The organism is Tenacibaculum pacificus (assembly GCF_027941775.1).
In the GTDB taxonomy this organism is placed as follows: Bacteria; Bacteroidota; Bacteroidia; order Flavobacteriales; family Flavobacteriaceae; genus Polaribacter; species Polaribacter pacificus_A.
On record NZ_CP115917.1, the window covers coordinates 1,965,001 to 2,426,373 of the forward strand.

The window sequence follows — 461,373 nt, forward strand, 5'->3', positions numbered from 1 at the left end:
TTCTTTTCACCTTTCCCTCACGGTACTAGTTCACTATCGGTCTTTCAGGAGTATTTAGCCTTACCGGATGGTCCCGGTGGATTCATACAGGATTACTCGTGTCCCGCACTACTCAGGGTACTGCTATATCTTCTTCGATTACCTATACTAGACTATCACTATCTTTGGTTTGTCTTTCCAGACAATTCTAGTTCTCTTAGATTCTAATGTCGCAGCCCTACAACCCCAACACTGCCGTAACAGTATTGGTTTGGGCTAATCCGCGTTCGCTCGCCACTACTAACGGAATCACTATTGTTTTCTCTTCCTCCGGTTACTTAGATGTTTCAGTTCACCGGGTTTGCCCCCTTGCGGGTGATATGTCTTCAACATACCGGGTTGCCCCATTCGGAAATCTACGGATTATAAGGTATGTGCCCCTCCCCGTAGCTTATCGCAGCTTATCGCGTCCTTCATCGCCTCTGAAAGCCTAGGCATCCGCCATACGCCCTTATTTAGCTTATTGTACTTTTTGCTCTAAACATAAATGTTTAGAACGAGCTCTTTATAATTATTTATTTTTATAAAAATATTGTTGTTAATCCGAAGATTAACTTCTCTATCTTGATTTCTTTACGATATCATTTACCAATATGTCAATGAACTTGTGGCGAGTCGCCACTGACAAGTATTTAAACTTTTTGTGAACAACTTTATGCCGTTGTGGAGAATATCGGAGTCGAACCGATGACCTCTTGCGTGCAAGGCAAGCGCTCTAGCCAACTGAGCTAATCCCCCATTTGAAATTCAGAATTATGAATTCAGAATTACGAATTTAGAACCCTCTAGTTTCCAGAATTTCCTTTCTAATAACTTGCTTTTTGTAGTCTCAGGCAGACTCGAACTGCCGACCTCTACATTATCAGTGTAGCGCTCTAACCAGCTGAGCTATGAGACTATAATAGCTTGTTATTAGTGTTTTTTAAAATTAACAGCAAAGAGTAAAATTTCCCTTTTGTAACTCACCATCTTTCTCTAGAAAGGAGGTGTTCCAGCCGCACCTTCCGGTACGGCTACCTTGTTACGACTTAGCCCTAGTTACCAGTTTTACCCTAGGTCGCTCCTTGCGGTAACGAACTTCAGGCACCCCCAGCTTCCATGGCTTGACGGGCGGTGTGTACAAGGCCCGGGAACGTATTCACCGGATCATGGCTGATATCCGATTACTAGCGATTCCAGCTTCACGGAGTCGAGTTGCAGACTCCGATCCGAACTGTGATATGGTTTATAGATTCGCTCCTGGTCGCCCAGTGGCTGCTCATTGTCCATACCATTGTAGCACGTGTGTAGCCCAGGACGTAAGGGCCGTGATGATTTGACGTCATCCCCACCTTCCTCACGGTTTGCACCGGCAGTCTCTCTAGAGTCCTCAGCTTAACCTGTTAGCAACTAAAAATAGGGGTTGCGCTCGTTATAGGACTTAACCTGACACCTCACGGCACGAGCTGACGACAACCATGCAGCACCTTGTGATCTGTCCGAAGAAAACTCTATCTCTAAAGCTGTCAGACCACATTTAAGCCCTGGTAAGGTTCCTCGCGTATCATCGAATTAAACCACGTGCTCCACCGCTTGTGCGGGCCCCCGTCAATTCCTTTGAGTTTCAGTCTTGCGACCGTACTCCCCAGGTGGGATACTTATCACTTTCGCTTAGTCACTGAACCGAAGTCCAACAACTAGTATCCATCGTTTACGGCGTGGACTACCAGGGTATCTAATCCTGTTCGCTCCCCACGCTTTCGTCCCTCAGCGTCAGTATATACGTAGTAGACTGCCTTCGCAATCGGTATTCTAAGTAATATCTATGCATTTCACCGCTACACTACTTATTCTATCTACTTCCATATAACTCAAGTCAATCAGTATCAAAGGCAGTTCCATCGTTGAGCGATGGGATTTCACCTCTGACTTAATTGACCGCCTGCGGACCCTTTAAACCCAATGATTCCGGATAACGCTCGGACCCTCCGTATTACCGCGGCTGCTGGCACGGAGTTAGCCGGTCCTTATTCTTACAGTACCGTCAAGGATCTACACGTAGATCGGTTTCTTCCTGTATAAAAGCAGTTTACAACCCATAGGGCAGTCATCCTGCACGCGGCATGGCTGGTTCAGAGTTGCCTCCATTGACCAATATTCCTCACTGCTGCCTCCCGTAGGAGTCTGGTCCGTGTCTCAGTACCAGTGTGGGGGATAATCCTCTCAGACCCCCTACCTATCGTTGCCATGGTAAGCCATTACCTTACCATCTAGCTAATAGGACGCATAGTCATCTTGTACCCATAAATGTTTAATGCAAAAGAGATGCCTCTTCTACACATTATGGAGTGTTAATCTTCATTTCTAAAGGCTATCCTCCTGTACAAGGCAGATTCTATACGCGTTACGCACCCGTTCGCCGGTCGTCAGCATAGCAAGCTACCTGTTACCCCTCGACTTGCATGTGTTAAGCCTGCCGCTAGCGTTCATCCTGAGCCAGGATCAAACTCTTCATTGTATATTTTAAATAATATTAATGAATAAGTTTCAAAAGAATTTGTTCTAAATTAATAGAACGTGGTTATTCTACTCTTATTTACGCTGTCAATTTCAATATTTTCAATGAACCTAGTTTTTTAAAAAAACCAGAGATAAGTTTTTACGCTTATCATTTTTTGTAGAAACGTTAGAATCGAACTAACTGACATATTATTGTCATTTCCAAATTTCTTTAATCGTTACGCTTTCTGAAAGCGGTTGCAAATATACATTCTTTTATTTGTTACAAACAAGCTAAACTTAACTTATTTTTTACATTTTATTAATGTGATACTTAACGATATTTTAATGAACCTTGTTAACTTTTAAACTTGCGTTTTTCCGTTAGCGGTTGCAAATTTACGCCCTTTTGTTGGAACAGCAAGCATGTTTTTTTATTTATTTTCAAAGTATTTTTTAATTAATTGTTTTTCAATACCTTAATTTAAATATTTTTTTGTTCTTTTTAATTATTTGAATTTAAAACAACTGTTTTATTCGGTTTACAGCTGGTTTATTTTTTTTTTGAAATCCTGATTTGCCGTAGTTCTTCGCTTTATGCGATGCTGAAATAAATTCAACATGACGGGAATCTTGTTTTTAAAAAACTCTAAATAATCAATAAAATAAGGAATTATAATAATTTTGTACGAATGCCTAGCCCCGATTGAAGCATTTGTTTGAGCTCTTTTTTGTTTTTCTTTTCGAAAAAACAAAAAAAGCGAGTGCGGAAAGCGGGAAATTGCTTCTGATAATTAATTTTTCAATAATTAACTAAAAAAAATCCTTATCAATTTATTGATAAGGATTTTTTAAAAAAGTCTACTATGGTAATAATATATTATAATACTCTTACGTCAACAGCGTTTAATCCTTTTTTCCCTTCTTGTAATTCGAATTCAACCTGGTCATTCTCACGAATTTCGTCGATTAATCCTGAAACATGTACAAAATGTTCTTTGTTTGATCCTTCTTCTGTAATAAATCCAAATCCTTTTGACTCATTGAAGAATTTTACGGTACCTCTATTCATAATAAAAAATTATATGTTATTTACTTTAGTGTAAACAACGTTTATTTAGACACAAATGTAACTCCATTTTTTTCAAATTCATTATAAACAGTTATTTTTTTTAATTAAGAAAATGTTACTAATTTGTTATCAGCTTTACAACTATTTTAAATAAAAAAATATGTAAAAACCTTAAAAAACGATTAATTTAAAGTTTGCTGTTTCAGTAAAAACTAGAACCCTGTTAACAAACTAGTTAATTTTACGGATTACCGTATAAAAAAAGATGAAATACTATGTTTTTTAAATAAAAAAAATTAGATTAGCAGAAATTTAACATTTAAATTAATTGAAATTACAGTATTTATATTAATAAGACTATCATTCGTTGGTTTAAATGTTAAATTTCTGCTTAAAACTAAATACTTTGCATAAAAGTACTATTTACTAATTAAAACACCTTTTTTTCTCTTTTTAACCTTTTAATAAAATTAAAAAATATCATTGAATTTAAAAAATTACTTATCAACTTTTACCTTAATCCTATTTGCTTTGACTGCTATCGGTCAAACAAAAACAAATGGATGCGGAACAAAATTGTCTGAAAAAGATGAAGCAAGATTTAGGCAGTCAATGGCTAAAATGAAGGCTCAAAAACAATTTGGCAAGAAAACTGCCTTAATAAATTATAAAATCCCTGTAGTATTCCATATATTAAATAATGGAGGTTCTGTAACAAGAAATCAAATGCAGTGTAGAATTAACGACGTAATGGAAGTTGTTAATAAAGATTTCCGTGGTGAATTCCCAGGATACAACACAACAGACCCAAGATTTGATGCTGTAAAAAGTAAAATGGATAATGTTGAATTTATTTTAGCTAAAGAAGATCCTGATGGAAACCTATTAGAGTTCCCTGGAATGAACTGGCAAGCAGATAGTGACCTTGTTAATGATGGTTATGATGCAAAAATTACAGGAGACCAATGGTGGTGGGGTAAAAATGGTAAATATTATTTACAAGTATTTATTGTAGCAGCTCCTAATGGTGCAGAACAAGGAAACTTTGCTTCTGGACATGCTTTTTTACCTGTACAAGAAGCATTTCCAAGAGTTGTATACAACTGGAGATATGTAGGTAGAGGTGATGCTTGTCCTGACAATCCTTCTGGTAGTAATAATGGTTTTGAAAAAGTAATGTCACATGAGTTTGGTCACTATTTTGGTTTAAAACACACTTTTAATGGTAGTGATAAAGATGCAGGAACTTGGACTGTTGATAATGACGGTATCGATGATACTCCTCCTACATTAGGTTCGGAAGGATGTACAAGAGATGTCCTGAATGTACCAGGAGTATATCCAAACTTAGAAAATCACATGGATTACAATACTTCTTGTCAAAACATGTTTACAGTAGATCAAGTTGCTGTAATGAACATGTGGTTAGAAGATACTAGTGTAGCTCCATACCCAAGAAGTGCGCTTTGGCAACCGAATAACTTAATAGCAACAGGTATAACTCCTCGTACTCCTACAGCTATATTTAAGAGTAATGAAACAGCTATTTGTAGTACTAAAAGTGTTATTTTTAAAGATATATCTACTGGTTTAACAGATTCTAGAATATGGACTTTTGAAGGAGGTACACCTGCTACATCTACAGATATAAACCCTACAGTTACTTACGCTAACCCAGGAAAATATAAAGTAACTCTACAAGTAACAAATACATCAGGAACAAATACAACTGAAGCATTAGATTATATTGATGTTGATCAATATACCACAACTGATAGTTCTGAAGATTTTTCTGGAACTTTCCCTGCTAAAGGGTGGTCTATTACAAATCCTGATGGAACATTAACTTGGGAAAAACGTACTGATGTTGGTAATGGAGATTCTTCACGTATTATAATGAATAATGCAGATAATGCTGTTACTGGTGAAGAAGATTATTTAAGATTACCTTTTTATGATTTCTCTAGTGCTACAAAAGCACAAATGTATTTTGATGTAGCTTACGTTAAGTTTGATGCTGACAGTCCTGATATGCTAAAAGTAGAAGTTTCTACAGATTGTGGAACAACTTGGAATGAAGTATATTCAAAAAGTCATTTAGAATTAGAAACTACTATATCTGCATTATCTCCAAACGATTGGATTCCTAATGAAGAATCACATTGGAGAAAAGAAATTATAGACTTAAGTGCTTATGACGGAACATCTAATTTAACTTTTAGATTTAAAAACATATCTGGATACGGAACTAGAGTTTGGATTGACAATGTTGCAATATCTTTAAAGAATAATATTGCTCCTGAAACTGCGTTTTACACAAAAACAAGAAATTCGTTATGTACAAGTGAACAAGTAGCATTTTTTGATACATCAAATGCAACTCCAACTTCTTGGTCTTGGTCATTTCCAGGAGGAATACCTGCTACTTCTACTGATCAAAATCCAGTTGTTGACTATAATGGACCAGGTTCATATGATGTAACTTTAACAGCTACAAACATCTATGGAAGTACTACTGTTAGTAAAACAGCTTTTGTAGTTTTAAAAACACCTCAATCACAATCATTTACTGAAGATTTCTCAGGAGTATTTCCTCCTACAGATTGGACAATTAATAACTTTGATGGTGGTTTAGAGTTTGAACAAGCTAATGCAGGAAATGGAGATAATTTTTGTATGATTATGAATAATGCAGATAATTCGACCGTAGGTGAATTAGATGAGATAATGTTACCTTCTTTAGATTTATCTGTTGGTGCTACTGATTTTTACTTTGATGTTGCATACACTAAATATGATGACGCAAGTCCTGATAAATTAAAAGTATTAGTTTCAAAAGATTGTGGTACAACTTGGGCTACTTTATATGAAAAAACACATACTGTATTAGAAACTGTAGAAGTTTTAGATGATCCTTTAACAGTAGATAATAACGAGGCTAATGATTGGATTCCTACTTTACCAGAACACTGGAGAAAAGAAAGAGTTATACTTACTGATTATCAAGGAGAACCTAATGTATTGGTTAAATTTGTTAATGAATCAGGTTACGGTACACGTATTTGGATTGATAACGTAACTATAACAACAGACAGTCAAGAGACTCCTACTTCAAATTTTGAAAAACAAAATACAGGTGTTTGTTTAGGAAGTACAATTCAATTTACAGATACATCTACAGGAATACCTACATCTTGGGACTGGAGTTTTGAAGGCGGAATCCCTGAAACTTCAACAGGTCAAAACCCAACAATTACTTACAACCAAGCTGGTGTTTATCAAGTAACATTAACAGCTACTAATGGATTTGGTACAGGAACTACTACGACAAAAACAGGATTTATTACTGTAAAAGGAAGTAATTCTTTACCATATATTGAAGATTTTGAAGGTGCATTCCCTATTGCTGATTGGGAAATTATAAACCCTGATAATGATGAAATTCTTTGGGAAAAAAGAAGTGATGCTGGTAATGGAGATTCTTCTTGTTTAGTAATAAACAATGCAGATAGTCCTACTGATAAAGTAGATGAATTGATATTAAAACCATTTGATTTTTCAGTTACTGGAGATAAAAAAATGGAATTTGATATTGCATACACTAAATATAATAGATCAGATGACCCTACTCTTATTAGCCCTGATAACTTAATTATTTTAATTTCAACAAATTGTGGTGCTACATGGACTGAAGCATATAACAAAGATCAAAACGAATTACAAACTGTTGAAGTTTTAGACGATCCTACAACCCCAGAAATAACAGAACCAAATAACTGGATTCCTACATTACCAGAACACTGGAGAAAAGAGAATATCGACTTAACTGCATACGATGGTGAATCTAATGTATTAGTAAAGTTTAAAAATATCTCAGGGTACGGAACTAGAATATGGATTGATAACTTAGCAATAACTTCAACTCCTGATGCTGAAAGTATTACTTGGACTGGAACTACCGATAACGACTGGAATACAGCTAGTAACTGGAATACAAGTACAGTACCAACAGCTACAAGTATTATTACAATTCCTGCTGGTTTAACAAATTACCCTACTGCTAGTTCAGCAGTAACGTTTAATTCGTTAACTATTAATTCTGGTGCTTCTTTTATACCTCAAAGTACTGTAACAGGTCCTGTTACTTATAAAAGAAATATTCCTGACACAAACTGGCACTTAATTGCAGCTCCTATTTCTGGAGGAACATATGAAGATATCATTGCTAATCATCCTTTTGCTACAGGATCTGATACTAATATAGGAATTGGAGAGTATTCAAATGTTACTGGTGCTCCTTGGATGTATGCACAATTAACTAAAACAGGTGCATTACCTTCAGGGCTTGGATTATCAATTAAATTATCAGCTTCTGATGAGCTTTCTATTACAGGAACAGCAAATACAGCAAATATTGATTATCCAATTACTACAGGAACAAGAACTAATTTGAATTTAATTGGTAACCCGTTTACTGCGTATGTAGATGCAGGTAATTTCTTAACAACAAACACTAGTTTACTTTCTGAAGAAACTATTTGGTTATGGAATGGAGCAGAATATGTAACATATAATGCTACAAGCTCTATCGAAATTGCACCAGGACAAGCATTTTTTGTTGATGCAAATTCTAATGCTGATGTTACTTTTGCTACATCAAACCAAAGTCATCAATCAGATACTTTTATGAGAGCAGCTCCTAAAACATCTTTTGAATTATTCGTAGAAAACGAAACTAGTAAAAAATCAACAAAAGTTTTTTATATTGCTGATAAAACTACTGGTTTTGATAACGGATACGATTCTAAAGGATTTACAGACAGTAAAGCTAGTTTAGAAGTATTTACAGAATTAATTACTGATAATAAAGGTAATAAGTTAGCAATACAATCGTTACCAAACTCTGATTTAGAAACAATGGTTGTTCCTGTTGGAGTAACTGCTGAAGCTGGTAAACAAATTACATTCTCTGTAAATACTCAAAATTTCCCTTCGGATATTAAAGTATATTTAGAAGACAGAGTTTCTAATACATTTACTGATATTTCTGAAACAAATCATAAAGTTGTTTTAGAAAATGCAGCTAAAGGTACTGGGCAGTTTTATATTCATACTACTTCTCAAAACTTAAACGATGCTCCTGTTCAAGAAGATTTACAAAATGTAAGCATTTATAAATCTGAAAAGAATAGCATTACAATTAGCGGTTTACAAACTGATAATGCATCATTAAATGTATTTTCTATATTAGGTAAAAAAGTATTTACAACACAGTTTAAATCAAATGGAGTTAGTGTAATTACACTACCTAAAACATCAGAAGGAATTTATATTATTCAATTAAGTTCTAGTTTAGGTAAAATCACTAAGAAAGTTATTTTAAACTAAAACACAGCACCGTTGAAAAAACAAACTAAAAATAATAGTGAAGACATCTCTAGAAAAGATGCTTTAAAAAAAATAGGGAATTACGGAAAGTATGCTACTTTAACAGCATTAGGTACTTATTTAATTCTTAACCCTCAAAAGGCACAAGCTCAAAGTCCAGGACCTGAAGAGCCAGGTACCCTATTTTAATTAACGACTATTTAAAAAACAAAAAACTCTCAACTTAAATGTTGAGAGTTTTTTAATTAAAAAAATATATTTTTTTTGATTAATTAAAATCAGTGTTCATTTTTAAATAATCTAAAAATTCACGTTTTGTATTTTTCTCTTTAAATTTACCACCAAATTCAGCAGTAACTGTTGAGCTTTCAATATCTTTTATTCCTCTTGAATTTACACATAAATGCTTTGCATCAATAACACAAGCTACATCTTCAGTTCCTAAAGCTTCTTGCATTGCTTGTACTATTTGCATCGTTAAACGCTCTTGTACTTGTGGTCTTTTAGAAAAATATTCGACAAGACGATTCATTTTAGACAAACCAATAACTCTTCCTCCTGAAATATAAGCTACATGTGCACGTCCTATAATAGGCAATAAATGATGCTCGCAAGTAGAATACACAACGATATTCTTTTCGACCAACATTTCGCCATAATTATAATTATTTTCGAAAGTTGACGCTTTTGGCATATTTGCAGGATTCAATCCCATAAAAATTTCGTTAACAAATGATTTAGCAACACGTTTTGGTGTTCCTTGCATACTATCATCTGTTAAATCCATACCTAACGTTTCAAGAATATCTTTAACGCTTTCTTGAATTTTAGCTATTTTTTCTTCATCAGATAAATCAAAAGCATCATCTCTTAAAGGATTTTTTGCCGAGGTACCTACATGATTATCACCTATATCATCTATTCTTTCTTCATTTATTTTATTGCTGTTCACTTCAGACATTTCTTTCTTTTATTAGGGCGCAAATTTACAACATTGTAATTAATTTACTGTATTATTTTTTTCAATTCATCTAAAGAACAAGTAGTTTGCTCTCCATTTATCATATTTTTTAAGACAAACACCTCGTTCTCAACATCAGTAACAACAAACTCTATGCCTCTGCTACCAACATATTTCCATTGTTTCTTTTCTTGTTTATTACTCACGGCAACATCAGGATATAATTCTGATTTTATATTATTTTCTCTTAAGTTTTTAATCGCTTTTATTTTTGATAAATTCTGAGCTTCATTAAAATTTAAAAATAATACTCTTGGTTTTGGTAATTCAACTGCTTCAAACAAGTTTAATTCTTCCATAACTAAGTAAATTCTATCTAATCCGAAAGAAATTCCTACTCCTGAAACATCTTTTAATCCGAAGATTCCAGTTAAATCGTCGTAACGACCTCCACCACCGATAGAACCCATTTTCACTTCTTTTGGTGCAGAAACTTCATAAATTGCACCTGTATAATAATTTAATCCACGTGCTAAAGTTACATCTAACTCTAAACTTGCTGATGATAAACCAATTGCTTCAATCATATCAACAACGGTACGTAATTCTTGCACACCTGCTAAACCTTCTTCAGAGGCTTGTAACATGTTATCTAATGAAATTAATTTATCTTGATTACTTCCTGAAAAACTAAATAACGGTGCTACTTTTTCAATAGCATCTTCTGAAATTCCTTTTTCAAGCATTTCTTTTACAACACCGTCTTTTCCTATTTTATCTAATTTATCTAACGCTACTGTAAAATCGATTAATTTATCTTTTGCACCAATAACTTCAGCAATTCCAGATAATATTTTACGATTATTTATTTTGATAGTCGCACCGTTTAAGCCTAATTTACTAAAAACAGTATCATATAATTGAATAAATTCAACTTCTTGTAATAAAGATTTACTTCCTACAACATCGGCATCACATTGATAAAATTCTCTGAAACGACCTTTTTGCGGACGGTCAGCTCTCCAAACAGGTTGGATTTGATATCTTTTAAAAGGAAAAGTAATATCATTTTGATGCTGTACCACGTAACGTGCAAACGGTACGGTTAAATCGTAACGTAAAGCTTTTTCTGAAATTTGAGCAGTATTTGATTTTGAATCTAAAATTTTAAGTGCTACTAGATACTCTTTTAAAACCTCATTTAATAAATTTATTTTAAAATTTTGAGATTTATTAAAACTATTAGTAAATTCATCTTTAACACTATAATCTTTAAAATATGTTGAAATTTCTTCTGTTTTATTATTAAAAACATCTAATAAAACATTTTTAGTTGAATCATTTATTCCTCCATAATTATTAACATAATCTATAACTCCATATTCTACTGAATCAATTTTAGTTCCATTATCAATAAGTTTTTCAAATACATTGAATACATTATGAAAAATATGAGTTATTTCACCTTGATTAGATACTTTCTTCCTTATATCTTTAAAATAATCTCCAGAATTTAAAATTTTAAAGATTAATCTATCTCCTTCTTCACCATATTTACCCATTAAGGTTGATGAATTTTCAAAACTTGGTGTTTCAATAGGTTGAAATCCGAAGTTTTCGAACGAATGTTTTATGGTATTAAATATATAATTTCTTTTTGCAACTTCTGTTGACGAAAAATCTCTTGTTCCTTTTGGAATTGATGGTTTCATAATTAATGATAAAATATAATTGATTATTTATGAGTTTTACTTTTGATTGGATTTCATTTTTGATAAATAATTCAAAAACCCAATTAGCAGGCAAATATCTGAATTTATAGCTAGATTACGAAGTTTTATTGATACGTTTTAATCGATAAATAGAAGCATTTAATTCAAAACCTAATAATAAAATGATAGCATTTATCCACACAAATAACATCAGAATTAATAAAGCTCCTATCGAACCGTATAACTGGTTATATGTTGAAAACTTTACTACATAAATTCCGAAAGCATAAAATGAAAGAAGCGATAAGACAGTTGTTAATATTGCACCTGGCGAAAAGAATTTAATTTCCTTACCTTGAGTAGTACCAAAACGAAATAATAAGGAAACAATCGTAAAAATCATGATTAAAAAGAACAAGCCTCTCCCCCAATAAAATAAATCTAAATCATCAGGATGAAACCAACCTTTTTGGTCTATTCTAGCTAAAGCAACTTGATATAAAATAATTAATACAACCGTTATAATCAAGAAAAATGACATCAATAATGAAACTCCTAATGAAATAAAATATGCTTTAAAAACACTTCTCATTTCTTTTACATGATATGAATATTCAAATCCGCCAAAAATAGCATTTACACCATTTGTCATTAAAAAAATAGAAGCCAAAAAACCGAAAGATAATAAACCTCCATATTGATTATTTATAATATCTTTTAGCACCATATCTACGGCATCAAAAGTTTTAGGCGGTAACATTTCTTGAATTAATCCGAAGAGATTTTCTTGAAAACCATCAATAGGAATATACGGTATCAATGATAATATAAAAAGCATAAACGGAAAAACAGCCATAAAAAAACTAAAAGCAATTCCTCCAGCTCTTGTTGTTAATGCACCTTTTACAATACCGATGACGTACATTTCAAACAAATCATACAAAGACATTCCTTGTAATCCTGGAATTTTAATGTTCTTAAAAAAAACAACCAATAAATTAATTATAGGTATTTTATTTAATTTACTTTCTATTGATTTTGTCATTAGTATAGCTACATTTTTTTAACAAAGATACAATCGTTTTAATATGTAAAAACGTAAAGGAAGTTATAAATTTAAAGATTAAAAATTACACTAAAAAATCATAATAAAATAGCTACTAAACCTCAACAAAAATATTGTATTTATGTAATAAGCCGATTACATTTTCTTTTGAAAATTTTGCTCCTTTTAGCTTATTATTTTCAGGATTTATTGAGAAATTAAAAGCCGTTTTAAAATCTGATTTTTCTAAGATTGTATCCTCAAATATGGCTTTTTTTAAATCGCAAGTATCAAAAATTGCATTAGTAAGAGTTGCTTCTGTAAAATCAACTTCTTCTAAATTACAGTTTACAAATAATGTTTTTGGTATTTTTAGTTGATAAAAAGATGAAAAAGTCAATTGACAATCAGTAAAACGAAATTGTAATAAAAACGGATTACATTCATTAAATTTAACACCTATCATTTTACATTTTATAAAAGAGACTTCTTTAAAAGCGGTGTTTGTTACAATAGTATTACTAAAATTGCAATCGATAAATTCACATTCTAAAAACTGAATATTCGAAAGATGAGTATTTTCAAAATTACAATTCGAAAAAGTACAACTATCATACTCCCCTTTTTTAATTTTTGTTTTTGAAAAATCAATTTTCGAAAATGTTTCACTGTCAAAAAAATCATCCATAATAAAAAAAGTAAAAAATAAGATGCTGTGTTTATAGTAAATAATAAACACAGCATCTTTATATAAATTAAAATTATTTTAAACCTCTTGCTTTTAACATTGGTGTAGCTTCAGGATTTCTTCCTGCAAAATCTTTATACATTTTTGCATAATCCATTGTATTTCCTTTTGATAAAACTTGCTCACGGAATTTTTGTCCGTTTTCACGTGTTAACAATCCATTGTCTTTAAACCAAGCATACGCATCATGACTTAACATTTCTGTCCATAAATACGAATAATATCCTGCTCCGTATCCTCCACTAAAAATATGCGCAAAATAAGTAGAACGATATCTTGGTGGTACCTCAGCAATTTTTAATTTCATTTGCTTTAAAGCTTCTTCTTCAAACTTAGCTACATCTTCAATATTATTATCAACAGAAACTGTATGCCACTTCATATCTAAACTAGACGATGCTAAATTTTCAATCATAGAATATCCTTGATTAAAAGTTCCAGCATCTTTAATTTTTTTCAATAACTCAGCAGGAATTACTTTTCCTGTTTTATAATGCACCGCATAATTATTTAAAATGGCTGGATGTGTTGACCAGTTTTCGTTAAATTGAGATGGAAATTCTACAAAATCTCTAGAAGTACTTGTTCCTGAAATAGAAGCATATTTTTGATTTCCAAATAATCCGTGTAATGCGTGTCCAAATTAAGTGAAACATTGTTTCAACCTCATCAAAACTAATTAAAGCAGGTTCTCCTTTGGCAGGTTTTGGTGAATTACATACATTATAAATTACAGGTTTTTGATTACGTAACTTAGATTGTTTTACAAAAGCACTCATCCAAGCACCGCCACGCTTACTATCTCTGGCAAAGAAATCACCATAAAATAAACCTAACTTGCTTCCATCTTCTTCAAAAACTTCGTAAACAACTACATCTTCATGATAAACTGGTAAATCTGTACGTTTTTTAAAAGTGATTCCGTATAATTTTGTAGCAGCATAAAACACTCCTTTCTCTAATACGTTTGTTAATTCAAAATACGGTTTTACCTCATCTTCATTTAAATTATATTTTGATTTACGCACTTTTTCTGCATAATGATTCCAATCACAAGCGGCTAAAGCTACATCTTTAACCTCTTTATTCATTTCAGCTTGAATCTCTTTTGTTTCTGAAGCTACTTTTTTTAATGATTCAGGAATTAAACCTTCAAACATTTCAAAAACTTTAGCAGGTGTTCCTGCCATAGTACCTTGTAAACTCCAGCTTGCATAATTATCAAAACCTAAAACCTGAGCTTTTTTAGCTCTTAAAGAAACCATTTTTTGTACTAACTCACTTGTATCATACATTCCTGTATCTGACCTATGAATAGATTTCTCATATAACTCCTTACGAATTTCTCTATTTTCTAAAGATTGTAAAGAAGGTTGTTGCGTAGTATTTATTAATTGAATTTCATATGTACCGTCTTTTTCTAAGGATGTTATTTTATCCTCAGAAAATCCTTTTAGTTTTGTAGCATCAGTAACAACAACACCACCTTTTTTACTTGCATCTAATAGCTTTTTACCAAAATCGTTAGATAATGTAGCTATTTCAGAATTTATCTCTTTTAACGCTACTTTTTTATCTTCGGATAAATTAGCTCCTGCTTTTACAAAATTCTTATAATACTCTTTTACTAAATGATTACTTTCAGCATCTAAATTAGCAGTTTCTAAACCTTCATATACTATTTTAATTTTAGCAAACAATTGCGTGTTTAATAAAATCTCATCGTTATGTTTAGAAAACTTTGGAGCTAATTCTTTTTGAATACTTTTGATAGTATCATTTGTATTTGCTTCTGTTAATGCATAAAAAACAGCTGTAACATTGTCTAATGTTTTACTACTTTCTTCTAATGATAAAATAGTATTTTTAAACGTAGGAATTTCTTTAGTATTTATTATTGCTTGAATTGCTTCATTTTGCAATTTCATACCTTCTAAAATAGCGGGCATAAAATGCTCATTTTTAATTTTCAAAAAATCTGGCGTACCATAATCTAACGTACTCTTAAACATTAAAGGATTATTTGCCATAAGCGTTGTATTTTCTATCTTAATTTCTTTTTTAGTATTTTTAGTTTCGTTTGTAGTACAAGATATTGCTAATGCTAATGTTGTTGCTACAATTATATGTTTTTTCACGTTACTAGAAATTAAATTAATCTACTGCTTTTAAACTTAAATCTAAATTATAAACTGAATGTGTTAAAGCTCCTGATGAAATATAATCTACACCACACTCTGCATACTTACGAATTGTTTCATCTGTAATTCCTCCTGATGATTCTGTTAAGCAATTATCACCTATTAAAGCTACAGCCTTACGAGTATCTTCATAATTAAAATTATCTATTAAAATTCTGTAAACACCTTCGTTTGATAAAATCTCTTTGATTTCTTCTAAACTACGTGCTTCTACTATAATTTTGATATCAAGTTTTTTATCTTCTAAGTACTTTTTAGTTTTTGTAATTGCTTGTGTAATTCCACCAGCAAAATCGATATGATTATCTTTAATCATTACCATATCATACAAAGCAAATCTGTGATTTTCTCCTCCACCAATTTTAACTGCCCATTTTTCAATAGCTCTAATACCTGGAGTAGTTTTACGAGTATCTAATACTTTTGTTTTTGTCCCTCCTAATAAGTTAGCAAAAAACTTAGTTTTTGTAGCTATTGCACTCATACGTTGCATTGCATTTAAAACTACACGTTCAGCCATTAATATAGATTGAGATTTACCTGTTACATAAAAAACGATATCTCCATACTTTACCTCATCACCATCATTTATAAAGGTTTCTACTTGCATATTGGCATCAACATAGTTAAAAACCATTTTAGCAAATTCAACTCCAGCAATAACTCCTTCATCTTTTACTAATAATTTTGCTTTACCAATAGCATCCGAAGGAATACAAGATAATGAAGTATGGTCACCATCTCCAATATCTTCTCTAATAGCATTTGTAATTATTAGGTCTAGTTCTTTGTTAAATTGTTCTTTTGATATCATGATTTCTATTTATTCTGATGTAAAAATAGTGTTTTCATCAATAATTAAATAACACAACATTAAAAATCATGTCCGAAATAAAATATTGTTAAAGCAACTAATCGTTTAGCCTTTGAAATATTATTATTCATAGCATTACGATAGGCTATATCCATTAAAAACTGAACCATTTTATTATTTGGATGTTTTTTTCTTAATTTATAAATATAATATGGAACTCGTAAATCTTCTTTTAAAAAAGTAGTTTCTGTGTATTCTTGTAATAATTCTAAATGTTGAAATCCAAATTCAAGAGTTGGTTCTATTTGAGTCCCTTCTCCAAAATCATTCCAAGTAGCAATTTGAATAAAGTCTATAGGATGCTTTAATGATTCATCAAAAGACTCTCTAAAAGTTTCTAACCCATTATCTGTTAACGTCCAACTATCTTCTAAAGGAGACTTCCATCCACCCTCAACATAAAAATCATTAAATCGAGGATACGAAATACCTCCTACAATATTTTGGCTATAATCAATTACATTATTATAATAGCCTGATAATGTTTGAAGATGTTCTTTATCAATCCAAGCATATTCACCAGAAGAATTACCTTCTCCTAATATATTACTAGCTCCCCATAATGTTAATGCATTTACATTATTTTCTAGAGAATTAAATATTAAATTCCAATCATAAGAATCATTTATATAACTAGGTCCAAAAACCATTAACAAAGGTGCTCTATTTATATGAATATAATTATTATTAAACATATATTTTTGCTCAATATATTTAATATCCTCTTGAGCTTGATTAAGTTGTACATCAGTTAATCTTCTTGATTGCTCTCTAATTACTCTATCTTCATACATTATCGCAAAACTTAAAGTAGTTTTTTCTAACTCACCTATAAAGCTTTCTGTATTTTGTTTTATACTTTCAAAATCTAACACATCTCTTTTACCATACCAATCAAAAATAACACCATCTACACCTGATAATTTGATTAATAATAAATGATATTGTTGTAAGTCTTTATCATTTGTAGAATACGGACCTATTAACGGATAATAATGTGAGGCGATTTCTCTTTTACCGTCTGAATCAGTTAAATTAGGATTTTTATTTGTCATTGTCCAATGTTGTCCCCAAACACCATCTGTTTCTTCAGATTCAAACCAAGGCATATAATGTACATAAATTCCTTTGCCTGTTTGTTGTTCAATTACCTGAGTATTAAAAAACTTATTTTGTACCTTATTTTTTTCCTGTGCTACAATATCTTCTAAATCATAATTTTCAGCTCCATTTATCCAACTATCATATAATTTTTCTACTTCTTCCAATTCTGTTAATTCTTTAACATGTATTTCTTCAATATTGTTTTCAGAACAAGAAATAATTGTAATTATCACAAAAAAACACAGTGCATTTTTTATCTTTTTCATAGTCAAATATTTAGTTAGAAACACTTTATCCCACCTAAATATATTTAAAAATTACGAGAACTGCTTGTATTATTTAATATATTTTTGTGTTTTCAAATATTTTAAGATGAAAATAAAACTACTTACCATAGGTAAAACGGATAATAAAAACCTTATTAACTTAATAGAAGAATATCAAAATAGATTAAAACATTATATAAAATTTGAGTTAGAAATTATTCCTGATATTAAAAATGTAAAAAACCTTAGTGAAGCACAACAAAAGGAAAAAGAAGGCGAACTTATTTTAGCCAAATTACAACCTACCGACCAATTAGTTTTATTAGATGATAAAGGAAAAGACTTTACATCTATTGAGTTTTCTAAGTATTTACAAAAAAAAATGAATTCAGGTATTAAACAATTAGTATTAGTTATTGGAGGTCCTTATGGTTTTTCTGATGCCGTTTACAAGAAAGCTAATGGAAAAATATCCTTATCAAAAATGACTTTTTCTCACCAAATGATACGCCTATTTATTGTTGAACAAATTTATAGAGGATTTACTATTTTACGTAATGAACCTTATCATCATGAGTAAATTGTAATATTATATTTATCAACACTTTAGTCTCTTTTTCTCCTAGGGTGAAGAACACTTATTAATTATATATATTTTAACATTCTTCAAATGTTTTTACAATTTTAAAATTGTATTTTTGTTGCCCCCAAAAAACAAGAATTCAACACAATAAAAACCTCATTATGAATACCTTAAAATTTATATTAACAACTGTTTTTTTGACATTTATTATACAGCAAGCACCTGCTCAAAACGAAATTAAAACTTTAAAAAAACAAATAAAGATTCAAAAAAATAAAATTAGTGCTAACGAAGAAGTTTTAATGAGCGGTATTAAAGCTTTAAAACGTGTAAAAGCAAATTTAGACAACTTTAAAGAAAGTAAAAAAGCTACTAAAGAATCAATTACAAGAAAAGAAAAAATTGTTGATAATATACAATTAAAACTAACAAAACTTAATTCTCAAATTGAAAATCAAAAAAGAGAGTTAGTTTCAATTAAAAGAAAATTAGCAAGAAAAAAGAGTAAAGAAGATAATAAAATTGAAAAAAAGGTTAAAAAGACTACAATTACTAAACCTATTCAAAATACAGATAATACATTAAGTGAATTAGCTTTACGTAAACAAGAATTAGAAAACGCACATAGAAAACTAGAAGAAATACGTAAAGCTAAAGAAATTGCTTATTTAAAAGAACAAGAGCTATTACATTTAGAAGCTGAAAAATTAAAACAAATAGAAAACGAAATTAAAGCTGAAGAAAAATCTATAGTTAAAGAAAAAAGTACTTTAATTAGCGATTATGAAGATGATATCAGTATTAATCAAGAAATTTTAAGTAGCGGTAAAGAAGGTTTAGCAAGAATGAAAACCAAATTAGAAAACGCAAAATTAGACCCTACAACATCTAAAGAAAGTATTACTCGTAAAGAAGCTATTATTATTAAAATTGAAGAACGTTTAAATAAAATACAAGCTGAAATAGATACAAAACAACTAGAGTTAAATAAGTTAAAAGGATAAATTTCTTTTATTACTCTTATCAAAAAACGAAATATAGATACTACTATATTTCGTTTTTTTTGATATTTTTTTTAGTTATTATAAAAGGAATACACACACAAATTTCCTTTATTAACAATACATACAGGATTTTATCCTTTTGATAAAAAGGAAAATAGTAATTACAAAGATGATAAAAAATGATACATTTGTTATCACAAAAAATAATGACAAATGAAACTTGTTTTTGCCACAAATAACTTAAATAAATTAGCAGAAGTTCAAAAAATACTTCCAAATAGTATTGAGCTACTTTCTTTAAAAGATATTAATTGTTTTGATGATATTGAAGAAACAGCAACTACTTTAGAAGGAAATGCTAAAATAAAAGCAAATCATATTACCGAAAAATTTCAATTGAATTGTTTTGCTGATGATACAGGGCTAGAAGTTGAAAGCTTAAATAACCAACCAGGTGTTTACTCGGCTCGTTATGCGGGAGAACCTAGTAATTCTGAAAACAACGTGAAAAAATTGTTAACTGAATTAAATGGAAATGAAAACAGAAAAGCTCAATTTAGAACTTCTATTTGCTTAAATTTAAACGGAAAACAATTTTTATTTGATGGTATTTGTAAAGGTGATATTTTAACCGAAAAACAAGGAAAAAAAGGCTTTGGATACGATCCTATTTTTCAACCTGAAGGATATAATAAATCGTTTGCACAAATGACATCCGAAGAAAAAAATTTAATTAGTCACCGTGGATTAGCGATACAAAAGTTAGTTGAATTTTTAAAATCAATCGACTAATTGAATGCTTCAAAAAAATACACCAATCACTTTATTTTTCTATTTGTTTTACTAGTTCTTTTTTTCTTTATAAATATAAGTTTAGGTTCGGTATCAATTCCTTTTGAAGATATTTTTAAGTCATTAACAGGTGATGTTGCCTCTAAAGATAGTTGGCAAACCATTATTTTAAATTTCCGATTACCAAAAGCAATAACCGCTATTATGGTAGGCTCTGGCTTAGCTATTTGCGGATTATTAATGCAAACTTTGTTTCGAAACCCGCTAGCAGGTCCTTTTGTATTAGGAATTTCTTCTGGTGCAAGTTTGGGTGTAGCCTTACTTATTTTAGGCTCTGGTTTATTTGGTGGAGCTTTAGTTGCTATAACGGTTTCTAATTGGGCAATGGCTATCGGAGCAAGTCTTGGTTCTTTTTTGGTTTTATCCGCAGTAATTATAGCTGCTAATAAAGTCAGAAATACGATGTCTATTTTAGTTATCGGATTAATGTTTGGTTCGTTAACTTCGGCAATAATTAGCGTGTTAGCATATTTTAGCGAAGCAGCACAAATTCAACAATACTTATTTTGGAGTTTTGGTAGTTTAGGAAATTTATCTTGGAGCGAAATCGCTGTTTTTGGAAGTATCTATTCTATCGGAATTATCGGTACTTTTAGCGTTATAAAACCTTTAAATAGTTTTTTATTAGGCGAAAATTATGCAAAAAGTTTAGGAATAAATATCAAAAGAAGTCGGAATATTATTTTGTTAATCACAAGTTTACTAACGGGAGTAATTACAGCATTTTCAGGACCTATTGCCTTTATCGGAATTGCGATACCTCATATTGCTAAAATGATTTTTACAACCTCTAATCATAAAATTTTATTACCCGCATGTGCTATTATTGGTGCTATCGCTTTATTAATTTGCGATGCCATTGCACAATTACCTACCATTGAATTTACTTTACCAATTAATGCGATAACCTCTTTATTTGGTGCGCCTGTTGTAATTTGGTTATTAGTACGAAAAAAGAAAATATACGTGTAAATTTGGAAAACTCTAAAATAAATACTGTCCTTAAAATTGAAAATCTTTCTATAGGATATCAATCAAAAAAACAACAAACTGTTATTGCTTCGGATATTAATTTATCTATTCAAAAAGGAAAATTTGTCGCACTTTTAGGAAAAAACGGAATTGGTAAATCAACTTTATTACGTACACTTTCTAAAGTACAAGAGCCGTTAAGCGGAACTATTAAAATTAATCAAAAAAACAGTACAGAATATTCGTATCAAGAATTAGCAACCACATTAAGTTTGGTATTAACCGAACGCTTGCCACAAAGTCAATTAACGGTTTTTGAATTAATCGCCTTAGGTCGCCAACCTTACACAAATTGGATTGATAAATTATCAGAAAAAGATATTAAAAAAATTCTTTGGGCTATTGAACAAACGGATATCGGACATTTAAAAGATAAACGTTTTTACGAGTTAAGCGATGGGCAATTACAACGTGTACTTATTGCTCGGGCATTGGCTCAGGATACTGAAATTATTATTTTAGACGAACCAACTGCGCATTTAGATATTCATCATACTTTTAAAGTGTTTTCTTTATTAAAACAGTTAGTTAAAAAAACGGGTAAAACAATTATTATTTCTACACACGAAGTAAATCTGGCTATTCAACTTGCCGATGAATTTATTTTATTATCTGAAAATCAACTTTATAACGGAACAGTTAAAGAGCTAATTCATCAAAATGCTTTTGAAACTTTATTTCCAAAAGAACTTATTATTTTTAACAAAACACTAGAACAATTCGTCATCAAAAAAATTAAATTTGAAATTCAGTAACTATTTCTTATTTTTGGATACCAATTAAACCCTAAAAACCCTTTATTTATTGATGAAGAAGATACTTTATGTAGCTAGTGCAATTGCATTTATAGCTTGTGGAACGACGAAGGAAACTGTAAATATTGATACAGAACAAAATGTAGATTATGCTGAAAAGTTTGCAAAAACAATTACAGCTAAAGATTTAGGAAAACATTTATTTATCTATGCTTCAGATGAATTTGAAGGACGAAATACTGGTGAACCTGGTCAAAAGAAAGCAGTTAATTATTTAAAAGATTTTTATATCGCTCAAGGTATTCAATCGCCTTTAGGTGGTTCTGAATATTTTCAAAAAGTACCAAGTGTTTATTTAAGTAACAATCGTAGAGGTTTAACTTTAAAAGATTCTGAAAATGTACTTGCCTTTATTAAAGGTTCTGAAAAACCTGATGAAATTATAGTTATTTCTGCACATTTAGATCATGAAGGTATCAAGGATGGAGAAATTTATAACGGTGCTGATGATGATGGTTCTGGTACGGTAGCAATATTAGAAATTGCAGAAGCCTTTAAAAAAGCAGCAGATGCTGGTAAAGGTCCTAAACGTTCTGTATTATTTTTACATGTAACAGGAGAAGAAAAAGGTTTATTAGGTTCGAAATATTATACTGAAAACCCTATTTTTCCGTTAAAAAATACCGTTACCGATTTAAATATTGATATGATTGGTAGAGTTGACGAGCTTCATAAAGGAAAACCAAATTATGTATATTTAATTGGAGCAGATAAATTAAGTACAGAATTACATAATATATCTGAAGCTATGAATAAAAAATATACAAATATCGCTTTAGATTATAAATATAACGATGAAAATGATCCGAATCGTTTTTACTATCGTTCAGATCATTATAACTTTGCAAAACATAATATTCCTGTTATTTTCTATTTTAACGGAACTCATGAAGATTATCATAAACCAACAGATACTGCAGATAAAATTAACTACGAACTGTTAGAAAACAGAACTCGTTTAGTTTTTCATACTGCTTGGGAAGTTGCAAATCGTGAAGACCGTATAACGATAGACAAAATAGCAACTAAATAATCACAAATTATTTTTTCATATAAAAACTCACCTATTTGGTGAGTTTTTTGGTTTTTTATGTAAATTACTTATCTAAAAAATTACTTAAAACCACAAGAAAAATGGCATTTGAATTAGACTCAGTAGTTCCTTGGTGACGAAATTTAAAAGAATATAAAGAGATGTTCAATTTATCTGATACTGATTTAGATAAAAATATAATTAGCTTTGGAGATGGACCTGCAAGTTTTAATTCTGAATTAAATAATGCTAATAAAAAGTGTATTTCAGTTGATTTAATATATCAATTTTCAGGAGCAAAACTTAAAGAACGTTTTGAAGTCGTAAAAAACCAAGTGATGAAACAAGTTAGAAATAACACTGATAATTTTACTTGGAAAAACATTAAAAACCCTGATGAATTAGAACATTTAAGAATCAATTCAATGACTAATTTTTTAAAGGATTATGAAAAAGGAAAAATAGAAGGCAGATATATTAACCACGCTTTACCTAATAAATTAAACTTTGAAAAACAAACATTTAATTTAGGATTAAGCTCACATTTTCTTTTATTATATCCAAACCTTGGTGTCGATTTTCATATACAATCGTTAAACGAAATGTTGCGATTATGTAAGTAAGTCCGAATATTTCCGATACTTAATTTAAATGCTGAAAAATCAGAAATACTAAATCATGTCATTAAATATTTTGAAAAAGATTATTTAATTAAAATTGAAAAAGTAACCTATGAATTTCAAAAAAACGGTAACGAAATGCTTACTATAAAACCAAAATAAGTTATTTATTTAACAATTTTATCACGTTCAAAACTAGCTTAAAAAAGATGAAAAACAATACCTTTATCCGTACAAACAGTTTATAAAAATGGAAGATTTAACAAATAAAAAAGCAATTATTACAGGTGGTAGTAGAGGTTTAGGAAAAGCAACAGCTATTGCTTTTGCTCAAAAAGGAATACACGTCGCTATTACTGGTAGAAACGAAAAACGATTACAAGAAACCGTTACCGAATTAAAATCATACGGCGTTGATGCTACCTATGCTATTTTTGATGTTGGTAATTATGATGAAGTTCAAAAAGGTATAAAAGATATTATTAACACCTTTGGTACAGTTGATATTTTAGTTAACAATGCAGGTATTGCTGCTTTTGGTACTTTTAACGAAATGAAAGTTTCAGATTGGACACAAATTATACAAACCAATTTAATGGGAATGTATTATGTTACCAAAGAGGTTTTACCGTATTTAATCGAAAAAAATGAAGGTGATATTATTAACATTGCTTCAACGGCTGGTTTAAGCGGAAACGCAACTACCTCAGCCTATTCTGCATCTAAATTTGCTGTAATCGGAATGTCGGAATCATTAATGAAAGAAGTTCGTAAAAACAATATTCGAGTTTGTACACTTACTCCTAGTACAATTGCTTCGGATATGTCTTTAGAATTAGGAATTACAGACGGAAATCCTGAAAAAGTTTTACAACCTGATGATTTTGCGGAATTAATTGTTGCTGGTTTAACTTTACCTAGAAGAGCAATGCTTAAAGGCGCTTCTTTATGGTCAACAAATCCATAATTTACATCATTTATTGAAAAGCGTTTCTTTTTATAACTAAAAAAGAAACGCTTTTTTTGATAAAATTTTAATCTTTACTTTTTAAAGAAAGAACTTATCTTTTTTAACAATCCAAAATCTTCTGTATTTTCTGTTTTAGAAGTTATTTTTTCAATATTTCCAACCTGTTGAACATATTTTTCTTGATGACTTTCTTTATAAGAATGCGCTTTCAGAATATCACCTACTTGACTTTTATATTTAACACCTTTTTCTTTATCTACTTGATAAATATAATTTGCATATCCATCAATTTCGGCTAAAACATTAAGTCCACCGTTCCATGTTTTACCTGCTATACCTTCTTTTTCAATTTGATATAACAACGCTCTAAAACGTTTTAATGATTTTTTATTGATATTCAATTTTTCATTTACCACAATACCAGTTACTTCCTGTCGTTGATTTCGCTTCATTATTTTAAGCTTATCAGGATGTAAATTAAAGTTTTCTTCGGATATAATTTTTTTAGAATATTTTAATATCGCTGTAATGTGTTTAAATTGTGCTTGATTTCCCGAAAAAGTAGTATCATCTACATATCGAGAATAAGCAAAACCATATTTAATAGCCAAACCATCTAATCGATAATCCATTTTACGACACAAAATATTAGTTATCGCAGGACTACAAGGCGAACCTTGTGGTAAAAAACGTTCTCCTCTTTGTGAAAAATAATTTTCTCCTAATAAAGAAATATCTAAAATTTTAGATTCTGAACACAACAATGCAAAAACAACCGCTAATTGTTCTGAATATCCTAATGATTTAAAAACTCCCTTTATTCTTTTATAAGTAACCGAAGGAAAAAAGTTTTTCAAATCTTGATTAATAACAACCGCTTTATCTACGTGAGGCTGTGCATTACTAATAATTGATTTTTCTTTTACACAACCATGTGCCTTATCATAAACAATTACTTTATTTAAAATATTTTCTAGAATAAAGTGTTGTGCTCTTTTCAATCGAGGCATTGGAGCAGAAATTAAACGATATCCTCCTGATTTTTTAGCAACTTTAAAACGTTTGTAGTGTTCAATTTGTGAGTTTTTTCTTGAAAAAGCTAAAAATCGAAGCTCATTTACCGTTATTTTCATAGCCTCGGCTAAGTCTTTTACCGAATGATAAATTGGTAAACCAGCTTCTTTCAGTCTTACTTCATCTATTTGAGTGTCGTTTAACTGATGAGAATAACCAGCACCTAAATAAGTAATATCTTCTTTTTTAGTTTGCTGCCATTTTTCGGCTTTTTCCTTACGGATTTGCTCTCTTTTAAGCTTAGTTTCTTTTTGTTTTTCTTTTGATAACTTCTTTCGCTCTTTGTGTTTATTTGCGATAAAAGCATCTGTATCTTTTATTAATCTTTCCTTTTTTACAAGTTTTGATAAATCACCCGATAGGGCATTTTCTTCTTTTAAAAAGGCGTTTACTTTTTCGAAATTTACTTTGTCATCTCCCCAAAAACCTAATCGTTTCATTTCTGAAAGAATAAATTCATGTTTTGATGATTCTTTAATTTTGTCGTAAATCTCTTGTTTTCTCGTAGCTGAATTATCCATAAAACAAAAAAGAGGTAGCAATAAGATGTATATTTTTTTCCCTTCGTACAATTCTAAAGACTGAATTGAACAACTCCAGTGAAATAGGTACTATAGTGCTATTTCACTTCGAAGAAGTTTAACCGGAAATGGCACTATAGTACCTATTTCACAAGTTAAGTTCGAGTCAGTGACGCGTTCGGTGTCTGTAAGCTAGATTGGCGATACACCAATCAAATTGCAAGGTTGTTATCTTATTACTACCAAAGTTTAAATATATTAATTTTTTTTATCAAAAGCGATTCTTGTGGCTAAAATATGTTCACAAGGTCCTTTTGTCATTTTATTTTGATGATAATAACTGCAAACACACTTAGCATCAACAATTTGAAGATCATTATTAATAAGTACACTTGTCTTATAATTATTACTTACTGTCGCATTTATCGTTATATTATTGCCATCAATAGTTGTTTTTAAGTTTTCAACAGCTCCTGACTCCATCAATTCATAGGCTTTTTTATCAATTTCATTAGAAAATCGTAAGCTATCTAAATCGATTCCATCTTTTTTTAATTCCCGAATTCGATATACATTATTCTTTAAATCGTACACTACTTTTCCTGCTTGCGTAAAAGTTTGTAACGATTGCGTTACAATTGTTTTATCCAATCCTAAATCATTAGCCAAATTACTCGGAGTATTTAACCAATCTTTTCGCAATGCCAAATAAATAGTTTGCATCGTTGTTGCAGGAACTTGTCCTCTTGGCGAAAGCAAATCCAAATTAGTTGTCTGTGTCCAATCATTGGCTGTCCATCCAGATAATCCTAATGTAAAATACATATCATTTGCCAAATGAGCAATGTAAAAAGATGGCATACCGCTACCCAATAAATGAACTGTAAATTTAGTAGTAACTGGTAATAATCGTTCTAAAAGCGTTATTCTTCTTCTACCCCAAACTCTTATTTCCTTTTCTTCATCGCCCTCATATATCGATTGTAAACAAGTTACTTCAATATTCCAAGGTTCAAAAACAGCAATAATAGGTTTACCAGGTTTTAAGATATATTTTATCGCCCTTGGTCCTTTCTTCTCTTTGTGCCTTTTTAATACTGCTATAAAATTAGCAATATCCACAGGATGCAAATCAAAAGATACTTTATCACTTGTCATGGCACTACTTACTTGTAAAAAACCACGAACCCAACTATCTGGTAAATCAATTTTTACTTCTCTATAAGTATCTTCCCCTGTTGTTTTTACATCAAAACCTTTTGGATCTACTTTAAATTCGGTTTCTTTATAAGTTCTTATTTTTTGAAACTCATTATACAAAGCCTTAGAATAATCAATGTTAGTTGTTCCGCATTTAAACTCATTTATGTTTTTAAACACATCGTAACCACAAGATAATTTCCCATAAACAGATTCATCTTGACTAAAACACTCAAAAAATATTTGGTCTGGATGTACTGTAATAACAGGATCTAAAACAAACCAAGCAGCATAATCTCGTTTATATAAATAATTAAAATATTTTCGTTGCGCATCATAAAAAGGTTTTGTAATTTCTTCTCTTTTTGAGCGTAATTTTTTTAATTTTTCTTGAACTTCTCTAACATCTTCTTTTAATCCAGATAATTCTGCTGTTGCATCTGCAATCCATACTTCTTCCTGACCTTTTAACCAAGCTAAATATTCTGTATTATCTTTAGGTTGAAAATTAAAATCGGCAATTACTACATGATGTAAGGCTGAAATAGCTTCTCTAAAAGGAATTTTTTTATCTAAGCTTCCTACAAAATACGTAGGTTCTCTTAATACATCTGGTGCAAAACTTACGCCTGTAGATGCAATTCCGTTATTAACTGTACTATTGCCACTATATTTAAAATTAAACTTCATTCTTTTTCTTACTCTTATTTAATTAATAATGGCACTTCTACATCTGTATGTATTTCAGAAATAGTGATTAAAATATCGATAATTTTATCTTTATCAATCGCAGTTTTTGTATCTAAAATGGCTGTTAAAACTCGTACCGTCATTACAGCTATTTCTTTATATTTTTTCGATTGATTTTCTAAAAAATAATACACTCTTGTTTTTGTAGCTCTGTTAGTATTTATATAAAATAAGGTTGTTTTAAAATAATCTTCTAATTGTAAGATAACTTTAATATTATCCGAAGCGTATCCTTCTAAATAATTAGTCACAAAAAACTGCATATTTTTTGTTGGATGTTCCTGTAAATTGATAAGTAACGGCAATCCTTTTTCTTCTGAAAAATGCGTTGTAATTAAACTTCTACCTAACAATTGTACTTGATCTTTTACATGGTCGCATACATATAATAATAATGCAACAGTCCAATTTTTCGTATCAATCGATGTTCTAAAATAAGCATCTGCCCAATCGATAACATCTTGCCAATTCGTATTAAAAATAGGCAATGCTTCTTCTAATTCGTAATTTACTCTGGCTACATTATTTTTGAAATAATCATGTAATTGTGTTCTTACAAAAAATACATCACTATGTGCTAAACGTACTAATTCAGACATTTTTAAGTTATTCATGTCTACTCTTCTTTCAAAAAGTGGCGTTCCTAACTTCTGTGCAAATTCATGTTTTGATAAAATTAACGCTATTATTTCTTCTTCAGATACAGGCTCTTTTTGAGTTCCATAAAATTGTACTAAAATATTAAAACAATTTTGATGTAAACCCTCATAAGTTTCATCTTCTGTTAAAGAAGCTAATAATTTTTTACGTAAATATTCTTTAAATTCTTCATCTAAATGAATTAATTTACGAATTGTTGGTTGTATTGCTTTTCTAACGGCTTCAATGTTCTGAAAAACAAAAACGAATAATATCTTGTTTATTTTCTAATAAAAATTCATCAGGAAAATACGCTAAAAGTTCAATACCTGCAGTTCTTAAAACCGCTTCATCTGAAGTAATATATTCTTTATAAGTATCTTTAAAAAGTTCGTAAACAGATGTAGTATTATGTTTTGCTAAATTAATTGCAAATAACTGATTTGTTACAGAACTTGAAGCCGATAAACTAATAATATATTGAGCAGATGTAGCACTTAATAATTCCCCAAAAAATGTATTTCCGATTAAATAATTAACTGCTATTAAAAATTCAGAAGTATATTTAGAAGGTTCTTCGAACAATGTTATTAAATCATCTATAAATATTGGCGTATTATAAGCTACATCATTTTTATATAAATTGATTAAATAACCAATAACTAAAACCTCATCAGTAAGTAATAATTTTGTTAGTAAAGAAGTACTTGATAAATACGAAGCTTCATATTTATCCAACCATTTTATCCCTAATTCAACAGCTTTTTTATTTTTTGAAGCTAATAAAATCAATAAAATTTCTTCTGAAGCTTGTGTTGTTGCATATTTTTGTTCTAAAACCTCAGCTATTAAATCTAATACCTTCGGATGATAGTGTCGTATTAATTTTGCTAATATTTCTTCGGATATATTTTCTAAAAAATGTGGATTAGCTTTTATAATTTTTAACGAAAAATCAACAGCAATAGTACTTTTTGCATTAGCAAGAATAGACAATACTTCTGCTGGTTCTTGATTCCAAACAGTCGGTAAAATTTCTTCTCTTATAGTATTATCAGTAAGTTCATCTATATAAAACCATTTATTACCTATACATTTAAACCTTGTTGAATTTCCATATAAAACATACATCAAAGCTAAAAACTGATGATATTTAGGATACTTACGATTTTCTACTTCATACTTTCCTTTAGACTCGTTATAAAACCATTCACTAGTTATATTTTCAGGAGCTCTATCTTCTTTATCATTTAAAGAACATAATATCTCTTTGACACAGTCGATATACGCTTCTTGATTATCAATACTTAAATCATATATTTTTCGATACGTTGCTCCGTTAAAATAGTTTTTAGTTTTCCCTGAAAAAGCAATTCTTGGATTCTGTTTTTTCTTTTCTACGGATGCTTCTACCCAATTATAGCTATCATCTGTATATGGATAATCAGACGTATAACTTGGATTACTAATAGCGATTCGTTTAGATACTAATGCAAAAAACTGCGTATCATTTGTTGTATAAGCTGTTCTATAAATATAGCGTACAGATTTAAAAGTGTTTACTTTTAAAGGAATTTTGGCTATTATTTTAAATAAATTAGCTCTCTCCAAGTCATTATTATAGGAATGAATATAAGCATAAAATAACAACATCGGGTTTTTACTTCCTTCTCCTAAAAACTGTGTTGCTAAAGAATCTATTTCAGATTTTGTAATATGCTTTGCAACTTCGTTTTGTACTATTTTTATATTTGTAGCATTTCCATACTTTAAAATATAAGCGGCAGAAATTCTACCTCCAATTGTATTAAAAGTATCTTTTTTGAAAACCTTAATTGCATCTTCAATATAATCTGATTCATTAAAATCGATTAAAACAGAAAGCGCATTATATTGTTCAAACTCATCTGATGAATGAATAAATTGAGCTATTAATGGTATTGCTTCTTTTATTTTTAAAGCACCAACTCTATTTATAATTCTAGATACTTTCCAATTTCGGGTATAAGTTCCTTTTAAAGCTTGATTTAAATACTTTAAAATAGTATCTTTCCTAGTAGTATTTTCTTCTTTCTTCGGATTTTCAAGTTCTTTAGCTTCTTCTGAATATCCTTTTTTTTCTTTACTTCCGACTAATTTATTGAAGATTTTCTCGGCTTCTTCATAAGATACAGGAAAAACAGTTTTTGTTCCTTCTCTTAAACTTGCGCCTCTTCTACCATATCTAAAGTTTACTATAAATAAATCTTGACTTTCACATAAGTCAACTTCATAAACTTTGTCTGATTTTTCGTCTAAAAAATATAATTTCTTTTGTTTGATTAATTTCAAGGCTTAGATTTTTTTTAAGACTTTAAATATATCAATATTTTAGAAGATACTCGCCTATTTATTGTTTTTAACACGTATTTACTTTTAAAATAAGAAGTAAATACGTGTTTTTTTAATTTAAACCATTTTTAAGATTTATTAAAATTGCTTCTTTTAATGAATCTTCTAAAAAAGAAATAGCTCTTTTACTTCTAATACCCGATTTACAATATACAATTACAGGTTTCGTTGTATCAATTTCATTTAATCGGTCTGGTAATTCTACTAAACGAATATGCTGACCACCAATATGATGTTGTTCTCTTTCCCAATCTTCACGAACATCTAATAGATTATATTTTAATAAATCACCTTGTAATTCTTCTATTGTTATTTCGTTTTCAGCTTCAATAATCCCACAGAAAAAATCATAATTTTCTTCTAATTTTGTAACTGATGCTTCTGATGTTTTTTCAAAATCTAAAACCATTTGACGCATTGTTAATGAGTCATACATCAATAGTTTATTAGCTAAAACATCACCTATTTCACAAATTATTTTAATAGTTTCATTAGCTTGTAAACTACCTATAATTCCTGGTAAAACACCTAAAACACCTATTTGCGAACAATTTGGTGATTCATCTGGTTTTGGTGGCGTAGGATATAAACATCTGTATGTTCCGCTTCCTTGATAATTAAATACACTTACTTGTCCTTCAAACTTAAAAATCGCTCCATATACCAATGGTTTTTTTGTAATTACCGAAGCATCATTTGTTAAATAACGAGTTGAAAAATTATCACTTCCATCAACAATAACATCATATTCTTCAAATAATGAAATAGCATTTAATCGTGTTAATTGTTCTTTATATACGTTAAATTTTACAAACGGATTTAACTTTGATAATCGTTTTGCTGCAGTTTCTGCTTTTGAAACTCCAATATCATCAATTGTATATAAAATTTGACGTTGTAAATTACTTTGATCTACCACATCATCATCAATAATACCAATTGTACCAACACCTGCTGCTGTTAAATATTGTAATACAGGACAGCCTAATCCGCCAGCACCTATTACTAAAACTTTAGCCTTTTTTAATTTTAACTGCCCTACTGAACCTATTTTCTCTAAAATAAGGTGGCGGTTATATTGTTTTTTTTCTTCTTCTGTTAAGTTCATTTTTTTTATATTGATTCAAACTGTTCCCAGTCTTTCCAAACCACTTCTAAACCTTGTTCTTTTAACATTTTCACTACTTCTTCGGTGCTTCTTTCATCAGAAATCTCAAACTGCTCTAACGATTGAGGTTCAACCGTATAACCACCTGGATTTGTTTTTGATTCTGCACTAATAGAAGTAGCGCCTAAATTTACAATATTATTTCTAAAAACCTCACTTTCTCTTGTTGACATTGATAGCTCAATATCTTCGTCTAGCAAACGAAAAGCACAAATTAATTGCACCAAATCACTATCTGTCATTTCAACTTTTGGTTCTAATCCACCAGAATGCGGTCGTAACCTCGGAAACGAAATAGAATACTTTGTTTTCCAATATGTTTTTTGTAGATATTTTAAATGTAATGCTGTAAAAAAACTATCAGCACGCCAATCTTCTAATCCGAATAAAGCACCTAATCCTATTTTATGAATTCCTGCTTTTCCTAATCTATCAGGCGTATCTAAACGGTAATCAAAATTAGATTTTTTTCCCTTCGGATGATGTTTCTTATACTCCTCTCTGTGATATGTTTCTTGATAAACCAACACAGCATATAATCCTGCTTCAATTAACGATTCATACTCTTCTTGATCCAAAGGCTGAACCTCGATAGTAATATTTGAAAATTGAGAACGAATTAACTGAATCGCATTTTTAATATAATCTACACCAACTGTTTTATTTGCTTCACCTGTAACTAACAAAATATGATCGTATCCTTTATCTTTTAAAAAAGCAACCTCTTTTAAAATTTCAGCATCTAATAAAGTACGTCTAGGTATTTTATTGGTCATACTAAATCCGCAATACGTACAAATATTCTGACACTCATTACTCAAATACATTGGCGCATACATTTGTATGGTATTACCAAAGCGTTTTTTAGTAAGCAAGCTACTTTTTTGAGCCATTTGCTCAATATACGGACGTGCAGCAGGAGATATTAATGCTTTAAAATCTTCTAAATCTAATTTATCTTTTGATAAAGCATATTCTACTTCAACAGTTGTTTTATCAAAAATACTTTTTAAGTTATCATCCCAATTATACGTATCAAAAAGTTCTTTAAAATTACTCATATTTTAATTTAAAAAACTAGTTAACGGACTACTTGCAACTGCTTGTTTTTGAACAGGTGCTAGTTTTGCTTCATATGCCATTCTTCCAGCTTCAACAGCCATTTTGAATGCTTTTGCCATTGCCACAGGATTTTGAGATACAGCAATTGCTGTATTTACTAAAACTGCATCAGCTCCTAATTCCATTGCATATGCTGCATGCGATGGTGCTCCAATACCAGCATCAACAATTACAGGAACGTTTGATTGTTCTATAATAATTTCTAAAAAATCTTGTGTTTTTAAGCCTTTATTACTTCCTATTGGTGCGCCTAATGGCATTACACATTGTGTTCCAACATCTTCTAAACGCTTACATAAAACAGGATCAGCATGAATATAAGGCATCACTACAAAACCTTTTTTAACCAATTCTTCGGATGCTTTTAATGTTTCAATAGCATCGGGTAATAAATACCTAGGATCGGGATGAATTTCTAATTTAACCCAATTTGTTTCTAATGCTTCTCTTGATAATTCTGCTGCAAAAACTGCTTCTTTTGCCGTTCGAACACCTGATGTATTTGGCAACAAACTAATATGAGGATGTATTAAATGTGTTAAAATATCATCCTCTTTATCTTGAACGTCTACTCTTTTTAAAGCAACGGTTATCAATTCACTTTCAGAAACTAATAATGCTTCTTTCATTAATTTTGATGAACTAAATTTCCCTGTACCCGTAAATAATCGAGATGTAAATTCTTTATCTGCTATTTTTAATATATCGTTCATTTTTTGTTTTTAAAAAACTACTTGTCATCCATCTTGTACACTTGTTCTTGTGTGCTAGGTGAACTTAAAATTTTATGAAAAACAGGAATACTTGTAAAATCTTTGGTAATAGCTCCTGATACAGCAACTCCATAAATACCTGTTTGTACAATTTCTGCAACATCATCTAAAGTAATGCCTCCAATAGCAATTATTGGTGTTTCTGTTTGTAGCTCTTCTATTAGTTTTTTATATCCTGATGTTCCTAAAACAGGGCTTAAATTCTTTTTAGTTTCAGTAAAACGAAAAGGACCTAAACCGATATAATCTACTTTTTTATCTAATAGAACTTTACATTCTTCTAATGTGTTTGCAGTTCCTCCAATGGCATAAAATTTACCCAAATAAGCACGTACTTTTAACGGACAATCATCTTTTTTACCTAAATGAACACCATCTGCATTTACTTCTTTGGCAACTCTGTAGTAATCGTTTATAATTAATCTTGTTTGATAATGAGCCGTTAATTCTCTGGCTTTCTTTGCGGTTTCTAAAATTGTTTTAGGATCAAAACCTTTTAATCGTAACTGTACCCATTCTGCTCCTGAAGCACAAGCTGTTTGAATATGATCTAAATGATCTTGTGCTGTTTTCCCCTGTGTTATGTACTGTAATTTACTTATCATCTTATTTATAATTATGCGTTCCTAGTAACGATTTGTTTGAATTTAAAAATTGTTCGGTATACCATTTCGTGTTTTTACAAGCATCTTCTAAAGAAAATTTTAACGCTAAATTAGCCGCTAAAGCGGATGACAAAACACAACCGCTTCCGTGTTTTTCAGAAACAACAGTTGTTATGGGCGGAATATTTAGTTTTACTATTTTACTATAATAAATCTCATCCCAACCTTTTTTATCTGCTCTATGTCCTCCTTTTAAATAGATATTTGTTTTTTCTGAAATAAAATCAATTGTTTCCTCAATATTTTTAACAGGAAATAAGGCTTTTATCTCATCATAATTTGGTGTTACAAAATAACAATTTTGCAATACTGTTTCAAATACCTTTAAATTTTGTGTGCTATGAAAATCGAATCCTGCACTTGCTTTCAAAACAGGATCTAAAATAATTTTTATATTCGGATTTTCACTTTTTAAAGCTAAAACAACAGTTAATAAAACTTCCCAAGATTGAATAATTCCTATTTTTACAACAGCAATTTCAAAACGTTCAAATAATGTTTCAATTTGATTGAGTATTATTTGTTCTTCAATCCAAATACAATTTTTAAAAGCGATATCATTTTGAACGGTCACAGCGGTACACACCGACAATCCATGTAAACCATGTGCTTCAAAGGTTTTAATATCTGAAGTAATGCCCGCACCACTTGACGGGTCAAGCCCTGCAATGGTGAGTATGTAATTTTGTGTTTTCAAATTTTAACGCTTTATTGTAATGAATCAAACTCTTTTTGGATGTTTTTAAAACTTTCTACAGGATTTTCAGAATTCCAAACACCACCTAAAACACCAATTCCTTGAAAACCTAATTCAATGGTTGGCGCTATGGTTTTAGTTGTAATTCCGCCCATACCTACAATTGTTTTATGAATATTATTGACATCAAAATTTCTTCCTTCGTATCCTTTTTTTGAGATAGATGAAAAAACGGGACTTAATAAATGGTAATCAAATTCGATATCACAAGCTGATAACTCTTCAGGCTCATTAAAAGAACTACTCATTGTTTTACCTAACATTTGTAAACCTATAAAATAACGACTACCATTTTCTAACGCATCACGCCTTTTTTGTTCTTGAAAATGAATTCCTTTTAAAGAATATTCATTGACTAGTTTATGAAAATAATGTATTACTATTCGATTATGGTATTTTTCTGATACCTCATTTAAATAGGAAACATGCGCTTCGTAATTTTTAAATGGTTTTCTTAAATGATAATACTCCAAACCCGCTTCAAATAATTGATGTAATATTTGCACTTCATTTTTTACATCTTTTTCTGGGGATATAAGGACTATCATATTCATTTAATTTTAGGGATACTTATTTCGGTAAAAATAAAGTAATTTATTCTTGGAACGGCAAATTACTTACACTCTACTTTTTAATAATAACGGGGGACGTTACGGGGGGCTTTTTTTGGGTTAGGGATTGCAGTGGCATCCTTTTTTATTTTTTTTCAAAATAAAAAAGATATAACGGAAAGCCCGACTACGCCTTTTTTCAAGGCGTAGGAACCTCCCTCTTCTTCTTTTTTTCTTCCTCTTCTTCTTACTTTTATTTTATAAATATACTTCTGATCCTTTTTCTATAAATTCTTTTGATTTCTCTTCCATTCCTTTGGCGATTACTTCATTATCGACAATGTCGTTAACGGCAGCAAAATCACGAACTTCTTGTGAAATTTTCATTGAACAGAATTTTGGACCACACATAGAACAAAAGTGTGCTACTTTAGCTCCGGCAGCAGGTAAAGTTTCATCATGATATTCACGAGCACGCTCAGGATCTAATCCTAAATTAAATTGATCTTCCCAACGGAATTCAAAACGAGCCATACTTAAAGCATTATCTCTGTGCTGAGAACCTGGATGTCCTTTTGCTAAATCGGCAGCATGAGCCGCTAATTTATAAGTAATTACTCCTACTCTTACGTCTTCTTTATTTGGTAATCCTAAATGTTCTTTTGGAGTTACATAACATAACATTGCGCATCCGTACCAACCAATCATAGCTGCTCCAATTCCTGAAGTAATATGGTCGTAACCAGGTGCAATATCTGTTGTTAAAGGTCCTAAAGTGTAAAAAGGAGCTTCATCGCAAAGTTCAATTTGCTTCTCCATATTTTCTTTAATCATGTGCATTGGCACGTGACCTGGTCCTTCAATAAAACACTGAACTTCGTGCTTACGAGCTATTTGAGTTAACTCTCCTAAAGTTTCTAATTCAGCAAATTGTGCTTCATCATTGGCATCAGCTACCGAACCTGGGCGTAATCCATCACCTAAAGAAAAAGCAACATCGTACTGTTTTAATATTTCACAAATATCTTCGAAATGTGTGTATAAAAAGCTTTCTTTATGATGTGCTAAACACCATTTTGCCATAATAGAACCTCCACGAGAAACGATTCCTGTAACACGTTTTGCTGTCATTGGTACGTAACGCAATAAAACTCCTGCGTGAATCGTAAAATAATCAACTCCTTGTTCAGCTTGTTCTATTAAAGTATCACGGAAAATCTCCCATGTTAAATCTTCAGCAACACCGTTTACTTTTTCTAATGCTTGATAAATTGGCACTGTTCCTACTGGTACTGGTGAGTTACGGATAATCCACTCACGAGTTTCATGAATATTTTCTCCTGTAGATAAATCCATAATATTATCTGCTCCCCAACGACAAGCCCAAACTGCTTTTTCTACTTCTTCTTCAATAGAAGATGTTACGGCAGAATTACCAATATTTGCATTTATTTTTACTAAGAAGTTTCTACCTAAAATCATAGGTTCTGCTTCTGGATGATTTATGTTTGATGGAATAATTGCACGACCTCTTGCTACTTCTGATCTTACAAATTCTGGCGTAATTTTCTCTGGAATATTAGCACCAAAATGTTCACCTTTATGTTGTTTTCTAATTTCGGTCATTTCATCTATTCGTTGATTTTCACGAATAGCGATATATTCCATTTCTGGCGTAATGATTCCTTTTTTAGCGTAATGTAATTGTGTTACATTCTGCCCTTTTTTAGCACGTAAAGGATTTTTTAATAACTTAAAACGCATATGATCTAAACTAGCATCATTTAAACGTTCGTTACAGTATTTTGAAGAAAACTTAGTCAACTGCTCAACATCTCCACGGTCTTTAATCCAAGATTCACGAATTCTTTCAATTCCTGCGTGTACGTCAATTTTTTTAGCAGGATCAGTATATGGTCCTGAAGTATCATATACAGTTACTGGTTCGTTTGGCGTTTTCTTTTTGGTCATAGAATCAACCGTATCACTTAACGAAATTTCACGCATTGCTACTTTAATTTGCGGGTGAATTTTTCCGCTTACATAAATTTTCTGTGAATTAGGAAATGGACTTCTAGTAATTCCTTCTTGTTTTGGTGCAGTGTCTTTGTTCTTCATTTGATAATTTAGTTTTTCTTTTACTTTTTTAAATAAAAATCAACCTGAGTTTTATCCTCCTTGAGTTGATTTTATAATTAAAATATCATCATTATGTTGAAGTAACTTTAAAGACCAATCAGTTTTTTTAACCACACTACTATTTATAGCAATAGCAATTCCATTCGTTTGAATATTTAAATATTCAACGAACTGTTGTAATGTTAAGGTTTCTAAAATTTGATGTTCTTTTTGGTTTACTTTTATAGTAATCATATTTATAAAATATTACTGTAAACCAAATGGTGGTAGTATTTCGATATATTATCGAACATAACTTTTTCCTACGTTGGTCTTAACCAAATCAGGTTCTAAGGATGTTTCTCAAACTAATTTAATAGCTACTCCTAAAGTTTACAAGACAAATGTATGCTTTAATTAAATAAAACAACTTATTTTAAATTGATTTTTAACTTTATTTTTTTGTTTTTATTGATTTTCAACTCAATTTCAAATAGTTAAATCATTTATAAAAAACAAAGCCTATCTTTTATAAAAGATAGGCTTTAAAAAATATTTTAAGATTTTATATCTAGTATAATTCTTTAATTGTTTCTGTAATTTGATTTAAAACATCAAAAGCAGTTTCTGCCATTTTATTTCCTTTTAAATCTAATAAAGGATTTACTTCTACAAATTCAACACAAGCTACTTTTTTACTAGCTAATAATCCGTTTATAATTTGAACTATTTCTTTATCGTCAAAACCTTTTGCAACTGGTGTACCTGTACCATAAGAAATCATATCACAATCCATTGCATCAACATCAAAAGACACATAAATAATGTCACAATTAGATAATTTTTCTAATGCTTCATTTACACAAACTTCTAAACCTCGGTAACGAACCTCTGCAACCATATAGTTTTTAATACCATATTTTTCCATTTGTTTTTCCTCTGGCTCTTCGGTATCTCTAACACCAAAAAAGATAATATCTTCAGGTAATACTTTTTGACCTGGTGTTCCTATATTTTTCATTCTATCCCATAAATCAGCAGTTTCTCTATCTACATCATTTATTTGACAGTCTAAATTATTATCAGAAATAACAGCTCCTAATGGCATACCATGAATATTACCTGAAGGAGATGTATATGGCGTATGTAAATCACCATGAGCATCAATCCAAATAACACCAACTTTTTTTGTTGGGTTTGCTGCTTTAACACCACTAATAGTTCCTAAAGCTGATGAATGATCTCCTGAAAGTACTATTGGAAAATTACCTTCTTGTAAATTAACCTTAACGTGATTACTTACTCTTTTACATTGATTAAAAACACTCTTTATTTGTTTACCAAATGAGTTGTTTTTTTTATCGTAAATAGATTCATTTTCTGTAATTACATCTTCAAATTCAAAACGATTAAAAAAATCGTTATTTTGATTGATAGCAGCTATTTCTATGGCATCAATTCCCATATCAGCACCACGTGTTCCTGCACCAATATCAGATCTGTTTTTAATAATTTTTATTGAACTCATTATTATTCTGTTTTGTAATCTTATTTATTTGTCTATAAAAAAATGCCATAATTAAATGGCATTTTAATGTTTTTTTTATCTTTTACTAACCTCTACAAATGCTCTGTGATTTGCTCCTGTATAAATTTGGCGAGGTCTTCCAATAGGCTCTTTACCTAAACGCATTTCTCTCCATTGTGCTATCCATCCAGGTAAACGTCCTAAAGCAAACATTACTGTAAACATCTCTACAGGAATTCCCATTGCTCTGTATATAATCCCTGAATAAAAATCTACATTTGGATATAATTTTCTATCAACAAAATAAGGGTCACTTAAAGCTTCTTCAGCCAATCCTTTTGCTATCTCTAAAATAGGATCATCAATACCTAAATCATTTAAAACTTCCTCTGCAGCAACTTTAATAATTTTTGCTCTTGGATCAAAGTTTTTATAAACACGGTGTCCGAATCCCATTAAACGGAAAGGATCGTTTTTATCTTTCGCTTTAGCCATATACTTTTTAGTATCTCCACCATCAGCTTTGATAGCTTCTAACATTTCTAAAACGGCTTGATTTGCTCCACCATGTAATGGTCCCCATAAAGCTGAAATACCTGCTGAAAGTGATGCAAATAATCCTGCGTGAGAAGAACCTGTTATTCTTACTGTAGATGTTGAACAGTTTTGCTCATGATCAGCATGTAAAATCAATAATTTATTTAATGCATTTACAACTATATCATTTCTAACATAATCTTTATTAGGTTGCTTAAACATCATCTTATAAGTGTTCTCTACATATCCTAAATTACAGTCACCATAATCTAAAGGAAGTCCTTGTTTTTTACGCATTGTCCATGCTACTAATACAGGAAATTTACCTAAAATTTTAACAATTGCATTATACATCTCTTCTTCTGAATCTACATTTACAGAAGTAGGATTAAATGCTGTTAAAGCAGATGTTAATGATGAAATAACACCCATTGGATGTGCAGTTCTAGGAAATGCATCTACTATTTTTCTGATATCTTCATCAACTATAGATTGTGCACAAATATCTTTTTTAAACTTTTCTAATTCACCTGCAGTTGGTAATTCTCCAAAAATTAATAAAAAAGCTACTTCTAAAAAATCTGATTTTTCTGCTAATTCTTCAATAGAATAACCTCTATATCTTAAAATTCCTTCTTCACCATTTAAAAATGTAATAGCACTTAAACAAGAACCTGTGTTTTTATACCCTGGATCAATAGTAATAACACCTCCAGAAGCTCCTCTTAAAGTTTTGATATCAATTGCAGTTTCATTTTCAGTTCCTTTAATTAAAGGAAATTCATATGTATTTTCACCTATTTGTAGTTTTGCTATATCTGCCATTTTTTTCTTATTTTTTTTGGGGTTGAAGTCAGTTGCGAATATACTATTTTTAAAAGTATTTTAAAAATAGGCTTCTATAGATTTTTACATTCATAGGCATATTTATCTTATAATTTATAATAGAATAATAAATTTTTATTCTGATAATCATTTATAGATAACACTAACTTTTTAAGTATCTTAAACTAAGATAATTCAAAAAACAATATGATTATTCACTTAATTCAAGAAATATAAAATTACAATGGTGATAAATAAATAATACTTAAAAAATGATTATGATGATTATCATTGTTTTTTTTTATATTTATGATAAATAAACAACAGATTTCATATCATAAAAAAACTCATGCCTAAACATGAGTTTTACTTTTTTTTTAATACAGAGTACTTTATATTTTAGAGATACTTTCATTATAAAATTCTTAAAATAAAGCTATTTAAGTGTGTCTTTTTAATGGTATTCTGTATAAATATATAATTAAAATAATTATTTAATTTTAAAAGCTTTGTCTTGTGGAAAATAAGCTGTTCCATCTAATTCTTCTTCAATACGTAATAATTGATTGTATTTTGCCATTCTATCAGAACGAGAAGCTGAACCAGTTTTAATCTGTCCACAGTTCAAAGCGACTGCTAAATCAGCAATTGTATTATCTTCTGTTTCACCAGAACGATGACTCATTACAGAAGTATAACCTGCATTATGTGCCATATTTACTGCTGAAATTGTTTCAGTTAAAGTTCCTATTTGGTTTACTTTAATTAAAATTGAATTTGCAATTCCATTTTCAATTCCTCTAGATAAACGCTCTACATTAGTTACAAATAAATCGTCTCCAACTAATTGTACCTTATCACCAGAAATTTCAGTTAAATACTTCCAACCTTCCCAGTCGTTTTCATCCATACCATCTTCAATAGAAATAATAGGATATTTTTCAGCTAAAGAAGCTAAATAATCTGCTTGTTCTTTACTTGTTCTGATTTTTCCTTTAGCTCCTTCAAACTTAGTATAATCATATTTACCATCAACAAAAAATTCAGCGGCAGCACAATCTAAAGCAATCATAACTTCTTCTCCGAATTTGTATCCTGCATTTTTAGTTGCTAAAGCAATTGTTTCAATAGCATCTTCAGTACCGTCTAAAGTTGGTGCAAAACCTCCTTCATCTCCAACTGCTGTTGATAAATTTCTATCATGTAAAACACTTTTTAAATGATGAAAAATTTCAGAACCAATTTTCATTGCTTCTGTAAAGTTTTTAGCTTTAACAGGCATTATCATAAATTCTTGAAATGCAATTGGTGCATCAGAATGTGATCCTCCGTTAATGATATTCATCATTGGAACAGGTAATGTATTTGCAGAAACACCACCAATATATCTATATAAAGGTAAACCTAACTCATTTGCAGCAGCTTTTGCTACCGCTAAAGAAACACCTAAAATAGCATTTGCTCCTAAAACAGATTTATTTGGAGTACCATCTAAATCGATCATAAGTTGATCAATCATGTTTTGTTCAAAAACAGATACTCCTAATAATTCTTGAGAAATTAATGTATTAACGTTTTTTACAGCGTTTAATACTCCTTTACCCATATAATCTTTTCCGCCATCACGTAATTCAACAGCTTCGTGTTCTCCTGTAGAAGCTCCTGAAGGAACTGCTGCTCTACCAATAACACCATTTTCTGTAGTAACATCTACTTCTACAGTTGGATTACCTCTTGAATCAAAAATTTGACGTGCGTGAATGTTGATTATAATACTCATAATTGTTTCTTTTTAATATAGATTCCCGTAACTTTTAATGTACGGGAATCTTAATTTTTATAATTCTATTTTATAAACTGAAGCTCATTTATTTTGATAAAATGATTATGCTTCAGTTTTTGCTTTTTTGATATTTTCAATAAACTCATCAAATAAGTATTCCGCATCATGTGGTCCAGGACTTGCTTCTGGATGATACTGAACTGAAAATACATTTTTAGATTTCATTCTGATACCAGCAACAGTATGATCATTTAAATGTACATGTGAAATTTCTACATCATTATGAGCTTCTGTTTCTTCTCTATTAATAGCAAAACCATGGTTTTGAGAAGTAATTTCACCTTTACCTGTAATTAAGTTTTTTACAGGATGATTAATACCTCTATGTCCATTATGCATTTTATAAGTAGAAATTCCGTTAGCTAAAGCAATTACTTGGTGTCCTAAACAGATTCCAAATAAAGGTAAATTTCTTGCTATAATTTCTTTTGCTGTATTTTGAGCATCTACTAAAGGCTCAGGATCTCCAGGACCATTTGAGATAAAATAACCATCAGGATTAAAATCACTCATTTGCTCAAAAGTAGCATTATAAGGATATACTTTTATATATGCTCCTCTTTTTACTAAGTTTCTTAAGATATTCTTTTTAATTCCAATATCTAATGCAGATACTTTAATTGGTGAGTTTTCATCTCCAACAAAATATGGTTCTTTAGTTGATACTCTAGAAGCTAGCTCTAAACCTTCCATGTTAGGCGTATCTGCTAACTGTTTCTTTAAATCTTCTATATTATCTACATCTGTAGAAATAATAGCATTCATAGCTCCGTTATCTCTAATATAAGCAACCAATGCTCTGGTGTCTACATCAGAAATAGCAACTAAGTTATGTTTTTTAAACCAGTCTAATAAATTTCCATCAGAATCTACACGAGAATGTGTAAAACTAAAATTACGACAAATTAATCCAGAAATTTTAATTCCTTCAGACTCTACTTCTTCGTTGTTAATTCCGTAATTACCAATATGTGCATTGGTTGTTACCATTAATTGACCAAAATAAGAAGGATCAGTAAATACTTCTTGGTAACCAGTCATACCTGTATTAAAACAAATTTCTCCAGTTGAAGTGCCTTCTATTCCAATAGACTTTCCATAGAAGATAGTTCCGTCTGCTAACAAAACTAGTGCTTTTTTACGTTGTTGATATTTCATTTAGTATGTGTTGTATCTTTTGAGTGCAAAAATATAAAAAAAAGGGATAAACATTAAATGTTTATCCCTTTGATATAATTTATAAAAATTTTCATTTTTATTCTTCTTCTTGTGAAGTTTGAGTTTCAGCAGCTGCATCAGCAGTCTTAGCTCCACCACGACGGCTACGACGAGTGTTCTTTTTAGCTTTGTTTCCTTTTGGATTGTAAATTTCGTTGTAATCAACTAATTCAACCATTGCCATAGGAGCATTATCTCCCTGACGGTTTCCTAATTTGATGATACGTACATATCCTCCTGGTCTGTCTCCAATCTTTACAGAAACTTCTTTAAATAATTCCGTTACAGCTTCTTTGCTACGTAAATAGCTAAATACTGTACGACGATTATGAGTTGTATCTGTTTTAGATTTAGTAATAATAGGCTCAATAAACGTACGAAAAGCTTTCGCTTTAGCTACAGTTGTGTTAATACGTTTGTGCTCTATTAAAGAACATCCCATATTAGCTAACATTGCCTTTCTGTGCGCTGTTTGTCTACCTAAATGATTAAATTTCTTTCCGTGTCTCATGACTTTGGTTTTTAGCTTTCATCTTGCTACAACCCTTTTTGGGGAGCAAAATATGAAAGGTTAATCTCTATCTAATTTGTATTTGCTTAAATCCATTCCAAAATTAAGGCTCTTATTTGCCACTAACTCATCTAATTCAGTTAATGATTTTTTACCGAAATTTCTAAATTTCATTAAATCGCTTTTATTGAACGATACTAAATCTCCTAAAGTATCTACTTCAGCAGCTTTTAAACAGTTTAAAGCACGAACAGATAAATCCATATCTACTAATTTCGTCTTTAATAACTGACGCATATGTAATGATTCCTCATCGTATGTTTCAGTTTGTGCAATTTCATCTGCCTCTAAAGTGATACGCTCATCAGAGAATAACATAAAGTGGTGGATTAAAATTTTTGCAGCTTCTGTTAAAGCATCCTTAGGGTTGATAGAACCGTCAGTATCAATATCGAAAACTAATTTTTCGAAATCGGTCTTTTGCTCTACACGAAAATTTTCAACAGCATATTTTACATTCTTTATAGGAGTGTAAATAGAATCTGTAAAAATTGTTCCTAATGGTGCACCTGGTCTTTTGTTTTCTTCTGCGGGTACAAAACCTCTACCTTTTTCGATAGTGATTTCAGCGTTAAAACTTACTGATTTATCCAAGTTAAATAATACTAAATCTGAATTTAATACTTGAAAACCTGAAGTAAATTTCTGTAAATCTCCTGCAGTAAATTGCTCTTGACCTGACACTGCTATAGATACTGTTTCTCTATCAGTATCTTCAATTTGTTTCTTAAAACGAACTTGTTTTAAATTTAAAATGATTTCTGTAATATCTTCTACAACTCCTTGAATTGTTGAAAACTTCATGGTCAACACCGTCAACACGTAATGATGTGATAGCAAACCCTTCTAATGAAGATAATAAAACTCTTCTTAAAGCGTTACCAACTGTTAATCCAAAACCTGGTTCAAGAGGTCTGAATTCAAATCTTCCTGAAAAATCAGTAGATTCGATCATTATTACTTTATCAGGCTTTTGAAAATTTAAAATTGCCATTTTTCTTCGTTTTAATTGTTATTTAGTTGCGCGGTTTATTAGTTTGAAGAAACACAGATAAACCCTTTGGCTAAATACCAAGATGATTAATTTATTATTTAGAATATAATTCTACGATCAATTGCTCTTTGATGTTTTCAGGAATCTGTAATCTTTCAGGTGCTTTAATAAAAGTACCAGATTTTAAATCAGAATTCCAGCTTAACCATTCGTAAACATTACTGTTTGCAGCTAAAGAATTTTCAATAGCTAATAATGATTTAGATTTCTCTCTTACAGCAATAACGTCTCCTGCTTGTACATCATATGAAGGAATGTTAACAATTTCTCCATTCACAGTAATGTGACGGTGAGAAACTAATTGACGACCACCTCTTCTTGAGTTAGCAATTCCTAAACGGAAAACAACGTTATCTAAACGAGATTCACATAATTGTAATAAAACCTCACCAGTAATTCCTTTAGAAGCAGAAGCTTTCTTAAATAAGTTACTAAATTGACGCTCTAAAATTCCGTAAGAATATTTCGCTTTTTGCTTTTCCATTAACTGGGTAGCATATTCCGATTTCTTACCTCTTCTTCTTGCGTTTCCGTGTTGTCCTGGAGGATAATTTCTTTTTTCAAAAGATTTATCTTCTCCAAAAATTGCTTCACCAAACTTACGAGCAATTTTAGTTTTTGGTCCTGTATATCTTGCCATTTCTTGTTATTTTAGTAGGGATTATGAATTAAGGCGTACTCCTTCGATAATCTTGTTCCTACTTAGTTAAAATATATTTTATTGCGCACTAAAGTACGCGAAACAAAAATATAAGTTGATAAAATCAACTTATACTCTTCTTCTTTTGGTGGACGACATCCGTTATGAGGAATAGGAGTAACATCAATAATTTCAGTTACTTCGATTCCAGCATTATGGATAGATCTGATTGCAGATTCTCTACCGTTACCTGGTCCTTTAACATACACTTTTACTTTACGTAAACCTGCTTCTTTTGCTACGTTAGCACAATCTTCTGCGGCTAATTGAGCTGCGTATGGAGTGTTCTTTTTAGAACCTCTAAAACCCATTTTACCTGCAGATGACCAAGAAATAACGTCACCTTTTTTGTTTGTTAAAGAAATAATAATATTGTTAAAAGATGCAGTTACGTGAGCTTCACCAACTGATTCTATTACAACTTTACGTTTTTTTGCTACTTTAGACTTTGCCATGATTATTATAGTTTTAGTAATTTAGTTTTCTAACTTTATAGTTTTACAACTATTATTAGATCTTTATTACTTATCTAACTTATTTTTTCTTGTTAGCTACAGTTTTTCTCTTACCTTTTCTTGTACGAGAGTTATTCTTTGTTCTTTGACCTCTTAAAGGTAAACCAAGTCTATGGCGTATACCTCTCTGACATCCGATATCCATTAAACGCTTAATGCTTAATTGAACCTCAGAACGTAACTCACCTTCAATAGTAAAACTACCTACTTGCTCACGAATTGCTGCAATTTGATCATCGCTCCAATCTTGAACTTTGATACTTTCGTCTATTTTTGTCTCTGCTAAAACTTCTTTAGCTCTACTGTTTCCTATACCAAAGATGTAAGTTAAAGCGATAACACCTCTTTTATTCTTTGGAATATCAATACCTGCTATTCTTGCCATTACCCTTGTCTTTGTTTAAATCTAGGATTCTTTTTATTTATTACGTATAATCTGCCTTTTCGTCGTACAATTTTGCACTCGGCGCTTCTCTTCTTTAATGATGCTCTTACTTTCATCAGTGTGTGTTTTTAATATCTGTAAGTAATTCTTGCCTTTGATAAATCATATGGGCTCATTTCTAACTTTACCTTATCTCCTGGTAATAGTTTAATATAATGCATACGCATTTTCCCTGAAATGTGAGCCGTAACAATATGTCCGTTTTCTAATTCTACACGAAACATTGCATTTGATAATGCTTCAGTAATTGTTCCGTCTTGTTGAATTGCTGGTTGTTTAGCCATACTATTTTAATGATTTTCTGTTACTGTTACCTGTCTTCATTAAACCGTCATAACGACTATTTAATAAATACGAGTTAATTTGCTGTATAGTATCTATTGCAACTCCAACCATAATGATTAAAGATGTTCCTCCAAAAAACATTGCCCAGTTTTGAGTTACCCCAAACTTTACAATTATTGCTGGCAAAATAGATAAGGCTGCTAAAAATAAAGATCCTGGAAATGTTATCTTAGATAACACAGCGTCTAAATAATTTGCAGTTTCTTCTCCTGGTTTATAACCTGGAACGAAACCATTACTTCTCTTTAAGTCTTCAGCCATTTTATTTGTAGGGATTGTAATCGCCGTATAAAAATAACTAAATACAATAATCAAGATAGCAAATATAACGTTATACCACAATCCGAAGTTATCCGTTAAATTACTCAATGCTGGGAATTTCTGTCCTAAAGCTACTGGTAAAAACATAATAGCTTGTGCAAAAATAATTGGCATTACACCAGATGCATTCAATTTTAAAGGAATGTACTGGCGAGCACCGTCAACATCTTTAATATCAGTAACTGCTGTACGACGTGCGTATTGAACCGCAACTTTACGTACTGCTGTAACTAATAATACAGTTAACAAAATCACTACAAACCAAACTATTAATTCTATTAAAATCATCATAATACCTCCTGCTCCTGCTGTTTGTTTAGAAACTAGTTCTTGAATAAACGCAGACGGAAAATTAGCTAAAATACCTACTGTAATTAATAATGAAATTCCATTACCAACTCCTTTGTCTGTAATTCGCTCTCCTAACCACATTGCAAAAACTGTTCCTGCAGTTAAAAGAATAATTGATGACACCCAAAATGTAACTCCTGTTACTAAGAAAGCTTCTGGACCAAGACCCATTTGGTTTTGAATAATACCAATATAAGTTGGTGCTTGAAACAATGTAATAGCAATTGTTAACCATCTTGTAATTTGCGTAATTTTCTTACGCCCACTTTCTCCATCTTTTTGTAATTTTTGTAGATACGGTACCGCGATACCCATTAACTGAACTACAATAGAAGCAGAAATATAAGGCATTATACCAAGAGCCATTACTGACGCTCTAGCAAATGCCCCACCTGTAAATGCGTTTAATAAACCCAAAAGTCCACTTGAAGTACTGTCTTGCAATGCTGTTAACTGTGTAGGATCAATTCCAGGTAATGGAACTGCCGACATAAAACGGTATACAGCAATTAAACCAAAGGTTAAAAGTAATTTCTCTTTTAACTCTTCTATCTTCCAAATGTCTTTTAATGTATTTATAAAATTCATCATTTACAGTTGTTTTATAATGTAACTACCTCACCACCTGCAGCTTCAATAGCCGCTTTCGCTGTTGCAGTAAATTTATGTACGGTTATGTTTAATTTAGCTTTTAACTCACCATTTCCTAGTATTTTTACTAAGTCATTTTTACGAGCTAAACGATTTTCTACTAAAATCGCTAAAGTTACTGTATCTGAAATCTTTCCGTTTTCAACTAATTCTTGTAATTTCTCTAAATTTACACCAACATACTCTTTACGATTAATGTTTGTGAAACCAAATTTAGGTACACGTCTTTGAAGTGGCATCTGACCTCCTTCAAATCCTATTTTACGAGAATAACCAGAACGAGATTTCTGACCATTATGACCTCTTGTTGCAGTACCTCCTTTACCAGAACCTTCTCCACGTGCTATACGTTTACGGTTCTTTGTAGATCCTACTGCAGGTTTTAAGTTATGTAAACTCATATTATTATTGTCTTATTTAATTTCCTCTACAGAAACTAAGTGTGAAACTGTTTTTACCATTCCCAAAATTGGAGCTGTTGCATTGTGCTCTACAGTTTGGTTTAATTTACGTAAACCTAATGCCTCTAACGTTGCTTTTTGACTTTTAAGGCGACCAATTTTACTTCTTACTTGTGTAACTTTAATTTTACTCATCGTCTTAAATTTTAACCGTTAAAAACTTTCTCTAAAGAAATACCTCTTTGCTTAGCAATAGTTGCAGCATTACGTAATTGTAATAAAGCATCAAAAGTTGCTTTAACTACGTTGTGAGGATTTGATGACCCTTGAGATTTAGATAATACGTCTTTAACACCAACTGATTCCAATACTGAACGTACTGCACCACCGGCGATAACTCCTGTACCACGAGAAGCAGGCTTGATAAATACTTTCGCACCACCAAATCTACCTTTCTGTTCATGAGGTAAAGTTCCATCTAAAAGAGGAATGCGTACTAAACTTTTCTTTGCATCTTCAATCGCTTTAGCAATTGCAGAAGCAACATCTTTAGATTTACCTAATCCATGACCAACAACACCGTTACCATCTCCAACTATTACGATTGCAGAGAAACCAAATGCTCTACCCCCTTTAGTTACTTTAGTAACACGTTGTACACCTACTAATTTATCTACAAGCTCTAATCCGCTTGGTTTTACTCTTTCTACGTTTTTATATCCTAACATAATATAATTTCTTAAAATTTTAAACCAGCTTCTCTAGCAGCTTCAGCTAATACTTTAATTCTACCGTGGTATAAAAACCCATTTCTATCAAAAGAAATAGTTTCAAAACCTTTTGCAGCAGCTCTTTCAGCAATTGCTTTCCCTACTGCAGCAGCAGCTTCTGATTTAGAACCAGATGTAATTTCTTTATCTCTTGATGATGCAGATGCTAATGTTACACCAGTAACGTCATCAATTAATTGAGCATAAATTTCTTTGTTACTTCTGAAAACTGATAACCTAGGTTTAACAGCTGTTCCAGTAATAACTTTTCTAATTCTATACTTAATTCGTTGTCTTCTTTCAAGCTTTGATAATGCCATAATAATTTCTCTTATTTATTATGCAGATTTACCTGCTTTTCTTCTTAATATCTCTCCTACAAACTTAATCCCTTTCCCTTTATACGGCTCTGGAGCACGGAAAGAACGGATTTTAGCTGCAACTTGACCAACTAACTGCTTATCAAATGAAGATAACTTAACAATTGGGTTTTTACCCTTATCAGATACTGTTTCAACCTTTACTTCTGGAGCAATGTTTAAAACAATATTATGAGAAAAACCTAAAGCTAAGTCTAATTTTTGCCCTTGACTAGATGCTCTATAACCAACACCTACTAATTCTAATTCCTTAGTATATCCTTTAGAAACACCTTCAATCATGTTACTGATTAAAGAACGGTATAAACCGTGTGCTGCTCTATGATCTTTACTATCTGATGCTCTTTTAACTGTTAAAACACCATCTTCAATTTCTGCAGTAATTTCAGACTTTAACTCTTGAGTTAATTCTCCTAATTTACCTTTTACTGTAACCACATTTCCGTCTACTTTAACTTCAACACCTTGTGGTAATGCGATTGGACTTTTTCCTATTCTACTCATTATACAAAGTGATTAATAAACGTAACATAATACCTCACCACCAACGTTTTCTTGTTTTGCTTTTTTATTTGTCATAACACCTTTTGATGTTGAAACAATAGCAATACCTAACCCGTTTAATACTCTTGGCATCTCTTTAGAACCAACGTATTTACGTAAACCTGGTGTTGAAATTCTTTGAATTTTTCTGATTACTGACTCTTTCGTGTCACGATCATATTTTAAAGCTATCTTGATAGTTCCTTGAACTTTATCATCATTAAATTGATAACTTAAAACATAACCTTGATCGAACAAAATCTTCGTCATTTCCTTCTTCAATTTAGAAGCAGGAATCTCTACTACTCGATGATTTGCTGCAATAGCATTTCTTACTCGAGTAAGAAAATCCGCGATTGGATCTGTATACATAATTAATTAAATTTCGGTTTTGGTATTTAGTAATTTCTATTGTCCCTACGGATAAACCGTAACTACTAAACCTGAAACCAGTTAATATTTATTTTTTTTTGCCTTTATGCCTACTAATAATCTTTTTTAATATAAAAATTATTATTTTTTATTATAAAGTTCTAATTAGCTCATAAAAAACAGATTGCAAATATACGTAAACATTTTGAAAATCAAAAGGTTTTATTCTATATCATTTTTTCATAAAAAAATAAACAATCTTATTGATATATAAATTTGATTGAAAAATATCTTTTTTAAACTCTTTTAACCTTTAAAGTAATATAATTTTGTATGTACATTTTTAGGTGAAAAAATTTATATTAATTTTTTTTTATATAAAAAACACTAATAAAAAATATTTTATAATTTTAAAGACTTAAAATTAACTAACATAAAAACTAATGAAACATCTAGAAAAACACCTTATTCTTAAAGAGAATGAAAATATTAACTTTTGTATTATATCTTTTAAAGATAAAACATATACTATTGTTAATGGAATATTAGGTCAAAAATCAACTATAGAAATAACTCATTTTGATGATAATAAAACAGCAGAAGAAACAATAAAACAACTTATTACTTCTAAGACAGCACAAGGATATAAAGAAGAAATACAACCTAATGATATTTCTGTGTTTTCTATCGCTATGGAAAATTTAAAAACTGAAGATGCAACTCAATTTGAAAATAGGCTTCTTACTTTAAAAAAATTGACAGGTATTTATTATACTGAAGACAAACATCCTTTTGTTCAATTTCTTGGGATAAAAATGAAAGATGAAAGTTTTGTTACTACACCTATATTAGATGAATATTTAAAAAAACACATTAATGAAGTTTCAACATCGGCATTAGTAGCTGTTGTTCAAATGACATTACAAAATATTTATTTTAATTTTAAAGCTACTGATTTTGCTGTGGAAGAAATTATCAAAAGAAAAGATATAAATGCTCAACTAGCTATTATAGCCCAGTTTTTTGAAGCTTGTGAATATTATGGCGCTGGACATCGTTTTTGGAGTAATACCAATCAAGATAAATTAATTGACAATCATTTTCCTAAATTTCAACCTGAAGCCTTATTAAAATTACTAGAAGAACTTCCTACAGATATGCTTAGTGGTGAAGATGGTGACGCTATGGAACTTCTTTTTATTCCTGCATTAAACAATACTGATAATCAAGAAATACAGCAAAATATCTTAATAATTCTAGAAACTTATAAAAAAGAATATGAAGAAGAAGGTTATGTAGAAGATGATTATTTTGAAGGATTATTTGAAGAAATATCAGCCGATGCTTCTGATTATGTAATCAAAGGACTTGAACAAATAGAAGAACGTAAAAAAAACTTACTTGAAAGTAATTAAAAATTTTATAAATAAAAAGGGGAGTACTATAAATAGTATTCCCCTTTTCTATAAATAAATTGATATTTCTACCAACTTGCTTTTTTAACACCTGGAATTAATCCATTGTTAGCCATTTCACGGAAAGTAACACGTGAAACACCGAACTGACGCATATATCCTTTTGGACGACCTGTTAATTTACAACGATTGTGCATTCTAACTGGTGATGCATTCTTTGGTAATTTTTGTAACGCTTCATAGTCTCCAGCTTCTTTTAAAGCTTTTCTCTTTTCAGCATACTTTGCTACCGTTTTAGCTCTTTTACGCTCACGCGCTTTCATTGATTCTTTAGCCATCTTCTAGTTCTTTTTAAATGGTAAACCTAATTCAGTTAATAAAGACTTCGCTTCTTTATCAGTGTTTGCAGATGTTACAAAAGTAATATCCATTCCACTAATCTTTTTTACTTGATCAATATTAATTTCAGGGTAGATGATTTGTTCAGTAATTCCTAAGTTGTAATTACCTCTACCATCAAAACCGTTAGCTTTAATTCCGTTAAAATCTCTTACACGTGGTAAAGAAGCTGTAACTAATCTGTCTAAAAATTCGTACATTTTAACTCCTCTTAACGTAACTTTAGCACCAATTGGCATACCTTTACGTAATTTGAAGTTTGCAACATCTTTCTTAGAGATAGTTGAAACTGCTTTTTGACCTGTAATAGTTGTTAACTCGTCAATAGCGTATTCTATTAATTTCTTATCTGCTATAGCTGCACCAACACCTTTATTTACAACAATCTTTTGTAATTTAGGTACTTGCATTACATTACTATAACCGAATTCCTCAGTAAGAGCTTTTATAACTCTGCTCTTGTACTCCTCTTTTAATCTTGGTACGTAACTCATTGTTATATTGCTTTATCCGATTTTTTTGAAAATCTAATTTTCTTACCTTCTTCTACTTTATAACCAACTTTTACAGCTTCACCGTTTTCGATTAAAGCTAAGTTAGATATGTGTAAAGAAGCTTCCTTTTTTACAATTCCTCCTTGAGGATTAGCTGCAGATGGCTTAGTGTGTTTAGACACCATGTTAACACCTTCTACTAATACTCTATCCTTATCTCTAAGGATTTGTAAAACTTTACCTTCCGACCCTTTGTGATCTCCTGCTAATACTTTAACAGTATCACCTGATTTTATTTTGAACTTCTTCATCTTAATGTCGATTTAAAGCACTTCAGGTGCTAATGATACTATCTTCATAAATTGCTTATCACGTAATTCACGGGCAACAGGACCAAATACACGTGTTCCTCTCATCTCCTCTGTAGGATTTAAAAGTACACAAGCATTATCATCAAATCTGATATATGACCCGTCTTTACGTCTAATCTCTTTTTTAGTACGAACAACAACAGCACGAGATACTTGACCTTTCTTTACACTTCCATTTGGAGTTGTAGACTTGATTGTAACAACAATCTTATCACCAACACTAGCGTAACGCTTTCTTGTTCCTCCTAATACTCTAATCACTAAAACTTCTTTTGCTCCAGTGTTATCTGCGACTCTTAATCTTGATTCTGTCTGTAACATATTATTTAGCTCTATCTAGGATTTCTACTAATCTCCAACGTTTAGATTTACTCATAGGACGTGTTTCCATTATCCTAACAGTATCTCCTTCGTTGCAATCGTTATTCTCGTCATGTGCAACGTACTTTTTCGTCTTTAATACGAACTTACCGTACATTGGGTGCTTGGTTCTTTTTACCTCATTAACAACAATAGATTTCTCCATTTTGCTACTAGATACTACACCTATTCTCTCTTTTCTAAGATTTCTTTTCTCCATCTTTAAAACTGACTAGAATTATTGTAATTCTCTTTTAGTTAACTCTGTAGCAATTCTTGCTACAGTTTTTCTTAAGCTTTTAATCTGCATTGGGTTTTCCAATGGAGTTATGGCGTGAGCCATCTTAAGATCCGTATAATTTTTCTTTAACGTCACTAATCTTCCTTGTAGGTCGATAGTAGTTAATTCTTTAATTGCTGATTGTTTCATTGTATATAGAATTAAGCGTTAAAATCAAAATCTCTTGCAATAACAAATCTTGTTTTAACAGGAAGTTTCTGTGCTGCTAAACGTAAAGCTTCTTTTGCTACATCCAATGGCACTCCACCAATTTCAAACAAAATTCTACCTGGTTTAATTACTGAAACAAAATGATCTGGTGCTCCTTTACCCTTACCCATACGAACCTCTAAAGGTTTTTTCGTAATAGGCTTGTCTGGAAATATTTTAATCCAAAGCTGTCCCTCTCTCTTCATATGACGAGTTGCCGCAATACGAGCTGCCTCTATTTGACGAGATGTAAGTAAGTTCTGATCTAATGATTTGATACCAAACGTTCCGTTAGAAAGTTGAGCACCTCTACCAGAGTTACCTTTCATATTTCCTTTCGCCTTCTGTACCTTACGGTATTTTACTCTTTTTGGCTGTAACATTTTTAATTTCTAATTTTAAAAATTATTTTCTTCTGCGAGGTTGTTGACGTTTAGCATTACCGCCACCTTTATTAGCACCACCTTTTTGCTTAGATAGTCCTGCTAATGGAGATAATTCACGTTTTCCATATACCTCACCTTTCATGATCCATACCTTAATACCTAATCTTCCGTATTGTGTATGTGCCTCAACAAGTGCATAATCGATATCTGCTCTAAAAGTAGAAAGAGGAATTCTTCCTTCTTTATAATGCTCAGAACGTGCCATTTCTGCTCCATTTAAACGACCAGAAATTTGGATTTTAATCCCTTCTGAATTCATTCTCATTGCAGCTGTTATAGCCATTTTCGTAGCACGCTTGTAAGAAATTCTATTTTCAATTTGACGAGCAACACTAGCTGCTACTAAATTAGCATCTAATTCCGGACGCTTAATTTCGAAAATATTAATTTGAACTTCTTTTCCTGTAATTTTCTTAAGCTCTTCTTTTAACTTGTCTACCTCTTGCCCACCTTTTCCGATAATAATACCAGGTCTTGCAGTAGTGATAGTAACGGTTACAAGTTTAAGTGTGCGCTCAATAATAATTCTTGATACACTTGCTTTAAATAAACGAGCACTAACATACTCTCTTATTTTATAGTCTTCAGCTAATTTATCTCCGTAGTCATTTCCACCATACCAGTTAGATTCCCATCCTCTGATAATTCCTAAACGATTTCCTATTGGATTTGTTTTTTGTCCCATATCTACTTTGATTAATTGCTTTTAATTTTAGTACCTAACTCTAAAGTAACGTGATTAGAACGCTTACGAATTCTATGAGCACGACCTTGTGGAGCTGGTCTTAATCTTTTTAACATACCTGCGCTATCTACACAAATAGTTTTCACAAATAGTCCAGCATCTTCGATACTAGCGTCTTCATTTTTAGCTTGCCAGTTTGCAATTGCAGACAATAACAATTTCTCTAAATTAGTAGCTGCTTCTTTTGAACTAAATTTTAAAATTTGTAAAGCTTTTTCAACCTCTACTCCTCTTACTAGATCTGCGACTAAGCGCATCTTTCTTGGTGATGTAGGACAATTAGTTATTTTAGCGAAAGCTTTTGACTTTCTTGCTTCTTTTAACTGTGTTGCCATGTTATGTTTACGACTTCCCATAATTTCCTACTATTTTTTTCCTTTATTTTTTGCACCAGCGTGCCCTCTAAAAGAACGTGTTGGTGAAAATTCGCCTAATTTATGACCTACCATGTTTTCAGTAACGTAAACTGGTACAAACTGACGTCCATTATGAACAGCAATTGTTTGTCCAACGAAATCTGGAGTAATCATACTTGCTCTTGACCAAGTTTTGATAACTGAAGTACTCTCAGTTTCAACGTTAGCTAAAACTTTTTTCTCTAATTTATAGTGAACGAAAGGTCCTTTTTTTAATGATCTTGCCATGGTTTATTTCTTTCTACGTTCTATAATATACTTATTACTAGCTTTAGTTTTAGATCGAGTCTTAAATCCTTTAGCTGGAATACCGTTTCTTGATCTTGGATGTCCTCCTGAAGAACGTCCTTCACCACCACCCATTGGGTGATCAACTGGATTCATACGTACAGCATTAACTCTTGGTCTTCTACCTAACCATCTAGATCTACCAGCTTTACCAGAAACTAGTAATTGGTGATCTGAATTAGATACAACTCCGATAGTTGCCATACAAGTTAACAAGATTAATCTTGTTTCACCTGAAGGTAACTTAACTGTTGCGTACTTACCATCTCTTGCCATTAATTGAGCAAATGATCCAGCAGAACGAGCCATAACAGCTCCTTGACCTGGGTGTAACTCAATACAAGAAATTGTAGTTCCTAAAGGAATTTCACTTAAATATAAAGCATTTCCAACTTCTGGAGCTAAATTTTTACCTGAAACGATTACCTGACCTACTTTTAAACCGTTTTGTGCAATTACATAACGCTTTTCTCCATCAGCATAACTAAGTAAAGCAATAAATGCAGTACGATTTGGATCGTACTCTATAGTTTTTACTGTTGCAGGGATACCATGCTTATCTTTCTTGAAATCGATAATACGATATTTTTGTTTATGACCACCACCGATATTACGTGTTGTCATTCTACCCTGATTATTTCGACCTCCAGATCGTTTTTTCGGAGCTAATAAAGATTTCTCCGGCTTATCAGTTGTTATGGTGTCGAACCCATTTACAACTCTAAAACGCTGACCTGGTGTTATTGGTTTTAATTTTCTAACTGACATTTTGTCTTTTCTTAAAGATTGTTATAAAAATCAATAGCATGTCCTTCAGATAACTGAACGATTGCTTTTTTGTACCCACTTGTTATCCCTGTTACTAAACCTTTTTTGGTGTGTTTAGTATTTCTTTTGATAGGATAATTCATAGTTTTAACAGACTTAATTGCTACACCATAAGTTGCTGCAACAGCACTTCTGATTTCCAATTTATTAGCCTTACTGTTTACAACAAATGCATAACGATTATTAACTTCGCTATCCTTAGTTGCTTTTTCCGTAATAATAGGTTTTATTAAAATACTCATATCTTTCCTATTTACTTAAATTAGATTCAATTCCTTCTAAAACACTTTCAGAAATAATTACTTTATTAGCGTTTAAAACACTGTAAGTATTAACTCCTGTCGCATTTACAACTTTAGTTCCTTTTAAGTTACGAGAAGATAAATAAACATTATTATTTTCTTCACCTAAAACAAATAAAGACTTTTTAGAGTCTAAATCTAAAGCTTTTAAAACATTGATAAATTCTTTAGTTTTTGGAGACTCAAAATTGAAATCTTCAACAACAACTAAATTACTATCTTTTGCTTGAATACTTAAAGCAGACTTACGTGCTAAACGCTTTAAGTTTTTATTCAACTTGAAAGAATAACTTCTTGGTCTTGGTCCAAACATACGTCCACCACCTCTGAAAACTCCAGATTTGATAGAACCAGCACGTGCAGTACCTGTTCCTTTTTGTTTCTTAATCTTTCTTGTACTACCTGCAATCTCAGCTCTTTCTTTAGCTTTATGAGTACCTTGTCTTTGATTAGCTAAGTACTGCTTTACATCTAAATAAATTGCATGATCATTTGGCTCTATACCGAATACCTCGTTAGAAAGTTCAACTTTTCTACCAGTATCTTTTCCTGTAATATCTAAAACTGCTACTTTCATTATTTTTCGATAGTTACAAAAGTATTTTTGTGACCAGGAATTGCTCCCTTAACTACGATAAGATTCTTATCAGCAACCACTTTTAATACTTTTAAATTTTGAACTTTTACTTTGTCTCCACCCATACGACCTGCCATTCGCATTCCTTTGAATACTCTTGCAGGATATGATGCAGCACCAATAGAACCAGGAGCTCTTAAACGGTTATGCTGACCGTGAGTTGCTTGACCAACACCGGCAAAACCATGACGCTTAACAACACCTTGAAAACCTTTACCTTTTGAAACTCCAGAAACATCTACGAATTCTCCTTCAGTAAAGTAATCAACGCTAATTGAATCACCTAATTTATACTCTCCATCAAAACCTTGAAATTCAATGACTTTTTTCTTAGCAGATGTACCAGCTTTTGTAAAGTGTCCATCTAAAGCTTTATTAGAGCTTTTTGCTTTTTTGTCATCGAAACCTAGTTGTAACGCACTATAGCCGTCAACCTCTTCAGTTCTGACTTGGGTAACCACGTACGGCCCTGCTTCGATTACTGTACAAGGAATGTTCTTCCCGTTTTCGTCGAATAAGCTGGTCATACCTACTTTTCTACCTATTAACCCAGACATATTTGTTAATTTTAAGACGATAGATTTATTTTATGTATCCAGCGCGTCTATTAATAATTATTATTTGAAACAAATGTTTCATTTTCACCTTTTAAGTTTGGAGCAAAAAAAAGAGCCGAAAAAACACCTTCGCTCTGAATTTGTTCTTACCATCTTTCCCTTGCGAAACCCTCAGGACATGTTAAATTCTAATAAAAAAACTAGAATTTGTACACCACGGAACCTAAATTCTGGTGTGCAAAAGTATAAAAAACTTTCGGTTTAAAAAAATTAAACCGAAAGTTAGTAATATACTTAAACTTTAATTTCAACTTCAACTCCACTAGGTAACTCAAGTTTCATTAAAGCATCAATAGTCTTAGAAGAAGAACTATAGATGTCTAATAATCTTTTGTAAGCAGATAATTGAAATTGCTCTCTAGATTTTTTGTTTACGTGTGGTGAACGTAATACAGTAAAAATCTTTTTATTTGTTGGTAAAGGAATAGGACCGTTTACTACAGCTCCAGTAGCCTTTACAGTCTTTACGATTTTTTCAGCAGATTTATCTACTAAGTTATAATCGTAAGATTTTAATTTAATTCTAATTTTTTGGCTCATCTTAATTTCTTATTAACCTTTAGATTTTGCTATTACATCTTCAGAAACATTCGAAGGAGTTTCTGTATAATGAGAAAATTCCATTGTAGAAGTTGCTCTACCGGAAGACATAGTTCTTAAAGCAGTAACATATCCGAACATTTCAGATAAAGGTACTAAAGCTTTTACAACTTTGGCACCAGCACGATCACTCATATCGTTAACCTGTCCTCTTCTTCTATTTAAATCTCCTACGATATCTCCCATGTTTTCTTCAGGAGTCAATACCTCTACCTTCATTAATGGCTCCATAATTCTGGCTTTAGCAGCTTTAGCAGCAGCTTTATACCCCATTTTTGCAGCTAACTCAAAAGATAATGCATCAGAATCCACAGGGTGGAAAGATCCATCTCTTAAAGTTACTTTCATTGAATCCATTTCGTATCCTGCTAAAGGACCGTTCTTCATTGCTTCTTTGAATCCTTTCTCTACAGAAGGAACAAATTCTTTAGGAACGTTTCCACCTTTAATTACAGATTCAAATTGTAAACCTTGAACACCTTCATCTGCTGGCTCCATAGTAAATGCAATATCAGCAAACTTACCACGACCACCTGACTGTTTCTTATAAACCTCTCTGTGTTCTGCGGAAGCAGTAATAGCTTCTTTGTATTCTACTTGTGGCTGACCTTCGTTAACTTCTACCTTGAATTCACGTTTTAAACGATCAACAATAATATCTAAGTGTAACTCACCCATTCCAGAAATAATAGTCTGTCCTGAAGCTTCATCAGTTCTAACAGTAAATGTAGGATCTTCTTCTGCTAACTTAGCTAAAGACATTCCTAATTTATCAACATCTGCTTTAGTTTTTGGCTCAACCGCGATTCCAATTACTGGATCTGGAAAATCCATAGATTCTAAAACAATAGGATGCTTTTCATCAGATAAAGTATCTCCTGTTTTAATCGATTTAAACCCAACAGCTGCACCGATATCCCCTGCTTCAATGTAAGGAATAGCGTTTTGCTTGTTAGCGTGCATTTGATAGATACGAGAAATACGTTCTTTTTTACCTGAACGGTTATTTAAAACGTAAGAACCTGCATCTAAACGTCCAGAATAAGCTCTAAAAAATGCTAAACGACCTACGAAAGGATCTGTAGCAATTTTAAATGCTAAAGCAGCAAAAGGCTCTTTTACATCTGGCTTTCTTCTTTCTTCTACATTAGTATCAGGATTTGTTCCGATAACAGCTTCCTTATCCAAAGGAGAAGGTAAATAACGACATACAGCATCTAATAAGAACTGAACACCTTTATTTTTAAATGCTGATCCACAAATCATAGGAATGATAGCCATATCCATTACAGCAGCACGAAGTGCAGCATGCACTTCTTCCTCAGTAATTGAATCTTCATCTTCCATTGAACTTCTCTAAAAGATTTTCATCGTAACTTGCAACCTCTTCAATAAGTTTCCCTCTTAATTCAGCAGCTTCTTCTTTTAAATCTTCTGGAATATCAACGATATCAAAAGTAGCTCCTTGTGTAGCATCACGCCATACAATAGCACGGTTCTTCACTAAATCTACAATACCTTTAAACTCATCCTCATCACCAATATTCATAACAATTGGCACTGCATTTGACTTTAACATATCCTTTACTTGCTGACAAACAGCCATAAAGTTAGACCCTTGACGGTCCATTTTGTTAACAAACCCAATACGAGGTACTTTGTAATTATCAGCAAGTCTCCAGTTAGTTTCTGATTGAGGCTCAACACCATCAACAGCACTAAATAAGAAAACTAATCCATCAAGAACTCTTAATGAACGATTTACCTCTACAGTAAAATCAACGTGACCAGGAGTATCAATAATATTAAAGTGATATCCTTTAGTATCATCAGTAGCTTCACCATTATTTAATGGAAACTTCCACTCACAAGTAGTAGCAGCAGAAGTAATTGTAATACCTCTTTCTTGCTCTTGCTCCATCCAATCCATAGTTGCGGCACCATCATGTACCTCACCTATTTTATGACTAACACCTGTATAATACAATACACGCTCTGTAGTAGTAGTTTTACCCGCATCAATATGTGCAGCAATACCAATATTCCTAGTGAATTTTAAATTTCTAGCCATTTCTTAGAATCTAAAGTGTGAGAATGCTTTGTTAGCTTCAGCCATTTTATGCGTATCAGTACGCTTCTTAACAGCGGCTCCTTCTTCTTTAGCTGCAGCTAAAATTTCAGCAGCTAAACGCTGTGCCATTGTCTTCTCATTACGCTTACGCGTATAAGTGATCATCCATTTAATTGCCATAGATACTTTACGATCTGGGCGAATTTGCATAGGAATCTGGAATGTAGCTCCACCAACACGACGAGAACGAACCTCTACATGTGGCATAACATTAGATAAACCATCTTTCCAAATCTCTAAAGCTGACTTCTCTTCGTCAGTTTTCTTTTCGTTTACGATGTCTATTGCATCATAAAATACTTTAAAAGCCACAGATTTTTTACCATCCCACATTAAGTTATTCACAAAACGTGTTACCAATTGGTCATTAAACCTTGGATCTGGTAAAAGAACTCTTTTTTTCGCTTTTCTTTTTCTCATGTCTTTACATTAAAAAAGTTAATTAATTTTACTTCTTTGGGCGTTTTGCACCGTACTTAGACCTACGTTGAGTTCTACCCTCAACTCCTGCAGTATCTAACGCACCACGTACTACGTGATACTTAACACCTGGCAAATCTTTTACCCTTCCACCTCTAACTAATACTATCGAGTGCTCTTGCAAGTTGTGTCCTTCACCTGGAATATACGCGTTAATTTCGTTACCATTTGTTAATCTTACCCTTGCTACCTTACGCATTGCTGAGTTAGGTTTTTTAGGTGTAGTGGTATACACACGCGTACAAACTCCACGTCTTTGAGGACAAGCTTGTAATGCAGCCGATTTACTCTTCTTAGTTATTTTGGTTCTTCCTTTACGAACTAATTGTTGAATAGTTGGCATACTATTATTGCTTGTTTTTAATTTGTACTTAAATTACTCTGTTTTAAAAGAGTGTGCAAACTTACGTTTTTTTTTCTAAACATTCAAATATCAAGCAGTTGTTTTTTATAATTCAAAAAAAAGTACATCAAATAGGCAAGATCTTCTAAAATAAATAAACTAAAAAATTAAAACAACAAAATTCTTCCCTTTATATTCAACTAGGGAGCAACAATTAATTTAACATTTTCAAAATTTTATTAAGATAATTTTAACTAAAAGTGTCTTTTTTAACATTTATTTAATAAATTGTAGCCATATAAATCCAAATAACTACACAATGAAAACAAAATTTAACAGAGTTTTAATACTCTTTTTTATGGTACTTATTCATGTTACATTTGCACAAGAAAAAAAAATATCAGGAATTATTTCTGATGAAACCGGTCCTCTACCCGGAGTTAACATCATAAAAAAAGGTACTACACTTGGTGTCGAGTCTGATTTTGATGGAAAATACTCTATTAAAGCTAACACAGGAGATATACTTATTTTTAGTTTTGTAGGTATGAAAACCACCGAAAAGACAGTAGGAAGTTCAAATTCAGTAAATGTAATAATGACAAGTGAAAATGTGCTTGATGAAATTGTTATTACTGCCCTAGGGATAAAAAGAGATAAAAAATCAATAGGATACGCACAACAATCTGTAAAAGGAGAAGATCTTAATAGAACATTAGAAGCAGATGTTTCTAATGCTTTAGCAGGAAAGGTTGCTGGTGTACAATTAATAGGTGCACCAAGTGCTGGTTTTAAATCTGCAAAAGTTAGATTAAGAGGTAGTACAAATGTTTTATATATTGTTGATAATATTAAGTTAAACGACTTAAGTAGTATCAATACTGAAGATATTAAAGATATATCAACACTTAAAGGGCTTGCTGCAACTGCACTATATGGACCTGATGGTCAAAATGGTGTTGTTATTGTTACAACTAAAAAAGCAAAAAATGGTCAAGCACAAATCACTGTAAATTCAGGATTTACAATAGATCAGGTAACTAACTTAATGGAAACTCAAAATGAATATGGAGGTGGTTATTCGCAAGAATGGGACACATTTAGCTATGATCCAGCAATACACCCTTCTTCATGGGCTAGTTTTAATGGACAAAAAACACCTACTTATAAATCTGATGAATCATGGGGACCAAAATTAGATGGAACACCTGTTAGACATTGGGATAGTTGGATTGAAGGAGATCCTGAATTTGGTAAATTAAGACCTTGGTCTTCACAACCTGATAATATTAAAAATTTTTATAGAGCAGGAACAACTCAAAGAACAAGTTTAACAGCATTAAAAGGTGGCGATGACTACAATGTAAAAGTACAAATAACACATACTGATAGAGAAAGTGTAGTACCTAACTCTGATAGAAAAACAACACAAGCTGCTTTTAATGTAGACTATGATATCAATAAAAATTTAAATGTTTTCGGAAATTTTAATTATCAAAATAGAAAAACAAACAACGATTTAACAGAAAACTATGGAAATGTTTTCTCTAATATGAATCAGTGGTGGCAAAGACAAATAGATATTGATAGAGTTAGAAAATATAAAAGAAATGGAAAAATTGTATCGTGGAATATAAATGGACCAACAGATACATCTCCAAAATATTGGGATTCTCCTTTTTTTGATATTTATGAGAATACTAGTGCAAACGAAAGAAACACTTCTTTTGGAAAGATTGGTTTTAATTACAACTTAACTAATGATCTTTCTGTAGTAACAGAAGCAAGAACTCATTTTACTTCTCATAAATATCATGACCAAACAGGTTGGGGTAATTTAGATGGGCAAGCTGCATATGGTGAATATGAATTTACTAGATCTAAAGATGAGTATTTTGCAATGTTAAACTATCAAACGAAAATTAATGATAATTTTGATGTTACAGCGAACATTGGTACTGAAATATCTAACTACAAGCTAGAAAGCACTGATATTAATAGTATTGGAGGACTGACTACTAAAGATTTTTACAGTTTAGATACATCTGTTGATAAACCAACAATAGAAAACGTAAAAGAATACACGAAAAATAAAGCTGTCTTTGCAAAGGCATCTGCGGGTTATAAAAACACTGTTTATTTAGACGGAAGTTATAGACTAGATTGGAACTCTACAGCAAACCCTAACTTAAATATAGTTAAAACCTTTTCATTATCTTCTAGTTTTATTTTTTCTAAAGTATTACCTCAAAATAATATTTTATCATTTGGTAAATTAAGAGCTGGTTATGCTGAAGCACCTGCTTTTCCAGACGTATATAGCCTTAATCAAACTTATGATACAGAAATTAGTTATGGTAACACAGGTAGTCAATCTATTCCAAATGCCTTAAATAATATTAATTTAACAGGAGGTGTTAAAAATGAATTTGAAATTGGTACTGAACTACAATTTTTAAATAATAGAATTGGATTAGACGTATCTTACTTTTTCAAAACAGATAAAGAACTTCCTGTAGAGTTAGATTTAGATCCATCTACTGGTAACGAATCAGTTTTTGCAAATAGTGGAAAACAAACATACAAAGGATTAGAAATAGCCATAAATGCTACTCCTGTGAGAACAGAAAATTTCACATGGAATACCTCAATTAACTTTGCTACTTTAAAAAGAGAAGTTAAAGAATTAGCATTAGGTATTAATAATAAATATTTAGCCGCATATAGTTTTGACACCAATTACTGGGGTAATGAATCTATGATTAACATGCAAGAACGTGTTGGTCAAGAATGGGGAGCTATATATGGAAGAAAAATTAAAACAAATGCTGACGGTAAAAAAGTTATCAATAGTGATGGTAGCTATGTTACTGAAGAAAATCAATATTTAGGAAATCATTTACCTGATTTTACAGGAGGATTTACAAATACATTCTCTTATAAAAACTTCGACTTATCTGTTGGAATTGATTTTCAAAAAGGAGGTAAATATTTCTCAATGACTGAAATGTTTAGTAAAGCTTCAGGAAACAGCATAAGTACAGTTGGAGATAACGCAGCAGGAAACCCTGTAAGAGACCCATTAAACGGAACACATCCACAAAAACTAGTAGACGGTAAATTAAAAGACGTAACTACTATTGTATATGCTAATAGTGCAAATTCAAATACTGGTGGTACTTTAGTTAATGGTGTAGATGCTACAACAGGAAACGATGTTTCATACTATAAAGACTTAAATACTGATGGATGGGATAAATTTACAATTGGTGATGAATTTCTTTATGATGCATCTTATGTAAAACTTAGAAGTATCTCTTTATCTTATAACTTACCTAAATTAGCTTTAGACAAAATTGGTATCTCTAGTGGTAAAATTGGAGTATACGCAAATAATGTATGGTTAATTTATTCAGAAGTTAGTTATATTGATCCTTCTGAATTAGAATCTCCTACTTCAACAGGTAACGATGGTCATAGTTTTATTGAAGGAGGTCAAGCACCTAGTTCTAGAGCTATAGGTATCAACTTCCAATTTTCTTTCTAATTTATTTCTAATTTAAAAAACAAAAAAATGAAAAAATTCTTTAAAATAGGATTTATAATTACCACCACTATCATTTCTTTTACTTCATGTAATGATGTAGATTTTGGCGATATAAATAATGACCCTACAAAAGCAACCATTGCATCTACAGCTGCATTACTTACCGAAGCAGAAAAATATTTTGGAACTTACGCTACTGATACAGCACCAAATTTATATGTCCAATATTTAGCTAATGGAGATTATAATGATCAATCTAGATACTTAGGTTTAAATTTTAGCTATAATGATGAATATGCTGATGTTTTAGTTAATTTAAATAAAATTATTGAATTATGTAATGATCCTTTAACGAAAGTTGATGCGGCAACCAATGGTTCATTAAATAACCAAAAAGCTGTATCTAAAATAATGAGAGCTTTTATGTATTGGAGTATGACCGATAGATGGGGAATGTTACCTTATACCGAATCTCTAAAAGAAACTGAAAATAAATTTCCAAAATATGATACACAAGAAGATATATACAAAGGATGTTTTGCTGAAATAGATGATGCCTTAGCTATTATAGATTCAGGAAATGCACCTAAAGGAGATATATTACTTGGAGGAAGCATGGATAGATGGAAAAAGTTTGCAAACACTCTTAGAGTTGTTATGGCATTAAGAATATCGAAACAAGTTTCTTCTCCAACAGGATATGCTGCTGTAGAATTTAACAAAGGTATTACAGGTGCAATTACATCTAATGCTGACAACATTTATTATACTTTTCTTTCTGATGATAGTAATGATAATCCATGGCAAGATCGTTTTGAAAGTAGAAAAGATTATGTATTAGCTAATACATTTGTTAATTCATTAATCGGTTCAGGTACTTCAACGACCCCTGAAGATCCTAGATTAGAAAAGTATGGTGAAAAATCATCAAATACTTTAGTTTACGCAGGAGGTATATATGGTGCTAAAAATAACACTGCTGATTTCTCTTTCATTACAAGTAATATTATTAATGAAAGTACTGCTCCAGCTATGCTTTTCGTTTACTCACAAATTGAATTTGCAAAAGCAGAAGCTGTCCTTTTAGGATGGTATACAGGAAATACAAGTACTTTTTATAATAAAGCTATTCAAGCATCAATGGACCAATGGGATGTAAATATTACTGATGCTGCAACATATATCAGTAACCACCCTTATACAAGCCTTAATGATATCGCAAACCAAAAACAAGTTGCTTTATTTATGCAAGGTTATGAAGCATGGGCAGAATGGAGAAGATATAAAGCTTTAGGAGTTGCACCTGCTTTAACTATTATTTCTAACCCTATAAACGGAACAGGGATACCACAAAGACATGCATATCCTGGTAGTGCACCTACTTTAAACTTGGATGAATACAATAATGCTGTTTCAATTCAAGGTGCTGATGACTTAGACACTGTATTATGGTGGGCTAAATAAAATACATCTTTATAACAAAAAAACCACCTCTAACAAGGTGGTTTTTTTATACAATAAATTCAACTACCTTTGCAGCATGGAAGAAAACACTACTATATTTGGTATTAGAGCAATTATTGAAGCTATTGAAAGTGAAGCTTCAATTAATAAAGTATATTTACAAAAAGGACTTCGTGGAGAATTATTTTTTGAATTAGACAAATTATTAAGAAAAAACAAAGTTTCAATAAGTGTTGTACCTACTGAAAAATTAGATAGATTATCTAAACACAGTAATCATCAAGGAGCTGTTGCTAGAATTTCTCCTGTTGATTTTCATGATTTAGAAACTTTAATTGAAACTACTTTAGAATCTGACAAAACACCTTTATTTTTATTATTAGACCAAGTATCTGATGTTAGAAACTTTGGTGCTATTATTAGAACTGCTGAATGTACTGGAGTAAACGGTATTATTATCCAAAGAAGTGGTAGTGCTCCTGTAAATGCTGAAACAATTAAAACATCGGCAGGTGCAGCTTTTAAAATCCCTATTTGTAAAGTTGACCATATTAAAGATGCTATGTTTCAATTACAAGCTGAAAATATAAAATTAGTTGCCGCTACCGAGAAAACAGAAGACTCTGTTTTTGATGTTGATTTTAATCAGCCAATTGCTATTGTAATGGGTTCTGAACACAAAGGTGTTAGTAACTCTGTATTAAAAATGGTAGACTATAAAGCCAAATTACCTTTACTTGGTGATATTGAATCTTTAAATGTTTCTGTTGCTTGTGGAGTTTTTCTTTATGAAACTATCAGACAAAGACAATAAATATTACAAAATTATAAAAATTAAAATCCTGCTTTTTGCAGGATTTTTTTATATCTTATTTTATGTAAAAAATAAAAAAACTTGTAAATTTTTTATTATAAGCAACAAAGCCTAGCCCCGATTGAAGCAATTGTTTGAGCTCTTTTTTGTTTTTTTCTTCAAAAAAATAAAAAAAGCGAGTGCGAAAAGCGGGAAATTGCTTCTAAAAAAATCACTTTGAAATAATATAATTGATTTTTAAAACTTTCGGCACATCAATTTTAGCTACTTTATTTTCAGATTCCATTTCTTTGTTTTCTTGATGACTTCCCTCCTCTTCTTCTTCGATAATTGGCGGTACATAATTTCCTTGCTCATCAAATAGTTCATCAAAAGCTGTTTTAGAAAATACAAATTTTTCTTTTATCACACCTTTTTTTCGATAAAAAACAGCCAATAAAACCCCTGTAATAAACCCTGATAAATGCCCTTCCCACGAAATACCGTCTTTAATTGGTAACACGTACCAAATCATACTTCCGTATAAAAAAATCATAATTAAGGAAACCGCTACAAGTCGATATTGTTTTTTAATAATTCCGCTGAAAAAGACAAAACTAAAAAGTAAATAAACAATACCACTTGCGCCAATATGATAGGATTCACGAGCAATTACCCAAGTTAAAAACCCTGTAAATAACCCACCAAAAATCAATATTTTTAAGGCAACACCTCTGTAGAAATAAAACAAACTTGCACAAAGGACAAATAAAGGCACTGAATTATTAAACAAATGTCCTGTGTCACCATGAATAAAAGGCGAGGTTAAAACTCCTTTTAAACCTGTTATTTCTCTTGGTAAAATTCCGAATTTATTAAAATTGAAACCAAAAGTAATTTCTATCCAATATATAAACCATATTGAAATGACAAAAATAAATGGTATTAAAAAAACGCTGTTCGAATATTTTAATTGAGTATCTGTTTTCATAATTATTGAGATATCAAAAATAAATCCAACTAAAAATTTCGGAACATCTGTCAGAAATCTTTGGTATTTTTACAAAATGAATCAACCTTTGGCAGAAAGAATACGTCCGCAGAACCTATCCGATTATATAAGTCAACAACATTTAGTTGGCGAAAACGGAATTTTAACCAATCATATTAAACAAGGAATAATTCCTTCGTTAATTCTTTGGGGACCTCCCGGAATTGGAAAAACAACCTTAGCAAATATTATTGCAAATGAATCGGGTCGTCCTTTTTATACGTTAAGCGCTATAAGTTCTGGCGTAAAAGATGTTCGTGAAATAATTGAAAAAGCTAAAAAAAGTGGGGGTTTATTTAGTCAAAAAAATCCTATTTTATTTATTGATGAAATTCATCGCTTTAGCAAATCGCAACAAGACTCTTTACTTGGAGCTGTTGAAAAAGGTTGGGTAACCTTAATTGGTGCAACTACCGAAAACCCAAGTTTTGAAGTAATACCTGCACTACTCTCTCGTTGTCAGGTATATATTTTAAATTCTTTTCATAAAAATGATTTAATCGCGCTTTTACATAGAGCGATGAAAAAAGATACATTTATTGCTGATAAAAAAATTACCTTAAAAGAAACCGATGCTTTATTACAAGTTTCTGGTGGCGATGCTCGTAAACTTTTAAATATTTTTGAATTATTAGTTGCCCCTGAAATAGAAGTTGAAATTACTAATGAACTTGTTTTATCAAAAATTCAAAAAAACACAGTTCGATATGATAAAACAGGCGAACAACATTATGATATTGCTTCAGCTTTCATAAAATCGATACGAGGAAGCGACCCAAATGCAGCAGTTTATTGGTTAGCAAGAATGATTGAAGGCGGTGAAGATGTAAAATTTATTGCTCGTAGAATGCTTATTGCAGCTTCCGAAGATATTGGAAATGCAAATCCAACAGCTTTTATTATGGCAAATAACACGTTTCAATCTGTTTCTGTAATTGGATATCCTGAATCGAGAATTATTTTAAGTCAGTGTGCTATTTATTTGGCAAACTCTCCAAAAAGTAACGCTTCTTATATAGCTATTGGTGAAGCTCAAAATTTAGTAAAGACAACTGGCGACTTACCCATTCCACTACATTTAAGAAATGCTCCGACAAAATTAATGAAAGATTTAAATTACGGAAAAGACTATGCCTATTCACATAATTATTCAGGAAATTTTGTGAGTCAAGAATTTTTACCCGATGAAATTAAAAACACCAAATTATACGAACCTGGTAATAATACACGTGAAAATCAATTTAGAGAATTACTTAAACAACGTTGGAAGGATAAATATAAGTATTAAAAAAAAGAGTGTATTGTAAAAATGCACTCTTTTTATTTTTAGATAAAAAACAAGTAATATTTAAAACTTTACTTGATATTTTTCTATTGTTTTAATTCCTTTTTTATAATATTCGGCAATCCAAATATCATTATTTTTATAGATGATTCCGTTTTCATCTTCAATAACAAAAACATCTTTAACACTAGTCTTTAGTATTTTAAAAATAATTTTTGGATTTGCATCTACTAACTGAAAACCATTTTTTGTTGGTTGAGCATATAAGTTAATAACTGAAATTTTATTAGTAATAACAAAATTATCTATTGTTTTTTCAACTACCAATTTACTTTGATTATCGTTTTTTTGAATAAGAGTTGGTGTATAATTATACTTTAAAGCTTTTATCGATTTAAAAGAATTTCGAATCGCTTCACGATATGCTTTTTTATAATTTTTAATTTTACTTCTTCCTTCTTTTGATGAAAACACTTCTTTATTACTACAATCTTTAAGAGTAATACTATTTTTTGTTGTAAACAAACTAGACGCATCAGTAAGCACTGCTGTTAATGCTAAACACCTATTTTCGGCTAAGTCGTTAGGTAAAACCTCGTCGGCTAAAAAGACCGTAAAACCATGTTTTTTAAATAAAAATTTAGTTAATGAACTTGTTTGATATTGATCGACAGTTTTAAAAAAGTCAAATTTATTGGGTACAATAATATATTTGTAATTTTCAACTTTTTTTTGAGCAAATATTGATGTTGTTATCATCAATAAAATAATAGTTGTTTTCTTCATTATTTTACTTTTATGTGTTAAAAAACGATTATAAATAATCTTTTAAATTAATTAAATTATTAATAGTCAATACTCCTGAATTCTCTTTTATTTCTGATGTAAAATGAATTGCTAACATCCCTGAATTTAATGCTCCTAAAACATCTGCTTCATAACTATCACCTATCATTATTGCGTTTTCTGGTACAGTTTTAACTTTATCTAATGCAAATTCAAAAACTTTGGAATTTGGTTTTTTTAACCCTATGCTTTCTGATGTTATTATTTGATTAAAGTAATTAGCAATTCCTGAATTTTGCAATTTTTTATTTTGAATTTCTTCAAAACCATTTGTTATGATATGTAGTTCATATTTTTGCTGTAAATATTTTAAAATCTCAACAGTATTGTCAAATAAATGATTATAAGTTGAAAGATATTTTATGTACAAATCTGAAATTAAATGAATTAAATTAGGTGTTACTTTATAATTTAAAGCATCAAAAACTTCTTTTAATCTATTAAATCTTAAATCTGATTTAGAAATTTTATCTTCTCTATATAATTTCCAGTATTTTAAATTTACAGGCATATAAACTTTTAAAAAATCATCTATATTAAGTTTAATATTTTGTTCTTGAAAAATTTGTTGAAAAGTTAATTTTGAATTTTTATCAAAATCCCACAGAGTATGATCTAAATCAAAAAAAATATGTTTAACATCCATATTGGTTTATTTTTATAATTTATATTAATTAAGTTCTGGCTATTTTTAGAGTAGCACTATAAAGCCTTCTCCATCCTCTCCAACGTTGATAATTACTTAAACTTTCGTTATGAAAAATAGTAATAAAAACACCATTTACAGCTTTTACTTCATTTTTTAAATCTCTTATTTTACCCAATGATTGTTTTGGTGTTAACTTCATATAATCGTTTAATGTTGTATCAATTAAAGCAAAAGGAAACACTTTTAAAGGTGTTTGAATTTCAAAAGCTAAATCGTAAAAATAAAAAGGAGTACAAGTACTTGCTCTGAACCCGCTATGACTTGTATATCCCATAGAATAATCCTCGGCTATTTCTAAATCTATTAAATTTTGATAAGTTTCAGGTAATGATAATCTTAAAAAATGCTGACGAGAACGTTTTATCGGCATATTAATAATATTTTCTAAACGTTCTTTTTCTTTTTTTAATAATACATTATCACTCATTGTATGATATGATGGATGTAAACCTACCCTAGCATAATCAACCATATCTTTTATCAATAATTTAAACTTAGTTTTTGATGCAGATACATTGGTGTCAAATGTTGTATAATCACCTATTAGAAAGAAAAAAACAGTTCTAACTTTATATATTTTTTTTAATTCTAATATCGATTTAAAAGTATCAAAAGGATCTCGTTTGATATTAAATACAACAGCAAATCGATCCCAAATAGTAAAAATTTTCAATTGTGATGCATCTTTTAAAAACCCACCTATCGTTCTTATAAAACTTTTATGCTTATAAGCAAAAGCATTGTCAACATCAATAGTAGAAATGTATTCATATTTTCTAGTAGCATGTTCGTAATCTGGAAACTTTATTTTTAAAATTTCTAAAAATTTATATGCCCAAATATCAACAAGTGGCTTTTCTAAAAAACCATTTTTAAAAGCAATACTTTCTGTAGCCAAAAAACGAGCATGCGTATCTTTTATGTGAGGTAGATACTCTTCGTATCTAGAAATCAAATAAAAAGTTGCGGCAAAAATATCAAAAGGAATTTCAGATTTTTCATCTGTAGCAAAAAAACAAGGAATACTATCCCATTTTTTAATATGTATTTCAAAATTTTTTACTCCTTGCTGATTTAACAACTCGTTACTTTTAATAAAAAACTCTTTACCTAATGCTACCTTTGTGTATGAAAATTTAGGTCCATTATATGCTACAAACTCTTCTACTGTTGATGTAAATTGAATCGATATTTGTAAAATACGTGTAAAAACACGTTTAAAAACATACCGAATACGAGGTGTAATTTCTGGGGTATATATCAGTATCATAGTTGTTCGATGATTTTCAGAGAACATAAGTAAGTATTAATATTACTTTTCATCTACAGAGCTAAAATACGTTTTGTTCCGTAATTATTAAATGATTCTTATCTTTTTATCTAACGTAATACAGCTTCTTTATTTTTAATAATAAATAAAACACCTTACTCGCTTTTGATTTTACTAATAAGTGATTAATCTGTAAGATTAACCTCAACTCTTTACAAGGTTTATTATCTAATATACAATATTTTATTAAATTCTTTTTCATAAGGTATTCTATCAAAAATAGTTATAAATACAATCCATTTTTTGCACAAGCCAAAGAACCGCTGTATATTTGCACACTATTTTTTAAATTAAAACATGAAGATTATTATAGCTGGTGCTGGAGATGTTGGTTTCCATTTAGCTAAACTCCTTTCTTACGAGTCACAAGATACTTATGTTATTGACTCTGATGGCGAAAAGCTAAATTACATCAATAACCATTTAGACGTTATCACTAAAAAAGGTGACGCTACTTCTATTAATTTATTAAAAGAAATAGGTATTGAATCTGCTGATTTGTTGTTAGCAGTTACTGAAAGCCAAAACACTAATTTTACAATATCAGTAATAGGGAAAGCACTAGGTGTAAAAAAAACCATTGCTAGAATTAACAATCCTGAGTTTTTAAAGAACGATAGTATTAACTTTAAAAATTTTGGTGTTGATTTTATGATTTCTCCTGAAGCTTTAGCTGCCGAAGAAATAAAAATGCTTTTAAATCAATCTTCTTTTAACGATACTGTTGCTTTTGAAAATGGTGTGTTTAATATAATGGGAACAACCCTTGGATATAAATCTCCTATATTAAATTTAACCGTAAAAGAAGCTAAAGAAAAATTTAGTTTGGTTGATTTTATTACTATCGCCATAAAACGAGAAGGAATTGCACAAACAATTATTCCTCGTGGTGACACTACTTACAAAATTAACGATCAAGTTTATTTTTCAGTACCAAATTATAGTATTAATAAACTACATCCTATTATTGGTAAAAAGCAAATAGACATTAAAAATGTAATGATTCTTGGCGGAAGTAATATTGGTCAGAAAACATCTAAAAGTCTTTGTAAAGATAATTTTAATGTAAAACTCATTGAACGTAAAAAAGAAAAAGCCTTAAACATTGCTGAAGATTTAATAGACACTTTAGTTATTCATGGTGATGGTAGAGATTTAGAGCTTTTAGAAGAAGAAAACATCCGAGAAATGGATGCTTTTATTGCTGTTACTGGCGATTCTGAAACCAACATAATGTCTTGTTTAGTAGCAAAATCGAAAGGTGTTAAAAAAACAATAGCATTAGTTGAAAACATGGATTACATCCATATTTCACAAACTATTGGTATTGATACGCTTATCAATAAAAAATTAATTGCGGCAAGTAATATTTTTCGACACATTCGTAAAGGAGAAATTTTAGCACTAGCCAACTTACATAATATTGATGCCGAAGTTTTTGAGTTTGAAGTGCAACTAAATGCAAAAGTAACTCAAAAACCAATTAAAGAATTACGCTTCCCTAGAGAAGCAGTTTTTGGAGGTGTAATTAGAGATGGAAAACCTCATATGTCTTTTGGTGATTTTCAATTACAAAGTGGCGATAAAGCAATTGTTTTTTGCTTACCCGAAGCAATATCAATTGTAGAAGATTTATTCAACTAATGGAGAATTTTAATTTAAAACTAATTTATCGATTTTTAGGAATAACAGCGATTCTTAATGGGCTATTTATGTGGCTTACCTTACCTTTTAGTTTTTATTATGATGAACCTTCTAAATGGGGTATATTAAATGCTGCTATTATTACCGTAGCTATAGGGTTGATTCTTTATTTTTTTAATAAACCTGATACAAAAAAAATAAAGAAAAAAGAAGGATACCTCATTGTTACCTCAGGCTGGCTTATTTTAACAGTTACAGGAATGCTTCCTTATTTATTTTCTGGTAGTATCCCAAGTATCACAAACGCCCTTTTTGAAACTATTTCAGGATATTCAACAACAGGGTCATCTATTTTAACTGACATAGAATCTATGCCGAAAGGAATTCTATTTTGGCGTAGTGCTACTCACTGGATTGGTGGAATGGGAATTATTGTACTTACCATTGCAATATTGCCTTTATTAGGAATTGGAGGAATGCAATTATTTATGGCAGAAGCTCCAGGACCATCAGCAGATAAATTACACCCTCGTATTACAGATACAGCAAAACGTTTATGGCAAATTTACGTACTACTAACTCTTACTCAATTTTTATTATTGAAAGTAGCAGGTATGGGCTGGTTTGATGCACTTAATCATGCAATGGCAACTATTAGTACAGGTGGATTTTCAACGAAAAATGCAAGTGTTGCTCATTGGAACGGGAATCCTATCATACAATATATCATCATATTGTTTATGTTTTTGGCAGGTACAAATTTTGTACTCACCTATTTTGCATTAAAAGGAAAAGTTAGAAAAGTAATTCAGAGCGAAGAATTTAAATATTATTTATTCGGAGTATTAGGAATTTCTAGTATTATTGCTATTATGATTATTTTTAATCAAGATCCTTTATTACATACTTCTATTGAGCATCCGATGGTTTTTGGTAAAGTTGAAAGTGCTATACGACACTCTTTATTTTCCGTGATTTCAGTAATAACAACGACAGGTTTTGTAACTGCCGATTTTACTATGTGGAGCTTTTTTGTAACAGCAATATTCTTTTCATTATTTTTTTTAGGAGGATCAGCAGGTTCTACTTCGGGTGGAGTAAAAATTGTAAGACATATTATTTTATTAAAAAGTAGTTTCTTAGAATTTAAAAAATCTTTACATCCTAATGCAATAATACCTGTTCGTTATGATGGTAAGGCTGTTAAGCAAACTATTGTTTTTAACATATTATCTTTCTTTGTTTTATATATGTTAATATTTATTATGGGAAGTATAATATTAACGTTCTTTGGATTAGAGTTTTACTCTGCTTTAGGAGCTTGTGCATCTTCTTTAGGAAACGTTGGTCCAGGTTTAGGAAGTGTAAGTCCTGTTGATAATTTTAATCATTTATCAACAGGCGCTAAATGGTTCTGTTCTTTTTTAATGCTTATTGGTCGTTTAGAACTTTTTACTGTATTAGTTTTATTTACACCTTTCTTTTGGAGAAAAAATTAATTATAACTAATAAAATAAATATTTTCTTCAAAAATTTATTTTATACCATTTATAATTACCTTTAACATCATTTTCAATATCCTTAAGGTTGTTTCCCTAAAAAAATTTAAGTTTGTAATAACTGTTGTTACCACATATGGAACAATAGATAATACTGCTTTAAAAGATGTTATTAATAATTATACAGGTATTACTGATGCTACTTATTTAAATTTTACATCAGAAGCAAATCAAACAAATTCATATTTAATTTCTAGTGGAATATACTAAATTTGTTTTAAATACAACTGAAGATAAAAACTCATCTTCAATAAAAATTAAATATATTAATGATAAAACTAAAGGTCAGTTTTACATTTATACAAATGCTAAAAATTCTGACGATAATATTAAACCTGAATTAGAAACTGTAAGTATTTACAAATCTGAAAAAAATAGTATAACAATTACAGGTTTACAAACTGAAACAAATTCCTTAAATATATACTCTACTTTAGAATGAGTAAATCATTTAAATTTAAGTCAACAAAAATTAATGTTATTCAATTGCCTAAAATACTCCAATCAAAACAGAAAAATAAATTATGAATAAAGGCTATTTTTGAGGTTTCATTTTTTTTTCATATTATTGGATAATAAAACCTCGATTGTTTCGGGGTTTTATTATTTTTATAACCTATGATTTTACAAAAACAATTAGACGATAAAACTATTTTATGGCTTCAACATAACAATCAATATATAATTGTTGAGCCTATTGTAGCCGAAATAGCATCACTTTTAAACACGAATACTTCTATAGAAGAAATTACAACACTTTTATCAAACAAAGTAAACGCACCACTTCAAGAGATAACTCATTTTATTGATGATATTGCTAAGTTATTAATCCCTAAAGTAAAAGATGATGTTAAAAAAACGATTCTAAAAGTACCAGAAAACTTCGAATACAATTATTATTACAAAATGAATAACATTACTATTAAAGTAAGTTATTTATCTGATTTTGAAAAATTATTAGTACATCCGAAGTTTGCACATTTAGAAGTACAAGAACCTTTAAATATAAATTATCACTACGAGGTTTATAGTAATGAAACTCATATTTCTTTTTCAATTGATAAAAAAGTTATAAATACTTGGGAATTAAATGAAGTTCATTATTTTCAAGGAAAATTTTCTATGAAAATAGTTGAACATATACATTTAAAAGAAGAAAAAGAATGGCTTGGTGTTTTTCATGCATCAGCAATAAGTAACGGTAAAGAATCTATGCTTTTTTTAGGTGATTCAGGTAACGGAAAAAGTACCTCGTTAGCATTATTACAAGCAAACGATTTTACTTGTTTAGCAGATGATTTTGTTCCTATTGATTCTCAAAAAAAACATATTTATAGTTTTCCTTCGGCTATTTCAATTAAAAAAAATAGTTTAGATACATTACTTCCTATTTACCCTGAGTTAAAAACTTCAGCCGAATTTCATTTTAAAAAACTTAATAAAATTGTTCGATATTTAATACCTAACAATACAAATTATCAACAACATTTACCTTGTAAAGCATTAATTTTTATCAAATATGAAAAAAATAGTGATTTACAAATTGATGAAATTTCTAAGCTAAATGCTTTTCAACAATTAGTTCCTGATTCTTGGTTATCTCCAATTTCTGAAAATGCTGAAAAATTTATGAACTGGTTTGAAAAACTTCCTTGTTATCAACTTACTTATTCTGATAACAAAAAAATGATTGAAACTGTGCATAAAATTTTTAATAATGAACTATAAAGAAACTTTATTTTTTATCGGAAAATGTTTAACTATTACTCATGAAAAAGGTAATCGTATTTTAGTTGAGAAAGAACTGAAAAAAGGTACTATAAATTGGGATAACATAGTTAAAATAACTACAGCACATTATGTATTTCCAGCTTTATACTGTAATTTAAAACGTGCTGATTTCCTTCATTATTTACCTCAAGATTTGGTTGAATATATGAAGTATATTTCAGATTTAAATCGAGAACGAAATAAAAAAATTATTACAGAAGCTAAAGAAATTAACACACTATTATTAGCAAATAATATTACACCTATTTTTTTAAAAGGCACAGGGAATTTATTAGAAGGTTTATATGAGGATATTGCTGAAAGGATGGTTGGTGATATTGATATTGTTTTTTCTAAAAATGACTATAATAAAGCGATTGAAATACTACTTTCTAATAATTATTCTAAAGTACATAAAACAACTTATGATTTCCCTTCATTTAAGCACTACCCGCGTTTACAAAAAGAAAATAAAATTGCTGCAATAGAAATTCATAAAGAGCTTCTACTTGAAAAGTACTCAAGAGAGTTTAATTATAATTTTATAAAAAAAGACACATTAGTCATTAATAATGTAAAAACAATGAGCTACCAAAACCAATTAGCGCTATCTATCATTGCTTCACAAATTAATGATAATGGTCAATTTTATAATTCTATATCTTTAAGAAACTCTTATGATGTTTTTTTACTTTCTATAAAAACAGACTCCTTAAAAGCTATTGATAATTTTAATTTATTATTTGATCCTTTAAATAATTTTTTAGCCTGCTCTAAAAAAGTACTTAATTCAAAATTTATAACTTTTGAAAATACCCAAAATACAACCAAGCATCTTAATAAATTTTTATTTTCAATAAAGAACATCAAAAAATCTAATAAAAAAAGAAAAAGAACTGCTAGAAAATTATATCTAAAATCTAGGTTAAGTATTATTCAACAATCTTTTTTTAATAAAGAAATGAGAAGTTGGTTATTCAATAGATTGACGGATATAAATTGGATTAAAGAAAAAATTGGTATCTCTAAATAAAATTCTTAACTTCATCAAAATCTAATCCTCCGTAATTACCAGAACTCATTAATAATAAAGCTGTATTTTCTAAATTTTGATTAAATAAAAATTCTTTAAAATCTGCTGGATTTGTATAAATAATTAAATCATCACGTTCAAAAGAAGTTGCTATTTGTTGTTCAGTAACTTCTTTTAATTGTTTTATTTTTACTGCATCTGGAGAATAAAAAACAACTGCTTTATCAGCTTTAGCTAATGCTCCTTTATACTCTTTTAAAAATTCTGCGTTTAAGCTAGAATACGTATGTAATTCTAAACACGCTAAAACAGTACGTTCTTTATATTGATTTTTGACAGCTGTTGTAGTCGCTTTTACTTTACTTGGGCTGTGAGCAAAATCTTTAAAAATTACCGAACTTTTATTTTCTGCAACTTTTTCTAAACGCTTACTTGCTCCTTTAAAACTAGCAATTGCTTCATAAAATTCATCTTCATCAATTCCCATATGCTGACAAATCCACTTTGCTCCTGCTATATTTTGTAAATTATGTTTTCCAAAAACTTCTAAAGGCAAATCTCCATCTGAAGTATCAATATAAGTAACTCCATTATCAATAAAATATTCAGGTGTTTGATATGGATATTTTTTTATCGGATTAGTAGAATTTTCTACAATATCTTTTAAAACAGCATCTTCTTCATTATACACCATCATTCCGCCATTTATTAGCGAATCTGTAAAAATTTTAAACTGCTCATTATAGTTTTCAATAGTTGGAAACACGTTAATATGATCCCAAGCAATACCGCTTAACAATGCAATATTTGGTTTATATAAATGAAATTTCGGACGCATATCTATTGGCGAACTTAAATACTCATCACCTTCTAAAACAATAAAATCATTTTCTTCGGTTAAATGAACCATGGTTTCAAAACCATCTAACTGCGCTCCTACCATGTAATCTACTTCTCTTTCATGATAATTCATCACATGTAAAATCATCGAAGTAATGGTTGTTTTTCCGTGAGAACCACCAATAACTACACGAGTTTTGTCTTTTGATTGCTCATATAAAAATTCTGGATAAGAATAAATTTTAACACCTAATTCTTGTGCTTTTAACAATTCTGGATTGTCTTTTTTGGCGTGCATCCCTAAAATTATAGCATCTAAATCAGTGGTTATCTTTTCAGAAAACCAACCAAATTCATTTGGTAATAATCCATATTTTTCTAAACGAGCTTTAGATGGATTATGAATTGTATCGTCACTTCCTGTTATGATGTCTCCTTTTTGATGTAACGCAATTGCTAAATTATGCATTGCACTTCCGCCGATTGCTATAAAATGTACTTTCATTTAAATATTCTAAATTTTATGTAAAGATAATAAACTATGAAAATTCGTTCGTACTATTTCAAAATAATAATTTGAAGCTATTTCCCGCTTTCCGCACTCGCTCTTTTTATTTTTTTAAAAAGGAAAAAAACAAAAAGGAGCTCAAACAATTGCTACAATCGGGGCTAGGAATTTTTACTACTTTTCAATGTATTTTAACAACCTTATTATAGAAATTAGCAATACTTTAATAAAAAACCAAAATAATTGGCTCGTTTTTTGTTTGGATAGACTTACCAAATAATTACAATAGTTTCACTATTATTAATTACCTTTAAAGCTAGACTAAATTAAAGAACAATATTAATTTACTTGTACTTTAAATACTATAAAACATCCGTTATGAAAAAAGTCACAACACTGTTATTTATGATTACATTTTTTGCTACCACACTAAACGCTCAAGAAAATTACGAAGGTCTTTGGGAACAGGTACAGAAATTTGAAAATGAAAATTTACCAAAATCAGCTTTAAAAATAGTAGAAACTATTTACGCTAAAGCGGATGTTTCTAAAAATTCGCCACAAATTATTAAAGCACTTTTTTATAAAAGTAAATTTTCGTTGACTTTAGAAGAAGATGCGCAATTAAAAATTATCAATCAGTTTAAAATACATATTGATAAAAGCTCATTTCCTACCAAAAATGTATTAGAAAATGTATTGGCAAATTTATATTGGCAATATTTTAATCAAAATAAATGGAAATTTTATAACAGAACAAAAACAAGTGAAAAAGTTGATAATATCGATTTTAGAACTTGGGATTTAGATACACTTTTTGCTGAAATTCACACCTATTATCAAAAATCATTAGAAAATAAAACAGCCTTACAACAAACCGATATTCGTGAGTTTAAAGATATTTTATACATTGTGCAAGGTTCAAAAGAATATCGCCCTAGCCTATTTGATTTTTTAGCACATAACGCTCTTGATTTTTATAAAACATCAGAAACAAACATTACAAAACCAAATTATCAGTTTAAAATTGATAATTCTGAATTAATAGGAACTGCAAAAAAATTCACTAAAATAAAATTAGTTACAAAAGATGCAATATCGCTTCAATTTAATGCATTAAAAATTTATCAAGAATTAATTAATTTTCATCTAAAAAACAAAAATTTAAAAGCCTTAGCTACGGTAGATTTAGAGCGTTTAAATTTTGTAAATAATCATGCTATTTTTAATGATAAACAAAATTTATTTTTACAAACATTAAAATCATCCGAAGAAAAACAGCAAAAAAATGCTATTTCAGGATTGTATAGTCATCAAATTGCAGAAGTTTACAGACAACAAGCAAATAGTTATCAACCTAATAAAAATGAAGATTTCCGTTTTAAAAATAAAGAAGCATTAGTTATTTGTGATGCTGTAATTGCGAAATTTCCGAAGAGTGTCGCATCAGAAAAATGTAAAGCTTTAAAAGGACAAATAACAAACAAATCACTGTCACTTTTATCAGAAAAATTTAGTCCTATAAATACAGCTTCTCGCTTATTACTTACTTACAATAATATTGATAAACTTTATTTTACCGCTTATAAAATTGACAAAAAGAAAATAACGGAATTAAACAATATTTACAAAGAAGAAGAGCGAATCAATTTTATTAAAAAACTGAATAAAGTAACTTCTTGGAATACTAAATTAAGAAATGAATTCGATTACAAACAGCATACTACAGAAGTAATTGTTCCGAAATTTACGCAAGATAATTATTTAATTGTAGCTCATTGAAAATAGTATTTTAAATACCGATACTTTATATGCTACAGCAAATATTCAAGTAAGTAACTTAGTGTTAATTGAAAATACGGATAACAATATAACAAAGTATCAAGTTGTAAATAGAAATACAGGAAAACCAATTGAAAATACCCAATTATTATTACAAAATAATGAACGTAGAGGTGAAAAAAAATTACATAAAAAATTAATTACAGATAAAAATGGTTTTGCAACTTATATAAGCAATGATAGATATTATAATGTATCAATAACGGTTACATCGAAAAATGATACCGCTATTTTTGGCAATTACTACTTATATAAACAATGAAAAAAATACGGTAAAAAAGAACAAAGAAAGTATTACAATAAAACCATTTATTTTTACTGATAGAAGTATTTATAGACCAGGGCAAACGGTTTATTTTAAAACAATTTTAATTCAAAAGAAAGGAGAAAAAAACACCTCTTTTTCAAATTCATATATTGAAGTAACATTAAATGATATAAACGGACAAAAAGTAAAAACCTTAGATTTAAAACTAAATGAATTTGGTTCGGCATCTGGTGAAATTATATTACCAAATACAGGTTTAACAGGTGAATATAATTTTTCTATTCGTAAAAATTCAAAAGAAAAAAACAGTCTTATAAACGGTATTCCTTTTTACTTTGAACAAGAAAATAATATCAATACTATTTCAGTTGAAGAATACAAACGTCCAAAATTTGAAACTGATTTTAATCCAGTTACCGAAACTTTTAAAGTAAATGATATTATTACCGTAAACGGATTTGCAAAAGCTTTTTCAGGTGCAAATGTTACCGATGCTAAAGTTGTATATCGTGTACATAGAAAAGTACAGTATCCGAGTTGGTGGTATTGGCGTGGTGCTAATTCATCCGTAGAAGCTCAAGAAATTACACACGGAGAAACAGTTACAGATGTATCAGGTAATTTTTCAATTCAATTTAAAGCGATACCTGACCAAAGTGTAAACAAAGAAAGTCTGCCTGTTTTTAATTACGAAATTACCGCAGATATTACCGATGTAAACGGAGAAACACGAAGCACAACCACTATTGTAAATGTTGGATATCATGCTTTATTGGCTTCTTTACAAATTAATTCGATGCTTAATAAAGACGAAAAACAGCACGAAATAACTATTACAACCAACAATTTAAACGGACAATTTACACCTAGTAAAGGAACTGTAAAAATTTACAAGCTTCAAGCACCTAAAAACCCGTTGCGTAAAAGACCTTGGAATACGCCTGATTATCAAGATATTTCTGAAAATGAATTCAATAAATTATTTCCGCATGATGCCTATTCTAAAGAAGAAATAAATCAAACTACTTGGAAAAAAGGTGCGCTTGTTTTTGAAGAATCTTTTGATACACAAAAATCAACAGCACTTATTTTAAATCATCTTAAAAATTGGACTTCAGGAGCATATATTGCTGTTTTAAATACGACAGATAAATTTAATCAAAAAGTAACAGACAAAGCACATTTTAATATTACGAGTACATCCGAAGAAAAAGTAGCTGATAATCAATTGTTTTTTATCAAAACAGATAAAAAAATGTATAATATTGATGAAACTGTTTGCGTACAAATTGGCTCGGCATCAAAAGATATGACTGTAATTGTTGAAATTGAAAAAGATTATAAAACGATTGACACTAAATTTATTCATCTAAATAATGAAATAAAAAACATTGAAATCCCTGTTAATAAAGAGGATGTTAAAGGTTTTGCTATCAAATATTATTTTGTAAATTATAATTCTTTTGATACTGGATTATTAAATATTTCAGTAGAAAATCAACAAGAAAATATCAGTATTGAAACCAATACTTTTAGAGATAAATTACAACCTGGAACTACCGAAAAATGGAGTTTCACTATTAAAAATGATAAGAAAAACAAAGTAACTGCTGAAGTTTTAGCAAGTATGTACGATGCTTCTTTAGATGAATTTAAATCTCATAATTGGTCATTTAACCCAATAAGAACAGCTACTTATTATTCTCGTGGAAATTCGTCAAGTGCGTATCATAGTTTTGGAAACGAGCATTTTCGAGTTTTTAATAGACAGTATTCAAATAGTTATTCAAATCAACAATATGATAAACTAAAATGGTTTGGATTCAGATTTGGTGAAGATTATCGTCGTAGAACGATGATGAGTAAAAATAGTAGTCGAGGAATGAACATGGATATTTCTGAAAGTGGAGCTATTCAAGAAGAAGAAGAATTAGTTGAAGAAACTGTTATTGAATCAACTGAAACAGATGAAAGTGAACTAACAGAAATTGAAGATAGTTCTTTTTCTAAAAACAAATCTGATGTAAATGACAAACCAAAAAACACCTCTTTAAAAGGCATTAAAATCCGTAAAAACCTGCAAGAAACGGCTTTCTTTTATCCGCATTTAACTACTGATAAAAAAGGAAACATCTCTTTTCGTTTTACAACTCCTGAGGCGTTAACCAAATGGAAATTGCAATTATTAGCACATACAAAAGAAGCTTTATCGGCTACTAAAACACTTACAACCGTAACTCAAAAAGAATTAATGATTACACCAAATGCGCCACGATTTTTAAGAGAAGGTGACAACATAACTTTGAGTGCTAAAATTTCGAATTTATCCGAAGAAAACCTAGCAGGAATTTCTCAATTAATTTTAACGGATGCCATTACAGGAAAAGAAATTAATTTGTTAGATAATTCAACAAAAAATCAAAGTTTTAGTGTAAATTCAAAAGGAAATACTAGTGTTTCTTGGAACTTAGCTATTCCTGATGACATCCAAGCTGTTCAATATAAAATTGTAGCAAAGGCTGACAATTTTTCTGATGGTGAACAAAATGTGTTACCTGTTTTATCGAACAGAATGTTGGTTACCGAAACCTTGCCGATGTGGGTCGGTTCGAATCAAACAAAAACTTTTACGCTTGATAAATTGAAAAACAATACTTCTACAAGTTTAAAACATCATAAATTAACTTTAGAAATAACCTCAAATCCTGCGTGGTATGCGGTGCAAGCTTTGCCGTATTTAATGGAATATCCGTATGAATGTAGCGAACAAACTTTTGTACGTTATTACGCAAATACCTTGGCTAGTTTTATCGCAAATTCAAATCCGAAGATTCAAGAAGTATTTAAGCAATGGAAATCGAGCGATGCGTTGTTATCAAATCTTGAAAAAAATCAAGAGTTAAAATCATTGATAATTCAAGAAACCCCTTGGCTTCGTGATGCGCAATCGGAAACCGAACAAAAGAAACGTATTGCTTTATTATTCGATTTGAATAAAATGAAAAATGAGCAAGAAAATGCAATCAATAAGCTTCAAAATATGCAAATGAGTAACGGAGGTTTTCCTTGGTTTAAAGGTGGAAATTATCCAAATACTTATATTACGCAGCATATTGCAAGCGGATTCGGACATTTAAAAAAATTAGGTGTATCTAATTTTGATAACAAAATAACACAAGTTTTAGAAAAAGCAGTTCGTTTTTTAGATGCTGAAATAGCAATTCAATACGATAATTTACTAAAAGAAGCGGCAAGAATAAAAGCCAAAAAAGGACAAAGTGCTTCTGAAGAATATCTAAAGAAAAATCATTTAAGTTATGCAACTATTCAATATTTATATATGCGTAGTTTTTATCCTGAAATTGATGTTGCTTCTAAAACCAAAACAGCAATTTCGTATTATAAAAAGCAATCTGCTACTTTTTGGAAAGATTACAATTTATACGCACAAGGGCAAATTAGTTTAATTCAATTTAGAAATGATAACAAAATTCTTGCTTCTAAAATTTTAAAATCATTAAAAGAAAATAGTATTACTTCGGATGAATTAGGAATGTATTGGAAAAGTAATATTGCAGGATATTATAGTTATCAAGCACCAATTGAAACACAATCTTTGTTAATTGAAGCTTTTTCTGAAATTGAAAACGATACAAAAACAGTTGATAACTTAAAAATATGGTTACTTAAAAACAAGCAAACAAATCGTTGGAAAACTACCAAAGCAACTACCGAAGCCGTTTACGCCTTACTTTTACAAGGTAGCGACTGGCTTTCAATTACCGATATGGTAGATGTGAAAATTGGAAACAATAAAATTGAAGCATCAAAACTAGAAAATGTAAAAGTAGAAGCTGGTACAGGATATTTTAAAACATCGTGGAATGGCAACGAAATTACACCAAATATGAGCGAAGTTACTATTTCTAAAAAAGGAAAAGGTATTGCTTGGGGAGGTTTATATTGGCAGTATTTTGAGGATTTAGATAAAATTACATCGGCAGAAACTCCGTTGAAATTACGTAAAAACCTATTTAAAAAAATAACTTCGGATACTGGTAAAGAACTAATTAAAATAACCGATAAAACAAACTTAAAAGTTGGCGATTTAATTACCGTAAGAATCGAATTACGCTCTGATAGAAACATGGAATTTGTACATATGAAAGATATGAGAGCTTCAGGAGTTGAACCAATAAATGTACTTTCGCAATATAAATCACAAGATAATTTATATTATTATGAAGCTACAAAAGACGCTTCAACAAATTTCTTTTTCGACCGTTTACCAAAAGGTGTTTTTGTTTTCGAATATGATGTTCGTGTAAATAATGCTGGTAATTTCAGTAACGGAATTACAACCATACAAAATATGTATGCACCAGAATTTAGTAGTCATTCAAAAGGAGAAAGAATTATTATAAAATAGTTTGGCATCTAAATTGTAGGAAGAATACGTATTATTAAAATTTAAAAATCATTGAAAAAATTATTATTAGCCATTGGCTTTTTAACATTAGGTGCTGTATCTGTAAACGCACAAGATATTTCAGAAAATGCAATTGGTATCCGTTTCGGTGATAATAGCGGATTTGGAGCAGAAATTTCATATCAAAGAAAACTAAGCGATACCAATCGATTAGAAATTGATTTAGGTCTTAGAGGCAATAATAATTATAGCGGAATGAAGGCTACAGGGCTTTATCAATGGGTTTGGCAGTTAGAAAACGACTTTAATTGGTATGCTGGTTTTGGTGGTGGATTAGGAACTTGGAAAGTAAAAGATAAAACTATTTCAGGAGTCAAAGTAAATGGTGATTCTGAAACTTATTTATTCGGAGCTGGTGTTATTGGCCTTGAATATAATTTTGATATTCCGTTAATAGTTTCTTTAGATTTTAGACCAGAACTTGGTTTTGGTAATTTTTACGAAGGTTTTAATTCAGATTTTGGATTAAGTATTCGTTACCAATTTTAAATTTTTAAACATAAAAAACCTCCAAATATTGGAGGTTTTTTTATTTTATGAATATCGCTTTTTTATCAAAATTCAAAAAATGATTAGAAGCAATTTCCCGCTTTCCGCACTCGCTTTTTTTTGAAGAAAAATCAAAAAAAGAGCTCAAACAATTGCTTCAATCGGGGCTAGGCATTTGCACTATTTTGAATATTACTTTTTATCAAGAATAATTTATTTTAAGAGCCTATATAAATTTCATTTAAAAATGTTTTATAGCTAAAAAACAGAATCCGTCAAAGAGATTTTATTTTAGTTTCTCATCCTGATTTGCCGCAATTTTGTCAATTCGAGTAATTTTAATGACTAGAAGGAATTAAAATTGTATCGAGAATTTTATTTTGATTGATTTTGATGCTAAAAAGTTCTCAATACATTTTTTTTAAAGGAAAAAAATCACTCGAACTGACAGGTTATTTCTGAATTTTTGTAATAAAATTTTATTGACCAAAATTTAAACAGGCTCTAATAATTATAAAAACACGAAGCTAATTTTTAATAACAACTCTTGTAGGCGTATCTTTTCCGTTAATAATACTTTCAGTTCCTTTAGCAACTGCTTTAATTGTTTCGGTAATTACGGTCATATTTAAGGTTTCGGCTTCATCAGAAACATTATGATAATCTTTATCAACATCAATTGGCGTTGTAGAAAAAGTATGACTTGGCACTCCTAAACGAGCCAAAGAAGCATTATCTGATCTAAAAAATAAATTAAACTTATCATACGGGTCAGCAAATAATTGATAACCTGTACCTTTTAAATTCTTTTGAATAATCTTACCAAAATCAGAACGTTCAAAACCTGTTAACCAAGCGGTATTTTTTCCGAAACTCGGCGTTTTACCAATCATTTCTAAATTAATACCTGCTACAAATTTAGTTGCGTCAATTCCTTTTCCAAAAAATTCAGAACCAATTAAACCCATTTCTTCCGCAGTAAAACATACAAATAAAATAGTTCTTTCGTTTGTACCTTTTTTCGCAAAATATTCGGCTAATGTTAACACACCTGTAACTCCTGAAGCATCATCATTTGCACCATTAAAAATTAAATCACCTTCTCCTACTATTTTTGCACCTAAATGGTCGTGATGTGCAGAGATAACTACAATTTCATCTTTTTTACTTTTCCCTTCTAAAACTCCAATAATATTACTCATTTTAATTCCTTTATGTATAAAATTTTGGCGATAAGTCGCTAAATTATCATAAGTTTTTAATCCAATACGCTTAAACTCATTTTCAATATAAACGGTTGCTTTCTCCATACCTACTGTTCCAGGTTTTCGACCTTGCATTTCATCCGAAGCCAATGTATATAAGTGCTTTTTAACAACTAAAGAATCAATAACATTTCTTTTATTATTATTTTTAACTATGGTATTCACAGCTTTACTAGCATCATTTTGCACTGTTTTACAAGACAATAACAAAGCAGGTACAAATGCTGATACGTAAAGTATTCTTTTTATATTATTTTTCATCGGATACAATTTATAATATTGATTCTTATTTAATTTAAAAGGTTAAATATAGCCAAATTAATTTCTTAATTTTGTTGAAAATTTACAACGATGGACTTAAAACTTATTCCGAATATAAAACATACTGATGCTAACAATTTTTTCCTTTTAGCAGGTCCTTGTGCTATTGAAAGTGAAGAAATGGCAATGCAAATTGCTGAAAAAATACTTACAATTACTGATAAATTACAAATCCCTTACATTTTTAAAGGAAGTTTTAAAAAAGCAAACCGAAGTAGAATTGATAGTTTTACAGGAATTGGTGATGAAAAAGCATTAAAAATATTAAGAAAAGTTTCTGAAACGTTTAATGTTCCTACGGTTACTGATATTCACGAAGTTTCAGATGCTTACAAAGCTGCCGAATATGTTGATGTTTTACAAATTCCTGCTTTTTTAGTACGTCAAACTGATTTAGTGGTAGCAGCTGCCAAAACTGGTAAAGTAGTTAATTTGAAAAAAGGACAATTTATGAGTCCTGAAGCAATGCAACACGCTGTTAAAAAAGTACACGATGCAGGAAATCAACAAGCATGGATTACCGATAGAGGAACTATGTTTGGTTATCAAGATATGATTGTTGATTTTAGAGGAATCCCAACAATGCGTGAATTTGCGCCTACTGTTTTAGATGTAACTCATTCGTTACAACAACCCAACCAAACAAGTGGTGTTACAGGTGGAAGACCAGATATGATTGAAACAATTGCAAGAGCTGGAGTTGTTAATAATGTCGATGGTTTATTTATTGAAACACATTTTGACCCTGCAAATGCAAAAAGTGACGGTGCTAATATGTTACATCTTGATTATTTAGAAAAACTGTTAACAAACTTAGTAGCAATTAGAAAAACTGTCAATAATTTATAGGCACAATTTTTGATAAATAAAGTTGTTTTAAACTCTTATATGAAGCAACTTTATTTATTTTTAGTATTCGTTATTACTACTGCTACCCTATCTGCTCAAGATTTCTCAACTGTTGATGCTAAAATAAAAACCTATCCTAAAATAATTACAGCAAATAAATTAGCCGACAAAATTTCAGCCGATTTTACTTCTGATGACGAAAAAGTAAGAGCGGTATTTAGTTGGATTGCTTTTAATATTCGATATGATTTAAAGGCATTTTATAATCCTTCTAAAAAAAGAATCAATTTTAGATATAGAAACGAAGCCGAAAAACAAACCAAAATTAACAATATAAAAAATGATATTGTTAAAAAAACAATGGCTAGAAGAAGTGGTGTTTGCGAAGGTTATGCTCAAACATTTAGTAAAATTTGTACGCTTTTAAATATTGAAAATGACGTAATAAAAGGTCATGTTCGAATTTCTTCTAATGATATCGGCAAAGTAAACAACCCTGCCAATCATGCTTGGAATGCTGTAAAACTTAACAATAAATGGCTGTATTTAGATGCTACTTGGGCAGCAGGAGCTGTTAATAATGGACGTTGGCAACGTAGTTTTAATGAATATTATTTTAATATCCCTAAAGAAAAATATTTTCTAACCCACTTTCCTGATGATATATTATGGCAATTACGTGTAAAAAGAATGAGTTTACAAGCATATTTTCAGCAACCGATATATAGTAGTTCTTTTCTTAAAACATCGTATAAATTGATAACGCCTATCAATGGTATCATTACTAAAAAAGCAAATACACCGATTACTTTTACCCTTGAAAATATTGCTAAAAATCAAACTATATATTGTGGATTTAAAGGTGTAAAATATGCCCAAAAGCCAAAAATTTCTTTTGAAAAAAATCAGACGATTGTAAGTATTCTTCCACCTAAAAATAGCAAAGAAGTTTATTTAATTATTGATAAAGAAGTTATGTTAGAGTTTTTAATAAAATAATATATTATTTTAAATAATGTTTTTTTAGAAGCTATTTCCCGCTTTCCGCACTCGCTTTTTTTATTTTTTAAAAGAAAAAAATAAAAAAGAGCTCAAACAATTGCTTCAATCGGGGCTAAAAAGTAATTTTTCGTGTTATAAGCTTCTAATAGAACTTCCACTAAAATAGTAGCTTTTATATCATATCTATAATAATTCTTATTGTTTTAAATATTTAAAAAATAAAAAAGATTAGTTTCTAATTTTTCGTAAAATTTCTTCTAAACCATTTAATTGCATTTCATATACTAAGCCCATCATTTTACCTAATTTCCCATTAGGAAAACCTTTATTTTTATACCAAACAATATAATGTTCTGGCAAATCGACTAAATAATAACTTTTGTATTTACCAAAAGGCATTCTCATTTGGGCTGTATCAATTAAAAACTGTTTATCTGGTAACATATATTTGGATAAAAAAAATCCCGCATTAGCGGGATTTTATTCTTATTTTTTTTGTATTTTTTACTATTCTGATATTCCATTTACATAATCTTGTAAATATAAATAACGTTCGGTTAATTTACCATCGTTTGTGGTCATTTTTGCTCTTTCTAAAATCCCATCTTTATCATTATTAAAAAAAGCAGGAATTACATTTTCTAAAAACATTTCACCAAAACCTTCACTAGCATCTTTTGGTAATTCACATGGTAAATTATCAACAGCCATTACTGTAATTGCTTTTTCATCTCTAAAATCAATTTCTAATCCAGTTGTAGGATTATATCCATAAATAGGATCAGCAATAGTTGAAGAACGAATAGTACTAGCTACAGGACCATTAACATCACAAGAAATATCAGCTACATATTTAATTTTAAAATCTGCATGTTTAGCATCTTTTTTTGTAAATAAATACGGAGCACCAGTACCATAAAAGTGACCTGCAATAAAGAAATCTGTCATTTTCGCATATGGCATAAAATTACTTTCGTAACCACTTGGGTCTTTATAAAAAGTAAACTTGTCCCCTACTTTTCCATCAATACGCTTACTATATTCCATAACATCTGCAAGACAATATACAGGCTCTGTAAAATCAGCAGTTAAATATAAAGTATCACTAACTTGTTTAATTTTTAAGTAATCTAAAATTTCTCTAGCTCCATGTGCTACTTTACCTGTACCAGTAAGTAAAATTTTAATATTAGGTAAAGTTATTTTATCTAATTCAACTTTTACAGCGTCTAAATCTAAAAGAGTTTCTACCTTTGGTAAGGTAAATAGATTTTCACGTAGACCTAAAGCTCTAAAACCATTATAAGCTCCTACTAAACCTGCGTAACGACCAAAGCCAATTAATCGAGCACCATTTTCTTTTATAATTGTTTCGTGGTCGTATAGTTCAATATTTTTAGCTAATACAGCCTTTAATAATTTACGATTGTAAGGTTGTTTTTTGATAGTATGCGAAAAGAAAAAATATTTTTTATTCGGAATTAAAGCTTCTAAAGGAACTTCTTTTACACCCAATAATACATCGCAATCTGAAATATCACTTACCACTTCTAAACCTGCATTTTTATATGCTTGGTTGCTGAAAACTCTAATATCAGAACTTTCAACTACAATTTCTGCATCAGGAAATTGTTCTTTAAATTCTTGTAGTTTTTTAGGTGAAAAAACTACTCTTCTATCTGGTGGATTTTTACGTTCTTTAATAATTCCGAATTTCATTCTTCTTTTTTGTGTAAAATTAAACAAATAAACAGTAATTGTTATATATTACTATTATTTAAGCGAAAATAATTGTTTTAAATCTATTCTACAAATAGTATTTTCATATATTTGCATCCCACAAATTATGGAAATTTAAAATAGCAAGATTCGTTTTCTTTTTTGATAGAACAACTCATCACTCAAAGATATTAATAATCTTACTATTTTTTAACTTATAATTTTGTGATTTCAACATTTTGGGGACGACTGGTTTTGACAGCGAGACCAGCGATAATGTAAGCATGCCGAGCAGTGAATAGATAACTCGTTAAACTTTATTTCAACTTTTTAAACGGCGAGAATAACTACGCTTTAGCTGCTTAATCCGAATCACAGTAGGATTGGCCTAGGCACACAAGGTGTGCAAGCTTTATGTCCACGAATAGCCTTGATTTACGGCGCTTCACTTTTGGATATCGTAAAAGTAAATATAGAAAACCTGAAGCTTCGGCAGGTTTTTGAAACTAAAGAAGATAAGCTTTTAACAGATTGTTCTTAATCAGTTACTTGTCGAAAATTAAGAAAGAAATATGTATGTAGAAAGCATTTGAACTGCTTGTTTGGACCCGGGTTCGATTCCCGGCGTCTCCACAATTACACCCTGTAAACCTAGTATTTACAGGGTTTTTATTTTTAGGTGATAATTTAGGTGTCAAAAAAACTATTTCAAAAACCAATTACAGTTAAATCCCATATTTTTAGCTATTTCATATTGAGGAAGATAATAATTATTGATTTTTTTTGAAAAATCTTCTTTTGAGGTATTTTTTAATTCATCATTAGAACACTTAAACAATAAGTAATAATTTTCTAAAACTTTATTAGCTTTTTCATTTAATAAAAATTTACAAAAATCATATTGTAAAAAACAAAAAGGTATTAAATATTTTTCTTTTGGAAGATAATTATTTTTTGAAGAATTTATATTTTTACTTACAGGATGAAGATTCCAAATTAAATCATGTGTAAAAAAACTCCAAGGAAGAAAATGGTCTATGCTAACTTCTTTCATTGAAATTAATGGTTTATTTTCAAAAATATCTAGTTTATTTGGGTTTTCTACAATATATTTCTTCCAATATGTTGTTGGCGTAGAAAGTTTTCTTAAAGTTGGTTTATCTATTTTTTTAGATAAATTTGATGTTTGAGGATTTTCGCTCTCTAAATATTTTATTAATTCAAAATAAGTATATGACTTTATTAAATTATAATTAGTCTTAATCCAAAAAGTCCAATCTTTGTTTATCTTAATTTCTTTGAGCTCAATATTTATTGTGTAAGGTGCTTTATTATCTTGTAATTCTACAATTTTAGAATTAATAATTCCATCTTTTAAACCTCTTGTTTCTTCAGCATACCAAGCTCTAATAAATCGAAAAGGAACATATCTTGTTAATTCTGAAGTAATTTTAGTTAAAAATTTACTATCCTTATTTTCAATCAAAAATTGATATAAATCTCTTTCACTTAGATTATCTTCTAAATTATACTCTCTTTGAATTTCTTTTATAAAAAAAGCACATCGGTCTCTTTTTCCGAACGAAAGTTTAAAATAATTAACAGGATACCAAATTTTACTAATAACTTTAAATATAATCTCATTATAAGAAATGTTTTCTTTATCCTCTAAAAAAGATATTTCTATGATAGATAACCACCAGTAATATTTATAACTACTAGTTGTATTTCTGAAAATAGTATTAATAGGAATTAAATTCATTATTTTAAAATTAAAAAAGACACATAATTCTATTGGCAAGCTACAAAATGATTTTCAGAAATATTAAAAATTTTTGATACTATTTTCCAGCTCTTTTCATCATTAAAAAGTAGTTAAATTGATTAAATAATATCTTTAATATAGCAACAGTAAATTATTTAAAGCGTAGTAATCCGTAAAACAAACCCAAACTAAAAACCTACTAATCAAATTTTTAAACACAAATAACAGTTCAAAATAAAGATGTAATTATTTTTATCAAAAAAAATAAAAATAATTTTGTGATATTAAAAAAAAGTTTACATTTACCACATCTTATTAGATAGGTTCAATGCAACGTTTTACTTATTTCGAAAATAACTTTTGTTGGGAGATAAAAGGTTATTTTGTGTTTTGGAAACACAACGAAAAAATTAAGGTTTCTTCCTCTTCGTACAATTATTCATTACCACTGAATTTTCATAATCAGTCTGGTCATTGTCTTGCGTTAAGACTCTAACTATTCATTTTCTTTTTGGTCTAACAAATTCGCCTATAAGATAGGTGTATCATTTGTTTTTTAAAATTTTATTAATTTGAAAAAATCACAACATTTTGTTGTTGCTATTTTTTGAACAAACCTTGCTGTACCCAAAAAACAGCCAAACCAATAGATAATGAATACCAGATATAAAGATTTAATCGAACAAACTTTTGATTTTCCGCAAGAAGAATTTCATACTAAAAATGATAACTTATTTTTTCATAATATTGATATGATGGCTTTAGTAAAGCAATATGGTTCGCCATTAAAATTTACTTATTTGCCAAAAATATCAGAAAATATACATAGAGCAAAAAATTGGTTTCATAAAGCAATAGAAAAACACCAATATAAAGGAACTTATAATTACAGTTATTGTACTAAAAGTTCGCACTTTAAATATGTATTGGAAGAAGCTCTTAAAAATGATATTCACATAGAAACCTCATCGGCTTTTGATATTGATATTGTTAAAAAATTAAAGAAAGAAGGCAAGTTAAGTAACGATGCTTTTGTGTTATGTAATGGTTTTAAAAGAGATCAATATGTTACAAATATTGCGAATTTAATTGATTCAGGACACAAAAACTGTGTACCTATTATTGATAATTACGAAGAACTAAGTTTACTATTAAAAGAAACTAAAAGTAATTTTAAAGTAGGTGTTCGAATTGCTTCAGAAGAAGAACCAAAATTCGAATTTTACACCAGTCGTTTAGGAATTGGTTATAAAAACATTGTATCGTTTTATCAACGTGAAATTGCCAAAAATCCACAGGTAGAATTAAAAATGCTACATTTTTTTATCAATACAGGTATAAAAGACAATGCTTATTATTGGAACGAATTATTAAAATGTTTAAACGTTTATACAGCTTTAAAAAAAGTATGCCCAACATTAGATAGTTTAAATATAGGTGGAGGTTTTCCTATTAAAAATTCATTAGCATTTGAGTATGATTATGAATATATGGTTGATGAAATAATAAATCAGATAAACCTTACTTGTAAAGAAGCTGGAGTGGATGTTCCTAATATTTTTACCGAATTCGGAAGCTTTACCGTAGGAGAAGCTGGAGGTGCTGTCTATGAAATATTGTATCAGAAAAAACAAAACGACCGTGAAAAATGGAACATGATTAATTCCTCTTTCATTACCACTTTACCTGATGCTTGGGCGATTAACAAACGTTTTATTATGCTTCCTTTAAACAAATGGAATCATAAATATGAGCGTGTTTTATTAGGTGGTTTAACTTGTGATAGTGATGATTATTACAATTCGGAACAACGTGTAAACGGTATTTATCTACCTACTTATGAAAAAGAAAATCCATTATATATCGGTTTTTTTAACACAGGTGCTTATCAAGAAACTATTGGTGGTTTTGGCGGATTACAACATTGCTTAATTCCACATCCAAAACACGTGTTAATTTCAAAAGATATCAACGGAAATATAACAACTAAATTATTTAAAGAACAACAAAAAAGTGAAGCATTACTTGCTATTTTAGGATATGAAAAATAAAACAACATACGCAGGGATTCCTGAAAACTACGCAAAATTAGAAACAGCAAACATCGTTTTAATTCCTGTACCTTACGACGGTACAAGTACTTGGCAAAAAGGTGCCGATAAAGGACCAGAAGCATTTTTAAAAGCTTCTGAAAATATGGAATTATACGACATCGAAACTGATAGCGAAGTTTATAAAGAAGGAATTTATTTAGCCGATGCTGTACTTGAAAACGCATCACCAGAAAAAATGGTAGAAGCGGTTCACCAAACAACTAAAAAGTACATCAATAAAAATAAATTTGTAACTCTTTTTGGTGGAGAACACTCAATTTCTATTGGAACAATTAGAGCTTTTAATGAATGTTACAACAACTTAACAGTATTACATATTGATGCACATGCTGATTTACGTAAAGAATATCAAGGCTCATCATGCAATCATGCTTGTGCTGTTTACGAAGCTAGTCAAAATACCAATTTAGTACAAGTGGGTATAAGAAGTATGGACGCTTCAGAAAAAACAGCTATGAACATGGATAAAACTTTTTTTGCTCATGATATGGCTGTTAATGAATATTGGATGGAAGATGTTATCGATCAATTAACAAACAACGTGTTTATTACTTTTGATTTAGATGCCATAGACCCATCAATAATGCCAAGTACAGGTACTCCTGAACCTGGAGGATTGTTTTATTATGAAACACTAGAATTCTTGAAAAAAGTATTTACAGAGAAAAATGTTGTTGGTTTTGATATCGTAGAATTATGCCCTAATACAATTGATAAATCATCAGATTTTTTAGCTGCTAAATTGTACTATAAAATGTTGAGTTATAAATTTTCTTCAAATACAGATGAAGATACTACTGATTTTAATATCAAAAAAAATAACCAGCATACTGTACCTAAGTTTAAAAATAAATTAAACGAAGAGTTTTAAATGGATTTACAAGCCATCGCATATCATTTAGAAGAAAAAATTCAACTAAATGAAATTCGTAATCTGCTAACAGATTATACGTTAATTAAAAGAGAACATTCTTTTTTATTATACAAAATAAATGCTGACTCTTATTTATATATTAAGGATTACGGAAGTGTTGTTTTTATAAATTGTGATGCTATTTTAATTAAAAAAAACATTGATATTTTATCTAAAGGAAGTAAAAAAGTGGCACAACTACCTTCTGAAGATTATAAAATAATTTTTAATAATGAAATAGAAGTTGATTTTGGAAGCATCCAAATAAAAGAATTAAATGAAGATGTAGCACATATTATAATGCTGAATTTAGCGCAATCTGTGGCATTGATGAATTACGTAAATAAAACATCTGATTTACATGATAAAACATTAATCTATTCTAAGCAATTAGAACGTACAGGTAGTTTTAAATTAACTAAAACAAACATGAGAAAATTCATAGGTAGTACCATGAATTTAAAAAACAATATTACCGAGAATCTATATGTTTTTGATACTTCGGATTTAGCTTGGAGTAATAAAGATTTATCAACATTAGATTATAAATTAAAAGATGAATTAGATATTGTAAAAAGATATCAAGGAACACAAAATAGTTTAAACATCATTAAAGAAAACTTAGATCTTTTTAACGACATACTACAACATAAATACAGCAGTATGTTAGAGTGGATTATTATCATTTTAATCCTTTTTGAAATTATACAAGTTATTATTGAAAAATTCATATAAAAATGCAAAAACCAATTACAAATTTTATAGAAAAATATTTTTTACACTTTAACGCAGCATCTTTAGTCGATGCTGCCAAAGGGTATGAAACACAATTAGCTGAAGGAGCTAAAATGTTAGTTTCATTAGCTGGAGCAATGAGTACTGCCGAATTAGGTAAAATATTTGCAGAGATGATTCGCCAAGAAAAAGTACATATTATTTCGTGTACAGGTGCAAACCTAGAAGAAGATGTGATGAATTTAGTAGCACATTCTCACTACAAACGCATTCCTAATTATCGTGATTTAACCCCACAAGATGAATGGGATTTATTGTTAAAGGGTTTAAACAGAGTTACAGACACGTGTATCCCTGAAGATGAAGCTTTTAGAAGATTACAAAAACACATATTCAAAATTTGGAAAGATGCCGAAGATAATGATGAACGTTATTTTCCACGTGAATACATGTATAAATTATTACTTTCAGGCGTATTAGAAGAGTATTATGAAATCGATTTAAAAGATTCATGGATGTATGCTGCTGCCGAAAAAAACTTACCGATTGTTGTTCCTGGATGGGAAGATTCTACGATGGGTAATATTTTTGCTTCTTACGTAATGAAAGGAGATTTAAAAGCTAGTACGATGAAATCAGGTATCGAATACATGACTTTTTTAGCTGATTGGTATACTGATAATTCTGATAATGGTATCGGATTTTTTCAAATAGGTGGTGGTATTGCTGGTGATTTCCCTATTTGTGTAGTGCCAATGTTATATCAAGATATGGAAAGAGAAGACACACCTTTTTGGAGTTATTTCTGTCAAATTTCAGATTCAACAACAAGTTACGGTTCGTACTCTGGAGCTGTACCAAATGAAAAAATAACTTGGGGAAAATTAGATATTGATACACCTAAGTTTATTATTGAAAGTGATGCAACTATTGTTGCACCATTAATTTTTGCGTATCTTTTAGAAATGTAAATATGAAACGAGTAATTGTAGAATACAAAAAACTAACAACTGATATTTTAGATTTATTAATTGAAAAATATCCTGATGGTTACGATTATACTGATATTATTTCCTTTAAAAATACTAAAGGAGAAACTGTAAAAGCTGTAGAAGTTAAAACTGATGATACACTATATCTTGTAAAAATCAGTGCAATGTTAGAACAAACTATGGAAGATTATTCAGAAGATGAAGAATCATTTGAAGAGTTATAAAATAGCTCAATAAAAATTATGAATGCTAGTTATTTTCAAAAATAGTATCGAGAACTTTGTCGAGAAACTCAAATTCTCGATACTAATTTTAGTATTGTATAATTTATTAAAAAAAACACGTAATCAAATTGATTACGTGTTTTTTAATATATAATAGTAATTAGTATATTTTATTAAATAGTTTCTCCTAATTCTTTTAATTTAGAAGTGTTTTCTGCAAGCATTAACTCATCAATAATTTTCTGAATATCACCATTAATAATATTTGATAAATCATATAAAGTTAAACCAATTCTATGATCGGTCATACGTCCTTGTGGAAAGTTATAGGTTCTAATCTTTGCAGATCTATCACCAGAAGTAACCATCGTTCCACGTTTTAAAGCATCAGCAGCATTTTTCTTTGCTAACTCCATTTCGTATAAACGAGAACGTAATACTTTAAACGCTTTTTCTTTATTTTTATGTTGCGATTTCTGATCTTGACATTGCGCTACTAAACCAGTAGGAATATGTGTTAAACGAACCGCTGAATACGTTGTATTTACCGACTGCCCTCCAGGACCTGACGAACAGAAAAAGTCAATACGTACCTCTTTAGGGTTAATTTCTACATCAAATTCTTCAGCTTCAGGAAAAACCATACAAGTTGCTGCCGATGTATGTACACGACCTTGTGTTTCGGTTTGCGGTACACGTTGTACACGGTGTACACCTGCCTCAAATTTTAATGTTCCATAAACATCATCACCAGAAACTTCAAATTGAATTTCTTTAAAACCTCCGTTTGTTCCTTCAGAATAATCTACTGTTGATACTTTCCAGCCTCTACCTTCGCAATATTTAGTATACATTCTAAATAATTCACCTGCAAAAATACTTGCTTCATCTCCACCTGCTCCTGCTCTAAGTTCTACAACGGCATTTTTACCATCTTCAGGATCTTTCGGAATAAGCATAAACTTAATTTCATCTTCTAAAACAGGAATACGCTTTTTAGCGTCATCCATTTCCATTTTAGCCATTTCCGTCATTTCAGCATCACTACCGTCAGCTATAATTTCTTTAGCTTCTTCAATTGAATCGGTTAGGCTTTTATACTCTTCACCTTTCTTTACAACTTTACCTAAATCTTTATATTCTTTACTTAACTTAACGTAACGTTTTTGATCCATTATAACTTCTGGTTGGATAATTAAATCCGAAATTTCGTCATAACGTTGCTTTATAATTCTTAATTTGTCTAACATCTTCTAGCTTTTCTGGTTTGCGAATTTACGGATTTTTATCGGAATTATTTTTAAAATATGTTCAAATAAAAAAACGTATATCAATGCTATTACAGCATTGATATACGTTTTTTTAATATATTAAAATAAGTTTATAATTTCATATCGGTACTTTCAAAAATTTTATCTGCAGAACCTGCAATAAAACCAGAATATAATTCACCGTTTTTCATAGCATGACGAAAAGCAAACTCATAATAACAAGAAGTAATTTCTTTTGTAACTTCCTTAAAAGTTACAGGAATTCTATCAGCTAAAACACTTGATTGCTCTAAAAACACCGCTGGAGTTCCTTTTATTTCTCCACCAGAAGTATTCATTTTAAAGCCTTTTTCTTTTAAAAATTCGTTTACTTCTTGTAACGATTTAAAAGTATCTAGTTTATTTACATCTACCGTAAAGTGATTTGAACAAAATCCGTTTACATATAACCATGCTGCATATTCAGTTTCTGCTTGTAATTTTTCATAAACTTCAAAAGAAGGTTGTTCCCATAAACGACCTTTAAAAACTAATTCGGCAGGATTTAAATCTTCTTCTGATAATCCATCGATTAAACGTTTTACAGTTGCTTGTAATTCTTCAGAAAATTCTTTTGTCTTTAGCTGACTAATAAATACACGTGGAGCATTTTTATCAGTTTTATGCTCGTAATGTTTTGCATATAATTTTTTAGCTTCAAAAGTGTAATCACCACATTCTTGGTAACCAGCTTCTAAAAATGGCGTTGCTAATACTTCAATATTTACACGCTCATCATCAAAAGTTCTAAAAGCAACATGATCATTATAAACCGCATTACCTTTATCTGTAAATAAATTTTTAATTTTTTGTGCAGAAGGAGTACGTTCTGTGTACTCTTTCCATAACTTTTCAAATATTTGTGCTGTTGTCATATTTTGATAATTTTACTACAAATTAAATCATATTCCTTTTAATAAAAGTTAAAAATGATTAATTTTACACATCAACAAGTTATTTTATGGTAAAACACAACAATTTTAAAGTTTTAAAAACCAAAATAACATTTTTTTAATCAAAAAACAGAAAATGAATAATCAATTTGATTATATCGATAAACAAATACTTTTAAAACTACGTTCAGATGCTAGAAAAGCTTACTCGCAAATAGCAGAAGAACTAAATGTTTCGAACTCTTTAATTCATCAACGGATAAAAAAACTCACTACTGAGGGCGTTATAAAAAATGCTGAATTTATTTTAGATGAAAAAATGTTAGGCTACAAAACCAAATCATATACAGGTATTCGGTTACGAGAAGCACGTTTTGCTAAAGATGTAATGAAAGAACTAGAAAAAATACCCGAAATTACCGAATGTAACTTTGTATCGGGTAATTATGCTATTTTTATTCTGATTTACGCCAGAGATAACGAACATTTACAAAAGGTTTTATACGATAATGTACATTTGATAAACGGTGTTGCAGGTACCGATACTTTTATTTGTTTTGACACTTGCTTTAAAAGAAATATTCCTATTGAATAACTAAAAGATGACAGAAAAAATACTATTATTAAATTTAGATAAAAGCTTAAAAGGTCAATTATTTTTTGATGATTTACATAAAACCTTATATGCTACGGATGCCTCTGTATATCGAAAAATTCCGTTAGCAGTTGCCTATCCGAAGGATTCAGAAGATATTAAAATACTAATTGATTTTGCTACCAAAAATAAAGTTACATTAATTCCTAGAACTGCGGGAACTTCATTAGCAGGGCAATGTGTTGGCGATGGAATTGTGGTCGATGTTTCGAAACATTTTACCAATATATTGGCTTTTGATGAAAAAAATAAAACAATTACCGTACAACCTGGAATTATTCGTGATGATTTAAACCGATTTTTAAAACCTTACGGATTATTTTTTGGTCCGAATACCTCAACCTCTAATCGCTGTATGATTGGTGGAATGGTTGGAAATAATTCATCAGGAAGTACTTCAATTCGCTACGGAGTTACTCGTGATAAAGTAATTACTATCGAAGGAATTTTAGCTGATGGAAGCGATGTTATTTTTTCAGAAATTACTTCGCAAGAGTTTCATCAGAAAAAAATAAATCAAACTTTAGAAGGAACTATTTATAAAACTATTTACAACGAACTTTCTCAAGAAGCAATTCAAAAAGAAATTATAAATGAATTTCCAAAGCCAGAAATCCACAGAAGAAATACAGGATACGCTGTTGATGAATTTTTAAAATCCGATTTATTTGGAGGAAATGAAACAACTATAAATCCTGCAAAATTTTTATCAGGAAGCGAAGGAACTTTAGTTTTTTCGACAGAAATCACCATACAATTAAACGACTTACCTCCTACTTTTAGTATTATGGTTTGTCCACATTTTACAAGTATCAACCAAAGTTTAAAAGCTACGGTTACCGCAATGAAACACAAATTGTATGCCTGTGAATTAATGGATAAAGTTATTTTAGATTGTACCAAAAATAACAGAGAACAAGCTAAAAACCGATTCTTTTTACAAGATGATCCTGAAGCTGTTTTAATGTTAGAAGTTTCTTCGGATACTTTAGAAGATGCAGAAATTCAAGCTGATAAATTAATTGAAGATTTAAAATCGAATAATTTCGGGCATCATTACCCTAAAGTTTATGGCGATGATATAGCAAAAGTACATCACTTACGAAAAGCAGGTTTAGGCTTATTAGGAAATATTGTTGGCGATATGAAAGCCGTTGCTTGTATTGAAGATACAGCCGTTGCTTTGGAAGATTTACCAGAATATATTGAAGAATTCACTCAAATTATGGATAAGTATCAGCAAGATGCCGTTTATTATGCACATGCTGGTGCTGGAGAATTACATTTACGCCCTATTTTAAATCTGAAGAAACAGGAAGATGTTGTTTTATTCCGAAAAATAACCACAGAAACTGCCGAGCTTGTAAAAAAATATAAAGGCTCGTTTAGTGGTGAACATGGCGATGGAATTGTTCGTGCCGAATTTATTCCGTTAATGATTGGTGATAAAAATTATCAATTATTAAGAAGGATAAAAAAAGCTTTTGATCCGCAGAATGTTTTTAATCAAGGAAAAATTACCGACGCTTTTCCGATGGATAAAAATTTACGCTATGAAATTGACAGAAAAGAACCTGTTATAAAAACATTGCAAGATTTTTCTGAAAGCGAAGGAATTTTAAAATTAGCTGAAAAATGTAATGGCTCGGGAGATTGTAGAAAATCACCTGAAGCAGGTGGAACATTATGCCCAAGTTATAGAGCCACTAGAAATGAGAAAGAAACCACTCGTGCAAGAGCAAATATGTTACGAGAAGTTTTAACAAATAATACTGCTGAAAATAAATTCGATTCTAAAGAATTAAAAGAAGTTTTAGATTTATGTTTAAGTTGTAAAGCTTGTGCCACAGAATGCCCAAGTAATGTTGATATCGCTTCGATGAAAGCCGAATTTTTATATCAATATCAAGAAACAAATGGTTATTCTTTTAGAAGTACTTTGTTTGCCAATAATGCAAAATATAATAAACTAGGAAGTAAAATTCCTGTTATCACAAACTTTTTAACCAACACTTTATTAGCTAAAAAAATAATGGGCGTTGCTACAGAACGAACTGTTCCGAAGTTAGCAAAACAACCTTTATCTGTTTGGTTAAAAAAACATCTATCAACAAAATCTAAAAAAGCAGTTTATTTATTTAACGATGAATTCACTAATTTTTATGATGCTGAAATTGGTAAAGACGCTGTTATTTTATTAGAAAAACTAGGATACGAAGTTAAAAACATAGCACACGAAGAAAGCGGAAGAAGTCATATTTCTAAAGGATTTTTAAACGAAGCAAAAACGCTGGCTAATAAAAATGTAGCTATTTTTAAAGATTTAATATCTGAAGAAACTCCATTAATAGGAATAGAACCTTCGGCAATTTTAACTTTTAGAGATGAATATATTCGTTTAGCTGATGATAAAATATCTGCTAAAAAAATCGCTAAAAATGTATTTACTTTTGAAGAGTTTTTAGCTGCTGAACATCAAAAAGAAAATATAGATACAGCGTTATTTACAAAAGAAACTAAAACGCTTAAAATTCATGGGCATTGCCATCAAAAAGCATTGTCATCAACTCATTCTAGTTTTTCAATTTTAAATATTCCTGAAAACTATAAAGTTACCATTATGAATACAGGTTGTTGTGGAATGGCGGGTTCTTTTGGTTATGAAAAAGAACATTACAAAGTAAGTATGCAAGTTGGTGAAGACACGTTATTTCCTAAAATTAGAAACTGTGCTACAGATACCGAAATTGTAGCTGCGGGTACAAGTTGTCGTCATCAAATTTATGATGGAACAAAACGTATTGCTAAACATCCTGTTACTATCCTAAAAGAAGCGCTATCATAAAATATTGATTATAAGGTTATTATTTCGTATATTAAGGACTTAACTTTAAAAAACATATTATGAATAGTAACAAAATAATTATAAATAATGCTATATTAATTTTCGCAGGAATTGCTATCTTTTTTTTACTAATGAAAGTTTTAGGACTTGATAAAATTTCTGAACTACGATTTTTAAATTTTGGTTTTATTCTTTGGGGAATAAATAACGCTATACGAACGAATATGAATAAAAATAAAGAATCCTTATATATTAATAACTTTTCTGTAGGAATAGGGACTTCAATAATGGCTGTTGGGTTGTCTATTGTTGGAATAATTATTTATGTAGATTTTATAGACCCAAGTTTTATGTCAGTATTGGAAAACTCTGCATTTTGGGGACAAAATTTAAGTTTAGGTTTGGTTGTTTTTGCTTTAGCTATTGAAGGAATTGCCTCTTCGGTTATTTGTTCGTTTATCTTAATGCAATATTATAAAAATTACAAAATAAGTGTAAATATTGCTTAATATTTTCATCAAAATTTATTAAAAAACAAAAAGCCTTCGATTAAAAATCGAAGGCTTTTTTATGATACATTATTCTTTTAATGTATTATGGCTGAATTACCTGTTCTTCAGCTAATAATCCAAAAAACTTATCTAAGTTTGGTAAGATAATAATTTTTGTTCTTCTATTTCTTGCTCTATTAGCACTTGTAGAATTGTCTACTAATGGTAAAGAAGAACCTCTACCTGAAGCTATTAATCTACTTGAATCAATACCAAATTTATTTTCTAAAACACGTACTATTGAAGTAGCTCTTTTTACACTTAAATCCCAATTATCTTGTAATACTTGAGTGTGTATTTTTCTTGAATCAGTATGACCTTCAATCATAACATCCATACTTGGTTCAGATTTAATAATATCTGCTAATTTTTTAAGCGTACTATATGCTTTGCTATTTACATTATAACTTCCTGTTTTAAATAACATTTTATCTGAAATAGAAATCATTACTACTGTTTTATCAATATTTACATTAATATCATCAGAATTTTCTAAATCAGTAACATCTATAGATTTTTTAAGCTGATAAGAAACTGCTAAATTCATAGAGTCTTTTAACGTTTTAGCATTTGCTAATTTAGTAGCATCAACATTCGCTAAAGTTTTACGCATTTTGACTTTCATCGCATTAGATATTACAGCTCCTTCAACCATATCTAATTTAACATCATTTTCTTTTTGTAAACCTGAATTAATACCTTTTAAAGAATTAATTTTAGCATTATAACGATCAACTCTTTGCTCTATTTTAGCAAATTTTGCTGATAATTGTTCTTTTTCGAAAGTTGTTTGTTTAAACTGATTTTCTAATTCAACATACTTTTTTTTAGAAACACACGATGTTGATAATATTACAACTGCAACTAATAGGGAAACTTTTTTCATTATTTATTTATACTTAATTAATTAGATTAATGCTAAACTTAACTATATAAAACTTAGTGTATATAATTAGTTATTCTTTTGATAAAAACACCTCAGCCATCATACAACGGGCACTTCCACCACCACAGGTTTCAATAGTTTCTAGTGATGAATGAATGATTTTATTATGTTTATTTATTTTTTGTAATTGGTCATTTGTTAACGAGTTATAAGCAGATGAACTCATAATTAAAAAACGTTCATCATTAGCACCTTTTACTTGTAGCATATTTCCAGCAAATTGTACTACTTGTTTTTCAGTAACAGCAATAACTTCTTTACCACTTGTTTTTAAATGTTTTACAACCGATTTTTTTTCTTTTTTATCGTCTATTGCTTCTAAACAAAGAATAGCAAATGTTTCAGCAACACACATCATTACATTGGTGTGATAAATAGCGGCTACTTCACCATTTACTGTTTGATTTGCTGTAAAAATTACGGGTGTATATTCAAAATCTTCACAAAATTCAATAAACAATTCTTCGTCAGCTCTTGGTGATAAAGCACAATATGCTTTTCTATTGGTACGATCTAAAATCATACTTCCTGTACCTTCTAAAAAAACACCTTCTTCTTCGGCATCAGAATAATCAATAATACTATTTATTTTAAATCCTTTTTCTTCTAAAACAGCCAATACATCTTCTCGCTTTTCTAAACGTCTGTTTTCAGCAAACATCGGATAAATAGCAACATCACCATTTTCATTAAAAGAAATCCAATTATTAGGAAACAATGCATCTGGAGTATCTGGTTTTTTGGTATCCTCAACAACAATAACATGAACTCCTATCGCTTTTAACTTTATTACAAAAGCATCAAATTCTTGTTGTGCTTTTGCATTAATAGTAGCGGGTAACATGTTTGCTAATTCTTGCTGATAATGATTATTTACAGCCGTTTGTTCGTTCATTCTAAAACTAGCGGGACGCACCATTAAAATGGTATTAGTCGTTTGTTCCATACTCTTAAATATTAAATGTAATTGTTTTTTTGATATCGGTTATTGAAGTATTATTCTTGTTTTTTACTGATGATATCAGCTAAGTAACTAGCATCTTTAGAAACACCTCCTAAAGTTGCAGAACCACGTGTAAACATCCAAGGCAAACCTATAAAATATAAACCATCTATATTACTAACACCTCTATAATTTTTTGGATATCCATCTCCATCTAATTCCAAACCTTCAATCCAGTTAAAATTAGGACGATATCCTGTTGCCCAAACAATATTTTTGATGGTACTAATGGTTTTATTCTCAAAAATGATGTCTGTTTTTAATGCATCTTTTGTTCTTCCTTGCACAATTACATTTTTTCGAGAAAGTATTTCTTTCACATCTGTTCCAATAACTGGCTGTATCGATGAGTTTATTTTTTTACCTATCCAACTATATTTACTGTAACTTAAAAAACCAATCAATGTAAACCACCACCAAAGTGTTTTTCCTAAAAATTGCTGTGGTAAGGATTTTACGTTTGTATTTCCTGAAAAATAAACAGTTCGATTACCATCTTTTGATAATTCATTTAAAATTTGATACCCAGAATCTCCTCCTCCAACAACTAAAGCATCTCCATTTTGTAACTGACTTTCATTTTTATAAAAATTACTGTGCATTTGTAAAACACTTTCAGATAATTTTGTGTGACAAGGAGGTGTATAAGGAATATGAAAAGGACCTGTAGCAATAATTACATTTTTAGTTTCAATTTCGCCACCTTTATAAGTTACGTAAAAACCGTTTTCGTTTTTTCTTACAGATGTTACTAAAGTATCTAATTGTACAGGAATTTTAAATTCAGAAACATAGTTTTTAAAGTAATTACTAACTTCTACTTTTGTTGGATAATGTCCTTTTGGAGCATCAAATTTTAAACCTGGTAAATGATTGTATTCTGTTGGTGTAAATAATTTTAAAGAATCCCATCTATTTAACCAAGAAGCACCAATTTCTTTTTCGCCATCAATAACTATAAACTTTTTATCCATTTGTTTTAAATGGTATGCCATCGATAATCCTGCTTGAGCCCCTCCAATAACTACATAATCTAACATCTCTTTTCTTTTTATTATTTACCTTTCAAAGGTAGACAAAATAACAGGCATCACTTTACCCTAAAAAAAAGGTTTCCTTAAACTTATTGTTAATTTCTAAAGGATTATTTGTTTTTTTATGATAATTAACTCAAGATAAAAAATGATACTAATTTTTGATATAGACTTGATAAAAATACCTAGCCCCGATTGAAGCAATTGTTTGAGCTCTTTTTTGTTTTTTTCAAACAAAAAAAGCGAGTGCGGAAAGCGGGAAATAGCTTCAAATAATTATCAAAAAAAAGCTCGAAATATTAATTTTCGAACTTTTTTGTATTTTAAAATTGAATAACTCTTAAGAAAAAATTTCGTTTAATAATTTAGCTAAACGCAATCCTCCTTTTTGTAATTGTTCTCTTACCACAGGAAAATAATCGTACGAATAACGGTAACTTAATTTATCGCCCGATTTTACCGAACCATATACTTTTTTGGTAAGTTTATGCGTATCTTTCATCCAATCAATTACATCACCATTTTGAAGCGCTTTAATTTGTTCTTTTGATAAATCCTTTGCGTTATCAGCTAATTCAAGATAGCTCATATCCCATTTATTTATTAAACCGCTATCCCAAACTCTGTGTAAATTAGAGCCTTTACCGTGCCATTTTACCTGTATTGAATTACCTCCTTTATCTTCTTTTTGCCCAATATGCATTGGCTGATGTAAATCGCCCATTAAATGTACCAACATTTTTAAATAAAAACGCTTGTCTTCAATAGTACTTTTATCATCTTTTAAAATGGTTACACATTCTTTAATTCCTGTAATTAAATCTCCCTTCGGATTTTTAGCTACCTCGCTGTATTTTCCATCCAAAGGCATATTTACATAATGCCAAGTGTAAAACTTTCCGAATTTTTTTCTGTCAGATTTTATTTCATCTGCATACGTAGATACAAACGCTAAACTTTCGCCTTGTAATAATTTATCAATTTGTCGTTTTGCTTTTTTTGTTAAATTGTTTTCAGCAATTTTACCTGTAGCCCTATGCCCTGTTGGACCCCAAAAATCTTCATTATTTGCAATAGTTGATGCACTTATTAAAAAAGCACAAAACAGTAATAACACCTTGGTTTTCATAAATAAATTTAGATTAATTTTTAACAAAAATATGCAATTATTTACATCAACATTTGGATTTAACAAAAAATTAAACATATATTTACGATATCAAATTGATATCAATTTAAATTAAAAAAAATGCAAAAAGAAAAAATCATCAATCCAACCAACGGTTATTTAATGTTCGGTATCGTGTTATTGCTATTAATTAGTGGAATTGTATTGTCCGTACTCAATGAAAATATTGCTTTTATATTACTATCGGTATTTAGTTTTATATTATCACTTGGTTTTATTCTTGTAAATCCAAACTCGTCAAAAGTGTTATTATTTTTCGGTAAATATGTAGGAACAGTAAAAAAGAACGGTTTATTTTGGGCAAATCCGCTATATAAAAAGAAAACAATTTCGTTACGAGCTAGTAATTTTGATAGTGAACGCTTAAAAGTAAATGATAAATTAGGAAATCCTGTAATGATTTCAACCATTTTAGTTTGGAGAGTTACCGAAACCTATAAAGCAGCTTTTGATGTTGATAATTACGAAAACTTTGTACGTGTACAAACAGATGCTGCGGTTCGTAAACTTGCAAGTATGTATCCGTACGATAATTTTGCTGATGAAGGATATGAAGAAGATATTACACTACGGTCAAGCGTAAACGAAGTCAGCGAAGCTTTAGAAAAAGAAGTTGAAGAACGTTTATCTATTGCAGGTATCGAGGTTTTAGAAGCACGTATTGGTTATTTAGCTTATGCACAAGAAATTGCAAGTGCTATGCTAAAACGTCAGCAAGCAACGGCTATTGTTGCTGCTCGTCATAAAATTGTACAAGGTGCAGTAGAAATGGTTGAAATGGCTTTAGAAGAATTAAATAAAAGACAAATTGTAGATTTAGATGATGAACGAAAAGCTGCAATGGTTAGTAATTTATTAGTCATTTTATGTGGTGATAAAGAAGCTTCTCCTGTTGTAAACACTGGTACTTTAAGTCATTAAATTTTAAAAAATTATGAAAGTATTTATAGAAAAACAAAAATTCACACAATGGTGGCTTCATTTATTAATTACATTAAGTTCAATTATAGCTATTTTACTAATTAGTAAAGACTGGATAAATACTGTTGATAAAAGTATTACAGCAAATAGCTCTTCTTTGGTTGGTATTATTTCAATAATAGCCCTTCACTTTTTAATTTATACCGCTTGTCTTAAAACTAAAATAAATGATATTGGTATCTCATATAAATTTATACCATTTCATTTTACTGAAAGAAAAATTTTATGGAAAGATATTGATGAAATTTATATCAGAAAATACAATCCTATTTTAGAGTACGGAGGTTGGGGATTACGTTTTACTTTCAATAAAAATAAAGGAAATGCTTTAAATATTTCTGGTGATATTGGCATTCAAATTGTTTTAAAAAACGGAAAAAAACTACTAATAGGAACTCAAAAAGAAGATGATATTACACGAGTTTTAAATAATTATCAAAAAAAATAGCGCGTGATTACAGTTATTACACTAATAATAGTCGGTATTTTTAATATTATCATTTATTTTGCAAAAAAATAACGATGGCAAAAAAGAAAGCATTCGCACTTCGTATAAATGAGGACATGATTAAGGCTATTGAAAAATGGGCTGCTGACGAATTTCGTTCTACAAACGGACAAATTGAATGGATGTTAATGCAAACACTCAAACAAGCCAAACGTGAACCTAATAAAAACGAAGAATAACAAATCTAACTATTAAAAGATGGTTACATACTTATTTTAATTTTAGTATTTTTGATTTAAAATTTAGTAAAACTAAATCTCCTACAAACCAATGTAGGAGATTTTAATTTTTAAAAACTTATTTATGAACAAAATATTTATACTCTTTATTTTTTTATGCTCACTAAAAAGCATTGCTCAAAATAATTCACAAAAAAATCCAGAAAACCAATTAGGAGTTTGGTATATGTACAACGGTTCGCACCAAGTTTCAAATAAATTTAGTTTAAAAACAATGGCACATTTTCGCTTCTTTGAAATAGGTGATGATATACAGCAATTTATTGGACGTTTTGGAGGTAATTACAAAATAAACAATAACATAAGTGCTACTTTAGGATATGCTTTTTTAAATACAGATGCTACTTTTAAAGCTAAAAACGGCGATACTAATGAGCATCGTATTTATGAAGATTTTAATGTAAAACATAAAATAAACACTCTAGCTTTTAGCCATAGATTTAGAGCCGAACAACGTTTTTTTAACACAAAAACTGATCACCTTCTACGCTATCAAATAGCCTTAAATTATCCATTAAATAATAAATGGGATACCTTTATATATAATGAAACTTTTTTCGATTTTAATGGTGAACCATACAATCAAAATTGGTTAGGAGCAGGTTTTAAATACAAAATTTCAAAAGCAATAAAACTAAAATTAGGATATCAAAATATAGTAACAAACCAAGATGCGAACTTTAACAGAATACTTTTAGGGCTTGTAATTAATACAAATCATCAGAAAAAATAATAATTATTAGTAGCTATTTCCCGCTTTCCGCACTCGCTTTTTTTGTTTGAAAAAAACAAAAAAGAGCTCAAACAATTGCTTCAATCGGGGCTAAAAATCTTTACACTATTTTAAATTTTATTTTTTAAAAATTATATAAATTAATACGATTAAAACACTTTAATACGTAAAATATTAAAATGTAACTCGTATAAAAACCTATTTTAGCAAAAAACTTATTTAAAAATGACCGCACCAATAATAACAAACGATGCAATTGTCTTTGGAATATTAATGATTTCTTTAGGATTTGTATTTTATACTGAATCTAAAACTGCTGGGTTTTGGCATAAATTCTATAAAATAGTTCCAGGACTTTTCATGGCGTATCTTGTACCAGCACTTTTCACCACTTTTGGAGTAATTTCTCCAGAATGGGAAACTACAAATGTAGCTGGTGAGGTTATTAAAGGAAAATCTCAATTATATTATGTAGCAAGTCGATTTTTATTACCCGCTGCATTGGTTTTAATGACAATAAGTATCGATTTAAAAGCTATATTTAACTTAGGTTCTAAAGCCTTAATTATGTTTTTTACAGGAACTTTAGGAATTATAATTGGTGGACCAATTGCTATTTTATTAATTTCAATATTTTCGCCAGAAACTGTTGGTGGTGCTAATTTTGATGCCGTTTGGCGTGGACTTTCTACACTTGCAGGAAGTTGGATTGGTGGTGGAGCAAATCAAACAGCAATGTTAGAAATTTATCAATATAATCCTCAAAAATACGGAGGAATGGTATTTGTTGATATTGTAGTTGCTAACGTTTGGATGGCAATTCTATTAATAGGAATTGGTAAAAAAGATAAAATTAATAAATGGTTAAAAGCAGATACCTCAGCTATTGAAGAATTAAAAGAAACAATGTCTACCTTTACAAAAAGCGTACAAAGAAACCCTAGCTTAACTGATTTTATGATTATGTTAGCAATTGCTTTTGGTACTGTTGGATTTGGACATTTTGCTTCGGGGTATTTAAGTGCTTTTTTTAGCGATTTAGTCGCAGGAATAGAATCGCAAGGATGGAGAAATATCTTTTCATTTTTAGGTTCAGGTTTCTTTTGGTTGATTAGTGTTTCTACTATTATTGCTATTGGATTATCGTTTACAAAAGCAAAAAACTACGAAGGTGCTGGAGCTAGTAAAATAGGAAGTATTTTTATTTACCTTTTAGTTGCTTCTATTGGTATGAAAATGGATTTAACAATGATTTTTGATAATGTAGGCTTAATTGCAATCGGTGTAGTTTGGATGAGTATTCATGCTGGTTTACTAATATTAGTAGCTAAATTAATTAGAGCACCTTTTTTCTTTTTAGCTGTTGGTAGTCAAGCAAATGTTGGTGGTGCTGCCTCTGCTCCTATTGTTGCACAAGCATTTCATCCTTCATTAGCATCTGTTGGAGTACTACTAGCCGTGTTTGGTTATGCAATTGGTACAATCGGAGCAATTATATGTACAATTTTAATGGAATTATCAGCAACTTTATAAGAGAATTCAGCATATTTGCAACTCAAAAAAATTATAATCATATGAAAAAAATTATCGCAGTTTTAGCGTTTTCTATACTAGCTTTTGCTTGTTCTTCTAAAAAAGAAGGAAACATGGTCGTTAAAGGTCAAATTAAAGGATTAAAAAAAGGTACTTTATATCTTCAGAAAATGAACGATACTCTATTAGTTTCTGTAGATTCTGTAGCTTTATTAGGTAGTGGGAAATTTACCTTAACAGATGATGTAACGTCACCTGTAATGTATTACCTAACTTTTGATGGAAATACAGAAGATAAACATTTAATGTTTTTTGGTGAAAAAGGTGAAATTACTATTAACGATAAATTAGAAGAATTTGGTTTTAACCCTGAAATAAAAGGATCTAAAAACCAAGATGTAATCGCTAAATTTCGTGAAATTGATAATAAATTTAAAGATCAACGTTTAGATTTTATTAAAAAAGATTTTGAAGCTCGTGCAGCTAAAGATCCTGTTTTAGTTAAACAATTAGAAGATGATTATAAAAAAATGATGCGTCGTCGTTTTTTATTTTCTACAAACTTTGCTATTGCTAATTCAGATAGTGAAGCAGCTCCTTATATTGCTTTATCTGAATTATTTGATGCCAATGTTATGTTATTAGATACTATTAATAACAGCTTGTCTGATAAAGTTAAAAAATCTAATTACGGGAAACGTTTACAAAAATTTGTAAGTCAGATAAAAGAAAAAGAAGATAAATAATTTTTTATTTTTCTTAAAACAAAAAACTCGATACTATTTGTATCGAGTTTTTTTATATCAATATTAAAAATAAATTTACTGAATTTTAAAAGAAATTATAGGTAAAGCACTATGATTAGCAATGTCTTCAGAAATACTTCCTTCAAAGAAATGAGAAATTCCTTTTCTTCCGTGAGTAGCAACAGCTATAATATCAGCATTACTTTTATTTGCATAATATAATACCCCATCTTCAACTGAATAATCAGCAATAATTTTTACATCTTTTGCCTTAGTAACATCTTCATTTGCAGCTTCAAAAAACAGTTGCATTTTAGCTGTAATTTCAAGACTACTTTTAAATTTTGCAGTAGGTGTATTTACATATATTAATTGTAAATCACAATTTAACTTTCCGAAAAAAGCTTTTGCTTTTAAATAAGGAGCAACATCATCATTAGAAAAATCACGTGCAAAAACAACTTTTTCAACTTTACTTGTAATTGCTTCTTCTTTAACAACTAATACAGGTCTGTTTGCGTAACGAATTACTTTTTCGGTATTTGATCCTATAAAAATTTCTTCTAAACCACTTGTTCCTTTAGAACCGATTACCAATAAATCTGCATTTTCTTCTTGAGCTAATGCATCTAATTCACTAAAAACTTTAAAGTGTTTAATAATTGGTGTTACTTTTAAATCTGATAAATAATCTTTTTTCAAAAATTCAGTAAACCTTTTTTCAGCTAATTTTAGGTAAAAAATTGTTTCGTTTTGAGATGACATTTCTGATTGATTAATTACTGCATTCGAAAGCTCAAGCATATGAACTGCAATAATTTCAGTATTATTTTTTTTAGCTAAAAAAGCAGCGGTTTTTAAGGCGTTTTCTGAATGTATTGAAAAATCTACGGGTACAATTATTTTTTTCATTAGTATGATATTAAGGTTTAACTTCTAAAGTAAATCTACAACGTATTAATTAAAAAAAGTATGATTTTTATCATCTATTTTACTTAATGACATCCTTCTACAGAAGTAGATAAATCGTTAACTGGCAGTGGAGAAACATAAGGAATCCCTAAACCTAAACCACGTAAAATAAATAACAAACCAATAAGAACAACCACATAAGGAATAACTTGTTGAATTCTTTTTCTGACCAATCCGTTGGCAAAATTACCAACGTAAACAATAATTGTCATCAAAGGAATTGTTCCTAATCCGAAGATAAACATATATAAACTTCCCGAAAAAGCATTTGTGGTGGCTAATGCGCCAAAAACAGCCATATAAACCAATCCACAAGGTAGTAATCCATTTAAAAAACCGATAGTAAAAAAAGTATCGTTACCTTTCTTTTTAAGTTCTTTTCCTAAAGATGATTTAACTTTCATTACCAATTTATTAATCGGTTTTGAAAAATTATATTTTTGAAAAGTTTTTGGTAAAATAACTACCAAAATCATAAGAACACCTACTGCAATGGAAAGTTGCTGTTGAAATCCGAAGAAATAAAAACCTTTACCCAAAAAACCAAACAACAATCCGATTAAACTATAGGTAAATAATCGCCCAAAATGATAACTAAAAATTTGAAAAAACTGTTTTACAGGATTTTTTCTATCAACAGGCAACATAAAAGCGATAGGTCCACACATTCCAATGCAATGAAAACTACCTAATAAACCAAATATGAGCGCAGAAAGAAACATTAATAAATTAATTCTTTCTCAAATAAATAAGCTGTATTTTTGTAGTTCCAAGAAACAATAATGTTCCAACGACCACCCAATAAGCGTTTCTCAGGCACGAGCAAATATGTATCAGAAATTGAAATAGGTATTTCAAAATCTAATTGCTTATTAGATGGTCTATATAGGAACACTTTTCCTGTAATATCTTTAGGATTAAATTCTGTTGGAAAATAGATTTTTAATCCTTCTGATACTCTTTTTACTTTAATATTTTCTGTTAATGCTTTCGCATTTTTTGTTGCATTTATATCTCCTTGAAACTCTAATTCTTTTTGATAATACTCTTCAGATACCAAATCATGATTATAATTCTGACCTGTACTCATTGATATAACGAAATATAGAATAAAACTCATAAATGCGATAATTGCAATTACGATACCTGCTCCCCAATTTAGTTTCATTTTTATTATTTTTTAATATCATTTTTAATAAAATGATTATTTATTATCGATAACTTCTTGGTCCTAAAAAATTAGTTTTAGTCGTTTCGATTAATTTATCACCACTGTAAACACCAATTCTAAGGTTTACTTTTTCTTTTTTCATTTCTGATTGATGCAATTCTACAAATAACGTTCCTTCTGCTAATCCTTGTTTTGGAACTTCAAAATTTTGATGTGTTACTGTTTCTATTTTCCCTTTATGAGAAAGCAATTTATAACTTACATCATCAATCTGTTTTGTGGTTTTATTGATAACCTTATAAGTATAAATATTACTGATAACGCCATTTTCTTTATGTTCATACAATTGTCCTGGTAATCTTAAAATAGTTGCTTCAACATCATTTCTTAAAAATAACATTCCTATTAAAACGGCTATTAAAATACCTAAAACAGCGGTATAACCTTTCATTCTGGCAGTAAACTCAAAAGGTGTTTTCTTTTCAATATTTTCTTCACTTGCAAAACGAATCAATCCTTTTGGTAAACCTACGTTTTCCATCATGTCATCACATTCATCAATACAAGCGGTACAATTTACACATTCTAACTGTGTTCCATTTCTGATATCAATCCCCGTAGGGCAAACATTTACACATTGTGCACAATCAATACAATCTCCTTTTCCACTGGTTGCTCTATCTTCTTTTTTCTTGAATTTACCTCTACCTTTTTCTCCTTCTCCACGCACATGATCGTACGCTACATTAATTGTTTTATTATCTAACAAAACACCTTGCAACCTACCGTAAGGACAAGCAATAATACAAACTTGCTCTCTAAACCAAGCAAAAATAAAATAGAAAACTCCTGTAAAAATTAATAAAGAAATTAAAGTACTCGTATTATCAAACGGATTACCTGTTACATAATTAATAACGGTATCTCCACCAATTAAATAAGCTAAAAATACGTTTGCTATTAAAAATGAAATGATAAAAAAGATAAACCATTTTAACAGTCTTTTCTTAATTTTTTCGGCATTCCATGCTTGTTTTTCTAAACGGATTTGTTTTCCTCTATCGCCATCAATCCAATATTCAATTTTTCTAAAAACCATTTCTAAAAAGATGGTTTGCGGACAAATCCATCCGCAGAAAATCCGACCAAAAACGACAGTAAATAAAATAATAAATACCACGCCAACAATCATCGAAACTACTAATAAATGAAAATCTTGTGGCCAAAAAGGAAATCCAAAAATATTAAATTTTCGTTTTATTACATTGAATAATAAAAACTGATTCCCATTAATTTTGATAAAAGGAGCGGCTAATAAAATCAGTAACAGAAAATAACTAACGTACGATCTGTATTTATAAAGCCTTCCACTTGGTTTCTTAGGATATACCCAAGCACGCTTCCCGTCATTATTGATGGTACCTATACTATCTCTAAATTGCTCGTCCTTGGGTGTCTCCATTATCAACTATTAAAAAACTATTATTTATTGTACACTATCTTTTACTTGTGTAATAACTTCTTCTACTACTTCAGATTCTTCTTTCAATAATTCTCCTTGTGGTGGTTTTGGTTTTGCAGGCGTAGTACCTTGAAAAGCCATAATATAACTTGCCACTTTTTGAATATCTATTGGTTTTAAAGTTTTACCCATTGCAACCATTCCTTTTCCGTCTCTACCTCCATTTGTAATGGTAGTAAATACGTTTTTAATTCCGCCACCTAAAAGCCAATATTTATCGGTTAAATTAGGTCCGATACCTCCACCACCATCAGCAATATGACAGGCAGCACAGTTTAATTTATAGATAGCTTTCCCTCTTTTTAAATCGCTTTCTGAAGTTAAAACAGTTACTGATTCAGCATCAATAACGACCTCTTTTGAAGTAGATCTAAAAGCTGCTAATTCTCTTTTTGCAACAGCTACAGATTGTGCATATTCCATGTCTTGTGTATAGCCATCTAAAACTTCAAATCGCACTAAATAAACAACTGCAAAAATGATAGTTGCATAAAACATATATACCCACCGTGGCGGTAAATTATTATCTAATTCTTTAATTCCATCATAATTATGATCAAGAATAATTTCTTCTTCTTCTTCAATAGCTTTTGCAGCAGTCCAATTGGCAATTAATTCTCTAGCCCAAGCTAAATGATCTACTTCTTCAGGATTTATTCCTGCTTTAATCATTTCAACTTCTTCAATTTTTTTGACACCTATAATAGTCAATAATTCTTTCGCTAAAATAACCAAGCCAAAAGCTATAATTCCAAGCCAAACTAATGGATTTTCTAAAATATTAAACGGATTAGCGTACGAACTAATTGCTGTCGCTAATGCAAATGGTGTTAAAAAAGTAAACAAAAATGATATTGCCGATTGAACTCTTGTATAGTTTTTAGGCATTAACTCATTTGCTTTGTTTACAACTGTGTTAGATAGTACTTCTTTTAGAAGTACTACCAAACCAAACCCAATGGTAATGTATAAAATTATTGAATTTTCTAAAAAATTAAACGGTTCTTCATATGCCTTAAATGCCTCTGCTAAAATAAATGGCATTGAAAAAACAAAAAGAAAAGATACTATAGATTGAATATATTTTTTCATAATAATTTGTTTTAGTCATTTAAAGGTAAATCGCTTACCTTACTTATGTATTCTTTTTTGGCTGTAAATACCCACCAAAATAATATCATAAAAAAAGTAAAGAATATTGTTAATGAAATCAACGGATATATTTCAATACCTGCAATACTTTCCATATGATTTTTTACGAACTTTAACGTGAGTCTTAGTTTTTAGTGTTTAATTGTTTTTGAACATCTTTTACTTTTATATCTGTACCTAATCTTTGTAAGTAAGAAATTAAAGCGACTATTTCTCTATCTTTCATTTCGATAAAAGTCTGCCCATTATCAGCTGCATATTTTTTATCTGAAGCATAACTTTTAGCAAAATCAGGATCTTGATGTAAGTTTTCTTGAATTTTAGCTCCTTGTGCATCCATATTAGCTTGCGCATTTGCTATTTCTTCATCAGAATAAGGAACTCCTAAAGTTACCATTACTCTCATTTTAGCTTCAGTATCACTTTTATCTAACTTACTTCTTACTAACCATTGATACGCTGGCATAATAGAACCTGGTGAGGTACTTTGCGGATCGTACATATGGTTTAAGTGCCAACTATCAGAATATTTACTTCCGATTCTATGTAAATCTGGTCCTGTACGTTTAGATCCCCATAAAAATGGATGATCATATACAAATTCACCAGCTTTAGAATATTCTCCATATCGCTCAACTTCACTTCTGAATGGTCGAACCATTTGAGAGTGACATCCTACACATCCTTCACGAATATAAATATCACGTCCTTCTAATTCTAAGGGCGAATATGGTTTTACACTTGATATTGTTGGTATGTTCGATTTTACTAATAATGTTGGTACAATTTGAACAACTCCACCTATTAAAATAGCGATTGTAGCAAAAATTGTTAATTTGATTGGTTTTCTTTCCAACCAAGTATGCCATCCTTCTCCTTTTGTTCTGTGCTTAGATACTTTTGTTAAAGGTGCTGCTTCTGCTAAATCATCAGTAACATCGCTACCAGATCTAATAGTTTGTACCGTGTTGTAAATCATTACAAATGCTCCAAAAATAAACATACTTCCTCCGATAGCACGCATCCAATACATTGGAATAATTTCAGTTACAGTTTCTAAGAAGTTACCATAAGCTAATGTTCCATCAGGATTAAATTGTTTCCACATTGATGCCTGTACAAAACCTGCAACATACATTGGTAATGTGTACATAATAATACCTAAAGTACCAATCCAAAAGTGAAAGTTTGCTAAAGCTGTCGAATATAATTTCGTTTTAAATAATCTTGGAACCATCCAGTAAATCATCCCGAAGGTAAAGAAACCATTCCAAGCTAATGCCCCAACGTGAACGTGTGCAATAATCCAATCAGAAAAATGCGCAATTGCATTTACATTTTTTAATGATAACATAGGTCCTTCAAAAGTTGCCATACCATAACCAGTAATTGCAACTACGAAGAATTTTAAAACAGGATCGGTACGTACTTTATCCCAAGCACCACGAAGTGTTAATAATCCGTTAATCATTCCACCCCAAGACGGTGCTAATAACATTATTGAAAATGCAACTCCTAAATTTTGAGCCCAAGTTGGTAATGCGGTATATAATAAATGGTGAGGCCCTGCCCAGATATAAATAAATATCAACGACCAAAAGTGAACTATTGATAATCGATAAGAATATACAGGTCGGTTTGCTGCTTTAGGAACAAAATAATACATCAATCCTAAAAATGGTGTTGTTAAGAAAAATGCAACGGCATTATGTCCGTACCACCATTGTACTAATGCATCTTGTACACCTGCGTACACTGAATAACTTTTAAGTGAAACTTACAGGCAATGATAAACTGTTAAAAATATGTAATACTGCAACAGTTACAAAAGTTCCTAAGTAAAACCAAATTGCTACATATAAATGACGTTGTCTTCTTTGAAGAATCGTCCAAATCGTGTTTACACCAAAGGCAACCCAAACTAATGCAATTGCAATATCAATAGGCCATTCTAACTCTGCATATTCTTTGGAACTTGTATATCCTAAAGGAAGTGTTATGGCGGCTGCAACAATAATTAATTGCCATCCCCAGAAATTAAAATTACTTAAAAAATCACTCGCCATCCGTGCTTTTAGCAATCGCTGTAACGAGTAATAAACCCCTGCGTAAATAGCATTTCCTACAAAAGCAAAAATTACTGCATTTGTATGTAACGGACGTAAACGACCAAAACTTAACCGTGATATTCCGTCTGTAATATTTGGGAATAAAAACATTAATGCCAACAGCAAACCTACCGAGAAACCTACGATTCCCCAAAGAAGTGTAGCATAAATGAATTTTTTTACGATTTTATTATCGTAATAAAATTGTTGCATTTCCATAATTTAATTGAATTTAATATCTATTGTTAATTATTGTTTTTTGTTTCCTCTTTTACTAATTCGTCATCAAAAAGCATACGAACTGACGGTGTATACGAATCATCGTATTGTCCGCTTTTTACAGAAACAATAAATGCAATAAAAAAAATAATTGCCACTAAAATGCTTAGTGTAAGTAGTAAGTAAATAACGCTCATATCTTGCCTGATAATTGTAGCACAAAGTTAGTTTTGATGCTCTTCTTAAAATATGATAAATATCATATTTTATGATTTATTTAATATTTCACTAAAAAAGTTTAGAAGTAACAAAAGAGGAAGATTAAAAATAGTATCTAATCTGTAAAAACGGAATTTATTTGTTGATTCGCCGTGGTTTTAAGCTATGTTAATTTAGAAGAAAAACTTATTGAAAAATAAAAAATCTCTTAAAAAGAGGTTTTTGAACGTATTATTTATGTTTGTATTAGTTTTTACCAATCTCTATTTCCAGCTAAGGTTTCAATATCAGCATTTTCATATCCATATATTTTTGAGATATTTTCAAAATCACTCATTATTGATTCTCGAGCTACAGTTTCAATTTCACTTTCATTTTTGTAAAACTCATCTTGAATTTCATTAAATTCTTCAGTATATTTTTCTCCTAATTTATATAAACCTTCTAAGTTTGTTGAACTTTGAAGTTCAATTTCTTTACAAAAGTTCAACAAAATATCTTTACATTTATCTACTAAGAAATTAGGGAAATAATTATCAGAATACATATCTTTTAAAAAGTTATATTCTTGTGCTTTTTTATATTTTAATTCTTCTACTTTCATTATATTTTTTGTTAATTTTTCTATTCAAAATAATCAATATTATTTTTCCAATTCCTAAAAGTAATCAACTTCAAATTACCGTTGTTTTTTTATCAATAAAAATGCAATAATAATACCTGCAACAGCACCAAAAAGATGTCCTTCCCATGAAATATGACTTTTTAAAGATGGTACTAATCCCCAAATCAATCCGCCATAAACAAGAGCTACAGCAATAGAAACAACTATTGGAATAAATTTTCGTTCTAAAATACCGTTTGCTATTAAAAATGAAGCGAGTCCATATATTAATCCACTAGCGCCAATATGATTTGCACTTCTAGCAAACATCCAAACAAGCATTCCACCAACTAAAATTGTAAATATAATTACAGACAATGTTTTCTTCGGATAAAAATAATTAAGCACCGTTAATAAAACAATTAAAGGAAGTGTATTTGAAAATAAATGCCAAATATCAGCGTGTAAAAAAGGGGATGCAAAAACACCAATCAATCCATTAAAAGTACGTGGTATAATTCCAAATTTAGTAATCGGAATAAAAAAACTTATGGCGTGAACAACATATAAAAAGACTATTAATTGAATAGTATATTTGTGTTTTTTAGAAATCATACATTAATATTTTTTCCACAATGTGGACAATTACAATTTTTTCTTTAATTTTTTCTTCGGATTTTTTTAGCTGTTTTTCAGATTGAATTTTATCAATAAAAGCCGAACTAATAATTCCTGTAGGAAGCGCAACAAAACCAATTCCGATTAACGCAATAACACCACCCAATAATTTACCCCAAGGCGTTACAGGATACACATCGCCATATCCAACGGTTGTTAATGTTGCTACTGCCCACCAAAAAGCATCGCCAATGCTTGCAAATTTTTCTGGCTGGTCATCATGTTCTATATGATACATAAGCGTAGAGGATAAAACCATTAAAACAAAAGTTACAAAAATAGTAATAGACAACTCTGCTTTTGTTTCCTTAAATATATATTTTATGGTTTTTAAGGAGCTTGAATATCTACCTAATTTAAAAATTCGTAACAACCTGAACAAACGAAGAATACGTATAATTCCTAAATCAAAAGGAAAAATTAATGGTAAATAAAAAGGAAGTATTGCTATTAAATCGATAATTCCTGCAGTAGAAAAAGCAAAATTTAAGCGTTCTGTTTTATCTTCTTTTGTAATATCAGAAACCCAAATTCTGATAAAATATTCAATAGTAAATACTGTTACCGAAAACAATTCAAAAAGATGAAAAAAAGCCCTATATTTTATATTTAATTAATGATAAGATTCAAGAATTAAAACAATAATATTCAACACAATAAGCGCATAAATAAATTTGATAAAATACTTATTGTAAGTAATAAAATTACGTGCTTTTTTTTCATTAAACCCAATTTTTCTTAATGTGTTTAGCAATTGACTTTGGTAAACTATTTACTACTAATGCTTTTTTAGGATTATTTTTATGATAAATAATCCATACTTTTTTAGTTCTAATTTTTTTAGAGTACCTAAACAAGTGGTTGCATATTCTATTTCTTTATCCTCAGAAAAATAGGCGAATTTAATTCGATAACCACTTTCACCTTTTACATTATTAGAAAAATAGAGTTCTTTACCTAAATATCTTCCTTCAGTAATAATACCATTACTTAAAATTGTAATTTCTTTTACTGTATTTCGAATATATAATCTAAAAATAAATAGGGTAATCAATGGAAATACCAAATAATAAAAAAATGGATTTCCGTTAGGTATGTAATCAAAATTTTTAATAACACTATACGTAGGTTTTTCAATGTTATAAATAACCTTTACTTCATCGCCTATTTTTAAATTAGCAATAGAATTATAAGACACCCATCTATGATATTCTTTATCAATTGTATATTCATATTCATAGGCTTTTACCATTGCCTGTAACTGGTCGTCTTCTATATCCGTAAAATAAACTTCTGTAATAGTTGCTTTTGTTTCGTTTGTATTAATATTCAAATAAAAACATTCTCTAAAATCAATATTTTTCATATTAGATTTAAGCGATAAAAAACTAAAATAAAGAAGAATAAGTATAAAAATTGTAGAAAACCCTCTATAAAGCAATCGGATTTTTAAATTTACAGGAAGTGATTTTGTAATTTTTTTATGCATTTATATCATTAATTTTATCAATAAATAAATCTAGCTTTTCTTTACTACAACTGCTCAATTCAATATAACTTTTACCACTTTCAGGAAACGTATGTATTGCTAAATGACTTTCACCTAACAACCAAAAACAGGTATATCCTTGCTCAGGAAAATGATGTTCATTAAAAAGAATAATTGTAAAACCAGCCTCTTTTAATAAATACTCATACCTTGTTTTTAGTGATTTTGGCACAGTACAACTATCCCAAATTTTATGACTGTATATATTTGCTTCTATATGTTTGTAAGATGTATTCATAATTAATATAAATCCCAATTACCGTTTAAATAATATTTATAAAGAACGGGATTGTGTACTTTATTAACTTCAATACTATCTTTAGAATTAAAAAATTCCTTTCCAAAAGATGTTATCAATTGCATTGCTTCGTTATTTATCCAATTGGTTTTAACATTTTTGAATTCAATTTTTTGCAATTTATCTTTTAATTGATTCGAACTAATATTTTTATTTTTTGTTCCAAGTATCCAGCCCCATTCTCCCATCGATAATACTTGATTATGAAGTTTTACCGTATTAAAATCAGCAGATCTTATTGTTTTATCAATACAATTATAGGCATTTGTTGCAAAATACGGACTTCCTGCTTGAGTGATAATTAATCCGTTAGGTCTTAATTTTCTGTTACAAAGTGAATAAAATTCATGTGAATATAATCTTCCTAATTCAATGTTTCTAGGGTCTGGTAAATCAATAATAATGATATCATAAAAATCCGTTTTATTTTGCTCTAAATGAATATAAGCATCTTTGTTAAAAATGCTAAGTTTATCATTTTTCAGTGCTTTTTTTGTTGATTTTCTGTAATACAGAATGATTTAATCCTAAATCGGTCATTTTCGGGTCTAAATCGACCATATCAATTTTTTCAACAGTCGGATATTTTAATATTTCACGAACAGCACAACCATCGCCACCACCAAGAATTAATATTCGTTGCGGATTTGGATGTAATTGCATAATCGGATGCACCAACGGTTCAGTGATACATTTTTTCATCAATAGAACAAAATTGTAAGTTTCCGTTTAAGTATAACCAATGTTCATTTTTCCATTCGGTTACTACAATATTCTGATATTTTGTTTGTTCAGAATAAATAACTTTATCTTTATATTTTTTTTGTTCTCCCCATTGAATAATCGGTTTTGTAAAAGAAATACCCGTAATTAAAAGTCCAAAAACAACGATTAAAACAGTTTTTAAACGAATAATTTTACGCTTATTTATCTTTTCTTTAAATCGATAAAAAACAATTAACGCAACTAAAAAATTAATGATTCCTAACACAAAAGGCGTGTATGCTAAACCTAATATCGGCAGACCAATAAAAGCAAAAAATACACCTCCGATAAGACTTCCGTAATAATCTTTTTCTAAAATAGAGGAGATATTACTTTTTAAATCTTCATATTCTTTATTTATCCGAACAACTAACGGAATTTCTAACCCAATCAGTAAACCAATAAGCATACTTAAAGAATAAATAACAAATCCATAATAATCACTTACCGAAGCCAAGGTATAAACCAAAACTGAAGAAAATGCCACAATTAAAGAAAGTGATATTTCTAAGATTAAAAAATTTTGAATTAAGTTTTTTTTGATTAATTTACTCAATCGACTTCCTAAACCCGTACAAAAAAGCATCAGCGAAACAATCATCGTCCACTGAAAAATTGAATTTCCAATAAAATAAGTTGCTAAGGTAGATAAGGTATATTCGGCTACTATTCCTGCAAATCCTGTGGCAAAAATAGCAGCTTTTAATACAAAAGAATTCTGTTTTAAATACTCCATGTAATTAATATCGCAGCACCGATGTAAGCAAAAGCTTCCATTAAACCTGCACCAATATTTGGTTTTTCTTGATTGATAATTTCATCTGTAAGTTTTCTTCCTGGTAATAAAATTTTATCAGCAAAAAGACGCATTATTGGCAATAATAAACAGCCTAATAATGTTTGTAAACTAATATCGATAAGCGTTGTTGTCCAGTCTAAAAATGGGTCTAAAATTGCATTCATTGTGATAATTCCAATGGCAAGTATAGCGCCCGAAAAACTAACTCCAGCGGCAACATTGTCTTTTTCTATTTCATTATGAATATCATAACCCATCCAAGCAATAAACACTTTAGAACCGATTACAAGGACTATATTTCCTATAATCCAATAAATTAAAAAAGTTAAAATACCTGATATTAATGTTTCCGATTCACCAATTAAAGCACCATATAAAATAAGTCCGTTTGCAATATAAATTGATGCTTCAATAACACCTGCACCTTCATTTTCATCAGTAATAATTTCTTTCTTTAAATCGAATTTATTTAAAATTACTTTATTGCTAATCCAAACAGATAAAAGCAATAACGCTATAGCAATTATTCCGTAGATAAAAATATGCTGAATATCAGTTATAAAACCATAACTTTCGCCAATAATAGCACCGCCAATAACAATAATTAAGGCAGTAAAATATCCGACATAAGAAATAATAAATGCAAAATTATCTTTTTCAACTAATTCATCTTGAATATTAATCTTCGGATTTAGCATTTTATACGCTATTTTTCCAAGGATAAAAATGATAAATCCACTTATAATATATCCTAATGAATGATATATTTCTATAATATTTATATATTTTTCCATAATAATAATTTTGTAAGTTTATTTACCATATCCTCCACTTCTAGAGCGAGAAGAACTTGAACTACTATATCTGTTGCTATTTCGTGTAGTTCGGCTAGAACTTCCATAACTTTTACTAGAACTATATCCTTTCGACCTTAAAGAAGTAGCACTTCGTTTTACGTTGGTTCTTACCTTATCTTTAAATGATTGAGGTTTAGAATTCCAAGTACTACTAGTATTTCCTGTTGATGATGTTCCGTACGTATTATTTCTTCCGTAATAACTAGTTCTTCCTCGGTTATTAGTTCGATAATGGTCATAATCATTTCTTCCGTAACGATTAGACCCACCTAAAAGGCTACTCATAAAATGATACTGTCCATAAAATGCCCAAAAAGACGAACCGTTACTTTGTCTTTCCCAGCTTCCGTATTTTTGATTACCTACATAATTATTATAACCTGCAGGAGTCGATTTTTTATCTAAAACACCATTTTTCTTTGATAAAACGGTCATTCCTAAATCTTTTTGATGCTCTTCAAAAGTGATTGCAGAAACTTTTTTCCAATCAGTACGCTTTATATCAAAATCATCTTCAGTCGGTTTAGTTGTTTTATTATTTTTTTCAAGGATGATTTTATATTTATGAAAATAAGCATCGCTATCTTCTTTATAATCCATATCTGTTAAAATAACACTGTAATTTTCTACATCAATATAAGTAGTAATAATTTCATCTAAAGGAGATTTAAGGTACTTTTTTCGTTCTGCTCCACAAGAAACTATAAGTAGTAGTATGCTTGAAATAATTAATGTTTGGAATATTTTCATTGTAATTAATTTGATACCAAATTTAGTATTTTAATATTAATAAGTATCTGCAACAGGTAATATATTAGAAACAGCAAGTTCACTAATAATAATCCCTTTAGTTACCTCAAATTCATCTTCTCCGTACTGTTCTATACAAAGTGTTTTTTGTTCATCTTCGTCTAAATAATCGTAAGAAATTAATTCTTCCCACTCTGAAGCATCTAATTCTTTACAAAAACCTGGTGATTTTTCATCTAAAAAATAACGAGTTCCTTCAAAATCAATTTTTTTAGGTGGTTTTTGATTTTCATCAATATAATCACAAACCGTTTCGCCTAATTTTCTTAGTTTTATTTTTTCTGATAAAGTAACTACTAAACCTCCATCATCTTCAAGATGTAAAAACTTTTCCGTAGTTCCATTTTTGATAACAAATTCACGAGTAAAATAATCATCTCCCCAATCATATTCAAACAAAGCTGTAACTGTCCAAGTTTCTATGGCATATTCAAAAATATATCCTTTTCCTAAATCTCTAATCGTAATATTAGTCGGATCAAAATGTCTTTCTGGTTCTTTTTTCTTTAAAAAATCAAATATTCCCATGTTGTATTATTTTTTATAAAACTAAATAAATTTTGTTAAGTAACAACTTAATGATATTCATTAAATTATTTTAATGTAACCTTTTTTAACAAATAAGCTCTTCTTTATTAAAAGAAGAGCTTATTTTATCAAATGAAATTATTGATAATTACTTTTAAATAATTTTACAATCCCATTTGTTTTTTTAACTCTTCAAGATTGCTTGCTGCACTTGTTTTTTTAGAACCTAAAGCTTTATCAAGTTCTTCATCGATACTTTTCGATTCGTTAGCAATATCTCCATAAGCTTCGGCTAAAGCTTCTTCTTCGGATACTTTTTCTTTCATTTTTTCTAGCATATTTACAGTACTAGAACTATCGATTGCCGCCATTTGTTTGTTTAAATTCTTGGTTGCTTTCGAAACTTTTACACGAGCTTTAAGGGTTTTTAATTCATTTTCCCATTTACTGATGTTATTTCTCAAACTATTAACATTGGTTTCTAATTGAGAAACCGATTTCGAAAAATTAGTAACCTCAATAGTACAACGATTAACGTGTTCTGTATTTTCTTCTTTTTTAACTAAAGCTTCCGTTGCTAAACGATCTGCATTTTCAGCAGTAAGCTCTCCTTTTCCAGCTTTTTGTAAAATCAACATTGCCTTATTTTGATAATCTTTGGCTTTTGTTTCGAACTGTGTTTTATCATTTGTAGAACGAATTAACATGGCTTTTACCTGCGCAAGACCTTCCATCGCTTCTGTTAAGTCATTTTTAATGTCCTTAATACCCTGCTCTGTCATTTTGATAGGGTTTTCCATTTTGTCAATTGCAGAGTTTGCTTCTGCTTTTCCTACATTAAATAATCTTCTAAAGATATTCATAATATGTTTTTTTAGTGTGTGTGTGTTAATTTGTATTTTTAATTATGCTTTAGAAAACTGAATGATGTTTTCTGAATATTCACTTAATAATAAACTCAAAGAATTTATAGAACCTTCCAATTCGTTTAAATCAAGGTTTTCAATTTGTAGCGTATCTCTAAAAATCACTTTCGTACCTGTTTCATCTAAAACAAAAGCACCATGAACGATGTCTCTATTTTTTTGTAATAATTGTTGAAAAATATTTTCATCAGGATTTGTGATTTTGAAGATATATTGTTCAATAATTAAAACTGGATTTGCAATTCCAATAATCAAATTATCAATACCTTCATCTTGATTTTGAATCATCAAAATACCTTCTTTTTTATCTTCATGAGTAATATTGTAATTTAACTCAAGTAAGTAATTTTTAATAATGTTAAATTGTTTTTTCATCTATTTTATTCTTTTACAAAATTTCTTAAACTTATTAAGTGTTTTTTAGTTTCTCAGGATTATTGCTAATAATTTTAGAATATCCAGCTATTCTGTAATTTTAGTTTGCTAATTTTAGTACTTTTGGTCTGTCAAATATAATCATATTTAAGTAATCTGCAAATAAAATTAGCACATCATGTCGTTTTTCGGAAAAAATATTAAAAAAATAAGAAGCGTAAAAGGACTTAGCCAACAAGCTTTTGCAGACATATTTTCTTTAAAAAGAGGAACTCTAGGTGCTTACGAAGAAAAAAGAAGCGAACCAAAAATTGACACCATCATAAAAGTTGCTAATTACTTTAGCATATCGATAGATGATATTCTAACAAAAAACATTACAGTTAATCAATTATTAAGCTTTAACGAAATCATTACTACAGATATCAATCAAGTTGTAAAAGCTAGTTTTACTGATATTCCTTTTGTAAACTCATTAAACAGTAAAATGTTTATCGATGATTTTAAAACCACAGAAAGCTATCAATCCTTACCTCTTATTAGAATGCCCGTAACAGCAAATGCTCCATTATTAGCATTTACAGTACAGGATTTATTTATGGTTTCTAATGAGGAAGGTTTATTTCCTGGTGATGTTGTAGTTGGTGAAAGCACTATTGCTGATGATTTAATTAAAGGAGATGTAGTAACTGTATTGGCAAATGATACGTTATTTATCAGACGTTATAACACTACAGATACAGGTTATCATTTATTAGCCGATCATATAAATATCGCTCCGATAAATATCCCTTATGGAACTGACATCCATTTTTGGAAAGTTTCTTATGTATTTTTAAAACAATATCCAAAATTCAATTCAAAATTAGAAAATCAATTAAACCAATTAAATACCGAACTAAAACGGTTGTCATTAAAATAATCTTTAAACAAAAAAACACGAAGCAATTGCTTCGTGTTTTTTATTCATGTTAAAAATATAAATGTGATTAATTATTCACTTTTACATTAGTATTTCCTTTGACAATGTAAAAATAAGAACGTCTATTTTTTTGATGTTCAGCCTCAGTACATTTGCTACTATTAGCATCATCACAATTATTTAATAAACTATCCTCTCCAAATCCAATTGCACTTGCTATCCTATCTGATGAAATTCCTCTTGATATTAAATAATCTCTTGTTGATTTCGCTCTTCTATCTGATAAACTTCTATTGTATGTTTTTGATCCTCGACTATCGGTATGTGATTCTATTTTGATAACTAAATCAACATTTGCTTTCATAACAGTTACGATATGTTCTAATTCGTATTCAGCATCTTCGCGAATATTTGATAAATCAAAATCAAAATAAATAGGATTAATTACTATCTGATCTTTAACTATTAATGATTCTAAATTAAGATTAGCAACTACTACTTCTTTATTGATATCTAGTGTCTCTGTATCTTTATTCTTGTTTCTGTAATTTTCTTTAGATGCTACTACTACAAACTTCTTTTCACAATCCATTTTTTCAAATAAATAAGCGCCTGTTCGTCCTGTTTTTTGCTCTAAAATAACAGCTCCTTTTTCATCCATTAATTGAACTACTGCATTCTGTATTGGAGCTCCTGTTCGTGAATCAGTAATAATTCCTTTAACGTCTTCCTTACATTTATAAATACTAAAACTATAAATATCATCATCGCCTAGACCACTTTTTCGGTTTGAGGAAAAGAATCCATAACTATGAGCATCATTTATTACAAATGCAAAGTCATCTGAAGATCCATTTACTGGTGCTCCTAAATTTACAGGGTTAGTATAAACTCCTGCTTCTATTTGTGATTCAAAAACATCCAAAGCTCCTAATCCTAAATGACCATCTGATGCAAAATATAATACATCATCACTTCCTACAAACGGAAACATTTCACGTCCTTCCGTATTAATAGTACGTCCTAAATTTTTCGGCTGACTAAACGTATTATTTTCTAAAATTGATACTTTATAAATATCGGTTGCTCCAAATCCATTTGGCATATCTGATACAAAGTACAATGTTTTTTCATCTGAACTTAAAGCGGCATGACCACGTGAAAATGAATCACTATTAAATGACAACTCAATTACATTACCCCATAATTCGCCTATTTTATCTGCACTATAAAGTTTTAAATGAGATACTTCATTTTTATCTCCTTTTAACCTTTTTCCATCATAATTATCTCGAGTAAAATAAGCTTTCTTACCGTTTTTTGTAATAATAATATTAGACTCATGATATTTTGAACTTAAATCCTCTAGCATCGTTTTCTTCTCGACATCTAAAATCTTCTTCTCTTTGATGTCTTTTTGCTTCGCTTTATAGATATTCAAATAAGGTTGTTTATTCCATTTGTATAATTTCTTATCCTTATCTGTTTTTGGACTTGTCGATGCAAAATAGAAATCATCTTCATAAATAAATCCTCCAAAATCAGAATACTTAGTATTACTTGATAAATTATGAATATTGATATATGTTTTTTCTTTATTTGAATATTCTACAAAATAATTCGAATTATTCTCTAAAGAAGCAACACGGCTATCTGTCCCATTTTTTGATTTTAATTTCAGTAACCATTTATCTGATTCCTCATTTTTTCCGTTACTTTTCAAAACTTGAGCATATCTAAATAAATGTTCTGAGGAAGCGATTTCTTCAGTGAAGACTCATCAGTTTTTTATAGTTTTCTTCTGCCTTAGCTAATTCGAAATTAAAATAATGGGAATCGCCTAACCTACTTAAAACTAAATATGAATCATCTCCTTTATCATGAATCGATTGATAAAGTTCTCCAGATTTTTTATATGCAAATTCTTTAAAGTACCTATCAGCTGCATATTTTCGTTGACCGAAACTTGCAGTACTTAACAATAGGATTAATATGTATAGTATGTTTTTCATTTTCCTAGTTTTTATATTAAAAGAATCTTGGTGATTTCAATGCTTGCTCTTTAAACATATCATATCGCAACATTACTTCATAAGTTCCTGAGTTATAATTACTATAATTTGAATTTGTTAAATCGTAAGCAAACCCTAAATACAAACTTTTACTTGCCTGAAAACCTAACAATGCACTGATTGAATCATCCCAACGCCAAGCCAAACCTGCCGTAAATTTCTCATTGAACAAAAAGTTTCCGGATACATCTATTGATAATGGCGCTCCGTTTACTGCCTTAGCTAAAACTGCTGGTTTAAATTTGATGCTTTCACTTAAATCGAATACATATCCTGCTATTAAGAATAAATGTAAACGTTCTTCAGCAACACTTCCGCCACCTTTAACATCATCATAATGTTCAGTACTTATAAAGTTTGGAATCGCTGCTCCTAAATACCAATTACTTGTATAATAATACAATCCTGCTCCAACTGTTGGTAAAAACTTATTGATATTATTACCTAAGTTTTTATCATCTCCATGTTGATATCTTCCCTTACTCCAATCTACATTTAAATGACGACCTCCTAGTTTTAATCCAAAAGCTAAATTTCCTTCATCACTGGTTCGAATTGTATAAGATCCATTGATATCTAAAAATACTTCACTCGCTGGACCTATTCTATCATTCGTTAAATTGACTCCTAAACCAACACCGCTATATCCTAGCGGAGTGTCATAACTTAAAGTTTGTGAATCTGGTGCTCCATCGACACCAACCCATTGGGTTCTTCCTAGTAAATTAATAATACTGTGTCCGTTGGACCCTGCATAAGCAGGGTTTACGGTCATTGTATTGTACATATATTGGGTGTACTGCGGATCTTGTTGTGCATTAATTCCGGCTATTACACATAGAATTAATAGTATTGAATATCTAATTTTCATATCGCTTTTTTTATCTATTAATGTATAACCATCCTACTTTTGGTTTTGAACCATCTCCTAAATCGATAACATAATAATAAGTTCCTGGTGGTAATTTCTCATCAACACTAATGGTTGATCGTCCATTTGATATCCCTGTAAAGGCTACACTTTCATTATTATATCCTGAAGCTTTATAAACGGTATTTCCCCATCTATTAAAAATCTCTACAGTATTCTTGGCATATTCTGGCTTGTCAATACATGAGATGAAAAAAGCATCATTATCTCCATCGTTATCTGGTGTCATAATATTATATGGTGTACCACGTGGATTTGTATCTGTATTTACTAAAATAGTAACTGTTGCTATCTTACAGTTGATAGGTAATGCACCATTTTCACAAATTTGATATTCTAAAACATGAGTTCCTCCTTCTACATCTAAACCTATACTTATAGTTCCATCTGAATTAAAAGTAAACCCATCATTATTAGTTCCATTTGGATCTGGTAACAATGATACTTCTCCTACTCCTGTTCCTAAAGTAACTGGTATTCCATTTAATATATCATTAATTGTTACTGATGGAGTATCATTTCCTATCGTTATAGGTGTTGAAGTATAATTATCATCAATAGCAGTTATAGTATTAGGTAACTCAATTTTTACATCAATATCTGCAGTATCAGTTCCTCCGTTTCCATCACTAATAGTATATGGGAAAGTAATTTCTGTTCCTGTTCCATCAGGTTGGATATCTAATGTTCCATTTGCTAATAATGTTACCGTTCCTCCTGTTACTGATATTGCTGTTCCTACAACTGGAATAGTTCCATTGATATCTGTAATTGTTAAAGGATCATTATCTACATCAGCATCAACGCCATTATCGTTATCTGCTAAAACATCTACATTGACTAAAGCATCAATCGTTGTACTTGCTGTATCATCTTGTGCTACTGGTGCTGTATTTCCGATTGATACATCAACATTCGCTGTATCTGTTCCGCCATTTCCATCACTAATAGTATATGGGAAAGTAATTGCAGCTCCTGTTCCATCAGGTTGGATATCTAATGTTCCATTTGCTAATAATGTTACCGTTCCTCCTGTTACTGATATTGCTGTTCCTACAACTGGAGTAGTTCCATTGATATCTGTAATTGTTAAAGGATCATTATCTGCATCAGCATCAACGCCATTTCCGTTAGATGCTAAAACATCTAAATTTACTAAGGCATCAACTGTTGTACTTGCTGTATCATCTTGTGCTACTGGTGCTGTATTTCCGATTGATACATCAACATTCGCTGTATCTGTTCCGCCATTTCCATCACTAATAGTATATGGGAAAGTAATTGCAGCTCCTGTTCCATCAGGTTGGATATCTAATGTTCCATTTGCTAATAATGTTACCGTTCCTCCTGTTACTGATATTGCTGTTCCTACAACTGGAGTAGTTCCATTGATATCTGTAATTGTTAAAGGATCATTGTCTGCATCAGCATCAACGCCATTTCCGTTAGATGCTAAAACATCTAAATTTACTAAGGCATCAACTGTTGTACTTGCTGTATCATCTTGTGCTACTGGTGCTGTATTTCCGATTGATACATCAACATTCGCTGTATCTGTTCCGCCATTTCCATCACTAATAGTATATGGAAAAGTAATTGCAGCTCCTGTTCCATCAGGTTGGATATCTAATGTTCCATTTGCTAATAATGTTACCGTTCCTCCTGTTACTGATATTGCTGTTCCTACAACTGGAGTAGTTCCATTGATATCTGTAATTGTTAAAGGATCATTGTCTGCATCAGCATCAACGCCATTTCCGTTAGATGCTAAAACATCTAAATTTACTAAGGCATCAACTGTTGTACTTGCTGTATCATCTTGTGCTACTGGTGCTGTATTTCCGATTGATACATCAACATTCGCTGTATCTGTTCCGCCATTTCCATCACTAATAGTATATGGGAAAGTAATTGCAGCTCCTGTTCCATCAGGTTGGATATCTAATGTTCCATTTGCTAATAATGTTACCGTTCCTCCTGTTACTGATATTGCTGTTCCTACAACTGGAGTAGTTCCATTGATATCTGTAATTGTTAAAGGATCATTGTCTGCATCAACATCAACGCCATTTCCGTTAGATGCTAAAACATCTAAATTTACTAAGGCATCAACTGTTGTACTTGCTGTATCATCTTGTGCTACTGGTGCTGTATTTCCGATTGATACATCAACATTCGCTGTATCTGTCCCGCCATTTCCATCACTAATAGTATATGGGAAAGTAATTGCAGCTCCTGTTCCATCAGGTTGGATATCTAATGTTCCATTTGCTAATAATGTTACCGTTCCTCCTGTTACTGATATTGCTGTTCCTACAACTGGAGTAGTTCCATTGATATCTGTAATTGTTAAAGGATCATTGTCTGCATCAACATCAACGCCATTTCCGTTAGATGCTAAAACATCTAAATTTACTAAGGCATCAACTGTTGTACTTGCTGTATCATCTTGTGCTACTGGTGCTGTATTTCCGATTGATACATCAACATTCGCTGTATCTGTCCCGCCATTTCCATCACTAATAGTATATGGGAAAGTAATTGCAGCTCCTGTTCCATCAGGTTGGATATCTAATGTTCCATTTGCTAATAATGTTACCGTTCCTCCTGTTACTGATATTGCTGTTCCTACAACTGGAGTAGTTCCATTGATATCTGTAATTGTTAAAGGATCATTGTCTGCATCAGCATCAACGCCATTTCCGTTAGATGCTAAAACATCTAAATTTACTAAGGCATCAACTGTTGTACTTGCTGTATCATCTTGTGCTACTGGTGCTGTATTTCCGATTGATACATCAACATTCGCTGTATCTGTTCCGCCATTTCCATCACTAATAGTATATGGGAAAGTAATTGCAGCTCCTGTTCCATCAGGTTGGATATCTAATGTTCCATTTGCTAATAATGTTACCGTTCCTCCTGTTACTGATATTGCTGTTCCTACAACTGGAGTAGTTCCATTGATATCTGTAATTGTTAAAGGATCATTATCTGCATCAGCATCAACGCCATTTCCGTTAGATGCTAAAACATCTAAATTTACTAAAGCATCAACTGTTGTACTTACTGTATCATCTTGTGCTACTGGTGCTGTATTTCCGATTGATACATCAACATTCGCTGTATCTGTTCCGCCATTTCCATCACTAATAGTATATGGGAAAGTAATTGCAGCTCCTGTTCCATCAGGTTGGATATCTAATGTTCCATTTGCTAATAATGTTACCGTTCCTCCTGTTACTGATATTGCTGTTCCTACAACTGGAGTAGTTCCATTGATATCTGTAATTGTTAAAGGATCATTATCTGCATCAGCATCAACGCCATTTCCGTTAGATGCTAAAACATCTAAATTGACTAAAGCATCAACTGTTGTACTTGCTGTATCATCTTGTGCTACTGGTGCTGTATTTCCGATTGATACATCAACATTCGCTGTATCTGTTCCGCCATTTCCATCACTAATAGTATATGGGAAAGTAATTGCAGCTCCTGTTCCATCAGGTTGGATATCTAATGTTCCATTTGCTAATAATGTTACCGTTCCTCCTGTTACTGATATTGCTGTTCCTACAACTGGAGTAGTTCCATTGATATCTGTAATTGTTAAAGGATCATTATCTGCATCAACATCAACGCCATTTCCGTTAGATGCTAAAACATCTAAATTTACTAAGGCATCAACTGTTGTACTTGCTGTATCATCTTGTGCTACTGGTGCTGTATTTCCGATTGATACATCAACATTCGCTGTATCTGTTCCGCCATTTCCATCACTAATAGTATATGGGAAAGTAATTGCAGCTCCTGTTCCATCAGGTTGGATATCTAATGTTCCATTTGCTAATAATGTTACCGTTCCTCCTGTTACTGATATTGCTGTTCCTACAACTGGAGTAGTTCCATTGATATCTGTAATTGTTAAAGGATCATTATCTGCATCAGCATCAACGCCATTTCCGTTAGATGCTAAAACATCTAAATTTACTAAAGCATCAACTGTTGTACTTGCTGTATCATCTTGTGCTACTGGTGCTGTATTTCCGATTGATACATCAACATTCGCTGTATCTGTCCCGCCATTTCCATCACTAATAGTATATGGGAAAGTAATTGCAGCTCCTGTTCCATCAGGTTGGATATCTAATGTTCCATTTGCTAATAATGTTACCGTTCCTCCTGTTACTGATATTGCTGTTCCTACAACTGGAGTAGTTCCATTGATATCTGTAATTGTTAAAGGATCATTGTCTGCATCAGCATCAACGCCATTTCCGTTAGATGCTAAAACATCTAAATTTACTAAGGCATCAACTGTTGTACTTGCTGTATCATCTTGTGCTACTGGTGCTGTATTTCCGATTGATACATCAACATTCGCTGTATCTGTCCCGCCATTTCCATCACTAATAGTATATGGGAAAGTAATTGCAGCTCCTGTTCCATCAGGTTGGATATCTAATGTTCCATTTGCTAATAATGTTACCGTTCCTCCTGTTACTGATATTGCTGTTCCTACAACTGGAGTAGTTCCATTGATATCTGTAATTGTTAAAGGATCATTGTCTGCATCAGCATCAACGCCATTTCCGTTAGATGCTAAAACATCTAAATTTACTAAGGCATCAACTGTTGTACTTGCTGTATCATCTTGTGCTACTGGTGCTGTATTTCCGATTGATACATCAACATTCGCTGTATCTGTTCCGCCATTTCCATCACTAATAGTATATGGGAAAGTAATTGCAGCTCCTGTTCCATCAGGTTGGATATCTAATGTTCCATTTGCTAATAATGTTACCGTTCCTCCTGTTACTGATATTGCTGTTCCTACAACTGGAGTAGTTCCATTGATATCTGTAATTGTTAAAGGATCATTGTCTGCATCAGCATCAACGCCATTTCCGTTAGATGCTAAAACATCTAAATTTACTAAGGCATCAACTGTTGTACTTGCTGTATCATCTTGTGCTACTGGTGCTGTATTTCCGATTGATACATCAACATTCGCTGTATCTGTTCCGCCATTTCCATCACTAATAGTATATGGGAAAGTAATTGCAGCTCCTGTTCCATCAGGTTGGATATCTAATGTTCCATTTGCTAATAATGTTACCGTTCCTCCTGTTACTGATATTGCTGTTCCTACAACTGGAGTAGTTCCATTGATATCTGTAATTGTTAAAGGATCATTATCTGCATCAGCATCAACGCCATTTCCGTTAGATGCTAAAACATCTAAATTTACTAAAGCATCAACTGTTGTACTTACTGTATCATCTTGTGCTACTGGTGCTGTATTTCCGATTGATACATCAACATTCGCTGTATCTGTTCCGCCATTTCCATCACTAATAGTATATGGGAAAGTAATTGCAGCTCCTGTTCCATCAGGTTGGATATCTAATGTTCCATTTGCTAATAATGTTACCGTTCCTCCTGTTACTGATATTGCTGTTCCTACAACTGGAGTAGTTCCATTGATATCTGTAATTGTTAAAGGATCATTATCTGCATCAGCATCAACGCCATTTCCGTTAGATGCTAAAACATCTAAATTGACTAAAGCATCAACTGTTGTACTTGCTGTATCATCTTGTGCTACTGGTGCTGTATTTCCGATTGATACATCAACATTCGCTGTATCTGTTCCGCCATTTCCATCACTAATAGTATATGGGAAAGTAATTGCAGCTCCTGTTCCATCAGGTTGGATATCTAATGTTCCATTTGCTAATAATGTTACCGTTCCTCCTGTTACTGATATTGCTGTTCCTACAACTGGAGTAGTTCCATTGATATCTGTAATTGTTAAAGGATCATTATCTGCATCAACATCAACGCCATTTCCGTTAGATGCTAAAACATCTAAATTTACTAAGGCATCAACTGTTGTACTTGCTGTATCATCTTGTGCTACTGGTGCTGTATTTCCGATTGATACATCAACATTCGCTGTATCTGTTCCGCCATTTCCATCACTAATAGTATATGGGAAAGTAATTGCAGCTCCTGTTCCATCAGGTTGGATATCTAATGTTCCATTTGCTAATAATGTTACCGTTCCTCCTGTTACTGATATTGCTGTTCCTACAACTGGAGTAGTTCCATTGATATCTGTAATTGTTAAAGGATCATTATCTGCATCAGCATCAACGCCATTTCCGTTAGATGCTAAAACATCTAAATTTACTAAAGCATCAACTGTTGTACTTGCTGTATCATCTTGTGCTACTGGTGCTGTATTTCCGATTGATACATCAACATTCGCTGTATCTGTCCCGCCATTTCCATCACTAATAGTATATGGGAAAGTAATTGCAGCTCCTGTTCCATCAGGTTGGATATCTAATGTTCCATTTGCTAATAATGTTACCGTTCCTCCTGTTACTGATATTGCTGTTCCTACAACTGGAGTAGTTCCATTGATATCTGTAATTGTTAAAGGATCATTGTCTGCATCAGCATCAACGCCATTTCCGTTAGATGCTAAAACATCTAAATTTACTAAGGCATCAACTGTTGTACTTGCTGTATCATCTTGTGCTACTGGTGCTGTATTTCCGATTGATACATCAACATTCGCTGTATCTGTTCCGCCATTTCCATCACTAATAGTATATGGGAAAGTAATTGCAGCTCCTGTTCCATCAGGTTGGATATCTAATGTTCCATTTGCTAATAATGTTACCGTTCCTCCTGTTACTGATATTGCTGTTCCTACAACTGGAGTAGTTCCATTGATATCTGTAATTGTTAAAGGATCATTATCTGCATCAGCATCAACGCCATTTCCGTTAGATGCTAAAACATCTAAATTTACTAAGGCATCAACTGTTGTACTTGCTGTATCATCTTGTGCTACTGGTGGACAGTTTGGTTGCGTATCAATAGTTATTGATAAGGCTGGAGAAGTACATCCAGCTGCATTCGTCTCTGTTAAACTATACGTACCAGATGCTAAACTTGAAAAACTTGTTCCCGTTTGAGCTGCTACTACTGGCGCTGTTCCTGTTAATGTATATGTTGATGTTCCTACTGGACTCGTTACACTTACACTTCCTGTTGCTACAGCACATGTTGGATCTACATCCGTTGCTGCTGGTGCACTTGGTGTTGCTGGTTGCGCATCTATAGTAATTGTAGTTGCTGCTGAGATACATCCAGCTGCATTCGTCTCTGTTAAACTATACGTACCAGCTGCTAAAGTCGTAAAACTTGTACCTGTTTGAGCTACTACTACTGGCGCTGTTCCTGTTAATGTATATGTTGATGTTCCTACTGGACTCGTTACACTTACACTTCCTGTTGCTACAGCACATGTTGGATCTACATCCGTTGCTGCTGGTGCACTTGGTGTTGCTGGTTGCGCATCTATAGTAATTGTAGTTGCTGCTGAGATACATCCAGCTGCATTCGTCTCTGTTAAACTATACGTACCAGATGCTAAACTTGAAAAACTTGTTCCCGTTTGAGCTGCTACTACTGGCGCTGTTCCTGTTAATGTATATGTTGATGTTCCTACTGGACTCGTTACACTTACACTTCCTGTTGCTACAGCACATGTTGGATCTACATCCGTTACTGCTGGTACACTTGGTGTTGCTGGTTGCGCATCTATAGTAATTGTAGTTGCTGCTGAGATACATCCAGCTGCATTCGTCTCTGTTAAACTATACGTACCAGATGCTAAACTTGAAAAACTTGTTCCCGTTTGAGCTGCTACTACTGGCGCTGTTCCTGTTAATGTATATGTTGATGTTCCTACTGGACTCGTTACACTTACACTTCCTGTTGCTACAGCACATGTTGGATCTACATCCGTTGCTGCTGGTACACTTGGTGTTGCTGGTTGCGCATCTATAGTAATTGTAGTTGCTGCTGAGATACATCCAGCTGCATTCGTCTCTGTTAAACTATACGTACCAGATGCTAAACTTGAAAAACTTGTTCCCGTTTGAGCTGCTACTACTGGCGCTGTTCCTGTTAATGTATATGTTGATGTTCCTACTGGACTCGTTACACTTACACTTCCTGTTGCTACAGCACATGTTGGATCTACATCCGTTGCTGCTGGTGCACTTGGTGTTATATTTACTGTTACTGTTGATTTATCTGTTAATTCAACATTACAAGCTCCATCAACCGCATATAAATTATAAACAGTTGTTGAGGCTGGTGTTACATTAAAAGTTAAATCAGCTCCTGCTCCTACTTGAGATGCTCCGACATTACTATCATTACTGTCTAAACGTAATTGATATGTAACACCTACTTGAGCACTTGTTAATGTTATAGTTCCTGTAGCTGTTGGGCAAATAGAATCATCACTAACCGCTAAACTATCATCAGGGGAAGTACATACCGAACAAGCTGGTGCTTGTACACCTCCATCATAAGGAAAAGTACTAACATCTGCAGGTGTTGTAAGAATACCAGAATCTGGTGCTGTTTCTAAAGCATCATATAAACCATTATCTCCTACTGTTCCTGTTAAATTAGCAACGTCAATTCCTGCTTCAATAGAGTCACTACAGCTATCTCCATCTGAATTTGTATTTGTATCATTTGTACATGAATCGTCTATCTCTCTTAAAGAAAAACCATCTACGACTATTACAGTTTCATTATTTAACTGAAATCTATATTTAACTGTTGTTGATGTAGCTTCAAATACAATACGGTATTTTTTCCAATGTGGATCCCATTCTTCTGATACATCTGGTGTTGTAGCAGGGAAAGGATATATCGTAGTATCAAGAGGTGTTTCATATAAAACATTTGCACCTGTACCAGACCCACCATCAACAAAACCATAAACTATTTGTGTAGGATCATATGAGTATGCTGCTGGGTGATTTCTATAACTAGGTAAAGAACCCATTTCAAATTCCATTTGATAAGTCTTACCAATTGTTAGAGTCGTTATTTCATTTTCTAATCCTTCTCCACTTAATGAAAAAATAACAAAAGTACCTCCATTACCAGACGGTTTTACATTTATATTATACATATTAGGAGACCCTAACCTTGGATCATTTGGATCGGAACCTGCTAAATATTGTCCTTCTGACCAGTCTGGTGTTCCGAAATCAAAATTCCAACCTTCATACATACCTGTACTACCTGTTGTACCATTAAAATCTACTCCATTTATTCTATCTTTAAACTCTGTTACACCATCACGCCCTATAATTTTACCAGGTAATTCGGTATCTGTATAATTAAAATTTCCACTTATAAAAAAATCTGACGTAGGACATTCAATAATATCTAAAATACCATCATTGTCATCATCTACATCTATAATGTCTTCAATACCATCATTATCATTATCTGCTATCACATTAAAGACTGATGTATAGTAACTATAACAATCAGAGCCAGCATGATAATAAGCCGCATAATAAACACCTATTCCTGCACTAGATGGTGTTGTCACTAAATTTATCGTAGTTGCTGGAGTAGCTGTATGCCAACTTACTGAAGTCCCCGAAGGGCCAGCTCCACTCATTACTGATGTTAAATCAAATGCAGGACTTCCTCCGCCTTTATTTACGCCTAAAACAGGAGCATCAGCACCTGCTTCACAAGTATAACAGGTTGGTGTTTCGACTGCTACTGCATCTATATAAGATGCTAACCCTCCATCTCCACTAACACCTACACCTAATCTAATATATTTATATAAATCTGTTACTGATGAAGGGATAGTATATGTAAGTTCAACATAATCTGTTGATATTGGTAAATCAACATCTGGAAACACATCTGTTAGTGTTACAGCCGTCGTATAAGTAGAACCATCTGTACTAAATGAAATATTATATGTTGAACCAACTGCATGAGCATAATCATTTCTTAACCTAGCTATTATTACAATAACAGCATCACCACTAAAGGTATCTGTATACTCTAAATCCGGGATACTATACCAGTGTGATTGTTCAGTACCATTAGGAGCTCCTAAAGCATTAGTTGCAGAACCACCTGTTGCATACTGAATTTCATCATAGCTTCCATTAGCACATTGGGCGGATACCAAAGAAGGCATCAGCATAAAAGCTGCTATTAAAAAAGCTACAAAATAGCTTTTTAACAACACTTTGTTTTTAATTAAATAGTAATAATTCTCCATAAAAAAAATTTTTAAAATTAAACTTCTGTATCATCTTTAAAAAATGATAAGTACCGTAAATAAGATTAATATTTATTAACCATTATATAAATTAACTTATAGCAAAAAGTTAATTTATATAATGAGCTAATTTAATTAAATTTATAATATACTGATTATTAAGTATATTTTTTTGTTTAACATTTTTGATTTCAAAAAAATACAATAAGTATTATTTTTTACTAAAAATAGGAATAAATACTCAAAAAACAACTAATTTTATTAAATAATAACACACAAAAAAACCTTTTCACTAAAGATTCAAAAAAAAACAAAAAAATAAGAATAAATTAAATTACAATTTAATAACATTAAAGAGCAATACTTTAAAAGTTTTAAAAAAAATAAAACAAAAAACACGAAGCAAATGCTTCGTGTTTTTTTTATAAACCTAAAATAAATCGTATTAATTATTCACTTTTACTTTATTCTTGTTTCCTTTTACAATGTAAAAATAAGAACGTCTGTTTTTTTGATGTTCAGCCTCAGTACATTGACTACTATTAGCATCATCACAATTATTTAATAAATTATCTTCGCCAAATCCAATTGCACTTTCTATCCTTTCTGATGAAATCCCTCGTGATATTAAATAATCTCTTGTTGATTTTGCTCTCCTATCTGATAAACTTCTGTTGTAATTCTTTGAACCTCTACTATCAGTATGCGATTCTATTTTGATAACTAAATCAACATTCGATTTCATTACTGTTACAATATGTTCTAATTCATACTCTGCATCTTCGCGAATATTTGATAAATCAAAATCAAAATAAATTGGATTAATTACTATCTGATCTTTAACTATTAATGATTCTAAACTAAGATTCGCTACAACTACTTCTTTATTGATATCTAATGTTTCGGTATCTTTATTCTTGTTCCTGTAATTTTCTTTTGATGCTACAACTACAAACTTCTTTTCACAATCCATTTTTTCAAATAAATAAGCGCCTGTTCGTCCTGTCTTTTGCTCTAAAATAACCGCTCCTTTTTCATCCATTAATTGAACTGCTGCATTCTGTATTGGTACTCCTGTTCGTGAATCTGTAATAATTCCTTTGACATCTTCCTTACATTTATAGATACTAAAACTATAAATATCATCATCGCCTAGACCACTTTTTCGGTTTGAGGAAAAGAATCCATAACTATGAGCATCATTTATTACAAATGCAAAGTCATCTGAAGATCCATTGATTGGAGCTCCTAAATTTACTGGATTAGTATAAACTCCTGCTTCTATTTGTGATTCAAAAACATCCAAAGCTCCTAATCCTAAATGACCATCTGATGCAAAATATAATATATCATCACTTCCTACAAACGGAAACATTTCGCGTCCTTCGGTATTAATAGTTCGTCCTAAATTTTCTGGTGTACCAAAAGTATTATTTTCTAAAACAGAAACTTTATAAATATCTGTAGCTCCAAATCCATTTGGCATATCTGATACAAAATACAACGTTTTCTCATCTGAACTTAAAGCTGCATGACCACATTGAAAATGAATCACTATTAAATGGTAATTCAGTTACATTTTTCCATTGAATCATCTATTTTATCGGCACTATAAAGCTTTAAATGAGATACTTCATTTTTATCTCCTTTTAATCGTTTTCCATCATAATTATCTCTTGTAAAATAAGCTCTATTACCATCTTTTGTCATAATTATATTTGAATCATGATACTTTGAACTTAAATCTGACAACATCGTTTTTTTCTCGACATCTAATGTCTTTTTATCTTTGATATCTTTTTGCTTCGCTTTATAGATATTCAAATAAGGTTGTTTATTCCATTTGTATAATTTTTTATCCTTATCTGTTTTTGGACTTGTCGATGCAAAATAAAAATCATCTTCATAAATAAATCCGCCAAAATCAGAATACTTAGTATTACTCGATAAATTATGAATATTAATATAAGTCTTTGCTTTATTCGAATATTCTACAAAATAATTCGAATTATTCTCTAAAGCTGCAACTCGGCTATCAGTACCATTTTTTGTTTTTAACTTCAGTAACCATTTATCTGATTCTGAATTCTTACCATTACTTTTTAAAACTTGTGAGTACCTGAATAAATGCTTTGATAAAGCTACTGACTCATGAGAAGCCATTAATTTACGATAGCTATCTTCTGCTTTTGTTAATTCAAAATTATGATAATATGAATCTCCTAAGCGACTTAAAACTAAATATGAATCATCGCCTTTATCATTAATTGATTGATATAATTCTGATGATTTTTTGTATGCAAATTCCTTAAAGTAACGATTCGCAGCATATTTTCGTTGACCAAAAATAGAGCTACTTATCAATAAAATTAATATGTATAGTGTGTTTTTCATGTTGCTATTTTTTTTGTTAAAAGAATCTTGGTGACTTTAAAGCTTGCTCTTTAAACATCTCATAACGCAGCATTACTTCATAAGTACCTGAGTTATAATTACTATAATTTGAATTCGTTAAATCATAAGCTAATCCTAAATATAAGCTTTTATTTGCTTGAAATCCTAACAACGCACTAATAGAATCATCCCATCTCCAAGCCAATCCTGCTGTAAATTTTTCATTGAATAAAAAGTTAGCTGAAACATCTATTGATAAAGGAGCTCCTTTTACTGCTTTACTTAAAACTGCTGGTTTAAATTTGATGCTTTCACTTAAATCGAATACATATCCTGCTATTAAAAATAAGTGTAAACGCTCTTCGGCAACACTTCCTCCTTTTTGAACATCGTCATAATGTTCGGTACTTATAAAGTTTGGAATCGCTGCTCCTAAATACCAATTACTTGTATAATAATACAATCCTGCTCCAACTGTTGGTAAAAACTTATTGATATTATTACCTAAGTTTTTATCATCTCCATGTTGATATCTTCCCTTACTCCAATCTACATTTAAATGACGACCTCCTAATTTTAATCCAAATGATAAATTTCCGTCATCACTAGTTCGAATTGTATAAGATCCATTAATATCTAAATAAATTTCATTGGATGGACCGATTCTATCATTTGTTAAATTTACTCCTAAACCAACACCACTATATCCTAGCGGAGTATCATAACTTAAGGTTTGAGAATCTGGTGCTCCATCTACTCCAACCCATTGAGTTCGTCCTAATAAATTTATGATACGATGTCCGTTAGACCCTGCATAAGCAGGGTTTACGGTCATTGTGTTATACATATACTGTGTGTACTGTGGATCTTGTTGTGCATTAATTCCTATTACAACGAATAGAATTAATAATATTGAATATTTAATTTTCATATCGCTTTTTTTATCTGTTAATGTATAACCATCCTACTTTTGGTTTTGAACCATCACCTAAATTTATTATATAATAATAAGTACCTGGTGGTAATTTCTCATCAACACTAATTGTTAAACTTCCATTTGAAATTCCTTTAAAGGATACATCTTTATTATTATATCCTGAAGCTTGGTAAACAGTATTACCCCATCTATTGAAAATCTCTACAGTATTATTTGCATATTCTGGTTTATCAATACACGAAATGTAAAAAGAATCATTATCTCCATCATTATCAGGAGTTATAATATTATATGGAATACCACATGGATTTGTAGGATTATTAACAAAAACAGTTACAGTTGCTGTATCACAATTAGTTGGTATTTCTCCATTTTCACATATTTGATACTCTAAATCATATATTCCTGATATCATATTTAAATCTACAGTAATAGTTCCATCAGAATTAAAAGTAAATCCAGGTTCATTGTTTGAATCAGCTATTAAAGTTGCCTCTCCTAATTCAGTACCTAAAATAACAGGTAATCCATTTAATGTATCATTTGTTGTTACATCTATATTAGTGTCAATAATATTGATATCTGTATAATCATCATCCATTGCTTCAATTGGATCTATAACAGAATTAACTGTAATTAGAATATTAGCATCATCAATATTAACTCCATCTGTTACAATATAATTAATTACTGGTAGTACTCCATTATAATTTAATACAGGTTCAAAAAGCAATACACCATCTGTATTTAATGTTATTTCTCCAATTCCATTTAATAATGTAACTGTATCTAACGGTAATACATCTGAAATTCCATCTCCATCAATATCTACTGTTGCACTAGCAACTGTTAACAAATCATTTTCTGTATCACTATCTATTCCATTTCCATTATCTTCAGTTATAATATTACCTGTTATATCATAATCTTCATCTCCAGTAAAATTATCATCTGTAGCTATTGTAATACATAATGGTTGTGTATCTACTACAATATTTGAACTTGCTGTTGATGTACATCCTGTCCCATCTGTATCTGTTACTGTAAATGTATACGTTCCTTCATTTGCTGTTACTAATCCTGTTGATGAAATATTTACTACCGATGGAGTAAATACATAAGTATCACCTGAATCATAACTTGTAATTTGAAAACTTCCTGTAGCTACTGTACACATTGGCTGTGTTACTGCTCCTACAACTGGTGCTAATGGAGTAGCTGGTTGTGTATTTACTACAATATTTGAACTTGCTGTTGATGTACATCCTGTCCCATCTGTATCTGTTACTGTAAATGTATACGTTCCTTCATTTGCTATTACTAATCCTGTTGATGAAATATTTACTACTGATGGAGTAAATACATAAGTATCACCTGAATCATAACTTGTAATTTGAAAACTTCCTGTAGCTACTGTACACATTGGCTGTGTTACTGCTCCTACAACTGGTGCTAATGGAGTAGCTGGTTGTGTATTTACTACAATATTTGAACTTGCTGTTGATGTACATCCTGTCCCATCTGTATCTGTTACTGTAAATGTATACGTTCCTTCATTTGCTGTTACTAATCCTGTTGATGAAATATTTACTACTGATGGAGTAAATACATAAGTATCATCTGAATCATAACTTGTAATTTGAAAACTTCCTGTAACTACTGTACACGTTGGCTGTGTTACTACTCCTGCTATTGGTGCTAATGGAGTAACTGGTTGTGTATCTACTACAATATTTGAGCTTACTGTTGATGTACATCCTGTTCCATCTGTATCTGTTACTGTAAATGTATACGTTCCTTCATTTGCTGTTACTAATCCTGTTGATGAAATATTTACTACCGATGGAGTAAATACATAAGTATCACCTGAATCATAACCTGTAATTTGAAAATTTCCTGTAACTACAGTACACGTTGGCTGTGTTACTAATCCTACTATTGGTGCTGATGGAGTAGCTGGTTGTATATCTACTACAATATTTGAACTTGCTAATGAAGTACATCCTGTTCCATCTGTATCTGTTACTGTAAATGTATACGTTCCTTCATTTGCTGTTACTAATCCTGTTGATGAAATATTTACTACCGATGGAGTAAATACATAAGTATCACCTGAATCATAACCTGTAATTTGAAAACTTCCTGTAGCTACTGTACATGTTGGCTGTGTTACTAATCCTACAACTGGTGCTGATGGTAAAGTATTAACTGTTACCGTTGCTTTATCTACTAACTCTACATTACAAGTTCCATCAACTGCATACACATTATATGTTGTTGTATTTAATGGAGTTACATTAAAAATTAAATCAGCTCCTGTTCCTAATTGAGAAGCTCCTATATTAGTATCATTACTATCTAAACGTAATTGATATACTACTCCTACTTGAGTATTTGTTAAGGTTATTACACCTGTTTCTGTAGGACAAATTACATCATCACTAACAGTTAAATTATCATTTGGTATAGTACAACAAATAGGTGATTGAACAGTACTATCATAAGGATATGTATTAATATCTGCTAATTTTATAAGAATACCTGAATCAGGAAAAGTTTCTAAGCTATCATATATACCATTAGTTCCTACTGGTCCTGTTAAATTTACTAAATCAACTCCTGCTTCTGTAGAATCATTACAACCATCATTATCTGAATCAAGATCTAAATAATCAGGTATGGTATCATTATCTGTATCCCTAATAATACAATCAGGAGCTGTTGTTTCGCCTGAAGTTTCTATTTTAAATACAAAGCCACCTAAAGAAGCTCCATTTGTTAAACGAATTTCGACAACCTGACCTGGAGAAACTGGTGAATTAATAACTTTAGATAAAGGTAAACTAGGTGAAAATTCATCAATAGAATCTACTAAAACGCCATCAATAAATAACTCTGCAAAATCATCAAAATATCCATTAGCTTCTCCTATTTGTATATTTCCATTATTCTCTATTGTACGTTTATAAATAATAGTCCACGCACCACTAGTAGTTGGAGTATAAGGTATTACTTCTTTAATATTAACACCACTAGCAATAATACTTTCCATTGGATTATCAGGAACTGCATTATCTATATTCTGATCATTAAACTCATATGTTTTTCCATTTGAAGTATAAAATCCATAACCGTAAAGTGTTGGTGTTCCTATATTATTGTTTTCATCTTTAGGGTCTCTATCTATAGGATTTACAGCATTTTGCACTCCGAAATGCCCAGCATAATAAGACACTTCCCAAGCACCTACCGGATTTGTAGTATTAATTTCACAAACTCCTTCATAAATATCTAAAATACCATCATTATCATCATCTAAATCAATAGAATCTATAATTCCATCTAAATCATTATCTGGTAATACTGTAACAGTTACAATAGAAGATTTACAATTAGAAGGTGATGGCCTACAAGCGTTATAAACTAAAGTATATACTCCTGGTGTTGTTCCTTCAGCTACATTTACAGCTCCCGTAGTAGTATCTAAAGTTACTCCAGCTCCTGTAGAACTCACCTGAAATAAATCTACATTTACTAAAGAAGGATTTAATACTCCAGCTACAACATCATTTACCAAAACAGAAGGTAATGCAACTCCTCCTTGTTGTGTGATACTACATACATCATCTTGAGTTTCAATTATCGGAACACCTCGAACCCCTGAAAGAAACACTCCTGAATCATAAGTTGCGTCACCAACATCTGCAATTGCAATTTTCATATGATAAATAACACCTATTTCTAAATCTATATCTGTTTTTAATTTTTTTGTAATTCCATTAAATTCAACATGTACTGGAAAAGGTCCAGGATTTGTATTTTGAGGACCTGCATTATTAGGATCTGTATCATTATCTGGGGTATGTCCATTATTAATATACAAATCACTCTGATCTAAAAAAGTAATATTTGATAAGCTACTTCCTGCAGAACCTCTAAAACCACCATTTATATTATTTATAGATACTGCATTATTAGTTCCAGGGACAATTGCTAAATTCAAAGCAGGTTGCTCTGTCATGTCATACATATTATCACCATTTAAATCACCATCTGGTACATTTGGATCTGCCCCTGTAGGATCAGAAACAAAAAAACCAAATACATCATTATAAACAGAACCTACATAATTAGGATACTCATCTGACCCAAATTGATACTCTACTAAAACCCCTTTATAATTTGCTAATCTTTCAAAATCAAATTCAAAAATAACAACATCATCTGTTGCTGTAGGATTAATAAGTCTAAGATCCATATCAAATACTCTTACACCATTAGCTGGCTTATCACCACTCTGCAATAAATTATTTGTAGAAAAAGCACTTGTTACTGTTGAAGTTGTTAAAGCAATACCGCTATCTATTTCAAGACCCGCACCAGCAATACCATCAGAAAACACAGCCATTTGAGTACCTACTCCATTTCTTATTACAGGGTTTGTTATAGTAATACCTGTAGATTGTAGCTTTGCTGCTAAAGCTGCTGCTATTGGGTTTTCTGTAAATGTAGCTTGAGAGTAAACACTTTGTAAACTAATAAGAAATAAAAAAAACAGTTTGTTTTTTTTGAGGAAATAAGCTTTCATATTTAATAATTTAAATTGTATAAAACTAAACACCATATTGGTTTTAGTTTAAAAAATAGATTTAATTATATTCCCTTAATAATTTATTTAATATTAAAAATTCATTACAAAAAAGGAATCATACACATATTAATAAAAAAGGAATCATTATAAAAAATCTTAAAATCTAATTTATTAACATTAAAACAAAGATTAACTAAATATATATTCTATAATAAATTAGTCTTTTGTACACTATTTTTTTTAAGGAGATAAAAAAGAAAGTCATTTGATAAAGTAAAAATCAATATGATTTATTTCACTTTTACTAGAAATTATAAAAATTCAATATTTTTATTAAAAAAAAGCAAAATTACAACTTAAAAGCGAAAACATAAAGTAAAAACACACATATTTAACATATTTTAACACAAAAAATAAATATCCAACAATAACAAACTTCTCTAATGAGTTTTTTATAAATAATAAATTTTGCCAAAAAAATAATTATCCATTTTTAAAAACTTGTTCTAAACAAAAAAACACGAAGCAATTGCTTCGTGTTTTTTATTCATGTTAAAAATATAAATGTGATTAATTATTCACTTTTACATTAGTATTTCCTTTGACAATATAAAAATAAGAACGTCTATTTTTTTGATGTTCAGCCTCAGTACATTGACTACTATTAGCATCATCACAATTATTTAATAAACTATCCTCTCCAAATCCAATTGCACTTTCTATCCTTTCTGATGAAATTCCTCTTGATATTAAATAATCTCTTGTTGATTTCGCTCTTCTATCTGATAAACTTCTATTGTATGTTTTTGATCCTCGACTATCGGTATGTGATTCTATTTTGATAACTAAATCAACATTTGCTTTCATAACAGTTACGATATGTTCTAATTCATATTCAGCATCTTCGCGAATATTTGATAAATCAAAATCAAAATAAATAGGATTAATTACTATCTGATCTTCCACTATTAATGATTCTAAATTAAGATTAGCCACAACTACTTCTTTATTGATATCAAGAGTTTCTGTATCTTTATTCTTGTTTCGGTAATTTTCTTTTGATGCTACTACTACAAACTTCTTTTCACAATCCATTTTCTCAAATAAATAAGCGCCTGTTCGTCCTGTCTTTTGCTCTAAAATAACCGCTCCTTTTTCATCCATTAATTGAACTACAGCATTCTGTATTGGTGCTCCTGTTCGTGAATCTGTAATAATTCCTTTGACATCTTCCTTACATTTATAGATACTAAAACTATAAATATCATCATCGCCTAGACCACTTTTTCGGTTTGAGGAAAAGAATCCATAACTATGAGCATCATTTATTACAAATGCAAAGTCATCTGATGATCCATTTACTGGTGCTCCTAAATTTACAGGGTTAGTATAAACTCCTGCTTCTATTTGTGATTCAAAAACATCCAAAGCACCTAATCCTAAATGACCATCTGATGCAAAATATAATACATCATCACTTCCTACAAACGGAAACATTTCACGTCCTTCCGTATTAATAGTACGTCCTAAATTTTCTGGTGTACCAAAAGTATTATTTTCTAAAACAGAAACTTTATAAATATCTGTAGCTCCAAATCCATTTGGCATATCTGATACAAAGTACAACGTTTTCTCATCTGAACTTAAAGCTGCATGACCACATGAAAATGAATCACTATTAAATGATAACTCAATTACATTTTTCCATTTAATCATCTATTTTATCTGCACTATAAAGTTTTAAATGAGATACTTCATTTTTATCTCCTTTTAATCTTTTTCCATCATAATTATCTCGAGTAAAATAAGCTTTCTTACCGTTTTTTGTAATAATAATATTAGACTCATGATATTTTGAACTTAAATCTGACAACATCGTTTTTTTCTCGACATCTAAAATCTTCTTCTCTTTGATGTCTTTTTGCTTCGCTTTATAGATATTCAAATAAGGTTGTTTATTCCATTTGTATAATTTCTTATCCTTATCTGTTTTTGGACTTGTCGATGCAAAATAGAAATCATCTTCATAAATAAATCCTCCAAAATCGGAATACTTAGTATTACTTGATAAATTATGAATATTGATATATGTTTTTTCTTTATTTGAATATTCTACAAAATAATTCGAATTATTCTCTAAAGAAGCAACACGGCTATCTGTTCCATTTTTTGATTTCAATTTCAATAACCATTTATCTGATTCCTCGTTTTTTCCATTACTTTTTAAAACTTGAGCATATCTAAATAAATGTTCTGAGGAAGCGATATCTTCATTAAGATTCATCAATTTTCTATAGTTTTCTTCTGCCTTATCTAATTCGAAATTAAAATAATGTGCATCGCCTAATCTACTTAAAACTAAATAAGAATCATCGCCTTTTTCATTGAATTGATTGATAAAGTTCTGAAGCTTTTTTATATGCAAATTCTTTAAAATACCTATCAGCTGCATATTTTCGTTGACCGAAACTGGCAGTACTTATCAATAGGATTAATATATATATCGTGTTTTTCATTTCCCTAGTTTTTATATTAAAAGAATCTTGGTGATTTCAATGCTTGCTCTTTAAACATCTCATATCGTAACATTACTTCATAAGTTCCTGAATTATAGTTACTATAATTTGAATTTGTTAAATCGTAAGCAAACCCTAAATATAAACTTTTACTTGCTTGAAAACCTAACAATGCACTGATTGAATCATCCCAACGCCAAGCCAATCCTGCTGTAAACTTCTCATTAAACAAAAAGTTTCCTGATACATCTATTGATAATGGCGCTCCGTTTACTGCCTTAGCTAAAACTGCTGGTTTAAATTTGATGCTTTCACTTAAATCGAATACATATCCTGCTATTAAGAATAAATGTAAACGTTCTTGAGCTACGCTTCCGCCATTTTTAACGTCATCATAATGTTCTGTACTTATAAAGTTTGGAATTGCGGCTCCTAAATACCAGTTATTTGTATAATAATATAATCCTGCTCCAACAGTTGGTAAAAACTTATTAATATTGGTTGCTAAGTTTTGATCATCACTATGTTGAGAAAGCCCTTTACTCCAATCTACATTTAAATGACGACCTCCTAGTTTTAATCCAAAAGCTAAATTTCCTTCATCACTGGTTCGAATTGTATAAGATCCGTTGATATCTAAAAATATTTCGCTTGCTGGACCTATTCTATCATTTGTTAAATTGATTCCTAAACCAACACCACTATATCCTAGCGGAGTGTCATAACTTAAAGTTTGTGAATCTGGTGCTCCATCGACACCAACCCATTGGGTTCTTCCTAGTAAATTAATAATACTGTGTCCGTTGGACCCTGCATAAGCAGGGTTTACGGTCATTGTATTGTACATATATTGGGTGTACTGCGGATCTTGTTGTGCATTAATTCCGGCTATTACACATAGAATTAATAGTATTGAATATCTAATTTTCATATCGCTTTTTTTTATCTATTAATGTATAACCATCCTACTTTTGGTTTTGAACCATCTCCTAAATCGATAACATAATAATAAGTTCCTGGTGGTAATTTCTCATCAACACTAATGGTTGATCGTCCATTTGATATCCCTGTAAAGGCTACACTTTCATTATTATATCCTGAAGCTTTATAAACGGTATTTCCCCATCTATTAAAAATCTCTACAGTATTCTTAGCATATTCTGGCTTGTCAATACATGAGATGAAAAACACATCATTATCTCCATCATTATCTGGTGTCATAATATTATATGGCGTACCACATGGGTTTGCATCAGCATCTAAATAATCTGGAATACCATTTTCGTTAGTATCCATAGAATCATTTGTTGTAATATCATCATCACCAGGATTTTCATCAATAGTATTTATTCCATCATTATCATCATCAATGTCTTGATAATCAAATGTACCATCACCATCAGTATCTGAAGGATTGGTTGGAACTCCTCCGTTATCAGTATCAAATACATCATCTAATCCGTCTAAATCAGTATCAACTCCACTTGGAATTATATCTGGAATACCATTTCCATCAACATCATTTCCTTCTATAATATCTAATACGCTATCATTATCACTATCAGTATCTAAACTATCTGGAATACCATCACTATCAGTGTCTATTGTACCATCTCCTTCATTTGTATCTAAAATACCATCGTTATCATCATCGATATCATCTGTATTTAAAATACCATCTCCATCAGTATCAACTCCAACTAGTATTGTAACTGTTGCTATATTACATTTTATTGGTGTTGAACCATTTTCGCAAATTTGATACTCCAATGTATAATCTCCTGAAGCTATAACTGTACTTATTGCTATAGTTCCATCTGAATTAAAGGTAAAACCTAAAGGGTTTGTTCCATTTGGATTTCCTGATAAAGTAACCTCTCCTACTCCTGTACCTATTATTACTGAATTACCATCTAATAGATCATTAATAAGAACGCTTGGTGTCACACTTCCAGCTGCTAAAGGATTATTACTATAATCATCATTAATAGCATCTATTGGATTTGCAACAATAACAGTAGCAACTGCTATTTGGCAATTTTCTGGATTAGCTCCATTTTCACAAATCTGATATTCAAAAGCATAAGTTCCTGAAGGTATATTAGCTTCAACAGTTATTGTTCCATTTGGATTTAAAATAAACCCTGATGGATTTGTTCCGTTTGGATCTGCTGATAGAGTAATTTCACCAACTCCAGAACCTACAATTATTAGAGTACTGTTTAATGTATCGTTATCTGTTACACTTGAAGTAGTACCTCCTGATGTAATTGGAGTTAAAATATCACTACTTGCTAATAACTCTCCAACTACTTCTACCGTTACGGTTGCTGTTGTACAGTTTGCTGGATTCGCACCACTTTCACAAATTGTATACGTTACAGGATAACTTCCTGTTGGCGTATTTGCTACGATAGTTACATTTCCGTCGGCATCTATTAAGATGTTTCCTGTCGTTACTGGCGTTACATCTGTATTTACTGTCGTTACTTGAACGCCATTTAAAGTATCGCCTGTTAAAACTTCACCTGCAGAAACATCCGTTGCTCCTGATGCTAATGGTGCTAAAGCTGTTCCTAAAATATCATCATCCGCTAATAACTCTCCAACTACTTCTACCGTTACGGTTGCTGTTGTACAGTTTGCTGGATTCGCGCCACTTTCACAAATCGTATACGTTACAGGATAACTTCCTGTTGGCGTATTTGCTACGATAGTTACATTTCCGTCGGCATCTATTAAGATGTTTCCTGTAGTTACTGGCGTTACATCTGTATTTGCTGTCGTTACTTGAACGCCATTTAAAGTATCTCCTGTTAAAACTTCACCAGCAGAAACATCCGTTGCTCCTGATGCTAATGGTACTAAAGCTGTTCCTAAAATATCATCATCCGCTAATAACTCTCCAACTACTTCTACCGTTACGGTTGCTGTTGTACAGTTTGCTGGATTCGCGCCACTTTCACAAATTGTATACGTTACAGGATAACTTCCTGTTGGCGTATTTGCTACGATAGTTACATTTCCGTCGGCATCTATTAAGATGTTTCCTGTCGTTATTGGCGTTACATCTGTATTTGCTGTCGTTACTTGAACGCCATTTAAAGTATCGCCTGTTAAAACTTCACCTGCAGAAACATCCGTTGTTCCTGATGCTAATGGTGCTAAAGCTGTTCCTAAAATATCATCATCCGCTAATAACTCTCCAACTACTTCTACCGTTACGGTTGCTGTTGTACAGTTTGCTGGATTCGCGCCACTTTCACAAATTGTATACGTTACAGGATAACTTCCTGTTGGCGTATTTGCTACGATAGTTACATTTCCATCGGCATCTATTAAGATGTTTCCTGTAGTTACTGGCGTTACATCTGTATTTGCTGTCGTTACTTGAACGCCATTTAAAGTATCGCCTGTTAAAACTTCACCAGCAGAAACATCCGTTGCTCCTGATGCTAATGGTACTAAAGCTGTTCCTAAAATATCATCATCCGCTAATAACTCTCCAACTACTTCTACCGTTACGGTTGCTGTTGTACAGTTTGCTGGATTCGCGCCACTTTCACAAATTGTATACGTTACAGGATAACTTCCTGTTGGCGTATTTGCTACGATAGTTACATTTCCGTCGGCATCTATTAAGATGTTTCCTGTCGTTACTGGCGTTACATCTGTATTTGCTGTCGTTACTTGAACGCCATTTAAAGTATCGCCTGTTAAAACTTCACCTGCAGAAACATCCGTTGCTCCTGATGCTAATGGTGCTAAAGCTGTTCCTAAAATATCATCATCAGCTAATAACTCTCCAACTACTTCTACAGTTACGGTTGCTGTTGTACAGTTTGCTGGATTCGCGCCACTTTCACAAATCGTATACGTTACAGGATAACTTCCTGTTGGCGTATTTGCTACGATAGTTACATTTCCGTCGGCATCTATTAAGATGTTTCCTGTTGTTACTGGCGTTACATCGGTATTTGCTGTCGTTACTTGAACGCCATTTAAGGTATCGCCTGTTAAAACTTCACCAGCAGAAACATCCGTTGTTCCTGATGCTAATGGTACTAAAGCTGTTCCTAAAACATCATCATCCGCTAATAACTCTCCAACTACTTCTACAGTTACGGTTGCTGTTGTACAGTTTGCTGGATTCGCGCCACTTTCACAAATCGTATACGTTACAGGATAACTTCCTGTTGGCGTATTTGCTACGATAGTTACATTTCCATCGGCATCTATTAAGATGTTTCCTGTCGTTACTGGCGTTACATCGGTATTTGCTGTCGTTACTTGAACGCCATTTAAAGTATCGCCTGTTAAAACTTCACCTGCAGAAACATCCGTTGCTCCTGATGCTAATGGTGCTAAAGCTGTTCCTAAAATATCATCATCCGCTAATAACTCTCCAACTACTTCTACAGTTACGGTTGCTGTTGTACAGTTTGCTGGATTCGCGCCACTTTCACAAATTGTATACGTTACAGGATAACTTCCTGTTGGCGTATTTGCTACGATAGTTACATTTCCGTCGGCATCTATTAAGATGTTTCCTGTAGTTACTGGCGTTACATCGGTATTTGCTGTCGTTACTTGAACGCCATTTAAGGTATCGCCTGTTAAAACTTCACCTGCAGAAACATACGTTGCTCCTGATGCTAATGGTGCTAAAGCTGTTCCTAAAATATCATCATCAGCTAATAACTCTCCAACTACTTCTACAGTTACGGTTGCTGTTGTACAGTTTGCTGGATTCGCGCCACTTTCACAAATTGTATACGTTACAGGATAACTTCCTGTTGGCGTATTTGCTACGATAGTTACATTTCCGTCGGCATCTATTAAGATGTTTCCTGTTGTTACTGGCGTTACATCGGTATTTGCTGTCGTTACTTGAACGCCATTTAAGGTATCGCCTGTTAAAACTTCACCTGCAGAAACATCCGTTGTTCCTGATGCTAATGGTGCTAAAGCTGTTCCTAAAATATCATCATCCGCTAATAACTCTCCAACTACTTCTACCGTTACGGTTGCTGTTGTACAGTTTGCTGGATTCGCGCCACTTTCACAAATCGTATACGTTACAGGATAACTTCCTGTTGGCGTATTTGCTACGATAGTTACATTTCCATCGGCATCTATTAAGATGTTTCCTGTTGTTACTGGCGTTACATCGGTATTTGCTGTCGTTACTTGAACGCCATTTAAAGTATCGCCTGTTAAAATTTCACCAGCAGAAACATCCGTTGTTCCTGATGCTAATGGTACTAAAGCTGTTCCTAAAATATCATCATCCGCTAATAACTCTCCAACTACTTCTACCGTTACGGTTGCTGTTGTACAGTTTGCTGGATTCGCGCCACTTTCACAAATTGTATACGTTACAGGATAACTTCCTGTTGGCGTATTTGCTACGATAGTTACATTTCCGTCGGCATCTATTAAGATGTTTCCTGTCGTTACTGGCGTTACATCTGTATTTGCTGTCGTTACTTGAACGCCATTTAAAGTATCACCTGTTAAAACTTCACCTGCAGAAACATCCGTTGCTCCTGATGCTAATGGTGCTAAAGCTGTTCCTAAAATATCATCATCCGCTAATAACTCTCCAACTACTTCTACAGTTACGGTTGCTGTTGTACAGTTTGCTGGATTCGCGCCACTTTCACAAATTGTATACGTTATAGGATAACTTCCTGTTGGCGTATTTGCTACGATAGTTACATTTCCATCGGCATCTATTAAGATGTTTCCTGTAGTTACTGGCGTTACATCTGTATTTGCTGTCGTTACTTGAACGCCATTTAAGGTATCGCCTGTTAAAACTTCACCAGCAGAAACATCCGTTGTTCCTGATGCTAATGGTACTAAAGCTGTTCCTAAAACATCATCATCCGCTAATAACTCTCCAACTACTTCTACAGTTACGGTTGCTGTTGTACAGTTTGCTGGATTCGCGCCACTTTCACAAATCGTATACGTTACAGGATAACTTCCTGTTGGCGTATTTGCTACGATAGTTACATTTCCGTCGGCATCTATTAAGATGTTTCCTGTCGTTACTGGCGTTACATCTGTATTTGCTGTCGTTACTTGAACGCCATTTAAAGTATCGCCTGTTAAAACTTCACCAGCAGAAACATCCGTTGCTCCTGATGCTAATGGTACTAAAGCTGTTCCTAAAATATCATCATCCGCTAATAACTCTCCAACTACTTCTACCGTTACGGTTGCTGTTGTACAGTTTGCTGGATTCGCGCCACTTTCACAAATTGTATACGTTACAGGATAACTTCCTGTTGGCGTATTTGCTACGATAGTTACATTTCCGTCGGCATCTATTAAGATGTTTCCTGTCGTTATTGGCGTTACATCTGTATTTGCTGTCGTTACTTGAACGCCATTTAAAGTATCGCCTGTTAAAACTTCACCTGCAGAAACATCCGTTGCTCCTGATGCTAATGGTGCTAAAGCTGTTCCTAAAATATCATCATCCGCTAATAACTCTCCAACTACTTCTACCGTTACGGTTGCTGTTGTACAGTTTGCTGGATTCGCGCCGCTTTCACAAATTGTATACGTTACAGGATAACTTCCTGTTGGCGTATTTGCTACGATAGTTACATTTCCATCGGCATCTATTAAGATGTTTCCTGTAGTTACTGGCGTTACATCTGTATTTGCTGTCGTTACTTGAACGCCATTTAAAGTATCGCCTGTTAAAACTTCACCAGCAGAAACATCCGTTGCTCCTGATGCTAATGGTACTAAAGCTGTTCCTAAAATATCATCATCAGCTAATAACTCTCCAACTACTTCTACCGTTACGGTTGCTGTTGTACAGTTTGCTGGATTCGCGCCACTTTCACAAATTGTATACGTTACAGGATAACTTCCTGTTGGCGTATTTGCTACGATAGTTACATTTCCGTCGGCATCTATTAAGATGTTTCCTGTCGTTACTGGCGTTACATCTGTATTTGCTGTCGTTACTTGAACGCCATTTAAAGTATCGCCTGTTAAAACTTCACCTGCAGAAACATCCGTTGCTCCTGATGCTAATGGTGCTAAAGCTGTTCCTAAAATATCATCATCCGCTAATAACTCTCCAACTACTTCTACAGTTACGGTTGCTGTTGTACAGTTTGCTGGATTCGCGCCACTTTCACAAATTGTATACGTTACAGGATAACTTCCTGTTGGCGTATTTGCTACGATAGTTACATTTCCGTCGGCATCTATTAAGATGTTTCCTGTTGTTACTGGCGTTACATCGGTATTTGCTGTCGTTACTTGAACGCCATTTAAGGTATCGCCTGTTAAAACTTCACCAGCAGAAACATCCGTTGTTCCTGATGCTAATGGTACTAAAGCTGTTCCTAAAACATCATCATCCGCTAATAACTCTCCAACTACTTCTACAGTTACGGTTGCTGTTGTACAGTTTGCTGGATTCGCACCACTTTCACAAATCGTATACGTTACAGGATAACTTCCTGTTGGCGTATTTGCTACGATAGTTACATTTCCATCGGCATCTATTAAGATGTTTCCTGTCGTTACTGGCGTTACATCGGTATTTGCTGTCGTTACTTGAACGCCATTTAAAGTATCGCCTGTTAAAACTTCACCTGCAGAAACATCCGTTGCTCCTGATGCTAATGGTGCTAAAGCTGTTCCTAAAATATCATCATCAGCTAATAACTCTCCAACTACTTCTACAGTTACGGTTGCTGTTGTACAGTTTGCTGGATTCGCGCCACTTTCACAAATTGTATACGTTACAGGATAACTTCCTGTTGGCGTATTTGCTACGATAGTTACATTTCCGTCGGCATCTATTAAGATGTTTCCTGTTGTTACTGGCGTTACATCGGTATTTGCTGTCGTTACTTGAACGCCATTTAAGGTATCGCCTGTTAAAACTTCACCTGCAGAAACATCCGTTGTTCCTGATGCTAATGGTGCTAAAGCTGTTCCTAAAATATCATCATCCGCTAATAACTCTCCAACTACTTCTACCGTTACGGTTGCTGTTGTACAGTTTGCTGGATTCGCGCCACTTTCACAAATCGTATACGTTACAGGATAACTTCCTGTTGGCGTATTTGCTACGATAGTTACATTTCCATCGGCATCTATTAAGATGTTTCCTGTTGTTACTGGCGTTACATCGGTATTTGCTGTCGTTACTTGAACGCCATTTAAAGTATCGCCTGTTAAAATTTCACCAGCAGAAACATCCGTTGTTCCTGATGCTAATGGTACTAAAGCTGTTCCTAAAATATCATCATCCGCTAATAACTCTCCAACTACTTCTACCGTTACGGTTGCTGTTGTACAGTTTGCTGGATTCGCGCCACTTTCACAAATTGTATACGTTACAGGATAACTTCCTGTTGGCGTATTTGCTACGATAGTTACATTTCCGTCGGCATCTATTAAGATGTTTCCTGTCGTTACTGGCGTTACATCTGTATTTGCTGTCGTTACTTGAACGCCATTTAAAGTATCACCTGTTAAAACTTCACCTGCAGAAACATCCGTTGCTCCTGATGCTAATGGTGCTAAAGCTGTTCCTAAAATATCATCATCCGCTAATAACTCTCCAACTACTTCTACAGTTACGGTTGCTGTTGTACAGTTTGCTGGATTCGCGCCACTTTCACAAATTGTATACGTTATAGGATAACTTCCTGTTGGCGTATTTGCTACGATAGTTACATTTCCATCGGCATCTATTAAGATGTTTCCTGTCGTTACTGGCGTTACATCTGTATTTGCTGTCGTTACTTGAACGCCATTTAAAGTATCGCCTGTTAAAACTTCACCAGCAGAAACATCCGTTGCTCCTGATGCTAATGGTACTAAAGCTGTTCCTAAAATATCATCATCCGCTAATAACTCTCCAACTACTTCTACCGTTACGGTTGCTGTTGTACAGTTTGCTGGATTCGCGCCACTTTCACAAATTGTATACGTTACAGGATAACTTCCTGTTGGCGTATTTGCTACGATAGTTACATTTCCGTCGGCATCTATTAAGATGTTTCCTGTCGTTACTGGCGTTACATCTGTATTTACTGTCGTTACTTGAACGCCATTTAAAGTATCGCCTGTTAAAACTTCACCTGCAGAAACATCCGTTGCTCCTGATGCTAATGGTGCTAAAGCTGTTCCTAAAATATCATCATCCGCTAATAACTCTCCAACTACTTCTACCGTTACGGTTGCTGTTGTACAGTTTGCTGGATTCGCGCCACTTTCACAAATCGTATACGTTACAGGATAACTTCCTGTTGGCGTATTTGCTACGATAGTTACATTTCCGTCGGCATCTATTAAGATGTTTCCTGTAGTTACTGGCGTTACATCTGTATTTGCTGTCGTTACTTGAACGCCATTTAAAGTATCTCCTGTTAAAACTTCACCAGCAGAAACATCCGTTGCTCCTGATGCTAATGGTACTAAAGCTGTTCCTAAAATATCATCATCCGCTAATAACTCTCCAACTACTTCTACCGTTACGGTTGCTGTTGTACAGTTTGCTGGATTCGCGCCACTTTCACAAATTGTATACGTTACAGGATAACTTCCTGTTGGCGTATTTGCTACGATAGTTACATTTCCGTCGGCATCTATTAAGATGTTTCCTGTCGTTATTGGCGTTACATCTGTATTTGCTGTCGTTACTTGAACGCCATTTAAAGTATCGCCTGTTAAAACTTCACCTGCAGAAACATCCGTTGTTCCTGATGCTAATGGTGCTAAAGCTGTTCCTAAAATATCATCATCCGCTAATAACTCTCCAACTACTTCTACCGTTACGGTTGCTGTTGTACAGTTTGCTGGATTCGCGCCACTTTCACAAATTGTATACGTTACAGGATAACTTCCTGTTGGCGTATTTGCTACGATAGTTACATTTCCATCGGCATCTATTAAGATGTTTCCTGTAGTTACTGGCGTTACATCTGTATTTGCTGTCGTTACTTGAACGCCATTTAAAGTATCGCCTGTTAAAACTTCACCAGCAGAAACATCCGTTGCTCCTGATGCTAATGGTACTAAAGCTGTTCCTAAAATATCATCATCCGCTAATAACTCTCCAACTACTTCTACCGTTACGGTTGCTGTTGTACAGTTTGCTGGATTCGCGCCACTTTCACAAATTGTATACGTTACAGGATAACTTCCTGTTGGCGTATTTGCTACGATAGTTACATTTCCGTCGGCATCTATTAAGATGTTTCCTGTTGTTACTGGCGTTACATCGGTATTTGCTGTCGTTACTTGAACGCCATTTAAGGTATCGCCTGTTAAAACTTCACCTGCAGAAACATCCGTTGTTCCTGATGCTAATGGTGCTAAAGCTGTTCCTAAAACATCATCATCCGCTAATAACTCTCCAACTACTTCTACAGTTACGGTTGCTGTTGTACAGTTTGCTGGATTCGCGCCACTTTCACAAATCGTATACGTTACAGGATAACTTCCTGTTGGCGTATTTGCTACGATAGTTACATTTCCATCGGCATCTATTAAGATGTTTCCTGTCGTTACTGGCGTTACATCGGTATTTGCTGTCGTTACTTGAACGCCATTTAAAGTATCGCCTGTTAAAACTTCACCTGCAGAAACATCCGTTGCTCCTGATGCTAATGGTGCTAAAGCTGTTCCTAAAATATCATCATCAGCTAATAACTCTCCAACTACTTCTACAGTTACGGTTGCTGTTGTACAGTTTGCTGGATTCGCGCCACTTTCACAAATTGTATACGTTACAGGATAACTTCCTGTTGGCGTATTTGCTACGATAGTTACATTTCCGTCGGCATCTATTAAGATGTTTCCTGTTGTTACTGGCGTTACATCGGTATTTGCTGTCGTTACTTGAACGCCATTTAAGGTATCGCCTGTTAAAACTTCACCTGCAGAAACATCCGTTGTTCCTGATGCTAATGGTGCTAAAGCTGTTCCTAAAATATCATCATCCGCTAATAACTCTCCAACTACTTCTACCGTTACGGTTGCTGTTGTACAGTTTGCTGGATTCGCGCCACTTTCACAAATCGTATACGTTACAGGATAACTTCCTGTTGGTGTATTTGCTACGATAGTTACATTTCCATCGGCATCTATTAAGATGTTTCCTGTTGTTACTGGCGTTACATCGGTATTTGCTGTCGTTACTTGAACGCCATTTAAAGTATCGCCTGTTAAAACTTCACCAGCAGAAACATCCGTTGTTCCTGATGCTAATGGTACTAAAGCTGTTCCTAATGTATCATCATTTGCTACTAAAATATTAACAACATATAATGTTGCACAATTAATCTCTCTAATACAAATATTATTATCACGAGTTATTAAAACACAATATTCTGTTGCATCTAACCCCGTTACACTAGTTATATTTAATGTATTTGTTGTAAAATCTGTATAATTAGTATCTGTTCCATCTATAATTGTTCCTCCTGAATCTGGATTACCAATATACCATTGATAATTAATACCAGCATTAGCATTGCCTAAAGCTCCATAAGTTGGTGCTCCTGTTACATAACTAGTCGCAGTATCTGCTGTTCCCACAACACTAAAGCTACCTGATTCTCCAAAAACCTTTGTTTGATTAACAGGTGCTGTAACAATCATCAATCTTGTTGCATTGATTACTGAAACCGTAGTTCCCTGAGGACTTCCTGTTGCTGTTGGTATTCCTGTTATAAGATCTACCGTAGTTCCTAAATTTAATGAACTACCACCAGTACTACCCCCTATTAGTGTAGTTAAGCCTGTTATTATATTATTTGCTGCTTCTGATGCATCAGGACAACCATCATTATCACTATCAGTATCAAAACTATCAATAATTCCATCATCATCAGTATCAACAGCTCCTTCAACAGTATCTAAAATACCATCATTATCATCATCCTGATCTACAGAATCCTGAATTCCATCTAAATCATTATCAGGTAAAACTGTTACAGTAACAGTAGAGTTACTGCAGTTAGTTGGAGAAGGCTTACAAGCATTATATACTAATGTATAAATCCCTGCATTTGTGCCTGATGCAACTTCTACAGCACCTGTAGTTGTATTTAATGTTACCCCTGCATTTGTTGAACTTACCTCAAATAAATCAACATCTGCTAAAGGTGGATTTGTAGTTCCTCCTACAGTATCATTCACTAAAACATTAGCTACTGCAATACCTCCTGATTCTGTAAGCGTACCTGCATCATCATTTGTTATAATTATAGGTGTACCACCTACTCCTGAAACAAACACTCCTGAATCATACCAATCATCTCCTACATCAGCAATGGCTATTTTCATATGATAAACAACTCCTACTGTTAAATTTATATTTGTAGAAAACTTTTTTGTTATTCCATTAAATTCAGTATGAATAGGAAAAGGACCTGGATTTGTATTACCTGGTCCTGAATTATTAGGGTCAGCATCATTATCTAAAACACGCCCATTATTTATATATAATGCGCTTTGAGTTAAATCAGTTACGTTTGTTAAACTCCCTCCTTGAGAACCTCTAAAACCTGCATTTACATTATTAATAGATACAGGATTAGATGTTCCTGGTACTATTGCTAAGTTTAGCGCAGGAGTTTCTCCTAAATCGTATGCACCATTATTATTAATATCTCCATCTGGTACTGTAGCATCTACTCCAGTAGGATCAGATACAAAAAAGCCAAATACATCATTAAAACTAGAACCTACATAGTCTGGAAATTCTTCTGAAGCAAATTGATACTCAACTAAAACACCTGTATAATTAGGTAATGCTTGAAAATCAAATTCAAAAATTACTACATCATTTCTAGCTCTGGAATCAATATTAACTAAATCCATATCATCTAAGACACCTGCTGCACCAAGTTTATCACTATGTCCATTAGATCTATTCGTAGAAAAGGCATTTACTATTGTTGATGTAGTTAAAGCAATACCACTATCAAGTTCTAAACCAGCACCTGCTTTTCCATTTGAGAAAACACCTACACGCTCTATATCTCCCTTAGTTATAACAGGGTTCGTTATTAACACACCGGAGGCCTGTAGTTGAGCTGCTAATTGAACAGCTGTTTGACTGTCTGTAAATGTTGCTTGGGCGTAAGTGCTATTAACACCTATTAGCAACAAAACAAAAAACAGTACGTTTTTTAAAAAGTAGTTTTTTTTCATAAGTAATAATTTAAAAAATTGATTAAATCAAAAACACAACTGCTATTTAAAGATGTTATACTTCTAATTTAAGAAAGGATTTATTATTTTATATAGCTATTATTTAAGACGTTAAATATATTATTTTTTTTTAAAAAAATAGACAATACATTTATTATCAAATGCTATATCATTTTATAATAATTATGACACATTTTATATCAAAAAGTCACAAAAAATATTAAATATCAATAATATTATACCTATTTTTATTAATCCTAATTTTTTACATAAAGATGAATATTAATTTCAAAGCGATTAAAAAAGAAGAAATACTTACTATTCTTCCGATAATGCAAAAAGTAAACACAACAACGCCTTCTAATATACTAAAAAAAGGATATTAGAAATGTCAAACTACAACACTTATGAATGTGTTGGTATTTTTGATGATGATTTGCTAATCGGTATTTCTGGCTTATGGTATAGTACACGTCATTACATAGGAAAAAGTGTAGAACCTGATCATGTTTTTATAGATGAAACTTACCGTGGAAAAAAATTAGGAAAGCAATTTTTTAGCTGGATTTACGAATACACCAAAGAAAAAGGCTGTGAAGCCATGGAATTAAACACGTATACGGCTAATAGAAAGTCTCATAAATTTTATTATAACGAAGGCTTTGAAATCTATGGCTTTCATTTTCTGAAAGTTATGAGAAAAGATCAAAGTTTTTATTAAATTTATTCAAAAAATGTTTGCAGATTACAGAAACAGTGTTATATTTGCAACCGCTTAACGATATAAGCTTTTTATATCAAAAGCATTACAAGTAATTGTAATTAAATCTTTACCAATGCGAAAGTAGCTCAGTTGGTAGAGCGTCAGCCTTCCAAGCTGAATGTCGCCAGTTCGAACCTGGTCTTTCGCTCTAAAGTCTTTAAAAGATAGACTCTAAAATCTCTATTTACCAATGCGAAAGTAGCTCAGTTGGTAGAGCGTCAGCCTTCCAAGCTGAATGTCGCCAGTTCGAACCTGGTCTTTCGCTCACAGTCTTTAAAAGATAGACTTTAAAATCTTTATTTACCAATGCGAAAGTAGCTCAGTTGGTAGAGCGTCAGCCTTCCAAGCTGAATGTCGCCAGTTCGAACCTGGTCTTTCGCTCAAAAATCCGAAAACATTATGTTTTCGGATTTTTTTTGTTTTATACATATTTCAAAAGAAAAATGATTTGTAGCTATTTCCCGCTTTCCGCACTCGCTTTTTTTATTTTTTCAAAAGAAAAATAAAAAAGAGCTCAAACAATTGCTTCAATCGGGGCTAGACTTATTTACTAAATTTAGTCATCAATTTAAAAGCCTGTTCATATCTACAGAATATATCAGCAAAAAAAATAACCTCACAAAGAAGTTATTTTTTCACCAATTTTATAAAATCAAAATATTATCTATAAATAATATTTCACTATTTATTTCCTTTTAATTTATCACCAAACAAAAACAAGCCAACAATAATAACTCCGATAACACCTATTAATAACATATTATTATTAATTACACTTGGTCTTAAAATCAAGGTTATTAAGTATCCACCAATTGCACCACCTAAATGTGCAGAATGACCAACATTACCAACGTTATTTTTCATTCCATAAATAGAGTACAATAAATATCCGATTCCAAAAACATAACCAGGTAAAGGAATTGGAATAGGAAACATTACCAATGTCATATCTGGATACAACATAATTGCAGAAAAAACAATTCCCGACACAGCTCCCGAAGCTCCTACCGCACTATAATAAAATTCATTTTTATGCTGATATAAAGAATATAAACTTCCAGCAAGTAAACTAACCAAATAGATTCCTATAAAATATCCAGTACCAAAATTAACCTGCACTACTTTTCCAAAAAGATATAAAGCATACATATTAAATCCTAAATGCATCCAATCGGTACGTAAAAAACCTGAGGTTATCATTCTGATTTTTTCACCACTAAGTATTTTTTGTATCTGAAATTTATATCTATCAAAAAAAATGACATCATTAAACCCTTTATAAGAAACGATAACGTTTATCGCTATTAATATTAAAATAATTTGATTCATAGTATCGTATTTACGTATGATTAATTGCTTGTTTTAAACACTAAAATTGGTAAAGAATGTAATCGAAAATCTGCGAGTAATCTTACAACTAAAATTAATTACACATGATTTTAGCAAATCGTTGTTCTTATCCTAAAATACATACCAGAGTAAAAAAACAGATCAAGTAATACATTTAATTAGTAGCACTTAATTATTCACAAGGAGGTTTTATATTACAAGGATAATTTATAGAGCTATTTTGATTCACTATTTGTCCACCATTCCATCCTTGTGATTCATATGTACAAGTACACACCCCTTCATCAGTACATTTAATACATTAAAAATAAAACAAAAAACAAGAGTAAATAATTTTTCATAAAGTTTAAATTTTAAACGTAAAGATAATAAATTTTTAAAATAACAGCTTTTGAAAAAGCTAATAATCAAAAGTAAATGATTCGTAATTTAATACGATATTTGCATTTTTAAAATTTAACACATGTAAGTTTTTAAGTTTCGCAATTGTATATCCTTTTATTTGGGTATCTTCAAGATTACCAATGCGTATCTTGTATATTTTTTCTGATTTCTTTTTCTTAATTTTATATTATATTGTTGGCTACCGAAAAAAAGTAGTTGAAGCTAATATAAAAATAGCTTTTCCAACTAAAAATGAGAGTGAAATAAACAAAATATCTAAAAAATTCTTTAAACATTTTGTTGATTTAATTTTTGAGAGTATTAAAGCTTTTTCTATCAGTAAAAAAGAAATAGACAAACGCTACAAATACACAAATGCATCATTAATTAACAACTACGCCAAACAAGGAAAAAGCATTGTTCTATTAGGTGCGCATCAAGCAAATTGGGAATGGGTATTTGCCCTACCTCAACATTTAAATATTAGTTGCTACGGAGCTTATACAAAATTACAGAATCCTTATTTTGAAAAAGTAATAAAAAGCTCGAGACGTAAATACGGTTTTGATGGAGTTCCTAGTCAATTATTCAATAAAAGAATAAACGAAAGACAAGCAAAAGGCATACAAAGTTTATACATACTACTTAGCGACCAATCACCTCAACTACACAGAGCAAGATATTGGACTAATTTTTTAAATGAAAAAGTTCCTGTACACACAGGTGCGGAAGTATTAGCCAAAAAATATGATTTAGTAGTTATCAACATGAATACTACTAAAATTAAAAGAGGTTACTTTGAAACAACATTTGAATTAATAACCGACAATGCTAAAGATTTTGACAAAAATCAAATTACTGATAAATTTTTAGAAGTAACCGAAAGAAATATAAAAGCACAACCCGAATGTTATTTATGGTCTCATAAACGTTTTAAACATAAAGGAAAATATAACGAGTGGTTAGAAAAGACTAAAAAGCATCGAAATTAATTTCGATGCTTTTTTTGATTTAATTTTAAATTTTACGTACAAAAAAATCCTTCTTAAAAAGAAGGATTTAATTTTTGGGTGGAAGACGGGATTCGAACCCGCGACCCTCGGTACCACAAACCGATACTCTAACCAACTGAGCTACAACCACCATTTAATTGCGAGTGCAAATATATAACTCTTTTACTGTTCCACCAAACTTTTTTTGAAGTTTTTTTTTAAATTAATTCACTTATTTTCTCAACAGCAACATAACGTTCTGATGTAAAGCCCTCTGCAAAATCGACACCAATCAACCTACCTAAATCTTTTGCTCTATAATTTATACTATCCGTAAAATTCTTACTTGTAATTGGTGTTTCAGGCTCATTACTGTTCGGATTAAAAAATTGAGAAGCGTATGCTAATACCGATTTTTCCTTTTTTTCCATAAAACCTGTAACATCTACCACAAAATCTGGCTCAATATTTTTCCACTGTATATAATGATACACCAACTTAGGTCGCCACTTTTCTTGATTAACTCCATCTATCGATGTTTCAATTTTTAATAACCCACTTAAAAAACAAGCATTCGATACTAAATCACTTCCTTTAGGATGATCAATATGTCTATCATCAATAGCATTACATAATACAATATCTGGTTTATATTTACGAATCATTTTTATAACCTCCAATTGATGTTCTTTATCATTTTTAAAAAAACCATCGGAAAACCCTAAATTTTCACGCAGAGAAACACCTAAAATATTAGCGGCATTTGTTGCTTCTATATCTCTTAACTTCGCAGAACCTCTTGTACCAAGCTCTCCCCTAGTTAAATCTACAATCCCTACTTTTTTACCAAACGATATTTCTTTCGCAATTGTAGCACCACAACCTAACTCTACGTCATCGGGATGCGCTCCAAATGCTAATATATCTAACTTCATGTTTCTTTATTTTGATAGGCTAATTTACAAAACTAGTAATAAACCATTCTTGTTTTATAATTCTCTTTTTTTTAATACCCGAATCACTATAACATAAATTCAATATCTTCGTCGCTATGATTAGAATTGTTATTATAGGAGGCGGAAATGTCGCCTTACATTTAGCCAATGCTTTTTCTAAAACGAAAGAAATTTCTTTGGTACAAATGTATGCTAGAAACATACAGCAACTTGAATCGTTAAAAAAACAGGTTGATATAACTGATGATATAACTTTATTAGTGGATGCTGATATTTATATCATTGCAGTATCTGATGATGCTATTTCTGAAGTTTCGTCAAAAATAAAGAAGGAACATAGTTTGGTTGTTCATACTTCAGGAAGTGTTTCTTTAAATTCGTTAAAAAATAACGGACGAAAAGGCGTCTTCTATCTATTACAAAGTTTTTCTAAGGATAAAGAAGTTGTTTTTGATAAAATTCCATTTTGCTTAGAAGCCGAAAACAACGAAGATTTTAATCGTTTAAATAAATTAGCTAAATCAATAGGAAAAAAAACATATCCAATTAACTCTCAACAGCGAAAAGCAATACATTTATCAGCGGTTTTTGTTAATAATTTCACCAATCATTTATATAAAATTGGTGATGATATTTGTAGAGAACATGAAGTTCCTTTTGAAATTTTACATCCTTTAATTGAAGAAACTGCTAAAAAAATTCAGAAATTAACTCCCGAAAAAGCACAAACTGGTCCAGCAAAAAGAAACGACAAAAAAACAATTCAAAATCATTTAGAATTACTAAATAAAGAACAACAAGATATTTATAAACTTATAACAAAATCAATACAAAAAAATGGAAAAAAGCTATAAAGAAATACTACCTCAAATAAATACTTTTATTTTTGATGTAGACGGTGTATTAACAAACGGAATTGTTACCGTCTTCCCTAATGGTGAATTAGTACGTCAAATGAATATTAAAGATGGATACGCCTTAAAAGCAGCCGTAAAAGCAGGTTTTAGAGTATGTATTATTTCTGGAGGAAAAAATGAAGGCGTACGTACTCGCTTGGCTAATTTAGGTATTTCTGATATTTACTTAGGTGCTCATGATAAAATTAAGCAATTTAATGAAATCATCAGTAAATATGATTTAAAGCCAGAAAACGTATTATATATGGGTGATGATATTCCTGATTATCCTGTAATGAAATTAGTTGGTATGCCATGTTGCCCGAATGATGCTGTTAGAGAAATTCAACAAGTATCTAAATATATTTCTGATAAAAATGGCGGAGAAGGTTGCGCTCGTGATGTCTTAGAGCAAGTATTAAGAGTACAAGGAAAATGGGTAGAAAATTTTGATGCTCAATACGATTAATTAATAATATTAAATTTCTATAAAAATTACACAAATGAAAAAGATACTTTTTACACTTTTAATTATCAGCAACTTATCAATTAACGCTCAATCTGTTTTTGGAAAATGGGAAAACTGGGATGAAGAAGAAAACAGAGTGAATTCTGTTATTGAAATCTACGAAAAAGATGGACTAGCTTTTGGTAAAATAATTAAAATCACACATAAAGATAGACAAGGTGCTGTCTGTGATAAATGTAAAGGAGAGCGTAAAAATATGCCTATTTTAAATATGACTATTTTATCTGGATTAAAAAAAGAAGGTAATCAATGGATCGGTGGTACTATCGTAGATGTTAAAAATGGTAAAGAATACAAATGTTATATTACACTTGAAAACGAAAATAAATTAAAAATTCGTGGATATTTTGGTTTTGTTGCCTTTGGTAGAACTGCTTATTGGTGTCGAAAAAAATAAAATACAACTATTTTCTAATAAAAAAACTCCAAAGAAATTCGGTTTCTCTGGAGTTTTTTTTGATATATAACTAATATAAAAAATTAATAAGGAATTTCTAATTGCCCATGATTTTCTATATGACTTGGCGGAATTACCGTTATTATTTTTGTTGCTTCATAAGTAACTCTTGGTTTTTGCATACTAGACGAAGTTGTATGAATTATCTTTAAATTAAACTTCAAATAATCATTTGGTTGAATTACAACTTTTCTGTTATGATAATCATCTAACCAAGCCTCATCTGTAATTTTAACGTCAATAGGTATGCCTTCTCTTTTCAATTTCCAACAAGAACTATCTGATAATAAATCCATTGTTTTTATCTTTAAAACCTCAACTCTTTCTTGTGCTATACTTGCATCCCCTAATTCATTTAAAATTTTAGGAACATCTACAAAACTTTTATTAGTTAGCTTTGCTTTATTTCGTCCACTTTTAAAACAAAAATATTCGCCTCTTTTTAACTTACTTGTTTGTACACTAATTTCTTTAACGGTATTTAAAATGTAATAGTTATTCACCGAAAAAAACAATAAATGACTTGGTGTTTCTTTTTTTATTTTTCTGTTGATTTCATTGGTAAGCTTATCTAAACCTGCTTTTGATGATATCTGTTGTAATTCTATCGCTTTTAAAGTTTTATATTTTACATACACCAATAAATCACCTAACCAATTGGTTGGCTTTACACCTTCTTTCGGATAATCACCCGGTGTATTTACTAGTATTTGCTTAATTTTAGTGGCAACAGATTCAAATTGAATATCAACTAAATCATAATCAACTTTAGCATCTACAGAAATATTGTAAACGATATGTCTATCTAAAACGAGTAATTTATCATAAAAACCAGATAAATGATTAAATACTTCTGATGGATTTTTAGTACCTTTTAATTCAAGATTTAGTTCAAAATCATATGCTGTCATCATTTCCATATATTAAATTTTTCATACAATCGCTATCTCTTTAACTCTCAGATTGTACAACTGCTATACCATTTATAACTAGGTTTTTTCAGACCGATAAAATTACTACTTTTTGAACTATTTTACTAATGTTTTTATTAGTTGATTTTTTTAATTAAACAAGTAACTAAAATTTATAAATATAGTAAAATGCCTAGCCCCGATTGAAGCAATTGTTTGAGCTCTTTTTTGTTTTTTTCTTTTCGAAAAAATAAAAAAAGCGAGTGCGGAAAGCGGGAAATTGCTTCAAAAAAAAACTATCACATTTATTTAAAAATGGATAGTTTTTTAATCGATAGTAAATATCAAAAGATGAAAATTTCTTCTGATGAAAAATTAACGAAATATTTTATTTGATAAAAACTGATATAATTTAGCCGCTAAATAACCTATTGTTAATCCGTTTATAAAACCACAAAGTATATCAATAGGAAAATGAACTCCTAAGTACAATCTACTATATGCAAAAATTAGTGGAAACAACACCAAATATTTAATAGATGGCACATATTTTCTTAAAAGCATGATTAAAAAAACCGTAATAACCGTAGATGTAGTTGTACGACCAGACACAAAACTATAATTCTGCGGATTTATTAATGTTCTTAACGAATCTTGTATTGCCAGATTATTATTTGGTCTTAACCTTTCAAAAGTACGTCTAATCGCATTTGTTAATTGGTCAGAAAAAGTAATTAAAATAGCTATGAATAACAATGTAAACACTGCTTTTTTCCAGCCAAGATGTTTAAAAAGCAAGAATATTAAAAATATAAATAAAGGAATCCAATTAAACTGATTTGTAATTCCTAACCAAAGCCAATCCCATTGTTCACTTCCTAAATTATTTAAATAGATAAGAAGTTGTTGGTCTTTTTGTATGATATCTTCCATAAAACTACTTCCCTACTTTTAATACTTCAATTTCGAAAATTAAATCAGATTTTGGAGCAATTGGACCTAAACCGCTTTCTCCATAACCTAAATAATAAGGAATAAAAAATATTGATTTATCACCTTCTTTCATAGTTTTTACACCTTCTTTCCAACCTCCAATTAAAGGTATGTTAGGGTCGTTAAGCGTAAAAGTAAAAGGCGCTTTTTTATCTAAACTAGAATCTATTTTTTTTCCATCAGTTAAATACAATGTATAATGAACTGTTGTAGGTATTGCAGGATTTACCTTTTTACCTGTTCCTTCTTTTAATTTTAATATTTTTAATCCAGAATTAGTTTTAACAGCCTTATTAATTCCTTTTTCTTCTTGAAATTTACGTTTTAATTCAGCTAATACCTCTTTACGTTCGGCTTCTTTCTTTACTACGTTGGTTAATTCGTATTCAAAAACAGTTGCTGCTTTAAACTTTTTAGCTTCTTTACCGATTCTAATGATATCTACGACATTAATATAATCGTTCTGTTGAATGGTATCAACTACATTTTGTCCTTCTAATACTTTTCCAAAAATTGAATGCTTACCATTTAACCAAGGAGTCGCTTTATGAGTAATAAAAAACTGACTAGAATTACTAGCTTTTCCTGAATTTGCCATAGACAATATTCCTGGAGCATCATGTTTATAAATTAATTCTCCTTTTTCATTCATAGGAAATTCATCGCCAAATTTATAACCAGCATTACCTCTACCTGTACCTGTAATATCACCTCCTTGCACCATAAAGTCTTTAATTACTCTATGAAATTTGGTATTATCATAATAAGGTTTTCCTTTTAAAGAATCCGCTACTTTAGGATTATCTCCTTCAGCTAACGATACAAAGTTAGCCACTGTCATTGGAACTTCTTTTGCATGTAATCTAATTAAAATATCTCCACGATTGGTTTGTATATCTGCATACAATCCATTTTCTAAGTCAGGATATTTAACTGATTTACATGATGAAATAATTAACGTCAGTACTATCAAATATTTTAAAAACTTCATTTGGTTTAATATTTAAAGTGAAAGACACCAACTTTATATTGATGTCTTTTATTTTTTATCTATGTCCGTGTCCATCTCCTTTTGAGTGTCCCGCTCCTAGACCTTGTTGTGTTACATCAAGTAACTCTACTTCAAAAACTAAAGCTGCAAAGGGTTTAATTTTACCTCCTGATCTTGGTGTTGCTCCGTATGCTAAATCTTGAGGAATAAAGAATTTATATTTTGCTCCTGTTTTCATTAATTGTAACCCTTCAGTCCAACCTTTAATAACTTGACCAACTCCAAATTCACTTGGTGTTCCTCTATCAACAGAACTATCAAAAACAGTTCCGTCAGTTAACGTACCATGATAATGAACTTTAACTTTTGAACTTGCTGTTGGCACAGCTCCTTTACCTTCTTTTAAAACAAGGTATTGTAAACCTGTAGCAGTTGTTTTTACACCTGGTTTTAATTTGTTTTCAGCTAAGAATTTTTCACCTTCTTTTTTATAATCTCCGAACTCAGCAGATGCTTTTTTAGCTTGTGCTGCTTGTTGTTCTTTCATTTTTTCTTGTTGTTTCTTCTGAAAAAATGATCTTAAAATCCCATTAATATCCTTAGAGTCAAGCAAAAGATTTGTAGAATCCATTCCATTTTTAAACCCTTGAACAAATAAATCTTGATCTAAATCTTCAAAATTCATTTTAATTTTATTAGCCATATCTAAACCTATACCGTAGCTTACCGAATCTACCTCTGTAGCTAATGAACTTTTGGTTTTAAACTGACTATTACCACATGATACAACTGATAATGTTACAACTGTTGCTGCTAAAGCTTTAATTAATTTCATTTTTATTTATTTGTTATTTAATTTCAATTAATGTTACTGTACTTTGTATAGGTTGATTTACCATAATTTTTTCTCCATCGCCTATAACACCAAAAGCCCTATATGATGGAATGACAAATGTAATAATTTCACCCTTTTTCATCAACTTTATTCCATCTTGTAATGCAGGAATAAAATCTTCTTGATCTACTTTATACGTTTTTTCTTGCTTCTGATAAATAATATTTCCGTGTATATCTGAAATATCATAAGATATCAACACACTACTTTTAGCCTTTGGTTGTACTAAATTTACCGAATCTTTTACAACATATCTGTACCAGAATCCATTTTTAGAAGCTTTATATGTATGAACAGTATCTTTAGAAATCCAATTTTCTAAACGCTTTTTTTCTAAAGCATTTAACTTTTTATTTTTCTTGACTACTTCTTTATAAAAGTTAACAGTACCTTGTTTTTTTGGTCTTCTAGCTTCGGTATCTTTACAAGAAACTACCGTTAAAATAATCAATAAGAAAAAAATAAGATTACATTTCATAAGACGCTGCTAATTCTTTTTCGTAAGTAGGTAATAACGCTGTAAAAGTTGCAATAGTATCTTCCATAGAAACATCACTTTTTCCACCAGCGGCATTATCACGTCCACCACCATCAAAATGATTTCTTGCAAACTGATTTACAGAAAATTTTCCTTTACTACGAAGCGACATTTTAATAATACCTTGCTCTTTATCTTCAATAAAAATAGCTGCAAATACGATTCCTTTTAAAGAAAGTGCATAATTTACAACGCCTTCGGTATCTCCTTTTTCGTAATTAAATTTTTTCTTTTCTTCTTCTGATAAAGTAATAAAAGCGGTTTTATATTCAGGATACAATTTCATATTACTTAATGCTTGTCCTAATAAAAGTAAACGACTGTACGAATTAGCATCAAGAACATTACTATGAATTTTATCATTTTCGGCACCTTTGTCTATTAAATCGGCAATAATACGGTGTGTCGTACTTGTGGTCGATCTAAAACGGAAAGAGCCTGTATCTGTCATAATACCTGTATATAAACAGGTCGCAATATTTTTATCAATCAAGGCAACATCGCCCATCATTTCGATAAAATTATAAACCATTTGACAAGTTGACGACATTGAAGTATCAGAATACATATATTCGAAATCATCAGGTTGCTGATGATGATCTATCAAAGCAAAATCATTTTCATATTTTTCTAAGGTTTTTTGCATATCGCCACCAACTCTGTGCAATGCATTAAAATCTAATAAGAAAATTAAATCTGAATTATCTAAAGCACGATGACTTTGTTTATTTTGGCGATCAAAACGAAGTACGTTTTCAGAGCCTGGTATCCAATGTAAAAAATCAGGATATTCATTTGGCATCACTACTTGAGTGGTGTGTCCTTTTTTATCAAGATAATGTTTCAATCCTAAGGTTGAGCCAACTGCATCTCCATCAGGATTTCTATGACCTATTATTACAATGTTTTTAGGTTGTAATAAAGATTCTTTTAGTTCTGTAAAGTGTTTTAAAATCATATCCTGCGAAGATACAAATTAATTAAAAAAATTATGTATTTTCGCGCCGATTTTGTGTGACACTCACACGTATAACTATTAAATAAATTTTAGAATGGCTACAAATAGAACTTTTACGATGATTAAACCAGATGGTGTTGAAAACGGACACACTGGAGCAATTTTAGACAAAATTAATGCTGCAGGTTTTAGAATCGTAGCTTTGAAAAAAACGCAAATGACTAAAAGTGATGCAGAAGCTTTTTATGCTGTGCACAACGAACGTCCTTTTTTCGGAGAATTAGTTGAATTTATGACTCGTGGTCCTATTGTGGCTGCTATCTTAGAAAAAGACAACGCTGTTGAAGATTTTAGAACTTTAATCGGTGCTACTAATCCTGCTGAAGCTGCTGAAGGAACAATCCGTAAAATGTTTGCTACTTCTATCGGTGAAAACGCTGTTCACGGATCTGATTCTGATGAAAATGCTGCTATCGAAGGTGCTTTTCATTTTTCTGGAAGAGAAATGTTTTAAGACCAACATTCTTTTTAAATATATAAAAACTCGCTACATTTATTGTAACGAGTTTTTTTTATAATTATTTTTTTGAAGCTATTTCCCGCTTTCCGCACTCGCTTTTTTTATTTTTTTAAAAGAAAAAAACAAAAAAGAGCTCAAACAATTGCTTCAATCGGGGCTAAAAAACTACACAACATCTTTTACTAAGTCGTATTTTATTTCATTATAATCTGCAATTACTTTTTGAGCTAACGAATAATCTTGCGCTTTAGAATGTTCGCTTTTATAAGCAACACAATAAATTCCACCATCGTAAGCGGCTTTTATTCCGTTTGTCGAATCTTCAATTACTAAACATTCTTTTTTATCGAAACCAGCAATATCGGCTGCTTTTAAAAAAATTTCAGGATGTGGTTTTGATGCTTTTAAATCTGCACCACTAATTTTTCCTTTAAAATATTTATTTAAATCGAATTTATTAAAAACGTTATCAATAGTAACCATCGATGCCGAAGAAGCCAAAACTAAGGTAACGCCATTATTATAATAATCTTTAATTAAATCTAAAACTCCCGATAATAACTGTAAATCATTTTTATCAGAAAAAAATAATTCTTTAAAAAAAGCACGTTTATAATTTACTAATTCGGTAGCATCAATAGTTAAATTAAATTTAGCTACTAAATCTTTGCAAATTTCTAAAGTTGATTGTCCTGTGTAAGAATTATAAAGCTCTTGAGAAACTTTAATTTCTACTTTATCAAACATTAAAAAATATGCTTGTTTGTGTAACGGTTCGGTATCAACAATTACACCATCCATATCGAATAAAACTGCTTTTAAAGCCATAGTATTTAGTTTGTATTGTCTTGCAAAAATAACCATTTGACCTCAGAGAAAAGACTATTTATATTGACATTTTGTTCAATAACTGTATTACTTTACATTAATTGTTAATACTACATTTTCAGAAACTTTAAATTTTGCATCTTTATATTTTGGAGGTCCCATAAAACCTTTGGCATCATTAGAAATACCAATTGGTTCTTTAGGAATACCTATAAAATTAGTATCCATTTTCTTGTTATCATTTACATCATTAAAAGCCGAAACTGCATACGTTCCTACTGTAATATCTTTTAATACTACCCTTGCTTTTTTATCAATAATTTTTATAATACTTCCTTTTAAAGGTTCTTTTAAAAAACGATCCTCTTTATTATAAATAGCAATGTATAAACTACCTTTATCTGATTTCATTCCTTTAAAATGCAATGTAACCGTGTGTTTTTCTTGACTTATTCCATTTAAAATTCCGATTATAATAAATATTCCTGTTAAAATAATTTTCTCCATAATTTTATTTTTATTAATAATTTAAATATTTAGACTTTATTTATTTTTAACATTAAAACGCTATTTAAAATATTTTCTATCAAAAAAGTTTTTCATACTGCTTTAATATAAATAAAAAATGATTAATTCTATTCGTATTTTATATCCATAAATCACTATCATTTTAAAACTTAACGTAAAAATACCTACTTAACTTTATAAAATTAATAGTTAACTATTTTTTATCATAAACTTTAACACTAATAAGCGGATATCCCTATGTAATGTTAATATTTCTTTACTATTCTTTCTAAATTTTCTATTGAAATCGTTTAAATATTTGATAAAAAATGTATTTTTACATAGTATAAAAAATAATAATGTCACACGATTTAAGTAATTATAGAAAATCATACGAAAAAAAAGAGTTGCTAAAAAGTAACTGTCCTGAAAACCCTATTGAATTATTTAGAGATTGGTTTTTTGCTGCTGATGCATCAGAAATGGTTGTTGAAAGTAACGCCATGAATGTTTCATCAATAGGTTTAGATGGTTTTCCTAAAAACAGAATTGTATTATTAAAAAAATATACTTGGGAAGGGTTTATTTTTTACACAAATTACAATTCAGAAAAAGGAAAAGCAATACTTAATAACGGTAATGTTTGTTTATCTTTTTTTTGGGCAGGCTTAGAACAACAAATAATCATTAAAGGAAAAGCCGAGAAATTAGCTGAGAATTTATCAGATGGATATTTTGAGTCAAGACCAGATGGAAGTAAATTAGGTGCTTGGGCATCTAACCAAAGTGAGACCGTTAACTCTCGTAAACAACTTGATACACAATTAAAAGAAACCTCTGATAAATTTGAAGGAAAAGAAATTACACGTCCACCACATTGGGGCGGATTTATTGTAAAACCTATTTCAATTGAATTTTGGCAAGGACGACCTAACAGAATGCATGATCGTATAAGATATACTTTAGAAGAAGATTTCTCTTGGAAAATGGAACGTTTAGCTCCTTAAATTACATATTTACATATCTTTAAAATTAAATGAAAACACTTTATATTGTTCGTCACGCAAAATCATCTTGGTTATACGAAGGTATAGAAGATATCGATAGACCTTTAAAAGAACGTGGTATTAATGACGCACATCTTTTCTCAAAATATTTAGCTAAAGAAATTATAAGGCCAGATGTTTTTGTTTCTAGTAGTGCTAATAGAGCTTTACATACTGCTATTATATTTTGTGATAACTTTAAATATCCGCTTTCTAACCTGCAGATAAAACGTCAATTATATAATTTTAGTGATGGATATTTAGTAAAAGTAGTAAATGCTTTAGATGATAATTTTGATAGTGCAATTATATTTAGTCACGATCATGGCATTAATACTTTTGTAAATAAATTTGGTGATAAACCAATATTACACGTACCTACCTGCGGAATTATTGGTATTCAGTTTAAAGATAATCATTGGAAAAACTTAAAAAAGGGAAACACTATTTTAGTAGATTTCCCTAAAAATCATAGATAAAATTATATATTTTGAAAATTAAAAAATATGGCGCTATAGATATTGGTTCTAATGCCGTAAGACTCTTAATATCAAATGTTATTGAGCAAAAAGACAAAGAACCTTTATTTAAAAAATCATCTCTAGTACGAGTTCCAATTCGTTTAGGTAGTGACTCCTTTGTTTCTGGTATAATATCAAAAGAAAATATCGATCGAATGGTTGATGCTATGGCTGCTTTTAAACTGATAATGAAAGTTCACGGTGTTGAAAAATATAAAGCATGCGCTACCTCAGCTATGAGGGAAGCTGAAAATGGAACGGAAGTTATAGACACTATTTTTAAAGAAACCGAAATTCAAATTGATGTTATTAACGGTAAAAAAGAAGCTGCTATTATTTTCTCTACAGATTTACACCACTTAATTAAATCGGAATCAACCTATCTTTATGTTGATGTTGGTGGTGGTAGTACAGAGTTTACCTTATTTTCAAAAGGTAGAATTGTAAAATCAAAGTCTTTTAAAATAGGTACTGTTCGATTAATTAATAATAAAAAAACAGAAAACAATATTATTTTTAAAGAAGTACAAGAATGGGTTGAAGAGAATACTAAAAACTACAAACGAATTTCTCTTATTGGTTCTGGTGGAAATATTAATAAAATATTTAAAATGTCAGGTAGAGAAGTTGGAAAACCAATCTCTTATATTTATTTAAATGCACAGTATCAATTTTTAAAAAATATGACTTATAAAGATCGAATTTCTGAGTTAAGTTTAAACCCTGATAGAGCTGATGTTATTGTTCCTGCAACTAAAATATACCTTTCTGCAATGAAATGGAGTGGTGCTAGAAAAATATTTGTACCTAAAATAGGACTATCAGATGGTATCATTAAAAGCTTATATTTCAACAACCTATAATTAACTTTAACATAGCTTTAAGACTTCTTAAAAAATGTTATATTTGTTTATATGTGACTTTCAATTATGTTGTGTGTCACATAACAAACTAATAATCTTTAAAAAAATTTTACTTATTATGAAAAAACTACTATTAACGGGAGCTTTATTAGCTTTCTACTTCACTGCCTCGGCACAAGATTTGCCGACAAATGCAGAACCCGGAAAATGTTATGTACGTTGTAAAACTCCAGAAGTATGGAAAAACCAAGATGTAACTATTGAAATAGCGCCAGCCTATAAAAGAATTGTTACACATCCAACTGAGTACAAATCTGTAACTGAAAGCGTTTTAGTTGACGAAGGAAGTCAGAAATTGGTTATTGTACCAGCTAAATACACAACTGAAACATATTCTGTTGTTAGTAAAGAAGCTAGTCAGCGTATTGAAAGAGCTTTATCTAAACCTTCTTCTGCTACAGAAACTATAGTAACAAAAGAAGCATCACAAAGATTACAATTAGTTCCAGCTAAATATGAAATGCGTGATGTTGTTGTTGTTACTAAAGAAGCTTCTCAACGTTTAGAAATTGTTCCAGCTAAATACGAAACAAGAGATGTTGTTGTTGTTACTAGAGAAGCTAGTCAACGTTTAGTTAAGATACCTGCTAAATCAAGTGTTGTAACTGAATCAATTGTTGTTAAAGAAGCTGCTCAACGTTTAGAAATTGTTCCAGCTAAATATGAAATGCGTGATGTTGTTGTTACTGTTAAAGAAGCATCTCAACGTATTGAAGTTGTACCTGCTAAATATGAAATGCGTGATGTTACTGTAATGGTAAAAGAAGCTTCTCAGCGTTTAGTTGTAGTTCCTGCTGTTTACGGAACTGAAACTATTTCTTACAAGAAAAGAGATTACGGTTCTAAATTAAGTGTTATACCTGCTTCATTTAATAACGATAGTGAAACTATTGAAATTAAAGCAAAATCTGCTAGATGGCAAATGAGCGAAAAAGCACCTGATTGTGAATCTTCTGACCCTAACGACTGTCGTTACTGGTGTTATAAAGAAGTACCTGCACAATACCAAACAATTAATAAAACTGTTTTAGGTAAAGATGCTGCTGTTGTTTCTACTCCTGAGTGTAATGAAAGTACTTCTCCTAATGGATGTGGTAATGCTACTTATACAAAAAGAGTTGTTAAAACACCTCCTACGACTAGAGTTGTTGATATCCCTGAAGTAACTAAAGTTATTAAGAAAAGAGTTATGGTAACTCCTCCTACAACTAGAGCTATTGATGTTCCTGCTATAACTAAAGTTATCAAGAAAAGAGTTATGACAACTCCTCCTTCAACTAGAACTATAGCTATTCCTGAAGTAACTCAAACAGTAAAAAGAACTGTTATTACTCCTGAAACAACTAGAGTTGTTGAAATTCCTGAAATAACTAAAATAGTTAAGAAAACAGTTATGGTAACTCCTCCATCAACTAGAACAATAGCTATTCCTGAGGTAACAAAAATTATTAAGAAAAGAGTAATGGTAACTCCTCCAACTACAAGAGTTATTGCCATTCCTGAAGTAACTACTACAATTGCAAGAGTTATTCCTGCGGTTACTACAACTAAAGTTATTGATATTCCTGAAGTAACTACTACATTACAGAAAACTGTAATGGCTACTCCTCCTACATCTAAAGAGATTAAAGGAAAAGCTGTTTATAGAACTTTAAAGAAAACTGTTTTAGTAAAAGATGCTTGGAAAGAAGAAATTCCTGTAGCTGCTAAATATAAATCAATTAGTCAAGAAGTATTAGTTTCTAAAGGTGGATTAACATCTTGGAAAGAAGTTGAATGTAAATTAGTTGAAAATACTCTGTTACCAATTAACTGGAACTTAGGTAGTTCAACATTAACTTCTGGTGCTAAACGTTTAATTGATACTAGGTTATTACCAATTTTAAAAACTGGTGTAGCTGCAGCTGTTGAATCTCATACAGATGCAAGAGGTAGTAATGTAAACAACCAATCTTTATCTGAAAAAAGAGCAAGATCAGTTGTAAACTATTTAATCTCTAAAGGAGTTAATGCTAGTCAATTAACTGCTAACGGTTATGGTGAAAGTAAATTAACTAACAGATGTGCTGATGGTGTTTCTTGTACAGAACGTGAGCACGCTGCTAACCGTAGAACAACTTTTAGAGTTATTAATCAGAAATAATTCTGAATATTACTTCTAAAAAATAAATAAAAAAAACCGAGCTTATGCTCGGTTTTTTGCTTTTAAAATAGTTTTTTATCGCTAAAAAATCGAATCTGTCAAACTAAATTTATTTCAGTTTCGCATCCTGATTTTCCGTAGTTTTATCAAAAACGATATTTTAATCCAATATTTGCTTGTAATTGATTCCCTACTCTATTATTACTAAGTTCTTCTGTTAAATAACCAAGCCTTACTGATACGTTATAATTATGACCTACTGATTTTGTAGCTCCTAAATTTATATAATAAGAATTTAAATCTGGATTAGGTATAACCTGTGTAAATCTTGACGATTCATCAGGAGAAATACCTGTTCCTACTCTTAAAAATAAATAATCTTCGGCACTTTTATAATAATAACGAATATTTGCTTGATAATTCTGTATAAAATCATCACCTATTTTGGGTCCAATAAATACACGAGCATTTAAATAAAATTTATTTTGATAAGAAGTAACTCCAATTACATAAGATGTAAAATCATCTGTATTATAACTTAAATAACGAAAACCAGCTTCAACCTCAAGCCACTTTAAAACAGTATAATATATTGATGATTTTATCCCTAAATTTTGAAAAAAATCTGATTTAGAAGAACCACTAACATTAACAAATCCATATGTTTTTTGATTAAATACAGGATACGATTCTAGCTCATATAAAAATGCATCATCAATAAAACGTTTGCTATGAGTTACACGTACTCCTACTGAATGCATCCCTATAAAATTCATGTATTCTAATTGAGTAGTATGCCACGTTTTTTGAGTTGAGTATTCTTTTTTAAAAGTAGTTATATCGTAATAAACACCTATCTGATTCTTATTGATTTTTTTAAGAAGTAAACGATATCTATATTTTTGTTTATCATTTAATAGACGCTTACTTATTTTATACATTACATTTCTAGTACTTCGAATGTCTTTAAATCGAAAATAAGATTCGGCAACAAATAAATCAAAATCAGAATTATTCTTATAAAACACATCAACTTCATTAATAAAATCGGTGAGTCTTTTAGTCGTTTCAATTTTATTTAGCTGATTAAATACAAATCTTTTATAATCTTCAGATTTATCTAAAGATAAAAGTTTTAATAAATCTTTTTTTGATGAATTTAAATCTTGTAACTGTTGAGATATTCTTATACGTAAAACACGAATATCAATATATTCAGGAGCTATATTAAGCGCCTTATTTACTATTGAAAATGCTTTATTATATTCTTTATTTTTGTATAAATTATTAGCTTTATAATATAAAGAATCTACATTTACCGAAATATCTTGTGCTTGAATTATCGTTAAATAAAATAAACAAAAAACAGTTATTATTTTTCTAAAAAACACAATCTCTTTATCAAATATCATCATTCGTATATTTTAACTTTCTTGGTTTTCTTCTTCATTAAAACCTTCTCTAGACATTGTTCCCCAACCTGTATCTATTTTAAATATCTTCTTAAAAAAACCTTTTAACTGCGCATATAACATTACAGGATGACTATAAAAAGACTCTACATAAGAGGCTATTAATAATTGTAAAATCATTTTTGGTTTTGAGTAATGCTTATAGTGTATCGAATACATTAATATAGCAACAGTAGAAAATAAACATCCTAATAAATAAACAGCTATAGCCAAAAGAATTACAACTGGCCAATAAATAAAATCATTAACTATATAATATATTATATATAGCATCCCTAAAAATTCTACTATAGGAACTCCTAATTCAAAGAAAACCCAATACGGAAAAAAGAACTTCCCCATATTACCATATTTTTTATTGAAAAATAACTTTCTATGTTTATACATTGTTTCCCATAAGCCACGCGCCCAACGATCTCACTGTGAAATGTAAATTTTAAAATCAGGAGGAGCCTCTGTCCAACATAAAACTTCAGGAATATAAACAACCCCTTATATGGTTCTTTTAAGTCTTCCATATGTTTTCGTAATCGTATACACAGCTCTAAATCTTCACCAATAGTATCTTTGTCAAGTCCACCAACTTCAAGTAATCGATGCCTAGAATACAAGCCAAAAGCTCCTGAAACTAGCATCAAACCATTAATGTGTCCCCAAGCCATACGACCTAATAAAAAAGCTCTAATATATTCGACTATTTGTATACGTGGTAACATTTTTTTAGGCATTTTTACCTCTTTAAGAATACCATTTTTAATTACAGAATCATTTGCTAAACCAATAATACCACCACTCGCTATTACTTCTCTTTCTGTAGCTTGAATATAAGGACGCACCATTTTTAATAAAGCATCTTGTTCTATAATACAATCAGCATCAGTACATAATACCAAGTCTGATTTTGCGAAAATTATCCCACAATTAATAGCATCAGAACGCCCTCCATTTAGTTTATCTACTACTGTTAAATTAACATATTTTGGAATTGAACTTTTATAAATTGTTTTAATTTCTTCACATGATATTCCTGTTGTATTTTTTTTAAAAGGAATTTCAATTAAATTAAAAACATTTATTAATTGACTCATAGAATCATCACTACTTCCGTCATTTACTATGATTAATTCATAGAACGGATATTGTATCGACAATAATGATGTTACATTTGTTATAATTGTTTTTCCTTCATTGTAAGCAGGTGCTATTAAACTTATAGAAGGTAAATCATGAGAACCTTTAATATAATGAACGTTTAAAAAAGTAGCCTTTTTTTTGATTTTTTAATAGCTTTTGATGCTAAAAAAATTAATAAGAAATAAATAAAAAAAATTAAAACACCGTAAATAAAAAAGAAGTATTCAATACTACTTCTAACAAAATAATCCATAAACTAAGCTTATTTTTAACTTTAATACACTGCAGAAGATAAACTAGTATACTCTTCTACTTTCATAGTAGTATTATTACTTTTATTTAAAAATTCAACTTCAATTGTTTTGATTTCATCAACAGATGTTTCTAAAACTCTTAAGGTTTCAACAGCTATATTTATTAACTTATAATTATTCGAAAAAAGTTGCTCTGTAACATAAGATTTATACTGTTCTAACCTAAAGTTTTTTATAATTCTGATTATTAATTCTATTACACTTTTATTTTCAGAAGCCAATGCCTTATTTAAATAAGCGAAATCTAACTCATCTTTGGTTTGTGCTAACTTTTCAATAATTCTGATTTGTTGCCACAATGAAATTTTTTTAGTTATATAAGGAAAAAAAGATAAGCTCCTCCACCCTAAAAAACTAACAATTGCTATTTGTGCTTCACGTCGTACTAAAGTGTTTTCATCATCTTTATAACGACTAATTATTTTAATGTTTTTTTCTAACTCAAATTCATAAGATAACCATATTGCTTTAGCTTTAACATACCAATTTTTGCTAAGCATTTTTTTAGCAAGTATATTATTTACTCGTAAATATTTAAAAATTTTTTGAAATTTCTTCTTCTTAGAAAACTTTACAACACGATTAAATTTAACAAATATAGCTGCTGATCTCCAAAGATATTCTGAATCTTTTTTTAGGTGTTTTTTTAAACTTTTAAGCTTCTTTTCAGTTTCTTTTATTTCAACATTTGAATAAACGGAAATAATTCCTTCTAAAAATTCTTTTTCAAATTTTATTTTATTTTTAGCATGAACTTTTTTTTCTTTTATAAAAAAGATAATAAAACCCCATAATAAAACAAGTAAAAAAGATAAAACAGCTACAATAATACATAGGATATTAAAGACACTCATAAATAACAATTAATCGATTTTTGGATATCTAAAGAAGTAAAAGGAAAAGAAATAAAATCATTGATTCCTATTTTTTTAGCAAGATGTACAATAACATCTTGATCTATTTCAGACATTACAACAATGGGTGATTCATTCGCCATTTTTTTTAAGTCTTCTAAATATTGAAAAGTAAAACTACCTTTCATTGCTGCATCAGTAATAATAAGATCGTATTTATTATCTTTAAGCGTTGTTACTGTTTCATCATATGAATTAGTAATTTTAAAAATAGTGTTTACTGATGATAACATCATTATTTACTATTAAAATACTCTTTTTCAATGTCTTATTAAATAAAGTGAAAACTATTTTTTAGTTTTATTAAATTCAAAAATAAAAGGGGAACTTTTATTTAAAAAGCACTAGAAATTTATACTTGATATAATTCAAACCAATTATATCAAGTATAAAACAGTAATTTTTAGACATGCAAATATTCCTATTTAACTTTAAATTAAATAGGAACATTCATTAATAAAACATTAATTTTATGTAAAAAGAAAGACTATTTAACTAAATTTATTTCTATTTTAAGTTCTTTTTGCAACCAATTTTTAAGTTCTTTTTCTTTGACCTTAATTATTGAATCAGAAATTTTAGAACTCCATTTAACTGATAATTCTGGAATAGTATCAATCTTAATAAAGTCTTTTGAAGATAATCTTTTAGAAAAACTAATAGCTTTAATATCATTAAACCTAATTTTAGCTTCTTTTGCTATTTTACTAAATGGTACAGTATTTTTATCTCTATTTAAAGCCTCTTGTTCTATACTATTATTTAATGTTGAAATAGTTTTTTGTAAGTCTTGTATTTCTCTTTGTAATCCTTTAATAATATTATCTTTTTCATCTAAATCAACAATTGCTCTATCATAAGCATCAACTACTCTATCTACACTACGTGCTTTATTTTCATTTACAACTAACTCGTAAACATCTAATTTAGGATATGTTTTTAATTCATTTCTTAAAAAAGTTTCTGTAGCATCTGTTACATCACCATTAAAAAACAAGCTGATTTTTTTACTTTTCTTATCTATATTTTCTCGCTGTAACCATAAATCTTTATTAGCAAATACTTCATCTTTTAAAAATTTATCATAATTAGCTTTAACAACACTCTCTTTATAAACACTAACAAAAGTAAATATTGCAGGAACCATTACTAAAAAAGCAACAAAAGAAGCAATTTGTGCTATTCTTTTTCTTTTTTCAGAATTCACATAACGAATCATTGTAAATCCTAATAATTTCAATACTACAAAAGTAGCTAATGCGATAAAAATAGTATTAATAGTAAACAGATACATTGCGCCAAAAAAGTAATCAAAATTACCAATAGCCAAACCATACCCAGCTGTACATAAAGGTGGCATTAATGCCGTAGCAATTGCAACTCCAAAAATTACCGATGCTATTGTTCCTTTTTTTGTACGTGCTATAATTAAAGCTAAACCACCAAAAAAAGCAATTAATACATCTCTAATATCAGGTTTTACTCTACCTAATAATTCTGATGTTTCTTCTTTTAAAGGAAACAAAAAGAAAAACAAAAATGCTGTTAATAAACTTAAAACAATCATGGTTGCTAAATTTACCATTGATTTTTTTAAGGTGTCAATATCATTAATAGCCAACGACATTCCTATTCCTAAAATAGGTCCCATTAATGGAGATATTAACATCGCTCCAATAACAACAGCTGTTGAATTTGCATTTAAACCAATAGATGCAACGAATATTGAACAAATTAAAATCCAAGCTGTAGCACCTTTAAAAGGAATATCTACTTTTATCGCTTCAATAGTTGCTTCTTGATCCGTATCATCACGAAAATCTAACAGCTCTACCAAAAACTTTTTAAAACTTTCCCATAAACCTTTTGCATCCTCATGAACAGCCTGTTTAGACTCCGCTACATTTTTATCTTTATTTATCTTTTCTTCCATATATATTTATTTTTTATAACGCAGGAAAGATACAAAATTTCGCTTTATTTTATAAAAACAAAAAAGCTCGAAGAAATATCTTCGAGCTTTTTATTTATAATTTTAAAATAAAAGTTACTTAATGTTTAGTTTCTTTTTTAAACCTTTTGAAACTCCATCTTTATGTAATAATACAGAAATTGTTTTTAATTTAAAATAAGGGACAGACATATAAATATATCCTTTATTTCCTACTTTTGAACCCCAAGAATTTTTTACTTTGAAATACTTATTTCCTTTCTGATCTTTCATTAATCCGACAATGTGCATTAAATGATCATCCGTAGTATTAAAGTTTTCAAATTCTGATTGACGAAAACTTGGTGTAATATTCTTTTCTTTAACTAATTCAGTTAAACCTTTTTTACCTTCTGAACTGCTAGCAGGAATAATTGCAATACCATTTTTTGATGAAAATGTTTTTTCAGAAACATCACAATCTAAAGCAATTGTATATCCTTTTTTAATAGCATTTTCTGTTACTGAAACTAATTCATCTAATGAAACATTATGAAATGCCCCGTTTGAAAAATTATCAGGAATATTCAATACAAATTCATCATACATTTTTGCACGCTGAAAAGAAGTTAATGAAACATAATTTTCAGGGTTAATTTTGATGTGTTCTGCAAAACTTTTTGGAGTATAACTAGCTCCATCAAAATTAAATGTTTTTTTATTTTCTCCTAAATAAACATCTAAAACACTTTCTGTTGCTTTTTTCCATCTAGGGCTTAACTCTTTAGCTGGATTTTTAATGTAAGCGTTTAACATCGATTTTAAAACTTCAACAACCTCTGCATGATTATGTCTATCTTGACCAGCATCTAAACCTGAAAAAACTTGCTCAGGAGCTAACCCGTAATTTGCTACCGAATTAATTACATCGTGTGCTAAACCTCCTTGACTAAATTGTGCTTTTCCTTGACGATATAAATAATTATTTGCTTTTTCTGAATACGTATTACGAACCGTATACATTTCTGATAAATCAATATTTTTACCTGTTAATCTTATAACTTCCGATTCTAAAAATGAAGTTGTTGAAAAACTCCAGCAAGTACCTGTACTTCCTTGACTTTTTACCTGAGTACTTTCTACGTCTTCTACTGTTTTGAATTTGTATTGTTGAGCTGTAATTGAACCGATACTTAAAAAGCAAAAAGCGGCTCCGATAAACAAGTTTTTCATGGAATAAATTTAAGTTAGACGAGCAATTTACTATTTTTTAACAGAATATTAAAAATTTAGACATATTAAAAATCTACAATCACTCCAATTCTTGGTAAAACATTACCCGATGTGCTTTCTATTTCTTCTAAAATATATCTTGATGAATCATTAGGATTTGAAACTCTTCCGTCAGCATCTTCTATTGGTAATAAAAAAGGTTGCTCACTAGCACTACTAGCGTAAACATTCTGAATATCAACATATAAATTAATAGCTACTTTCTTTAAAAACCATGTTTTATCAACTCTTAAATCTAATTGTGTGTATGTATCAAAACGTTTTTCATTTAATCTTGAAAAATCTAAAATAGCTCCATTTACAACATCATAATTAGTTTTTAATGATGACGCTTTTCTATCATAAGGCGTGTAAGGTCTTCCTCCAACTAATCTAAATTTAGTTCCTATTTCCCAATTTTTCTTTAATTTTTTTCCTGCCGTTATTGTTAAAAGATGTTTATTATCCCAAGTAGAAGGAATATAACTTCCTAAAGCATCTTTAAATTCACTTCTTACAAAAGTATATGAGGCTAATCCGTATAAACCATTAAATGATTTTTTTTGAGCCAAAACCTCAAAACCATAAGCGCGTCCTTTTGAATTAGAAACCACTTCTTCATTTCCTACAACACCAAAATCAGCTCCTAAATTTGCCAAACTAATTTGATTTCTTACTGAAAATGGATAATTATCATATGCTTTATAAAATCCTTCAAAAGTAATTTTAGAACTCGTATTTGGTTTGTATGATAATCCACTTACAAAATGGTCTGACTGTATATATTTTAATCCTTTTTTGTTGATAAATTCTCCTGAATTATCTTTAAACCCTAAAACAGTATAAGACGGTAATTGATAATAACGCCCTACCGATGAACTTAAACTCATTTTATCATTTAAGCTATAATTTAATGAAAGCCTTGGCGAAAATTGATTGAATGAATTTTTCATTTCTTTATTATAATCAACACCATCAATTCTAAATCCGAAAGAAACACCTAATTTATTATTTAAATATTCTTTTGATATCTGACCAAAAACACCATATTTAATAAAATTGATATCCGAATTAAAAGTATCTTCAAAAACTGCTTGAGAATTTGCGACTTTTCGATACGTATTATTTAAATAAGTAGCCGTTTCTATGTTTGTACCTATATTGACTTTATAATTATTTGAAGTGCTAAAATTATTTTCGTATCTAAATTTAGTTTCTATTTCTTTAGAACTATAATCTAACAATAAATTTGCTGGTACTTGTTTATTTAAAAAATATTTTTCAGCGGTATTTTTCAGCTCATTTCTACTTAAAACGACTAAATGTGTCGATTTTTCAGCAAAATATTTATAACTAGCACCAACCGTATAATTCCATTGACTATTTACAGGAACAGTATTTAAAACAATATTATTTCTTTTTAAAATATCTTCATCTGTTATGTCATCATTTACAGATTCATTCAATTTAAAATTATCGATTGCTCCTAAAGCAATTATTGATAATTCACTATTTTTTGATAATTGCGATTTTACATTTAACTGAAAATCGTTATAAGTTGGTAAAAAGGTAATTTTATCAGCTTGAATAAAAACTGCAAATATGATTGACGAACAGACAACATAAAAGTAGTATTATCACCTAAAGGACCATCTAAAGTAATTCCTGCATCAGAAGTTCCTAAAGTAGCTCTTGTATTTAAAGCAGTTGGATTTCCTCGTTTTTGTGTAAATTCTATAACCGAACTTAACGTGTTTCCTCTATTAGCAGGAAAAGCACTCGAATAAAAATCAACCTTACGAATTAAATCGGCATTCATAATTCCTACAGGTCCACCAGTTGCGCCTTGTGTTTGAAAATGATTAATTACAGGAACTTCAATACCATCTAAATAAAATTTATTTTCAGATGTTGCGCCTCCTCTAATTATAATATCATTTCTAAAACCAGGATTAGAAGCAACACCAGGAAAAGATTGAATTACTTTTAAAACATCTCTATTTCCTCCAGGGTTTTTTTCAATTTCGGCAACTCCTAAAGATTGCAAAGACAAAGGACTTTGTACCGATTTTTTAAACAAATTAGCCTTTACCTCAACTTCGTTTAAATTAGTATCACTTTCTTTTAACTCGATGGTTACAAACGGAATATTATCATTTGTAACTAAATATTCATCAGAAATTAAGGTTTCATAACCAATAAATGATACTTGTATTTTATTATATCCTAAAGGAATATTAGTTATTTTAAACCCACCATTTTCATCAGAAACAACTCCTTTTGTAGTTCCATAAACCAACACATTTACAAAAGGAAGAACATCTCTTGTTTTTGCATCAATTATTTTCCCTGAAATAACACCATTATTTTTATCTTGACTTACAACAATTAATGTTTGTAATACAATTATCAATAGAAATATTTTCTTCATAAATAAAACAATTTTCAGCTAGCTAAAATACATAATGTTCAACAGAAACAAATTAGCTTTTATCAGAAAATATGAAAATTTTATATTGATAAAAAAACAGCTCTTCTAGTTTAAAAACCTAAAAGAGCTATTATATAAAATTAATATAATTAGTGAACAAGAGATAATTCCTCTACAGGTCCAAAAAATTCATAATTTATATGATCATTATTAACATTTAAATCACCTAAAATATCTAAAACACTTGCCATAAAAGGCGTTGGTCCACAAAAATAGAAATCGCTATTATTAGAAATCCCTAAATCATTTAACATCTCTTTTGTTAAATATCCTTGATAATGATAATCCTCACCGAAAACATCATTATTTAGAGGTGTGCTATAAATTGATATCGATTTTGAATTAGTACCCAATAAGGCATCAATTTCACTTTTAAAAGCATGAGTATCGCTATTTAAAGCACATTGGATAATTATAACATCTTGATTTTTATTTTTAACGGCTTCTTTAAACATACTTAATACAGGCGTAATTCCTATACCCCCACTTATTAAAACTAATGGTTGGGTAGCTTCTTTTAAAACAAATTCTCCTGAAGGCATTCCTATTGTTAAAGTATCACCTACAGCAACATCAGAATGTAAATAATTTGATACAATTCCATCAGGATTTCCAACCTCTTTTTTAACACTAATTCTTAAATAATCTTTATCATTTGAATCTGACATACTATAATTTCGAGTATGCTTATGAGCTGTATTTGGTATTTCGATATTTAAAGAAATATATTGCCCTGCAATAAATTTTGGTACAGGTTCACCATCTTTTCTTTTTAAATAAAACGATGTAATTATATCATTTTCGGCTATTTTATCGACTACTACAAACTCTTTCATTCCTCTAAAACCACCTATACCATTTTCTTTATCAGTATAAACAACCTCTTCTTTGCTAACAAAAATAGCTGCTAAATCTCCATAAGCCTCTGCCCAAGCATCCATTATATCTGGTGTTGCTGCATCTCCTAAAACATCTTTAATTGCTGCTAATAAATTTTCACCAACAATAGGATAAGCTTCTTTTGATATTGATAAACTAACGTGTTTTTGCACAATAGTATCTACCATACCTCCTAACATTTCTAATTTATCGATGTGTTGTGCATATTTAAAAACAGCACTTGCTAATGCTTTTTGTTGATTTCCTTTTTTTGATTCGTCACGTTAAAAGTATCTTTTAACTCTGGATGATTTTCAAAAAGTAACTTATAAAAAACTTTCGTAATAGCTTCTCCGTGTTGTTCTAAAACTGGTGCTGTTGATTTTACGATTTCAATTGTTTTTTTACTTGCCATAATTAATTGTATTTAATTTGTCTTTTAGTCTTGAAAATGAATAAATAATTAACAAACCTGTTGTAATTGGATATAAAATATACCAATACCCTAAAGCTTGTATTTCTGAATTAGATAGCAACGGAATAAGAGTTATAGCTCCTGCAGGTGGATAACTAATGTCCATCAAGTTCATTACTAAAACACAAGTACTTATTGCTAGTATTATTTTAATGATTAAATCGAAATCAAACTCATTTAACAATACACCAATAAAAGCTGCTAAAATCGAACTTAAAAAAATTTTAATCGGTGCATGTTTAATAGTATTATTTGAAAAAACTAAAACTGCAGAAGCTCCAAAAGCTGCTATAATATAAGTAGTCTCAATTCCATTAAATAAAAATTTATGAAACAAATAAATACAGGTAAAACATGCTATTGATAGTAAGTAGTTTACTATGTTATTCATTTTCTTAACTTTGTTGAGTGGCAAAACTACTTTACTATATTTGTAATAACCTATGACTTAAATCATATGATAAAAGAAAAAACATTAAAAGAATATGGTTGTGAAATCGTTCATTTTTCAAAAGGAGAGTATCTTTTTGAAAAAGGAAATAGTCCTAAATACTACTATCAAATTATAAGTGGTGGTGTAAAAATGAATTATTATAATGAAAGTGGTAATGAATTTATTCAAGGTATTTTTGGTAAAAACAGAAGTTTTGGTGAACCACCTTTGTTAATTGATACAAATTATCCTGCAAACGCAATAGCTTTAAACTCATTAAAGGTTTATCGTTTAAAAAAAGAAATTTTTAAAGAGCTATTATTAAATAATAATGAAGTGCATTATGCTTTTACAAAAATGATTTCTAAAAGACTTTATTTTAAAGCAACTATAGCAAATGGTATTACATCTAATTCTGCGGAAGAAGCTATTTTAACTCTTTTAAATTACTTAAAAAATGATATTCACGAAAACAACCTACCTTTTAATTTAAAAATAGATTTTACAAGAAAAAACATCGCCGGTTTACTAGGCTTAAGTATTGAAGCTACAATTAGAACCATCAAAAAAATGGAAGCTAAAAAATTAGTAAAAATCATTAACAAAAAAATATATTATTAAATTTAAAACATAAAAAAAAGCCTCAGTTTTACTGAGGCTTTTTTTTATAATATACTTTTATTTAATAATTAAAAGTCCCAAATTCACTATTTATAGTAAGTTTTTTGGTTTCAGAAGCTTCTACTCTACCTACAATTTGTGCATTCACATTGTACGATTTTGAAATCGCTATAATATCATCTGCAACTTCAGGAGATACATAAATTTCCATTCTATGACCACAGTTAAATACTTGATACATTTCTTTCCAATCTGTTTTTGATTGCTCTTGTATCAATTTAAATAAAGGCGGAACTGGAAACATATTATCTTTTACAATATGTAACTCATCAACAAAATGTAAAATTTTAGTTTGCGCTCCACCAGAACAATGAATCATTCCGTGAACCGTATCAGAATTAAATTTTGATAAAATTTCTTTAATAATTGGTGCGTATGTTCTTGTTGGAGATAAAACTAATTTACCTGCATCAATTGGAGAATTTTCAACAGCATCTGTTAATTTCATTTTCCCAGAATACACTAAATCCTCAGGAACAGCTGCATCAAAACTTTCAGGATATTTGGTTGCTAAATAGTTGTCAAAAACATCATGACGAGCAGATGTTAATCCGTTAGAACCCATTCCACCATTATACTCAGTTTCATAAGTTGCTTGTCCGAAAGACTCCAAACCTACAATTACATCACCAGCTTTAATATTTGCATTATCAACAACATCAGTACGTTTCATACGAGCTGTTACAGTAGAATCTACAATAATAGTACGTACTAAATCACCAACATCAGCAGTTTCACCACCTGTTGAATGAATAGTTACACCAAAACCTTTTAAGTCTTCGATTAACTCTTCTGTTCCGTTAATAATTGCTGATAAAACTTCACCAGGAATTTTACTTTTGTTACGTCCTATTGTAGACGATAACATAATATTATCGGTTGCTCCAACACATAATAAATCATCAATATTCATTATTAATGCATCTTGGGCAATTCCTTTCCAAACAGAAATATCTCCTGTTTCTTTCCAATACATATATGCTAATGATGATTTTGTTCCTGCACCATCGGCGTGCATAATCAAACAATAATCTTCATCATTGGTTAAATAATCTGGAACTATTTTACAAAAAGCTTTTGGAAATAAACCTTTATCAATATTCTTTATAGCATTGTGAACATCTTCTTTTGAAGCTGACACTCCTCTTTGCGCGTAACGCTTAGATATTTCTTGACTCATGTGTTATGTTGTTGTTGACTGCAAATTTAATTAATCTTTTTACAAGAAGTATCAGAAATTTAATACTTTTTGATATTTCACTTATCTGATAAATAATAATTCTCTATACTTTGTTAAAGGCCATAAATTGTCATCAACCAATAATTCTAACTTATCGCAATGGTAGCGTATTTCATCAAAAAAGGGTTTTACTTTATTGCAATAATTATCTGCATTTTTCTGCCCAACAAACGTATTTGTTATTTTACGCTCTTCGGTCATTTGTTCAATTTTAGAATTGATTCCTGCAATATGTCCTGATATTTTTTTGATTAAATCAAGTTGTTCTTTGGCGTATTGCTCAAAACCGTTTCCAAAAATCTCTTTTAAACCTTTTACATTTTCGATTAATGTATTTTGATATTGAATTGCCGTAGGAATAACATGATTTCTTGCAACATCTGCCAATACTCTACTTTCAATTTGAATACGCATTGAATATTCTTCTAATTCAATTTCACGACGAGCAACCACTTCAATGGTATTCATCACATTCATTTCTTCAAAAAGTGAAATTGATTTTTCAGAAACTTTTGCTTTTAAAGCCTCGGGAGTTGTTTTATTATTACTTAAACCACGTTTTTCAGCTTCTTTTTCCCATTCAATTCCGTAACCATCGCCTTCAAACCTAATTTTTTTGATTCCTTAATATATTCTCTTAATACATTAAAAATAGCTTCATCTTTTTTAAGACTTTTAGCATCGACTAATTTATCTACTTCAATTTTAAATTCTTTTAATTGCTTCGCGATAATCGTATTTAAAACCGTCATCGGTCCTGCACAATTAGACCAAGAACCTACTGCACGTAATTCGAATTTATTTCCTGTAAAAGCAAAAGGAGAAGTTCGGTTTCTATCCGTATTATCCAATAATATTTCAGGAATTTTACCTACAATGTTTAATTTTAAATCTGTTTTTTCTTGAGGCGATAATTTTCCTTTTGTAACGTTTTCTAATTCATCTAATACTTCGGATAATTGCGACCCGATAAATACCGATATAATTGCTGGCGGAGCTTCATTTGCTCCCAATCTATGATCATTACTTGCACTTGCTATCGATGCTCTGATTAATGCTTCATAGTCATGTACTGCTTTTATAGTATTTACAAAAAAGGTTAAGAACTGTAAATTTTTCATCGGAGTTTTCCCTGGACTCAATAAATTAACACCTGTATTGGTTGCTAAAGACCAATTATTATGCTTTCCTGAACCATTGATTCCTTCAAAAGGTTTTTCAGTTGAAACAAAACTTTAAATTGATGACGTTGTGATACTTTTTCCATCACATCCATTAATAATGAATTATGATCTACAGCTAAATTAGCTTCTTCAAAAATTGGCGCTAACTCAAACTGATTTGGTGCAACTTCATTATGACGTGTTTTTACAGGAACTCCTAACAACATACATTCTTGCTCTAGGTCACGCATAAAACTCATCACTCTATCAGGAATTGAACCAAAATAATGATCATCTAATTGTTGTCCTTTTGCAGGAGAATGCCCTAAAAGTGTTCTTCCTGTCATCATTAAATCAGGTCGAGCAGCCGCCAAAGCTGTATCAATTAAAAAATATTCTTGTTCCCATCCTAAAGTTGCATTTACTTTAGAAACATTCTTATCAAAATATTTACAAACTGCTGTTGCTGCTGTATCAACAGCTTGCAAGGCTCTCAATAAAGGTGCTTTATTATCCAAAGCTTCGCCTGTATAAGCGACAAAAACCGTTGGAATACATAATGTTGTACCATACACAAATGCTGGCGATGTTGGATCCCAAGCAGTATAACCACGAGCTTCAAAAGTGTTTCTTATCCCGCCACGCGGAAAACTAGAAGCATCTGGTTCTTGCTGAACTAATTGTCCACCATCAAAGCGTTCCATAGCACCACCGCCTTCAATAGTTTCAAAAAAAGCATCGTGCTTTTCTGCTGTTGCACCTGTTAATGGCTGAAACCAATGTGTATAGTGAGTCGCATTTTTAGATAATGCCCAATCTTTCATACTTACCGCAATTTGATCGGCAATTTTTCTATCAATTTTATTTCCGAACTCAATTGCATCCATGACACTTTTATACGCATCTTTTGTCATATACTGACGCATTGCTTGCTCATTAAAAACGTTTTTCCCGAACAATTCTGAACGACGCCCTTTTACTTCAATAAAAACAGGTTTTCTATTTAAAGTTTCTTTTAAAGCGTTAAATCTTAAAGTTGACATAGTATAAGGTATGAATTTTGACATCAAAAATACATAATTTTATCAAAAACAAACAACACCCCCTAAAAAAATAGGGGTAAATTAAATTAAAGTTAATTTCAAATATTTTACCCCTATAAATTTTAGCATACAATATAAATTATTTATTTTTGCATCGAATTTGATTATAAATAATAGATTCTTAAAGCATCATGGCAAAAATTAAGTTAGAGTACATTTGGTTAGATGGTTACAAACCAACTCAAAACCTAAGAAGTAAAACAAAGGTTGAAGAACACTGAAAATTTTCAAGGAACACTTGAAGAGTTAAAAAACTGGTCTTTTGACGGGTCTTCTACAAAACAAGCTTCAGGAGGCGCTTCTGATTGTGTTTTAAAACCTGTTGCTATTTATCAAGATCCTGCTCGTATTAATGGGTACTTAGTAATGACTGAAGTTCTTAATGCTGATGGAACTCCGCATGAATCTAACGCTCGTGCTACTATTAATGATAATGATAACGATTTCTGGTTCGGTTTTGAACAAGAATATTTTATCATGGATAGCGCAACACAACTTCCTTTAGGATTCCCTGTTGGCGGATATCCTGGACCTCAAGGAATGTATTACTGTTCTGTAGGTGGCAGAAATACTCACGGTAGAGATTTCGTAGAACAACATGCTGATTTATGTATTGATGCAGGTTTAAACTTTGAAGGAATTAACCAAGAAGTTGCTTCAGGGCAATGGGAATTTCAATTATTTGCTAAAGGTGCAAAAATTGCTGGTGATGAAATCTGGATTGCTAGATATTTATTAGACAGATTAACAGAACAATATGGTTACTACATCGAGTATCACCCAAAACCTGTAAAAGGAGATTGGAATGGTTCTGGAATGCACGCTAACTTCTCTAACACCGTGTTAAGAACTTGTGGATCTAAAGAAACTTACATGAAAATATGTGAAGCTTTCAGACCAGTAACTAAAGAACATATTGATATTTACGGAGCTCACAACGACCAACGTTTAACAGGTTTACACGAAACGGCAGCTATTACAGATTTCAGTTATGGTATTTCTGATAGAGGTGCTTCAATCCGTATTCCTATTATAACTGTTGATAACGATTGGAAAGGGTATTTAGAAGACAGAAGACCTGCTTCAAACGGAGATCCTTATAAAATTGCTTCAAGAATTATACAAACGGTAAAACCAGTTTGTGACAACTTATAATATCTTTTAAAAGATACGAATATAAAAAAGCCTTTAAATTAATTTAAAGGCTTTTTTTTGTGCTATATTTTATCAGATAATAAAAATTATTTGAAGCTATTTCCCGCTTTCCGCACTCGCTTTTTTTATTTTTCAAAAGAAAAAAATAAAAAAGAGCTCAAACAATTGCTTCAATCGGGGCTAGAAATCTTGCTAAAACTAATAACCTCAATTCTATTTTTTAAACAAATACTTAACTCAATTTTAAATATACAAATGCTGTATAAGCGACTAATAATATAATTCCGTGTATCCAGTTTAAACGTAATTTCTTTGGGAAAAATGCAAATGGCAACACTATAAATGATATTGCTAACATCCAATAAATATCATTATTAACTAAACTTAAAGCATCAGTACCTAATTTTATAGGCGTAATAATTGAAGTAATACCTAAAACTGCCAAAATATTAAATACATTTGAACCAATTAAATTTCCTAAAGAAATAGCTTTTTCCTTTTTTAATACTGCAATAATTGATGCTGCTAATTCAGGTACACTTGTTCCTACTGAAACTACTGTAACACCAATAATAGCATCACTTACCCCCATACTTTTAGCTAAATTTGTAGCTCCATCAATCAGCCATTCAGAACCTAACCACAAACAGAAACCTCCAATTGTTAAAAAAGCGATAACTTTATATATGGGCATATTTTCATCATCTTCTGAAATCTCATCAACTTCAATTGGTGTTTTCTGAAAACGCAATAAGTAAACTAAAAACACTACTAATACTGTAAATAAAACAATACCTTCATACTGTTGAATTACATTATCAAAAGCAATAAAGAAATATAATAATCCAGATGCAAGCATCATTATAGGCCAATCTGTTTTATAAAAATTTTTCTCAACTTCAATTGTCGATAAAATTAATGTAATACCTAATACCAAACCAATATTTGCAATATTAGAACCAATTACATTTCCCACAGCCAAACCAGGCGAACCACTTAAAGCCGATTTAATACTAACAATCAATTCAGGTGCAGAGGTTGCAAAAGAAACAACCGTCATCCCAATTACTACTTTAGGAATGTTTAATTTTAATGATAATCCTACAGCTGCTTTTAAAAGCCAATTTCCTCCAAGAACTAATAATAACAATCCTAATGCTATGTATACAATATCCATCAATATATTTTTTACGCAAATATAGAACTTTGACTTGAAAATAAACAAACACAAAAAAGCTTTAAAAAAGAGCAAAACAACATTTATCAGCACTTATTTTAATTTAATTTTAAAAAAAAAGAACAAAAACCCTTTACATTATTACACTTTAAAACAATAAATAAATTATTTAATTACAAATTAAAACACATTAGTAGATAACAACATTTCATAGTTAAACCATTTAATCTTGTTTAAGTTATTATTTAAATTCAAATAAATCAAACTATAAATATCTTTTTGGAAATATACTTGGCTTTACTATATATTCATAAAAAATTCAAAAAACTAACGAACTTAAAATTCAAAAAAAATGATTGCTATTACGCTTAAACTAATAATTATCGCAATAAAAATTGCAACAATTATCACCTTTTTATATTAATCAATCTTTAAAACCAAACAAAAATTTATGCTAACATTTATCGGAGTATTACTAATTATTACAGGATTAATAACCATTGTATTAAAATCTATTATAAAAGACAATAAAATATTAACTTGGTTTACTTTAAAAAGAAGTATTCAGTTAACAACACTTGGTGCTTTTATGAGTATTATAACAGGAATGTTTTTTTATGCAGATGCAGGTACAGCTTATGCCGTACAATACGTATCAGGAGGTGATAAAATGATAACCACACAAGGTTTAAAATTAAAATGGTGGGGAAGAATTATTCCTTTATCATATGAAACATCAATAAAAGACATTATCGTTAAAGATGAAAGTGAATTACCAAAAAGTGATAGAGGAATTTATAATAGAAAAGCTCAAAAATGGGAGTTTAGCGATGCTATTAAAGCTGAAATAAGTACCTCTGTAATTGTTGGTGTAAACATTAATGATGAAGCTGTTTTCTTAAACATGGCAGATAGAAATAGAAGTGAATCTAAATTGATTTACGGAAGAGTTTTACCAAATATTGATGCTGCTATAAAAAACACTTGTAAATTAATGGATGCTCAAGATTATATTTCTGGACAAGCTTCTGATTTTGATAGATATTTTAGAGATCAATTAGAAAATGGAATGTATCAAGTAGAACAATATTACGAAGCTGAAAATAATAATGAAATTGTAGGAGATACAACTACTATTAGAAAAATAAAAATTGGAAAATCAAGCAAACAAAAAAAGTTTAGAATAAAAAGAGCTAAAGATGGTAGTATTAGTAGAGATAACTCTAACACTTTAAAACAATATGGTTTAAAAATTTACCAAGCTCAAGTAACAGGTATAGATTGGGAAGCTTCTTTTGATGAACGTTTAGACTTACAAAAAAATGAAGTTGCACAAACTCAATTAGAAAAACAACAAGCCGAACGTGAATATTATAGAGCTAAAAAAGAAGTTGCAAAAGGAGAATCTGAAAAAGCAAAAGAAAGAGCTAGATTAGAAAAAATTCAAATTCAACAAACTATAGAAGCAGAAACAGAAGCTAAAGTTGCTGGATTTAATCTAATAAAAGAAAAAAAGCAATTTGAAGTTGAACAATATAAAGCTAAAAGTAAAAAAGTTGCTGCTGATGCTCAATACTATGAAAATGCTAAATTAGTAAGCGCTGGTTTAACACCACAAGAAAAAGCAGAATGGGAATATAAAACAGCTGTAGGAGTAGCACAGCAAATAAAAGACCTAAAACTACCATCTACTTATATTGAAGGAAGTAAAAATGGAAATAATGGAAATTTATTACAATCATTAATTGGTGCTGATCTTGCTAAAAAAATGATGGAAAATAAAAAATAAAATTAGTATTATTACTATTAGATGAAGTAAAAGATACTTCATCTAATAGTAATAAGATATTTTTTAAAGTATTTTTGAGGTAGAATTAAACATTGAAATGAAAAAATATTTTTTTAAAGCCATAGCAAAAATAAATAAACTACTACTACCCTCTTTTACAAAAAGAAATTTAGATATTTCTAATGCATCTAAAATTCAATTAGCAATTATTGGGTGGCGTGCCTTTATTACTATAAATTCATTAGATTAAAAATTTTAAATTATGAAAGAACATATTAAAGTATACACAGGAACTTCAATTTTAGCAAATAGACTTGCTTTTTTACTTGATGAAGCAAAAATACCTAGTTTAATTAAAGATTCAAAAGAATCTGGAAGATTAGCTGGTTTTGGTTCTACAGGTGATTCTTCTGAATTATTCATATATAAATCTGATAACGAGAGATCTAAAGAAATAATAAATAACTTCAAAAAAGAGTTAGAATAATTTTTTTTAAAAAAAGTGAAAAAAAATACAATTTTATTTTTTTAAACCAGAAAACAGTTGTAGATTTGCACTCACAATACAACGGCCTTGTGGCGCAACTGAATAGCGCACTTGATTACGGCTCAAGAGGTTACAGGTTTGAATCCTGTCAAGGTCACAAAAACACTAAGATTATTCTTAGTGTTTTTTTTGCTCATAATTTTACTTCTAACTTTAAAGTGTTTTTTATTTAAATTCTTCCTTTTCTTTTAACATATCTAAATAAACATCTTCAACATGCTCTCTAGCCCAAGTTGTTCTTCTTAAAAAACCAAGACTTGACTTCATAGAAGGATTATTTTTAAAACAGCGAATATTAACACGCTCACCCAAATACTCCCAACCATAATACGCAACTAAACTCTCTAAAATTTGAGCTAATTTTACTCCGTGAAGTGGATTATTTAATTGTTCTTGAGTAGCCTGTCTTCTTTTTCGTTTAACAGGTTTTTCTTCCTTCGAGTTTTCCTCATTTTTTAACGCTACATCTTCTGAAAACTTTGACTCCTGCTGTTTATCAGTTGGCTGATTATTATTATTATTGATATCCATTATTAATTACCCTATTTTTAATCAAAATTAGGAATTAAAATTTACTTATTTTTAATTTCAGAAGCTCCTTTTAAAACAAATTATATTAAAAAAACGAAAATATATAAAATAGAAAAGACCTTAAGCTTCCGCTTAAGGCCTTTTCATCTAACCAAACTTAGTATAAAAACTAACTACTACTATTTTTAATACTTTAAAATCTATTAAAACTTCTCTTTTCCGAAGGTTCCTAAAAAGGGAATCTATAGGCATTTATCTTACTCAGAGAAGTAACCGAGGACATTTTAAAGCTTTTATATTTCTTATTTTTATTTTGTAAACTACTTACACTATATAAGACACGCTTATATTTAAAGCGTCACATTAAAACAAAAAAAAACTCAAAAAAAGTTTTTTTTTGAGTTTTTAATATAAATATTTCCTTAAAAATACACGATGAGCTGGTATTGATTTATTATATTTTTCAACTAGTACCTCTAGTATTTCAGGAGGCTTAACACCTATTTCATTTTCATTATTATATTTAGAAACATATAAGTTATAAGTTTCTTTATCTTTCTCAAAAATTAAAAAATGTTCTTCATTTAATACTGTGTAGCAAATTTCATTTCCCGAAAAAGAAGCCGATTTATCATTTATAAAATCAGAAAATTCGTAATACCTAAAAATACTTTCCATATTAAATTATTTCTGCGGATAAACCTAATTGTAACAACTTACTACATCTTGGTTCTAAATCTTTATACTCACCTGTTTTTACGGCGCATTTACCCTTATAATGAACTAACACAGAACATTGCTCTGCTTGCTCTGGTGTATGATTACAAACATCAATCAAACTATCGATTACAAAATCGAAAGAATTTACATCATCATTATGTAAAATAATTTCACGCTGTTTTGTTTCTTCTACCAAAACATCAAGCTCTTCTTGTATTTTCTCTATCGTACTCATTTACACTGTTTTTTGATACTGCAAAGCTACCCAATTATTTCTTTTAATTGTTTTCTTTAATGTTAAACCGTATTTTGAAACTTCCGCATCTATCAGAGGAATATCTTCACTATAGAAACCGCTTAATAATAAAATACCTTTTTTATTCAAGCAACTTGTATATATTTCCATATCGCTCAATAAAATATTACGATTGATATTTGCAATAATAACATCATACTTTTTATCGGTTAATAAAGATGAATCTCCTTCAAAAACCGAAATATGCTTACCCCCATTTCTTTCTACGTTTTCTACTGAATTTTCATAACACCAAGCATCAATATCAATAGCATCAATAGGTTGTGCGCCTTTCATTTCAGCAAAAATTGCTAAAATTCCTGTTCCACAGCCCATGTCTAATGTTTTTTTATTGGTGATATCTAAATCAATTAAATGCTGTACCATCACGTGAGTTGTTTCATGATGACCTGTACCAAAACTCATTTTTGGCTCAATAACAATATCGTACTTTAAATTAGGGTTCTCGTGAAATGGCGCTCTTATACTTACTAAATCATCTACTTGAATTTGATTAAAATTCTTTTCCCATTCAGCATTCCAATTTGTTTGTTCAATTTCTTTATGATTAAAAGATATTGAAAACTCTTCAGATTTTAATATAAAAACATCTTCTAAGATATTTTCTTTCCAATCATTTTTTTGAATATATGCTGTTACGCCATTTTCAACTTCTACAAAACTTTCAAAACCAATACCACCTAATTCAGCAATTAAAATTTCAGTTGCTGGATCTTTAGGAGTTACTTCAAAATTATATTCTATATAAATATTATCCATTATTTTTGATTATATTGATTTAATAATCGTTACAAAGTCTTCTGCTTTTAAAGCTGCTCCACCAATTAATCCTCCGTCTACATCTGCTTTCGAAAAAATCTCTTCTGCATTTTCAGGCTTTACACTTCCACCGTATAAAATTGAAATATCGTTTGCTATTGTATCACCATATTCTTTTGCTATAGTTGCTCTAACAAAAGCATGCATTTCTTGAGCTTGTTCTGGTGATGCTGTTTCACCAGTTCCAATTGCCCAAACAGGTTCGTATGCTAAAATAATATTAGCAAAATCTTCTTTCTTCAGATGAAATAATCCATTTTTCAATTGACTTTCTACAACTTTAAAATGATTATCAGATTTTCTATCTTCTAATACTTCACCAAAACAAAAAATAATTTCTAAATTATTTTCAAGCGCAGTATCTACTTTTTGAGCAAGAATAACATCTGTTTCACCAAAATATTCTCTACGTTCAGAATGTCCTATTATTACCAAATTCAAACCTAAAGAAGCTAACATATCCGCAGATACTTCTCCTGTAAAAGCACCGCTTTTAAATTGATGTATATTTTGAGCTGCTACTTCAATTTTAGATTTTTTAGTTCTTTTAACTGCAGTATTTAAATTTACAAAACTAGGTGCTATAATTACTCTAGTATCTTTACCTACTTTTTTCCCTGTCCCTTTCTTTATTTGCTTGATTAACCGTTTCGTTTCATCAAGGTTTTTATTCATCTTCCAATTACCTGCGACTATCTTTTTTCTCAAAATGACTTTATAATTTATGTTTTTACTACTGTTTTAATGCTGCTGCTAATCTTGGGTCAAATGGTTCTGTTACATTTGCCAAAGAAATAATACCACGTTCATTAACCACCATATATCCTGGTACATCTTTTATACCTAAACTTGTTGCATAGCCTCCTTTAAGTGCTGCAGGTAAATAATAATGATCTCCTTCTATATTAAAGAACCTAACATTTCCTTTTTTCCATTGTTTAATTGATTTATCAATCGATAAAAAAACGAAAACAACGTCAGGGTTTTCAGCCTTTAATTCTTTTATTTTAGGAATTCCAGATACACATTCGGCACACCAAGAAGCACAAATTTCAAACATTATTTTCTTTCCTTTATGTTTTGCAAGGATATCTTTAAACGTTATAGTTTCTTCTGTTTCAGTTAAAAATTTTTCATTTAAAACTTCTTCTGGAAATGCAGCAGGCTTATCTGCGTTACAAGATGCAAATAAAACAAAAACGAATAGGTAAATAATTTTTTTCAATGATTTTTTTAAAAAATTTCTTAAAATATATTTCAGCTAAAAATACATTATTTTTTAGCTTGTTTAGTTATTAAATTATCAGTTATTTTTGTTTCATTAAAAACAACTATTTTTCCTTGTTCATTAATTACTAAATAACGAGGAATCCAGCTTAAACCTAAAAATTTCCCAAAGCGTCCTTCCCAGCCCGATTGCATAAAATAATGTTGTCCTTTTATATTTAATCTTTGAACTCCTTCTTGCCAAGAATCTAAATCTCTATCTAAAGACAAATATAAAAATACAACTTCAGGATTTTTCTCTTGTAATTTTTTAACATCTGGTAAACTTTTTAAACAATCTGTACACCAAGATGCCCAAACATCAATTACTATTTTTTTGCCTTTATTTTTTGCTAAAATATCTCTAAACTTTACCTCTTCTTTTTTATCTATTGAAGTAAAAACATCTTCTAAGGCTTCTTTTGAAAATTCAGTAGGATTTTCAACTGAACAACTGAATAATAACATTGTTACAAAAACGAATACTATCTTTTTTATCATCTTCTTTACTTTTAATTAATATTTATTGTTTACTTTTTTTGATACACTTGATGCTTTAAAAAGTGAAATTTCTCCTTTTTTATCAACAATCATAAATCTTGGAATTGTTTTTAACTTTAAAAATTTCGCCAATTTTCCTTTTCCTTTTTTAGGAATATAATAATGTTGTCCTTTTACTTTGATGTTTTCAAGTCCTCTTTTCCAATCAAAATAAGAATGATCTACGGATAAAAAAACATATTTAAACGATGGATTTTCTTTCTGAAACTTAATTACATCTTTAAAACTACGCTGACTAAAAGGACAATACGTTGCAAAAACTTGTATAAGCTGTTGTTTCCCTTTATTGTTTTCAAAAATTTCTTTTAAGGTGATAGAATCTCTTGTTATGGTTACTAATTTTTCATCTAAAGCTTCGTTCGTAAACGATTTTGGTTGAAAAACAGCACAACTTTGTAATATTAAAAATACTATAAAACATAAAAAATATTTCATCTTAATTTAATTTAATTCGTGGATCTAACCAACTATAAACAACATCAACCAATATATTAATGCTGATAAATAAGGTTGCTACTACTAACACACTCCCCATTATTACAGGTAAATCGAGTGTATTTAATGAATTTACAATTTCTTTTCCTAATCCGTTCCAGTTAAAAATATACTCTACAAAAACCGCACCTGCTAACATAGAAGCAAACCATCCTGAAATTGCTGTTACCACAGGATTTAAAGAATTTTTTAACGCATGTTTTTTAATTACTTGATACATTGTTAATCCTTTTGCTTTTGCCGTTCTTATATAATCTTGATTTAAGGTTTCTAATAACGAATTACGCATTAACTGAATAACTACTGCTAACGGACGAACTCCTAATACTATTGCAGGTAATATTAAATTTTTCCACTGAATATGCATTCCTTCGCCAAAATCATCTACTTCATATAAACTACCTGTCATTTCTAAACTAGTATATTCATGAAGTATAAATCCGAAAAACCAAGCCGCCAAAATTGCCGAAAAGAAAGAAGGAACACTCATTCCTAAAGTACTAAGTACAGCTATAATTCTATCGAAAAAAGTATCTTTATATAATGCTGATAAAATTCCTAAAAAAATCCCTAGAAATAAAGCGATTACAATAGCAAAAACAGCTAAAACAGCGGTATTTGGTAATGTTTCTGATATTACTTCGGATACATTTTTACCGTTCTTCTGAAATGATTGTCGTAAATACGGGTATTTAATTACCAAATTAACAGCTCCAATTGATACTAATTTTTGCGATGTATATTTTTCATCGGATAAAAAAGTGTAATCATCAACATTATTACTGTGCAACGACAACGGAGAAACATCATTTAAATAATATAAATATTGTGTAAATATCGGTTTATCAAAACCATATTTTTTTCTGATATTTTGAAGCTGTTCCGTATCCTCTCGTTGATCTAACATCATCCTTGCAGGATCGCCAGGCAACACATTAAATAAAAAGAAGATAACCGTTACTACGCCAAACAAAGTTAAAAATCCGTAGAAAATTTTATTAATTACATATTGAAACATATCTAACAAAGATAATAGAAAGTGTTAAAAAAGCGTACTTTTGCTTAACTTTTACAATAACACATGACTACACAAGAATTAGTTAAGCAAATTAACAAAAAGAAATCGTTTTTATGCATCGGTTTAGATGTCGATTTAACTAAAATCCCTACACATTTATTAAAAGAGGAAGATCCTATTTTTGCCTTTAACAAAGCTATTATTGATGCTACACATCATTTATGCGTTGCCTACAAACCGAATACAGCTTTTTACGAAGCTTACGGAATAAAAGGTTGGAAATCTTTAGAAAAAACAATCAAATACATCAACGAAAAACATCCTGAAATTTTTACTATTGCAGATGCTAAACGTGGTGATATTGGTAATACCTCAACAATGTACGCCAAAGCTTTTTTTGAAGATTTAGCCTTTGATTCGGTTACAGTTGCGCCTTATATGGGAAAAGATTCTGTAGAACCTTTTTTAGCTTTTGAAGATAAACATACTATTATGTTGGCGTTAACATCTAACCAAGGTGCATTTGATTTTCAAACAAAAATGATAGATGGTAAAGAAGTTTACAAACAAGTTTTAGAAACGTCTACTACTTGGAAAAATTCAGAAAACTTAATGTACGTAGTAGGTGCTACCAAAGCGGAGTACTTTACAGAAATACGAAAAATTGTTCCTGATAGCTTTTTATTAGTGCCAGGTGTTGGCGCTCAGGGTGGTAATTTACAAGATGTTTGTAAATACGGAATGAACAAAAATGTTGGTTTACTGATTAATTCATCTCGTGGAATTATTTACGCTTCTAATAAATATGATTTTGCACAAGCTGCTGCCGAAAAAGCAAAAGATTTACAATTACAAATGCAAGATATTTTAAACTAAAAATATGCAATTCAAAGACCAATTAAATACTGTTTTTGAATTAAATAAAACTCCAAAAAGAATTATTTCTTTAGTCCCTAGTCAAACAGAACTATTAGTTGACTTAGGACTAGAGGAATTTCTTGTTGGTGTAACTAAATTTTGTGTGCATCCAAATTATTTAAGAAAAAACAAAACAGTTGTTGGTGGTACAAAAACCATTCATATTGATAAAATAAAAGCCTTAAATCCTGATATTATTCTTTGCAACAAAGAAGAAAACACCAAAGAAATTGTTGAAGCTTGTAAAAAAATTGCGCCAACTCATGTTTCTGAAATTTTTACTTTTGATGATTCTAAAAACCTTATAAATGAGTACGGAGAAATTTTCTCATGTAAAACAGTTGCAAATATTATAACAAAATCATTAGATGAAAAACTAAATAATTTTCAGCAATTTATTAAAAATTCAAGCCAGAAAAAAGTTGCTTATTTTATTTGGAAAGATCCTTGGATGGTTGCAGCAAACAATACTTTTATTAACCATCTTTTAGAATTAAATAATTTTAAAAATATTTATAGTAACAAAGAACGATATCCTGAAATTGATTTAAAAAATATAATTAAAGATGGAAATCCTGATGTAATTTTACTTTCATCTGAACCTTATCCCTTTAAAGAAAAACACATTATCGAAATAAAAAAACACTGTAATAATGCCAACATAATATTGGTTGATGGCGAACTATTTTCAATGGCATGGTAGCAGACTATTAAAATCTTTTGATTACTTTAAAAAACTACATACTAGGATTTGATAAATCTTCATCTAAATATCGTACTCTATTCAGTTTCTCTAATACTCTCATTGCTTTAAAAGCAGATCTATCGCTTTTACATTCGTCTTCATATTTATAATCATTGGCACGTTCTACTAATTTAGTATATCTTTTTTCTAGATATTCTCTATACTCTTGTAATTGATTAACTCTTGTCATGGTTACGTTGATTAGGTTAGTCATAAAAATACGTAAATATTTAATTATCAGCAAGATATATTTTTAATAAACCATAAAATAATTTAAAAAACACTAATTGATATCAAAAAAATATAATTGTACAAAAAAACACCTCATCGATTTTAAAAACCAATGAGATGTTATTATATTTTAATTCAATAATTTTTTTAGTACTTATCTTGCAAAGCAAATACCTTACGTAATAAATCGGTATTACGTAAACCTGATTTTTCACGAATTCCTTTTTCTTCCACAGCAATCATTGTAAAAACTCCTTTTAAAGCTTCACTAGTAACGTAGTCTGTTAAATCTGGATTCACTCTTTTTACAAAAGGAATACTATTATACTTACTTATTAAATTAGACCAAACTTTATCTGCTCCAACCTTTGAAAACGATTTTTTTATTACAGGATTAAACTGACTATATAACGCCGTATTTGTTTTTCCTTTTAAATAAGAAGTTGCAGCATTTTGCTCTCCTAATAAAATAGTTTTTGCATCATTAAAAGACATTCCTTTTACAGCATTTACAAAAATTGGAGTTGCAGTTTTAACAGCATCTTCAGCAGTTCTATTGATAGCTTTTAAACCTTCATCAGCTAATTTATTTAAACCTATTTTACGTAATCCTTTATCTACTGCTTTTAATTCTTCTGGTAATGCGATTTTAACCAATTCATTTCTATAAAAACCATCTTTAGCTGTTAATTTAGCTACTTGATTTTTAATTCCATTATCTAATGCTTGGCGTAAACCGTTTCCTATTTGTTGTTGCGATAAAACACCTGTTGTAGTTCCTTGTGGTAATTGATTTACTACTTTTTGTAATTCTGCACATCCTGTTAATAAAACTACACATGCTACTGCTGCTATAATTTTTTTCATCTTTGCTTGGTTTATATCTTTTAGATACATTTTGTTAGTAATTGTCACACTATTTAAAGCTATCTGTCTTTTTATCATATCCAAACGGACAATGTTTACAGCCACTTTTACAGCAATAACCTCTTCTTAAATGATAAGTTTCTTTAAAAACTCGATACCCTTGTTCATTTTCATAATACTCCTCAGGGGTTGCTTTTAAAATTGTATTTCTCATTGTACAAATATCATAAAAAAGATGCGTTAATTAGAATGTTTTATTTTCTTATTAACGCATCTTTTTATGAATATATTTATTTTACTGTTTTTTTCCGCTTTCAGGCGGATATTTAGCTATTATTTCTTTTACAAATTCTTTAATTCTAGCTTCCTTTCTTTCAACACTACTGATACTTAATCCTCCAGTTCCAACACCTTGCCAAACTAATTCTTTCTTTTCGGCATCTAATAAATCGATAAATAATGTTCCCTCAGTATATTGAGATACATTTACTCTATTCATGTTCATACCATAATAATATGGATAATAAAATCCGCCATACATATTATCATTTACATTAATTCGTTCTCTCGATTTTGTAAACAAGCTTACCAAAACATCTGGCGAAGTTGATTTTGTCATACCTTTTGCTATTAATTCTTGTTCAATAGCACGCAATATGCGTTTTTTATCTAAATCAGAAATAGCAGCTTTGTCAATTCCTTTTTTATAGAAAGCAAATGTTTTGTATTTATTAAAATCTACTTTAGTATCGTAATCTGTTACAACTCTGACAGAACTACACGAAGTAATTATTAAAGCGATAATTGGCAAAAAAAGTAATTTAGCTATTTTCATTTTCTTTGGATTTATAAGTTTTCGAATAACGCATCATCAACCAAATTAGGAACTGTAACTTGTAATTTTTTTTCTGATTTCATTGCTCTTTTAATAGCAAATACAGCTTCCTTATTTCTTGCCCAACTTCTTCTTGCTATTCCGTTATTTACATCCCAAAAAAGCATTGATTTTAAGCGTCTTGATGCATCTTTAGAACCATCAAGAAGCACGCCAAATCCTCCATTAATAACCTCTCCCCAGCCAACGCCACCTCCGTTATGAATAGAAACCCAAGTTGCTCCTCTAAAGCTATCGCCAATTACATTTTGAATTGCCATATCAGCCGTGTAACGAGAGCCATCGTAAATATTAGAAGTTTCACGATACGGAGAATCTGTACCAGAAACATCATGATGATCACGTCCTAACACAACATTTCCTATTTTACCTTTTTTAATAGCTTTATTAAACGCTTCGGCAATTTTTGTACGTCCTTCGGCATCGGCATATAAAATACGTGCTTGCGAACCGACTACTAATTTATTTTCTTGCGCTCCTTTAATCCACTGAATATTATCAGCCATTTGCTGTTGAATTTCCTTTGGAGAATTCTTTTTTATTTCTTCTAAAACTTCACAAGCAATTTTATCTGTTTTGGCTAAATCTTTTGGATTACCCGAAGCACAAACCCATCGAAAAGGACCAAAACCATAATCAAAACACATTGGTCCCATAATATCCTGTACATAACTTGGATATTTAAATTCTCTTCCAATAGTTGGTTTATCTGACATTACATCAGCCCCTGCTCTACTTGCTTCTAATAAAAAAGCATTTCCGTAATCAAAGAAATACGTTCCTTTTTCTGTGTGTTTATTAATTGCTTTTGCATGACGACGCAATGTTTCTTGTACTTTTTCTTTGAATAATTCAGGCTCGTTTGCCATCATTTCATTGGCATCATCAAAAGAAATATCAACAGGATAATAACCTCCCGCCCAAGGATTATGTAACGATGTTTGGTCAGAACCTAAATCGACATGAATATTTGCTGTATCAAATTTTTCCCAAACGTCTACAATATTTCCTAAATAAGCAATTGAAACTGTTTCTTCGTTTTCTTTTGCTGATTTTACTCGTGTCACTAATTCATCTAAATTGGTGATTTTTTCATCAATCCAACCTTGCGATAAACGTATTTCTGTAATCTTCGGATTTACCTCAGCACAAACCGTAATACAACCTGCAATACTTCCTGCTTTTGGTTGCGCTCCGCTCATTCCGCCTAAACCTGCTGTTAAAAATAAATTTCCTTTAGGTGATTTTTTAATTTTACGAAAAGCATTTAACACCGTAATTGTAGTTCCGTGTACAATTCCTTGCGGACCAATATACATATAACTACCAGCCGTCATTTGCCCATATTGTGTAACTCCTAATGCATTAAATTTTTCTAAATCATCGGGTTTTGAATAATTCGGAATCATCATTCCGTTAGTAACTACGACTCTTGGCGCATCTTTATGTGAAGGAAATAATCCCATCGGATGCCCAGAATACATCGTTAATGTTTGCGTATCCGTCATTTTAGACAAATACTGCATGGTTAATAAATACTGTGCCCAGTTAGAAAAAACACCGCCATTTCCACCATACGTAATTAATTCATGCGGATGTTGTGCCACGGCATAATCTAAATTATTTTGAATCATTAACATGATTGCTTTTGCCTGTGTACATTTCCCTGGATATTCATTAATATCTCTGGCATACATTTTATAAGTAGGACGAAAACGATACATATATATTCGACCATATTTTTCTAATTCTTCAGAAAATTCAGGTAATAAAATGGCATGATGTTTTTTATCAAAATATCGTAAGGCATTTCTTAATGCTAATTTTTTTTCTTCGGATGTTAAAATATCTTTACGTTTCGGAGCCCTATTTATTGACGAATCATAAACTGGAATTTCAGGTAATTCATTAGGAATACCTTGTTTGATTTGTTTTTTAAATGACATCATAATTTCTTTTTTTAACGAACTGTAAATTCTCTATTTTTAACCATGTTTATCAATGCATTAATATCATCTTTAAGCACACGATCTTCTTCTAACTTAGCTACTTTATTTCTGATAATTTTAAAATTTTCTTCTAGTATTGATGAAAATGTATTTGGTCTTCTAAAATCCATTGCTTGTGCTGCGTACATCAATTCAATGGCTAATATTTTATCAATATTTCCTAATATCTGATTGAATTTTCTTCCTGAAATACTTCCCATTGATACATGATCTTCTTGTCCTAATGAGGTTGGCACACTATCTGCCGAAGGCGGAAAACACAACGATTTATTTTCAGTAACCAAAGCCGCAGTAGTATATTGTGGAATCATAAAACCAGAATTTAAACCTCCTGCCGATGTTAATAATCTTGGTAAACCATGTTTTCCTTCTAACAATAAATAACAACGTCTATCGGCAATATTTCCTAATTCCGAAGCAGCTATTGACGTATAATCTAACGCCATTGCTAAAGGTTGTCCGTGAAAATTACCTCCAGAAATTGCTTCTGTTTCACTTAACACAATAGGGTTATCGGTTACCGAATTCATTTCTATTTCTGCCAATTCTTTTAAATGTGCATACGCATTTCTCGATGCTCCGTGTACCTGTGGCATACAACGTATTGAGTACGGGTCTTGCACTCTTGGAAAACTATTATCAGCTGCATTTTTAGAATTTTTCAACAACATTCTCATGCGTTTTGCTACTTTTAAGTTCCCTTTAAACGGACGAATTAAATGTAATTCTTCTTTAAATGGCGATACATTTCCTGAGTATCCTTCTAAAGTCATTGCTCCTGTAATATCGGCTAAATCTAGCACATATTTCATTTTATCTAATCCTAAAATGGCGTGTGCTAAAATAAATTGTGTTCCGTTAATTAAACCTAAACCTTCTTTTGCCATTAAAGTTAAAGGCTTTAAATTATGTTTTTTTAACACTTTTTTTGCTGAAACAATTTCTTCGGATTTCCAAAATTCTCCTTCGCCTAATAACGGTAAGAAAAGATGTGATAACGGTGCTAAATCTCCAGAAGCACCTACCGAACCTTGCTCAGGAACAACAGGTAATAAATCGTTTTCAATAAAATAGATAATACGTTCAATTAATTCTAAACGAACTCCTGAAAAACCTTGACAAAGTGCATGAACTTTACAAATCATCATCATTTTTGATAATTTTTTATCAATAGGATTTCCAACACCAACGGCATGCGTAATCAATAAATTCTCTTGTAATTTACTAGTTTCTTTTGGCGAAATTTGCACATCACACAAAGGACCAAAACCTGTATTGATTCCGTAAACAGCAGCATCAGAATTTGCCATTACTTCAACCATCCTTCTACATTCATTTATTTTGATTACCGCATCATTTGTAACTACAGCTTTTAAAGTTCCTTTTGAAATTTCAATTACTTTATTTACCGTTAATGTATCTATTCCGTACTTAAACATCGACTTCTATTTTATTTTAAACAAAGTTATTTCTATTTTTGATACCTAATAAGACTTAAAAAGTCATCAATTGATACTTATGAGTAATCAAATAGAATTGCGTCATATTCGTTATTTTTTAGCTGTTGCAGAAGATTTACACTTTCGAAAAGCAGCAGAACGCTTGTTTATTTCCCAACCAGGATTAAGCCGACAAATAAAACAAATGGAAACCGATTTAGAGGTGCAATTATTTGTTCGTAATAATCGAAAAGTAGCATTAACGGAAGCTGGAAATTATTTAAAAACAGAACTTACTCAAAAATTAAAAAATTTAACACACATTTTTGAACATGCTAAATTGCTACAAGAAGGTAAAAACGGGCATTTGAATTTTGGCTATGTCGGTTCTGCAATGCAAGAAATTATTCCTAATTTATTAATTGAATTTAAAAAAGAACATCCTAATGTGCAATTCGGATTAAAGGAAATGGATAATCAAAAACAAATTGATAGCCTACTTTCTAAAGATATTGATATTGGTTTTGTCAGATTAGATCGAGTACCCAGAGGACTTGCCATACAACCTATTTTAAAAGAACCATTTTGCTTAGTTTTACCGAAAAATCATCCTGTAAACAATGATAATTTTAAAGGATTATCAGCATTAAAAAATGAATCATTTATTCTTTTTGATCCTTCTTACAGCCCTTCTTATCAGTGAAAAAGTAATGCAAATTTTTGATGATGCTAAATTCGCTCCTATAATATCGCACAATACAATTCAATGCAGCTTCAATTTATAAACTAGTAGAAAATAATTTTGGTTTATCAATTGTTCCAAAATCACTTCAATACGGTTATGATATGGGCGTACAATTTATTGAACTAACTAATATTCCACAACGCACTACTTTATCTGTTGTTTGGGATAAAAATAATAGCAATCCTATTTTAAAATCGTTGCTATCTAAAACAATATCTTAACAGCTAACTTACAAAAACAACATATTTACTAAAATATAAATGAGTATTTTTACCCGTAAATCCCCTATAGATTTCTATGATTTTTATTTCAAAATTTCTCATTCCTAAAGGATTTGTTGGTTTAACCTTATATCCTTTTATCTTCCTAAAAAGAAAGGAGTTAAAAGAAAATTATGTTTTAATAAATCATTGAAAAAATTCATTTAAAACAACAATTAGAATTATTAGTTATTTTCTTTTATGTTTTTTATGGAGTTGAATGGCTTATAAAATGTTTTAAATATAAAAATGGATATTTAGCTTATAAAAACATAAGTTTTGAAAGAGAATCTTATAGTAACGAAGAAAACTTAACATATATTAAATCACGCAAATTTTGGAGTTTCATTAATTATTTATAATTGATAAAGGATTACCATATCTTTTAAGAAATTCGTAAATTGCTTAACCAATTTTATTTAAAATTTACGAATGGAACAAATAACACCATATAAACCAGTACACAAAGTACGAATTGTAACCGCGGCTTCATTATTTGATGGACACGATGCTGCCATAAATATTATGCGTCGAATTATTCAATCTACTGGGGTTGAAGTAATTCATTTGGGGTATGACAGAAGTGTTGAAGAAGTTGTAAACTGTGCAATTCAAGAAGATGCCAATGCTATTGCAATGACTTCTTATCAAGGTGGGCATACCGAATATTTTAAATATATGTTCGATTTATTGAAAGAAAAAGGTGCTGATCATATCAAAATATTTGGTGGTGGTGGCGGTGTAATTCTTCCTGAAGAGATTAAAGAATTAATGGATTATGGAATTACACGTATTTATGCTCCTGATGATGGGCGTGAATTAGGTTTGCAAGGAATGATTAACGATTTAGTGAAAACTGCTGATTTTGCCATTGGCGATGTTTTAAACGGAGAAATAAATAATTTATCAAAAAAAGAAATCGGAAGTATTGCTAGAATTATTTCTTCTGCAGAAAATTTTCCTGAAGTAGCAAAAGAAACGTTACGCACAATTCAATGAAAAAAATAAAAATTCGAAAACACCTGTTTTAGGAATTACAGGAACTGGTGGTTCTGGAAAATCATCTTTAGTTGATGAATTAGTTCGTCGTTTTTTAATTGATTTCCCTGAAAAAACAATCGGAATTATTTCTGTTGATCCTTCAAAAAGAAAAACTGGAGGTGCTTTATTAGGTGACCGTATTCGTATGAATGCCATCAATAACGACCGTGTTTATATGCGTTCGTTAGCTACTCGTCAATCTAATTTGGCATTATCAAAATATGTAAATGAAGCTATTGAAGTTTTAAAAGCTGCGGAATTTGATTTAATCATTTTAGAAACCTCTGGAATTGGGCAATCTGATACCGAAATTATAGAACATTCTGATACTTCATTATATGTAATGACTCCAGAATTTGGTGCTGCAACGCAATTAGAAAAAATCGATATGCTTGATTTTGCTGATTTAGTAGCTATCAATAAATTTGACAAACGTGGCGCTTTAGATGCCATTCGTGATGTCAAAAAACAATACATGCGCAACAATAATCTGTGGGATATTCACATGGATGATATGCCCGTTTTTGGAACAATTGCTTCTCAATTTAACGACCCTGGAATGAATACGCTATACAAACGTATTATGGATAAAATCGTTGAAAAAACTGGCGTTGATTTAAAGTCGAAAATGGAAATCACCAAAGAAATGTCTGAAAAAATCTTTGTAATTCCACCAAGAAGAGTTCGTTATTTATCTGAAATATCAGAAAGTAATAGAGCTTATGATAAAAAAGTAGATAGCCAAGTTATTGTTGCTCAAAAATTATATGGTATTCATCAAACCATTTTATCTATTCTTCCGAAGGAAATAAAAGAAGATTTTCTATCTAAAAATGGATTAGAACAAGATGAAATTTTAAAAGAAACTCCAAAGGATGAAATTGATTTTGCTAAATTATTAATAGCGCAATTTGATAAAGTAAAACTAAATCTTGATCCTCATAACTGGGAAGTAATTTTAAATTGGAAAACCAAAGTTCAAAAATATAAAGACCCTGTTTATAGCTTTAAAGTAAGAGATAAAGTTATTAATATTGATACACACAGTGAATCTTTATCGCATACACAAATTCCGAAAGTAGCTTTACCAAAATACCAAGCTTGGGGCGATTTATTACGTTGGAATTTACAAGAAAATGTTCCTGGTGAGTTTCCATATACCGCAGGATTATATCCATTTAAAAGAACGGGTGAAGACCCAACACGAATGTTTGCTGGTGAAGGAGGACCAGAACGTACCAACAGACGTTTTCATTATGTGAGTTTAGGAATGCCTGCAAAGCGTTTATCAACTGCTTTTGATAGTGTAACTTTATACGGAAATGATCCTGGTAGAAGACCCGATATTTACGGAAAAATAGGAAATGCAGGAGTTTCTATTTGTTGTTTAGATGATGCTAAAAAATTATTTTCTGGTTTCGAATTAACACACGCTTTAACTTCTGTAAGTTTAACAATTAATGGTCCTGCGCCGATGTTGTTAGGTTTTTTCAATGAATGCGGCAATCGATCAGAATTGTGAAAAATACATCAAAGAAAATAATTTAGAAAATTTAGTTGAAGTTAAATTCAATGAAATTTATGATTCAAAAGGTTTAGAAAGACCAACATATCAAGGAGATTTACCGCAAGGAAATGATGGTTTAGGATTGATGCTTTTAGGATTAACTGGTGATATGATTTTACCTTCGGATGTATATGCTGAAATCAAAAAAACAACATTAGCACAAGTTCGTGGTACAGTTCAAGCGGATATTTTAAAAGAAGATCAAGCTCAAAATACGTGTATATTTTCAACAGAATTTGCCTTGCGTTTAATGGGTGATGTGCAAGAATATTTTATAAAAGAACAGGTTCGTAATTTTTATTCTGTTTCAATTTCTGGATATCATATTGCCGAAGCTGGTGCAAATCCGATTACGCAATTGGCTTTAACTTTATCTAACGGATTTACTTATGTTGAATATTATTTATCTCGTGGAATGGACATTAATAAATTCGGACCTAATTTATCGTTCTTTTTCTCTAATGGAATTGACCCTGAATATTCTGTAATTGGTCGTGTTGCTCGTAAAATTTGGGCAAAAGCCGTGAAACATAAATACGGAGCAAACTCAAGAGCGCAAATGTTAAAATATCATATTCAAACCTCTGGACGCTCTTTACATGCTCAGGAAATTGATTTTAATGATATTCGTACAACCTTACAAGCTTTATATGCGATTAACGATAATTGTAATTCGCTACACACAAATGCTTATGACGAAGCAATTACAACGCCTACGGAAGAATCTGTACGTAGAGCGATGGCTATTCAATTAATTATCAATAAAGAATTAGGTTTAACTAAAAATGAAAATCCGATTCAAGGTGCTTTTATTATTGAAGAATTAACCGATTTAGTGGAAGAAGCTGTGTTAACTGAATTTGATAGAATTACAGAGCGTGGCGGTGTTTTAGGTGCTATGGAAACTATGTATCAACGTTCTAAAATACAAGAGGAAAGCCTGTATTACGAAACTTTAAAGCATAATGGAGAATTTCCTATTATCGGTGTAAATACTTTTTTAAGTTCGAAAGGCTCGCCAACGGTTCAACCTGCGGAAGTTATTCGTGCAACGGAGCAAGAAAAACAATTCCAAATTCAAACCAAAGAATTAGTAAACAAAGCAAATGACGGAAAAGTTCAAGAACAATTAGCAATTCTTCAAGAAGCCGCTGTTCAAAATGAAAATTTATTTGATAAATTAATGGAGGCGACAAAATTCTGTTCTTTAGGGCAGATTACCGAAGCTTTATTTAAAGTTGGTGGTCAGTATAGAAGAAATATGTAATTTTAAAATATTTGCAGATAATTTAAAAACCTCACAATTTTTGTGAGGTTTTGTTTTGTTATGCTGACACTCTTTACAATTTGAATAAATGATGCCAAGTATATAAAGTGATTTTTCTTTTACCATTTTTTATTGCACTCAGTCGTTTAATTAAACTTATTTTTAGATATTCTTTCTTCAAAAAATAATTTATGTTTATTAATAATATCTAAAATTAAATTCTCACTAACATTAAAGTTTTTAGGGTCTATTTCTACTCCTCCAATAGAAGGTAATATTGGTTTATTTGAGGATAATATATCAAATTCACTCTTAAAAACCTTCTTGTATTTTTCTTGCTCGTTTATTGATAATATATAAAGTCCTGAAACTTTGAAAACATCTGAAACTACCCCTAAGCCATGTAAATATTTAAAGCAAAGGTCATTTACTTCATTTTTGAATTTATTATTATTATTGTATTTTTTGTACTTAGCATCTAAGATTAAAAATTCTTTAAATCCATTTTTTTTAAATTCAATTATATAATCAGGGTTGTAAATGTTTTTTTGATTGGTAAAGATGGTTAATAATTTAATTTCTTCAGGTAAACTTTCATAATATAAAGTAACGACTATACCTTCACTGTCTTTCTCAAATGTATAAGAACCTGCTAGTTTATTTTTATTATTAATGATTTGATTAAATTCATAATTATCATTAGAACTAATGCAACCTTTAATTATGTAAAATACATATACCTCAAAAAGTTTATCAAAAGATTCAATTTCTAAATTATTTTTAATAGAGCTACTTTTAATTTCTTTAGAAAATAAATTCTTGTACAATAACATTAACTCAAACCAATTTTTATAATGTGGAATTGATGTAAGTGAATAAGAGTCAACAGGAAATTCAAATACAGGGCTATTTACCTTCAGTACGTTAGTGAAATAATCATGTGTTTTTTTAAAATGAGTAGTAATTTCATTAATATATAATGAGATTATACTATAATATTTTGAGGTTAAATATTCATAAAAAGTACCCGAATATCTAGTTCTTAAAATTGTTTTTTTATTTAAATTAGTATGTAAATCATTTAAGAGTAATATATACATTTTAGAGTACCCTAAAATCAATCTATTCTCGTATGAATTAAATGTGTAATTGCTAACTTGTTGATTAATATTTGAAATAACACATTCTTTAGATTTAATTTTTAAATCATACGTTCCATTTTTTTTGTTTTGTTGACCAATCACGTCAAGGTTATGGAATAACCAATCAAATGATTGATCGTCAATTAAAGATTTGGAACTATATGGTAAAACCTGATGCTCAGTTTCATATTTCTTTATAGAATTAAAATAGAAAATTTCTGTTTTTTCAGAAATATATTTACTTTTTGCATAAAGAAGCTTTAATGACTCCAAGAAAGAATTTTGAAAGTTAGAAAATTCTGTAGGTAAACTTGTTTTGTAAATTACTGTTTCATCGAAATAATTGTTAAACATTAGATATTTAATAATCAAATCAAAATTAGTATCTGAAACTTTATGAGATATTATTTTAATTGAAGTACAATTATCAATTTTATTTTTATAGATTATTTGAGGTTTTACATAACCTAGCTCATTTAAAAATAATTGAGAAAATTTAATTCCATAATTACTCACCCTAAAACTTAAATTAGATTCATTAAATAACTTTGAATTTAATGATAAAAAATAGTGATAATCATTGCTATTAATAGAATAATTTTCATCTAAGCTAAAGCTAGTTGAACCTAAAATAAACTCGAATTTATCTAATTCAATTAAATAATTACTAACTATTTCAAAATGAACCATATCAAGTTCATTTATTGTTATATCATGATTTTCACGATGTAGGTCATGTTTTTGGTAAGAATTGATAATTTTACCATTTTCAAAATCTGCTATATATAGATATAATTTCATTAGTTAAAAAAGGTGAAAACTTGAAAACCACTTCCTTTCTCTTTTATTTTCTTTACTATTTTACTAGATTTAAATAATTGATATTTTATTAACAATTCTAATAGGTCATCAAGCATTTTTTCAAATGATTTACCTTGTCCTAATATTTGAGGTAATACAAATTGAGCAATAGCAAAATCTATATGTGAGTATTGATTAGATGTATATTTAGACATTAATTCTCTTGAAATATTACAATACTTAGTGATTGATTTAATTTTTCTTCTACTAATCAGAATTGAACCATCATTTTTTAATGTCTTAAAAATCTCTCCTAAAATTTCTTTTTCTTTTGATAAAAGACTAACATCTTTTGAATTAAAAAGTTTTTCTAGTTCTTTAAAATCATAAAAACCTTTAGATTGATAATTAATGTTTTCTACGGTATCAAAAGTTAATGTATTATCACTTTCTAATGTTATTATTGGAGCTCTATCTATTAATCTAGGTGAAAGCCTTTCAGTTGTATGGTCGTTATTTATAGTAGCTATAAACCTCATTAAATTAGGAATTTTTAAAGTATTATGCGATTTTAAATCTAATTTTAAATTTCGTTTATCCTTATCTTCATCATAAAGAGAAATAAAATCAGACCAATAATACTCTATAGGACTTAAATTAGCCTCGTCTAATAAAATATTCAATGGTAGATTTATTGGAGTTTTATTATAGCTTATTATTTTTTTAACAAAACCAAATTCATCAAATTGATATGTTTCATTTATAGGATTATTATATCCTAGTAAAACTTTTCTAGAATTCCAACCTTTTGAAACAGGCATTTTTAGATAACAGTTTTTGTGTGTAAAAAACTCTGAAAGTAAATTTGAAAGAGAGGTTTTACCTATACCTGGCAATCCTGAAAAAATTATTAAGAAATTCTGAATATAAAGTATAATAAAATTTAAAATTTCTTCTTTTTTATAGCTCCTCCCGTTATATTGTAAGAACATTTTTAAATCTTCTATAATTACCTCTAATGATTCAGTGTTTGTAAGTTCTAGTTCTTCATCAATTAATAAAAGAAAGTTGTTTTCATTTTCTTTTTGCTCAGAATAGGAACCATTCATTAATTCAAAATAAGGACTTATTTCCCTGATTTTTTTTCAATATCTTCTTTCGATTCTTTAACTAAATCTTTTTGTAGCTCCGTTATTTGTTTTTCTAATGTATTTTTCTTATTTCCTAGTTCTATTATACTGTTATAAGACGTATCTAATTCACTTTTATTCTCTTCAATCGTATTTTTTAATGTTTCGAATGTTTCAACTATTTTTAGCTCTTGTTTTTTATCAATGATAGATTTTTCAATACTAGCTAATTCTTTACTACTCTCAATAATACTCTCTTTTTCGTTTGAAAGCTTTTGTAAATCAAATTCTAACTTCTTTTTTTCTTCTTTATTATTATCAACAGATATAATTAAATCTTTTTCTTCTTCTTTTAATGAATCTATAGAAGATTGTATCTCTTCTAAATCTTTTTTAGCTTTTATTTCAGCCTCTTTTTTGAGTTCTTCTATTTTATCTTGTATTACCCCTTCCTTATTTCTATTAATATAAGAATCTACATACTCTTTACCTAAATCAGTTTGTAAATAACTAGGTAAGATGTTGAGCTTAATAAAATCAAATACTTTTTCTGAACCCGCTTTTATTTTAAGAAATTTTTGATATCTTAGTTTATTAATTTCATTAAAACCTCCTTTTAATAACTTACTCTCATCTTCTTTTTCTGGAAATGAAGCTTCAATTATCTTTATAATTTTTTCATTACTTTCATTTAGAATTAGATTAACAGGTTTAACTTCTTTTAATAGATGTTTTATATTTGTGATATAAGAATCTTCTTTTCGTTGACTACGATTAAAATAATATTTATTTACTATATATTCTTTTAAGTCAACTGTATCAAATTCATGGATTACATCTTGATAATCTTCGCTTAATCCTAAGTTTTTGGTAAGTAATGATTGGACTTTATATTCATATAGTTTGTCGTCATCTTCATCTATATCTTCATATAAATCCTCTTCGGTAAAATTACTACTAATAGCTAATGGACCAAAAATTTTGTCATTATCCTTAATAAAAACAAACGAATGATTTTTGTAAGGAAGAGATATAACACCTTCTTCTATAACTTTATTTAAATCTTGATTAATTATCAATGGTAATTTACTGATACTAGAAGTTCCTCTTCCAGAAGATTGATATTTCGGACTAGAATCTTTAGTCTCATCATAACTATTAGTTTCTTCGTATTCTATTCTGAATAATTCGTTTTCATCAAAAACATCTTCGATATCAGAATGAAAATTATAAGGAACTATAACACTCCCTCCATTAGGAAAAAACTCTTTAACATTAACTTTATCAATTTGTATAATTTGAAAATTATTAAAGAACGAATATTCAGGTCTAACATAACCTACAGTTCTTGCATTTGTTACAATGCGTGTAGCTAATAAGGTTTTATAGTTGTTAATTATAGGTTCTATTAGTTCATCAACTTTAACATTTGAAATTGGTTTTTTCTTAGATTTAGGTATAGAATCTAAATCAATTTTTCCAACTATTTTTACACCTGTACTTTTTTCTTGGGTAGGTTTAAACTCTTCTTTTAGTATACTGTACTCTTTCTCAGTTATTTTTGCTGTAGGTCTAGCTTCAATTTTAACCCCCTTTTTAGCTAGAAACTCAACAGCTCTATCGAGTGATATATTTAGCTCTCTTAGAACTTTATTTAATCTAAAAATTTTTATTTCCATTATATCTCAAATAACAATTTAGCAATGTGAAATTAGCTAAAATTTAAAACTTATACGTTAAAAATTTAAAGTAAATTTTGTTTAAAAATAAATTAAAGGTTATCACTATTTTTTTCATAAGTGTTAAAATTTACACATAAAAAAAACAGAATTCAAACTATTATTATCGATATTTTTTAATCCTATTATTGGATTTTTCATTAAAACGAACAAATCCAATCAAGAAAAAGTTCAAGAACAATTAGCGATTTTACAAGAAGCGGCTGTTCAAAATGAAAATTTATTCGATAAATTAATGGAGGCTACTAAGTTTTGTTCTTTAGGGCAAATTACCGAAGCTTTATTTAAAGTTGGTGGTCAATATAGAAGAAATATGTAAGCTGATATTTAATAATAAATAGTACTAAAATTAACACATTACACCTCACAGGTTTTAAAAATCTGTGAGGTGTTATTTTTAACCTCTATTTCTTACAGATAAAAATAAATCAATAAAAAACAAAAGCATGATAAAAGTCATTTAATAAGATTAATAGCTAGCGTAATTTAGCAGTAACAAATTAAAAGATTAATTATGGAATTAAGCACAACAGAAGGACAGTTAGAAATTGTAATGGAAAAACCTGCTTTTAATAAATTTTCTTTAAAAGAAGCTGGCTTAAAAGAAGATTCATATACGGTTGAAGGTGGTAACTTACGTTTAAAAATAGAATTAGGATATATTCAAGATTATCGTTTTTATAAAATGCCTGTTATCGAATTAGAATACGAAAACAACATTAAAGAAAGCGGATGGATTGTAGAGTTTAATGGTGAAAATATTTTAGAAGCAAAAGATCATTCGGGTTCTAAAACGGTTTTATTATTAAACCGTAATAAGATGAGTAAATTAGTGCATCGTCACGAAAACACTTTAATTATTCATGGTGATTTTTCTGAAGAAGTAAAAATTAAAAGTTCTAGTACACTTAACATATTAGAAGAAATAGGACATTAATATAATAGTATTGTTATACTATAAAGTGGGGGGTAAAAAGCTCAGATAATTAATTTATCTGAGCTTTTTTAAAATATTATAATCCTAACCATTTTTTTGTAAAATCGTTAACCCAACTCTTATTTCTCCATACGGAACTTTTTCTCCTAAAAACTCGAAATATGGTTTTAACGTTGGTTCATTTTTTAAAACTTTTTTAGCATTTGCTATTAATTTTAAGGTATCTACAGAGATAAATTTATTTAGATTAATATCTTTTCCTTCCAAATATAATTTTGATAAATGAGAAAATATTGTTGGTGATTTTAAATTTCGTTTCTCCGCTATTTCATCAATTGTAAAACCTTCTTTGTATAATTTATAGGTTTCTAAAGTCGTATCTTTTTTACCTTGTTTTTTATGTTTGATAAATTTTTTAATTTCTTCCATAAATTCACCTCCGTACACTTCTAACTTTCGATTTCCTACACCACTAATGGCTAAAAATGCCGAATCTGTTTGCGGACGTTCATTTTCTAAGGCTCGTAATGTGGCATCACTAAAAATCAAATAAGCAGGAATATCTTCTTCTTTTGCAATACGAGTACGTAATTTTCGTAAAGCTTCAAATAAACTACCAGTTGTAGTTTTTGTTGTTGATTTTTTCCTTTTTACACCTGCTACTTTTACTTCTTTTTTGAACTCAACAGGAGTTGTTAATTGAACTTTTTCACCATCAAAAAGAACTTTTTTAGAAAAATCAGTTAGTTGTAAATTATTTTTTAAATGAAAAGCTATCTGACAATATCCTTGATTTATCAACTGAATAATATAATGTTGCCAATGTTGCCAAGAAATATCATTTCCAATACCGTAGGTTTTTAAAGTTTGATAATTCTTATCTAAAACTCCTGCGTTTTTTGCACCTCGAAGTACATCAATAACAGTTCCCATTCCTTCTTTTTCTCTCAATCTGTAAACAGCCGAAAGGGCTTTTTGAGCGATAATAGTTCCATCAAAAAACTGAACTGGATTTTTACAAACATCACAATTTCCACAATTTTTTTCGATTAATTCGCCAAAATAACTCAACAGAATTTTTCGCCTACAAACGGTTGCTTCAGAAAATTGTTTCATACGATCTAATTTCGCATTTTCTAATTCTTGATTATTTCCATTTTCAATAAATTGACGCAACTGAATTACATCCGCATAACTATGAAAAAGCAAAGCTTGAGCAGGTAATCCGTCTCTTCCTCCACGCCCTATTTCCTGATAATATCCTTCAATATTTTTGGGCATATTATAATGAATTACCCAACGTACATTCGATTTATCGATTCCCATTCCAAACGCAACCGTTGCACAAATAATTTGCACGTCATCTTTAATAAAATCTTCTTGATTTTTTGCACGTTCTTCAAAATTTAAACCTGCATGATACGCTTTTGCATTGATATTATTTTGCTTTAATTTACTCGATAATTGCTCGGTTGCTTTTCGACTTAAGCAATAAATAATTCCTGCATCATTTGGCTTTTTATTGATAAATTTAATAATCTGTTGTACTCTATCATTTGCAGGTAGAACCTCTAAACTGATGTTTTCTCGATTAAAAGAACTCACATATTTAGTTGCATTTGGTACAGCTAATTGTGCTAAAATATCTTCTTGAGTCGCTTTATCAGCAGTAGCAGTTAAAGCGATAATTGGTACATCGGGTAAGGTTCTTTTCAGAAAAGATAATTGTTTATAAGAAGGTCTAAAATCACTGACCCCAAGAAGAAATACAATGTGCTTCATCAATAGCAACACAACTAATATATTGCTGATTTAATAAGTTTTGAAGCAATGCTAAACTCTCAGGAGCAACGTATAAAAGCTTCACTTTTTTATTGATAACCGCATCAAAAACGGCTTTTTGCTCTTCCGAAGATTGACTACTATTATAATACGTTGCAGGTATTCCGTTGGCTTTTAAACTATCAACCTGATCTTTCATCAGCGCAATTAATGGCGATATTACCAAAGTAATTCCTTCAAAAAATAATGCAGGCAACTGAAAACAAATAGATTTCCCTCCTCCTGTTGGCATTATTACTAAGGTATCTTTTTTAGCTAAAACATTTTCAATAATTGCTTTTTGCTGTAACCGAAAACTGTCGTATCCAAAATTAGTTTTTAATTTTGCTAGTAAATCTTGTTCTGTTAGCTGTATCATTTCACAAAAATAATCATAAAAAAAAACGTAGAAATTAAATTCTACGTTTCTTTTAAATACTTATTAAAATATTTTGAAGCTATTTCCCGCTTTCCGCACTCGCTTTTTTTTGAAAAAAAATCAAAAAAAGAGCTCAAACAATTGCTTCAATCGGGGCTAAACATTTTTACTTTATTATTTACAACTATTAAAACAAATTGCATCTTTATAGAAATTAAGCATTGATAACAGTACTAACAAAATTAGAAATTCCTTCAACGCCATTTTTATCTAAATCTTTAATAAAAGCAGAACCAATAATTGCACCATCGGCATAATTACAAGCTGTTGTAAATGTTTTATTGTCTGATATACCAAAACCGACTACTAATTTACTTTTTAAATTCATTGCTTCAATTCGCTTAAAGTAATCAATTTGTTCTGTTGATATTTCTCCTTTTGCTCCTGTAATAGATGCCGAAGCAACTACATAAATAAAAGCATCAGTAAGTGCATCAATTTTTCGAATACGTTCTTCAGATGTATGAGGCGTAATTAAAAACACATTAGTAATTCCGTATTTTTCGAACAACGCTTTATAATGATTTTCATATTCAATCATTGGTAAATCAGGAAAAATAACAGTTTTCATACCGCAATCTTGTACTGCTTGACAAAATTTATTTTCACCATATTTAATAAGCTGATTCAAATATCCCATTAAAACCAATGGCGTTTTATTGGTATCTTTAACTGATTTTAGTTGCTCAAAAACAACATCTAAATTCATTCCATTTTGCAAAGCTCTATGACTACTATCTTGTATTGTAGTTCCATCTGCTAAAGGGTCAGAATATGGTAAACCAACTTCTATAAAATCGACACCATTTTCACTTAAATCGTGTATAATTTTGGTGGTATCATCTAACTTTGGAAAACCTGCTGTAAAAAATATAGAAAGTAAATTCTTTTTTTCTTGAAATATTTCTTTTAATAATTTCATCTACTTACTCTTTTAAATGCTTCATATACGTTTCTAAATCCTTATCACCTCTTCCAGATAAGTTTATAATAATTACTTGGTCTTTTTTCAAATCTATTTTAGATAAAACGGCCAATGCATGTGCTGTTTCTAAAGCAGGAATAATTCCTTCTAATTTGGTTAATTCAAAAGCAGCTTCTAAAGCTTCATCATCTGTTGCATTTAAAAACTGTGCACGTTTTGTTTCGTGTAAAAATGCATGTAAAGGACCAACTCCAGGATAATCTAATCCTGCAGAAATAGAATATGGCTCTGTAATTTGTCCGTATTCATCTTGCATTAAAATAGTTTTACTTCCATGAATTACACCAACTTGTCCTAATTGAGATGTTGCTGCACTTTCACCAGAATCAACTCCTAAACCACCAGCTTCTACTGCTACTAAACCTACTTCTTCATCTTCTAAATAATGATAAAAAGCACCCGCAGCATTAGAACCACCTCCAACACAAGCAATAATTGTATCAGGGTTTTCTTTTCCTGTTTTTTCTTTTAGTTGCCATTTCATTTCTTCTGAAATAATAGCTTGTAAACGTGCTACCATATCAGGATACGGAGCAGGACCAACAACAGAACCAATTAAATAATAACTATCTGGATGCTGAATCCAATAACGAATTGCTTCGTTTGTAGCATCTTTTAAGGTTTTACTTCCGCTTAATGCAGGTACAACTTTAGCTCCTAACATTTTCATTCGGGCAACATTGGGCGCTTGCCTAGCAATGTCTTTTTCTCCCATAAAAACAATACACTCTAAGCCCATTAAAGCACAAACTGTAGCCGTTGCAACACCATGTTGCCCAGCACCTGTTTCTGCTATAATTTTTGTTTTACCTAGCTTTTTTGCTATTAAAATTTGCCCAACAGTATTGTTTACTTTGTGTGCTCCTGTATGATTTAAATCTTCACGTTTTAAATAAATAGTAGCACCATATTTTTCTGATAATCTTTCTGCCAAATACAACGGAGTAGGACGTCCAACATAATCTTTTAATAAAGCTTTATATTCGTCTTGAAACTCTTTAGATTCGATAATTTTAATATAATTATCTTCTAATTCTAGTACGTTTGGATGTAATAATTCAGGAATAAATGCACCACCGAATTGCCCGTAATATCCTTCTTTAGTTGGTTGATATTTCATTTTTTATCTATTTAGTATTCCTCACGGGTTTAAAAAACATTGAGGTTTTTTTAAATTTTGTTATATCTTTTACTGATTTTAAACCAGCTTCAATTTCAAATTTACTATTTACATCTAAAGCATAAATTGGTAAATTTAATACGCGTAATTTTTTAATTTCTGATACTTCTTCTAATCCAATTCCGCCACTTAAAAAAAATGGTTTTGTTAAATTATATTTCTGAAGAACAGACCAATCAAAAGTAATTCCGTTTCCTCCTCGTTCTTTTCCTTTAGTATCGAATAAAAAGAAATCAACTAATGATTCGTATGGTTTTAAAACTTCAAAATCGAAACTATCTTTAATTCCAAATACTTTTATCAATTCTGGAATTTTATATTTAAGATGTTGCTTTTTTTCAGCAATACTTTCTTCAAAAATGATTCTTAAACGCTCTACATATTCTGGAGATTCATCGCCATGTAATTGCAACGTATTTAAACCATATTCTTCAGTTAATGAAACTACAATTTCTGGAATTTCATTCACAAAAACACCTACTTTTTTTATCTCTTTAGGTAAATCTGGAATAATTCCTTCAAAATTTCTTTTTGATTTCTCATAGAAAATAAATCCTAAATAATCAGGTTGCAATGCTGCAACTTGTTGGATATTTTCTACATATTTCATTCCACAAACTTTCAATTTCATATTTATCTTATTTGAGCGATAAAATCTTTACAAGCTTCTCCAGGATTTTTTGTTTTCATAAAATTTTCTCCTATTAAAAACCCTTGAAAACCATGTTCTTTTAATCCTGTAATAATCCTTGGATCTGAAATTCCACTTTCTGAAACCTTAATTGCGGTATCAGGAATTTGTCCAGCTAAGTTGATAGAATGTTCTAAATCAACTTCAAAAGTTTTTAAATTTCTATTATTAATTCCGATAATTTTATTATCCAAATCACCAATTTTATCTAAATCTTCTTGTGTGTGGATTTCATATAAAACTTCTAAACCTAAATCGGTTGCTAATTGTCCATAATTTTTAAGTTCTTGTTTTGTTAAACAAGCCGCAATTAACAATATAACATCTGCTCCTATTGCTTTTGCTTCAACAATTTGAAAACCATCAACAATAAAATCTTTTCTTAAAATTGGTATTTGCTGATTTACAGTTCTAGCTTCTAACAAATCTGCCATTGTTCCGCCAAAAAAAGAAGTATCTGTTAAAATAGATTGAGCAGCAACATTGGCATTTAAATATCCTTCGGTTACTTCTAATATTGTAGAGGTATCGTTAATAATTCCTTTTGATGGAGATTTACGTTTATATTCGGCAATAATTCCTGTTGAACCTACTGTTAATAATGACTTTTTTAATGAAAAAGGGGCATTTTTAAAATTTGGGCTCTTTACCAATTTACTAACAGGAACTTCTGCTTTAATTTTAGCAACTTCTGTTTTCTTAAAGGCAATTATTTTATCTAATATTGTCATTTTTTTATGCTTTTGTAATTTTTATGAGTTTTAAATTTTAGTAACTCATTATAATTAACTTTTTACTTTATGCTATTAATTTGACTAAACATTCTTTTGCTTTCAATCCTAATAAAGAATCTTTTGCTTCTTGATACGCTTGTTCAAAACTCTTTTTATCATCAACAATTTTTAAAGCAAATGCAGCATTTGTTAACACAACACTATTTTGTGCTTCAGTACCGTTTCCTTCAATAATATTTTTGAATATTTTAGCTGCATCAGCAACCGATTTACCTCCAAAAACATCTGATTGTTGTAATCTTTTTTGTCCTAAATCTTCTGGATTAATTAATTGTTCTCCATTTTTAGTGAATAACTTAAATCCGCTTGTTAATGAAATTTCATCATAACCATCAAGTGCGTGTACAATTCCGTAATTAGTTCCTTCTTCTTGCAAAATATAATTGTACAAACGTGCAACTTCTAAATTAAACGTTCCTAATAATTGATTTTTTGGTGAACTCGGATTTACCAAAGGACCCAACATATTAAAAAACGTTTTTAACGCTAATTCTTTTCTTGTTGCGCTCACCGCTTTCATTGCTGGATGAAATTTTGGCGCGTGTAAAAAACAAATATTTGCTTTTTCTAAGTGCGATTTTAAAATAGCTTCATCATTTGTAAATTGATATCCGAAACTTTCTAACATATCAGAAGAGCCTGATTGAGAAGATACGGAATAATTTCCATGTTTTGCTACTTTTTGTCCTGTTCCTGCAACTACAAAAGAGGTCATTGTAGATATATTGAACGTATCTTTTCCATCGCCACCAGTTCCTACAATATCAATAGTATTATATTCTGAAAAATCAACTTTTATAGCCAATTCAATTAACGCATTTCTAAAACCTGCAAGCTCATCAACAGAAATTGGACGCATCATAAAAACAGTCATAAATGATGCTAAATGTGCTTCGTTAAATTTTCCTGAAGCAATATCAATTAAAACCTGTTTTGCTTCAAGTTTTGTTAATCTTTTATGTTGATATAAATTATTTAAAATTTCTTTCATGTTCTAAAAGATTTTATTTTTTAACGTTGTTTAAAAAATTTCTAACAAGTTGTTCACCTACATCTGTTAATATTGATTCTGGGTGAAATTGAACTGCCGATATATTAAATTCTTTATGCTGAATTGCTTGAACTCCTCCTTGCTCATCTTTTGCCGTAATCATTAATTCTGATGGAAAATTATCGTGAGAGGCTGTCCAAGAATGATATCTTGCTGCTTTAAATTTAGTTGGAATATCTTTAAAAATAACTGCATCTTTTTTGATGATTTCCATTTCTGTAGCAACACCATGAAATACTTCTCCCATGTTTTCTATTGCTCCGCCAAAAACTTCTGTTATTGCTTGTAAACCTAAACAAACTCCAAAAATAGGTTTTTTACCTGCGTATTGTTTTATAACGTCTTTTAAAATACCTGCTTCGTCAGGAATTCCTGGACCTGGTGATAAAATAATAACGTCATATCTGTCAATTTCTGTAACCGAAATTTCATCGTTTCTATATACGTCTGGCAAATTACCTGTAATATCTTCTACCATGTGTACCAAATTGTAGGTAAACGAATCGTAATTATCTAGTATTAATATTTTCATTTTTTTCTAATTGTAATTGCCTAATAAATGTTGTTATTTATAAGTCAATTTGTTTGTTTATTTTTTTAAGATATTAATGAATAATCTAAATAATATCTTAAAACTCGCTTTTGCGTTAGGGATTGAAACGGCATCCTTTTTATTTTTTTTCAAATAAAAAGATATAGTGGAAAGCCCGCCCGAACGCCCTAAATATTTTCTGCCAAAATTAACGCTTTTTTCAGAGCTGCTAATTTATTATTTACTTCTTGTAATTCTTTTTCTTCATCAGAATGAATTACAATTCCTGCTCCTGCTTGATAATATAAAACATTGTTTTTACTAACAAACGAGCGAATAGCAATGGCTAAATTTACCGAACCGTCTAAACCGATTATTCCGACTGCACCTCCGTAAAAACCTCTTGATTGGTTTTCGTAGCTATCGATTAATTGCATCGCTTTGTATTTTGGTGCGCCACTTAAAGTTCCTGCTGGAAAAGTATCTCCAACTATTTCAATCGGATTTCCTTTTATTTTTCCTTGCACAGTCGATACCAAGTGGATTACATGGCTAAAATATTGAACTTCTTTAAATACCTCAACTTTTACATTATCGGCATGTTTACTTAAATCGTTTCGTGCTAAATCAACTAGCATTACGTGTTCGGCAGTTTCTTTTTTATCTTCGGATAATTTTTTACCAAGCTTTATGTCTTCCGCCATATCGCCAGTTCTTCTGAAAGTTCCTGCAATTGGATTGATGGTTGCTTTTCCTGCACTAATTTTAATTTGTGCTTCTGGTGAAGATCCCATTAATTTAAACGAACCGTAATCGAAATAAAATAAATAAGGCGATGGATTTATTGAACGTAATGCTCGATAAACATTAAATTCATCTCCCTTAAATTTTTGTTGAAATTGACGAGATAAAACCAATTGAAAAACATCACCTCTTTTACAGTGCGATTTTGCTTTTACAACATATTCTTTAAAATCTTCATTGGTACAATTTGAAGTTTCTTGTCCATCGATTTCAAATTTTTGAGTATTGAAAGCTTGTGCTTCAATGATGGTTTCTACTTCTGAAATTCTTGATTCAGTTCCTGCTTCTACGTTTTCAATAATCGTCATTTCATCATTAAAATGATTGATGGCGATTATAAATCTGTAAAAACTATACTGCATTAAAGGTATTTTTGACGGTGCATCTTTTACATTTAATGCGATGTTTTCAAAATACTGTACACTATCATATGTTGAGTAACCGTATAATCCGTTAAACGATTTTAAGACAGGATCACAATCTAAATCTATCGATTTTGAAAAACTATCAAATAAGGTATAAAAATTCTTATCGATACTGTTTTTTTCAATAACTTTTCCTTGTTTAGAAACAACAAAATCGTGATTTTCTACTTTCATTGTTACCACAGGTTCAATAGCTATAAAAGAAAAACTTTCTTCTTTACTATGATAATCTGAACTCTCTAGTAATAAGGTATTAGCATATTTATCTCTAAATCTTAAATACAAACCTACTGGAGTAACTGTATCTGAAATTCGTTTTTTACTAACCGTTTTGAATGTTGTTTTATTCATTTTAATTTTATTATTAAAAACAAAAAAGGCTTATCGTGAGATAAGCCTTTTCTTTATATAATATATACATATAGGGTTCTTCTCACTTATTTATTAAGAGAGTTCCACCACCATATGTTGTTTTGTTTCATCATTATGATACAAAGATATAAAAATTATTTTAATAATTAATTTGTTCCTTAAAATCTTGTCAATTTTAAAATTAAATGTTTTTATATAAAAAAATATCTAAAAAGAATAAAAACAATTTTAAAGTTATAATAACAAACTAAAATAAACAATAAAATTAAAATATGTAATCAAAATGAACATTATTGTTTATAAAAACAAACTCTTATATGATATTTGCAGTATAAAAAAGAACAATAAAATATTCAATTATTGAAAAATTAATAATTTGAATATCAAAATATAAAAAGTAGAATTATGTGTGGAATTGTATGTGCGTTTGATTTAAAACAAACTTCGGATAGTTTAAGACCTCAGGTTTTAGAAATGGCTAAAAAAATTAGACATCGTGGACCAGACTGGAGTGGTGTTTATAGTGATGACAGTGTTATAATGGCTCATGAAAGATTAGCTATTGTAGATCCTGCTTCAGGACAACAACCTTTATTTAGTGCTGATAAAAAACTAATTTTAGCTGCTAACGGAGAAATATACAACCACAGAGAATTAGCTAAAAACCTTAAAAATCCTTATGAATTTCAAACAGCTTCTGATTGTGAAGTAATTTTAGCACTTTACAAAGAAAAAGGTGTTGATTTTGTAGATGATTTAAATGGAATTTTTGGTTTCGCTTTGTATGATGCTGAAAAAGATGAATATTTTGTCGCTCGTGATCATATGGGAATTATTCCTTTATATATTGGTTGGGATCAAAACGGAACTTTCTATGTTGCTTCTGAATTAAAAGCTTTAGAAGGTACTTGTTCTAAAATCGAATTATTTCCTCCAGGACATTATATGTCTAGTAAAGATGGAAAATTTGTACAATGGTACAAAAGAGATTGGTCTGATTACCAAGCAGTAAAAGACAACGAAACCAGCATTTCAGAAGTAAAAGAAGCTTTAGAAGCAGCAGTTCACAGACAATTAATGAGTGATGTACCTTACGGTGTTTTACTTTCTGGAGGATTAGATTCTTCAGTAATATCGGCAATTGCTAAAAAATACTCACAAAAAAGAATTGAATCTGATGATAAATCAGAAGCTTGGTATCCGCAGTTACATTCTTTTTCTGTAGGATTAGAAGGTTCTCCTGATTTAGCTGCAGCTCAAAAAGTTGCAGATCATATTGGAACCGTTCATCATGAAATAAAATTCACCATTCAAGAAGGTTTAGATGCTATTAAAGATGTTATCTATAACATAGAAACATACGATATTACTACAATCCGTTCTTCTACTCCAATGTATTTAATGGCACGTGTTATTAAATCGATGGGTGTTAAAATGGTATTATCTGGTGAAGGTGCTGATGAAATTTTTGGAGGATATTTATACTTTCACAAAGCTCCTAATGCTGAAGAATTCCACGAAGAAACTGTTCGTAAATTAAACAAATTACATATGTATGACTGTTTAAGAGCCAACAAAAGTTTAATGGCTTGGGGAATTGAAGGACGTGTACCATTTTTAGACAAAGAATTTATGGATGTTGCTATGCGTATCAACCCACAAGATAAAATGATTAACGGTGAACGCATGGAAAAATGGGTTATCCGTAAGGCATTTGAAGATATGTTACCTGAAAGCGTTGCTTGGAGACAAAAAGAACAATTTTCTGATGGTGTTGGTTATAGTTGGATTGACACCTTGAAAGAAGTTGTTGATAAAGAAGTTACTGATGAACAATTAGCTAACGCTAAATTCAGATTCCCAATTCAAACACCAACTAACAAAGAAGAGTTTTATTATAGAACTATTTTTGAAGACCACTTCCCTAGTGATACCGCTGCATTAAGCGTTCCACAAGAAGCAAGTGTAGCTTGTAGTACAGCTATCGCATTAGAATGGGATGAAGCATTTAAAAACATGAACGAACCATCTGGTAGAGCAATTGCGAATATCCATGATGATTCTTACTAAATAATTGTTCTTTTTTTAAATTTTAATTATTTAAAACCTCGCTTTTGCGAGGTTTTTTCATATACAAAACTTACCGTGTTTCAAAAACAATAAGAAATAAACTATAAAGATGTTTTTAAGCGTTTTAAGACATTTTTAAATTATTCGCAAAAGCTTTATTTTTAAACCTCAACAGCTAAAAAGCTTTAAAATAATTGTATTTTTGTAGTAGTTGTTTTATCTAAAAATAGCATATCCTTTTTTTAGAAAATTAGCTAGTTTTTTTATCCGCAGAAAAAAATTTAATTTATTTTGTGATAAAAGACATTAAAAACAAAACTTAATTAACTCTTTTTTATAATGAGCGAAGAAAATAAAGGTAGCTATGATGCTTCCAGTATCCAGGCCCTAGAGGGAATGGAACACGTAAGAATGCGTCCATCAATGTATATTGGAGATGTTGGCGTTAGAGGTTTACATCATTTAGTTTATGAAGTAGTAGATAACTCTATTGATGAAGCAATGGGTGGTTATTGTGATACAATTGATGTTACTATTAATGAAGATAATTCTGTTACTACCAAAGATAACGGTCGTGGTATTCCTGTAGGAATTCACAAAAAAGAAGGCGTTTCGGCATTACAAGTTGTAATGACTAAAATTGGTGCTGGTGGTAAATTCGATAAAGATTCTTATAAAGTTTCTGGTGGTTTACACGGTGTTGGTGTAAGTTGTGTAAATGCTCTTTCTGATCTTTTAACGGCTACGGTTCATAAAGAAGGAAGTGTTTGGCAACAAGAATATTCTAAAGGAAAAGCATTATATCCTGTAAAAAAAATAGGAGAAAGTGATTTTACAGGTACTATTGTTACTTTTTTACCTGATAAAACAATATTTAAACAAACAACTGAATTTAATTACGAAACTTTAGCAACACGTATGCGTGAGTTATCGTTTTTAAATAAAGGTATTACGATTACTTTAACAGATAAACGTAACACAGATGACGAAGGAAATTTTATTTCTGAAGTTTTTCATTCTGATGAAGGTTTGCCTGAGTTTATTAAATATTTAGATTCTACGCGTGAGCAACTAACTTCCAAAGTAATTTCTATGGAAGGAGAAAAAAACGGAATTCCTGTTGAAGTTGCAATGGTTTATAATACTTCATATTCTGAAAATTTACATTCGTATGTAAATAATATTAATACACACGAAGGAGGAACACATTTATCTGGTTTCCGTAGAGGATTAACAGGAACATTAAAAAAATATGCCGAAAATTCTGGCTTATTAAAAAATGTGAAATTCGAAATTTCTGGTGATGATTTCCGTGAAGGATTAACAGCTATTGTTTCTGTAAAAGTTGCAGAACCTCAATTTGAAGGACAAACAAAAACAAAATTAGGAAACAGAGAGGTTTCTGCGGCAGTATCACAAGCTGTTTCAGAAATGTTAACAAATTACTTAGAAGAAAATCCGAATGATGCTAAAACAATCGTTCAGAAAGTAATTTTAGCAGCAACAGCAAGACACGCAGCAAGCAAGGCCAGAGAAATGGTACAGCGTAAAACTGTAATGTCTATTGGTGGTTTACCTGGAAAATTATCTGATTGTTCAGAAACAGACCCAGAAAAATGTGAAATTTTCTTAGTTGAGGGAGATTCAGCAGGTGGAACAGCAAAACAAGGACGTGATAGAAATTTTCAAGCAATTCTTCCACTTCGTGGGAAAATTTTGAATGTTGAAAAAGCCATGCAACACAAGGTTTTTGAGAACGAAGAAATAAAAAATATGTTTACCGCATTAGGTGTTTCTATCGGAACAGAAGAAGATCCTAGAGCTTTAAACTTATCAAAAGTTCGTTATCATAAAGTAGTTATTATGTGTGATGCCGATGTCGATGGATCGCATATTGCTACCTTAATTTTAACATTTTTCTTTAGATATATGCGTGAAATGGTAGAGCAAGGTTATATTTATATTGCTACTCCCCCTTTATATTTAGTTAAAAAAGGACAAAAACGTGAATATGCTTGGGATGATAATCAACGTGATTTAATTGCTCAAAAATTAGGCGGAAACGTAAATATACAACGTTATAAAGGTCTTGGAGAGATGAATGCAGATCAATTGTGGGATACTACAATGAACCCTGAATTTAGAACTTTACGTCAAGTTGTTATTGATAGCCCTACCGAAGCAGACAGAGTGTTTTCTATGTTAATGGGAGATGATGTACCGCCTCGTAGAGATTTTATAGAACGTAATGCAAAATATGCTAATATTGACGCGTAAAACTTTCAGTTTATCTAGCTGAAACTTTATAAATAAAGCAAAATAAAACCCTATTGAAACTTCAATAGGGTTTTGTTTTTATATCGATGTGCAAATCGTTATTTTTGTGCAACTAAATTAATCATCACAATTAAAATATAAAAATATGAAAGTAACAGTTGTAGGAGCAGGTGCTGTAGGTGCAAGTTGTGCAGAGTATATTGCTATTAAAAATTTCGCATCAGAAGTTGTATTAGTAGATATTAAAGAAGGTTTTGCTGAAGGTAAAGCAATGGATTTAATGCAAACAGCTTCTTTAAATGGTTTTGATACTAAAATTACAGGAACTACAGGAGATTATGGAAAAACTGCTGGTTCTGATATTTGTATTATCACTTCTGGTATTGCACGTAAACCTGGTATGTCTCGTGACGAATTATTAGGAATCAATGCAGGTATTGTAAAAATGGTTGCTACTAGTTTAGTTGAGCAATCACCTAACACTATTATTATTGTAGTTTCTAATCCTATGGATACTATGACTTATTTAGTACACAAAGCAACTGGATTACCTAAAAATAGAATTATAGGTATGGGTGGAGCTTTAGATTCTGCTCGTTTTAAATATCGTTTAGCTGAAGCTTTAGGAGCGCCTATTTCTGATGTTGACGGAATGGTAATTGGTGGTCACTCTGATAAAGGAATGATTCCTTTAACTCGTTTAGCTACTCGTAACTCTGTTCCTGTTTCTGAATTTTTATCAGAAGAAAGATTAGAACAAGTAAAACAAGATACTAAAGTTGGTGGTGCTACCTTAACTGGTTTATTAGGTACTTCTGCTTGGTATGCTCCAGGAGCTGCAGTTTCTGGTATGGTTCAAGCTATTGCTTGTGATACTAAAAAAATATTCCCTTGTTCTACTTTATTAGACGGTGAATATGGTTTATCTGGTTTATGTATCGGAGTACCTGTTGTTTTAGGTAAAGACGGAATTGAAAGTATTGTTGAAATTAATTTATCTGATGATGAAAAAGCTAGTTTAGCTTCTTCTGCAGATGCTGTTAAAAATAATAATGCTGCTTTAAACTTATAAGAAGTTTTTAGTACTCTACTATCAAATAAATCCTGAGTAATTTTAAATTACTCAGGATTTTTATTTTTAAAATATTTGTAAGGTTAAAAAAACAGTACGACTAATGAAATGAGAAACATTATATAATGTTTTTTTTTCATAGTTTTTTATAGCAATTTTCCCATTTCATTTATGAAGTGGGTTTTTTTATATAAATCTAAATAGATTGTTGTACTTCAAATAACTCTCCACCTTCACACTTTAAGGTTTTATGTTTAAACTTTACAATTAACTGATAATCGTGAGTAGCCATTAAAATAGTTTTTCCACTTTTATGAATTTCATTTAACAATTCCATCACTTCTAATGAGGTTTGAGGATCTAAATTTCCTGTAGGCTCATCAGCTAAAATTAATTCTGGATCATTTAATAAAGCTCTTGCAATAGCAACTCGCTGTTGTTCTCCTCCTGAAAGTTCAAATGTTTTTTTGTAGTATTTATCTTTCATTCCTACTTTATCTAAAACCTCATTAATTTTATATTCTATGTCGGTTTTATTTTTCCATCCAGTAGCTTTTAAAACAAATTCTAGATTTTTAAATACATTTCTATCATTCAAAAGTTTAAAATCTTGAAAAACGATTCCTAACTTTCTTCTTAAAAAAGGAATATCTTTTTGTCTGGTTTTCTTTAAATTAAAACCAACAATTTCACCTAAACCACGTTGCAATTGTAAATCTCCGTATAAAGTTTTTAGCAGACTACTTTTTCCGCTTCCTGTTTTTCCTATCAAATAATAAAAATCTCCTTTATTTAATCTGAAATTAACTTTTGACAACACTAAGTTCTCTTGCTGATAAATATCTGCATTTTCAAGATGTAAAACAGGTCTTTCCATATATTAATTGATTTTTACAAATCTAAAATTTTATTACTTAATTATATAACATTTCTTACTTTTGATGCATTCTTTACCAACAAAAATAAAAAAGGAACGTTATAGTTCTTAGATAACTAAAAAATATGAGATTTATTTGTTATAAAAAAAGCTATTATTTATTGTTTTTAATCGCTTTTTCAACAACTATAATAGCACAAGAATCTGCTATTAATTCAGAAACTACAGCCGATTATCACAAAGCGGTAAAACTTTACAACAACAAGGCTTATGCCGCTGCACAGGGTTTGTTTAGTGAAGTTTCCAAAAATTCTGAACCGCACCGAAACAGCAAAGCTGATGCCGATTATTATGAAGCAATGTGTGCCATTAAACTAACCCAAAATAACGCTAATGATAAGGTAGTCGCTTTTGTAAGAAACTATCCATATCACAGTAAAAAAGAGAAAGCTTTTTTAGAAGTTGGTAACTATTATTTTGCTAACAGAAAAGCAGCACACGCCTTAAAATGGTATCAAAAAGTAAATGAAGAGCTTTTAAGTGCTCCTGAAAGAAATGAATTGAACTATAAAATGGGTTATGCATTATTAGTTTCTAATTATTTAAAAGATGCAAAAGAACGTTTTAAAACCTTATTAGGAAATCCTACTTATGGTAATGATGCCCGATATTACTTCGGATATGTTGCTTACAAACAACAAAATTTTGGAGAAGCCGAAGATAATTTAAGTCAATTAGCAAATGATGCTACTTATCAATCAAAAGCTAATTATTATATTTTAGATATTAGTTTTAAAGCAGGTCGTTTTGATAAATCTGCAGATATTGGTACAAAACTTTTAAAAAAATCAAAAGATAAAAAAGAAATTTCTGAAATTTCTAAAATTGTTGGAGAGAGTTATTTCAATCTAAAAAAATATAATGATGCAATTCCATATTTGAAAGCCTACAAAGGTAAAAATGGAAAATGGACAAATACCGATTATTATTACTTAGGATATGCTTATTATCAGCAAAAAAACTATGAAGAAGCAATTGGTAATTTCAATAAAATTATTGGAGGAAACAACAAAGTTGCTCAAAATGCCTATTATCATTTAGGAGAATGTTATTTAGAATCACAGAAAAAAACGGAAGCTTTAAATGCATTTAAAAATGCTAGCGAAATGGATTTCGATTTAAAAATAACAGAAAGTGCTTCGTTAAGTTATGCTAAATTAAGTTATGAACTTGGAAATCCATATAAAAGTGTTCCCGAGGTTTTAAAAGATTTTTTAGCTAAATATCCTAAATCTGCTAGCGCTACCGAAATTAGTGAATTATTAATTACTTCATATTTGCATCAACAAGATTATCAAGGTGCTTTAGATTATTTAGCAACGACTAAATCTTCAAAAAATAAAAACCTTGCAAACGAAGTTTCTTTATATAGAGGAATTCAATTATTTAATGAAAGTACTTTAAAAATAGCAAAACCTTATTTTGAAAGAGCAACTTTAACAGAAAATCAAATAGTTAGTAATAAAGGGATTTTTTGGCTTGCTGAAACTGATTATTTATTAGGAAATTATCAAGATGCATTAACTAATTTTTTACGAATTACAAATACTGATTTTGAAGAATCTAAAAAATTAACATACAATATTGCATACACATACTTTAAATTGAAAGATTATAAAAACTCAGCAATTTATTTTCAACAATTTTTAGATACTAAATTAAATGACAATAATTTAAATGATGATGCTTCTAACCGATTAGGTGATTCTTATTATGCTTCTAAAGGATTTTTAAAAGCTATTGCTTCATACGAAAAAGTAATTAATGAAGGTGGTGTCGGTGCTGATTATGCACAATATCAAAAAGCTATGAGTTATGGTTTTATGGGTAAAAACAATCTTAAAATTGAAGCTTTTAAAACACTTATTAATGAATATAAAGATTCGCAATTACAAGATGATGCATTATTTCAATTAGCAGCAACTTATACTACTGTAAATAATTCGGCTAAAGCTCAAGAAACTTATGATACTTTATTATCTAAGCATCAAAGTAGTAATTATATTCCTAATGTTCTTTTACGTCAAGGATTATTGTACAATAATGATAATCAAAAGAAAAAAGCTTTAGAGAAATATAAAGAAGTTGTAGCAAAACATCCTAATTCAAAAGAGGCTAAACAAGCTGTTAGCAATGTTAAAAATATTTATATAGATCTTGGAAAAGTAGATGAATATGCTGTTTGGGTTAAAGATGTCATCTTTATAAATGTTACAGATGCAGACCTTGACAATGCAACGTATCAAGCTGCTGAAAATAAATTTTTAGAGAACAATAACACAAAAGCAATTATAGGTTTTAATAAATATCTTAAAGGTTTTCCTTCAGGAATACATGCTTTAAAAGCTCATTTTTATTTAGCACAAGCATATAATAACACGAGTCAATTTAATAATGCAATTCCTAATTATACTTATGTAATTACTAAGGATAAAAATGAATTCACAGAAGAATCTTTAACCAAAATTGCTAAAATATATTTAGAAAAAGAAGATTGGAATAACGGAATAAGTGTACTAGAAAAATTAGAAAAAGCAGCTAATTATCCGCAGAATATTACTTTTGCTCAAAGTAATTTAATGAAAGGTTATTACGAAAGAAAAGAATACTCAAAAGCAATTACTTATGCCGAAAAAGTATTAGCTACTGATAAAATAGATACTAATATTTCTGAAGATGCAAAAGTAATTATTGCACGTTCTGCATTTAAAACCAATGATTTTATAACTGCTGAAGAGTATTTTAATGAAGTTAGCAAAAATGCAACTGGCGAATTAAAAGCAGAAAGTTTATATTATAACGCCTTCTTTTTAAATGAAAATAAAGATTATGAAGCATCAAATAAAGCGGTGCAAAACTTAATCGCCAATTATTCTTCTTATAAATATTGGGGTGTTAAAAGTTACATCGTAATGGCTAAAAATTACTATGCTTTAAATGATGCTTATCAAGCAACCTATATTTTAGAAAATATTATCAAAAATTTTACCGAGCATAAAGATATTACAGAAGAAGCTAGCAATGAGCTTAGAGCTATCAAAAATAAAGAAGCCAAAACAAACGAGTCTATTAATAGCCAAAACTAGAATTTGTTAAAAACAAAAAAGAGTTCAATGATTAAATTAATAAAAAAACACATCCTTTTACTTGTTTTATTTGTAATATCAGTTGCAAATTCACAAGAAAAAAAGTACCCGAAAAAGCAAAAGATAGCATCATAAAAACAGAAGTTGTAAATGTAGTAACATCATATGTTCCTAAAATTACGGATGCTTTTAAAATAAAACAAAAACCATTAATAACACATTCAAAAGAAACTCAGAAAAAAGCACTTGAATACACAATATTCTCTGTGCCTGTAGCTTCTACTTTTATTCCTAAAAGTGGTGTTATGAAAAAAATTGACTTAGGTAAAAGAGAAGAATTATATCCTAATTATCTTTCGCTTGGTTTTGGTACTAAAATGACGCCTTTTGTTGAAGCATATATCAGAAATGAAACTGGTTATGGTGGTGAGTTTGGTGCGCATTTAAAGTTTTTACTTTCTGCCGATCCTGTTGAAGAAATACCTCTTAGTAGTACTTATTATAACGTAGGGTTAAATTTATTCTACGCACAAAATGAGCGTTATTATAGCTGGAAAGCAGGTGTTAATGGAGAACGAAACAAACATAATTGGTATGGTTTACCTACAAATATTTTTCCTACTGAAGCAACAGTTGACAACAAGGCTACAATTAGCCGTATAGAGCCTGAACAAGCATACAACTATTTTAAAGTTTTTGGTGAAATTAAAATGGATGATTCTTCTCTTGAAGAAGTAAAAATGTCCGCTTCTCTTTTTTCTGATATCTTAGAAAGTAGTGAGTTTTTAATCGATGGAAATGCACTATTTAAATTTCCTTTAGATAATATCTATCGTGAATTAAACGACCTACATATAAATACGACTCTAAGTTATTTAGGTACTAGTTTTGAAAATAATTATGAAACTCAAGAGCAATTAAAATATAGCTTTTTTAACTTTGGAGTTCATCCTACTTATAAATTTTTAGCGTATGATATATCTGTAAAAATAGGTGCAAAATCTTATTTTTCTATGGATATGGAAAAAAGTGAAAATCAATTTTTAATCTATCCTGATATTGAAATTTCGTATCCTATTGTAAAAGATGCTTTAGATATTTTTATAGGGGCTTCAGGCGATTTAAAAACAAATACTTATCATAGTTTAGCTACAAAAAATCCATACATCTCTCCTACTCAAAACTTATTACAAACAAATAAGTATGAAGCTTTTGGAGGTATTAGAGGTAAATTAAAGCATCAATTTAGTTATAATATTAAAGGAAGTTATGCCGATATTGAAAATAATCCATTTTTTGCATTGAATCAATCAAAATCAGACGGAACGAACAACGCAGGAACTGACGCTTTTTCTTTCTTAGGATATGAATATGGAAATTCTTTTAAAACAGAATATGATGATATTAAAGCAATCACTTTCTTTGGTGAACTTGCTTTTGATGGAATTAAAAACTTAAGTATTGGATTAAATGGTGAGTTTAATCAATTTACTTTAACAAATGAAGAATTAGAACCTTGGAATACACCCGAAATGAAAGGAGAATTCTTCGGAACTTATAAAACAGGTAAATGGTTTGCAGGTACAAACTTATTTTTTGTTGGAGAACGAAAAGGAAAATTATACAATATTTTACCTGAAAAAACTTTTACTACAGTTAATTTAGAAAGTTATTTTGATATCAATTTTAATGGTGGTTATCATTTTAATGATTCATTTTCTGTATTTTTAAACCTGAACAATGTATTAAACACAAACTATCAAAGATTTAATAGTTTTAATGTACAAGGTTTTCAAGCTATGGCTGGCTTAACTTGGAAATTTGATACTATCTTGTAAAAAATTCAGCCTTAATTATTATAAATATATACCCTCTTAAAAACAACTAAATGAAAAAATTAATATCTTTACTAACACTAATTATAACTTTATTTTCTTGCAGTAGCGACGACAACCTTAATTTTGATGCACAAAACGAAGCTGATATTATTAAATACATTGCTGATAATAATTTAACCGCTAAAAGAAGTAATTCAGGATTATATTATGTCATAGAATCTGAAGGAAATGGTACTAAACCAAGTTCAAACTCAACGGTAACAGTAAATTATAAAGGTTATTTTTTAGATGGAAAAACTTTTGATCAAAATTCAACAGGTTATAAAACTAATTTACAACAAGTAATAGAAGGATGGAGAGAAGGAATTACCTATTTTAAAGAAGGAGGAAATGGTGTTTTATTAATTCCATCTAAATTAGGATACGGAGTATCATCAAACAAACAAATACCTGGAGGTTCTGTTTTAATTTTTGATATCGAATTATTAAAAGTGCATTAAAAACCTATCTTTTTAAATAAAAATATTATTTGATATCAGAATAATATTAATAAAAAAGAGACTTGAAAAAATCATTTTCAAGTCTCTTTTTATCTTTTATAAAATATATTTATTTTATTTTTCAGAAATAATTGCATCTTTTTAAGCTTTAAAAAGTCTACTATATGAACTTAAAAGATAAACATCATGAAATATAAAAATCAATGTACTTGTAATTGTAACGGATGTAAAACAGGAAGCTGTTCTAATTGTACTTGCGAAAACTGTTCTTGCAATAATTGTAATTGCTAAATCTAATATTTGTTAACTTTTGTCGTTACAAGGCACAAATTAATTTTGGCTTTGTAATGACATTTTTTGTAAATTTATAAAATGACGACAAATCAAGTTTGGAAAAAATATGCTGATGATGTTAAATACTTTATCTTAAGTAAGGTTAAAAGTACTACAGCTACGGATGATATTTTGCAAGACACTTTTATCAAAATACACACAAAACTACATACCTTAAAAGATATCACTAAGTTAAAATCTTGGATTTTTACCATTGCTAGAAACGCTATAATGGATTATTTTAAAAGTACCAATAAAACTTTTGAATTGGCTAATTTTGAAACGGAAACAATCATAAAAGAAGAAATACATACTGAACAAGATTGTTTACGTGGCATCTTAAAAAACTTACCTAAAACATATAGAGATCCTTTATTTTTATCAGATATTAAAGGCTTAAAACAACAAGAAGTTGCTGATACTCTAAAACAAAGTTTATCAACTACTAAATCGCAAATTCAACGCGCTAGAAAACTAATAGCAAAAGGTTTTATGGACTGTTGTGGTTTTGTATTAAATGAAGATGGTAAACTCGTTGGAGAAATACAAGATAAAGGTGATTGTAAAGTTTGTGGGTAATATCTGAAATCAATATAAAAAAGTATCACATAAAAAAACCTCAATCTTAAAAAAGATTGAGGTTTTTTAGTGGGGAGAGCAGGATTCGAACCTGCGAAGTCGTAAGACAACGGAGTTACAGTCCGTCCCAGTTGGCCGCTTTGGTATCTCCCCAAAGCTTTGCAAAAAAACAAAAGCTTCTCTTATAAGAAGAGAAGCTTTTTAGTGACCGGGCTGGGGCTCGAACCCAGGACCCTCTCCTTAAAAGGGAGATGCTCTACCAACTGAGCTACCAGGTCATTGTTTGTTTTCTGCTTAGCGGTTGCAAATATACAAGCTATTTTCAATCTTACAAAACTTTTTTATAAAAAATTTAAACTATTTTTAAAACCTTTTTATATACTATTGTTTTACAATTGCTTAACATTACAATTATTTTTCTAATAAATAAGCTTGACGTACTTTTTTAAACAAATTAGACGAATACACGAAGTCTACCACTGCTTCATTCTCTGTTCTAAAAATTTCTTTCTGTGAACCTTCCCATGCTTTTAAGCCATTTTGAAGAAAAACGATCTTCTCTCCTATTTCCATCACAGAATTCATATCATGTGTATTAATAATAGTTGTTATTTTATACTCATCTGTAATTTCTTGAATTAAGTTATCTATTACCGTTGCTGTTTGTGGGTCTAAACCTGAGTTAGGCTCATCACAAAATAAATATTTAGGATTCATAACAATTGCTCTTGCAATGGCTACTCGTTTTTGCATTCCTCCTGATAATTCCGCTGGAAATTTTTTATTCGAGTTTTCTAAGTTTACACGATTTAAAACAAAATTAACTCTGTCTAACATTTCACTTTCTGACTGCTTGGTAAACATTTTTAAAGGAAACATAATATTTTCTTCAACTGTTTGCGAATCAAATAAAGCACTTCCTTGAAAAACCACGCCTATTTCTTTACGGAAATTTCGCTTATCTTTTGGCTTCATTTCTGTATTTACTCTACCATCATAAACAACAGTACCTTTTTCAGGAATGTGTAATCCTATTAATGATTTTAAAAAAACAGTTTTTCCTGAACCACTTTTCCCTATAATTAAACTAGTTTCTCCAGGTAAAAAAGTAGTGCTAATTCCTTTTAAAATTTCAACACCGTTAAAACCTTTATATAAGTTATTTACTTCTATCATTTATGTTAATAACATTTGAGTTAATAAATAATTCGCAATTACAATAAGTACGGTTGTCCAAACTACAGATTGTGTACTCGCCTTACCTACTTCTAACGAACCTCCTTTAACATAATAACCATGATATGCAGGAACTGTTGCTATTAAAAAGGCGAAAATTAATGTTTTTATCATGGCATAGGTTATCAAAAATGGGTTAAAATCCATTTGTATTCCTATAATATAATCTACACCTGAGAATAACCCTGAAAGCATTCCTGTAAGCCAACCTCCAAAAATCCCTAGAAACATTGCTAAAACTATCAGAAAAGGATAAAAAAATATGGTCGCTATTATTTTAGGTAATACTAAATAATTTAAAGAATTAATTCCCATTACCTCTAAAGCATCAATTTGCTCTGTAACTCTCATAGAACCGATACTTGATGTAATATACGACCCTACTTTTCCTGCTAAAATAATAGAACAGAATGTAGGTGCAAACTCTAAAATCATAGAACGTTTAGCCGCAAATCCTATTAATGAATCTGGAATAAAAGGACTATCTAAACTTAAAGCGGTTTGCAATGCTATTACACCACCTATAAAAAATGAAATAAACGAAATAATACCTAACGATTTAAGTCCTAATTCATCAATTTCTCTAAACAAAGCTTCTTTAAAAACACGTGAACGTTGTGGTTTTGTAAAAACTTGTTTTAGCATTAAAATATACTTACCTGTATGTTCAATGTAGTTCATTTAAACGAATCTATTTTTCTTTTTGCTAAAGTATTAAAAAACCATTAACTCTTAGCTTTATTATCAGTTTTAGTATGCTTTTCTTCCTACCTTTGGATTTATAACTTTTAAAATTTAGAATGAAAAAATTAGTCCCCATAGCTATTTTAGCTATCGTTTGTTTATCTAGTTTTACTACTATCAAAAAGAAAACACCTAAAAAACCTAAACTAGTTGTAGGTATTGTTATTGATCAAATGCGTTATGATTACCTTACTCGCTTTGCTACTAAATACGGTAAAGATGGTTTTAATCGCCTATTAAAAAGTGGTTTTTCGCTTGAAAATGCACACTATAACTACATTCCTACTTATACTGCTGTTGGACATGCTTCTATTTATACGGGTACAACACCTGTAAATCATGCAATAATCAGTAATTATTGGTATGATAAATTTTTAAAAGAAACTATTTATTGTGTTGATGATAGTAATTATAAAACTATTGGAAACGATGGTAAAGGCGGGAAAAAATCGCCAAAAAGAATGTTAAGTACAAGTATTACCGATCAATTAAGATTAGCCCAAAACATTGAACGGAAAAACTATTGGTATCGCTATAAAAGATCGTTCGGCTATTTTACCTGCGGGTCACACAGCAAATGCGGCTTATTGGTTTGATGGCGGTAGTAAAGGTGATTGGATTACCTCTTCGTATTATATAGATAAACTACCTAATTGGGTTCGAAAATTTAATCAAGATAAAATAATTGACACCTATTTAAGTCAGCCATGGGAAACATTATATGATATAAATACTTACACCGAAAGTATTACCGATGACAACAATTTTGAAGAACCTTTTAAAGGAGAAAAAAAACCTGTATTCCCTCATAATATCCCTGAATTAAGAAGTAAAAATAAAAATTACAGTATTATAAAAGGAATTCCTGCTGGAAACTCATTAACTACCGATTTTACAAAAGCAGCTATTATTGGCGAAAACTTAGGGAAATCTAATTATACCGATTTTTTAACGGTTAGTTATTCTTCTACTGATTATGTTGGTCATCAATTTGGTGTTGCATCAAAAGAAACTCAAGATACTTATTTACGTTTAGATAAAGATTTAGCATCTCTTTTTAAATTTTTAGATACTCAAATTGGAAAAGGAAATTACACTTTGTTTTTAACTGCCGATCATGCTGCGGTACAAGTGCCTTCTTATTTGCAATCGGTTAAAATTCCTGCAAATTATTTTAGTTATAAAAAATTCAAAGTGTTTGTAAATAATATCACGAAAAAATATTTTAATTCAGATGATTTAGTAGAAAATATTTCAAACTTTCAGATTTTTTTAAATAAAGATAAAATTGAAACCTTGAATTTAACTAAAAATGAAGTAGCTCAAAAAATTGCTGATGAAGTAATTAATTACAAAGGCATCTACAAAACGGCAACAGCCAGGACTTTACAAACAACCTCTTTTACTTCGGGTATTTTAAACTCGTTACAAAACGGATATAATCAAAAGTTTTCAGGCGATGTAATGCTTGTTCCTACTCCATCAACGGTTAGTTATCCTAAAAAAGGAACTACACACGGTTCAGGATATTCGTATGATACACATATTCCTATCATTTTTTATGGAAATGGAATTAAAAAAGGTTCTTCAAAAAAGAAATACGAAATTATAGATATTGCTCCAACACTTTCGAATTTACTTCAAATTGAATTTCCGAATGGTGCTACTGGAAAAATTATAGAAGAAGTTTTAAACTAATAAAAAAGGCACTCAATGAGTGCCTTTCTTTTTTTCAAATAATATACAATATGTAAAAGGGGATTATTTTAACTTCTTATACTTTAAAATCAAAATTGTTTTTTATTATCTAACATTGATAATACTTCTATAAAACACGTTTCTATATAGTTAGACACGATTTTTCACAAAAGGTCACATTTTTATTCTGATTTATTTAAAATAATAAGTGCTGCAATAACCCCAGGTATCCAACCGCAAAGGGTTAGTAAAAATACAATTAATACTGATCCACAACCTTTTCCTAGAACCGATAACGGTGGAAAAACAATTGCTAATAAAACTCTTAATAAACTCATATTTTCTTTGTTGATATACTATATAAAGACTCTTATATTCAATTTTTGTTACAGTTATTCTTATTTTTTTATTGATAACAAAACCAAGAGTCTGTTTAAATTTCATTTAAAAACATTTTATAGTTGAAAAACCAAATATGTAAAGCTCAATTTATTTCAGCTTTACATCCTGATTTGCCGTAGTTCTTGACTTTATGAGGTGCTTAACTAAATATAATATCTACGTAATTGAATAACGAAAATAATAAACAACAAAAAAGCCTCACTAAATTAATAGTGAAGCTTTGAGTGAGCCCTGGAGGATTCGAACCTCCGACCGCCTCCTTAGAAGGGAGGTGCTCTATCCAGCTGAGCTAAGAGCCCGTAGTTTTAAAGTTGCTACGTACAACTGTGTCGGGGTGGCAGGATTCGAACCTGCGACCTCCTCGTCCCAAACGAGGCGCGATGACCGGGCTACGCTACACCCCGAATAGTCATCTTAATTGCGGAGAGACAGGGACTCGAACCCTGGAACCAGTTACCCGGTTACAGATTAGCAATCTGCTGCATTACCACTCTGCCATCTCTCCTGAGTGCTTCAAAACCACTAAAATTAATAGTTTAGAATTGCGAGTGCAAATATACATCTAATTAAAAGTTCTCACAAGTTTTTTTTGAAAAAATTTTAATCAATCAGGATATTCTATTCGTAAGTGATAGATACTCATTAACTTACTTTTAATAATTTTTTTTATTTTTTCTATCTCTCTAAAGGTAATATCTGAATTTACGAACTGATTATCGCTTTTTTGCTTATCAATAATTTTATCTATTAAATTATCTATAGATTGGGCAGTCGGGGTTTTTAAACTTTTTGAAGCAGCTTCAGCCGCATCACACATCATTAAAATTGCAGTTTCTTTAGAAAAAGGAATTGGTCCTCGGTATTGAAAGTTTTTAATATCGACTTCTCCATCAGAATTATTTTCTAATTCTTGCTTATAAAAATAATAAGTAACTGTTGTTCCGTGATGCGTTCTAATAAAATCGATAATTCTGTCTGGTAATTTATGCTTCTTTGCTATTTCGATTCCTTTAATAACATGTTCTAAAATTATTTGAGCGCTATCTTTAGGTGATAAATCGTTGTGTGGATTTACTCCTGTCGATTGATTTTCGCCAAAATATATTGGATTTGCTATTTTACCTATATCATGATATAAAGCTCCTGTTCTTACTAACATTGAATTTGCGCCTATTTCATTTGCTGCGGCTTCGGCTAAATTTGCAACCTGCATAGAATGCTGAAAAGTTCCTGGAGCTTTTTCATTTAAATCTCTTAATAATTTAGAATTTGTATTTGATAATTCTAACAAAGTAACATCTGAAACTAATCCAAATAATTTTTCATAAAAATAAATAAAGAATACCGCTAAAAATGATAATAATCCGTTTGCAGCAAATAATCCAAAATACATCCAATTTATCTTATCGGCACTCCCCTCTTTTAAAATAGAAAAAGCAAAATAAGTAATCATATAAATTAAAGTAATTCGTCCTATCGAAATAAACAAACTAGCTCTTTTATATAACTCTGAAACAGTTAATATTGTTACAATACCTGCAATAATATGTAGGTATATAAACTCAAAACTATTAGGCACAATAAATCCTAATAGTAATACAGTAAGTACGTGTGTAAAAAAACCTAATCTGGCATCAAAAAAAGTTTTTAATACTATTGGCAAAATACTTAAAGGAACAACATATAAAAAACTTGAGTTATATTTTACAACTAAAGTTTGTATTAAAATCATTAGAAAAACATTGAAAAAAATAAAGGTTACTTTATTATTATCATTAAATATTTCTGAGCGATATTTTTCTAAAAATAACAACAGCATTAACAATGCTAATGCAACTAAAATAGTATATCCAAAAACAATCCAATTATAATTAGACTTTGTTAAAAGTTGTGAACTTGATGCTTTTTCATACGATTTTAAAATAGTTAACGTCCTTCCTTCTACAATACCTCCTTTTAAGACTATTAATTCTCCTTTAGAAACTTTTCCTTTTGCATAAGAGATACTTTTTAAGGCTTCATTTAACTCTTTTTCGCTGTATTTAACATCAAATACTACATTTGATTGAATAGCTTCAGATAAAATATTTAAAATAATATTTTTTTGATAAACATCAACTTCAATAATATTCTCTGAAATAAGTTTTAATACATCTTTCGATTGTACTAATTTTGAAAAAAGAATATCATCAATAGAGTTTCCTTTTCGTAAAACGATAAGTTCTTCTTCATTAGCTTTTGTTATACTTGCATCATCTAAAAACCCATATTCATATATTTTATGAATAATATCTGCACCTATTTTTTTTAAAATAACAACATCTTTAATTGATAACGAGTCATAAGTTATTAACTTATCATTATAAACCTTTAATACTTTTGCTGAAACTTTTTGATCATAAACAAAATACTTTTTAATATTAGCCTTAATTTCATTAGTTTCCTGCCTAACTTCAGCTGTTGTTTTTTCAATAGCAAAATCGAATGGAGCATATAAATTTTCATACTGCCAAGGTTTTGCTTGTGTGTAATTATATTTAAACTGTCCTCTTTTAGGAAATAAATATACGATTGCAACTACCGAAATCAAAAACAATAATACTTTATAAATAATAGCATTATTCTTATATAACTTATTTATAAAATCGTTCATTTTTTATATTTAGAAGTGTAAATATAACCTTTCTCTATTATTTGAGTACTTGTTATAAAATGGTTATTTTAGCAGAAGAAATTATACCCAAACATATGAAAGAAGTAGTTATTGTATCAGTTGCAAGAACACCAATCGGTAGTTTTTTAGGATCTTTATCAACCATACCCGCACCAAAATTAGGTGCTGTAGCAATTAAAGGTGCTTTAGATAAAATCAAATTAAACCCTGCAATGGTTGAAGAAGTTTTTATGGGAAATGTAGTTTCTGCTGGTTTAGGTCAAGCACCTGCACGTCAGGCAGCTATTTTTGCTGGAATACCTAATACTGTACCTTGTACTACTATAAATAAAGTATGTTCATCAGGAATGAAAGCTATCATGTTAGCCGCTCAAACAATTGCTTTAGGTGATGCTGAAATTGTAGTTGCTGGTGGTATGGAAAACATGAGTATGATTCCTCATTATCAACACGCTAGAACAGGGACTAAATTTGGTGCTATTACTATGGAAGATGGCTTACAAAAAGATGGCTTAGTTGATGCTTATGAACAAGTAGCTATGGGAGTTTGTGCTGATGAATGTGCCGTTGTTCATGATTTTTCTAGAGAAGATCAAGATGCTTTTGCTATCGAATCTTATAAACGTTCTGCAAATGCCTGGAACGAAGGTAAATATGCGGATGAAATTGTACCAGTAGAAATACCTCAACGTCGTGGTGAACCAATTATTTTTTCTGAAGATGAAGAATATAAAAATGTAAAAATGGAGAAAATTCCTGCTTTACGTGCTGCTTTCACAAAAGAAGGAACGGTAACTGCTGCAAATGCTTCTACTATTAATGATGGTGGCGCAGCATTAGTGTTAATGTCTGCTGAAAAAGCTGTGGAATTAAACATCACTCCTTTAGCTAAAATAAAAGGATATGCCGATGCAGCTCACGAACCAAAATGGTTTACAACTGCACCTGCCAAAGCTTTACCAAAAGCCTTATCAAAAGCAAATATTTCAATTGATGATGTTGATTGTTTCGAATTAAACGAAGCCTTTTCTATTGTAGGTTTAGCAAATATGAAAATTTTAGGATTATCTGCTGATAAAGTAAATGTAAATGGTGGAGCTGTTTCTTTAGGACATCCTTTAGGTGTTTCTGGAGCAAGAATTGTTATTGCTTTAACATCAATATTAAAACAAAATAACACTAAAATTGGAGCAGCTGCTATTTGTAATGGTGGTGGTGGTGCTAGCGCAATGGTAATCGAAAGAATATAAATTTTAATAAAAAAGATAAATGCAATTAACCTCTTTCGGAATTTGTAATTTAAGTATAATACCACTTCGATTAGAACCTTCTGATGCTTCAGAAATGGTCAATCAATTATTATTTGGTGAACATTTTAAAGTGTTAGAAAAAACTGGAAGCTGGGTTAAAATTAGACTAGCTTTTGATAATTACGAAGGTTACATCGACCATAAACAATACGAAGAAATTACAGAAGATATTTATAATTCTTTATCCAAAGAAAATAAAAGTTACGCTGGTGAATTAATTGATTTTATTAGCGATAAAAAAGGTTATTTAACTACAATTCCATTAGGAGCTAGACTTCCTTTTCTTCAAAATAAAAAAATTAATATAAACAATACTTTTTATTCTTATGAAGGAAAAGTTTATCATCAAAAATTAGAAAAATTAGCAATTATTGAAACTGCTTTTCTATTTTTAAATACGCCATATTTATGGGGTGGAAAATCTCCTTTTGGTATTGATTGTTCTGGTTTTACACAAATTGTCTATAAATTATGTGGTTATAATTTATTACGTGATGCAAGAGAGCAAGCTACTCAAGGTAGAAGTTTAAATTTCATTCAAGAAAGTGAACCTGGCGATTTAGCTTTTTTTGATAATGAAGAAGGTAAGATTACACACGTTGGTATTATTTTAAAAGATAATAATATTATTCACGCACATGGTAAAGTTCGTATTGATAAATTAGATCATAGTGGTATTTATAATGTAGATACTAATAATCATACACATAAATTAAGGGTTATAAAACGTTATTTTTAAATAATTTTTAATTAAAACAAGAATATAAAAAAACCGAAACTCCAAAAGTTTCGGTTTTTTTTATGATATTAAATAAAATCTATTTCATTGATTTATATAAAGTTCTAAATTCAGTTGCTTTCGCTTCCATTTCTAAAACTTCGTATAAGTTCATTAATGTTTTAACAGTATCACTATTTCTTTTTATAGCATCTGCTTTTTCTAAAAATGGCAATGCTTCTTTATAAACTTCTTTCTGTTCTAATGCTAATGCATCATACTTTTTAAAGTTATCTAAATTCTTATTCATCTGCTCAACAATTGCTTTATCTTTATTCAATACAACAACTGCTAAATTCATATAAGCATCTCCGTAATCAGGTTTTAACTCAATTGCTTTTTTGTAATATCCTTTAGCCTCATCTACCATACCTTCATTAAAGTTAACAACACCTAAGTTATAATATAATGTTGGGTTTGTAGGGTCTAAATCAATAGCTTCTTTCATTAAAGCTCCAAATTTATCCATTTGTTTAAGCTTGATATACATATCAGCTTCGTTTAATAATAAATTTAAATCTTTCGGATTTGCTTTTCTTGCTTCTACTAATGCTTCAATAGCTTCATCAGTTTTACCTTGTTCTTTTAATAACAAAGCAATATTTTTTACAATAAGAGCATTTTTAGATTCTGTAGATTTATTTTCAGGTTTAATATATTTTTTAGACCTAACCATTAAATCTCTTTGTTGCTTTGAACCTAAATTTTCTACTTCACCAGTTAAAGTACTAGTTGCTAAGTATTGAGTTTCAACACCTGTATAACCAACTTTTCTTAACTCCTTATAATATTTAATAGCAGTATCATACTCTTTAGCTTGCGTCGCTGAAATTGCTGCATTGTAAGCAAATGAAGTATCTTTAGGACTTAGCAGATATGTTAAATAAAAATTATCTGCTGCACTTTTATAATCTTTTTTATTATTATATAAATCAACGGCTTTTCCTGATACGTCTTGAATCATTTGACTCAATATAGGTTTTGCTTGTGCACTATATTTATTATTAGCAATCACCGACAATGACTTAAAAGAAGAAGCTGCTTCTACATAATTTTTTGTTGCTGCTAATGCTTGTCCTTTTAAAAAGTAAAATTTAGATGTATATTTATCTTGGCCGCTATTCATTACTGTTTCTTGTGCCGAATTTAGTATTGTAATAGCCGTTTTAAAGTCTTGTTTTTTTATAGCTTTCTCTGCTGATTTTAATTCTGATTTCTGAGCCACTAAACCTAATGACATTAAACCTAATGAAAGCGTTACTAGTTGTTTGTTCATCTTAATTATAAATTTATTGTTATTCTTGATCTTCGTTTGTATTATTTTCAATTTCCGTGCCAGTTTCTGTTTGAGCCTCTTCGACTACTTCAATTTCTTCTGATACCTCTTCTTCTTCACGCATTACTTTTGCTACTGCAGCAATACTATCTGTTTCTTTAATATTAATTAAACGAACACCTTGTGTTGCACGACCCATTACACGTAAATCTTCAACAGCCATACGAATTGTAAGTCCCGATTTATTAATAATCATTAAATCATTTGAATCATCTACGTTTTTAATCGCTACTAATTCTCCTGTTTTTTCTGATATATTTAAAGTTTTTACACCTTTTCCACCACGGTTTGTTACACGGTAATCTTCTAATTTAGATCTTTTTCCGTATCCTTTTTCAGAAACCACTAAAATATTACTGTCCATATCATTTACAGCAATCATTCCTATTACCTCATCTTTATCACGTTGTAAACTTATCCCACGAACTCCAGATGCAGTTCTTCCCATCGGACGAGTTTTAGCTTCTTCAAAACGGATAGATTTACCCGATTTTAATGCTAACATTACCTGACTATCTCCAGTAGTTAATTTAGCTTCTAAAAGCTCATCACCTTCTTTAATAGTAATCGCATTAATTCCATTAGTTCTTGGACGAGAATATTGTTCTAAAGAAGTCTTTTTAACTTGTCCTTTTTTAGTTGCCATAATTACGTAACGACTATTGATGTACTCTTCATCTTTTAAGTCTTCAGTAACTAAAAATGCTTTAACTTTGTCATCAGGTTCAATGTTGATTAAGTTTTGCATTGCTCTACCTTTGGTATTCTTTCCTCCTTCGGGGATTTCATACACTCTCATCCAGAATACTTTTCCTTTTTGAGTAAAGAACATCATATACTGATGATTTGTTCCAACAAATAAATGCTCTAAGAAATCCTCATTACGAGTAGTTGCTCCTTTTTGACCACGTCCACCTCTGTTCTGAACTTTATATTCATCAAGATTCGTACGTTTTACATATCCTGCATGCGAAATAGTAACTACAACTTTAGAGTTTGGTATCATATCTTCGATACGCATATCTCCACCAGCATAATGAATTACAGAACGACGTTCATCACCATATTTATCTCTAATATGAGTTAATTCATCTGTAATTATTTGATAACGTCTTGGTTCGTTCGCTAAAATATCTTTTAAATCGATAATAGTTAACATTATTTCATCAAACTCACCACGTAATTTATCTTGCTCTAAGCCTGTTAATTGACGTAAACGCATTTCAACAATGGCTTTAGCTTGAATTTCAGTTAATTCAAAACGCTTGATTAAACTCTCACGAGCTTCATCACCATTTTTAGAGGCACGGATAATTTTAATTACCTCATCAATATTATCTGAAGCAATAATTAATCCTTCTAAAATATGGGCTCTTGCTTCAGCTTTCTTTAATTCAAATTCTGTTCTACGAACAATAACTTCACGTCTATGTTCTACAAAATAATGAATTAATTCTTTTAAGTTTAATTGTTCAGGACGACCATTTACAAGTGCAATATTATTAACACTAAATGATGTTTGTAACTGAGTATATTTAAACAATTTATTTAAAACGATATTAGGAATTGCATCACGCTTTAAAACATAAACAATACGCATTCCGTTTCTATCAGATTCATCACGAATATTCGCAATTCCTTCTAATTTTTTATCATTAACTAACTCCGCAGTTTTTTTAATCATTTCTGCTTTGTTCACCTGATAAGGAATTTCAGTAACAACGATACATTCTCTTCCTTTTACTTCTTCGAAACTAGTTTTAGCACGCATCACAATACGCCCTCTACCAGTATGAAAAGCATCACGTACACCTTCATAACCATAAATAGTTCCTCCTGTAGGAAAATCTGGCGCTTTGATGTGTTCCATTAGCTCATCAATTTCAATATCGTTATTTTCGATATAAGCAATAGTACCGTTAACAACTTCTGTTAAATTGTGTGGTGCCATATTTGTTGCCATACCTACTGCAATACCTGACGCACCGTTTACTAATAAGTTAGGAATACGAGTTGGTAATACCGTTGGTTCTTGTAAAGTATCATCAAAATTTAAACGATGATCAACAGTATCTTTTTCAATATCAGCAAGCATATCTTCTGATATTTTCTGCATTCTTACCTCAGTATAACGCATTGCTGCTGGAGAATCTCCATCAACAGAACCGAAGTTTCCTTGCCCATCAACCATCATATAACGTACACTCCAACTTTGTGCCATACGAACCATAGAATCATATACAGAAGTATCTCCGTGTGGGTGATACTTACCAAGTACTTCCCCTACAATTCTTGCAGATTTTTTATATGATCCTGTTGCCTTAATACCTAGTTCGTGCATACCGAATAAAACTCTTCGATGAACTGGTTTTAAACCATCTCTTACATCTGGTAATGCTCTTGATACAATAACGGACATCGAATAATCGATATACGCTGATTTCATTTGCTCTTCAATGTTGATAGGAATCAACTTTTCGCCATCTGCCATATATATTTGTTTAAAATATTAGTTGTCATTTTCATTTTAAAAAAAATGAACTTTAATTTATAAAACTCATTTCCAAAATACGCTAAAATCAGCTGTACTTTTTAAAACATTGCAAGATACCACAAAGCCTTCTTTTATACAAAATTTATACTTATTGTTTTAACCAAGCTTATCAGTAGTTTTTAAACATTAACAGCGTATATTTAACACGACAGAATGTGTCTCAAAAATTATTGGCATTTTTTTTGTTATCTTTAAAGAAAAAAAGTTACTAACTTTACACTTATACAAATTAAATTTATGGAAGATAATTTTTCACCACAGGTTAAAGATGTAATTACTTTTAGTAAAGAAGAAGCCTTACGATTAGGTCATGATTTTATTGGAACAGAACATCTATTGCTAGGTTTGATTAAAAAAGGAGACGGTAAAGCAATCGAAATCTTAACTACTTTTGATGTAGATTTAGAATTGATGCGCAATAAATTAGAAAAATTAAACCCGGCTATATTATCAATAGCAAGTATCGAAAAAAAGAACTTGCACCTTACTAGACAAGCAGAAAAAGCAATAAAAACTACGTTTTTAGAAGCTAAATTATATCAAAGTAATTCAATTGACACGGCACATTTACTATTATGTATTTTACGTAATGAAAATGATCCTGCTACAAAATTACTTCAAAAATATGATGTAACTTACGAAGATGCTAAAGCACTTTATAAAGAACTTCATATAGATGACGATGAATTTTCGTCTCCAATCGCTGAAACACCTTCTGAAGATGAGCCATCTAGAGATAAACAAAATCCTTTTGGTCAACAATCTTCAAAAGGAAAACAAGTAAAGAGTTCTAAAACACCTGTTTTAGACAATTTTGGTCGTGATTTAACAGCATTCGCAATTGCAGGTAAATTAGATCCTGTTGTTGGACGTATAAAAGAAATTGAACGTGTTTCTCAAATTTTAAGCAGAAGAAAGAAAAATAATCCAATGTTAATTGGAGAACCTGGTGTTGGTAAATCTGCAATTGCAGAAGGTTTAGCTTTAAGAATTGTAGAACGAAAAGTGTCAAGAATTTTATTTGATAAACGAATTGTTTCTTTAGATTTAGCGAGCTTAGTTGCTGGAACAAAATACAGAGGGCAGTTTGAAGAACGTATGAAAGCATTAATGAATGAGTTAGAAAAGAATGATGATATCATTTTATTTATTGATGAAATTCACACCATTGTTGGTGCAGGAGGCGCAACAGGTTCTTTAGATGCTTCAAATATGTTGAAACCTGCTTTAGCTCGTGGAGAAATTCAATGTATTGGTGCTACAACTTTAGATGAATTCAGAACAAATATTGAAAAAGATGGCGCTTTAGAACGTCGTTTTCAAAAAGTAATCGTAGAGCCTACAACTGTTGAGGAAACGATACAAATTTTACATAATATTAAAGGGAAATATGAAGCGCATCATCAAGTATCATTTACTGATGAAGCTATAGAAGCCTGTGTAAAACTTACAAATCGTTATATGACAGATCGTTTTTTACCTGACAAAGCTATTGATGCTTTAGATGAAGCAGGGTCTAGAATTCATATCACAAATATTGTTGTACCTCAACAAATTTTAGAACTAGAGGCTAAATTAGAAGAAATTCGTAAACAAAAAACGAGAGCAGTTAGCGGACAAAAATATGAAGAAGCTGCAAAGCTTCGTGATGATGAAAAAAACATTGAAACAGCTTTAGTATCCGCTGAAAATCAATGGGAAGAAGACGCTAAATTAAATAGAGAAATTGTTACTGAAGATAATGTTGCCGAAGTAGTTTCTATGATGACAGGGATTCCTGTAAACAGAGTTGCAGAAGCAGAAAGTCATCGTTTAGCTGATTTACCTAATATGATTAAAGGTAAAGTTATCGGGCAAGATGAAGCAGTTACCAAAGTTGTAAAAGCAATACAACGTAATCGTGTTGGATTAAAAGATCCTAACAAACCTATTGGGTCGTTTATATTTTTAGGTTCAACAGGAGTTGGAAAAACACAATTAGCAAAAGTATTAGCTCGTGAATTATTTGACTCTACTGACTCTTTAATTAGAATTGACATGAGTGAATACATGGAAAAATTTGCTATCTCTAGATTAATTGGAGCGCCTCCAGGATACGTCGGATACGAAGAAGGTGGACAATTAACCGAAAAAGTTAGAAGAAAACCTTATTCTGTAATTCTTTTAGATGAAATTGAAAAAGCACATCCTGATGTATTTAATATGCTTTTACAAGTGTTAGATGATGGACATATCACTGACAGTCTTGGAAGAAAAATTGACTTTAGAAATACTATTATTATTATGACTTCTAATATCGGAGCTCGTAAAGTAAAAGAATTTGGTTCAGGTGTTGGTTTTGGTACTTCATCAAAAAAAGATCAAGAAGATGCTCATGTAAAAAGTATTATTGAAGGTGCTTTAAAAAAATCATTTGCACCCGAATTTTTAAATCGTATTGATGATGTTATTATTTTCAATTCATTAGAACGTGAAGATATTCATAAAATTATTGACATTGAATTAGAAAAACTTTTAAGTCGTATTGCTGATTTAGGATATAAATTAATACTTAACGAAAAAGCAAAAGATTATATTGCTGATAAAGGTTTTGATAAAAAATATGGTGCAAGACCTTTAAAAAGAGCAATTCAAAAATATATTGAAGATGCTTTAGCTCAAGAAATTGTAAATTCTAAATTAGATGAAGGTGATACTATCACTATGGATTTAGATGAAAAAAATAATAAACTTGTTATCAATATAGAAAAAGGTACAAAAACGGAAGAATCTCGTACAGAAATAGAAGAATAACCATTAAAAAAACTCCTAAGTTTACTACTTAGGAGTTTTTTTAATAACCTATCATAAAAAATAGTGTTAAAACAAAGCTGTTTTAAAGAGAAAAAAATTAAATTCCTGTTAAAATCTTTGATAAAAAATCTAAAAAAAGTAACTTTGACAGCTTATTTTAAATAAATAGTAAATGATGAAAAAAATACTACTTTTAGCCTTAATAGCAATTACTATTTCGTCTTGTGAAAAAGAAGAAGAAAAACCGGTAAAAGATTATCTTGTTTTATCAGGAACAATTAAAAACTTCAAAAAAAGAGAAATTAATTTAATAGGTCTTAACTTTGAAAAAAAGATAAAAGTTGATAAAAAAACAGGTTCTTTTTCTGATACTATACAAATTAATAGAGATAATTACTATGCACTTATACTTAAGAAAGGAAGAGTAAGTTTAGACTTATACCTTAAAGATACTGTAGATGCAAATATAATTGCTGATTATAAAGATATTAATGAGGTTAATTTTACAGGAACTAACGCTAATATTAATAAATATTTAGCTGATAAAAAGATAACATTTTCTAAAATTCTAGTAAATGCAAACAAATTATTCTCTTTAGATGAAAGTGATTTTTTAGATAAAATGAAAGAATATAAAGATGCTTTAATTGAGTTATCAGTTTCTAATAATTTACCTACAGATTTCTTGAAAAAAGAAGTTAAAAGTATTGAATATGAATATTTAAGAAACTTAAGTAATTACCAAGATTACTATGGTGCTTTAACAGAAAATGAAGATTTTACAGTTTCTGAAGATTTCCCTGATCCTCTTAAAAATTTCAATTACAGTAGTGGTGATGATTATGTAAGCTCATATTCTTACCGTAAAATGTTAGAAACCCAACTATACGCTATAGCACAAGAAAAAAACGAAGAAGGTGGTGATTTTCCTTTAACTTATTTAGAAACTGTAGAAACAATAGTTAATGATAGTTTAGCTAAAAATGATTTAATATACAAAAAGGCTAAAAATGATATCACTTATACTGATAATTTAAAAGAGTATCATGATAAATTTATGACATACTCTACTAATAAAGAGCATAAAGAATTTATTTCAAAAACATATAACATATTAAAAACAACTGCTAAAGGACAACCCGCACCAAAGTTTTCAAATTTTGAAAATTATAATGGAGGAACAACTTCTTTAGATGATTTATTAAATAAAGGAAACTATTTATACATTGATGTTTGGGCAACTTGGTGTGCTTTTTGTAAAAGAGAAATTCCTTTACTAAAAAATTTAGAAGAAGAGTACCACGGAAAAAATATTACGTTTGTAAGTATTAGTGTTGATGATAAAAAGCAACATGAAAAATGGAAACAAACAATAATTGATAGAGAAATGACTGGAATACAGTTGTTTAGCGGTAAAAAACAAGGGGATTTAGAATGGGCCCAAAAATTCTTAATAAAAGGATTGCCTAAATTCATTATTATTGATCCTAATGGAAATATTGTAAGTCCTAATGCACCTGCACCTTCTCAAGGAGAAAAGTTAATTGACATATTTGATGAATTAGGTATATAAATCATCATTTCAAAAACTAAAAAAAACCGCTAATTAGCGGTTTTTTTTAGTTTTATACCAAATGAATTAAGAGTTATTTTTTATTATGACTTTACTTTTAAACTCCATTCAAATTGAAATTTAGATACAGAAATACCATCTTCATTAATTCCTTCCGATGTAACTAAAATAGTTTGCCCTTCACCTGTTTCAATCGATTTTTGAATTGCTCTTTTTATAACCAATCCATCATTACATTTAAAATAAATTCTACCTGTAGCTTTTTTAGTAAAAGTAGCATTCATATTAGTTACTAACATGGATACTTTTCTATTAGATTTATCAATAGCCTGCATCACTAAAATACCTGTAGATAACTCGGCTGCCATTCCTTGTACCGCCCAAAACATACTATTAAAAGGATTCTGATTTATCCAACGATGTTTTACGCTTACTTCTGATTTTTCATCAGAAATAAACTTAACTCTAATTCCACAGATATATGCAGAAGGCAATTTAAATAAAGTGAAAAAATTTATTTTTCGAGGTGTAAACTTCATTAGAACTGTGTTTGTAGGCAATTTACAGCTTTTTTTTGAAAATTACATGAGTATATAGCATCTAAAGAAATGTTAATAAAATGTTAATTATAGTACTATGTAATACAAAGTACCTTTTAAAAGATATATATTTGCATAATCAAGTAGTATAAAAAATATAACCGTACAAAACAACAACGATAATACCAACGCATTTTTAATACACATTTCCGCATTTGTAGGATATTTATTTCCTTTAGGAAGTATTATAACGCCTTTAATATTGTGGCAAACTTTAAAAGATAGAAGTTTATTTTTAGATAAGCACGGAAAAGAAGCTGTAAACTTTAATATCAGTTTTGGTTTATATATTTTTATTTTAAGCGCTTCTTTCTTTTCTTTTTTCTTCGGAAATTTTTTAAACATTTTTAATGGAATCGACATTGACTTCGGTGAACATCATTCTTATAATGGTATTTTCGGATTTTTAGGAATTGCCTCTTTAGTAAGTATTGTTTCGTTGATTAAAATAGCTTTGATTATTATCGCTGCAATGAAAGCAAATAAAGGAGAAGAATACCACTATCCTTTTACAATTAATTTTATAAAATAACCTTATAAATCGCGGTATATGAAGATTGAAAATACAAAAGCACAAATGCGAAAAGGGGTTTTAGAATATTGCATTTTATCTATTTTACAAAATGGTGATGCTTATACTTCTGAAATACTTTTAACATTAAAAAGTGCAGAAATGATTGTGGTTGAAGGAACTATTTATCCATTATTAACTCGCCTAAAAAATGCAGGTTTACTTAGTTATAGATGGGAAGAATCAACCTCAGGACCACCACGAAAATATTATGTTTTAACAGAAAATGGTGTGCTATTTTTAAAAGAATTAAACAACACTTGGAGTAATTTAGTAAACGCAGTAAACTTAGTAACTACTACAAAATCAACTAACGATGAATAAGACAATAAACATAAACTTAGGCGGGTTCTTCTTCCATATAGATGAAATTGCTTATCAGAAATTAAAACGTTATTTAGAAGCAATTGCACGCTCTTTAAGTGATGATCCGCAAGGAAAAAATGAAATTATTTCAGATATTGAAGCACGTATTAGTGAACTTTTATCTGAAAAAATTACTGATGCTCGTCAGGTTGTAAATGAAAATGATATTGAAGAAATCATTACAATTATGGGGCAACCTGAAGATTATGCAGAAGTTGAAGAAGACTACAGTGACGATACTTCATACAGTTCTAAAACAAAAAAAAGTACGTCTAAAAAATTATTCAGAGATGGTGATGACAAGTTCTTAGGTGGAGTTTGTTCAGGTATTGCTCATTATTTTAATATCGATGTTATTTGGATTAGAATTGCTTTTATCATTTTGGTTGCCTCTGGTTTTTCGCCTTTAGCATATATTATTTTATGGGTTTTATTACCCGAAGCAAAAACAACTTCTGAAAAATTACAAATGGAAGGCGAAGCTGTAAACATTGATAATATTGAAAAAAAAATTCGTAACGAGTTTGAATATTTATCAGAAAAATTAAAAGATGGTGCTAGTGAAATATCCGATAAAATTTCAAGTGCAGATTATGAAAAATTACGCTCAAAAACAACATCAGGTTTACAAGATTTTATAGATACAATCGCTAAAATTTTACTTACTTTATTTAAAATATTTGGTAAATTTATGGGTATTCTTCTAATTTTTATTGCTGGTAGTACTATACTTGCGTTATTGTTTGGAGCATTTTCAATCGGTAGTTTAGAAATTTTAAATGTTGATAACGACTTTGTACATTATCCACCATTTTTTTATGAATCTATTTTACCGAAATGGTTGTTAGCAATTTCGTTATTTTTATTGATAGGAATTCCGATGATTGTATTATTCATCTTAGGATTAAGAATACTTTCTCCTTCTATTAAAAAATTAAACACAACTACTATTTTCACCTTATTAGGAATTTGGTTGATTTCATTATTTACAATTAGTTTTTCGGGTATCGAATACGCTACAACTCACGCTTATAATGGTACTAATGTGAGTAAACATAATATTACTTACACAAAAGAACAGCCTTTAAAAATAAGAGTTGTTAATGATGATAATATTTATTACAATCAAAATTTAAGCAATAGGAATAACGCTGAAGATGTAGTAATTAATGATGTTAAAATGAAATATTCTAACGATATTAATATTGATGTTCGTAAAAGCGAAACAGGTAATGCTTATATCGAAATTAAAAGAACATCTGAAGGTAAAAAACGAAATAAAGCAAATGATAACGCTAAAGAAATTAACTATAATTTTAACATAACAAACAATACAATTATTTTTGATGCCTTCTTTTTAAGTGCTTATAAAAACATTTGGAAAGACGAAGAAATTAAAGCAACTGTTTATATTCCTGAAGGTACAACAGTTTATTTTGAAAATTCTTCTCGTAAATTTATTGATGATATTAAAAACACTCAAGATATTTATGACCGTAATATGGCAAATCATCATTTTAAAATGACTTCAAGAGGTTTTGAATGTCGTGATTGTAACTCTTCTAATAAGTACAATGATGATGAAAATGATGATTCGAATAATAATAAAGATGTAAGTTTTTTGTTTGATAGTACCATTAATGATACAAAAGCAGAACTTATTATCACCAAAGAAACCACTAAAAATGAGCTTAATAAATTAGCTATTTGGTTTAAAAATAAAAAAGGAATTGATATTGATTTCTCAGAATCTAGCTTTTATGATGATGGAAAAATTAAAACATATTTACTACAAGTAAATTGTAATGACGGTTTTAAAGGAAAATCAAGCGATTCTAAAAGTATGGTAATCGGTAACGGAAAACATGGTTTTATTAGAAGTTATGGAGAAAATGATAGTCTGAATTTTAAAATTTGGTAATTTAAAATTATGGATACTATTTTTGACTTCTTCTTTAAAGGAAACTTTTTTATAAAATTTATAACATTATTATATGATTTAATTTCAAATTTATTTTAACTAAAAAAGCCGAAACATTACTGTTTTGGCTTTTTTATATTTAATAACATAATTTTTAATCGTTACTATTTTATTTATAATCGTTTATATTTATCAAAAAAATAACAAAAGGATGTGTGCATTGCTACTCACATCCTTTTGTTTGCTTTATAAAGAAAATTAATAAAATGAAAAAACAAATAGTTAGTGATTTTAAAAAATCATTTAATTTTGATAAAAACCAATCCTCACGAGGTATTGGTATTGAATGTGAAATACCTATTGTTGATAAAAAAGGAAATGCAGTTTCTTTACCTATTGTACAACAAATGTTTACTTATCTAGCAAGCCTAGGTTTTGAATTAGAAAAAGATAAATTTTCTGACTTATTTATCGCAGCAAAAAAAACAAATAAAAAAAGCTCATCAAAATATAAATTCTGTACAGATTTAATTACTACAGATACTGGATACAGTATTATTGAAGTTGTTTTAGCTCCTCAAAATAATCTACAAGCTATTGAATCAAAGCTTATGGATTTATTATTTTTATTAACTACTTTTTTTGAGAATCAAAATTGCTTCCTGCTTGGCTACGGCATTCAACCACTTACCTATCCTTCTCGAAAAATGCAAATGCCTCAAGAACGGTATTCTTTTTTTGAAAAATTTTCAACAAATAATATCATTCCAAAAGACAAAGGAACAGATTCTTCTTTTCTTAATATTACAGCTTCAAGTCAATGTCATATTGAAATAAGTGCAGATGATGCTATTAAAGCAACCAATGTTTTAAATGCTTTTTCAGGCTTACAAATTGCGCTACACGCTAATTCACCAATATGGGGAGGCGCAATTGATACTAAACATAAAGCTAAAAGAGAAATGGTTTGGGATTTTTGTTTTCCTGATAGATTAAATCAAATTGGAATTCCTCCTGTATTTGATTCAAAAGAAATGTACATTGAATATTTACTTAATTTTAAACCTTTAGTTGTCAAAAGAAATAAACAATATTATAAAATTTTAAATAAAAATACATTTAATGAATTTCTAGAAAATACAACACCAACAATTGGAAGCTCATTAGCTGGTAAAAAAGAAACAATTAAACCACATACTGATGACATTCAACAATTAATTCCTTTTAGTTGGTTTAATGCTCGTTTAGTTCCTAAATATGGAACTATTGAAAGCCGAATGTGTTGCCAACAACCTTTAAGTGAAATGTTAACACCTGTTGCTTTAACTTTAGGATTAATTGAAAATTTAGAAGCTGCTAAAAAATTAATGGAAAAATATCCTATCGAAAAATGGAGAGATATAAGAAATAATACAGCTCAAAATACCTTAAATACTTTTATTGATGGAGAAAGTATTATTCCACTTGTTTTACAACTTGTTAATATTGCTAATGAAGGCTTAAAGAAAAGAAATTTACAAGAAGAAATATTTTTAAAACCTTTATATAAAAGAATAAAAGAACGTAAATCTCCTGCCGATTTAGCTATTCAAATTTTTAAAAACAAAGGAATAAATGGACTTATCGAATATACTTCTTTTAACAAAGAAGCTTTTAGTCCGAAGCATCAAAATTTATATAAGAATACTTTAAAAAGCGTAATTAACAATGATTAATCAAAATATAGTATCTCCTTCAAAAAAAATAGGTCAATTAAAAGACAATGATATTTTATTAGAAAAAATACCTGACCATATTTATAATAATATGATAAATATCTTTGCTGATAAATATCATTTTAAAAATGGTGAACAAATGAGAATTAGCAACTATTTTGTAAAAATTAGTCGCTCACTTTCAGATAATTTTGTTCAATTTATCGATGAAGTAACAAATCAATTAAATGACAATAAATATCCTAAAATACCAACACCTAATGGATTTAAACCTCATTCTGAAAATTTACTTAACGAAGAATTAAACAATGGATTTTCTTTAGGAAGTTTTGATATGGCTGTTTCAAATAATGGTTTAGAAAATATTGAATTTCAATCCGTAGCTACCTATCCTATTAGTGCCGCTAAACTTAACCAACATTTATTAGATAATTTAAATTTAGAAAACGCCTTTATTTTTGCAGATAATCCTAAAACAAATTGGGATGATTTTATTGAGATGTACAACACATTAATTACTGGAAATCAAAAAGATGGAATTGTGCTTGTAGATAGAAAAATTAAAGAACAAAAAACTAATTTCGAATTTTTTGCAACTCAAAAAGAACTTAAAAATCCTATTGAAATAGTAGATATGGAGGATATCTATGAAGATAAAGAAACTCTTTTTTACAAAAATAATTCGGAAAAAAATCCTGTAAAAATTAATCGATTTTATAACCGTATATTATTAGCTGAAGCTTTATTTGAGGATAATTATCCTGAAAACAACAATAAATGGAAGTTTCGTTTTGATAAAAAATATAAATCTCTAAAATTTGTTAATCACCCAATAAAGCAATTTGATGTTTCTAAACGACTTTCTCCGTTTATAAATCATCCTTGTAATCCTGGTTGTTTTCAATTATCGGAAGTTGTTGATGATTTTAAAAAAGGTAACTTAAAATATGAAGATTATGTTTGGAAACATAAATGGGGAGCTGCAGGACACAAACTTATTTTAGAACCAAATAAAGAAATTTTAGAAAGTTTATCTGATTTTTGGGAAGATTATATCGCACAAAAAAAAGTAAATTTTAAAATTTTTAAAACTGATGATAATCAAGAAAAAATAGTAGAACTACGATTTATGACTGCTATTCAAAATAAAAAAACAATTATTGTTCCAATGGCTAGAATAGGTCAGGCTGTTAAAAATGAAAAAGGAGATACTATCTTTAAAATTCATTTTAGTGATAATAATAAAGAAGGTTACGGTTTTAGTCCTGTAATTATTTTTGATGATAAAAAATAAAAAGTGTAATTGAAGATTACAAAAAACTTAAAAATATTCGTTAAACAGATGAAATCACCAAAAAAAGGAGCTCTTTCTTTAGCAATAGCAACCTCTGGAATGCTATTGCTTTTGGCAGGAATTAAATCAGAAATATTGACAGATACCGCTTGGCACATAGTACTTTCAGGTTTTGAAGCAGCTGTAGTTGGTGGCTGTGCCGATTGGTTTGCTGTACGAGCATTATTTGCCGAAATTCCAATACCTTTTATAAAAAAACATACTAATATTATTGTAAAATCAAGAACTAAAATTTCTAACGGAATTGTTGATTTAGTTTCTAATGAATGGTTATCAAAAGAAAGTTTATCTAAAAAAATAAATTCAGTTGCTATTGCTGATAAAATATTAGACACTTTAAAAGATGATAAAAATGTTTCAAAAATCATTCATTTTTTACAAGATATACTTTTAAACTTCTCAAAAAACACCAACTTTTCAGAACTTTCTCCTTATTTAGAAAAAATATTTAAAAAAGAATTAGACACAATTGAAATTGGAAAACCTTTGGGGATTTGGCTACAAAAAGCATTAAAAAATAAAGAACATTCAGAATTATGGAAGGTTGCTTTATCTAGTATTTCTAAAACTATAAATAATAATGAAACCCGTGAAATGCTACTTAAAAATGTAAGTAAACAATCTGAAAACATCAAAAAAGAAAGCACTTTTAAACTTTTAGCTGTAAATACAGCTCAAAAACTAGGCGGATTAAATAATGAATCTATAACTGATAAATTAATAAAATCAATAAATGATTTATTAACAGAAATAACTAAAGATAAACAACATCCGTTACGTAAAAAGTTAGATAATGAATTACTTGATTTTGCTAAAAAATTAGAAATTGGAAATCCAAAAGCACTTGCTTCAATTAAAAATATACAAAAAAAATTAATCAGTAATATTGAATCAAGAATTATTGTTGCTGAATTATTAAATTCCGCACAAAATAAATTAGAAATAGAATTGAATGATAATAATAGTACTCTTATTCAATTTATCAAACAAAAAGCAAATCGAGTTATAAATGATATTTCTAAAAACACCAAACTTATTGAAAAAGCAAATCAAAATTTAAAATCAGTATTTATTTCTATTATCAATAAAAATCATCATTTAATTGCAAACACTGTTTCCGATAGTTTAGAAAAATTAAATAATAAAGATTTAGTAAAACAAATAGAAGATAAAGTTGGTGATGATTTACAATATATTCGACTTAATGGCGCACTTGTTGGAGGTGTTGTTGGAATGGTATTATATATCATAAAAGCAACCATTTTTAGTTTATAATTTTCACAAAAAAACTTAGAGTAAAATGAATTTTAAAAGGCTGAACAATTTACTTATTTTTGCTTGATGAAACAACTATTTTATTTATTAGTATTTTATTCTTTTATTGTTAATGCACAAGAAAAAACACATTTAAAAGAACAGCAAAAACTTCCTAAAAATTTTTCGTATTTAAAAAATATAGCGCCTACTATTCAAAAAGAACTTCGATATTGTGCTGACAATAATTTTTTAGGAGCATCTGTAAATGGTTATGATGAAAGCATTGTTATTTGCACCACAAAAACAGCAATAGCCTTAAAAAAAGTACAAGCAGAGTTATTAAAAAAAGAATTAAGTCTTAAAATTTTTGATGCTTATCGTCCGCAAACTGCGGTGAATCATTTTGTAAAATGGGCGCGTGTTATGAACGATACTTTAATGAAAGAAGAATATTATCCGAGTATCAATAAAAGACATTTATTTAAAAAAGGATATATTTCTTCGAAATCGGGTCATTCTCGTGGTAGTACAGTCGATTTAACAATTATCGATTTAAAAACAGGAAACGAATTAGATATGGGAAGTCCATTTGATTTCTTCGGAATTTCTTCGCATATTTCTTATCAAAAACTAACTAAAAAACAAAAAGAAAACAGGCAGTTATTACAATCTGTAATGCGCAAATATAATTTTAGACCCTACTCTAAAGAATGGTGGCATTTTACGTTAAGATTCGAACCTTTTCCTAAAACTTATTTTAGTTTTCCTGTTAAATAATAGATATTCTTTAAAAAGTAAAGAACTATTTTAAATTAATTACAAAAAAAAATAAAAATGCCTAGCCCCGATTGTAGCAATTGTTTGAGCTCTTTTTTATTTTTTTCTTTTGAAAAATAAAAAAAGCGAGTGCGGAAAGCGGGAAATTGCTTCAAATAAAATGTTTTAACGCTTTATTCAGAAATACAAAAAACGACGGCATTATATTTGCTTAGATTTATTTTGATATGATAAAACAAACAATACACTTTTTTATAGTAATTTTTGCAGTAAGTATAAGCTCGCATAGTTTTGCACAACTTGATGCTTCTTTTGGAAATAATAAAAATAATACAGGTTCTTTTGGTAGCATCCCTGCTACAGCTAAAGAAGTAAAAAAACCAAAATCATTAGAGTTTAAAAATAATGACGGTTTTAAAACAGCACATAAACAGCAACAAAAAGAGTTACAAAAAAAACAAGCCGAAAAAGATTTTGAAAATAAAGGTATTTTAACCAAAGCCAAACAAGCCGAGGAACAATATTTAAGTGCTTTTCAAAGAATAAAAGGAATGTATGAATATCCTATTATCGATCAAGATTTAGGAAGTTTTAGTACAAAAGACAAAAGTGTAACTATTATTTGTCGTGATTTTCAATATCCTGATGGCGATAAAGTAACTATTCTTGTCAATAATATTCCTGTTGTTAGTAAATTAATTCTAAAAGGAAGTTATCAATCTTTTAAAATTCCTTTAGATGAAGGAATTAATACCATTGAAATTTTAGCATTAAACCAAGGTAGTTCAGGTCCAAATACTGCTGGTTTTAAAATTTATAATGCTAGTGGAATGTTAATTTCTGCCAATCAATGGAACTTAGCTACGGGTGCAAAAGCATCTATTATAATCGCCAAACAAAAACAATAATTTAAATAGTTTTAGAAATAAAAAAGCATTAATACAATTTTTAACAAGAACTTTTTTAAAATTACTAAAAACTACTTACTTTTGTAGCTACGTTTTAAGAAAGACGCAACAAACAAACTTTAAATAAATAACTAATATATAATGAATAAAATCACCAAAGAAACCTATATCAACTGGTATAGAGACATGCTTTTCTGGAGAAAGTTTGAAGATAAGTTAGCAGCTGTTTACATTCAACAGAAGGTAAGAGGTTTTTTACACTTATATAACGGTCAAGAGGCTGTTTTAGCAGGTGCATTACATGCTATGGATTTATCTAAGGATAAAATGATTACCGCATACCGTAACCACGTACAACCAATTGGTATGGGTGAAGATCCTAAACGTGTAATGGCGGAATTATATGGTAAAGCTACTGGTACCTCTAAAGGTATGGGTGGTTCAATGCATATTTTTTCTAAAGAATTTCGTTTTTATGGTGGTCATGGAATCGTTGGTGGACAAATTCCATTAGGAGCTGGATTAGCTTTTGGTGATAAATATAAAGGAAATGATGCCGTAACATTATGTTGTTTTGGTGATGGTGCTGCTCGTCAGGGGTCATTACATGAAACATTTAATATGGCTATGACTTGGAAGTTACCAGTAGTATTTATTGTTGAAAACAATGGATATGCAATGGGAACTTCTGTAGAAAGAACTGCAAATCATACTGATATTTGGAAACTTGGTTTAGGATACGAAATGCCTTGTGGACCTGTTGATGGAATGAATCCTATTAAAGTTGCTGAAGCTCTTGATGAAGCTATTCAAAGAGCTCGTCGTGGAGAAGGACCAACTTTCTTAGAAATGAAAACTTACCGTTATAGAGGACACTCAATGTCTGATGCTCAACATTATCGTACAAAAGATGAAGTTGCTGAGTACAGAAAAATTGATCCTATTACGCAAGTATTAGATATTATTAAAGAAAATGATTATGCTTCTGCTGATGAAATTGAAGCTATCAAAAAAGAAGTAAAAGAATCTGTAAGTGAATGTGAAAAATTTGCTGAAGAATCTCCATATCCTGAAGTAAGTCAATTACACGATATGGTATACGAACAAGAAGATTATCCATTTATAAAATCTAAGTAAACCATGGCTACAATTATAAACATGCCTCGCTTAAGCGATACAATGGAAGAAGGAGTTGTTGCTTCTTGGTTAAAAAATGTAGGTGACAGAATTGAAGAAGGCGATATTTTAGCTGAAATTGAAACTGACAAAGCTACCATGGAATTTGAGTCTTTTCACGAAGGTGTTTTATTACACATTGGTGTTCAAGAAGGTGAATCTGCTCCTGTAGATACTTTACTTGCTATTATTGGTGAAGAAGGTGAAGATGTTTCTGCTTTATTAAACGGAAATATTGCTCCTGTAAAAGTCGAAGAAGCTCCTAAAAGTAAAGCAACTTCTAACGAAGAAGTAGCTGTAAAAAGTGAAGTAGTAGCAATGCCAGCAGGCGCTATTGTTATTAACATGCCACGTTTAAGTGATACCATGGAAGAAGGAACTGTTGCTTCTTGGTTAAAAAACGTAGGTGATACCGTTGAAGAAGGTGATATTTTAGCTGAAATCGAAACTGATAAGGCTACTATGGAGTTCGAATCTTTTAACGAAGGTGTTTTATTACACATTGGTGTTCAAGAAGGAGAAGCGGCTCCTGTAGATACTTTACTTGCCATTATCGGTAAAGAAGGTACAGATGTTGCTACCGTACTTGCTGCATTAAATTCAGGAAATACAACTTCATCTGTAGAAACAGAAGAAAAAGCTATTCAAAAAGAAGAAGCTCCTAAAGAAGAAATTAAAGTAGCTGCTACTGAAACAGTAACTACAACAACTTCTGGAGGAAGAATATTTGCTTCTCCATTAGCTAAAAAAATAGCAAAGGATAAAGGAATTAAATTAACAGCAATTAAAGGTTCTGGTGAAAACGGACGTATCGTTAAAAAGGATGTAGAAAACTACACTCCTGCTGCTGTTAAAGTTGAAGCTCCTGCTAGTTCGGCAGCGACAACTAATTTTGCTATCGCTGGAGAAGAAAACACATCAGAAGTTAAAAATTCTCAAATGCGTAAGGCAATTGCTAAAGCATTAGGAAATTCTAAATTTGCTGCACCTCACTTCTACTTAAATATTGAGGTAGATATGGATAATGCAATGGCTTCTCGTAAAACAATCAATGCGATTCCTGATACTAAAGTATCATTTAACGACATGGTTGTAAAAGCGTGTGCTATGGCATTAAAAAAACATCCAAATGTAAATACTAGCTGGACGGATAATACTACATTATTCCACAGCCATATTCATATTGGTGTTGCTGTTGCTGTTGATGAAGGCTTAGTTGTACCTGTTGTAAAACATACAGATGCTTTAAGTTTAACTCAAATTGGTGCTTCGGTACGTGATTTAGCTGGTAAAGCTAGAAACAAGAAAATTTCTCCTGCTGAAATGCAAGGAAGTACTTTTACAGTTTCTAACTTAGGAATGTTTGGTATCGAAAGTTTTACTTCGATTATCAATCAGCCTAATTCTGCTATTTTATCTGTTGGTGCTATCATACAAAAACCTGTTGTTAAAAACGGTGAAATTGTTGTTGGTAACACAATGAAATTAACTTTAGCTTGTGATCATAGAACGGTTGATGGTGCTGTAGGTGCTCAATTCTTACAAACATTAAAAACTTTTGTTGAAAACCCTGTTACAATGTTAGCATAAGTTTTTAACTTACATATATAAAAAAGCTCGAGATATTTCTCGAGCTTTTTTTATTTACAAATATTCTTTGCTTGTGCAATATGTCGTTGATTATGATTAATTACAAATCGGAAAGTATCTCCTAACCTAAATTTTAAAATAGGTAATGTTATAGCTGTTTTTATCTTTGTCAGATTTTTATTTTCTGCTAACTCAAGTAATTGTAATAATTCTTCTTGAAATATAATAAAACGTTCTAAAACAACTTTTTTATCTAATTTTGAATAAATAGGATTCTTACTTTTAAAAGTATTCATTGTTTTCACGCCTTCTTTAGGCAACATATCTAAAGCAAATTTATTTCCTAAAAATCCAGCTTTAAAAACTGTTGATTTTTGATGTTTAGATTTCTCTATTCTTTTTCTGATTTCATTATTATAAAATTCTGAATATAAATTCAAATGCTCTAAACATTCTAAAACAGACCACGATTTTGCTGTTTTTTTATATTGCAACTCTTCTGTAGTATTATTTTTTAAAGATTCTACATAATTAATATGAGAAACTACAGTTTGTTTTAATTCTGATAATAATTCTTTGGTATTAAAAAAGCTCATGTTTGAAATTTAATTCAAATATGAGCTTTTTTATAAAAATAAATATTGATGCTAATCAAGATTTTTTAATATCCTAGATAATGTTTCTGGCGCCATTCTTAAATAAGACGCAATATATTTTTGAGTATCTCTTGAAATACTTGCGGACTTCTTTTAAATACACGTTCAAAACGTTTTTGAGGAGAATAAGTAATTAAATCAATTTCTCTTTCTATTTGTTGATACATAAAATCATTTAAAAAAATATTCCAAACATCTTGATATTCTTTTTCAGAATTTATAAAATGTATAAAATTTATTTTTGAAATTACTTTCAAACTGCATTTTTTAAGCGCTTGTATGTAAAAAGAAGTTGGTTTTTCAGTTAAAAAACAATCAAATGCTGTAATTATAGAATCTTTATATCCAAATCTAATGGTATGTTCTTCATCATCATCAATAAAAACTCGTAAACTTCCTTCTTTTACTAAATACAAATTGGTATTTAAATCTCCTTTATTTATCAGAAAATCATTTCTTTTAAGTGTTATTTCTTTACCCCATTCATCTTCTAAATTTTCTAAAAGGAATGATAAAGAATTCTTCAAAATAAACTATTTTCTAATTAAAATTTACAACTATTAAACTGTACGCATTTTATCTATTAAATAAAAATCCGCTAAAACTAAAGCAGCTAAAGCCTCTACAATTGGTACAGCTCTTGGTACAACACAAGGATCATGACGACCTTTACCTTGAATTTCAGTTAATTCATTTTCTGAATTAATTGTTTGTTGATTTCTCATAATAGTAGCAACAGGCTTAAAAGCTACACTAAAATATACATCCATACCGTTTGAAATTCCTCCTTGAATTCCTCCAGATAAATTAGATTGCGTTGTTCCATCTTGATTAAAAACATCATTATGTTCTGAACCTTTCATTTTAGCACCGTTAAAACCACTTCCAAATTCAAAACCTTTAACAGCATTAATAGAAAGCATTGCTTTACCTAATTCTGCATGAAGTTTATGAAAAATAGGTTCTCCTAAACCAACAGGCATATTTTGTATAACACAAGTAATAGTACCTCCAATAGTATCACCAGCTTTACGGATTTCATGAATTTTATCAATCATTATCTCTGCCGATTTTTCGTCAGGACAACGAACAATATTACTTTCAATTTTAGATAAATCTAACTCTTGATATGGTTTATCAATAAAAATATCACCTACTGATGATGTATAAGCATCAATATTAATATGTTTTATTAATTGTTTTGCTAATGCACCAGCAACAACCCAGTTTGCAGTTTCACGTGCTGAAGTTCTACCTCCACCTCTATGATCTCTAACTCCGTATTTTTTATCATATGTATAATCGGCATGAGAAGGTCGATATACATTTGTATTATGATTATAATCTTTACTTTTCTGATTGGTGTTTTTTATAACAAAACCAATAGAAGCACCTGTTGTTTTACCTTCAAAAATTCCTGATAAAAATTCAACCGTATCAGGTTCTTTACGCTGAGTTACAATTTTAGATTGCCCTGGTTTACGACGATCTAATTCTTGCTGAACTGCATCAAAATCTACTTCCATTCCTGCTGGAAAACCATCAATAACACCTCCTATTGCGGTTCCATGTGACTCACCAAAAGTGGTTACTTTTAAAATATTTCCAAATGAATTAAACATGCTTCTTAATTTTACAACGAAAGTAATTTAAAATTTATAATTCTCTTAAAAAAAACACCAAAAACTAGTCAAATATGTATAAATATAACACTAATGGTATCTTTTGTATATCTATCTAAATTTAAAAATAAATATTTTTTTTCACATAACTTACTGATAAATAAAAAAATACAGGTCAAAAAAGTAAATAACAAATATTTTAACCAAAAAAATACAATTTTTATTTTTCAGAACTAAAAAAAGGTTGTAAATTTGCAACCGCATTTAGATTTATTTAAATGTCTGTCTGGAGAAATGGCAGAGTGGTCGAATGCGGCGGTCTTGAAAACCGTTGTACTGCAAGGTACCGGGGGTTCGAATCCCTCTTTCTCCGCAAAAACCGAAACTTTTACTTGTTTCGGTTTTTTTTGTGTTAAAAATTAAACTAATATAAGGTCATATTAAAATTCATAAAAAAAATTAAATTAATTTGTTTTAATCAAAAAAAAGGTTGTAAATTTGCAACCGCATTTAGATTTATTTAAATGTCTGTCTGGAGAAATGGCAGAGTGGTCGAATGCGGCGGTCTTGAAAACCGTTGTACTGCAAGGTACCGGGGGTTCGAATCCCTCTTTCTCCGCAAAAACCGAAACATTTAGTTGTTTCGGTTTTTTTTATCCTAAAAACAAGGTTTTTATCACTTCATTATCAAAAGATTTTTCTTTTTAGTTATTTTTAATAACTTAGCTCATAATACTAAAGCAGAACACTTTTATATTATGGAAATTTTACTTATTATTTTCTTTGTTTTTATATTCTTCTTGTTTTTTGCTATTAAATTAAAAGCATCAGCAGGTACTATTATTACAGTTATAATTCATTTAATTGCTTTTATTCCTTTTCTGTTTTGCTTACTAACTAGTGTAGAACATAATATAGCAATAGACCCAATGGACGGAGGTTACACTCCTCTTGGGCAAAAACATATGCTCACTGTTTTTGTCTTTTATATATTATATGTTATTTCTAAAATTTTAATTTGGATAAAAAGTAAAACACTACCACCACTTACATGGGTTATTGCAACTGTTTTTGTCGTTATTGGTATTGTTTTAAACATTTTTATCACGCTCCAAACATCATATTCAAATGATATGTTAGGATTCAATTACTACCCAATTAATACCTCAATAAATCACAATACAATAACATTTTTTTTGTTTTATCCGCTAATATCTAGCATTACTTCTTTTTACATATTAGCTAAAAGTTTTAATACTGTCGCTAATCATTTTAATGAGTATCAATACCAAAACTCCACATTAAATTATTTACATAAAACACTTTTCAAAATAAAATCGTACCCATTAATTATTTTACTATTAATTTTTCCTATTTTTTTGATAATAACCATCATTTTAATGCTATTCGGACAAGACTCTGACAGCATGATAAAAGTATTTACCGATACTACAACTTGGCGTTTTTCTCAACAATCACATCCACCAGCACTAGATCATAAAGGACATTATTTATGCACTGTTGCAGCACGAGGAAACCCAAGTATTGTAAAACCGATAAGAATAGGAAAAAGACACGGAAAACCAATTGTAATAAATAGGCAATTAATGATTGCAAATGCTTTTGAAGATATTATTCAAGTTAACTACCCGAAAACACATAATTTTATTCGTAAAAATTATGATACTTATGGCTATAATTTATCCAAAGTTATAAACACGCCTTTCAAATCTGATGTAACTTATATACTAATGAAACCTCTGGAATGGTTATTTATTATTTTCCTATATTTATTTTGCACGAAGCCAGAAGAACTAATCAAAAGACAATATAAAAATTGAAAAATACAGCAATAGAAATAAAACAAATTACCGCAACTAAAACACTTGAAATTCGTCATAAAGCAATGTGGGCAAATAAACCTATTGCCTATGTTAAATTACCTAACGATGAAAACGGAACACATTTTGGTTTGTTTGTAAATGATGAAATAACTGCTGTAATTTCGTTGTTTATAGCCAATAATGAAGCTCAATTTCGAAAATTTGCAACTTTAACAGAATTCCAAGGACTTGGATACGGAACAATACTATTAAATAAAGTTATCGATTTTACAAAGGAAGAAGGCATCAAAAAAATATGGTGTAATGCTAGGGTAGAAAAATCAAAATTTTATGAAAAATTCAATTTAAAAGCAACAAATAATAAATTTGAAAAAGATGGGATTGAATATGTTATTATGGAAAGATATTTTTGTAATTAAAACGCATAAAAAAAGCTACATTACTTATGTAATATAGCTTTTTCAAATAATGATAAATTTGTTATGTTACTTCTTAAAAAGTTTAGCACTACCTTTAAAACCTTTTATTGCTATTTTAGGTTCTCCATATATTTGTATTTTACTCTTATCCTGAGCATATAAAGTTAAATTTTTATCAGCGTATATAGAAGCATCTGCACTACCTGAAGTATATATATCGACTTCAGAAATTTTCATTCCTTCTGCTTTCACGTCAGCAGATTCTTTTAAACTAAATGTTGCTTTTTTAGCTACTCCACTTAAATTTAAATCAGCTGAATTCATTAATTTAGCCGTAAAATCATCCGTTAAAACATTTGCTTTTAACCTTGCCTTATCCGACATTAAAAAAGTTGTCTTTGTCGCTTTTATTTTTAACATTCCTTTTGATTTCTGAAGCATATTTACAGTAATTTCTTCTACTTTTAAATCTAATTCAAACTCACTTGAATTATAACTATCAATATGTATTACTTTTGAGTTAAAGACTCCTTCTCCTTTTATTTTAGCACCATTTTTTAAAGTAATTTTTTCAAGACTTACAAAATCTAATGATATTTTAAGTTTTTTACTCCTTGATATTTTATGTGTTGTTGCTATTTTAAGAACACTATCTATTACTCTAAAATGAATAACTTCATGTAAATTCTCATCTGTAATTAACACATAACTATTCTTATCAGACTGATTCACACTTACATCTAATGCATCATCAATTTCAATTTTGTTAAATGCTTTATCAATAGAATTACTAGTTGTTATTACTTGTTTATTTCCTTTAATTTTCTGTTTATTCTGAGCAAGTACTACCGTACTAATCATAACTGAAAACACTACTAAAATTATTTTTTTCATAATATTAATTTTAAATTACACCTAAGGTTATTAAACCATATTTAAGACACCTAAACCATTGTTAAGTCACTAGATCTTTAAACAGATACTTACTTAAAACCACATAAAAAAACCTAATGCTTTTACACACTAGGTTTTTTTACTTTAAATATTTTTATAAAACAGATAAGATACTAAACTATCTTCTTCTTTTTTTGTTTTTAGGGGCGCTATATTTTTTAGGTTCTTTCGTATCAGTTTTAGACCCGCCGTTATTTTGACTGTCTTTTGCATTTACTCTAGGGGTTCTATAATTTTTATTTTTACGTTGATTAAAAGGCACTTTTTCATCAAGTTGATTTTTAGTGCTTTTTGTATCTCTTACAGCCATTTTAGGTGATCTGTAATTTTTGCTTTTACGTTGATTAAAAGGAACAGCATCATCAAAAGTATTTTTAGTTTCTTTTGCTCCTTTATTTTTTCTCCACGAATTATTTTCAGGTAATAAAACTTTTAATAAATCTTGTCGTCCTACTTTATTAAGTGTGTTACGAATCCAATCTTTATTTTCTTTTTTATACCAAAAGAAAAATTTATGTTGATCTTCTTTTTCCTTCGCTGTTTTAGGCGTTTTTGTAGGTTTTAAAGTATAAGGATGATATCCACTATAATAAATTACCGTAGCAACCGTCATAGGTGTTGGCGTAAATCCTTGAACTTGCTCTAGCTGAAAACCCATATCTTTTGTTTCGGCAGCTAAATTTGCCATATCTTCTTTTTCACACGCTGGGTGATTCGAAATAAAATAAGGAATTAATTGTAGTTTTAATTTTTTCTTCACATTAATACGATCAAATCGTTCTTTAAACACGTGAAAATATTTAAATGACGGCTTACGCATTAATTTTAAAACAGGATCAGAAGTATGTTCTGGTGCTACTTTTAAACGTCCTGAAGTATGATTTGTCATTACCTCTTCGGTATAGGCATCTAATTCCTTCGGATCTGCATTTTTATTGAATTCTGGCACCAACATATCATGTCTAATTCCACTTCCAATAAATGATTTTTTTACCTTCGGATGCGCATCAACAGCTTTATAAAGGTCTGTTAATGGTTTATGCGAAGTATCTAAATTACTACAAATTACAGGCGAAATACAAGAAGGCGCAACACATTTATCACAAATAGATTGCACTTTTCCTTTCATCTGATACATATTTGCAGAAGGTCCACCAATATCAGATAAATATCCTTTAAAGTCATCCATTTTAGTAACGGTATCGACTTCTTTTAATACCGATTCTTGACTTCTACTAGCAATAAATTTTCCTTGATGTGCAGAAATTGTACAAAAACTACATCCTCCAAAACATCCACGGTGAATGTTTATCGAAAATTTAATCATTTCAAACGCAGGAATTGGTCCACGCTTGTCATATTTTGGATGCGGTAATCGTGTAAAAGGCAAATCAAAAGAAGCATCAATTTCTCCTTCCGTCATTGTCGCACACGGTGGATTAATCATCAATTTCTTATTTCCTACCTTTTGAAAAATACGACGTGCATATAATTTATTCGACTCCTGCTCTATTACCTTAAAGTTAGATGCAAATGTTTTTTTATCCTTTAAACAAGCCTCGTGAGAATTAATTTCTACATCCTCCCAATTTTTATTCTTCGGAACATCTTCATGTTCATCAATAAGAACAGCTGTTTGTTTTATCGTTTTTAAACTAGAAAACGGAACACCTTTTTGTAACAATTCTACAATTTCTCGTAAAGGTTGTTCCCCCATTCCATAAACCAACATATCTGCTTTAGATGTTTCTAAAATAGTTGGTAATAATTTATCAGACCAATAATCATAATGAGTAACACGACGCAATGAAGCCTCGATACCACCAATTAAAACGGGTACGTCTGGAAATTTTTCTTTTAATATTTTTGAATATACTGATGTTGCGTAATCAGGTCTAAACCCTTTATCTCCATTTGGAGTGTAAGCATCTTTATCTCTACGGCGTTTACTTGCCGTATAATTACTAACCATCGGATCCATACATCCGCCCGTTACTCCGAAGAATAAACGAGGTTTTCCTAATTTCTCAAAATCTTGTAAATTATCATTTACACTAGGTTGTGGTACAATTGCTACTCGCAAACCATAACTTTCTAGTATTCGTCCTATTACTGCCGGACCAAATGATGGGTGATCTACATATGCATCTCCACTGAAGAGAATTACATCTAATTCTTCCCATCCTCTTAACTTAACCTCCTTATTTGTAGTCGGTAACCAATCTGAAACTCGTCTTATTCCCACGCCGCCGCAAAGGTACAACGTTTTAGTTGATATTACCAATCTAAAAAAAAGATGTTAAATTTAGTAATAAAAAATGTAACATATCTACTTTTTAAGACACTAATTACACCTAACAAAATATTATCATGAAAAAAATTATATTAGGAATTCTTTCCTTGGCTTTATTAGCTAGCTGTGCTACTTCTAAATCTGTTCAAAACAGCAATCAAACTATTGCCATAAATATCGATTTAAATACTGTTGTTGATGACAAAATAATGGTAGCAGTAAATCCGAAGAAAATAAAAGAAGAAACAATAATTTATAACATTCCTGCAATTGTTCCTGGAACGTATGCAATGAGTAATTACGGAAAATTTGTTTCAGATTTTAAAGCATTTGATTATAACGGAAAAGAATTAGCGATAAAAAAACTAAATGAAAATTCTTGGCAAATTAACAATGCTAAGAATATGGATAAAATATCTTATTGGGTTGATGATACTTTTGATTCAGAAAAAGACCATAAAATTTATGTAATGGCGGGTACGAATATTGAAGAAGGAAAAAATTTCTTATTAAATTTACCTGGATTTATTGGTTATTTTAATGATAAAAAAGAGTTGCCTTATGAGATTTCTATCACGCATCCAACAAACTTATATGAAACCTCATCGCTAATCAATAAAAATACTTCTAAAACTGATAACAGTAAAGATGTGTTTTTAGCACCTCGATATGATGAAATTTCAGACAATCCGATTATGTATGCACCACTTAATAACGTAAACTTTACCGTAAACGGAATTGAAGTAAATTTAGCTATTTATTCGCCTAACAACGCACACAAAGCAACCGATTTAAAGGAAGCTTTAAAAACAATGATGACTGCTCAAACTAACTTTTTGAAGGGTTTTAAAACAACTACTGAATACAATGTTTTAGTATATTTATTTGATCCAGAAATGTATAAATTTCAAGGATACGGAGCTTTAGAACATAGGTCTTCTACAACGGTTGTGTATCCTGAAACAATGAGCAAAGAACAATTTGCAAGCAATATGATTAACGGAACGGTATCACACGAATTTTTCCATATTGTTTCTCCGTTATCTGTTCATTCTGAAGAAATTCATTCTTTTGATTTTAACGAAGCAAATATGTCGGAACATTTATGGATGTACGAAGGAATGACCGAATATTTTGCAAATCTTTTTCAGGTTAATCAAGGTTTAATTTCTGATGAAGAATTTATTAATGAAATGAATTCAAAAATTACTTCTTCATTAAATTATAACGATGCAATGTCTTTTACCAAAATGAGTAAAAACATTTTAGATCCTAAATATGCTAAAAACTATAATAATGTGTATCAAAAAGGCGCATTAATTGGTATGTGTTTGGATATTATTTTAAGAGAAGAAAGTAACGGAACGTACGGAGTTCGAAATATGATGTTAGATTTATCTAAAAAATACGGAAAAAATAAAGCTTTTAAAGATGAAAATATCATTGCTGAAATCGTAAAAATGACTTACCCTTCAGTTGGCGAATTTTTCAAAAATCATGTACAAGGAGCTACGCCAATTAACTACACGAATTACTTTAATAAAGTAGGTGTTAAAAAAGAAACAAAAACTGAAAGAGCAGCTTATTTTATCGATTCAAAAGGACAACCTTTTATTTCTGTAAATAATAATAAAAAAGTTTTCTTTACTAAAAAAACAAACTCAGCATTAATTGCATTAGGTATTAAAGCTGGTGATATTTTAGAAAGTATTAATAATCAAAAAATATCATTAGAAAACATTCGTCCTATTTTAGGAAAAACAATGCAATGGAAAGAAGGTGATAAAATAATGATGGAAGTTTCTAGAAACGGAAAACTGTTAAAATTAGCAGGTAATTACACACAACCAACAACGGAAAGTACTAGTTTAGTATTAGAAAAATTACCTACGAATAATAAAAAAGTAATTTTAAGAAATGCTTGGTTAAAAAACTAAACAATAATTATCATTAGATAATTCACAAAAAAGATAGCTAATTAGCTATCTTTTTTATTTAAAGCTTAAAATTAATACTCTTTTTACCAACAAAATATTTCACTTTAACATTTAATTAATATTTCACAAATAGTAATTTAATAAATTCGATAAATTTTTTTAAAACCAAACTATGACTAAAAAAATATTCTTCCAACTACTTCTTGTGGTTTTTTGCATGAATTTTTCATCCAAAGCAAATGCGCAATGGTTTAAAAAGAAAACGAATAAAAAAGAAATAAACAAAGTAAAACCTAAACCGAATAAAAATGCTATAAAACCTTACAATAAGGTAATTACAAAAAATCATAGTACAGATAACGGATTATTTAAAGTTCATCAAAAAGAACAACAATATTTATTTGAAATCCCAGATTCGTTACTTAATCGTGAAATGTTAATGGTTACTCGAATTGCTAAAACAGCTAGCGGTATCGGTTTTGGTGGCGGAAAACAAAATACACAAGTATTACGTTGGCAAAAAAAACAGAAAAATATTTTACTAAAAGTTGTTTCATATGATGTGGTCGCAGATACCTTGCTTCCTGTTCATAAAGCTGTCGTAAATTCTAATTTTGAACCTATCTTATATTCTTTTCCTATAAAAGCATTTAGCAAAGATTCTACAGCTACTGTAATTGATGTTTCTTCGTTATTTAATACTGATGTAAAAGCAATTGGTTTTCCTCAAAGAAAAAGAAAGCAATATAAAATTTCTAAAATGGATAAAAGCCGTTCTTACATAGAGCGTATTAGTAGTTATCCTAAAAATATTGAAGTTAGGCGTGTAAAAACATACGTTTCTAGCGCAGCTCCTTCTAATAAAAGTGTTGGTGCAGTTTCTATGGAATTAAGTAATTCAATGATTTTATTACCTAAAAAACCGATGAAACGTCGTTATTTTGATGAGCGTGTAGGATGGTTTGCGAGGTCTCAAACAGATTATGGTTTAGACGTTCAAAGAAGTAAATCAGTAAAATATCTTGACAGATGGCGTTTAGAAGTTAAAGATGAAGATATTGAAAAATTTAACAACGGAGAATTGGTTGAACCTAAAAAACAAATTGTTTATTATATTGATAGAGCTACTCCAAAAGAATGGCGTAAATATATAAAACAAGGAATAAATGATTGGCAAGGAGCTTTTGAAGCTGCAGGTTTTAAAGATGCCATTATCGCAAAAGATGCGCCTACAAAAGAAGAAAATCCTGATTGGAGTCCTGAAGATGTTCGTTATTCTGTGGTACGTTATTTAGCTTCTCCTATTCCAAATGCAAATGGTCCTCATGTAAGCGACCCACGTTCTGGTGAAATATTAGAATCAGATATTAACTGGTATCATAATGTAATGACTTTATTACATAACTGGTATTTTATTCAAACTGCGGCAATAAATCCTGATGCTAGAAGTACAAACTTCAAAGAAGAAACTATGGGACGTTTAATTCGTTTTGTTTCTGCTCGTGAAGTTGGTCATACCCTTGGATTACCTCATAATATGGGAAGTTCTGTTGCTTATCCTGTTGATTCTTTACGTTCGGCAACTTTTACTAAAAAATATGGAACAGCACCTTCAATTATGGATTATGCTCGTTTTAATTACATCGCACAACCAGAAGATAAAGATGTTGCTTTAATGCCAAATATTGGACCTTACGATAAATATGCCATCAATTGGGGATATCGCCCAATATTAAATACATCAGCAAAAGAAGAAAAAAAGACTTTAAATAAATGGATTCTTGACAAAGCAGGAAATCCTATGTACAGATTCGGACATCAGCAAGTTGTAAATGTTATCGACCCAAGTTCTCAAACTGAAGATTTAGGTGATGATGCTATAAAAGCAAGTGCTTACGGAATTAAAAACCTAAAACGTATTTTACCAAAATTAGAAGAATGGACTACTAAAGATGGCGAAAATTACGACGAATTAAAAACCATGTATACCCAATTATTATGGCAATTTAATCGATATATGGGACACGTAAGTTCTAATATTGGTGGGGTTTACGAAAACTACAAAACTGCAAATCAAGATGGCGCTGTATATATACACGTTCCTAAAAATCATCAAAAAAATGCTTTAAAATTTGTAAACGAGCAATTATTTGAAACGCCAACTTGGTTATTAGATAAAAATATTTTTGATAAAGTCCAGTTTTCTGGAGCAGATAAACGTATTGGCGAATTGCAAGAAAGAACCTTAAATCGTATTTTAAAAACGGGTAGAATGGCACGTTTAATCGAAAACGAAACTTTAAACGGAGCAAAATCCTACACGCTTGTAAATATGATGCAAGATTTACGCAAAGGAATTTGGAGCGAATTATACACCAATAAATCCATTGATGCATATCGTAGAAATTTACAACGTGCGTATTTAGATCGTTTAGATTTTTTATTAAACAAAGCTAAAAATCAAAAAGGAACAAATAACGGAGGATATTTTAAACAAACGGCGGTAAATATTAGCCAATCAGATATTAAACCTGTTGTTAGAGGTGAATTAAAAAATTTAAAAAGAGATACAAAAAGAGCTTTAAGTGTTGCTAAAAACAACATTTCTCGTTATCATTTACAAGATGTTTTAGATAGAATCGACACAATTTTAGATCCTAAATAAACTAAAAATAATAAAAATGATTTGAAGCAATTTCCCGCTTTCCGCACTCGCTTTTTTTATTTTTTCGAAAAGAAAAATAAAAAAGAGCTCAAACAATTGCTTCAATCGGGGCTAGAAATTTTTACATTTTAAAAAACATAATATTTTAAAATGTAAATCCTATTTTTTAGTAACAATTTTCTAGAAGTTGTATTTAATCAGGTTTTTAAAATCTGTTTTCGTACAACTTCTTTTATTTATATTTACTTTCTAAAATAACCAAACCGCATGAAATTACTTCTTAAATTTTCACTATTTTTTCTACTTATAATAAGTAGTTGTACGCCAAAAAGTACCACTAAAACATCCGAAGAAAAAACACCTGTAAAAAGCACTTATGTAAAAGACAACTTCACTAAAAAAGAAGTGAAAATTACCATGAGAGATGGCGCAAAATTACACACCACTATTTACTCGCCAAAAGACACATCAAAAACATATCCTATTTTATTACAACGAACTCCATATAGTTGTCGTCCTTACGGAAAAGATACTTTCAAAACTAAAATAGCTCCTAACCCTATTTTAATGAAAGAGGGAAATATTGTGGTTTATCAAGATGTTCGTGGTCGTTGGATGAGCGAAGGCGTTTACGACAATATGCGTGCTTACATTCCTAATAAAAAAGCCAAACAAACCGATGAAACTAGCGATACTTTTGATACAATTGATTGGTTAGTTAAAAACACCGCTAACAACAATGGAAATGTTGGAACTTGGGGAACTTCATACCCTGGGCATTATGCTACTATTTCAGCAATTGATGCGCATCCTGCTTTAAAAGCGGCATCTCCACAAGCTTGTATTGGCGATTTCTTTTTTGATGATTTTCATCATAATGGTGCATTTTTACTAAGTTATTTTAATGCGATTCCATTATTCGGAACTTATAAAGATCAGCCTACAGATTCTTCTTGGTATTCTTTTCCGAAGATGAAAACAAAAGACCAATATCAGTTTTTTTTAGATAAAGGACCTTTAAAAAACTTAAATGAATATTTTCAATATGATAAATTAGATACTAAAATAGCTTCTGATAAAAACACCAATAAAGTTGATGATTTTTTCTGGAAAGAAATTGTTGAACATCCTAATTACGATAGCGTTTGGCAAAGCAAAGGAATTATTCAACATTTAAACAGAGTTCCTTCAACAGTAGCAACTATGATTGTTGGTGGTTGGTTTGATGCCGAAGATTTATACGGACCTTTAGAAACGTATAAAAACATTGAAAAGCATCAACCTAATAATTACAATACTTTAGTTTTTGGTCCTTGGGATCACGGTGGATGGTCTCGAAATAAAGTAGCTAGTACAGTTGGAAATTATTATTTTGGAGATTCAATTTCGCTTAATTTTCAAAAAAATATTGAAACTAAATTTTTCAATCATTTCTTAAAAGAAAACGGTTCAAAAAATAGCGGATTACCAGAAGCTTATGTTTTTGATACAGGAAAAAAAGAATGGAAATCATACGATGTTTGGCCTCCTAAAAGTATCAACAAACAATCTTTTTTCTTATCAGAAAATCAAGAATTAACTGCGGATAAAAAAGGAAATTCGAAAGTACAATTTGTAAGTGATTTGAAACATCCTGTTCCGTATTCTGAAGATATAAAAACTGTTTTCACACCAAGAAAATACATGACCGATGATCAGCGTTTTGCTGCTCGAAGACCTGATGTTTTGGTTTTTCAAACAGAAATTTTATCCGAAAATTTTACTTTAGCAGGAGATATTTTAACAAAATTAAAAGTAGCAACAACGGGTTCAGCTGCCGATTGGATTGTAAAAGTTATTGATGTGCATCCTTCTGATATCAAAAATGATAATAAAGATATGCAAACGCATTTAAAACTAAGTAATTATCATATGATGGTTCGTAGTGAAGTGATGCGTGGGCGTTTTAGAAATAGTTTTTCAAAACCTGAACCCTTTACTCCAAACAAAAAAACAGCCGTAAATATTAAATTACAAGATGTTTTTCACACCTTTAAAAAAGGACACAAATTACAAATTCAAGTGCAAAGTACGTGGTTTCCTTTAATAGATTTGAATCCGCAAACATATGTAGATAATATTTATAAAGCTGATAAAAAAGATTTCAAAAACCAAACTCACACTGTTTTTTCAGATTCTAGTATTGAATTTTCTGTGTTAGAATAATCTACTTTAAAACATACATTTTTATATAAACCTCGTAATGAAAGTTATGGGGTTTTGTTTTTTTGTTTAGTTAGTTTTTATGTAGGTAATTAATTAACTTAGCTTCTAAAAAATTATGACCAAAAATTTATATATTAAAGATGAAATTATTTTGTGTACATATATCGCTAGATATGGAAAAGAAGAAATCGATGAAATTGATATTCAAAAAATAACAAACCGCTCAGCAGCTTCTATAAAAATGAAAATACAAAATATTACTTCAATGTTAGATGAAGAAGGTTTTGATACAAGTCCTAATATTTCTAAATTAACAGGTAAACCAGAAGATTTAAAAGGAAGAAAAACTAATTGGGATATTGTAAGTAATTTAACTAAACTAACTAAAAATGATTTTTTAGTTAAATGTGAAAATATAATTTCAAATCAAGTAAAAACTATTTAATCCTTTATAATATAACTACAAAAATTTTAAAAAATCATTTCTATCAATTTCACGAGCACCTAAACTTTCTAGGTGCTCGTTATGAACTTGGCTATCTATTAATTTATATCCGCAGTTTTTAGCCAAGTGAATAAACGCAACTTTACTCATATTACTGGCTTTACTAAACATACTTTCGCCACAAAAAACACCATTTTTTAAATCGATACCATACAAGCCAGCGACTAAAATATCATCTTGCCAAACTTCTATCGATTTTGCAATTCCTTTATTGTGTAAATTGATATATGCATTTTCCATATCATCAGTAATCCAAGTTCCTAACTGGTCATTTCTGTGGATATGTCGGCAATTAAAAATCACTTCTCGAAAAGCTTTATTCTCTGTAATTACAAAATTTGCTTTACGTAAAACTTGTTTCATCGATTTTGAAACTCTTACCTCAGCAGGAAATAAAACCATACGTTCTGGCGGAGCATACCAAACAATTGGTTCGCCCTCATTAAACCATGGGAAAATTCCATTTTTATAAGCAAACTCCAAACGTTCTGCCGATAAATCGCCTCCAAATGCCAAAACTCCTTCTTCATTTGCAAATTCATACGGTGGAAATACTATTTCTTCAGGTAACCAAATCATCTAAAAAACACTTATAAATATTAATAAACAACACAAATATAGTGTAGTTATCAACAGTACGAATCAAAAAATAAAAACCTTAGCTTGATTTTTTATAATTCTTATCAAAATAAAAAGGTATCAATTCAAATTTCCATAATTTTGCAAAATGGTAAAAGAACTTCAACTACGCGTTAATTTAATAGAAGAAAAGAAAGCTGATATTTTAAAAAAGAAAGCTTCTAGAAAATTAGGAATCGATATTTCAGATATAACTACGGTAAAAGTATTGCGTAAATCTATTGATGCACGTAAAAAAGATATAATTTTCAACTATAAAGTAGCTGTTTATATAAATGAAAATTTACCCGAAAAACCAGATTATATTTTTGAATATAAAGATGTTTCTAACGCTAAAGAAATTCATATTATTGGTTTTGGTCCTGCAGGAATGTACGCCGCACTTCGTTGTATCGAATTAGGTTATAAACCGATTGTTTTAGAACGTGGAAAAAATGTACAAGATCGTCGTAGAGATTTACGTGCTATTAATCAAGAGCATTTTGTAAATGAAGATTCTAATTACTGTTTTGGTGAAGGTGGTGCAGGAACGTATTCTGATGGAAAATTATATACCCGAAGTTTAAAACGTGGTGATGTTCGTCGAATATTTGAAAACCTTGTATATCATGGTGCTGCTGAAGATATTTTAATTGATGCGCATCCGCATATTGGAACAAATAAACTACCAAAAATTATTCAGAATATTCGTGAGAATATTTTAAAATATGGTGGAGAAGTTCATTTTGATACTCGTGTTACCGATTTTGTTATCAAAAATAGTAAAATACAAGCTATTCGATTAAAAAATGGAAATGAAATGACCGTTAATTCTGTAATTTTAGCAACAGGTCATTCTGCAAGAGATATTTACGAATTACTAGATAAAAAAGATATTTTATTAAAAGCAAAATCATTTGCAATGGGTGTTCGTGTTGAGCATCCGCAGGAAATTATTGATCAAATTCAATACAGTTGTGATGGTCAAAGAGATGAATTGTTGCCTGCCGCAGCTTATAGTTTAGTACAACAAGTAAATAACAGAGGAGTATATTCATTTTGTATGTGTCCTGGTGGATTTATTGTACCAGCTGCAACTGCAAATGGTGAAGTTGTTGTAAATGGAATGTCTCCATCTCGAAGAAATAATAAATTTGCAAATTCAGGAATTGTTGTTGAATTAAATATTGATAAAGATTTTAGAAAATATGAAAATTTTGGTGCTTTAAAAGGATTAGAATTTCAAAAAGATTTAGAAAAATTAGCTTTTAATGCAGGAGGTAAAAGTCAAGTTGCACCAGCACAACGTTTAACTGATTTTGTTGAAGGTAATTTATCATCATCATTAAATGAAACTTCTTATCAACCTGGGTTAAAATCATCGCCATTGCACTCGTTACTTCCAAAAATAATTGGAGGTAGATTACGTAAAGGGTTTGATGCTTTTGGTAAAAAAATGCACGGATATTATACAGCGGAAGCAAATATTATAGGGGTTGAATCTCGTACTTCATCTCCAGTTAATATCCCTAGAAAAGAAAATTTAGAACATCCGCAGTTAGATGGTTTATATCCTTGTGGTGAAGGTGGTGGTTATGCTGGTGGAATTATTTCAGCAGCTATGGACGGTGAGCGTTGTGCTGAAGCAGCTATCGCAAACTTATAATTAACAATATTTCTATTGATTTATCTGTAATTACCTTGTATTTTTGTCGTCTAAAAAGGCTTAGATAATTAAGCAACTATAAAGTGAAGAAAAAAAGAATCATAAAAAACAAAAAACCACACGTAAAACGTTTACACGTTTATTATCAACGTACTGGTTTTTACATGTTTATTTGGGAAAGTTTAAAAGCAGCTTTTTTACCGATAGTAATTGCTGTTATAGCTGTATTTTTATTTAATAGATATGTTTATAATATTAATGACGGCTTACAAATAGTAACAGAAACGTTTTCTAGACTAGGAATTTTAACTACTTTTTTCGTTTCAGAAACAATATTAGGATTAATTCCACCTGAAATTTTTATTGCTTGGTCCAAGAAAACAGCAGACCCAATTTTAAATTTATCACTTTTAGCAACTTTATCATATTTAGGAGGATTAACGGCATATTTTATAGGAAGAGCTTCTTTAAAAATTAAATCGATAAAAAACTATCTAGAAGTTAAAATGGCTAAAAACCTTAAAAACACAAGCAAGTGGGGAGGTATTTTAATTTTAGTAGGAGCATTATTGCCCTTGCCTTTTGCTATTAGTTGTTTAACGGCTGGTATGATTAAGTATCCGTTTAAAAAAGTAGTACTTTTTGGGCTATTTCGTTTTTTACGCTTTGCTATTTATGCTTGGGCTATTTTCAGTATGGTTAATTAAATTAATATTATTAAAAACAAAATTATGGGAGGCTTATCAAACAACGATATATTTAAAAAATTAAGAGTAGCACACAAATTACGTGATACTGATATTGTTGAAATTTGTGCTTTAGTAGATTTTAAAGTTTCTAAAGGAGAATTAGGAGCACTTTTCAGAAATGAAGAACATCCTAAATACATGGAATGTGGTGATCAGATTCTTAGAAATTTTTTAAATGGACTAGTAATTCACTTAAGAGGTCCAATGCCTCCTAAGAAAAAAGTAGAACCGACAAAATAACTTACAATAAAAAACCTTCTGATTTCTCAGAAGGTTTTTACTTTTTTAAATACGTTATAATTATGTAGCTTTTTTATCTTTTATAGAAATCGTAGAATTATCGGTATGATAAATCATTTCAAAATCGGTATTTAAAGCACTAAACATGGTATTAAAGTTTTTATATCCATACTTTTTAGAATCAAAATCAGGATCTAATTGCTTAATTGACTCTGCTAATTGACTTAGTAAAACTTCTTCATTTTCTTGCTTAACTACAGATAAAGCATACCTAAGAAAAGGAATATCTATTTTTTGTGTTTTTTTAATTTTTTCTTTTTTCTTCTTTTTAGACTTCTTATTTTTTGATTTTTTTAAAATTTCTTCAGATACTTCTTCGGGTGATTCTTCAGGTACTTCTTTTTTAAAACTTTCTGTAAACGTAAAAATATCACAAGCATTAGTAAATGATTTTGGCGTTTGTTTTTTACCAACTCCTATTACATTTAGTCCACTTTCTCGTATTCTATTCGCAATTCCAGTAAAATCACTATCACTTGAAACAAGACAAAAAGCATCAATTTCTTCTCTGTATAAAATATCCATTGCATCAATAACTAATGCAATATCTGTAGCATTTTTACCTTTGGTATATGCAAAATTCTGAATTGGTTTAAGGGAGTAAAGACTAAGTTTTTCTTTCCATTTTTTCATTCGATTTCCAGACCAATCACCGTAAATTCTCTTGATAGTTATTCTGCCATATTTTGATATTTCTTCTGTGATGTTTTGTAAATATTTAGCTTCAGCATTATCACCATCTATTAACGTGGCTATGTTAATGTTTCTTTTTTTCATAAACTTATTTCGTTCTATTTCTATTTTTTTTCAATGCCCGAATACATCTTTAAATATAGAAAAAGAAATAATGAAATACTTAATTTAATAAAAAAATTAAAATTTTATCCAAAAAAAAGAGCGCATATAGCGCTCTTTTTTCTTACTTTTTATAAACCTTTGATTAAAAAGGTAAATCGTCTGGTTCGTTTGCAGATAAGTCTGGTGCTTGTTGAAAACTATCGACAGGTGGTACATTTTGAGGTGCCCCTTGTGCTAAACTCTCAATTCTCCATCCTTGAATAGCGTTAAAGTATTTTGCTACTCCTTCAGGATTAATCCACTCTCTACCTCTTAAGTTAATAGATACTTTTACATCTTGACCAACAGCATAACTATTTAAAAGATCACATTTATCCTGTACAAATTCGATTAAAATCATTTGAGGATACTGCTCATCTGTAGTTACAACTAATTCACGTTTTCTAAATCCGCTAGCTCCAAATGTTTGCGCTTCGTTAATTAATTTAATCTTTCCAATAACTTCCATATTCTTATCTATTTAATTAAAAGCACTTTCCAAGCACTTTCTACATCATTATTCTTTAAATACTGCTGTGCAAATGTATGTTTTTTTTCAATTGTAAGCGAAACATATTTTGGATGTTCTTTGGCAAAGTTATTAACAGCTTCTTCATTAGGTAATTGTGATACATTACCAAGCATTCCTAAATTATTACCTGTTAAAACAGTACTATTTCTAATTTCTGAAGGAATTTTATCTACTCCTATTCCTAATGTTGAAATTGGCTTAGCTATTTCAAAAAAACCATCTTTTGCACGTGTATAATAGCTTCCTCCTGCCCTAGCTACTAAATCTATTTTATGCTGATCAATACTTCCATCTTCGGATAAGATATTTTCATTGATGTGTAATTTAACTACTTCACAAATAATTAAATTCCCAGCTCCTCCTTCGTTTCCTGTATAAATAATATCTGTTACTTTACATTCAAATTGCACAGGCGATTCTGCTACTCTAAAAGGTGCTATTTTATCCGAAGGTAACATTGTAAAACCTGCTTTTTCAAACTCATTTATTCCTTTAGGATACATCGCACTACTTAATGACATTTGCTGTACAATATCATAATTAACCACATTTATAACCACTTCTTTTGTTTCTTCGGCATTTTCTAAGGTATGCTTTTTCGTATTGTCTCTTACACTTCTGGCTGGAGAAAAAATTAACATTGGCGGATTTGCTCCAAAAACATTAAAAAAACTAAAAGGTGATAAATTAGGATTTCCAGCAGCATCCATAGTACTTGCAAAAGCAATAGGTCGTGGCGCTATGGCACCTAATAAATAACTATGTAATTTTGATACTGATAATTCTTTAGGATTTAATGATAACATATTATTTTTTAATGTAAATATACTACGCTTTCACAAATTAAGTTATTATAGCGAATATTATATATAACGAATGACAATTTTTAAGAATACTTATTGGGTAAAACGAATGACAATTTTCATTTCATTATTAATTGTTTCTTTTATTTTATGGAATACCTATGTGTTTTTTCAAAAATTTAAAGAAGAGGAAAGAGGAAAAATTGAAATTTTTGCTGCTGCTTTTAAAGAACTTGCTTCTAATCCTAATTTAGATGAAAACACCAATTTAATTAATAAAATATATCAAACTATTGAAGATATACCTACTATTTTGGTAAATGAAAGCGGAAGTATTGATTTATATCGAAATTTAGATACTCTTAGATCTGAAAAACCTGAATACCTAGAAGCACAATTAACAATTATGAAAGATCAAAATGATCCTATCATGATTGAATATTTTGGAATTACGCAATATCTTTATTATCGAAATTCAGATTTATTATACAAACTAAAATACTATCCTTTAGCCTTATTATTAATTTTAGGATTATTTTTAACCATTGTATTTATGGTTTATAAATCTAGTAAAGTTGCCGAACAAAATAAACTTTGGACAGGTATGGCAAAGGAAACTGCACATCAAATAGGTACGCCTTTATCATCATTATTAGGTTGGATAGCTATTTTAAGGTCTGAAAATGTTAATGAAGAATATATTATTGAAATTGAAAAAGATGTTGACCGATTAAATACGATTGCAAATCGTTTTTCTAAAATTGGTTCTTTACCTAAATTAAAAAAATACAATATTGTTTCAGAAACAGAAAAAGCCTTTAATTATTTAAAATCAAGAAGTTCTAAACAAATTAATTTTTCTTTTTCTTCGGATAAAAAAGAACTTTTCGCACAATTAAATATAGAATTATATGGTTGGGTTATAGAAAACTTAATTAAAAATGCTATTGATGCTATGCAAGGAAAAGGTAGTATATCTTTAAAAATTAAAGACACTCCTAAATATATAAAAATTACAGTTACAGATTCTGGTAAAGGAATTCAAAAATCAGAATTTAAACAAATATTCACCCCAGGTTTTACAACAAAAAAACGTGGTTGGGGCTTAGGTTTATCGCTCTCAAAACGTATTATTGAAGATTATCACAAAGGGAGAATAGCTGTTCAAAATTCAGAAATAAATAAAGGTACAACCTTTAAAATTTCATTAATTAAGGTTTAATAATACTTTATTTTTTACTCAAAATTACTTGATATCTTTTCTGTTAAAGCTAAAAATTCTTTTTCAGATAATTTTACTTTTTCAACAAACTGAATATCAGCCATAGTATTTAAAGGAATTAAATGTACGTGAACATGTGGTACTTCTAAACCAATCACACTCATTCCAACACGCTTGCAAGGAATCGTTTTTTCAATAGCTTTTGCTACACGAAAAGAAAAAGACATTAAATTAGTATATTCTTCTTTCGATAAATCAAAAAGCTTATTTTCTTCTTTTTTAGGCACTACTAAAGTGTGTCCTTTTGCATTCGGATTCATATCTAAAAAAGCAATAAAATTTTCATCCTCTGCAATTTTATATGAAGAAATTTCTCCTGAAATTATTTTAGTAAAAATACTTGCCATCTGTTATATTATTTTAATGTTTAGTGTTTTGTAAAAATAAAAAAAGCATTGCAGATGCAATACTTTTATTAAAAAACATTATGTCTATATTGTTATCTAGAAATTTCCATAATTTCAAACTTCATAATACCACTAGGTACTTTAATTTCGGCAATATCGCCTAATTTTTTCCCTAACAATCCTTTTCCTATAGGTGAATTTACTGATAATTTACCATTCTTAATATCAGTTTCAGAATCTGCAACTAAAGTGTATGTAAACTCCATACCGTTAGTTGTATTTTTTAATTTTACGATAGAATGAATCAATACTTTAGATAAATCTAACTGACTCTCATCAATAATACGAGCATTGGCAACTACATTTTTAAGCTTCGCAATTTTAGTTTCTAATAAAGATTGCTCTTCTTTTGCAGCATGATACTCTGCATTTTCACTTAAATCTCCTTTATCTATAGCGTCACCAATTTCTTGAGAAACTCTTGGTCTTTCAACATGCTCTAGTTGTGATAACTCGTCTTTTAATTTTTTTAATCCTTCTGCACTATAATATGATACTTCACTCATAATTTTTAATTTAAAAATCTCATACCGATAGGAATGAGATTGCTTTACAAATATACAAAATATTTGTAAATTCGTGACTTTCCTTAATAAACTCAATTTTTAAATAATGAAAAAAATATTTTTCCTTTTTATTTTAATAATTACCATCAGCTGCTCTGATAACGTACCTGTTAACGATTGTTTTAGAAGTATAGAAATGAATGCGATTATCGACTTAACATTACCTGAATTTCAAGGACTATTAGTGCCAAGTGGTAGCTCTCAAAATAAAATTCAAGGACGTGATGTTTTTCTTTTTAGAACAGGAACTAGTGGTTATAAAGCTTTTGATCAGCAATGTCCAGAAAATACCTGTACTTCTTTAATGTCTTTTGATGGAATTCATATTAAATGTCCTTGTGATAATAAAAAATACAATTATTTAACTAACGGAGCACCTATTGATAACCAAGGATGTAGTGCTTTAATGTATTTTGTAACACCTATTAATAGCTCACAATTAAGATTATCTCGTTAATTTTATTTATACTAGACTTAAGATTCTTATTTTTGCAATAACAACAACACATTAAAATATTTATCCTTGAAAAATTACTTTTCTTCAGACTTTAAACTGGGTGTTCTCGGTGGCGGTCAATTAGGTAGAATGCTACTTACCGAAACACAAAAATTTGATATTTACACCGTTATTTTAGGTGATAACAACGAAGCGCCTTGTGCACAAATTTGTAATGAATTTCATCAAGGTGATTTATTTGATTTTGATACCGTTTACAATTTCGGTAAAAAAGTAGATGTATTAACTATTGAAATAGAAAATGTTAATATTGATGCACTTGATAAGTTAGAAGCTGAAGGTTTAACTATTTTTCCAAAACCTGCTAACTTAAGAATTATTCAAAATAAAGCACGTCAGAAAACTTTTTATAAAAAAAACCAAATTCCTACGGCTGATTTTTCTCGTTTTGCTTTTGTTGATGAATTAAAAAAAGTATACGAAAACAAACTTATTGAATTTCCTTTTGTTTGGAAAGCAGCACAATTTGGTTATGATGGTACGGGTGTAAAAGTTGTTCGTAATTCTGATGATTTACAATCTTTACCTGAAGGTGAATGTATTGCTGAAAAATTAGTCCCTTTTAAAAACGAATTAGCTGTTATAGTTGCTAGAAATTCTGATGGCGATATAAAAACATATCCTGTCGTTGAAATGGAATTTCATCCAGAAGCAAATCAGGTTGAATATGTTATTTGTCCTGCAAGAATAGATGAATCAGTAGCTAAAAAGGCACAAGAAATTGCTTTAAAAGTTGCTAAAACTTTAGACTTCGTCGGATTATTAGCTGTTGAAATGTTTCAAACTTCAACTGATGAAATTTTAGTAAACGAAGTAGCTCCGCGTACTCATAACTCTGGACATTATTCAATTGAGGCTAGTTATACCAATCAATTTGAACAACATTTACGTAGTATTTTAAATCTTCCTTTAGGAAATACTGATAGTAAAGTTGCCGGAATTATGGTAAATTTAGTTGGTGAAGAAGGATATACAGGTGATGTTGTGTATGAAAACATGAATACAATTTTAAAAATTGATGGTGTTACTCCACATATTTACGGAAAAAAGACTACAAAACCTTTCCGAAAAATGGGACACGTAACAATTGTTAATGAAGATATTGATATCGCAAGACAAGTTGCACAACAAGTAAAAGAAACAATTCGAGTTATTAGTAAATAATCTTTTTATTTAAATTAATTTAGATAAAACAATACATAAAATTATGGTAGGTATTATAATGGGAAGCGATTCTGATCTTCCAATCATGCAAGAAGCAATCGATATTTTAGAAAGCTTTGATATCAAAATAGAAGTAGATATTGTTTCTGCTCACAGAACTCCTGAAAAATTAGTTGACTATTCTAAAAATGCTCACAAACGTGGTATTCAAGTAATTATTGCAGGTGCAGGTGGAGCAGCTCATTTACCAGGAATGGTAGCATCTATGAGTCCGTTACCAATTATTGGAGTTCCTGTAAAAAGCAGAAATTCTATTGATGGATGGGATTCTGTTTTATCAATATTACAAATGCCAGGAGGAGTTCCTGTTGCAACTGTTGCTTTAGATGGTGCTAAAAATGCGGGTATTTTAGCAGCTCAAATTATTGGTGCTTCGGATGCTAAAGTTTTAGATAAAATTGTAGCTTACAAAGAAGAATTAAAACTAAAGGTTGAAAAAGCGTCTGAAAGAGTTCGTAAATAAAAAGTAAATCTTTATAAATATCAAACCTCATCAATTTTAATATTGGTGAGGTTTCTTACTTAGCGGTAATGATAACGACAAGCTGCTATTAATATTTGTTCATTTTCGTATTTATAAACCAATCGATGTTCTGATGTTATACGCCTTGACCAGTAACCTTGTAAATCTCCTTTTAAAGCTTCAGGTTTTCCGATACCTTCAAAAGGTGTTCGCATACAATTTTTAATGAGTTCATTAATTCGCTTTACTATTTTCTTATCGACTTTCTGCCAATATAAATAATCTTCCCAAGAAGAAGTAGACCACGTTAATTTCATCTACTCGATTAAGTTTTTTTGAACACCTTTATCTTGCTCAAGTTCTTTGATCGAATTTAACAAAATATCTCTATTTTTTCCTGTTAGTAAATAAGTCGTTTCCTTTAATGAATTATATTCATCTAATGATATTAAAACTAAATCTTTACCGTTTTTACGCTTGATAATAATATCACTTACATCATTGACTACTTTATCGAACCAATATTTTAAATTTGAACGAAAGTCTGTATAATTTACTGTTTCCATATTACAAATATACAAAAAAGTACTTAAAAAAGTACTTTTATAAAAAACTTACGCAACAATACATTATTTACTACAAGTAAATTTCGTTATTTTTACTTTTTTATTCATTTTAAAAACACTTATTTAATGAATCCTTTATTACAAGATTTTAAAACACCTCCTTTTTCTCAAATAGAAGAAAAACACTATAAACCAGCTATTGAAAAAGCAATCGAATTAGCAAAAGAAGAAATTAACACAATTGTTAAAAATTCTGATGTTCCATCATTTGAAAATACAACTGTTACTTTAGATTTTGCTGGGGAAAAATTAAATAAAATTACATCAATTTTTTTCAATTTAAATTCTGCTGAAACTAATGATGAAATTCAAAAAATAGCAAAAGAGCTTTCTCCTTTATTAAGTGAGTTCAGAAATGATATTACTTTAAATCAAGCTCTTTTTAATAGAGTAAAAAGTGTTTATCAAACTAAAGATTCTTTAAATTTAACACCAGAACAAAATACTTTATTAGATAAACAATACAAGAGTTTTGCTAGAAATGGAGCTAATTTAAACGATGCTGATAAAACAGAATTGCGTAAAATTGATGCAGAATTATCGAAGCTTTCGTTACAATTTGGTGAAAATGTTTTAGCAGAAACCAATGCTTTTGAAATGCATTTAATTGATGAAAATGATTTATCAGGATTACCAGAAAGTGTAAAAGAAGCAGCTGCAGAAATTGCAAAATCAAAAGAAAAAGAAGGTTGGATTTTCACATTAGATTATCCAAGTTATATTCCTTTTATGACTTATGCTGATAACCGAGAATTACGTAAAAAATTCGCTATTTCAGCTGGTAAAAAAGCATTTCAAGACAACAAATATAACAATGAACAAGTCGTTTTAGACATTGTAAATCTTCGTTATAAAAGAGCTAATTTATTAGGTTATAAAACCCATGCTCATTTTGTTTTAGAAGAAAGAATGGCGGAAAATCCTGAAAAAGTTTTATCATTTTCTAACGATTTATTGAAAAAAGCAAAACCTGCTGCAAAACGTGAATTTGATAATTTAGAAGCCTATGCTAAAAAATTAGACGATATCGATGAGCTTCAAAAATGGGATGGCGCTTATTATTCTGAAAAATTAAAGAAAGAACTTTTTTCTTTAGACCAAGAATTATTGAAGCCATATTTTAAATTAGAAAATGTAATTGATGGTGCTTTTGAAATCGCCAATAAATTATTCGATTTAAAATTTGAAGAAATTACTACTATCGATAAATATCGTGAAGATGTAAAAACATACAATGTTACCGATGCAAACGGAAATTTTGTATCGCATTTTTATGCTGATTTTCACCCAAGAAAAGGAAAAAGAAATGGTGCTTGGATGACTTCATATAAATCACAACAAATTAAAAATGATATTAACGAGCGTCCGCAAGTTTCTATTGTTTGTAATTTTACCAAACCAACCGAAACAAAACCTTCTTTATTAACTTTTAACGAAGTTACTACCCTATTCCATGAATTTGGGCACGCGCTTCACGGAATGTTAGCAAATACAACTTATACAAGCTTATCAGGAACTTCGGTTTCTTGGGATTTTGTAGAGTTGCCAAGTCAGGTTTTAGAAAATTGGTGTTACGAAAAAGAAGCTTTAGAATTATTTGCAAAACATTATGAAACTGGGGAAACAATCCCAATGGAATATGTTGAGAAAATTAAAGAATCGGCTAGTTTTCACGAAGGAATGCAAACTTTACGTCAGTTAAGTTTTGGATTATTAGACATGCAATGGCACGGTAACAAATCACCAGAAACAATTAAATCGGTTAAAGAATTTGAAAATAATGCTTTTGCTGGTACTAAATTATATCCTGAAGTTGCCGAAAATTGTATGAGTACAGCTTTTTCTCATATTTTTCAAGGAGGATATTCTGCTGGATATTATTCGTATAAATGGGCAGAAGTTTTAGATGCTGATGCTTTTGAATATTTCTTAGAAAAAGGAATTTTCAACAAAGAAGTTGCTAATAAATTTAAGGAAAATATACTTTCAAAAGGAGGAACAGAAAAACCAATGGAATTATACAAACGCTTCCGAGGAAAAGAACCAAAACCAGATGCACTTTTAAAACGTGCTGGATTACTATAAATTTTTAAAAAGCCTTTCGAATTAAATCGAAAGGCTTTTTTTATGATTTATCTAAATAAAAAATGTATTTTCGAGAAAAACATTGAAAAAACAAGTACTAATTTTACTTTTTTTTATTTTTGGAACTATTCATTTACAAGCACAATTTTACATTAAAGGAAAAGTTTTTTCTATCGAAAATAAACCTTTAGATGGTGCTTCAGTTTACTTAAACAACACTACTATTGGAACAATCACAAATAAAAAAGGTGAATTTCAATTAAAAATTGATGATGGTAATTACAATTTAATTGTTTCTTATTTAGGCTATAAAACCGAAACACTTCTAATTGAATCCACTTCTAATATTAACTTTTTAACTTTTAACTTACTTCCTGAAGCTAATATTCTAGATGAAGTTGTTCTTCAAAAAACAATATATGATGCCGACTGGAAATACAATTTATCACGATTTAAACAAGCTTTCTTAGGCAGAAGTAAATTAGCTAAAGATTGTAAAATTTTAAATGAAAAGGATTTGCATTTCACATATAGTCCTAAAACAAATACCCTAACGGCCACAGCTAAAAAACCTCTAAAAATAAAACACAACGGATTAGGTTATCTAATAAACTATGATTTAGTTGATTTTACACTAAAAGGACAACAATTATTTTTTAGCGGATATGCACAATATAAAAGCCTTAGAAAAACTACTCGTAAAAAATGGAAAAAAAACAGATTAGAAGCTTATAATGGTTCTCAAATGCACTTTTTAAGAAGCTTAATTTCTAAAGAAATAAAAAAAGAAGGATTCGTTATAAATCAATTCAAACGAATTTCAAACCCTGAAAGGCCTTCTGAACAAGAAATTAAAAGGGCAAGAGAACTCGTTTTATTATATAACAACAAAATAGATTACTCTAAAAAAATTACTGAAATTAAAACTCCTTTAGACAATGCTTTATCAATCTTACAAAAATCAAAGCTTCCTAAATATCATGATTATTTGTACAAAAAAAATATTCCTTACAAAGATATTCTTTCAATAAAAAAAGATGATGTTTTTTTAAATTTCGAAAATTACTTAATGGTTATTTATACCAAAGAACCCGAAGAACATAATTACCTACTAGGTATGTTTGGTAAACTTAAAAAAGCATCAGGTGTACAAACTTCAAATATTGTATTATTAAATAGTAAGGCTTTAATTGATAATACAGGAATACTTGTAAACCCTAATGCTATTTTTAATGAAGGTTATTGGGCTTTTGAAGCTTTTTCAAATATGTTACCTTTAAATTATCAACGCTCAAAGAATTAAACTTTATTCTTAGCTTCAATCCACTTGCTCATATATTTTGTAGCTTGTAATGTTTGATGCTGTAATAAACTTCCAAGGAAATTTTTTGTTCGATGTTCGTCTAAGTTTTCTTCGATTTTTTTAGCTGATTTATAAAAAGAACTTCAATTTTTTCTTTATCATAAATAGTATTGATGATTTCTATACCGTTTTTTTGTGATGCTTTCCAAAGGTTTTCATCTGAATAAATCGCTATTGCTTTCTTAGCAAATTCATTAAAATCATCTTCAATAAAACCATTCCACTGAAAATCATCGTGCATTCCCTCTGCTCCAATATTTGTTGTAATACTTGGTGTTCCACAAATCATTGCTTCGGTTAATTTTCCTTTTATTCCTGCTCCAAAACGTATTGGAGCTAAAACAACTTTTGCATTTTTTACAACTTCCATCGCATCCGTAGAAAAACCTTTTACTAAGAATCCATCTTTTTTATTATGTAATTGATTTATTTGTTGCGTTGCATACGCTCCATAAATATGAATTTCGGCTTTTGGAATTTGTTTTCGAATCAATTGCCAAACTTCATTTTTTAATTGTAAAACAGCATCAACATTTGGAGCGTGAAAAAAGTTCCCGATAAATATAAAATGTACTCGCTCATCAAAAGGTTTCCAATTATTGATGACTTTCTCATCGAGTTTATCTAATAGAAAAGGCAAATGATACAGTAAATTTTCATCGATTTTAAAAACATCTTGAAGCAATTTCATTTCATAAGTTGAAATAATCAAACTCAAATCACATCTTAAAATTGAGGCTATTTCTCGTTTTGCATCTGTAGATTTTAATAAAGCATCCGTAGAAAAATTTTGTCCTTTTTTTAATTGCTGATGACGAGTTTTACGTAAAAAATGTAAATCTTCAGTATCTAAAATACGTAGTGCATTTGGGCAGTTTTCGGCAACTCGCCAACCAAATTGTTCTTCCATCATAAAACGGTCAAACAATACAATAGTAGGATTTAGATTTTTGATAAAATAATCAAAAGAAGCTGAATTTAATTCAATTGAAGCTTCATTTACATCAATTTCTGATAAATTTAATGCCTTTTCGCCTTTTTGTGCTGGTGATGCAAAAGTTATTTTGTAATTATTTTTTTTAAATAATTCAATTAATTGTAACATTCTGCTTCCTGCAGCCGAAGAATTTGGTTCTACCCAAACATAACCGATAATTAATAATTGCTTCATAAAGCTCAAAGTTAGCGTATTTAATGTTATTTTTTGATAAAAAGTAATCGAATACATACTTCAACAAATCAACTTTTATATGTAATTTTGCATCTATTATTACAAAAAACTAAATATAAACTGATAAAATAGTAAGTTTTATCAGATATACATAAATAATAAAAATACAACTTATGAAATACGATTTAATCGTTATCGGTTCTGGTCCTGGTGGATATATTTCTGCCATTAGAGCTGCACAATTAGGATCAAAAGTAGCTATTATCGAAAAATACTCAACTTTAGGAGGTACTTGTTTAAATGTAGGATGTATTCCTTCTAAAGCTTTATTAGATTCTTCTCATCATTATTATGATGCTGTGAATCATTTTGATGAGCATGGAATTACAGTAGAAAAGCCATCTTTCGATTTTGGAAAAATGGTTGATCGTAAAGCTAAAATTGTAGAAACTACAACTGGTGGAATTAAATACTTAATGGACAAAAACTTAATTACTGTTCGTGAAGGTTTAGGTTCTTTTGAAGATGCTACACACGTAAAAGTTACTAAAAATGATGGTACTTCTGAAGTAATTGAAGGAACTAATATTATTATTGCTACAGGTTCTAAACCTAGTACATTACCTTTTATCAAATTAGATAAAGAGCGTGTTATTACTTCTACTGAAGCTTTGAAATTAAAAGAAGTTCCTAAGCACTTATTAGTTATTGGTGGTGGAGTTATTGGATTAGAATTAGGTTCTGTTTACAAGCGTTTAGGTGCTGATGTAACAGTAATTGAATATGCCCCAAAAATTACACCTACTATGGATGCTGATGTTTCTAAAGAACTTACTAAAGTTTTAAAGAAACAAGGTATGAAGATTAACGCCAATCATGGTGTTACTTCTGTTGAAAGAAACGGTGATGAAGTTATCGTAAAAGCTACTAACAAAAAAGGTGAAGAAGTTACTTTTACTGGTGATTACTGTTTAGTTGCTGTTGGTCGTAAATCTTATACTGAAGGTTTAGGGTTAGAAAAAGCTGGTGTAAAAGTTACTGAAAGAGGAATGGTTGATGTAAATGACCATTTACAAACAAGTGTTTCTAATATTTATGCTATTGGTGATGTTGTTCGTGGAGCAATGTTAGCACATAAAGCGGAAGAAGAGGGTGTTGTTGTTGCTGAATACTTAGCAGGACAAAAACCTCATATTGATTATAATTTAATTCCTGGTATTGTTTATACTTGGCCAGAAGTTGCGGCTGTTGGTAAAACAGAACAAGAATTAAAAGATGCTGATGTTGCTTATAAAGTTGGTAAATTTTCTATGCGTGCTTTAGGTCGTTCTAGAGCTAGTGGAGATTTAGACGGTTTTGTAAAAGTTTTAGCTGATAAAAATACTGATGAAATTTTAGGAGTTCATATGGTTGGTGCACGTGTTGCCGATTTAATTATGGAAGCTGCCGTTGCAATGGAATTTAGAGCATCTGCTGAAGATTTAGCAAGAATTTGTCATGGTCACCCGACATATTCAGAAGCTGTTAAAGAAGCTGCAAAAGGAGCTTGGGATGGTAAGCCTTTAAATGCTTAGAATATTTTAAAATACATTTTTTTAAAAGGCAATCTCGTTAGAGATTGTCTTTTTTTTTGAAGCTATTTCCCGCTTTCCGCACTCGCTTTTTTTATTTTTTCAAAAGAAAAATAAAAAAGAGCTCAAACAATTGCTTCAATCGGGGCTAGGCATATTAACTAAATTACAAAAGCGTTAAATAGTTTTTAATACTACTAATAACTTAATTAAAAATACTTTATATCTAAAAAACAGAATCTCTCAAACTAAATTTATTTCAGTTTCATATCCTGATTTGCCGTAGTTCTTCTCTTTATGCGATGCTGAAATAAATTCAGCGTGACGTTTAGATATAAAAAAATACTTTAGTCAAAATTTAAATAGGTTCTAAAAAAAAACCGAACTAAATAAGTTCGGCTTTTTTATAAAATTAATTTATATAACTACTAAATTCCGTAAAAAGAAGTCATGTTATCTTGAATGTCAGACGCTTTTTTAATAGCTTCATACATTTGAAAAGTTTTATTTTTTCTTTCGTTAACTAAACGATTTCTAAAAGAATCATAGTTTGGTAAAGCTGTTGGTAATTTTTTAGAAACTACTTCAAAAGCAAAAACTCCTTTATCACCTGAAACATTTTTAACAACTGTATTTTCTTTAGCGTTAAGCATTGCTCCTACTATTTTAGGCTCATACCCTACACCAGAAATTGTTGGAGACTGTAAGTTTACATCCGTAGCATTTTTAACTGTTACAGAAACCGATTTAGCTATCTCATCTAAAGTAGCTCCTTTAATTTTTGCTTCAATTAATTCTGCTTTTCTTTGATTTGTTAAAATAGGACGTACTTTTGAAGTTGCTTTTTCAGCAGACATTAAACCTTTTTTAGTTTTATTAGTTAAAGTAGCTACTACATATCCTCCTTCAATATCAAAACGTTTAGAACTACCTTCTTTAACATCTTTATCAAAAGACCAAGTAATAATTTCTCTTTCGTTACCAATACCTGCAACTGTTTCATCTAAAGGCTTTAAACCAATTGCTGGCTGAGAAGTTAATTTTTTATCTTTTACAACTTCTTCAAAACTTTTACCATTTGCTAATTCTAAAGCAAAAGCTTCAGCATTTTGAAAAACAACATTTTCTGTTGCTTCAGAAGCAACTATTTTACGTCCAAATGTAGCTAATTTAACAACTGATTGAAAATTCTTCTGACCATCAATTTTAATTACATGAAAACCAAATTGAGATTTTACAACTCCTACAGCATCTTTTTTACCTTCAAAAACGAAATCTCTAAAAGATGGCACCATTCTATTGTAACCAAACCAATCATAAAAACCACCTTTTTCAGCAGAACCTTTATCCGAAGAAAATTGTTTTGCTAAATCAGCAAATTTTGCTTTACTTCCTTTTACTATTGCTAATAAACTATCAGCAGTTTGTTTTGCTTCTACTTCTGTTTGAGTAACTGTAGCATCTGCACTAGAAGCTCCAACAAAAGGAATTAAAATATGACTTGCCTTAGCAGAATCTGGTAATTGAACAACTGCTGTTATTTTTGATAATTTAAATTGATTTGCATCTTTATAAGGACCAAAAACATCGCCTTGTTTACCTGTAAAAATAGCTTCAGCAATTCCTTGTGGTACTTGAGATTTAAATTTATAGTTAGTATCTAATGTTACATCAGAATCATTTTCTGATAAAAACGTAGTATAATCAGTAGTATTTTTTAATCCTTTTACAGAAACATTTGCTTTAGTAACTGAATCTTCAATTAATTTAGCAACTTGTGCTTTAATAGCTGCTTCATCTTCAGTTGTAGCTTTAATGTCAAACTTTACAAAGTTAATATCTCTTGAGGCAGGCACTTGAAATTCTTGTGAATGCTTCGTAATATAACTTTTAATATCGCTTTGTTTTAAATCTACTAAATCATCAGCAATTGAAGTATAAGGAACATATACATATTTACCAGAAATTTTAGTATTTTCAATTAAATACTGTGCTTCTCCTTCTTTTAATGAAGCTCCTAAACCAGCAGCAACAAGATTGTCGTATGCTGTTTTTTCAAGATTATTTTTTAGTGAAGACATGTAGTTTTGCCAATTTCTCCAATCAGCACCATTCTCTTCTTTAATTGTAGCTAAATAACTTTTCAGTTTATTTTTATCTAAAATATTAGATGTTTGAAACTTTGGATCATTTTGTATGAATTCAGTTTCATATAACTTATTCATAATATCAGCATCACCTACAGTAATTCCTGCTTCCTCTAACTGAGTTTTATAAATTCGTTGTCTAATAATGTTACCCCAAACAGTTTTTGCTGCTTGCATTTCAGAAACACGGTTACCAGTTTGTGTTTTATATGCATCTAAAGCTTCTGCAAATTCTTGACGAGAGATAGTTTCTCCGTTTACTTCGCCAATTTCATTTACTTTACTTGCATTAAAAAAGTCTGATATTGTAGAAGGGTCTAATACAAAAGCAAAAAGTGCTAAACCAATTACAAGAATTAAGAACATTGAACGTTCTCTAATTTTCGATAAGATTGCCATACGTTATTTATTTTATTAACAGTGAGCGAAAATACAATTTCACTTTAAATAAAACAATGTTTTTTAAAGCTGTTTTTCAAGGAACTATACTTTATAACTATTCGTGTTTTTTAAAATCGTCTTTATCTATTACTTTTAAATACAGATCGTCAATTTTTGTGGCACTTACTTTTAATATTTTTATATACAATTTATCTAGCTGTAAAACATCGCCTTGCTCAGGTATTGTTTCGGTATGATTTATAATAAAACCACCTAAAGTTTCGTATGCTTCTTCTTTTGGAATATTTAAATCGTACTCTTCATTTAAATAATCGACCTCTAAACGTGCCGAAAAATTAAATTCATGATTATTAATCTTTTCTTCTAAAAACTCTTGATTATCGTGTTCATCTTCAATTTCGCCAAATAACTCTTCAACTACATCTTCAACAGTAATAATACCTGAAGTACCACCATATTCATCAACAACAACAGCAATACTTTTTCTTTTTTTCATCAAACTATTTAAAACATCGTTGATAATCATTGATTCTGGCACAAACTCAACAGGTAACAATATTGATTTAATTGATATCGGGTTTTTAAATAATTCAAAAGCATTTACGTATCCTAAAATATCATCTAATGAATTTTTATAAACCAAAATTTTAGAGAAACCAGTTGTTATAAATATATTTTTAAGCGTTTCTACCGATTCATGCATATCAATAGCCATAATTTCGGTTCGAGGCACCATAATTTCACGAGCTTTTACCTTATGAAATTCTAATGCATTTTGAAAAATCTGAATTTCAGAATCAACAGTATCATCATCATTTCCTCTATCTAATTCTTCTAAAATATAATTTCTTAACTCTTCTTTACTAAACTCGGTTTTAAGTTCATCTTCTTTTATTCTGAAGATAAGAAAAAGAAAAAAATCTGAAATTTGAGTTATAACCCAAGTAATTCCGTAAAATAATAAATAAAAAATATATGCAGGAAATACAAAAAATTTAAGCATTTCGTTCGCATAAATTCGAAACATTGTTTTAGGTAAAAATTCTGCTGTTACTAAAATAACGATTGTAGAAATTATTGTTTGAGTTAATAAACTTAAATCATCTAACAAATAATTTATAAAAGTAATATTGCTTGGTAACGCCATTTGAAACCAATTCATTAATAATCTCCCCATAAAATAACTATAAATTACCAACGCAACATTATTACCAACCAACATTGTGGTTATAAACTTTGAAGATTTTTCGGTAAGTACAGCTAATATTTTAGGTAAAAAACCTGCTCTTTTTTTTCTAACTCAATATGTAATTTATTGGCAGAAATAAAAGCTATTTCCATTCCTGAAAAAAAGGCTGAAAATAATATAGATACAAAAATTACAATGATTTCAAATTCCATTATTTTTGTTGATTTCTCTTTGCTATTTTTTTTCTAAAATGACGTTTAAAAAAGAAAATTAAAGTAATAAAGATACCAAAACCAAACATAATAAATGCTTCTTGTCTATCAGAATTAAATTTTAAAATTCCTTCAACAAAAAAAATCACTCCAATAACTAAGTAACCGTATTGTAAATATTTCCAAAAAGTGTTCATCTATTTTATTTATTTTTGATTTGCTTGCAGATTACCTGTAATATCTTTAGCAATCCATTTTGTTAAATTTTCTTTTGATTCAAATCCAAAACCATTAATAGTGTCTTGTAATGTTGTCAATCTAAAACCATCTTCTGTAAAGAAATAATGTTCTTTTTGATCCCAAAATAATTGATTCGTTTCTAACTTGGTATTTTCGTTATAATTTAAAATAACTACATTTCCTTTAATTTCAGAAATTGCAGTTTTATTATATGTTATCGCATAATTTCCTGTAATACTTGTTGAATCTTTTTCTGATTTATCAATAGAAATAATTTCAATTCCTTTAGGAAACTCAGTATACGGGTGTTGTTTACGATTAGAAAAATCGTGAAAAATAGGTGCTTTTGTTTTCGACGTTATTTTTCCTGAATCTTTTTTAATGTGATAAATATTTTTGGCAGTTCCTACTGGCATATTCTTATCTGCTAAAAAATCTCGAACCTCTTTTTTAGAATTCACACAAGAAAAAAGCATTGCTACCAAAAAAATGGTAGCAATGCTATTATAGATATTTGTTACGTATGATTTCATTTATTATGGAATACGAACAGTTTCACCAATCCAACATCCAATTTTATGAGTTGCTCCTGAAGCAACACCTTTTTGGAAAATTAATTTTTTTGATGGCATATTTTTTCTATAACTAGAAATATATCTACCAGCACCACATCCTGGATCTACTTTTTGAGCTTTTTGAGCTTTATTTAAAGCTGCTACATATACCATTCTTTTTTCAAATTCATCACTACCACAAGAGTTTGCGCTTTTTTGATATAAGCTAGCTATTAATAAATAAGCTTTCCCCATATTAGGATTGTACTTTAAAGCTTCATAGGCTAAAGCTCTAGCTCTACTACCCCCTGCACTTTGCGCTTCTCTTAATTTATACTTTGCTTTTTTAAACGGATCTGTTTCTAACTCAAAAGCTTTGTTTTTCATTTCAGCAGCTCCTTTTCTATCTCCATTTTTAGCTAAAACTCCTGCTAAGAAATTATAAGCATCAGCAGATTGCGTAGTTTCAGCATATGCATTTGCTAACTTTTCAAATAAGGGATCTGTTTGACATCCTTTGTTATACATTCTTGAAACAGCTCTTTTTAACCAAACTCCATCAGTTTTGTTTCCTTCAAAATCTCTAGTATAAATAGGAATTAATCTCTCACGTGTTGCTATTTTAGAAATCATTGCATCTAAACCTCCTTCTACTTGACCTAAAGAAGTAGAGTTAATTGTAAAAGCTTTTAAATTTCTTTTTTCTCTAGCTCCAATAGTACCTAAAGAATCTTTAGCTTGTAATTTAGCTATCTTTTTATTATAATCTTCTAATTTTTCTTCTACAGATTCCATTACGTCATCATAAGTATCAAAAACTTTTTGAGGATTTGTATCTTTATTTGTTTCTGCGATTGTTTCAAAATATCTAAAAATATTTTTCACACTCATATCTTTAGGAGAAATATCATATGCTTTCTTTAAGTATACAAAAACTTCTTCATCAGTCGCTAATTTATTATTTATTAAGTAAGTTGCATAATTACTATGTGCTTTTGCAGCTCCTTTTACAGGGAAATTAACAAATCTAGCTTCATAAATTCTTTTAGCTAATACAGGATCTTTTGTTTTTATTGCAATTTTTTCTCCGTATTTATAAATATTAACAGATAGTTTAGGACAATTTGTTAATAGGTACTCTAAATTCGTTTTGGCAGCATCATATTTCTTTGTCTTAGTGTCTCCTTTAAAAAGATTGTATTTCATATTACAATCTTGACTCGCTTGTGCCTTAACACCATTTACGGCTACAAACAAAAATAATCCTGTTAGCAAATACGTAATTTTTTTCATCCTATTATTCGTTTTTATTTGATTAATCTATTTTTCTTTTATTGAACCACTTCACACTATTCAAAGATAAACTCAACCTAACGTTAAAATATTTTTCTTTGATTAAATTATTGTTAGTTGTTCCTCTTTGCCCGTACTCAAACCCAATGTTTACATTTGATAATTGTCTTGGCAGTGGTAAACCTACACCAACATTTATGCCAAAATCTTTTATTACAGTAAAATCAGTTCCTGTTTGTATCAATAAACCTGTGTCTTCAAAACGTAAACCTCCTCTATAGGTAACTCTGTCCCAATAGTTTGATATTGAATTTATTTTAGGAATAAAATACCCTCCTATTGATAATTTACTTGAATCATCATATTTATACCCACTTCCATCAGAAACTAATGAATTACTAGTGCTTAACGAGCTTTTAAATTCCTGATTAACACCAATATACCATTTATTGTCTTTTCCTAAACCAAAACCAAAAACACTTTTTAAAGGAATAGTTACGTCTCCGTTTACAGATCTATTAAATAACTCATCTCTTACTATTTCTTTTTTTGTATTAGTTAAAGCCAGTGAATACATCTTTTCGTTTCCTTTAACAGAAAAATCACTTTTCAATGTAAAAGAAGCACCTGTATATAAGTTTATTTTATTTTTTAATACTCTTTTATATTGTGCACCTAATTTAAATTCACCTCCTCTTACATCTACTTTTTCTTGATATTTTGTTGCTAAGGCAGTACTAGCTCTCTGGTTTAAAATACTTTTTTCTAAGTTACCAAAAACATAACCAGCCTCTAAACCTACTGAAAGTCCTTCAACAATATACATACCAAAACTAGCATATATCTTATTTACTCCTCCTTCTCCAGTAAACAATGTAACATCATCTTCATTTTTAGTATCTAACATAGAATAACCTACAGATGTAAATGGCTGTAAACCTACAGACAAACCTGCTTTTTTACCTAATGGAAATCCTAAAGAAACATATCGTAAACTTGTTGAACTTCCTGATTGAGATATGTTTTCTTTTTCAAGTGTTAAAAAATTTGAACTACCACCAATAGCGTAAGTAGCGACTCTTAAATCTGCATTTGCTGCGGGATTTATAAAGTTTAAGTGATGTTTTTCTTTTAAAGCAACTCCAATTCCTCCCATAGAAGCTTGCTCTACTGTTACTGCTTCAAAAGTTTCACCAATTCCAAAGTAAGAATAAGGTGATGCACTATTTTTTTGTGCAGATATTGTTATTGCGCTAAATACAAGTACTACGCCTATCAGTTTCTTAATCATTCGTTAAATTATATTTCAAAACAGTATGTAATCCTTCCAAAACAAAATTTGGATGGGCAAATATGCCACTTTTTAATTGTTTAGCCAAGAAATATGTGTCTCCTCCTGTTAAAACAACTGTTAAATTGCCATACTTTTTTTTATATTGATCGATAACACCGTCTATTTCATTGCATACGCCATTTATAACTCCCGAATGTATAGACGTATTTGTATTGATTCCAATCAAATTAGAAGATGTTTCTAAAGTTAATAAAGGTAATTTAGATGTAAAATGATGCAAAGCTTTATATCGCATGGCAATACCTGGAGAAATTGCACCTCCTAAATACTCATTTTTATTGTTTATAAAATCAAAAGTGATACAAGTTCCCGCATCAATAACTAAAACATTTTTCTTCGGATACATTTTTACAGCAGCTGCTGCGAGCGCAATTCTATCAACACCCAAAGTTTTTGGAGTTCCATAACAGTTTTTAAAAGGTACTTTTGTCTGAGAGTTTAAAAAAACCGGATGTAAGAGTTCAATTATTTCGTTTTGTGTTTTTTCTGAAATTATTGCCACAGAAGACATAATACTAGCTGAAACAGAAAATTTTAAAATATTTTTTTTTATTTCTGACACTATTTTTTCTTTATCAAAAACAATAACTTCTATCAACTTATCCTGCTCAAAAACAGCTAACTTACCTCTTGTATTTCCTATATCAATAATCAAATTCATCTTTAAAAATATTTAGATTCCAAATTTACACTACATTTTTTTAATAAAAATATGTTTAAAAAATTTGGTAAAGTAAAAAAGTGTTGTATATTTGCACCCGCTAAACGAAAGTAGCAAACTGGTGCCTTAGCTCAGTTGGTAGAGCAAAGGACTGAAAATCCTTGTGTCCCTGGTTCGATTCCTGGAGGCACCACAATAATTTTTTCAATTGCAAAATTGCTAAATTTATTTGTTACTTTTATATAAGCACAACGGTGCCTTAGCTCAGTTGGTAGAGCAAAGGACTGAAAATCCTTGTGTCCCTGGTTCGATTCCTGGAGGCACCACCGCAAAAACCTGAACATTTATTTGTTCAGGTTTTTTTGTTTTTAACAACTTCTTTCCTTTATCATCATCATAAAAAGAATTCTTAAAATGTTAAAAAGTGTTAATATTTATTTTAAGTTTAAACCATTAAAAAAAATACTAGTCATAGATATATAAAAAATTTAAATTTTATCAAAATGAAAAAAATAATAGCAGTATGCGTTTTAGCCCTTGGATTTATTTTTACAATACAGGCTCAAAAAGGAAAACATCATAAATTAGAACAATTTACAATAGAACAACAAACAACACTTGCTGTTAAAAGAATGACTTTAAAGTTAGATTTAACTAATGCACAACAAAATCAAATAAAGCCTTTATTAGCCGATAATATTGCAAAACGTAAAGTTATGCACGAAAAAAGAAAAGGAATGAAAGAAGCTGGTAAAAAGAATGCAAAATTATCAGCTAACGAGCGTTTTAATAAAGAAGTACAAATATTAGATGCTAAAATTGCTTTTAAAGCTGAAATGAAACGTATTTTAGATAAAAAGCAATACGAACGTTTTGAAAAAATAAGTGATAGAAAAATGCATAAAAAACGTAAGCATCATAAAAATAATAAAAAAGAAAAACACAGAGAATAATAAATTTAAAGATTCCCTTTTTATTAAAAGGGAATCTTTAAATTTATTTAATAGGTTTAAAATACAAATTATTTTTCTTCTTTAAACCAGCTCGAATACTCTACATAATTATTAGCGATTCTATCAATTTCTCCTGAAATTAATTCTTTTGATATATCTTTTACTTTTTTAGCAGGAACACCAGCATAAATACTTCCACTTTCTACACGAGTATTTTTAGTAACTACAGCACCTGCTGCAATAATTGAGTTTGATTCTACAACACAATCATCCATAATAATACTTCCCATACCAATTAAAACATTGTCATGAATAGTACAACCGTGTACAATTGCATTATGTCCTACTGATACATTATTTCCTATGGTTGTTGGCGATTTTTGATATGTTGCGTGAACTATTGCTCCATCTTGAATGTTTACTTTATCGCCCATTTTTATATAATGTACATCACCTCTAATTACGGCATTAAACCAAACACTACACTCTTTTCCCATTTGTACATCGCCAACAATTGTTGCATTTTCTGCTACATAACAATCTGAAGGAATTTGCGGAGTTTTTCCGTTTACTGTTTTTATAATTTTCATCTGTTTTTGTTCTTTTAAAATATAATTTTACAGTTTTTTGATTAAATAACAATCAAAAAAAGTCGTTATTCTGAGAAAAACCTCGAATAACGACTTTTTTAATATTTATAAAAAACTATTTTTAGTTAACTACTAATTTTTCACCAATACTTATACTATTATCAGTAAGACTGTTAAATCTTTTTAAATCACTAACCGATATTTGATATTTTCTAGCAATAGAATACAAAGTATCTCCTTTTTTAACACTATGATAAGCTACTTTTGATATTGTTTTTTTAGCTTGTATTGAAGGGTTTTTAATTCTGTCATATTTTGATAAATTATATTTATTGATAATCGATATTAATTTCTGTGGATATCGTTTATCTGTTGCATAACCTGCTTTTCTTAATCCATAAGCCCAACCTTTATAATTGGTATGTCCTAATTTAAATAAACTTGCATAACGACTTCTCGAAATTAAAAACTGCGAATGATCTTCATAAGAAGTTTGCGGATATTTATATTTTCTAAAACACTCTCCTATCTCATCATCATCATGTGTTACACTTTTTCCTTGCCAACCTTTATGACATTTTATTCCAAAATGATTATTTGAACGAATAGCCAAAGCACTTCTTCCACTTCCTGATTCTAAAACACCTTGTGCTAAAGTAATACTTGCAGGAATATTGTGTTCGTGCATTTTTTTAACAGCAATAGGTGCAAATTTTTGAATATACGCTTCAGTATGATTTGCACTCGTTTTTAACGGTGTATTAATTATTTGCTCTAACTGATGTATTTCAGGAACAACTTCTTCTTTAGGTTGAATTACTACTTTTTTTCGAGGTTTTGAAACTATGTTTTTGTTTGAACCACAACTTACTAAAAAAAATATACTTACTACGATATAAAAAACTGACTGTATTCTCATTAAATTATAATTAACTCTTTATTTTTACGCTTTAATTTTTGATTTACTCCTCTAATACCTTGTAAACCTCCTGTATGAATTGCTAAAATTCGGCTATTTTCTTCAAAAAAATCTTTTTTAATCATTTCTAAAATTCCGTACAGCATTTTACCTGTATAAATAGGGTCTAGTGGAATATTAGTTGCTAATTTAAACTCATTTATAAAATGAATTAATTCTTCATTGTATTTTCCGTAACCTCCAAAATGATATTCAGTTTGTAGACGCCAATTATTTTGAATACTTACTAAATCTTCAACTTCTTTTTGTAAAAAATCACCTTTTAAAGCAGGAAAACCAAATACTTTTTGATGTTCTTTAGCTGAATTTATCAAACCTGAAATAGTTCCTCCAGTTCCTATTGCACTACAAATATAATCGAATTTATTGTCTTGTTCAGTTAAGATTTCTTCACAACCTTTAATTGCCAGAGTATTTGTACCACCTTCAGGAATTAAATAAAAATTACCAAATTCATTTTTCAATTCTTGTATAAATTCTTCGGATGTTTTATTTCGATAAATTTCTCTTGAAACAAACTTAAATTCCATCCCATTTTGATGCGCTTCTTTTAAACTTGAGTTTCCTGATAATGTCTTTTCAAAATCTTTTCCTAATTCATCACCACGGATAATTCCAATAGTTTTAAAACCTGCTAAATTTCCTGCTACGGCAGTTGCTACAATATGATTTGAAAATGCACCTCCAAAAGTTAACAATGTTTTTTTTTGCTGATTTTTGGCTTCTTCAATATTATATTTTAATTTCCGAAACTTATTCCCTGAAACAAACGGATGAATTTCATCTTCTCTTTTGAGAAACAATTCAATATTTTTTTCTTTCAAAATGGGCAAAAAAACCTGTTGATTTTCACTTCTAAAAATCTGCTGAAACAAAAGTTCATTATTAGTATTCAATACCTCTTTATTTTTTGCTAAAATACTAGAAATATCATTTAATCAATCACTATTACAGTTTTGATTTTTTATCAAAAAAAGATGAAATACATTTATTTTTAGTGCTTTTTATAAAAATATAAACATTTAAGCATCAGTAATAAAATTGATTTATTGATAAAAAAACACGAACTTAGCTTTATGCGTTAATTTTATTTTAATGCTAAACATCAAAAAAAAGAAATGGAAAATAAATTTAATATAGCAGTACTTATAGACGGAGACAATGCACAACCCAAATTATTAAAGGAAATTATAGAAGAAGTATCAAAATACGGAAAAGCAACTATCCGAAGAATTTATGGTGATTGGACAACTCCGCAAATGAATACTTGGAAAGCTATTATTAATCAACATTCTATCAGCCCAATTCAAAAATTTTCTTATACTACTGGTAAAAACTCTACGGATGGCTCATTAATTATTGATGCTATGGATATTTTACACGGAAAAAACACAGAAGGTTTTTGCATTGTTTCTAGTGATAGCGATTACACAGGACTTGCAAAACGAATTAGAGAGGAAGGACTTTTTGTAATGGGAATTGGCGAGAAAAAAACTCCTGAGGCTTTTGTAAAATCTTGTGAAGTTTTCACGTTTACTGAAAACCTAAAAAATGAACAAATTATTCAAAATGAATCAAATAATCAAAATAAAACTGTAAAATCAATAAAACAAAATACCAATATAAAAAGTAAAGAAATTATAGAGAAAGTAAGATTATCAAGAACAGATTTAAAAACGATTGATAAGGCTTTTGATATTTCTACAAACGAAGAGGAAAATGCCTATATTTCTACATTAGGTTTAAATATTAGAAAAATTGACCCAAGTTTTGACCCTAGAAGTTATGGTTTTAAAAACCTAACCAGACTTTTTGAAAATATCGATAAATATGAAGTTATTAAAAATGAAGTTGGTGGATTAAATCATCCATTATTACGAATAAAATAATTATTTTTTTCTAATTTTTAATAAAAAAACTACTTACTAAAATCATTTAAGATTGTTGTAAGTAGTTTTTTATAATACAATTTTATAAAAACTAAAATTTAAAAATTAGAAACTTGTTCTTCTATTTTTTCCCATTCAGCCATTAAATTATCTAATGATGCTTTTTTAGCTTTATATTTTTCAAAGAAATTAGGACGAGCAGAAACTTCATCATAATTATTTGCTAATTCTAAATCTATTTTAGCAATTTCAGTTTCTAAATCTGCAATTTCAGTTTCAGTTTTAGATAACTTATTTTTAAGCTTTTTCAACTCTTTTTCTTGCTCTCTAGATAATTGATACGCCTCTTTTTTAGCCGTTGGTTTTTCAGTTTTAACAACTGTTCTTTTTTCAGCTTCTCTAAGATTTTCCATCTTATGCTGTTCTAAGAAATAATCAATATCACCTAAATATTCTTTAATTTCTTTATCTTTAAAACCGTAAACAGTTGATGTTAAACCTTGTAAAAAATCTCTATCGTGAGATACAACTATTAATGTTCCATCAAAATTTTTTAAAGCAGTTTTTAATACTGTTTTAGAGGCTATATCCAAGTGATTTGTAGGCTCATCCATTACCAACACGTTAAATGGTGATAATAATAATTTACATAACGCTAAACGGTTACGCTCGCCTCCTGATAATACTTTTGCTTTTTTATCAACAGCATCTCCACCAAATAAGAAAGAACCTAACATGTCTCTAACACGCATTCTGTTAGTGTCAGAAGCGGCATCTTCCATAATTTCTAAAACCGTTTTTTCTGGCGGTAATTCTTCAGATTGATTTTGAGCAAAATATCCTATTTCAACATTATGACCTAATTTTAGATTTCCTTCAAACGGAATTTCACCAACCATCATTTTTGCTAAAGTAGATTTACCTTGTCCGTTTTGACCAACAAAAGCAATTTTACTGTTACGTTCAATCATTAAATCAACGTCTTCTAAAACATGTTTATCGCCATAACTTTTACATAAACCGTCTGCTTCAACAATAATTTTACCTGGTTCTTTTGATATTGCAAACTTTACATTCATTGCTGCATTATCATCGCCATCAACCTCAATAATTTGAACTTTATCAAGTTGTTTCATCAACGACTGCGCCATTGAAGCTTTACTTGCTTTTGCTTTAAATTTATTGATTAAATGTTGTTTTTGCTTAATCTCTTTTTCTTGATTTTTCTGTGCTTGTAATTGTTTTTCTTTAATTTCAGCTCTTAATATCAAAAATTCAGAATATGGTTTTTTGTAATCGTAAATTTGTCCTAATGAAATTTCAATAGTTCTGTTAGTTACGTTATCTAAAAACATTTTATCACGCGAAACCAATACAATAGCTCCAGAATATGATTTTAAAAAGTTCTCTAACCAAATAATAGATTCAATATCTAAGTGATTGGTAGGCTCATCTAATAGTAAAATATCATTACTTTGTAATAATAATTTAGCTAATTCGATACGCATTCTCCATCCACCAGAAAAAGTACTAGTTAACTTATCAAAATCTTCACGTTTAAATCCTAAACCTTGTAAAATCTTCTCAGTATCACCTTGATAATTATATCCACCTAAAAGTTCATAACGCTCAGTTAAATCTGTTAAATCAATAATTAACTGGCTATATTCTTCACTTTCATAATCAGTTCTTGTAGCTAGTTGATTATTAATATCATCTAACTTTAACTCTATTTCTTTAATTTCTTCAAAAGCTTGATATGCTTCTTCTAAAATTGTTCTTCCTTCGATAAAATCGATATCCTGACGTAAAAAGCCCATACGGATATCTTTATCAAAAGCCATGGTACCACCACTAGTTTCAATATCTTTGGATAGCACTTTTAATAGCGTAGATTTCCCAGCTCCATTTTTTCCTATCAATCCAATTCGATCTCCTTTATTTAACTTAAAAGTGATTCCTGAAAACAAATCAGAACCCATAAAAGAAACTGATAAATTGTGTACGTTTAACATATATATGTGATAATTGTTACTTATAAAGATTGATAAAAAATTTACCTTTGCAAAAGTATGTAAATTTAAATTTGATTATGTTTAAAAGAGGAAGCAAATTATACAGTATTTTAAAAGGTAAATGCCCTAGATGTCATGAAGGTGAATTCTTCAAATATAAAATGACGATTAACCCTAAAAAAATCACTAAATTACATGATAACTGTCCAAAATGTGATTTAAAATACATGATGGAACCATCTTTTTTCTTTGGAGCAATGTATGTAAATTATGGATTAGCAGTAGCTTTATTTGTTGCTATTTTTATTATAGCTAAAATGTTTATCGGCTTAACTATTTTACAGAGTTTTATTACGATTATAATTGTATCGTTACTTTTAACACCGTTTACATTACGCTTGTCTAGAATTATTTGGATAAATATTTTTATTGCTTATGATAAAAATGTTAAGAAATTATCTTAAAAAAATAATTTTTAATCAAATCTTTTTATATCGATATCAACATCTAATTCACTTCCATTTTCCAAGTGATTAAATAAGTTTTTAGCAATTGTTGGTCCAATCATAACACCACGTGTTCCTAAACCGTTTAAAACTACTAATGATTTGTGTTTTGGATGAGTACCTACCATAGGTCTTCTATCATTTACTGTTGGTCTAATTCCTGCGGTGTGTCCTGTTATGGTGTAAGGAACCGTAAGTACTTTTTTCAACTTATCGATTAACTCTTCCTTTGCTTCTTCCGTTGGATTACAGGTTTTATCTGTCCAATTAAAAGTAGCTCCAACTTTATAGTAATCATTTCCTAAAGGCATTACAAAAGCACTTGATTTTAATAAAAAATCAATTTTTAACTCAGGAGCGTGTATTGTTATTGTTTCTCCTTTTGCTTCATTTAAGGGTAAGTGATTAAAAAATGGATTTTTAGTAATTCCAAAACCTTCACAAAAAATTATTTTCTTTGCTGTTATATTTTGATACTTAATTCCATCTTCTAAAACAGTTATTTCTGAATAATCAAAAGATTCAGTTATTAATCTCTTTGAATTTTCTATATAATTTCTATATGATTTCACTAATAAAGCGGTGTCTATTCTTCCAGTTCCTGTAAGTTCACCGAAACCTAAATCACCAATAACACCTGCAACTTTTTCTTTACTAATTACAGGATTCATATAATGTAACAATGTTGGTTTATCTAAAGCAGAAAACCAATTATTCTCATCTCCAATACTGGTAAAGGCTTTTTTTATAGAGAATTTATAGTCTAATTTTACATTTAATTTTTTTTCTAAATTTTTGTAAAAAGGTAGTGCTGTTTCTATTTGCTGATGCGCATTCCAAACGGCATTAAATCGTTTTAAAATAACAGGATTATATACACCTCCTGCAACCAAAGAAGAAGTTTGTGAATTATTTTCAAAAACTACAAATGATTTATTCGCTTTTAATAACTCTTCTGTAAAAGCGATTCCTGCTAAACCTAAACCTACTATAATATAATCTACATCAATATTCATAATGCGAAAATAATACTATTTATCGCAAAAAAAAGAGCTTGCGATGCAAGCTCTTTTTAATTTTATAAAAATATGTGATTAATAATTCCACATATCCATTTCTCGATTACGAATACCTTCTTTGATTCTATCAGCTTCTAATAATTGAAATAAAGAATTTCCTCGAACATATTCTTTAATTTCTCTATCTCCGTAAATATTCTCTTCTTTTATTATTGTTGAATTAAATCTTCTAGCATTTAAAAGATTATCATAAGACAATGGTTTCGATGAGTTTACAGGATTAAATACCTTAGATGCATGTAATGTTTCTCTTGCATCTGGGAAAAACACCCAGAACAATTCATACGCACTATCTTTGTCATCAATTCCTTCTACTCCAAGAACTTGAACATCAGGACCCATTGGCGACATAGCCAATATACGATACTTTAATTCTCCTCCTCGTTTATCAAAATACCAAATTCCTTTTAACATATAACCTTTAATATCGGCAGATTGTAAAGAATAAGCATCCATATTTCCGTAACCATCGTCACGTTCATTGTAAGTCATAGATTTAATTTCGTCCATTCCTATTTTTGTTGTGAAATAAGAATCACTATATACCTCTGTGATTTCACCGTTACGAATACCTTTTAATAAGGTGTCAAATAATGAACGTCTTACTAAACCTGCATTTGTAGTATCAACTGGATAATAATAAGGTAAATTGATCTTTTGATTTATATCTACATATTCCCACACCACTTTAGACCATAACACATCTCTATCGCTAATATAGCCATAAGGAAGTGGTTTGTCATCTTCTGAAGCAATTTGGGCTTCAGATTTAAATCCAATCTCATCAACCTTTTTAGAGTTTAAAAGGTTAGCCTGAGCACCTACATAACTTGTAGTTGCAAGGGCAAATAAAACCATATAAAAACGCTTCCAATTCATACTTTAAATTTTTTACTTATTAATTAGTAATCTCTATACTTACAGGTAACACTTTTTTGATCTTGTAATTAGACCCAGAAACAGATGCTTTAATATCATAAATAACAATTAAATCATTTCTTCTGGCTTTAGCAAGTGCCTGCTTTGCTCTAGCATTTAAGTTTCTTCCATTTACAGGAATTGTTACCTGTCCTGGAACTTTAATTTTAAAACTAGATACATTTAATTTTAAATCGAATAAGAAATCAGGTAAACCAGCAGCTACATTAATTTTAGCTAAACTTGCTTTTGGCATTTTTACCGTACCATATTGATTTCTTACCATACCAACAGCTGGTGGTATATCTTTAATTCTGTATTTCTTTGGAGTACTGATTTTTCCTCCTCCTGGTAATGTTGCAGAAACTCTAATAGTTACTTCACTTCCACTACCTGGGTTCATTACATATTTATCTCCTTTAACTCTTTTTAAACCTGGAGCTGATGCAGAAACTTTATTTCCTGATACACCTGGTACAGATATAGTTAATGGATTAGATAAACCACGGTAAACAACATTCATTTTATCAGCAGAAACAACTGCTTCATTAGGCTTAGGAATAACTGAATATCCTCCTAAAATAGGGATACTAACTAAAGAATCATTTTCCATAAATTGGAATTCTCCTTTTAGTTCTTTATCTCCTACTGATCCTGCAGGACCATCTAAAATAACCTGTCCAGCTTTTATTTTGTCAGCAGCAATTACTTTACCATTAACAACAACTTTTTCAGCAGTTAAATTATCATCTTTTTTACCTAAAACAATTTTACCAGATAATTTTTCTCCTGGATAATATGCATTCTTATCAAAAATCACCATTGCTTCGTAATTTTTTAAAGATACTGCACTTTCTAATTCACCTTGTAATAAAGCCGTTAAAGCATCTGCTTCAGTAGTTTTAATATCAGACTGAATTTGTGTTAACTTAGTTAATGACGCAATTAAAGGAAATCCTTCATAATTGTATTTTAACCAATCAATTGATTTTCCTTCTTTATTTTTAACATTATTTGTGTTAAAACGAGCAGCTACTACACTTGATAATTCAGATTTTCCTAAAACAGCTAAAGATTGCTCTCTAAACTGATTTACTTTATCTACAAATTCTTTTCCTTTAGGTGTAATTTTTCCACTAGCGAAAAAATATTGATCTAAAAAACCAGACTTATCCATAGATTCATAAGCTTTCTTATCTTCTATTTCACTCGTCATTTGAGTTTTTAAATCTGCGATATAAGCAAAAAATTCATCTGCCATACCTCTAAGCTTATCAGTTTTCACTTTAGCTTCACCATATTGCTTTGCTTGCTCAGATGCTTTTTGAGCTAAAGTTGCATACGATGCTTTATTTTTCTCGGTTGCTCTAATATTAGAATCCGATAATTTTTCATTCATTAATCCAAATGCTGATAAAACTTCTTTACTCATGTTCATTGCTAGCATCGCAATAAATACAAGGTACATTAAGTTTACCATCCTTTGCCTTGGTGACTGTTTTCCTCCTGCCATCTTAATTAATTTGTTTAGTTTAGTTAATAAAAATTAGATAAACTAATTAATTATTTAGTTGACATTGCCGTTAACATTCCTCCATATACTCCGTTTAAAGAAGATAAGTTAGTTGCTAATGATTGCATTTGTTCTTGTAAACGTTGAGAGTTTTCAACTAAAGAAGAATTTAAGTCTGATTGCTTACTTGCATTTTCAACTTGCGTAGTATATAATCCGTTTAAAGACTCTAATTTAGCAGCTGCCATAGACATTTGCTCGTTGTATTGGTTTGTAGAAGATACAGTTTTTGATGTAGCTGTTAATCCTTCTGCAGCACCTTGAAAATTCTTAATACTATCTCCTAAACTAGAAATTAAAGTAGCATCTAACTTCGCTTCTTTTAAAATATTATCTAATTTTTCAGATAACATACTCTGAGTTTGTTCTGGAGCAATAGCAGCAGTAGCTTTATTGTTACCTAATGAATCACCACCGGCTAATTCTGGATATACTTTTGACCAATCTAATTCCTCTTCTATCGGTTCAAATGCTGAAACAGCAAAAATAATTGCCTCTACAACTAAACCTAATGTTAACATTAACCCTCCTGTTAATGGACCGATTTTAAAGTGCATGATTTTAAATAGTGCTCCTAGTATTACTACAGAAGCTCCTAAACCATACATCATGTTAAAAATTTTCTTAGTTGTTTTCGATTGTGCCATAATTGTTTGTTTTTTTGTTGGGGGTTATTGTTAATGATTAATATTAATTATTGTTTATTTGCTTTTATTTGTACCTAAATAATCTTGTACAGTTCTAAATCCTATATAACTTCTTGCAGTATCTGCATATTCCCAATCACGAGAACTTACTTCTAAAAAGTATGCAACATCTTTCCAAGAACCTCCACGAATAATTTTTCTACGATTTTCTTTAATTTCTACATTAGGATTCATTGTTGACCCCATATAGTAAGACATTTGATTATACGCTGTATTTGTCCATTCAGAAACATTTCCTGACATGTTAAACAAACCATATTCATTTGCATTATACGAATTTGCTTCTACAGTATATAAAGCTCCATCGGCAGCATAATCACCACGTACAGGTTTAAAGTTTGCTAAAAAACAACCTCTATCACTTGTTGTACTTGGTCCACCCCAAGGGTATTTCCCAAAGTTTAATCCACCACGAGCAGCATATTCCCATTCTGCTTCTGTAGGTAATCTAAAAGAAGGAACTAATCCTAATTGTTTTTTAGAACGTTGAAATTTATTTTTTGTTTGTGTTCTCCAATGACAGAATGCTTTTGCTTGATTCCATGTAACTCCAACTACAGGATAATCCTCGTAAGCTTTATGAGCAAAATACTCTTGGTGCATTGGATCGTTATATGAATAATTAAAATCTTTAATCCAAACAGTAGTATCTGGATAAACATTAATTACTTCATCTTTCATAAAATCTTTTCTATTCTTACCTGTCTTAGCTGCTTGTTCATTATCAAACCAGTAATATCTGTAATTTAAAAACTTAGTATTAAAAGTTCTTATTCCATTTAACGATTCATCTTTTTTAATGTATAATGAATCCATTACTTCTACATAATCAGCATCAGGGTACTCTTGTTGTTCCCAAGCAAGTTCTTCATTCCAGTTTAATGGTTTTAAAGAATCTAATCCCTCACCTAATTCATAATAATTTTCACGCATATATTTTGCATATGGTGTTTCGTTTACAGTATCTTTTGAAGCAAAAGCATATAATTGAATACCTTTAGCATTCTTATCAGAACCTTCTTCATCACCTCCTCCTGAAGCAAACTCTGCTTGATACGCTAATTTTGTTCGAGTAATAGAATCTCTTACCCAAAACACAAATTGCTTGTATTCGCTATTTGTTATTTCAGTTTCATCCATATAAAATGGTTGAACAGTTACTGTTTTAGTTGGTGCATTCATCGCTCCTAACGCATCTTCATCTTGTTTACCCATTGTGAAAGAGCCTCCAGGTATTTTAGCCATTCCAAATGGTTTTTCAGCAAACCACTTTCTTTTAGACTTATCTCCTACTAACTCTCCTCTATCACCACTTGAACCACAAGCGTAAATTAGAGACACTAACAATGTAAATATTACTACTTTCTTCATATTATATCTTTCTTATAAAAGGGAATGGTAAACCTATTATTTTTTTTAATAAAAAACAATTACTTTTTTTATAAACAAAAACAAGTTATTTTTAAACAAGTTTTTGTAACGCTTTATACCATCTATCTGGCATTTTTCTTTCTAATGCTTGTTTGTAATCTTTATAGTTACAAGGTACTAACGCAATGTCTTTTGTATTTAGTATTTGAAATCATATTTATTTCCATCCACCAACGTCCACTTTTATCACTTTTATAAAAATTTATAGGATCATCATCTGTTAATAATACCGTAAATTTATGATAATTTTCCTTTGTTACAAAGGGATAGTCCTTAGCCCTGGCATTAACACCTTCAATAAAACACCAAATCATTTGGGCTATTAAATTTGCTGTTTGATAATTTGAGTCCAATATACTATTATATTCATAAATACCAAAAGAAGTTACCTTATCACTAATTCCCGCATATCTTGAAATTGCACAAATTTCTTCGCCATAAAAACCATTTGGAGATGCATTTTTGTTTCCTGGTGCCTCACTTTGACGTACGGCACTAATATCAATACTAACAATATCAGCATCTCTCATAATAGGCTCTACTAAAGTGATATCCTTAACTTCACCTAGCCTAAATGCATCAAAATAAAGTCTATCTAATAACTCTATTTCTTCTTGTGAATTAAAATAAGTTTGGTATCCTATATTACTATAATTAAATAAATTATTAGGCTGTTCCATAATGATTTTACTTAAAAATGAGCTAGATCGTAAATTCTCATTCATAGCACCTAAATCAAACTTACTATCTACTGATACTAAATTAATTGTTTGATCTAAAGAATCATAACCTCTATAATTTGCGTAGGTCAAATCTTGACTACCGCCTATTAATATAGGTATTATTTTTTTCTTTAGCAAATACTCAACAGAAGAGCTTACTGCAAAATAAGTGTCTTTAATTGTATCTCCTTGCTTTATATTTCCTAAATCGGCTATTTTAGTTTGCCAGTTTCCAGGAAATAATTGATATAGTTTTTCACGAATATATTGTAAGTTCTCTCCACAACCTTCGTTATCAGGAGCTCCTCTACCGTCTTTTATTCCTATAATAGCAATATTTACTTCTGATAAATCAGGTAAACCATTTCCAGTAGTATGAATAGCAATATTTTGACCTAAAGACTTCATAGACTGCGATATTAGATGCGCAACTACAGTGTCATTTATAGGTGTTAAAAAATTGAAATCCATTATTATTAGGGGCTTTAAGATGCTTGCAATATACTAAACTATTTTTTTACGAGCTATTTTATTTCTTTTTCACCACTTTCTTTTTTACTACTTTCTTTTTAGGTGTTTTTGCCTCAATTATCTTTATAGCTTCTTCTTTTGTCATTTTTTCAACATCAGTAGTTTTAGGCATCTCTACTTTTATTTTTCCTTTGATGACATTAAAGCGACCCCAACGTGCTTTTTCTACTCGAATTTCAACATCTTCCCAGTTCTGTAATACTTTATCAATTTCTTTCTGTTTTTTAACTTCAATTAATTCAACAATATCAGCATCTGAAAGATTATCAAAATCGTATTTTTTACTAACATTGATAAATATCGAATTCCACTTTAAGAAAGGACCAAAACGACCAACACCTTTTTGAACAGGTAATTCTTCATAATGATAAATTGGCGCATCTGCTTTTTGCTTTGCTACGATTAACTCTTCAGCTCTTGGTAAATCTACTTCCATAGGGTTTTCACCTTTATCTAAAGAAACAAACATTGCCCCAAACTTAATATAAGGTCCAAAACGTCCGTTAGAAACAATTACTTCTTCATCTTCATAAGTTCCTAAAGTTTTCGGAAGCAAGAACAATTCTAATGCTTCTTCCATCGTTATAGTTCCTAAGTTTTGATTTTTATTTAAACTTGCAAATTGTTTTTCTTCATCTTCAGGAGCTCCAATTTGTGCAATTGGTCCAAACTTTCCTAAACGAACTAAAACTGTTTTTCCTGATTCAGGATGTTTACCTAAAATACGCTCACCGCTTTCTCTTTCGGCATTTTCTTTTACATCTTCAACTGTTTTATGAAAATCGATATAAAAACCTTTAATCATCTCTATCCAATCTTCATCTCCTTCTGAAATATCATCAAAAGAATTTTCAACTCTTGCTGTAAAACCAAAATCTAAAATATTTGAGAAATTTGCAACTAAGAAATCATTTACAATATTTCCAATATCCGTAGGAACTAATTTATTTTTATTTGAACCTGTTTTTTCGGTCAATAAATCACTTTCAACAACTCCATTAGACAGAATCATCTGCTCATAATTTCGTTCTAAACCTTCATTTTCTCCTTTTTCTACATAACCTCTTCGTTGTACTGTAGAAATTGTTGGTGCATAAGTTGATGGTCTACCAATACCTAATTCTTCTAATTGTTTTACTAAAGATGCTTCTGTAAAACGGTAAGGAGGACTTGTAAAACGTTGTGTTGCATTAATAAAATTATAAGCTAAATTTTCACCAGTAGTTAAGTTTGGTAACATACCAGCTTGCTCTTCTTCTTCGTTATCTGTTCCTTCTAAATACACTTTTAAGAAACCATCAAACTTAATCATTTCACCGTTTGCGGTAAATATTTTTGTATTTTCAGAATTGGCTATTTTTACATTGGTACGCTCTAATTGCGCATCACTCATTTGAGAGGCTAATGTTCTTTTCCAAATTAAATCATATAATCTATTCTGATCATATTCAGTATCAATAGTATGCATTTTCATATTTGTAGGACGAATAGCCTCATGTGCCTCTTGTGCACCTTTTGCTTTCGACTTGAATACTCTTTGCTTACTATATTCTTTTCCGTAATAATTACTTATTTCTTCTTCTGCAGCATTTCTTGCATCATCAGATAAATTAACACTATCTGTTCTCATATAGGTAATTAAACCTGCTTCGTACAAACGTTGTGCAACTTGCATCGTTTTACCTACTGGAAAACCTAATTTACGAGAAGCCTCTTGCTGTAAAGTTGATGTAGTAAATGGTGCTGCTGGCGATTTTTTTGCTGGTTTTTTAGTTAAATCAGCAATAGAAAAATCAGCATTTGCACACGATTTTAAGAAATTTTCAGCAGTTTTTTTAGTAGGAAAATTCTTCGGAATCGTTGCTTTAAATGTTTTTCCGTTGGTATTTGCAAACTGAGCAATAACCTTATAATGTGTTTCTGATTTAAAATCAAGAATACTACGTTCTCTCTCTACAATTAAACGAACCGCAACAGATTGCACTCTTCCTGCTGATAAACCTCCTTTTACTTTACGCCATAAAACTGGTGATAATTCATAACCAACAAGCCTATCTAAAACTCTACGAGCCTGTTGTGCATTAACCATATTATAGTCAATATCTCTTGGATTTTCAACAGCTTTTAAAATAGCATTTTTAGTAATTTCATGAAAAACAATACGTTTTGTATTATCATCATTCAAATTTAATTGCTCTTTTAAATGCCAAGCAATTGCTTCTCCTTCTCTATCCTCATCACTTGCTAACCAAACAGTTTCTGCTTTTTTAGCCAACGCTTTTAATTTCTTAACAACTGGTTTTTTATCATCAGAAATTATATATTTTGGACTAAAATCTCCATCAACATCAATTCCTAATTCCTTCGATGGCAAATCTGCAATATGACCATAACTAGATTCTACTTGAAAATCTTTTCCTAGGAATTTTTCAATCGTTTTTGCCTTTGCTGGTGACTCAACTATAACTAAATTCTTTGCCATATCTCTGTTAGATTATCTCTTTTACAGCATACATTATAATGATGCTTTCAGTTTGCAAAAGTAGAATGTTTTTTTTAAAAAAAACTTTTTGTTTTAATTTCACGTTAAAAACAGCAATAAATCAATAATAAATTTCTGCCAATTTGTCACAAAACTTGTATTTTGGTTGTATCTTTGCCATCATTTTTATTATGGATATGGAGCACACAGACAAGGTTATCGATGAAAAAATACAAGGACAAGCACTTGTAACAAAACATAAAGAGGAAAACTCAAAAAAATTATTTATAGAAAGTTACGGTTGTCAAATGAACATGAACGACAGCGAAATTGTAGCTTCTATTTTGGCTGAACAAGGTTTTAATACCACTCAAGTTTTAGAAGAAGCAGATTTAGTTTTAGTAAATACTTGTTCTATTAGAGAAAAAGCAGAAACAACTATTCGTAAACGTTTACAAAAATACAATGCTGTTAAAAAAGTAAATCCGACCGTGAAAGTGGGTGTTTTAGGATGTATGGCAGAACGTCTAAAAGAAAAATTTTTAGAAGAAGAAAAAATAGTTGATTTAGTTGTTGGACCAGATGCTTACAGAGATTTACCTAATTTATTAGAAGAAATTGATGCAGGTAGAGACGCTATAAACGTAATTCTTTCTAAAGAAGAAACTTATGGTGATGTTGCACCTGTTCGTTTAAACTCTAACGGAGTTTCGGCATTTGTATCTATTACTCGTGGTTGCGACAATATGTGTACTTTTTGCGTAGTTCCGTTTACTCGTGGACGTGAAAGAAGTAGAGACCCGAAGAGTGTTTTAGAAGAAATTAGATCAATGCATGATCAGAATTTTAAAGAAATCACTTTGTTAGGTCAAAACGTAGATAGTTATTTATGGTATGGTGGAGGATTGAAAAAAGATTTCAATAAAGCAACCGAAATGGCGCAAGCTACTGCTGTTGATTTTGCTCAATTATTAGACATGGCAGCCACTGAATTTCCTAAAATGAGATTCCGTTTTGCAACTTCTAATCCTCAAGATATGAGTTTAGATGTAATTCATACCATGGCAAAACATAAAAACATTTGTAAATACCTTCACTTGCCAGTACAAAGTGGAAGTAACAATATGTTAAAAGCAATGAACCGTCAACACACGCGTGAAGAATACAAAGAACTTGTTGATAATATTTTCAGAATAATTCCTGAAATGTCTTTATCTCAAGATATGATTGTTGGTTTTTGTGGAGAAACAGAACAAGATCATCAAGATACTTTAGATTTAATGCGATATGTAAAATATGACTTCGGTTTTATGTTTGCATATTCTGAAAGACCAGGAACTTTGGCTGCTAATAAAATGCCTGATGATGTTCCTTTTGATGTAAAGAAAAGACGTTTACAAGAAATTATCGATTTACAACAAGAACACGCTTTATACAGAACACAACAACATTTAGGAAAAACCGAAGAGTTTTTAATTGAAGGAACTTCTAAGAAAAACCCGAATGAATGGAAAGCTAGAAATACACAAAATACCGTAGCTGTTTTTCCTAAAGAAAATTACAAATTAGGTGAATTTGTAATGATAAAAGTAGAAGATTGTACTTCTGCAACCTTAAAAGGAACTGTTATTGGATATTCTGATAATAATTAAAAGAGTATTATTTTAAAGTTTTAACGTTAATTTTTATCAACGTTAAAACTTTAAATAAGTAAAAAAACTCTTCAAATTAAAAATTTTGCAACTACATAAATAATGGAAAACTTACAAGCTATAAAACAACGTTTTGGAATTATTGGTAATGATACTCAACTAAATCGTGCTATTGAAAAATCCATTCGAGTTGCTCCTACTGATATATCTGTATTGGTTATAGGAGAAAGTGGTGTTGGTAAAGAAAGTATTCCTAAAATAATACATCAATTATCGCACAGAAAACACGCCAAATATATCGCCGTAAACTGTGGAGCTATTCCTGAAGGAACTATTGATAGTGAATTATTTGGTCATGAAAAAGGAGCTTTTACAGGTGCAACAGCTACACGTAAAGGATATTTTGAAGTTGCCGATGGTGGAACTATTTTTTTAGATGAAGTTGGTGAATTACCACTAACAACTCAAGTACGTTTATTACGTGTTTTAGAAAATGGAGAGTTCATTAAAGTAGGATCATCGCAAGTACAAAAAACAAATGTTCGTATTGTTGCCGCTACTAACGTAAATATACAACAGGCAATATCCAAAGAAAAATTTAGAGAAGATTTATATTACAGACTAAGTACAATCGAAATTGAATTACCGCCTTTGCGAGAACGAGAGCAAGATATTCACTTATTATTTAGAAAATTTGCTTCTGATTTTGCTCAAAAATACCGAATGCCAACCATTCGCTTAGAAGATGATGCCGTAAAAACATTATTAAATTATCGTTTTCCAGGTAATATTCGTCAATTAAGAAACTTAGCAGAACAGATTTCTGTAGTAGAAGAAAGCCGTTTAATTTCTTCGGAAAAACTATTACAATATCTTCCAAAAAATAAAGGAAATTTTCCCGCAGTTATTGGAACGAAATCTAACAATTCTGATTTTGCTAACGAACGAGATATCATGTACAAAATTTTGTTTGATATGCGTAACGATATCAATGATTTGAAAAAATTGACATTAGACTTAATGCAAAGCAATGATACAGAGCAAGTAAAAGAAGAAAATCACGGTTTAATAGAACGTATTTATCAAGAGAAAAAACAACCAGAAAATGAAAATATAGAGGTTGTTCAAATTGGACAAGCAACGCCTACTCCTTCAACAACAGCTCAAAATAATTATGAATATGCTGAAACAATTGAAGAAGATGAAAACTTATCATTACAAGAAAAAGAAATTGAAATGATTAGAAAATCCTTAGAAAAAAACAGCAACAAACGAAAGTTAGCCGCTAAAGAATTAGGGATTTCTGAACGAACTTTATATCGAAAAATAAAACAATACGATTTATAAAAACTAGCAATAACAATATTCTTAAAATTATGAAAAACCGTATAAACATTTTTTTATTTTCTATCATTACACTATTTATACTGATAGGTTGCGGCGCATATTCATTTACAGGAGGAAATACTGGAAAAGCAAAAACAATTCAAATTGATTTTTTCAGAAATCAAGCGCCGTTAATTGAACCTACTTTAAGTCAAAAATTTACGCAAGATTTACAAGATTTATTTACGCGTCAAACAAATTTAACACTCGTAAATGCAGGTGGTGATTTACATTTTTCTGGTGAAATAGTAGATTATAGAATTAATCCGATGAGTGCTACGGCAAATCAAACAGCGGCACAAAATAGATTGACAATTACTGTAAATGTTATTTTTGAAAACAAACTAGAAGAAAAAGATGATTTTGAAAAACGTTTTTCTTTTTACTATGATTACGGAGCAACCCAACAATTAACAGGTACTGTGTTAGATACTGCTTTATCAGAAATATTAGAAAGAATAACACAAGATATTTTTAATGCTTCTGTTGCTAAATGGTAAATATTAAGTAAAAAATTAGCTGTTATAAAAAAAATCTATCAGTAATTAATATTATTAAAAACAAAAAAAATACTACTTTAGCTACTTATAACATTGGCAAAAGTATATTTTAAATACAAAATATAAGAAAAGGTACTAGAACTTTACAAAATATTAAGTTTGAAATATCCAGAAAAAAGTGGTTACTTTGCAGACCAAATTAAGAGAATAAATTTTTTAAAAAAATAAATAATGACAACATATACTTTACTTTTAGTATTAATATTGATTGTTGCAATAGCATTAATCTTAATTGTAATGGTGCAAAATCCTAAAGGTGGAGGATTATCTTCTTCTCTTGGTGGTGGTGGTGCTCAAAACATTGGGGGTGTACAAAACACAAATACTTTTTTAGATAAAAGTACTTGGACTTTAGCAATTGCTATGTTTGCTTTAATTTTAATGGCAAATTTTGCAATTCCTAGAGGTGCTTCAGTAGATGCTCCTCAATTAGATAATGCATTAGAAGATGTAGAAGCTACAGCTCCTGCTACACCAGCAACTAATACTACGAAAGATAGCGTAAAGTAATCTTATCAACATAAAATATAAAATGCCAACGTAATGACACGTTGGCATTTTTTTTATATCTAATTTTAAAGGATTTAGAAAAAATGTCACAATTTTTTTAATGGCATAATTTCTGACTATTTCTAAACTATAGAAAAGAAACAAAATACTTAATCATAATTTATATAAAATGGGATTAAAAATAAAACCTTTAGCAGACAGAGTTCTTATAAAAGCTGCTGATGCAGAAACAACTACAGCATCTGGACTTATCATTCCTGATAACGCAAAAGAGAAGCCTCAAAAAGGAACTGTTGTTGCAGTAGGAAAAGGAACAAAAAAAGAACCTTTAACTGTTAAAGTTGGTGATACTGTTTTATACGGAAAGTATGCAGGTACTGATTTAAAACACAAAGGAAAAGATTACTTAATTATGAGAGAAAGCGATATTTTCGCAATCATTTAATTTTCTCTTATCAATTTAAAATTAACAAAAAAATAGATCTAAAATGGCAAAAGATATAAAATTTGATGTAGACGCTCGTAACGGTTTAAAACGTGGAGTTGATGCATTAGCAAATGCAGTAAAAGTAACTTTAGGTCCTAAAGGACGTAACGTAATTATTTCGAAAGCTTTCGGTGCTCCTCACGTTACAAAAGATGGTGTTACTGTTGCTAAAGAAATTGAATTAGAAGATCCTTTAGAAAATATGGGAGCTCAAATGGTTAAAGAAGTAGCATCTAAAACTAACGATTTAGCTGGTGATGGAACTACAACTGCAACTGTATTAGCTCAAGCTATTGTACAAGAAGGTTTAAAAAATGTTGCTGCGGGTGCAAATCCTATGGATTTAAAACGTGGTATTGATAAAGCCGTTATTGCAATTACTGAAGATTTAGCTAAACAAGCTAAAGAAGTTGGTGATTCATCAGAAAAAATACAACAAGTAGCTTCTATCTCTGCTAATAATGATAAAGTTATTGGAGATTTAATTGCAACTGCTTTTACTAAAGTTGGTAAAGAAGGTGTAATTACTGTTGAAGAAGCTAAAGGAATGGAAACTTATGTTGACGTTGTGGAAGGTATGCAATTCGATAGAGGTTATTTATCGCCTTACTTTGTTACCGATGCTGATAAAATGATTGCTACTTTAGATAATCCTTATATCTTATTATTTGATAAAAAGATTTCTAACTTACAAGAAATTCTTCCAATATTAGAGCCTGTTTCTCAAGCTGGAAGACCTTTATTAATTATTGCTGAAGATGTTGACGGACAAGCATTAGCTACTTTAGTAGTTAATAAATTACGTGGTGGTTTAAAAATTGCTGCTGTAAAAGCTCCTGGTTTTGGTGATCGTAGAAAAGCAATGTTAGAAGATATTGCTATCTTAACTGGTGGAACTGTTATTTCTGAAGAAAGAGGTTTCTCTTTAGAAAATGCTACTTTAGATTTATTAGGTACTGCTGAAACAGTTACTATTGATAAAGATAATACTACTGTTGTTAATGGTGCTGGTGATGATACACAAATTAAAGCACGTGTAAATCAAGTTAAAGCTCAAATTGAAACTACTACTTCTGATTACGATAAAGAAAAATTACAAGAACGTTTAGCTAAGTTAGCTGGTGGTGTTGCAGTTTTATATGTTGGTGCTGCTTCTGAAGTAGAAATGAAAGAAAAGAAAGATCGTGTTGATGATGCTTTACATGCAACTCGTGCTGCTGTAGAAGAAGGTATTGTTGCTGGTGGTGGTGTTGCTTTAGTTCGTGCTAAAAAAGTTTTAAAAGCTATTACAACTGAAAACTTAGACGAAACTACAGGTATACAAATTGTTTACAAAGCAATTGAAGCGCCTTTAAGAACTATTGTTGAAAATGCAGGTGGTGAAGGATCAGTTGTTATTAACAAAGTTTTAGAAGGTAAAAAAGGATTTGGTTATGATGCTAAATCTGAAGCTTATGTTGATATGCTTGAAGCTGGTATTATTGACCCTAAAAAAGTAACTCGTGTTGCTTTAGAAAATGCAGCATCTGTTGCAGGGATGATTTTAACTACCGAATGTGCTTTAATTGATATTAAAGAAGAAGCTGCTGCTATGCCTCCAATGGGTGGTGGTATGCCAGGAATGATGTAATAATTAACATCAGTATAAAATAAATTTAAAAACCCTCTTGATTATTTTATCAAGAGGGTTTCTTTTTATATTTAATATCTAAATTATTTTAGTTTAGCAGAAAATACCTAGCCCCGATTGAAGCATCTGTTTGAGCTCTTTTTTTGATTTTTCTTCAAAAAAAAGCGAGTGCGGAAAGCGGGAAATAGCTTCTAATAAAAAATTTATATTTTACGAGCAACAACATAATCAATCATTAATTTTAATGAGTTTTTATATTCTGATTCTGGAAAATTTTCAAGTATTGCCAAGGCTTTATTTTTATAACCGTGCATTTTAGCTGTGGCATATTCTAAACCGCCATTATTATTTACAAAAGTGATGACTTCTTTTACTCGTTTTTTATTAGTGTTATGCTTTTTAACCGAATTAATCAACCATGATTTATCTTTTTTAGAACAGTTATTTAAAGTATAAATTAAGGGAAGCGTCATTTTTTGTTCTTTAATATCGATTCCTGTCGGTTTTCCTATTTTTTCTTCGGTATAATCAAACAAATCATCTTTAATTTGAAAAGCAATTCCAATATACTCTCCAAATTTTCGCATTTTTTGAACCGTTTCATTATTCGCTCCTACGGATGCAGCGCCAATTCCGCAACAAGCAGCAATTAAAGTAGCGGTTTTTTGACGAATAATATCAAAATAAATTTCTTCAGTAATATCTAATTTTCTTGCTTTTTCTATTTGAAGTAACTCTCCTTCGCTCATTTCACGAACAGCGATGGAAATCAATTTTAAAATATCAAAATCTTCATTATCAATAGAAAGTAATAATCCTTTTGATAATAAAAAATCACCAACTAAAACGGCAATTTTATTTTTCCAAAGGGCATTAACCGAGAAAAATCCACGGCGACGATTACTATCATCTACCACATCATCATGTACCAAAGTTGCCGTATGAATTAATTCGACAACAGATGCACCTCTGTAAGTTCGTTCATCAAATCCACCATCAGAAACCATTTTAGCTACCAAAAAAACAAACATCGGACGCATTTGTTTTCCTTTTCTTCTAACTATATAATAGGTAATTCTATTCAATAAAGGAACTTTTGATAACATGGAATCTTTGAACTTTTTTTCAAAAAGTTCCATTTCATTTTGAATAGGAAGTTTAATTTGTTCTACTGGCTTCAATGTTCAACAAAAAAATTAATTTAAAAGTAAAAGTACTAGATTAATAATAATAAAAACAATAATTTCACAGTCAATAATTTATTTTTTTTATTACTAAAACGCTATGAATAAAGCTTTAAACTTCTTACTTATTTTTTTAATCTATCAAAATGTAGTTTTTTCTCAAAAAACAATGCTTTGGAGAGATGTTGATATTCAAAAATTTGGAAAAGAAACTATTTACAAGAATTTAAAAGGCGAAAAATTAACAGGATTATTTAAAATAGCAGACCGTAATGGTGCTTATTCTAAAGTTACATTTTCAGATGGTTTAATTTCAAATTCAAAATTTAATTACGATTCTGATGGCGTTTTATATTCAAAAATAAACTACAAAAACAGCCTTAAAAATGGTGACTTTACGGTTTATTATACTGATGAATCAATCAAAAGAAAGGGTTCTTATATTGCTGGAAAAAAAAATGGAAAATGGAGTACCTATAATAAAGAAGGTGATGAAATTGCGGTAGAAAATTATAAAAATGATGTTAAAAACGGGCTGTTTTGGGAACATTCTAAATCTAGAATAAATCAAGATAAAATTGTTGTAACTCAAAAAGAATATAAAAATGGACTACCTAAAGGAACATGGTTTTCTAAAGATAATGGAAAACTTATTTGGGAGAAGAAATTTATAGCACCTAAAACATATACGCTAAAAAACTATCATAAAAATGGTACTATTAAAAACCGTAAAGAATATAAAAATGATGAATATTTTGGGCATTGGTTTCAAAAAAATGAAGAAGGTGATTTAAAATGGGAAAAGGAATATTACTCAAATAACGATTATACTGAAAAAAGATACCATTGAAAATAACAGGTTGCAATATCAAAAAAACTATAAAAATGGGCGTATTGATGGTGAATTAGTTACCTATAATAAAGAAGGTGAAAAAACAAAATCAGAATTTTATAAAAACAATAAAAAACATGGTAAGTGGTTTAGACAATATAGTTATGGGAATATTATACTAGAAGAGTATAATGAAGGAAAACCTGCTGGTAAATGGCTTAAAAAAGATAAAAACGGGAATACTTTTTTTGAAAAATCATATTCAAATCCAGGAAAATATAGTTATAAGAAATATCATATCAATGGAAATATTAAAGAAGCTGGAACATACAATAAAGGCAAATTAAATAGCGATTATTTTAAATATAACTTAAATAAAGTACTTTTAGTAAAACGATTCTATGAACATGGAAAACTGATTGATTCAGAATTGTATTTTGAAAATGGAAATAAAAAAGAAATAATCAAAAGAATTGGAAAGTCAGACAATGCAACTGTTGAAATATATAACAAAGATGGTTTTTTAATTAAAAAAGGTACATATTTAAAAAAATACAAAAATGGGTTATGGAAGTTTTTTGAACCTAAAAAAGGACGTTTAGTAGAGGAAATAACATATGCTAACAACTCTAAACACGGACTTTACAAAAAATATAACGCTGCTAATATCATTTCAATAAAAGGTAATTACATCAATAATAACAAAGATGGTGTTTGGAAATATTACGATTTAGCAGGTAGTATAAAAAAAGAAATTGTTTATCAATTAGGTAAAAAAATATCGACTAAAACTTTTGATTAAAATAAAAAACGTCTTATTATTATAAATAACAAGACGTTTTTTTGTGAAATTTCTATAAAAAAATTACTACGATTTATTAGCTAATTGACCACAAGCAGCATCAATATCTTTTCCTCGTGAACGACGAACGTTTACTGTAATATCGTGCATTTCTAAATTTGAAATATAATTATTGATAGCCTCAGGACTTGCCTGTTTAAATTCAGGGTCGCCAATAGGATTATATTCAATTAAATTTACCTTACAAGGCACGTGTTTACAAAACTGGATTAAAGCATTAATGTCTTCTTTTTTATCATTAAGACCACCCCAAACAACGTACTCATAAGTAATCATTCTTTCTGTTTTCTCATACCAATATTCTAAAGCTTCTTTTAAATCTTTTAAAGGAAACGTCGCATTAAAAGGCATAATTGAAGTACGAACCTCATCAATAGCTGAATGCAAAGAAACTGCTAAATTGAATTTTACTTCGTCATCAGCCATTTTCTTTATTATTTTTGGTACTCCTGATGTAGAAACCGTAATACGCTTAGGAGACATTCCTAAACCTTCTGGAGATGTAATTTTTTCTATTGATTTAATTACATTGTTGTAATTCATTAAAGGTTCTCCCATCCCCATAAAAACAACATTCGAAAGTTTTTTATTGTAATAAAGTAAACTTTCTTTATTGATAGCTGCTACCTGATCAAAAATTTCATCAGGATTTAAATTACGCATTCTTTTTAAACGTGATGTTGCACAGAATCTACAATCTAAACTACAACCTACTTGACTAGAAACACAAGCCGTAGTTCTAGTTTTTGTTGGTATTAAAACCGATTCTACCACTAAACCATCGTGTAAACGCACCGCATTTTTTACAGTTCCATCTTTACTACGTTGCATTGTATCAACCTGAATATGATTAATTACAAAGTTTTCATCTAACATTTGACGTGTACCTTTCGATAAACTAGTCATATCATCAAACGAATGTGCCGATTTACTCCACAACCACTCGTATACTTGATTTCCTCTAAATGCTTTATCTCCATTGCTTACAAAAAAATCACGAAGTTCTTCTTTTGATAATGCGCGTATGTCTTTTTTCTTAACTTCCATCGGGTACAAAAATACAAAAAACCTCACAAGTATCCTTGTGAGGTTTTGTTATTAATATTATGCTATTTTTATAAAATTAACATCGCATCTCCATACGAGTGAAATTTATATTTTTCTTTAATTGCTTCTTGGTAAGCTTCCATCATAAAATCATGACCAGCAAATGCTGAAACTGTCATCATTAAAGTAGATTTTGGTGAATGAAAATTTGTAACCATACAATTTGCAACACTAAAATCAAATGGAGGAAAGATAAATTTATTTGTCCATCCTTCAAATTCTTTTAATTTTCTTTTAGATGTAATTGAAGATTCTACAGTTCTCATTACGGTAGTACCAACGGCACAAACTCTTTTCTTCTTTGCTATGGCATTGTTTACCATATCTGCAGTTTCTTGAGTTACCTTGATTTTTTCAGAATCCATTTTATGTTTCGATAAATCTTCTACCTCAACTGGATTGAAAGTACCTAAACCAATATGTAAAGTTATTTCGGCAAAATCAACACCTTTAATTTCTAAACGTTTCATTAAATGTTTAGAAAAGTGTAAACCTGCTGCTGGAGCTGCTACTGCACCTTCATTTTTTGCAAAAATTGTTTGGTAACGATCTTCATCAGATGCCTCAACTTCACGCTTAATATACTTAGGTAATGGAGTTTCACCTAACTTTACTAATTTTTCTCTAAACTCTTCGTAAGGTCCATCATATAAAAAACGTAATGTTCTACCACGTGATGTTGTATTATCAATAACCTCAGCAACTAAACTTTCATCGTCTCCGAAGAACAATTTGTTACCTATTCTGATTTTCCTTGCAGGATCAACTAAAACATCCCACAAACGGTTTTCAGCATTTAGTTCACGTAGTAAAAACACTTCAATAAGAGCACCAGTTTTTTCTTTATTCCCGTACATACGAGCAGGAAAAACCTTTGTATTATTTAACATTAGCACATCTCCTTCATCAAAATAATTGATTAAATCTTTAAACAATTTATGTTCAATTTTTTGAGTATCTCTATGTAACACCATTAAACGTGCTTCATCTCTATGCTCTGAAGGATATTCTGCTAATAACTCTTCTGGTAATTCAAAACTAAAATTTGATAATTTCATTTATATTTTTTTCTTACTTGGCAAATATACAATTTCGAGATAGGCCTTGTCAAGTGATTTGCCTTTTATTTTTGTTTAATCGTTTCTAAACCTACTTGTTGCATATCCTTCCAAAAATTTCGGTACGATTTACTAACCACTTCTGCATCTGAAATAATAATAGTAGTTTTTAATGCTAAAGGAGCAAAAGCCATTGCCATTCTATGGTCATTATATGTAGTAATTGCAATATTTTTATTGATACTATTAGCAACCTTTAAATGTAAACTTTGGTTAGTAATACTAATATTTGCACCTAATTTAATTAACTCTTCTTTTAATGCCTCTAACCTATCTGTTTCTTTTATTTTTAAGGTATGAAGCCCTGTTAAATCACAAGCAACTCCTAATCCAAAACAAGTAACAACAATGGTTTGCGCAATATCTGGAGCATTTTTTAAATTTTCTGTTAAAATAGCAGTACTATGCTTTTCTTCTTTAGATAAAACAATCGTATTCTCTTTAAAAGTAGTTGTTACACCAAAATGTTTATAAATAGTAGCCAAACAATTATCTCCTTGTAAGCTATCTTTTTTATAAGCTGTTAATTCTACTGTAGCACCTACTTTACTCAACGCTATTAACGAATAAAAATAAGAAGCAGAACTCCAATCAGATTCAACAACTATATTTTGAGGTACAACATTTTCTAAAGCTTCAATTTTTATACTATTTTTGATAAAAGTAGCCGAAACACCTATTTGATGCAATAAAGATAACGTCATTTCAATATATGGTACAGAAGTAACAATACCTTTTAAATCAATTGCTAACCCATTTTTTAAACTAGGTGCAATTAACATTAAAGCCGAAATGTATTGACTACTTACATTACCATCAATAGAAACAGTGTCTTTTTCTATTTTTTTACCTGTAATTTTTATTGGAGGATATCCATCTTTTTCTAAATATTCAATATCTGCACCTAAATCACGAAGTGCATCAACTAAAATTTTAATAGGACGATTATGCATTCTCTCAGACCCTTGTAAAACTTTTGTTACGCCTTGTTGAGTTGCAAAAAAAGCAGTTAAAAAACGCATTGCAGTACCTGCATGACCAATATCTGCTATTTCATTATCAGAAGATAAAGCTTCTTGTAAATGATGTGTATCATCTGAATCTGATAAATTTTCAATATTTATATTCGAAAATAATTGTTGTAAAATTAACAATCTATTCGATTCACTTTTTGATCCAGAAATAATTACCTCTGAATTAATTGTTTTATTCCTACTGCTAGTCAGTTCTAAGTTCATTATTATATAATTTTGAAAAAATACTATTTATTTTGTTTTTTTATTTACTACATAAATAGCATATAAAACACTAACTGTTATTTTAGTTAACCAAAACCGAATCCATTTATCTTCTGAAAAATTGATATTATGTACCGTTTCAAAATCTCCAGAAAACAAGGCACTTCCACTATTTACTAATAATGAAAATATTGTTACAAAAATTAAAAATGGTACACTTACTTTAAGTACATTAACCCAAAAACTTGCTTTTTGTATATTTTTAGTAAAACTCATTTATTTTAATTTTTCGTTATTGTGATGACGATCATGATCACGCTTTGTTTTTATATCTAATTTTTTATCAAAAGCATCTTGTAAGTTAATACCTGTTTGATTAGCCAAACATAATACCACAAACATCACATCTGCCAATTCTTCTCCTAAATCTTTATTTTTGTCACTCTCTTTTTCGCTTTGTTCTCCATAACGACGTGCAATAATTCGTGCAACCTCTCCTACTTCTTCCGTTAATTGTGCCATGTTTGTTAATTCATTAAAATAACGAACTCCATGCTTTTTAATCCAATTATCTACTTCTTTTTGGGCGTCTTGTATATTCATTTTTACGTTGGTCATTTAAAACTTCAAATATAAATATTTCTTTTGGGCTACGTAATTCGCCAAGGCGGATTTTTTCTAATCTCATCAGCTTTAAACAAAAAAGTGCATTTTTGTCAGGATATAACAATTCAAAGCAGTTAAACTTTATTTTATTTCTTTTTGAATCATTCTATTTAAAAGATAAAAGAAAAACAAACCTACTACAGCTATTGAAATAATAACCCACCATGTGATATCAAAACCATAATTATCGATTAAACGCATTCCTGAATTATGCCCAAAAATATGTGCTAAAGAAAATGCAATGCTATAATACGCCATATATTCTCCTTGATTTCCTTTCTTTGATCGTTCCATTACAAAAGCATTTGAAAACGGAAAAGCTATCATTTCACCAATAGTCATAAAAAACATTCCTACAATTAAAATACCGCTCCATCCTGTTAAGTTTAAAACTAAAAAGCTAATTGCCGTTAAAAATAAACCGACAAAGATCAAACATTCTTTACTATATTTACTTTCTTCTAACCACTTAATTAAAGGCATTTCTAGTGCAAAAATAATAAAACCATTCATTGCCATTAATAACCCAATTTCTAATTCTGATAAATGATGAGCAACTTTATAATACAATGGTATAGTCGAAAATAACTGTAAAAATATAAATCCGAAAATAAACATCCCTATAAAAAATATCCAAAAAGCTTTATCAGAAAATACAGAAACAGGGTTTTCAACTTTTACTATTTCTGATGCTCTTGCTTTTTTAGGATTCAATACTTTTACTAATAAAAAAGTTGCTAAAACACACGTAATTCCGTCTACCCAAAACAATCCATTATAACTTAAACTAGTAATAATTAAACCTCCAAGTGCAGGACCTGCCGAAAATCCTAAATTAATTGCTAAACGAATTAAAGTTACCGAACGTGTACTATTTTCTGGCTTACTATAAGCACTTAAAGCGACAAACATTGCTGGTCGAAAAGTATCTGCAACTAGCATTACTAAAAAAATCCCAATACAAAACCCATAAAAAGTAGAAACAAATTGTAAAGCGATAAATAATAAACCTGTTAAAAACAGACTCACTTTCATCACTTTATAAAATCCTATTTTATCGGTTAATTTCCCGCCCAACCAAGATCCAATAACAGATCCTAATCCAAAACAAGTCATTATCCAACCTACATCTTTTAAACTAAAATTTAAATCTTTAGTTAAATACAATGATAAAAAAGGAATCACCATCGTTCCCGCTCTATTTATCAAGGTTATTAAAGCTAACCACCAAACTTCTTTCGAAAGTCCTTTAAAAGTAGCTAGATAATTAAAATATAGTTTTTTCATAAGTTCTAGTTCTAGTTTTATTTTGAATTTGATATAAAAATAAAAAGTCCGACTGTGAAGTCGGACTTTTTATAATTGATATATTTTATACTTAAATAATCATAATACATAAACAGCCCGAGTTATACCGTATCTTACGGTTAACCAGCATTGCTTATAAGTATTAAAAATTGTCATTTTTTTGTATTGAAGTGTAAATCTATAAAAAAAAGAACTATGTTTTACATTTATCAATAACTTAGTTTGTTTTTATACTCATTCTAAACAAACATAAAACACAACAAAAAGATGCTTTAACACCTTTTACAGGTATAAAAACACCTTTCAACTTATATTTAATATTTTTTTTAAGTTGTTATGCTATCTTTAACTTGTAAATGAAACATAAAGTAAATTTCGACAAACAGACAGAAATCACTAAAAAGAAACATTTATAGTAAAAAGCTTAAAAAGAAGTAAAACACCAATATTAAAAATTATTACTATATGCTTATAATTTTACCAGAAAATAAATTTACCGACTAACTTAAGATTTTATACAAAATAGGCTTACTTGGCGTAGCATCATTTTCAAAAGGCGCTATCATTAAGTTTAAAAAGTAAGTACCATCTTTTATTGAATCTTCTACATAAATAAACTCTGTTATAGTTGCATCAAAACGAATTTCACTTGCTGTATTCCAAAAAGCATTATGAGATACTAACTTTCCTTCATCCTTTTCTTTATCTACCGAAGGTAAATCGATTAATAAATGCTTAATATTTTTTTCTTTCAGATAAACAACTCCTTCTTCTAATAAATATGGCGGATTTGTATTTGAATACCTACCTCTTAGTTTTTTATCAGAATTTGGTAATGTTCTAATAACAACGGCTTCTGATTGCTTGTTTTTTAATACAAGTTCTAATTGTTCTTTTGTTATTACTAAATCTCCGTTTTCTAATTTCTTCGGATAAATGCTTATCACCTCAGCCAAAAAGAAAAACTTATTTAAATTTTTATTGATAGAATGCACTTTTTTAGTGATATGCCCAACACATTCGGTGTGTGTTATGTGCGAATGTGGATTAAAAGAAATCATATTAAAATTAACCGCTGCACCTTGCGCTACACTACCTACCCAATCATCTAATTTAACAGGAGTTATTTTTGGGTCATCAATATACCAAGCATTTACACTTTCTTTTGATACATCAATTGCAATTGAAATATCTAAAGGATTCGCTAAATCTATTTTATATTTTTCTGAATTATGATGTATTTCTGCAATCATACTTTTTATTTTATTCTAAATAATTCTGAAGCTAAACCATCTGCTAAAAACTTTCCTTTAGGAGTAGTTTTTAAAGTATTATTTGCAATGATTAATAATCCTTCGGATATAAATTTTTCTGATGATTTTAATAAATCATCTTTAAAACATACTTTAAAATTTGCTTGAATTTCAGCTAATGAAACGCCCCAAATAGTTCGTAAACCTGTCATTAAATATTCATTAAACTGGTCTTCTTCCGATAATTTTTCTTGTTCATTCGGAAGATTTCCTTCTTGTAATTCCTTTATATATTTTGCATTATTGGCCATATTCCAACTACGATGCGTTTTACTAAACGAATGTGCCGAAGGGCCTATTCCGATATATTTTTTACCCAACCAATACGAAGTATTATGTTTCGAAAAATAATTTAGCTTTCCAAAATTTGATATTTCGTAATGTACAAATCCGTTTTTAGCGGTTTCTGCTACTAAAATATCAAAATGTTCTTTGGCTTCTGTTTCGTCAGGTTCGGGATATTTTCCGTTTTTAACAAAACTATCTAAAACCGTTTTTGGCTCAACAGTTAAGGCGTAACTCGAAATATGATTTACACCAAAATCGAAAGCAATTTGCAAATTTTCTTTCCATCGCTCGTTACTCATATTCGGAACGCCATAAATTAAATCGACGGTAATATTATCAAAATAACGAGTTGCTATTGACAAACATTCTTTCGCTTCTTTTGAATTATGCGCACGATTCATACTTTTTAAATCTTCTTCAAAAAAAGATTGCACACCAATACTTAATCTGTTAATTGGCGAATTTGCGAGTTCTAAAATTTTTTCTTCGGATAAATCATCAGGATTTGCCTCTAGTGTAATTTCAGGATTTTCGATAACTTTATAATGCTGATAAATCGCATTTAATAAACTTGTTATTTCTTCGGATGATAATAATGATGGAGTTCCGCCACCAAAATAAATAGTTTCAATTATTTCGTTTTGTAATTCTTTTTTTCGGATTTCTAATTCTGTTATTAAACACGAAATTAGCTCGTCTTTCTTTTTTAAAGAAGTCGAAAAATGAAAATCGCAATAAAAACACGCTTGCTTACAAAATGGTATGTGTATGTAGATTCCTGCCAAATTAGTTTATTAATTTTTTGTCGTTTTTATCTATTTTATACCAATAAATAAATTGTTCTACGTTTTCTACTTCTGATGGTCTATGATCATGTGACAAAGAATATCTATATTTATTATCTCCTACTCTTTCTATTAATTCAGGATTAAATTTTTCTATTTTTTTATAAATAGAATCTACATTAATTAACGTTTTTATATACTCATAATTAGTTTCTTCTAAATTTCCAAAATATTCATTACTCCAAAAACCAGGAAAATTCCTTATCAATTTCAATATATTATCAAAATCATTCGTTTGATTATCAATATATTTATCAAATGATTTTTCATCATTTTCTTTCCATAAAGACATAATCATTTTATAATGTAAATGTTTTTTTGTTAAATCATTAAAGAAAGGAGTAGGTTTATTTATATATTCTTCTTTTGCTTTGCTTACAATTAATCTATCTAATTGTTTTCTAACATCAATTTTTAAATTTATGGTTCTAGTAAAATAACATAATTGATGAATAGTTAGTTTTTTCGCTAATTGTATTATTTTCTCTTTATCAATACTACTTTTATCTAAATTAGATGCGATTAGCTCTATCACCCTTAGTTTATAAGTCAACCCAAAATAATCCTTTTCACTTTCGGGTATTATATCTAAATTTGAAAATAAAAAGTCATAAAAAAATTCTTGATTTGACTTTTTTTCATTTATTAAATCTTCTATAACACTGTAAAAACGATGGATTTCTAAATCATCCTTATCTCTTAAATCAATAAGATTTGCTTTTAACTCAACTTCATTTTCATCAATTATATTTTGAAGTATCTCTTGATTTTTCACGTTAGAAAATTTTCTTTCCATGTGATAAGAAAAATATTTATCAAAGTGATTAGGATGATTAATTTTTAAATGAAATTTTGAAATTTCAATAGCATTTTCACCATTATTAGATTCTATCTTCGATGTAAATTTATGCTCTGGAAATAACCTTTCTACAATTTTATTGGAATGCTCGTTAAATATTTCATCTTTATTTAAAATACTTGTAGAATACTTAATTATATTACTATTACTAATTAATTTTTCTTCTATATTAGATGAATTATATTTTTTTATAACATCAAAAACATCTGTATATTTTACCTTCAAATACTCAATCCAAAATAAATCTCTTAGATTAACATCTTCCCCAATAGCAAAAGCACTTACAAAAAAACTATTAAGAACTCGTATTATTTCTCTACCATTATTAAAATACTCAGATGCATGAATATAACTTATATCCTTAATTTCTTCTATTCTATTAGAAAACCCCAAATTATTGATTACTTCTTCAAGTTTTATCTTAAAAAAATGTTTAAAATCTGCTGATTCAATTTTTGGTAAATGAATTGGAATATTAATAATTTTTTCTAAAAATAATTTTCCATCATCACTTGTTTCTCCATAACGTTGCCCTATTGCTTTTGCAACATGATTTTCATCTAAAGCAACAACATATACAAAATTATCAAAATTCGCATTTAATTTTATCAGCTTTAAAATAGTATATATTTCATCTTTATCAAGGCGATCAATATCATCAATAAATACAACTATTTTATATTTAGAAGCCTTTAATTTATCATTTATATTTTGAATTAAAGATTCTAATGTAACTTCTTTCCCTATAAAGTCTTCGCCTAAAGCTTTCATTATTTCGCTAACATCAAATGTAGCTCCCGCTTTATTTGATGAAAACCCTACAGATGCAGAAAGCTTAACGGCTTTTGTATATCTACTGTATTTTATAAGTTGTTTTCCTATTTTTTGAAGTGTAGTATCTTTATTAACAAACATCATTTTAGAAAGTCCATCAAAAAAATCAAAAAGCATTTCTTCTTCGGTGCTATATCTCCAAGGATTAAAATGATATTTTAAAATACGTTTTTGTCCTTCTTCTTTTTTTCCTAAATCAATTTCATCCTTAATTAAATTTAGAAATGATGTTTTTCCTTCTCCCCATTTTCCATAAATCCCGATAGTTAAAGCCTCTGAATTATTGGAATTATTTTGAATTATCTTTTGAACCTTTTTAGCATAATGTTCAAAATTAAAAAGGTCTACTCCGTTATTTTTTGAAATCGGGGAATTACTAATCATAATTTAATTACTTTTTAACGCGTTTTTCATTTTGCTTTACAAACGATGCCCAGCCTGTATAATTTTTACCGCCAATAACTTTCCCTGAATTATAATGATGACAAACCGCAGCCGCTAAACCATCAGTAGCATCTAGGTTTTTCGGCAAAGTTTTTAAGTTTAATAACGATTTTAACATCAAAGCAACTTGCTCTTTACTTGCTTTTCCGCTTCCAGTAATTGCCATTTTTATTTTCAAAGGCGCATATTCTGTTACGGGGATATCTCGTGATAATGCCGCCGCCATCGCTACACCTTGCGCACGACCTAATTTTAACATCGATTGTACATTTTTGCCAAAAAAAGGTGCTTCTAAAGCAATTTCATCAGGATGATACGTATCTATTAATTCAATAGTTCGTTCAAAAATTAACTTTAATTTGATATAATGATTGTCGTATTTTTTTAAAATCAACTCATTCATCTGAACAAATTCCATTTTTTTTCCTACAACTTTTATAATCCCAAACCCCATGATACTTGTACCTGGGTCAACACCTAATATTATTTTTTCTGTTTTCAAATTTTATGGCAATTTCTATAAATACAAAACTAATCAATTATTATTCGGCAAATTTATCCAACTTCTAATGATGTAAATTGAAATGTATTTCCATCAAACAACCCTTTATCCGATAGTTTTAACGATGGAATTACTAACAATGCCATAAACGATAAACTCATATAAGGCGCTCTTAATTTACTCCCCATTTGTTTTGCCATCGTATCTAATTTGGCATACGATTCACCAATTTCTACTGCCGATTTATCCGACATAATTCCTGCTACTGGTAATGAAACTATTTTTTCTTCGGATGCGGTTACCGCACAAATTCCGCCTTTATTTTCGATTAATAAATTCACTGCCTTGCAAATAGCTTCATCAGAAACACCGATAGCAATAATATTATGAGAATCATGCCCTACTGAACTTGCAATTGTGCCTTCTTTTAATCCGAAATTTTTTATAAATGCTATGGAAGGTTTTGCATTTTTATAACGATTTACCACCGTCATTTTTAACACATCATTTTGAGTATTTGACACTAAATTTCCATCTTTAATTAACGAATTTGCTTCAATTTGATTGGTTACCAATTCGCCATCTAAAGCCTCAATAACTCTAATTTTTTCTGCGGATGATTTAAACTCAAAATCAGCAATGCTTTTTTTATCAGTATTAAAATTATTCAATACCTCAAAAGCTACTGATTTTACAAATGATTTTCCGTTTTCAGCAACTAATTCACCATTTATAAAGGTTTTTAAAACTTTGAAATTCTTTAAATTTTCAACAACAATAAAATCGGCATCATCATCTTTTTGTAATAAACCGACATCTAAATTATAATGTTTTACAGGATTTACACAAGCAACTTTTAATACTTTAAAAACATCGATTCCTTTTGAAACGGCACGTTTACACAATTCATTTATATGTCCTATTAATAAATCATCAGGATGTTTATCATCAGAACAAAACATCATATTATCAAAATGATTTGGTAATAAATCAATTAAAGCATCAAAGTTTTTAGCTGCACTTCCTTCTCTAATAATTACTTTCATTCCTTTTTGAAGTTTTTCTAAAGCTTCATCATAAGAAAAACATTCGTGGTCGGTTGTAATTCCTGCGGAAATATATTTTGAAATATCATCGCCTCGCAAAGCTGGAGCGTGTCCGTCGATGGGTTTGTTATTATTTTTTGCATGTTGAATTTTTTTCAAAACCTCAGCATCGTCAAATAACACGCCTGGATAATTCATCATTTCAGCTAAATATTTGATATCTGGATTTTCCATCATCAATTTAATATCTTCTGAATTAATAACAGCACCAGCACTTTCAAAAGATGTTGCTGGTACACAACTTGGCGCTCCAAAATTAAATTTAAACGGAACTTTTTTTCCGTTTTCAATCATAAAATTAACTCCTTTTACACCTAATACATTTGCTATTTCATGCGGATCAGAAACTGTTGCAACTGTACCATGTGTCACTGCAATTTTTGCAAATTCAGAAGGAACTAACATCGAGCTTTCAATATGAATATGAGCATCTACAAAACCAGGTAAAATATAATTTTCTATAGAATGATTTACTTCTATAATATTTTTTATTTTTCCGTTTTCAACCTCAACAGCTCCTTTATAAATTCGTTTATTTTCTATATCTACAATATTTCCTTTTATAATCATGCTAGTTATTTTGAAGTAACAAAAATAAGTGGTATTTGTACATAAAAAAAGCATCCTTTCGGATGCTTTTATATATTATTTTATTGCTTATTATTTAACAGTTGGTGGTCCACCTGCTAAAATTTCATCATTTGCATTTTCTTCAAACTGTTTGAAGTTAGCTCTAAATGAATCTGCTAATTTGTGTGCTGTTTTATAATATTCTTCATCATTATCCCAAGCTTTACGTTGGCTTAATAATTCAGTAGGAACTCCAGGACATTGTCTTGGTTGTGCTAAACCAAATACAGAATGTATATGGTAATTTTCTTTATTAACTTCACCTAATTCACCATTTAATGCTGCGTTAATCATAGCACGAGTGTATTTAAGTTTCATTCTATGACCAACTCCATAAGGACCTGCAGTCCATCCAGTGTTTATCAACCAAACGTTTACATCAGCTGCTTTCATTTTTTCGCTTAACATTTCTGCATAACGAGTTGGGTGTAATGGCATAAATGGTGCTCCAAAACAAGCAGAAAAACTTGGTAATGGCTCAGTAACACCTGCTTCAGTACCAGCAACTTTTGCTGTATAACCTGAAATAAAGTGATACGCTGCCTGACCTGGTGTTAACTTAGATATTGGAGGCAATACACCAAAAGCATCAGCCGTTAAGAAAAATATATTCTTAGGGTTTTTACCTGTTGATGGTGTTTGAATATTTTCAATATGATGTATTGGGTAACTTACACGTGTATTTTGTGTAATAGATGTATCATTAAAATCTACATCACCTTTAGCATCTGTAACTATATTTTCAAGAATTGCTCCTCTTTTAATAGCTGCATAAATTTCTGGCTCTTTATCTTTAGATAAATCAATTACTTTAGCGTAACAACCACCTTCAAAGTTAAATACAGTATTTTCTGAAGTCCAACCATGTTCATCATCACCAATCAAACTACGATTAGGATCTGTAGATAAGGTTGTTTTTCCAGTTCCTGATAATCCGAAGAAAATAGCAGTATCACCTTCTTTACCAACATTTGCAGAACAGTGCATTGGTAACGTGTTTTTAAACACAGGTAAGATAAAGTTTAAAGCAGAAAAAATTCCTTTTTTAATTTCACCAGTATAACCAGTTCCACCAATTAAAGCGATTTTTTTCTCGAAGTTTAAAATAGCAAAGTTGTGCTGACGTGTTCCGTCAACCTCAGGATCTGCCATAAAACCTGGTGCATTAATTACAGTCCATTCTGGAGAAAAACCTTTTAATTGTTCTGCAGTTGGGCGTAAAAACATGTTATAAGCAAACATGTTACTCCAAGGATATTCGTTTACTACTCTAATATTTAACTTATAATCTTCATCTGCACACGCATAGCTATCACGTACAAAAACTTCTTTTTCAGAAAGATAATTAGTTACTTTATCATAAAGTTTGTCAAATTTTGCTGAATCGAAAGGTAGATTTATATCTCCCCACCAAATTTCATCTTTAGTAATATCGTCTTTAACGATAAAACGATCCATTGGTGAACGTCCAGTAAATTCTCCTGTTTTTACAGCTAATGCTCCAGAACTAGTGTTTTCTCCTTGTTCTTTTTCAATAGTTATATCGTGTAATTCGTCTGATGTTAATTGATAACGAACCGTAGCATCCTTAATTCCTAAGTTTTCTATCGATATCGTTTTTGCATCAAGATTTGTCATCTTAAAATAATTTAGTTGTGTTAAGTTGATACAAAAATAGTCCTTTTTGGCTAAACTGATTAATCATTGAAAAACTTTATCAATTATTATTCTGATTTAAGAGCCTTTTTCACAAACTGAAAAGTCATTAAAACCCAAGCTATTATTAGTAAAACACCACCTAAAGGAGTAATAAACCAAATTGATTTAACTGGCACTTCAAATAAGTATATTGCATAAATTGAACCTGAAAAAAGCAATATTCCTAATATTAACAGCAAACTAATGCTATTTTTTTGCTTAATATTAAACTCTTTAAACGTATTTACAAAAAGTAATACCAAGACATGTAAAAACTGATATCGTACTGCAGTTTCAAAACTTTGTAGGGCTTCTGCACTTAATTTTCCTTTTAAAGAATGAGCTCCAAAAGCCCCTAAAATGACTGCAATAACTCCTAATACGGATGTAATTGTTAAATTTTTATACATTTTTAACGATTTTGTTTAATTCTAAACTTTATTTTAACGATATTGTGGCTTTAAATAGAAAAACAACAAAAGTACATTATATATGAGAAAAATATTAATTATTGGCGCTGGTAGATCTTGTTCATCTCTTATAAAATATTTACTAGACAAATCAACAACAGAAAATTTACAAATAACTATTGGTGATGTTTCGCTAAAAAATGCAGAAGCAATTATTGATCATCAGTTGAAAATGCAACAGCAATACAATTAGATGTTTTTAATACAGATGAACGTATTACTGCAATTAAAAATGCTGATATCGTTATTTCAATGCTACCTGCTCGTTTCCATATAGAAGTAGCAAAAGATTGTGTTACCTACGGAAAACACATGGTAACGGCTTCTTATATTTCTGATGAAATGAAAGCCTTAGATGCTGATGTAAAAGCAAAAGGTTTGGTATTTATGAACGAAATTGGTTTAGATCCAGGAATCGATCATATGAGCGCAATGCAAATTATCGATAAAATTCATGATCAAGGTGCTAAAATGTTACTTTTTGAATCGTTTACTGGTGGATTAGTTGCACCAGAAAGTGATACTAATTTATGGAATTACAAATTTACTTGGAATCCTAGAAATGTTGTTTTAGCAGGACAAGGAGGCGCTGCTATGTTTATTCAAGAAAATACTTATAAATACATACCTTATCACAAACTTTTTAGAAGAACCGAATTTTTAACCATTGATGGTTATGGTCAATTTGAAGGATATGCAAACCGTGATTCTTTACAATATAGAAGTATCTATAATTTAGAAAACATACCAACCATGTACCGTGGTACTATTAGAAAAGTTGGTTTTTCAAGAGCTTGGAATGTATTTGTTCAATTAGGAATGACAGATGATTCTTATACTATTGAAAATTCTGAAAACTTAAGTTATCGTGATTTTACAAATTTATTTTTAGCCTACTCTCCTAGTAATTCAGTAGAATTAAAATTTCGTTCTTACTTAAATATACAGCAAGACGATATGATGTGGGATAAATTTTTAGAGTTAGATATTTTTAATCCGAATAAAAAAATAGGTTTAAAAAATGCAACGCCTGCTCAAATTCTTCAAAAAATACTTTCAGAAAAATGGACACTTCAAGCCGATGATAAAGATATGATTGTTATGCATCATAAATTTGGATATGAATATGACAATGAAAAACATCAAATAGAAAGTAGTATGGTTATTAAAGGTGATGACCAAACTTATACTGCTATGGCAAAAACGGTAGGGTTACCTGTAGCAATGGCAACTTTACGTATTTTAAATGGTGATATTACCACGCCTGGAGTACAATTACCTATTTTAAAAGAAGTTTATGAACCTATTTTAAAAGAACTAGAAGAATACGGAATTACCTTTGTAGAAAAAGAAACTCCTTACTTAGGATACAACCCGAATACTATAAAAGAATAATTTTAGCCTTAAATTATACAAACACATTAAAGACATCAATAGAAATGATGTCTTTTTTGATATATAAAATCGTAAATTCTTTTAAAACAACTAGTAAAAATATAACATACACTTAATAATTTTTAAATATTAAAAAACTGATTTTTATATTAAATCAGACTATATTTGAAGATTAAAATCCCTTAATTATAAATTAATGAAATTAAAATTAACACTAGCTTTTATTATTGTTTCAAGTTTTTACGCAAATGCTCAAAATTTTTTTATTGTCAAAAATCAAGATCTTTATGGTGTCGTAAATAATAAAGGTTTAGAGATTACACCTACAAAATACAATAGTATTGAACCATATAATAAAGTAAGAAAAGGATGGGCTAAAGTAAACCTTAAAAATAAAATTGGGTTTATTGATAAATTTGGTAAAGAAATTGTAGAAGCAGTTTATGATTCTATTGGAGAATTTGGTATCTACCAAAAAAAATGGGCACTGATAAAAGAAGAAGATAAATTAGGATTTATTGATAATAGTGGTCAAAAAGTAATAAATACCAAATTTGACGAAATTTATAATTTTGACCTATATAGAAGAGGTTGGGCTTTAGTTAAAATTAAAGATAAATTTGGTTTTATTAATAAAAAAGGAAATACAATTGTTAGAATAAAATATACCGAAATAGATCAGTTTGATAAATATAGAAAAGGTTGGGCTAGAGTTTCTATTGATAATATCAAATATGGTTTTATTGACAAATCTGGGAAAGAAATAATCCCCCCTATTTATGATAATATTGATTCTTTTATCAAGATAAAAGAATCTGAATAATAAAATTAATGTTATCTATCTTAAAAAATCATTTTACTGTAAAAAGTAAAATGATTTTTTTTGTAACTTTATTTTAATAGATTTATCAACTTTATGCTTTCAAAAAACCTTCAATTAAATTAGGTTCTTGTGTTGTTTTTGGGACTTTAAAATCGAAATAATCATATAACGGAATCTCAAATCCTTTATAATTTAAGTAATTATTTAATGCCGTATTTAATCCTTGACTATATAAATGATGCTCTGCTCCTGTTGGATCTTCATGATATAAATCATTTTCGGCAAAACCTTTAAATTCTGGTCCTGTAATTTTAATTTCAAAAGCATCAGGATCTTTTCCTACAGGGCTATGACTCGTACAAGCAAACATATGCCAAAAAGCAGATTGAATACAATTATGTTGAAATAACTGACGTACAACTTCTAAAGAATCAATAGTTTCTTGATCGGTTTCGGTAGGAAATCCAAACATTAAGTAAGCATGAACCATAATATTTTCATCAGAAAAAGCTTTGGTTACTCTTGCTACTTGTCCAATATCTACACCTTTTTTCATTCTAGCAAGCAATCTGTCAGAAGCAACTTCTAAACCTCCTGTTACGGCAATACATCCTGATTTTGATAACAAAGAACAAAGTTCGGAAGTAAAAGTTTTTTCAAAACGAATATTTGTCCACCATGTAATATATACTTTTCTTTCTAATAATTTATTAGCTAAAGCTCTTAACATTTTTGGCGGAGCAGCTTCATCAACAAAATGAAAACCTGTAACACCTGTTTCTGATATTATTTTTTCAATTTTATTAACTAAATCATCAGCAGTTGTATTTTCATAATTACTGATATAATCTAATGTAACATCACAAAAAGAACATTGTTTCCAATAACATCCGTGGGAAATAGTTAGTTTATTCCACTTTCCATCTGACCACATTCTATGCATCGGATTCATTACATCTAAAAACGATAAATATTTATTTGTCGGCAAGCCGATATAACTCGGCGCAGGTAAGTTTTTATGATGAAATATAGTATTGGGAATTTTATTTGCATAAATAACCTCATTATTTTTACAGATATAAGTTCTTTCTAAAGCTTGTTCTGTTATTTTTCCATCTAAAAATTCTGTTATTTTTAATAATGGAGCTTCACCATCATCCAAAGTAATAAAATCTACAAAATTAAAAATTCTTGGATCAGATAAACGCCTTAATTCTGTATTACAATAACCGCCACCCACGGCTATTTTTATCTTTGGATATTGTTGTTTTATAAATTGAGCACATCGCAAAGCGGAAAATAAATTTCCTGGAAATGGCACAGTAAAACAAATTAAATCATACGATTCTTCTTTTATTTTTTCTTCTAAAAGATATAACATTTCATCTTCTATTAATGTTGTTTCATATTCAAGAAACTCATCAATAATGTCAAAACTAGAAGCCGATCTTCCTAATTGTTCAGCATAACGTGTAAATGAAAAAAACTCATCTACATTTGCATTTATAAAATCACCTAATTCCTCTATAAATAAAGTTGCAATATGTTTTGCTTTGTCTAAAATCCCTAATTTTCCGAATTCGGTAGTTAAATCTTTGGCTAATTTTATACGTCTGTGTCCGTGAGGTAAAAAATCTTTATGTACTATTTGATAAGCAGCTGTAACTTCTTGCGCTCGCAAATAATTCATAACAGTATCCACTTTATCTATATAAGCTTGTTTTTGCTTTACTACCAAAGGAAAATCGGCATTGCCAAGCATTTCGGCTTGCTTAAAAATAGCATCTATAAATTCTTTGGAAAATACAGCTGTAAAAAGCTCTATACTTAAATCCATTTGCGTTGCTTTTACATCTTTAGAATTTAAAAACCCTTTGATATATGCAGTTGCAGGATATGCCGTATTTAATTGTGTAAAAGGTGGTGTTATTAAAAGTGTATTGATAGCCATAAATATAAATGAACTGCAAAGATACCATCTGATTTACGAATAGCTTGTAAAATTGTGTTTGCTTTTTAAGGTTGATAACTAAAAAAATTAATGTCATAAATGTTACATATTTATCTAATTATATGAATTAAATTTGTTTTAAAATTCACTTTTCGATGGAAGACATGCTATTTTACGACCGATTGCAGTTTGCATTTACAATCACGTTTCATTATATATTCCCACAATTAACCATGGGATTGTCTTTATTAATCGTTTATTTTAAGTGGAAATATTTAAGAAATAACATTGAAAAATATAATAATGCTGCAAAATTTTTAATGAAAATTTTTGCTATTAATTTTACCATGGGCGTAGTTACAGGAATTCCGATGGAATTTCAGTTTGGTACTAACTGGGCAAAGTTTTCAGAATTAACAGGTGGAATTATCGGGCAAACATTAGCTATGGAAGGCATGTTTTCCTTCTTTTTAGAATCTTCTTTTTTAGCTCTTTTTATTTTTGGTGAAAAACTAATGGGTCAGAAACTTCATTTTTTAACGGGTTTTTTAGTCTTTTTAGGTTCTTGGGCAAGTGGATGGTTTATTTTAGCTACCAACGCTTGGATGCAACATCCCGTAGGGCGTGAAGTTTTAGAAAACGGAAAATTTGTATTAGAAAATTTTGGTGATCTATTTACAAATCCGTGGTTATTACCTGCTTTTTTACACAATCAAGTTGCCTCAGTTACCACCTCTGCTTTTGTAGTGACAAGTATTGGTGCTTTTTATATTTTAAGAAATAAAAATTTAGAATACGGAAAATTATTTTTGAAAACAGGTGTTATTTTTGGTTTGATTGCTAGTTTAGTTTTAGCGTTCCCTACGGGAGATTGGAATGCCAAAAATGTAGCAAAATACCAACCTGCATCTTTTGCGGCAATGGAAGGGATTTTTAAAACCGAAGAAGCTGGTGCCGAAATTGTTTTAATCGGGCAACCAAATATGGTAGAAAAAAAACTCGATAATAAAATTGCTGTACCGAATGTTTTAAGTTTTTTAACCTATCAAGAATGGGACAAGCAAGTACCAGGGATGGATCAATTTAAAAAAGAAGAATTACCAGATAATATTCCTGCACTTTATTATTCGTATCATATTATGGTAGGTTTAGGAACGATTTTTATCGGAATTATGGGACTGGCAGTTTTCTTTTTATATCGAAAAAAATTATACACTTTTAAGCCGTTATTATGGGTTTTAATGTTCTTAGTTCCTTTTCCTTATATCGCAAATATTACGGGCTGGTACACTGCCGAACTAGGAAGACAACCTTATTTAGTCTATGGATTATTAAAAACAAGTGATGGAATATCGCCAACTGTTTCTTCAGGAAATACCTTATTTACCCTTTTAGGATTTGTAGCGTTATATATATTACTCGGCATCTTATTTTTAATATTAGTTGGAAAAACAATTCATCAAGGACCTAAACATCAAACACATTAATTATGGAAGTATTTTGGTTTATAATCATCGCAATCGTTTTAACCGTTTTTTTTATTTTAGATGGCTATGATTTTGGTGCAGGTATTATTCATTTATTTATGGCTAAAACTGAAAAAGATAAAGAAGTAATTACAAAATCGGCAGGCTTATTTTGGGATTCTAACGAAGTTTGGCTTGTTGCTGCAGGCGGAATGCTTTTTATGGCATTTCCTACATTTTATGCTTCGGTATTTAGTGGTTTTTACTTGCCTTTAATAATAGTACTTTGGTTGATTATATTTAGAGCGATTGGTTTAGAATTTAGAGGACAATTTAAGTTTCAAATGTGGAAAGATATTTGGGATACTTCTTTTGGATTTTCAAGTTTATTGCTTGCATTGTTTTTTGGAATTGCCTTAGGAAATGTGGTTAGAGGTGTCAATTTAGGAGGCGTAGAAAATGGTGTTTCAACTTATGAAGCACACTATTTTTTCTTACCTCTTTGGAACAGTAGTTTTAGCCCATTAAATGAAAACCCTGGTGTTATTGATTGGTTTACCCTTGTTATAGGAATTATTTCAGTGGTTACTTTGGCTATTCACGGAGCAAATTGGATTGTTTTAAAAACAAATTCATCAATTAACAAAAAACTAAAAAAAACAGTTTTTAAATTAAATATTTTGCTGATTGGCTTAACCATATTTTCATTAATTCTTTGGCAAATTGTAAACCCAAATTCATTAAATAATTTTGTTAAAAACCCTTTTTTATTGATTTTTCCGGTTATTTATTTAACAGGATTAATTGGCTTATTTTTTATTCAAAAATTAAAGAAGGAAATATATGCATTTACTTTTTCGACCTTGTTGATTCTTGGTGGAATAACATCTTCATTAGCATCAATATTTCCTGTAATTTTACCATCAACAAATAATATAAATGATCCCTTAACTATTTATAATACAGCTACAACAGCCTACGGATTATCAGTAGCAACTTATTGGGGCGTAATTGGTTTTATCTTGCTTTTTGTATATATGATTGTACAAAAAAAGATCATGGGAGGAAAAATAGACAACATGGATTACGGACATTAAAACCCTATAAATATGACAGCTACATTAATTTCTCTAATCAGTATTTTTATAGGGATATTTGGGGCAAATAGTACAGCATATTTCTTTAAAAAATATAGTTTTGGATTTACAGGAAATACCATTTCGGGAGTTTTTGGGAGTATTTTTTTAATTAAATCTTTCGGAAGATTAGGCTTTAGTCCTAAATTTATAATACAATTTGAGCAAATTAATTATCCATTGTTTGTGCTAAATAGCCTAGTTTCTTTTTTAGGTGGTGTACTTGCTATTTTTTTAATTTATAGGATAAATAAAAAGATGCATCCTTAAAATAGTATTGCGCTTTTAAAATATAAAAAATTGTGTAGTTATTCTAGTTTAGTAAAATGCCTAGCCCTGATTGAAGCAATTGTTTGAGCTCTTTTTTATTTTTTTCCTTCAAAAAAATAAAAAAAGCGAGTGCGGAAAGCGGGAAATTGCTTCTAATATTTTTTTTGATAATAAAACACATATCGCCTAAATGATAATATGTATTTTTAATGAATATTTTTGTTTAAAAAAATAAGGTTGTTTGTACAAAAAATGAAGAATTTTAAAGAATAAATATAGCTTGATTATTAACATATTTCCTACTATTATTGCATCGCTAAATATGATTAACTAAAAGAATTATATTTTAATAAAAAACAACTTATGAAAAAAACAACATTGCTAAAACTTATTTTACCTCTTTTTATTTTTTTAATGAGCAATATCAATACTCAAGCTCAATTTAAAACACCTTACGGAAACAATAAAGCAGTCGGAAAATATGTGAAAATAAATAAAGCAAAAATTTATTTTGAAGAATATGGAGAAGGCGAACCTTTATTAATAATTCATAATTGTGGTGCTGATATTAAAGCGATGGAATATCAAATTGATTATTTTAAAGATAAATTTAGAGTAATTGCTGTAGATAGTAGAGGTCAAGGGAAATCTGAATTAAAAACAAAAAACTTAACATACAGCTTAATGGCTAAAGATTTAGATGGACTTATAAAACATTTAAAACTAGACTCTATAAATATTCTTGGTTGGAGTGATGGCGGAATTGTTGGCTTAAAAATGGGTATCAACAATAAAACTAAAATCAAAAAAATAGTTACAATGGGTGTCAATTTAAGACTAGATACTACTGCTGTTAATAGTTGGGCAATTGACCAAGTTAAAGAAATGCACTCAGAAACAATAGCTATGATTAAAAAAGGTGATCACTCTAAAAACTGGGAAAAAGAATTACAATTAGACAAACTATTATTAGATCAACCAGATATAAGTCATGCTGACTTAAAAAAAATTAATGCAGCTGTATTAATCACTATTGGTGATAGAGATATTATTAAAAACGAACATGCTGTTGAAATATTTAATAATTTACCTAAAGCACAACTATGTATAATGCCTGGTTCTAATCACGGAATACCACGTAATAATGCAAAAACATTTAATGAAATAGCTGATAAATTTTTAAGTACCGAATTTGATTACAGTGCTAAAGAATAATATATATTTTACATTTTTAAATAAAAATATTTTGTAAGATTTATATAGGCATCAGTATACTGGTGCCTTTCTTTTTCTATAATTAAAGTTTCTTTTTCAATTACTCTTTCATTAAAAGAAAACGCCAATAAACTTCTTTTTATTTCAGAAACTTCATTACCTTTTACATGACAAACCTTATTTAAAAATAGCTTTGATTTTAAAGCTAAACTGACAAAATTAGCTTCTTCTTTAAAAGGAATAATTACTGAAAAAATTCCTTTTTTTGATAAAATTTCAGCAACACCTTTTACTAGTTCTTCAAAAGATAAAGAAGAAGTAAAACGGGCTTTGTTTCTGGCTTCACTTGCTGTTTCGTAAGTATCGGTATAAAATGGCGGATTCGAAACTATCACATCATATTGCTCCTCTTCTTCTGCTATTTCTTGAGCAAAATCAGTAAAAGAGCTGTTGTAACAAAACAAACGATCACCCCAAGGTGACTCCTCAAAATTAGCCACAGTTTGCTCATAGGCTTCTTCATCAATTTCAACAGCATCAACCGTCATAGCATCGCTTCGCTGTGCTAACATTAGCGATATAACTCCTGTACCTGAACCGATGTCTAAAAGCGTATCTGGGTATTCACCTAATGAACACCAAGCACCTAATAAAACGGCATCTGTACCAATTTTCATAGCTGTTTTATCTTGATGTACTGAAAATTCTTTAAATTGGAATGGCTTCATCTATAAAAATCTTCCGATTATTTTATCTACATTAAAAAACAAGTACAAAATAACGATAAGTACCACTACTAAATATAATCCTTTTTTAGGTGCTGTTTTTTTACGACTACCAAAACGTCTTTTAAATTCCATTATTTATTTAATCAAAAAATTTAAATCGAAGATAAATTAAACATCTCAATTTTTTACTATTAAATCATTTTTACTTTCTATAAAAAATAATTTTATTTTTTTAGATAGGGTAAAAACAATTTCGATTGTATCTATATAAACATTGTTTAAATAAATTCTAATTAATAACATTTAAGATGAAAAAATTATCAATTTTATTAAAACTAACACTATTAATATTAACCTTTATTATTTCTTCTTGCTCTAAACAAGATGATTTAAACTTAAAAAATTCTACCACCCCTAAAAGTTTTATATCTTTATCTAAAGCTAAAGATATTGCAAGTAAATTAAATTTTTCAAAAGGAAAAAACAAAATTATTGAGACTATTACTCCTGTAAAAAGCAATAAAAATATAACCTCTTTTTATGTAGTTAACTATAAAAATGGAGGATTTGTTTTATTAGCTGCAGATAATAAATCTGAGCCTATTTTAGCCTATTCTGAAAAAAATAATTTTCTTATAGAAGATCAAAAATCTTTATACCCAAAAGGATTAGGATTTTGGATAAAAAACACAAAAAACAATATATCTAAACTTCAAAATTCTGATATAAAACAATCTAAAGAGCAAAAAAATAGTTGGAAACCAAATGAGATACAAAATAAAATATTTAACAAACAACTTACTTTGGCAAAAGGAATCACCAAAAAAATCACCAAAGTTGGTCCTTTAACCACTACAGAATGGTCTCAAACCAATGGTTTTAATAACTCATTAGATAATATAAAATGTGGGGATACTTATAAAAAAGTTGCTGCAGGTTGTGTACCCATTGCAGTTGCTCAATTTATGAAATATTTTAAATACCCAAAATATTCTAAATATCCAACCACTTATTATAAATGGGATTTAATGCTTGATAATGAATCAACTATCTATACTCAAGATTTAATAAAAGACATCCATAATAATCTAAAATTAAAACCTAATAGTATAAATTATAAATGTGATGAAACATACACGAAATACTCAGATATTAAAGAAGTATTAAGACTAAAATTTCGATATAGAGATATCTACCAACATTCATATGATTCAGAATACCTTATAAAGCAATTAAAAGTTAATAATATTGTTCTTTTAAGTGGAAATGACATTAACAATCATAAGATAGGACACATGTGGATATGTGATGGTTATGAAAAAATTAATGATACTACATATAATTTACACAATTGAACTGGGGATGGGGAGGTTCTAGTAATGGTTGGTTTAGTTCAACTAATTTCACAAAAATTGCTGGATACAATTTGAATTATCAATTAAAAATGATAACGAAATATTAAACTATAAAAGCAGTGATTTTTATCACTGCTTTTATTAAATTTAACAAAACTCTATCTTAAATATTTTTAATACCACGTAACATTTCTCTTTTTCCTGGAGGACCTGCCAAGCGTTCAACTATAAATCCAACGGCTTGCATCGCACGTCGTACACTACCTTTTGCACAATAAGTGACCAAAATTCCGTTTTCTTTTAAAGCTTCAAACATACTTTTAAAAATTGCTTCCGTCCATAAATCAGGTTGATGTTCTGCTGCAAAAGCATCAAAATAAACTAAATCAAACTGTTCTTTATCATCAATATCTTTAAAAAATTGTTGACGCTTAGTTAAACTAAAATCAGGTGTAATTTCATTTTTTTTATCCCAAGAAAAATCATGCATATTATCAAAAATAGCTTGATGTTTTACAGCATTTAATTCTGCTACGTAATTTAGTTTTTTAACCTCCTCATTTATTACAGGATACGCTTCTACTCCAACATAATTAATCTTTTTAATACTTTCAGACTCTCTTTCTAAAAAAGTAATAAAACAGTTTAAACCAGTACCAAAACCTATTTCTAAAATTGAAATTTCTGGTTTTGTTTGCAATGCTAATCCGCTTTTTATGAAAACGTGATATGCTTCTTGAATAGCTCCATGCTTAGAATGATATTGCTCATTCCAATCAGGTAAATGGATAGTTGTTGAACCATCAGACGTAATAATTATTTCTCTTTTGATAATAAAAAATTTTATTTTATGAATACACCTTCGTTAAAAAGAGATGCTATTTATCTTTGTTAAGATATTAAAAAATGACTCTTAAAAAAATAATGGTGTCAAATATATGTTATTTTTAATAATGTCATTTCTGTTTATTGTTAAATGACATACTATTTTTGTATTTTTGCCTTCATAAACACATACCTTTTTTATGAAATCTAATATTCGCGTTGAACTTGTAGAAAAATCAAAGATTGATACAGTAGACTTTAACAACTTAACATTTGGAAGTATCTTTTCAGATCACATGTTTGTCTGTGATTATATTGACGGAAAATGGAGCAATCCTTCTATTCAACCTTATGCAGAAATTTCATTAAATCCTTCTGCAAAAATATTCCATTACGGACAATCTATTTTTGAAGGAATGAAAGCATATAAAGATGATAATGATAATACATTATTATTTCGTCCTTTAGATAATTGTAAGCGTTTAAATAAATCTGCGGAACGTTTGGTAATACCTCAAATTCCAGAAGATTTGTTTATGGATGGTTTAGAAAAATTATTAGAAATTGACAACAAATGGATTCCTACTAAAGAAGGAAGCTCATTATATATTCGTCCTTTTATATTTGCTTCAGGAGAAGGTTTTCATGCATCTCCTGCTGATTCTTATAAATTAATTATTTGTGCTGCTCCTTCTGGTGCGTACTTTTCGGGAGATATAAAAGTTTTAATTGAAGAAAAATATGCTCGTGCTGCAAATGGTGGTGTTGGTTTTGCAAAAGCTGGAGGAAACTATGCTGCTCAGTTTTATCCAACAAAATTAGCTACTGACAAAGGATATCAGCAAGTTATTTGGACTGATGATAATACTCATGAGTATATTGAAGAAGCTGGTGCAATGAATATTTTTATCAGAATTAACGATACTTTAATTACAAGTCCTACTAGTGATAGAATTTTAGATGGTATTACTCGTAAAAGTATTCTTCAAATTGCAGAGGATAAAAATATTCCTGTAGAAGTTCGTCAAATTACAGTTAGTGAAGTTGTAGAAGCATCTAAAAATGGTTCATTAAAAGAAATGTTTGGTGCAGGAACAGCAGCTGTTATTTCACCTATTTCTGGTTTTGGATATAAAAATGAAGATTACGAATTACCTAAAATAACTGACGGGTATGCAACTAGCTTAAAAAAATATATTACAGATATACAAACAAATAAAGTAGAAGATCCTTACGGTTGGAGAGTTCAACTTTAATACAAAATATTTTAAATAAAAAAAGCATCAAGTTTTACTTGGTGCTTTTTTTATTTCATTATTAAATCAGCCAAATAAAAAAGACTATATTAGTATTATCAACTTTATTTTTAAAAAAATCTCTGAAAAAGAATGAAAAATATCCTCCTAATATTGTTGTCTATTATAGTAGGTACAGCTTTATCGTTGTTTACCTTAAATAGCTTTTTAGGTACAACTACCAAAAATGACAATCCAGAAAAAGTTGAAGATGAAAATACAACAGCTACAAAAACAATAGTTAACACAACTAATATGCAAGATAGTTATGATAACTGGAATGTCTATATGAAAGAAAACATCGACTTAATGTCTACCTTTAATCCTATTGATAACGAAGGAACTTCAATCGAAAAAGGAATGTTTTTGACATTATTACGAACAGGTGCTTATGTTGTTGTTAAACCTGAAAAAGAAGAAATTCTAGAATATAAATTGACCACTATTAAAGAACCTGTTAATGAAAAAATAAAAAAAGCTATTATTAGAAAAGCTCATATGGCACATCAATATTTTAAAATGGAAGGTAAAAAATTACCTAAATATGATTTTATTGATTTAGAAGGAAAATCACATAATAAAGCTGTTAGTAAAGGAAACATAACCGTTTTAAAATCGTGGTTTATTAACTGTAAAGTTTGTGTAGAAGAGTTTCCTAAACTAAATGATTTAGTAGATATCTATAAAGATAAAGATATTCAATTTATTAGTTTAGCTTTTAATGAAAAAGATAAATTGAAAAAATTCTTAAAAAAGAAACCTTTTAAATATGTTACAATTCCTGATCAAAAAAGATATATGTCTAAAGAATTAAAAGTAAAACAATATCCAACACATATTATTATAAATTCCGATGGTGTTATTCTTAAAATGGTTAATAATGTAAATACGTTAACATCAGAATTAGAACGCATTTTTGAAGAATAATTTCACAAAAAACCTTCTGATAATTCAGAAGGTTTTTTTATTCTGATACTATTTTAAAATTTCTTTGATGTTTGGTTTAAAATAATTAGGTCCTTTTAAAACCTTACCATCTTCACGATAAATAGGTTTTCCATCTTCACCTAATTTACTCATATTACTACGTTGAATTTCATTAAATACTTCTTCTATTTTATCTTGCATTCCGTGTTCAATAATAGTTCCGCATAAAATATATAACATATCGCCTAAAGCATCAGCAACCTCAACCAAATCGTTGTTTTTAGCAGCTTCTAAATACTCTTCATTTTCTTCTTTCATCAACTCAAAACGCAATTTTTTTCTATCCTCAGAAATAGCAATAGTTGGTTTATTTTGAATATTTATTTTAAATGCTTCGTGAAATTCTTGTACTGATTTTATTTTATGTTTCATTTTTATATGATTTTTTACCTAATTTTTTATTCTTTAAAATAAACATCAAAAAACAATTACCTGTTTAGCTATCTTCATTATAAAATCATTCTTTAACTTTGCCGAAAATACAATTTATGTTTATTCCTTTTGCAACTATAGAATTTACCACAGGAAGAATTATTTTTTCATGTTTATTTGCCTTTTTTTTTATTATAGCTATGTTTTATAGCTATATAAAAGATGCTAAAAATAATAAGAAATATTATAAAAATACGGCTTTATTTGTAGCTATAGGTCTTGTAACTGCTATTGCTTTATTATTTCTTGCAAAATATTTAATTAAAGGTTAATTCATTTTTTCTACTTCACTTAATTTTTCATGATTTAAAATAGTAAATCCTTCTTTATCAAAATGAGAAGAAGGAACATACTTTTTGTTTATTTCTAAATCTGAAAAACTATAAGAAGTTGCTTGATATACATGTTGCCCAAAAGACTCTTCATGATATTTAAGTAAAATATATACTTGAGCATCCATTTTTGCTATTTCTTGTTTTGTATATTTATATAACGGACTTTCTGTATCAATTTCATGAACAACCGTCCAAACGGTTGGCAAATACATTATATTATCTCGTTCTAATTTTAATTCGTGAAATTCTCTTTGATAATTTCCTGCTGCATTTTTTTCATTTAAAACTAAAGTGACTTTTATTTCAGGCTCAATCATAACTGTTTTTCTGTTATTTATTAATCGAAACATTAAAGCACTATGATTTTTAAAATCTCTTAATAATAAATTTTCACTAAAACGAATAGCCGCTTTTGGTTTTGCAAATCGTCCATATAATAAACCTGTTATAAATGAGAATGATAACAAACCTAACATTGCTTCAAAAGCAGCGATTAAATTTGCTGTAATTCCTTTGGGAGCAATACCTCCATAACCTACGGTTGTTAATGTTTGAGCACTAAAGAAGAATCCATTTAAAAAATCTCTAAAAAAACTTCCTTTCGATGGTGTTATTTGTTCAATACCAATTGAAGTATATAAAAGTCCGAAAATAATATTTAAAAAAGTATAGCTAATAAAAACTACAAGGAAAAATTTACCCCAAGACATTTCTACAAAATAAGTATACAAATCATCAATATTAAAATTTTTATTGATGTGTATTACGTTTGAACTTCCGTCTTTATTAATAAGTCCTCTTTTATTTTCTTGAGAATTATAACCAAACCCAGGGTCTTTTGTTTTTTTCGCCATCACCTTTTCTTTTTTTTTGATAAAAAATAAGCACCTTTTTATCTATTTATTTTTCTGATACTTGATTCGTTAATTTTCATATCTAAAACAATCGGTTGTATGATCATTAACCATACCTATTGCCTGCATATATGCGTATATTATAGTTGATCCAACGAACTTAAATCCTCGTTTTTTTAAATCTTTAGATATAACATCAGATAAAATAGTAGTCGCAGGAACATCTTCTTTTTTATCAAAAGTATTATTTATTGGTTTTCCATCAACAAAGCTCCATATATAATCAGAAAAAGAGCCAAATTCTTTTTGAATATCCATAAAAAATTTTGCATTAGAAATTGCCGACTTAATTTTTAATTTATGCCTTATAATTCCTGAATTCTGAAGTAATTCTTCATATTTATCATCATTATAAACAGCTATTTTCTGATAATCAAAATCATCAAAAGCTTGCCTAAAATTTTCTCGTTTTTTCAATATTGTTATCCAACTTAAACCTGCTTGAAAAGTTTCTAAAATTAAAAACTCAAATAGAATTACATCATTATATACTGGAACTCCCCATTCGGTATCATGATATTCAATATACAAGGGATCATCACTTACCCAAAAACATCTTTTCATCATTTTTAACTATTTAAAGATTAAAACTAGTGTTAAATATCAATAAAAAATAAAATAATTTACACAAATTTATCAGTATGGATTTTATCTATTATGAAATTTATAAAATATAATTCCCTATTTATTATTCTTACTGTTACATTTTATACTCACAAAATTTTACTTTAAATGATAAAAAATAATACAACTACTAAAGAAGCTATCATTATTAATATTGATTTTAAGAACTAATTAGAATGACTTTACGCTAATATTTAAAGCTTGGTGTAAATCTGTATATTTGCTAAAAAAATAATCGCATTAATATGAACTTTTTACGAAACTTATTAGCATCCATTTTTGGTTTTTTTATAGCCATCTTTTTAATATTTCTATTTTTTATAGCTATAGCTGCTGTAATGGGATCAGAAGAAGAAATAGTAGTAAAATCAAATTCGGTTTTAGAGTTAGACTTATCTACACCTGTAAAAGATTATGCTCCGAAAGAAGATAATCCGTTAGCCGAAATTTTAGAATTAGCCGATGAAAAATTAGCTTTGAATAAGATAATAAATGCTATCGAAAATGCAAAAACTGATACAAGAATTACAGGAATCAGTATTAAAACAATAGCTGTAAACGCTGGTATTGCACAAACACAAGCAATCAGGAATAAAATTGAAGAATTTAAAGAAAGTGGAAAATTTGTCTATGCTTATAATGATGTATATACTCAAAAAAACTATTATTTAAGTTCTGTTGCCGATAGTTTATTTTTAAATCCTGTTGGAGCTATTGATTTTAAAGGATTATCAACAGAAGTTTTATATTATAAAGATTTTGAAGATAAATACGGAATTAAAATGGAAGTGATTCGTCATGGAAAATACAAAAGTGCTGTAGAACCTTATTTATTAAATGAAATGAGTGATGCTAATCGTGAACAAACAACGTCGCTTTTAAAATCTATTTGGTCTGAAATTACTTCGGATGTTTCTAAAAGTAGAAATATTTCTATTGAAAAATTAAATATAATTGCAGATAATGCGAATGGTAGAAATGCCAATCTTTCAAAAGAAAATAATTTAATTGATGCCATTATTTATGAAGATCAATACAAAGAAAAATTAGCTTTAAATTCTGATAAAAAAATAAATACCATTTCTATAGGTGATTATATCAAATCAGGAAAAGGACGAGTTTCTTCATCTGCAAAAAATAAAATTGCGGTTATTTATGCACAAGGAGAAATCAGATATGCCAAAGGAAATGAAGATATTATTGGACAAGAAGTTACCAACAAAGCAATCCGTAAAGCTAGAAAAGATAAAAATGTGAAAGCAATTGTATTGCGTGTGAATTCTCCTGGTGGAAGTGCTTTAGCTTCAGAATTAATTTGGCGTGAATTAGAATTAGCTAAAAAAGAAAAGCCTTTAGTGGTTTCTATGGGAAATTTAGCGGCTTCAGGTGGTTATTATATTGCTTGTAATGCAGATAAAATTATTGCAGAACCAACAACAATTACAGGTTCTATTGGTGTTTTTGGAGCAATTCCTAACTTTAATAAATTTGCAGATAATATTGGAATTAATGCAGAACAAGTATCAACAAATAGCAATCCTAATTATAGTGTTTTTGAACCGATAAACGACAAATTCTATAATGTAACAAAAGAAGGTGTTGAACAGATTTATACTGTTTTTGTAAACCGTGTTGCAGCAGGTCGTAACATGACTTTTGAGCAAGTTAACGATGTTGCGCAAGGTAGAGTTTGGACAGGTAAAGAAGCACTTGAGAAAGGTTTAGTTGATAAACTTGGTAATTTAGATGATGCAATTGCTGTTGCTGCTGAATTAGCCGAAATTGAAAACTATAGAGTTCGTAACTATCCTGTTTATAAAAAAGATTTAAAAGAAGCTTTAAACTTCTCTCTTTTTGCAAAAGCATCAAAAGTTGATATTTTAAAAGAAGCTTTAGGTAATGAAAATTATCAGTTATATAACAACATCAATCAGATGAAAAAATTAAAAGGAATTCAAGCTAGAATGCCTTATATTCTTCAGATAAAATAAGTTTCAGTAAACTTCATAAAAAAATCCTTGATGCAATTTGTATCAAGGATTTTTTTTAAGTACTTTTTAAAAATTAGTTATAACTATAAACAACATCAATACTAATAGTTTCATTTTCATCGTTTATTGCTGTACCAGTTCCTTTTACAGGATATCCGTCAGCATCATAAGTATAATCGATATTTAAACTCCCTAAAACCTCACTATCAGCATCTTTATATACAACTTTTATTAAATTGTTAGTAGGTAATAATTGTCTTGCTTTAATAATCTCTGATGCTTGTGTATTTATTCCAAAATCTAAAGAAACACCATCTAAAATTTCAACAAGACCAGCAGATTCTAAAGTAGCAAAATATAAATTTGGCTTATCGTCATAAGTCATTTCTGCAATTTGAGTTTCTACACTATAAGTATTTGTTTCATAATCATAAACTTTATCACGAAATGCAATTTTACTTGGGTTTTTATTAGCATCGTATGCTAAAACTTCTCCTGTTTCATATACATTATAAGGTGCTTTATATAATTCTTCTATAGAAAAACTTTCTGAATCCCCCTCATTATTTCCTCCTTTAATAGAAGTTCCATCATTTTTATAATCCATTGAAATAGATTCAGTCCCTTCTGTTCCTGACATTTTCATCAATTTATTATCAGAATCATAGAAAAAATTAGAAGATAATGACTCTTGAATTTCTACTGGGTTTATAGCTGTAATTGATTTTAATGTTTTTTTCTTTACATTTCCATTAATGTCATCAAAATCTTCTGTAGCAGAACTCGTGCAAGCACTCATTAATCCGACTATTAAACCGATTGCTAATACATCTTTTAAATTTTTCATAATTTTTCAATTTATTTTGAACGAAAATAAGACATAAAAAAATACCTGCAACAAAATTACAGGTATTTTCTCTATATAAAACTCATAATCAATCTATAAACCGAAACTTTCTTTTATTTTATCTACGTGATCTAATTTTTCCCAAGTAAATGTTTCTACTTCTTCAGATACAGTTTCACCCATTGGATTTGTAAAAGTAACTGTTTTAATTTCTGATTTTCTACCCATATGCCCGTAAGCAGCAGTTTCAGAATAAATAGGAGCTCTTAACTTCAAACGTTTTTCAATAAAATAAGGACGCATATCAAAAATAGTTTCTACTATTTTACTGATTTCTCCATCTGTTTTATCAATAGTTGAAGTTCCGTAAGTTTCAACATTAATACTAGTAGGTTTTGCAACTCCAATAGCATATGAAACTTGTACTAAAACTTCTTTACATAATCCTGAAGCTACTAAATTTTTAGCAATATGACGTGTTGCATATGCTCCAGAACGGTCTACTTTAGAAGGATCTTTTCCTGAAAATGCTCCACCACCATGTGCTCCTTTTCCTCCGTAAGTATCAACAATAATTTTACGACCAGTTAAACCAGTATCTCCATGAGGTCCTCCAATTACGAAAACACCTGTTGGATTAATATGATACGTTATACTATCAGTAAACAACTTTTGTAAATTAGCTGGTAATTTAGCAACAACTCTAGGAATTAAGATAGAAACAATGTCAGATTTAATTCTAGCTAACATAACTTCGTCACTTTCATCAAAATCATCATGCTGTGTAGAAATTACAATTGCATCAATTCTTTGAGGCACATTATCATCAGAATATTCAATAGTTACTTGCGATTTAGCATCTGGACGTAAATAATCGATATCCTTATTTTCTCTACGTAATTCAGCTAATTCAATTAATAAACGGTGCGATAACTCTAAAGCTAAAGGCATATAATTTTCCGTTTCATCAGTTGCATAACCAAACATCATTCCTTGATCTCCTGCTCCTTGATCTTCAGGATTTCCTCTTATAACACCTTGATAAATATCTGGTGATTGCTCATGAATTGCAGAAAAAACTCCACAAGAACTACCATCGAACATATATTCTCCTTTGGTATATCCAATTTTGTTAATTACATCTCTTGCAATTTTTTGAACATCTAAATATGTTTTAGATCTTACTTCACCAGCCAAAACTACTTGACCTGTAGTAACCAATGTTTCACAGGCAACTTTTGATTCTTTATCAAAAGCTAAAAAATTATCTATTAAAGCGTCAGAAATCTGATCTGCTATTTTATCTGGATGTCCCTCAGAAACACTTTCTGAAGTAAATAAATATGACATAAAATTATATTTTAAAAATTAGATAAAAAGGAAAAACTTGGATTGCTTGGTCGCGTAAAGGAGTAGAAAATTACTGCTTTAGCTTTTTTATTATGAACTTATGTTCAATGAGGTTGCAATCAGTCAAATTTTTCCTCGAAAATTATGGCGCTAAGTTATTGATTATTTTACACACACAAAAACAAACAGCCAAGGAAATAGAAACTATTGATGCTATGATAACAAAAAGTAATTTTTGTAGAATTGTATTGGTAAAATATTTGATTACTTTTGTAGTGTAGAAACAAGACTATAACTTAATTAAAACATAAAATTATGGCATTAGAAATTACAGATGCAAACTTTGAAGAGTTAGTATTAAAATCAGACAAACCAGTATTAGTTGATTTTTGGGCAGCGTGGTGTGGACCTTGTAGAATGGTAGGACCTATTGTTGATGAAATTCATTCTGAATACGAAGGAAAAGCTGTTGTTGGTAAAGTTGATGTTGATAACAACCAAGAATTTGCTGCTAAATATGGTGTAAGAAATATTCCTACAGTATTAGTATTTAAAAATGGTGAAGTTGTAGACAAACAAGTTGGTGCAGCTCCTAAAAAAGCATATACTGATAAAATTGATGCTGCTTTATAAATAGCACAATTATAATATATCATTGAAAAGGTTTGGCTAGCGTCAAACCTTTTTTTATTTTAGATGCACTATGATTGACCTAAATACTACTTCTTCAGAAATAAAAAACCTTGAATTACTTGCAAAACAAGTTGTAGAAGGTTTTATTACAGGAATACACAAAAGTCCGTTTCATGGTTTTTCTGTAGAGTTTTCAGAACATAAGCTATATAATAAAGGCGAAAGTACCCGTCATATAGATTGGAAACTATTTGCTAAAACCGAAAAACTTTACATAAAAAAATACGAAGAAGAAACAAATTTAAGGTGTCATATTATTATTGATAATTCGGCATCGATGCACTACCCTATTGTTAAAAGTCAATCAATTGATAATTTAAATAAAATTGGTTTTTCGGTAGTTGCTGCTGCTTCTTTGATGGAAATATTAAAAAAACAACGAGATGCAGTCGGTTTAAGTATCTATTCTGATAGCTACGAATACTACGCTCCTGAAAAAGGAAGCGAACGTCATCGTAAAATGTTATTGAATCAATTAGATAATTTATTAGTCTCAACATCTAAGGCTACAACAGAAACTTATCAATATTTACGTGAAATAGCAGAAAACATACATCGTCGTTCTTTGATTTTTTTATTTACTGATATGCTTCAAACAACAAAAAATGAAGAAGAACTTTTTGATGCTTTAAGGCATTTAAAATTCAATAAACATGAAGTAATTTTGTTTCATACCTATGATAAAAAAACAGAATTGTTATTTGATTTTGATAATACTCCGAAAAACTTTGTAGATATTGAAACAGGAGAAGAAATAAATTTACATCCTGATAACATTCAAAAAGAATATACAGAACTCAGTAGTTTGTTTTTCAAAAACCTAAAAAACAAATGCTTACAATATAAAATTGATTATATCCCAGTAGATATTAATGAAGGATATGATAAAATATTAACAACTTATATTGTTAGCAGACAAAAAAAAATGAAATAATTTTTTTTCATTCCATAAAAAGGTCTTATATTTGCACTCGCTTAGAGTAATTAGCAACGGTCTGGTAGTTCAGCTGGTTAGAATACCTGCCTGTCACGCAGGGGGTCGCGGGTTCGAGTCCCGTCCAGACCGCTAAATTATTTTAAGTAAAAGTACAAAGCTAAAAGCAACGGTCTGGTAGTTCAGCTGGTTAGAATACCTGCCTGTCACGCAGGGGGTCGCGGGTTCGAGTCCCGTCCAGACCGCAATTAGTTAAGTAAGTTAAAAGTATTGCTACAAGCAACGGTCTGGTAGTTCAGCTGGTTAGAATACCTGCCTGTCACGCAGGGGGTCGCGGGTTCGAGTCCCGTCCAGACCGCAAAAGCTTCTCATTTATTTGAGAGGCTTTTTCTTTTTTACAACAAATCACACCTACTCTCCTTCCTCTTTATCCAAAGTATATTTTATTCAATATATTACTTGATATCTTATCTATTTTCCAAACTCAATCATTTTGAACATTACTTCTATCATTTAATTACTCAAAAAATTCTTTGCTTACTTTTATATAGCCTGTTTAAATTTCAAATAAAATATCTTTTTTAAGATATAAACGTCATTCTGAATTTATTTCAGAATCACATAAATTGAAGAAATACGGTAAATCAGGATGTGAAACTGAAATAAATTCAGTTTGACAGATTCAATTTCTCAGGCTATAAGACTCTTTTTAGATAAAATTTAAACAGGCTCTTAATAAATCCTTATTAACCATAAATAAAAATTAGATACATCTCAGTTTTAAAGTATTATTTAATTATCGATTTTAACTTAAGCTTATTTTATTTTTCAACAAAAAAAGTTAAAAAATAAAATAAAGCACCTATATTTACACTCTTATTTAGATTAAATAAATATAAATGAATTTAAAAAGACTAATCTCACAAACAAATTCGAAAGCCATTTACCTTATTAATGAAAAGGGTAATATTATTGATTTTTATTCTGAAGAAAATCAGTCTAATAAATTAAAAGATAAAACGGCAGCTTTTAATACAGCTATTTTTAATATGAGTAACCATTTTTTAAACTCTTTTTATAATACTGAATTAAATGAGATTATATTAAAATCGAATAATCAAAACATATTATTAGTTAAATACAACAAATCAATTTTAGCTCTGTTATCTGACGATAATTTAAATTTATCATTAATAGAACTAATCTTAAAAAAAGAATTAAATAAACCACTATAAAATAAATAAAATGCAAAACCTTTTAGATGAATTAGTACGTAACGCGAAAGACAATATACCTGGTTATATAGCTATTAGTGTAGCTGAAATGTCTTCTGGTGAATGCCTTATTTCAAATTCAAGTGTTGCTGAATTTGATACAGCATTAGCCTCTGCCTATAATGTAGAAATAATAAATGCAAAACGAAAAGCAATAGAAGCCTTAGGTTTAAATGAAAACTTAAGAGATATACATTTTAATTTAGATGAACAAATACATGTAATTAATATTGCTCCTTCTGGCGAATATTTTATTTATTTAGCAGTAGATTCTAAAAAAGCAAATTTAGCTCTGAGTCGAAAATTATTAAACAAATACACAAAAAGCTTAACCGATGAATTATAATCAACTAATTTTAAAGGAGCGTAATTTTGATAATGAATTTATCACATTTATCAATTCATATCAAAATTTATATCAAAATGAAATACTTAAAAATACTCCTTATCAGACTGAAGAAAAAAATAATCATCCAAATTTAAAAAAACGTAAACTTAAAGAAACGTTAGAAGATTTCTTTTTTGCTCCAAAATATAATAATGTTTTAGATTTACTAAAACTAAGTAATTCTAATTAAACAATTTCAAAAAGCTTCTCTAAAAAGAGAAGCTTTTTGAGTCTATAAATTCAACTCTTTTATTATTTTTTTTACATTTAATAATTATACTGATAACTTTCGTTCGGTTTAAAAGAAATAAATACGTATTAAAATTCACTACTACACTCAAAATATTCTTTTAAAAAATAACATTTTAAAATACCTGATATATATTGTATAAAAAATGCATTTACGATATCTTTGTAGTTCTAAAATTCCCACTTGTAAGGGAATTAAACATAACACATATACAATGATTAAAATTACACTACCCGACGGGAGTATTAAAGAATTTGAAGTAAATAGCACATCAATGGATGTTGCCAAAAGTATAAGCGAAGGTTTTGCTAGAAATGTGATTTCTGCAAATTTTAATGGTACAACCGTTGAAACCACTACCCCACTTACCACTGATGGTTCTTTAATATTATATACTTTTAATGATAATGACGGAAAGAAAGCATTTTGGCATTCTTCTGCTCACGTATTAGCACAAGCTATTTTAACCTTTCATCCTGATGCTAAATTAACAATTGGTCCTGCAATTGATAATGGTTTTTATTATGATATCGATTTAGGAGAACGTGTTATTTCTGAAAAAGATTTTTCTGCTATTGAGAAGAAATTTTTAGAATTAGCTCGTGGAAAGCGTGAATTTAAATTGCGTTCTATCTCTAAAGCGGATGCTTTAGCTTACTATAAAGAAGCTGGAAATCAATATAAAGTAGAGTTAATTGAAAATTTAACTGACGGAGATATTACTTTTTGTGATCATAGTGATTTTACAGATTTATGTAGAGGTGGTCATGTTCCTAACACAGGAATCATCAAAGCAATTAAGGTGATGAACGTTGCCGGTGCTTATTGGAGAGGTGATGAAAAAAACAATCAATTAACACGTATTTACGGAATTTCTTTTCCAAAACAAAAAATGCTTACCGAGTATTTAGAGTTATTAGAAGAAGCTAAAAAACGTGATCATAGAAAATTAGGAAAAGAATTAGAGCTTTTTACATTTTCACAAAAAGTTGGTGCTGGTTTACCTTTATGGTTACCTAAAGGAGCTGCACTTAGAGGTCGTTTAGAAGATTTCTTAAAGAAAGCACAAAAGAAGGCTGGATATGAAATGGTGATGACACCTCATATTGGGCAAAAAGAATTATACGTTACTTCTGGGCATTATGAAAAATATGGTGCTGATAGTTTTCAAGCAATAAAAACTCCTAAAATGGAGGAAGAATTTTTATTGAAACCGATGAACTGTCCTCATCACTGTGAGGTTTATAATTTTAAACCACATTCATATAAAGATTTACCAAAACGTTTTGCTGAATTCGGAACAGTTTACAGATATGAACAAAGTGGTGAATTACACGGATTAACTCGTGTAAGAGGTTTTACTCAAGATGATGCACATATTTTCTGTACACCAGAACAATTAGATCAAGAATTTAAAGATGTAATTGATTTAGTACTTTATGTATTTAAATCTTTAGGTTTTAAAGATTTTACAGCTCAAGTTTCTGTTAGAGACATGAACAACCCTGATAAGTATATTGGAGATGTTAAAACATGGGAAATTGCAGAACAAGCTATTATTAATGCAGCTACCGATAAAGGCTTAGCTTTTATAGTTGAAGAAGGTGAAGCAGCATTTTATGGACCTAAATTAGACTTCATGGTGAAGGATGCTTTAGGCAGAAGTTGGCAGTTAGGAACCATTCAAGTGGACTATAACTTACCTAAAAGGTTCGAATTAACCTATAAAGGAGCCGATAATCAATTACACGAACCAGTAATGATTCACAGAGCACCTTTTGGATCTATGGAGCGTTTTATCGCTGTGTTATTGGAGCATACAGGAGGAAATTTCCCTCTTTGGTTAACTCCTGAGCAGGTTATCTTATTGCCAATCAGTGATAAATATGAAATATATACTAAAAAAGTTTTAACTTTGTTAGAAAATTCCGAAATTCGCGCCCTGGTAGATAGCCGAAGTGAGAAGACAGGAAGAAAGATTCGTGATGCAGAAGTGAGCAAAATTCCATTTATGGTTATTATAGGCGAAAAAGAAGAGCAAGACGGAACAGTATCTGTAAGAAAACACGGTGAAGGAGATATTGGAACATTCACTATCGCTGAATTTATTGAGTTAATACAAAACGAAGTTAACAAAACATTAGTTCCTTTTGGAAACTAAATAATAGTAATAACCTAAAATCATGAGTCATAGCAATTAGAAGAAGAGGCGGACGTAGACCGCTAAGGGTAATTAAAGAAGATCAACATAGAATTAATGAAAAAATTAGATATGTTGATGAAGTTCGTCTTGTAGGCGAAAACATCGAAGTTGGTGTTTATCCTTTAGAAAAAGCCAAAGAAATGGCAATTGAACAAGAGTTAGATTTAGTTGAAATTTCACCTAAAGCAGTACCTCCTGTTTGTAAAATTATTGATTATAAAAAGTTTTTATACGAACAAAAAAAACGTGATAAAGCTTTAAAATCAAAGGCAACAAAAGTTATTGTAAAAGAGATTCGTTTCGGACCTCAGACTGATGAGCATGATTATGAGTTTAAAAAGAAACATGCTATTAAGTTTTTACAAGACGGTGCAAAATTAAAAGCATTTGTTTTCTTCAAAGGGCGTTCAATTGTTTTTAAGGAACAAGGACAGATTTTATTATTAAAATTAGCTCAAGAATTAGAAGAATACGGTAAAGTAGAACAAATGCCAAAATTAGAAGGGAAACGTATGATTATGTTTATTGCGCCTAAAAAGGCTAAATAAATTAAAAATCGTTCACAATATATAAGCAAGATAAACTAAAGAACAGAAATGCCTAAAATTAAAACAAAATCTAGTGCCAAGAAACGTTTCAAAATAACAGGTTCTGGTAAGATAAAAAGAAAGCACGCTTTTAAAAGCCACATCTTAACAAAGAAGTCTAAAAAACGTAAACTTGCTTTAAGACATGCAACATTAGTACACAAATCTGATGTAGCAAATATTAAGCAACAATTAGTTTTAAGATAATTCTTTATACAGGGAATTTAATTATTAACCATGGAGTTAGGCTCAAATAAGTATCGAATATTCGATCGCCTACTACAAAAAACATTTGAATTATGCCAAGATCAGTAAATTCAGTAGCCTCAAGAAGAAGAAGAAAAAAATCTTGAAGGCAGCAAAAGGTTACTTTGGAAGACGTAAAAACGTTTACACAGTAGCAAAAAATGCGGTAGAAAAAGCGATGACATACGCTTATCGTGACCGTAAAAACAATAAGAGAAACTTCCGTTCATTATGGATTCAGCGTATTAACGCTGGAACACGTCAGTATGGAATGTCTTACTCTCAGTTTATGGGTAAAGTAAAAGCTAATAGTATCGAATTAAACCGTAAGGTTTTAGCTGATTTAGCGATGAACAATCCAGAAGCTTTTAAGGCCATTGTAGAAAAAGTAAAATAAGTTTCATATACTTGCTTATACTAAAAACCCAAACTTAAACGTTTGGGTTTTTTTAAACCTATTAGATTCAATCTTTACATAAAATTCTAATCAATGAAAATTTTAAGAATCCTATTACTAATTCTTATAACGCAGCAAATTTCTGCACAAAAGCGTTTATCTAAAACTCAAGTAGATTCATTGCCTAATACCATAGAAAATCAGTTTACAAAAGTGTATCGATTATCTAATAACTGGCAAGAATATAAACTGATTAAACGTACAAATTTTATCAGTTTTCAAAAAAACATACTAGATAGTGTCGTTGCTATCAAAAAAGATGTCGTTGCTAAACAGCTTCAATTAGATCTTCAATTAAAAAATACCAATACTTTAAAAGAAGAAATTAACTCTTTAAAAAACAATTTATCAGTATCTGTTCAAAAAGAAGATGCAATTTCAATTGGAGGGTTTTACTTAGATAAAACAACCTATAATACTATTCTTTGGAGTATTATAAGTGGATTATTAATTGGTTTAGCTTTTTTCATTTTTAAATTTAATAGCAGTAACTCTGTTACTAAAGAAACTAAAAATTTATTAGTTGGTATTGAAAATGAATTTGAACAATACAAAAGAAATTCGATTGATAAAGAACAAAAACTAAGACGTCAATTACAAGATGAAATTAACAAACAACGTGGTGTATAATTAAGTTTTGTACTATTATAAAATAAAAAAGCAACTCAAAAAAGTTGCTTTTTTATTTTATAAATAACTTTAAGATAATCCTGAAATTACACCATTATTATCAATAGTCATATTTTCTGATGCAGGTGTTGCTGGTAAACCTGGCATACGCATCATTTTTCCTAATACAGGAATTATAAATTGTGCACCAGCTGCTATTTCAATTTCCCGAATATGTACCGTAAAACCTTCAGGTCTTCCTATTAATTTATCATCATCAGAAAAAGATTTTTGTGTTTTTGCCATACAAACTGCAAAATCATTAAATCCTAATCGATTAATTCTACGTAAATTTAATTCTGCTTTTTTATCATAGGTTACTCCTACTGCTCCGTAAATTTCTTTAGCAATTGTTGCTATTTTTTCTTTCACAGGACTTTTCCAATTGTATAAAGGCTTAAATTGTGTTGCCTTATTTTCAACAACATTTACCACAGCTTTTGCTAATTCCTTAGTTCCTTGACCTCCTTTTGCCCATCCTTCTGAAACAACTGCTTCAACTCCTAATTTAGCACAAGCTTCAATAACAAAATTCACTTCTTCTTCAGAATCTGAAATAAATGAATTAATCGCTACTACTGGCTCAATGTTAAACTTACGAATATTTTCTATATGCTTTTCAAGGTTTTTAAATCCATCTTGAACACATACTATATTTGGCGTATTATATGCTTCTTTCTGTACACCTCCATGATGACGTAATGCTCTAACAGTAGCGACTAAAACCACACATTTAGGATTTAAACCTGCATATTGTGATTTAATATTTAAAAATTTCTCTGCTCCTAAATCAGCTCCAAAACCTGCTTCTGTTACTACATAATTAGATAATGACAAACCCATTTTTGTAGCAATAATAGTGTTTGTTCCTTGGGCAATATTTGCAAAAGGACCTCCGTGAATAATTGCTGGATTTTCCTCTAATGTTTGTACTAAATTTGGTTTTATTGCATCTTTTAATAAAATAGCCATCGCATCTTGTGCTTTTAAATCACGTGCAAAAACAGGCTTTTTATCAAAAGTAAAACCGATAAATATATTTGCTAATCTAGCTTTTAAATCTTCAAAGTTTAGCGACATACAAAGTATTGCCATTACTTCGGATGCCGGAGTAATATTAAAGCCATCTTCACGAGGGATACCATTTGCTGTACCCCCTAAACCAATAGTTATTTGACGCAACGCACGGTCGTTCATATCAATTACTCGTTTCCATAAAATAGTACGAGGATCGATATTTAAATTATTAGTTTTACTCTGTAAATTATTATCAATCAAAGCAGCTAATAAATTATTAGCCTTTTCAATAGCATTAAAATCACCTGTAAAATGTAAATTAATATCTTCCATCGGAAGAACTTGTGAATATCCGCCACCAGCGGCTCCTCCTTTTATTCCAAAAACAGGTCCTAAAGATGGTTCTCGTAATACAACAGTTGCTTGTTTGCCAATTTTATTTAATCCTTCAGTTAAACCAATAGAAACAGTAGTTTTACCTTCTCCTGCAGGTGTTGGTGTTAAAGCAGTAACCAAAACTAAGTTGTTTTGTGCTATTTTTTGTTCATCAATTAAATGTAAAGGAAGCTTCGCTTTATATTTTCCATACATTTCTAAATCGTCTTCTACTATGTTCAGTTTTGTTGCAATATATTTAATATGCTTTAGTTTTTTTGCTTGTGCTATCTCAATATCACTTAAATGTTTTATTACTAACTCTATCATTTCTTCTTATTTTTTTCATAAAATATCGCCTAAATATACCCTTTTTGATGATTATAAAAAGCAATATAGTTACGTTTTATTTACGCTAAACAGACATGAATCATATAAATATAGCAAAAGAATTGGCAAACCTTTTTCGAAATACTATATTTGCTCGTTTTAAAAAAGAATTCGATTTAAATTAAAATAGATGCAAAACAAAGGTCTTATTAAATTATTTGCTATCCTTTTTGGATTAGTAAGCTTGTACCAATTGTCGTTTACATTTTTTGCTAATAAAGTAGAAGATAGCGCTAAAGTATATGCAAAGGAAAACGCTAAAAGCAACAGCGGTAGGGAGTTAGCTAAATTCGAAAGAAAATATCTGGATAGCGTCGCAAATGATGAAGTTGTAAATTTAGGGGTAGCTAAATATACTTACAACGACATTAAGGAGCGTGAAATGAATCTTGGTTTAGACTTAAAAGGAGGTATTAATGCTATTTTACAAGTATCTGTAAAAGATATCTTAGTTGCTTTAGCTAATAACTCAGAAAACACTGTTTTTAGAACTGCTTTAGCAAAAGCTAGTGAAGCTCAAAAAGACAGTCAAGAAAACTACTTAGACTTATTTTTAACGCAATTTGAAACTGCTAGTAACGGAAAAGTTAAATTAAGTGATCCTGAAATTTTTGGAACAAAAGCTTTACGTGATCGTGAAGTAATTTTATTTAACGATAATAACGAAAAAGTAAAATTAGCTTTACAACAAGAAATTAATACTTCTATTAATACTTCTTTCGAAGTATTACGTAGCCGTATTGATAAATTTGGTGTAACACAACCAAGTATTCAACGTATCGGAAACTCTGGAAGAATTCAAATTGAATTACCAGGTGCTAAAGATATTGAGCGTGTTACTAAATTAATTACTAGTACTGCTGAATTACAGTTTTGGGAAGTATATACAAATGCTGAAGTTCAAAACTTTTTCTTTACTGCAAATGCAAGAGTTGCTGAATTATTAAAAGATAATACAGTAACTGCTACAACAGAGGTTAAAGACACTACAAAAACAGATGATATTGATGATTTATTAGGAGAATCTACTGAATCTACAAAAAAAGCTGATACTCAAAAGAACTTATTTACTTATTTATATCCTAATGTAGCTCAAAATCAACAACAAATGAGCTCGTTAGTTGCACAAGCTAAAGTTCAAGATACTGCACAAGTAAATAGCTTACTTGCTGATAAATCTGTAAGAGCTTTATTACCTGCAAATTTAAAATATGTTAAATTTTTATGGGATTATAAAGCACAAAAAAGTGCTGATGGTACTGCTGAAATTATTGGATTATATGCAATAAAATCGAACAGAAATGATAAAGCTACTATTGATGGAGATGTAATTGCTGATGCAAATCAAGATTTCGATCAAATGAGCAAGCCAGTTGTATCTATGTTAATGAACGGTACAGGAACTAAAAAATGGGCAAAAATGACTGGCGATAACGTTGGTAAATTTGTTGCCGTTGTTTTAGATAACTACGTATATACAGCACCAGTTGTAAACGGAGCTATTACAGGAGGAAGTACTCAAATTTCTGGAGGAACAATGACTGTTGAAGAAGCTCAAGATATTTCAACAGTATTAAAAGCTGGTAAATTACCTGCTCCTGCAAGAATTATTCAAGCAGAAGTTGTTGGACCATCATTAGGTCAAGAATCTATTGACGCAAGTATTTGGTCATTCGGATTAGCTATTTTATTAATATTAGGTTGGATGCTTTTATACTACGGTAAAGCGGGTCTTTATGCAAACATTGCCTTATTAGTAAACATTTTATTTATCTTCGGATGGTTAGCTTCATATAATGCAGTTTTAACTTTACCTGGTATTGCTGGTATTATTTTAACAATCGGTATGTCGGTAGATGCGAATGTTATTATTTTTGAAAGAATTAAAGAAGCCTTAAAAGGTGGACAAACTTTAGAAACTGCCGTTGATGAAGGATTTAGTTTTAAAGGAGCTTTATCTGCTATTATCGATGCAAATATTACAACATTCTTAACAGGTGTTATTTTATTTATCTTCGGAACAGGACCAATTAAAGGTTTCGCCTACACTTTAATGTTAGGTATTGCAACATCTTTATTTACTGCAATTTTTATCACTCGTTTATTTATTGATAAATCTGTTGAAAAAGGAACTGCTTTACCTTTTAACACAAATATCTCTAAAAACTGGTTTCAAAATATAAACATTGAATTTTTAAAGAAACGTAAGTTAGCTTACATTATTTCTGGATTCTTTATTTTAGCTGGATTAATATCAATCTTTACTTTAGGTTTAAAACAAGGAGTTGATTTTAAAGGAGGTCGTTCTTATGTTGTTCGTTTTGATCAGCCAATGAATGCAACTGAGGTTGCTTCTAGTTTAAAAAATGCTTTTGGAGCTGCTCCTGAAGTTAAAACTTACGGTTCAGATAATCAATTAAAAATAACAACAGCTTTTAAAATTGATGAAGAAGGTAGTGAAGTTGATGATTCAGTTCAAAACTCATTATTTACAGGATTAAAATCTTACTTAGGAACTACTTCTTATGAAGACTTTAAACCAGGATTCGAAAAAGCAGGTAGCGGAATTATGAGCTACATGAAAGTAGAACCAACAATTGCTGATGATATTAAAAAATCAGCTTTATGGGCGGTAATCGGTTCATTAATTGTTGTTTTCTTATATATTTTATTACGTTTTAGAAAAATAGCTTTCTCTATTGGTGCAGTAGCAGCAGTATTTCATGATGTATTAGTTGTATTAGGTGTATTTTCTATCTGTTATAAATTCACGCCTTTTGATATGGAAATAGGACAATCATTTATTGCAGCAATTTTAACAGTAGTTGGATACTCGTTAAATGATACCGTGGTAATTTTTGATAGAATTAGAGAGTATGCAGGAAGCAGTAAAAACTTTACAGCTGATTTAGTTAACAAAGCATTAAGTAGTACTTTAGGTAGAACAATAAATACCTCTTTAACTACATTATTAGTAATGTTAGCAATTTTCTTCTTTGGAGGAGACAGTATTAAAGGATTTATGTTCGCATTAATCGTAGGTGTGGTTGTAGGTACGTATTCATCTTTATTCGTAGCAACACCAATTATGTTTGATACTTCTAAAGAAGAAGAGGAAAAACAAGAAGATAAAATTCAAGAAACAGTATAATTACAATTTATATTTTACAAAAACCGTTTTGAATTTTATTCAAAACGGTTTTTTCATTTACAATCAAGCAACTATCTTTGCAGTATTATGAAAATCACAAAACTTCACGATTTATATTTTAAAGAGTTTATTTCTTCAGATGAAATAGCTAGTATTGTTAAAACATTAGCAAAACAAGTAAAAGCCGATTTACCAAAAAATGAAGTTCCTTTATTTATCGGAATTTTAAACGGATGCTTTGTTTTTACTGCAGATTTTTTACGTGAATATAAAGGTGACTGTGAAATAAGTTTTATAAAGTTGGCTTCTTACGAAGGAACAACTTCTACTGAAAAAGTAAAAAACCTTATTGGTATCAACGAAGATTTAACAAACAGAACTGTTATTATTTTAGAAGATATCATTGATACAGGAAATACTTTGCAGGAAATTTATGAGATTTTTAAAACAAAACAATTAAAAGAATTAAAAATAGTAACACTTTTTTACAAACCTGATGTGTATCGAAAAGAACTATCAATAAATTATATCGGAAAAAGTATTGAAGATAAATTTATTGTCGGTTACGGTTTAGATTATAAAGGTTATGGACGAAATTTGCCAGCTATTTATCAATTAACAACACAACCCAAAATGACAAACATCGTATTATTCGGACCTCCAGGAGCAGGTAAAGGAACGCAAGCAGATTTATTAAAAGAGAGATATAACTTAGTTCATATTTCTACCGGAGATGTTTTCCGTTTTAATATCAAAAATGAAACTGAATTAGGTTTACTTGCTAAAACGTATATGGATGACGGAAATTTAGTTCCTGATGAAGTAACTATTAATATGCTTAAAGCCGAAGTTGAAAAAAATACTGAAGCTAACGGGTTTATTTTTGATGGTTTTCCAAGAACTCAATCGCAAGCAGAAGCTTTAGAAGCTTTTTTAAGTGAAAAAAACGAACGTATTAACGGAATGGTAGCTTTAGAAGTTCCTGAAGATTTATTAGTTGAACGTTTATTAGAAAGAGGAAAAACTAGCGGAAGAACAGATGATACTGACGAAAGTAAAATCAGAAACCGCTTTAACGAATACAATACTAAAACAGCTATTTTAAAAGATTTTTATCAAGAACAAGGTAATTATTACGGTATAAACGGTGTTGGATCTATAGAAGAGATTACACAACGTTTATCAGAAGTATTTGATACATTATAAAAACTACTATTATTAGCAAGAGCGATAATTTTGAAGGTATCTAAAAAAACTTCTTTATCTTGCTCAAAATAGTAGTTATAACGATTAGTGCTGTTTAAATAAAACAGCTAATAACTTAGAAAAAATGACTGAAGGAAATTTTGTTGACTATATAAAAATCTACGCATCTTCTGGTAAAGGAGGTCGAGGGTCTGTACATTTACATCGTGAAAAGTATATTACAAAAGGTGGTCCTGACGGAGGTGACGGTGGTCGTGGAGGTCACATCATTTTGCGTGGTGATAAAAGTATGTGGACACTTTTTCATTTAAAATTTAAACGTCATTTTAGAGCTGAACCAGGTGGTGACGGAAGTGCAAGTCGTAGTACTGGGCATGATGCAAAAGACATTATTGTTCCTGTACCATTAGGAACTATTATTCGTGATGCCGATACTGATGAAATTTTATATGAAGTTTCAAAACATGATCAGGATGTGGTATTGTTAGAAGGTGGAAAAGGTGGTTTAGGAAACTGGCACTTTAAATCTTCAACAAATCAAGCACCTCGTTACGCACAACCAGGTATTGATGGTACAGATGGTTGGTTTCGTATTGAGCTTAAATTATTAGCTGATGTTGGTTTAGTTGGTTTCCCTAATGCTGGAAAATCTACTTTATTATCAGTAATAACAGCTGCAAAACCGAAAATTGCAGATTACGCTTTTACAACCCTAAAACCAAACTTAGGAATTGTAGAACACCGTAATCATAAAAGTTTTGTAGTTGCTGATATTCCTGGAATTATTGAAGGAGCTGCCGAAGGAAAAGGATTAGGACATTATTTTTTACGTCATATTGAACGTAACTCTACCCTATTATTTTTAATTCCTGCGGATAGTGATAATATCAAAAAAGAATATGAAATTCTATTAAACGAATTACGTAAACATAATCCTGAATTATTAGATAAAGATCGTTTATTAGCTATTTCTAAAGCAGATATGCTAGATGACGAATTAAAAGAAGAAATTAAAAAAGATTTACCTGAAGGTATTGATGCCTTATTTATCTCTTCTGTAGCTCAATTAGGTTTACAAGAATTGAAAGATAAATTATGGGATATGTTGAATTAATATTTCAACTAAAATAATTTTATAAAAAAGCAACCTCAAATGAGGTTGCTTTTTTTTGTACCAATCATTTATAGTTTTAAACGTATTGAGTGCCTTTTATTTTAATATAAAGCACATAAGTTTAGAATAGTATAATTAGACTTAATTAAACATTTTTTGTATATTTATGTTAAATTGCTAATACTAAACCTCTTCAAATGAAAAAAATATTATTTATATTTATATATATATATACTAATCTACTTTTTTCTCAATTAAGTAGTGTACATTATTTACCTCCATTAAAACAAGGTTCAAATAATCAAGCTATAAAACAACAAGCTTTTTATCTTTCAACTCCAGAAATTTTAGCTTTTGATATTAATGTTTTTCAAGGAACAAATACAACAGCTGTTGCAACTCTTAATATCTCAAATACCTCGCCAGGGCAATACAATATTGCTGATGGTGATAATAACATTACACTTGTAACAAACGCAAATACAGGAATTCCACTTTCGAATAGTGGTTTACGTTTTGAATCTGTAAATGGCGAAAAATTTTATGTTAACTACAGAGGAAGATCACAATCTCAAGCAACATCTTTAACATCAAAAGGAGACAAAGCTTTAGGTACTTCATTTAAATGGGGAGGTAGACCAAATTATGGTAATGGTCACATATCGTTAAATGCAACATTAGGTATTATGGCTACACAAGATGGTACAACTACCATCAACATATTTAATTATGGTAGTGATTGTGAATTTAGACTGCAAGGTGATGATGATGGTATTACTGATAATAGTCTTACAATTACCCTTACTAAAGGTCAAACTTATGTGCTAGAAGCATATAGAAATGCCACTGTTGCAAATATTGATTGTTGGCTAGGTGCTAGTATTCAATCTGATAAAAAAATAGCGATATCAAATGGAAACCTAAACGGAGCTCCGAGGATTAATACTAATAGTAGAGATGCATCAATTGATCAACCTGTTCCTGAAAATTTATTAGGTAGAGATTATATTTTTATCCGAGGAAATGGTGTAGATGATATAGAAACTCCTATTATTATTGCAACCCAAAATAATACTGATATATTAGTTGATAATGTTGTTGTTAAAACACTAAATACTGGTGAATATTATGTTATTGATGGTAGTAATTATACACCTGCAAGTGTTGGTGGTAATATGTATGTTACAACGACTAAAGAAGTTTATGCTTATCAATATTTATCAGGAGCTAGTGGAATACACACTGGAGGACTAAATTTTATTGCACCAGTTAATTGCCTGTTACCTGATAAATTAAGTAATATTTCAAATATTAGAGATGTAGACGGTAAAAACTTTAATGGAGGAATTACTATTATAGCATCAACAAGTACTCCTAATGCAAATATAATTGTTACAGATAATACAGGTATTAAAGCACTAACAAATGAACATAGTTTAGGTGCAAATCTAGATTGGAAAACATTTTACATACCTAATCTTACAGGTAATGTTTCTGTTCAATCGACAGGTCCTATTGCTGTAGGTTTTTTAGGTGTTAGTGGAGCTGCAGGAATTGCAGGTTATTTTTCTGGTTTTGATACCGTCCCCATTGTTGAACTAGATATAACTGGAGGTGGTTGTTTACCTGGTGCTGATGTATTTGAAGTTTCAGCAAATTTTGATGCTTATCAATGGTTTCAAAATGGAATAGAAATACTCGGAGCAACTACAAATGTATTTACTCCAACAGAACCTGGAGGTTTTTACGTAAAAGTAACTAAAGGAACTTGTACTTATAACTCAGGAATACTATCAGTATATAATTGTGATCCTGAAATATTGATAAAAAAAACAGTAGACAATTCAACAGCAATAGAAGGTGATCTTGTTACGTTTACAATAACTGTTGAACATCTTGGAATTAATCCTGTAACCAATTTAGTTATAGAAGATTTACTACCATCAGAATTAAATTTTCAAACAGTAACACCTAGCTTTGGAACATGGACAGCTCCTAATTGGATTATTGGAGATATGTTTAGTGGAGAAATACATACTTTAATAGTTAAAGCAATAGTTAACGAAGTTCCTACAGGAATTACTGTTACAAATACTATTAACAATACACAAACAGAAGTTGAAGCTGATGTTTTAACTGATGACCCAACAGAAGATATTACCATCATAAATAATGAACTTACAATCACTAAAACCGACCAAGCTCCAACAGATGGAAGTTATGATACTGTAGGTGAAAAAATCACCTATAACTTTGTTGTAACAAATACAGGTAGCCAAATTATACCTAATGTTACTATTTCTGATATAAATATTGATGCAGGTAGCTTATCTCCTACTTCTGTAAGCAATTTAGCTATTGGAGCTGTTACTAACTTTACTGCAACACATACTATTACACAAGCTGATATCGAAGCTGATCAAGTTATAAATACTGCTACTGTACAAGGAACTTTATCTAACGGATTTATAATTTCAAGTACTTCTGATGATCCTGATACCGGAACTTTAGGTGATGCTACAATTACTCCTATTGATCAAAAAGGAGAATTAGTCTTAGAAAAAATAGCACAACCTGCACTAGATGGATTATACGATACTTTAGGTGAAGAAATAACTTATGAATTAACAGTAAAAAACACAGGAAATGTAAGTTTAAATAACATTACTATTACTGATTTAAATATTGATGTAGGAAGTTTAACACCAGCAACAATAGCAAATTTACCTGCAGGAGCGTCGGCTATTTTTACAGCAAAACATACTATTGTTCAAGTAGATTTTGATAATGGTAATGTTACAAATACTGCAACTGTTAGCGGTACTGAAGTTATAGAAGGAACACTAATAACTGATACCTCTGATGACCCTACAACAATAGCTTTAAATGACGCTACTATTGTTACTGTTCCTCAATTTGGACAATTAGAAGTAACAAAAATAAGCGACAACCAAACTAATGGACCTTATAACACATTAGGACAAACTATAAAATATACAATTATTGCCAAAAGTATTGGAAATGTTACATTAACAAACATAAATGTTGTAGATCCGAATGCCGATACAGTTACCTTAATTAATACAACAGGTACTGATACTGCTACAGATAACATTGTCGATAGTATGATGCCTAATGATACCGCTACTTTTGAAGCAACTCATATAGTCACACAAGAAGATTTAGATAATTCCGAAGTTATAAACACAGCTACTGTAGGAGCTCAAGACCCTAGTACGGGAAGTGTTACTGATTTATCTGATGATCCAACAGACAATACAACTACAACTAATGATCCAACAATAGTTCCTTTAATTTCAGTACCAGAAATATCAGTAACAAAAACAGCTGATGACGATAGTAATGTAAAAGAAGGACAAATAATTACCTATACCTATACCATAACTAATACTGGTAATGTTACTTTTGATGATATAAGTCTTTCTGATATTCATTCTGGTACAGGTGCATTAGGTACTATTACTTTACAAAGTACTTCTGGTATTGATGATGGACTTGATAATATTGTTAATCAATTGGCTCCTACTCTAAATGCTATATGGACAGCAACTTATACAATAACTTCTTCAGATATTACAAATCAAACAGATATTACAAATACTGTTACTGTAAGTACTACACCTAAAACAGGTACTATAACTCCTGCTGATCTTATAGCTACAGAGGTTGTAACTGTTAATCCTGAAGAAATCATTTGTTCTAACACTACTTTAGCACATAATTTAACTGCTGATGTTAATCCCTCTGTTACATCATTTAGTTGGTCTGCAACTGATACTCCGTATATTTTAGGAGAAACAAGTACTACATCAACAAATACAAATATTACTGATACATTAATAAATATAGGTACAGCAAATCAAGATGTAGTGTACACTATTATTGCTAAAAATGCTAGTAATGATGTAGTAGATACTTATACATATAAAGTTACAGTACAACCTTCACCTAATGTATTAAATACAAATCAATCTTTAAATATATGTACAGGAGGTTCTTTAAATGAAAACTTAAGTGCAGATATTGATAATTTTAATAGTGGAGTTACTTTTTCTTGGTCAGCTACTGATAATTCAAATATTACAGGAGAAACCACTACGAATAGTACAAGTAATAAAATTGAAGATACATTAATTAATACTTCTACAAGTCCTCAAGATGTTATTTATACTATTACTCCTACTGCTACAATCAATAATTGTACAGGATCTATCTACACTATTACAGTAACAGTTGCTCCTTCAATTACATTACCAACAGATGGAACTGCAACTGTAAGTTGTATTGCAAATGCGACACAACCAACTGTACCTATTGTAAATGATATCAATGGAAATCCGATTACACCTGTAATATCTCAAAATACAAGCCCTACTTGTGAGGGTGAAAAAATATATACCTATACATATACTGATTGCTCAGGAAATGTATCAATTTATAAATTTACTTATACTATCGATTTAACTACCGCGCCAATTATTTCAGCTGCAGATGGTCAAAGCGATGTAGAATGTTTAGCATCTGCAACTACTCCAACACCTCCAACAGGAATCAAAGATACCTGTGGAAATGATATAAATCCCGTATTAGTTTCAACAATTGATACACCAAACTCGATTACTTGTGAAGGAACAAGAGTTTATAATTATACCTATACCGATTGTTCTGGATTAGTAACTCCGTGGAAATTCACCTACACAATCGACTTAATTACTGCGCCAATTATTTCAACTGCAGATGGTCAAAGCGATGTAGAATGTTTGGCTGATACAACTACTCCAACACCTCCAACAGGAATTAAAGATGCCTGTGGAAATGATATAAGTGCAGTGTTAATTTCAACAATTGATACACCAAACTCGATTACTTGTGAAGGAACAAGAGTTTATAATTATACCTATACCGATTGTTCTGGATTAATAACTCCGTGGAAATTCACCTACACAATCGACTTAATTACTGCGCCAATTATTTCAACTGCAGATGGTCAAAGCGATGTAGAATGTTTGGCTGATACAACTACTCCAACACCTCCAACAGGAATTAAAGATGCCTGTGGAAATGATATAAGTGCAGTGTTAATTTCAACAATTGATACACCAAACTCGATTACTTGTGAAGGAACAAGAGTTTATAATTATACCTATACCGATTGTTCTGGATTAATAACTCCGTGGAAATTCACCTACACAATCGACTTAATTACTGCGCCAATTATTTCAACTGCAGATGGTCAAAGCGATGTAGAATGTTTGGCTGATACAACTACTCCAACACCTCCAACAGGAATTAAAGATGCCTGTGGAAATGATATAAGTGCAGTGTTAATTTCAACAATTGATACACCAAACTCGATTACTTGCGAAGGAACAAGAGTTTATAATTATACGTATACCGATTGCTCAGGATTAGTTACTCCGTGGAAATTCACCTACACAATCGACTTAATTACTGCGCCAATTATTTCAACTGCAGATGGTCAAAGCGATGTAGAATGTTTGGCTGATACAACTACTCCAACACCTCCAACAGGAATTAAAGATGCCTGTGGAAATGATATAAGTGCAGTGTTAATTTCAACAATTGATACACCAAACTCGATTACTTGTGAAGGAACAAGAGTCTACAATTATACTTATACCGATTGCTCAGGATTAGTTACTCCGTGGAAATATACTTATACTATCGACTTAATTACTGCGCCAATTATTTCAACTGCAGATGGTCAAAGCGATGTAGAATGTTTGGCTGATGCAACTACGCCAACACCTCCAACAGGAATTAAAGATGCCTGTGGAAATGATATAAGTGCAGTGTTAATTTCAACAATTGATACACCAAACTCGATTACTTGTGAAGGAACAAGAGTCTACAATTATACTTATACCGATTGCTCAGGATTAGTTACTCCGTGGAAATATACTTATACTATCGACTTAATTACTGCGCCAATTATTTCAACTGCAGATGGTCAAAGCGATGTAGAATGTTTGGCTGATGCAACTACGCCAACACCTCCAACAGGAATTAAAGATGCCTGTGGAAATGATATAAGTGCAGTGTTAATTTCAACAATTGATACACCAAACTCGATTACTTGTGAAGGAACAAGAGTTTATAATTATACGTATACCGATTGCTCAGGATTAGTTACTCCGTGGAAATATACTTATACTATCGACTTAATTACTGCGCCAATTATTTCAACTGTAGATGGTCAAAGCGATGTAGAATGTTTGGCTGATGCAACTACGCCAACACCACCAACAGGAATTGTGGATGCTTGTGGAAATTCAGTTATTGCTGTTTTAGTTTCAACAATTGATACACCAAATTCGATTACTTGCGAAGGAACAAGAGTTTATAATTATACGTATACCGATTGCTCAGGATTAGTTACTCCGTGGAAATATACCTACACTATCGACTTAATTACTGCGCCAATTATTTCAACTGTAGATGGTCAAAGCGATGTAGAATGTTTGGCTGATACAACTACTCCAACACCTCCAACAGGAATTGTGGATGCCTGTGGAAATGATATAAGTGCAGTGTTAATTTCAACAATTGATACACCAAACTCGATTACTTGTGAAGGAACAAGAGTTTATAATTATACTTATACCGATTGCTCAGGATTAGTTACTCCGTGGAAATATACTTATACAATCGACTTAATTACTGCGCCAATTATTTCAACTGCAGATGGTCAAAGCGATGTAGAATGTTTGGCTGATGCAACTACGCCAACACCACCAACAGGAATTGTGGATGCTTGTGGAAATTCAGTTATTGCTGTTTTAGTTTCAACAATTGATACACCAAATTCGATTACTTGCGAAGGAACAAGAGTTTATAATTATACGTATACCGATTGCTCAGGATTAGTTACTCCGTGGAAATATACCTACACTATCGACTTAATTACTGCGCCAATTATTTCAACTGCAGATGGTCAAAGCGATGTAGAATGTTTGGCTGATACAACTACTCCAACACCTCCAACAGGAATTGTGGATGCCTGTGGAAATGATATAAGTGCAGTGTTAATTTCAACAATTGATACACCAAACTCGATTACTTGTGAAGGAACAAGAGTTTATAATTACACGTATACTGATTGCTCAGGATTAGTTACTCCGTGGAAATATACCTACACTATCGATATTCCTACTTTTACGATTAACCAAACTAATGGAATATCAACAGTAAATAATATTATTAATGCAATTCAACCAACAGCTCCTATTGTAGAAGATGTTTGTGGAAATAATATTATTCCAGTAATTACAGAAAATACATCTCCTATTTGTGATGGTACTAAAATATACACCTTTACATACACTGATTGCTCAGGAAATACGGATGTATACACCTACACCTATACTATCGATGTAACCTCAACTTTAAACATTTCAGATACATCAAAAATAATATGTAGTAATACATCTTTAACATCAGACCTTACTAATTTAACAAGTCTTACTGATGTTACATTTGAATGGTTAGCCACAACAAATCCGAATATAAGTGGTGCTTTAAATGGTAACGGAACAATATTAAACGATAACCTAAAAAACATCTCTGGAAATAATCAAGATATAATATATACAATTACTCCTTTTAATAGCGACGGTTGTAAAGGTGATACATTTAAATATACAGTAACTGTTAATCCAGAACCTTTTAATGCAATAGCTCCTACAGATATTACTTGTAACGGAATCTCTTTAAATCATGATTTAAAAACAGATGTAAATATTACCAATACTACATTTTCTTGGGTAGCTTCACTAAATACAAATGTTACAGGGCAAACAACAACAGTTTCTAATACAACTAGTATTACAGATACATTAATAAATACGACTCAAAATACACAAACAATCGTATACACAATAACACCAACTTCTAACAATAGTTGCGTAGGAATACCTTATACATATACTGTAAATGTTAGTCCAAAAACAGAAATAGCTGTCACAAAAATAGCTATACCTGCTTTAGACGGAAGTTATAATACATTAGGAGAAATTATTGAATATCAAATTACAGTACAAAACAAAACAAATACTGATGTTAACAATGTTACTATTACTGATGCAAATGCAAACACAGGTAGTATTACACCATCATTAGTAACTACAATTGCACCATTAGCAAGTACAGTTTTTAACGCTTCGCATACAATTACTCAAGCAGATTTAGATGCAGGAAAAGTAATAAACAGTGCTATAGCTACAGTAAGCGATTCTTGCGGAACAATAACTACTAGTAATTCTGATGATCCTAATACGGTAAATCCTAATGATGATACGATTACATTATTAGATCAAAATCCATCAATATCATTCGATAAAATAGTTACTTTTAATGATGAAAATAACGATGGTACACCTCAACAAGGGGAAACATTAACTTATAATTTTACCGTAACTAATATAGGAAATGTAACGTTAAGTTCTATTTTAATAAACGATCCTTTAATTAACGTTAACGGATCATTAGCTAGTTTAGCTCCTCGAGCTACAGATACTACATCATTTTTTGCAACCTATACAATTACTCAAGCAAATATCGATGCAGGAAGTATCACAAATTCAGCAACTATTACGGCAACTTCACCAAGTGGTACAGTTATAACTGATACTTCGGATGACCCTAACGACTCAACAAATAATGATGTCAATGGAGATGGTGAACCTGATGATACAACCATATTTACATTTATTGAAAAACCAATATTAACGCTATCAAAAACAGGAGTTTTTATAGATGCTAATGGCGATAATTTAGCACAAGTTGGCGAAACAATAATTTATACTTTTGATGTTACAAACACAGGAAATGTTACTATTTCTGATATTTTAATAACAGATCCGATAGTAGCCGTTACTGGTAACGCAATAACCTTAGCTCCAAATCAAACCAATAGTACTGCTTTTACAGCTAATTATGTATTAACTCAAAATGATATAAATAACGGAACTATTACCAATACTGCAACTGTATCAGGAACATCTCCAAACGGAACAATTATTACTGATACTTCAGATGACCCTACAACAACTGCTGATAATGATGCTACAATAACAACATTATCTCAAAATTCTCAATTATCATTATTAAAAACGGCTCAGTTTAATGATGAAAATCAAAATGGATTTCCTAACGAAGGAGAAACAATTACATACATTTTTGATATCAGAAATACAGGTAATGTTTCTATCACTAACATCACTATAAATGATCCTAAAGCAACGGTAAATGGAGGTTCAATCGATTTAAATCCAAATCAAACTGACAACACTACTTTTACTGCTACTTATACCATAACATTAGCAGATATCAATTCAGGAAATACAACTAATAGTGCAACTGTATCAGGTACAAATCCTTCAGGAAATAGTATTACTGATATTTCTGATGATCCTACAAACACAACAAATATCGATTTAAATAATGATGGAGATCCTGATGATGCAACCATTACTACTTTAGTTGCTAATCCAAAAATGAGTGTTACTAAAACAGGTGTTTTTCAAGATGAAAATGGCGATGGAATAACACAAGTAGGTGAAACAATAGTATATACTTTTAATGTTAGCAATACAGGAAATGTTACTATTTCGAATATCATAATAACAGATCCTTTAGTAAGCATTTCGGGAACGCCAATAACTTTAAATCCTTTAGAAAACAATAGCACAATGTTTACGGCTGTTTATACAATTAATCAATTAGATATTGATACAGCAACGATTATCAATACTGCAATTGTAAACGGACAAAGTCCTAATGGCGATACTATTACTGATACTTCGGATGACCCTAATAATCCAACAGATAATGATACAAATGGTGATGGTGAACCTGATGATACAACTATTACAACTTTACCAGTTAAAGGAAGTATTAGTTTAACAAAAGAATCGTTACCTGCAACAGATTTAAGTTATGATACTGTTGATGAAAAAATCACCTATAAATTAATTGTAACTAACACAGGAAACACCACATTAACAAACATCAATATAACTGATAGTAATGCTGATATAGGAAGTATAAACCCAGCTACAATTTCCGAAATAATACCAGGAGCTAGTACAATTATCAATGCAGAACATACTATTACAAAAAATGATTTAAACAATGGTTTTGTTAAGAATACGGCTAATGTTATGGCTACAGATCCTTCTTTAAATATTATTGAAGATACTTCTGATGACCCTAATAACCCAACAGATAATGATACAAATAATGATGGTGAACCTGATGATATAACAAATACTGTATTATCTCAAAAGCCAGCAATATCACTAGAAAAAATAGCCATTTTTAATGATGAAAATGGTGATAACTTTCCGCAAGTAGGAGAAACAATAACCTATAATTTTAATATAACAAATACAGGAAACATAACAATAAATAACATCACTATTACAGATCCTTTAGTAACAGTAAATGGTGGACCAATTACATTAACCTCAGCAGAAACAAATAACAATACATTTTATGCTGAATATGTAATTACTCAATCAGATATCGATTTAGGAATTATTACCAATACAGCTACCGTAAACGGAGAAGCTATCAATGGAAATAATGTAACCGATACTTCTGATGATCCAAATAACACAACTAATAATGATATAAATAATGATGGTGAACCTGATGATACAACTATTACGACTTTAGCTAATAATCCAGAATTAACATTATTAAAAACAGGTGTTTTTATAGATACTAATAATGACGGATTAGCTCAAGTAGGAGAACAAATTAAATATATTTTTGATGTATCTAACACAGGAAACGTTACTATTTCTAACATTAATATAACAGATGCGATTGTTACAGTTTCTGGAAATCCAATAACATTAATTCCTGGAGAAACAAATAGTACTACTTTTACAGCTATCTACACATTAACTTTAGCTGATGTAAATACTGGTAATATTATTAACACAGCAACTGTTAACGGAACAACTCCTTCGGGAAATAATATTGTAGATACTTCTGATGATCCAACAACAACAGATGATAACGATGCGACAATAACAACACTTATTAGAACTCCTAAATTAGAGCTATACAAAGTAGGAACTTTTAATGATGAAAACGGAGATGGAAATCCTCAAACAGGGGAAACTATTTCTTATACTTTTGATATTAGAAACGTTGGTAATGTTACTATTACTAATATTATTGTTACAGATCCTATTGTTACAGTTTTAGGAGGAGCTATTACTTTAAATCCTTCTGAAGTAAATAACACTCATTTTTCAGCTATTTATACCATTACTCAACAAGATATCGATGCAGGAAGCTTAACAAATACAGCAATTGCAACAGGTCTTGATACTGATGGTGGAATTGTTTCTGATGTAAGTGATTATTCTGATGATCCTAACAATCCTAATAATATCGATTTAAACGGAGATGGAGATCCAGATGATCCTACAGTAACAAGTCTTACAGGAAATCCTCAATTAAATTTAAACAAAACAGCCATATTTAACGATATTGATGGAAACGGATTTGCAAATGTAGGCGAAACAATCAATTATATATTTACTGTTACCAACTCAGGAAACTTAACTATAAGTAATATCAATATTTCAGATCCATTAGTAAACGTTAGCGGAATGCCAATAACATTACTTCCTTCTGAAACTGACAATACTACATTTAGTGCAACATATACATTAACTCAGTTTGATTTAGATAAAGGAACTATAACCAATAGTGCCATAGTTAAAGGACAAAATCCTAATGGTTCTATTATTTCTGATACTTCGGATGATCCTAATAATAGTACAAATGTAGATAATAACAATGATGGTAATCCTGATGATGCTACAGTTTCAATATTAAACACAAAAGAAAGCATCAGTATAACAAAAGAAACTTTACCAGCTACCGATGGAGCTTACGACACAATAGATGAACAAATAAACTACGCTATTATTATTACTAACACAGGTAATGTAACGCTTAGTAATATTGTTATTTCTGATACAAATGCTGATGCAGGAAGTATTTTTCCTGATACAATAACGACACTTGCACCAGGTGAAAGTATAAACGCAGTAGCAATTCATACAATTACTCAAACCGATTTAAATACAGGAGTTGTTTTAAATACGGCTACTGTAAATGCAGTTGGTACTTTTGGAAACACAATAACAGATACTTCGGATGATCCAAACAATTCAACAGATAATGATACAAATGGTGATGGTGAACCTGATGACACAACAAGTACAACTATGATACAAACGCCAGCAATATCATTAATAAAATCTGCTGATATTGCTCCCGATGGTCTATGGAATGCCGTAGGTGAAGTTATTACTTATACCCTAGTTGCTGTTAACACAGGTAATGTAACACTTAGTAATATTATTATTTCTGATACAAATGCTGATACAGGAAGTGTAGTTCCTAATAATATTGCATCAATTTCTCCAGGAGAACAAGTTGTATTTACAGCAAGTCATACTATTACACAAGATGAATTAAATGCAGGTTATGTAACCAACACAGCTATTGTTACAGCTCAAGATACTAATGGAAATAGTATTACTGATGAATCTGATGACCCAAATAACCCAACAGATAATGATACAAATGGTGATGGTGAACCTGATGATGCAACTATAACGCTTACTCCACAAAGCGCAACAATTAACGTAACAAAAACTGTAGATAAATTATCTTACACTAATATTGGAGAAATACTAACCTACAATATTACTATTACTAACAACGGTAATGTAACATTGTTAAATCTTATTATTTCTGATGCCAATGCTATTATAACAAGTGCTAATACAATTCCATCGTTAGCTCCTGGAGAAGTTTTTGTAGCCACAGCTGAACACACAGTTACTATTGCTGATATCAATAATGAATATGTTTCAAACACAGCTTACGTAAGTGGAACTGTAATAAATAGTACTGATACTATAAAAGAAGATTCTGATGATATTGATGATTTAACAAATACTGATATTGATAATGATGGCGATTTTGAAGATCCTACAATAAGTATTTTTAACGGCTCATCTGATTTAAGCATAACCAAAACGGTTGATAATTTAAATCCAATAGTTAACAGTGAAGTTGAATTTACTATTACACTAACAAATAAAGGTACAGTTACAGCTAATAACATCAATATAAAAGAAGTAATACCTAGCGGATATACCTTTATTTCTTACACTAGTTCAGTAGGTTCTTATTCTGATACAACAGGAAACTGGAATGTACCTACTATAAATAGTGGAGACAACGAAACCTTATATATAATTGCGGAAGTTTTAGGCGTTGGAGATTATATAAATACCGCTACAATCAGCAACTTTGAAGGAGCTAATGATAGTGATACACAAAATAATACTGCCTATGCTGTAGCAGCACCTAAATGTTTAGAAGTATACAATATATTTACGCCTAATAATGATGGAGGAAATGATTCTTTTGTAATCAGTTGTATAGAAAAATACCCTAACAACACACTAGAGATTTTCAATAGATGGGGAAATACTGTTTTTAAAGCTAAAGGTTATAAAAATAACTGGAAAGGAATTTCTAACGGAAGAGTAAATATTCAAAAATCAAAAAAATTACCTGTTGGTACTTACTATTATGTTTTAGATTTAGGAGATAATACCGAACCAAAAGTAGGTTGGATATACATTAATAGATAAACTATTTTTTATAAATAACTTTTATTAAAAAGCAATCTCAGATGAGGTTGCTTTTTATTTTTTGATAACTTCGTTACTTGCCTATAAAAACAACGCTACTAAGTTTAATTAAATAATGAAAAACGATTTAATGAAGAATTTTTTAAAATCTTTTGATACACTAACCGATAGTGAAATTAATGATTTTATTAATTCAGCAACAAGTAAACATTTAAAGAAACATGATTATTATATTAAAGAAGGTGAAATATGTAGCTCGATTACTTTTGTTTTATCTGGTATATTAAGGTCGTATCATACTTCCGAAAAAGGAGATGATTTTACATACTGTATTACTTTTCCTAATAATTTTATGACAGCTTACTCTTCTTTTTTAACGAATCAACCAACAAAAGAAAATATACAAGCAATTACAGAAACTGAATTATTAATTATTTCGAAAGAAAAAATTCAACTTCTATCGCATCAAAATAACAATTGGACACACTTTCAAAAAATAATAGCAGAACAACAATATGTTGAATTAGAAAAACGAATATTTTTATTACAAAGTAGTGATGCCAAAAAACGATATGCTAACCTGATGGAAAATCAACCTAAATATATCAAAAATATTCCGTTGCAATATTTAGCTTCTTATTTAGGTATTTCGCAAAGACATTTAAGTAGAATTCGTAAAGATTTTTCTTTTTAAGACATTTGTCATGTAGAATTAAAATCGGTAACTATAATTTAGCTATTAATAATTAACAGCTAAAAAATGAGTAAGAAAATAGTAATTATAAATGGGCATCCGAATAAAAATAGTTTTAATTTTGGATTAGCAGAAGCATATAAAAAAGGAGCATTAGAAAGTAATGCTGAGGTTAAAGAAATTATTATTGCTAACTTAAAATTCAATCCAAATCTTGAAGCTGGTTTTCAAAAAATATCAGCATTAGAACCCGATCTTTTAGATGCTTGGGAAAAAATTAAATGGGCAAATCATTTAGTTTGGGTTCATCCTGTTTGGTGGGGAGGATTACCCGCAATTATGAAAGGTTTTATCGACAGACTTTTTTTACCTGGTTTAGCATTTAAATACAAAGAAAATTCTGTTTTTTGGGATAAACTATTAATAGGAAAAACAGCTCGTATTATTACTACGCTCGATCAGCCAAGTTGGTATTATTGGTTAGTCTATGGAAAACCAAGTGTAAATCAATTAAAAAATTCAACTTTAAAATTCTGTGGAATTAAACCTGTTAAAGTATCCTATTTTGGAATTATTAAAACTTCAAATAATAGCTTAAGACAAAAATGGATTGCTAAAGTTGAAAAACTAGGAAAACTTAATAAATAACAACACTAAAAAAAAGCAACTTCATTTTTTGAGGTTGCTTTTTGTTTTTTAATTAAAACTAAATTTATATAATTAGTAAAAAATACTAGCCCCGATTGAAGCAATTGTTTGAGCTCTTTTTTGTTTTTTTCAAACAAAAAAAGCGAGTGCGGAAAGCGGGAAATTGCTTCAAATAAAAAATTAAATACTACAAAACTCTTTTTGCTTTTACAAAAGCTTTTCGCCAATAATTAGTGTGTAACGAACTTATAATTACGCCACTAGAACTACTCGAATGTATAAAACGAATATCTTTATTTTTTACCGAAGTAACCAAACCAACATGATTTACATTCCCTCTTTTCCTTGATGTTTTAAAGAATAATAAATCGCCACGCTTAACCTTTCCTAAAGAAATTTGATATCCTTTTGCATACATTTGGCGCGATGTTCTAGGTATTTGAACATTACGATGTTTAAAAGAAGTGTAAATTAAACCCGAACAATCCATTCCTCTTTTAGTCGTTCCTCCATATTTATACGGAGCTCCTTTATAACTAACGGCTGTCCAAACAATTTTATCAGCAATAGTTACTTTTTTTGATGAATTAGTAGATTTATGTGTTGATTTTTTAGGTTTTTTATAAGAGTTTACATTTTTTGACGATCCACAAGAAATCACTAAAAAAGAAAGTATTAAAATAAATAATAGTTTTTTAATCATAAATAATACTGTTTTTTAACTCGTTAAACCATCTACAATTAATTTCGCTGTTTTTTCTGATGCTCCTTTTCCTCCTAATATTTGTTCTAAATCGAAATAATCTAAAAACAGTTTATTTCTTTGTTCAGGTTCTAAAATACGTTTTAATTCTATTGATAAATTTTCTTTGGTAAAATCATCTTGAATCAATTCTTTAACCACTTCTTTATTCATAATTAAATTAACCAACGAAATATATTCTAACGTAATAATTCGTTTTGCAATTTGGTATGAAATTTTACTTCCTTTATAACAAACCACTTGAGGCACTTTAAATAAGGCTGTTTCTAAAGTTGCTGTACCCGAACCAACCAAAGCAGTATTTGAAATACTCAATAAATCGTAAGTTTTATTATTGATAAATTTCACATTTTTATCTCCAATAATAGTTTTATAAAATTCGTAAGGCTGACTAGGAGCACCTCCAATAACAAACTGATAATCAGAAAAATCATCAACTAAAGACAACATTACTGATAACATTTTTGTAATTTCTTGTTTTCGGCTACCAGGTAATAAAGCGATAATATCTTTTTGCCCCAAATCATGAGTTATTCTAAAAAGAGTTTCATCTACTTGTTCTCTACCTTCAATTCCATCAATTAACGGATGTCCTACAAAATTTACATCGTAATTATATTTCTGATAAAACTCCTTTTCAAACGGAAGAATAACAAACATAGCATCAATATCACGTTTAATATCTGCTACCCTACCTGCTCTACTAGCCCAAACTTGGGGAGAAATATAATAATTTGTTTTAAAACCTTGTTGTTTAGCCCATTTGGCAATACGTAAATTAAAGCCTGAATTATCTATAAAAAGAATTACATCGGGCTTAAAATTAGCAATATCTTTTTTACAAAAAGACATCATACCTAATATTTTTCTTAAATTAAGTAACACTTCAACAAAGCCCATAAAGGCACGTTCCTTATAGTGTTTTACAAGTGTACCTCCTACTTCTTGCATTAAATCGCCACCCCAAAAACGAATATCTGCTTTTGGATCTTCTTTTAATAAAGATTTCATCAAATTGGCTCCGTGTAAATCTCCAGAAGCCTCCCCTACAAGAATGTAATATTTCATTAACAGTATTTTATATGAATTTTAAAATAAGTGAAATTACAGCTATGGCAACCGTTGTTATTAAAACACCTCTTGCTCTATAATCTTGCTTCTTTTTTAAAAACACCCAAAAAACAAATAAGTTAGGAAGTGCAGCTAAAGCTAATACAGCTCCTAAAACACCACCTTCAAGCACTTTTTTTAAGGTTTCGGTAATTGTATCATCAGAAATAAATTCTAAATACATAAAAAGACCACAAGCTGTGGCTATTAAAGATACTAAAATTCCGATAAATACTTCTTTATTTATATATCCCATGAGTTTAATTTTTGAATTGCGTGATGTGCTGTCATATCAAACTGAACAGGAACTACTGAAATAAAACCATTTTCTAACGCCCAAATATCGGTATCTTGTCCTTTATCTCTATTGATAAATTCACCTGATAACCAATAATATTCTTTCCCCGTAGGACTTTTACGTTTATCAAAATCTTCTTTCCAATATCCATTTGCTTGACGACAAACACGAATACCTTTAATATCTTTTTCTTTTAACTTCGGAATATTTACATTTAAAACTACGCCATCTGGCAATCCGTTTAGTAATACATTCAATACTATTTTTTCTATAAATTTTTTAGCGGCTCTAAAATCAGCACGCCAATCAAAATCTAATAAAGAAAAACCAATTGCAGGAATTCCTTCGATACCAGCCTCTACAGCAGCACTCATAGTTCCTGAATAAATAACGTTTATCGATGAATTTGCTCCATGATTAATTCCTGAAACACATAAATCGGGTGTGCGATTTAAAATTTCATTTTTAGCCATTTTAACACAATCGGCAGGCGTACCAGAACAACTATATTCTATTTGCGGACCGTCATCAATTGTAATAGGATTACAATGCAATACATTATTTACTGTAATTGCGTGTCCCATACCACTTTGAGGGCTGTCAGGAGCAACAACAACTACATCTCCTATTTTATTCATTATTTCAATAAGCATACGAATACCTGGTGCGGTAATTCCATCATCATTCGTTACCAAGATTAAGGGTCTTTCTTGCATAGTAAGTTTGTTTTACAACAAATGTAACATAAAAAAAGCATTCTTATTTTAACATTTTGTAAAGACAAAACCCTTTATTTTATATGTAAAATTGTAGTAATCAAATAAAAAACAAACTACTATCGTTATTTATTTTTTTAACTATCTTTATTGTTATTATCTTTTCTGATAAAAATCGACTTAAATAAAGCGAAGATTCGTAACTTATATCAAAAAAAGACACTATTTATTTTTTAGACTGATAAAAAAGTATCTATTCTAAAAAATAAATTAGGTATAAAAATTAAAGAAGTAGTTATAAAAAATGCTGAAATTAAAAAATTGGCATTATTTTAGTGATTTAGTAATACAAGCACAACATTAAATTCAGAAGGTACATGAAGAAGAAATTTATCATTCCATTTTTAGCAATTATAATATTATTTTCAAAATCAATTTATTCGAATACGACTTCGGAAAAAGACCCTGAAAAAGATAAAGTAATTGTATATGTTTTAAAAAATATTTTAAGCAGATATCATTATGTTAAAAAAGAATTAAATGATGATTTTTCTGAGCATGTTTACAATAATTTTATTGATGGTTTAGACCCTAATAAAAGATATTTTACTCAAGAAGATTTAAAAGAATTTTCTCAATTTAAATATGAAATAGATGATCAATTAAAAAATACTGAAATTGATTTCTATAAATTAGTTTATAATCGATTTTTAGAAAAATTAAGTGCTGCAAAAAATAATTATCGCACTTTATTAACACAGCCTTTTAATTACAAAAAAAACGAAGAAATTAATGTTGATTACGAAAAAATTCCGTTTGCTGCAAACGAAATCGAATTAGTTGATTATTGGAGAAAACAGTTAAAATTATCAATATTAAGTAGAATTGAAGAAGCTGAAGATGTACAAAACAAAGAAGCTGAAAAAGATAAAAAAACAAAAAAGAAAAAGTTTTCAGAACTAGAAATTGAGGCTAGAAAAGAAGTCTTAAAAAACATGAATGAATTATACGAGCGTATTGATGAACTTGAAAATTCTGATTGGTACTCTACTTTTTTAAATAGTGTTGTTAGTGGTTTTGATCCACATACTACTTATATGTCACCTCGAATAAAATCTCGTTTTGACCAAGAAATGTCTGGTAAATTAGAAGGAATTGGAGCTCGTTTACAAAAAAAAGGAATTTACACACATATTGTTGAACTAATTTCTGGAGGTCCTGCTTGGAAACAAGGTGATTTAGAACCTGAAGATATCATTTTAAAAGTAGCGCAAGGTGATGCAGAACCTTTAGATATTGTTGGTATGCGATTAGATGATGCTATTAAATTTATCAAAGGAAAAAAAGGAACAGAGGTTCGTTTAACTGTTAAGAAAAAAATTGACGGATCTATAAAAATTATTCCAATTATTAGAGATGTTGTTGAATTAGATGAAACATTTGTAAAATCAAGTATTGTTGAAAAAAATGGTGAAAAATATGGACTTATCGACCTACCAAGATTTTATATTGATTTCAATGATTTAAGCCGTAGAGATGCTGCCAAAGATATGGAGCAAGAAATTGAGCGTTTAAAAAGTGAAAACGTAAAAGGTATTATTGTTGATTTACGTGACAACGGTGGAGGCTCTTTAAAAACAGCCATAGAAATTGGTGGACTATTTATTGAAAAAGGTCCTATTGTACAAGTAAAATATAGAGGTGAAGATCCTTTAGTAAAAAATGATACTGATGCTAAAACGCAATGGAATGGTCCTTTAGTAGTAATGGTTAATGAATTTTCAGCTTCAGCTTCTGAAATTTTTGCAGCAGCAATGCAAGATTATAAACGTGGAGTAATTATTGGAGGTAAACAAACCTACGGAAAAGGAACAGTTCAAAATGTAATGCCTATCAATCGTTTTTATGAAAAATATCCTAGTGATTTAGGTGCTTTAAAAATGACTATTCAAAAATTTTATAGAATTAACGGTGGATCAACTCAAATTGAAGGTGTTTATTCTGATATATCATTACCAACTAGATATAGCTATATGAAATTTGGAGAACGTGATTTAGACGGTGCTTTACCTTGGGATAAAGTGCAACAAGCAAAATACGATACAACCAATTCATACAGTAACTTTAGCGATGTAGTATATAATAGTAAACGTCGTGTACTTGAAGATAAGAAATTTAATGAGATTAATAAATATGCCAAATGGTTAAAAAAGAATCAAGAAGAAAGAGTTTATTCTTTAAAATATAGCGCTTTTAAAAAAGAAAGTGAGAAAAAAATAAAAGAAGGATCTCTTTTTAAAGATGTTTTTAAATTCGATTCTAATTTGACTTTTAATTCACCTAAATATGAATTGAATTTATTTGTAAAAGATACTGTTTTAAAAGAAAAACGTGTTGTGTGGCATAAAAATCTAAAAAAAGATATTTATTTAAACGAAGCACTTAATGTTTTAAGTGAATTAAAAATGAATGAAAATTACACTCTTGTAAAGCAATAAAAAACATATAAAAAAAGCAGCCTAAATTGGCTGCTTTTTTTTATTGATTAAGCTATATTTATTTTAATAACTAAACCTTCATTAGAACGAACGTTAAAAACAGTTTCATCTTCAAAAATTAAATACTGTCCTTTTACTCCAACTAAAACACCTGTATAATTTTGCGATTTTACAATATTTAAACTCTTTGGTTTTAATGGATATTTTTCAACAGGAAAATTAATAAGCGTCTCTTTATTATTTTCGATAATATATTGTTGTGCTTCTTCAGGAATAAAATTTCGTAATTTCTCTTTCCATGATATTAAACTTTCATCTTCAATATCATTTTTTAGCATTTTACGCCAATTAGTTTTATCTGCTACAAATTCTTTTAAAGCAATTTCTGTAATTCCTGCTAAATATCTGTTTGGAACTTCAACAACCTCAATAGCTTCGTGTGCTCCTTGGTCAATCCAACGTGTAGGTACTTGTGTTTTTCTGGTAACTCCAACTTTTACATTACTAGAATTTGCTAAATACACAATATGTGGTTTTAATTGTACGCTTTTTTCATACGCCAAATCACGATCTTCTATATCTAAATGCGCTTTACTTAATTCAGGTCGCATAATCCAATCTCCTGCATTTGGAGTTTCAAAAAAACATTTTTTACAAAATCCTTGACGATATACTTCTTTTTCTAAATGACAATTTAAACATTCGTACTTAACAAAGCTTAAGGTTATCTTCTTATTTATCAACTGATTCATATTTAGAAAATCAGTTTTCATATCTAAATAATACTGAACCGTATCTAAATTTTCTGTGGTCATTTTTTTTAAAACTCCTTGGTATTCCATGTCTTAAATTTTATTACATTTAGCTCCACAAACTTACAGTAAAAAAACTGAATTAAGACTCAACCTATGTCGTTTCCATTTATAAATGCTATCATTTCTTGGTTTTTAAAAAAACGTAAACATCAATTAGAATTATTTTTAAAATATCCTATTGATGTACAAAATGAATTACTTCAAAAGCTATTAAATACAGCAAAAGATACGGAGTTTGGGAAGCAATATAATTTTTCATCGATAAAAAATTATGCTGATTTTTCAACAAAAGTACCAATTCAAGAATATGAAAGTATAGAACCACTTATTGAACGTTGTAGAAAAGGCGAACAAAACTTATTTTGGCCTACTCCTATTCGATGGTTTGCAAAAAGTAGCGGAACAACAAATGCTAAAAGTAAATATATACCTGTTAGTGAAGAAGCTATCGAAGATTGTCATTTAAAAGCAGGAAAAGATATGCTGTGTTTGTATGTTTCAAACAATGAGAATTCGAAAATGTTTAAAGGAAAAGGCTTAAAATTAGGCGGTAGTACGGCTATTTATGAAAATAATAATTCTTCTTTTGGTGATTTATCAGCAATTTTAACTAAAAACTTACCTTTTTGGGCAGATTTTAGCTCTGCTCCTAGCCACGAAATTTCTTTAATGGCAGAATGGGAAACCAAAATGGAAGCTATTATTGATGAAACTATTAATGAAAACATCACTAGTTTATTTGGCGTTCCTAGTTGGATGCTAGTGCTTTTAAACAGAGTTTTAGAAAAAACTGGAAAAGATAATATCTTAGAAGTTTGGCCTAATTTAGAAGTTTATTTTCATGGTGGCGTAAATTTTAGTCCTTATCGAGAACAATACAAAAAACTAATTCCGAAAAAAGACTTTAAATACTATGAAACTTATAACGCTTCGGAAGGTTTTTTTGCTATTCAAGATGTCAATAATTCGGAAGAATTACTGTTAATGTTAGATTATGGTATTTTTTATGAGTTTATCCCTATGGATAAATATGATGGTGAAAACTCACCTACAATTCCGCTTTCAGAAGTAAAAAAAGATATTAGTTATGCTGTTGTAATTACTACCAACGGAGGCTTATGGCGTTATTTAATTGGTGATACTATTCGATTTACATCAACAGATCCATATCGTATAAAAATTACAGGACGCACCAAACATCATATTAATGTTTTTGGTGAAGAATTAATTATTGAAAATGCTGAAAAAGCTTTAAAATCGGCAAGTAAAAAAACAAATGCAAGTATTAAAGATTATACTGTTGGACCTATTTTTATGAATGATAATAAAAGTGGTGGACACGAATGGATTATCGAATTTAGTAAAGCCCCCGAAAACATGGCATATTTTACCGAATTATTAGACAATGCATTAAAAGCAATTAATTCTGATTACGAAGCAAAACGTTATAAAAACATGACCTTAGGAATACCAATTGTGCATCAAGCTCGTGAAAATTTATTTTACGATTGGTTAAGAGAAAAAGGAAAATTAGGTGGTCAGCATAAAGTACCAAGATTGTCTAATTCTCGTTGGTTTTTAGAGGAACTACTATAGTTTAAAATCTATTGGCATAGTATAAACAACCCCAACATTATGACCATTTTCTTTTCCTGGTAAAAAATCAGGAAACAATAATACAATACGTTTTACTTCATCTTCTAAATCACTTTTATCGCCTGAACTAAATGTTTCTACTCTATCTACCTTACCATATTTAGTAATTATACTTTAGAAAAGTAACACCTTATTTAAAAATATGAGTTTTTTAGAACAAAATGCCTCTTTATTATTAGAAAATCCTGAACTAGCTACTGCTTTTGAAGAAATAATGACTTTTAAAAAGTATCCAAAAAATCATATTTTACATTGAATCAGGAAAGGTTTGTAATCATATGTATATAATTACTACAGGTATCGCTCGAATATTTTATTATAAAGAAGATAAAGATATTACAGTTCATATTTCGGCAGAACAAGAAAGTATTACAACTATAGATAGTTTTATTCAACGTAAAAAAAGCAAATACAATATTGAAGCTTTAGAAGAATTAGAAGTCTTGGAAATAACACATGCTGATTTAGAAAACTTATTTGAATCAAATCCAAAATTTGAGCGTTTTGGCAGATTGTTTTTACAGCAAATTTATATTGATCTTGTTGAAAGAATTGATGACCTACAACTACATACAACTCAAGAACGTTATGACATTTTATTAAACAAAAAACCACATCTTTTTAAAAGAGTTTCAGCAAAACATATTGCTTCTTTTTTAGGAATGACTCCTGAAACGTTTAGTAGAATTAGAGCAAAATAGTTTTCTTGATAATTGTCAAGAATAATTAAAACACTATAAAATATCTTTGTCATATAATCTACAATTATGATAATAGCAGATGCTTTACAGCAGTTTTATACCGAAAATAACTTTGATAAAGATGGCGGAGAAAATGCAAAAACGTTTGAACTAAAATTTAAACTTTTTACTTTAAAACTTCCAAATTCTCAATTTAGAAAAGATATAATTCATGTTCATGATATTCAACATGTTTTATATAAATGTGACACCACATGGAAAGGAGAAGCTTTTATTGCCGGTTGGGAAATTTCAACTGGATTATGGAAACATTTTCCTATCGGATTTATTAGTTTATGGGCAATGGGATTCTCTTTTTTAAATCATCCAAAAGAAGTTTTTAAAGGATACAAAGCAGGATTAGAAGTAACAGGAATAATTGATTTACAACTTACTAAAAAACAATTATTAGCATTAACAGTAAATCAATTAAAAGATAAAATTCAAAATAAAAAAATTGTTAAAATGAATTTCTTACAAACTATATTTTATGTTTTTTGGATATTTGTCAGTCTTTTTATATTATTATTTCCTATTAGCTTACTTCCATTTTTATTGCTTTTTAATTAAAATATACTTGCTGAAATATTCAAAAGCTGAAGTTCTATACTTCAGCTTTCAATAATTTAAAATGTATTTTTTTATTTTAATCAACATTAAAATTAATTGGCAAAACATAACCTGTTGTAACTATTTCGCCATTCTTTTCTCCTGGTATCATTTTAGGTAATTTTTGTATAACATCTACTCCATGTTCTTTTAATAATTTATGTGGTGCACGTGCTTTAACATCAATAATATTACCTTTTTTATCAATTTTAAACTGAACATAAATTCTTTTTTTCCTGATGATAAACCTAAAGTATTTGCTAATTTAGTATCAAAATTTTCTTTTACAAATTTTGTTATACTTTTACTAAAACACTCTTTATCTCCTTCTGTGCAATTAGGAAATGTTGGCGATTTATCTAAATCTGAAAAAGAAATTTCATCATCATTAATATCTTGTAAATTTTTTAATCTGTCAGAATCATAAAAAATCATTTTTCTATTATTAGTAGTTTCAAAAATTCTCATTTTAATTGGTAAAGAATTATCTTCTAAACTATTTAATAAATCTTGATATTCCTCTTTTTCTTCAGATGTTAATTCTGATACTAAAACTTCTTTGGTATTAGGCATACCATTTCCTGAATAAATATCAAGATATTTACCCTGATAACCACTAGAAGGTACAGCTGTTATTTTACCATTTATAGTTTGATAAACCATTACTGGTTGTTTTACTGATTGTGTAGTTTCTTTCTTTTCAACATTACAAGAAGTATATAAAACCATACTAACTAATAGCGGAATTAAGATTAAATACTTCAATTGTTTTACTTCTGTTGATTTTCCTTTTGTCATCATAATAACTCTTTTTTTGATTAATGATTGTTTATAAAATTGATTGATAAATGAAATGTTATCTACCTGAAATACATCTGATAATAAGTTATTTATATAATTTTCTTTTAATGTATTTTTGCTTAACTCACCATCAGAAATATATTCATGTACTAAGGTTATTCTATTTTGATACACATAAACCATCGGATTAAACCACATAAAAATCCTAAGAAATTCAAAAAACAATAAATCAAGTGTGTGTTTTTGTTTACTATGTACTAATTCGTGTTGAATTATTTTTTCTTGTTTTTCTTCCGAAATTCCATCACCTAAAAATATATAGTTAAAAAATGAAAAAGCTTTTGATTTTTTAGGTAATAACACTAATTTATATAGGTTTTTTTTTCGCTTCCGTATTTAAAAATTAAATGAATTATTCGTTGTAATTTTAAAATAAAGATTATAAAAAACAATAAACATCCAGTAATAAAAAGCACATCTAAATAATTTACAGATTGATAAAATGTTGATTTTTCTATAATATTTTGAGGTGATAAAAATACTTCTGGTAATAAGATAGGATATTCCTGTTTTACCACTTTTTGTATTGTTGGTATTTTTAAAAATGGCAATAAAAATGAAATAACAGCAGTACTTAACAAGTACCATCTATTTTTAACAAAAAAAGTTTCTTTGCTTAAAAACAAATCATAAACAGCCACAAATAATACTTGAAATAAAATTACTTGAATAATATAATTTATCATAGCTTTTTGTTTTTATCAACTTCTTTTAAAATGCTTTCTAATTCTTGAATATCCATTTTATTTTCTTTCATAAAAAAAGATACCATACTTTTAAAAGAGCCTTCAAAATAACCGTTCATTAACTTATGCAAACTATCATTACTATAATCCGATTTTTCTATTAACGGATGATAAATATAACCTCTTCCCTTTTGTTGATGTCCTACAAACTCTTTAACTTCTAAAATTCTGATAATTGTTGATACCGTATTATAAGCTGGTTTTGGTACAGGTAATTCAGCTATAACTTCTTTTACCGAAGCTATTTTTAAACTCCATAATACCTGCATTATTTCCTCCTCTGCTTTTGTTAATTGTTTGCTCATTATTTTACTATTTACTTTTATACACTTCAAATATAACTAAAAAATTAGTTTAAACTAATTATTTAGTTAAAAAATATTTTTTTAGATATAAACGTTATGCTGAATTTATTTCAGCATCGCATAAAACTAAGAACTACGGCAAATCAGGATGTGAAACTGAAATAAATTCAGTTTGACGGATTTGATTTATTAGGGATAATAAATTTTATTAAAAATACTAAATCGAGTAAATATGCCTAGCCCCGATTGAAGCAATTGTTTGAGCTCTTTTTTGTTTTTCTTTTCGAAAAAACAAAAAAAGCGAGTGCGGAAAGCGGGAAATTGCTTCAAAAAAGTTAAAATTTAGCACAAAAAAAAGCGACCCGTCTCAGGGAAGCTTTCCATTGGTTAACAAAACCATGACGCTATTTAAAGCGTCTAACAACACAACTAAATTACTAATTATAAAAATAATCAGCCTGCGAATATACATCTTTTTACGACTTTACCAAACTTTTTTAATTTTTTAACAAAAAAGCTCATTTTGATTATCATTGTTTAATGCTCCAATTGATTGTATATTTGTAGCTTCATTAAAAATAAAAAAAACAACCCATGCAATTATCAGAACAAGAAGTTGTACGTAGAGAAAAATTAGGGAAATTACGTGAATTAGGTATCAACCCATACCCTGCTGATTTATTCCCATTAGATTCTAATTCTAAAGAAATAAAAGAAAACTTCGCGGAAGATAAACAGGTGGTTATTGCTGGTCGTTTAATGGCTATCAATATACAAGGAAAAGCTTCTTTTGCTCAATTACAAGATAGTGAAGGTAGAATTCAACTTTATTTTAATAGAGATGAAATTTGTACTGGAGAAGATAAAACTTTATATAATGATGTTTTTAAAAAATTATTAGATTTAGGTGATTTTATTGGTGTTGAAGGAGAGTTATTCACAACAAAAGTTGGTGAAAAAACAGTAAAAGTAAAATCTTTTAAATTATTGAGTAAAGCCTTAAAACCTTTACCAATGCCTAAAGTAAAAGATGGTGTTACTTATGATGCTTTTACAGATCCTGAGATGCGTTACCGTCAGCGTTATGCTGATTTAGTGGTAAACCCGCATGTAAAAGAAGTTTTTGTAAAACGTACAAAGTTATTTACTGCAATGCGTAACTTCTTTAACGATTCGGGTTATTTTGAAGTTGAAACACCAATTTTACAGCCTATTGCTGGTGGTGCTTCTGCAAGACCTTTTATGACGCATCACAATGCTTTAGATGTGCCTTTATATATGCGTATTGCTAATGAATTATACTTAAAACGTTTAATTGTTGGTGGTTTTGATGGTGTTTATGAGTTTTCTAAAAACTTCAGAAATGAAGGTATGGACAGAACGCATAATCCTGAATTTACAGCAATGGAAATTTATGTAGCTTATAAAGACTACAACTGGATGATGGACTTTACTGAAAAGTTATTAGAACACTGTGCAATTGCCGTAAACGGAACAAGTGAAGCAACTTTTGGTGAACATAAGATTGATTTTAAAGCTCCATACGCAAGAGTTACAATGGCTGATTCTATCAAACATTTTACTGGTTTTGATATTAACGGAAAATCGGAAACTGAACTTTTTGAGGCTGCTAAAGAAATGGGTATCGAAGTTGATGCAACCATGGGTAAAGGAAAATTAATTGATGAAATGTTTGGTGAAAAATGTGAAGGAAACTACATTCAGCCTACTTTTATTACTGATTATCCGAAGGAAATGTCTCCTTTATGTAAAGAACATAGAGATAATCCTGAATTAACAGAGCGTTTTGAATTAATGGTTTGTGGTAAAGAAATTGCAAATGCATATTCTGAATTAAATGACCCGATTGATCAGCGTGAGCGTTTTGAAGCACAATTAAAATTAGCAGAACGTGGTGATGATGAAGCAACTGAATTTATCGATGATGACTTTTTACGTGCTTTAGAATATGGAATGCCTCCTACTTCTGGTTTAGGAATTGGAATGGACAGATTAATTATGTATTTAACGAATAATCCATCTATTCAAGAAGTGTTATTTTTCCCTCAAATGAGACCTGAGAAAAAAGCATCAGCAGTTGAATTAAGCGAAGATGAAAAAGCTGTTTTAGCAATTATTGAAAAATCTGGAAAAATAGATTTGAATAATTTAAAAATACAATCGAGCTTATCTAATAAAAAATGGGATAAAACAATTAAAGGATTAACTAAAAATAAATTAGCTAAAGTTGAAAAAACTGAAGAAGGTTTATTTGTTGAATTAGTATAATTTTTTTCTTACATATAATATAAAAAGCAATCTGAAAAGGTTGCTTTTTTTTATTTGATTATCTATAAAAATGATTTTAAATAATTACAAATCAATAATATAAATTAAACATTCAACTAATTTATTTTTCATAATTTTAAAAAGCTATGAAAAAACTATTACAATACCTTCCCTTTTACTTTCTGATTTGTATAATTATTGGAATTATAATCCAATTTTACACCAATATTTGGCATTATCATTTTAGCTATTTAGCTCTTGTTTTATTGATATCAACAGGGATTTTATTTCTTCTGAAGAAAAAAGTAAAAGCTAAAATTTATTATACCATAATTACAAATTTACTATTTGTTTTTATCGGAATTTCTACCACGTTTATACACAATCCAAAGAATTATGATAATTATTATAAGCGTCATATTACTGATAATTCAAGTATCATAATAAAAATACATAAGGTTTTAAAAACAGGGAATTATAATCATAAATATATTGCTGATGTAATTCAAATTGACACTAAAAAAACAGTTGGAACAATTCTTTTAAATCTTAAAAAAGATAGTATTTCATCACCTTTAAAAGTGGATGATTTAATTTTCACCAAAACTGAATTTAAAAAATTAAAAACACCATTAAATCCGTATCAATTTGATTACAGTAATTATTTATCAAAAAAATATGTATATCAACAAGTTTTTATCAATTCTGATAATTATCAAAAATTAATAAAAAATAACGCTTCAATTTATGGTTTATCTGAAAAAATCAGAAATAAAATTCAAACTTCTTTAAAAGAATATGACTTTACTAAAGATGAATTATCTGTAATTAATGCGCTGTTATTAGGAGAGCGAAAAGATATTTCTAAAAGTCTTATCCAAAGTTATACAAATGCAGGAGCGATACATATTTTGGCTATTTCAGGCTTACATATTGGTATTATACTATTGATGTTAAGTTATTTATTCAAACCTATTGAACATTTCAAAAATGGACTATTAATAAAAAGTTTATTTCTGATTATTTTACTTTGGACGTTTGCTTTTATCGCAGGATTATCGGCTTCAGTAGTTAGAGCTGTTACCATGTTTACGTTTATTGCTATTGGAGACTCTTTCAAAAAAAGAAAATAGTTGAATATTCTTTAATTAGCTCGATGTTTTTTTTATTACTGATAAAGCCTTTATTTTTATTTGATGTTGGTTTTCAGTTGAGTTATATGGCTGTATTCGGAATTATTTGGATACAACCAGTACTTTATAAATTATGGACTCCAAAATTTTGGCTATTGAATAAATTTTGGAGTTTACTAACCGTTTCAATTGCCGCACAAGTAGGAATATTACCAATAAGTTTGTATTATTTTCATCAATTTCCTGGATTATTTTTTATCGCAAACCTTGTAATTATTCCTTTTTTGGGTAGTATTTTAATGGGCGGAATTCTAATAATATTTCTTGCGCTTTTAAAAATACCTTTACAATTTTTATTTGATTTCTACGGATTCATTATTTCATTAATGAATAAAATTGTTGATTGGGTTGCCAAACAAGAAGAGTTTTTATTACAAGAAATACCAATGTCTTTTTATCAAATGATACTTTGGTATCTTGTTGTTATTTTTACATATCAGCTAATTATCAATAAAAAAAATAAGCAACTTATTTTGTTACTTACATCGATAATTATATTACAAGTGACTTTCATTTTTGAAAAGAAAAAACAACAAACAACCCAAGAATTAATTGTTTTTCATAAAAGCAGAAAAAATATAATAGGAATAAGAAATGGAACTAATTTAGATATTTTACACAATTTAGATTCTTCTAAAATTATAACAGAAAGAACAATTAAAAGTTATCGAATACATTGAAAATATAAAAAGTAATTTCTCAAATAAAACACCTGATATTTTTACTTTTACTTCGGATACTATTTTAATTGTAGATAATTTGGGCGTTTATGATATATCGCTTCAAAATCCGATTGTTATTTTACAAAACTCGCCTAAAATTAATCTAGATAGATTAATTAAAAAACTAAATCCGAAGAAAATAATTACTGATGGAAGTAATTACAAAAACTATGTAAATTATTGGAAAACTACTTGTAAAAAACAAAAAACTCCATTTTATGATACTAAAAAAAACGGAGCATTTATCATTAAAAAATAAGTTGTAAAAAAGACTTAAATAGCACTTTTAAATTCCTTTTCAAAAGTTACCCATTCAGTAGTTTTATAAATATCTTTTGTGAAAAAATTAATTATTTTCTCAAAACGTTGTTCACCTAAATAACCAGGAACAGTTTGAATTAATCTTTCTTCTGGGTCAAAAAATGCCGTAGAAGGATAACTCATTTGTCCTTTCATAATTTGTGCTGCTAACTCATGATATTTCATTCTATTTTGCTTTACATATTTATAGGTTTTACCATTAAAACTGATATCATCTTTACCCTCACCGTTCATTTTTACAGCATAATAATTATCATTAATAAACTTAACAATAACATTATTTTTATAAGTTGTTTTATCCATTTTTTTACACCACCCACACCAATCGGTATATAAGTCTACTAAAATAGGTTTTGGATTCTCTTTATTTTTTTCTATTGCTTGCTCAAAAGTTAACCAATTAACTTTTTCTTGTGCTTTTACTCCAACCGAAATAATAGCTAAAACTACTACTAAAATTAATTTTCTCATATATGTTAAGTATCAATAAGTGTACCCAATTTACAAAAAAACCTGTCAATTATAAAAATTGACAGGTTTTTTAAATTTTTTAAATTTTTTATGCTATCTAATTCCGTGCATTAATTTTTTAATTAACGGATTTAAAAATAATAATAACACTCCTACTCCTGCTGGAATAATTGTGAATATTAAGAAGAAATAAGACATTGAATGTTGTTGTACAATTACATCAATATATCCACCTACAAATGCTGCTAAATAATTTCCTGCTGCAATAGCTAAATACCATAAACCGAACATCATTCCAATTTTTTTGGCTGGCACTAATTTAGATACATAAGACAAACCTACTGGAGATAAACATAATTCCCCCATAGTATGTAATAAATACGCTAATACTAACCAAAGTAAACTAACTGAAGCTGTTTTTGCTCCTTGTGGTATACCACTTGATCCGTAAGCTAAAGCTCCAAAACCGATACCTAATAAAATCATTCCTACTGCAAATTTAATAGCTGCTGAAGGATTGAATTTACTTTCCCACCATTTAGAAAATAAAGGTGCTAAACCAATAATAAAAAGTGAGTTTAAAATTAAAAACCATGATGGCTCAATTTCTGCATTTTCTTTTGGAATAATAATACTAAGTTTCCAAAGTGCAATTGCCCAAATACTTAAAAAACTAATACCTAAAGTAATGTTTGATAATGTTATCTTTTTAAAAGTTTGTCCGAATAATTTTAATAATACCCAAGAAATTATTCCTAAAGGAAGAACAGTAACTAATACATCTACAATTTTAAATATTGATGCCGAATTTCCTACTAATTTTAATTGCGTATAATTTTTTGCAAAAATGGTCATAGATCCACTTGCTTGTTCAAAAGCAGCCCAAAAGAAAACTGTTAAAAATGCTAAAATAGCAACAACAATATAACGATCTCTTTGCACATTTGCTGGTATTTTTTCTTCTACTGCTTGAGAGTTTTCAATAGCATCAGATAAATCTACTTTTGAAGTAGGTTCTTTACCAACCTCGCCAAAAATACTTCTACCAAACCAAAATTGTAACATTCCTAAGAACATAAAAACACCTGCTAATCCAAATCCCCAAGAGAAACTTAAATTACTTGCTAAGAATCCACATAAAAGAACTCCTAAAAATCCTCCTGCATTTACTCCCATATAAAAGATCGTAAAAGCTCCATCTTTTCTATCAGGATACTCATTATATAAACCACTTACAATAGAAGTTACATTTGGTTTAAATAAACCATTACCAAGTATTAATAAACCAATACCTAGATATAACATCGTTTCTGTTTCAACAGCCATTGCAGCATGTCCTAAAGTCATTGCGAGTGCTCCAATTGCTACCGCTTTTTGATACCCTAATAATTTATCAGCTAAAAAACCTCCAATAATTGGTGTTAAATATACCGAACTCGTATAAATACCTAATAAACCAATTGCTCTGTTTGTTGTCCATTCCCAACCACCATCAGCAAATGATGAAGTTAAAAATAATACAAAAATGGCGCGCATACCATAGTATGAAAAACGCTCCCACATTTCTGTAAAAAATAATACAAATAATGCAGGCTTATGACCTAGTAGTGTAAAGTCATTCTCTTTAGTTAGTGTACTCATAAAAATGTTTGTTTTATTGATTTTTGAAAAAAAAGCTCTAAATCATATAATATGATTTAGAGCTTTTTAAGAATATATTTTGTTAATCTGCTAACTCGAAACCTTCAGCTTCTTCATTTGAAGTTCCTTGCGTATCTTCAGCACCATGTGTTAATCTTTTCAATGGTTTTAGTAAAGCGATTACTAGTAATCCAAAAACAACTGTAAATATTACAATTCCTGTAAAAATAGTATACTCTCCTAAATGCTCTGAGTTTTCTCCTAAAATACCTGCAACTTTACCTCCAAGCCCCGTAGCAGCAAAATATAATCCCATCATAAGAGATGCATATTTAACAGGAGCTAATTTAGTTACGAATGATAATGATACTGGTGAAGAACATAATTCTCCAATGGTATGAAATAAATAGGCTAATACTAACCATTGCATTCCTGAACTTCCATTAGCTTCGTATTCTCTTACGGCTAATATCATGAAAACAAAACCTAACCCCATAATAATAGTTCCTGTCGCCATTTTAAATAAAGAAGAAGCTTCTTTATTTTTTATTTTTCGCTTCGCCCAAATATTTGCAATCCAAACTGCAAGTAATATAATAAATCCTGCATTTAATCCTTGAAACATTGGTGTAGGAATTAAATATCCGAATAACATTCTATCGGTTTTTGTTTCTGTATAAACACTCATTAATCCTCCTGCTTGTTCAAAAGCTCCCCAGAAAACAATAACTAATAGAAAAGAAAGAAGTAATACTAAAAAACGATCTTTTAATATTTTAGTTTCTAAACTTTTATAAATCATCATCATTAAACCAACAACAAAAGACAAGAAAATAAATAATGTACCATACCCCCAATGATCAACACCTTTAAAAGTAAAACCAGCGTATATTGATAGTGCTAATAATACTACAAAAATAGTTAACTGTACTGGGTTTTTAAAAATGTTCGAAAATATTTTAACTAAAGAAACATCGTTCTTTTTTTCTTCAACTGTAGGTTTATTACCAACATGAATAATATATTTTTGCCCATAAACATATACCGCTAAACCTAATAACATTGCAATTCCTGCTAAACCAAAACCTGCATGCCACCCCCATTTAGCCACTACAACACCAATAATAGATGTGGCTAATAATGACCCTAAATTTATTCCTATATAAAAAATACTAAACCCTTTATCTCTTCGGATATCTCCTTTTTTATAAAGTCCCCCAACCATTGTTGAAATATTTGGTTTTAAACAACCTACTCCTAAAATAATTAAACCTAAACCAGCAAAAAATGCCCATTCTGCTTCTACCGCCAAAATTCCATGCCCTAGAACTAAAATAATAGCACCGAGCATAACGGTTTTTCGTTGTCCTAAAACTTTATCAGCCAAAATTCCTCCAGGAATAGAAATAACATACACTAACATTACATACCAACCGTATAATTGATACGCCTCTAAATTTGTCCATCCCAAACCAGGACCATCTTTATGTGATGCTTCAGCAATCATATAAATAACCAATAAAGCACGCATTCCATAGTAAGAAAAACGCTCCCACATTTCTGTGAAAAACAATACATATAATCCTATTGGATGCCCAAATAATTCTTTTTCGTGTGGCTTTTTTACTTCATTCATTTTTTATAAATTGTTTTTAATAAAATTTGTCATTTTAGTATATAAATGCAAACGAGTATTACCACCGTAAATTCCGTGATCTTTATCTGGATACATTCCCCATTCAAATTGCTTATTAGCTTGAATTAAAGCTTCCGCCATTCTGTACGCATTTTGAACGTGTACATTATCATCACCTGTTCCGTGAATTAATAAATACTTTCCTTTTAATAATTCTGGATAATTTAAAGGAGAATTACTATCATAACCAGTTGGATTTTCTTCAGGAGTACGCATATAACGTTCTGTATAAATAGTATCGTAAAAACGCCAAGTAGTAACTGGTGCTACTGCTATTGCTGTTGCAAAAATATCGTTTCCTTTTAAAATACAGTTTGTACTCATGTGTCCACCAAAAGACCATCCCCAAATACCTACTCTTTTTTCATCAACATAAGGTAATGTTGCTAATTTTTTAGCTACTGCTATTTGATCTTCTGTTTCATATTTTACTAAATTCAAATATGTTACTTTTTTAAAATCTCTACCTTTAAAACCTGTTCCTCTACCATCAACACAAACAACTATATAACCGTTTTGTGCTAACATTTGATGCCAATAATCATTTGCATTATTCCAGCTATTTTTTACACTTTGAGACCCTGGACCAGAATATTGATACATCAATACAGGATATTTTTTATTTGCATCAAAATTAGCAGGTTTAATCGTGTACATATTTAAGTCGTTTCCGTTTACATTAATAGTAGAAAATTCTTTTTTACTTAAATTATATCCAGCTACAACTTGTTTTAAAGCCGCATTATCTTTTATTGTTTTTAATACTTTTCCTGCATCATTTCTTAAAGAATATATATTCGGAGTATTGGCATCAGAAAATGTATTAATAAAGTAATTCATGTTTTTACTAAATGCACCTCTATTAGTTCCTAAAGGATTACTTAATAATTTTTTATTTTCTCCAGTTAAAGAAACACTATAAACACCTCTATTTATCGAACCATTTTCTACAGATTGATAATAAATTGTTTTTTTATCAGAATTAAAACCATAGTAATTTGTTACCTCCCAATTACCTTTTGTTACTTGGTTTATTAATTTTCCTTTTTTATTATAGTGATATATATGATTATATCCATCTTTTTCGCTTGACCAAATGAAGCTATTATCATCTAAAAAAGTTAAATCATCATTAACGGCAACAAATGCCTTATCTTTTTCATTCAATATTAATGAAGTTTCGTATGTTTTAGCATTAACAAAATACATTTTCAAATCATTCTGATGACGATTTAAAGTACGTACGGCTAAAACATTATCATCTTTAGTCCAATTAATTCTTGGAATATATTCGTAATCTCCAAAAATCATTTTTGAAGTTCCATTCGTTGATAAATTATAAATATGTAAGCTAACTTTAGCGTTATCTTCTCCTGCTTTAGGATATTTAAAAACATGTTGTGTTGGGTAAATTCCTTTTCCGTAAATATCCATAGAAAAAGTTTTTACAGCACTTTCATCAAAACGTAAAAAAGCAAGATTGTTACCATTTGCACTCCATTCAAAAGCTTTTACAAAAGCAAATTCCTCTTCGTAAACCCAATCGGTAATACCGTTTATAATTTTATTTTTTTCACCATCATTTGTTACCTGAATAATTGTATTGTCAGAAAAATCTCTAATAAATAAGTTATTCTCTTTTGCAAATGCTACTCTTTTACTATCTGGTGAAAAAGTAGGACGTTGAATGTCTTCTCCAATTAACTTCAATGATTTTGAAGCAATATCATACATATAAAATGTACCTAAAAAAGAATGACGAAATATTTTCTTAAAATTAGTTCCTAAAATTAACTTCGTTTCATCATTATTAAAAGTGTACGATTTAAATATTTTTAATCCGTTTAAATCTGCACCGTTTACAATGGTTTCAACCTTTTCTAAAGTCTTGTAACTGTACTTATTTACTGTTGAAGTTCCATTTTTAGTACTTAACAACGAGTAATAATCACCATTCATTGAGTTCAATGAATTCATATAATCGGCTCTAAATGTGCCATTTCTCCATATATCTTCTAAAGAAATATCTTTTTTTTGTGCTTGTAATAACGTAGATATCCCTAGAAAAAGTATTAATATTTTCTTCATGTTAAATTGTTGTTTATCTGAAAAGTTTGCCAAGTTTACGGAAAAATCAGCAAAAAACGTGTCAAAAAAATCATAAATACTAAATAAGACACCTATTTTAACAGGATTCATTTATCTTTGAAGCACCTAAAATTAATTGAGAATGCCTAAAATTATTGCTGGATTTTCTAAACTTACTAAAGAAGAAAAAATAGCTTGGTTAACTAAAGCTTACTTTAATAATCAACCTGAAATTATACAAACATTAAAACAATATTGGAATGTTGATAGCAAACTACAACAATTACATGATGATTTTATAGAAAATACCATTTCTAACTTTTATATGCCTTACGGAATTGCTCCTAATTTTATCATCAATGGACGTGATTATGTAATCCCAATGGTGGTTGAAGAAAGTTCTGTTGTTGCTGCCGCTTCGTTAGTAGCAAAATATTGGAGTACTCGTGGTGGTTTTAAAACTGAAGTTGTTTCTACCACCAAAATTGGACAAGTACATTTTATGTATGAAGGTAATAAAGAAGATTTAAACACCTATTTTAAGAATCAAAAAGAAAATTTATATACCGCAACAGCTTCCATAACCAAAAACATGGAAAAACGTGGCGGCGGTATTTTAGATATTCAATTGATTGATAAAACAGATAAACTTGCTAATTATTACCAACTTCATGTAACTTTTGAAACAAAAGATAGCATGGGTGCAAATTTTATCAATTCTTGTTTAGAAGCTATTGCAAAAACTTTTAGAAAAGATGATATAGAGATTGTAATGAGTATTTTATCGAATTACGTTCCTGAGTGTTTGGTACGTGCTGAAGTTTCTTGTAAAATTGAAGATTTAGGCGGAGAAAATCCTCAGAAATTTGCTCAAAAATTTGAACAAGCTGTTAAAATTGCTGAAATAGAACCTTACAGAGCCGTTACTCATAATAAAGGAATTATGAATGGTATTGATTCGGTAGTTTTAGCTACAGGAAACGATTTTAGAGCTATTGAAGCTGGTGCACATGCCTATGCTTCAAAAGATGGACAATATCGTAGTTTAACACATTGCGAAACAAAAAACGGAATCTTTAAATTTTGGATTGAAATTCCGCTTACTCTTGGTACTGTTGGTGGTTTAACAGGCTTACATCCAATGGCAAAATTATCGTTAGATATGATGCAAAAACCGTCAGCAAAACAATTAATGGAAATTATTGCAACTGCTGGATTAGCTCAAAATTTTGCCGCTTTACGTGCTTTAACAACCAAAGGAATACAACACGGACACATGAAAATGCACTTGCAAAATATTTTAAATCAGTTAGAAGCAACATCCGAAGAAAAAGAAATTGTTACCACTTATTTTGATAACAAAACTGTTTCTCATAGTGCCGTAGTTGATAAAGTTAACGAATTAAGAAAATAAAATTTTGGATACATTTTACAGCAACGGAAAATTATTATTAACAGGTGAATATCTTGTTTTAGACGGAGCAACATCGTTAGCTGTTCCTACCAAATTTGGGCAAGATTTAACAGTTGAACCCATAAAAGAAGAACAACTTATTTGGGGAAGTTTTACCAATACTGGCGAGTGTTGGTTTGAAGCTAGTTTTGATTTGCCAAAGTTACGCCTAACTTCTGCTACTTTTAATTCTGATAAAGAAGGAAATGCGGAATTTATCGCCGAAACTTTATCGGATATTTTACAGGAAGCTAAAAAATTAAATCCTGATTTTCTAAGCGATAAAAATGCCAATGAAAATGGTTATGTTATAAAAACAAACTTAACTTTTCCTAAAAATTGGGGATTAGGAAGTTCATCAACTTTAATAAATAATATAGCAACTTGGGCAAAAGTAAATCCGTTTATTTTGTTGCAAAATGCCTTTTCAGGAAGTGGTTACGATATTGCTTGTGCAAGTAATAACACACCGATTTTATATCAACTAAATGAAAAAAAACCGATTGTATCAAAAGTAAAATTTAATCCAAATTTTACAGATGAATTATTTTTTATCTATTTAAATCAAAAACAAAATAGCCGAGAAGGAATTACGCAATACAAGGAACACAGAGAAAATGCTAAAAAATTAATTCCTGAAATAAATAACTTAACACAACAATTTTTAAAGGCAGATTCTACTAAAAACATCAATGAAATAATAGTTGAGCACGAACAAATAATCAGTTCAATTATTAAACAAACACCTGTAAAAAAACGACTTTTTCCAGATTATTTTGGAGAAATAAAAAGCTTAGGTGCTTGGGGTGGCGATTTTGTTTTAGCTACAGGAAATGAAAATACAATAAATTATTTTGAAGAAAAAGGATATAACACAATTGTATCTTATCAAAAAATGGTTTTATAAAAGTTTTCAGAAAAATATCAAAATTATTCAAACGGATAAAAATAAATAATGAAAAAAGTAATTATTATAGGTGGTGGTGCTGCAGGACATTTTACAGCAATTAATGCAAAAGAACAAAATTCTGAATTAGATATTACCATTCTTGAAAAAGGAAAAGAAGTTTTACAAAAAGTAAAAATTTCTGGTGGCGGACGCTGTAATGTTACACACGCTTGTTTTGAACCGAAAGAATTAGTGAAATTTTATCCAAGAGGAGAAAAAGAACTTTTAGGTCCTTTTCATCAATTTATGACAGGAGATACTTTTGAGTGGTTTGATGACAGAGGTGTTCCTTTAAAAATTGAAGATGATAATAGAGTTTTCCCTGAAGAAAATACATCGCAAGCAATTATTGATTGTTTTCAAAATTCTATTGATAAATTAGGAATTAAAGTGTTGAAAAATCATGGTGTAAATTCTATTGAAAAAAATAATGAACAATGGATTATCAATACAAAAGAACAACAATTTGAAGCAGATTATTTAGTAATTGCCGCAGGTAGTTCTAAAAAAGTTTGGGATTTATGTAAAACTTTAGAACATACTGTTGTTGAACCTGTTCCTTCATTATTTACTTTTAATATCAAAGATAAAAGAATTATAGATTTAGGCGGAATATCTGTTCCTAATGCTGATGTAAAATTAGTAGGAACAAATTTAGAAAATTCAGGACCTTTATTAATTACACATTGGGGATTAAGTGGACCTGCAATTTTAAAATTATCAGCTTTTGGAGCACGTATTTTAGCTGATAAAAATTATCAATATAATGTTTTAGTAAATTGGTTAGGGCAAGATTTTGATGATACTTTAGACGAATTAACAAGTCTTAAAAGTTCAGAAGCTAGAAAACAAGTGAATTTAAAATCACCTTTTGCTGATATTCCACGTCGTTTATGGGAGCGTTTTGTAAGTGCTGCCGAAATAAAAACTACTCAAAATTGGGGTGATTTAAGCAATAAACAATTGCATAATTTAGCGACACAATTAACCAAAGGATTATTTAACGCAAACGGACGAACAACTTTTAAGGATGAATTTGTAACTGCTGGTGGTGTCGCTTTGAAAGAAATTAACTTTAAACGTTTTGAAAGTAAATTACATAAAAACTTATTTATGGTTGGTGAAGTTTTAAATATTGATGCTGTTACTGGCGGATTTAATTTTCAAAATGCATGGACTGGTGCCTTTATTTGTGCAAAAAGTATTGCTGAATAATTAAAAATATAAACAATAAAAAAGCCTCTTTCAAATAATTGAAAGAGGCTTTTTTTATGTAATTAACAATAATTGTTAATCTAATATTTTAAGCAGTAGCTGTTGCTTTTTTCGATTTTCTGTAAGTAAAAGAATTGAAAATATTTCTTTTCCCGAAGTTATTTATCGATTTTGCATTTACAAATTTGATATAAAGTTTTCTACTTACTCCAAAGTATTCGTATGTATTACCATCAGTAAAAGTAACTTCTAATAACATACTTTTATGTTGATAATCAGCAACTCTAGATTCTGTAATAGTAGCTTTATATGCATCAGCATTAGCTTCTTTAGTTTCAGGAGCAATACTTACTAAAAAGTGATAACCATCAATAATTTTAGTACTTACTTCTTCTGCTTCTAATTTCTTCTCTTCGTCTAGAAATTTATCAGGATGCCACTCTTTTACCAATCCACGGTAAGTGGTTTTTAATTCTTTTAAAACTATAGGGCCTTCTACACTAAAAAGCTTCTTATATTCTTTTATACGTTTCATCTGTATGAAATAATTTAGCCCGCGAAATTACTCAAATTATCTGAATATGAGACACAAAGCTGTTTAAATTTTAAATATTTTATTTTATTTATCAAACATTTTATCTAAATACTTCAAAAACAATTATTAATTAATAACTCATAACAGTACCGTAATACAATAATTGAAATGTTTTTACATCTAAAAGCAAACAATTTAGTGCCATCATAATTCCGTAATTAGAAGTATCTGAAAAATGATATTGAAAATAATCTAATTGATTTTCATCAAAACCATAAAAAACAGCATCTGTTTTAAAATGACCTTTATAAAAATTTTCTAATTGTGATAATTTATGAATATTAGCTTTTACTGCAAGTTCATATAAATTATCTATTTTTAATTTTAGTTTTTTTCCTTTAAAGCTTAAAGTGTGATTATCTGTAAAGAGTTCTTTTTGATAAACACCATCTTTTAACATATCATATAAAATCTGCTCGGTATTAATTTCTTTTTGCAGTGTTTCTATATATTTTGATAAATCATTAGACAGCCAATTAATTCCTGCAATTTTCATTTTTGTATTTTGAAACATCAATGGTTTTTCTTCTGATTGTTTCTCAAAAAAAGCAGTTCGACCTATAATAAGTTCGTTATTTATTCGAATAGCATTTGTTATTGATTTATGAGCTGAATAAGTAGTTAACTTATGCTGTGTAAATCCATTAAAAGCTAAAAAAAGCATGTAAATCAATAAAAAACGAACCTTCATAAATCTAATTTTACTGAAAGATAGTAAATTTTGGTTAGCTTTTATTAGAAGTAAAAACTAACCAAAACAACAAATATTATTCCTCTTCGTAACAATTAAAGATAATTGTATATCCGTATGTTACAGCTTCTTCATATAATTCTTTTTGATCTTCATCAACATCATTTATAGAATCAAGAGTAAAATATTCTTCTTCTATTTCTGTTAATTTCCACCCCTCTTCTTTTATATACATTTTGGCAAGTTCAAGAGCACCTGAAATATCTTTATAATCGATATACAAACTTACATAAGCTCCGATAACTTCATCATAATGTTCTGATGATTTTTTTGGTTTTGCTAAAGCATTTATTAAAAACATATTTTTATTTTTTAAGTTAAATTAAGCTAGTTCTCCTCTGTGAGGCTTTAAAGCATCTCTAAAAATTTTCATAATACTTTCATCAACAGTAATAAAAGCGATGGTGTGCATTGGATTAAGTTCTTCATGATTTACTTCATCATAAGCTAAACTATCTATTTGTGCAAATTCTTTTAAATGAATACAATGATGCTTAGCTGTTGCTACCCCATCTGGACCTTTAAAATCCCATATTAGTTTTATTTTTTTGCCCATATATTTGTTCCTTTTTACAAAACAAAAGTACTTATTTATGTAATATAAATAAACCATCAAACACTAAACTTAAATTTTTTAAGAAAAAGATAATTACTGTAAAAAAGGGTATTATTATTTACATCATAAACAAATAATAATAAAATGTTAAAATTTCTATAAAAAAACAAAATACAATACAAAATTACCACATAACTATACTATATTAACATAAATTAGGAATCTGAATCATTAATTAAGTTATTTGAGTAAATAATTAAATTTTTCGAATATGAGAGTAACACTATTATGGCTACTTTTTCTTGTAACGCAATTTACATTTGCTCAAGAAAAAACAATATCTGGGATTGTCTCAGATGAATCTGGACCACTTCCAGGTGTAAGCATTATTATTAAAGGAACTACTACTGGTGTAGAAACTGATTTTGATGGTAATTATGCAATTAAAGCAAAACAAAACGATGTTCTTGTTTTTAGCTTTGTTGGTAAAACTGTCGTTAAAAAAACAGTTAGTTCTTCTAACAAAATTAATGTAAAAATGGTAGATGATGAAAATCTACTTAACGAAGTTGTTGTTACTGCTTTAGGTATTAAAAGAAAATCTGATGAAATTACAACTGCAAATCAAGTTGTAAAAGCATCTGAAATTACCAAAGCTGAAGTACCTACTGTTACTCAAGGTTTAGTTGGTAAAGTTTCTGGTTTACAAATTAACACGACAAGTCAAGGTGCAAAACCAACTTTTGATTTAAGATTACGTGGAAATAGATCATTAACAGGAAACAACAGTGCTTTAATCGTAATTGATGGTGCTATTTCTTCTAGTGTTGTATTAAACGCTTTAGATCCTAAATCTATCGAAAGTGTAAACGTTATAAAAGGTGCAAATGGTGCTGCTTTATACGGTTCTGACGGAAGTAACGGGGTATTAATCGTTACTACTAAAAAAGGAAATAATGATGGTAAATTTAGAGTAACAATTGGTACTTCTGTACAAATTCAAGAATTAGCGTATTTACCAGAAAGACAAACTACTTATGGTCAAGGTTGGGGTACTGGTATCAACTTAGCTGAAAATGGTGGTTGGGGTCCTGCATTTGATGGTTCACTACAACCAGTTGGTGTAGCAGCTCCTGGATCTGCACAAATGTATGCACCATACGTTGGAAACCCTGATAATTTTAAAGATTTTTTCAATACAGGTTTTCAAAGACAACATAATATTGGTCTTTCAACTGGTAGTTTAACAGATGGTTATGTAAACTTTTCAGCTGGTTTATTAGATGTATCTTCTATTATACCTAATGAAAAATATAAGCGTAGTTCTTTTAATTTTAAAGCAGGTAAAAAAGTAGGAAAACTTACCGTAGATGGTGCTATTTCTTATATTGTTGATAGTGAAAAAGTAGCAAGTTCAGAAACTAGTCGTGGTGATAACTCTGTATATGGAGCTTTATTACAAACACCTACAAATATAGATGTTAATCGTTTTAAAGATCTTCAAGGTGACGAAAGAAATACACGTCACTGGAATTCATATTACTTAAGCCCTTCTTGGGTATTAGACAATGTAAGATCTACTACTAAAAGTGATATTGTTAATACTTCTATAAACTTAGGTTATGAAATTAATGATAATATTAACTTTAGTGTTTTAGGAAATGCTATTTTCCGCCAAACAAATAAAGAATACAAAAGAAATGCTTTTGTAGAGCCTGTAGTAAGAGTAGGTGATAGAACAACTCCTTCAACTTTTTCTACTCGTAACAGAACTACAAGAGAAATTTATAGTAACTATAAATTTAATTTTGACTATGACTTAACTGAAGACCTTACTTTTAAAGCAAATATTGGTGGTGACATTAGAGAATATAACCGTAAATATTTATATTCATCAGTTGATAATTTAGCAATTGAATCTTTAGCAAACATAGCTTCTGGTGCTTCTGCTCCTTCAGTTACTGATGAAAAATACTTAAAAAGAGCTTTTGGTTTTTTTGGGAACTTTGATTTCGGTTTTAGAGATTATTTATTTTTAAACCTTACTGCTAGAAATGACTGGACTTCTAAATTATCGAAAGATAACAATTCATTCTTTTATCCATCAGCAGGGTTATCTTTTGTACCAACAAAGGCATTTCCTAGTTTAAAAAATGATGTATTAAATAAAATAAAATTATCATACTCTTTCGTAAAAGTTGGTAATGACGCTGCAGATATTTATGGTGTTAATGCTATTTATGAAAAGCCAACTGCTTTTCCTTATGGAACTGTTACTTCTTTTCGTCCTGACAGAACTATTACAGACCCTAACTTAACACCTGAGTTTACAGCTTCTCATGAATTTGGATTAAATGTAGATTTATATAGAAGTCGTATTACTTTAGATGTAAGTGCGTTTTCATCTAAAAACACTGATCAAGTTGTTCAGGTTGCTGCATCTAGAGCGAGTGGTCTTACAACCGCTGGTGTTAATATTGGACAAACTTCTTCTACTGGTTTTGAAATTGATTTAGGTTTAGTACCTATTAAAACAGAAGATTTCCGTTGGGATCTTAGAGCTAGTTATTCAACAAACAAAACAATTGTTGATAAAATTTCAGATTCTTTAGATGAAATTGTAATTTCTAACGATAATGCTGTTGATATTGTAGCTCAAACAGGTCAAGAATTCCCTTTAATTAAAGGTATTGCTTACCAAAGAGATGACCAAGGAAGAGTTATTATAGATGCTAATACAGGAAACCCTTTACAAACAGATGCTAAAGTAGTATTAGGAAAAGTTACTCCTGATTACATTTTAGGATTATCTTCTAGTTTTAACTATAAAAACTTTACTTTATCAACAACACTTGATTATAGAACAGGGCATAGTATTTATAGTAGTGTAAAACAAGAATTATCAAGAAATGGTTTAGCTGTTGAAACAATTCAATCGGGTCGTAAAGGTTTTATATACCCTAACTCTGTAATAAAAGGTGACGACGGAAAATTCACTCCTAACACAAATGTAATTACAGGAGGAACAACTTCAAACTCTATTACAAGTTACTATACCGATAATTTTAGCGATGTACAAGAAAACTTTGTTTTAGATGCAACTGCTTTAAAAGTACGTGAAATTTCATTAAGCTATGATATGCCGCAAGACTTCTTAAAAAATACAGGAGTTAGTACTTTACAGATAGGTTTAAGTGCTAGAAATCCTTTTGTTTTATTATCTAACGATAATAGAGGTTTTACAGATCCTGAGTATAACTCTACAGGTGGTGATAATTCAGCAAATGCTGGTGGAGCTGCAAGGTATGACTTATTACCTCCAACAAGGTATTACGGGCTTAGTGTTAACTTATCATTATAAAATTAAATTATGAAATTATTTAGAAATATATTATTAGGAACTGCCGTTCTTTCACTTGGGGCGTGTTCTGATTACTTAGATGTAAATACGGATTTAAATAATCCGACACAGGTAACCAAAGGGATTCAATTACCAGCTGCTTTACTTGATTCTTATTCAGGAAAAGTAGTAAATGGAAACATTTACGGAAATGTATTAATGGGTAGTTGGTCAGGTAATGTCCTTAACTTTACAGGAGCATATGCTCCATGGACTAAGTTAGATATTAAAACTGGTGATGTTTCTTGGTTATGGAACGATATGTATTTAGGAGTTGCTGAATTAGACAATATTATTCAAACAAGTACGCCTGGTATAGATGATTATTACAAAGCTATTGCTTTGATTAATAAATCTTTTTACATGCAAACAATTGTTGATTTATGGGGTAATGTACCTTATTCTGAAGCTTTTAAAGGAGGGCAAAACTTAGCACCTGCTTACGATGATCAAAAAGAAATTTATCGTGAATTAGTTGCTAACATAAACCAAGCGATTTCTTTAATTAATAATGCAGACCCTATTCTTTCTAATATCCCTAGTACAGAGGAAGAAAAAGAAGGGGATGTTATAGTAACCCCAAGTATATCTCAAGATATTGTATATCAAGGAGACATGGCTCAGTGGCTTAAATTAGCAAACACTGTTAAATTACGTCTTTTAGTAAGACAGTCTGATTTAACTGATGCTGAAACAGTAGCTCACATCAATAAAGAAAAGGCTAGTTTAACTGAAAATGGAGGTTTAATTAGTGCAGGAGAAACTGCAACTATAAACCCAGGGTTTAACAATTCTAACGAAGACAAAAACAGTCCGTTTTATAATCGTTTTCACGATTCTGAAGGAAAAACAAATAGTTGGTACGCACAGTCTGCTGCTGCTGAGCATGCTATTAATTTTTTAAATGGGAATTTAACAGGAGTTGCTGACCCTAGATTAAAAACACTTTATAATAGTTTTAAAAATGATGCTGGAGATGACGAATATGCAGGTATTAAGCAAGGTGCGTTAAAAGCAGAGTCGCCTAAAAAAGTATCTAATATTGGAGCAACTCCTTTTAAAGGAGGTGCTGAAGCTAATGGTATTTTAATTAGTTCAGCTCAATCATTATTCTTACAATCAGAAGCTGTTTTAAAAGGATTAATTACTGGTAATGCGAAGGAATTTTTTGAAAGTGGAATTAGAGAATCATTTGCTTACCATGGTATTACTAGTGCCGAAACTGATGCTTACATCTCTCAAATTAGCACAATCAATAAATTAGGTTGGGATGCTTCTACCGATAAGATAGAAGCAATTATGACTCAAAAATGGATTGCTTTAAATAGTATTAATGCTATTGAATCTTTTATTGAGTATAACCGTACCGGGTTTCCTGTTACACCAATGCCTTTAAGAGCAAGCAGTAGTAAAAAACCAAATCGTTTTCCTTATCCAGATTCGGAATATTCAGGTAATACTGCTAATGTAACTGCTCAAGGGGTATCTCAAAATGATATTTTTACAAAAACGATATTCTGGGATACTACAAAATAATTTTTAAAAATTAGAAAAAAATGAAAACACTTAAAATAACACTATTTTTTATAGTAGCGCTACTTGCTTTTTCTGTACGTCAAGAAGATCAAGAGTTTACTAGTGTCGATAAAAACGGAGCCTACATCATTGGTTTTGAAGGAGCCAAAACAATTTCTCATTTTGAAGACAAAGGACCTGTAGTATCAGAAATTCCTCTTAAATTCTTAGGAGGAGGAGATGGTCAATTTTTGAAAGAAGATTTAGAGGTAACAATTAAGGTTGTTACGGATAAATCTTCAGCAACAGAAGGTACTGAATTTTCTTTAGAGAATAAAAAAGTTACACTTAAAGCAGGTGATGATTTTGCGTTAATCCCTTTAACAGTAAATACAGGTTCTTTAAATTTATCTGTTCCTTCTAAAGTAGTTTTAGAAATTAGCATTGATAATGATAATGTTGTAATAGGATCTAATAACAAGCAAATTGCAATAACTTTTGTTGGATGTAAAGCTAATGTTGAAGATTTTACTTACGATAATAAAATGGTAGGTGCTGAATACGACGGAAGTCCAACTTTAAGAGATTATCCAGGGGAAGCTATTATTTTACACGATGGAACTCCTAACTTATACAGAACTGCAACAACTTTTAGATGGGGAGTAGGTGACTTAAGCCCTCCTGCTAATTATGATGGTTATGTATTTGAAGTTATTTGTGGTGAAGTATTTATTAAAGATCAACAACTAGGAGGTTACTGGGGTAATGTAGTTCAGTCTTTAGATGGAGATGCCTCAACACCAGCAGGTCAAGTTGATGCAGATGGAAATATTACTATTGAATACAAAGTTGTTTTTGGTGGAAAATTTCGTAAGGTAAAAAGTACATATACTAAAAACTAAATTAAAATAATGATGAAACATATTTTATATAAAACAGCCTCGCTAGCAATTATTGCACTAGCTATGGCGTCACGTGATCCAGAATTCACAGAAACAGGAATGTTAACAACAGAAGATAAAAGACCTGTTGCTACCCCTTCTGTATCTTCTTTACTAATAGAAGAAGGAAAAGATGCTACTATTAAATTTACACTTGATAAAGCAATTATTGAACCTTCTAGCTTATTAGTTTCTTTAGTAGGAGCTGAAAATGATGATGAAAACAACCAAGTTTTAGAAGATTTTTCTTTAAACATTCAAGATCAAACATCTTCATCTCTTGAGGAGGGTCGAGGTTTTGAGTTAAAAATTCCTGCTTATGCTACAGAAGTAGAGCTTAATATTTCAGCTCTTATAGATAGTTATAATGAAGGTAATGAGAAATATGTATTACGTATTGAAGATCACACATACAATCGTGTGAAAACAAGTAAAGAAGGAAACCCTATTTTTATACCTGTTACAATTAAAGATATTCCTACTTTAGATTTAGCTTTAAGCTACGAAGGTGTATTAGGACCAAATGGTACTAATTTATGTGAGGTAGGCGTTGAGTTTTGGCTTTACTTAGTAAATGCTGATGGTACTTATATTGATCCTGTTCAAGATGATTGTTCTTCAATGTTCGCATTAAACGCAAACGGTTTAAAAAGTGGTGAATATACTATTGAAGGATACATCGGAGATTATGGAAAATTCCCTACAGAAGATACTGACCCTGTTGTTAATTTAACCGTTCCTTTTAGTATGGGTGTAGCAGGTAAAACATCTAATTCTGTAAATTTAACTTTTAGTACTGCAAATGATGCTTGGGCTCAAATTGTAGATGCAGGAACTGTAACTGTAAATGAGGATTCTACATATATCGTAAAAGATGCTACTGGAAAAGTTTTAGTAGATACTACTAAATAATATATTTAGTTTTAAATATTTTAAAAGCAGAGAATTTATTTCTCTGCTTTTTTTATGCTTAATAATTACTATATTAAAAATTAAAACACCCTACTCCTTTTTTTTTTTATCATTTAAATGCTCAACTATTTTTATTTTTAATTTTAAATACCTGCAACAAAACATATCTTTACATATCTTTATTAAATAGCAACACAATTGAATACAGCAGATTTTATTTCAAAAAAAGTAACAGAAACAATTCAAAAATCCACTTATACTTGGCAAACACCTAGTAATATTGCTTTAGTTAAATATTGGGGGAAAAGTAATCCGCAGATTCCTAAAAATGCTTCTATAAGCTTTACTCTTAATAATTGTCATACAATTACAACTATTGAATTTGAAAAAATATCAAAAAGTAATACAGTTACTTTTGAATTGTTTTTTGAAGGAAAAAAGAAAGATGATTTTAAACCTAAAATTGCTAAATTCTTTGAAAGAATTCAAGAATATTGCCCTTATATTTTAGAATATAAAATGGTTATTTCTTCTGAAAATTCATTTCCTCATAGTAGCGGAATTGCTTCATCAGCAAGTGGAATGAGTGCAATTGCTATGTGTTTATTGAGTTTAGAAAAAGCCTTAAATCCTGATTTAACACCCGACTTTATCAATAAAAAAGCTTCTTTTTTAGCTCGTTTAGGTTCTGGAAGCGCTAGTAGAAGTATTGAAGGTCCTTTAGTTGTTTGGGGAGAACATCCTGAAATAGAAGGAAGTTCTGATTTATTCGCCATAAAATTCCCTTATAAAGTACATCAAATTTTTGAAAATTATTGTGATACTATTTTACTCGTCGATAAAGGAGAAAAACAAGTTTCATCAACTGTTGGACATAATTTAATGCACAATCATCCGTATGCAGAACAACGTTTTAAACAAGCAAACGAAAACTTAGCTAAAATATCAAAAATACTTACTAACGGAGATATTAAAGAATTTATCACTTTAGTGGAAAGCGAAGCATTAACATTGCACGCAATGATGCTTACAAGTAATCCGTATTTTATTTTAATGAAACCAAACACCTTAGAGGTTATCAATAAAATTTGGGAATACAGAGAACAAAATAACAGTAATATCTGTTTTACACTTGATGCAGGTGCAAATGTTCATGTCTTATACCCTACTTCGGAAAAAACTCAGGTTGAATTATTTATTAAAAATGTTTTAGCAGATTATTGTCAAAATAATCAGTATATTACTGATAATGTAGGTTTTGGATCAAAATTAATGTAATCTAAAAACCTTATTACTAAAAACAAACATTATTAAATTTACAAAAAGGTGTACTAGTTTGTAAACTAGCACTTTTACCTGTACTTTTGCCAAGTAATTAAAATAGCTATGAAAGGACCTTTATTTTACGCAAAAATATTATTATTCGGAGAGTATGGAATTATTAAAGACTCGAAAGGGTTGGCAATTCCGTTCAACTCATATAAAGGTGTTTTAAAATCGGCGACCAACTTAACTGGTGAAGCTAAAAAATCGAACACAAATTTAAATAAGTATTATAATTACTTACAAACTTTAAATTCAGATTTAGTTTCTTTTGATTTAGTTTCTTTTAAAAATGATATTGATAACGGTATGTATTTTGACTCTTCTATTCCTCAAGGGTATGGTGTTGGAAGTTCAGGAGCATTAGTTGCTTCAATATATGATAAATATGCAGACAATAAAATTACCGTTTTAGAAAACTTAACACGTAATAAACTGTTAGTTTTAAAACAAGCTTTTTCATTAATGGAATCTTTTTTCCATGGAAAAAGTTCAGGTTTAGATCCGTTAAATTCTTATTTGAGTTTACCTATTTTAATCAATTCAAAAGAAAATATTGAACCAGCTGGTATCCCCTCTCAAAAACAAGGAAAAGGTGCTGTTTTTTTATTAGATTCTGAACAAGCAGGTGAAACTGAACCAATGGTAAACATCTTTATGAATAAGATGAAAAACGAAGGTTTTAGAAAAATGTTAAGCGAAGAATTTTCTTTACACACTGATGCTTGTATTGATGATTTTTTACAAGGAAACGTAAAATCGTTATTTGGTAACGTAAAAAAATTATCAAAAGTTGTTTTAACGAACTTTAAACCAATGATTCCTACTGCTTTTCATAAAATTTGGGAAAAAGGAATTCAAACTAATGATTACTACTTAAAACTTTGTGGTTCTGGTGGTGGTGGTTACATCTTAGGATTTACTGAAGATTACGAAAAAGCAAAAACAAGCTTAAAAGATTATAAATTAGAATTAGTGTATCGATTTTAAACAATGCCAACATGAGCACTTTAAAAGTCAGTACATTTCTTAAAAAATTATTCAGCCTATTATCAGTTGTTAGAGGCTACAATATTTTAGTATTAATAGCAGCCCAATATTTGGCTGCTATTTTTATTTTTTCTGATCAAAAATCAGTAAAACCCGTGCTTTTCGATTGGCATTTATTATATCTCGTTATTGCGACAATTTGCGTGGTTGCTTCAGGCTATATTATCAATAATTTTTATGATAAAGATGCTGATAAAATAAATCGACCTATAAAATCGGGATTAGATTCTTATGTAAAACAAGAAACTAAATTATCATTATACTTTGCATTAAATTTTATAGGTTTTTGCTTCGGATATTTAGTTTCTTGGCGAGCAGGTTTCTTTTTTGCAATCTATATTTTTGGAATTTGGTTTTATTCACATAAACTAAAAAAACATCCATTTGTAGGACTAATAAGTGTTACTATTTTAACAATACTTCCTTTTTTTGTGGTTTTTGTTCATTATAAAAATTTTTCAAAAGTAATTTTTGTACATGCTATTTTTCTGTTTTTAATCATATTAATTCGTGAATTGATAAAAAACTTAGAAAACATAAAAGGAGCTATTCTTAATAATTACAATACGTTCCCTGTTAAATATGGCGAAAAAAACACCAAAAAATTAATCTTATTATTGATGTTTTTAACACTTGTACCAATTGGTGTGTTATTTAATTATCCTGCTATCGAATACATGAAATACTATTTTTATTTAGCAGCTATTACTTTGGTATTTATTGGATTTTATACTTGGAAGGCAACAAAAACAAAACAATACGTACTGTTACACAACATTTTAAAGATATTATTATTAATCGGTGTATTCAGTTTACTTTTTATAGATAAATCTTTAATTCTAGATAAAGTCGTAATTGCTTTAGATTAAAAATCAAATAATTACTGTACCTTTGCAATCTTTTTAAAACACAATTATGAATTCAAAAAACTCGTCGAGAGGACGACAGGCTGACAAGAACAGCAATCCTCGTGAAAAAAAATCATCTGACAGAAATAGAACATCTTCTAGATCGGATAGAAGTTCTTCTGATAGAAATAGTGGTTCATCAGAAAGAAACAGAAGTTCTTCTGATAGATCTGACAGAAATAGATCATCTTCTGACAGAAATAAAACTGAAAGAACAGATAGACCTGTTAGAAAATCATCAGAAAAACCAAGGTTTGCAACTAGTTCTTCGGATAATAAAAAACAGTTTAGAAGTGATGCCAGAAAACCAGCTGTTGAGCAAGTAAGCAAAGATGATACTGCAGGGATTCGCTTAAACAAGTACATTTCTAATTCAGGAATTTGTTCTCGTAGAGAAGCCGATACTTATATTGAACACGGAAGTGTTTTTGTAAACGGAAATTTAATGACACAAATGGGCTACAAGGTACAACCTACCGATGAAGTTCGTTTTGATGGTACTTTAATTTCAATCGAAAAGAAACGTTATATCTTATTAAACAAGCCTAAAAACTATATTACTACCATGGAAGATGAACGTGGTCGTAAAACAGTTATGGAACTTGTAGATAATGCGACCAAAGAACGTATTTATCCTGTTGGAAGACTAGATAGAAATACTACTGGTTTATTATTATTTACAAACGATGGTGAGTTAGCTAAAAAATTAACACATCCAAAACATAATGTACGTAAATTATATCAAGCTTCTTTAGATAAAAAATTATCTATATCAGATTTAGATAAATTACGTGGTGATGTTGTTATTGAAGGTAAAAAAGTTTTTATTGATGCCGTTTCTTATGTAGAAGGTGAAAGAAAAACAGAAGTTGGTATTGAAATACACTCTGGAAGAAACAGAATTGTACGTAAAATATTTGAAAACTTCGGATATGCAGTTACAAAACTAGATCGTGTTATTTTTGCAGGAATGACCAAACGTAATTTACCTCGTGGTAGATGGCGTGAGTTAACCGAACAAGAAGTAAACACTTTAAAAATGTTATAAAAAATGTTTATAATAAAAATCCCGAGTTTAAAACTCGGGATTTTTTTATGACCTATATTTCACTACTTCTTATGGTCTTCTTGTATTTCTTCACTTCTATATTTACAACATCCATGTAAATTATCATAAGCTACTTTTGGTGCTTTTACTGCTTTGGTATCATGCCCAACATTTGCTACATTTTGTTGAATTGTTTTAACATCTGTTTTACGCTCATCAACAATTAACTTTAACTCATGTGTATTTACATTCCATTGTGCATATTTAACACCTTTTGTATTTAAAGCTGCCTTTTCAATACGTCCTTTACACATATTACAAACGCCATCAACATTTAAAGAAATCTTGGCATTTTTGTTCTTTTTTTGTGCCGATACAGACACACTCATCAATAAAATTGCTAGTACTATTGCTATTTTTTTCATCTTAATCTATTTTAAATCTTAAACCTGTATAATAATTACTTCCAAATATTGGGGCGTATATAATTGTTGTATCAAAATTTGAACCAAACGGATTACTACTTCCCAGTATCGGATTTTTTTGTTTATAGTTTGTTATATTTTCTGCACCTGCATAAATTTCAAACTTCTTTGAAAACACTTTAGTTATTTGTGTGTTTAATAAATTATAACTTTCTGAATATTCTGGTAATTGATGCGTATTTGGTAATCGTTGCTCCCCTACCCAATTATAAGTTACATCAAATTTCCAATGAGCATCGTTTTCTTTTTTAGGAGTTTCATAAGATACATTTGCAAAAAAACGATTTTTTGCCTGTAAAGCTTTATTTAAATTTCCTGATTTAAAATCGGTATTTACATTGTAATGTTTATATGAAAAACGAGTATTAAAATAAGGAATTATATTTTGATTTACCTCTAACTGAAAACTGTTAGCAACACTTTTTCCGTCTAAATTATAAAAAGATATTTCCTGCGGATTTTCCCAATCTACCACAACTTGATTTTCGAAATCTGTTCTGTAGAAATCAAAAGTAATATCACCTTTTTTGCCAAATAATTTATAACCTTGCAAAAACGATATTCCATAATTCCAAGCTGTTTCCGGATTTAAGCCATAAACCTTCCCTCCTACATCATCAATATTAACTTGTCTTGAAGATGCAAAAAATTGTTGGTTTTCAGCAAAAATATTAGCACTTCTTCTTCCTTTCCCTATCGATGTTCTAAAAACTCCTTGTTCCCAAGGCGCATAGCGAATATGTAAACGAGGCGTTACAAAAGTTCCTAATATATTATGTGTATCAATTCTTAATCCCGCAGTTATACTTATATCATCAGCATTATCATAAGCATATTCAAAAAAAGCACCAACAGAATTTTCTTTACGGTCATAATTATTTGCCGTAGTAACGTTTACAAACTCGTCATATTTATCATAAGTAAAACTAAGTCCTGTTTTGAATTTATTTCTAGTATCACCGATAATTGAATTAAAAATAAAGCTACTAAAAAAACTTTGATGCTGAATATTATAATTACTTAATCCAAAATAAGAATCTTGTTTATGATTACTATACGCAGCCTGTATTCCCATACTCTGAAAAGGTAAATCAGGAAAAACATACCCTAATTTAGCAGAAGTATCAAAACGTTTTGTTTTAATTTCGCTTCCCCAAACAGTAGTAGCCCCTTTATCTGTATCAGGGTTAAAATCAACTTCACCTACTTGCTTCTGATCATCTAAATATCTAAAATTAATAAAACTCACCCATCCTTTTTGCGCATCTACATACTGCCAACGGTTCATGATATTAATTTGTTTTGCTAGCGGATTATCTAAAAAATTATCCTCATTTTTATCAAACTTTTCACCTCTATAATTACCGTGAACATATAAGCCAGTTTGCCACTTGTCACTTACTTTTTGGTTTAAATGCGTGTTAAATTCCATTCTACCTCCAGCTGAACCGTAGGCGTTTACAAAAAATCGGTGATTCGTATATGGCTTAACTAATTCGGCATTTATTTGTCCAGAAATACTTTCGTAACCATTTACAACACTACCTCCTCCTTTTGTTATTTGAATACTTTCTACCCAAGTACCCGGGGTAAAAGAGAGCCCGAATGCTTGTGATGCACCCCTTATAGATGGAATGTTTTCTTGCGTAATTAACAAATATGGACTCGTTAAACCCAACATTTGAATTTGCTTTGTACCTGTTAATGCATCAGAATAATTAACATCTATTGATGGATTTGTTTCAAAACTTTCTGCCAAATTACAACATGCCGATTTTAAAAGTTCTGCACTATTGATGGTTACTAAATTTTGAGATGATAAATACGATTTTTGAGTCGCACTCTTCTTTGATTTAACAACAATCTCATTTAAAGTGTTACTTTCCTTTAAAAAATGATGAATCGGTTTTAAACTATTTATAGTAATTGTATCGGTTTTATAACCAACAAAACTAATCACTAGCTTTTTGTATTCGGTTTTATAAGGTATTGTAAACCATCCTTTTTCATTGGTTGTTACGCCTACATTTGTATCTAACCAATGAATATTTGCACCGTAAACACCTAAATTATTTTTTTGATTATTTTTATCCATAATCATACCTTTAAACTCACTTTGAGAAAAGGCAACAGACGAAATCAGTATTAAAATACTGAATATATTTATTTTCATTATATTATATTTAAATTCAACAATAATTTGTTACGTATTATTAATACGTACCTAAAAAAATTGTAAAATCATATAATAAAAACTTCATGAAGTACCTGAATATCAAAAATTAAATCAGGCGGAGTGTAATCAGTATGTGATACATCTTGTTTTTCAAGAGCTTGAAAAGGTAATTTATAAGACGCATAAAAAGCAAGAACAAACTTTACTTTATCAAAACTTATTTTATCTAAAGAATCTTTAAATATTTCATCTTGACCTTTAATTTGTTCTACTTCATCTTTACAACATTCTTTTTTCTTAATTATAGTTTCGCAAGTATCATTATTTGATATACTACCGCAACTATCTGCATTACCTAAATAAGAAATATCAACTAAAAAATCGCCACAATAATGCTTTTCTACACTAAAAGAAAAGGTAGAAAATAATACTAGCAAAGCTAATAATATGGTTGATATTTTAATAAAAAGAAGTTTCATCTATTGCAAAGGTACAAAAAATCATTTTTTTTGTTATTTAATAATACTTACGGTTATTTTTGTAAGCTCTTTATTTAAATAACCAATAAGATACTAAATTTTTAATTATGAACTTACAAGATTTAAAAAATAATATAAATAATATTGCAGAAAGTAATACTACAAAGGAACAAAAGTTACAACAAATTTGTGACTACTTAGCAGGTAAAGTGTCCTATTATGACTGGGTAGGATTTTATTTTAAAAACGGAGACAAAGACGAATTAAAATTAGCACAATTTAATGGCGAACCTACTGACCATATAATTATACCTTTTGGAAAAGGAATTTGTGGACAAGTAGCTGTTAGTAATGAGAATTTTGTTGTGCAAGATGTTACAGAACAAGATAATTATATTTCTTGTGGATGGAAAGTAAAATCAGAAATTGTAATTCCTATTTTTGTTGATAATCAAAATATTGGACAAATTGATATTGATTCTCACACCGCTAATATTTTTACATCAGATGATGAAGCTTTATTAGAATATACCTGTAAAAAAGTAGCTTTATTCATTTAAAATAATAAAATAATTATTGTATAACCATTAGGCTTTTAGTAGCTTTGTAAGCTTAACAAAACAACAACAATGAGCAACGAAAAAACTATCAAATCTGCACTAATTTCAGTCTTTCATAAAGACGGATTAGAACCTATCGTAAAAAAATTGAACGACTTAGGAGTAACTATTTACTCTACAGGAGGAACAGAATCTTTTATAAAAGACTTAGGTATTAATGTAGTACCTGTTGAAGAAGTAACTTCTTATCCTTCTATTTTAGGTGGACGTGTCAAAACATTACATCCAAAAGTATTTGGAGGTATTTTAAATCGTCAAGATCATGATGGTGATGTTGCTGAAATGAAAGAATATAACATTCCTCAATTAGATTTAGTAATTGTTGATTTATATCCTTTTGAAAAAACAGTAGCTTCTGGAGCTCCTGAACAAGATATTATTGAAAAAGTTGATATCGGTGGAATTTCATTGATTCGTGCAGCTGCTAAAAACTTTAAAGACACTATTATTGTTTCTTCAATGGAACAATACGGAAGTTTTTTAAACACTATTACTGCAAGTAACGGAACAACTACAATTAGTGATAGAAAAAAATTAGCTGCTAAAGCTTTTAATGTTTCTTCTCATTACGATACTGCTATTTTTAACTACTTCAATGAAGATGAAGTTGTTTACAAAGCAAGTGAAACTACTTCTAAAACTTTAAGATATGGTGAAAATCCACATCAAAAAGGATATTTCTTTGGTGATTTAGACGCAATGTTCGATAAATTACACGGAAAAGAATTAAGCTACAATAACTTACTTGATGTTGATGCTGCTGTAACTTTAATTAACGAATTTAAAGGAGAAGCACCAACATTTGCTATTTTAAAGCATAATAATGCTTGTGGTTTTGCACAAAGAGAAACTATTTACCAAGCATATACTGATGCCTTAGCTGGTGACCCTACTTCTGCTTTTGGTGGAGTTTTAATTTCAAATACTAACGTAGATAAAGCTACTGCTGAAGAAATTCATAAATTATTTTGTGAAGTAGTAATCGCTCCTTCTTTTGATGAAGATGCTTTAGCTATTTTAAAAGGTAAGAAAAACAGAGTTTTATTAATTCAAAAAGAAACAGCTTTACCTGCACAAACAGTTAGAACTGCTTTAAATGGTGTTTTAGTACAAGATAAAGATACAATTACTGATAAATTAGAGGATTTATCGTATCCTACTGATACAAGACCTACTACTGCTCAATTAGACGATTTATTATTTGCATCTAAATTATGTAAAAACACTAAATCGAACACAATTATTTTAGTGAAAAACAAGCAATTGTTAGCTGGAGGAACAGGTCAAACTAGTAGAGTTGACGCATTAACACAAGCAATTACAAAAGCAAAGACTTTCAATTTTGATTTAAACGGAGCGGTAATGGCAAGTGATGCTTTTTTCCCTTTCCCTGATTGTGTAGAAATCGCAAAAAACGCAGGAATTGTAAGTGTAATTCAGCCAGGAGGATCAATTAAAGATCAATTAAGTATTGATTATTGTAATAACAATAATGTTTCTATGGTTTTTACAGGAACAAGACATTTTAAACATTAATCATATTCAATGTGAAATACCCGCAGATTTTAACTAGATTTGTGAGAGCACATTAGAAACAAGTAAAACAACGGACTTTATATGGGATTCTTCGATTTTATGACGGAAGATATTGCAGTCGATTTAGGTACTGCAAACACACTTATAATCCACAATGGAAAGGTTGTCATTGACAATCCTTCCATTGTTGCACGTAACCGATTGACAGGTAAAATTATTGCTACCGGTCATGAAGCTAGCAGAATGCAGGGGAAGACTCGTGAAAATATAAAAACAATTCGTCCGTTAAAAGATGGGGTTATTGCAGATTTTCAGGCATCTGAAGAAATGATTAAAGAATTTGTTAAACAAATTCCGGCTATTAAACGAAAACTTTTCCCTCCTTCTTTAAGAATGGTTATTTGTATTCCTTCAGGAATTACGGAAGTTGAAAAACGTGCTGTAATTGATTCTGGTCGTCATATGAATGCCAAAGAAATTTACTTAATTTATGAACCAATGGCAGCTGCTATTGGGGTTGGTATTGATATTATGGAGCCTAAAGGAAACATGATTATTGATATCGGTGGTGGTACTACTGAAATTGCTGTAATTGCACTTGCTGGTATTGTATGCGATCAATCTGTAAAAGTTGCTGGTGATTTATTTACTAGTGATATTATGTATTATATGCGTACACAACACAATTTATATGTGGGGGAAACTACTGCTGAGAAAATAAAAATACAAATAGGTTCTGCTACTGAAGATTTAGAAAGTCCACCTGATGATATGATGGTGCAAGGACGAGATTTATTAAGTGGTAAACCAAAACAAGTACAAGTTTCATATAGAGAAATTGCAAAAGCTTTAGATAAATCAATATTACGTATTGAAGATGCTGTAATGGAAACTTTATCTAAAACACCGCCTGAATTAGCTGCCGATATTTATAATAGTGGTATTTATTTAGCTGGTGGTGGTTCTATGCTTAGAGGATTAGACAAGCGTTTATCTAGAAAAACAGATTTACCAGTTTATGTAGCAGAAGACCCTTTACGTGCAGTTGTACGTGGAACAGGTATTGCTTTAAAAAACCTTGAAAAATACAAATCTGTATTAATCAAATAAATTTTTAATGATTATTTATGCAACAGCTTCTTTATTTCCTTCAGAAGTATAAAAATTTCTTATTTTTTCTATTTCTAGAAATTATTGCTGTTGCATTAATGATTAATAATCATTCTTTTCACAGGAGTAAATTTATTAGTTCTACGAACTTTATAACTGGTAGTTTTTATGAAAATTCAGCTAATTTTTCTGAATATCTTCATTTAAAAACTAGAAATAAAGAACTTGCAGAAGAAAACATGCTATTAAAAAATAAAATAGCAAAATACTACTCGGCTATTGATTCTGTAAAAACAACTACGGATACCTTAAATTCTAATCAAGAATTTTTATATACAAAAGGTAAAATAATCAATAACTCATACAAAAATGCCAACAATTTCATCACTATAAATAAAGGGGGTAATCATGGAATTACTTCAGAAATGGCGGTTATCAATAATAAAGGAATTATTGGTATTACAGATAATGCAAGCAACAGATACGCAAGAGTTCAATCTATTTTAAACTCTAAAAGTAGTATTAATGCAAGCTTTAAAAACAATAATTATTACGGTACATTAAAATGGAATGGTGACAATTATAATATAGCACAATTAACAGATATTCCTCGACAAGCTATTTTTAAAATTGGAGATACTATTATTACAGGTGGTAAATCTACTATTTTTCCAAAAGGAATTCCTATTGGTACTATTAATGAAATTCCTAATAAATTATCCGCTTCATATAATATTGATATAAAATTATTTAATGATATGGCTAATTTAGGACACATCTATATTATTACAAATCTTCATAAAGAAGAAATTAAAAGCGTAGAAAACACAAATGAATAAAACAATTTACATCATATTCTTATTTGTTTTTTTATTACTGTTACAAGTTCTTGTGCTAAATAATATTTTATTTTTAGGATATATCAATCCTTATTTATACATAGCTTTTGTTTTTTTATATCCATTAAATAAAAATAGATTACCTTTTTTCATTAGTTCTTTTTTATTAGGTTTATGTGTAGATGCTTTTTGTAATTCTGGTGGAATTCACGCTTTTTCAATACTATTTATAGCATATATAAGACTTTCTTTTGTAAAGGCTATTTTCAAAAAAAATGAAGGAGATTACTTATTATTCGACTTAAAATTAGAAACATTTGGGCAAGTTTTTAATTACACTGTAATTTTAACACTAATTCATCATTTTATTTTATTTAGTTTAATTAATTTTAGCTTTTATAATATTCCTAAAGTACTTATGAATACTCTTTATTCAAGTATCTTTACATTAACATTATATTTTTTAGGAAGTTTTATCTTCAGAAAAAAACTAAAATAAATATTAATAGATTAAAAATTACTGTGATTTACTTTATTAAAAGTACACAGAACACAAAATGAAACGAAGCTTATTACTCCTCTTTTTAATTACACTTGTTGGTTTCATTTATATCGGTAGATTATTTCAACTACAAATTATTCGCGGAGCAAACCCAAATCCGATACAAAGTTCAGCTATTAAAATTGAATATGATTATCCTGAACGTGGCTATGTATATGATCGTAATGATAAATTATTAGTTGCTAATCAGCTTTCATATGATGTAATGGTTATCCCTAAAAATGTTACAACTTTAGATACTTTAGAATTTTGTAAGCTGCTAAAAATCGATAAAAAAAGTTTTAAAAAACGCTACAAAAAAGCAGAAAATTTTGCACGTTGGTTGCCTTCTGTATTTTTAAAACAATTAGCCAAAGAAGATTTTGCTTATCTACAAGAAAAACTACCCAAATATAAAGGGTTTTATATTCAAAAACGTATTATCCGAAATTATCCTGTTAAATCTGGGGCAAATGTTTTAGGTTTTATTGCCGAAGTAAATGAGCAAAAAGCAAGAACAAATAATTATTACGAACAAGGAGAATTAATCGGGAAATTAGGCGTTGAAAAACAATATGAAAAAATACTTAGAGGAGTTAAAGGTCGAAAATTCTTCAAAAGAAATAATTTAAATAAAATTACAGGCTCTTATAAAAACGGATTATACGACACACTTGCCGTTACAGGAAAAGATTTAACATTAACTATTGACAGTGAACTTCAAGCATACGGAGAGCTTTTAATGTCAGGAAAAAGAGGCGGTATTGTAGCTATCGAACCAAAAACTGGAGAAATTTTAGCCCTTGTAACCGCTCCTTCTTATGATCCTAATTTATTGGTTGGTAGAAAACGTTCTCCTAATTCAGTAAAATTATTTAATGATTCTATCAATATGCCTATTTTTGATAGAGGTTTACAAGCAATGTACCCTCCAGGTTCTCCTTTTAAAATACTTAACGGTTTAATCGGCTTACAGGAAGAAGTTATTGATAAAGATTTTGGCGTTTTTTGCCACCACGGATATAGATACGGTAGAGGTAAAAAACAAATAATGGCGTGTCATTGTGGAATTACAGGAAGACCGATTCGTTTAAAAACAGCCATTGCAAAGTCGTGTAACAGTTATTTTGCGACCACTTATAAAAAAATTATTGATAAATCAGGTAATCCAAAAGTTGGAATGCAAAATTGGAACAAACATGTTGAAAGTTTTGGTCTCGGAAACTACTTAGGCTATGATTTACCCGTTGGAAGAAAAGGAAATGTTCCTGATTCGGCATTTTATAATAAATGGTACAAAAGTAGATGGAGATCTTCTTATACAATTTCAAATGCCATCGGTCAAGGTGAAATATTAACCACGCCAATGCAATTAGCAAATATGACTGTCGCAATTGCTAATAAAGGTTATTTTCATACACCACATATTGTTAAAAAAATTAATAATAAAGCAATAATAGATACTATTTACACCACCAAAAGGCATACAACTATTCATCCGAAGCATTTTCCGATAGCTATTGAAGCAATGCACGAAGTTTTTACAAAAGGAACCGCAAGAGGAAGCCAAGTAAAAGGAATTGAAATCTGTGGAAAAACAGGAACTTCAGAGAATAAAATTAAAATGGTCGACGGTAAAAAAGTACAAGCAAAAGACCATTCTATATTTGTTGCATTTGCTCCAAAAGATGACCCGAAAATAGCAATTGCTATTTTTGTTGAAAATGGAGGATATGGTTCTACAATTGCCGCTCCGATAACCAGTTTATTGATTGAAAAATATCTGAACGGAAAAACATCAAGAAAATACGTTGAAGATCGTATGATTAATATGAGCCTTCAAAAAGAATATGAAAAATTAATTAAAAAGAAAGATACCCTTGCGCCAGGAACGAAATAACATTTTTGAAGGCATCGATTGGTTGCTTATCGTACTATACATTTTACTTGTTGGTTTCGGATGGATGAATATTTATGCCTCTTCATCAACAGAACATACTAGAGAATTTTTTGATTTTTCAACCAAATATGGAAAACAATTTATTTTTATATCCTTAAGTGTTCCTTTAATAATTGGAATCCTGTTTTTTAATTCGAAATTTTATGAACGCTTTTCCGGTGTATTATACGTTTTATCTTTAATATTATTAGCAGGGATTTTTGTCTTCGGAAAAAAAATTAATGGAGCAACATCTTGGTATAATTTTGGAGGAATTGGACTGCAACCTTCAGAGTTTTCAAAAGCATTTACAGCATTAGCACTTGCTAAATTAATTAGTGATAGAAAATATAACCTGAATTTAATTAAAAATCAACTAAAAGCATTTGTAATTATATTCTTACCTGCTTTTCTTATTGCTTTACAACCTGATATGGGCTCGGTTTTAATCTATTTTGCGTTCTTTTTCGTTTTACATAGAGAAGGATTGAGTTTAAATTATCTTCTATTGGGTGCTTTATCTGTTATATTATTCATTTTAACCATTTATTTTGGAGCAAATTGGGTTCTTTTAAGCTGTTTAATAATTATTAGCTCAGGTATTGCTTATGGGCTTTATAAAGACAAACGTTTCTTTCGTTTTAATGCCATTAAAATAATATCATTATATTTATTTACTACTGGATTTATTTTTGGTATTGGATACGCCTATGAAAATGTATTAGAACCGCATCAGAAAGATAGATTTGATATTCTTTTAGGAAAAACAACAGATCTTAAAAATAAAGGATATAATACCTATCAATCAGAATTAACAATTAGTTCGGGAGGTTTTTTAGGAAAAGGTTTTTTACAAGGTGATAGAACTCAAGGTAAGTTTGTACCAGAACAAGAAACTGATTATATTTATAGTACCGTTGGTGAAGAATGGGGATTTTTAGGAAGCTCTTTAGTTATCATTTTATTTATGCTATTACTTTATCGAATTATTTATTTAGCCGAAATTCAAACAAATAAATTTGGAAGAATATATGGCTATGGTATCGCTTCTATTATCTTTTTTCACATTATAGTGAACATAGGTATGGTTATCGGCTTACTACCTACTATTGGTATCCCTCTGCCCTTTTTCAGCTACGGAGGATCTTCTTTATGGGGGTTTACAGTACTCTTATTTATTTTTATTCGTTTAGATGCTCATAAAAAATACGACTTTTAATAAAATTTTATTTTAATAATTATTTTTATAGATAAAAAACTTAAGTAGTTATTAAAAATGATACACTACTTTTTTTTGATAATGAAAATCATTAAACATTCTAAATTAAGAGCTTGTTTAAATTTCATTTAAAAACCTTTTGTGTCTAAAAAATCGAATCCATCAAACTGAATTTATTTCAGTTTCGCATCCTGATTTTCGGTAGTTCTTAGTTTTATAGGATGCTGAAATAAATTCAGCGTGACGTTTATATATAATAAAACTATATTTAAAATTTAAACAGGCTCTAAGAGCTTTTAGAGATACCTTACCGAAGTATTCAAAATAAATAAACAAGAAAACACTATTAAAAAATATTTTAGTCTTAAAACTAAAAAAACCTCAATCTATAAAGATTGAGGTTTTGTGGGGAGAGCAGGATTCGAACCTGCGAAGTCGTAAGACAACGGAGTTACAGTCCGTCCCAGTTGGCCGCTTTGGTATCTCCCCAAAGCTAGAAAAAAAATAAAAGCTTCTCTTATAAATAAGAGAAGCTTTTTAGTGACCGGGCTGGGGCTCGAACCCAG

At 30.0% G+C, this 461,373-nt stretch carries 392 protein-coding genes, 21 tRNA genes, 2 rRNA genes, 1 other RNA gene, 15 pseudogenes and 1 riboswitch (2 of these 432 cut by a window edge); of the genes and pseudogenes, 176 read left to right on the forward strand and 255 right to left on the reverse strand.

The genetic code is table 11. The features are described 5' to 3' along the window. From PG913_RS08910 to PG913_RS08930, 5 genes are all read right to left on the reverse strand, one after another. Positions 1-505, reverse strand: a 23S ribosomal RNA gene (locus PG913_RS08910); it reaches 2,371 nt to the left of the window's first position. 198 nt (positions 506-703) lie between these two features. After that, positions 704-777 (reverse strand) — tRNA-Ala (locus PG913_RS08915). 86 nt (positions 778-863) lie between these two features. Next, positions 864-937 (reverse strand) — tRNA-Ile (locus PG913_RS08920). Positions 938-1,018: 81 nt separating this feature from the next. Further along, positions 1,019-2,536: ribosomal RNA gene (locus PG913_RS08925) — 16S ribosomal RNA — on the reverse strand. Together the 16S and 23S rRNA genes with 2 tRNA genes alongside form the textbook arrangement of a ribosomal RNA operon. 861 nt (positions 2,537-3,397) lie before the next feature. Further along, positions 3,398-3,589 carry a cold-shock protein gene (locus PG913_RS08930; protein WP_271230411.1) on the reverse strand — a complete coding sequence of 64 codons (192 nt, stop codon included), beginning with the start codon at positions 3,587-3,589 and terminating at the stop codon, positions 3,398-3,400. A gap of 483 nt (positions 3,590-4,072) precedes the next feature. Between PG913_RS08930 and PG913_RS08935 the strand changes: the two genes are divergently transcribed. Next, a complete protein-coding gene (locus PG913_RS08935) occupies positions 4,073-8,977 on the forward strand; it encodes a PKD domain-containing protein (protein ID WP_271230412.1) in 4,905 nt (1,634 codons plus the stop codon). A gap of 12 nt (positions 8,978-8,989) precedes the next feature. After that, positions 8,990-9,166 (forward strand): hypothetical protein, encoded by a 177-nt coding sequence (locus tag PG913_RS08940; protein ID WP_271230413.1) that lies wholly within the window; start codon positions 8,990-8,992, stop codon positions 9,164-9,166. Between the two features lie 79 nt (positions 9,167-9,245). Here the strand turns inward: PG913_RS08940 and folE are convergent, their stop codons facing one another. From folE to PG913_RS08975, 7 genes and pseudogenes are all read right to left on the reverse strand, one after another. Further along, positions 9,246-9,938, reverse strand: a complete 693-nt coding sequence (gene folE, locus PG913_RS08945; RefSeq protein ID WP_271230414.1) for a GTP cyclohydrolase I FolE — start codon at positions 9,936-9,938, stop codon at positions 9,246-9,248. Positions 9,939-9,982: 44 nt separating this feature from the next. Beyond that, positions 9,983-11,650: a histidine--tRNA ligase gene (hisS, locus tag PG913_RS08950; RefSeq protein WP_271230415.1), complete on the reverse strand. Its 1,668-nt coding sequence runs from the start codon at positions 11,648-11,650 to the stop codon at positions 9,983-9,985. 115 nt (positions 11,651-11,765) lie between these two features. Beyond that, positions 11,766-12,695, reverse strand: coding sequence for a YihY/virulence factor BrkB family protein (locus PG913_RS08955; protein ID WP_271230416.1), 930 nt, complete (start codon positions 12,693-12,695; stop codon positions 11,766-11,768). Between the two features lie 115 nt (positions 12,696-12,810). Further along, positions 12,811-13,383 (reverse strand): pentapeptide repeat-containing protein, encoded by a 573-nt coding sequence (locus tag PG913_RS08960; RefSeq protein ID WP_271230417.1) that lies wholly within the window; start codon positions 13,381-13,383, stop codon positions 12,811-12,813. Positions 13,384-13,456: 73 nt separating this feature from the next. Further along, positions 13,457-15,581 (reverse strand): annotated as a pseudogene (locus PG913_RS08965) (M3 family metallopeptidase). A gap of 16 nt (positions 15,582-15,597) precedes the next feature. Further along, on the reverse strand, positions 15,598-16,458 hold the full coding sequence (gene nadC, locus PG913_RS08970) for a carboxylating nicotinate-nucleotide diphosphorylase (RefSeq protein WP_271230418.1): 861 nt from the start codon (positions 16,456-16,458) through the stop codon (positions 15,598-15,600). 59 nt (positions 16,459-16,517) lie between these two features. Next, the gene (locus PG913_RS08975; protein ID WP_271230419.1) at positions 16,518-17,888 is read right to left on the reverse strand and encodes a glycoside hydrolase family 71/99-like protein; all 1,371 of its coding nucleotides are present in this window, start codon (positions 17,886-17,888) and stop codon (positions 16,518-16,520) included. A 106-nt stretch (positions 17,889-17,994) separates the two neighbouring features. Between PG913_RS08975 and rlmH the strand changes: the two genes are divergently transcribed. The 8 genes from rlmH (at position 17,995) to PG913_RS09015 (ending at position 24,794) form a co-directional block, all read left to right on the forward strand. Beyond that, positions 17,995-18,468, forward strand: a complete 474-nt coding sequence (rlmH, locus tag PG913_RS08980; RefSeq protein ID WP_271230420.1) for a 23S rRNA (pseudouridine(1915)-N(3))-methyltransferase RlmH — start codon at positions 17,995-17,997, stop codon at positions 18,466-18,468. A 200-nt stretch (positions 18,469-18,668) separates the two neighbouring features. Continuing rightward, positions 18,669-19,475: a coiled-coil domain-containing protein gene (locus PG913_RS08985; RefSeq protein WP_271230421.1), complete on the forward strand. Its 807-nt coding sequence runs from the start codon at positions 18,669-18,671 to the stop codon at positions 19,473-19,475. 213 nt (positions 19,476-19,688) lie between these two features. Next, positions 19,689-20,267 carry a non-canonical purine NTP diphosphatase gene (locus tag PG913_RS08990; protein WP_271230422.1) on the forward strand — a complete coding sequence of 193 codons (579 nt, stop codon included), beginning with the start codon at positions 19,689-19,691 and terminating at the stop codon, positions 20,265-20,267. Then, complete coding sequence (locus PG913_RS08995; RefSeq protein ID WP_271230423.1) at positions 20,268-21,299, forward strand: FecCD family ABC transporter permease; 1,032 nt, start codon at positions 20,268-20,270, stop codon at positions 21,297-21,299. It begins immediately after the preceding gene. 2 nt (positions 21,300-21,301) lie between these two features. Beyond that, the gene (locus PG913_RS09000; protein ID WP_271230424.1) at positions 21,302-22,114 is read left to right on the forward strand and encodes an ABC transporter ATP-binding protein; all 813 of its coding nucleotides are present in this window, start codon (positions 21,302-21,304) and stop codon (positions 22,112-22,114) included. A gap of 52 nt (positions 22,115-22,166) precedes the next feature. Next, positions 22,167-23,207 (forward strand): M28 family metallopeptidase, encoded by a 1,041-nt coding sequence (locus PG913_RS09005; RefSeq protein ID WP_271230425.1) that lies wholly within the window; start codon positions 22,167-22,169, stop codon positions 23,205-23,207. A gap of 161 nt (positions 23,208-23,368) precedes the next feature. Beyond that, entirely contained in the window at positions 23,369-23,830 is a 462-nt protein-coding gene (locus PG913_RS09010; protein WP_271230426.1) for a hypothetical protein, read from the forward strand. A 247-nt stretch (positions 23,831-24,077) separates the two neighbouring features. After that, complete coding sequence (locus PG913_RS09015; protein WP_271230427.1) at positions 24,078-24,794, forward strand: 3-ketoacyl-ACP reductase; 717 nt, start codon at positions 24,078-24,080, stop codon at positions 24,792-24,794. Positions 24,795-24,868: 74 nt separating this feature from the next. Here PG913_RS09015 and PG913_RS09020 read toward each other — a convergent pair whose 3' ends face one another. The 30 genes and pseudogenes from PG913_RS09020 to rpsH form a co-directional block, all read right to left on the reverse strand. Continuing rightward, entirely contained in the window at positions 24,869-26,392 is a 1,524-nt protein-coding gene (locus tag PG913_RS09020) for a reverse transcriptase family protein (protein ID WP_271230428.1), read from the reverse strand. A gap of 258 nt (positions 26,393-26,650) precedes the next feature. After that, on the reverse strand, positions 26,651-28,282 hold the full coding sequence (locus PG913_RS09025) for an SWIM zinc finger family protein (protein WP_271230429.1): 1,632 nt from the start codon (positions 28,280-28,282) through the stop codon (positions 26,651-26,653). 14 nt (positions 28,283-28,296) lie between these two features. Beyond that, the gene (locus PG913_RS09030) at positions 28,297-28,956 is read right to left on the reverse strand and encodes a hypothetical protein (protein WP_271230430.1); all 660 of its coding nucleotides are present in this window, start codon (positions 28,954-28,956) and stop codon (positions 28,297-28,299) included. Between the two features lie 268 nt (positions 28,957-29,224). Beyond that, positions 29,225-31,312 (reverse strand): WGR domain-containing protein, encoded by a 2,088-nt coding sequence (locus tag PG913_RS09035; protein WP_271230431.1) that lies wholly within the window; start codon positions 31,310-31,312, stop codon positions 29,225-29,227. Between the two features lie 112 nt (positions 31,313-31,424). Continuing rightward, a complete protein-coding gene (moeB, locus tag PG913_RS09040) occupies positions 31,425-32,480 on the reverse strand; it encodes a HesA/MoeB/ThiF family protein (protein WP_271230432.1) in 1,056 nt (351 codons plus the stop codon). A gap of 5 nt (positions 32,481-32,485) precedes the next feature. Beyond that, positions 32,486-33,601 (reverse strand): 2-iminoacetate synthase ThiH, encoded by a 1,116-nt coding sequence (gene thiH / locus PG913_RS09045; RefSeq protein WP_271230433.1) that lies wholly within the window; start codon positions 33,599-33,601, stop codon positions 32,486-32,488. Between the two features lie 3 nt (positions 33,602-33,604). Beyond that, positions 33,605-34,375, reverse strand: a complete 771-nt coding sequence (locus PG913_RS09050) for a thiazole synthase (RefSeq protein ID WP_262908569.1) — start codon at positions 34,373-34,375, stop codon at positions 33,605-33,607. Positions 34,376-34,392: 17 nt separating this feature from the next. Beyond that, entirely contained in the window at positions 34,393-35,040 is a 648-nt protein-coding gene (thiE, locus tag PG913_RS09055) for a thiamine phosphate synthase (RefSeq protein ID WP_271230434.1), read from the reverse strand. Position 35,041: 1 nt separating this feature from the next. After that, complete coding sequence (locus PG913_RS09060; RefSeq protein ID WP_271230435.1) at positions 35,042-35,797, reverse strand: hydroxymethylpyrimidine/phosphomethylpyrimidine kinase; 756 nt, start codon at positions 35,795-35,797, stop codon at positions 35,042-35,044. A gap of 11 nt (positions 35,798-35,808) precedes the next feature. Next, positions 35,809-36,405 (reverse strand): thiamine phosphate synthase, encoded by a 597-nt coding sequence (locus PG913_RS09065; RefSeq protein ID WP_271230436.1) that lies wholly within the window; start codon positions 36,403-36,405, stop codon positions 35,809-35,811. Between the two features lie 261 nt (positions 36,406-36,666). Next, the gene (gene thiC, locus PG913_RS09070; RefSeq protein ID WP_271230437.1) at positions 36,667-38,526 is read right to left on the reverse strand and encodes a phosphomethylpyrimidine synthase ThiC; all 1,860 of its coding nucleotides are present in this window, start codon (positions 38,524-38,526) and stop codon (positions 36,667-36,669) included. 51 nt (positions 38,527-38,577) lie between these two features. After that, a complete protein-coding gene (thiS, locus tag PG913_RS09075; RefSeq protein WP_271230438.1) occupies positions 38,578-38,781 on the reverse strand; it encodes a sulfur carrier protein ThiS in 204 nt (67 codons plus the stop codon). Between the two features lie 48 nt (positions 38,782-38,829). Next, positions 38,830-38,924: riboswitch (TPP riboswitch) on the reverse strand. A 173-nt stretch (positions 38,925-39,097) separates the two neighbouring features. After that, complete coding sequence (locus tag PG913_RS09080) at positions 39,098-40,054, reverse strand: arginase (protein WP_271230439.1); 957 nt, start codon at positions 40,052-40,054, stop codon at positions 39,098-39,100. A 75-nt stretch (positions 40,055-40,129) separates the two neighbouring features. Further along, complete coding sequence (locus PG913_RS09085; RefSeq protein WP_271230440.1) at positions 40,130-41,416, reverse strand: citrate synthase; 1,287 nt, start codon at positions 41,414-41,416, stop codon at positions 40,130-40,132. A gap of 490 nt (positions 41,417-41,906) precedes the next feature. Further along, on the reverse strand, positions 41,907-43,196 hold the full coding sequence (eno, locus tag PG913_RS09090; protein WP_271230441.1) for a phosphopyruvate hydratase: 1,290 nt from the start codon (positions 43,194-43,196) through the stop codon (positions 41,907-41,909). 105 nt (positions 43,197-43,301) lie between these two features. Beyond that, positions 43,302-44,417: a glutamine-hydrolyzing carbamoyl-phosphate synthase small subunit gene (carA, locus tag PG913_RS09095; protein ID WP_271230442.1), complete on the reverse strand. Its 1,116-nt coding sequence runs from the start codon at positions 44,415-44,417 to the stop codon at positions 43,302-43,304. Positions 44,418-44,514: 97 nt separating this feature from the next. Next, positions 44,515-44,988, reverse strand: a complete 474-nt coding sequence (rplQ, locus tag PG913_RS09100; protein ID WP_271230443.1) for a 50S ribosomal protein L17 — start codon at positions 44,986-44,988, stop codon at positions 44,515-44,517. Between the two features lie 60 nt (positions 44,989-45,048). Then, positions 45,049-46,042: pseudogene (locus PG913_RS09105) on the reverse strand (DNA-directed RNA polymerase subunit alpha). A 94-nt stretch (positions 46,043-46,136) separates the two neighbouring features. Beyond that, positions 46,137-46,742, reverse strand: coding sequence for a 30S ribosomal protein S4 (gene rpsD / locus PG913_RS09110; RefSeq protein WP_271230444.1), 606 nt, complete (start codon positions 46,740-46,742; stop codon positions 46,137-46,139). Positions 46,743-46,885: 143 nt separating this feature from the next. Next, positions 46,886-47,257: pseudogene (gene rpsK, locus PG913_RS09115) on the reverse strand (30S ribosomal protein S11); the annotation flags it as partial. Between the two features lie 79 nt (positions 47,258-47,336). Then, positions 47,337-47,702 (reverse strand): 30S ribosomal protein S13, encoded by a 366-nt coding sequence (gene rpsM, locus PG913_RS09120; RefSeq protein ID WP_101903630.1) that lies wholly within the window; start codon positions 47,700-47,702, stop codon positions 47,337-47,339. Next, positions 47,702-47,818, reverse strand: coding sequence for a type B 50S ribosomal protein L36 (ykgO, locus tag PG913_RS09125; protein ID WP_073316873.1), 117 nt, complete (start codon positions 47,816-47,818; stop codon positions 47,702-47,704). The genes rpsM and ykgO overlap by 1 nt, the downstream gene beginning before the upstream one ends. Positions 47,819-47,830: 12 nt before the next feature. Continuing rightward, positions 47,831-48,046, reverse strand: a complete 216-nt coding sequence (gene infA / locus PG913_RS09130; protein WP_024740627.1) for a translation initiation factor IF-1 — start codon at positions 48,044-48,046, stop codon at positions 47,831-47,833. 1 nt (position 48,047) lies between these two features. Then, positions 48,048-49,367, reverse strand: coding sequence for a preprotein translocase subunit SecY (secY, locus tag PG913_RS09135; protein ID WP_271232156.1), 1,320 nt, complete (start codon positions 49,365-49,367; stop codon positions 48,048-48,050). Between the two features lie 14 nt (positions 49,368-49,381). Beyond that, positions 49,382-49,831: a 50S ribosomal protein L15 gene (gene rplO / locus PG913_RS09140; protein ID WP_271230445.1), complete on the reverse strand. Its 450-nt coding sequence runs from the start codon at positions 49,829-49,831 to the stop codon at positions 49,382-49,384. Positions 49,832-49,843: 12 nt separating this feature from the next. After that, positions 49,844-50,026, reverse strand: a complete 183-nt coding sequence (gene rpmD / locus PG913_RS09145) for a 50S ribosomal protein L30 (RefSeq protein ID WP_271230446.1) — start codon at positions 50,024-50,026, stop codon at positions 49,844-49,846. Between the two features lie 11 nt (positions 50,027-50,037). Beyond that, a complete protein-coding gene (gene rpsE, locus PG913_RS09150) occupies positions 50,038-50,559 on the reverse strand; it encodes a 30S ribosomal protein S5 (protein WP_408648487.1) in 522 nt (173 codons plus the stop codon). Between the two features lie 11 nt (positions 50,560-50,570). Further along, positions 50,571-50,921, reverse strand: a complete 351-nt coding sequence (gene rplR / locus PG913_RS09155; RefSeq protein WP_271230447.1) for a 50S ribosomal protein L18 — start codon at positions 50,919-50,921, stop codon at positions 50,571-50,573. Between the two features lie 18 nt (positions 50,922-50,939). Then, entirely contained in the window at positions 50,940-51,485 is a 546-nt protein-coding gene (gene rplF / locus PG913_RS09160; RefSeq protein WP_271230448.1) for a 50S ribosomal protein L6, read from the reverse strand. 12 nt (positions 51,486-51,497) lie between these two features. Then, positions 51,498-51,896, reverse strand: coding sequence for a 30S ribosomal protein S8 (gene rpsH / locus PG913_RS09165; protein WP_028887461.1), 399 nt, complete (start codon positions 51,894-51,896; stop codon positions 51,498-51,500). 443 nt (positions 51,897-52,339) lie between these two features. Here rpsH and PG913_RS09170 point away from each other — a divergent pair, with 443 nt between their 5' ends. After that, a complete protein-coding gene (locus PG913_RS09170; protein ID WP_271230449.1) occupies positions 52,340-53,311 on the forward strand; it encodes a WGR domain-containing protein in 972 nt (323 codons plus the stop codon). A gap of 68 nt (positions 53,312-53,379) precedes the next feature. On the opposite strand, the gene rpsN is transcribed toward PG913_RS09170, so the two are convergent. The 18 genes and pseudogenes from rpsN to rpsL all read right to left on the reverse strand — a co-directional run bounded on the left by rpsN (position 53,380) and on the right by rpsL (position 63,258). Next, entirely contained in the window at positions 53,380-53,649 is a 270-nt protein-coding gene (gene rpsN, locus PG913_RS09175; RefSeq protein ID WP_271230450.1) for a 30S ribosomal protein S14, read from the reverse strand. Positions 53,650-53,652: 3 nt separating this feature from the next. After that, positions 53,653-54,204 carry a 50S ribosomal protein L5 gene (rplE, locus tag PG913_RS09180; protein ID WP_058885425.1) on the reverse strand — a complete coding sequence of 184 codons (552 nt, stop codon included), beginning with the start codon at positions 54,202-54,204 and terminating at the stop codon, positions 53,653-53,655. Between the two features lie 2 nt (positions 54,205-54,206). Continuing rightward, entirely contained in the window at positions 54,207-54,515 is a 309-nt protein-coding gene (gene rplX / locus PG913_RS09185) for a 50S ribosomal protein L24 (RefSeq protein WP_058885426.1), read from the reverse strand. Positions 54,516-54,527: 12 nt separating this feature from the next. Continuing rightward, entirely contained in the window at positions 54,528-54,896 is a 369-nt protein-coding gene (gene rplN / locus PG913_RS09190; RefSeq protein WP_058885427.1) for a 50S ribosomal protein L14, read from the reverse strand. A 1-nt stretch (position 54,897) separates the two neighbouring features. Then, positions 54,898-55,155: a 30S ribosomal protein S17 gene (gene rpsQ / locus PG913_RS09195; RefSeq protein ID WP_058885428.1), complete on the reverse strand. Its 258-nt coding sequence runs from the start codon at positions 55,153-55,155 to the stop codon at positions 54,898-54,900. An 18-nt stretch (positions 55,156-55,173) separates the two neighbouring features. Further along, positions 55,174-55,365: a 50S ribosomal protein L29 gene (rpmC, locus tag PG913_RS09200; protein WP_101902393.1), complete on the reverse strand. Its 192-nt coding sequence runs from the start codon at positions 55,363-55,365 to the stop codon at positions 55,174-55,176. An 11-nt stretch (positions 55,366-55,376) separates the two neighbouring features. After that, a complete protein-coding gene (gene rplP, locus PG913_RS09205; protein ID WP_271230451.1) occupies positions 55,377-55,808 on the reverse strand; it encodes a 50S ribosomal protein L16 in 432 nt (143 codons plus the stop codon). A gap of 22 nt (positions 55,809-55,830) precedes the next feature. Continuing rightward, positions 55,831-56,556: a 30S ribosomal protein S3 gene (gene rpsC / locus PG913_RS09210; protein WP_101916656.1), complete on the reverse strand. Its 726-nt coding sequence runs from the start codon at positions 56,554-56,556 to the stop codon at positions 55,831-55,833. Positions 56,557-56,567: 11 nt separating this feature from the next. Then, a complete protein-coding gene (gene rplV / locus PG913_RS09215) occupies positions 56,568-56,972 on the reverse strand; it encodes a 50S ribosomal protein L22 (protein ID WP_058885432.1) in 405 nt (134 codons plus the stop codon). 9 nt (positions 56,973-56,981) lie between these two features. Then, positions 56,982-57,260, reverse strand: coding sequence for a 30S ribosomal protein S19 (gene rpsS, locus PG913_RS09220; protein ID WP_101914885.1), 279 nt, complete (start codon positions 57,258-57,260; stop codon positions 56,982-56,984). A gap of 3 nt (positions 57,261-57,263) precedes the next feature. Next, entirely contained in the window at positions 57,264-58,088 is an 825-nt protein-coding gene (gene rplB, locus PG913_RS09225; RefSeq protein WP_271230452.1) for a 50S ribosomal protein L2, read from the reverse strand. A gap of 11 nt (positions 58,089-58,099) precedes the next feature. Further along, positions 58,100-58,390, reverse strand: a complete 291-nt coding sequence (gene rplW / locus PG913_RS09230; protein WP_271230453.1) for a 50S ribosomal protein L23 — start codon at positions 58,388-58,390, stop codon at positions 58,100-58,102. 7 nt (positions 58,391-58,397) lie between these two features. After that, positions 58,398-59,027 carry a 50S ribosomal protein L4 gene (gene rplD, locus PG913_RS09235; RefSeq protein ID WP_271230454.1) on the reverse strand — a complete coding sequence of 210 codons (630 nt, stop codon included), beginning with the start codon at positions 59,025-59,027 and terminating at the stop codon, positions 58,398-58,400. Beyond that, complete coding sequence (gene rplC, locus PG913_RS09240; RefSeq protein ID WP_271230455.1) at positions 59,027-59,644, reverse strand: 50S ribosomal protein L3; 618 nt, start codon at positions 59,642-59,644, stop codon at positions 59,027-59,029. Before rplC ends, rplD begins: the two co-directional genes overlap by 1 nt. A 294-nt stretch (positions 59,645-59,938) precedes the next feature. Further along, on the reverse strand, positions 59,939-60,244 hold the full coding sequence (gene rpsJ / locus PG913_RS09245; protein WP_058885438.1) for a 30S ribosomal protein S10: 306 nt from the start codon (positions 60,242-60,244) through the stop codon (positions 59,939-59,941). 12 nt (positions 60,245-60,256) lie between these two features. After that, positions 60,257-62,375 (reverse strand): annotated as a pseudogene (gene fusA / locus PG913_RS09250) (elongation factor G). 3 nt (positions 62,376-62,378) lie between these two features. Next, positions 62,379-62,855 (reverse strand): 30S ribosomal protein S7, encoded by a 477-nt coding sequence (gene rpsG / locus PG913_RS09255; RefSeq protein ID WP_058885440.1) that lies wholly within the window; start codon positions 62,853-62,855, stop codon positions 62,379-62,381. Between the two features lie 28 nt (positions 62,856-62,883). Further along, positions 62,884-63,258, reverse strand: coding sequence for a 30S ribosomal protein S12 (gene rpsL / locus PG913_RS09260; protein ID WP_028887479.1), 375 nt, complete (start codon positions 63,256-63,258; stop codon positions 62,884-62,886). 319 nt (positions 63,259-63,577) lie between these two features. On the opposite strand from rpsL, the gene PG913_RS09265 reads away from it, so the two are divergent. From PG913_RS09265 to rlmB, 3 genes are all read left to right on the forward strand, one after another. Beyond that, complete coding sequence (locus PG913_RS09265) at positions 63,578-66,805, forward strand: SusC/RagA family TonB-linked outer membrane protein (RefSeq protein WP_271230456.1); 3,228 nt, start codon at positions 63,578-63,580, stop codon at positions 66,803-66,805. 27 nt (positions 66,806-66,832) lie between these two features. Next, positions 66,833-68,269 (forward strand): SusD/RagB family nutrient-binding outer membrane lipoprotein, encoded by a 1,437-nt coding sequence (locus PG913_RS09270; protein WP_271230457.1) that lies wholly within the window; start codon positions 66,833-66,835, stop codon positions 68,267-68,269. 76 nt (positions 68,270-68,345) lie between these two features. Continuing rightward, entirely contained in the window at positions 68,346-69,083 is a 738-nt protein-coding gene (rlmB, locus tag PG913_RS09275; RefSeq protein WP_271230458.1) for a 23S rRNA (guanosine(2251)-2'-O)-methyltransferase RlmB, read from the forward strand. 211 nt (positions 69,084-69,294) lie between these two features. On the opposite strand, the gene PG913_RS09280 is transcribed toward rlmB, so the two are convergent. After that, positions 69,295-70,053 carry a rhomboid family intramembrane serine protease gene (locus PG913_RS09280; protein ID WP_271230459.1) on the reverse strand — a complete coding sequence of 253 codons (759 nt, stop codon included), beginning with the start codon at positions 70,051-70,053 and terminating at the stop codon, positions 69,295-69,297. A gap of 76 nt (positions 70,054-70,129) precedes the next feature. On the opposite strand from PG913_RS09280, the gene PG913_RS09285 reads away from it, so the two are divergent. Next, complete coding sequence (locus PG913_RS09285; RefSeq protein ID WP_271230460.1) at positions 70,130-71,401, forward strand: replication-associated recombination protein A; 1,272 nt, start codon at positions 70,130-70,132, stop codon at positions 71,399-71,401. 60 nt (positions 71,402-71,461) lie between these two features. Here PG913_RS09285 and PG913_RS09290 read toward each other — a convergent pair whose 3' ends face one another. From PG913_RS09290 to PG913_RS09300, 3 genes are read right to left on the reverse strand one after another with little or no spacing between them, the layout of a single operon-like run. Then, a complete protein-coding gene (locus tag PG913_RS09290) occupies positions 71,462-72,184 on the reverse strand; it encodes a hypothetical protein (RefSeq protein ID WP_271230461.1) in 723 nt (240 codons plus the stop codon). Between the two features lie 28 nt (positions 72,185-72,212). Next, positions 72,213-72,890 (reverse strand): YjjG family noncanonical pyrimidine nucleotidase, encoded by a 678-nt coding sequence (locus tag PG913_RS09295; RefSeq protein WP_271230462.1) that lies wholly within the window; start codon positions 72,888-72,890, stop codon positions 72,213-72,215. 28 nt (positions 72,891-72,918) lie between these two features. Continuing rightward, the gene (locus PG913_RS09300; protein ID WP_271230463.1) at positions 72,919-74,223 is read right to left on the reverse strand and encodes a polysaccharide deacetylase family protein; all 1,305 of its coding nucleotides are present in this window, start codon (positions 74,221-74,223) and stop codon (positions 72,919-72,921) included. Positions 74,224-74,580: 357 nt separating this feature from the next. Between PG913_RS09300 and trkA the strand changes: the two genes are divergently transcribed. The 5 genes from trkA (at position 74,581) to PG913_RS09325 (ending at position 80,289) form a co-directional block, all read left to right on the forward strand. Beyond that, a complete protein-coding gene (gene trkA / locus PG913_RS09305) occupies positions 74,581-75,927 on the forward strand; it encodes a Trk system potassium transporter TrkA (RefSeq protein ID WP_271230464.1) in 1,347 nt (448 codons plus the stop codon). Beyond that, positions 75,927-77,426 (forward strand): TrkH family potassium uptake protein, encoded by a 1,500-nt coding sequence (locus tag PG913_RS09310; RefSeq protein ID WP_271230465.1) that lies wholly within the window; start codon positions 75,927-75,929, stop codon positions 77,424-77,426. Before trkA ends, PG913_RS09310 begins: the two co-directional genes overlap by 1 nt. A 256-nt stretch (positions 77,427-77,682) precedes the next feature. Further along, the gene (locus PG913_RS09315) at positions 77,683-77,928 is read left to right on the forward strand and encodes a hypothetical protein (RefSeq protein WP_271230466.1); all 246 of its coding nucleotides are present in this window, start codon (positions 77,683-77,685) and stop codon (positions 77,926-77,928) included. Between the two features lie 176 nt (positions 77,929-78,104). Beyond that, on the forward strand, positions 78,105-79,214 hold the full coding sequence (locus PG913_RS09320) for a phosphoenolpyruvate carboxykinase (ATP) (RefSeq protein ID WP_271230467.1): 1,110 nt from the start codon (positions 78,105-78,107) through the stop codon (positions 79,212-79,214). Next, entirely contained in the window at positions 79,204-80,289 is a 1,086-nt protein-coding gene (locus tag PG913_RS09325) for a nucleotidyltransferase domain-containing protein (RefSeq protein ID WP_271230468.1), read from the forward strand. Before PG913_RS09320 ends, PG913_RS09325 begins: the two co-directional genes overlap by 11 nt. Here PG913_RS09325 and PG913_RS09330 read toward each other — a convergent pair. Next, positions 80,282-81,634: a UDP-N-acetylmuramate--L-alanine ligase gene (locus PG913_RS09330; protein WP_271230469.1), complete on the reverse strand. Its 1,353-nt coding sequence runs from the start codon at positions 81,632-81,634 to the stop codon at positions 80,282-80,284. The two genes, PG913_RS09325 and PG913_RS09330, sit on opposite strands and share 8 nt — an antisense overlap. 408 nt (positions 81,635-82,042) lie before the next feature. Here PG913_RS09330 and PG913_RS09335 point away from each other — a divergent pair, with 408 nt between their 5' ends. From PG913_RS09335 to PG913_RS09350, 4 genes are all read left to right on the forward strand, one after another. After that, positions 82,043-83,419 carry a hypothetical protein gene (locus PG913_RS09335; protein ID WP_271230470.1) on the forward strand — a complete coding sequence of 459 codons (1,377 nt, stop codon included), beginning with the start codon at positions 82,043-82,045 and terminating at the stop codon, positions 83,417-83,419. A 61-nt stretch (positions 83,420-83,480) separates the two neighbouring features. After that, the gene (locus PG913_RS09340) at positions 83,481-83,741 is read left to right on the forward strand and encodes a hypothetical protein (protein WP_271230471.1); all 261 of its coding nucleotides are present in this window, start codon (positions 83,481-83,483) and stop codon (positions 83,739-83,741) included. Beyond that, positions 83,698-88,176: an alpha-2-macroglobulin family protein gene (locus tag PG913_RS09345; RefSeq protein WP_271230472.1), complete on the forward strand. Its 4,479-nt coding sequence runs from the start codon at positions 83,698-83,700 to the stop codon at positions 88,174-88,176. The genes PG913_RS09340 and PG913_RS09345 overlap by 44 nt, the downstream gene beginning before the upstream one ends. 51 nt (positions 88,177-88,227) lie before the next feature. Then, positions 88,228-88,725 (forward strand): hypothetical protein, encoded by a 498-nt coding sequence (locus PG913_RS09350; RefSeq protein ID WP_271230473.1) that lies wholly within the window; start codon positions 88,228-88,230, stop codon positions 88,723-88,725. 527 nt (positions 88,726-89,252) lie between these two features. Here PG913_RS09350 and PG913_RS09355 read toward each other — a convergent pair. After that, positions 89,253-90,251, reverse strand: a complete 999-nt coding sequence (locus PG913_RS09355; protein ID WP_271230474.1) for a M28 family peptidase — start codon at positions 90,249-90,251, stop codon at positions 89,253-89,255. Between the two features lie 90 nt (positions 90,252-90,341). Here PG913_RS09355 and kdsA point away from each other — a divergent pair, with 90 nt between their 5' ends. Beyond that, positions 90,342-91,160, forward strand: a complete 819-nt coding sequence (kdsA, locus tag PG913_RS09360) for a 3-deoxy-8-phosphooctulonate synthase (RefSeq protein ID WP_271230475.1) — start codon at positions 90,342-90,344, stop codon at positions 91,158-91,160. Positions 91,161-91,199: 39 nt separating this feature from the next. Continuing rightward, entirely contained in the window at positions 91,200-92,159 is a 960-nt protein-coding gene (locus PG913_RS09365; protein ID WP_271230476.1) for a transglutaminase domain-containing protein, read from the forward strand. Positions 92,160-92,390: 231 nt separating this feature from the next. Here the strand turns inward: PG913_RS09365 and PG913_RS09370 are convergent, their stop codons facing one another. Continuing rightward, a complete protein-coding gene (locus PG913_RS09370) occupies positions 92,391-92,606 on the reverse strand; it encodes a DUF3820 family protein (protein ID WP_271230477.1) in 216 nt (71 codons plus the stop codon). A 63-nt stretch (positions 92,607-92,669) separates the two neighbouring features. Next, on the reverse strand, positions 92,670-93,881 hold the full coding sequence (locus tag PG913_RS09375; protein WP_271230478.1) for an NAD(P)-dependent oxidoreductase: 1,212 nt from the start codon (positions 93,879-93,881) through the stop codon (positions 92,670-92,672). Between the two features lie 241 nt (positions 93,882-94,122). Between PG913_RS09375 and ssrA the strand changes: the two genes are divergently transcribed. Beyond that, positions 94,123-94,517, forward strand: a transfer-messenger RNA (tmRNA) gene (gene ssrA / locus PG913_RS09380). Positions 94,518-94,584: 67 nt separating this feature from the next. Here ssrA and PG913_RS09385 read toward each other — a convergent pair. Then, on the reverse strand, positions 94,585-95,643 hold the full coding sequence (locus tag PG913_RS09385) for an HNH endonuclease domain-containing protein (RefSeq protein WP_271230479.1): 1,059 nt from the start codon (positions 95,641-95,643) through the stop codon (positions 94,585-94,587). 656 nt (positions 95,644-96,299) lie between these two features. On the opposite strand from PG913_RS09385, the gene PG913_RS09390 reads away from it, so the two are divergent. The 5 genes from PG913_RS09390 to PG913_RS09410 are packed head-to-tail and all read left to right on the forward strand — an operon-like array spanning position 96,300 to position 100,624. Next, positions 96,300-97,697, forward strand: coding sequence for an arginine decarboxylase (locus PG913_RS09390; RefSeq protein ID WP_271230480.1), 1,398 nt, complete (start codon positions 96,300-96,302; stop codon positions 97,695-97,697). Further along, the gene (speB, locus tag PG913_RS09395) at positions 97,687-98,631 is read left to right on the forward strand and encodes an agmatinase (protein ID WP_271230481.1); all 945 of its coding nucleotides are present in this window, start codon (positions 97,687-97,689) and stop codon (positions 98,629-98,631) included. Before PG913_RS09390 ends, speB begins: the two co-directional genes overlap by 11 nt. Further along, the gene (locus tag PG913_RS09400) at positions 98,632-99,408 is read left to right on the forward strand and encodes an RMD1 family protein (protein ID WP_271230482.1); all 777 of its coding nucleotides are present in this window, start codon (positions 98,632-98,634) and stop codon (positions 99,406-99,408) included. It begins immediately after the preceding gene. 2 nt (positions 99,409-99,410) lie between these two features. Then, positions 99,411-100,379: a deoxyhypusine synthase family protein gene (locus PG913_RS09405; protein WP_271230483.1), complete on the forward strand. Its 969-nt coding sequence runs from the start codon at positions 99,411-99,413 to the stop codon at positions 100,377-100,379. Positions 100,380-100,381: 2 nt separating this feature from the next. Continuing rightward, positions 100,382-100,624, forward strand: a complete 243-nt coding sequence (locus PG913_RS09410; RefSeq protein WP_271230484.1) for a hypothetical protein — start codon at positions 100,382-100,384, stop codon at positions 100,622-100,624. Positions 100,625-100,797: 173 nt separating this feature from the next. Here the strand turns inward: PG913_RS09410 and prfA are convergent, their stop codons facing one another. After that, positions 100,798-101,874, reverse strand: a complete 1,077-nt coding sequence (gene prfA / locus PG913_RS09415) for a peptide chain release factor 1 (protein ID WP_271230485.1) — start codon at positions 101,872-101,874, stop codon at positions 100,798-100,800. A 131-nt stretch (positions 101,875-102,005) separates the two neighbouring features. Continuing rightward, complete coding sequence (locus tag PG913_RS09420; protein ID WP_271230486.1) at positions 102,006-102,809, reverse strand: DUF1338 domain-containing protein; 804 nt, start codon at positions 102,807-102,809, stop codon at positions 102,006-102,008. 154 nt (positions 102,810-102,963) lie between these two features. Here PG913_RS09420 and PG913_RS09425 point away from each other — a divergent pair, with 154 nt between their 5' ends. From PG913_RS09425 to PG913_RS09435, 3 genes are read left to right on the forward strand one after another with little or no spacing between them, the layout of a single operon-like run. Then, positions 102,964-103,422, forward strand: a complete 459-nt coding sequence (locus PG913_RS09425) for an Lrp/AsnC family transcriptional regulator (protein ID WP_271230487.1) — start codon at positions 102,964-102,966, stop codon at positions 103,420-103,422. A 7-nt stretch (positions 103,423-103,429) separates the two neighbouring features. Next, complete coding sequence (locus PG913_RS09430; protein ID WP_271230488.1) at positions 103,430-106,327, forward strand: FAD-binding and (Fe-S)-binding domain-containing protein; 2,898 nt, start codon at positions 103,430-103,432, stop codon at positions 106,325-106,327. 59 nt (positions 106,328-106,386) lie between these two features. After that, positions 106,387-106,836, forward strand: a complete 450-nt coding sequence (locus PG913_RS09435; RefSeq protein WP_271230489.1) for a hypothetical protein — start codon at positions 106,387-106,389, stop codon at positions 106,834-106,836. An 85-nt stretch (positions 106,837-106,921) separates the two neighbouring features. Here the strand turns inward: PG913_RS09435 and PG913_RS09440 are convergent, their stop codons facing one another. The 4 genes from PG913_RS09440 to PG913_RS09455 form a co-directional block, all read right to left on the reverse strand. Continuing rightward, positions 106,922-107,764 (reverse strand): OmpA/MotB family protein, encoded by an 843-nt coding sequence (locus tag PG913_RS09440; protein WP_271230490.1) that lies wholly within the window; start codon positions 107,762-107,764, stop codon positions 106,922-106,924. 70 nt (positions 107,765-107,834) lie between these two features. Next, entirely contained in the window at positions 107,835-108,770 is a 936-nt protein-coding gene (gene ctlX / locus PG913_RS09445; protein ID WP_271230491.1) for a citrulline utilization hydrolase CtlX, read from the reverse strand. A 50-nt stretch (positions 108,771-108,820) separates the two neighbouring features. Next, on the reverse strand, positions 108,821-109,867 hold the full coding sequence (locus tag PG913_RS09450) for a flavin-containing monooxygenase (RefSeq protein WP_271230492.1): 1,047 nt from the start codon (positions 109,865-109,867) through the stop codon (positions 108,821-108,823). A gap of 334 nt (positions 109,868-110,201) precedes the next feature. Next, positions 110,202-110,990 carry a S1/P1 nuclease gene (locus tag PG913_RS09455; RefSeq protein WP_271230493.1) on the reverse strand — a complete coding sequence of 263 codons (789 nt, stop codon included), beginning with the start codon at positions 110,988-110,990 and terminating at the stop codon, positions 110,202-110,204. Positions 110,991-111,110: 120 nt separating this feature from the next. Between PG913_RS09455 and PG913_RS09460 the strand changes: the two genes are divergently transcribed. The 6 genes from PG913_RS09460 to PG913_RS09485 all read left to right on the forward strand — a co-directional run bounded on the left by PG913_RS09460 (position 111,111) and on the right by PG913_RS09485 (position 115,790). Next, the gene (locus PG913_RS09460) at positions 111,111-111,971 is read left to right on the forward strand and encodes an SPFH domain-containing protein (protein ID WP_271230494.1); all 861 of its coding nucleotides are present in this window, start codon (positions 111,111-111,113) and stop codon (positions 111,969-111,971) included. Between the two features lie 13 nt (positions 111,972-111,984). After that, the gene (locus PG913_RS09465; protein WP_271230495.1) at positions 111,985-112,479 is read left to right on the forward strand and encodes a hypothetical protein; all 495 of its coding nucleotides are present in this window, start codon (positions 111,985-111,987) and stop codon (positions 112,477-112,479) included. 74 nt (positions 112,480-112,553) lie between these two features. Continuing rightward, positions 112,554-112,718 carry an Arc family DNA binding domain-containing protein gene (locus PG913_RS09470; RefSeq protein WP_271230496.1) on the forward strand — a complete coding sequence of 55 codons (165 nt, stop codon included), beginning with the start codon at positions 112,554-112,556 and terminating at the stop codon, positions 112,716-112,718. Positions 112,719-112,842: 124 nt separating this feature from the next. Then, on the forward strand, positions 112,843-113,511 hold the full coding sequence (locus PG913_RS09475) for a DUF2490 domain-containing protein (RefSeq protein WP_271230497.1): 669 nt from the start codon (positions 112,843-112,845) through the stop codon (positions 113,509-113,511). A gap of 225 nt (positions 113,512-113,736) precedes the next feature. Beyond that, positions 113,737-115,044: a DUF819 family protein gene (locus PG913_RS09480; protein ID WP_271230498.1), complete on the forward strand. Its 1,308-nt coding sequence runs from the start codon at positions 113,737-113,739 to the stop codon at positions 115,042-115,044. 41 nt (positions 115,045-115,085) lie between these two features. Beyond that, positions 115,086-115,790, forward strand: coding sequence for a DUF4369 domain-containing protein (locus tag PG913_RS09485; protein ID WP_271230499.1), 705 nt, complete (start codon positions 115,086-115,088; stop codon positions 115,788-115,790). Between the two features lie 75 nt (positions 115,791-115,865). Here the strand turns inward: PG913_RS09485 and PG913_RS09490 are convergent, their stop codons facing one another. From PG913_RS09490 to PG913_RS09595, 22 genes and pseudogenes are all read right to left on the reverse strand, one after another. Further along, positions 115,866-116,702 (reverse strand): universal stress protein, encoded by an 837-nt coding sequence (locus PG913_RS09490; protein ID WP_271230500.1) that lies wholly within the window; start codon positions 116,700-116,702, stop codon positions 115,866-115,868. Between the two features lie 83 nt (positions 116,703-116,785). Then, positions 116,786-117,484, reverse strand: coding sequence for a sulfite exporter TauE/SafE family protein (locus PG913_RS09495; RefSeq protein WP_271230501.1), 699 nt, complete (start codon positions 117,482-117,484; stop codon positions 116,786-116,788). Further along, the gene (locus tag PG913_RS09500) at positions 117,484-117,930 is read right to left on the reverse strand and encodes a FixH family protein (RefSeq protein WP_271230502.1); all 447 of its coding nucleotides are present in this window, start codon (positions 117,928-117,930) and stop codon (positions 117,484-117,486) included. The genes PG913_RS09495 and PG913_RS09500 overlap by 1 nt, the downstream gene beginning before the upstream one ends. Before the next feature lie 43 nt (positions 117,931-117,973). After that, positions 117,974-119,395: a cytochrome c oxidase accessory protein CcoG gene (ccoG, locus tag PG913_RS09505; RefSeq protein ID WP_271230503.1), complete on the reverse strand. Its 1,422-nt coding sequence runs from the start codon at positions 119,393-119,395 to the stop codon at positions 117,974-117,976. Positions 119,396-119,419: 24 nt separating this feature from the next. Further along, on the reverse strand, positions 119,420-120,547 hold the full coding sequence (locus PG913_RS09510; RefSeq protein WP_271230504.1) for a cbb3-type cytochrome c oxidase N-terminal domain-containing protein: 1,128 nt from the start codon (positions 120,545-120,547) through the stop codon (positions 119,420-119,422). 11 nt (positions 120,548-120,558) lie between these two features. After that, entirely contained in the window at positions 120,559-120,702 is a 144-nt protein-coding gene (locus PG913_RS09515) for a CcoQ/FixQ family Cbb3-type cytochrome c oxidase assembly chaperone (RefSeq protein WP_271230505.1), read from the reverse strand. A 29-nt stretch (positions 120,703-120,731) separates the two neighbouring features. Next, a pseudogene (gene ccoN / locus PG913_RS09520) lies at positions 120,732-122,934 on the reverse strand (cytochrome-c oxidase, cbb3-type subunit I). A gap of 26 nt (positions 122,935-122,960) precedes the next feature. Continuing rightward, positions 122,961-123,131 carry a cbb3-type cytochrome oxidase assembly protein CcoS gene (gene ccoS, locus PG913_RS09525; protein ID WP_271230506.1) on the reverse strand — a complete coding sequence of 57 codons (171 nt, stop codon included), beginning with the start codon at positions 123,129-123,131 and terminating at the stop codon, positions 122,961-122,963. 275 nt (positions 123,132-123,406) lie between these two features. Next, the gene (locus PG913_RS09530; protein WP_271230507.1) at positions 123,407-123,757 is read right to left on the reverse strand and encodes a DUF5713 family protein; all 351 of its coding nucleotides are present in this window, start codon (positions 123,755-123,757) and stop codon (positions 123,407-123,409) included. Positions 123,758-123,832: 75 nt separating this feature from the next. Further along, positions 123,833-124,372, reverse strand: coding sequence for a rhomboid family intramembrane serine protease (locus PG913_RS09535; protein WP_271230508.1), 540 nt, complete (start codon positions 124,370-124,372; stop codon positions 123,833-123,835). Beyond that, positions 124,362-125,009 (reverse strand): potassium channel family protein, encoded by a 648-nt coding sequence (locus PG913_RS09540; RefSeq protein WP_271230509.1) that lies wholly within the window; start codon positions 125,007-125,009, stop codon positions 124,362-124,364. The genes PG913_RS09535 and PG913_RS09540 overlap by 11 nt, the downstream gene beginning before the upstream one ends. Before the next feature lie 204 nt (positions 125,010-125,213). Next, positions 125,214-125,801 carry a DUF3592 domain-containing protein gene (locus PG913_RS09545; protein ID WP_271230510.1) on the reverse strand — a complete coding sequence of 196 codons (588 nt, stop codon included), beginning with the start codon at positions 125,799-125,801 and terminating at the stop codon, positions 125,214-125,216. A gap of 115 nt (positions 125,802-125,916) precedes the next feature. Continuing rightward, positions 125,917-126,222, reverse strand: a complete 306-nt coding sequence (locus PG913_RS09550) for an S-adenosylmethionine decarboxylase family protein (protein ID WP_271230511.1) — start codon at positions 126,220-126,222, stop codon at positions 125,917-125,919. Between the two features lie 2 nt (positions 126,223-126,224). Continuing rightward, positions 126,225-126,470: a hypothetical protein gene (locus tag PG913_RS09555; RefSeq protein WP_271230512.1), complete on the reverse strand. Its 246-nt coding sequence runs from the start codon at positions 126,468-126,470 to the stop codon at positions 126,225-126,227. A 9-nt stretch (positions 126,471-126,479) separates the two neighbouring features. Further along, a pseudogene (locus PG913_RS09560) lies at positions 126,480-126,803 on the reverse strand (spermine/spermidine synthase domain-containing protein); the annotation flags it as partial. Then, positions 126,757-126,984, reverse strand: coding sequence for a spermine/spermidine synthase domain-containing protein (locus PG913_RS09565; protein WP_271230513.1), 228 nt, complete (start codon positions 126,982-126,984; stop codon positions 126,757-126,759). The pseudogene PG913_RS09560 and the gene PG913_RS09565, both read right to left, overlap by 47 nt. Then, positions 126,965-127,783 (reverse strand): hypothetical protein, encoded by an 819-nt coding sequence (locus PG913_RS09570; protein WP_271230514.1) that lies wholly within the window; start codon positions 127,781-127,783, stop codon positions 126,965-126,967. Before PG913_RS09570 ends, PG913_RS09565 begins: the two co-directional genes overlap by 20 nt. After that, a complete protein-coding gene (locus PG913_RS09575; protein ID WP_271230515.1) occupies positions 127,771-128,640 on the reverse strand; it encodes a DUF350 domain-containing protein in 870 nt (289 codons plus the stop codon). The genes PG913_RS09570 and PG913_RS09575 overlap by 13 nt, the downstream gene beginning before the upstream one ends. Before the next feature lie 18 nt (positions 128,641-128,658). Then, positions 128,659-129,453 carry a hypothetical protein gene (locus tag PG913_RS09580; protein WP_271230516.1) on the reverse strand — a complete coding sequence of 265 codons (795 nt, stop codon included), beginning with the start codon at positions 129,451-129,453 and terminating at the stop codon, positions 128,659-128,661. Between the two features lie 36 nt (positions 129,454-129,489). Beyond that, positions 129,490-130,041, reverse strand: coding sequence for a DUF4178 domain-containing protein (locus PG913_RS09585; RefSeq protein WP_271230517.1), 552 nt, complete (start codon positions 130,039-130,041; stop codon positions 129,490-129,492). Between the two features lie 164 nt (positions 130,042-130,205). Further along, the gene (locus tag PG913_RS09590; RefSeq protein ID WP_271230518.1) at positions 130,206-130,904 is read right to left on the reverse strand and encodes a PspA/IM30 family protein; all 699 of its coding nucleotides are present in this window, start codon (positions 130,902-130,904) and stop codon (positions 130,206-130,208) included. Between the two features lie 42 nt (positions 130,905-130,946). Continuing rightward, positions 130,947-131,342 (reverse strand): type III secretion system chaperone family protein, encoded by a 396-nt coding sequence (locus PG913_RS09595; RefSeq protein WP_271230519.1) that lies wholly within the window; start codon positions 131,340-131,342, stop codon positions 130,947-130,949. Between the two features lie 178 nt (positions 131,343-131,520). On the opposite strand from PG913_RS09595, the gene PG913_RS09600 reads away from it, so the two are divergent. Next, a complete protein-coding gene (locus PG913_RS09600) occupies positions 131,521-132,264 on the forward strand; it encodes a helix-turn-helix domain-containing protein (protein ID WP_271230520.1) in 744 nt (247 codons plus the stop codon). Positions 132,265-132,331: 67 nt separating this feature from the next. On the opposite strand, the gene PG913_RS09605 is transcribed toward PG913_RS09600, so the two are convergent. From PG913_RS09605 to PG913_RS09660, 12 genes are all read right to left on the reverse strand, one after another. Then, the gene (locus tag PG913_RS09605; RefSeq protein ID WP_271230521.1) at positions 132,332-133,987 is read right to left on the reverse strand and encodes an OmpA family protein; all 1,656 of its coding nucleotides are present in this window, start codon (positions 133,985-133,987) and stop codon (positions 132,332-132,334) included. A gap of 43 nt (positions 133,988-134,030) precedes the next feature. Continuing rightward, the gene (locus tag PG913_RS09610) at positions 134,031-134,276 is read right to left on the reverse strand and encodes a hypothetical protein (protein WP_271230522.1); all 246 of its coding nucleotides are present in this window, start codon (positions 134,274-134,276) and stop codon (positions 134,031-134,033) included. A gap of 16 nt (positions 134,277-134,292) precedes the next feature. Then, positions 134,293-135,207 carry a PorP/SprF family type IX secretion system membrane protein gene (locus PG913_RS09615; RefSeq protein ID WP_271230523.1) on the reverse strand — a complete coding sequence of 305 codons (915 nt, stop codon included), beginning with the start codon at positions 135,205-135,207 and terminating at the stop codon, positions 134,293-134,295. Positions 135,208-135,217: 10 nt separating this feature from the next. Beyond that, positions 135,218-145,408, reverse strand: a complete 10,191-nt coding sequence (locus PG913_RS09620; RefSeq protein ID WP_271230524.1) for an Ig-like domain-containing protein — start codon at positions 145,406-145,408, stop codon at positions 135,218-135,220. Between the two features lie 445 nt (positions 145,409-145,853). Further along, positions 145,854-146,963, reverse strand: a complete 1,110-nt coding sequence (locus tag PG913_RS09625; RefSeq protein ID WP_271230525.1) for an OmpA family protein — start codon at positions 146,961-146,963, stop codon at positions 145,854-145,856. 14 nt (positions 146,964-146,977) lie between these two features. Beyond that, entirely contained in the window at positions 146,978-147,802 is an 825-nt protein-coding gene (locus PG913_RS09630; protein WP_271230526.1) for a hypothetical protein, read from the reverse strand. Between the two features lie 16 nt (positions 147,803-147,818). Next, on the reverse strand, positions 147,819-148,733 hold the full coding sequence (locus PG913_RS09635; protein WP_271230527.1) for a PorP/SprF family type IX secretion system membrane protein: 915 nt from the start codon (positions 148,731-148,733) through the stop codon (positions 147,819-147,821). A gap of 10 nt (positions 148,734-148,743) precedes the next feature. Continuing rightward, complete coding sequence (locus PG913_RS09640) at positions 148,744-153,327, reverse strand: choice-of-anchor L domain-containing protein (protein WP_271230528.1); 4,584 nt, start codon at positions 153,325-153,327, stop codon at positions 148,744-148,746. A gap of 573 nt (positions 153,328-153,900) precedes the next feature. Continuing rightward, on the reverse strand, positions 153,901-155,046 hold the full coding sequence (locus PG913_RS09645; protein ID WP_271230529.1) for an OmpA family protein: 1,146 nt from the start codon (positions 155,044-155,046) through the stop codon (positions 153,901-153,903). After that, the gene (locus tag PG913_RS09650; RefSeq protein ID WP_271230530.1) at positions 155,039-155,782 is read right to left on the reverse strand and encodes a tetratricopeptide repeat protein; all 744 of its coding nucleotides are present in this window, start codon (positions 155,780-155,782) and stop codon (positions 155,039-155,041) included. The genes PG913_RS09645 and PG913_RS09650 overlap by 8 nt, the downstream gene beginning before the upstream one ends. An 80-nt stretch (positions 155,783-155,862) precedes the next feature. Next, positions 155,863-156,777, reverse strand: a complete 915-nt coding sequence (locus PG913_RS09655; protein WP_271230531.1) for a PorP/SprF family type IX secretion system membrane protein — start codon at positions 156,775-156,777, stop codon at positions 155,863-155,865. 11 nt (positions 156,778-156,788) lie between these two features. Continuing rightward, the gene (locus tag PG913_RS09660; protein ID WP_271230532.1) at positions 156,789-169,055 is read right to left on the reverse strand and encodes a choice-of-anchor L domain-containing protein; all 12,267 of its coding nucleotides are present in this window, start codon (positions 169,053-169,055) and stop codon (positions 156,789-156,791) included. 388 nt (positions 169,056-169,443) lie between these two features. Between PG913_RS09660 and PG913_RS09665 the strand changes: the two genes are divergently transcribed. From PG913_RS09665 to PG913_RS09680, 4 genes are all read left to right on the forward strand, one after another. Further along, positions 169,444-169,776: a GNAT family N-acetyltransferase gene (locus PG913_RS09665; RefSeq protein WP_271230533.1), complete on the forward strand. Its 333-nt coding sequence runs from the start codon at positions 169,444-169,446 to the stop codon at positions 169,774-169,776. A gap of 117 nt (positions 169,777-169,893) precedes the next feature. Beyond that, positions 169,894-169,966 (forward strand) — tRNA-Gly (locus PG913_RS09670). A gap of 44 nt (positions 169,967-170,010) precedes the next feature. Further along, positions 170,011-170,083: transfer RNA gene (locus PG913_RS09675), tRNA-Gly, on the forward strand. Between the two features lie 43 nt (positions 170,084-170,126). Continuing rightward, positions 170,127-170,199 (forward strand) — tRNA-Gly (locus tag PG913_RS09680). 300 nt (positions 170,200-170,499) lie between these two features. Here the strand turns inward: PG913_RS09680 and PG913_RS09685 are convergent. After that, the gene (locus PG913_RS09685; RefSeq protein WP_271230534.1) at positions 170,500-171,147 is read right to left on the reverse strand and encodes a rhomboid family intramembrane serine protease; all 648 of its coding nucleotides are present in this window, start codon (positions 171,145-171,147) and stop codon (positions 170,500-170,502) included. Positions 171,148-171,653: 506 nt separating this feature from the next. Here PG913_RS09685 and PG913_RS09690 point away from each other — a divergent pair. After that, positions 171,654-172,544 (forward strand): lysophospholipid acyltransferase family protein, encoded by an 891-nt coding sequence (locus PG913_RS09690; protein ID WP_271232158.1) that lies wholly within the window; start codon positions 171,654-171,656, stop codon positions 172,542-172,544. Between the two features lie 76 nt (positions 172,545-172,620). On the opposite strand, the gene PG913_RS09695 is transcribed toward PG913_RS09690, so the two are convergent. After that, positions 172,621-172,696: transfer RNA gene (locus tag PG913_RS09695), tRNA-His, on the reverse strand. 66 nt (positions 172,697-172,762) lie between these two features. Then, positions 172,763-173,479 (reverse strand): bacillithiol biosynthesis deacetylase BshB1, encoded by a 717-nt coding sequence (gene bshB1, locus PG913_RS09700; RefSeq protein ID WP_271230535.1) that lies wholly within the window; start codon positions 173,477-173,479, stop codon positions 172,763-172,765. A gap of 116 nt (positions 173,480-173,595) precedes the next feature. Here bshB1 and PG913_RS09705 point away from each other — a divergent pair, with 116 nt between their 5' ends. From PG913_RS09705 to PG913_RS09715, 3 genes are read left to right on the forward strand one after another with little or no spacing between them, the layout of a single operon-like run. Beyond that, positions 173,596-174,354 carry a Rossmann-like and DUF2520 domain-containing protein gene (locus PG913_RS09705; RefSeq protein ID WP_271230536.1) on the forward strand — a complete coding sequence of 253 codons (759 nt, stop codon included), beginning with the start codon at positions 173,596-173,598 and terminating at the stop codon, positions 174,352-174,354. Then, positions 174,338-174,865, forward strand: a complete 528-nt coding sequence (locus PG913_RS09710) for a KdsC family phosphatase (RefSeq protein WP_271230537.1) — start codon at positions 174,338-174,340, stop codon at positions 174,863-174,865. Before PG913_RS09705 ends, PG913_RS09710 begins: the two co-directional genes overlap by 17 nt. Positions 174,866-174,899: 34 nt before the next feature. Continuing rightward, positions 174,900-175,322 carry a DUF2147 domain-containing protein gene (locus PG913_RS09715; protein WP_271230538.1) on the forward strand — a complete coding sequence of 141 codons (423 nt, stop codon included), beginning with the start codon at positions 174,900-174,902 and terminating at the stop codon, positions 175,320-175,322. Between the two features lie 83 nt (positions 175,323-175,405). Here PG913_RS09715 and PG913_RS09720 read toward each other — a convergent pair whose 3' ends face one another. The 6 genes from PG913_RS09720 to PG913_RS09745 all read right to left on the reverse strand — a co-directional run bounded on the left by PG913_RS09720 (position 175,406) and on the right by PG913_RS09745 (position 180,668). Beyond that, on the reverse strand, positions 175,406-176,302 hold the full coding sequence (locus PG913_RS09720; RefSeq protein WP_271230539.1) for a hypothetical protein: 897 nt from the start codon (positions 176,300-176,302) through the stop codon (positions 175,406-175,408). 366 nt (positions 176,303-176,668) lie between these two features. Further along, positions 176,669-177,226 (reverse strand): phosphatase PAP2 family protein, encoded by a 558-nt coding sequence (locus tag PG913_RS09725; protein WP_271230540.1) that lies wholly within the window; start codon positions 177,224-177,226, stop codon positions 176,669-176,671. A gap of 4 nt (positions 177,227-177,230) precedes the next feature. Beyond that, positions 177,231-178,259 carry a peptidylprolyl isomerase gene (locus PG913_RS09730; protein ID WP_271230541.1) on the reverse strand — a complete coding sequence of 343 codons (1,029 nt, stop codon included), beginning with the start codon at positions 178,257-178,259 and terminating at the stop codon, positions 177,231-177,233. Between the two features lie 73 nt (positions 178,260-178,332). Next, positions 178,333-179,112 (reverse strand): FKBP-type peptidyl-prolyl cis-trans isomerase, encoded by a 780-nt coding sequence (locus tag PG913_RS09735; protein ID WP_271230542.1) that lies wholly within the window; start codon positions 179,110-179,112, stop codon positions 178,333-178,335. Positions 179,113-179,125: 13 nt separating this feature from the next. Next, a complete protein-coding gene (gene gldI, locus PG913_RS09740; protein ID WP_271230543.1) occupies positions 179,126-179,650 on the reverse strand; it encodes a gliding motility-associated peptidyl-prolyl isomerase GldI in 525 nt (174 codons plus the stop codon). Further along, the gene (locus PG913_RS09745) at positions 179,640-180,668 is read right to left on the reverse strand and encodes a DHH family phosphoesterase (RefSeq protein ID WP_271230544.1); all 1,029 of its coding nucleotides are present in this window, start codon (positions 180,666-180,668) and stop codon (positions 179,640-179,642) included. Before PG913_RS09745 ends, gldI begins: the two co-directional genes overlap by 11 nt. Positions 180,669-180,762: 94 nt before the next feature. On the opposite strand from PG913_RS09745, the gene PG913_RS09750 reads away from it, so the two are divergent. Then, on the forward strand, positions 180,763-181,182 hold the full coding sequence (locus tag PG913_RS09750) for a nucleoside-diphosphate kinase (RefSeq protein ID WP_271230545.1): 420 nt from the start codon (positions 180,763-180,765) through the stop codon (positions 181,180-181,182). Between the two features lie 171 nt (positions 181,183-181,353). Here PG913_RS09750 and PG913_RS09755 read toward each other — a convergent pair whose 3' ends face one another. Together PG913_RS09755 and PG913_RS09760 are read right to left on the reverse strand one after the other, a co-directional pair. Next, the gene (locus tag PG913_RS09755; protein WP_271230546.1) at positions 181,354-182,016 is read right to left on the reverse strand and encodes an HAD family hydrolase; all 663 of its coding nucleotides are present in this window, start codon (positions 182,014-182,016) and stop codon (positions 181,354-181,356) included. Positions 182,017-182,103: 87 nt separating this feature from the next. Further along, a complete protein-coding gene (locus PG913_RS09760) occupies positions 182,104-182,523 on the reverse strand; it encodes a DUF2141 domain-containing protein (protein ID WP_271230547.1) in 420 nt (139 codons plus the stop codon). Between the two features lie 359 nt (positions 182,524-182,882). Here PG913_RS09760 and pdxH point away from each other — a divergent pair, with 359 nt between their 5' ends. The 4 genes from pdxH (at position 182,883) to PG913_RS09780 (ending at position 187,156) form a co-directional block, all read left to right on the forward strand. Continuing rightward, positions 182,883-183,530, forward strand: coding sequence for a pyridoxamine 5'-phosphate oxidase (gene pdxH, locus PG913_RS09765; RefSeq protein ID WP_271230548.1), 648 nt, complete (start codon positions 182,883-182,885; stop codon positions 183,528-183,530). A gap of 29 nt (positions 183,531-183,559) precedes the next feature. After that, the gene (locus tag PG913_RS09770) at positions 183,560-184,048 is read left to right on the forward strand and encodes a SixA phosphatase family protein (RefSeq protein WP_271230549.1); all 489 of its coding nucleotides are present in this window, start codon (positions 183,560-183,562) and stop codon (positions 184,046-184,048) included. A gap of 8 nt (positions 184,049-184,056) precedes the next feature. Beyond that, complete coding sequence (locus PG913_RS09775; protein WP_271232159.1) at positions 184,057-184,953, forward strand: Ppx/GppA phosphatase family protein; 897 nt, start codon at positions 184,057-184,059, stop codon at positions 184,951-184,953. Between the two features lie 118 nt (positions 184,954-185,071). Then, the gene (locus PG913_RS09780; RefSeq protein ID WP_271230550.1) at positions 185,072-187,156 is read left to right on the forward strand and encodes an OmpA family protein; all 2,085 of its coding nucleotides are present in this window, start codon (positions 185,072-185,074) and stop codon (positions 187,154-187,156) included. 146 nt (positions 187,157-187,302) lie between these two features. Here the strand turns inward: PG913_RS09780 and PG913_RS09785 are convergent, their stop codons facing one another. The 13 genes and pseudogenes from PG913_RS09785 to PG913_RS09840 form a co-directional block, all read right to left on the reverse strand. Beyond that, positions 187,303-188,571 (reverse strand): YaiO family outer membrane beta-barrel protein, encoded by a 1,269-nt coding sequence (locus PG913_RS09785; RefSeq protein WP_271230551.1) that lies wholly within the window; start codon positions 188,569-188,571, stop codon positions 187,303-187,305. Between the two features lie 9 nt (positions 188,572-188,580). Further along, positions 188,581-188,970 carry a hypothetical protein gene (locus PG913_RS09790; RefSeq protein ID WP_271230552.1) on the reverse strand — a complete coding sequence of 130 codons (390 nt, stop codon included), beginning with the start codon at positions 188,968-188,970 and terminating at the stop codon, positions 188,581-188,583. Beyond that, entirely contained in the window at positions 188,928-189,905 is a 978-nt protein-coding gene (locus tag PG913_RS09795) for a glycosyltransferase family 2 protein (protein ID WP_333780820.1), read from the reverse strand. Before PG913_RS09795 ends, PG913_RS09790 begins: the two co-directional genes overlap by 43 nt. Before the next feature lie 131 nt (positions 189,906-190,036). Then, positions 190,037-190,930, reverse strand: a complete 894-nt coding sequence (locus PG913_RS09800) for a hypothetical protein (RefSeq protein ID WP_271230553.1) — start codon at positions 190,928-190,930, stop codon at positions 190,037-190,039. After that, a complete protein-coding gene (locus PG913_RS09805) occupies positions 190,927-191,226 on the reverse strand; it encodes a response regulator (protein WP_271230554.1) in 300 nt (99 codons plus the stop codon). Before PG913_RS09805 ends, PG913_RS09800 begins: the two co-directional genes overlap by 4 nt. A 251-nt stretch (positions 191,227-191,477) precedes the next feature. Continuing rightward, positions 191,478-192,923: a DUF389 domain-containing protein gene (locus tag PG913_RS09810; protein ID WP_271230555.1), complete on the reverse strand. Its 1,446-nt coding sequence runs from the start codon at positions 192,921-192,923 to the stop codon at positions 191,478-191,480. Between the two features lie 114 nt (positions 192,924-193,037). Beyond that, entirely contained in the window at positions 193,038-194,153 is a 1,116-nt protein-coding gene (locus tag PG913_RS09815; protein WP_271230556.1) for a C1 family peptidase, read from the reverse strand. Positions 194,154-194,218: 65 nt separating this feature from the next. Continuing rightward, a complete protein-coding gene (locus PG913_RS09820) occupies positions 194,219-195,658 on the reverse strand; it encodes a TonB-dependent receptor domain-containing protein (protein WP_271230557.1) in 1,440 nt (479 codons plus the stop codon). Between the two features lie 71 nt (positions 195,659-195,729). After that, positions 195,730-196,623: a TonB-dependent receptor gene (locus PG913_RS09825; RefSeq protein WP_271230558.1), complete on the reverse strand. Its 894-nt coding sequence runs from the start codon at positions 196,621-196,623 to the stop codon at positions 195,730-195,732. Positions 196,624-196,772: 149 nt separating this feature from the next. After that, the gene (locus tag PG913_RS09830; protein ID WP_333780821.1) at positions 196,773-197,624 is read right to left on the reverse strand and encodes an FAD-binding oxidoreductase; all 852 of its coding nucleotides are present in this window, start codon (positions 197,622-197,624) and stop codon (positions 196,773-196,775) included. 21 nt (positions 197,625-197,645) lie between these two features. Further along, positions 197,646-197,783, reverse strand: a pseudogene (locus PG913_RS12945) (nitric oxide dioxygenase); the annotation flags it as partial. A gap of 23 nt (positions 197,784-197,806) precedes the next feature. Next, positions 197,807-197,977, reverse strand: a complete 171-nt coding sequence (locus PG913_RS09835) for a globin domain-containing protein (RefSeq protein WP_271230560.1) — start codon at positions 197,975-197,977, stop codon at positions 197,807-197,809. Next, positions 197,967-198,428 (reverse strand): HPP family protein, encoded by a 462-nt coding sequence (locus PG913_RS09840; protein WP_271230561.1) that lies wholly within the window; start codon positions 198,426-198,428, stop codon positions 197,967-197,969. Before PG913_RS09840 ends, PG913_RS09835 begins: the two co-directional genes overlap by 11 nt. Positions 198,429-198,494: 66 nt before the next feature. Here PG913_RS09840 and PG913_RS09845 point away from each other — a divergent pair, with 66 nt between their 5' ends. Then, positions 198,495-199,091: a Crp/Fnr family transcriptional regulator gene (locus PG913_RS09845; protein ID WP_271230562.1), complete on the forward strand. Its 597-nt coding sequence runs from the start codon at positions 198,495-198,497 to the stop codon at positions 199,089-199,091. A 61-nt stretch (positions 199,092-199,152) separates the two neighbouring features. Here PG913_RS09845 and PG913_RS09850 read toward each other — a convergent pair whose 3' ends face one another. Both PG913_RS09850 and PG913_RS09855 read right to left on the reverse strand, forming a co-directional pair. Beyond that, positions 199,153-200,331: an AIR synthase related protein gene (locus PG913_RS09850; RefSeq protein WP_271230563.1), complete on the reverse strand. Its 1,179-nt coding sequence runs from the start codon at positions 200,329-200,331 to the stop codon at positions 199,153-199,155. An 81-nt stretch (positions 200,332-200,412) separates the two neighbouring features. After that, positions 200,413-202,597, reverse strand: a pseudogene (locus tag PG913_RS09855) (glutamine synthetase III family protein). Positions 202,598-202,788: 191 nt separating this feature from the next. Here PG913_RS09855 and PG913_RS09860 point away from each other — a divergent pair. Beyond that, positions 202,789-203,812 (forward strand): annotated as a pseudogene (locus PG913_RS09860) (glutamine synthetase beta-grasp domain-containing protein). A 232-nt stretch (positions 203,813-204,044) separates the two neighbouring features. Here PG913_RS09860 and PG913_RS09865 read toward each other — a convergent pair. After that, complete coding sequence (locus tag PG913_RS09865) at positions 204,045-204,992, reverse strand: calcium/sodium antiporter (RefSeq protein WP_271230564.1); 948 nt, start codon at positions 204,990-204,992, stop codon at positions 204,045-204,047. A gap of 448 nt (positions 204,993-205,440) precedes the next feature. Here PG913_RS09865 and PG913_RS09870 point away from each other — a divergent pair, with 448 nt between their 5' ends. From PG913_RS09870 to PG913_RS09885, 4 genes are all read left to right on the forward strand, one after another. Continuing rightward, positions 205,441-206,778 (forward strand): HlyD family secretion protein, encoded by a 1,338-nt coding sequence (locus PG913_RS09870; RefSeq protein ID WP_271230565.1) that lies wholly within the window; start codon positions 205,441-205,443, stop codon positions 206,776-206,778. Between the two features lie 97 nt (positions 206,779-206,875). After that, positions 206,876-207,028, forward strand: a complete 153-nt coding sequence (locus PG913_RS09875) for an SsrA-binding protein (protein WP_271230566.1) — start codon at positions 206,876-206,878, stop codon at positions 207,026-207,028. A 12-nt stretch (positions 207,029-207,040) separates the two neighbouring features. Beyond that, positions 207,041-207,265, forward strand: coding sequence for a putative signal transducing protein (locus tag PG913_RS09880; RefSeq protein ID WP_271230567.1), 225 nt, complete (start codon positions 207,041-207,043; stop codon positions 207,263-207,265). 83 nt (positions 207,266-207,348) lie between these two features. Beyond that, positions 207,349-207,422 (forward strand) — tRNA-Arg (locus tag PG913_RS09885). A 68-nt stretch (positions 207,423-207,490) separates the two neighbouring features. Here PG913_RS09885 and PG913_RS12950 read toward each other — a convergent pair. The 9 genes from PG913_RS12950 to PG913_RS09930 all read right to left on the reverse strand — a co-directional run bounded on the left by PG913_RS12950 (position 207,491) and on the right by PG913_RS09930 (position 213,051). Continuing rightward, a complete protein-coding gene (locus PG913_RS12950) occupies positions 207,491-207,856 on the reverse strand; it encodes a VF530 family protein (RefSeq protein ID WP_333780750.1) in 366 nt (121 codons plus the stop codon). Positions 207,857-208,261: 405 nt separating this feature from the next. Next, the gene (locus PG913_RS09895; RefSeq protein WP_271230568.1) at positions 208,262-208,534 is read right to left on the reverse strand and encodes a hypothetical protein; all 273 of its coding nucleotides are present in this window, start codon (positions 208,532-208,534) and stop codon (positions 208,262-208,264) included. Position 208,535: 1 nt separating this feature from the next. Further along, the gene (locus PG913_RS09900) at positions 208,536-208,811 is read right to left on the reverse strand and encodes an ATP-dependent Clp protease adaptor ClpS (protein WP_271230569.1); all 276 of its coding nucleotides are present in this window, start codon (positions 208,809-208,811) and stop codon (positions 208,536-208,538) included. Further along, a complete protein-coding gene (prmA, locus tag PG913_RS09905; RefSeq protein WP_271230570.1) occupies positions 208,812-209,651 on the reverse strand; it encodes a 50S ribosomal protein L11 methyltransferase in 840 nt (279 codons plus the stop codon). It abuts the gene before it with no gap. Between the two features lie 9 nt (positions 209,652-209,660). Beyond that, positions 209,661-210,419: a triose-phosphate isomerase gene (tpiA, locus tag PG913_RS09910; RefSeq protein ID WP_271230571.1), complete on the reverse strand. Its 759-nt coding sequence runs from the start codon at positions 210,417-210,419 to the stop codon at positions 209,661-209,663. Positions 210,420-210,444: 25 nt separating this feature from the next. Next, on the reverse strand, positions 210,445-210,936 hold the full coding sequence (locus PG913_RS09915; RefSeq protein ID WP_271230572.1) for a TlpA family protein disulfide reductase: 492 nt from the start codon (positions 210,934-210,936) through the stop codon (positions 210,445-210,447). A 47-nt stretch (positions 210,937-210,983) separates the two neighbouring features. After that, complete coding sequence (locus tag PG913_RS09920; RefSeq protein WP_271230573.1) at positions 210,984-211,478, reverse strand: TlpA family protein disulfide reductase; 495 nt, start codon at positions 211,476-211,478, stop codon at positions 210,984-210,986. A gap of 15 nt (positions 211,479-211,493) precedes the next feature. Then, entirely contained in the window at positions 211,494-211,973 is a 480-nt protein-coding gene (locus PG913_RS09925; RefSeq protein WP_271230574.1) for a TlpA family protein disulfide reductase, read from the reverse strand. 1 nt (position 211,974) lies between these two features. Next, positions 211,975-213,051 (reverse strand): ABC transporter permease, encoded by a 1,077-nt coding sequence (locus PG913_RS09930; RefSeq protein WP_271230575.1) that lies wholly within the window; start codon positions 213,049-213,051, stop codon positions 211,975-211,977. A gap of 63 nt (positions 213,052-213,114) precedes the next feature. Here PG913_RS09930 and pyrF point away from each other — a divergent pair, with 63 nt between their 5' ends. Next, positions 213,115-213,927 carry an orotidine-5'-phosphate decarboxylase gene (pyrF, locus tag PG913_RS09935; protein ID WP_271230576.1) on the forward strand — a complete coding sequence of 271 codons (813 nt, stop codon included), beginning with the start codon at positions 213,115-213,117 and terminating at the stop codon, positions 213,925-213,927. A gap of 4 nt (positions 213,928-213,931) precedes the next feature. Continuing rightward, positions 213,932-214,672 carry an ABC transporter substrate-binding protein gene (locus PG913_RS09940; protein ID WP_333780751.1) on the forward strand — a complete coding sequence of 247 codons (741 nt, stop codon included), beginning with the start codon at positions 213,932-213,934 and terminating at the stop codon, positions 214,670-214,672. Positions 214,673-214,706: 34 nt separating this feature from the next. On the opposite strand, the gene PG913_RS09945 is transcribed toward PG913_RS09940, so the two are convergent. From PG913_RS09945 to hutH, 6 genes are all read right to left on the reverse strand, one after another. Next, complete coding sequence (locus PG913_RS09945; protein WP_271230577.1) at positions 214,707-214,928, reverse strand: hypothetical protein; 222 nt, start codon at positions 214,926-214,928, stop codon at positions 214,707-214,709. A gap of 164 nt (positions 214,929-215,092) precedes the next feature. Next, entirely contained in the window at positions 215,093-215,812 is a 720-nt protein-coding gene (locus tag PG913_RS09950; protein WP_271230578.1) for a DUF4197 domain-containing protein, read from the reverse strand. A gap of 49 nt (positions 215,813-215,861) precedes the next feature. Further along, entirely contained in the window at positions 215,862-216,026 is a 165-nt protein-coding gene (locus tag PG913_RS09955; protein WP_271230579.1) for a DUF5522 domain-containing protein, read from the reverse strand. Between the two features lie 81 nt (positions 216,027-216,107). Continuing rightward, positions 216,108-216,647, reverse strand: a complete 540-nt coding sequence (locus PG913_RS09960; protein WP_271230580.1) for a DUF4136 domain-containing protein — start codon at positions 216,645-216,647, stop codon at positions 216,108-216,110. An 11-nt stretch (positions 216,648-216,658) separates the two neighbouring features. After that, the gene (locus PG913_RS09965; protein WP_271232161.1) at positions 216,659-218,653 is read right to left on the reverse strand and encodes a urocanate hydratase; all 1,995 of its coding nucleotides are present in this window, start codon (positions 218,651-218,653) and stop codon (positions 216,659-216,661) included. Between the two features lie 14 nt (positions 218,654-218,667). Then, entirely contained in the window at positions 218,668-220,155 is a 1,488-nt protein-coding gene (gene hutH, locus PG913_RS09970; RefSeq protein ID WP_271230581.1) for a histidine ammonia-lyase, read from the reverse strand. 79 nt (positions 220,156-220,234) lie between these two features. On the opposite strand from hutH, the gene PG913_RS09975 reads away from it, so the two are divergent. The 3 genes and pseudogenes from PG913_RS09975 (at position 220,235) to PG913_RS09985 (ending at position 225,035) form a co-directional block, all read left to right on the forward strand. Beyond that, positions 220,235-220,858: a LysR family transcriptional regulator gene (locus tag PG913_RS09975; protein ID WP_333780752.1), complete on the forward strand. Its 624-nt coding sequence runs from the start codon at positions 220,235-220,237 to the stop codon at positions 220,856-220,858. A 339-nt stretch (positions 220,859-221,197) separates the two neighbouring features. Beyond that, positions 221,198-221,522: pseudogene (locus PG913_RS09980) on the forward strand (hypothetical protein). 70 nt (positions 221,523-221,592) lie between these two features. Next, a pseudogene (locus PG913_RS09985) lies at positions 221,593-225,035 on the forward strand (methylmalonyl-CoA mutase family protein). A gap of 146 nt (positions 225,036-225,181) precedes the next feature. Here the strand turns inward: PG913_RS09985 and PG913_RS09990 are convergent. The 3 genes from PG913_RS09990 to PG913_RS10000 are packed head-to-tail and all read right to left on the reverse strand — an operon-like array spanning position 225,182 to position 229,787. Next, positions 225,182-226,978 (reverse strand): hypothetical protein, encoded by a 1,797-nt coding sequence (locus PG913_RS09990; RefSeq protein WP_271230582.1) that lies wholly within the window; start codon positions 226,976-226,978, stop codon positions 225,182-225,184. Continuing rightward, positions 226,978-228,087 (reverse strand): AAA family ATPase, encoded by a 1,110-nt coding sequence (locus PG913_RS09995; RefSeq protein ID WP_271230583.1) that lies wholly within the window; start codon positions 228,085-228,087, stop codon positions 226,978-226,980. The genes PG913_RS09990 and PG913_RS09995 overlap by 1 nt, the downstream gene beginning before the upstream one ends. Positions 228,088-228,104: 17 nt before the next feature. Further along, positions 228,105-229,787, reverse strand: a complete 1,683-nt coding sequence (locus PG913_RS10000) for a coiled-coil domain-containing protein (protein WP_271232182.1) — start codon at positions 229,785-229,787, stop codon at positions 228,105-228,107. 574 nt (positions 229,788-230,361) lie between these two features. Here PG913_RS10000 and PG913_RS10005 point away from each other — a divergent pair. Beyond that, positions 230,362-230,784, forward strand: a complete 423-nt coding sequence (locus tag PG913_RS10005; RefSeq protein WP_271230584.1) for a hypothetical protein — start codon at positions 230,362-230,364, stop codon at positions 230,782-230,784. An 84-nt stretch (positions 230,785-230,868) separates the two neighbouring features. On the opposite strand, the gene PG913_RS10010 is transcribed toward PG913_RS10005, so the two are convergent. The 9 genes from PG913_RS10010 to PG913_RS10045 form a co-directional block, all read right to left on the reverse strand. Continuing rightward, entirely contained in the window at positions 230,869-232,566 is a 1,698-nt protein-coding gene (locus PG913_RS10010) for a RecQ family ATP-dependent DNA helicase (protein ID WP_333780753.1), read from the reverse strand. Then, a complete protein-coding gene (locus PG913_RS12955) occupies positions 232,532-232,984 on the reverse strand; it encodes a DEAD/DEAH box helicase (RefSeq protein WP_333780754.1) in 453 nt (150 codons plus the stop codon). Before PG913_RS12955 ends, PG913_RS10010 begins: the two co-directional genes overlap by 35 nt. 214 nt (positions 232,985-233,198) lie before the next feature. Further along, positions 233,199-233,966: a tryptophan synthase subunit alpha gene (gene trpA, locus PG913_RS10015; protein ID WP_271230585.1), complete on the reverse strand. Its 768-nt coding sequence runs from the start codon at positions 233,964-233,966 to the stop codon at positions 233,199-233,201. Positions 233,967-233,970: 4 nt separating this feature from the next. Beyond that, positions 233,971-235,149 (reverse strand): tryptophan synthase subunit beta, encoded by a 1,179-nt coding sequence (trpB, locus tag PG913_RS10020; RefSeq protein ID WP_271230586.1) that lies wholly within the window; start codon positions 235,147-235,149, stop codon positions 233,971-233,973. Between the two features lie 7 nt (positions 235,150-235,156). After that, positions 235,157-235,840: a phosphoribosylanthranilate isomerase gene (locus PG913_RS10025; protein ID WP_271230587.1), complete on the reverse strand. Its 684-nt coding sequence runs from the start codon at positions 235,838-235,840 to the stop codon at positions 235,157-235,159. A 2-nt stretch (positions 235,841-235,842) separates the two neighbouring features. Next, positions 235,843-236,631, reverse strand: a complete 789-nt coding sequence (trpC, locus tag PG913_RS10030; protein WP_271230588.1) for an indole-3-glycerol phosphate synthase TrpC — start codon at positions 236,629-236,631, stop codon at positions 235,843-235,845. Between the two features lie 67 nt (positions 236,632-236,698). Then, the gene (trpD, locus tag PG913_RS10035) at positions 236,699-237,685 is read right to left on the reverse strand and encodes an anthranilate phosphoribosyltransferase (RefSeq protein ID WP_271230589.1); all 987 of its coding nucleotides are present in this window, start codon (positions 237,683-237,685) and stop codon (positions 236,699-236,701) included. 13 nt (positions 237,686-237,698) lie between these two features. Then, positions 237,699-238,277 (reverse strand): anthranilate synthase component II, encoded by a 579-nt coding sequence (locus PG913_RS10040; protein ID WP_271230590.1) that lies wholly within the window; start codon positions 238,275-238,277, stop codon positions 237,699-237,701. A 188-nt stretch (positions 238,278-238,465) separates the two neighbouring features. Further along, entirely contained in the window at positions 238,466-239,857 is a 1,392-nt protein-coding gene (locus PG913_RS10045; RefSeq protein ID WP_271230591.1) for an anthranilate synthase component I family protein, read from the reverse strand. A gap of 426 nt (positions 239,858-240,283) precedes the next feature. Between PG913_RS10045 and asnB the strand changes: the two genes are divergently transcribed. The 3 genes from asnB to mdh all read left to right on the forward strand — a co-directional run bounded on the left by asnB (position 240,284) and on the right by mdh (position 245,297). After that, a complete protein-coding gene (gene asnB, locus PG913_RS10050) occupies positions 240,284-241,948 on the forward strand; it encodes an asparagine synthase B (protein WP_271230592.1) in 1,665 nt (554 codons plus the stop codon). Positions 241,949-242,287: 339 nt separating this feature from the next. Next, positions 242,288-244,225 carry a DNA topoisomerase (ATP-hydrolyzing) subunit B gene (gene gyrB / locus PG913_RS10055; RefSeq protein ID WP_271230593.1) on the forward strand — a complete coding sequence of 646 codons (1,938 nt, stop codon included), beginning with the start codon at positions 242,288-242,290 and terminating at the stop codon, positions 244,223-244,225. Between the two features lie 145 nt (positions 244,226-244,370). Next, positions 244,371-245,297, forward strand: coding sequence for a malate dehydrogenase (mdh, locus tag PG913_RS10060; RefSeq protein WP_271230594.1), 927 nt, complete (start codon positions 244,371-244,373; stop codon positions 245,295-245,297). A 196-nt stretch (positions 245,298-245,493) separates the two neighbouring features. Here the strand turns inward: mdh and PG913_RS10065 are convergent, their stop codons facing one another. After that, on the reverse strand, positions 245,494-246,174 hold the full coding sequence (locus tag PG913_RS10065) for a cell division ATP-binding protein FtsE (RefSeq protein WP_271230595.1): 681 nt from the start codon (positions 246,172-246,174) through the stop codon (positions 245,494-245,496). 125 nt (positions 246,175-246,299) lie between these two features. Between PG913_RS10065 and PG913_RS10070 the strand changes: the two genes are divergently transcribed. The 4 genes from PG913_RS10070 to PG913_RS10085 all read left to right on the forward strand — a co-directional run bounded on the left by PG913_RS10070 (position 246,300) and on the right by PG913_RS10085 (position 252,570). Beyond that, on the forward strand, positions 246,300-249,320 hold the full coding sequence (locus PG913_RS10070) for a tetratricopeptide repeat protein (RefSeq protein ID WP_271230596.1): 3,021 nt from the start codon (positions 246,300-246,302) through the stop codon (positions 249,318-249,320). A 305-nt stretch (positions 249,321-249,625) separates the two neighbouring features. Continuing rightward, positions 249,626-251,158 carry a TonB-dependent receptor gene (locus PG913_RS10075; RefSeq protein WP_271230597.1) on the forward strand — a complete coding sequence of 511 codons (1,533 nt, stop codon included), beginning with the start codon at positions 249,626-249,628 and terminating at the stop codon, positions 251,156-251,158. Between the two features lie 50 nt (positions 251,159-251,208). Further along, positions 251,209-251,658 (forward strand): FKBP-type peptidyl-prolyl cis-trans isomerase, encoded by a 450-nt coding sequence (locus PG913_RS10080; protein ID WP_271230598.1) that lies wholly within the window; start codon positions 251,209-251,211, stop codon positions 251,656-251,658. A 372-nt stretch (positions 251,659-252,030) separates the two neighbouring features. Next, a complete protein-coding gene (locus PG913_RS10085) occupies positions 252,031-252,570 on the forward strand; it encodes a sigma-70 family RNA polymerase sigma factor (RefSeq protein ID WP_271230599.1) in 540 nt (179 codons plus the stop codon). 70 nt (positions 252,571-252,640) lie between these two features. Here the strand turns inward: PG913_RS10085 and PG913_RS10090 are convergent. From PG913_RS10090 to PG913_RS10105, 4 genes are all read right to left on the reverse strand, one after another. Continuing rightward, positions 252,641-252,723: transfer RNA gene (locus tag PG913_RS10090), tRNA-Tyr, on the reverse strand. A gap of 52 nt (positions 252,724-252,775) precedes the next feature. Then, positions 252,776-252,848: transfer RNA gene (locus PG913_RS10095), tRNA-Lys, on the reverse strand. Between the two features lie 133 nt (positions 252,849-252,981). After that, positions 252,982-253,746: an ABC transporter ATP-binding protein gene (locus tag PG913_RS10100; protein WP_271230600.1), complete on the reverse strand. Its 765-nt coding sequence runs from the start codon at positions 253,744-253,746 to the stop codon at positions 252,982-252,984. After that, on the reverse strand, positions 253,747-254,487 hold the full coding sequence (locus PG913_RS10105) for an MlaE family ABC transporter permease (RefSeq protein WP_271230601.1): 741 nt from the start codon (positions 254,485-254,487) through the stop codon (positions 253,747-253,749). Positions 254,488-254,606: 119 nt separating this feature from the next. Between PG913_RS10105 and PG913_RS12960 the strand changes: the two genes are divergently transcribed. Beyond that, the gene (locus PG913_RS12960; RefSeq protein WP_333780755.1) at positions 254,607-255,146 is read left to right on the forward strand and encodes an alkaline phosphatase family protein; all 540 of its coding nucleotides are present in this window, start codon (positions 254,607-254,609) and stop codon (positions 255,144-255,146) included. Further along, complete coding sequence (locus tag PG913_RS10110; RefSeq protein ID WP_333780756.1) at positions 255,058-256,248, forward strand: alkaline phosphatase family protein; 1,191 nt, start codon at positions 255,058-255,060, stop codon at positions 256,246-256,248. Before PG913_RS12960 ends, PG913_RS10110 begins: the two co-directional genes overlap by 89 nt. 182 nt (positions 256,249-256,430) lie before the next feature. Here PG913_RS10110 and PG913_RS10115 read toward each other — a convergent pair whose 3' ends face one another. From PG913_RS10115 to PG913_RS10135, 5 genes are all read right to left on the reverse strand, one after another. Beyond that, entirely contained in the window at positions 256,431-256,586 is a 156-nt protein-coding gene (locus PG913_RS10115; protein WP_271230602.1) for a YqaE/Pmp3 family membrane protein, read from the reverse strand. A gap of 289 nt (positions 256,587-256,875) precedes the next feature. Then, positions 256,876-256,949: transfer RNA gene (locus PG913_RS10120), tRNA-Arg, on the reverse strand. A gap of 30 nt (positions 256,950-256,979) precedes the next feature. Further along, a tRNA-Pro gene (locus tag PG913_RS10125) sits at positions 256,980-257,054 on the reverse strand. 17 nt (positions 257,055-257,071) lie between these two features. Beyond that, positions 257,072-257,155, reverse strand: a tRNA-Ser gene (locus PG913_RS10130). Positions 257,156-257,254: 99 nt separating this feature from the next. Further along, positions 257,255-259,303: an HD family phosphohydrolase gene (locus PG913_RS10135; RefSeq protein ID WP_271230603.1), complete on the reverse strand. Its 2,049-nt coding sequence runs from the start codon at positions 259,301-259,303 to the stop codon at positions 257,255-257,257. 95 nt (positions 259,304-259,398) lie between these two features. Between PG913_RS10135 and PG913_RS10140 the strand changes: the two genes are divergently transcribed. Further along, the gene (locus tag PG913_RS10140) at positions 259,399-260,574 is read left to right on the forward strand and encodes an acetyl-CoA C-acyltransferase (protein ID WP_271232162.1); all 1,176 of its coding nucleotides are present in this window, start codon (positions 259,399-259,401) and stop codon (positions 260,572-260,574) included. A 19-nt stretch (positions 260,575-260,593) separates the two neighbouring features. Further along, the gene (locus PG913_RS10145; RefSeq protein ID WP_271230604.1) at positions 260,594-261,373 is read left to right on the forward strand and encodes a C40 family peptidase; all 780 of its coding nucleotides are present in this window, start codon (positions 260,594-260,596) and stop codon (positions 261,371-261,373) included. A gap of 79 nt (positions 261,374-261,452) precedes the next feature. Here the strand turns inward: PG913_RS10145 and PG913_RS10150 are convergent, their stop codons facing one another. Together PG913_RS10150 and gyrA are read right to left on the reverse strand one after the other, a co-directional pair. Continuing rightward, positions 261,453-262,688, reverse strand: coding sequence for a tetratricopeptide repeat protein (locus PG913_RS10150; RefSeq protein ID WP_271230605.1), 1,236 nt, complete (start codon positions 262,686-262,688; stop codon positions 261,453-261,455). Between the two features lie 19 nt (positions 262,689-262,707). Next, entirely contained in the window at positions 262,708-265,239 is a 2,532-nt protein-coding gene (gene gyrA / locus PG913_RS10155; RefSeq protein ID WP_271230606.1) for a DNA gyrase subunit A, read from the reverse strand. A 300-nt stretch (positions 265,240-265,539) separates the two neighbouring features. Between gyrA and PG913_RS10160 the strand changes: the two genes are divergently transcribed. Then, positions 265,540-268,095, forward strand: a complete 2,556-nt coding sequence (locus PG913_RS10160; protein ID WP_271230607.1) for an ATP-dependent Clp protease ATP-binding subunit — start codon at positions 265,540-265,542, stop codon at positions 268,093-268,095. A 172-nt stretch (positions 268,096-268,267) separates the two neighbouring features. Then, positions 268,268-269,668 carry a TlpA family protein disulfide reductase gene (locus tag PG913_RS10165; RefSeq protein WP_271230608.1) on the forward strand — a complete coding sequence of 467 codons (1,401 nt, stop codon included), beginning with the start codon at positions 268,268-268,270 and terminating at the stop codon, positions 269,666-269,668. 83 nt (positions 269,669-269,751) lie between these two features. Here the strand turns inward: PG913_RS10165 and PG913_RS10170 are convergent, their stop codons facing one another. After that, positions 269,752-270,207 carry a DUF4442 domain-containing protein gene (locus tag PG913_RS10170; RefSeq protein ID WP_271230609.1) on the reverse strand — a complete coding sequence of 152 codons (456 nt, stop codon included), beginning with the start codon at positions 270,205-270,207 and terminating at the stop codon, positions 269,752-269,754. 205 nt (positions 270,208-270,412) lie between these two features. Between PG913_RS10170 and PG913_RS10175 the strand changes: the two genes are divergently transcribed. The 10 genes from PG913_RS10175 to PG913_RS10220 all read left to right on the forward strand — a co-directional run bounded on the left by PG913_RS10175 (position 270,413) and on the right by PG913_RS10220 (position 281,902). Next, positions 270,413-270,799, forward strand: coding sequence for a DUF4870 domain-containing protein (locus tag PG913_RS10175; RefSeq protein ID WP_408648507.1), 387 nt, complete (start codon positions 270,413-270,415; stop codon positions 270,797-270,799). Between the two features lie 18 nt (positions 270,800-270,817). After that, complete coding sequence (locus PG913_RS10180; RefSeq protein WP_271230610.1) at positions 270,818-271,162, forward strand: PadR family transcriptional regulator; 345 nt, start codon at positions 270,818-270,820, stop codon at positions 271,160-271,162. Next, entirely contained in the window at positions 271,155-273,125 is a 1,971-nt protein-coding gene (locus tag PG913_RS10185; RefSeq protein WP_271230611.1) for a PspC domain-containing protein, read from the forward strand. Before PG913_RS10180 ends, PG913_RS10185 begins: the two co-directional genes overlap by 8 nt. Before the next feature lie 266 nt (positions 273,126-273,391). Then, a complete protein-coding gene (locus tag PG913_RS10190) occupies positions 273,392-274,840 on the forward strand; it encodes a glutamate-cysteine ligase family protein (protein WP_271230612.1) in 1,449 nt (482 codons plus the stop codon). Then, complete coding sequence (locus PG913_RS10195) at positions 274,833-276,134, forward strand: hypothetical protein (protein WP_271230613.1); 1,302 nt, start codon at positions 274,833-274,835, stop codon at positions 276,132-276,134. The genes PG913_RS10190 and PG913_RS10195 overlap by 8 nt, the downstream gene beginning before the upstream one ends. A gap of 48 nt (positions 276,135-276,182) precedes the next feature. Continuing rightward, positions 276,183-277,469 carry a DUF445 domain-containing protein gene (locus PG913_RS10200; RefSeq protein WP_271230614.1) on the forward strand — a complete coding sequence of 429 codons (1,287 nt, stop codon included), beginning with the start codon at positions 276,183-276,185 and terminating at the stop codon, positions 277,467-277,469. A gap of 66 nt (positions 277,470-277,535) precedes the next feature. Next, positions 277,536-278,228, forward strand: a complete 693-nt coding sequence (locus PG913_RS10205; protein WP_271230615.1) for a M15 family metallopeptidase — start codon at positions 277,536-277,538, stop codon at positions 278,226-278,228. 227 nt (positions 278,229-278,455) lie between these two features. Continuing rightward, a complete protein-coding gene (locus PG913_RS10210) occupies positions 278,456-279,136 on the forward strand; it encodes a hypothetical protein (protein WP_271230616.1) in 681 nt (226 codons plus the stop codon). A 141-nt stretch (positions 279,137-279,277) separates the two neighbouring features. Then, the gene (gene pdhA, locus PG913_RS10215; protein ID WP_271230617.1) at positions 279,278-280,273 is read left to right on the forward strand and encodes a pyruvate dehydrogenase (acetyl-transferring) E1 component subunit alpha; all 996 of its coding nucleotides are present in this window, start codon (positions 279,278-279,280) and stop codon (positions 280,271-280,273) included. Positions 280,274-280,276: 3 nt separating this feature from the next. Continuing rightward, a complete protein-coding gene (locus PG913_RS10220; protein WP_271230618.1) occupies positions 280,277-281,902 on the forward strand; it encodes a pyruvate dehydrogenase complex dihydrolipoamide acetyltransferase in 1,626 nt (541 codons plus the stop codon). A 50-nt stretch (positions 281,903-281,952) separates the two neighbouring features. Here PG913_RS10220 and PG913_RS10225 read toward each other — a convergent pair whose 3' ends face one another. From PG913_RS10225 to aroC, 3 genes are all read right to left on the reverse strand, one after another. Continuing rightward, positions 281,953-282,498 carry a DinB family protein gene (locus PG913_RS10225; protein WP_271230619.1) on the reverse strand — a complete coding sequence of 182 codons (546 nt, stop codon included), beginning with the start codon at positions 282,496-282,498 and terminating at the stop codon, positions 281,953-281,955. 98 nt (positions 282,499-282,596) lie between these two features. Continuing rightward, the gene (locus tag PG913_RS10230; protein ID WP_333780757.1) at positions 282,597-283,085 is read right to left on the reverse strand and encodes a Crp/Fnr family transcriptional regulator; all 489 of its coding nucleotides are present in this window, start codon (positions 283,083-283,085) and stop codon (positions 282,597-282,599) included. A gap of 33 nt (positions 283,086-283,118) precedes the next feature. Further along, positions 283,119-284,180: a chorismate synthase gene (aroC, locus tag PG913_RS10235; protein WP_271230620.1), complete on the reverse strand. Its 1,062-nt coding sequence runs from the start codon at positions 284,178-284,180 to the stop codon at positions 283,119-283,121. Positions 284,181-284,468: 288 nt separating this feature from the next. Here aroC and PG913_RS10240 point away from each other — a divergent pair. The 4 genes from PG913_RS10240 to PG913_RS10255 all read left to right on the forward strand — a co-directional run bounded on the left by PG913_RS10240 (position 284,469) and on the right by PG913_RS10255 (position 286,443). After that, positions 284,469-284,553: transfer RNA gene (locus PG913_RS10240), tRNA-Ser, on the forward strand. Positions 284,554-284,714: 161 nt separating this feature from the next. Beyond that, positions 284,715-284,799: transfer RNA gene (locus PG913_RS10245), tRNA-Ser, on the forward strand. Between the two features lie 139 nt (positions 284,800-284,938). Beyond that, on the forward strand, positions 284,939-286,021 hold the full coding sequence (locus tag PG913_RS10250; protein ID WP_271230621.1) for a DUF6688 domain-containing protein: 1,083 nt from the start codon (positions 284,939-284,941) through the stop codon (positions 286,019-286,021). Then, positions 286,018-286,443 carry a GNAT family N-acetyltransferase gene (locus PG913_RS10255; RefSeq protein ID WP_233898252.1) on the forward strand — a complete coding sequence of 142 codons (426 nt, stop codon included), beginning with the start codon at positions 286,018-286,020 and terminating at the stop codon, positions 286,441-286,443. Before PG913_RS10250 ends, PG913_RS10255 begins: the two co-directional genes overlap by 4 nt. A gap of 66 nt (positions 286,444-286,509) precedes the next feature. Here PG913_RS10255 and PG913_RS10260 read toward each other — a convergent pair whose 3' ends face one another. Next, positions 286,510-287,337: a GIN domain-containing protein gene (locus PG913_RS10260; RefSeq protein ID WP_271230622.1), complete on the reverse strand. Its 828-nt coding sequence runs from the start codon at positions 287,335-287,337 to the stop codon at positions 286,510-286,512. A 178-nt stretch (positions 287,338-287,515) separates the two neighbouring features. Continuing rightward, a complete protein-coding gene (locus tag PG913_RS10265; protein ID WP_271230623.1) occupies positions 287,516-289,642 on the reverse strand; it encodes a YgiQ family radical SAM protein in 2,127 nt (708 codons plus the stop codon). Positions 289,643-289,767: 125 nt separating this feature from the next. Here PG913_RS10265 and PG913_RS10270 point away from each other — a divergent pair, with 125 nt between their 5' ends. The 4 genes from PG913_RS10270 to PG913_RS10285 all read left to right on the forward strand — a co-directional run bounded on the left by PG913_RS10270 (position 289,768) and on the right by PG913_RS10285 (position 296,942). After that, a complete protein-coding gene (locus PG913_RS10270; protein WP_271230624.1) occupies positions 289,768-291,627 on the forward strand; it encodes a M61 family metallopeptidase in 1,860 nt (619 codons plus the stop codon). Positions 291,628-291,799: 172 nt separating this feature from the next. After that, positions 291,800-294,292 (forward strand): zinc-dependent metalloprotease, encoded by a 2,493-nt coding sequence (locus tag PG913_RS10275; RefSeq protein ID WP_271230625.1) that lies wholly within the window; start codon positions 291,800-291,802, stop codon positions 294,290-294,292. Positions 294,293-294,559: 267 nt separating this feature from the next. Further along, complete coding sequence (locus PG913_RS10280) at positions 294,560-296,497, forward strand: CocE/NonD family hydrolase (protein ID WP_271230626.1); 1,938 nt, start codon at positions 294,560-294,562, stop codon at positions 296,495-296,497. Between the two features lie 115 nt (positions 296,498-296,612). Next, the gene (locus tag PG913_RS10285) at positions 296,613-296,942 is read left to right on the forward strand and encodes a hypothetical protein (RefSeq protein ID WP_271230627.1); all 330 of its coding nucleotides are present in this window, start codon (positions 296,613-296,615) and stop codon (positions 296,940-296,942) included. A 15-nt stretch (positions 296,943-296,957) separates the two neighbouring features. Here PG913_RS10285 and aat read toward each other — a convergent pair whose 3' ends face one another. Then, positions 296,958-297,581, reverse strand: a complete 624-nt coding sequence (gene aat / locus PG913_RS10290; protein ID WP_271230628.1) for a leucyl/phenylalanyl-tRNA--protein transferase — start codon at positions 297,579-297,581, stop codon at positions 296,958-296,960. A 148-nt stretch (positions 297,582-297,729) separates the two neighbouring features. Between aat and PG913_RS10295 the strand changes: the two genes are divergently transcribed. The 3 genes from PG913_RS10295 (at position 297,730) to PG913_RS10305 (ending at position 300,275) form a co-directional block, all read left to right on the forward strand. Continuing rightward, the gene (locus tag PG913_RS10295) at positions 297,730-299,286 is read left to right on the forward strand and encodes an NAD(P)/FAD-dependent oxidoreductase (RefSeq protein WP_271230629.1); all 1,557 of its coding nucleotides are present in this window, start codon (positions 297,730-297,732) and stop codon (positions 299,284-299,286) included. Between the two features lie 83 nt (positions 299,287-299,369). Continuing rightward, positions 299,370-299,993, forward strand: a complete 624-nt coding sequence (locus PG913_RS10300) for a YqaA family protein (RefSeq protein ID WP_408648488.1) — start codon at positions 299,370-299,372, stop codon at positions 299,991-299,993. 24 nt (positions 299,994-300,017) lie between these two features. Then, positions 300,018-300,275: a DUF1456 family protein gene (locus PG913_RS10305; RefSeq protein ID WP_271230630.1), complete on the forward strand. Its 258-nt coding sequence runs from the start codon at positions 300,018-300,020 to the stop codon at positions 300,273-300,275. A 60-nt stretch (positions 300,276-300,335) separates the two neighbouring features. Here PG913_RS10305 and PG913_RS10310 read toward each other — a convergent pair whose 3' ends face one another. From PG913_RS10310 to PG913_RS10320, 3 genes are all read right to left on the reverse strand, one after another. Beyond that, on the reverse strand, positions 300,336-301,112 hold the full coding sequence (locus PG913_RS10310; RefSeq protein ID WP_271230631.1) for an NYN domain-containing protein: 777 nt from the start codon (positions 301,110-301,112) through the stop codon (positions 300,336-300,338). A 163-nt stretch (positions 301,113-301,275) separates the two neighbouring features. After that, a complete protein-coding gene (locus tag PG913_RS10315) occupies positions 301,276-301,641 on the reverse strand; it encodes a DUF3127 domain-containing protein (RefSeq protein WP_271230632.1) in 366 nt (121 codons plus the stop codon). A gap of 8 nt (positions 301,642-301,649) precedes the next feature. Continuing rightward, on the reverse strand, positions 301,650-302,510 hold the full coding sequence (locus PG913_RS10320) for a flavin reductase family protein (RefSeq protein WP_271230633.1): 861 nt from the start codon (positions 302,508-302,510) through the stop codon (positions 301,650-301,652). Positions 302,511-302,580: 70 nt separating this feature from the next. Between PG913_RS10320 and PG913_RS10325 the strand changes: the two genes are divergently transcribed. Continuing rightward, positions 302,581-303,729: a sensor histidine kinase gene (locus PG913_RS10325; RefSeq protein WP_408648489.1), complete on the forward strand. Its 1,149-nt coding sequence runs from the start codon at positions 302,581-302,583 to the stop codon at positions 303,727-303,729. Positions 303,730-303,743: 14 nt separating this feature from the next. Here PG913_RS10325 and PG913_RS10330 read toward each other — a convergent pair whose 3' ends face one another. Both PG913_RS10330 and greA read right to left on the reverse strand, forming a co-directional pair. Further along, the gene (locus tag PG913_RS10330; protein ID WP_271230635.1) at positions 303,744-304,136 is read right to left on the reverse strand and encodes an HIT family protein; all 393 of its coding nucleotides are present in this window, start codon (positions 304,134-304,136) and stop codon (positions 303,744-303,746) included. A 92-nt stretch (positions 304,137-304,228) separates the two neighbouring features. Beyond that, positions 304,229-304,702 carry a transcription elongation factor GreA gene (gene greA / locus PG913_RS10335; RefSeq protein ID WP_271230636.1) on the reverse strand — a complete coding sequence of 158 codons (474 nt, stop codon included), beginning with the start codon at positions 304,700-304,702 and terminating at the stop codon, positions 304,229-304,231. 106 nt (positions 304,703-304,808) lie between these two features. Here greA and PG913_RS10340 point away from each other — a divergent pair, with 106 nt between their 5' ends. From PG913_RS10340 to purE, 3 genes are all read left to right on the forward strand, one after another. Continuing rightward, on the forward strand, positions 304,809-305,219 hold the full coding sequence (locus PG913_RS10340; RefSeq protein WP_271230637.1) for a Rieske (2Fe-2S) protein: 411 nt from the start codon (positions 304,809-304,811) through the stop codon (positions 305,217-305,219). A 66-nt stretch (positions 305,220-305,285) separates the two neighbouring features. Continuing rightward, complete coding sequence (locus PG913_RS10345; RefSeq protein WP_271230638.1) at positions 305,286-306,443, forward strand: 5-(carboxyamino)imidazole ribonucleotide synthase; 1,158 nt, start codon at positions 305,286-305,288, stop codon at positions 306,441-306,443. Between the two features lie 43 nt (positions 306,444-306,486). After that, the gene (gene purE, locus PG913_RS10350; protein WP_214984972.1) at positions 306,487-306,966 is read left to right on the forward strand and encodes a 5-(carboxyamino)imidazole ribonucleotide mutase; all 480 of its coding nucleotides are present in this window, start codon (positions 306,487-306,489) and stop codon (positions 306,964-306,966) included. 59 nt (positions 306,967-307,025) lie between these two features. Here purE and PG913_RS10355 read toward each other — a convergent pair whose 3' ends face one another. After that, complete coding sequence (locus PG913_RS10355; RefSeq protein ID WP_271230639.1) at positions 307,026-307,283, reverse strand: Txe/YoeB family addiction module toxin; 258 nt, start codon at positions 307,281-307,283, stop codon at positions 307,026-307,028. Then, on the reverse strand, positions 307,284-307,532 hold the full coding sequence (locus PG913_RS10360; protein ID WP_214983341.1) for a type II toxin-antitoxin system Phd/YefM family antitoxin: 249 nt from the start codon (positions 307,530-307,532) through the stop codon (positions 307,284-307,286). Between the two features lie 126 nt (positions 307,533-307,658). Between PG913_RS10360 and PG913_RS10365 the strand changes: the two genes are divergently transcribed. After that, positions 307,659-309,677, forward strand: coding sequence for a M3 family metallopeptidase (locus PG913_RS10365; protein ID WP_271230640.1), 2,019 nt, complete (start codon positions 307,659-307,661; stop codon positions 309,675-309,677). Between the two features lie 82 nt (positions 309,678-309,759). Beyond that, a complete protein-coding gene (locus tag PG913_RS10370; protein WP_271230641.1) occupies positions 309,760-310,980 on the forward strand; it encodes a carboxypeptidase-like regulatory domain-containing protein in 1,221 nt (406 codons plus the stop codon). Positions 310,981-311,080: 100 nt separating this feature from the next. Here the strand turns inward: PG913_RS10370 and PG913_RS10375 are convergent, their stop codons facing one another. Next, on the reverse strand, positions 311,081-312,211 hold the full coding sequence (locus PG913_RS10375) for a glycosyltransferase (protein WP_333780758.1): 1,131 nt from the start codon (positions 312,209-312,211) through the stop codon (positions 311,081-311,083). A 173-nt stretch (positions 312,212-312,384) separates the two neighbouring features. Here PG913_RS10375 and lpdA point away from each other — a divergent pair, with 173 nt between their 5' ends. Next, complete coding sequence (gene lpdA / locus PG913_RS10380) at positions 312,385-313,785, forward strand: dihydrolipoyl dehydrogenase (RefSeq protein WP_271230642.1); 1,401 nt, start codon at positions 312,385-312,387, stop codon at positions 313,783-313,785. Between the two features lie 425 nt (positions 313,786-314,210). Here the strand turns inward: lpdA and PG913_RS10385 are convergent, their stop codons facing one another. The 7 genes and pseudogenes from PG913_RS10385 to PG913_RS10415 all read right to left on the reverse strand — a co-directional run bounded on the left by PG913_RS10385 (position 314,211) and on the right by PG913_RS10415 (position 321,834). After that, positions 314,211-316,328 (reverse strand): peptidylprolyl isomerase, encoded by a 2,118-nt coding sequence (locus PG913_RS10385; RefSeq protein WP_271230643.1) that lies wholly within the window; start codon positions 316,326-316,328, stop codon positions 314,211-314,213. Positions 316,329-316,425: 97 nt separating this feature from the next. Further along, positions 316,426-317,732, reverse strand: a pseudogene (locus PG913_RS10390) (hemolysin family protein). After that, on the reverse strand, positions 317,732-317,929 hold the full coding sequence (locus PG913_RS10395; RefSeq protein WP_271230644.1) for a hypothetical protein: 198 nt from the start codon (positions 317,927-317,929) through the stop codon (positions 317,732-317,734). Before PG913_RS10395 ends, PG913_RS10390 begins: the two are co-directional and overlap by 1 nt. A 9-nt stretch (positions 317,930-317,938) precedes the next feature. Then, positions 317,939-318,505 (reverse strand): LPS export ABC transporter periplasmic protein LptC, encoded by a 567-nt coding sequence (gene lptC, locus PG913_RS10400; protein WP_271230645.1) that lies wholly within the window; start codon positions 318,503-318,505, stop codon positions 317,939-317,941. 3 nt (positions 318,506-318,508) lie between these two features. Further along, complete coding sequence (locus PG913_RS10405; protein WP_271230646.1) at positions 318,509-319,819, reverse strand: hypothetical protein; 1,311 nt, start codon at positions 319,817-319,819, stop codon at positions 318,509-318,511. A gap of 22 nt (positions 319,820-319,841) precedes the next feature. After that, positions 319,842-321,110, reverse strand: coding sequence for a hypothetical protein (locus tag PG913_RS10410; RefSeq protein WP_271230647.1), 1,269 nt, complete (start codon positions 321,108-321,110; stop codon positions 319,842-319,844). After that, the gene (locus PG913_RS10415; RefSeq protein ID WP_271230648.1) at positions 321,103-321,834 is read right to left on the reverse strand and encodes a type III pantothenate kinase; all 732 of its coding nucleotides are present in this window, start codon (positions 321,832-321,834) and stop codon (positions 321,103-321,105) included. The genes PG913_RS10410 and PG913_RS10415 overlap by 8 nt, the downstream gene beginning before the upstream one ends. Positions 321,835-321,954: 120 nt before the next feature. Between PG913_RS10415 and PG913_RS10420 the strand changes: the two genes are divergently transcribed. From PG913_RS10420 to PG913_RS10430, 3 genes are all read left to right on the forward strand, one after another. Beyond that, positions 321,955-322,027 (forward strand) — tRNA-Phe (locus PG913_RS10420). Between the two features lie 60 nt (positions 322,028-322,087). Next, positions 322,088-322,160, forward strand: a tRNA-Phe gene (locus PG913_RS10425). A gap of 177 nt (positions 322,161-322,337) precedes the next feature. Continuing rightward, on the forward strand, positions 322,338-322,787 hold the full coding sequence (locus PG913_RS10430; protein ID WP_271230649.1) for a hypothetical protein: 450 nt from the start codon (positions 322,338-322,340) through the stop codon (positions 322,785-322,787). A 68-nt stretch (positions 322,788-322,855) separates the two neighbouring features. Here PG913_RS10430 and PG913_RS10435 read toward each other — a convergent pair whose 3' ends face one another. From PG913_RS10435 to PG913_RS10445, 3 genes are all read right to left on the reverse strand, one after another. Beyond that, positions 322,856-323,377, reverse strand: a complete 522-nt coding sequence (locus PG913_RS10435; protein ID WP_271230650.1) for a gamma carbonic anhydrase family protein — start codon at positions 323,375-323,377, stop codon at positions 322,856-322,858. Between the two features lie 121 nt (positions 323,378-323,498). After that, on the reverse strand, positions 323,499-324,296 hold the full coding sequence (locus PG913_RS10440) for a glucosaminidase domain-containing protein (RefSeq protein WP_271230651.1): 798 nt from the start codon (positions 324,294-324,296) through the stop codon (positions 323,499-323,501). Continuing rightward, positions 324,296-325,219 (reverse strand): 1-aminocyclopropane-1-carboxylate deaminase/D-cysteine desulfhydrase, encoded by a 924-nt coding sequence (locus PG913_RS10445; RefSeq protein WP_271232165.1) that lies wholly within the window; start codon positions 325,217-325,219, stop codon positions 324,296-324,298. The genes PG913_RS10440 and PG913_RS10445 overlap by 1 nt, the downstream gene beginning before the upstream one ends. Positions 325,220-325,474: 255 nt before the next feature. Between PG913_RS10445 and PG913_RS10450 the strand changes: the two genes are divergently transcribed. Further along, complete coding sequence (locus PG913_RS10450) at positions 325,475-326,245, forward strand: NYN domain-containing protein (RefSeq protein ID WP_271230652.1); 771 nt, start codon at positions 325,475-325,477, stop codon at positions 326,243-326,245. A 98-nt stretch (positions 326,246-326,343) separates the two neighbouring features. Here PG913_RS10450 and PG913_RS10455 read toward each other — a convergent pair whose 3' ends face one another. Next, a complete protein-coding gene (locus PG913_RS10455) occupies positions 326,344-328,260 on the reverse strand; it encodes an ABC-F family ATP-binding cassette domain-containing protein (protein WP_271230653.1) in 1,917 nt (638 codons plus the stop codon). Between the two features lie 77 nt (positions 328,261-328,337). Here PG913_RS10455 and PG913_RS10460 point away from each other — a divergent pair, with 77 nt between their 5' ends. After that, positions 328,338-328,724: a DUF983 domain-containing protein gene (locus tag PG913_RS10460; protein ID WP_271230654.1), complete on the forward strand. Its 387-nt coding sequence runs from the start codon at positions 328,338-328,340 to the stop codon at positions 328,722-328,724. 11 nt (positions 328,725-328,735) lie between these two features. Here the strand turns inward: PG913_RS10460 and PG913_RS10465 are convergent, their stop codons facing one another. From PG913_RS10465 to topA, 7 genes are all read right to left on the reverse strand, one after another. Next, on the reverse strand, positions 328,736-329,776 hold the full coding sequence (locus tag PG913_RS10465; RefSeq protein ID WP_271232166.1) for an NAD(P)/FAD-dependent oxidoreductase: 1,041 nt from the start codon (positions 329,774-329,776) through the stop codon (positions 328,736-328,738). 84 nt (positions 329,777-329,860) lie between these two features. Beyond that, on the reverse strand, positions 329,861-330,724 hold the full coding sequence (gene porN, locus PG913_RS10470; protein ID WP_271230655.1) for a type IX secretion system ring subunit PorN/GldN: 864 nt from the start codon (positions 330,722-330,724) through the stop codon (positions 329,861-329,863). Between the two features lie 19 nt (positions 330,725-330,743). Next, positions 330,744-332,276, reverse strand: coding sequence for a type IX secretion system motor protein PorM/GldM (gene porM, locus PG913_RS10475; protein WP_271230656.1), 1,533 nt, complete (start codon positions 332,274-332,276; stop codon positions 330,744-330,746). A gap of 50 nt (positions 332,277-332,326) precedes the next feature. Then, positions 332,327-332,983 (reverse strand): type IX secretion system motor protein PorL/GldL, encoded by a 657-nt coding sequence (gene porL / locus PG913_RS10480; RefSeq protein WP_271230657.1) that lies wholly within the window; start codon positions 332,981-332,983, stop codon positions 332,327-332,329. Positions 332,984-333,037: 54 nt separating this feature from the next. Then, positions 333,038-334,414, reverse strand: a complete 1,377-nt coding sequence (gene porK / locus PG913_RS10485) for a T9SS ring complex lipoprotein PorK/GldK (RefSeq protein ID WP_271230658.1) — start codon at positions 334,412-334,414, stop codon at positions 333,038-333,040. A 167-nt stretch (positions 334,415-334,581) separates the two neighbouring features. Beyond that, positions 334,582-335,667, reverse strand: a complete 1,086-nt coding sequence (locus tag PG913_RS10490) for a formimidoylglutamase (protein WP_333780760.1) — start codon at positions 335,665-335,667, stop codon at positions 334,582-334,584. Positions 335,668-335,725: 58 nt separating this feature from the next. Further along, complete coding sequence (gene topA, locus PG913_RS10495; RefSeq protein WP_271230659.1) at positions 335,726-338,209, reverse strand: type I DNA topoisomerase; 2,484 nt, start codon at positions 338,207-338,209, stop codon at positions 335,726-335,728. 197 nt (positions 338,210-338,406) lie between these two features. Between topA and miaB the strand changes: the two genes are divergently transcribed. From miaB to groL, 6 genes are all read left to right on the forward strand, one after another. Next, positions 338,407-339,861, forward strand: coding sequence for a tRNA (N6-isopentenyl adenosine(37)-C2)-methylthiotransferase MiaB (miaB, locus tag PG913_RS10500; protein WP_271230660.1), 1,455 nt, complete (start codon positions 338,407-338,409; stop codon positions 339,859-339,861). Positions 339,862-339,963: 102 nt separating this feature from the next. Further along, positions 339,964-341,208 carry a sigma 54-interacting transcriptional regulator gene (locus tag PG913_RS10505; RefSeq protein WP_271230661.1) on the forward strand — a complete coding sequence of 415 codons (1,245 nt, stop codon included), beginning with the start codon at positions 339,964-339,966 and terminating at the stop codon, positions 341,206-341,208. Positions 341,209-341,237: 29 nt separating this feature from the next. Then, positions 341,238-341,747 (forward strand): LptE family protein, encoded by a 510-nt coding sequence (locus PG913_RS10510; RefSeq protein WP_271230662.1) that lies wholly within the window; start codon positions 341,238-341,240, stop codon positions 341,745-341,747. 231 nt (positions 341,748-341,978) lie between these two features. Beyond that, positions 341,979-342,317, forward strand: coding sequence for a preprotein translocase subunit SecG (secG, locus tag PG913_RS10515; RefSeq protein WP_271230663.1), 339 nt, complete (start codon positions 341,979-341,981; stop codon positions 342,315-342,317). 169 nt (positions 342,318-342,486) lie between these two features. Then, the gene (locus PG913_RS10520; RefSeq protein WP_232112261.1) at positions 342,487-342,762 is read left to right on the forward strand and encodes a co-chaperone GroES; all 276 of its coding nucleotides are present in this window, start codon (positions 342,487-342,489) and stop codon (positions 342,760-342,762) included. Between the two features lie 43 nt (positions 342,763-342,805). Further along, the gene (groL, locus tag PG913_RS10525; RefSeq protein WP_271230664.1) at positions 342,806-344,434 is read left to right on the forward strand and encodes a chaperonin GroEL; all 1,629 of its coding nucleotides are present in this window, start codon (positions 342,806-342,808) and stop codon (positions 344,432-344,434) included. 203 nt (positions 344,435-344,637) lie between these two features. Here the strand turns inward: groL and PG913_RS10530 are convergent, their stop codons facing one another. Beyond that, a complete protein-coding gene (locus PG913_RS10530) occupies positions 344,638-345,615 on the reverse strand; it encodes a polyprenyl synthetase family protein (RefSeq protein ID WP_271230665.1) in 978 nt (325 codons plus the stop codon). A 103-nt stretch (positions 345,616-345,718) separates the two neighbouring features. Here PG913_RS10530 and PG913_RS10535 point away from each other — a divergent pair, with 103 nt between their 5' ends. Further along, positions 345,719-346,468, forward strand: coding sequence for a toxin-antitoxin system YwqK family antitoxin (locus PG913_RS10535; protein WP_271230666.1), 750 nt, complete (start codon positions 345,719-345,721; stop codon positions 346,466-346,468). Between the two features lie 10 nt (positions 346,469-346,478). Then, positions 346,479-347,252, forward strand: a complete 774-nt coding sequence (locus PG913_RS10540) for a toxin-antitoxin system YwqK family antitoxin (protein WP_271230667.1) — start codon at positions 346,479-346,481, stop codon at positions 347,250-347,252. Positions 347,253-347,318: 66 nt separating this feature from the next. Here PG913_RS10540 and rlmN read toward each other — a convergent pair whose 3' ends face one another. From rlmN to PG913_RS10605, 13 genes are all read right to left on the reverse strand, one after another. Continuing rightward, complete coding sequence (rlmN, locus tag PG913_RS10545) at positions 347,319-348,359, reverse strand: 23S rRNA (adenine(2503)-C(2))-methyltransferase RlmN (RefSeq protein ID WP_271230668.1); 1,041 nt, start codon at positions 348,357-348,359, stop codon at positions 347,319-347,321. A 68-nt stretch (positions 348,360-348,427) separates the two neighbouring features. Beyond that, a complete protein-coding gene (gene queA, locus PG913_RS10550; RefSeq protein ID WP_271230669.1) occupies positions 348,428-349,477 on the reverse strand; it encodes a tRNA preQ1(34) S-adenosylmethionine ribosyltransferase-isomerase QueA in 1,050 nt (349 codons plus the stop codon). Between the two features lie 65 nt (positions 349,478-349,542). Then, positions 349,543-350,775: a 3-phosphoshikimate 1-carboxyvinyltransferase gene (locus PG913_RS10555; protein WP_271230670.1), complete on the reverse strand. Its 1,233-nt coding sequence runs from the start codon at positions 350,773-350,775 to the stop codon at positions 349,543-349,545. Positions 350,776-350,802: 27 nt separating this feature from the next. Next, entirely contained in the window at positions 350,803-351,051 is a 249-nt protein-coding gene (locus PG913_RS10560; protein ID WP_271230671.1) for a hypothetical protein, read from the reverse strand. Continuing rightward, on the reverse strand, positions 351,052-351,378 hold the full coding sequence (locus PG913_RS10565) for a nucleotide pyrophosphohydrolase (RefSeq protein ID WP_271230672.1): 327 nt from the start codon (positions 351,376-351,378) through the stop codon (positions 351,052-351,054). A 144-nt stretch (positions 351,379-351,522) separates the two neighbouring features. After that, positions 351,523-352,728: an MDR family MFS transporter gene (locus PG913_RS10570; protein ID WP_271230673.1), complete on the reverse strand. Its 1,206-nt coding sequence runs from the start codon at positions 352,726-352,728 to the stop codon at positions 351,523-351,525. A 521-nt stretch (positions 352,729-353,249) separates the two neighbouring features. Further along, positions 353,250-354,002, reverse strand: a complete 753-nt coding sequence (locus PG913_RS10575; RefSeq protein WP_271230674.1) for a cyclase family protein — start codon at positions 354,000-354,002, stop codon at positions 353,250-353,252. Between the two features lie 5 nt (positions 354,003-354,007). After that, positions 354,008-355,135 (reverse strand): radical SAM family heme chaperone HemW, encoded by a 1,128-nt coding sequence (gene hemW / locus PG913_RS10580; protein WP_271230675.1) that lies wholly within the window; start codon positions 355,133-355,135, stop codon positions 354,008-354,010. 1 nt (position 355,136) lies between these two features. Then, the gene (locus tag PG913_RS10585) at positions 355,137-357,272 is read right to left on the reverse strand and encodes a KAP family P-loop NTPase fold protein (protein ID WP_271230676.1); all 2,136 of its coding nucleotides are present in this window, start codon (positions 357,270-357,272) and stop codon (positions 355,137-355,139) included. 7 nt (positions 357,273-357,279) lie between these two features. Then, positions 357,280-357,834, reverse strand: a complete 555-nt coding sequence (gene ruvC, locus PG913_RS10590; RefSeq protein ID WP_271230677.1) for a crossover junction endodeoxyribonuclease RuvC — start codon at positions 357,832-357,834, stop codon at positions 357,280-357,282. A 53-nt stretch (positions 357,835-357,887) separates the two neighbouring features. Continuing rightward, positions 357,888-359,510, reverse strand: coding sequence for an adenine deaminase (ade, locus tag PG913_RS10595; protein ID WP_271230678.1), 1,623 nt, complete (start codon positions 359,508-359,510; stop codon positions 357,888-357,890). Positions 359,511-359,600: 90 nt separating this feature from the next. Next, positions 359,601-361,208: a phosphoenolpyruvate carboxykinase (ATP) gene (gene pckA, locus PG913_RS10600; RefSeq protein WP_271230679.1), complete on the reverse strand. Its 1,608-nt coding sequence runs from the start codon at positions 361,206-361,208 to the stop codon at positions 359,601-359,603. 86 nt (positions 361,209-361,294) lie between these two features. Then, on the reverse strand, positions 361,295-361,678 hold the full coding sequence (locus PG913_RS10605; protein WP_271230680.1) for a DUF423 domain-containing protein: 384 nt from the start codon (positions 361,676-361,678) through the stop codon (positions 361,295-361,297). An 82-nt stretch (positions 361,679-361,760) separates the two neighbouring features. Here PG913_RS10605 and PG913_RS10610 point away from each other — a divergent pair. Together PG913_RS10610 and PG913_RS10615 are read left to right on the forward strand one after the other, a co-directional pair. Then, positions 361,761-363,133, forward strand: a pseudogene (locus PG913_RS10610) (saccharopine dehydrogenase family protein). A gap of 196 nt (positions 363,134-363,329) precedes the next feature. After that, entirely contained in the window at positions 363,330-363,956 is a 627-nt protein-coding gene (locus PG913_RS10615) for a WG repeat-containing protein (RefSeq protein ID WP_271230681.1), read from the forward strand. A 91-nt stretch (positions 363,957-364,047) separates the two neighbouring features. On the opposite strand, the gene PG913_RS10620 is transcribed toward PG913_RS10615, so the two are convergent. Continuing rightward, positions 364,048-365,907 (reverse strand): B12-binding domain-containing radical SAM protein, encoded by a 1,860-nt coding sequence (locus PG913_RS10620; RefSeq protein WP_271230682.1) that lies wholly within the window; start codon positions 365,905-365,907, stop codon positions 364,048-364,050. Between the two features lie 155 nt (positions 365,908-366,062). Here PG913_RS10620 and PG913_RS10625 point away from each other — a divergent pair, with 155 nt between their 5' ends. The 4 genes from PG913_RS10625 to PG913_RS10640 all read left to right on the forward strand — a co-directional run bounded on the left by PG913_RS10625 (position 366,063) and on the right by PG913_RS10640 (position 369,994). Beyond that, a complete protein-coding gene (locus PG913_RS10625; RefSeq protein WP_271230683.1) occupies positions 366,063-367,394 on the forward strand; it encodes a cytochrome ubiquinol oxidase subunit I in 1,332 nt (443 codons plus the stop codon). Positions 367,395-367,396: 2 nt separating this feature from the next. Beyond that, entirely contained in the window at positions 367,397-368,470 is a 1,074-nt protein-coding gene (cydB, locus tag PG913_RS10630; protein ID WP_271230684.1) for a cytochrome d ubiquinol oxidase subunit II, read from the forward strand. A gap of 12 nt (positions 368,471-368,482) precedes the next feature. Beyond that, the gene (locus PG913_RS10635; protein WP_271230685.1) at positions 368,483-368,779 is read left to right on the forward strand and encodes a hypothetical protein; all 297 of its coding nucleotides are present in this window, start codon (positions 368,483-368,485) and stop codon (positions 368,777-368,779) included. A 363-nt stretch (positions 368,780-369,142) separates the two neighbouring features. Further along, a complete protein-coding gene (locus PG913_RS10640; protein ID WP_271230686.1) occupies positions 369,143-369,994 on the forward strand; it encodes an alpha/beta fold hydrolase in 852 nt (283 codons plus the stop codon). 8 nt (positions 369,995-370,002) lie between these two features. Here the strand turns inward: PG913_RS10640 and PG913_RS10645 are convergent, their stop codons facing one another. Continuing rightward, positions 370,003-370,722, reverse strand: a complete 720-nt coding sequence (locus tag PG913_RS10645) for a tRNA1(Val) (adenine(37)-N6)-methyltransferase (protein ID WP_271230687.1) — start codon at positions 370,720-370,722, stop codon at positions 370,003-370,005. Continuing rightward, positions 370,723-370,854, reverse strand: a complete 132-nt coding sequence (locus PG913_RS10650) for a hypothetical protein (protein WP_271230688.1) — start codon at positions 370,852-370,854, stop codon at positions 370,723-370,725. Between the two features lie 176 nt (positions 370,855-371,030). Here PG913_RS10650 and PG913_RS10655 point away from each other — a divergent pair, with 176 nt between their 5' ends. After that, entirely contained in the window at positions 371,031-372,077 is a 1,047-nt protein-coding gene (locus PG913_RS10655; protein ID WP_271230689.1) for a C10 family peptidase, read from the forward strand. Positions 372,078-372,240: 163 nt separating this feature from the next. On the opposite strand, the gene mnmD is transcribed toward PG913_RS10655, so the two are convergent. After that, the gene (gene mnmD / locus PG913_RS10660) at positions 372,241-372,909 is read right to left on the reverse strand and encodes a tRNA (5-methylaminomethyl-2-thiouridine)(34)-methyltransferase MnmD (RefSeq protein ID WP_271232167.1); all 669 of its coding nucleotides are present in this window, start codon (positions 372,907-372,909) and stop codon (positions 372,241-372,243) included. A 193-nt stretch (positions 372,910-373,102) separates the two neighbouring features. On the opposite strand from mnmD, the gene PG913_RS10665 reads away from it, so the two are divergent. Together PG913_RS10665 and PG913_RS10670 are read left to right on the forward strand one after the other, a co-directional pair. After that, entirely contained in the window at positions 373,103-374,158 is a 1,056-nt protein-coding gene (locus PG913_RS10665) for a branched-chain amino acid aminotransferase (RefSeq protein ID WP_271230690.1), read from the forward strand. Between the two features lie 132 nt (positions 374,159-374,290). Then, entirely contained in the window at positions 374,291-375,124 is an 834-nt protein-coding gene (locus PG913_RS10670; RefSeq protein WP_271230691.1) for a TlpA family protein disulfide reductase, read from the forward strand. 48 nt (positions 375,125-375,172) lie between these two features. On the opposite strand, the gene PG913_RS10675 is transcribed toward PG913_RS10670, so the two are convergent. Continuing rightward, positions 375,173-375,556 (reverse strand): nucleoside triphosphate pyrophosphohydrolase family protein, encoded by a 384-nt coding sequence (locus PG913_RS10675; protein WP_271230692.1) that lies wholly within the window; start codon positions 375,554-375,556, stop codon positions 375,173-375,175. Between the two features lie 98 nt (positions 375,557-375,654). Between PG913_RS10675 and PG913_RS10680 the strand changes: the two genes are divergently transcribed. Continuing rightward, positions 375,655-375,888 carry a hypothetical protein gene (locus tag PG913_RS10680; RefSeq protein ID WP_271230693.1) on the forward strand — a complete coding sequence of 78 codons (234 nt, stop codon included), beginning with the start codon at positions 375,655-375,657 and terminating at the stop codon, positions 375,886-375,888. Here the strand turns inward: PG913_RS10680 and PG913_RS10685 are convergent. Together PG913_RS10685 and PG913_RS10690 are read right to left on the reverse strand one after the other, a co-directional pair. After that, entirely contained in the window at positions 375,885-376,805 is a 921-nt protein-coding gene (locus PG913_RS10685) for an ion channel (protein ID WP_271230694.1), read from the reverse strand. The genes PG913_RS10680 and PG913_RS10685 overlap by 4 nt on opposite strands. Before the next feature lie 69 nt (positions 376,806-376,874). Further along, the gene (locus PG913_RS10690) at positions 376,875-377,432 is read right to left on the reverse strand and encodes a DNA-3-methyladenine glycosylase I (RefSeq protein WP_271230695.1); all 558 of its coding nucleotides are present in this window, start codon (positions 377,430-377,432) and stop codon (positions 376,875-376,877) included. 302 nt (positions 377,433-377,734) lie between these two features. Between PG913_RS10690 and sppA the strand changes: the two genes are divergently transcribed. After that, a complete protein-coding gene (gene sppA / locus PG913_RS10695) occupies positions 377,735-379,480 on the forward strand; it encodes a signal peptide peptidase SppA (protein WP_271230696.1) in 1,746 nt (581 codons plus the stop codon). A gap of 73 nt (positions 379,481-379,553) precedes the next feature. Here the strand turns inward: sppA and PG913_RS10700 are convergent, their stop codons facing one another. Both PG913_RS10700 and metK read right to left on the reverse strand, forming a co-directional pair. Then, on the reverse strand, positions 379,554-380,327 hold the full coding sequence (locus PG913_RS10700) for a hypothetical protein (RefSeq protein ID WP_271230697.1): 774 nt from the start codon (positions 380,325-380,327) through the stop codon (positions 379,554-379,556). 93 nt (positions 380,328-380,420) lie between these two features. Then, positions 380,421-381,677 (reverse strand): methionine adenosyltransferase, encoded by a 1,257-nt coding sequence (metK, locus tag PG913_RS10705; protein ID WP_271230698.1) that lies wholly within the window; start codon positions 381,675-381,677, stop codon positions 380,421-380,423. Positions 381,678-381,992: 315 nt separating this feature from the next. On the opposite strand from metK, the gene trxA reads away from it, so the two are divergent. The 13 genes and pseudogenes from trxA (at position 381,993) to PG913_RS10770 (ending at position 389,339) form a co-directional block, all read left to right on the forward strand. Beyond that, entirely contained in the window at positions 381,993-382,310 is a 318-nt protein-coding gene (gene trxA / locus PG913_RS10710; RefSeq protein ID WP_271230699.1) for a thioredoxin, read from the forward strand. 70 nt (positions 382,311-382,380) lie between these two features. Continuing rightward, a complete protein-coding gene (locus PG913_RS10715; RefSeq protein WP_271230700.1) occupies positions 382,381-383,304 on the forward strand; it encodes a DUF58 domain-containing protein in 924 nt (307 codons plus the stop codon). 58 nt (positions 383,305-383,362) lie between these two features. Beyond that, a tRNA-Asp gene (locus PG913_RS10720) sits at positions 383,363-383,436 on the forward strand. 39 nt (positions 383,437-383,475) lie between these two features. Next, positions 383,476-383,549, forward strand: a tRNA-Asp gene (locus PG913_RS10725). 39 nt (positions 383,550-383,588) lie between these two features. Next, positions 383,589-383,662: transfer RNA gene (locus PG913_RS10730), tRNA-Asp, on the forward strand. A gap of 541 nt (positions 383,663-384,203) precedes the next feature. Next, positions 384,204-384,539 carry a hypothetical protein gene (locus PG913_RS10735; protein WP_271230701.1) on the forward strand — a complete coding sequence of 112 codons (336 nt, stop codon included), beginning with the start codon at positions 384,204-384,206 and terminating at the stop codon, positions 384,537-384,539. Between the two features lie 10 nt (positions 384,540-384,549). Next, positions 384,550-384,924 (forward strand): hypothetical protein, encoded by a 375-nt coding sequence (locus tag PG913_RS10740; protein ID WP_271230702.1) that lies wholly within the window; start codon positions 384,550-384,552, stop codon positions 384,922-384,924. Further along, complete coding sequence (locus PG913_RS10745; RefSeq protein WP_271230703.1) at positions 384,914-385,156, forward strand: hypothetical protein; 243 nt, start codon at positions 384,914-384,916, stop codon at positions 385,154-385,156. Before PG913_RS10740 ends, PG913_RS10745 begins: the two co-directional genes overlap by 11 nt. Before the next feature lie 274 nt (positions 385,157-385,430). After that, the gene (thrS, locus tag PG913_RS10750) at positions 385,431-387,377 is read left to right on the forward strand and encodes a threonine--tRNA ligase (protein WP_271230704.1); all 1,947 of its coding nucleotides are present in this window, start codon (positions 385,431-385,433) and stop codon (positions 387,375-387,377) included. A gap of 71 nt (positions 387,378-387,448) precedes the next feature. After that, positions 387,449-387,967, forward strand: coding sequence for a translation initiation factor IF-3 (infC, locus tag PG913_RS10755; protein WP_271232168.1), 519 nt, complete (start codon positions 387,449-387,451; stop codon positions 387,965-387,967). A gap of 48 nt (positions 387,968-388,015) precedes the next feature. Continuing rightward, complete coding sequence (gene rpmI / locus PG913_RS10760; RefSeq protein WP_271230705.1) at positions 388,016-388,213, forward strand: 50S ribosomal protein L35; 198 nt, start codon at positions 388,016-388,018, stop codon at positions 388,211-388,213. Between the two features lie 92 nt (positions 388,214-388,305). After that, positions 388,306-388,649, forward strand: a pseudogene (rplT, locus tag PG913_RS10765) (50S ribosomal protein L20). A 93-nt stretch (positions 388,650-388,742) separates the two neighbouring features. Further along, the gene (locus PG913_RS10770; RefSeq protein ID WP_271230706.1) at positions 388,743-389,339 is read left to right on the forward strand and encodes a hypothetical protein; all 597 of its coding nucleotides are present in this window, start codon (positions 388,743-388,745) and stop codon (positions 389,337-389,339) included. 69 nt (positions 389,340-389,408) lie between these two features. Here the strand turns inward: PG913_RS10770 and PG913_RS10775 are convergent, their stop codons facing one another. Continuing rightward, positions 389,409-391,085 (reverse strand): formate--tetrahydrofolate ligase, encoded by a 1,677-nt coding sequence (locus PG913_RS10775; RefSeq protein ID WP_271232169.1) that lies wholly within the window; start codon positions 391,083-391,085, stop codon positions 389,409-389,411. A 205-nt stretch (positions 391,086-391,290) separates the two neighbouring features. Between PG913_RS10775 and secDF the strand changes: the two genes are divergently transcribed. From secDF to PG913_RS10805, 6 genes are all read left to right on the forward strand, one after another. Continuing rightward, complete coding sequence (secDF, locus tag PG913_RS10780; RefSeq protein ID WP_271230707.1) at positions 391,291-394,311, forward strand: protein translocase subunit SecDF; 3,021 nt, start codon at positions 391,291-391,293, stop codon at positions 394,309-394,311. 87 nt (positions 394,312-394,398) lie between these two features. Continuing rightward, positions 394,399-395,517: an adenylate kinase gene (locus PG913_RS10785; protein WP_271230708.1), complete on the forward strand. Its 1,119-nt coding sequence runs from the start codon at positions 394,399-394,401 to the stop codon at positions 395,515-395,517. Positions 395,518-395,641: 124 nt separating this feature from the next. Further along, positions 395,642-396,631: a GTPase ObgE gene (obgE, locus tag PG913_RS10790; RefSeq protein ID WP_271230709.1), complete on the forward strand. Its 990-nt coding sequence runs from the start codon at positions 395,642-395,644 to the stop codon at positions 396,629-396,631. Positions 396,632-396,828: 197 nt separating this feature from the next. Then, entirely contained in the window at positions 396,829-410,367 is a 13,539-nt protein-coding gene (locus tag PG913_RS10795; RefSeq protein WP_271230710.1) for a DUF7507 domain-containing protein, read from the forward strand. Positions 410,368-410,482: 115 nt separating this feature from the next. Beyond that, the gene (locus PG913_RS10800) at positions 410,483-411,061 is read left to right on the forward strand and encodes a Crp/Fnr family transcriptional regulator (RefSeq protein WP_271230711.1); all 579 of its coding nucleotides are present in this window, start codon (positions 410,483-410,485) and stop codon (positions 411,059-411,061) included. A gap of 66 nt (positions 411,062-411,127) precedes the next feature. After that, positions 411,128-411,709: an NAD(P)H-dependent oxidoreductase gene (locus tag PG913_RS10805; RefSeq protein ID WP_271230712.1), complete on the forward strand. Its 582-nt coding sequence runs from the start codon at positions 411,128-411,130 to the stop codon at positions 411,707-411,709. Between the two features lie 187 nt (positions 411,710-411,896). Here PG913_RS10805 and PG913_RS10810 read toward each other — a convergent pair whose 3' ends face one another. Genes PG913_RS10810 through surE form a run of 4 tightly spaced genes read right to left on the reverse strand, consistent with a single transcriptional unit; the run spans position 411,897 to position 414,596 of the window. After that, complete coding sequence (locus tag PG913_RS10810; RefSeq protein WP_271230713.1) at positions 411,897-412,412, reverse strand: C40 family peptidase; 516 nt, start codon at positions 412,410-412,412, stop codon at positions 411,897-411,899. A gap of 15 nt (positions 412,413-412,427) precedes the next feature. After that, the gene (gene lpxB / locus PG913_RS10815; protein ID WP_271230714.1) at positions 412,428-413,540 is read right to left on the reverse strand and encodes a lipid-A-disaccharide synthase; all 1,113 of its coding nucleotides are present in this window, start codon (positions 413,538-413,540) and stop codon (positions 412,428-412,430) included. A gap of 10 nt (positions 413,541-413,550) precedes the next feature. Further along, positions 413,551-413,838, reverse strand: coding sequence for a hypothetical protein (locus tag PG913_RS10820; RefSeq protein ID WP_271230715.1), 288 nt, complete (start codon positions 413,836-413,838; stop codon positions 413,551-413,553). Next, complete coding sequence (surE, locus tag PG913_RS10825) at positions 413,826-414,596, reverse strand: 5'/3'-nucleotidase SurE (RefSeq protein WP_271230716.1); 771 nt, start codon at positions 414,594-414,596, stop codon at positions 413,826-413,828. The genes PG913_RS10820 and surE overlap by 13 nt, the downstream gene beginning before the upstream one ends. A gap of 377 nt (positions 414,597-414,973) precedes the next feature. On the opposite strand from surE, the gene PG913_RS10830 reads away from it, so the two are divergent. Next, positions 414,974-417,094, forward strand: a complete 2,121-nt coding sequence (locus tag PG913_RS10830) for a carboxy terminal-processing peptidase (RefSeq protein WP_271230717.1) — start codon at positions 414,974-414,976, stop codon at positions 417,092-417,094. Positions 417,095-417,141: 47 nt separating this feature from the next. Here the strand turns inward: PG913_RS10830 and PG913_RS10835 are convergent, their stop codons facing one another. Next, a complete protein-coding gene (locus tag PG913_RS10835) occupies positions 417,142-417,936 on the reverse strand; it encodes a DUF2797 domain-containing protein (protein ID WP_271230718.1) in 795 nt (264 codons plus the stop codon). Positions 417,937-418,002: 66 nt separating this feature from the next. Here PG913_RS10835 and PG913_RS10840 point away from each other — a divergent pair, with 66 nt between their 5' ends. After that, positions 418,003-419,505: a GH3 auxin-responsive promoter family protein gene (locus PG913_RS10840; RefSeq protein ID WP_271230719.1), complete on the forward strand. Its 1,503-nt coding sequence runs from the start codon at positions 418,003-418,005 to the stop codon at positions 419,503-419,505. Here PG913_RS10840 and PG913_RS13025 read toward each other — a convergent pair. Further along, positions 419,500-419,676: an energy transducer TonB gene (locus PG913_RS13025; RefSeq protein WP_408648508.1), complete on the reverse strand. Its 177-nt coding sequence runs from the start codon at positions 419,674-419,676 to the stop codon at positions 419,500-419,502. The two genes, PG913_RS10840 and PG913_RS13025, sit on opposite strands and share 6 nt — an antisense overlap. A 167-nt stretch (positions 419,677-419,843) precedes the next feature. Between PG913_RS13025 and PG913_RS10845 the strand changes: the two genes are divergently transcribed. After that, positions 419,844-420,266, forward strand: a complete 423-nt coding sequence (locus PG913_RS10845; RefSeq protein WP_271230720.1) for a Crp/Fnr family transcriptional regulator — start codon at positions 419,844-419,846, stop codon at positions 420,264-420,266. A 66-nt stretch (positions 420,267-420,332) separates the two neighbouring features. Further along, the gene (locus PG913_RS10850; RefSeq protein ID WP_271230721.1) at positions 420,333-420,875 is read left to right on the forward strand and encodes a hypothetical protein; all 543 of its coding nucleotides are present in this window, start codon (positions 420,333-420,335) and stop codon (positions 420,873-420,875) included. Positions 420,876-420,951: 76 nt separating this feature from the next. Here the strand turns inward: PG913_RS10850 and PG913_RS10855 are convergent, their stop codons facing one another. The 4 genes from PG913_RS10855 to PG913_RS10870 are packed head-to-tail and all read right to left on the reverse strand — an operon-like array spanning position 420,952 to position 422,826. Then, the gene (locus tag PG913_RS10855; RefSeq protein ID WP_333780822.1) at positions 420,952-421,158 is read right to left on the reverse strand and encodes an energy transducer TonB; all 207 of its coding nucleotides are present in this window, start codon (positions 421,156-421,158) and stop codon (positions 420,952-420,954) included. Beyond that, the gene (locus tag PG913_RS10860) at positions 421,065-422,078 is read right to left on the reverse strand and encodes a M56 family metallopeptidase (RefSeq protein WP_271230722.1); all 1,014 of its coding nucleotides are present in this window, start codon (positions 422,076-422,078) and stop codon (positions 421,065-421,067) included. The genes PG913_RS10855 and PG913_RS10860 overlap by 94 nt, the downstream gene beginning before the upstream one ends. Continuing rightward, a complete protein-coding gene (locus PG913_RS10865; protein WP_271230723.1) occupies positions 422,078-422,461 on the reverse strand; it encodes a hypothetical protein in 384 nt (127 codons plus the stop codon). The genes PG913_RS10860 and PG913_RS10865 overlap by 1 nt, the downstream gene beginning before the upstream one ends. Continuing rightward, positions 422,458-422,826, reverse strand: coding sequence for a BlaI/MecI/CopY family transcriptional regulator (locus PG913_RS10870; protein WP_271230724.1), 369 nt, complete (start codon positions 422,824-422,826; stop codon positions 422,458-422,460). The genes PG913_RS10865 and PG913_RS10870 overlap by 4 nt, the downstream gene beginning before the upstream one ends. Before the next feature lie 594 nt (positions 422,827-423,420). Here PG913_RS10870 and lysS point away from each other — a divergent pair. The 3 genes and pseudogenes from lysS (at position 423,421) to PG913_RS10885 (ending at position 427,289) form a co-directional block, all read left to right on the forward strand. Further along, on the forward strand, positions 423,421-425,115 hold the full coding sequence (gene lysS / locus PG913_RS10875; RefSeq protein WP_271230725.1) for a lysine--tRNA ligase: 1,695 nt from the start codon (positions 423,421-423,423) through the stop codon (positions 425,113-425,115). A 146-nt stretch (positions 425,116-425,261) separates the two neighbouring features. After that, positions 425,262-426,988, forward strand: a pseudogene (locus tag PG913_RS10880) (ComEC/Rec2 family competence protein). Positions 426,989-427,067: 79 nt separating this feature from the next. Next, the gene (locus PG913_RS10885; protein WP_271230726.1) at positions 427,068-427,289 is read left to right on the forward strand and encodes a hypothetical protein; all 222 of its coding nucleotides are present in this window, start codon (positions 427,068-427,070) and stop codon (positions 427,287-427,289) included. A 14-nt stretch (positions 427,290-427,303) separates the two neighbouring features. Here the strand turns inward: PG913_RS10885 and PG913_RS10890 are convergent, their stop codons facing one another. From PG913_RS10890 to PG913_RS10905, 4 genes are all read right to left on the reverse strand, one after another. Further along, entirely contained in the window at positions 427,304-427,822 is a 519-nt protein-coding gene (locus tag PG913_RS10890; protein ID WP_271230727.1) for a thioredoxin family protein, read from the reverse strand. Between the two features lie 93 nt (positions 427,823-427,915). Continuing rightward, entirely contained in the window at positions 427,916-429,463 is a 1,548-nt protein-coding gene (locus tag PG913_RS10895) for a peptide MFS transporter (RefSeq protein ID WP_271230728.1), read from the reverse strand. An 82-nt stretch (positions 429,464-429,545) separates the two neighbouring features. Continuing rightward, entirely contained in the window at positions 429,546-431,099 is a 1,554-nt protein-coding gene (locus PG913_RS10900) for a peptide MFS transporter (protein ID WP_271230729.1), read from the reverse strand. Between the two features lie 3 nt (positions 431,100-431,102). Then, positions 431,103-433,247 (reverse strand): S9 family peptidase, encoded by a 2,145-nt coding sequence (locus PG913_RS10905; protein ID WP_271230730.1) that lies wholly within the window; start codon positions 433,245-433,247, stop codon positions 431,103-431,105. Positions 433,248-433,389: 142 nt separating this feature from the next. Between PG913_RS10905 and PG913_RS10910 the strand changes: the two genes are divergently transcribed. From PG913_RS10910 to PG913_RS10920, 3 genes are read left to right on the forward strand one after another with little or no spacing between them, the layout of a single operon-like run. Further along, positions 433,390-434,661, forward strand: a complete 1,272-nt coding sequence (locus PG913_RS10910) for a hydroxymethylglutaryl-CoA reductase, degradative (RefSeq protein ID WP_271230731.1) — start codon at positions 433,390-433,392, stop codon at positions 434,659-434,661. Between the two features lie 4 nt (positions 434,662-434,665). After that, the gene (locus PG913_RS10915; RefSeq protein WP_271230732.1) at positions 434,666-435,607 is read left to right on the forward strand and encodes a GYDIA family GHMP kinase; all 942 of its coding nucleotides are present in this window, start codon (positions 434,666-434,668) and stop codon (positions 435,605-435,607) included. A gap of 48 nt (positions 435,608-435,655) precedes the next feature. Then, positions 435,656-436,864 (forward strand): BaiN/RdsA family NAD(P)/FAD-dependent oxidoreductase, encoded by a 1,209-nt coding sequence (locus tag PG913_RS10920; RefSeq protein ID WP_271230733.1) that lies wholly within the window; start codon positions 435,656-435,658, stop codon positions 436,862-436,864. Between the two features lie 88 nt (positions 436,865-436,952). Here PG913_RS10920 and PG913_RS10925 read toward each other — a convergent pair whose 3' ends face one another. The 4 genes from PG913_RS10925 to PG913_RS10940 form a co-directional block, all read right to left on the reverse strand. Beyond that, a complete protein-coding gene (locus PG913_RS10925) occupies positions 436,953-437,399 on the reverse strand; it encodes a KTSC domain-containing protein (RefSeq protein WP_271230734.1) in 447 nt (148 codons plus the stop codon). 130 nt (positions 437,400-437,529) lie between these two features. Further along, positions 437,530-438,150: a hypothetical protein gene (locus tag PG913_RS10930; RefSeq protein WP_271230735.1), complete on the reverse strand. Its 621-nt coding sequence runs from the start codon at positions 438,148-438,150 to the stop codon at positions 437,530-437,532. A 76-nt stretch (positions 438,151-438,226) separates the two neighbouring features. Beyond that, entirely contained in the window at positions 438,227-438,511 is a 285-nt protein-coding gene (locus PG913_RS10935; RefSeq protein ID WP_271230736.1) for a hypothetical protein, read from the reverse strand. A gap of 21 nt (positions 438,512-438,532) precedes the next feature. Then, positions 438,533-438,766, reverse strand: a complete 234-nt coding sequence (locus tag PG913_RS10940) for a hypothetical protein (RefSeq protein WP_271230737.1) — start codon at positions 438,764-438,766, stop codon at positions 438,533-438,535. A 271-nt stretch (positions 438,767-439,037) separates the two neighbouring features. Here PG913_RS10940 and PG913_RS10945 point away from each other — a divergent pair, with 271 nt between their 5' ends. From PG913_RS10945 to PG913_RS10980, 8 genes are all read left to right on the forward strand, one after another. After that, positions 439,038-442,127 (forward strand): SusC/RagA family TonB-linked outer membrane protein, encoded by a 3,090-nt coding sequence (locus PG913_RS10945; protein ID WP_271230738.1) that lies wholly within the window; start codon positions 439,038-439,040, stop codon positions 442,125-442,127. A 9-nt stretch (positions 442,128-442,136) separates the two neighbouring features. After that, positions 442,137-443,702, forward strand: coding sequence for a SusD/RagB family nutrient-binding outer membrane lipoprotein (locus PG913_RS10950; RefSeq protein WP_271230739.1), 1,566 nt, complete (start codon positions 442,137-442,139; stop codon positions 443,700-443,702). Positions 443,703-443,722: 20 nt separating this feature from the next. Further along, the gene (locus PG913_RS10955) at positions 443,723-444,583 is read left to right on the forward strand and encodes a hypothetical protein (RefSeq protein ID WP_271230740.1); all 861 of its coding nucleotides are present in this window, start codon (positions 443,723-443,725) and stop codon (positions 444,581-444,583) included. 9 nt (positions 444,584-444,592) lie between these two features. Further along, positions 444,593-445,534, forward strand: coding sequence for a hypothetical protein (locus PG913_RS10960; RefSeq protein WP_271230741.1), 942 nt, complete (start codon positions 444,593-444,595; stop codon positions 445,532-445,534). A 198-nt stretch (positions 445,535-445,732) separates the two neighbouring features. Then, the gene (locus tag PG913_RS10965) at positions 445,733-446,812 is read left to right on the forward strand and encodes a diphosphomevalonate/mevalonate 3,5-bisphosphate decarboxylase family protein (RefSeq protein ID WP_271230742.1); all 1,080 of its coding nucleotides are present in this window, start codon (positions 445,733-445,735) and stop codon (positions 446,810-446,812) included. A 108-nt stretch (positions 446,813-446,920) separates the two neighbouring features. After that, complete coding sequence (locus tag PG913_RS10970) at positions 446,921-447,847, forward strand: mevalonate kinase family protein (protein WP_271230743.1); 927 nt, start codon at positions 446,921-446,923, stop codon at positions 447,845-447,847. A gap of 11 nt (positions 447,848-447,858) precedes the next feature. Then, positions 447,859-448,776, forward strand: a complete 918-nt coding sequence (locus tag PG913_RS10975) for a geranylgeranylglycerol-phosphate geranylgeranyltransferase (RefSeq protein WP_271230744.1) — start codon at positions 447,859-447,861, stop codon at positions 448,774-448,776. 46 nt (positions 448,777-448,822) lie between these two features. Then, entirely contained in the window at positions 448,823-449,863 is a 1,041-nt protein-coding gene (locus tag PG913_RS10980; protein ID WP_271230745.1) for a pseudouridine synthase, read from the forward strand. A gap of 62 nt (positions 449,864-449,925) precedes the next feature. Here the strand turns inward: PG913_RS10980 and PG913_RS10985 are convergent, their stop codons facing one another. The 3 genes from PG913_RS10985 to PG913_RS10995 all read right to left on the reverse strand — a co-directional run bounded on the left by PG913_RS10985 (position 449,926) and on the right by PG913_RS10995 (position 453,003). After that, on the reverse strand, positions 449,926-450,288 hold the full coding sequence (locus tag PG913_RS10985; RefSeq protein WP_271230746.1) for a heavy-metal-associated domain-containing protein: 363 nt from the start codon (positions 450,286-450,288) through the stop codon (positions 449,926-449,928). 1 nt (position 450,289) lies between these two features. Next, on the reverse strand, positions 450,290-452,521 hold the full coding sequence (locus tag PG913_RS10990; RefSeq protein ID WP_271230747.1) for a TonB-dependent receptor: 2,232 nt from the start codon (positions 452,519-452,521) through the stop codon (positions 450,290-450,292). A gap of 68 nt (positions 452,522-452,589) precedes the next feature. After that, the gene (locus tag PG913_RS10995) at positions 452,590-453,003 is read right to left on the reverse strand and encodes an HYC_CC_PP family protein (protein ID WP_271230748.1); all 414 of its coding nucleotides are present in this window, start codon (positions 453,001-453,003) and stop codon (positions 452,590-452,592) included. Between the two features lie 107 nt (positions 453,004-453,110). Between PG913_RS10995 and PG913_RS11000 the strand changes: the two genes are divergently transcribed. From PG913_RS11000 to rodA, 7 genes are all read left to right on the forward strand, one after another. After that, entirely contained in the window at positions 453,111-453,563 is a 453-nt protein-coding gene (locus PG913_RS11000; RefSeq protein WP_271230749.1) for a GAF domain-containing protein, read from the forward strand. 69 nt (positions 453,564-453,632) lie between these two features. Next, a complete protein-coding gene (purH, locus tag PG913_RS11005) occupies positions 453,633-455,159 on the forward strand; it encodes a bifunctional phosphoribosylaminoimidazolecarboxamide formyltransferase/IMP cyclohydrolase (RefSeq protein WP_271230750.1) in 1,527 nt (508 codons plus the stop codon). A gap of 81 nt (positions 455,160-455,240) precedes the next feature. Next, entirely contained in the window at positions 455,241-456,269 is a 1,029-nt protein-coding gene (locus tag PG913_RS11010; protein WP_271230751.1) for a rod shape-determining protein, read from the forward strand. Between the two features lie 17 nt (positions 456,270-456,286). After that, positions 456,287-457,108, forward strand: a complete 822-nt coding sequence (gene mreC / locus PG913_RS11015; protein WP_271230752.1) for a rod shape-determining protein MreC — start codon at positions 456,287-456,289, stop codon at positions 457,106-457,108. After that, positions 457,101-457,607, forward strand: coding sequence for a rod shape-determining protein MreD (mreD, locus tag PG913_RS11020; protein ID WP_271230753.1), 507 nt, complete (start codon positions 457,101-457,103; stop codon positions 457,605-457,607). Before mreC ends, mreD begins: the two co-directional genes overlap by 8 nt. A gap of 58 nt (positions 457,608-457,665) precedes the next feature. Then, positions 457,666-459,549: a penicillin-binding protein 2 gene (gene mrdA / locus PG913_RS11025; protein WP_271230754.1), complete on the forward strand. Its 1,884-nt coding sequence runs from the start codon at positions 457,666-457,668 to the stop codon at positions 459,547-459,549. Beyond that, positions 459,530-460,807 carry a rod shape-determining protein RodA gene (gene rodA / locus PG913_RS11030; RefSeq protein WP_271230755.1) on the forward strand — a complete coding sequence of 426 codons (1,278 nt, stop codon included), beginning with the start codon at positions 459,530-459,532 and terminating at the stop codon, positions 460,805-460,807. Before mrdA ends, rodA begins: the two co-directional genes overlap by 20 nt. 406 nt (positions 460,808-461,213) lie before the next feature. On the opposite strand, the gene PG913_RS11035 is transcribed toward rodA, so the two are convergent. Both PG913_RS11035 and PG913_RS11040 read right to left on the reverse strand, forming a co-directional pair. Beyond that, a tRNA-Tyr gene (locus tag PG913_RS11035) sits at positions 461,214-461,296 on the reverse strand. A gap of 52 nt (positions 461,297-461,348) precedes the next feature. Next, a tRNA-Lys gene (locus PG913_RS11040) sits at positions 461,349-461,373 on the reverse strand (it continues 48 nt past the right edge of the window).

Excerpts from the sequence above, each read along its gene's own strand:
- PG913_RS08930 (WP_271230411.1), bottom strand. The coding sequence starts at position 3,589 with ATGAATAGAGGTACCGTAAAATTCTTCAATGAGTCAAAAGGATTTGGA.
- folE (WP_271230414.1), bottom strand. The coding sequence starts at position 9,938 with ATGTCTGAAGTGAACAGCAATAAAATAAATGAAGAAAGAATAGATGAT.
- hisS (WP_271230415.1), bottom strand. The coding sequence starts at position 11,650 with ATGAAACCATCAATTCCAAAAGGAACAAGAGATTTTTCGTCAACAGAA.
- PG913_RS08955 (WP_271230416.1), bottom strand. The coding sequence starts at position 12,695 with ATGACAAAATCAATAGAAAGTAAATTAAATAAAATACCTATAATTAAT.
- PG913_RS08960 (WP_271230417.1), bottom strand. The coding sequence starts at position 13,383 with ATGGATGATTTTTTTGACAGTGAAACATTTTCGAAAATTGATTTTTCA.
- nadC (WP_271230418.1), bottom strand. The coding sequence starts at position 16,458 with ATGATATCAAAAGAACAATTTAACAAAGAACTAGACCTAATAATTACA.
- PG913_RS08975 (WP_271230419.1), bottom strand. The coding sequence starts at position 17,888 with ATGAAAAAGATAAAAAATGCACTGTGTTTTTTTGTGATAATTACAATT.
- rlmH (WP_271230420.1), top strand. The coding sequence starts at position 17,995 with ATGAAAATAAAACTACTTACCATAGGTAAAACGGATAATAAAAACCTT.
- PG913_RS08990 (WP_271230422.1), top strand. The coding sequence starts at position 19,689 with ATGAAACTTGTTTTTGCCACAAATAACTTAAATAAATTAGCAGAAGTT.
- PG913_RS09005 (WP_271230425.1), top strand. The coding sequence starts at position 22,167 with ATGAAGAAGATACTTTATGTAGCTAGTGCAATTGCATTTATAGCTTGT.
- PG913_RS09010 (WP_271230426.1), top strand. The coding sequence starts at position 23,369 with ATGTTCAATTTATCTGATACTGATTTAGATAAAAATATAATTAGCTTT.
- PG913_RS09015 (WP_271230427.1), top strand. The coding sequence starts at position 24,078 with ATGGAAGATTTAACAAATAAAAAAGCAATTATTACAGGTGGTAGTAGA.
- PG913_RS09020 (WP_271230428.1), bottom strand. The coding sequence starts at position 26,392 with ATGGATAATTCAGCTACGAGAAAACAAGAGATTTACGACAAAATTAAA.
- PG913_RS09025 (WP_271230429.1), bottom strand. The coding sequence starts at position 28,282 with ATGAAGTTTAATTTTAAATATAGTGGCAATAGTACAGTTAATAACGGA.
- PG913_RS09030 (WP_271230430.1), bottom strand. The coding sequence starts at position 28,956 with ATGAATAACTTAAAAATGTCTGAATTAGTACGTTTAGCACATAGTGAT.
- moeB (WP_271230432.1), bottom strand. The coding sequence starts at position 32,480 with ATGAACTTAACAGAAGAAGAAAAAAAACAATATAACCGCCACCTTATT.
- thiH (WP_271230433.1), bottom strand. The coding sequence starts at position 33,601 with ATGAGTAATTTTAAAGAACTTTTTGATACGTATAATTGGGATGATAAC.
- PG913_RS09050 (WP_262908569.1), bottom strand. The coding sequence starts at position 34,375 with ATGAACGATATATTAAAAATAGCAGATAAAGAATTTACATCTCGATTA.
- thiE (WP_271230434.1), bottom strand. The coding sequence starts at position 35,040 with ATGATAAGTAAATTACAGTACATAACACAGGGGAAAACAGCACAAGAT.
- PG913_RS09065 (WP_271230436.1), bottom strand. The coding sequence starts at position 36,405 with ATGATAGTCCTTATATCCCCAGAAAAAGATGTAAAAAATGAAGTGCAA.
- thiC (WP_271230437.1), bottom strand. The coding sequence starts at position 38,526 with ATGAAGAACAAAGACACTGCACCAAAACAAGAAGGAATTACTAGAAGT.
- thiS (WP_271230438.1), bottom strand. The coding sequence starts at position 38,781 with ATGATTACTATAAAAGTAAACCAAAAAGAACATCAAATTTTAGAAACC.
- PG913_RS09080 (WP_271230439.1), bottom strand. The coding sequence starts at position 40,054 with ATGAGTTCAATAAAAATTATTAAAAACAGATCTGATATTGGTGCAGGA.
- PG913_RS09085 (WP_271230440.1), bottom strand. The coding sequence starts at position 41,416 with ATGGCAGATATAGCAAAACTACAAATAGGTGAAAATACATATGAATTT.
- eno (WP_271230441.1), bottom strand. The coding sequence starts at position 43,196 with ATGAGTATTATAATCAACATTCACGCACGTCAAATTTTTGATTCAAGA.
- carA (WP_271230442.1), bottom strand. The coding sequence starts at position 44,417 with ATGAAATATCAACAACGTAAAAAAGCACTAGTTTTGTTAGCAGACGGA.
- rplQ (WP_271230443.1), bottom strand. The coding sequence starts at position 44,988 with ATGAGACACGGAAAGAAATTTAATCATTTAGGTAGACAAACAGCGCAC.
- rpsD (WP_271230444.1), bottom strand. The coding sequence starts at position 46,742 with ATGGCAAGATATACAGGACCAAAAACTAAAATTGCTCGTAAGTTTGGT.
- rpsM (WP_101903630.1), bottom strand. The coding sequence starts at position 47,702 with ATGGCAAGAATAGCAGGTATTGATATTCCAAAGAATAAAAGAGGTGTT.
- ykgO (WP_073316873.1), bottom strand. The coding sequence starts at position 47,818 with ATGAAAGTAAGAGCATCATTAAAGAAGAGAAGCGCCGAGTGCAAAATT.
- infA (WP_024740627.1), bottom strand. The coding sequence starts at position 48,046 with ATGGCTAAACAACCAGCAATTCAACAAGACGGAACAATTACTGAAGCA.
- secY (WP_271232156.1), bottom strand. The coding sequence starts at position 49,367 with ATGAATTTTATAAATACATTAAAAGACATTTGGAAGATAGAAGAGTTA.
- rplO (WP_271230445.1), bottom strand. The coding sequence starts at position 49,831 with ATGAGTTTACATAACTTAAAACCTGCAGTAGGATCTACAAAGAACCGT.
- rpmD (WP_271230446.1), bottom strand. The coding sequence starts at position 50,026 with ATGAGTAAAATTAAAGTTACACAAGTAAGAAGTAAAATTGGTCGCCTT.
- rpsE (WP_408648487.1), bottom strand. The coding sequence starts at position 50,559 with ATGTTAGGATATAAAAACGTAGAAAGAGTAAAACCAAGCGGATTAGAG.
- rplR (WP_271230447.1), bottom strand. The coding sequence starts at position 50,921 with ATGGCATTATCAAAGCTTGAAAGAAGACAACGAATTAAGTATAGAATT.
- rplF (WP_271230448.1), bottom strand. The coding sequence starts at position 51,485 with ATGAGTAGAATAGGAAAAAGTCCAATCGCATTACCACAAGGTGTTGAA.
- rpsH (WP_028887461.1), bottom strand. The coding sequence starts at position 51,896 with ATGTATACAGATCCAATCGCGGATTTTCTTACTCGAGTAAGAAATGCT.
- PG913_RS09170 (WP_271230449.1), top strand. The coding sequence starts at position 52,340 with ATGAAACATCTAGAAAAACACCTTATTCTTAAAGAGAATGAAAATATT.
- rpsN (WP_271230450.1), bottom strand. The coding sequence starts at position 53,649 with ATGGCTAAAGAATCAATGAAAGCGCGTGAGCGTAAAAGAGCTAAAACG.
- rplE (WP_058885425.1), bottom strand. The coding sequence starts at position 54,204 with ATGAGTTACGTACCAAGATTAAAAGAGGAGTACAAGAGCAGAGTTATA.
- rplX (WP_058885426.1), bottom strand. The coding sequence starts at position 54,515 with ATGAAGAAGTTCAAAATAAAATCAGGTGATACTGTTAAAGTATTAGCA.
- rplN (WP_058885427.1), bottom strand. The coding sequence starts at position 54,896 with ATGTTACAGACAGAATCAAGATTAAGAGTCGCAGATAACACTGGAGCA.
- rpsQ (WP_058885428.1), bottom strand. The coding sequence starts at position 55,155 with ATGGAGAAAAGAAATCTTAGAAAAGAGAGAATAGGTGTAGTATCTAGT.
- rpmC (WP_101902393.1), bottom strand. The coding sequence starts at position 55,365 with ATGAAACAATCAGCAATTAAAGAATTAACTACTATCGACCTACAAGGA.
- rplP (WP_271230451.1), bottom strand. The coding sequence starts at position 55,808 with ATGTTACAGCCAAAAAGAGTAAAATACCGTAAGGTACAGAAGGCGAAA.
- rpsC (WP_101916656.1), bottom strand. The coding sequence starts at position 56,556 with ATGGGACAAAAAACAAATCCAATAGGAAATCGTTTAGGAATTATCAGA.
- rplV (WP_058885432.1), bottom strand. The coding sequence starts at position 56,972 with ATGGGAAGTCGTAAACATAACATGGCAACACAGTTAAAAGAAGCAAGA.
- rpsS (WP_101914885.1), bottom strand. The coding sequence starts at position 57,260 with ATGGCAAGATCATTAAAAAAAGGACCTTTCGTTCACTATAAATTAGAG.
- rplB (WP_271230452.1), bottom strand. The coding sequence starts at position 58,088 with ATGTCAGTTAGAAAATTAAAACCAATAACACCAGGTCAGCGTTTTAGA.
- rplW (WP_271230453.1), bottom strand. The coding sequence starts at position 58,390 with ATGAGTATTTTAATAAAACCTATTATTACGGAAAAAGCAACTAAGGAT.
- rplD (WP_271230454.1), bottom strand. The coding sequence starts at position 59,027 with ATGAAAGTAGCAGTTTTAGATATTACAGGAAAAGATACTGGTAGAAAA.
- rplC (WP_271230455.1), bottom strand. The coding sequence starts at position 59,644 with ATGTCTGGGTTAATAGGTAGAAAAGTAGGTATGACCAGCTTATTCGAC.
- rpsJ (WP_058885438.1), bottom strand. The coding sequence starts at position 60,244 with ATGAGCCAAAAAATTAGAATTAAATTAAAATCTTACGATTATAACTTA.
- rpsG (WP_058885440.1), bottom strand. The coding sequence starts at position 62,855 with ATGAGAAAAAGAAAAGCGAAAAAAAGAGTTCTTTTACCAGATCCAAGG.
- rpsL (WP_028887479.1), bottom strand. The coding sequence starts at position 63,258 with ATGCCAACTATTCAACAATTAGTTCGTAAAGGAAGAACCAAAATAACT.
- PG913_RS09265 (WP_271230456.1), top strand. The coding sequence starts at position 63,578 with ATGAAAACAAAATTTAACAGAGTTTTAATACTCTTTTTTATGGTACTT.
- PG913_RS09270 (WP_271230457.1), top strand. The coding sequence starts at position 66,833 with ATGAAAAAATTCTTTAAAATAGGATTTATAATTACCACCACTATCATT.
- rlmB (WP_271230458.1), top strand. The coding sequence starts at position 68,346 with ATGGAAGAAAACACTACTATATTTGGTATTAGAGCAATTATTGAAGCT.
- PG913_RS09280 (WP_271230459.1), bottom strand. The coding sequence starts at position 70,053 with ATGAAAACAGATACTCAATTAAAATATTCGAACAGCGTTTTTTTAATA.
- PG913_RS09285 (WP_271230460.1), top strand. The coding sequence starts at position 70,130 with ATGAATCAACCTTTGGCAGAAAGAATACGTCCGCAGAACCTATCCGAT.
- PG913_RS09290 (WP_271230461.1), bottom strand. The coding sequence starts at position 72,184 with ATGAAGAAAACAACTATTATTTTATTGATGATAACAACATCAATATTT.
- PG913_RS09295 (WP_271230462.1), bottom strand. The coding sequence starts at position 72,890 with ATGGATGTTAAACATATTTTTTTTGATTTAGATCATACTCTGTGGGAT.
- PG913_RS09300 (WP_271230463.1), bottom strand. The coding sequence starts at position 74,223 with ATGATACTGATATATACCCCAGAAATTACACCTCGTATTCGGTATGTT.
- trkA (WP_271230464.1), top strand. The coding sequence starts at position 74,581 with ATGAAGATTATTATAGCTGGTGCTGGAGATGTTGGTTTCCATTTAGCT.
- PG913_RS09310 (WP_271230465.1), top strand. The coding sequence starts at position 75,927 with ATGGAGAATTTTAATTTAAAACTAATTTATCGATTTTTAGGAATAACA.
- PG913_RS09320 (WP_271230467.1), top strand. The coding sequence starts at position 78,105 with ATGATTTTACAAAAACAATTAGACGATAAAACTATTTTATGGCTTCAA.
- PG913_RS09325 (WP_271230468.1), top strand. The coding sequence starts at position 79,204 with ATGAACTATAAAGAAACTTTATTTTTTATCGGAAAATGTTTAACTATT.
- PG913_RS09330 (WP_271230469.1), bottom strand. The coding sequence starts at position 81,634 with ATGAAAGTACATTTTATAGCAATCGGCGGAAGTGCAATGCATAATTTA.
- PG913_RS09335 (WP_271230470.1), top strand. The coding sequence starts at position 82,043 with ATGATTACATTTTTTGCTACCACACTAAACGCTCAAGAAAATTACGAA.
- PG913_RS09345 (WP_271230472.1), top strand. The coding sequence starts at position 83,698 with ATGATACCGCTATTTTTGGCAATTACTACTTATATAAACAATGAAAAA.
- PG913_RS09355 (WP_271230474.1), bottom strand. The coding sequence starts at position 90,251 with ATGAAAAATAATATAAAAAGAATACTTTACGTATCAGCATTTGTACCT.
- kdsA (WP_271230475.1), top strand. The coding sequence starts at position 90,342 with ATGGACTTAAAACTTATTCCGAATATAAAACATACTGATGCTAACAAT.
- PG913_RS09365 (WP_271230476.1), top strand. The coding sequence starts at position 91,200 with ATGAAGCAACTTTATTTATTTTTAGTATTCGTTATTACTACTGCTACC.
- PG913_RS09370 (WP_271230477.1), bottom strand. The coding sequence starts at position 92,606 with ATGTTACCAGATAAACAGTTTTTAATTGATACAGCCCAAATGAGAATG.
- PG913_RS09375 (WP_271230478.1), bottom strand. The coding sequence starts at position 93,881 with ATGAAATTCGGAATTATTAAAGAACGTAAAAATCCACCAGATAGAAGA.
- PG913_RS09385 (WP_271230479.1), bottom strand. The coding sequence starts at position 95,643 with ATGAATTTAATTCCTATTAATACTATTTTCAGAAATACAACTAGTAGT.
- PG913_RS09390 (WP_271230480.1), top strand. The coding sequence starts at position 96,300 with ATGAATACCAGATATAAAGATTTAATCGAACAAACTTTTGATTTTCCG.
- speB (WP_271230481.1), top strand. The coding sequence starts at position 97,687 with ATGAAAAATAAAACAACATACGCAGGGATTCCTGAAAACTACGCAAAA.
- PG913_RS09400 (WP_271230482.1), top strand. The coding sequence starts at position 98,632 with ATGGATTTACAAGCCATCGCATATCATTTAGAAGAAAAAATTCAACTA.
- PG913_RS09405 (WP_271230483.1), top strand. The coding sequence starts at position 99,411 with ATGCAAAAACCAATTACAAATTTTATAGAAAAATATTTTTTACACTTT.
- PG913_RS09410 (WP_271230484.1), top strand. The coding sequence starts at position 100,382 with ATGAAACGAGTAATTGTAGAATACAAAAAACTAACAACTGATATTTTA.
- prfA (WP_271230485.1), bottom strand. The coding sequence starts at position 101,874 with ATGTTAGACAAATTAAGAATTATAAAGCAACGTTATGACGAAATTTCG.
- PG913_RS09420 (WP_271230486.1), bottom strand. The coding sequence starts at position 102,809 with ATGACAACAGCACAAATATTTGAAAAGTTATGGAAAGAGTACACAGAA.
- PG913_RS09425 (WP_271230487.1), top strand. The coding sequence starts at position 102,964 with ATGAATAATCAATTTGATTATATCGATAAACAAATACTTTTAAAACTA.
- PG913_RS09430 (WP_271230488.1), top strand. The coding sequence starts at position 103,430 with ATGACAGAAAAAATACTATTATTAAATTTAGATAAAAGCTTAAAAGGT.
- PG913_RS09435 (WP_271230489.1), top strand. The coding sequence starts at position 106,387 with ATGAATAGTAACAAAATAATTATAAATAATGCTATATTAATTTTCGCA.
- PG913_RS09440 (WP_271230490.1), bottom strand. The coding sequence starts at position 107,764 with ATGAAAAAAGTTTCCCTATTAGTTGCAGTTGTAATATTATCAACATCG.
- ctlX (WP_271230491.1), bottom strand. The coding sequence starts at position 108,770 with ATGGAACAAACGACTAATACCATTTTAATGGTGCGTCCCGCTAGTTTT.
- PG913_RS09450 (WP_271230492.1), bottom strand. The coding sequence starts at position 109,867 with ATGTTAGATTATGTAGTTATTGGAGGGGCTCAAGCAGGATTATCGATG.
- PG913_RS09455 (WP_271230493.1), bottom strand. The coding sequence starts at position 110,990 with ATGAAAACCAAGGTGTTATTACTGTTTTGTGCTTTTTTAATAAGTGCA.
- PG913_RS09460 (WP_271230494.1), top strand. The coding sequence starts at position 111,111 with ATGCAAAAAGAAAAAATCATCAATCCAACCAACGGTTATTTAATGTTC.
- PG913_RS09465 (WP_271230495.1), top strand. The coding sequence starts at position 111,985 with ATGAAAGTATTTATAGAAAAACAAAAATTCACACAATGGTGGCTTCAT.
- PG913_RS09470 (WP_271230496.1), top strand. The coding sequence starts at position 112,554 with ATGGCAAAAAAGAAAGCATTCGCACTTCGTATAAATGAGGACATGATT.
- PG913_RS09475 (WP_271230497.1), top strand. The coding sequence starts at position 112,843 with ATGAACAAAATATTTATACTCTTTATTTTTTTATGCTCACTAAAAAGC.
- PG913_RS09480 (WP_271230498.1), top strand. The coding sequence starts at position 113,737 with ATGACCGCACCAATAATAACAAACGATGCAATTGTCTTTGGAATATTA.
- PG913_RS09485 (WP_271230499.1), top strand. The coding sequence starts at position 115,086 with ATGAAAAAAATTATCGCAGTTTTAGCGTTTTCTATACTAGCTTTTGCT.
- PG913_RS09490 (WP_271230500.1), bottom strand. The coding sequence starts at position 116,702 with ATGAAAAAAATAATTGTACCCGTAGATTTTTCAATACATTCAGAAAAC.
- PG913_RS09495 (WP_271230501.1), bottom strand. The coding sequence starts at position 117,484 with ATGTTTCTTTCTGCGCTCATATTTGGTTTATTAGGTAGTTTTCATTGC.
- PG913_RS09500 (WP_271230502.1), bottom strand. The coding sequence starts at position 117,930 with ATGAAACTAAATTGGGGAGCAGGTATCGTAATTGCAATTATCGCATTT.
- ccoG (WP_271230503.1), bottom strand. The coding sequence starts at position 119,395 with ATGGAGACACCCAAGGACGAGCAATTTAGAGATAGTATAGGTACCATC.
- PG913_RS09510 (WP_271230504.1), bottom strand. The coding sequence starts at position 120,547 with ATGAAAAAATATATTCAATCTATAGTATCTTTTCTTTTTGTTTTTTCA.
- PG913_RS09515 (WP_271230505.1), bottom strand. The coding sequence starts at position 120,702 with ATGGAAAGTATTGCAGGTATTGAAATATATCCGTTGATTTCATTAACA.
- ccoS (WP_271230506.1), bottom strand. The coding sequence starts at position 123,131 with ATGAGCGTTATTTACTTACTACTTACACTAAGCATTTTAGTGGCAATT.
- PG913_RS09530 (WP_271230507.1), bottom strand. The coding sequence starts at position 123,757 with ATGAAAGTAGAAGAATTAAAATATAAAAAAGCACAAGAATATAACTTT.
- PG913_RS09535 (WP_271230508.1), bottom strand. The coding sequence starts at position 124,372 with ATGATTTCTAAAAAACACAAATATACTATTCAATTAATAGTCTTTTTA.
- PG913_RS09545 (WP_271230510.1), bottom strand. The coding sequence starts at position 125,801 with ATGAAAAATATTGATTTTAGAGAATGTTTTTATTTGAATATTAATACA.
- PG913_RS09550 (WP_271230511.1), bottom strand. The coding sequence starts at position 126,222 with ATGAATACATCTTACAAACATATAGAAGCAAATATATACAGTCATAAA.
- PG913_RS09555 (WP_271230512.1), bottom strand. The coding sequence starts at position 126,470 with ATGGGAGAATGGGGCTGGATACTTGGAACAAAAAATAAAAATATTAGT.
- PG913_RS09565 (WP_271230513.1), bottom strand. The coding sequence starts at position 126,984 with ATGAAAAAATGTATCACTGAACCGTTGGTGCATCCGATTATGCAATTA.
- PG913_RS09570 (WP_271230514.1), bottom strand. The coding sequence starts at position 127,783 with ATGGAGTATTTAAAACAGAATTCTTTTGTATTAAAAGCTGCTATTTTT.
- PG913_RS09575 (WP_271230515.1), bottom strand. The coding sequence starts at position 128,640 with ATGGAAAAATATATAAATATTATAGAAATATATCATTCATTAGGATAT.
- PG913_RS09580 (WP_271230516.1), bottom strand. The coding sequence starts at position 129,453 with ATGAAAATATTCCAAACATTAATTATTTCAAGCATACTACTACTTATA.
- PG913_RS09585 (WP_271230517.1), bottom strand. The coding sequence starts at position 130,041 with ATGGGAATATTTGATTTTTTAAAGAAAAAAGAACCAGAAAGACATTTT.
- PG913_RS09590 (WP_271230518.1), bottom strand. The coding sequence starts at position 130,904 with ATGAATATCTTTAGAAGATTATTTAATGTAGGAAAAGCAGAAGCAAAC.
- PG913_RS09595 (WP_271230519.1), bottom strand. The coding sequence starts at position 131,342 with ATGAAAAAACAATTTAACATTATTAAAAATTACTTACTTGAGTTAAAT.
- PG913_RS09600 (WP_271230520.1), top strand. The coding sequence starts at position 131,521 with ATGTCGTTTTTCGGAAAAAATATTAAAAAAATAAGAAGCGTAAAAGGA.
- PG913_RS09610 (WP_271230522.1), bottom strand. The coding sequence starts at position 134,276 with ATGAAAAACATACTATACATATTAATCCTATTGTTAAGTACTGCAAGT.
- PG913_RS09615 (WP_271230523.1), bottom strand. The coding sequence starts at position 135,207 with ATGAAAATTAGATATTCAATACTATTAATTCTATGTGTAATAGCCGGA.
- PG913_RS09620 (WP_271230524.1), bottom strand. The coding sequence starts at position 145,408 with ATGGAGAATTATTACTATTTAATTAAAAACAAAGTGTTGTTAAAAAGC.
- PG913_RS09630 (WP_271230526.1), bottom strand. The coding sequence starts at position 147,802 with ATGAAAAACACACTATACATATTAATTTTATTGATAAGTAGCTCTATT.
- PG913_RS09635 (WP_271230527.1), bottom strand. The coding sequence starts at position 148,733 with ATGAAAATTAAATATTCAATATTATTAATTCTATTCGTTGTAATAGGA.
- PG913_RS09640 (WP_271230528.1), bottom strand. The coding sequence starts at position 153,327 with ATGAAAGCTTATTTCCTCAAAAAAAACAAACTGTTTTTTTTATTTCTT.
- PG913_RS09645 (WP_271230529.1), bottom strand. The coding sequence starts at position 155,046 with ATGATTAAATGGAAAAATGTAATTGAGTTATCATTTAATAGTGATTCA.
- PG913_RS09650 (WP_271230530.1), bottom strand. The coding sequence starts at position 155,782 with ATGCAGCTGATAGGTATTTTAAAGAATTTGCATATAAAAAAGCTTCAG.
- PG913_RS09655 (WP_271230531.1), bottom strand. The coding sequence starts at position 156,777 with ATGAAAATTAGATATTCAATACTATTAATTCTATGTGTAATAGCCGGA.
- PG913_RS09660 (WP_271230532.1), bottom strand. The coding sequence starts at position 169,055 with ATGAAAAAAAACTACTTTTTAAAAAACGTACTGTTTTTTGTTTTGTTG.
- PG913_RS09665 (WP_271230533.1), top strand. The coding sequence starts at position 169,444 with ATGTCAAACTACAACACTTATGAATGTGTTGGTATTTTTGATGATGAT.
- PG913_RS09685 (WP_271230534.1), bottom strand. The coding sequence starts at position 171,147 with ATGAATCAAATTATTTTAATATTAATAGCGATAAACGTTATCGTTTCT.
- bshB1 (WP_271230535.1), bottom strand. The coding sequence starts at position 173,479 with ATGAAGTTAGATATATTAGCATTTGGAGCGCATCCCGATGACGTAGAG.
- PG913_RS09705 (WP_271230536.1), top strand. The coding sequence starts at position 173,596 with ATGATTAGAATTGTTATTATAGGAGGCGGAAATGTCGCCTTACATTTA.
- PG913_RS09710 (WP_271230537.1), top strand. The coding sequence starts at position 174,338 with ATGGAAAAAAGCTATAAAGAAATACTACCTCAAATAAATACTTTTATT.
- PG913_RS09715 (WP_271230538.1), top strand. The coding sequence starts at position 174,900 with ATGAAAAAGATACTTTTTACACTTTTAATTATCAGCAACTTATCAATT.
- PG913_RS09720 (WP_271230539.1), bottom strand. The coding sequence starts at position 176,302 with ATGGAAATGATGACAGCATATGATTTTGAACTAAATCTTGAATTAAAA.
- PG913_RS09725 (WP_271230540.1), bottom strand. The coding sequence starts at position 177,226 with ATGGAAGATATCATACAAAAAGACCAACAACTTCTTATCTATTTAAAT.
- PG913_RS09735 (WP_271230542.1), bottom strand. The coding sequence starts at position 179,112 with ATGAAATTAATTAAAGCTTTAGCAGCAACAGTTGTAACATTATCAGTT.
- gldI (WP_271230543.1), bottom strand. The coding sequence starts at position 179,650 with ATGAAATGTAATCTTATTTTTTTCTTATTGATTATTTTAACGGTAGTT.
- PG913_RS09745 (WP_271230544.1), bottom strand. The coding sequence starts at position 180,668 with ATGATTTTAAAACACTTTACAGAACTAAAAGAATCTTTATTACAACCT.
- PG913_RS09750 (WP_271230545.1), top strand. The coding sequence starts at position 180,763 with ATGGCTACAAATAGAACTTTTACGATGATTAAACCAGATGGTGTTGAA.
- PG913_RS09755 (WP_271230546.1), bottom strand. The coding sequence starts at position 182,016 with ATGGCTTTAAAAGCAGTTTTATTCGATATGGATGGTGTAATTGTTGAT.
- PG913_RS09760 (WP_271230547.1), bottom strand. The coding sequence starts at position 182,523 with ATGGAGAAAATTATTTTAACAGGAATATTTATTATAATCGGAATTTTA.
- pdxH (WP_271230548.1), top strand. The coding sequence starts at position 182,883 with ATGTCACACGATTTAAGTAATTATAGAAAATCATACGAAAAAAAAGAG.
- PG913_RS09770 (WP_271230549.1), top strand. The coding sequence starts at position 183,560 with ATGAAAACACTTTATATTGTTCGTCACGCAAAATCATCTTGGTTATAC.
- PG913_RS09780 (WP_271230550.1), top strand. The coding sequence starts at position 185,072 with ATGAAAAAACTACTATTAACGGGAGCTTTATTAGCTTTCTACTTCACT.
- PG913_RS09785 (WP_271230551.1), bottom strand. The coding sequence starts at position 188,571 with ATGATGATATTTGATAAAGAGATTGTGTTTTTTAGAAAAATAATAACT.
- PG913_RS09790 (WP_271230552.1), bottom strand. The coding sequence starts at position 188,970 with ATGGGGAAGTTCTTTTTTCCGTATTGGGTTTTCTTTGAATTAGGAGTT.
- PG913_RS09800 (WP_271230553.1), bottom strand. The coding sequence starts at position 190,930 with ATGAGTGTCTTTAATATCCTATGTATTATTGTAGCTGTTTTATCTTTT.
- PG913_RS09805 (WP_271230554.1), bottom strand. The coding sequence starts at position 191,226 with ATGATGTTATCATCAGTAAACACTATTTTTAAAATTACTAATTCATAT.
- PG913_RS09810 (WP_271230555.1), bottom strand. The coding sequence starts at position 192,923 with ATGGAAGAAAAGATAAATAAAGATAAAAATGTAGCGGAGTCTAAACAG.
- PG913_RS09815 (WP_271230556.1), bottom strand. The coding sequence starts at position 194,153 with ATGAAAAACTTGTTTATCGGAGCCGCTTTTTGCTTTTTAAGTATCGGT.
- PG913_RS09825 (WP_271230558.1), bottom strand. The coding sequence starts at position 196,623 with ATGAAGAAAATATTTCTATTGATAATTGTATTACAAACATTAATTGTT.
- PG913_RS09830 (WP_333780821.1), bottom strand. The coding sequence starts at position 197,624 with ATGGATGCTTGGGCAGAGGCTTATGGAGATTTAGCAGCTATTTTTGTT.
- PG913_RS09835 (WP_271230560.1), bottom strand. The coding sequence starts at position 197,977 with ATGGCAAGTAAAAAAACAATTGAAATCGTAAAATCAACAGCACCAGTT.
- PG913_RS09840 (WP_271230561.1), bottom strand. The coding sequence starts at position 198,428 with ATGAATAACATAGTAAACTACTTACTATCAATAGCATGTTTTACCTGT.
- PG913_RS09845 (WP_271230562.1), top strand. The coding sequence starts at position 198,495 with ATGATAAAAGAAAAAACATTAAAAGAATATGGTTGTGAAATCGTTCAT.
- PG913_RS09850 (WP_271230563.1), bottom strand. The coding sequence starts at position 200,331 with ATGAGTCAAGAAATATCTAAGCGTTACGCGCAAAGAGGAGTGTCAGCT.
- PG913_RS09870 (WP_271230565.1), top strand. The coding sequence starts at position 205,441 with ATGCTAACATTTATCGGAGTATTACTAATTATTACAGGATTAATAACC.
- PG913_RS09875 (WP_271230566.1), top strand. The coding sequence starts at position 206,876 with ATGAAAAAATATTTTTTTAAAGCCATAGCAAAAATAAATAAACTACTA.
- PG913_RS09880 (WP_271230567.1), top strand. The coding sequence starts at position 207,041 with ATGAAAGAACATATTAAAGTATACACAGGAACTTCAATTTTAGCAAAT.
- PG913_RS12950 (WP_333780750.1), bottom strand. The coding sequence starts at position 207,856 with ATGGATATCAATAATAATAATAATCAGCCAACTGATAAACAGCAGGAG.
- PG913_RS09895 (WP_271230568.1), bottom strand. The coding sequence starts at position 208,534 with ATGGAAAGTATTTTTAGGTATTACGAATTTTCTGATTTTATAAATGAT.
- PG913_RS09900 (WP_271230569.1), bottom strand. The coding sequence starts at position 208,811 with ATGAGTACGATAGAGAAAATACAAGAAGAGCTTGATGTTTTGGTAGAA.
- prmA (WP_271230570.1), bottom strand. The coding sequence starts at position 209,651 with ATGGATAATATTTATATAGAATATAATTTTGAAGTAACTCCTAAAGAT.
- PG913_RS09920 (WP_271230573.1), bottom strand. The coding sequence starts at position 211,478 with ATGATAAAAAAGATAGTATTCGTTTTTGTAACAATGTTATTATTCAGT.
- PG913_RS09925 (WP_271230574.1), bottom strand. The coding sequence starts at position 211,973 with ATGAAATATTTTTTATGTTTTATAGTATTTTTAATATTACAAAGTTGT.
- PG913_RS09930 (WP_271230575.1), bottom strand. The coding sequence starts at position 213,051 with ATGTTTCAATATGTAATTAATAAAATTTTCTACGGATTTTTAACTTTG.
- pyrF (WP_271230576.1), top strand. The coding sequence starts at position 213,115 with ATGACTACACAAGAATTAGTTAAGCAAATTAACAAAAAGAAATCGTTT.
- PG913_RS09940 (WP_333780751.1), top strand. The coding sequence starts at position 213,932 with ATGCAATTCAAAGACCAATTAAATACTGTTTTTGAATTAAATAAAACT.
- PG913_RS09945 (WP_271230577.1), bottom strand. The coding sequence starts at position 214,928 with ATGACTAACCTAATCAACGTAACCATGACAAGAGTTAATCAATTACAA.
- PG913_RS09950 (WP_271230578.1), bottom strand. The coding sequence starts at position 215,812 with ATGAAAAAAATTATAGCAGCAGTAGCATGTGTAGTTTTATTAACAGGA.
- PG913_RS09955 (WP_271230579.1), bottom strand. The coding sequence starts at position 216,026 with ATGAGAAATACAATTTTAAAAGCAACCCCTGAGGAGTATTATGAAAAT.
- PG913_RS09960 (WP_271230580.1), bottom strand. The coding sequence starts at position 216,647 with ATGAAAATAGCTAAATTACTTTTTTTGCCAATTATCGCTTTAATAATT.
- PG913_RS09965 (WP_271232161.1), bottom strand. The coding sequence starts at position 218,653 with ATGTCATTTAAAAAACAAATCAAACAAGGTATTCCTAATGAATTACCT.
- hutH (WP_271230581.1), bottom strand. The coding sequence starts at position 220,155 with ATGTTTAAGTACGGAATAGATACATTAACGGTAAATAAAGTAATTGAA.
- PG913_RS09975 (WP_333780752.1), top strand. The coding sequence starts at position 220,235 with ATGAGTAATCAAATAGAATTGCGTCATATTCGTTATTTTTTAGCTGTT.
- PG913_RS09990 (WP_271230582.1), bottom strand. The coding sequence starts at position 226,978 with ATGAAATTATATCTATATATAGCAGATTTTGAAAATGGTAAAATTATC.
- PG913_RS09995 (WP_271230583.1), bottom strand. The coding sequence starts at position 228,087 with ATGAATGGTTCCTATTCTGAGCAAAAAGAAAATGAAAACAACTTTCTT.
- PG913_RS10000 (WP_271232182.1), bottom strand. The coding sequence starts at position 229,787 with ATGGAAATAAAAATTTTTAGATTAAATAAAGTTCTAAGAGAGCTAAAT.
- PG913_RS10005 (WP_271230584.1), top strand. The coding sequence starts at position 230,362 with ATGGAATTAAGCACAACAGAAGGACAGTTAGAAATTGTAATGGAAAAA.
- PG913_RS10010 (WP_333780753.1), bottom strand. The coding sequence starts at position 232,566 with ATGAAGCACATTGTATTTCTTCTTGGGGTCAGTGATTTTAGACCTTCT.
- PG913_RS12955 (WP_333780754.1), bottom strand. The coding sequence starts at position 232,984 with ATGATACAGCTAACAGAACAAGATTTACTAGCAAAATTAAAAACTAAT.
- trpA (WP_271230585.1), bottom strand. The coding sequence starts at position 233,966 with ATGAAATTATTAAAAGAAATATTTCAAGAAAAAAAGAATTTACTTTCT.
- trpB (WP_271230586.1), bottom strand. The coding sequence starts at position 235,149 with ATGAAATATCAACCAACTAAAGAAGGATATTACGGGCAATTCGGTGGT.
- PG913_RS10025 (WP_271230587.1), bottom strand. The coding sequence starts at position 235,840 with ATGAAATTGAAAGTTTGTGGAATGAAATATGTAGAAAATATCCAACAA.
- trpC (WP_271230588.1), bottom strand. The coding sequence starts at position 236,631 with ATGACAATATTAGATAAAATAATTGCCTTTAAGAAAACAGAAGTTGCT.
- trpD (WP_271230589.1), bottom strand. The coding sequence starts at position 237,685 with ATGAAAGAAATTTTAAATAATTTATATCAACATAAAAGATTAACAAAA.
- PG913_RS10040 (WP_271230590.1), bottom strand. The coding sequence starts at position 238,277 with ATGAAAATATTAATACTAGATAATTACGATTCGTTTACCTACAATTTG.
- PG913_RS10045 (WP_271230591.1), bottom strand. The coding sequence starts at position 239,857 with ATGAATAAAACAACATTCAAAACGGTTAGTAAAAAACGAATTTCAGAT.
- asnB (WP_271230592.1), top strand. The coding sequence starts at position 240,284 with ATGTGTGGAATTGTATGTGCGTTTGATTTAAAACAAACTTCGGATAGT.
- gyrB (WP_271230593.1), top strand. The coding sequence starts at position 242,288 with ATGAGCGAAGAAAATAAAGGTAGCTATGATGCTTCCAGTATCCAGGCC.
- mdh (WP_271230594.1), top strand. The coding sequence starts at position 244,371 with ATGAAAGTAACAGTTGTAGGAGCAGGTGCTGTAGGTGCAAGTTGTGCA.
- PG913_RS10065 (WP_271230595.1), bottom strand. The coding sequence starts at position 246,174 with ATGGAAAGACCTGTTTTACATCTTGAAAATGCAGATATTTATCAGCAA.
- PG913_RS10070 (WP_271230596.1), top strand. The coding sequence starts at position 246,300 with ATGAGATTTATTTGTTATAAAAAAAGCTATTATTTATTGTTTTTAATC.
- PG913_RS10075 (WP_271230597.1), top strand. The coding sequence starts at position 249,626 with ATGAAAAAAATTGACTTAGGTAAAAGAGAAGAATTATATCCTAATTAT.
- PG913_RS10080 (WP_271230598.1), top strand. The coding sequence starts at position 251,209 with ATGAAAAAATTAATATCTTTACTAACACTAATTATAACTTTATTTTCT.
- PG913_RS10085 (WP_271230599.1), top strand. The coding sequence starts at position 252,031 with ATGACGACAAATCAAGTTTGGAAAAAATATGCTGATGATGTTAAATAC.
- PG913_RS10100 (WP_271230600.1), bottom strand. The coding sequence starts at position 253,746 with ATGATAGAAGTAAATAACTTATATAAAGGTTTTAACGGTGTTGAAATT.
- PG913_RS10105 (WP_271230601.1), bottom strand. The coding sequence starts at position 254,487 with ATGAACTACATTGAACATACAGGTAAGTATATTTTAATGCTAAAACAA.
- PG913_RS12960 (WP_333780755.1), top strand. The coding sequence starts at position 254,607 with ATGAAAAAATTAGTCCCCATAGCTATTTTAGCTATCGTTTGTTTATCT.
- PG913_RS10115 (WP_271230602.1), bottom strand. The coding sequence starts at position 256,586 with ATGAGTTTATTAAGAGTTTTATTAGCAATTGTTTTTCCACCGTTATCG.
- PG913_RS10135 (WP_271230603.1), bottom strand. The coding sequence starts at position 259,303 with ATGAACGATTTTATAAATAAGTTATATAAGAATAATGCTATTATTTAT.
- PG913_RS10140 (WP_271232162.1), top strand. The coding sequence starts at position 259,399 with ATGAAAGAAGTAGTTATTGTATCAGTTGCAAGAACACCAATCGGTAGT.
- PG913_RS10145 (WP_271230604.1), top strand. The coding sequence starts at position 260,594 with ATGCAATTAACCTCTTTCGGAATTTGTAATTTAAGTATAATACCACTT.
- PG913_RS10150 (WP_271230605.1), bottom strand. The coding sequence starts at position 262,688 with ATGAACAAACAACTAGTAACGCTTTCATTAGGTTTAATGTCATTAGGT.
- gyrA (WP_271230606.1), bottom strand. The coding sequence starts at position 265,239 with ATGGCAGATGGCGAAAAGTTGATTCCTATCAACATTGAAGAGCAAATG.
- PG913_RS10160 (WP_271230607.1), top strand. The coding sequence starts at position 265,540 with ATGGAAGATAATTTTTCACCACAGGTTAAAGATGTAATTACTTTTAGT.
- PG913_RS10165 (WP_271230608.1), top strand. The coding sequence starts at position 268,268 with ATGATGAAAAAAATACTACTTTTAGCCTTAATAGCAATTACTATTTCG.
- PG913_RS10170 (WP_271230609.1), bottom strand. The coding sequence starts at position 270,207 with ATGAAGTTTACACCTCGAAAAATAAATTTTTTCACTTTATTTAAATTG.
- PG913_RS10180 (WP_271230610.1), top strand. The coding sequence starts at position 270,818 with ATGAAGATTGAAAATACAAAAGCACAAATGCGAAAAGGGGTTTTAGAA.
- PG913_RS10185 (WP_271230611.1), top strand. The coding sequence starts at position 271,155 with ATGAATAAGACAATAAACATAAACTTAGGCGGGTTCTTCTTCCATATA.
- PG913_RS10190 (WP_271230612.1), top strand. The coding sequence starts at position 273,392 with ATGAAAAAACAAATAGTTAGTGATTTTAAAAAATCATTTAATTTTGAT.
- PG913_RS10195 (WP_271230613.1), top strand. The coding sequence starts at position 274,833 with ATGATTAATCAAAATATAGTATCTCCTTCAAAAAAAATAGGTCAATTA.
- PG913_RS10200 (WP_271230614.1), top strand. The coding sequence starts at position 276,183 with ATGAAATCACCAAAAAAAGGAGCTCTTTCTTTAGCAATAGCAACCTCT.
- PG913_RS10205 (WP_271230615.1), top strand. The coding sequence starts at position 277,536 with ATGAAACAACTATTTTATTTATTAGTATTTTATTCTTTTATTGTTAAT.
- PG913_RS10210 (WP_271230616.1), top strand. The coding sequence starts at position 278,456 with ATGATAAAACAAACAATACACTTTTTTATAGTAATTTTTGCAGTAAGT.
- pdhA (WP_271230617.1), top strand. The coding sequence starts at position 279,278 with ATGAATAAAATCACCAAAGAAACCTATATCAACTGGTATAGAGACATG.
- PG913_RS10220 (WP_271230618.1), top strand. The coding sequence starts at position 280,277 with ATGGCTACAATTATAAACATGCCTCGCTTAAGCGATACAATGGAAGAA.
- PG913_RS10225 (WP_271230619.1), bottom strand. The coding sequence starts at position 282,498 with ATGAGCTTTTTTAATACCAAAGAATTATTATCAGAATTAAAACAAACT.
- aroC (WP_271230620.1), bottom strand. The coding sequence starts at position 284,180 with ATGTTTAATTCATTTGGAAATATTTTAAAAGTAACCACTTTTGGTGAG.
- PG913_RS10250 (WP_271230621.1), top strand. The coding sequence starts at position 284,939 with ATGGAAATTTTACTTATTATTTTCTTTGTTTTTATATTCTTCTTGTTT.
- PG913_RS10260 (WP_271230622.1), bottom strand. The coding sequence starts at position 287,337 with ATGAAAAAAATAATTTTAGTAGTGTTTTCAGTTATGATTAGTACGGTA.
- PG913_RS10270 (WP_271230624.1), top strand. The coding sequence starts at position 289,768 with ATGAAAAAAATTATATTAGGAATTCTTTCCTTGGCTTTATTAGCTAGC.
- PG913_RS10275 (WP_271230625.1), top strand. The coding sequence starts at position 291,800 with ATGACTAAAAAAATATTCTTCCAACTACTTCTTGTGGTTTTTTGCATG.
- PG913_RS10280 (WP_271230626.1), top strand. The coding sequence starts at position 294,560 with ATGAAATTACTTCTTAAATTTTCACTATTTTTTCTACTTATAATAAGT.
- PG913_RS10285 (WP_271230627.1), top strand. The coding sequence starts at position 296,613 with ATGACCAAAAATTTATATATTAAAGATGAAATTATTTTGTGTACATAT.
- aat (WP_271230628.1), bottom strand. The coding sequence starts at position 297,581 with ATGATTTGGTTACCTGAAGAAATAGTATTTCCACCGTATGAATTTGCA.
- PG913_RS10295 (WP_271230629.1), top strand. The coding sequence starts at position 297,730 with ATGGTAAAAGAACTTCAACTACGCGTTAATTTAATAGAAGAAAAGAAA.
- PG913_RS10305 (WP_271230630.1), top strand. The coding sequence starts at position 300,018 with ATGGGAGGCTTATCAAACAACGATATATTTAAAAAATTAAGAGTAGCA.
- PG913_RS10310 (WP_271230631.1), bottom strand. The coding sequence starts at position 301,112 with ATGAAAAAAAGAAACATTAACATAGCCACGTTAATAGATGGTGATAAT.
- PG913_RS10315 (WP_271230632.1), bottom strand. The coding sequence starts at position 301,641 with ATGGAAGTTATTGGAAAGATTAAATTAATTAACGAAGCGCAAACATTT.
- PG913_RS10320 (WP_271230633.1), bottom strand. The coding sequence starts at position 302,510 with ATGTTATCATTAAATCCTAAAGAATTATCAGTATCAAAATTACATAGT.
- PG913_RS10325 (WP_408648489.1), top strand. The coding sequence starts at position 302,581 with ATGACAATTTTTAAGAATACTTATTGGGTAAAACGAATGACAATTTTC.
- PG913_RS10330 (WP_271230635.1), bottom strand. The coding sequence starts at position 304,136 with ATGGCAAGTATTTTTACTAAAATAATTTCAGGAGAAATTTCTTCATAT.
- greA (WP_271230636.1), bottom strand. The coding sequence starts at position 304,702 with ATGAGTGAAGTATCATATTATAGTGCAGAAGGATTAAAAAAATTAAAA.
- PG913_RS10340 (WP_271230637.1), top strand. The coding sequence starts at position 304,809 with ATGAAAAAAATATTTTTCCTTTTTATTTTAATAATTACCATCAGCTGC.
- purE (WP_214984972.1), top strand. The coding sequence starts at position 306,487 with ATGGTAGGTATTATAATGGGAAGCGATTCTGATCTTCCAATCATGCAA.
- PG913_RS10355 (WP_271230639.1), bottom strand. The coding sequence starts at position 307,283 with ATGAAATTAACGTGGTCTACTTCTTCTTGGGAAGATTATTTATATTGG.
- PG913_RS10360 (WP_214983341.1), bottom strand. The coding sequence starts at position 307,532 with ATGGAAACAGTAAATTATACAGACTTTCGTTCAAATTTAAAATATTGG.
- PG913_RS10365 (WP_271230640.1), top strand. The coding sequence starts at position 307,659 with ATGAATCCTTTATTACAAGATTTTAAAACACCTCCTTTTTCTCAAATA.
- PG913_RS10375 (WP_333780758.1), bottom strand. The coding sequence starts at position 312,211 with ATGAAGCAATTATTAATTATCGGTTATGTTTGGGTAGAACCAAATTCT.
- lpdA (WP_271230642.1), top strand. The coding sequence starts at position 312,385 with ATGAAATACGATTTAATCGTTATCGGTTCTGGTCCTGGTGGATATATT.
- PG913_RS10385 (WP_271230643.1), bottom strand. The coding sequence starts at position 316,328 with ATGGCAATCTTATCGAAAATTAGAGAACGTTCAATGTTCTTAATTCTT.
- PG913_RS10395 (WP_271230644.1), bottom strand. The coding sequence starts at position 317,929 with ATGAACACTTTTTGGAAATATTTACAATACGGTTACTTAGTTATTGGA.
- lptC (WP_271230645.1), bottom strand. The coding sequence starts at position 318,505 with ATGAAATCATACGTAACAAATATCTATAATAGCATTGCTACCATTTTT.
- PG913_RS10405 (WP_271230646.1), bottom strand. The coding sequence starts at position 319,819 with ATGAAAAAAATTACGTATTTGCTAACAGGATTATTTTTGTTTGTAGCC.
- PG913_RS10410 (WP_271230647.1), bottom strand. The coding sequence starts at position 321,110 with ATGATTAAGAAACTGATAGGCGTAGTACTTGTATTTAGCGCAATAACA.
- PG913_RS10415 (WP_271230648.1), bottom strand. The coding sequence starts at position 321,834 with ATGAATTTGATTATTGATATAGGAAATACAAGAGGTAAGTTAGCTGTT.
- PG913_RS10430 (WP_271230649.1), top strand. The coding sequence starts at position 322,338 with ATGAAAAAAATAATAGCAGTATGCGTTTTAGCCCTTGGATTTATTTTT.
- PG913_RS10435 (WP_271230650.1), bottom strand. The coding sequence starts at position 323,377 with ATGAAAATTATAAAAACAGTAAACGGAAAAACTCCGCAAATTCCTTCA.
- PG913_RS10440 (WP_271230651.1), bottom strand. The coding sequence starts at position 324,296 with ATGAGAATACAGTCAGTTTTTTATATCGTAGTAAGTATATTTTTTTTA.
- PG913_RS10450 (WP_271230652.1), top strand. The coding sequence starts at position 325,475 with ATGGAAAATAAATTTAATATAGCAGTACTTATAGACGGAGACAATGCA.
- PG913_RS10455 (WP_271230653.1), bottom strand. The coding sequence starts at position 328,260 with ATGTTAAACGTACACAATTTATCAGTTTCTTTTATGGGTTCTGATTTG.
- PG913_RS10460 (WP_271230654.1), top strand. The coding sequence starts at position 328,338 with ATGTTTAAAAGAGGAAGCAAATTATACAGTATTTTAAAAGGTAAATGC.
- porN (WP_271230655.1), bottom strand. The coding sequence starts at position 330,724 with ATGAATTGGAAGCGTTTTTATATGGTTTTATTTGCCCTTGCAACTACA.
- porM (WP_271230656.1), bottom strand. The coding sequence starts at position 332,276 with ATGGCAGGAGGAAAACAGTCACCAAGGCAAAGGATGGTAAACTTAATG.
- porL (WP_271230657.1), bottom strand. The coding sequence starts at position 332,983 with ATGGCACAATCGAAAACAACTAAGAAAATTTTTAACATGATGTATGGT.
- porK (WP_271230658.1), bottom strand. The coding sequence starts at position 334,414 with ATGAAGAAAGTAGTAATATTTACATTGTTAGTGTCTCTAATTTACGCT.
- PG913_RS10490 (WP_333780760.1), bottom strand. The coding sequence starts at position 335,667 with ATGGATTTCAATTTTTTAACACCTATAAATGACACTGTAGTTGCGCAT.
- topA (WP_271230659.1), bottom strand. The coding sequence starts at position 338,209 with ATGGCAAAGAATTTAGTTATAGTTGAGTCACCAGCAAAGGCAAAAACG.
- miaB (WP_271230660.1), top strand. The coding sequence starts at position 338,407 with ATGGAGCACACAGACAAGGTTATCGATGAAAAAATACAAGGACAAGCA.
- PG913_RS10505 (WP_271230661.1), top strand. The coding sequence starts at position 339,964 with ATGGAAAACTTACAAGCTATAAAACAACGTTTTGGAATTATTGGTAAT.
- PG913_RS10510 (WP_271230662.1), top strand. The coding sequence starts at position 341,238 with ATGAAAAACCGTATAAACATTTTTTTATTTTCTATCATTACACTATTT.
- secG (WP_271230663.1), top strand. The coding sequence starts at position 341,979 with ATGACAACATATACTTTACTTTTAGTATTAATATTGATTGTTGCAATA.
- PG913_RS10520 (WP_232112261.1), top strand. The coding sequence starts at position 342,487 with ATGGGATTAAAAATAAAACCTTTAGCAGACAGAGTTCTTATAAAAGCT.
- groL (WP_271230664.1), top strand. The coding sequence starts at position 342,806 with ATGGCAAAAGATATAAAATTTGATGTAGACGCTCGTAACGGTTTAAAA.
- PG913_RS10535 (WP_271230666.1), top strand. The coding sequence starts at position 345,719 with ATGAATAAAGCTTTAAACTTCTTACTTATTTTTTTAATCTATCAAAAT.
- rlmN (WP_271230668.1), bottom strand. The coding sequence starts at position 348,359 with ATGGAAGTTAAGAAAAAAGACATACGCGCATTATCAAAAGAAGAACTT.
- queA (WP_271230669.1), bottom strand. The coding sequence starts at position 349,477 with ATGAAATTATCAAATTTTAGTTTTGAATTACCAGAAGAGTTATTAGCA.
- PG913_RS10555 (WP_271230670.1), bottom strand. The coding sequence starts at position 350,775 with ATGAACTTAGAACTGACTAGCAGTAGGAATAAAACAATTAATTCAGAG.
- PG913_RS10560 (WP_271230671.1), bottom strand. The coding sequence starts at position 351,051 with ATGAGTTTTACTAAAAATATACAAAAAGCAAGTTTTTGGGTTAATGTA.
- PG913_RS10565 (WP_271230672.1), bottom strand. The coding sequence starts at position 351,378 with ATGAATATACAAGACGCCCAAAAAGAAGTAGATAATTGGATTAAAAAG.
- PG913_RS10570 (WP_271230673.1), bottom strand. The coding sequence starts at position 352,728 with ATGAAAAAACTATATTTTAATTATCTAGCTACTTTTAAAGGACTTTCG.
- PG913_RS10575 (WP_271230674.1), bottom strand. The coding sequence starts at position 354,002 with ATGATTGCAGAAATACATCATAATTCAGAAAAATATAAAATAGATTTA.
- PG913_RS10585 (WP_271230676.1), bottom strand. The coding sequence starts at position 357,272 with ATGATTAGTAATTCCCCGATTTCAAAAAATAACGGAGTAGACCTTTTT.
- ade (WP_271230678.1), bottom strand. The coding sequence starts at position 359,510 with ATGATTATAAAAGGAAATATTGTAGATATAGAAAATAAACGAATTTAT.
- pckA (WP_271230679.1), bottom strand. The coding sequence starts at position 361,208 with ATGACAAATCTTGATGCAAAAACGATATCGATAGAAAACTTAGGAATT.
- PG913_RS10605 (WP_271230680.1), bottom strand. The coding sequence starts at position 361,678 with ATGTATAAAAATTTAACAATTACATCCGTATTAGGAGTTATTGCAGTC.
- PG913_RS10615 (WP_271230681.1), top strand. The coding sequence starts at position 363,330 with ATGAAATTAAAATTAACACTAGCTTTTATTATTGTTTCAAGTTTTTAC.
- PG913_RS10620 (WP_271230682.1), bottom strand. The coding sequence starts at position 365,907 with ATGGCTATCAATACACTTTTAATAACACCACCTTTTACACAATTAAAT.
- PG913_RS10625 (WP_271230683.1), top strand. The coding sequence starts at position 366,063 with ATGGAAGACATGCTATTTTACGACCGATTGCAGTTTGCATTTACAATC.
- cydB (WP_271230684.1), top strand. The coding sequence starts at position 367,397 with ATGGAAGTATTTTGGTTTATAATCATCGCAATCGTTTTAACCGTTTTT.
- PG913_RS10635 (WP_271230685.1), top strand. The coding sequence starts at position 368,483 with ATGACAGCTACATTAATTTCTCTAATCAGTATTTTTATAGGGATATTT.
- PG913_RS10640 (WP_271230686.1), top strand. The coding sequence starts at position 369,143 with ATGAAAAAAACAACATTGCTAAAACTTATTTTACCTCTTTTTATTTTT.
- PG913_RS10645 (WP_271230687.1), bottom strand. The coding sequence starts at position 370,722 with ATGAAGCCATTCCAATTTAAAGAATTTTCAGTACATCAAGATAAAACA.
- PG913_RS10650 (WP_271230688.1), bottom strand. The coding sequence starts at position 370,854 with ATGGAATTTAAAAGACGTTTTGGTAGTCGTAAAAAAACAGCACCTAAA.
- PG913_RS10655 (WP_271230689.1), top strand. The coding sequence starts at position 371,031 with ATGAAAAAATTATCAATTTTATTAAAACTAACACTATTAATATTAACC.
- PG913_RS10665 (WP_271230690.1), top strand. The coding sequence starts at position 373,103 with ATGAAATCTAATATTCGCGTTGAACTTGTAGAAAAATCAAAGATTGAT.
- PG913_RS10670 (WP_271230691.1), top strand. The coding sequence starts at position 374,291 with ATGAAAAATATCCTCCTAATATTGTTGTCTATTATAGTAGGTACAGCT.
- PG913_RS10675 (WP_271230692.1), bottom strand. The coding sequence starts at position 375,556 with ATGAAACATAAAATAAAATCAGTACAAGAATTTCACGAAGCATTTAAA.
- PG913_RS10685 (WP_271230694.1), bottom strand. The coding sequence starts at position 376,805 with ATGGCGAAAAAAACAAAAGACCCTGGGTTTGGTTATAATTCTCAAGAA.
- PG913_RS10690 (WP_271230695.1), bottom strand. The coding sequence starts at position 377,432 with ATGATGAAAAGATGTTTTTGGGTAAGTGATGATCCCTTGTATATTGAA.
- sppA (WP_271230696.1), top strand. The coding sequence starts at position 377,735 with ATGAACTTTTTACGAAACTTATTAGCATCCATTTTTGGTTTTTTTATA.
- PG913_RS10700 (WP_271230697.1), bottom strand. The coding sequence starts at position 380,327 with ATGAAAAATTTAAAAGATGTATTAGCAATCGGTTTAATAGTCGGATTA.
- metK (WP_271230698.1), bottom strand. The coding sequence starts at position 381,677 with ATGTCATATTTATTTACTTCAGAAAGTGTTTCTGAGGGACATCCAGAT.
- trxA (WP_271230699.1), top strand. The coding sequence starts at position 381,993 with ATGGCATTAGAAATTACAGATGCAAACTTTGAAGAGTTAGTATTAAAA.
- PG913_RS10715 (WP_271230700.1), top strand. The coding sequence starts at position 382,381 with ATGATTGACCTAAATACTACTTCTTCAGAAATAAAAAACCTTGAATTA.
- PG913_RS10735 (WP_271230701.1), top strand. The coding sequence starts at position 384,204 with ATGAATTTAAAAAGACTAATCTCACAAACAAATTCGAAAGCCATTTAC.
- PG913_RS10740 (WP_271230702.1), top strand. The coding sequence starts at position 384,550 with ATGCAAAACCTTTTAGATGAATTAGTACGTAACGCGAAAGACAATATA.
- PG913_RS10745 (WP_271230703.1), top strand. The coding sequence starts at position 384,914 with ATGAATTATAATCAACTAATTTTAAAGGAGCGTAATTTTGATAATGAA.
- thrS (WP_271230704.1), top strand. The coding sequence starts at position 385,431 with ATGATTAAAATTACACTACCCGACGGGAGTATTAAAGAATTTGAAGTA.
- rpmI (WP_271230705.1), top strand. The coding sequence starts at position 388,016 with ATGCCTAAAATTAAAACAAAATCTAGTGCCAAGAAACGTTTCAAAATA.
- PG913_RS10770 (WP_271230706.1), top strand. The coding sequence starts at position 388,743 with ATGAAAATTTTAAGAATCCTATTACTAATTCTTATAACGCAGCAAATT.
- secDF (WP_271230707.1), top strand. The coding sequence starts at position 391,291 with ATGCAAAACAAAGGTCTTATTAAATTATTTGCTATCCTTTTTGGATTA.
- PG913_RS10785 (WP_271230708.1), top strand. The coding sequence starts at position 394,399 with ATGAAAATCACAAAACTTCACGATTTATATTTTAAAGAGTTTATTTCT.
- obgE (WP_271230709.1), top strand. The coding sequence starts at position 395,642 with ATGACTGAAGGAAATTTTGTTGACTATATAAAAATCTACGCATCTTCT.
- PG913_RS10795 (WP_271230710.1), top strand. The coding sequence starts at position 396,829 with ATGAAAAAAATATTATTTATATTTATATATATATATACTAATCTACTT.
- PG913_RS10800 (WP_271230711.1), top strand. The coding sequence starts at position 410,483 with ATGAAAAACGATTTAATGAAGAATTTTTTAAAATCTTTTGATACACTA.
- PG913_RS10805 (WP_271230712.1), top strand. The coding sequence starts at position 411,128 with ATGAGTAAGAAAATAGTAATTATAAATGGGCATCCGAATAAAAATAGT.
- PG913_RS10810 (WP_271230713.1), bottom strand. The coding sequence starts at position 412,412 with ATGATTAAAAAACTATTATTTATTTTAATACTTTCTTTTTTAGTGATT.
- lpxB (WP_271230714.1), bottom strand. The coding sequence starts at position 413,540 with ATGAAATATTACATTCTTGTAGGGGAGGCTTCTGGAGATTTACACGGA.
- PG913_RS10820 (WP_271230715.1), bottom strand. The coding sequence starts at position 413,838 with ATGGGATATATAAATAAAGAAGTATTTATCGGAATTTTAGTATCTTTA.
- surE (WP_271230716.1), bottom strand. The coding sequence starts at position 414,596 with ATGCAAGAAAGACCCTTAATCTTGGTAACGAATGATGATGGAATTACC.
- PG913_RS10830 (WP_271230717.1), top strand. The coding sequence starts at position 414,974 with ATGAAGAAGAAATTTATCATTCCATTTTTAGCAATTATAATATTATTT.
- PG913_RS10835 (WP_271230718.1), bottom strand. The coding sequence starts at position 417,936 with ATGGAATACCAAGGAGTTTTAAAAAAAATGACCACAGAAAATTTAGAT.
- PG913_RS10840 (WP_271230719.1), top strand. The coding sequence starts at position 418,003 with ATGTCGTTTCCATTTATAAATGCTATCATTTCTTGGTTTTTAAAAAAA.
- PG913_RS10845 (WP_271230720.1), top strand. The coding sequence starts at position 419,844 with ATGTATATAATTACTACAGGTATCGCTCGAATATTTTATTATAAAGAA.
- PG913_RS10850 (WP_271230721.1), top strand. The coding sequence starts at position 420,333 with ATGATAATAGCAGATGCTTTACAGCAGTTTTATACCGAAAATAACTTT.
- PG913_RS10865 (WP_271230723.1), bottom strand. The coding sequence starts at position 422,461 with ATGATAAATTATATTATTCAAGTAATTTTATTTCAAGTATTATTTGTG.
- PG913_RS10870 (WP_271230724.1), bottom strand. The coding sequence starts at position 422,826 with ATGAGCAAACAATTAACAAAAGCAGAGGAGGAAATAATGCAGGTATTA.
- lysS (WP_271230725.1), top strand. The coding sequence starts at position 423,421 with ATGCAATTATCAGAACAAGAAGTTGTACGTAGAGAAAAATTAGGGAAA.
- PG913_RS10890 (WP_271230727.1), bottom strand. The coding sequence starts at position 427,822 with ATGAGAAAATTAATTTTAGTAGTAGTTTTAGCTATTATTTCGGTTGGA.
- PG913_RS10895 (WP_271230728.1), bottom strand. The coding sequence starts at position 429,463 with ATGAGTACACTAACTAAAGAGAATGACTTTACACTACTAGGTCATAAG.
- PG913_RS10900 (WP_271230729.1), bottom strand. The coding sequence starts at position 431,099 with ATGAATGAAGTAAAAAAGCCACACGAAAAAGAATTATTTGGGCATCCA.
- PG913_RS10905 (WP_271230730.1), bottom strand. The coding sequence starts at position 433,247 with ATGAAGAAAATATTAATACTTTTTCTAGGGATATCTACGTTATTACAA.
- PG913_RS10910 (WP_271230731.1), top strand. The coding sequence starts at position 433,390 with ATGCCTAAAATTATTGCTGGATTTTCTAAACTTACTAAAGAAGAAAAA.
- PG913_RS10920 (WP_271230733.1), top strand. The coding sequence starts at position 435,656 with ATGAAAAAAGTAATTATTATAGGTGGTGGTGCTGCAGGACATTTTACA.
- PG913_RS10925 (WP_271230734.1), bottom strand. The coding sequence starts at position 437,399 with ATGAAACGTATAAAAGAATATAAGAAGCTTTTTAGTGTAGAAGGCCCT.
- PG913_RS10930 (WP_271230735.1), bottom strand. The coding sequence starts at position 438,150 with ATGAAGGTTCGTTTTTTATTGATTTACATGCTTTTTTTAGCTTTTAAT.
- PG913_RS10935 (WP_271230736.1), bottom strand. The coding sequence starts at position 438,511 with ATGTTTTTAATAAATGCTTTAGCAAAACCAAAAAAATCATCAGAACAT.
- PG913_RS10940 (WP_271230737.1), bottom strand. The coding sequence starts at position 438,766 with ATGGGCAAAAAAATAAAACTAATATGGGATTTTAAAGGTCCAGATGGG.
- PG913_RS10945 (WP_271230738.1), top strand. The coding sequence starts at position 439,038 with ATGAGAGTAACACTATTATGGCTACTTTTTCTTGTAACGCAATTTACA.
- PG913_RS10950 (WP_271230739.1), top strand. The coding sequence starts at position 442,137 with ATGAAATTATTTAGAAATATATTATTAGGAACTGCCGTTCTTTCACTT.
- PG913_RS10955 (WP_271230740.1), top strand. The coding sequence starts at position 443,723 with ATGAAAACACTTAAAATAACACTATTTTTTATAGTAGCGCTACTTGCT.
- PG913_RS10960 (WP_271230741.1), top strand. The coding sequence starts at position 444,593 with ATGATGAAACATATTTTATATAAAACAGCCTCGCTAGCAATTATTGCA.
- PG913_RS10970 (WP_271230743.1), top strand. The coding sequence starts at position 446,921 with ATGAAAGGACCTTTATTTTACGCAAAAATATTATTATTCGGAGAGTAT.
- PG913_RS10975 (WP_271230744.1), top strand. The coding sequence starts at position 447,859 with ATGAGCACTTTAAAAGTCAGTACATTTCTTAAAAAATTATTCAGCCTA.
- PG913_RS10980 (WP_271230745.1), top strand. The coding sequence starts at position 448,823 with ATGAATTCAAAAAACTCGTCGAGAGGACGACAGGCTGACAAGAACAGC.
- PG913_RS10985 (WP_271230746.1), bottom strand. The coding sequence starts at position 450,288 with ATGAAAAAAATAGCAATAGTACTAGCAATTTTATTGATGAGTGTGTCT.
- PG913_RS10990 (WP_271230747.1), bottom strand. The coding sequence starts at position 452,521 with ATGAAAATAAATATATTCAGTATTTTAATACTGATTTCGTCTGTTGCC.
- PG913_RS10995 (WP_271230748.1), bottom strand. The coding sequence starts at position 453,003 with ATGAAACTTCTTTTTATTAAAATATCAACCATATTATTAGCTTTGCTA.
- PG913_RS11000 (WP_271230749.1), top strand. The coding sequence starts at position 453,111 with ATGAACTTACAAGATTTAAAAAATAATATAAATAATATTGCAGAAAGT.
- purH (WP_271230750.1), top strand. The coding sequence starts at position 453,633 with ATGAGCAACGAAAAAACTATCAAATCTGCACTAATTTCAGTCTTTCAT.
- PG913_RS11010 (WP_271230751.1), top strand. The coding sequence starts at position 455,241 with ATGGGATTCTTCGATTTTATGACGGAAGATATTGCAGTCGATTTAGGT.
- mreC (WP_271230752.1), top strand. The coding sequence starts at position 456,287 with ATGCAACAGCTTCTTTATTTCCTTCAGAAGTATAAAAATTTCTTATTT.
- mreD (WP_271230753.1), top strand. The coding sequence starts at position 457,101 with ATGAATAAAACAATTTACATCATATTCTTATTTGTTTTTTTATTACTG.
- mrdA (WP_271230754.1), top strand. The coding sequence starts at position 457,666 with ATGAAACGAAGCTTATTACTCCTCTTTTTAATTACACTTGTTGGTTTC.